The 461373-nt window shown below is 60.7% G+C and carries 430 protein-coding genes, 12 tRNA genes, 1 other RNA gene, 3 pseudogenes and 1 riboswitch (2 of these 447 only partly in view); of the genes and pseudogenes, 151 read left to right on the top strand and 295 right to left on the bottom strand.

Translation table 11 applies throughout. The features are described 5' to 3' along the window. Positions 1-1087 carry the 3' portion of an Rv3212 family protein gene (locus tag CGLUCO_RS03260; protein WP_005395094.1) on the top strand. The gene continues 122 nt to the left of window position 1, outside the view, so only the last 1087 of its 1209 coding nucleotides appear in the window; its start codon lies off the left edge, out of view; the stop codon is at positions 1085-1087. A 121-nt stretch (positions 1088-1208) separates the two neighbouring features. On the opposite strand, the gene CGLUCO_RS03255 is transcribed toward CGLUCO_RS03260, so the two are convergent. Then, positions 1209-1721, bottom strand: coding sequence for a hypothetical protein (locus CGLUCO_RS03255; protein WP_084036898.1), 513 nt, complete (start codon positions 1719-1721; stop codon positions 1209-1211). Position 1722: 1 nt separating this feature from the next. Then, positions 1723-1848 (bottom strand): hypothetical protein, encoded by a 126-nt coding sequence (locus CGLUCO_RS03250; protein WP_005390294.1) that lies wholly within the window; start codon positions 1846-1848, stop codon positions 1723-1725. Between the two features lie 171 nt (positions 1849-2019). Between CGLUCO_RS03250 and CGLUCO_RS03245 the strand changes: the two genes are divergently transcribed. The 3 genes from CGLUCO_RS03245 (at position 2020) to CGLUCO_RS13105 (ending at position 4413) form a co-directional block, all read left to right on the top strand. Then, on the top strand, positions 2020-3216 hold the full coding sequence (locus CGLUCO_RS03245; protein WP_084036896.1) for a diacylglycerol/lipid kinase family protein: 1197 nt from the start codon (positions 2020-2022) through the stop codon (positions 3214-3216). A gap of 709 nt (positions 3217-3925) precedes the next feature. After that, positions 3926-4183, top strand: a complete 258-nt coding sequence (locus tag CGLUCO_RS03240; RefSeq protein WP_034989373.1) for a WhiB family transcriptional regulator — start codon at positions 3926-3928, stop codon at positions 4181-4183. A 155-nt stretch (positions 4184-4338) separates the two neighbouring features. Continuing rightward, positions 4339-4413, top strand: a complete 75-nt coding sequence (locus tag CGLUCO_RS13105) for a 50S ribosomal protein bL37 (protein WP_145493031.1) — start codon at positions 4339-4341, stop codon at positions 4411-4413. A gap of 142 nt (positions 4414-4555) precedes the next feature. Here the strand turns inward: CGLUCO_RS13105 and CGLUCO_RS03235 are convergent, their stop codons facing one another. The 3 genes from CGLUCO_RS03235 to CGLUCO_RS03225 all read right to left on the bottom strand — a co-directional run bounded on the left by CGLUCO_RS03235 (position 4556) and on the right by CGLUCO_RS03225 (position 6507). Then, positions 4556-4849 (bottom strand): hypothetical protein, encoded by a 294-nt coding sequence (locus CGLUCO_RS03235; protein WP_084036894.1) that lies wholly within the window; start codon positions 4847-4849, stop codon positions 4556-4558. A 747-nt stretch (positions 4850-5596) separates the two neighbouring features. Then, positions 5597-5905 (bottom strand): mycothiol system anti-sigma-R factor, encoded by a 309-nt coding sequence (gene rsrA / locus CGLUCO_RS03230; protein WP_084036892.1) that lies wholly within the window; start codon positions 5903-5905, stop codon positions 5597-5599. Then, positions 5905-6507, bottom strand: coding sequence for a sigma-70 family RNA polymerase sigma factor (locus CGLUCO_RS03225; RefSeq protein WP_005390302.1), 603 nt, complete (start codon positions 6505-6507; stop codon positions 5905-5907). Before CGLUCO_RS03225 ends, rsrA begins: the two co-directional genes overlap by 1 nt. A gap of 84 nt (positions 6508-6591) precedes the next feature. On the opposite strand from CGLUCO_RS03225, the gene ybaK reads away from it, so the two are divergent. Then, positions 6592-7071 carry a Cys-tRNA(Pro) deacylase gene (gene ybaK, locus CGLUCO_RS03220; protein ID WP_005390304.1) on the top strand — a complete coding sequence of 160 codons (480 nt, stop codon included), beginning with the start codon at positions 6592-6594 and terminating at the stop codon, positions 7069-7071. Positions 7072-7329: 258 nt separating this feature from the next. On the opposite strand, the gene CGLUCO_RS03215 is transcribed toward ybaK, so the two are convergent. After that, on the bottom strand, positions 7330-8079 hold the full coding sequence (locus tag CGLUCO_RS03215; protein ID WP_084036890.1) for an SOS response-associated peptidase: 750 nt from the start codon (positions 8077-8079) through the stop codon (positions 7330-7332). A gap of 94 nt (positions 8080-8173) precedes the next feature. Between CGLUCO_RS03215 and aroA the strand changes: the two genes are divergently transcribed. The 6 genes from aroA to CGLUCO_RS03185 all read left to right on the top strand — a co-directional run bounded on the left by aroA (position 8174) and on the right by CGLUCO_RS03185 (position 14746). After that, positions 8174-9376 (top strand): 3-phosphoshikimate 1-carboxyvinyltransferase, encoded by a 1203-nt coding sequence (gene aroA, locus CGLUCO_RS03210; protein ID WP_232622040.1) that lies wholly within the window; start codon positions 8174-8176, stop codon positions 9374-9376. Continuing rightward, positions 9366-10367 carry a ribosome small subunit-dependent GTPase A gene (rsgA, locus tag CGLUCO_RS03205; RefSeq protein WP_005390307.1) on the top strand — a complete coding sequence of 334 codons (1002 nt, stop codon included), beginning with the start codon at positions 9366-9368 and terminating at the stop codon, positions 10365-10367. Before aroA ends, rsgA begins: the two co-directional genes overlap by 11 nt. A gap of 701 nt (positions 10368-11068) precedes the next feature. After that, positions 11069-12010, top strand: a complete 942-nt coding sequence (locus tag CGLUCO_RS03200; RefSeq protein ID WP_005390309.1) for a metal ABC transporter substrate-binding protein — start codon at positions 11069-11071, stop codon at positions 12008-12010. Between the two features lie 173 nt (positions 12011-12183). Then, positions 12184-13026: a metal ABC transporter ATP-binding protein gene (locus CGLUCO_RS03195; protein WP_232621889.1), complete on the top strand. Its 843-nt coding sequence runs from the start codon at positions 12184-12186 to the stop codon at positions 13024-13026. After that, complete coding sequence (locus CGLUCO_RS03190; RefSeq protein WP_005390311.1) at positions 13023-13901, top strand: metal ABC transporter permease; 879 nt, start codon at positions 13023-13025, stop codon at positions 13899-13901. The genes CGLUCO_RS03195 and CGLUCO_RS03190 overlap by 4 nt, the downstream gene beginning before the upstream one ends. Continuing rightward, a complete protein-coding gene (locus CGLUCO_RS03185) occupies positions 13898-14746 on the top strand; it encodes a metal ABC transporter permease (RefSeq protein ID WP_005390312.1) in 849 nt (282 codons plus the stop codon). The genes CGLUCO_RS03190 and CGLUCO_RS03185 overlap by 4 nt, the downstream gene beginning before the upstream one ends. Here CGLUCO_RS03185 and CGLUCO_RS03180 read toward each other — a convergent pair. The 10 genes from CGLUCO_RS03180 to CGLUCO_RS03135 all read right to left on the bottom strand — a co-directional run bounded on the left by CGLUCO_RS03180 (position 14721) and on the right by CGLUCO_RS03135 (position 27412). Beyond that, complete coding sequence (locus CGLUCO_RS03180; RefSeq protein WP_084036884.1) at positions 14721-15227, bottom strand: DUF6912 family protein; 507 nt, start codon at positions 15225-15227, stop codon at positions 14721-14723. The genes CGLUCO_RS03185 and CGLUCO_RS03180 overlap by 26 nt on opposite strands. Further along, the gene (locus CGLUCO_RS03175; RefSeq protein WP_034989323.1) at positions 15227-15637 is read right to left on the bottom strand and encodes an HAD family hydrolase; all 411 of its coding nucleotides are present in this window, start codon (positions 15635-15637) and stop codon (positions 15227-15229) included. The genes CGLUCO_RS03180 and CGLUCO_RS03175 overlap by 1 nt, the downstream gene beginning before the upstream one ends. A gap of 929 nt (positions 15638-16566) precedes the next feature. After that, positions 16567-19158 carry a preprotein translocase subunit SecA gene (gene secA, locus CGLUCO_RS03170; protein ID WP_005390316.1) on the bottom strand — a complete coding sequence of 864 codons (2592 nt, stop codon included), beginning with the start codon at positions 19156-19158 and terminating at the stop codon, positions 16567-16569. 236 nt (positions 19159-19394) lie between these two features. Next, a complete protein-coding gene (gene hpf, locus CGLUCO_RS03165; protein ID WP_005395052.1) occupies positions 19395-20072 on the bottom strand; it encodes a ribosome hibernation-promoting factor, HPF/YfiA family in 678 nt (225 codons plus the stop codon). A gap of 199 nt (positions 20073-20271) precedes the next feature. Further along, positions 20272-20877 (bottom strand): ComF family protein, encoded by a 606-nt coding sequence (locus tag CGLUCO_RS03160; protein ID WP_005390319.1) that lies wholly within the window; start codon positions 20875-20877, stop codon positions 20272-20274. A gap of 297 nt (positions 20878-21174) precedes the next feature. Further along, complete coding sequence (gene lpqB, locus CGLUCO_RS03155; protein ID WP_005390320.1) at positions 21175-22878, bottom strand: MtrAB system accessory lipoprotein LpqB; 1704 nt, start codon at positions 22876-22878, stop codon at positions 21175-21177. Next, complete coding sequence (gene mtrB, locus CGLUCO_RS03150; RefSeq protein WP_005390321.1) at positions 22871-24676, bottom strand: MtrAB system histidine kinase MtrB; 1806 nt, start codon at positions 24674-24676, stop codon at positions 22871-22873. The genes lpqB and mtrB overlap by 8 nt, the downstream gene beginning before the upstream one ends. A gap of 6 nt (positions 24677-24682) precedes the next feature. Then, a complete protein-coding gene (mtrA, locus tag CGLUCO_RS03145; RefSeq protein WP_005395045.1) occupies positions 24683-25363 on the bottom strand; it encodes an MtrAB system response regulator MtrA in 681 nt (226 codons plus the stop codon). 752 nt (positions 25364-26115) lie between these two features. Continuing rightward, on the bottom strand, positions 26116-26733 hold the full coding sequence (locus CGLUCO_RS03140; RefSeq protein WP_005390324.1) for a dTMP kinase: 618 nt from the start codon (positions 26731-26733) through the stop codon (positions 26116-26118). A gap of 313 nt (positions 26734-27046) precedes the next feature. Next, positions 27047-27412 (bottom strand): hypothetical protein, encoded by a 366-nt coding sequence (locus tag CGLUCO_RS03135; RefSeq protein WP_005390325.1) that lies wholly within the window; start codon positions 27410-27412, stop codon positions 27047-27049. 132 nt (positions 27413-27544) lie between these two features. Between CGLUCO_RS03135 and CGLUCO_RS03130 the strand changes: the two genes are divergently transcribed. Next, positions 27545-28402 carry a hypothetical protein gene (locus CGLUCO_RS03130; RefSeq protein ID WP_143336946.1) on the top strand — a complete coding sequence of 286 codons (858 nt, stop codon included), beginning with the start codon at positions 27545-27547 and terminating at the stop codon, positions 28400-28402. Between the two features lie 390 nt (positions 28403-28792). Here the strand turns inward: CGLUCO_RS03130 and manA are convergent, their stop codons facing one another. From manA to CGLUCO_RS03110, 4 genes are all read right to left on the bottom strand, one after another. Then, positions 28793-29935, bottom strand: coding sequence for a mannose-6-phosphate isomerase, class I (gene manA, locus CGLUCO_RS03125; RefSeq protein ID WP_084036880.1), 1143 nt, complete (start codon positions 29933-29935; stop codon positions 28793-28795). Positions 29936-29938: 3 nt separating this feature from the next. Continuing rightward, positions 29939-30787: a hypothetical protein gene (locus tag CGLUCO_RS03120; RefSeq protein WP_084036878.1), complete on the bottom strand. Its 849-nt coding sequence runs from the start codon at positions 30785-30787 to the stop codon at positions 29939-29941. Beyond that, positions 30768-32150 carry a phosphomannomutase/phosphoglucomutase gene (locus tag CGLUCO_RS03115; RefSeq protein WP_005390330.1) on the bottom strand — a complete coding sequence of 461 codons (1383 nt, stop codon included), beginning with the start codon at positions 32148-32150 and terminating at the stop codon, positions 30768-30770. Before CGLUCO_RS03115 ends, CGLUCO_RS03120 begins: the two co-directional genes overlap by 20 nt. Before the next feature lie 96 nt (positions 32151-32246). Further along, positions 32247-32741, bottom strand: coding sequence for a DUF3499 domain-containing protein (locus CGLUCO_RS03110; RefSeq protein WP_081446527.1), 495 nt, complete (start codon positions 32739-32741; stop codon positions 32247-32249). Between the two features lie 42 nt (positions 32742-32783). Between CGLUCO_RS03110 and CGLUCO_RS03105 the strand changes: the two genes are divergently transcribed. Next, complete coding sequence (locus CGLUCO_RS03105) at positions 32784-33233, top strand: metallopeptidase family protein (protein ID WP_196793948.1); 450 nt, start codon at positions 32784-32786, stop codon at positions 33231-33233. Positions 33234-33311: 78 nt separating this feature from the next. On the opposite strand, the gene CGLUCO_RS03100 is transcribed toward CGLUCO_RS03105, so the two are convergent. From CGLUCO_RS03100 to CGLUCO_RS03085, 4 genes are all read right to left on the bottom strand, one after another. Further along, a complete protein-coding gene (locus CGLUCO_RS03100; RefSeq protein WP_196793961.1) occupies positions 33312-33560 on the bottom strand; it encodes a WhiB family transcriptional regulator in 249 nt (82 codons plus the stop codon). A gap of 518 nt (positions 33561-34078) precedes the next feature. Further along, entirely contained in the window at positions 34079-35167 is a 1089-nt protein-coding gene (gene manB / locus CGLUCO_RS03095) for a mannose-1-phosphate guanylyltransferase (protein ID WP_005390335.1), read from the bottom strand. Between the two features lie 22 nt (positions 35168-35189). Further along, entirely contained in the window at positions 35190-36077 is an 888-nt protein-coding gene (locus CGLUCO_RS03090; RefSeq protein WP_005390336.1) for a glycosyltransferase family 2 protein, read from the bottom strand. Next, complete coding sequence (locus CGLUCO_RS03085) at positions 36074-36937, bottom strand: SDR family oxidoreductase (RefSeq protein ID WP_084036876.1); 864 nt, start codon at positions 36935-36937, stop codon at positions 36074-36076. Before CGLUCO_RS03085 ends, CGLUCO_RS03090 begins: the two co-directional genes overlap by 4 nt. A gap of 69 nt (positions 36938-37006) precedes the next feature. Here CGLUCO_RS03085 and CGLUCO_RS03080 point away from each other — a divergent pair, with 69 nt between their 5' ends. From CGLUCO_RS03080 to CGLUCO_RS03065, 4 genes are all read left to right on the top strand, one after another. Further along, a complete protein-coding gene (locus CGLUCO_RS03080; RefSeq protein ID WP_040428911.1) occupies positions 37007-38566 on the top strand; it encodes an LCP family protein in 1560 nt (519 codons plus the stop codon). A gap of 5 nt (positions 38567-38571) precedes the next feature. Next, complete coding sequence (locus tag CGLUCO_RS03075) at positions 38572-39171, top strand: TIGR03089 family protein (RefSeq protein WP_005390339.1); 600 nt, start codon at positions 38572-38574, stop codon at positions 39169-39171. 9 nt (positions 39172-39180) lie between these two features. After that, a complete protein-coding gene (locus CGLUCO_RS03070; protein ID WP_084036874.1) occupies positions 39181-40224 on the top strand; it encodes an ABC transporter ATP-binding protein in 1044 nt (347 codons plus the stop codon). A gap of 76 nt (positions 40225-40300) precedes the next feature. After that, a complete protein-coding gene (locus CGLUCO_RS03065) occupies positions 40301-41563 on the top strand; it encodes an ABC transporter substrate-binding protein (protein ID WP_005395029.1) in 1263 nt (420 codons plus the stop codon). Positions 41564-41606: 43 nt separating this feature from the next. Here CGLUCO_RS03065 and CGLUCO_RS03060 read toward each other — a convergent pair whose 3' ends face one another. Continuing rightward, on the bottom strand, positions 41607-42470 hold the full coding sequence (locus tag CGLUCO_RS03060; protein ID WP_005395028.1) for a patatin-like phospholipase family protein: 864 nt from the start codon (positions 42468-42470) through the stop codon (positions 41607-41609). Between the two features lie 59 nt (positions 42471-42529). Between CGLUCO_RS03060 and CGLUCO_RS03055 the strand changes: the two genes are divergently transcribed. Next, positions 42530-43558 (top strand): carbohydrate ABC transporter permease, encoded by a 1029-nt coding sequence (locus CGLUCO_RS03055; RefSeq protein ID WP_005390343.1) that lies wholly within the window; start codon positions 42530-42532, stop codon positions 43556-43558. Beyond that, positions 43555-44376 (top strand): carbohydrate ABC transporter permease, encoded by an 822-nt coding sequence (locus CGLUCO_RS03050; RefSeq protein ID WP_005390344.1) that lies wholly within the window; start codon positions 43555-43557, stop codon positions 44374-44376. The genes CGLUCO_RS03055 and CGLUCO_RS03050 overlap by 4 nt, the downstream gene beginning before the upstream one ends. A gap of 51 nt (positions 44377-44427) precedes the next feature. On the opposite strand, the gene CGLUCO_RS03045 is transcribed toward CGLUCO_RS03050, so the two are convergent. The 6 genes from CGLUCO_RS03045 to CGLUCO_RS03020 all read right to left on the bottom strand — a co-directional run bounded on the left by CGLUCO_RS03045 (position 44428) and on the right by CGLUCO_RS03020 (position 49017). Beyond that, positions 44428-45582 carry an HNH endonuclease signature motif containing protein gene (locus CGLUCO_RS03045; RefSeq protein WP_005390345.1) on the bottom strand — a complete coding sequence of 385 codons (1155 nt, stop codon included), beginning with the start codon at positions 45580-45582 and terminating at the stop codon, positions 44428-44430. 78 nt (positions 45583-45660) lie between these two features. Beyond that, the gene (locus CGLUCO_RS03040) at positions 45661-46113 is read right to left on the bottom strand and encodes a YdcF family protein (protein WP_084036872.1); all 453 of its coding nucleotides are present in this window, start codon (positions 46111-46113) and stop codon (positions 45661-45663) included. 1 nt (position 46114) lies between these two features. Further along, positions 46115-46612: a 5-(carboxyamino)imidazole ribonucleotide mutase gene (gene purE, locus CGLUCO_RS03035; RefSeq protein WP_084036870.1), complete on the bottom strand. Its 498-nt coding sequence runs from the start codon at positions 46610-46612 to the stop codon at positions 46115-46117. Further along, positions 46605-47753 (bottom strand): 5-(carboxyamino)imidazole ribonucleotide synthase, encoded by a 1149-nt coding sequence (locus CGLUCO_RS03030; protein ID WP_256381092.1) that lies wholly within the window; start codon positions 47751-47753, stop codon positions 46605-46607. The genes purE and CGLUCO_RS03030 overlap by 8 nt, the downstream gene beginning before the upstream one ends. A 10-nt stretch (positions 47754-47763) precedes the next feature. Then, positions 47764-48222, bottom strand: a complete 459-nt coding sequence (locus CGLUCO_RS03025) for a hypothetical protein (protein ID WP_005390352.1) — start codon at positions 48220-48222, stop codon at positions 47764-47766. Between the two features lie 3 nt (positions 48223-48225). Beyond that, complete coding sequence (locus CGLUCO_RS03020; protein WP_005395024.1) at positions 48226-49017, bottom strand: biotin--[acetyl-CoA-carboxylase] ligase; 792 nt, start codon at positions 49015-49017, stop codon at positions 48226-48228. A 234-nt stretch (positions 49018-49251) separates the two neighbouring features. On the opposite strand from CGLUCO_RS03020, the gene CGLUCO_RS03015 reads away from it, so the two are divergent. The 5 genes from CGLUCO_RS03015 (at position 49252) to CGLUCO_RS02995 (ending at position 54604) form a co-directional block, all read left to right on the top strand. Next, positions 49252-50880 carry an acyl-CoA carboxylase subunit beta gene (locus CGLUCO_RS03015; RefSeq protein ID WP_005390354.1) on the top strand — a complete coding sequence of 543 codons (1629 nt, stop codon included), beginning with the start codon at positions 49252-49254 and terminating at the stop codon, positions 50878-50880. 33 nt (positions 50881-50913) lie between these two features. After that, positions 50914-51195: an acyl-CoA carboxylase subunit epsilon gene (locus tag CGLUCO_RS03010; protein WP_005390355.1), complete on the top strand. Its 282-nt coding sequence runs from the start codon at positions 50914-50916 to the stop codon at positions 51193-51195. Between the two features lie 284 nt (positions 51196-51479). Beyond that, entirely contained in the window at positions 51480-53504 is a 2025-nt protein-coding gene (locus tag CGLUCO_RS03005) for an OPT family oligopeptide transporter (protein ID WP_084036868.1), read from the top strand. A 76-nt stretch (positions 53505-53580) separates the two neighbouring features. Continuing rightward, on the top strand, positions 53581-54195 hold the full coding sequence (locus tag CGLUCO_RS03000; RefSeq protein WP_034989308.1) for a Maf family protein: 615 nt from the start codon (positions 53581-53583) through the stop codon (positions 54193-54195). Positions 54196-54205: 10 nt separating this feature from the next. Continuing rightward, on the top strand, positions 54206-54604 hold the full coding sequence (locus tag CGLUCO_RS02995) for a DUF3151 domain-containing protein (RefSeq protein WP_005390358.1): 399 nt from the start codon (positions 54206-54208) through the stop codon (positions 54602-54604). A 71-nt stretch (positions 54605-54675) separates the two neighbouring features. On the opposite strand, the gene CGLUCO_RS02990 is transcribed toward CGLUCO_RS02995, so the two are convergent. Further along, positions 54676-56730 (bottom strand): bifunctional metallophosphatase/5'-nucleotidase, encoded by a 2055-nt coding sequence (locus CGLUCO_RS02990; protein ID WP_084036866.1) that lies wholly within the window; start codon positions 56728-56730, stop codon positions 54676-54678. A 247-nt stretch (positions 56731-56977) separates the two neighbouring features. Here CGLUCO_RS02990 and CGLUCO_RS02985 point away from each other — a divergent pair, with 247 nt between their 5' ends. Continuing rightward, on the top strand, positions 56978-57823 hold the full coding sequence (locus CGLUCO_RS02985) for a sulfurtransferase (protein WP_084036864.1): 846 nt from the start codon (positions 56978-56980) through the stop codon (positions 57821-57823). A 405-nt stretch (positions 57824-58228) separates the two neighbouring features. Beyond that, positions 58229-60010, top strand: coding sequence for an acetyl/propionyl/methylcrotonyl-CoA carboxylase subunit alpha (locus tag CGLUCO_RS02980; RefSeq protein ID WP_084036862.1), 1782 nt, complete (start codon positions 58229-58231; stop codon positions 60008-60010). Positions 60011-60294: 284 nt separating this feature from the next. On the opposite strand, the gene CGLUCO_RS02975 is transcribed toward CGLUCO_RS02980, so the two are convergent. The 3 genes from CGLUCO_RS02975 to CGLUCO_RS02965 all read right to left on the bottom strand — a co-directional run bounded on the left by CGLUCO_RS02975 (position 60295) and on the right by CGLUCO_RS02965 (position 66709). Continuing rightward, on the bottom strand, positions 60295-63711 hold the full coding sequence (locus CGLUCO_RS02975) for a pyruvate carboxylase (RefSeq protein ID WP_143336965.1): 3417 nt from the start codon (positions 63709-63711) through the stop codon (positions 60295-60297). Between the two features lie 249 nt (positions 63712-63960). After that, the gene (locus tag CGLUCO_RS02970; protein ID WP_005390363.1) at positions 63961-65370 is read right to left on the bottom strand and encodes an NAD(P)H-quinone dehydrogenase; all 1410 of its coding nucleotides are present in this window, start codon (positions 65368-65370) and stop codon (positions 63961-63963) included. 166 nt (positions 65371-65536) lie between these two features. Continuing rightward, positions 65537-66709, bottom strand: coding sequence for an amidohydrolase (locus CGLUCO_RS02965; protein ID WP_005390364.1), 1173 nt, complete (start codon positions 66707-66709; stop codon positions 65537-65539). A gap of 87 nt (positions 66710-66796) precedes the next feature. On the opposite strand from CGLUCO_RS02965, the gene CGLUCO_RS02960 reads away from it, so the two are divergent. Then, positions 66797-68377, top strand: a complete 1581-nt coding sequence (locus tag CGLUCO_RS02960) for a phospho-sugar mutase (protein WP_005390366.1) — start codon at positions 66797-66799, stop codon at positions 68375-68377. Here CGLUCO_RS02960 and CGLUCO_RS02955 read toward each other — a convergent pair. Both CGLUCO_RS02955 and upp read right to left on the bottom strand, forming a co-directional pair. Then, positions 68374-68910, bottom strand: a complete 537-nt coding sequence (locus CGLUCO_RS02955) for a helix-turn-helix domain-containing protein (protein WP_256381093.1) — start codon at positions 68908-68910, stop codon at positions 68374-68376. The genes CGLUCO_RS02960 and CGLUCO_RS02955 overlap by 4 nt on opposite strands. A gap of 178 nt (positions 68911-69088) precedes the next feature. Then, on the bottom strand, positions 69089-69724 hold the full coding sequence (upp, locus tag CGLUCO_RS02950) for a uracil phosphoribosyltransferase (RefSeq protein WP_034989304.1): 636 nt from the start codon (positions 69722-69724) through the stop codon (positions 69089-69091). Positions 69725-69792: 68 nt separating this feature from the next. On the opposite strand from upp, the gene CGLUCO_RS02945 reads away from it, so the two are divergent. The 3 genes from CGLUCO_RS02945 to CGLUCO_RS02935 are packed head-to-tail and all read left to right on the top strand — an operon-like array spanning position 69793 to position 72228. Then, positions 69793-70083, top strand: coding sequence for a hypothetical protein (locus tag CGLUCO_RS02945; protein ID WP_005390369.1), 291 nt, complete (start codon positions 69793-69795; stop codon positions 70081-70083). Further along, a complete protein-coding gene (locus CGLUCO_RS02940; protein WP_084036859.1) occupies positions 70080-70961 on the top strand; it encodes a C40 family peptidase in 882 nt (293 codons plus the stop codon). Before CGLUCO_RS02945 ends, CGLUCO_RS02940 begins: the two co-directional genes overlap by 4 nt. 25 nt (positions 70962-70986) lie before the next feature. Further along, positions 70987-72228: a SatS C-terminal domain-containing protein gene (locus tag CGLUCO_RS02935; protein WP_005395010.1), complete on the top strand. Its 1242-nt coding sequence runs from the start codon at positions 70987-70989 to the stop codon at positions 72226-72228. Here the strand turns inward: CGLUCO_RS02935 and CGLUCO_RS02930 are convergent, their stop codons facing one another. Next, entirely contained in the window at positions 72229-72426 is a 198-nt protein-coding gene (locus CGLUCO_RS02930; protein WP_231286089.1) for a hypothetical protein, read from the bottom strand. On the opposite strand from CGLUCO_RS02930, the gene CGLUCO_RS02925 reads away from it, so the two are divergent. Continuing rightward, complete coding sequence (locus CGLUCO_RS02925) at positions 72413-73444, top strand: D-alanyl-D-alanine carboxypeptidase family protein (protein WP_232621890.1); 1032 nt, start codon at positions 72413-72415, stop codon at positions 73442-73444. The genes CGLUCO_RS02930 and CGLUCO_RS02925 overlap by 14 nt on opposite strands. Positions 73445-73492: 48 nt before the next feature. On the opposite strand, the gene CGLUCO_RS02920 is transcribed toward CGLUCO_RS02925, so the two are convergent. From CGLUCO_RS02920 to CGLUCO_RS02895, 6 genes are all read right to left on the bottom strand, one after another. Beyond that, complete coding sequence (locus tag CGLUCO_RS02920) at positions 73493-74629, bottom strand: HNH endonuclease signature motif containing protein (RefSeq protein ID WP_198481438.1); 1137 nt, start codon at positions 74627-74629, stop codon at positions 73493-73495. Positions 74630-74773: 144 nt separating this feature from the next. Then, positions 74774-75616 (bottom strand): RDD family protein, encoded by an 843-nt coding sequence (locus CGLUCO_RS02915; protein ID WP_084036686.1) that lies wholly within the window; start codon positions 75614-75616, stop codon positions 74774-74776. A 36-nt stretch (positions 75617-75652) separates the two neighbouring features. Continuing rightward, positions 75653-76738 (bottom strand): YhjD/YihY/BrkB family envelope integrity protein, encoded by a 1086-nt coding sequence (locus tag CGLUCO_RS02910; RefSeq protein ID WP_005395002.1) that lies wholly within the window; start codon positions 76736-76738, stop codon positions 75653-75655. 48 nt (positions 76739-76786) lie between these two features. Beyond that, positions 76787-77800 (bottom strand): tryptophan--tRNA ligase, encoded by a 1014-nt coding sequence (gene trpS / locus CGLUCO_RS02905; RefSeq protein ID WP_084036684.1) that lies wholly within the window; start codon positions 77798-77800, stop codon positions 76787-76789. A gap of 11 nt (positions 77801-77811) precedes the next feature. Beyond that, a complete protein-coding gene (gene budA / locus CGLUCO_RS02900) occupies positions 77812-78525 on the bottom strand; it encodes an acetolactate decarboxylase (protein WP_084036682.1) in 714 nt (237 codons plus the stop codon). Next, a complete protein-coding gene (locus tag CGLUCO_RS02895) occupies positions 78518-79402 on the bottom strand; it encodes an exodeoxyribonuclease III (RefSeq protein WP_084036680.1) in 885 nt (294 codons plus the stop codon). The genes budA and CGLUCO_RS02895 overlap by 8 nt, the downstream gene beginning before the upstream one ends. A gap of 71 nt (positions 79403-79473) precedes the next feature. Between CGLUCO_RS02895 and CGLUCO_RS02890 the strand changes: the two genes are divergently transcribed. Beyond that, positions 79474-81597: an NADP-dependent isocitrate dehydrogenase gene (locus CGLUCO_RS02890; protein ID WP_084036678.1), complete on the top strand. Its 2124-nt coding sequence runs from the start codon at positions 79474-79476 to the stop codon at positions 81595-81597. Positions 81598-81649: 52 nt separating this feature from the next. On the opposite strand, the gene CGLUCO_RS02885 is transcribed toward CGLUCO_RS02890, so the two are convergent. Continuing rightward, positions 81650-82885 carry an MFS transporter gene (locus CGLUCO_RS02885; protein ID WP_084036676.1) on the bottom strand — a complete coding sequence of 412 codons (1236 nt, stop codon included), beginning with the start codon at positions 82883-82885 and terminating at the stop codon, positions 81650-81652. 205 nt (positions 82886-83090) lie between these two features. On the opposite strand from CGLUCO_RS02885, the gene CGLUCO_RS02880 reads away from it, so the two are divergent. The 5 genes from CGLUCO_RS02880 (at position 83091) to CGLUCO_RS02860 (ending at position 89100) form a co-directional block, all read left to right on the top strand. Next, positions 83091-84416, top strand: coding sequence for an O-acetylhomoserine/O-acetylserine sulfhydrylase (locus tag CGLUCO_RS02880; RefSeq protein ID WP_084036674.1), 1326 nt, complete (start codon positions 83091-83093; stop codon positions 84414-84416). 18 nt (positions 84417-84434) lie between these two features. After that, positions 84435-86669, top strand: coding sequence for a 5-methyltetrahydropteroyltriglutamate--homocysteine S-methyltransferase (gene metE, locus CGLUCO_RS02875; RefSeq protein WP_084036672.1), 2235 nt, complete (start codon positions 84435-84437; stop codon positions 86667-86669). 73 nt (positions 86670-86742) lie between these two features. Continuing rightward, complete coding sequence (gene metF / locus CGLUCO_RS02870) at positions 86743-87651, top strand: methylenetetrahydrofolate reductase [NAD(P)H] (RefSeq protein ID WP_040428917.1); 909 nt, start codon at positions 86743-86745, stop codon at positions 87649-87651. Between the two features lie 17 nt (positions 87652-87668). After that, a complete protein-coding gene (metX, locus tag CGLUCO_RS02865) occupies positions 87669-88727 on the top strand; it encodes a homoserine O-acetyltransferase MetX (RefSeq protein ID WP_084036670.1) in 1059 nt (352 codons plus the stop codon). A 97-nt stretch (positions 88728-88824) separates the two neighbouring features. Beyond that, complete coding sequence (locus CGLUCO_RS02860; RefSeq protein WP_232621891.1) at positions 88825-89100, top strand: hypothetical protein; 276 nt, start codon at positions 88825-88827, stop codon at positions 89098-89100. A 51-nt stretch (positions 89101-89151) separates the two neighbouring features. Here the strand turns inward: CGLUCO_RS02860 and CGLUCO_RS02855 are convergent, their stop codons facing one another. After that, a complete protein-coding gene (locus CGLUCO_RS02855) occupies positions 89152-89484 on the bottom strand; it encodes a DUF3017 domain-containing protein (protein ID WP_084036668.1) in 333 nt (110 codons plus the stop codon). Next, the gene (locus CGLUCO_RS02850; RefSeq protein ID WP_005390393.1) at positions 89477-90343 is read right to left on the bottom strand and encodes a bifunctional methylenetetrahydrofolate dehydrogenase/methenyltetrahydrofolate cyclohydrolase; all 867 of its coding nucleotides are present in this window, start codon (positions 90341-90343) and stop codon (positions 89477-89479) included. Before CGLUCO_RS02850 ends, CGLUCO_RS02855 begins: the two co-directional genes overlap by 8 nt. A gap of 9 nt (positions 90344-90352) precedes the next feature. On the opposite strand from CGLUCO_RS02850, the gene CGLUCO_RS02845 reads away from it, so the two are divergent. Then, positions 90353-90838 carry a tRNA (cytidine(34)-2'-O)-methyltransferase gene (locus tag CGLUCO_RS02845; protein ID WP_084036666.1) on the top strand — a complete coding sequence of 162 codons (486 nt, stop codon included), beginning with the start codon at positions 90353-90355 and terminating at the stop codon, positions 90836-90838. Here the strand turns inward: CGLUCO_RS02845 and CGLUCO_RS02840 are convergent. The 3 genes from CGLUCO_RS02840 to CGLUCO_RS02830 all read right to left on the bottom strand — a co-directional run bounded on the left by CGLUCO_RS02840 (position 90835) and on the right by CGLUCO_RS02830 (position 93909). Further along, complete coding sequence (locus tag CGLUCO_RS02840; RefSeq protein WP_143336932.1) at positions 90835-91962, bottom strand: hypothetical protein; 1128 nt, start codon at positions 91960-91962, stop codon at positions 90835-90837. The two genes, CGLUCO_RS02845 and CGLUCO_RS02840, sit on opposite strands and share 4 nt — an antisense overlap. A 169-nt stretch (positions 91963-92131) precedes the next feature. After that, the gene (locus CGLUCO_RS02835) at positions 92132-93451 is read right to left on the bottom strand and encodes a PH domain-containing protein (protein WP_084036662.1); all 1320 of its coding nucleotides are present in this window, start codon (positions 93449-93451) and stop codon (positions 92132-92134) included. Then, complete coding sequence (locus CGLUCO_RS02830; protein WP_070740474.1) at positions 93448-93909, bottom strand: PH domain-containing protein; 462 nt, start codon at positions 93907-93909, stop codon at positions 93448-93450. Before CGLUCO_RS02830 ends, CGLUCO_RS02835 begins: the two co-directional genes overlap by 4 nt. Positions 93910-94150: 241 nt before the next feature. Between CGLUCO_RS02830 and CGLUCO_RS02825 the strand changes: the two genes are divergently transcribed. Continuing rightward, complete coding sequence (locus CGLUCO_RS02825) at positions 94151-94726, top strand: hypothetical protein (RefSeq protein ID WP_084036660.1); 576 nt, start codon at positions 94151-94153, stop codon at positions 94724-94726. Positions 94727-94817: 91 nt separating this feature from the next. On the opposite strand, the gene CGLUCO_RS02820 is transcribed toward CGLUCO_RS02825, so the two are convergent. From CGLUCO_RS02820 to CGLUCO_RS02810, 3 genes are read right to left on the bottom strand one after another with little or no spacing between them, the layout of a single operon-like run. After that, positions 94818-95636, bottom strand: coding sequence for a PRD domain-containing protein (locus CGLUCO_RS02820; protein ID WP_084036658.1), 819 nt, complete (start codon positions 95634-95636; stop codon positions 94818-94820). Positions 95637-95663: 27 nt separating this feature from the next. Continuing rightward, positions 95664-97070, bottom strand: coding sequence for a family 1 glycosylhydrolase (locus tag CGLUCO_RS02815; protein WP_084036656.1), 1407 nt, complete (start codon positions 97068-97070; stop codon positions 95664-95666). 18 nt (positions 97071-97088) lie between these two features. After that, positions 97089-98948, bottom strand: coding sequence for a beta-glucoside-specific PTS transporter subunit IIABC (locus tag CGLUCO_RS02810; protein WP_084036654.1), 1860 nt, complete (start codon positions 98946-98948; stop codon positions 97089-97091). Between the two features lie 159 nt (positions 98949-99107). Here CGLUCO_RS02810 and CGLUCO_RS02805 point away from each other — a divergent pair, with 159 nt between their 5' ends. Beyond that, complete coding sequence (locus CGLUCO_RS02805; RefSeq protein ID WP_159447599.1) at positions 99108-99953, top strand: Cof-type HAD-IIB family hydrolase; 846 nt, start codon at positions 99108-99110, stop codon at positions 99951-99953. Here CGLUCO_RS02805 and CGLUCO_RS02800 read toward each other — a convergent pair. Next, positions 99946-103083: an error-prone DNA polymerase gene (locus CGLUCO_RS02800; RefSeq protein ID WP_084036650.1), complete on the bottom strand. Its 3138-nt coding sequence runs from the start codon at positions 103081-103083 to the stop codon at positions 99946-99948. The two genes, CGLUCO_RS02805 and CGLUCO_RS02800, sit on opposite strands and share 8 nt — an antisense overlap. 170 nt (positions 103084-103253) lie before the next feature. Between CGLUCO_RS02800 and CGLUCO_RS02795 the strand changes: the two genes are divergently transcribed. The 4 genes from CGLUCO_RS02795 to CGLUCO_RS02780 are packed head-to-tail and all read left to right on the top strand — an operon-like array spanning position 103254 to position 106493. Further along, positions 103254-104129 carry a MetQ/NlpA family ABC transporter substrate-binding protein gene (locus tag CGLUCO_RS02795; protein ID WP_260322374.1) on the top strand — a complete coding sequence of 292 codons (876 nt, stop codon included), beginning with the start codon at positions 103254-103256 and terminating at the stop codon, positions 104127-104129. A 56-nt stretch (positions 104130-104185) separates the two neighbouring features. Continuing rightward, positions 104186-105223, top strand: a complete 1038-nt coding sequence (locus CGLUCO_RS02790; RefSeq protein ID WP_084036646.1) for a methionine ABC transporter ATP-binding protein — start codon at positions 104186-104188, stop codon at positions 105221-105223. A 2-nt stretch (positions 105224-105225) separates the two neighbouring features. Then, positions 105226-105903 (top strand): methionine ABC transporter permease, encoded by a 678-nt coding sequence (locus tag CGLUCO_RS02785; protein ID WP_005390403.1) that lies wholly within the window; start codon positions 105226-105228, stop codon positions 105901-105903. Next, a complete protein-coding gene (locus CGLUCO_RS02780; protein WP_005390405.1) occupies positions 105900-106493 on the top strand; it encodes an HAD family hydrolase in 594 nt (197 codons plus the stop codon). The genes CGLUCO_RS02785 and CGLUCO_RS02780 overlap by 4 nt, the downstream gene beginning before the upstream one ends. On the opposite strand, the gene CGLUCO_RS02775 is transcribed toward CGLUCO_RS02780, so the two are convergent. Continuing rightward, on the bottom strand, positions 106419-107309 hold the full coding sequence (locus tag CGLUCO_RS02775) for a sucrase ferredoxin (RefSeq protein WP_231286091.1): 891 nt from the start codon (positions 107307-107309) through the stop codon (positions 106419-106421). The genes CGLUCO_RS02780 and CGLUCO_RS02775 overlap by 75 nt on opposite strands. 76 nt (positions 107310-107385) lie before the next feature. Between CGLUCO_RS02775 and CGLUCO_RS02770 the strand changes: the two genes are divergently transcribed. Next, a complete protein-coding gene (locus CGLUCO_RS02770) occupies positions 107386-107988 on the top strand; it encodes an AMIN-like domain-containing (lipo)protein (protein WP_005390407.1) in 603 nt (200 codons plus the stop codon). On the opposite strand, the gene CGLUCO_RS02765 is transcribed toward CGLUCO_RS02770, so the two are convergent. Together CGLUCO_RS02765 and imuA' are read right to left on the bottom strand one after the other, a co-directional pair. Further along, positions 107985-109517, bottom strand: coding sequence for a Y-family DNA polymerase (locus tag CGLUCO_RS02765; RefSeq protein ID WP_084036699.1), 1533 nt, complete (start codon positions 109515-109517; stop codon positions 107985-107987). The genes CGLUCO_RS02770 and CGLUCO_RS02765 overlap by 4 nt on opposite strands. Before the next feature lie 12 nt (positions 109518-109529). After that, positions 109530-110180 (bottom strand): DnaE2-dependent mutagenesis accessory factor ImuA', encoded by a 651-nt coding sequence (imuA', locus tag CGLUCO_RS02760; protein ID WP_005394947.1) that lies wholly within the window; start codon positions 110178-110180, stop codon positions 109530-109532. Positions 110181-110231: 51 nt separating this feature from the next. Between imuA' and CGLUCO_RS02755 the strand changes: the two genes are divergently transcribed. Together CGLUCO_RS02755 and CGLUCO_RS02750 are read left to right on the top strand one after the other, a co-directional pair. Beyond that, entirely contained in the window at positions 110232-110654 is a 423-nt protein-coding gene (locus CGLUCO_RS02755; RefSeq protein WP_231286092.1) for a hypothetical protein, read from the top strand. A gap of 5 nt (positions 110655-110659) precedes the next feature. Continuing rightward, positions 110660-112051, top strand: coding sequence for a pyridoxal phosphate-dependent decarboxylase family protein (locus CGLUCO_RS02750; protein ID WP_232621892.1), 1392 nt, complete (start codon positions 110660-110662; stop codon positions 112049-112051). On the opposite strand, the gene guaA is transcribed toward CGLUCO_RS02750, so the two are convergent. Next, complete coding sequence (gene guaA / locus CGLUCO_RS02745) at positions 112032-113582, bottom strand: glutamine-hydrolyzing GMP synthase (protein WP_034989287.1); 1551 nt, start codon at positions 113580-113582, stop codon at positions 112032-112034. The two genes, CGLUCO_RS02750 and guaA, sit on opposite strands and share 20 nt — an antisense overlap. A gap of 9 nt (positions 113583-113591) precedes the next feature. Here guaA and CGLUCO_RS02740 point away from each other — a divergent pair, with 9 nt between their 5' ends. Together CGLUCO_RS02740 and CGLUCO_RS02735 are read left to right on the top strand one after the other, a co-directional pair. Beyond that, on the top strand, positions 113592-113903 hold the full coding sequence (locus tag CGLUCO_RS02740) for a thiol-disulfide oxidoreductase DCC family protein (protein WP_040428925.1): 312 nt from the start codon (positions 113592-113594) through the stop codon (positions 113901-113903). Between the two features lie 65 nt (positions 113904-113968). Then, complete coding sequence (locus CGLUCO_RS02735; protein ID WP_005390414.1) at positions 113969-115054, top strand: HNH endonuclease signature motif containing protein; 1086 nt, start codon at positions 113969-113971, stop codon at positions 115052-115054. Here the strand turns inward: CGLUCO_RS02735 and CGLUCO_RS02730 are convergent. Both CGLUCO_RS02730 and guaB read right to left on the bottom strand, forming a co-directional pair. Continuing rightward, positions 115036-116160 (bottom strand): GuaB3 family IMP dehydrogenase-related protein, encoded by a 1125-nt coding sequence (locus tag CGLUCO_RS02730; RefSeq protein WP_005390415.1) that lies wholly within the window; start codon positions 116158-116160, stop codon positions 115036-115038. The two genes, CGLUCO_RS02735 and CGLUCO_RS02730, sit on opposite strands and share 19 nt — an antisense overlap. A 10-nt stretch (positions 116161-116170) precedes the next feature. Further along, positions 116171-117697, bottom strand: a complete 1527-nt coding sequence (guaB, locus tag CGLUCO_RS02725) for an IMP dehydrogenase (protein ID WP_034989284.1) — start codon at positions 117695-117697, stop codon at positions 116171-116173. A gap of 99 nt (positions 117698-117796) precedes the next feature. Between guaB and CGLUCO_RS02720 the strand changes: the two genes are divergently transcribed. Continuing rightward, on the top strand, positions 117797-118156 hold the full coding sequence (locus CGLUCO_RS02720) for a DUF5319 domain-containing protein (protein ID WP_005390417.1): 360 nt from the start codon (positions 117797-117799) through the stop codon (positions 118154-118156). On the opposite strand, the gene CGLUCO_RS02715 is transcribed toward CGLUCO_RS02720, so the two are convergent. Both CGLUCO_RS02715 and CGLUCO_RS02710 read right to left on the bottom strand, forming a co-directional pair. Next, positions 118153-118869, bottom strand: coding sequence for a hypothetical protein (locus tag CGLUCO_RS02715; RefSeq protein ID WP_005394938.1), 717 nt, complete (start codon positions 118867-118869; stop codon positions 118153-118155). The genes CGLUCO_RS02720 and CGLUCO_RS02715 overlap by 4 nt on opposite strands. Then, positions 118862-119437, bottom strand: a complete 576-nt coding sequence (locus tag CGLUCO_RS02710; protein WP_005390420.1) for a sigma-70 family RNA polymerase sigma factor — start codon at positions 119435-119437, stop codon at positions 118862-118864. The genes CGLUCO_RS02715 and CGLUCO_RS02710 overlap by 8 nt, the downstream gene beginning before the upstream one ends. A 245-nt stretch (positions 119438-119682) precedes the next feature. Between CGLUCO_RS02710 and CGLUCO_RS02705 the strand changes: the two genes are divergently transcribed. After that, positions 119683-119985, top strand: a complete 303-nt coding sequence (locus CGLUCO_RS02705) for a WhiB family transcriptional regulator (protein ID WP_005390421.1) — start codon at positions 119683-119685, stop codon at positions 119983-119985. A gap of 43 nt (positions 119986-120028) precedes the next feature. Here CGLUCO_RS02705 and groL read toward each other — a convergent pair whose 3' ends face one another. The 5 genes from groL to CGLUCO_RS02680 form a co-directional block, all read right to left on the bottom strand. Next, positions 120029-121612 carry a chaperonin GroEL gene (gene groL, locus CGLUCO_RS02700; protein WP_005394931.1) on the bottom strand — a complete coding sequence of 528 codons (1584 nt, stop codon included), beginning with the start codon at positions 121610-121612 and terminating at the stop codon, positions 120029-120031. Between the two features lie 5 nt (positions 121613-121617). Next, on the bottom strand, positions 121618-121914 hold the full coding sequence (groES, locus tag CGLUCO_RS02695) for a co-chaperone GroES (protein ID WP_196793962.1): 297 nt from the start codon (positions 121912-121914) through the stop codon (positions 121618-121620). Positions 121915-122032: 118 nt separating this feature from the next. After that, positions 122033-122266 (bottom strand): cyclin family protein, encoded by a 234-nt coding sequence (locus CGLUCO_RS02690; RefSeq protein WP_005394928.1) that lies wholly within the window; start codon positions 122264-122266, stop codon positions 122033-122035. Beyond that, on the bottom strand, positions 122266-124212 hold the full coding sequence (gene feoB / locus CGLUCO_RS02685) for a ferrous iron transport protein B (RefSeq protein WP_260322370.1): 1947 nt from the start codon (positions 124210-124212) through the stop codon (positions 122266-122268). The genes CGLUCO_RS02690 and feoB overlap by 1 nt, the downstream gene beginning before the upstream one ends. 75 nt (positions 124213-124287) lie before the next feature. Continuing rightward, positions 124288-124473 (bottom strand): FeoA domain-containing protein, encoded by a 186-nt coding sequence (locus CGLUCO_RS02680; RefSeq protein WP_005390427.1) that lies wholly within the window; start codon positions 124471-124473, stop codon positions 124288-124290. A 228-nt stretch (positions 124474-124701) separates the two neighbouring features. Between CGLUCO_RS02680 and CGLUCO_RS02675 the strand changes: the two genes are divergently transcribed. Both CGLUCO_RS02675 and CGLUCO_RS02670 read left to right on the top strand, forming a co-directional pair. Next, complete coding sequence (locus CGLUCO_RS02675; RefSeq protein ID WP_084036640.1) at positions 124702-125283, top strand: hypothetical protein; 582 nt, start codon at positions 124702-124704, stop codon at positions 125281-125283. Between the two features lie 15 nt (positions 125284-125298). Further along, complete coding sequence (locus tag CGLUCO_RS02670) at positions 125299-125820, top strand: hypothetical protein (protein WP_005390430.1); 522 nt, start codon at positions 125299-125301, stop codon at positions 125818-125820. Here the strand turns inward: CGLUCO_RS02670 and CGLUCO_RS02665 are convergent. Continuing rightward, a complete protein-coding gene (locus CGLUCO_RS02665) occupies positions 125771-126727 on the bottom strand; it encodes a TDT family transporter (RefSeq protein ID WP_081446530.1) in 957 nt (318 codons plus the stop codon). The genes CGLUCO_RS02670 and CGLUCO_RS02665 overlap by 50 nt on opposite strands. A gap of 61 nt (positions 126728-126788) precedes the next feature. After that, entirely contained in the window at positions 126789-127217 is a 429-nt protein-coding gene (locus tag CGLUCO_RS02660; protein WP_005390432.1) for a hypothetical protein, read from the bottom strand. Positions 127218-127378: 161 nt separating this feature from the next. Between CGLUCO_RS02660 and CGLUCO_RS02655 the strand changes: the two genes are divergently transcribed. Continuing rightward, positions 127379-128875 (top strand): gluconokinase, encoded by a 1497-nt coding sequence (locus CGLUCO_RS02655; protein WP_005390433.1) that lies wholly within the window; start codon positions 127379-127381, stop codon positions 128873-128875. A 94-nt stretch (positions 128876-128969) separates the two neighbouring features. Here the strand turns inward: CGLUCO_RS02655 and CGLUCO_RS02650 are convergent, their stop codons facing one another. The 7 genes from CGLUCO_RS02650 to CGLUCO_RS02620 form a co-directional block, all read right to left on the bottom strand. Continuing rightward, positions 128970-135422 (bottom strand): Rib/alpha-like domain-containing protein, encoded by a 6453-nt coding sequence (locus CGLUCO_RS02650; RefSeq protein WP_232621893.1) that lies wholly within the window; start codon positions 135420-135422, stop codon positions 128970-128972. Between the two features lie 334 nt (positions 135423-135756). Beyond that, positions 135757-136794, bottom strand: coding sequence for a tRNA (adenosine(37)-N6)-threonylcarbamoyltransferase complex transferase subunit TsaD (gene tsaD, locus CGLUCO_RS02645; RefSeq protein WP_005394918.1), 1038 nt, complete (start codon positions 136792-136794; stop codon positions 135757-135759). Further along, a complete protein-coding gene (gene rimI / locus CGLUCO_RS02640) occupies positions 136788-137309 on the bottom strand; it encodes a ribosomal protein S18-alanine N-acetyltransferase (RefSeq protein WP_005394916.1) in 522 nt (173 codons plus the stop codon). Before rimI ends, tsaD begins: the two co-directional genes overlap by 7 nt. After that, positions 137296-137982: a tRNA (adenosine(37)-N6)-threonylcarbamoyltransferase complex dimerization subunit type 1 TsaB gene (tsaB, locus tag CGLUCO_RS02635; RefSeq protein WP_084036638.1), complete on the bottom strand. Its 687-nt coding sequence runs from the start codon at positions 137980-137982 to the stop codon at positions 137296-137298. The genes rimI and tsaB overlap by 14 nt, the downstream gene beginning before the upstream one ends. Positions 137983-138032: 50 nt before the next feature. Beyond that, positions 138033-138608 carry a tRNA (adenosine(37)-N6)-threonylcarbamoyltransferase complex ATPase subunit type 1 TsaE gene (locus CGLUCO_RS02630; protein ID WP_070740501.1) on the bottom strand — a complete coding sequence of 192 codons (576 nt, stop codon included), beginning with the start codon at positions 138606-138608 and terminating at the stop codon, positions 138033-138035. 41 nt (positions 138609-138649) lie between these two features. After that, positions 138650-139756, bottom strand: coding sequence for an alanine racemase (gene alr / locus CGLUCO_RS02625; protein WP_070740422.1), 1107 nt, complete (start codon positions 139754-139756; stop codon positions 138650-138652). Positions 139757-139836: 80 nt separating this feature from the next. Then, complete coding sequence (locus CGLUCO_RS02620; protein ID WP_231286096.1) at positions 139837-140595, bottom strand: CAP domain-containing protein; 759 nt, start codon at positions 140593-140595, stop codon at positions 139837-139839. A gap of 340 nt (positions 140596-140935) precedes the next feature. On the opposite strand from CGLUCO_RS02620, the gene CGLUCO_RS02615 reads away from it, so the two are divergent. After that, positions 140936-141793 (top strand): poly(ethylene terephthalate) hydrolase family protein, encoded by an 858-nt coding sequence (locus tag CGLUCO_RS02615; protein WP_005390446.1) that lies wholly within the window; start codon positions 140936-140938, stop codon positions 141791-141793. 338 nt (positions 141794-142131) lie between these two features. On the opposite strand, the gene CGLUCO_RS02610 is transcribed toward CGLUCO_RS02615, so the two are convergent. The 10 genes from CGLUCO_RS02610 to CGLUCO_RS02565 form a co-directional block, all read right to left on the bottom strand. Continuing rightward, a complete protein-coding gene (locus tag CGLUCO_RS02610) occupies positions 142132-143778 on the bottom strand; it encodes a hypothetical protein (RefSeq protein ID WP_084036636.1) in 1647 nt (548 codons plus the stop codon). Further along, positions 143775-144083, bottom strand: a complete 309-nt coding sequence (locus tag CGLUCO_RS02605; protein ID WP_005390449.1) for a hypothetical protein — start codon at positions 144081-144083, stop codon at positions 143775-143777. Before CGLUCO_RS02605 ends, CGLUCO_RS02610 begins: the two co-directional genes overlap by 4 nt. Before the next feature lie 169 nt (positions 144084-144252). After that, positions 144253-145596 carry a phosphoglucosamine mutase gene (gene glmM, locus CGLUCO_RS02600; protein WP_084036635.1) on the bottom strand — a complete coding sequence of 448 codons (1344 nt, stop codon included), beginning with the start codon at positions 145594-145596 and terminating at the stop codon, positions 144253-144255. Between the two features lie 354 nt (positions 145597-145950). Then, a complete protein-coding gene (gene rpsI, locus CGLUCO_RS02595) occupies positions 145951-146526 on the bottom strand; it encodes a 30S ribosomal protein S9 (protein ID WP_005390451.1) in 576 nt (191 codons plus the stop codon). Beyond that, positions 146523-146966: a 50S ribosomal protein L13 gene (rplM, locus tag CGLUCO_RS02590; protein ID WP_005390452.1), complete on the bottom strand. Its 444-nt coding sequence runs from the start codon at positions 146964-146966 to the stop codon at positions 146523-146525. Before rplM ends, rpsI begins: the two co-directional genes overlap by 4 nt. A 523-nt stretch (positions 146967-147489) precedes the next feature. Continuing rightward, the gene (locus CGLUCO_RS02585) at positions 147490-147780 is read right to left on the bottom strand and encodes a WXG100 family type VII secretion target (RefSeq protein WP_005390453.1); all 291 of its coding nucleotides are present in this window, start codon (positions 147778-147780) and stop codon (positions 147490-147492) included. A 39-nt stretch (positions 147781-147819) separates the two neighbouring features. Continuing rightward, positions 147820-148137 carry a WXG100 family type VII secretion target gene (locus tag CGLUCO_RS02580; RefSeq protein ID WP_084036634.1) on the bottom strand — a complete coding sequence of 106 codons (318 nt, stop codon included), beginning with the start codon at positions 148135-148137 and terminating at the stop codon, positions 147820-147822. Positions 148138-148296: 159 nt separating this feature from the next. Next, positions 148297-149280 carry a type VII secretion-associated protein gene (locus tag CGLUCO_RS02575; RefSeq protein ID WP_005390455.1) on the bottom strand — a complete coding sequence of 328 codons (984 nt, stop codon included), beginning with the start codon at positions 149278-149280 and terminating at the stop codon, positions 148297-148299. Between the two features lie 15 nt (positions 149281-149295). Continuing rightward, complete coding sequence (gene eccCa / locus CGLUCO_RS02570; protein ID WP_084036633.1) at positions 149296-153327, bottom strand: type VII secretion protein EccCa; 4032 nt, start codon at positions 153325-153327, stop codon at positions 149296-149298. Between the two features lie 405 nt (positions 153328-153732). Further along, complete coding sequence (locus CGLUCO_RS02565; RefSeq protein WP_005394894.1) at positions 153733-153948, bottom strand: hypothetical protein; 216 nt, start codon at positions 153946-153948, stop codon at positions 153733-153735. On the opposite strand from CGLUCO_RS02565, the gene eccD reads away from it, so the two are divergent. Together eccD and CGLUCO_RS02555 are read left to right on the top strand one after the other, a co-directional pair. Beyond that, on the top strand, positions 153947-155389 hold the full coding sequence (gene eccD / locus CGLUCO_RS02560; RefSeq protein ID WP_232621894.1) for a type VII secretion integral membrane protein EccD: 1443 nt from the start codon (positions 153947-153949) through the stop codon (positions 155387-155389). The two genes, CGLUCO_RS02565 and eccD, sit on opposite strands and share 2 nt — an antisense overlap. Further along, the gene (locus tag CGLUCO_RS02555) at positions 155389-156717 is read left to right on the top strand and encodes a S8 family serine peptidase (RefSeq protein ID WP_084036632.1); all 1329 of its coding nucleotides are present in this window, start codon (positions 155389-155391) and stop codon (positions 156715-156717) included. Before eccD ends, CGLUCO_RS02555 begins: the two co-directional genes overlap by 1 nt. Here the strand turns inward: CGLUCO_RS02555 and eccB are convergent. The 4 genes from eccB to CGLUCO_RS02535 all read right to left on the bottom strand — a co-directional run bounded on the left by eccB (position 156683) and on the right by CGLUCO_RS02535 (position 162225). After that, positions 156683-158008, bottom strand: a complete 1326-nt coding sequence (eccB, locus tag CGLUCO_RS02550) for a type VII secretion protein EccB (RefSeq protein ID WP_084036631.1) — start codon at positions 158006-158008, stop codon at positions 156683-156685. The genes CGLUCO_RS02555 and eccB overlap by 35 nt on opposite strands. Before the next feature lie 353 nt (positions 158009-158361). Next, positions 158362-160743, bottom strand: coding sequence for a DUF6541 family protein (locus CGLUCO_RS02545; RefSeq protein WP_232622042.1), 2382 nt, complete (start codon positions 160741-160743; stop codon positions 158362-158364). Between the two features lie 372 nt (positions 160744-161115). Beyond that, a complete protein-coding gene (truA, locus tag CGLUCO_RS02540; RefSeq protein ID WP_084036693.1) occupies positions 161116-161970 on the bottom strand; it encodes a tRNA pseudouridine(38-40) synthase TruA in 855 nt (284 codons plus the stop codon). Positions 161971-162018: 48 nt separating this feature from the next. Further along, on the bottom strand, positions 162019-162225 hold the full coding sequence (locus CGLUCO_RS02535; RefSeq protein WP_084036629.1) for a YgaP family membrane protein: 207 nt from the start codon (positions 162223-162225) through the stop codon (positions 162019-162021). Positions 162226-162405: 180 nt separating this feature from the next. On the opposite strand from CGLUCO_RS02535, the gene CGLUCO_RS02530 reads away from it, so the two are divergent. Next, entirely contained in the window at positions 162406-163170 is a 765-nt protein-coding gene (locus CGLUCO_RS02530) for a hypothetical protein (protein ID WP_143336926.1), read from the top strand. 156 nt (positions 163171-163326) lie between these two features. On the opposite strand, the gene rplQ is transcribed toward CGLUCO_RS02530, so the two are convergent. From rplQ to infA, 6 genes are all read right to left on the bottom strand, one after another. Beyond that, positions 163327-163851, bottom strand: a complete 525-nt coding sequence (gene rplQ / locus CGLUCO_RS02525) for a 50S ribosomal protein L17 (RefSeq protein WP_084036627.1) — start codon at positions 163849-163851, stop codon at positions 163327-163329. Between the two features lie 76 nt (positions 163852-163927). Then, a complete protein-coding gene (locus CGLUCO_RS02520; RefSeq protein ID WP_005390473.1) occupies positions 163928-164944 on the bottom strand; it encodes a DNA-directed RNA polymerase subunit alpha in 1017 nt (338 codons plus the stop codon). Positions 164945-165032: 88 nt separating this feature from the next. Further along, positions 165033-165638 (bottom strand): 30S ribosomal protein S4, encoded by a 606-nt coding sequence (gene rpsD, locus CGLUCO_RS02515; RefSeq protein ID WP_005390474.1) that lies wholly within the window; start codon positions 165636-165638, stop codon positions 165033-165035. A gap of 21 nt (positions 165639-165659) precedes the next feature. After that, positions 165660-166061, bottom strand: coding sequence for a 30S ribosomal protein S11 (gene rpsK, locus CGLUCO_RS02510; RefSeq protein WP_005390475.1), 402 nt, complete (start codon positions 166059-166061; stop codon positions 165660-165662). 3 nt (positions 166062-166064) lie between these two features. Then, a complete protein-coding gene (gene rpsM, locus CGLUCO_RS02505; protein WP_005390476.1) occupies positions 166065-166433 on the bottom strand; it encodes a 30S ribosomal protein S13 in 369 nt (122 codons plus the stop codon). A 256-nt stretch (positions 166434-166689) separates the two neighbouring features. Further along, positions 166690-166908 (bottom strand): translation initiation factor IF-1, encoded by a 219-nt coding sequence (infA, locus tag CGLUCO_RS02500; RefSeq protein WP_003854422.1) that lies wholly within the window; start codon positions 166906-166908, stop codon positions 166690-166692. 638 nt (positions 166909-167546) lie between these two features. Between infA and CGLUCO_RS02495 the strand changes: the two genes are divergently transcribed. Beyond that, complete coding sequence (locus CGLUCO_RS02495; RefSeq protein ID WP_231286099.1) at positions 167547-167933, top strand: hypothetical protein; 387 nt, start codon at positions 167547-167549, stop codon at positions 167931-167933. A gap of 105 nt (positions 167934-168038) precedes the next feature. On the opposite strand, the gene CGLUCO_RS13040 is transcribed toward CGLUCO_RS02495, so the two are convergent. Then, positions 168039-168332 carry a hypothetical protein gene (locus tag CGLUCO_RS13040; protein ID WP_363325316.1) on the bottom strand — a complete coding sequence of 98 codons (294 nt, stop codon included), beginning with the start codon at positions 168330-168332 and terminating at the stop codon, positions 168039-168041. A gap of 3 nt (positions 168333-168335) precedes the next feature. Between CGLUCO_RS13040 and CGLUCO_RS13035 the strand changes: the two genes are divergently transcribed. Together CGLUCO_RS13035 and CGLUCO_RS02485 are read left to right on the top strand one after the other, a co-directional pair. Further along, complete coding sequence (locus CGLUCO_RS13035) at positions 168336-169085, top strand: TetR/AcrR family transcriptional regulator (RefSeq protein WP_363325315.1); 750 nt, start codon at positions 168336-168338, stop codon at positions 169083-169085. Between the two features lie 100 nt (positions 169086-169185). Then, entirely contained in the window at positions 169186-171270 is a 2085-nt protein-coding gene (locus CGLUCO_RS02485) for a RecQ family ATP-dependent DNA helicase (protein WP_084036626.1), read from the top strand. Positions 171271-171367: 97 nt separating this feature from the next. Here the strand turns inward: CGLUCO_RS02485 and CGLUCO_RS02480 are convergent, their stop codons facing one another. After that, entirely contained in the window at positions 171368-172186 is an 819-nt protein-coding gene (locus CGLUCO_RS02480; RefSeq protein ID WP_005390482.1) for a L,D-transpeptidase, read from the bottom strand. Positions 172187-172311: 125 nt separating this feature from the next. After that, a complete protein-coding gene (gene map, locus CGLUCO_RS02475) occupies positions 172312-173106 on the bottom strand; it encodes a type I methionyl aminopeptidase (protein ID WP_084036625.1) in 795 nt (264 codons plus the stop codon). A 57-nt stretch (positions 173107-173163) separates the two neighbouring features. Here map and CGLUCO_RS02470 point away from each other — a divergent pair, with 57 nt between their 5' ends. Beyond that, on the top strand, positions 173164-173886 hold the full coding sequence (locus CGLUCO_RS02470) for a YaaA family protein (protein ID WP_084036624.1): 723 nt from the start codon (positions 173164-173166) through the stop codon (positions 173884-173886). Between the two features lie 373 nt (positions 173887-174259). Here the strand turns inward: CGLUCO_RS02470 and CGLUCO_RS02465 are convergent, their stop codons facing one another. The 8 genes from CGLUCO_RS02465 to rpsH all read right to left on the bottom strand — a co-directional run bounded on the left by CGLUCO_RS02465 (position 174260) and on the right by rpsH (position 179116). Then, the gene (locus CGLUCO_RS02465) at positions 174260-174805 is read right to left on the bottom strand and encodes an adenylate kinase (protein ID WP_005390485.1); all 546 of its coding nucleotides are present in this window, start codon (positions 174803-174805) and stop codon (positions 174260-174262) included. Next, on the bottom strand, positions 174802-176124 hold the full coding sequence (gene secY, locus CGLUCO_RS02460; protein WP_084036623.1) for a preprotein translocase subunit SecY: 1323 nt from the start codon (positions 176122-176124) through the stop codon (positions 174802-174804). The genes CGLUCO_RS02465 and secY overlap by 4 nt, the downstream gene beginning before the upstream one ends. A gap of 287 nt (positions 176125-176411) precedes the next feature. Then, positions 176412-176909, bottom strand: coding sequence for a 50S ribosomal protein L15 (gene rplO, locus CGLUCO_RS02455; protein ID WP_084036622.1), 498 nt, complete (start codon positions 176907-176909; stop codon positions 176412-176414). Between the two features lie 7 nt (positions 176910-176916). Then, positions 176917-177102, bottom strand: coding sequence for a 50S ribosomal protein L30 (gene rpmD, locus CGLUCO_RS02450; RefSeq protein WP_005390489.1), 186 nt, complete (start codon positions 177100-177102; stop codon positions 176917-176919). A 3-nt stretch (positions 177103-177105) separates the two neighbouring features. Next, complete coding sequence (gene rpsE / locus CGLUCO_RS02445; protein ID WP_070740351.1) at positions 177106-177729, bottom strand: 30S ribosomal protein S5; 624 nt, start codon at positions 177727-177729, stop codon at positions 177106-177108. A 31-nt stretch (positions 177730-177760) separates the two neighbouring features. Continuing rightward, positions 177761-178162, bottom strand: a complete 402-nt coding sequence (rplR, locus tag CGLUCO_RS02440; protein WP_005390491.1) for a 50S ribosomal protein L18 — start codon at positions 178160-178162, stop codon at positions 177761-177763. Then, on the bottom strand, positions 178162-178698 hold the full coding sequence (rplF, locus tag CGLUCO_RS02435; RefSeq protein ID WP_005390492.1) for a 50S ribosomal protein L6: 537 nt from the start codon (positions 178696-178698) through the stop codon (positions 178162-178164). Before rplF ends, rplR begins: the two co-directional genes overlap by 1 nt. 19 nt (positions 178699-178717) lie before the next feature. Further along, positions 178718-179116 carry a 30S ribosomal protein S8 gene (gene rpsH, locus CGLUCO_RS02430; protein WP_005390493.1) on the bottom strand — a complete coding sequence of 133 codons (399 nt, stop codon included), beginning with the start codon at positions 179114-179116 and terminating at the stop codon, positions 178718-178720. 1057 nt (positions 179117-180173) lie between these two features. On the opposite strand from rpsH, the gene CGLUCO_RS02425 reads away from it, so the two are divergent. The 9 genes from CGLUCO_RS02425 (at position 180174) to CGLUCO_RS02385 (ending at position 193211) form a co-directional block, all read left to right on the top strand. Then, positions 180174-180458, top strand: coding sequence for a DUF6457 domain-containing protein (locus CGLUCO_RS02425; protein WP_005390495.1), 285 nt, complete (start codon positions 180174-180176; stop codon positions 180456-180458). 88 nt (positions 180459-180546) lie between these two features. Beyond that, on the top strand, positions 180547-182856 hold the full coding sequence (locus CGLUCO_RS02420) for an FdhF/YdeP family oxidoreductase (RefSeq protein ID WP_084036621.1): 2310 nt from the start codon (positions 180547-180549) through the stop codon (positions 182854-182856). A gap of 6 nt (positions 182857-182862) precedes the next feature. Beyond that, positions 182863-183768, top strand: coding sequence for a formate dehydrogenase accessory sulfurtransferase FdhD (gene fdhD, locus CGLUCO_RS02415; protein WP_005390500.1), 906 nt, complete (start codon positions 182863-182865; stop codon positions 183766-183768). A gap of 297 nt (positions 183769-184065) precedes the next feature. Continuing rightward, positions 184066-184617, top strand: coding sequence for a hypothetical protein (locus CGLUCO_RS02410; RefSeq protein ID WP_005390502.1), 552 nt, complete (start codon positions 184066-184068; stop codon positions 184615-184617). Positions 184618-185349: 732 nt separating this feature from the next. Beyond that, the gene (locus tag CGLUCO_RS02405) at positions 185350-186333 is read left to right on the top strand and encodes an ABC transporter permease (protein WP_005390504.1); all 984 of its coding nucleotides are present in this window, start codon (positions 185350-185352) and stop codon (positions 186331-186333) included. Further along, positions 186334-187407, top strand: a complete 1074-nt coding sequence (locus CGLUCO_RS02400) for an ABC transporter permease (protein ID WP_005390506.1) — start codon at positions 186334-186336, stop codon at positions 187405-187407. Then, entirely contained in the window at positions 187407-189458 is a 2052-nt protein-coding gene (locus CGLUCO_RS02395) for a dipeptide ABC transporter ATP-binding protein (RefSeq protein WP_070740344.1), read from the top strand. The genes CGLUCO_RS02400 and CGLUCO_RS02395 overlap by 1 nt, the downstream gene beginning before the upstream one ends. A gap of 55 nt (positions 189459-189513) precedes the next feature. Then, positions 189514-191220: an ABC transporter family substrate-binding protein gene (locus CGLUCO_RS02390; protein WP_070740341.1), complete on the top strand. Its 1707-nt coding sequence runs from the start codon at positions 189514-189516 to the stop codon at positions 191218-191220. A gap of 284 nt (positions 191221-191504) precedes the next feature. Next, positions 191505-193211 carry an ABC transporter family substrate-binding protein gene (locus CGLUCO_RS02385; RefSeq protein WP_084036620.1) on the top strand — a complete coding sequence of 569 codons (1707 nt, stop codon included), beginning with the start codon at positions 191505-191507 and terminating at the stop codon, positions 193209-193211. A gap of 154 nt (positions 193212-193365) precedes the next feature. On the opposite strand, the gene rplE is transcribed toward CGLUCO_RS02385, so the two are convergent. The 7 genes from rplE to CGLUCO_RS02350 all read right to left on the bottom strand — a co-directional run bounded on the left by rplE (position 193366) and on the right by CGLUCO_RS02350 (position 196779). Then, the gene (rplE, locus tag CGLUCO_RS02380) at positions 193366-193950 is read right to left on the bottom strand and encodes a 50S ribosomal protein L5 (RefSeq protein WP_005394838.1); all 585 of its coding nucleotides are present in this window, start codon (positions 193948-193950) and stop codon (positions 193366-193368) included. A 2-nt stretch (positions 193951-193952) separates the two neighbouring features. Next, entirely contained in the window at positions 193953-194267 is a 315-nt protein-coding gene (gene rplX, locus CGLUCO_RS02375) for a 50S ribosomal protein L24 (protein ID WP_005390515.1), read from the bottom strand. Between the two features lie 3 nt (positions 194268-194270). Then, positions 194271-194639, bottom strand: coding sequence for a 50S ribosomal protein L14 (gene rplN, locus CGLUCO_RS02370; RefSeq protein WP_005390516.1), 369 nt, complete (start codon positions 194637-194639; stop codon positions 194271-194273). A 181-nt stretch (positions 194640-194820) separates the two neighbouring features. Then, positions 194821-195357 (bottom strand): hypothetical protein, encoded by a 537-nt coding sequence (locus CGLUCO_RS02365; protein WP_070740336.1) that lies wholly within the window; start codon positions 195355-195357, stop codon positions 194821-194823. An 84-nt stretch (positions 195358-195441) separates the two neighbouring features. After that, on the bottom strand, positions 195442-195654 hold the full coding sequence (locus CGLUCO_RS02360) for a hypothetical protein (RefSeq protein WP_084036691.1): 213 nt from the start codon (positions 195652-195654) through the stop codon (positions 195442-195444). Then, entirely contained in the window at positions 195623-196273 is a 651-nt protein-coding gene (locus CGLUCO_RS02355; RefSeq protein ID WP_232621895.1) for a hypothetical protein, read from the bottom strand. The genes CGLUCO_RS02360 and CGLUCO_RS02355 overlap by 32 nt, the downstream gene beginning before the upstream one ends. After that, positions 196219-196779 carry a hypothetical protein gene (locus tag CGLUCO_RS02350; protein WP_084036618.1) on the bottom strand — a complete coding sequence of 187 codons (561 nt, stop codon included), beginning with the start codon at positions 196777-196779 and terminating at the stop codon, positions 196219-196221. The genes CGLUCO_RS02355 and CGLUCO_RS02350 overlap by 55 nt, the downstream gene beginning before the upstream one ends. Positions 196780-196875: 96 nt before the next feature. Here CGLUCO_RS02350 and CGLUCO_RS02345 point away from each other — a divergent pair, with 96 nt between their 5' ends. Together CGLUCO_RS02345 and CGLUCO_RS02340 are read left to right on the top strand one after the other, a co-directional pair. Further along, positions 196876-198570, top strand: a complete 1695-nt coding sequence (locus CGLUCO_RS02345) for a dynamin family protein (RefSeq protein ID WP_005390521.1) — start codon at positions 196876-196878, stop codon at positions 198568-198570. Continuing rightward, positions 198571-200154: a GTPase gene (locus tag CGLUCO_RS02340; protein ID WP_084036617.1), complete on the top strand. Its 1584-nt coding sequence runs from the start codon at positions 198571-198573 to the stop codon at positions 200152-200154. Between the two features lie 50 nt (positions 200155-200204). On the opposite strand, the gene CGLUCO_RS02335 is transcribed toward CGLUCO_RS02340, so the two are convergent. The 13 genes from CGLUCO_RS02335 to rpsJ form a co-directional block, all read right to left on the bottom strand. After that, on the bottom strand, positions 200205-200561 hold the full coding sequence (locus CGLUCO_RS02335) for a hypothetical protein (RefSeq protein WP_005390523.1): 357 nt from the start codon (positions 200559-200561) through the stop codon (positions 200205-200207). Between the two features lie 9 nt (positions 200562-200570). Then, a complete protein-coding gene (locus CGLUCO_RS02330; protein ID WP_005390524.1) occupies positions 200571-201917 on the bottom strand; it encodes a sodium/glutamate symporter in 1347 nt (448 codons plus the stop codon). A gap of 755 nt (positions 201918-202672) precedes the next feature. Further along, positions 202673-202945: a 30S ribosomal protein S17 gene (gene rpsQ / locus CGLUCO_RS02325; protein WP_005390525.1), complete on the bottom strand. Its 273-nt coding sequence runs from the start codon at positions 202943-202945 to the stop codon at positions 202673-202675. Positions 202946-202947: 2 nt separating this feature from the next. Beyond that, entirely contained in the window at positions 202948-203178 is a 231-nt protein-coding gene (gene rpmC / locus CGLUCO_RS02320; protein WP_005390527.1) for a 50S ribosomal protein L29, read from the bottom strand. Beyond that, the gene (rplP, locus tag CGLUCO_RS02315) at positions 203178-203594 is read right to left on the bottom strand and encodes a 50S ribosomal protein L16 (protein ID WP_005390533.1); all 417 of its coding nucleotides are present in this window, start codon (positions 203592-203594) and stop codon (positions 203178-203180) included. The genes rpmC and rplP overlap by 1 nt, the downstream gene beginning before the upstream one ends. A 6-nt stretch (positions 203595-203600) precedes the next feature. Beyond that, a complete protein-coding gene (gene rpsC / locus CGLUCO_RS02310) occupies positions 203601-204353 on the bottom strand; it encodes a 30S ribosomal protein S3 (RefSeq protein ID WP_005390534.1) in 753 nt (250 codons plus the stop codon). Then, on the bottom strand, positions 204353-204715 hold the full coding sequence (gene rplV, locus CGLUCO_RS02305) for a 50S ribosomal protein L22 (RefSeq protein ID WP_005390536.1): 363 nt from the start codon (positions 204713-204715) through the stop codon (positions 204353-204355). The genes rpsC and rplV overlap by 1 nt, the downstream gene beginning before the upstream one ends. A gap of 4 nt (positions 204716-204719) precedes the next feature. After that, positions 204720-204995: a 30S ribosomal protein S19 gene (gene rpsS, locus CGLUCO_RS02300; protein ID WP_005390537.1), complete on the bottom strand. Its 276-nt coding sequence runs from the start codon at positions 204993-204995 to the stop codon at positions 204720-204722. A 16-nt stretch (positions 204996-205011) separates the two neighbouring features. Beyond that, positions 205012-205854 carry a 50S ribosomal protein L2 gene (gene rplB, locus CGLUCO_RS02295; protein ID WP_005390539.1) on the bottom strand — a complete coding sequence of 281 codons (843 nt, stop codon included), beginning with the start codon at positions 205852-205854 and terminating at the stop codon, positions 205012-205014. 42 nt (positions 205855-205896) lie between these two features. Then, entirely contained in the window at positions 205897-206199 is a 303-nt protein-coding gene (rplW, locus tag CGLUCO_RS02290; RefSeq protein ID WP_005390540.1) for a 50S ribosomal protein L23, read from the bottom strand. Then, on the bottom strand, positions 206200-206880 hold the full coding sequence (gene rplD / locus CGLUCO_RS02285; RefSeq protein WP_084036616.1) for a 50S ribosomal protein L4: 681 nt from the start codon (positions 206878-206880) through the stop codon (positions 206200-206202). 2 nt (positions 206881-206882) lie between these two features. Then, positions 206883-207533, bottom strand: coding sequence for a 50S ribosomal protein L3 (rplC, locus tag CGLUCO_RS02280; protein ID WP_005390545.1), 651 nt, complete (start codon positions 207531-207533; stop codon positions 206883-206885). Positions 207534-207567: 34 nt separating this feature from the next. Beyond that, entirely contained in the window at positions 207568-207873 is a 306-nt protein-coding gene (gene rpsJ / locus CGLUCO_RS02275; RefSeq protein ID WP_016458981.1) for a 30S ribosomal protein S10, read from the bottom strand. A gap of 509 nt (positions 207874-208382) precedes the next feature. On the opposite strand from rpsJ, the gene CGLUCO_RS02270 reads away from it, so the two are divergent. Genes CGLUCO_RS02270 through amaP form a run of 6 tightly spaced genes read left to right on the top strand, consistent with a single transcriptional unit; the run spans position 208383 to position 211566 of the window. Next, positions 208383-208892: an Asp23/Gls24 family envelope stress response protein gene (locus tag CGLUCO_RS02270; protein ID WP_034989257.1), complete on the top strand. Its 510-nt coding sequence runs from the start codon at positions 208383-208385 to the stop codon at positions 208890-208892. A gap of 12 nt (positions 208893-208904) precedes the next feature. After that, complete coding sequence (locus CGLUCO_RS02265; protein ID WP_034989254.1) at positions 208905-209189, top strand: hypothetical protein; 285 nt, start codon at positions 208905-208907, stop codon at positions 209187-209189. 28 nt (positions 209190-209217) lie between these two features. Next, positions 209218-209409, top strand: coding sequence for a hypothetical protein (locus CGLUCO_RS02260; protein ID WP_005390553.1), 192 nt, complete (start codon positions 209218-209220; stop codon positions 209407-209409). A gap of 3 nt (positions 209410-209412) precedes the next feature. After that, entirely contained in the window at positions 209413-210459 is a 1047-nt protein-coding gene (locus CGLUCO_RS02255; RefSeq protein ID WP_084036615.1) for an Asp23/Gls24 family envelope stress response protein, read from the top strand. Continuing rightward, positions 210431-211003 (top strand): DUF6286 domain-containing protein, encoded by a 573-nt coding sequence (locus CGLUCO_RS02250; protein ID WP_005390557.1) that lies wholly within the window; start codon positions 210431-210433, stop codon positions 211001-211003. Before CGLUCO_RS02255 ends, CGLUCO_RS02250 begins: the two co-directional genes overlap by 29 nt. Continuing rightward, positions 211000-211566 carry an alkaline shock response membrane anchor protein AmaP gene (gene amaP / locus CGLUCO_RS02245; protein ID WP_005394811.1) on the top strand — a complete coding sequence of 189 codons (567 nt, stop codon included), beginning with the start codon at positions 211000-211002 and terminating at the stop codon, positions 211564-211566. The genes CGLUCO_RS02250 and amaP overlap by 4 nt, the downstream gene beginning before the upstream one ends. Positions 211567-212253: 687 nt before the next feature. Here amaP and CGLUCO_RS02240 read toward each other — a convergent pair. From CGLUCO_RS02240 to CGLUCO_RS02215, 6 genes are all read right to left on the bottom strand, one after another. Continuing rightward, the gene (locus tag CGLUCO_RS02240) at positions 212254-213102 is read right to left on the bottom strand and encodes a YwiC-like family protein (RefSeq protein ID WP_084036614.1); all 849 of its coding nucleotides are present in this window, start codon (positions 213100-213102) and stop codon (positions 212254-212256) included. An 84-nt stretch (positions 213103-213186) separates the two neighbouring features. Next, on the bottom strand, positions 213187-214377 hold the full coding sequence (gene tuf, locus CGLUCO_RS02235; RefSeq protein ID WP_005390564.1) for an elongation factor Tu: 1191 nt from the start codon (positions 214375-214377) through the stop codon (positions 213187-213189). Between the two features lie 305 nt (positions 214378-214682). Then, positions 214683-216806, bottom strand: coding sequence for an elongation factor G (gene fusA, locus CGLUCO_RS02230; RefSeq protein WP_070740307.1), 2124 nt, complete (start codon positions 216804-216806; stop codon positions 214683-214685). A gap of 157 nt (positions 216807-216963) precedes the next feature. Continuing rightward, positions 216964-217431 carry a 30S ribosomal protein S7 gene (rpsG, locus tag CGLUCO_RS02225; protein ID WP_005390567.1) on the bottom strand — a complete coding sequence of 156 codons (468 nt, stop codon included), beginning with the start codon at positions 217429-217431 and terminating at the stop codon, positions 216964-216966. Positions 217432-217437: 6 nt separating this feature from the next. Then, the gene (gene rpsL / locus CGLUCO_RS02220) at positions 217438-217809 is read right to left on the bottom strand and encodes a 30S ribosomal protein S12 (protein ID WP_005390569.1); all 372 of its coding nucleotides are present in this window, start codon (positions 217807-217809) and stop codon (positions 217438-217440) included. A 271-nt stretch (positions 217810-218080) separates the two neighbouring features. Beyond that, entirely contained in the window at positions 218081-219400 is a 1320-nt protein-coding gene (locus tag CGLUCO_RS02215) for a PAS domain-containing protein (RefSeq protein ID WP_232621896.1), read from the bottom strand. A 137-nt stretch (positions 219401-219537) separates the two neighbouring features. On the opposite strand from CGLUCO_RS02215, the gene CGLUCO_RS02210 reads away from it, so the two are divergent. Further along, on the top strand, positions 219538-220083 hold the full coding sequence (locus tag CGLUCO_RS02210; RefSeq protein WP_084036613.1) for a DUF1707 SHOCT-like domain-containing protein: 546 nt from the start codon (positions 219538-219540) through the stop codon (positions 220081-220083). Between the two features lie 45 nt (positions 220084-220128). On the opposite strand, the gene CGLUCO_RS02205 is transcribed toward CGLUCO_RS02210, so the two are convergent. The 20 genes from CGLUCO_RS02205 to CGLUCO_RS02110 all read right to left on the bottom strand — a co-directional run bounded on the left by CGLUCO_RS02205 (position 220129) and on the right by CGLUCO_RS02110 (position 241370). Further along, positions 220129-220581 (bottom strand): hypothetical protein, encoded by a 453-nt coding sequence (locus CGLUCO_RS02205; protein ID WP_232621897.1) that lies wholly within the window; start codon positions 220579-220581, stop codon positions 220129-220131. Between the two features lie 104 nt (positions 220582-220685). Then, positions 220686-224699: a DNA-directed RNA polymerase subunit beta' gene (locus CGLUCO_RS02200; RefSeq protein ID WP_084036611.1), complete on the bottom strand. Its 4014-nt coding sequence runs from the start codon at positions 224697-224699 to the stop codon at positions 220686-220688. A 97-nt stretch (positions 224700-224796) separates the two neighbouring features. After that, entirely contained in the window at positions 224797-228282 is a 3486-nt protein-coding gene (rpoB, locus tag CGLUCO_RS02195; RefSeq protein ID WP_198481501.1) for a DNA-directed RNA polymerase subunit beta, read from the bottom strand. 197 nt (positions 228283-228479) lie between these two features. Continuing rightward, positions 228480-229397, bottom strand: coding sequence for a cell envelope lipid trafficking protein PgfA (gene pgfA / locus CGLUCO_RS02190; RefSeq protein WP_159447598.1), 918 nt, complete (start codon positions 229395-229397; stop codon positions 228480-228482). A gap of 534 nt (positions 229398-229931) precedes the next feature. Then, positions 229932-230318 (bottom strand): 50S ribosomal protein L7/L12, encoded by a 387-nt coding sequence (gene rplL, locus CGLUCO_RS02185; protein WP_005390583.1) that lies wholly within the window; start codon positions 230316-230318, stop codon positions 229932-229934. A 90-nt stretch (positions 230319-230408) separates the two neighbouring features. Further along, entirely contained in the window at positions 230409-230918 is a 510-nt protein-coding gene (gene rplJ / locus CGLUCO_RS02180; RefSeq protein WP_084036688.1) for a 50S ribosomal protein L10, read from the bottom strand. 273 nt (positions 230919-231191) lie between these two features. Continuing rightward, complete coding sequence (locus CGLUCO_RS02175) at positions 231192-231731, bottom strand: twin-arginine translocation signal domain-containing protein (RefSeq protein ID WP_005390586.1); 540 nt, start codon at positions 231729-231731, stop codon at positions 231192-231194. A gap of 6 nt (positions 231732-231737) precedes the next feature. Then, the gene (locus CGLUCO_RS02170) at positions 231738-233108 is read right to left on the bottom strand and encodes an NHL repeat-containing protein (RefSeq protein ID WP_084036608.1); all 1371 of its coding nucleotides are present in this window, start codon (positions 233106-233108) and stop codon (positions 231738-231740) included. 173 nt (positions 233109-233281) lie between these two features. Beyond that, positions 233282-233989 (bottom strand): 50S ribosomal protein L1, encoded by a 708-nt coding sequence (gene rplA, locus CGLUCO_RS02165; RefSeq protein WP_005390588.1) that lies wholly within the window; start codon positions 233987-233989, stop codon positions 233282-233284. Positions 233990-234051: 62 nt separating this feature from the next. Continuing rightward, positions 234052-234486, bottom strand: a complete 435-nt coding sequence (gene rplK, locus CGLUCO_RS02160) for a 50S ribosomal protein L11 (RefSeq protein WP_005390589.1) — start codon at positions 234484-234486, stop codon at positions 234052-234054. A gap of 161 nt (positions 234487-234647) precedes the next feature. Beyond that, positions 234648-235415, bottom strand: coding sequence for a transcription termination/antitermination protein NusG (gene nusG / locus CGLUCO_RS02155; protein ID WP_084036607.1), 768 nt, complete (start codon positions 235413-235415; stop codon positions 234648-234650). 92 nt (positions 235416-235507) lie between these two features. Continuing rightward, complete coding sequence (gene secE / locus CGLUCO_RS02150) at positions 235508-235816, bottom strand: preprotein translocase subunit SecE (RefSeq protein WP_005390591.1); 309 nt, start codon at positions 235814-235816, stop codon at positions 235508-235510. A 31-nt stretch (positions 235817-235847) separates the two neighbouring features. Next, positions 235848-235920: transfer RNA gene (locus CGLUCO_RS02145), tRNA-Trp, on the bottom strand. 82 nt (positions 235921-236002) lie between these two features. Continuing rightward, positions 236003-236076: transfer RNA gene (locus CGLUCO_RS02140), tRNA-Met, on the bottom strand. Positions 236077-236097: 21 nt separating this feature from the next. Next, a tRNA-Thr gene (locus CGLUCO_RS02135) sits at positions 236098-236170 on the bottom strand. Between the two features lie 319 nt (positions 236171-236489). Then, positions 236490-236630: a DUF6198 family protein gene (locus CGLUCO_RS02130; protein WP_005394792.1), complete on the bottom strand. Its 141-nt coding sequence runs from the start codon at positions 236628-236630 to the stop codon at positions 236490-236492. Beyond that, complete coding sequence (locus tag CGLUCO_RS02125) at positions 236627-237013, bottom strand: DUF6198 family protein (protein WP_472843673.1); 387 nt, start codon at positions 237011-237013, stop codon at positions 236627-236629. Before CGLUCO_RS02125 ends, CGLUCO_RS02130 begins: the two co-directional genes overlap by 4 nt. A 20-nt stretch (positions 237014-237033) precedes the next feature. Beyond that, positions 237034-239676, bottom strand: a complete 2643-nt coding sequence (locus CGLUCO_RS02120; RefSeq protein WP_084036606.1) for an ExeM/NucH family extracellular endonuclease — start codon at positions 239674-239676, stop codon at positions 237034-237036. A 512-nt stretch (positions 239677-240188) separates the two neighbouring features. Then, a tRNA-Tyr gene (locus CGLUCO_RS02115) sits at positions 240189-240274 on the bottom strand. A 73-nt stretch (positions 240275-240347) separates the two neighbouring features. After that, entirely contained in the window at positions 240348-241370 is a 1023-nt protein-coding gene (locus tag CGLUCO_RS02110; protein ID WP_070740266.1) for a polyprenyl synthetase family protein, read from the bottom strand. Positions 241371-241464: 94 nt separating this feature from the next. Here CGLUCO_RS02110 and CGLUCO_RS02105 point away from each other — a divergent pair, with 94 nt between their 5' ends. After that, positions 241465-242622, top strand: a complete 1158-nt coding sequence (locus tag CGLUCO_RS02105) for a geranylgeranyl reductase family protein (protein WP_084036605.1) — start codon at positions 241465-241467, stop codon at positions 242620-242622. A 359-nt stretch (positions 242623-242981) separates the two neighbouring features. Here the strand turns inward: CGLUCO_RS02105 and CGLUCO_RS02100 are convergent, their stop codons facing one another. From CGLUCO_RS02100 to CGLUCO_RS02080, 5 genes are read right to left on the bottom strand one after another with little or no spacing between them, the layout of a single operon-like run. Next, the gene (locus CGLUCO_RS02100) at positions 242982-243668 is read right to left on the bottom strand and encodes a demethylmenaquinone methyltransferase (RefSeq protein ID WP_034989240.1); all 687 of its coding nucleotides are present in this window, start codon (positions 243666-243668) and stop codon (positions 242982-242984) included. Positions 243669-243683: 15 nt separating this feature from the next. Then, positions 243684-244880, bottom strand: a complete 1197-nt coding sequence (locus CGLUCO_RS02095; protein WP_198481440.1) for a glycosyltransferase family 4 protein — start codon at positions 244878-244880, stop codon at positions 243684-243686. A gap of 46 nt (positions 244881-244926) precedes the next feature. After that, a complete protein-coding gene (locus tag CGLUCO_RS02090) occupies positions 244927-245370 on the bottom strand; it encodes a DUF3592 domain-containing protein (protein WP_005390602.1) in 444 nt (147 codons plus the stop codon). After that, on the bottom strand, positions 245367-246905 hold the full coding sequence (gene menD, locus CGLUCO_RS02085) for a 2-succinyl-5-enolpyruvyl-6-hydroxy-3-cyclohexene-1-carboxylate synthase (protein WP_005394784.1): 1539 nt from the start codon (positions 246903-246905) through the stop codon (positions 245367-245369). The genes CGLUCO_RS02090 and menD overlap by 4 nt, the downstream gene beginning before the upstream one ends. Then, positions 246902-247828, bottom strand: coding sequence for an o-succinylbenzoate synthase (locus tag CGLUCO_RS02080; protein ID WP_084036603.1), 927 nt, complete (start codon positions 247826-247828; stop codon positions 246902-246904). Before CGLUCO_RS02080 ends, menD begins: the two co-directional genes overlap by 4 nt. Positions 247829-248399: 571 nt before the next feature. Here CGLUCO_RS02080 and CGLUCO_RS02075 point away from each other — a divergent pair. From CGLUCO_RS02075 to menE, 3 genes are read left to right on the top strand one after another with little or no spacing between them, the layout of a single operon-like run. Continuing rightward, the gene (locus CGLUCO_RS02075; RefSeq protein WP_239171009.1) at positions 248400-249131 is read left to right on the top strand and encodes a DUF559 domain-containing protein; all 732 of its coding nucleotides are present in this window, start codon (positions 248400-248402) and stop codon (positions 249129-249131) included. Positions 249132-249149: 18 nt separating this feature from the next. Beyond that, positions 249150-250064 carry a 1,4-dihydroxy-2-naphthoyl-CoA synthase gene (locus CGLUCO_RS02070; RefSeq protein WP_084036602.1) on the top strand — a complete coding sequence of 305 codons (915 nt, stop codon included), beginning with the start codon at positions 249150-249152 and terminating at the stop codon, positions 250062-250064. Next, a complete protein-coding gene (menE, locus tag CGLUCO_RS02065; protein WP_084036601.1) occupies positions 250064-251203 on the top strand; it encodes an o-succinylbenzoate--CoA ligase in 1140 nt (379 codons plus the stop codon). The genes CGLUCO_RS02070 and menE overlap by 1 nt, the downstream gene beginning before the upstream one ends. Here the strand turns inward: menE and CGLUCO_RS02060 are convergent. Further along, positions 251174-252037, bottom strand: a complete 864-nt coding sequence (locus tag CGLUCO_RS02060; RefSeq protein ID WP_084036600.1) for a glycosyltransferase — start codon at positions 252035-252037, stop codon at positions 251174-251176. The two genes, menE and CGLUCO_RS02060, sit on opposite strands and share 30 nt — an antisense overlap. A 62-nt stretch (positions 252038-252099) precedes the next feature. On the opposite strand from CGLUCO_RS02060, the gene CGLUCO_RS02055 reads away from it, so the two are divergent. Then, on the top strand, positions 252100-252975 hold the full coding sequence (locus tag CGLUCO_RS02055) for a 1,4-dihydroxy-2-naphthoate polyprenyltransferase (RefSeq protein WP_084036599.1): 876 nt from the start codon (positions 252100-252102) through the stop codon (positions 252973-252975). Here CGLUCO_RS02055 and CGLUCO_RS02050 read toward each other — a convergent pair. Next, positions 252961-253269: a DUF4229 domain-containing protein gene (locus tag CGLUCO_RS02050; protein ID WP_005394773.1), complete on the bottom strand. Its 309-nt coding sequence runs from the start codon at positions 253267-253269 to the stop codon at positions 252961-252963. The genes CGLUCO_RS02055 and CGLUCO_RS02050 overlap by 15 nt on opposite strands. A gap of 54 nt (positions 253270-253323) precedes the next feature. Here CGLUCO_RS02050 and CGLUCO_RS02045 point away from each other — a divergent pair, with 54 nt between their 5' ends. Both CGLUCO_RS02045 and CGLUCO_RS02040 read left to right on the top strand, forming a co-directional pair. Further along, positions 253324-253557: a hypothetical protein gene (locus CGLUCO_RS02045; RefSeq protein WP_084036598.1), complete on the top strand. Its 234-nt coding sequence runs from the start codon at positions 253324-253326 to the stop codon at positions 253555-253557. Positions 253558-253743: 186 nt separating this feature from the next. Further along, the gene (locus tag CGLUCO_RS02040) at positions 253744-254013 is read left to right on the top strand and encodes a hypothetical protein (protein ID WP_159447597.1); all 270 of its coding nucleotides are present in this window, start codon (positions 253744-253746) and stop codon (positions 254011-254013) included. 145 nt (positions 254014-254158) lie between these two features. Here the strand turns inward: CGLUCO_RS02040 and rfbA are convergent, their stop codons facing one another. The 4 genes from rfbA to CGLUCO_RS02020 are packed head-to-tail and all read right to left on the bottom strand — an operon-like array spanning position 254159 to position 257047. After that, on the bottom strand, positions 254159-255031 hold the full coding sequence (gene rfbA, locus CGLUCO_RS02035; RefSeq protein WP_005394771.1) for a glucose-1-phosphate thymidylyltransferase RfbA: 873 nt from the start codon (positions 255029-255031) through the stop codon (positions 254159-254161). Beyond that, positions 255032-255625, bottom strand: coding sequence for a dTDP-4-dehydrorhamnose 3,5-epimerase (gene rfbC / locus CGLUCO_RS02030; protein ID WP_005390625.1), 594 nt, complete (start codon positions 255623-255625; stop codon positions 255032-255034). Beyond that, complete coding sequence (locus tag CGLUCO_RS02025; protein WP_084036597.1) at positions 255588-256763, bottom strand: MFS transporter; 1176 nt, start codon at positions 256761-256763, stop codon at positions 255588-255590. The genes rfbC and CGLUCO_RS02025 overlap by 38 nt, the downstream gene beginning before the upstream one ends. Further along, positions 256760-257047, bottom strand: a complete 288-nt coding sequence (locus tag CGLUCO_RS02020) for an SdpI family protein (RefSeq protein ID WP_232621898.1) — start codon at positions 257045-257047, stop codon at positions 256760-256762. The genes CGLUCO_RS02025 and CGLUCO_RS02020 overlap by 4 nt, the downstream gene beginning before the upstream one ends. 145 nt (positions 257048-257192) lie before the next feature. On the opposite strand from CGLUCO_RS02020, the gene CGLUCO_RS02015 reads away from it, so the two are divergent. Next, the gene (locus tag CGLUCO_RS02015; RefSeq protein ID WP_084036596.1) at positions 257193-258392 is read left to right on the top strand and encodes an Nramp family divalent metal transporter; all 1200 of its coding nucleotides are present in this window, start codon (positions 257193-257195) and stop codon (positions 258390-258392) included. Here CGLUCO_RS02015 and rfbB read toward each other — a convergent pair. The 8 genes and pseudogenes from rfbB to hemL form a co-directional block, all read right to left on the bottom strand. Continuing rightward, positions 258370-259353, bottom strand: a complete 984-nt coding sequence (rfbB, locus tag CGLUCO_RS02010; RefSeq protein WP_084036595.1) for a dTDP-glucose 4,6-dehydratase — start codon at positions 259351-259353, stop codon at positions 258370-258372. The genes CGLUCO_RS02015 and rfbB overlap by 23 nt on opposite strands. Then, positions 259350-259651, bottom strand: a pseudogene (locus tag CGLUCO_RS02005) (DMT family transporter). Before CGLUCO_RS02005 ends, rfbB begins: the two are co-directional and overlap by 4 nt. Positions 259652-259708: 57 nt before the next feature. Further along, entirely contained in the window at positions 259709-260626 is a 918-nt protein-coding gene (gene ccsB, locus CGLUCO_RS02000; protein WP_005390636.1) for a c-type cytochrome biogenesis protein CcsB, read from the bottom strand. Between the two features lie 11 nt (positions 260627-260637). Continuing rightward, positions 260638-262179 (bottom strand): cytochrome c biogenesis protein ResB, encoded by a 1542-nt coding sequence (locus tag CGLUCO_RS01995; RefSeq protein WP_084036594.1) that lies wholly within the window; start codon positions 262177-262179, stop codon positions 260638-260640. Then, positions 262180-262950, bottom strand: coding sequence for a cytochrome c biogenesis CcdA family protein (locus CGLUCO_RS01990; RefSeq protein WP_084036593.1), 771 nt, complete (start codon positions 262948-262950; stop codon positions 262180-262182). A 1-nt stretch (position 262951) separates the two neighbouring features. Continuing rightward, positions 262952-263545 carry a TlpA family protein disulfide reductase gene (locus tag CGLUCO_RS01985; protein WP_005390639.1) on the bottom strand — a complete coding sequence of 198 codons (594 nt, stop codon included), beginning with the start codon at positions 263543-263545 and terminating at the stop codon, positions 262952-262954. Beyond that, positions 263542-264147 (bottom strand): histidine phosphatase family protein, encoded by a 606-nt coding sequence (locus tag CGLUCO_RS01980; protein ID WP_005390640.1) that lies wholly within the window; start codon positions 264145-264147, stop codon positions 263542-263544. The genes CGLUCO_RS01985 and CGLUCO_RS01980 overlap by 4 nt, the downstream gene beginning before the upstream one ends. A 50-nt stretch (positions 264148-264197) precedes the next feature. Next, the gene (hemL, locus tag CGLUCO_RS01975) at positions 264198-265529 is read right to left on the bottom strand and encodes a glutamate-1-semialdehyde 2,1-aminomutase (protein WP_005394758.1); all 1332 of its coding nucleotides are present in this window, start codon (positions 265527-265529) and stop codon (positions 264198-264200) included. A gap of 63 nt (positions 265530-265592) precedes the next feature. Here hemL and CGLUCO_RS01970 point away from each other — a divergent pair, with 63 nt between their 5' ends. After that, the gene (locus CGLUCO_RS01970; RefSeq protein ID WP_084036592.1) at positions 265593-267029 is read left to right on the top strand and encodes an Hsp70 family protein; all 1437 of its coding nucleotides are present in this window, start codon (positions 265593-265595) and stop codon (positions 267027-267029) included. Here CGLUCO_RS01970 and CGLUCO_RS01965 read toward each other — a convergent pair. From CGLUCO_RS01965 to CGLUCO_RS01910, 12 genes are all read right to left on the bottom strand, one after another. Then, positions 267014-268405, bottom strand: coding sequence for a protoporphyrinogen oxidase (locus CGLUCO_RS01965; RefSeq protein WP_084036591.1), 1392 nt, complete (start codon positions 268403-268405; stop codon positions 267014-267016). The genes CGLUCO_RS01970 and CGLUCO_RS01965 overlap by 16 nt on opposite strands. 561 nt (positions 268406-268966) lie before the next feature. After that, the gene (locus CGLUCO_RS01960; RefSeq protein WP_232621900.1) at positions 268967-273547 is read right to left on the bottom strand and encodes a hypothetical protein; all 4581 of its coding nucleotides are present in this window, start codon (positions 273545-273547) and stop codon (positions 268967-268969) included. A 1631-nt stretch (positions 273548-275178) separates the two neighbouring features. Beyond that, a complete protein-coding gene (gene hemE / locus CGLUCO_RS01955; protein ID WP_084036063.1) occupies positions 275179-276231 on the bottom strand; it encodes a uroporphyrinogen decarboxylase in 1053 nt (350 codons plus the stop codon). 16 nt (positions 276232-276247) lie between these two features. After that, entirely contained in the window at positions 276248-278839 is a 2592-nt protein-coding gene (locus CGLUCO_RS01950; RefSeq protein ID WP_005390652.1) for a heavy metal translocating P-type ATPase, read from the bottom strand. Then, positions 278832-279308, bottom strand: coding sequence for a hypothetical protein (locus CGLUCO_RS01945; RefSeq protein WP_005390654.1), 477 nt, complete (start codon positions 279306-279308; stop codon positions 278832-278834). Before CGLUCO_RS01945 ends, CGLUCO_RS01950 begins: the two co-directional genes overlap by 8 nt. Position 279309: 1 nt before the next feature. Then, positions 279310-279837, bottom strand: a complete 528-nt coding sequence (locus tag CGLUCO_RS01940; RefSeq protein ID WP_005390657.1) for a hypothetical protein — start codon at positions 279835-279837, stop codon at positions 279310-279312. Next, on the bottom strand, positions 279834-280805 hold the full coding sequence (gene hemB / locus CGLUCO_RS01935; protein WP_005390660.1) for a porphobilinogen synthase: 972 nt from the start codon (positions 280803-280805) through the stop codon (positions 279834-279836). Before hemB ends, CGLUCO_RS01940 begins: the two co-directional genes overlap by 4 nt. Before the next feature lie 13 nt (positions 280806-280818). Continuing rightward, positions 280819-282522: a uroporphyrinogen-III synthase gene (locus tag CGLUCO_RS01930; protein WP_084036062.1), complete on the bottom strand. Its 1704-nt coding sequence runs from the start codon at positions 282520-282522 to the stop codon at positions 280819-280821. 360 nt (positions 282523-282882) lie between these two features. Then, a complete protein-coding gene (locus CGLUCO_RS01925; protein ID WP_084036069.1) occupies positions 282883-283944 on the bottom strand; it encodes a hypothetical protein in 1062 nt (353 codons plus the stop codon). A gap of 749 nt (positions 283945-284693) precedes the next feature. Then, positions 284694-285566, bottom strand: coding sequence for a hydroxymethylbilane synthase (gene hemC, locus CGLUCO_RS01920; protein WP_084036061.1), 873 nt, complete (start codon positions 285564-285566; stop codon positions 284694-284696). Beyond that, complete coding sequence (locus CGLUCO_RS01915) at positions 285563-286876, bottom strand: glutamyl-tRNA reductase (protein ID WP_084036060.1); 1314 nt, start codon at positions 286874-286876, stop codon at positions 285563-285565. The genes hemC and CGLUCO_RS01915 overlap by 4 nt, the downstream gene beginning before the upstream one ends. A gap of 8 nt (positions 286877-286884) precedes the next feature. Then, positions 286885-287121, bottom strand: a complete 237-nt coding sequence (locus CGLUCO_RS01910; protein ID WP_005390673.1) for a glutaredoxin family protein — start codon at positions 287119-287121, stop codon at positions 286885-286887. A 120-nt stretch (positions 287122-287241) separates the two neighbouring features. Between CGLUCO_RS01910 and CGLUCO_RS01905 the strand changes: the two genes are divergently transcribed. Then, positions 287242-288276, top strand: a complete 1035-nt coding sequence (locus CGLUCO_RS01905; protein ID WP_084036059.1) for an HAD family hydrolase — start codon at positions 287242-287244, stop codon at positions 288274-288276. A gap of 46 nt (positions 288277-288322) precedes the next feature. Here CGLUCO_RS01905 and CGLUCO_RS01900 read toward each other — a convergent pair whose 3' ends face one another. The 5 genes from CGLUCO_RS01900 to CGLUCO_RS01880 form a co-directional block, all read right to left on the bottom strand. Further along, positions 288323-288424: a 30S ribosomal protein bS22 gene (locus CGLUCO_RS01900; RefSeq protein WP_003855542.1), complete on the bottom strand. Its 102-nt coding sequence runs from the start codon at positions 288422-288424 to the stop codon at positions 288323-288325. A 159-nt stretch (positions 288425-288583) separates the two neighbouring features. Beyond that, positions 288584-288775 carry a helix-turn-helix domain-containing protein gene (locus CGLUCO_RS01895; RefSeq protein ID WP_005390677.1) on the bottom strand — a complete coding sequence of 64 codons (192 nt, stop codon included), beginning with the start codon at positions 288773-288775 and terminating at the stop codon, positions 288584-288586. Positions 288776-288914: 139 nt separating this feature from the next. Next, positions 288915-289688 carry a pyrroline-5-carboxylate reductase gene (gene proC, locus CGLUCO_RS01890; protein ID WP_084036058.1) on the bottom strand — a complete coding sequence of 258 codons (774 nt, stop codon included), beginning with the start codon at positions 289686-289688 and terminating at the stop codon, positions 288915-288917. A gap of 2 nt (positions 289689-289690) precedes the next feature. Further along, complete coding sequence (locus CGLUCO_RS01885) at positions 289691-290581, bottom strand: Rv0497 family membrane protein (protein WP_084036057.1); 891 nt, start codon at positions 290579-290581, stop codon at positions 289691-289693. Next, positions 290578-291522: a Ppx/GppA family phosphatase gene (locus CGLUCO_RS01880; protein WP_081446531.1), complete on the bottom strand. Its 945-nt coding sequence runs from the start codon at positions 291520-291522 to the stop codon at positions 290578-290580. Before CGLUCO_RS01880 ends, CGLUCO_RS01885 begins: the two co-directional genes overlap by 4 nt. Positions 291523-291554: 32 nt before the next feature. Between CGLUCO_RS01880 and CGLUCO_RS01875 the strand changes: the two genes are divergently transcribed. Further along, a complete protein-coding gene (locus tag CGLUCO_RS01875; protein WP_005390684.1) occupies positions 291555-292388 on the top strand; it encodes a DUF3109 family protein in 834 nt (277 codons plus the stop codon). 450 nt (positions 292389-292838) lie between these two features. Here the strand turns inward: CGLUCO_RS01875 and CGLUCO_RS01870 are convergent, their stop codons facing one another. From CGLUCO_RS01870 to mshA, 4 genes are read right to left on the bottom strand one after another with little or no spacing between them, the layout of a single operon-like run. Continuing rightward, complete coding sequence (locus CGLUCO_RS01870) at positions 292839-293522, bottom strand: winged helix-turn-helix domain-containing protein (RefSeq protein WP_084036056.1); 684 nt, start codon at positions 293520-293522, stop codon at positions 292839-292841. A gap of 8 nt (positions 293523-293530) precedes the next feature. Next, complete coding sequence (locus tag CGLUCO_RS01865; protein WP_005394724.1) at positions 293531-294775, bottom strand: sensor histidine kinase; 1245 nt, start codon at positions 294773-294775, stop codon at positions 293531-293533. 3 nt (positions 294776-294778) lie between these two features. Beyond that, complete coding sequence (locus tag CGLUCO_RS01860; RefSeq protein ID WP_084036055.1) at positions 294779-295525, bottom strand: phosphoglyceromutase; 747 nt, start codon at positions 295523-295525, stop codon at positions 294779-294781. Positions 295526-295547: 22 nt separating this feature from the next. Further along, complete coding sequence (gene mshA, locus CGLUCO_RS01855; RefSeq protein WP_198481441.1) at positions 295548-296831, bottom strand: D-inositol-3-phosphate glycosyltransferase; 1284 nt, start codon at positions 296829-296831, stop codon at positions 295548-295550. A 106-nt stretch (positions 296832-296937) separates the two neighbouring features. Here mshA and CGLUCO_RS01850 point away from each other — a divergent pair, with 106 nt between their 5' ends. Beyond that, on the top strand, positions 296938-298644 hold the full coding sequence (locus CGLUCO_RS01850; RefSeq protein WP_084036053.1) for a long-chain-fatty-acid--CoA ligase: 1707 nt from the start codon (positions 296938-296940) through the stop codon (positions 298642-298644). A 384-nt stretch (positions 298645-299028) separates the two neighbouring features. Beyond that, positions 299029-299997 (top strand): lactate/malate family dehydrogenase, encoded by a 969-nt coding sequence (locus CGLUCO_RS01845; protein WP_084036052.1) that lies wholly within the window; start codon positions 299029-299031, stop codon positions 299995-299997. On the opposite strand, the gene CGLUCO_RS01840 is transcribed toward CGLUCO_RS01845, so the two are convergent. Then, positions 299987-301030, bottom strand: coding sequence for a UDP-N-acetylmuramate dehydrogenase (locus CGLUCO_RS01840; RefSeq protein WP_084036051.1), 1044 nt, complete (start codon positions 301028-301030; stop codon positions 299987-299989). The two genes, CGLUCO_RS01845 and CGLUCO_RS01840, sit on opposite strands and share 11 nt — an antisense overlap. 24 nt (positions 301031-301054) lie before the next feature. On the opposite strand from CGLUCO_RS01840, the gene CGLUCO_RS01835 reads away from it, so the two are divergent. Together CGLUCO_RS01835 and CGLUCO_RS01830 are read left to right on the top strand one after the other, a co-directional pair. Further along, positions 301055-301546 carry a DUF2505 domain-containing protein gene (locus tag CGLUCO_RS01835; protein ID WP_005390704.1) on the top strand — a complete coding sequence of 164 codons (492 nt, stop codon included), beginning with the start codon at positions 301055-301057 and terminating at the stop codon, positions 301544-301546. Beyond that, positions 301546-302313: an LmeA family phospholipid-binding protein gene (locus CGLUCO_RS01830; protein WP_005394719.1), complete on the top strand. Its 768-nt coding sequence runs from the start codon at positions 301546-301548 to the stop codon at positions 302311-302313. The genes CGLUCO_RS01835 and CGLUCO_RS01830 overlap by 1 nt, the downstream gene beginning before the upstream one ends. Here the strand turns inward: CGLUCO_RS01830 and CGLUCO_RS01825 are convergent. After that, positions 302300-302653, bottom strand: coding sequence for a hypothetical protein (locus CGLUCO_RS01825; protein WP_084036050.1), 354 nt, complete (start codon positions 302651-302653; stop codon positions 302300-302302). The genes CGLUCO_RS01830 and CGLUCO_RS01825 overlap by 14 nt on opposite strands. 14 nt (positions 302654-302667) lie before the next feature. Between CGLUCO_RS01825 and CGLUCO_RS01820 the strand changes: the two genes are divergently transcribed. Beyond that, a complete protein-coding gene (locus CGLUCO_RS01820) occupies positions 302668-303246 on the top strand; it encodes a TetR/AcrR family transcriptional regulator (protein WP_005390710.1) in 579 nt (192 codons plus the stop codon). Here CGLUCO_RS01820 and CGLUCO_RS01815 read toward each other — a convergent pair. The 11 genes from CGLUCO_RS01815 to CGLUCO_RS01765 form a co-directional block, all read right to left on the bottom strand. Continuing rightward, positions 303226-304143, bottom strand: coding sequence for a hypothetical protein (locus CGLUCO_RS01815; RefSeq protein WP_084036049.1), 918 nt, complete (start codon positions 304141-304143; stop codon positions 303226-303228). The genes CGLUCO_RS01820 and CGLUCO_RS01815 overlap by 21 nt on opposite strands. 137 nt (positions 304144-304280) lie before the next feature. Then, positions 304281-304562 (bottom strand): DUF2516 family protein, encoded by a 282-nt coding sequence (locus tag CGLUCO_RS01810; RefSeq protein ID WP_005390715.1) that lies wholly within the window; start codon positions 304560-304562, stop codon positions 304281-304283. Positions 304563-304567: 5 nt separating this feature from the next. Beyond that, positions 304568-304717 (bottom strand): hypothetical protein, encoded by a 150-nt coding sequence (locus CGLUCO_RS01805; protein WP_005390716.1) that lies wholly within the window; start codon positions 304715-304717, stop codon positions 304568-304570. Positions 304718-304720: 3 nt separating this feature from the next. Further along, a complete protein-coding gene (locus tag CGLUCO_RS01800) occupies positions 304721-306031 on the bottom strand; it encodes a DUF445 domain-containing protein (protein ID WP_034989227.1) in 1311 nt (436 codons plus the stop codon). Positions 306032-306108: 77 nt separating this feature from the next. Then, the gene (locus tag CGLUCO_RS01795) at positions 306109-306498 is read right to left on the bottom strand and encodes a hypothetical protein (RefSeq protein ID WP_005394715.1); all 390 of its coding nucleotides are present in this window, start codon (positions 306496-306498) and stop codon (positions 306109-306111) included. Between the two features lie 47 nt (positions 306499-306545). Beyond that, a complete protein-coding gene (locus tag CGLUCO_RS01790) occupies positions 306546-307298 on the bottom strand; it encodes a succinate dehydrogenase/fumarate reductase iron-sulfur subunit (protein ID WP_005390728.1) in 753 nt (250 codons plus the stop codon). Further along, positions 307298-309286: a fumarate reductase/succinate dehydrogenase flavoprotein subunit gene (locus tag CGLUCO_RS01785; protein ID WP_034989352.1), complete on the bottom strand. Its 1989-nt coding sequence runs from the start codon at positions 309284-309286 to the stop codon at positions 307298-307300. The genes CGLUCO_RS01790 and CGLUCO_RS01785 overlap by 1 nt, the downstream gene beginning before the upstream one ends. A gap of 81 nt (positions 309287-309367) precedes the next feature. Next, positions 309368-310123 carry a succinate dehydrogenase cytochrome b subunit gene (locus tag CGLUCO_RS01780; protein ID WP_005390732.1) on the bottom strand — a complete coding sequence of 252 codons (756 nt, stop codon included), beginning with the start codon at positions 310121-310123 and terminating at the stop codon, positions 309368-309370. 199 nt (positions 310124-310322) lie between these two features. Next, positions 310323-310514 carry a DUF6767 domain-containing protein gene (locus tag CGLUCO_RS01775; RefSeq protein WP_081446532.1) on the bottom strand — a complete coding sequence of 64 codons (192 nt, stop codon included), beginning with the start codon at positions 310512-310514 and terminating at the stop codon, positions 310323-310325. Between the two features lie 201 nt (positions 310515-310715). Further along, a complete protein-coding gene (lpdA, locus tag CGLUCO_RS01770) occupies positions 310716-312125 on the bottom strand; it encodes a dihydrolipoyl dehydrogenase (RefSeq protein WP_084036048.1) in 1410 nt (469 codons plus the stop codon). Positions 312126-312348: 223 nt separating this feature from the next. Then, positions 312349-312474, bottom strand: a complete 126-nt coding sequence (locus CGLUCO_RS01765; protein ID WP_005390738.1) for a hypothetical protein — start codon at positions 312472-312474, stop codon at positions 312349-312351. A 280-nt stretch (positions 312475-312754) separates the two neighbouring features. On the opposite strand from CGLUCO_RS01765, the gene CGLUCO_RS01760 reads away from it, so the two are divergent. From CGLUCO_RS01760 to CGLUCO_RS01735, 6 genes are all read left to right on the top strand, one after another. Beyond that, the gene (locus CGLUCO_RS01760; protein ID WP_040428959.1) at positions 312755-314071 is read left to right on the top strand and encodes an alpha/beta hydrolase; all 1317 of its coding nucleotides are present in this window, start codon (positions 312755-312757) and stop codon (positions 314069-314071) included. Between the two features lie 406 nt (positions 314072-314477). Next, positions 314478-315677 carry a polysaccharide biosynthesis protein gene (locus tag CGLUCO_RS01755; RefSeq protein WP_084036047.1) on the top strand — a complete coding sequence of 400 codons (1200 nt, stop codon included), beginning with the start codon at positions 314478-314480 and terminating at the stop codon, positions 315675-315677. A gap of 20 nt (positions 315678-315697) precedes the next feature. Next, entirely contained in the window at positions 315698-316492 is a 795-nt protein-coding gene (locus CGLUCO_RS01750; RefSeq protein ID WP_005390757.1) for a glycosyltransferase, read from the top strand. Positions 316493-316513: 21 nt separating this feature from the next. Then, positions 316514-317206, top strand: a complete 693-nt coding sequence (gene ppgS, locus CGLUCO_RS01745) for a polyprenyl-phospho-N-acetylgalactosaminyl synthase PpgS (protein WP_005390759.1) — start codon at positions 316514-316516, stop codon at positions 317204-317206. Then, positions 317203-317547: a DUF2304 domain-containing protein gene (locus CGLUCO_RS01740; protein WP_005390761.1), complete on the top strand. Its 345-nt coding sequence runs from the start codon at positions 317203-317205 to the stop codon at positions 317545-317547. Before ppgS ends, CGLUCO_RS01740 begins: the two co-directional genes overlap by 4 nt. 413 nt (positions 317548-317960) lie before the next feature. After that, complete coding sequence (locus tag CGLUCO_RS01735) at positions 317961-318755, top strand: DsbA family protein (RefSeq protein ID WP_084036046.1); 795 nt, start codon at positions 317961-317963, stop codon at positions 318753-318755. A 439-nt stretch (positions 318756-319194) separates the two neighbouring features. On the opposite strand, the gene CGLUCO_RS01730 is transcribed toward CGLUCO_RS01735, so the two are convergent. Beyond that, the gene (locus CGLUCO_RS01730; protein ID WP_005390767.1) at positions 319195-320118 is read right to left on the bottom strand and encodes an NAD-dependent epimerase/dehydratase family protein; all 924 of its coding nucleotides are present in this window, start codon (positions 320116-320118) and stop codon (positions 319195-319197) included. Positions 320119-320211: 93 nt separating this feature from the next. On the opposite strand from CGLUCO_RS01730, the gene CGLUCO_RS01725 reads away from it, so the two are divergent. Further along, positions 320212-321576, top strand: coding sequence for an MFS transporter (locus CGLUCO_RS01725; protein ID WP_234985023.1), 1365 nt, complete (start codon positions 320212-320214; stop codon positions 321574-321576). Positions 321577-321659: 83 nt separating this feature from the next. Here the strand turns inward: CGLUCO_RS01725 and CGLUCO_RS01720 are convergent, their stop codons facing one another. The 3 genes from CGLUCO_RS01720 to CGLUCO_RS01710 are packed head-to-tail and all read right to left on the bottom strand — an operon-like array spanning position 321660 to position 325363. Next, positions 321660-322286, bottom strand: coding sequence for an MBL fold metallo-hydrolase (locus CGLUCO_RS01720; RefSeq protein ID WP_005390771.1), 627 nt, complete (start codon positions 322284-322286; stop codon positions 321660-321662). After that, positions 322286-323362, bottom strand: coding sequence for an S-(hydroxymethyl)mycothiol dehydrogenase (locus CGLUCO_RS01715; protein ID WP_005394701.1), 1077 nt, complete (start codon positions 323360-323362; stop codon positions 322286-322288). Before CGLUCO_RS01715 ends, CGLUCO_RS01720 begins: the two co-directional genes overlap by 1 nt. Positions 323363-323407: 45 nt before the next feature. Then, the gene (locus CGLUCO_RS01710; protein ID WP_005394700.1) at positions 323408-325363 is read right to left on the bottom strand and encodes a glycoside hydrolase family 3 protein; all 1956 of its coding nucleotides are present in this window, start codon (positions 325361-325363) and stop codon (positions 323408-323410) included. A 77-nt stretch (positions 325364-325440) separates the two neighbouring features. On the opposite strand from CGLUCO_RS01710, the gene CGLUCO_RS01705 reads away from it, so the two are divergent. Together CGLUCO_RS01705 and CGLUCO_RS01700 are read left to right on the top strand one after the other, a co-directional pair. Next, complete coding sequence (locus CGLUCO_RS01705) at positions 325441-325788, top strand: DoxX family protein (RefSeq protein ID WP_005390776.1); 348 nt, start codon at positions 325441-325443, stop codon at positions 325786-325788. 9 nt (positions 325789-325797) lie between these two features. Next, positions 325798-326394, top strand: a complete 597-nt coding sequence (locus tag CGLUCO_RS01700; protein ID WP_005394699.1) for a DedA family protein — start codon at positions 325798-325800, stop codon at positions 326392-326394. A 115-nt stretch (positions 326395-326509) separates the two neighbouring features. On the opposite strand, the gene CGLUCO_RS01695 is transcribed toward CGLUCO_RS01700, so the two are convergent. After that, positions 326510-327109 (bottom strand): hypothetical protein, encoded by a 600-nt coding sequence (locus tag CGLUCO_RS01695; protein ID WP_005394698.1) that lies wholly within the window; start codon positions 327107-327109, stop codon positions 326510-326512. Between the two features lie 207 nt (positions 327110-327316). Between CGLUCO_RS01695 and CGLUCO_RS01690 the strand changes: the two genes are divergently transcribed. Then, positions 327317-327781: an AAA family ATPase gene (locus CGLUCO_RS01690; protein WP_005394697.1), complete on the top strand. Its 465-nt coding sequence runs from the start codon at positions 327317-327319 to the stop codon at positions 327779-327781. Positions 327782-327945: 164 nt separating this feature from the next. After that, entirely contained in the window at positions 327946-328650 is a 705-nt protein-coding gene (locus CGLUCO_RS01685) for a tyrosine-type recombinase/integrase (protein WP_232621901.1), read from the top strand. Between the two features lie 132 nt (positions 328651-328782). Here the strand turns inward: CGLUCO_RS01685 and CGLUCO_RS01680 are convergent, their stop codons facing one another. The 4 genes from CGLUCO_RS01680 to CGLUCO_RS01665 all read right to left on the bottom strand — a co-directional run bounded on the left by CGLUCO_RS01680 (position 328783) and on the right by CGLUCO_RS01665 (position 331342). Further along, entirely contained in the window at positions 328783-329157 is a 375-nt protein-coding gene (locus CGLUCO_RS01680) for a hypothetical protein (RefSeq protein WP_005390781.1), read from the bottom strand. Continuing rightward, positions 329147-329608, bottom strand: a complete 462-nt coding sequence (locus CGLUCO_RS01675; RefSeq protein WP_231286107.1) for a Panacea domain-containing protein — start codon at positions 329606-329608, stop codon at positions 329147-329149. The genes CGLUCO_RS01680 and CGLUCO_RS01675 overlap by 11 nt, the downstream gene beginning before the upstream one ends. A gap of 312 nt (positions 329609-329920) precedes the next feature. After that, positions 329921-329996, bottom strand: a tRNA-Thr gene (locus CGLUCO_RS01670). A gap of 68 nt (positions 329997-330064) precedes the next feature. Continuing rightward, entirely contained in the window at positions 330065-331342 is a 1278-nt protein-coding gene (locus tag CGLUCO_RS01665; RefSeq protein ID WP_232621903.1) for a DNA polymerase III subunit delta', read from the bottom strand. Positions 331343-331375: 33 nt separating this feature from the next. Between CGLUCO_RS01665 and CGLUCO_RS01660 the strand changes: the two genes are divergently transcribed. Further along, a complete protein-coding gene (locus CGLUCO_RS01660) occupies positions 331376-332794 on the top strand; it encodes an adenylate/guanylate cyclase domain-containing protein (protein WP_084036044.1) in 1419 nt (472 codons plus the stop codon). A 72-nt stretch (positions 332795-332866) separates the two neighbouring features. Here the strand turns inward: CGLUCO_RS01660 and topA are convergent, their stop codons facing one another. Beyond that, positions 332867-335740 (bottom strand): type I DNA topoisomerase, encoded by a 2874-nt coding sequence (topA, locus tag CGLUCO_RS01655; RefSeq protein ID WP_084036043.1) that lies wholly within the window; start codon positions 335738-335740, stop codon positions 332867-332869. A 150-nt stretch (positions 335741-335890) separates the two neighbouring features. Beyond that, on the bottom strand, positions 335891-336094 hold the full coding sequence (locus CGLUCO_RS01650) for a cold-shock protein (RefSeq protein WP_005390801.1): 204 nt from the start codon (positions 336092-336094) through the stop codon (positions 335891-335893). A gap of 32 nt (positions 336095-336126) precedes the next feature. Between CGLUCO_RS01650 and CGLUCO_RS01645 the strand changes: the two genes are divergently transcribed. After that, positions 336127-338355 (top strand): DEAD/DEAH box helicase, encoded by a 2229-nt coding sequence (locus tag CGLUCO_RS01645; protein ID WP_005394689.1) that lies wholly within the window; start codon positions 336127-336129, stop codon positions 338353-338355. Between the two features lie 96 nt (positions 338356-338451). Here CGLUCO_RS01645 and CGLUCO_RS01640 read toward each other — a convergent pair whose 3' ends face one another. The 8 genes from CGLUCO_RS01640 to ssd all read right to left on the bottom strand — a co-directional run bounded on the left by CGLUCO_RS01640 (position 338452) and on the right by ssd (position 343309). Then, entirely contained in the window at positions 338452-338961 is a 510-nt protein-coding gene (locus CGLUCO_RS01640; RefSeq protein WP_005394688.1) for an Hsp20/alpha crystallin family protein, read from the bottom strand. A 188-nt stretch (positions 338962-339149) separates the two neighbouring features. After that, positions 339150-339470, bottom strand: coding sequence for an Rv3654c family TadE-like protein (locus CGLUCO_RS01635; RefSeq protein ID WP_005390810.1), 321 nt, complete (start codon positions 339468-339470; stop codon positions 339150-339152). Next, a complete protein-coding gene (locus CGLUCO_RS01630; protein WP_005390812.1) occupies positions 339460-339765 on the bottom strand; it encodes a hypothetical protein in 306 nt (101 codons plus the stop codon). The genes CGLUCO_RS01635 and CGLUCO_RS01630 overlap by 11 nt, the downstream gene beginning before the upstream one ends. Beyond that, entirely contained in the window at positions 339765-339947 is a 183-nt protein-coding gene (locus tag CGLUCO_RS01625; RefSeq protein ID WP_005390819.1) for a DUF4244 domain-containing protein, read from the bottom strand. Before CGLUCO_RS01625 ends, CGLUCO_RS01630 begins: the two co-directional genes overlap by 1 nt. 36 nt (positions 339948-339983) lie before the next feature. After that, complete coding sequence (locus CGLUCO_RS01620; RefSeq protein ID WP_005390822.1) at positions 339984-340541, bottom strand: type II secretion system F family protein; 558 nt, start codon at positions 340539-340541, stop codon at positions 339984-339986. Beyond that, positions 340538-341179, bottom strand: coding sequence for a type II secretion system F family protein (locus tag CGLUCO_RS01615; protein WP_005394686.1), 642 nt, complete (start codon positions 341177-341179; stop codon positions 340538-340540). The genes CGLUCO_RS01620 and CGLUCO_RS01615 overlap by 4 nt, the downstream gene beginning before the upstream one ends. Continuing rightward, entirely contained in the window at positions 341167-342282 is a 1116-nt protein-coding gene (locus CGLUCO_RS01610) for a TadA family conjugal transfer-associated ATPase (RefSeq protein WP_084036042.1), read from the bottom strand. Before CGLUCO_RS01610 ends, CGLUCO_RS01615 begins: the two co-directional genes overlap by 13 nt. Continuing rightward, complete coding sequence (gene ssd / locus CGLUCO_RS01605) at positions 342275-343309, bottom strand: septum site-determining protein Ssd (protein WP_005394682.1); 1035 nt, start codon at positions 343307-343309, stop codon at positions 342275-342277. Before ssd ends, CGLUCO_RS01610 begins: the two co-directional genes overlap by 8 nt. 400 nt (positions 343310-343709) lie before the next feature. Here ssd and CGLUCO_RS01600 point away from each other — a divergent pair, with 400 nt between their 5' ends. Then, complete coding sequence (locus tag CGLUCO_RS01600) at positions 343710-344483, top strand: HAD family hydrolase (RefSeq protein ID WP_005394680.1); 774 nt, start codon at positions 343710-343712, stop codon at positions 344481-344483. Here the strand turns inward: CGLUCO_RS01600 and CGLUCO_RS01595 are convergent. Then, positions 344437-345006, bottom strand: a complete 570-nt coding sequence (locus CGLUCO_RS01595) for a hypothetical protein (RefSeq protein ID WP_005394678.1) — start codon at positions 345004-345006, stop codon at positions 344437-344439. The genes CGLUCO_RS01600 and CGLUCO_RS01595 overlap by 47 nt on opposite strands. Before the next feature lie 84 nt (positions 345007-345090). Here CGLUCO_RS01595 and CGLUCO_RS01590 point away from each other — a divergent pair, with 84 nt between their 5' ends. Both CGLUCO_RS01590 and CGLUCO_RS01585 read left to right on the top strand, forming a co-directional pair. Further along, positions 345091-345597 carry a phage holin family protein gene (locus CGLUCO_RS01590; protein WP_005390830.1) on the top strand — a complete coding sequence of 169 codons (507 nt, stop codon included), beginning with the start codon at positions 345091-345093 and terminating at the stop codon, positions 345595-345597. Between the two features lies 1 nt (position 345598). Beyond that, positions 345599-345979, top strand: coding sequence for an alpha/beta fold hydrolase (locus CGLUCO_RS01585; protein WP_005390834.1), 381 nt, complete (start codon positions 345599-345601; stop codon positions 345977-345979). Between the two features lie 938 nt (positions 345980-346917). On the opposite strand, the gene CGLUCO_RS01580 is transcribed toward CGLUCO_RS01585, so the two are convergent. Genes CGLUCO_RS01580 through nth form a run of 4 tightly spaced genes read right to left on the bottom strand, consistent with a single transcriptional unit; the run spans position 346918 to position 349892 of the window. Next, positions 346918-348129 carry a MarP family serine protease gene (locus CGLUCO_RS01580; RefSeq protein WP_005394676.1) on the bottom strand — a complete coding sequence of 404 codons (1212 nt, stop codon included), beginning with the start codon at positions 348127-348129 and terminating at the stop codon, positions 346918-346920. Beyond that, entirely contained in the window at positions 348110-348772 is a 663-nt protein-coding gene (locus CGLUCO_RS01575) for an NUDIX hydrolase (RefSeq protein WP_005390837.1), read from the bottom strand. Before CGLUCO_RS01575 ends, CGLUCO_RS01580 begins: the two co-directional genes overlap by 20 nt. Continuing rightward, entirely contained in the window at positions 348769-349278 is a 510-nt protein-coding gene (locus CGLUCO_RS01570) for a TlpA family protein disulfide reductase (protein WP_084036041.1), read from the bottom strand. Before CGLUCO_RS01570 ends, CGLUCO_RS01575 begins: the two co-directional genes overlap by 4 nt. Beyond that, positions 349275-349892, bottom strand: coding sequence for an endonuclease III (gene nth, locus CGLUCO_RS01565; protein WP_084036040.1), 618 nt, complete (start codon positions 349890-349892; stop codon positions 349275-349277). The genes CGLUCO_RS01570 and nth overlap by 4 nt, the downstream gene beginning before the upstream one ends. Before the next feature lie 217 nt (positions 349893-350109). Between nth and glxR the strand changes: the two genes are divergently transcribed. After that, the gene (gene glxR, locus CGLUCO_RS01560; protein WP_005390841.1) at positions 350110-350793 is read left to right on the top strand and encodes a CRP-like cAMP-activated global transcriptional regulator GlxR; all 684 of its coding nucleotides are present in this window, start codon (positions 350110-350112) and stop codon (positions 350791-350793) included. A 348-nt stretch (positions 350794-351141) separates the two neighbouring features. Further along, on the top strand, positions 351142-351885 hold the full coding sequence (locus CGLUCO_RS01555; protein WP_084036039.1) for a hypothetical protein: 744 nt from the start codon (positions 351142-351144) through the stop codon (positions 351883-351885). Between the two features lie 969 nt (positions 351886-352854). Here CGLUCO_RS01555 and CGLUCO_RS01550 read toward each other — a convergent pair. From CGLUCO_RS01550 to CGLUCO_RS01515, 8 genes and pseudogenes are all read right to left on the bottom strand, one after another. After that, positions 352855-353105: pseudogene (locus CGLUCO_RS01550) on the bottom strand (MBL fold metallo-hydrolase); the annotation flags it as partial. Positions 353106-353116: 11 nt separating this feature from the next. Further along, positions 353117-353326 carry a hypothetical protein gene (locus CGLUCO_RS01545; RefSeq protein WP_231286109.1) on the bottom strand — a complete coding sequence of 70 codons (210 nt, stop codon included), beginning with the start codon at positions 353324-353326 and terminating at the stop codon, positions 353117-353119. 75 nt (positions 353327-353401) lie between these two features. Then, positions 353402-353551 (bottom strand): annotated as a pseudogene (locus tag CGLUCO_RS01540) (pentapeptide repeat-containing protein); the annotation flags it as partial. 644 nt (positions 353552-354195) lie between these two features. Next, positions 354196-354948 (bottom strand): pentapeptide repeat-containing protein, encoded by a 753-nt coding sequence (locus CGLUCO_RS01535; protein WP_232621905.1) that lies wholly within the window; start codon positions 354946-354948, stop codon positions 354196-354198. Positions 354949-355045: 97 nt separating this feature from the next. Further along, positions 355046-355849 carry an MBL fold metallo-hydrolase gene (locus CGLUCO_RS01530; protein WP_084036037.1) on the bottom strand — a complete coding sequence of 268 codons (804 nt, stop codon included), beginning with the start codon at positions 355847-355849 and terminating at the stop codon, positions 355046-355048. An 11-nt stretch (positions 355850-355860) separates the two neighbouring features. Beyond that, on the bottom strand, positions 355861-356283 hold the full coding sequence (locus CGLUCO_RS01525) for a RidA family protein (RefSeq protein WP_005390852.1): 423 nt from the start codon (positions 356281-356283) through the stop codon (positions 355861-355863). Beyond that, a complete protein-coding gene (sp36, locus tag CGLUCO_RS01520) occupies positions 356284-356451 on the bottom strand; it encodes a Sp36 family protein (protein WP_143336837.1) in 168 nt (55 codons plus the stop codon). It lies immediately after the preceding gene. Positions 356452-356609: 158 nt separating this feature from the next. Beyond that, positions 356610-356954, bottom strand: a complete 345-nt coding sequence (locus tag CGLUCO_RS01515) for a WhiB family transcriptional regulator (RefSeq protein WP_005390856.1) — start codon at positions 356952-356954, stop codon at positions 356610-356612. 193 nt (positions 356955-357147) lie between these two features. Here CGLUCO_RS01515 and CGLUCO_RS01510 point away from each other — a divergent pair, with 193 nt between their 5' ends. Next, entirely contained in the window at positions 357148-359463 is a 2316-nt protein-coding gene (locus tag CGLUCO_RS01510; RefSeq protein WP_169305135.1) for a transglycosylase domain-containing protein, read from the top strand. Here CGLUCO_RS01510 and CGLUCO_RS01505 read toward each other — a convergent pair. Next, positions 359460-359903, bottom strand: a complete 444-nt coding sequence (locus CGLUCO_RS01505) for a GatB/YqeY domain-containing protein (RefSeq protein WP_084036036.1) — start codon at positions 359901-359903, stop codon at positions 359460-359462. The genes CGLUCO_RS01510 and CGLUCO_RS01505 overlap by 4 nt on opposite strands. Before the next feature lie 24 nt (positions 359904-359927). Here CGLUCO_RS01505 and CGLUCO_RS01500 point away from each other — a divergent pair, with 24 nt between their 5' ends. After that, positions 359928-360788 carry a metallophosphoesterase gene (locus tag CGLUCO_RS01500; RefSeq protein ID WP_005390862.1) on the top strand — a complete coding sequence of 287 codons (861 nt, stop codon included), beginning with the start codon at positions 359928-359930 and terminating at the stop codon, positions 360786-360788. Between the two features lie 64 nt (positions 360789-360852). Beyond that, positions 360853-360929, top strand: a tRNA-Pro gene (locus tag CGLUCO_RS01495). Between the two features lie 483 nt (positions 360930-361412). On the opposite strand, the gene CGLUCO_RS01490 is transcribed toward CGLUCO_RS01495, so the two are convergent. Continuing rightward, positions 361413-362777 (bottom strand): membrane protein, encoded by a 1365-nt coding sequence (locus CGLUCO_RS01490; RefSeq protein ID WP_005396245.1) that lies wholly within the window; start codon positions 362775-362777, stop codon positions 361413-361415. Positions 362778-362869: 92 nt separating this feature from the next. On the opposite strand from CGLUCO_RS01490, the gene CGLUCO_RS01485 reads away from it, so the two are divergent. The 8 genes from CGLUCO_RS01485 to CGLUCO_RS01450 are packed head-to-tail and all read left to right on the top strand — an operon-like array spanning position 362870 to position 369313. Continuing rightward, the gene (locus CGLUCO_RS01485) at positions 362870-365536 is read left to right on the top strand and encodes a DUF4040 family protein (RefSeq protein WP_084036035.1); all 2667 of its coding nucleotides are present in this window, start codon (positions 362870-362872) and stop codon (positions 365534-365536) included. Continuing rightward, complete coding sequence (locus CGLUCO_RS01480) at positions 365533-365970, top strand: sodium:proton antiporter (RefSeq protein WP_084036034.1); 438 nt, start codon at positions 365533-365535, stop codon at positions 365968-365970. Before CGLUCO_RS01485 ends, CGLUCO_RS01480 begins: the two co-directional genes overlap by 4 nt. Further along, complete coding sequence (locus CGLUCO_RS01475; protein ID WP_084036033.1) at positions 365971-367416, top strand: monovalent cation/H+ antiporter subunit D family protein; 1446 nt, start codon at positions 365971-365973, stop codon at positions 367414-367416. Then, positions 367413-367865 (top strand): monovalent cation/H+ antiporter subunit E, encoded by a 453-nt coding sequence (locus CGLUCO_RS01470; RefSeq protein ID WP_084036032.1) that lies wholly within the window; start codon positions 367413-367415, stop codon positions 367863-367865. Before CGLUCO_RS01475 ends, CGLUCO_RS01470 begins: the two co-directional genes overlap by 4 nt. Beyond that, positions 367858-368118 (top strand): monovalent cation/H+ antiporter complex subunit F, encoded by a 261-nt coding sequence (locus CGLUCO_RS01465; RefSeq protein ID WP_084036031.1) that lies wholly within the window; start codon positions 367858-367860, stop codon positions 368116-368118. Before CGLUCO_RS01470 ends, CGLUCO_RS01465 begins: the two co-directional genes overlap by 8 nt. Beyond that, the gene (locus tag CGLUCO_RS01460) at positions 368118-368459 is read left to right on the top strand and encodes a Na+/H+ antiporter subunit G (protein WP_084036030.1); all 342 of its coding nucleotides are present in this window, start codon (positions 368118-368120) and stop codon (positions 368457-368459) included. The genes CGLUCO_RS01465 and CGLUCO_RS01460 overlap by 1 nt, the downstream gene beginning before the upstream one ends. A gap of 3 nt (positions 368460-368462) precedes the next feature. Beyond that, complete coding sequence (locus tag CGLUCO_RS01455; protein WP_005390880.1) at positions 368463-368972, top strand: sigma-70 family RNA polymerase sigma factor; 510 nt, start codon at positions 368463-368465, stop codon at positions 368970-368972. 5 nt (positions 368973-368977) lie between these two features. Next, complete coding sequence (locus CGLUCO_RS01450; protein ID WP_084036029.1) at positions 368978-369313, top strand: hypothetical protein; 336 nt, start codon at positions 368978-368980, stop codon at positions 369311-369313. Positions 369314-369330: 17 nt separating this feature from the next. Here the strand turns inward: CGLUCO_RS01450 and CGLUCO_RS01445 are convergent, their stop codons facing one another. From CGLUCO_RS01445 to CGLUCO_RS01420, 6 genes are all read right to left on the bottom strand, one after another. Beyond that, complete coding sequence (locus CGLUCO_RS01445) at positions 369331-370362, bottom strand: aspartate-semialdehyde dehydrogenase (protein ID WP_005390882.1); 1032 nt, start codon at positions 370360-370362, stop codon at positions 369331-369333. An 85-nt stretch (positions 370363-370447) separates the two neighbouring features. Continuing rightward, a complete protein-coding gene (locus CGLUCO_RS01440; RefSeq protein WP_084036028.1) occupies positions 370448-376564 on the bottom strand; it encodes a DUF5979 domain-containing protein in 6117 nt (2038 codons plus the stop codon). Further along, positions 376561-377256 carry an LAVTG motif-containing sortase-dependent surface protein gene (locus CGLUCO_RS01435; protein WP_084036027.1) on the bottom strand — a complete coding sequence of 232 codons (696 nt, stop codon included), beginning with the start codon at positions 377254-377256 and terminating at the stop codon, positions 376561-376563. Before CGLUCO_RS01435 ends, CGLUCO_RS01440 begins: the two co-directional genes overlap by 4 nt. Continuing rightward, positions 377213-378115 carry a class C sortase gene (locus tag CGLUCO_RS01430; protein WP_084036026.1) on the bottom strand — a complete coding sequence of 301 codons (903 nt, stop codon included), beginning with the start codon at positions 378113-378115 and terminating at the stop codon, positions 377213-377215. Before CGLUCO_RS01430 ends, CGLUCO_RS01435 begins: the two co-directional genes overlap by 44 nt. Before the next feature lie 79 nt (positions 378116-378194). Further along, positions 378195-379775, bottom strand: a complete 1581-nt coding sequence (locus CGLUCO_RS01425) for a SpaH/EbpB family LPXTG-anchored major pilin (protein WP_084036025.1) — start codon at positions 379773-379775, stop codon at positions 378195-378197. A 361-nt stretch (positions 379776-380136) separates the two neighbouring features. Beyond that, positions 380137-381402, bottom strand: coding sequence for an aspartate kinase (locus tag CGLUCO_RS01420; protein WP_005390887.1), 1266 nt, complete (start codon positions 381400-381402; stop codon positions 380137-380139). A gap of 96 nt (positions 381403-381498) precedes the next feature. On the opposite strand from CGLUCO_RS01420, the gene CGLUCO_RS01415 reads away from it, so the two are divergent. Continuing rightward, on the top strand, positions 381499-382350 hold the full coding sequence (locus tag CGLUCO_RS01415) for a DMT family transporter (RefSeq protein WP_005396267.1): 852 nt from the start codon (positions 381499-381501) through the stop codon (positions 382348-382350). On the opposite strand, the gene CGLUCO_RS01410 is transcribed toward CGLUCO_RS01415, so the two are convergent. Next, the gene (locus CGLUCO_RS01410) at positions 382327-383244 is read right to left on the bottom strand and encodes a hypothetical protein (protein WP_231286111.1); all 918 of its coding nucleotides are present in this window, start codon (positions 383242-383244) and stop codon (positions 382327-382329) included. The genes CGLUCO_RS01415 and CGLUCO_RS01410 overlap by 24 nt on opposite strands. A gap of 217 nt (positions 383245-383461) precedes the next feature. Here CGLUCO_RS01410 and leuA point away from each other — a divergent pair, with 217 nt between their 5' ends. The 4 genes from leuA to CGLUCO_RS01390 all read left to right on the top strand — a co-directional run bounded on the left by leuA (position 383462) and on the right by CGLUCO_RS01390 (position 388169). Continuing rightward, complete coding sequence (leuA, locus tag CGLUCO_RS01405; RefSeq protein ID WP_198481442.1) at positions 383462-385180, top strand: 2-isopropylmalate synthase; 1719 nt, start codon at positions 383462-383464, stop codon at positions 385178-385180. A 63-nt stretch (positions 385181-385243) separates the two neighbouring features. Then, complete coding sequence (locus CGLUCO_RS01400) at positions 385244-386182, top strand: DNA polymerase III subunit epsilon (RefSeq protein WP_084036023.1); 939 nt, start codon at positions 385244-385246, stop codon at positions 386180-386182. Further along, on the top strand, positions 386179-387435 hold the full coding sequence (locus CGLUCO_RS01395; protein ID WP_084036022.1) for a MurT ligase domain-containing protein: 1257 nt from the start codon (positions 386179-386181) through the stop codon (positions 387433-387435). Before CGLUCO_RS01400 ends, CGLUCO_RS01395 begins: the two co-directional genes overlap by 4 nt. Continuing rightward, positions 387432-388169: a type 1 glutamine amidotransferase gene (locus CGLUCO_RS01390; RefSeq protein ID WP_005390899.1), complete on the top strand. Its 738-nt coding sequence runs from the start codon at positions 387432-387434 to the stop codon at positions 388167-388169. The genes CGLUCO_RS01395 and CGLUCO_RS01390 overlap by 4 nt, the downstream gene beginning before the upstream one ends. On the opposite strand, the gene CGLUCO_RS01385 is transcribed toward CGLUCO_RS01390, so the two are convergent. The 15 genes from CGLUCO_RS01385 to CGLUCO_RS01315 all read right to left on the bottom strand — a co-directional run bounded on the left by CGLUCO_RS01385 (position 388166) and on the right by CGLUCO_RS01315 (position 402878). Continuing rightward, the gene (locus CGLUCO_RS01385; RefSeq protein WP_084036021.1) at positions 388166-390556 is read right to left on the bottom strand and encodes an ABC transporter permease; all 2391 of its coding nucleotides are present in this window, start codon (positions 390554-390556) and stop codon (positions 388166-388168) included. The two genes, CGLUCO_RS01390 and CGLUCO_RS01385, sit on opposite strands and share 4 nt — an antisense overlap. Positions 390557-390558: 2 nt before the next feature. After that, positions 390559-391299, bottom strand: coding sequence for an ABC transporter ATP-binding protein (locus CGLUCO_RS01380; protein ID WP_005396274.1), 741 nt, complete (start codon positions 391297-391299; stop codon positions 390559-390561). Between the two features lie 66 nt (positions 391300-391365). Then, complete coding sequence (recR, locus tag CGLUCO_RS01375; protein WP_005390905.1) at positions 391366-391989, bottom strand: recombination mediator RecR; 624 nt, start codon at positions 391987-391989, stop codon at positions 391366-391368. Continuing rightward, positions 391989-392318 carry a YbaB/EbfC family nucleoid-associated protein gene (locus CGLUCO_RS01370; protein ID WP_005390907.1) on the bottom strand — a complete coding sequence of 110 codons (330 nt, stop codon included), beginning with the start codon at positions 392316-392318 and terminating at the stop codon, positions 391989-391991. The genes recR and CGLUCO_RS01370 overlap by 1 nt, the downstream gene beginning before the upstream one ends. A gap of 34 nt (positions 392319-392352) precedes the next feature. Then, the gene (locus tag CGLUCO_RS01365; RefSeq protein ID WP_084036020.1) at positions 392353-394689 is read right to left on the bottom strand and encodes a DNA polymerase III subunit gamma and tau; all 2337 of its coding nucleotides are present in this window, start codon (positions 394687-394689) and stop codon (positions 392353-392355) included. A gap of 11 nt (positions 394690-394700) precedes the next feature. Beyond that, entirely contained in the window at positions 394701-395150 is a 450-nt protein-coding gene (locus CGLUCO_RS01360) for a hypothetical protein (protein WP_005396281.1), read from the bottom strand. Between the two features lie 301 nt (positions 395151-395451). Next, positions 395452-395994: a hypothetical protein gene (locus tag CGLUCO_RS01355; RefSeq protein WP_231286112.1), complete on the bottom strand. Its 543-nt coding sequence runs from the start codon at positions 395992-395994 to the stop codon at positions 395452-395454. Positions 395995-396195: 201 nt separating this feature from the next. Further along, the gene (locus CGLUCO_RS01350; RefSeq protein WP_070741289.1) at positions 396196-397134 is read right to left on the bottom strand and encodes an amino acid ABC transporter permease; all 939 of its coding nucleotides are present in this window, start codon (positions 397132-397134) and stop codon (positions 396196-396198) included. 3 nt (positions 397135-397137) lie between these two features. Further along, complete coding sequence (locus CGLUCO_RS01345; RefSeq protein WP_005396283.1) at positions 397138-397818, bottom strand: amino acid ABC transporter permease; 681 nt, start codon at positions 397816-397818, stop codon at positions 397138-397140. Positions 397819-397825: 7 nt separating this feature from the next. Next, entirely contained in the window at positions 397826-398692 is an 867-nt protein-coding gene (locus CGLUCO_RS01340) for a glutamate ABC transporter substrate-binding protein (protein WP_005396284.1), read from the bottom strand. Further along, positions 398692-399420 carry an amino acid ABC transporter ATP-binding protein gene (locus CGLUCO_RS01335; RefSeq protein ID WP_198481503.1) on the bottom strand — a complete coding sequence of 243 codons (729 nt, stop codon included), beginning with the start codon at positions 399418-399420 and terminating at the stop codon, positions 398692-398694. Before CGLUCO_RS01335 ends, CGLUCO_RS01340 begins: the two co-directional genes overlap by 1 nt. Before the next feature lie 286 nt (positions 399421-399706). Continuing rightward, the gene (locus tag CGLUCO_RS01330; RefSeq protein WP_084036018.1) at positions 399707-400945 is read right to left on the bottom strand and encodes an aspartate aminotransferase type Ic; all 1239 of its coding nucleotides are present in this window, start codon (positions 400943-400945) and stop codon (positions 399707-399709) included. Between the two features lie 206 nt (positions 400946-401151). Then, positions 401152-401343 (bottom strand): hypothetical protein, encoded by a 192-nt coding sequence (locus tag CGLUCO_RS01325; RefSeq protein WP_005390918.1) that lies wholly within the window; start codon positions 401341-401343, stop codon positions 401152-401154. Between the two features lie 87 nt (positions 401344-401430). Beyond that, positions 401431-402108, bottom strand: a complete 678-nt coding sequence (locus CGLUCO_RS01320) for a response regulator transcription factor (protein WP_005390919.1) — start codon at positions 402106-402108, stop codon at positions 401431-401433. After that, positions 402105-402878 carry a sensor histidine kinase gene (locus CGLUCO_RS01315; RefSeq protein ID WP_005390920.1) on the bottom strand — a complete coding sequence of 258 codons (774 nt, stop codon included), beginning with the start codon at positions 402876-402878 and terminating at the stop codon, positions 402105-402107. Before CGLUCO_RS01315 ends, CGLUCO_RS01320 begins: the two co-directional genes overlap by 4 nt. Before the next feature lie 32 nt (positions 402879-402910). Here CGLUCO_RS01315 and CGLUCO_RS01310 point away from each other — a divergent pair, with 32 nt between their 5' ends. The 3 genes from CGLUCO_RS01310 to CGLUCO_RS01300 all read left to right on the top strand — a co-directional run bounded on the left by CGLUCO_RS01310 (position 402911) and on the right by CGLUCO_RS01300 (position 405676). Next, a complete protein-coding gene (locus tag CGLUCO_RS01310) occupies positions 402911-403609 on the top strand; it encodes an ABC transporter ATP-binding protein (protein WP_084036017.1) in 699 nt (232 codons plus the stop codon). Further along, the gene (locus CGLUCO_RS01305; RefSeq protein ID WP_084036016.1) at positions 403609-405033 is read left to right on the top strand and encodes an FtsX-like permease family protein; all 1425 of its coding nucleotides are present in this window, start codon (positions 403609-403611) and stop codon (positions 405031-405033) included. Before CGLUCO_RS01310 ends, CGLUCO_RS01305 begins: the two co-directional genes overlap by 1 nt. Before the next feature lie 505 nt (positions 405034-405538). Continuing rightward, complete coding sequence (locus CGLUCO_RS01300; RefSeq protein WP_198481443.1) at positions 405539-405676, top strand: hypothetical protein; 138 nt, start codon at positions 405539-405541, stop codon at positions 405674-405676. Between the two features lie 314 nt (positions 405677-405990). Here CGLUCO_RS01300 and CGLUCO_RS01295 read toward each other — a convergent pair. Continuing rightward, positions 405991-406075, bottom strand: a tRNA-Ser gene (locus CGLUCO_RS01295). Positions 406076-406201: 126 nt separating this feature from the next. Between CGLUCO_RS01295 and ffs the strand changes: the two genes are divergently transcribed. Both ffs and CGLUCO_RS01285 read left to right on the top strand, forming a co-directional pair. Continuing rightward, positions 406202-406300: signal recognition particle sRNA small type (gene ffs, locus CGLUCO_RS01290), an RNA gene on the top strand. Positions 406301-406407: 107 nt separating this feature from the next. Beyond that, complete coding sequence (locus tag CGLUCO_RS01285; RefSeq protein WP_168167248.1) at positions 406408-406863, top strand: hypothetical protein; 456 nt, start codon at positions 406408-406410, stop codon at positions 406861-406863. Between the two features lie 14 nt (positions 406864-406877). On the opposite strand, the gene CGLUCO_RS01280 is transcribed toward CGLUCO_RS01285, so the two are convergent. Beyond that, on the bottom strand, positions 406878-407813 hold the full coding sequence (locus tag CGLUCO_RS01280; RefSeq protein WP_070741263.1) for an aspartate carbamoyltransferase catalytic subunit: 936 nt from the start codon (positions 407811-407813) through the stop codon (positions 406878-406880). Next, positions 407813-408352, bottom strand: a complete 540-nt coding sequence (gene pyrR, locus CGLUCO_RS01275; protein ID WP_070741260.1) for a bifunctional pyr operon transcriptional regulator/uracil phosphoribosyltransferase PyrR — start codon at positions 408350-408352, stop codon at positions 407813-407815. Before pyrR ends, CGLUCO_RS01280 begins: the two co-directional genes overlap by 1 nt. Positions 408353-408509: 157 nt before the next feature. On the opposite strand from pyrR, the gene argF reads away from it, so the two are divergent. Continuing rightward, positions 408510-409505 (top strand): ornithine carbamoyltransferase, encoded by a 996-nt coding sequence (gene argF, locus CGLUCO_RS01270; RefSeq protein WP_198481444.1) that lies wholly within the window; start codon positions 408510-408512, stop codon positions 409503-409505. Between the two features lie 6 nt (positions 409506-409511). Then, positions 409512-410360, top strand: a complete 849-nt coding sequence (locus tag CGLUCO_RS01265) for a 2-dehydropantoate 2-reductase (protein ID WP_084036014.1) — start codon at positions 409512-409514, stop codon at positions 410358-410360. On the opposite strand, the gene gluQRS is transcribed toward CGLUCO_RS01265, so the two are convergent. The 8 genes from gluQRS to CGLUCO_RS01225 all read right to left on the bottom strand — a co-directional run bounded on the left by gluQRS (position 410344) and on the right by CGLUCO_RS01225 (position 424918). Then, on the bottom strand, positions 410344-411219 hold the full coding sequence (gene gluQRS / locus CGLUCO_RS01260; RefSeq protein WP_232621906.1) for a tRNA glutamyl-Q(34) synthetase GluQRS: 876 nt from the start codon (positions 411217-411219) through the stop codon (positions 410344-410346). The genes CGLUCO_RS01265 and gluQRS overlap by 17 nt on opposite strands. Before the next feature lie 143 nt (positions 411220-411362). Beyond that, positions 411363-414728, bottom strand: coding sequence for a YPDG domain-containing protein (locus tag CGLUCO_RS01255; RefSeq protein ID WP_143336834.1), 3366 nt, complete (start codon positions 414726-414728; stop codon positions 411363-411365). A gap of 627 nt (positions 414729-415355) precedes the next feature. Then, positions 415356-419927, bottom strand: a complete 4572-nt coding sequence (locus CGLUCO_RS01250) for a YPDG domain-containing protein (protein WP_232621907.1) — start codon at positions 419925-419927, stop codon at positions 415356-415358. Positions 419928-420301: 374 nt separating this feature from the next. Next, entirely contained in the window at positions 420302-421537 is a 1236-nt protein-coding gene (gene tgt, locus CGLUCO_RS01245) for a tRNA guanosine(34) transglycosylase Tgt (RefSeq protein WP_084036010.1), read from the bottom strand. Continuing rightward, entirely contained in the window at positions 421521-423869 is a 2349-nt protein-coding gene (locus tag CGLUCO_RS01240) for an MMPL family transporter (protein WP_198481445.1), read from the bottom strand. Before CGLUCO_RS01240 ends, tgt begins: the two co-directional genes overlap by 17 nt. Positions 423870-423942: 73 nt before the next feature. Beyond that, a tRNA-Ser gene (locus tag CGLUCO_RS01235) sits at positions 423943-424033 on the bottom strand. Between the two features lie 59 nt (positions 424034-424092). Further along, entirely contained in the window at positions 424093-424311 is a 219-nt protein-coding gene (locus tag CGLUCO_RS01230) for a CsbD family protein (RefSeq protein WP_005390972.1), read from the bottom strand. A gap of 121 nt (positions 424312-424432) precedes the next feature. Next, a complete protein-coding gene (locus CGLUCO_RS01225; protein WP_005390974.1) occupies positions 424433-424918 on the bottom strand; it encodes a nucleoside deaminase in 486 nt (161 codons plus the stop codon). 27 nt (positions 424919-424945) lie between these two features. Between CGLUCO_RS01225 and CGLUCO_RS01220 the strand changes: the two genes are divergently transcribed. Further along, positions 424946-425923: a prephenate dehydrogenase gene (locus CGLUCO_RS01220; RefSeq protein WP_005392737.1), complete on the top strand. Its 978-nt coding sequence runs from the start codon at positions 424946-424948 to the stop codon at positions 425921-425923. Here the strand turns inward: CGLUCO_RS01220 and CGLUCO_RS01215 are convergent. The 6 genes from CGLUCO_RS01215 to CGLUCO_RS01190 form a co-directional block, all read right to left on the bottom strand. Continuing rightward, positions 425920-426648 carry a hypothetical protein gene (locus tag CGLUCO_RS01215; RefSeq protein ID WP_005390977.1) on the bottom strand — a complete coding sequence of 243 codons (729 nt, stop codon included), beginning with the start codon at positions 426646-426648 and terminating at the stop codon, positions 425920-425922. The genes CGLUCO_RS01220 and CGLUCO_RS01215 overlap by 4 nt on opposite strands. Before the next feature lie 96 nt (positions 426649-426744). Then, positions 426745-426817 (bottom strand) — tRNA-Arg (locus CGLUCO_RS01210). Between the two features lie 75 nt (positions 426818-426892). Continuing rightward, on the bottom strand, positions 426893-428095 hold the full coding sequence (locus CGLUCO_RS01205) for an amidohydrolase (RefSeq protein WP_005392741.1): 1203 nt from the start codon (positions 428093-428095) through the stop codon (positions 426893-426895). Between the two features lie 178 nt (positions 428096-428273). Then, positions 428274-428612 carry a hypothetical protein gene (locus CGLUCO_RS01200; RefSeq protein ID WP_005392743.1) on the bottom strand — a complete coding sequence of 113 codons (339 nt, stop codon included), beginning with the start codon at positions 428610-428612 and terminating at the stop codon, positions 428274-428276. 167 nt (positions 428613-428779) lie between these two features. Further along, a tRNA-Arg gene (locus tag CGLUCO_RS01195) sits at positions 428780-428852 on the bottom strand. 32 nt (positions 428853-428884) lie between these two features. Next, positions 428885-428973, bottom strand: a tRNA-Ser gene (locus CGLUCO_RS01190). Between the two features lie 66 nt (positions 428974-429039). Between CGLUCO_RS01190 and CGLUCO_RS01185 the strand changes: the two genes are divergently transcribed. Then, positions 429040-430008, top strand: a complete 969-nt coding sequence (locus tag CGLUCO_RS01185) for a histidinol-phosphate transaminase (RefSeq protein WP_084036008.1) — start codon at positions 429040-429042, stop codon at positions 430006-430008. 247 nt (positions 430009-430255) lie between these two features. Here the strand turns inward: CGLUCO_RS01185 and CGLUCO_RS01180 are convergent. Then, positions 430256-430340: transfer RNA gene (locus tag CGLUCO_RS01180), tRNA-Ser, on the bottom strand. 29 nt (positions 430341-430369) lie between these two features. Here CGLUCO_RS01180 and CGLUCO_RS01175 point away from each other — a divergent pair. Next, on the top strand, positions 430370-431278 hold the full coding sequence (locus tag CGLUCO_RS01175) for an NAD(P)H-quinone oxidoreductase (protein WP_084036007.1): 909 nt from the start codon (positions 430370-430372) through the stop codon (positions 431276-431278). 387 nt (positions 431279-431665) lie between these two features. After that, positions 431666-433447, top strand: coding sequence for an ATP-binding cassette domain-containing protein (locus tag CGLUCO_RS01170; RefSeq protein WP_232621908.1), 1782 nt, complete (start codon positions 431666-431668; stop codon positions 433445-433447). Between the two features lie 185 nt (positions 433448-433632). On the opposite strand, the gene CGLUCO_RS01165 is transcribed toward CGLUCO_RS01170, so the two are convergent. The 3 genes from CGLUCO_RS01165 to thiM all read right to left on the bottom strand — a co-directional run bounded on the left by CGLUCO_RS01165 (position 433633) and on the right by thiM (position 436615). Then, positions 433633-435150, bottom strand: coding sequence for a bifunctional hydroxymethylpyrimidine kinase/phosphomethylpyrimidine kinase (locus CGLUCO_RS01165; RefSeq protein WP_084036005.1), 1518 nt, complete (start codon positions 435148-435150; stop codon positions 433633-433635). Further along, a complete protein-coding gene (gene thiE, locus CGLUCO_RS01160; RefSeq protein WP_084036004.1) occupies positions 435150-435803 on the bottom strand; it encodes a thiamine phosphate synthase in 654 nt (217 codons plus the stop codon). The genes CGLUCO_RS01165 and thiE overlap by 1 nt, the downstream gene beginning before the upstream one ends. Then, positions 435803-436615, bottom strand: a complete 813-nt coding sequence (thiM, locus tag CGLUCO_RS01155; RefSeq protein ID WP_084036003.1) for a hydroxyethylthiazole kinase — start codon at positions 436613-436615, stop codon at positions 435803-435805. Before thiM ends, thiE begins: the two co-directional genes overlap by 1 nt. Beyond that, positions 436604-436705: riboswitch (TPP riboswitch) on the bottom strand. (Overlaps the previous gene by 12 nt.) A 158-nt stretch (positions 436706-436863) precedes the next feature. Here thiM and CGLUCO_RS01150 point away from each other — a divergent pair. Beyond that, on the top strand, positions 436864-438111 hold the full coding sequence (locus CGLUCO_RS01150) for an ATP-binding protein (RefSeq protein WP_084036002.1): 1248 nt from the start codon (positions 436864-436866) through the stop codon (positions 438109-438111). A 189-nt stretch (positions 438112-438300) separates the two neighbouring features. Here the strand turns inward: CGLUCO_RS01150 and CGLUCO_RS01145 are convergent, their stop codons facing one another. Further along, positions 438301-438624, bottom strand: a complete 324-nt coding sequence (locus CGLUCO_RS01145) for a hypothetical protein (protein WP_084036001.1) — start codon at positions 438622-438624, stop codon at positions 438301-438303. Positions 438625-439189: 565 nt separating this feature from the next. After that, the gene (locus CGLUCO_RS01140) at positions 439190-440371 is read right to left on the bottom strand and encodes an aminotransferase class V-fold PLP-dependent enzyme (RefSeq protein ID WP_005392763.1); all 1182 of its coding nucleotides are present in this window, start codon (positions 440369-440371) and stop codon (positions 439190-439192) included. 67 nt (positions 440372-440438) lie between these two features. Between CGLUCO_RS01140 and wzm the strand changes: the two genes are divergently transcribed. The 3 genes from wzm (at position 440439) to glfT1 (ending at position 443303) form a co-directional block, all read left to right on the top strand. Continuing rightward, a complete protein-coding gene (wzm, locus tag CGLUCO_RS01135; RefSeq protein ID WP_005391009.1) occupies positions 440439-441323 on the top strand; it encodes a galactan export ABC transporter permease subunit Wzm/RfbD in 885 nt (294 codons plus the stop codon). A gap of 9 nt (positions 441324-441332) precedes the next feature. Continuing rightward, the gene (wzt, locus tag CGLUCO_RS01130; protein WP_005391011.1) at positions 441333-442118 is read left to right on the top strand and encodes a galactan export ABC transporter ATP-binding subunit Wzt/RfbE; all 786 of its coding nucleotides are present in this window, start codon (positions 441333-441335) and stop codon (positions 442116-442118) included. A 294-nt stretch (positions 442119-442412) separates the two neighbouring features. Further along, positions 442413-443303 carry a galactofuranosyltransferase GlfT1 gene (gene glfT1 / locus CGLUCO_RS01125; RefSeq protein WP_143336836.1) on the top strand — a complete coding sequence of 297 codons (891 nt, stop codon included), beginning with the start codon at positions 442413-442415 and terminating at the stop codon, positions 443301-443303. A 3-nt stretch (positions 443304-443306) separates the two neighbouring features. Here glfT1 and CGLUCO_RS01120 read toward each other — a convergent pair whose 3' ends face one another. From CGLUCO_RS01120 to CGLUCO_RS01110, 3 genes are read right to left on the bottom strand one after another with little or no spacing between them, the layout of a single operon-like run. Then, a complete protein-coding gene (locus tag CGLUCO_RS01120; RefSeq protein WP_005391016.1) occupies positions 443307-443720 on the bottom strand; it encodes a GtrA family protein in 414 nt (137 codons plus the stop codon). Positions 443721-443740: 20 nt separating this feature from the next. Continuing rightward, positions 443741-444103, bottom strand: a complete 363-nt coding sequence (locus CGLUCO_RS01115; RefSeq protein ID WP_005391018.1) for a hypothetical protein — start codon at positions 444101-444103, stop codon at positions 443741-443743. Then, a complete protein-coding gene (locus CGLUCO_RS01110; RefSeq protein ID WP_005391020.1) occupies positions 444100-444438 on the bottom strand; it encodes a hypothetical protein in 339 nt (112 codons plus the stop codon). The genes CGLUCO_RS01115 and CGLUCO_RS01110 overlap by 4 nt, the downstream gene beginning before the upstream one ends. Before the next feature lie 26 nt (positions 444439-444464). Here CGLUCO_RS01110 and CGLUCO_RS01105 point away from each other — a divergent pair, with 26 nt between their 5' ends. Genes CGLUCO_RS01105 through CGLUCO_RS01085 form a run of 5 tightly spaced genes read left to right on the top strand, consistent with a single transcriptional unit; the run spans position 444465 to position 452045 of the window. After that, the gene (locus CGLUCO_RS01105; protein ID WP_005391021.1) at positions 444465-444710 is read left to right on the top strand and encodes a hypothetical protein; all 246 of its coding nucleotides are present in this window, start codon (positions 444465-444467) and stop codon (positions 444708-444710) included. A 21-nt stretch (positions 444711-444731) separates the two neighbouring features. Continuing rightward, positions 444732-446165: a decaprenylphosphoryl-beta-D-ribose oxidase gene (dprE1, locus tag CGLUCO_RS01100; RefSeq protein ID WP_005391023.1), complete on the top strand. Its 1434-nt coding sequence runs from the start codon at positions 444732-444734 to the stop codon at positions 446163-446165. A 13-nt stretch (positions 446166-446178) separates the two neighbouring features. Continuing rightward, the gene (gene dprE2 / locus CGLUCO_RS01095) at positions 446179-446931 is read left to right on the top strand and encodes a decaprenylphospho-beta-D-erythro-pentofuranosid-2-ulose 2-reductase (RefSeq protein WP_005391025.1); all 753 of its coding nucleotides are present in this window, start codon (positions 446179-446181) and stop codon (positions 446929-446931) included. A 2-nt stretch (positions 446932-446933) separates the two neighbouring features. After that, on the top strand, positions 446934-448811 hold the full coding sequence (locus CGLUCO_RS01090; RefSeq protein WP_084035999.1) for a galactan 5-O-arabinofuranosyltransferase: 1878 nt from the start codon (positions 446934-446936) through the stop codon (positions 448809-448811). A gap of 6 nt (positions 448812-448817) precedes the next feature. Next, on the top strand, positions 448818-452045 hold the full coding sequence (locus CGLUCO_RS01085) for an arabinosyltransferase domain-containing protein (protein WP_070740656.1): 3228 nt from the start codon (positions 448818-448820) through the stop codon (positions 452043-452045). Here the strand turns inward: CGLUCO_RS01085 and CGLUCO_RS01080 are convergent. The 4 genes from CGLUCO_RS01080 to CGLUCO_RS01065 are packed head-to-tail and all read right to left on the bottom strand — an operon-like array spanning position 451996 to position 455496. Continuing rightward, entirely contained in the window at positions 451996-453153 is a 1158-nt protein-coding gene (locus tag CGLUCO_RS01080) for a hypothetical protein (protein ID WP_141759658.1), read from the bottom strand. The genes CGLUCO_RS01085 and CGLUCO_RS01080 overlap by 50 nt on opposite strands. A gap of 35 nt (positions 453154-453188) precedes the next feature. Next, positions 453189-454187, bottom strand: coding sequence for a glycoside hydrolase family 25 protein (locus tag CGLUCO_RS01075; protein WP_084035998.1), 999 nt, complete (start codon positions 454185-454187; stop codon positions 453189-453191). 31 nt (positions 454188-454218) lie between these two features. After that, positions 454219-455034 (bottom strand): PrsW family intramembrane metalloprotease, encoded by an 816-nt coding sequence (locus CGLUCO_RS01070; protein WP_005391049.1) that lies wholly within the window; start codon positions 455032-455034, stop codon positions 454219-454221. After that, a complete protein-coding gene (locus tag CGLUCO_RS01065; protein WP_070740646.1) occupies positions 455035-455496 on the bottom strand; it encodes a hypothetical protein in 462 nt (153 codons plus the stop codon). A 26-nt stretch (positions 455497-455522) separates the two neighbouring features. Between CGLUCO_RS01065 and CGLUCO_RS01060 the strand changes: the two genes are divergently transcribed. Next, entirely contained in the window at positions 455523-457310 is a 1788-nt protein-coding gene (locus tag CGLUCO_RS01060; protein ID WP_084035997.1) for a M13 family metallopeptidase, read from the top strand. A gap of 4 nt (positions 457311-457314) precedes the next feature. On the opposite strand, the gene CGLUCO_RS01055 is transcribed toward CGLUCO_RS01060, so the two are convergent. The 3 genes from CGLUCO_RS01055 to CGLUCO_RS01045 form a co-directional block, all read right to left on the bottom strand. After that, positions 457315-458730 (bottom strand): purple acid phosphatase family protein, encoded by a 1416-nt coding sequence (locus CGLUCO_RS01055; RefSeq protein WP_232621909.1) that lies wholly within the window; start codon positions 458728-458730, stop codon positions 457315-457317. Positions 458731-458804: 74 nt separating this feature from the next. Beyond that, positions 458805-460337 (bottom strand): metallophosphoesterase, encoded by a 1533-nt coding sequence (locus CGLUCO_RS01050; RefSeq protein WP_084035995.1) that lies wholly within the window; start codon positions 460335-460337, stop codon positions 458805-458807. A 6-nt stretch (positions 460338-460343) separates the two neighbouring features. Next, positions 460344-461373, bottom strand: the 3' portion of a protein-coding gene (locus tag CGLUCO_RS01045) for a purple acid phosphatase family protein (protein ID WP_232621910.1). Its footprint extends 539 nt past the window's final position; only the last 1030 of its 1569 coding nucleotides appear in the window; its start codon lies off the right edge, out of view; its stop codon occupies positions 460344-460346.

The raw sequence follows: 461373 nt of genomic DNA, 5'->3' as shown, positions 1-461373 counted from the left end.
CGAACCGGAGCAGCTCGGCACGGTACCACGAGCGGTAATGGAGTCCTACCGCGTTCCAGATACCGCCGAACCCGACCGTCACCAGCCGATTGAGGATCAAGGGGTGGTTGTTGGAACCGAAGGAGACACGGTCGCTGCCTATGATGCCGCGACGGGTTCTCCGCTGTGGACCTACTCACGCGATCTACCGCTGTGTATGGTGGCAAAGCTAGACGGTGCCGTCGTAGCCACGTATAAGAACAACGCAGGCTGTGGCGACGTCACGTCCATTACCTTTGCCGAGGGGAGATACAAGGACACGCGGTCCGCTCCCGCACCGGAGGCGGTGTCCCCGGTGGCCTCTAACTCCTACGTCGGAACGGTTTCCCCTGCCTCCGTTGAGCTGTGGCGAAACGATCTCGTCCGCACAGTCATATACGGCGATGTCCCCAATCCTCAGGAACCGAAGTTTCAGCCGCACGCCGACTGCACGATTACTTCGGCTCTCACCCGAACGAAGCTCTTGGCTCTGACAGAAACGTGCCCTGACGGGAAGACATGGCTGCGCTTGCAGAACTCCAAACCCGAGGACGCGAGGAAGCCGGAGCTTTCCGGGGATGTGGAACTCAACCCCGGCTCTTATCTGGTGGCGATTGGTGAGAATACGGCCTCTGTGTTGTCCCCGGCAGGTGAGGGCGACACGTCGAACTTCTTCCTCTCATACGACAAAGAAGGCAAATCTGCGGGATTCTCCCCCACGAACGCAACTGCACCTGCAGCGGAAGGTATTTTCACACCAGCTGTTGGAGATCTTCCTCACAACATGACGTGGTTTGACGGTTCCCGCCTCCATCTTTTCGAGCCCACTCGGCTCGTGGAAGAGTACACCATCGACGGTGCCCTGGGCACGGGCGATGCGATTGGCGAGCACATTCTTGTCCCCGTTAGTGGGGGCATTGCTGTGTACTCATTGCCCAGCACAACCCCAGACTTTGTCATCCCCGTCGACCGCGGTGATTACTCGGGACCGGTGCATCTGCGCATTGCGGGGAAGGCAATCGTCGAAAAGCGTGGAGACACCGTCGTCGGTCTCACGCCGAGCGCTTAGACAGACGGTGCCCCACTAGGGTGCTTCGCTCCCTAGTGACACAACCATTGAGCACCCGAGCAGGCACAGCCACCGCGGACCCGAGCAGGCACAGTCACCGCGCACCCTGATAGCGCGCTTCCTAGTAGTTGTCCTGTGCCCAGCGAAGCGTGCGGGGGTGGAAGCTAAGCACCAGCGAGGCGATCGAAGCGCCGGCCAGCAGCACAATCCAGATGATCTTGCCCGCCGTGAAAGCGTAGTAAGCGCAGCCGAGCAGCAGGATGTTGATGAAGACGATGAGCCCTCTGCCCCATTGGCCACCGCGCAGAAGGTTAACCGACGCGGTGATGAGGCCACCGAAAAAGATGAGGAACATGATTGCGGTGCCGATGCCGACCAGGCCAGCACTCGAGCTTTCAGACACGATCGAGGTCTCCTCAACCCCCATGAGCTCCCTGACGATGAGGAAGATGCCGTACCCCACCCCGACAAGGCCCTCAACCAGAGCGATGTAGCATGCCACGGCGAGGGTGGTGGGCAGACCAGCGCGACCGTTCAGACGACCGGCGGCGGTAGCACTTCCACTTCCCTTCGTGCGACTCGGCTCAGGAGTTGTGGGCATAGCGTTATCCTTCGGTGCATTCACACACCGCATATTACCGGCCTGCCCGCACAGCGGTGCGAATACAACAGCGGATGGCGTGGGGGCCGGCAACGGAGAAGCCCTCCACCGCACAGAAGAAAATGCGCCACACGTCGTAATCCTCCTCTTGGGCACCCATTTTTATCTCAAGCGCGACCGCATTCCGGAATCCGGTGCCCGATGTACGGAAACTTCACCTGGGAAAATTCCACGCTGAAGAGTGCAGGATAGGGGACGAATTCACGTACGGTGACCTGCGTAGGCAAGCCCACAACTCGCATAAACCGACAAATTAGATAGGCTGTGTGTCATGAGGGTCCTTTTAATCTCCAACCCGAACTCAACCTCACTTAACGGCGAGGTTCCCCGCGAGGTAGTCCCGGCACTCATGGAGGCGACGGAACTCATCTCCTGCTTCACGGAGTACGCCGGCCACGCTGAGGACATCGCTCGCGGACTCACACGCGAGGACGCAGACGTGGTCATCATTATGGGTGGCGACGGATCCGTCAACGAGGTCATTAACGGCCTGCTTGGACCGGATGTGGAAAACCGCCCAGCACCCGAGGAACTGCCCCGTCTCGCCGTAATCCCCTCCGGTTCTGCCAACGTCTTCGCCCGCGCGCTAGGCTTCCCCAACGACCCGGGCGCAGCCGCTCGAAAGCTCGCTGGCCTCCTATCTTCTGGTACTACACGGCGACTCCCCGTCGGGCGCGTCGCCGGGCGGTGGTTCATCGTCAACGTCGGATTCGGGTTGGACGCGGCTGTAATCAAGGGCATGGAGAAACTCCGCGGTCGCGGAATTTCAGCCACCGCAGGTGTCTATGGTGTGATCGCCACGAAAGCCTGGCGACAGCTGCGCCGATTCCCACCGAATATCTCCATCATGATCCCTGGGGAAGCGCTCCACGCAACTGCACCCAAGGATCCCCCAACTGAAGACGTAGCGACAGAAGACACAGCCGAAGGCGAAGCTCCTTCGACCAGCTCGCGATCAGGCGCACACCGTTTCCCTACCGCTGCGCACGAGGAAGAAGCGACACGCGGTTCCCACCTCTACCGTGGTGACGCCCCCCACGAGGGAGATGTCACACTGCCCGATATTCCGTTTACCGTTGTGACGAACACCAACCCGTGGACGTACGCCGGTGCGCTTCCGATTATCACCAACCCGGAGCAAAGCCTTGACAAAGCACTTTCCCTCTACGCGTTGCAGGATATTTCTGGGGTCGGTGGCTTGGGGGCGCTCCTGCACACCGTAGGTGTCGCACGGCGATACCTGCATGGGTTTGACTTTCACGATCGCGAATTCCGCCTCGACGATGTATCAACGATCCATCTCTCGAGCGTGGATCCCCTACCGGTGCAGATCGACGGCGAGTCAGCCCCTGAAACGACTCACCTCACTGTAACCTCGATCCCGGATTGCCTCGATGTCATTGCCGATCCGTCAGACCCCTTCGACGACGTCATCGGCGAGGCTCTGGAAAACAGCCTTCCCCTGTAACAACGTGGTTCAGTGAGCAACTCGGCGAGACGGATACAGGACGCACCCGACGGTACGCCAGACCCATGTTCACCACCCATCGCACTTTTACTTAGGAAAACTTAACCACGGCGTGACTTATCTGAGAATCGTCAAAGATTTTACTTTCCTTGGTAAAACTAGCCTTTTTGGGGCGTATTTCGCCCGATTTTGGGGGGTAAACGGCGTTCGAGTTAGGTCCACCTAAGAACTTTAGGGATAAAGATACGTGACCGCGCGACCAGGCACTTTCGAGATCGAAAAATACCTAAACCTCCGATTCGGTAGGTTAGATTGTTAAACAATCATGGCATGGAGCTAGGGGCATTAACCTGGCTGTTTAACGATTTGTTACTCAAAGTATGGACGCATTTTGTGTGATTTCTATCACTTTTTGCAAATAACTCTAGCTTTCTAGCGACAGACGTGACAAGATAGCCGAGTACCGCAAAGCGGTGGATGTCAATTCGCCGTTACAGTCTGGAAACCAGATTGAGCATCGGTGGTCATCGTTGTCGCCCCAAAGCGGCGATGGATACGCTAGTGCGAACCACCAGACGCTGAGAACACGTTGATGTTTTCCTCCCTTAGCAGGGAGCATTCAGTGTGCCCGGATAAAAGAGCCGGGCTTGAAAAAGTAAGACTGGCTGCATGAGAAAAACCTAAGTAAAACCACAAAGGAGAAATGATTATGGATTGGCGCCACCAGGCAGTGTGCCGCGACGAGGACCCGGAGCTCTTCTTCCCGGTAGGTAACTCCGGCCCGGCTCTCGCACAGATTGCAAAGGCAAAGGTTGTGTGCAACCGCTGCCCCGTTACCTCCCAGTGCCTCAAGTGGGCTCTGGAGACCGGCCAGGATGCCGGCGTGTGGGGTGGCATGAGCGAGGAGGAGCGTCGTGCCCTCCGTCGCCGCAAGAACCGCGGTCGCCGTCGCGCCGCCGCCATCTAAGACATCACGTACTCCACCGGTTTTGGCCCCCTATTTGGGCGTAACGCCTGCCTTCCACTAGAGTAGGCAGGAGTTTCACCCGCGAGATGTTTGCCTTCGGACGCATCGGCCGGGCCTAGCAATGTTTACTCACGTTTTTTAAAAAGGAGACCACTATGAGCAAGCGTGGACGCAAGCGTCGCGATCGCCGTAAGAAGGGCGCAAACCACGGAAAGCGGCCAAACGCTTAAACCGTACGTCAGCGGGCACTCAGCAGTTATCTGCTGAGTGCCCGCTTTTCATTGTGCCCGACCGACGTAGCCCGCTGAGCCCGCTAGCCTCAATGAGCCACCGAGGCCGACTATGCGCCAAGACGTGCTCACCGTACTTTCTCTAGTTCTTCTCCCTCTGCGTCTTCTGGCTCAGGTCTGTGCTTTTCGACGCTCTGTGGTGTCCCAGTGCGAAAGGTGCGGCGGTGGCAAAGAAATTTAGGAGGAAGCACCACGGCACGGCGGTATGCGACAGCGCCCCGTCGGTCGGTGGCACACGCTGGAGCCAGATCACGAGCCCTACTGCGCCCACAGTAAATAGGGCGAGACATATTTGGGAGCTCCTGCGTTTGCGTAGCACCCCGCGTTCAGACAGGAAGAAGACAACCGGGGCAAGGATCGCGAATGCAGTCCACATATTTCAGGACTCCTTTTCTAGGGAACAAAGGCACATCGTGACAGGTCAGTACGCTGTCGGTGAGGCAGTTGGTTAATTTCAGCACTGGCAAAGAAAGTCGGTGCGCCGAGACAGCAGAAGCCCGAAGATCCAATGGCGCTGACGGCGAAAACCTACCCTCGCCAGGAGCTGGTGCCGACACAACCTCACAAGCGATACATTTTCATCCTAGCAACACATTCGCCCTTAGAATTCGCGCATGTCCGCCAGCTCCAACACGTGCCTTTTTCAACAAACGTACTCTACCTAGCAGGCTTTTCTTCCAGCCCTGCCACCTCTAGCGGACGTTCCAGCGGACGCGCTAACGAGCGCGGTGAAAATGGTGCTGTCCTCTCCTCCCTTCGTCTGAACTGCTACGACCGCTTGCGCTGCACGGGATACACGGGAACATCGAACGTGGCCCTTCGCGGGTTGACGGACTGTGTGGCGGGATGTTCTTGCACCCCACGGCGGGGATAGAGGTGGTCAACACAAAATGCCTTCACACCGACTGCAGGTGGTTTACAACCAATGTGGTTCTCATCCACCTAAAGCGGTATGGAGGCATGAAAGTCCGGGGGTGCGGAGGCGTGGAGGTGTAGAGGTGCGGGTAGCCCAGCTACATTTGGCTTCTTCCTCGTGACCCCTTGGCCCGCTACTTCGTGTAACTTCTCGGGCGCGTGTAGCCTCTGTCGGCTTAAAGCAGCACGGGAAGCGACGCGACAGTTGTTATCCCTCGGTGATCGTCCAGCTGACGTGAATGGATGTAACGATGCGCTCGCGAAGCGTAGAGGGCGCGGACTCGTAGCAACAAGAACGCAACAGGCGCCGAACTTCCTTTTCGATTCCCAGGATTCTAAAACACTCTGGGCACGCCTCGAGCTGGTGCTCAAGGAGCAGCCTTTTCTCCTCCGTGCACTCGTTATCTAAAATCTCGGCCAAAAGTGCGTACGAGTCTTCGCATGCACACCCCTCCGGGTTCGAGTGATCAACACAGCCGCACGGGAGTTTATTGCCGTGGATGAAATCCTCCGCCATTACTTCTTCGCCTTCCCTGTTGAAATACCCTGTTCCTTCGCTACTTCCTTTAACGCCTTTCGTAGTTGTTTTCTTCCCCTGTGAAGACGGGACATCACCGTGCCGATGGGTGTTCCCATGATTTCGGCGATCTCCTTGTAGGCGAGTCCTTCCACGTCAGCGTAGTAAACCACCATGCGATTATCCTCACTTAAGCCGTTGAGTGCCTCGGTGATTTTGGTATTCGGCATCCGCTTCAGTGCTTCCACCTCGGCCGACTGCAAGCCGGTGGAATCATGCTGGGAAGTAGACAGCAACTGGTAATCGGTCACGTCGTCGGCGCTCGTCTCCAGCGGGCGCCGCTGCTGCTTCCGGTACGTGTTGATGTAACTGTTGGTCATGATTCGGTACAACCACGCCTTCAGGTTCGTACCCGGCTTAAAAGAGTGGAAGTTTTTGAAGGCCTTCATGTACGTCTCTTGCACCAGATCCTCGGCATCTGTGGGATTCCGGGTGAGTCGAAGCGCGCCACCGTAGAGTTGGTCAAGCAACGGGAGCGCCTCCTGCTCAAAGCGCTCTTCCAGCGCCTTTTTGTCCGTTGGGTCTGTTCTCGTCGTTGCCACGTTACGTGTTTCTGCCTTTCTTGCCTCTTCGTTGGCTGTGGGCTGTCTTTTATCAATTGTAGAGATGTGGAAAAATATGGGCTTATGTCAGGCCATAAAGCAGCGACAAAAGCACTGGAAGTTCTCCAAGACGCGAAGGTCGAGTTCACTCAGCACACCTTCCCTGCAGGCCAGGATCATTTTGGCGATAACGCCGCCGCGCAGCTTACCCACCTGGATGCCGACCAGATCATGAAGACGCTGGTTGTTGCCTCCGGTAAGGAGTTAGCCATCGCGGTTCTCCCGGTCTCCCACCACTTGAGTTTGAAGAAGGTGGCGAAAGCATGGGGCGTCAAGTCCGCGGAGATGGCGGATCCGCACAAGGCGCAGCTCGCAACCGGGTATATCCCCGGCGGGATCACCGCATTAGGGACGAAGAAGCCGATGACCGTTTTCCTCGATGAGACTGCCACCCTCTGGGACACCATTGCAGTCTCCGGTGGGCGCCGTGGCCTGGACGTTGAGCTTTCCCCCGCCGACTATATTTCCCTCACCAAGGCGACGGTAGCGGACGTTCTTCAGTAACCTCCCCTCATCCGCCTCCCCTTCAGTCGCCTCCCCGGTCAGCGATCTCTGCCATCATTGCGCGAGCCTTCTAGGTAGCTACCTCAGCTGGTCAGCCACTGTTTAGCAGGATCCTGCTTTAGCGGGATCCCGTTTTGACCGGATCCCGTTTTGACCGGATCCCGTTTTGACGGGATCCCGTTTTGACGGGATCCCGCACGCCTAGACCGAGGGGCAGGGAGCAGGTGAACAAACGGTGAGGACGGAGCGTCGACAAGCCTACAAAAGCCGACCCACGGGGGCGAGGAGCTCCGGAAAATCGTTTCTCACGTTGCCTACGCGGGTGTCCACCTCCGTAGTCACGAAGGTACGGCGAAGCTCCTCAGGGGTAGGCTCAAGGAGCTCCTGCGCCTCCTCCCCGTCGCCCTCCAGCCACATTTCTACCTCGTCTGCGGCGAGGAACCTCGGCATCCGGTGATGCAGCCAGTCGATCGGCTCGAGCGACGCGGTCGTGATGATCGTCGCGGAGACCTGACCCAACCCGTGGGAGTACAGCCCCGCAGCCCACATCAGTGGCCTGTCTTCCCGTCCGCCCGCTGTTTGCGCGCCCGTTCCCTGCGTGGCAGCGGGGAGATGGACGAAATAGGGAGTCTTCGTTTTCCCCTGCGTGTGCCACTCGTAGTAGCCGTCCATGGGGATGATGCAGCGCGTCTTCTTGAAGGCATCGCGAAAGCTCGGCTTCTCAGCCACGGTCTCAGCACGCGCGTTGAAAAGAGTCGGCCCCGAATCATCCTTCTTCCAATACGGGAAGAGGCCCCAGCGCGCAGGCTCAAGCACCGCGGCGCCCTTGGGATCTGTGGTTTCCTCGGCCGTCGACGGGCGCACGATAACGACCTTCTGCGTCGGCGCGATGTTGTAGCGCTCCGTCGGCGTGCCATGCGGGGCGAGGAGTTCACCATAGGGGGTGATGTCTGCCGCTGCCTCAAGGAGGGCATCAGAGGTAGTGAAAAGCACGAATCGACCACACATACGTTTAAGATTAGTGGTTGTGAGCACTTCTTGGTCTGCCCCGTATCATCCGTCCCCCGTCGACGGCACCGTTACCGTCCCTGGATCCAAGTCGATGACCAACCGCGCGTTGATCATCGCCGCCGGTGCGACCTCGCCGTCCGTCATCCGTGGCGCTCTCGCCTCCCGCGACAGCGACCTCATGGCCGACGCACTGCGCACCCTCGGCTGCGAGGTAGACGTCGACGGCTCGACGGTCACCGTCCGCCCCGGCCCCGTCACAGGAGGTGGACGGGTCGACTGCGGACTGGCAGGCACGGTCATGCGGTTCGTCCCGCCGGTTGCGGCTTTGTCCGCCACCCCCACGCTTATCGGCGGCGACCAGGCAGCACGTCGCCGCCCCATGTCCACGATGACCGATGCGCTGGTACAGCTCGGGGCACACGTCGAGGGCGAGACGCTGCCGATGACGGTCTCCGGCCCCATTACAGGCGGCACGGCCCGCATCGATGCCTCGGCCTCCTCGCAGTTCGTCTCCGGCTTGTTGCTTTCCGGCGCACGCTTTCCTGCCGGTGTCACCGTCATCCACACGGGTGACTCCGTGCCCTCGCTGCCCCACATTGAGATGACCCTCGACATGTTGCACACAGCCGGCGTGGTAGGCACGCAGCACCACGATGAGGAAACCGGCACGTATTCATGGACGGTACCTCACCAGGAGTACGCCGGCGGCGAAGTGACCATCGAGCCCGATCTCTCCAACGCGGCCGCCTTCCTGGCCGCAGCTGCCGTTACCGGCGGCCACGTGAGTGTGCCTGGCTGGCCTGCGACGACCACGCAGCCCGGCGACGATATCCGCCATATCTTCGACGCGATGGGGTGTACCCACGAACTTTCTAGCGACGGCACCCTCACTGTGTCCGGGCCCGCCGTTGGCGTCCTCCACGGGATCGATGCCGACCTATCGGCTGTGGGGGAACTGACCCCCACCGTCGCCGCTGTGTGCGCCTTCGCCGATTCCCCGTCGAGGCTGACCGGCATCGCCCACCTGCGCGGACATGAGACCGACCGACTGCAGGCCCTCACTGCAGAACTGACAAACCTCGGCTGTGGCTGCGAAGAACTAGCTGATGGCCTCGCAATCACGCCCGCCCCCATGACGGGTGGACTGTGGCGCTCCTACGAGGACCACCGCATGGCCACTGCCGGTGCCATCGTTGGACTGAAAGTGAAGGACACGTTCGTGGAGAATATCGAAACAACCTCCAAGACGATGCCCGACTTTGCCCGAATGTGGGAGGCGCTCCTTGCCGCGTAGAAGCTACTCCAGCTACGACGAGTCGGATGTCAAAATTCGCCCGGGCAAGGGTTCCCGTCCGCGGACGAAGAAGCGCCCCAGCCACAAGGACGCGAAATTCGGCACGGTCATCACCAAGGATCGTGGCCGGTGGGGAGTCATCCTCGATGGCCAGGAGGCACCCGTCACCGCTATGCGTGCGCGCGAACTAGGGCGCACGACTATCGTCGTAGGCGACCGCGTGGGGCTCGTAGGCGACACGAGTGGTAAGAAGGACACCCTGGCGCGCATCGTCAAACTGGAGGACCGTACGTCCGTGCTCCGGCGCACTGCCGATGACACCGACCCGTACGAGCGGATCGTCGTTGCCAATGCGGAGCAACTGCTCATCGTCACTGCCGTCGCTGATCCCCCGCCGCGCGCGGGGTTTGTGGCGCGGGCGCTCATCGCGGCCTTCGTGGGAAACATCACGCCGATCCTGTGCCTGACTAAATCCGACCTCACGGATCCCACCCCGTTTGCGGAGGAGTTCGCCGATCTCGACGTGAAAGTGATTCTTGCCGGGGTGGAGGATGACCTTGCCGACGTAGAACGCGTGGTCGCTGGCCACACTACGGCGCTGATCGGCCACAGCGGTGTGGGCAAGTCCACCCTCGTCAACCGCCTCGTCCCCGATGCTGACCGGGTCACCGGCGAGGTCAGTGCGGTGGGCAAGGGTCGCCACACCTCCACGCAATCCGTCGCGCTACCGTTGCCGCAGGGTGGCTGGATCATTGATACCCCCGGCATTCGCTCGTTCGGGCTGGCGCACGTTGACGCAGATACTGTCGTGCAGGTGTTCCCCGATCTCGCATCTGCTGCAGAAGACTGCCCCCGTGGCTGTACACACATGGGCCCGCCCGCCGACCCCGAGTGCGCCCTCGATGCCCTGGAAGGTGCCTCCGCTCGTCGTGTCGTAGCCGTCCGTTCCCTTCTCGAGGCCCTGCGCAGCAACGTCGATTGGGAGATGTAGGCAGCCCCTCGATTCAAGCGTTCGTGGCAGGCAGTTGCCGGAGCCAATGGCGACGGTGCTTTCCTTCTTCCCCTTCGCGCGTTGCTTGCCATGCCCACGCCCCACTCTCGGCGCCCGGTTCACTGGTCGCGGCCCGCAATAGCACTTCGGCCTCCCTAACACCGACCTTTGTTTTCTTTTCCCGCTCCTGGCTTCGATCTTTTCTCTCTACGGTGGTTACCCTCAGGCCTCTGTCCCATCTTTTGCGTGCCCCTTTCCTATTCTCTGCGTGCCCCTGGCCCTTCCCCTTGTGCGCCAATTTCATATCCCCCTGTGTGCCACTTTCTCATTCGCTGCGTGCCCCTTTCGCAGCACTTGTGAGTCCTTCTCTGTGAGCCACACCCGTTGGCGGGGAGAGTGTGTTGGTGGCTTCTCCGGCGTCCTGGTCGCCACACGTCTGCCTGCACGGTCGCCGGATTCAACCCTCATTTAACAGGATTTATTTTCATTAAGGATCCGAAAATGGCTTTTAGAAATTTTTAGATAACGTCCACCTACCCACGCAGAAGACGCAAGAGTACCCCCTTAGGGGCAGTCCTTAATGAAAATGTACTCGCATTAGGAAGTTAGCCCACCCTACCCTATTCGATGTATTGAACTTTCAGTTTCGCAACTTTTAACTCTGCTTTTCCCGGCAGAGCCTTCACCAGAGAGGTAGGGACATGTCACTCATTCACAAGCTGGTAGCCGCCGGTGTCGCCCTGGCAACCGTTGCCAACCTGACCGCGTGCAGCGTTGAAAGCACCGACACACAGGCACAGGCTTCCACCGATGCACTCACAGTCGTTGCATCCACTGGCTACCTCGCCGACGCAGTCCGCAACATCGCGCCCGAAGCACAGGTAACCACCCTCGTCAAACCTGGCGGCGATCCCCACACGCAAGCGCTGACAAGCACCGATGTTCAGAAAATCGAGAAGGCCGACCTCATGGTATGGACCAGCCACGATATGGAGCACAAGATGATGGACCAGTTCGACAAATTGGGGGCCCGATCCCTGCCTGCTGCGGAAGCAATTAGCGAGGAAAACCTCCTCCCCTGGGAGGAGGACGGAAAAATCGAAGGCCACGATCCGCACGTATGGAACTCCCCCGACAACTGGATCACCACGGTCAACGCAATCGCCGACAAGCTCGCAACCATCGATGCACCACACGCGGATGAATATGCCGCCAACGCCAAGACCTACACCGAGCAGATTGCCCAGCTTGAGCAGTACGGAAAGGAAAAGCTCAAGGACGTTCCCGCCGATAAGCGGTTCCTCATTACCGGGCACGATGCATTCAACTACCTCGGGGCCACCTTTAACCTAGAAGTTCTAGCCACAGATTTCGTCTCGTCTGAATCGGAAATGTCCGCGCAAGCGATGGACGAGCTCGCCCAAACGATCGTCGACCACAAGGTCAAAGTGGTCTTCCAGGACAACCTCAAGAACCCCGAGGTGATCCGCCACCTCCAGGATTCCGTCCGCGCAAAGGGTGGTGACGTCACAATCTCTGATGATGTTCTTTACGCGGACACCCTCGGCGAACAGGCACCGGTCGATACCTACATAGGAGCCTTCAGGCACAACATTGATGCCATAGCGTCCGCACTGTCCTAACAGCCCCACATTCTCCTCCCCCGTTCTACCCCTGCCCGGGTGCTATCTCCACCCGGGTGCTATCTCCACCCGGGTGCTATCTCCACCCGGGTGGCTACCTCCGCCTCCAGAGAGGTAGCGACGTACAGCTTTGTGAGGAGAGGGGTTCGGAGGTTACGAAAAAGGAAAAGCACGTGAAATGCTCTAGCCATCCTGCAGTTCAGGCAACCGCCGTCACCGCGACATACGGTCCCGTCCAGGCTCTCATCAACGCCGATATGAGCGTCCAATCGGGAGCCATCCATGCCATCATCGGACCGAACGGTTCCGGAAAATCAACACTTCTCAAGGCTCTCATGGGGCATGTTTCTGTGACGCAGGGCGAGATCCGATTCCTCGGCACGTCACTGTCAGCAGTCCGGGAATGCGTAGCATACATGCCCCAAGCGGCTGGAGTTGATTGGAATTTCCCAGCCCGCGTCAAAGATGTCGCCCTCATGGGCACCTACGGGCGCCTGGGATGGCTACGTCGCCCTGGCAAGAGGGAGAAGTCACGCGCCCAAGCGTGCCTTGCCACAGTTGGCCTATCCGACCTTTCTGACCGTCACATATCTGCACTATCCGGTGGCCAAAAGCAGCGCGTATTTGTCGCCCGGCTCCTCGCTGCGCAACCAACAGTTGCGCTCATGGATGAACCATTTGCCGGCGTAGATATCCACAGCGAGCAGATCATTCGGCAGGCGCTACAGAGCCTTGCTGCAGCCGGGACAACTGTCCTCGTCGTTCACCACGACCTCGCCTCCATTTCCTCGTTCTGCGACACAGCGACGCTGCTTTCTCAGGGGCATGTGATGTGTTCGGGCCCCATCGATGACGTTGTCACCGTCGACAATATTGCGCGCGCATACGCTCTGCGCGGCGATGCACTCGATGCGCCTTCGCTCCTGGCCGACACACACAGGCAGCCGGCCCAGTCGACCACTCCTCGAGCCTGCGAAATCCCCCTGGGAGTCGCCGATAAGGGGGTGCACCCGTGAGTATTCTTTCTCCCGGGGAATTCCTCGGCACGTACGGTTTTTTCACCACATTTACGGTTTGCGTACTCGTGGGTGGGCTGACAGGTGCATTCGGCTGCTTCCTCTACCTCCGCGGGCAGTCGCTTATCTCCGATGTGGTTGGGCATTCCTGCTTGCTTGGGATCGTGATTACCTTCGTCATAGTCGCAGTTTTCTCCGGCACGCCTGCTACCCCTCTCCTCATCGTAGGTGCCGCGATTTCCGGTGTCCTTGCTGTCGGTCTAACAGGCCTCATTACTCGCTCGACAAGGCTCGGCGGGGATGCAGCTATGGCGGTCACACTCTCCCTCTTCTACGGAGGAGCAATGGTGATCCTCAACCTCCTCAATTCCACTCCCCTGGCCGGCAGAGCATCTCTCGGGCAGTACATTCTGGGCAATGCAGCAACGGCGCGGATGTCAGATATCACCGTCATCGCGGTCATTGCGGGCATCCTTCTTGTCCTTGTGACGGCGCTGTGGAAGGAGTTTTCTCTCCTCATTTTCGACCCCGCAGCCGCCCGCGCAATGGGTTTCAGCCCTGCGCTCCTCGAGCCACTCTTGTTCGCCATCCCCGCAGTCGCCATTGTCAGTGGCATCAAGGCTGTAGGAATGATCCTGATGGTTGCTTTCACGATTCTTCCATCAGCAACGGTAGGGTGGTTCTCGCAGACGCTGTCCTCGATGGTCATCCGCTCTGCCCTCGTCGGAGCGGTCTCTGGCGCAGCCGGAGCCTACATTTCCATCTGTCTAGGCAAGGTGCCGACAGGACCCGTCGTCGTCCTCATCCTGTTCCTGTGCTTCCTCGCATCGCTGAGCGCCCGTGTGGCTCTCCGTCGGAGAGGGGCGCTGGCATGAGCTTCGCTGTTTCCCTTTTCCTGCTCAGTCTCGTCACTGCGGAGGCCTGCGCCATCCCCGGTGTCTTCATCGTGTTACGCGGCCAGTCCATGCTTATCGACGCTTTGTCACACGCCGTCCTCCCCGGAATCGTCATCGGTGTCGCGCTGACAGGCTCACTTCACAGCCCCGTCATGACACTCACGGCAACGGGACTCGGACTCATCGTTGTCTGGGTTTCTCACGAGCTCCGCTCTCGTGGATTTCTCCTCGGTGATGCCGATCAGGGCATCATCTTCCCCGCCATTTTTGCCATCGGTGTGCTCTTGTTATCCACTGTGTTTTCCGGAGTCGGGGTGTCTGGAGAAACGGTTCTCGCCGGCGATCTTAACTTGCTCGCCCTGAGCACCAACCATCTCATCATGCGGACAATCGACCTCGGGCCCTGTGACATGTGGATCCAGCTGGGGATGTTAGGAATTTTCTGTATTTTTCTCGCGGTTGCGGGCCGCATCCTCGCGGCGGCTACGTTTGACCGGGCTCACACCATGTCCATCGGTTTTCCCGTGCACCGGACGGAGATAGCGTTCATGGTGCTCATTGCAGCCACTGTCGTGACGGCGTTCTCAGTCGCAGGATCTATCCTCGTTGTCGCTTTTATGATCTGTCCGGCGGCCACGGCTATCCTTTTTGCGCCGACTCTTACCTCCACATTCACATGGACGGCTTTCATCGCAGCGCTGAACGCCACTATCGGATTTGCGCTGTCCTATCTCTGCGACCTTGCGACTGCACCCACGCTCGCCGTGGTGAGTGGTCTGGTGTTCGTCACCGTACTAGCTACAACAGCTGCGTTAAGGCGTTGAGTTCCGAGGGATCGTACCAAGCGAGGAAGTTATCTTCTGCGTCTCCCACAGCAAGCTCTGCGTCCTCGTCTCCTAGGTCGGCAGCGTCGATAAGCTCAACAGCCTTCGCGGTCGCCTCCTCGTTTGCCTCCGTATCCACATGTACAGCGGCAACCTGGTCGAGGCTCACCTGAGCGGGTGACAGTTTCACCACGGCCTCGCCATTGTCGGGTGTGGACGTCACCTGTTCATCCGGCAGGTCCACAGAGACGACAACACGCCGGTGCGGGAAACGCTCCTGATCACCGATGGCAAGAAGACGGATGGAGGCACGGGAAGCCTCAGTAAAGGCCACGTCCGCAATCTCTTCCTCGTCACCAGAGGTGAAAAATTCCGTCAAAGCCGGCGTGACAGCGAAGCCCCACCCCGCCCGCGCAGAGAGGACACCCGTCTCGGACAGGTTCTGCAGCATGGAGAAGGTTGCGGGGATATAGACGCGCATTAAAATTCACCGTCAATATCAAACAGCCCGGTGATCTCCACCACTGCGCGATCGAACTGCTGGTAGTACACACCAACCATGCCAGCTTCCACAGCACCGCGAACATTGATGATTGAATCATCGACAAGGACGCAATCATTGATCGGCAGATCAAGGGCATCTGCAGCAGCCTGGAATGCTTCCTGAGTCGGCTTCTCCGCGCCAACCTCGCCAGACAGGATAACGGCATCGACGATGCCCTTGTACTCCCACTCGCGGATAGCCTCCGCACCGGGGCCGCCCGGATCGTTCGACAGGATGCCGAGGGCTACGCCCTCCTTGCGCGCTGCCTCGAAGAGCTGGCGCCAGCGACGCTGGGTCTCAGCGTCCTCATCAAGAACGCCGACGTAGTCCACGATCATTCCACGCACGGTGCAATCATCTCTCTTTCACTGTGATTTATGTTGGTCCTATAAAAGTTACACGCCCGTAACGAGGCATCCGCCCCCATGGGGGTAGTTACCCAGCGAGGGCAGTTCCTTCGTGCGATAGTAGTTTACACATTCCTCGGGAGGGCAAACATGACACTAACACCAATGGCAGGGTACCGAATCCTACAAACCTACGCACGGGATCCTCAACCACGCCACCGTGAAGAAGCGAAAAAAACACAGGGTAACTGCGAAAAGGCAGCCCGTTTCTTTATCACACGGGGGATCCAAATCGCGCTAGAAAAATACGCATTGCCGCCTAGTAATGACAGCAAATTCTCAGCAGCAGCACGACGTTCGCTCGCCTCACTGCGCCAGTCGCTGCCACGGGCATACCACGTTTCAATAGATGCCCTTCACTTCACCGCAGGCCCACAGATCCCGTACACAGAAGAGGAATGGTGCGCTACCCGGATGGATGAACACGTTTTTGCCACCACACGAGCGACCCCGGAGGCAAAGGATGCCTCACCTACGGGGAGTGTGTGCCTGCAGGTTCAAACAGCGGGAAGCACCTCCGCGGCCACATTGACGCACGCGCAACGCACAGCGCTATGCAGCACGGGTTTCGCCCACGGCAGCATCCGCGCTTCCGGGGTGAACTACAGCTTCATCGCAGCGGTGCGAGAGCTCATCCCGAACGGACCCTGCGAACTGCACACGTTCCGGCTTTTCTAAGGACAAACACCGGTTCTGCAGCGTAAATCGCAATCTCCCCTTTATTGCTCGGCAATCTCCCCTTTATTGCTCGGCAATCTCCCCTTTATTGCTCGCTTTTCGCCCCCCACCCGCATCGAATCAGAGGCATGCAAGCCAAGTGAAAAAGTCCTCGTGGCATCAACCACGAGGACTTGTGTATTCAGCTAGAACTAGTCGGTGACCTGACCGTTAGCCTCTGACTGCTGTTGCTCTGCAGCGGCTGCGGCTTCCTGGGCTGCACGCACCTGCGGCATGATCTGCGCACGGAGCAGGAACAGCTGGCGGACGGTCTCCTCCTTGATGGCATCCTTCATGGCGCGGAACATGTCGCCACCTTCCTTCTGGTACTCCACCAGCGGGTCGCGCTGAGCCATAGCACGGAGTCCAATGCCTTCCTTGAGGTAGTCCATCTCATAGAGATGTTCACGCCACTTCTGGTCGATCACACCGAGGATAACCATGCGCTCAATGCTGCGCATCTGCTCTTCCCCACCGATGATGGAGACTGCTTCCTCAAGATTGTCGTACTGTGCGCTTGCGTCAGCGATAAGGGCTTTCTCCAAATCCTTCGCAGACAGCTCGCCTGGTGCACCGTACTGGGACCCCTCAACGAGATCCTTCCAGCTGAAAGTCGGCCCGTAGAGGCGAGAAAGGGCAGTCCACAGCTCGTCCAGGTCCCAGTCTTCCAGGTAGCCTTCGCGGGTAGCGCCGTGGACGTACGCGGAGATGGTTTCGTTCATGAACTCGCGAATCTGCTCTTCCAGATCGCGGCCCTCAAGAATATCGCGGCGCTCGCGGTAGATCACCTTGCGCTGCTCGTTCATCACCTCGTCGTACTTGAGCACGTTCTTACGCATTTCGAAGTTCTGGGACTCCACCTGCGTCTGAGCGTTCTTGATCGAGCGGGTGACCATCTTATCCTCGATCGGAACATCGTCCGGAACGTTAAGACGGTTGAGGAGGTTCTCCAGGGTCGGGCCGACGAACCGCGTCATGAGGTCATCGCGCAAGGACAGGTAGAAACGGGTCTTGCCCGGGTCTCCCTGGCGAGCGGAACGACCACGAAGCTGGTTATCAATACGGCGGGAATCGTGGCGCTCGGTGCCCAGCACGTACAAGCCACCTGCGGCGCGAACCTTCTCCGCGTACTTCTCGGTGCGCTTCTTCATGCGCTCGATCTCGGGCTCCCAAGCGGCTTGGTACTCATCCGGGTTAGCAACCGGGTCAAAGCCACGGTTACGCAGGTTGATATCCGCAAGAATATCGGGGTTACCACCCAGCACGATATCGGTACCACGGCCGGCCATGTTGGTAGCTACAGTGATGTTGCCGGGCAGGCCTGCCTGAGCGACGATTTCGGCTTCCTTCTCGTGGTACTTAGCGTTCAGCACGTTGTGGCGGATGCCACGGGACTGCAGCAAGCGAGACAGATACTCCGAGCGCTCCACGGAGGTGGTACCAACAAGTACCGGCTGGCCACGTTGAACGCACTCTGCAATGTCATCGGCGACCGCAGCGAACTTCGCCTCTTGGGTCTTGTAAACGAGGTCGACAAGATCCTCACGCTGGTTCGGGCGGTTAGTCGGGATCGGCACCACGTTCAGCTTGTAAATCTGGTGCAGCTCAGCGGCCTCCGTCTCGGCGGTACCGGTCATGCCGGCGAGCTTGTCGTAGAGGCGGAAGTAGTTCTGCAGCGTAATTGTGGCGAGGGTCTGGTTTTCCTTCTTGATCTCCACGCCCTCTTTGGCCTCGATAGCCTGGTGCATGCCCTCGTTGTAACGACGGCCGTCCAGAACACGGCCGGTGAACTCATCCACGATCATGACCTCGCCATCGCGAACGATGTAGTCCTTATCGCGGGTGAACAGCTCCTTCGCCTTAATGGCGTTGTTCAGGTAGCCAACGAGCTGGGAGTGCTCTGGTGCGTACAGGTTGTCGACGCCGAGCTCGTCCTCAACAGCGGCGATGCCCTCTTCCTTCACACCGATGGTGCGCTTGCGATCGTCCACTTCGTAGTGGATGTCGCGCTTCAGCTTGGGGACGATCCTCGCGAATGCCGTGTACCACTCACTCGTGGCATCGACGGGACCGGAAATAATCAGAGGTGTACGCGCCTCATCAATGAGGATGGAGTCGACCTCATCGACGATGGCGTAGTGGTGGCCGCGTTGAACGAGGTCATCGAGGCTGCGTGCCATATTGTCACGCAGGTAGTCAAATCCGAGTTCGTTATTCGTGCCGTAAGTAATATCCGCCTGATAGGCCTTCTTACGCTCCGGGGGACGCATGTTGGACAAAATCACGTCCGTGGTAAGGCCGAGGAAACGGTGAACACGACCCATCCACTCGGAGTCTCGCTTGGCGAGGTAATCGTTCACCGTCACCACGTGGACGCCCTTACCTTCGAGGGCGTTGAGGTATGCGGGAAGCACACAGGTCAGGGTTTTACCTTCACCAGTTTTCATCTCCGCTACGTTGCCGTAATGGAGCGCCAGGCCACCCATAATCTGCACGTGGTAGTGCTTCTGACCAAGGACACGCCATGCGGCCTCACGGGCGGTGGCGAAAGCATCCAGGAGGATATCGTCTACCGTCTCCCCGTTTGCAATTCGCTCCTTGAATTCTTCCGTCTTGGCCTTGAGCTCATCGTCGGTGAGCTTGGCATATTCCGGCTCGAGGGCAACTACCTGGTCTGCCAGCTTGGAGAGTCGCTTTACAACCCGGCCTTCGCCGGCACGCAAGATTTTGGACAGTCCGAACACGTGCTCTTTATATCCTTTTCGCTAAAAATGTCTAATGGTTCAAAGTTAGTACTCGTTGTGTATTGTACGCACACACCTACACGAACTTTTCACTACGACCGTTTTACGATCGTTTTCACGACCGCTTTGTACGGGGTACTGTACCGCCCTACACACAATACAGCCTTATAGATGGTGGGTAAACCAATACAAAGGCCCCGGAAAACCGGGGCCAAATGCATGAGAAAAGTATGTGACTACTTCTCTTCTTCGACAAGCGCAATGAGACCGTAATCAAAAGCGCGACGACGGTAGACAACAGAAGGACGACCAGTCTCTTCGTTGATGAACAGATAGAAGTCGTGCCCGACGAGCTCCATCTCGCTGAGAGCATCATCGACACTCATCGGCTTGGCCGGGTGCTCCTTGCGGCGCACGATCTGGCCCGGCAGGACATCGTCGACAAGCCCCTCGTAGGGATCCGTGTCGTACTGCTCCTGCTTGCTCCGCGCCTCCTCGGCCTCCTGAACGAGCTTGGCGGCCTGCTGACCGGCACCAAGCGGTGCGCGGTGCCCCTGGTGGCTGATGGACCGGCGAACCTTGACCTTGCGCAGGCTGCGCTCCATCTTTGCCAGGGCAACTTCCAGCGCAGCGTAGAAGGAATCCTCCTTCGCCTCGGCACGGGCGATGTGGCCCTTGCCTGTTGCCGTGATTTGGATCTTGTCAGCGCGATCGGCGCGCCGTGGGTTCGGCTCGTGCTTCAGCTCCACATGGAAGTAGTTGAGCGTCGGATCAAGAACCGAGATTTTGGCGAGCTTCGTGTTTACGCGCTCTTTGAAGTGTTCTGGAACCTCCACATTTCTACCAGTGATGACCACTTGGATGTCGGGGCGCAGTTCGTCGCGCTGGGTTTCGTTGTTTTCTGGCTTTGTCATGAGAAACCTCCCGGCCAAATTGGGGCACCGCCACCTCGTAGGTTAACGGTGACTAACAAAACGTACACCTTTAGTTTACATCCGGTCATAACCATTGGGTAGAGTTTTTCTTATTTTTCGAAACGCTGTGAGCGAACGCGCCTGAAGTCGGACGCAGGTTCAACCAACTTTTCCCAGGTCACCCCGACCGTCGACAAGCCTAGGCGGCAGCGAGGGTGAGTGCTCCCACAACCGTCCCCCCACGGGCGGTGAGAGCCAGGGCGGTGGCCTCGATTGTTGAACCGGTGGTGACGATGTCGTCGACAAGCAATATCGGGCCTGCCGGAACCGCCTCAACCACGACTTTTCCCACAAGATTGCGGTGGCGCTCATGTGGATCCAACCCCACCGAATCCCGCACACCGGACCCGTGGTGGACGCAGGAGAGCCAGGGCACCCCCGATGTCCGACAGATCGCGGTGACTGGGTCGCCCCCGCGACGCCTCGCCGAAGACGGGCGAGTGGGGGCAGGTACCAGCGTGAGCTCCTCGGGAAGCTCCCCCACCGCCTGTAGATACCGTGTCGCGGCTCCCACCACCGCACCGAGAAGGGGCAGCACATCCCTCCGGCCCCGTTCTTTCGCATGGATGAGCGTGCGCCTGCGACACCCCGAATAGGGGCCAAGTGCCCACACTGGGCGTTCTCCGAACTGCGGTGACACCTGGTAGGGAACGCGCTCCCATTCGCACCGGCATGCCTCGCACAGACTTTCCCCCGGCGCGTTGCACCCCGCGCAACGGCGCGGTAGGAGAAGCTCAAACAGCATGTACAGACAGTCCCACACTCCGCTCCATCTCGCCACTCGAACGGAGAGGTAGTGCGCCCAACCGGGAAAGACCTCGTGGCAGTCACCACCCACGAAGCCGACTAAAACGGAGCGTCAGCACACCACGAAGACTTCTGCTCACGACAGTGGGTCGCTCACCATAAGGGCACCCCACCAAGGAGGGCCATTCACATACGAAGAGGGCGATTCACAAAGGAGAGTCATGCACCAAGGCGAGTCTCTTATTCACTACTACGGTTCGCGAATCCTCGCAGTGCTCACCGCGTGGGGCCTCCCTTATTCGGGAATGATCGGGGCAGCGCGCCGAGATTGAAGTCCCGGCACTTCGCGCCAGAACGAACTACTACCGCTGTTGTTCGGCAGCTGACGCATGGAGCGAGCATCCGTAACAAACATGGTGGAGCTGGTGGAAGCCACGGCGACCACAGGGGCAGTGAGGTTAACCGACGGCTCGATCTTGACCGCAGCCCCATCTGGCTCAACGCGAACCACCGGACTGTCCGGCGAATTCGTGCCCACGAGCAGACTCCCATCGTGCTGCCAATCGAGGCTCAGCGCGGCACCACTAATTCCCGGGGCAATTTCCCGCATGTTGGCAATGCGCCGCTCTCCCGGCGTCGGGCGCGCAACTGTGCCCACATAGACGTGGTTGTCCACGATAGCAGCGACACGAACACCCGAGGTAGAGATGCGGAGAACGGAAATTGGTTTATCCAGCTCGTCGAACGGCGCGGCCTGAACGATCGCCTGAGAGAGTTCGCCCGAATCAGACGAACGGGTGACTCGAACGATCTGCTTTCCGTCAACGACGGTCCACATCGCGGAGCCACCGTACTCAAAGCTCGGGCGTGAGAGCGTCTTGGCCTCCAGCACCTTAGAGAAGGGGCCGTCAAGGGGTCCCATGCGCAGCACAGACTTGTCTTCCTGTTCCTTTGTCACAGCAGCAATGACACCGGAAGACGTGGCGATGGAGGCGGATTCAATACCCGTCAAACCGTTGTTCACGGGTGTCGCGGAATCAGCGGTGACGAGGTGCAACTTCCCATCAGTGAGTGCATAGAGGCTGTTGACGGATCCGAGCGATCCCTGTGGGTTGTACTCCATGAAATCTTCCGTCGTCAGACCTGAGCCGTCCCCTTCGAGTGTGACGCCATCGATTTCCAGTTTGTAGGGGCCTTGGACTTTGGCCGACTCCAGCGTCCACACGACCTGGGCCGCGATGCGGTTGAGCTGCTTATCATCAACGGCATCCACACCGGTGAACACGTGCACTCCATCGCGTGTGCCCGAATATACGGTCTCCGGCTTCAGATCTGTAATGACACCCGGCTTTAATGCCTCTCGTGGGCCGTCGTTAAGCATCCGGATGAGGGTAGTGTCGACAGCCGTCTGCTGGTTGTACACCCAACGTCTGTCGCCCACAAGCATCCGCCCTGTGGGCTCAAAGAAATACAGGTCATAGGGCTGGTAACTGTTGCGGAATGTCGCCCGCTCCAGAACAACGCCGGGGGGAAGCTGCTCGATCCGCCACTCGCCGTCCACCTTCGTCATCTTGTATTCCTCTTCGAAGTGGCCCTCTTCGAGCTCATACACCCCGCCACCGGTGAGTCTGCCAACCTTCTCGCCACGCACGGTGAAAATGATCCGGTTGGGGTCATTGGAGACAGTGGAGGAGAAATCTTCGATGGAGCGGAGAATCGTCGTTCCCTGCGAGTCATCCCATGTCGCTGCCGCCTCGGGGGCGAGGTACATGCGCGCGGCTTGGTGCGTCTGGGTGGGATTGGCGGATTGGGCAAAAAAACTCTTCAACAGGAGATCCGCCTCCTGACCTTTCTCAGGCCCAACGGGATTTTCTGCTACCCGCGATCGCTCGTATTGGCGCAACACCTGCGGCTCTGAATCCCCGGGAAGTGTCGCACATCCGGAGACGATGAGGGCGGTGACGCTGAGTACGCCGAGGACCCGCACGCGTTTATTCATCAAACTCTCCTTTGTCCTCGAGGTCTTTATCCACCAGCTCTTGTTTCGCCTGCTCCTTTTCCATCTGCTCCTGATCCCTGGCATGCAGCATCACGGAAGGAATCGGACCTCCCGCTGGTAGCTCCTCTGAGCTTTTCGACGGAAGTGGCGCGGTCTCATCTGACTCGTCCTCGTACGGTTCAGGCTCGTTCTCCACCACCGCAAAGTCATCATCCTGGGTTACTCCACGAAGAACCAGGTCACTGTCCTGTGATGTGTGCGGCGGGTGCTTGGGTATGGTGACAGTGAAGGTGGACCCCTCTCCGATTTCGCCTTCAGCGGTGATCGTGCCACCGTGGAGCAGCGCATCCTCGCGAGAGATAGCCAAGCCGAGTCCGGTACCGCCGGAGTGCCGTTTACGGGAGGGGTCGGCTCGCCAGAAGCGGTTGAACACGAGTTCTTCCTGTCCTGGCTTAAGACCTACGCCATGGTCGCGCACCGCGATAGTGAAGTGGTCATCGGATTCCGTCAGCGTCAAGGTGATGGGGTTAGACTCCGAATGGTCGATCGCGTTCGCAAGGAGGTTGCGCAAGATTCGCTCGATACGGCGGGCGTCAACGTGGGCAAACACCGGCTCGTCTGGCACCTCCAAGGTGACTGGCGCGCCGACTTCCTCCGATAGGTGCTCCACCTGACTCCATGCGGAGTTGATAATCGAGCGAACGTCGATGCGTTCCTCCGAAAGCTCAGCAACACCAGCATCATGCCGAGAGATTTCCAGCAGGTCATTGAGGAGTGCTTCAAAGCGGTCAAGCTCCCTCACCATGAGCTCTGCGGCTCGCTTGGTGTAGGCATCCAAAGAATCAGAATGGTCGTAGATCATGTCCGCAGCCATTCGCACCGTAGTGAGTGGTGTCCGCAGCTCATGCGACACATCGGAGGTAAACTGCCGCTGCAAACTTCCGTATTCCTGCAGCTGGTAGATCTGCTTCGAGAGAGATTCCGCCATCGAGTTGAAGCTATTGGCTAGCCGTGCCATCTCGTCCTCGCCTTCGACGACCATGCGTTCACGCAGGTGACCGGAGGCGAACCGCTCGGCGATCCGACTCGCGGATCGTACCGGCATGGTGACCTGCTGCGTCAGAAGCCACATGATACCGACGAGGAGGACAACGAGCACCACTCCGCCAAATGCGGCGATACCACGCATGAGGGCCAGAGTGGACTCCTCCGCTGTCAGTGGCATGACGAGGTACAGTTCCACCCCCTGCAGGTCGGTATCTGTGGGGGTACCAATGACGAGGGCTTTGTAGGAGCTGTCATCGCTACGCCGGAACGTGTCATACTCATAGGCGACGTTCCCCTGCCCATCACGCACCATGGCCTGCAAAGAATCGGAAATTTCCGGACCATTCACTTCGGGGGCCGATACCAACGACCCGTCGGGATTCGGCGCTAGCAACACCACATCATAGACACCCGACTTGTCCCCGCCGGAGCTCTCGCTGTTGTTCTGGCCAGACGAGCGCGCCGAATTCACCGAGGCACGCGCGGAGTTCAAGCGCGTCTGGATCGAGCTAGAGGCATCCGTAGCCGAAATCTGAGTTTCTACCGTCGCTGCAGCTTGGGTGATCTCGTTGGAAGCCGCCGCTACTTTGGCGGCTAGCAAACGATCGGCCACAACCGTTGTCATTCCGAAAGCGAGGAGAGCGACAACGAGAATGGACATCACGAGGATGGATCCCACCACTCGGACCTGCAGGGACGTGCGCCATTTCTTGGCTAGGGTATCCCGGATAGCGAGGAGCTTCGTACGCACAGGTGGCTACAGCTCCGTGGATACTTTGTAGCCCACTCCTCGTACGGTGAGGACGATTGTCGGATTTTCTGGATCCGTTTCGATTTTGGAGCGCAGCCGCTGCACGTGCACATTGACGAGACGCGTGTCCGAGGCGTGCTTGTAGCCCCACACTTTCTCCAGCAGCTCTTCGCGGGTGAATACCTGACCGGGCTTCCGCCCCAGCTCCACAAGCAGATCAAACTCGAGGGGGGTCAACTGCAGTTCTTCATTACCGCGGCGAACTGTGTGGCTGGGCACGTCGATGGTGAGATTCGAGATTTGCATGATCTCGTTGTCATCGGAGGAAGACCTGCGTAGGCGCGCTCGGACGCGTGCAACAAGTTCCTTCGGCTTAAAGGGCTTGGTGACATAATCATCAGCGCCCGACTCGAGGCCAAGGACGATATCGATTGTGTCCGTCTTGGCGGTTAGCATGACGATCGGAACTGGAGAACTCCGCCGTATCGTCTTGCAGATATCGATTCCGTTCATGCCGGGGAGCATGAGGTCAAGCAGGATGAGATCTGGTTGTTCACGCTCAAAAGTGGCAACGGCCTCTGCGCCGTCAGTCACAACCACTGTGTCAAACCCCTCGGCCTCCAAGACGATGGAAAGCATCTCAGAGATCGCGGGATCATCATCAACCACTAAAATTTTCGCCTTCATACCTCTCCATATTTCCACACTCCGCGCGAGCGCATTAAAACGCCCGCCGTACCCTCCCCCCAAAAACGCCCGCTCTGCGCACCCTGTCTTGCGCGAATCTGTTCCGCCCCGCCTACCACGCACGCTTTCCACCCCACGGCTGCCTGGTGCCAATTCCGATACTGTGCCCTCCGCACTACTAGTCACAGCCACCGCAGTAACAATGACACTCACCGCAGCAGCAGTGACAATCACCGCAGCTTTTCTCCAATCACGCACGTTAAAAGTTGGTGAAAGAAAGACCCCAGACATACCAAAACATCCCTGCGATCAAGTGATCAATGTGCCCCGTCCGTAGGACGTGGGGCTGGAATTACTGTGGGTCACTCCGCCGGGGATGTTTGGTTATAACCAGATGGTACATCATCACCTGTCACACACGCAACCCTTTTCACTATCTCCCCCCAAATGTGGAAAACACCTGTATATCCCCTGCTCAGACATCTCCACTGAGGGATATATACATCCGAGCCCTGTCGTCACTCGCCCGCAAAAGGCCACAGGAACTTTTCGCACCATGTATGTGAACAACTACGGGTGACTAGCGTTGAGCAGCCACGGTTTGCCAACGTCCCAAAGAAAACGTCTGGACGAAATGATCTTCGCGAAAATAGAGGTGCGAAAACAGAGGTGCAAAATCTTGCACCTGACCGGCAGCGATAAATGGATGAGCCTGGCTGCCGTGCACAAAGTCACGGCAGCGCCCCACCAGGCTAAAGCAACCGGTTAAGGATCTCCTCGGTAGCCTCCTGCGGAGTCGTCGTATGCGGGACGATGAGCCAGGGCGATGCCCACTGGCCACGGGCGAGCCTCCGATAGGCCACAGATGTCCGCACCTGCAGGCTACTATCCTGCTCATACGTATCTTTCGCCCGATCACGCTCCGCGCGGGCGCGCGATTCTGCCCGCTCCTGTGCCACCGAGGCGGGAGTTTCAAGAAGGATTTGCAGCGCTGGTTTAGGAAGCCCCAACTCCCCATATTCCAGGTCGTATACCCATTGCGCAGCATCCATGTCTTCCAAGCGTGCAGCCGTATATGCAGCATTTGACGCTACATACCTGTCAAGGATCAAGATGGAATCTTGCGAAGCTGCATATTTTTGTAGATATTCCCGTGCCCCCGCACGATCCAGAGCAAAAAGGGCAGCCATGGCATATGGAGACTCGGTCATGTCCCCCATTCGGCCATAGAGAGCCTTCCGCGCAAGTTTGGCGGCATCTGATGTGGAGTACCGAGGGAAGGAGAGGGTTTCTGCGTCGATATGCTTCAAAAGGTCTCTGACGAGAGTGTTTTTCCCTGCCCCGTCAATTCCCTCTACAGCCAGGATCATGTGTCACCGTTTCCATCTAGGTTGTCCTTGTGGCTCCGGGGCCAACCACTACGGCTTCATCCCGTTGCCGATGCACCGGGTGAAAGGCACATTTCTGTGCCACCAGCACACCGTTCCATGGTACAGCTCGCTAGCAGTTTTGGCCGTGCTTCATCTTCCCAGTGGCAGACTTCACAGGAGCTACCACTGGGCACTCCCCCAGCTTCCCACCCCAGGAAGCACTTTCTCCGCACGAGTACACATGCGCGCCCAGCGCCACAGGGATCCCGCCAGGGCACTGCACAAAGAGCCGGCTGCGCGTGCGACCGTGACGCTAGTTCAGCGCCTCGATGTAGACCTCAAGATCCTGCTCAGTATCGGCATTTTCCAGAATGTCGGCGGCTGGCTCAGCAATGGATTCGAACACGGCCTCCGTGACATCGGTATCAGGATCGACGATGAAGGGATAGGTGTCGATAGCGTCAGAGGCGGAGTAAGGCGCACCTGCCCAAATCGAGGCGATTGTTGCCGCGCAAATTCCGTTAGCCTCCTCCTCATCGGAGGTGGCATTACCCTTGGCCACCAGCATGATGGCGTCGACGACGCCCTCCACCAGATCCTCGCCTTCGAGAGAACTGAGTTCGTCGAGAAAATCCTCGTTGATATCAGCATTTAGAACTTCAGCATCCCATGCACCCATTGGTCTTTTCCTTCTCTTTCAAATGGGAAACAAACTTCAAGCACTTCCCGCACCCTACCTCTTGTGTTAAGGTAGGCGCGAGGTTATGAAATTGTTATAAACCAGGTTTAGCGAATTGGAGGTCAAAGGGCAATGAGAAACTCAACGCGCAGCCTTGGCCTCTTCGTGGCTACTGGCATGGTGGTCGCCTCTGGTCTCGGCTTCGGCGTATGGCGTTTGTCGATGCCATCGTCGACCACAACTACTGATACTGCCATTAGCAGTAGCCTAGTTTCCACTGAGGATCCTGTTCCATCGCAAACCACCACGTCGGAGCGTTTTTTTGAAGACGAATCCACTGCACCCCAACTCCCGGTAAAGACTCCCACAGTGGCCGTTTCGCCCAGGGATCCCTTCCTGGCGCCGAACTCCGGCCCTGGCATTGGAGGAACACGGCCCGGCTCGGAACGCGCTCAGGTGCCGAAATCCGGCACCCAGAGTGCACCGACCACTGCGCACGAGGGCGCAGAGGAGGGTGGCGTGCCCCAGCAGGAGCCCAATCAACCGCTCGAGGAGAAGGGCGATCCTGTTCCGCAGACCAAACCGTCGGATTCACGACATAGTGAGTCGAACTCGCGTCCGTCGCGAACCGAGGAGATGCCCGACGATACTTCTACTCAACCGGCGCCAAGCACGACCCCACAGGTCGAGCCTACGACACCACCAACTCCCGCCCCGGCGACCACAACAATCGAGGAACCATCGCTGCAGCCAGCGGATCCGCCACTCGTCGATCCCTCGGCAGAGGGTAAGCCCGTGCCCACAGACGGCAAGGAATCCGCATCACCGGAGCCCACGCCGAACACCATGGCTACCGAAAAGGGACCCACCGATCCTGCTCACCGCAGTTCGGGCAATTCTCCCGTCACACCGTTGTCACCAGGAGTGCAGGAGATCGCCCGGTCTCACTCCCCTGCAGAGGATTCCTCCGGGGTCCTCCAGGATTCGTAGCTGGCACCCCCCCTACAGTGCGACGCGCCCTCTGGACATCCCACGTGCGACGCTTCCTAAGGGCATCCCGCTTGCGACGTTGCCCATGCCCATCGTGATCTGAGTGCAGGCCACTATTCCCTGTGAGCACTGTCCCCCGCGAGCACTGTCCCCCGCGAGCACCGTCCCCCGTGGGCGCTGTCCCCCGCGAGCACCGTCCCCCATGAGCCCCCTTCCACGAGCGTCGTTGCCCTTGCGAAGCGCCACGCCCCCACAGCTGCGAACCACACTGAGCCCGGCCTTCCGCCCGCGCCGCCTGTGGCTCGCTCCTCACGCCTGGTAGGTAAAGGGCGTGCCGTCCCATGCCCCTGTCGGCACACCAGTGCCGGGAAGGAAGACCGGGCTCCGCCCTCAGGAGACGATCATCGCCTTCCCAGACACGGTGAGCTGTGTGTCGGGGTCGCCGGCAGCGATCCACCCAGCCTCACCGGGGGCAAGCGTCGTCCCATCGCTGGCATCCACCGTCCCACTGACGCACACGACGATACGAGGGGTGCCGTGGGCAAGGTTGAGATCCGTGTCAGCGACGTGGCGAACAGCGAATTCGTCCACGGGCACGCTGTAGCGCCCATCCGCGTCAGCGTGGACACGGGGATCATCAAGTGAGGCAAACGACAGTACGTGGACGAGCTCCGGAACGTCAACGTGCTTAGAGGTGAGGCCACCGCGGAGCACATTGTCCGAATTTGCTTGCACTTCCACCGCTAAGCCACCGAGGTAGGAGTGCAGCTGCCCGGCATCCAGGTAGAGGGCTTCGCCCGGGGCGAGCTCCACGAGATTGAGCAGGAGCGCGACGAGGACACCGACATCGAATGGGTAGCGCTCCTGGAGAGCTTTAATCTCCTCGCCCACGGCCACGATCCATTTTTTCGTGTCTGCACGTGCGATGTAACCGTCAATGGACTCAACAAGCTCGCCGATGAGTGTCTCCCGTGCCGTACGGGGAATAGATACCCACGTAGTCAGGAGAGCTCGCAGCCCCTCTCCCTCATCTTCGCAATCCACCATGAGGCGGTAGCGATCGAGGGTGGGGCAGGAAAAGGCGGCGAACAGCTCCGCGGTCAAAGCCAGCGGCCGAAACCCGGCGAGCGCCCGGAAGGGGCTGAGCGCGATGAGGAGTTCCGGCTTGTGATTATCGTCCCGGTAGTTGCGTTCCGGGGCGGAGATGTCAATGCCTTCCTCGTTTTCGCGGGCGAATCCCTTTACTGCCTGCTCCTTGGTCGGGTGTGCCTGGAGGCTCAGTGGCTCACCTGCGGCGAGGATCTTAACCAAAAACGGCAGGCTCGTGCTGTTGGAGCCGAGTTGTCCCTCCGGGTCCTCGGCGATAATCTCCGTCAGCGGGCGATCGCCGATCAGCGATGATCCACCCGGATGCGCCCCGAACCATAGCTCAGCTTCGGGAGCGGGCGAAGGTGACGTTGTTCCGCGCAAATCCGCCAGCAGAGTGTGCGAACCCCATGGGTATGTGCGCAGCGCACCGGTAAGTTTCTCCACGTTTTACAACACTTCCATTACAGTTGCCGCCGCGACGCGGGTCGCGCATCGCAGCGTTGTCACTATGTCCACAGCCGGGGAGCCTGCTGCCGGCAGATCCTCTACCTCCGGGTCGTTGCCCGCGTCTCCATCCGACCAATCAACGATGCTTAAGGCTACATCATTAGTTTGAAAGGCCGACGCTTGACGTGCGGTGGCCGACAGTGCCGGCACACCGCGGGCGATGCTGATTTCCGCCAGCAGCCGGGTCAGTCGTGCTGGACCGACGTGCACGGGAATGCCCTGGGTACAGGTGCGCGCCAACGTCCGCGCGGGGTTGGTCACTTCCTCGCGATCTGGGTGGCAGGCGACGACCTCTTCGTCGACAAGCGTGGATAAAACCGTAAGTTCCTCAGCCACCGTGGCCACCGGAGAGGTCACCGCGACGAGAGTCGCGAGCGTCCGAGCGACGGACATATCCTCCGCAAACGGGATGTGTGGCGGCACCATCGTGGTACGCGCATGCTCGCTCACCAGCGGCGAGTCCGGGGCAGCGATGACAGTGACGGCGCACCCGCGCTGCTGGGCAGCAAACATGATCTCCAGCGCGCGCGGATCGTCCCCAATGATCGTGACCTGGTCCAGCGCACCGGCACTGGTAGGCAGGTGATCCGTCACCACACATTCGCCGGCAACGGCTTCAGCAATCGCCCTACTGACCTCGTCCCACGTCACCACGATGTGAGCGCGGGGGCGGAAGCCGGAGAGCTGGCGTGTGCCTCCGTCGCGCACCCAACCGGCTACGGAACGAACCTCCGCCCCTTCGTTGGCGATGGGGAAAAAACGGGCGAGCTCACTGGTCGTTCCGGACAATGGAGAGAACCTCCTCGACGATGGCATCCACTTCCTCCGCAGTCGGGGCCTCGACATTGAGGCGCAGAAGCGGCTCAGTGTTGGATGCGCGGAGATTGAACCACGCGGGGGTGTCCTTCAGCTGGACGGTGACTCCGTCGAGGTCGTCCGTGGACTCCGTGCGAGAGGCGAAGGCATCGAGCACGGCCTGGGTCTTTTCGGCCTGCTCCTGCGTGCCGGAAAGCCGCGTGTTGATCTCACCCGAAGCGGCATAGCGGGAGTACTCCGCCATGAGCTCAGACAGTGGCTTATCGGCCTCTCCCAGCGCGGCCAGCACGTGCAGGGCAGTGAGGAGGCCCGAGTCTGCGTTGAAGAATTCCTGGAAGTAGTAGTGGGCCGAGTGCTCACCGCCGAAGACAGCCTTCTTCTCCGCCATGAGGGCTTTGATGAAGCTGTGGCCGACACGGCTGCGCACCGGGTGACCACCGTGCTCGGTGATCATTTCCGGCACGGTCTTCGACGTAATGAGGTTGTGAATGATCGTGGCGCCGGGGAACTGCTCCAGGTAGCGCGTGGCTACGAGCGCGCAGATCGCAGACGGGCTCACGGGATCGCCGTTCTCATCCACGACGAACAGGCGATCGGCATCTCCGTCGAAGGCGAGCCCTATATCCGCCTTCTTTTCCGGGGTGAACTTCTGCAGATCAACAAGGTTCTTCGGGTCAAGCGGGTTCGCCTCGTGGTTGGGGAAAGTGCCGTCGAGCTCAAAGTAGAGAGGCTCCAGCGTGATCGGTAGCCCTTCGAAGGCTGCGGGGACGGTGTGCCCGGCCATACCGTTGCCGGCGTCCACGGCAACGGTCAGCGGGCGCATACCGGAGAGATCCACGAGCCCGCGCAGGTGGGAAACGTAGCCACCGAGCACATCTCTTTCCTCGTAGCTACCCTGTGGGCCGTCATAGGCGGGAATCTGACCGCACACCATGTCCGCGATCTCCCCGAGCCCCGTGTCGCGGCTCACCGGCCGGGCACCGGGCCGACACAGCTTGATGCCGTTGTACTTGGCCGGGTTGTGGCTCGCTGTGAACATTGCGCCGGAGGTGTTCAGGGCTCCGGCAGCGTAGTACAGCTCATCGGTGGAGCTCAGGCCGATGTACGTGACATCGATACCCTGGGACCGCGCGCCGTCGCTAAAAGCACGGGCGAGCTCCGGCCCGCTATCACGCATGTCGTGGGCGATGGCGATCGTGTGCTCCCCGTCCCGGCGGATGAGGATAGCGAACGCCGCGCCAATATCGTGTGCGAGCTCCGCGTCGAGTGTTTCTCCTACCACGCCTCGGACGTCGTAGGCCTTGATCACACTGTCAATCAGTTCTCGGCTGCGCATGATTTACTCCTTTTGAAGTGTTCCTTGCCCTCTCAACGTTTCACGCGTGCAAAAAGTGCCCATAGGTATTCCTACAGGCTCGGGCGGTGGAGGACGTTAATCGGTAGCGTCCGGTACAACACGCAGGTGACCGCGCCGTGTCGGTCCCTTTTTCGCTTGTCGACGTTCCGGTGGACCGCTTGTCGGTTTCTCCCGCACCACAGTGGGCGGGGTGTTCTCGGGGGCTGCGAACGTGAGGTTGTGCTTCGAGGGATGCCGAAAATGATCGTCATCCTCTTGCTTACGGTGTTTTCCTACCGAGTGATCGACAAGCCCCGTGTTGGTCCGCCCCGCCTCTCGCACGGCTTCGGCCAGCGCGGTGAGATCATCATCCTCCTCGTAGTCGAATCCGAGGTCCTCATATTTGAGGAGTTCCCAGCCGACGGGCGGGCGAATAGATTCGGCGTGCTTCTCACAAAGATCCCACATGTGCGGGTTCGGCGTGGGCGCCAGGGGTCCCAGGTACGCGGTGGATTCCGAGTACGCGTAAGACAGCGTGGCGACAGCAGGCCTTCCGCATCCGGGGCGACAGCAGCGTCGAAAAGTATTCACGGTTTATCAGTGTAGACCACGGTGCAACTAGACTTGGGGACCATGGTGGCGAAATCACGACACGGACGACACGGACGCGGGCCACGCGGCCCCATCCTCCCCCACGACGTGCCCCGCGCACGCACACGGAGCCAGCTTTTCGATGCCAACGTTGTCGAAGCATATGCCCCATTCCTCCACGCCTACTACGACCAGCTATCCACTGTCGATGTCGCCGTGGACACCGTCCCCCGCATGCAGCTCAACCCCGACGCCGCAGCCCTCGACGGTGACATCGTCGCCGACGGCCCCGTGCCCCTCGGCCGCATCGTTCCTACTGGGCTCGACGCGGCGGGGCGCCCCACACGGCCCCGTATCGTCATCTTCCGTGGCCCCGTGCAGGAGCGTGCCACGGGGATGCTCGAGGAACAAGAACTCATTACCTCCATACTCACCGACCTTGTTGCAAGCTACTTGGGACTGGACCCGGAGGACATCAACCCCGGTTCATGACACCGGCCTGCAGGGTACACAGATACACATAGAGCCACGCGGAAACCGCGTGGCTCTATCACTAACGTTTTGAAAGGTCTAGCCCATCTTCTTCTTGAGGCGACGGCGTTCACGCTCGGAGAGGCCACCCCAAATGCCGAAGCGCTCGTCGTGCTCGAGCGCGTACTCAAGGCATTCATCGCGAACCGAGCAGGCCTTGCAAATGCGCTTCGCTTCTCGGGTAGATCCACCCTTTTCTGGGAAGAACGCGTCCGGATCTGTCTGGGCACACAGTGCCTGATCCTGCCATTCCTGTTCCACAGCGGTGAACAGGTTGTCAAAGCTCAGCCCTTCTACAAAGGCATCCCGCTGGCGATCGTCGTCACGCGACGTATCTACTCCGCGAGGTAAGGAGGAGTCTTCCACGGGTTCTACCTTTCTATTCTCGGTGGGCTACTGACATCGAACGGTAAGCACCACACCCTATTCCAGGGTGGCACTCGCGTGTGAACCGAGGTGATGAAACCTTACAGCTACCCTACTCGTTTCCGCGACATCACGTCGCGCGGTGACCGGATGTGGCCATCGGCCCGAACGGGGGGGACACCTGTATCCATGCATCTCTGTTACACGTCTGTAATTATTCCGCGAATCACAAAATGTAGTCAACCCGCCGCCCGGGATTTTTTCCTCCAAGAATCGAAACCCCTGGACTTTAACCCCACAAGTCACACCAGTCACAACTAGAGCACCTCAGGGGTAAATACCGGGGGTAGCACATATTGTGGTAGCCCTTCGCCAGCGACACACATCGGAACGCCAGGGCGTGTCGCTAAAACGAAAACCTCACCAAGCGTGTTATATCGCTACGCGTCAGAAGAAAAGCGCACGCCGTTATCCGGGATTTCCACCCCAGGCCACACGCGCATCCCCTGCCGCAGCTCACAGCGCGCACCGATGCGCACGCCATCGCCGATGATGCAGCCACTAATCCGTGCGTTCGCGCCGATATGAACGCCCTCACCGATGATTGAATCTTCGATTGTCGCTCCCGCCTCGATCTGCGCTCCGTCAAATACCGCAGTGGAGTCGAGACGACACCCTGCGGCAATTTCCACGCCGCGCCCGACAACCGTGCCTCCGAGGAGCAGCACGCCATCTTTGACGCCCGCCGTAGGATCGACGATCGCCTCGCCGTGTCGCCCGTCGAGAAGCGGAGAGGGGGCGATACCACGAACCAAGTCGGACGAACCGCGAACGAAGTCCTGGGGCGTCCCCATATCACGCCAGTAGGCGTGATCCACATGCCCGTAGACGCGTTTACCTGCAGACAGCAAGCCGGGGAACGTCTCACGCTCAACAGATACCGGGCGTCCAGCCGGAATCGCCTCGATAACCTCACGTTTGAACACGTAACAACCCGCGTTGATCTGGTTGGTCGGCGGATCCTCCGTCTTTTCCAAAAAGGCGATTACCCGGCCGTCAGCATCCGTCGGCACACACCCGAACGCGCTCGGATCCGCCACCCGAACGAGATGCAGAGTGACATCGGCATCGTGCATGCGGTGTGTGTTCACGATCCCAGTCAGATCCGAACCGCTGAGCACGTCCCCGTTGAAGACCATGACCGTGTCGTTTTTCAGCTTGGAGAATACGTTGCGGATTCCGCCACCAGTGCCCAGCGGCTCCTCCTCCACCACGTAGTCAATCTCCAACCCGAACCCCTCCCCCGAGCCGAAGTATTCCTCAAAGACCTCCGCTTTAAACGATGTCCCCAACACAACGTGGTCGATTCCCGCAGCTTTTACGCGTGCAAGCAGATGGCTCAGAAACGGCACACCCGCCGTGGGCAGCATCGGCTTCGGAGTGTTTACCGTCAGCGGGCGCAGGCGGGTGCCCTTGCCTCCGACGAGGATCACAGCATCGACGCCCTGCATCGGATTGTTGTCAGTCATGATCTTTTCCTTTACGTCCTTCTTATTTCCGCTTCAGGCGCGAACACGCCACAGCAACCGCCGAGCGAACCTTGAGTCCAAGCCACAGACCAACCCGCAGAGGCAGCGCAGCCACCCCGGGATGACGATCCGCTTGGAACCGGTACGCCGAGTCATGGTGAGCAGGCAGCATCTTCTCCGGATGTTTGCCTGCCGCGTGCCCAACCGCGTGGCTAATCTTTGCCTCGGGGCACAGTACGTTCTTATAACCCGCGCGAGTGAACCGGTCACCCAGATCCACATCCTCCATGTACATGAAGTAGCGCTCGTCAAACCCACCGATGGCCTCGAATGCATCCCAACGAACCAGCAGACATGACCCGGACAGCCAGCCAGCTGGACGTTCCGTCGACATATCGGAAGCATGGCGGTAGGCGGTCGTCCACGGGTTGGAAGGCCATATTGCACTGAAGAGTGCGTGCCCAATGCCATTGGTAATCGTCGGTACTGCGCGGGCCGACGGGTACGGGCTGCCGTCGGCCTCCAAGATGAGCGGGCCGACGCAGGCTGCATCGGGCCAGCGCGACGCGCACTCGATGAGCGTATCGATGGACCCCTCGCCAAACTCTACGTCCGGATTGGAGATGATGAAATATTCGTCGTCGACCTCGCCTTTTTCCCGCTTATCTACCAAGCAGGTGACGGCAATATTAATGGCGGTTCCATAACCCACATTTCCACCGGTAGGGAGGAATTCCACTGCCGGATGGGTTGCTGCGGTGTCCTCCGGGACCCCGTCTGTCGAGCCGTTATCCGCAAGCACGGTGTACGTCCCGCGTGTGGTTGCGCGCGCCAACGAATCAACAAACCTCCCCAGGTACTCGCCTGGGGAGTAGGTAACAGTAATGACGGCAATTGGCTTCACGGTCACAGAATCCTACCTGTTACCGCCCGCTCGACACCGCTTCGCCACTCCGGAAATGGCGTAAACCCAGCAAGTTCCCAGGATGAGGTATCCATGACGCTCCACGACGGCCGCCTGGCAACCTGCGGAAATTCCTCGCTCGTACAGGGCTGAACAAGGTCCGGATCCGCCCCGGCCGCTTGGTAGGTGGCGCAGGCTACCTCGTACCACGTCGCCTGCCCCCGCCCCACCGCGTGCACGATGCCCGTCGCCTCCAAATTCACGGCTTCCCACAGCCCTGTAGCCAGGTCAAAGGCAAAGGTGGGGCTCCCCGCCTGGTCGTCGACAACACGCGCGGGTTTCCCCGCCCGCGCAAGCCGCAGCATCGTAGAGACGAAGTCTTTTTTGCTTGGTAGGCGGTCGCCACTAAACAGCCACGCCGTCCGCGCAATCAGCGTATCTTTCCTGCCGATGAGCTCCTTTTCTCCTGCCAGTTTACTGGCACCATAGACGGTGTCTGGATCGGTGGCATCTGCGGGAGTCAGTGGCCGGCGGGGTGCTCCCGAACCGAAGACGTAGTCGGTGGAAACGTGAATGAAACGGGCGCGGGTGAGTTCTGCCAGCCGCGCCACCCCACGGTGGTTGACGGCATCTGCCCCCTCGGGATCGGTTTCTTGCTTGTCCACGTCCGTTCGTGCCGCACAGTTCACCACGCACCCAATCCCGCTCACGGCGTCTTTCGCGGCGCGGGTAGCTGCGCGGTCACCTGCGGCAAGCTGGACGAGGTCCACATCTCGCCTACCAAGCTTGCGGAGGGTGAAACCGGGGTTGGTGAGCTGCATCGCGGTGCCTAACTGGCCACCCTCACCCAGGACTGCAATTTCCATGAGACCTTTCCCGTTGTAAAATTTAGGTTCTATTATTACTGCCCACTTTATTGGAGGTTCGCGAAGGCCGTGTCTAATCGCTCCCGACTGGTCCGAAATATCCAGCCCGCGCCACGGTCGACCCCCCGCACGCAGCAGAAAGGTTCCCGTCTGGTGAAGGGCGTCGTCGCCGGCGTGAGCGCACTCGCCCTAACATTTTCCGGATTGGGATACGCCTCCGTGGGCAGGATCGGCGCAGAGGTTACAGGAACCGGCAACCTAGAGCTCGGCGGTGGCGGAGGAATTAAGCACGGCGATGCCAAGGACGGCGCGACGGATATCCTCCTGGTCGGATCCGACTCCCGCTCCGATGCGCAGGGCAACCGGCTGACACCGGAGGAGATCGACATGCTCCACGCCGGTGACGAAGAAAACGACAACACGGACACGATCATGCTCATCCGTGTCCCCAACGACGGATCCTCTGCCACGGCAATCTCCTTGCCTCGCGATACGTACATCCACGATCCCGAACACGGGAATATGAAGATCAATGGCGTGTACAAGGCGCACAAGGACGAGCGAGAGATGGAGCTGCGCGGGGAGGGTCGTACCGATGAAACATACATCGAATCGGAGGGCAAGGACGCTGGGCGTCGCGGGCTTATCCAGGCGGTTTCCAACCTTACGGGGATCACCGTCGATCACTATGCAGAGATCGGCCTGTTGGGCTTCGTCCTGTTCACCGATGCCGTCGGCGGCGTCGACGTGTGTCTCAACGAGGCCACCTACGACGAGTACTCCGGGGCTGATTTCACCGCCGGGTACCAAACTCTCGGTGGCCCACAGGCCCTCGCTTTCGTTCGCCAGCGCCACGGACTGCCCCGCGGTGACCTCGACCGAATTGTGCGCCAGCAGGCGTTCATGGCCTCTCTCGTGCAGAAGGTTCTCTCCTCCAACACGCTGACCAATCCGTCGAAGCTGACGGAGCTTGCGGAGGCCGCTCGTCGTTCGGTGATCATCGATAAGGACTGGGACATCATCAGCTTCGCCACCCAGTTGCAAAACCTCGCTGGCGGCAACGTTCGCTTCGATACGATTCCCGTCACCTCCGTCGACGGTGTCGGCGACTACGGCGAATCCATCATCACGGTGGATCCGGATGAGGTGAAGCGGTTCTTCGAATCCCTTCTCGGTACGAAGGACAACCCGAACCCGCACGCCGGGGAAAACGCCGCCCCCGTGACCTCCGATGTGAACGTAACTGTCCTCAATGCCTCCCAGGTCGCCGGGCTTGCCGGCGCCGTCGGCGGGTGGCTTCGCGACGAAAACTACCACGTCACTACAGTCACCAACGCGCAAGAAGGCTTGTACTTTACGTCGCAGGTTGTCGCTCCTACTGCCGACGATCCGGCAGCCAAGGAGATCGCCGAAAAGCTGGGCAACCTGCCGATTACGACCTCCCCCACCCTCGATGCAGGCTCCGTCGTCGTTGTCACCGCAGGTGATTACGTCGGCCCGCAGTCAACCAATGCTTTCGAGGAACAGGACACGGGTACCGATGTTGTGGGCCAACCTGGTGAAGCCGTCGAGGATTCCTTATCACCGACAATCACCGCGGAGGGCAACCGTCCGCAGTGCGTAAACTAGCGCCAATGGAGTTACTTTCTCACCTCACCCCGACCGAGCCCCGCGTCACCGTCTACAACGAGGCGCGTGGTAGTCGAGTGGAGTTTTCCGCCGTCACCCTCTCCAACTGGGCCGCGAAAGTGGCCGGGATGCTCCGCGACGAATGCGACCTTGCCCCCGGCGATGCCATCGCCCTCGATGTTCCCCACGACTGGCAGGAAATTGTCATCGCACTCGGCGCCATCGCCGCCGGCATCACCTACGGTGAGCCCCGCGGAGACGAGGAGGTCGCGCTCCTGGGCGTCGACAAGCAATCAGATGCCCCCACCCAGATCATCGTGGGAGACGACCCGCTGGGAGCCCCGCTCCCCGATTCTGCCCTGCCACCCGGCGCGCTCGACTTCGCCACCACCGTGCGCATGTACCCTGACGATTTCCCCGAGCCAACGCCTTCACTGACCCGCGAGGGCTCCCCTACCAAGCGCATCGTCCGGGCATCGGAGAACAGCTGCGCGCAGGCGCTCGAACAGCTGGCCACCGGCGGTTCCATCGTCATCGTCCGCGGCGAGGCAAGCGAGGAACGATTCGCCCACATTGCGGACGTGGAACGCGCCACCGCTTGGTAGGGTAAACGTGTGGCTGACGTAGTTTTCGATCATGTATGCATCCGCTATCCCGGCGCCGAGAAGCCGACGGTAGCCGACCTCAACCTCCACATTTCCGACGGCGAGTTCCTCGTCCTCGTCGGCCCGTCCGGCTGCGGTAAATCCACCACCCTGCGGGCGCTTGCCGGCCTGGAAAAGGTCGCCTCGGGCACCATCACCATCGGCGGCACCGATGTCACCGATGCCGAGCCCGCCGACCGCGATGTGGCAATGGTCTTCCAGAACTACGCCCTCTACCCGCACATGACCGTGGCCAAGAACATGGGGTTTGCCCTCTCACTCGCGAAACTTCCACAGAAGGACATCGACCGAAAAGTCGCCGAGGCCGCAGAGCTTCTGGACCTCACCGAGTTCCTCAACCGGAAGCCGAAGGACCTGTCCGGTGGCCAGCGACAGCGCGTGGCCATGGGCCGCGCGATCGTCCGCGAACCGCACGTCTTCCTCATGGACGAGCCACTCAGTAACCTCGACGCGAAACTGCGCGTCCAGACCCGCACCCAGCTGGCCAACCTCCAGCACCGCCTCGGCACCACCACCGTCTACGTCACCCACGACCAGGTCGAGGCCATGACGATGGGCGATCGGGTGGCGGTACTCAAGGACGGTGCGCTCCAACAGGTCGCTCCCCCGCGTGAGCTTTACGACGCCCCGGCCAATGCGTTCGTCGCCGGTTTCATCGGGTCTCCCGCCATGAATCTCATCCCCGCCGACATTGCCGAGATGGGTGCGGTCACCTTCGGGATCCGCCCGGAACACCTCCACTGCACCCCCGCCACCGCCGGCACCTCCTCCGGTTTCTCCATCCCCGCCACCGTGTCCTTGGTAGAGGAACTGGGTTCAACGTCCTACGTTTACGCGCACCGCGACGACGCCCCCTCGACCCCGCTCGTCGCCAGACTCGGCGGCGGGACCACCCCATTTAGAGGGGACCGCGTGCTTCTCATCCCCGAGATGGACCGGGCCCACTATTTTGACCGGGAGACGGGTAACCGCGTCACTCTCCCCCGGAATTAGGGCAACTTCCTGTATTTTCGGTTGCTTGGTAGTTAATCTGGTTCTAACCAGTTGTTAATCAAAAAGGAAGGTTCACGTGACTACCAAGCGTTTGACCGTCATCGGTGCTGTGTGCACCGCAGCAGCACTGGCACTAGCAGGCTGCTCTTCCGAAACATCGACACCCTCCAGTGCCGACAGTTCGTCGACGAGCGAAGCAACCGCAGGTGCCGCCGACCGCGGGCCGATCACCTTCGCGATGGGCAAGAACGACACCGACAAGCTCCAGCCTGTCATCGAAAAGTGGAACGCAGACCACCCCGATGAGCAGGTAACGCTCAAGGAACTCGCCGGCGAGGCCGACGCCCAGCGCGAAACCCTCGTCCAATCCCTCCAAGCAGGCTCCAGCGACTACGACGTCATGGCCCTCGACGTCATCTGGACGGCCGACTTCGCCGCCAACCAGTACCTCGCGCCCCTGGAAGGCGACCTCGCCGTCGACACCAGCGGCCTCCTGCCCGCCACCGTCGAATCCGCCACCTACCAAGGAACCCTCTACGCCCTGCCACAAAACACCAACGGCCAGCTCCTTTTCCGCAACACCGACCTCGTCACCGATGCACCGGCCAACTGGAAAGAACTCGCCGACAGTTGCCAGGGACTGTCCGAAGACTGCCTCACCCTCCAACTCAAGCAGTACGAGGGCCTCACCGTAAACACCACCAACTTCATTAACGGCTGGGGTGGCAGCGTCCTCGACGACTCCGAAGCACCCGCCGTCGAAACCGACCAAGCCAAGGAAGGCATCCAGGCACTCGTCGACGGCTACGCCGACGGCACCATCGCCAAGGGCTCCACCTCCGCCACCGAGGAAGAAACCAACCTCGCCTTCACCGAAGGCAAGACCGCCTACGCCGTCAACTGGCCCTACATGTACACCAACGCCAAGGAAGCCGGCATCAACTTCGAAGTCACCCCCTTGGTAGCCAAGGACGGCACCGGCGTATCCACCCTCGGCGGATACAACAACGGCATCAACGTCAACTCCAAGCACAAGGCAACCGCCCGCGACTTCATCGAATTCATCATCAACGAAGACAACCAGGCCTCCTTTGCCGACAACTCCTTCCCACCCGTCCTCGCATCCATCTACGAAGACGCCACACTCGTGGAGAAGTACCCCTACCTCCCCGCGCTGAAGGAATCCCTCGAAAACGCCAAGCCGCGACCCGTCAGCCCCTTCTACACCGCCATCTCCAAGGCCATCCAGGACAACACCTACGCAGCCATCACCGCAGGCAAGTCCGTCGATGACACCACCAAGGACATGGCAGCCGCAATTTCGCAGGCTGCGAAGTAAGGCGAACTAAAAAAAACCGCTGCCTACCAAGCAGCGGTATTTTTTAGCTATAAAAGAAATCGAGCCATTCCGGCCACTCCCGATCGACCTGCTCCCGACCCGCTTGGTAGGAGGCCATGATCTTCGCACCATCGCGCTCCTTATTACTCACCAACGGCCCCTCGGGATAAAAAACCTTCGCCTTCCCCTCTTGCTCAAGCTTGTCGACGAGCTCTAGCGACGCGTTGTACCGCTCATGCCGCGTCATCATCAAATCCACCACCGCCGGATACTTCCGCAACAACGCCCGCAACACCTCCGGGTGCTCGGGAGGCGTGCGACGGAAGCCACGGGGGCGGGTGAGGACGATGGCAAACCTTCCCCTACCAAGCGCCGGCTCAATAGGAATGCCACCGGTATCGCCGACAGCACCGTCGACATAGGGAATTCCATCGATGAACGGAATCTTCATCACACCAGGCATTGTCGCCGAAGCACGGGCTGCGAGCATGACCGAATGCTTGGTAGACAGATCGGCGCGATTCCACGTCACCGTCTCCCCGGTATCCGCGCGCACCGCCTGGATGCACACCTCGGCGGGATGGGCGAAAAAGGCCTCGAAGTCGAAGGGGAGGGCGCCGTCGGGCTGGGCGATGTCTTGGTAGATGTACTGGCCGTCGAAAAGCCCCCTACCACGCAGGAGGGGAGACAGACCACCGACGCGACGGGAGGAAAGGAGCGTCGAAAAGCTCACACGAGCGCGGAACTCGTCGCCCGAGAGATAGTTGAGAACCTGGGACGCACCAGCAGAAATGCCGCCAGCCCAGCCCACCTCAATGCCACTGGAAATGAGACGCTCGAAAAAGCGGGCCGTGTAACTCGCCCGCATGCCACCACCTTCAACAACAAGAGCTACAGACTTGCACATACCCACAACCGTAGTCCCCTAAACTAACAACCAAACCCCTACCAAGGAAAGGGAAACGCGTGCAACAAGCCAAACAAACCCGGACAGCGTGGGCGCTCATCGCTCCCACCCTCATCGTCCTCGGCATCGTCATCGGCTACCCCATCCTCCGGGCCATCTACCTGTCCTTCCAACAAGACAAGCACCTCGACCCCGAGACCGGACTCTTCGTCGAAGGCGGCTTCGCCGGCGCCGATCACTACCTTTACTGGCTCCAACAACGATGCATGTCGCCTTCCGGCGTCGTGACAACATGCCCACCAGGCACCATCGCCACCGACTTCTGGCCCGCCGTCCGCATCACCCTCTTCTTCGCCGTCGTCACCGTCGCCCTCGAAACCCTCCTCGGACTATGGATGGCGACCGTCATGAACAAAGAATTCCCCGGCCGCGGCCTCCTCCGTGCCGCCGTGCTCGTCCCCTGGGCCATCCCCACCGCCGTCACCGCCAAACTCTGGCAATTCCTCTTCTCCGACAACGGCCTCATCAACTCCCTGCTTGGTAGGGAAACATCATGGACCACCGACCCCTGGGCTGCCCGCACCGCCGTCATCATCGCCGACGTCTGGAAAACAACCCCTTTCATGGCACTCCTCATCCTCGCCGGCCTACAAATGATCGACAAAGAAATCTACGAAGCCGCACGCGTCGACGGAGCCGGACGCTTCCAAATCTTCACCAACATCACCCTCCCACTGGTCAAACCCGCGCTCATGGTCGCCATCCTCTTCCGCACCCTCGACGCACTACGCATGTACGACCTACCAGTCATCATGATCTCCTCCAGCTCCAACTCCCCCACCGCCACCATCTCACAACTCGTCGTCGAAGACCTCCGACAGGGCCACTTCAACTCAGCAAGCGCCCTATCCACACTCATCTTCCTGCTCATCTTCGCCGTCGCCTTTATCATGATTCGGTTCTTGGGGGCGGATGTGGCGCCGAAGAGGGAAAAGACAACCCCCCTACCAAGCAGTGATAAGCCCGTGCCTGGTAAACCGATTCATATCGATGCGAACATGATCACTACCAAGGAGACCCAACGATGAAAGCAGCACGCACTTATTTCGGATTTGCCGTCATCATATTGTGGACTCTGGCACCGTTTTATTGGATGGTTGTCACCGCGTTTCGCGACTCCAAGCACACATTCGACACAACGCCATTCTTCACTCACGTCACGCTAGAGAATTTTCAAGATGCTCTGGCAACGGACAAGGGGAATAACTTCCTTCGAGCCATCGGCAACTCGCTCTTGATTTCCCTCGCCACCACTGCGTTAGCAGTCTTGGTAGGGGTGTTGGCTGGCTACGCACTTGCCCGACTGAATTTTAGGGGCAAGGGAATCGTTACGGCCATCATTCTGGCGGCCTCGATGTTCCCTGGTATCGCTCTTGTGACACCGCTGTTTCAGCTGTTTTCAAACATTGGGTGGATTGGCACCTACCAGGCGCTCATTGTGCCGAATATTTCGTTTGCGCTGCCACTGACGGTGTATACGTTAATTAGCTTCTTTAAGCAGCTTCCGTGGGAGTTGGAGGAGGCAGCTCGTGTGGACGGTGCGAGCCGCTTTACGGCCTTCCGGAAAGTGCTGCTGCCTTTGGCGGCACCAGCGCTATTTACCACGGCTATCTTGGCGTTCATTGCGACGTGGAATGAGTTCATGTTGGCGAAGCAGTTATCGACAACAGCGACGGAACCTGTGACGGTGGCGATCGCCAGGTTCTCGGGTCCGAGCGCCTTTGAGTACCCCTACGCCGCCGTGATGGCTGCTGGCACGTTGGTGACGGTCCCCTTGGTAGTGATGGTGCTCGTCTTCCAGCGTCGCATCGTGGCGGGACTGACCGCAGGCGGTGTGAAGGGCTGACGGAGGCACGTCGAATAGCCCATCAGGAGTGCTCCTGGTGGGCTTTTCGGTTTAGTGCTCGCGGAAGATACCGCGTTGGCGGATGTTGATGCCGCGGCCACAGCGGTCGCGGAGTTCACTGCGGTTGAAGTGGAGTTCGTCGGATCCGGGTGGTTTGAATCCGGCCTCGCCGGTGACGGGGTCGCGCTCGTGGCGGCCGTTTTTGGGTTTTCCGGGGTCATCGTCGTTTCGCCCGTTGTGGTACTTGCACAGGGGCAGGAGGGTGATCGCGTCGGTGAGTCCGCCGAGGTAGTGGGCCTTGCTGTGGTGCATTTGGCTGTAGACTGCCGGCCGGTAGCAGCCGGGGTGTGCACAGAAGATCTGGTCGCAGGCGAGGGCGGAGCGGAGCTCTTTGCTGGCGAAGCGCTCGTTTTCTAGTTGGTAGTGGACACCGATGTTGCCGTTCTTGTCGTAGATCGAGACGAAGCCGAAGGGTGCGAGCCGGGAGTTAGCGAGGTCATCGCCATCGATGAGGTTACCGTCGGTGGTCGCGAACTTGCCGTCTCCTTGGTAGGTGGCGTCGTCGGCGTTGATGATGAAGCAGGGGGTAAGGGTGCGGTCCCAGATGCGGGTGAGGGTGACGTCGTCGTAGGTGCCTTCCTTCCACAACGCAACGAGCTTGCGGAGGCCCTGCGCCCACCGAGCAGACGTCGACATCGACGAATCGTCGGGCGCGAGGTAGTTGCAGACGCTGATGAATTCGTCCATTTGCTGGGCTTTGAGCGCAAGTCGGGCGTGCTTGAGCCCGGTTGCGTCCGCACGCGGGCCGACGGTCAGTGACGGCTGGGTGTTGCGTGGTAGGTGGGCGCGCCCCCGCTCCGCGCACGCGTTTTTCATCTCGAGCACGTTTGGTTGCTTGTCGACGGCGTAGCTGAGCATTTCCTTGCGGTAAGTTTCCCGCTCTTCCGGTTCCAGGTTGTTCATCCCCTTGGAGATGAGAATGAGGTACTCGGTGGGGAGCTCGTTGGGGCGTGGGTCGGCGACAAGGTCGTAGTCGACCCAGTTGGTGGCACCGTTACAGAGCCGGCGAGCGAAAGAAGGGGAAAGATGATAATCGTCGACAAGCTTCTCGACCCGTTGGGCGACCGACGAGCCGAGAGCCAGGGCCTCCATGAGTATGCCCGGGCCCGTCAGCGCGGAGGCGAGGGAGTCGAGTGCGTGTGTCATGCCTCGAACTCTAACTACCACGCGCACGCTCCGCGCATGGTAGGCGCACGATCTGTGGATAACTCAGCAGCAGGTTAGCTACGGCCTGTGGATTCTGCGCCACAGGATTCGGAGCGCCGAGTGCGGAATCGCAGCTAGCTCGCGTAGGTAGATAAACAAACGCCGATCGGCAGGGGTCGGCGCAGTGATGACACTCACATCGAACTGGTGGTGCCAGGCCCACATGCGGACGCGGGGTGCATGGAAGTCACTTGTCACCACGTCGAAACGCGTAGCCCTACCAAGCGCATGGTAGGCGTTCTCCAAATTCTCGTTGGTGGAACGGGCTTCAGGTTCCACGATGATGTGGGACGCGTCGACACCGTGGTCTACGAGCCAATCGCGCATGGCCTCGGCTTCGCCGTTGTGGCCGGTGACGACAACGGTGGTGGCGGGGGTGATGTGCTCACGGGCAGCTGCCAGGCGGCGGGTGAGGGTGGCGCCTGGTAGGCCGTCGATAAGCCTGGAGCCGAGGACGACGAGCGGGCGCACGCTAGGAGAGACGCTCCTGGAGCCGGCGGTCCTTCTCCTCCACCTCGGCAGCCATCTGCGCTTGGTAGGCGGACATCTTTTCGACGAGTTGTGGGTCACCGGTCCCCAGCATCCGCACGGCGAGCAGACCAGCATTCTTGGCCCCGCCGATGGAAACGGTGGCGGTGGGGACACCGGAGGGCATCTGGACGATCGAGAGGAGCGAATCCAGGCCGTCGAGATCCTTCAGCGCACGGGGAATGCCAATGACAGGGAGCGGCGTAGCGGCGGCCGTCATGCCCGGCAGGTGGGCGGCACCTCCAGCGCAGGCGATGATCACCTTGATGCCACGAGTGTGGGCCGTGCGGGCGTAGTCGAGCATCTTGTCGGGGGTGCGGTGGGCCGAGACGACGCCTACTTCGTACGCGACATTGAACTCGTCAAGGATGTCGGCGGCGGGTTTGACGGTATCCCAGTCGGAGTCGGACCCCATGATGATTCCTACCAAGCAGTTATTCATGGCTCCCCACTATAATCCGGGCGGCGGCGCGGGCGCGGTCACGTACGGTGTCGGCATCGGCGCCGGAGACGTTGACGTGGCCGAGTTTCCGGCCGGCGCGGTAGGACTTGCCGTACCAGTGGACCTTGGCCTCGGGGTAGTCTTTCCACACCTGCGCCATGGCGGCGGGAATGTCCTGCCCGGACTCGCCTCCGAGGGTGTTAACCATGCAGGTGGCGGGGGCGGTGAGGGCTGTGGAGCCGAGGGGGAGGTCGAGGACGGCGCGGAGGTGCTGCTCAAATTGGCTGGTGACCGAGCCGTCTTGCGTCCAGTGGCCGGTGTTGTGGGGGCGCATGGCGAGCTCGTTGATGAGGATCTCTCCGTCGGTGGTCTCGAACAATTCGACGGCGAGGACACCGGTGACACCGAGCTTTTCTGCGACGGTGCGTCCAATGTGGCGAATCGTCTCTGCCTGTTCTTCCGTGAGCCCCGGCGCGGGGGCGAGAGCCTCCACGCAGATGCCGTCGGTCTGGATGGTTTCGGTGATGTCCCACTGGGCGATGTCCCCGGAGGGGCGGCGGGCGGAGAGGATCGATAGTTCGCGCTTGAGCTCTACCTTGTCCTCTGCCATGAGGCTGACACCCTTGTCCATCAGCTCGGCGGCGAGGGTGGGGGCATCGTCGGTGAACCAGACACCGTGGCCGTCGTAGCCGCCGCGGATCGCCTTCAGGCAGATCGGTTTTCCGCTTGGTAGGCGGGAGGGGTCGGTGACATCCGTGAACCACGGCACCGGCAGCCCCAATTCCTGCATCTTCTTGCGCATTTCCAGTTTGTCCTGGGCGTAGAGGAGGGCGTCGGGCTGGGGTTGGACGTTGATGCCGGCGTCGATGAGCGTGTGGAGGATGTCGCCTGGGACGTGCTCGTGGTCGAAGGTGACGGCATCGGCACCTGTGGTTACGGCCTGGACGTCCTCAAGGACGGTATAGTCGCCGATGGTGACGTCGGGGGTGACCTGGGCCGCTGAGGAGTCGGTGGCACCTGCCAGCAGCCGTATTGTAAGGCCGAGTTCTGTTGCTTCTGTTTGCATCATGCGGGCGAGCTGACCGTCGCCGATTACGGTGACGATCGGCATGCCTGGTGCGTGGGGATCGTTAGTGCTCACCCATTTAAGCCTAGTAGGTGTCCTCGATGAGCTGGACAAGCTGCTTGGTTTTGGGCACGTTGTCGATGACGACGGGGCGTCGGGATGTGTAGGTGGAAATGACGAGGGAGGAGGAGCGGCGGTGGATAGCGTCGATTTCCTCGTAGAAAATCGACTGCGGGCGAACGAAGAGCCCCGGCTTGCGGGTGATGATCCGCTTGGTAGTGATTGTCGTGCGGGCGGTCCGCGACATAAGCACGGGCCACACAAATCCAATGAGCACCCACACCGCCCAGATGGCGAGGACGAGTGACCGCCACTCGGGTGGGAGGGCAACACCGGCGAGTTCTGCGCCTGCAGGACGGTCGAAAACTCCCACTCCGATGGAACACACGCCGGTGGCCAGCAGCAGCCGGATGGCTGGCATGGTGAGGTGTCGGAAGGTGGTGGTGACGTCGGCGAGGATCAGCTCGTTGGGCTCCAGCTGCACGAATTACTCCAGTGGGCGGACGTGGTGGACCTCGCCGGCAGACAGTTCGTGGCGCTCGCCGGAGCGATCGCGGACGACGAGGAAGCCTTCATCGGTGACGTCTTCTCCCCTACCAAGCAGATCGTCGGTGCCGGGGCGCATGACGCGGATGTCCTTGCCGATGGTGGAACAGACGGCGCGGTAGTCGTCCATGTGGACATCACCGGTGGCCCAGGCGCCGAGCCGGTTGCGCATGGCGGTGAGGACGGAGATGGTCAGTTCGGTGCGGTCGACATCGATGTCTTCCAGCGCGAGGGAGGTGGCGTTGTCGACGGGCAGTTCCTCGCGCGTCAGCGAATGGTTCAGCCCACAACCGAGGACAACCTCGGGGTGGTTGGTGGCAAGCGCTTGTGCTTCGCCGAGGATGCCACAGATCTTGTTGCCACTGACGAGGACGTCGTTCGGCCACTTGAGGGCGACACGAGAGCCGAGCAGTGGCGACAGAGCGTCGATAAGCGCAAGCCCAGCCATAAGAGACAGTGAGCCGAAGTGGTCGAGGGTGCGCGGACGAACGAGAACGGAGAAGGTGACCTGGGAATGGGCAGGTGTGACCCAGGCGCGGCCACGGCGACCGCGGCCGGCGTCCTGGAACTCGGCGATCTCTGCGGTGAAGGTGGGGGCACCGTCCGCAGCGGCTTGGAGGAGGTCGGCGTTGGTGGAGCCGGTGTGATCCAAGACGGTGAGCTGCTGGTACAAGTTCGTGTCTACCAAGCGCCGCTGGAGTTCGTCGCGGTTGAGGGGCTCGCGGTTAGTCATGGCAGAAATCTTAATCGCCCTCCCGCCGTCTACCCCCTATGGGTGTAGCAATCGGACGCAAATCGGACATCATACATCGAACCGGACATAGTGGCCATCACCCCTTGTCGCTGCGGTTTTTGCCTTAACCACAGGAAATGGTGACACCAAAGACAAGGGGCGCGGAGCAAACCCGCGAAAATTCGAAGTGGGAAACATCACTTTTGCGTTTCACGTACACGCTAGACTGGCGATATGACAGCTTCAATTAAAACCACCGACGAGAAGCCGGACCTCACAACGACGGCCGGCAAGCTTGCGGATCTGCGTAACAGGATCGCGGAAGCACGCTTCCCCATGGGCGAGGCCCGCGTAGAGAAAGTACACGCCAAGGGCAAGAAGACGGCGCGTGAACGCGTCGAGTATCTTCTCGACGAAGGGTCGTTCGTGGAGATCGATGCGCTCGCCCGTCACCGTTCCACCAACTTCGGTCTCGATGCCAAGCGTCCCGTCACCGACGGTGTTGTCACCGGTTACGGCACAGTCGACGGCCGGAAGGTGTGCGTATTCTCCCAGGACGCGACCGTCTTCGGTGGCGCGCTCGGCGAGGTGTACGGCGAGAAGATCGTCAAGATCATGGACATGGCCATCAAAACGGGGTGCCCCATCATTGGCATCAACGAGGGTGCCGGCGCCCGCATCCAGGAGGGCGTGGTCTCCCTGGGCCTGTACTCCCAGATCTTCCTCCGCAACACGCAGGCCAGTGGCGTTATCCCGCAGATTTCCCTCATTATGGGTGCCTGCGCCGGTGGCCACGTGTACTCCCCGGCTCTGACAGACTTCATCGTCATGGTGGATAAAACCTCCAAGATGTTCATCACCGGACCGGCCGTGATCAAGACGGTGACCGGCGAAGAAGTTACCCAGGAGGAACTCGGCGGTGCCGAGACCCACATGACCATGTCGGGCACCTCCCACTACACCGCCGCTGACGATGCCGATGCCCTTGACTTCGTCCGCGACCTCTTGAGCTACCTGCCATCCAACAACCGCGCAGAAACGCCACGTGTGCAGACGGCCATTATGGAGGGGTCGATCCAGGACAACCTCACCGAGGATGACCTGACCCTGGACACCATCATCCCGGATTCCACCAACTCCCCGTACGACATGAAGGAGGTCATCTCCGCCATCGTCGATGACGGCGAGTTCTTGGAGATTCAGGAGGCATACGCCGAAAACCTCATCGTGGGCTTCGCCCGCATCGAGGGTCGCGCCGTGGGCATTGTCGCAAACCAGCCGATGCAGTTCGCAGGCTGCCTCGACATCAAGTCCGCAGAGAAGGGTGCGCGCTTCGTCCGTACGTGCGACGCGTTCAACATTCCGATCGTGGAGTTCGTCGACGTGCCCGGCTTCCTCCCCGGCACCAACCAGGAATACGAGGGCATCATTCGCCGTGGCGCGAAGCTCCTCTACGCCTACTGTGAGGCGACCGTGGGCAAGATTACGGTCATCACTCGCAAGGCCTACGGTGGCGCATACTGCGTCATGGGCGGCAAGGAAATGGGCGCGGACCTCGTCTACGCATGGCCCACGGCAGAGATCGCCGTCATGGGTGCTTCCGGAGCTGTCGGCTTCATCTACCGCAAGGAGCTGAAGAAGGCAGCCGAGGACCCGAATCAGGACATGCAGAAGCTGATGAAGGAATACGAAGCCGAATACGAGCGCACTCTGGTGAACCCCTACATGGCAGCAGAGCGGGGCTTCGTGGACGCGGTCATCCCGCCGAGCGAGACTCGTGGCCACCTCATTGAGGGTCTGCGCCTCCTCGACCGTAAGGTGGTTAATGTTCCTGCTAAGAAGCACGGCAACATTCCGCTGTAACAAAACGAACTGCGTGATCCGATAGGGGTAAATATGAGTGAAAAACAAACGGAACTCACCGTCATTGACGGCGAGGGAACCGACGATTCCGGTCGCACCAAGGACAAGCCCCTCTTCCACGTAGTTGGTGGCAACCCGACGGAGGAGGAACTGGGTGCGCTTACGGCGGTGCTGTCTACGCTGGAAGCAGAGGCCCAGAAGGCCGCTACGGATGAGCGGTACAAGCCCGTCAACAATTGGGGTAACCTCGGCGATCGGCTCGACCGGCCGCAGACGTACAACCCGAACGCCTTTCGCAATAGCCGTTACTTCTAACACGGCACAACGATAAGCCTTGACTAGGCGCTATGCCCGGCTAGACGCGAGATGCCTTCCCCCTGCACCGACAACGGTGCGGGGGTTTTTGCGTGCCATGGGGGTCAACGTCCGATATCTGAATCCTGTCAGTATGTTGTGCAAACATACCGCATAGTGGAACAATAATATGCACAGGGCACGTGCGATAATCATCAGACCACTGGGGCCTTGTGCATCACGACGCGCGCATAATTGCGAGCGCTCACATAATCACATATTTTTGAAAAGAGTTCCAACCTCCCATGACTACCTCAACACCCGCCGCCGGCGAGCGGACGGAGTCGAGCCCCATCAAGGAGCTGACGATCCGCGCCGTCATCATCGGTGGACTCATTACTTTGGTATTCACGGCGGCGAACGTCTACCTCGGCCTCAAAGTGGGTTTGACCTTTGCCACCTCTATTCCTGCAGCTGTTATCTCGATGGCTATTTTGCGCCGTTTCGCTGACCACACAGTGCAGGAAAACAACATTGTTCAGACGATTGCATCGGCCGCAGGCACACTCTCGGCCATCATCTTCGTCCTCCCTGGCCTCGTCATGATCGGCTGGTGGACAGGCTTCTCCTACTGGGAGACGGCCTGCGTTGTCGCCGTCGGTGGCATCCTCGGCGTGACATATTCCATCCCGTTGCGACGCGCCCTGGTAACGGGGTCCGACCTCCCGTACCCTGAGGGCGTCGCTGCCGCAGAGGTGCTGAAAGTGGGCGACACCCACGGTTCAGCAGAAGAAAACAAGCGGGGTCTCAAGGTCATCATCGTCGGCGGCTTGGTATCCGCCGGTATGTCCCTGCTGACCGCAATGAAGGTGGCCGCAGGTTCTCTGAAGAGCTTCTTCCACATCGGCGGTGGCGGCTCCATGTTCGGCTTCTCCATCTCCATGGCCCTCGTCGGTGTCGGCCACCTCGTCGGTGTGGGCGTGTCCATCGCCATGCTCGTCGGCGTGGCAATCTCCCACGGCGTGTTGCTCCCCATCATTTCTTCCGGCCTGGAGCCAGAGGAAGGCGATACCTTCTCCGAGTTCGTGCAGTCCACCTTCAACGGAGACGTGCGTATGGCCGGTGCCGGCGCAATGACCGTCGCCGCCCTGTGGACGCTGCTGAAAATCATCGGCCCCATCGTCCGCGGCATCAAGGATTCGCTTGCATCGTCCCGCCACCGCAAGGCCGGCGACGTGCTGCCCATCACTGAGCGTGATATGCCCATGAGCGTGGTCGTCATTGTCACCTTGGTTTCCATGCTGCCCATCGGCCTACTGCTGTGGCTGTTTGTGAAGGACACGGACATTTCCCACCACGTGGGTTCCCTCATCACCGTGTCCATCATCTTCACGCTCCTCATCGGACTGGTTGTGGCCGGCATCTGTGGCTACATGGCAGGACTTATCGGTGCCAGCAACTCGCCGATTTCCGGTGTCGGCGTGATCATCGTCATCACCGCCGCGCTGCTCATCAAGGTGGTCGCGACCGGCGATGCCAGCCAGACGGACGACCTCGTTGCGTACACGCTGTTCACGGCATCGATCGTCTTCGGCATCGCTACGATTTCGAACGACAACCTGCAGGATTTGAAGACAGGCCAGCTCGTTGCCGCAACCCCGTGGCGCCAGCAGGTCGCGCTCATCATCGGCGTGATCTTCGGTGCTGCTGTCATCCCGCCGGTGCTGCAGCTCATGCTGACCGGCTTCGGTTTCGCCGGCATGGAGGGCGCAGGCCCCGATGCCCTCGCTGCTCCGCAGGCGGCCCTCATGACATCGTTGGCCACCGGTATCTTTGGTGGTTCCCTCGATTGGGGTCTCATCGGCACCGGCGCGCTGATCGGCTGCGCTATTGTCGCCATCGACGAGCTGCTTGGCCGCTCTACCAAGGGCAAGTTCCACCTTCCGCCGCTCGCTGTCGGCATGGGCATGTACCTGCCTATCACCGTGACCTGCACCGTCCCGATCGGTGCATTCATCGGCTACTTCTACGATAAGTGGGCAGATAAGCACGGCTCGATTGCGGGCCAGATGAAGCGCCTCGGCGTGCTCATGGCTACGGGCCTCATCGTCGGCGAGTCCCTGTTCGGTGTGCTGAACGCCGGCATCATCGCGGGGTCTGGCGTGTCCAGCCCGCTGCAAGTTGTGCCGGATTCCTTCGAGGGTGCGGCCAACTGGGTCGGACTCATCGTCTTCGTTGCCCTGCTGTACGGCTCCTACAAGTGGGTCTTCAACATGGGCAAGGCGGCGAAAGCCACTACTACCCCGGACACCAAAGAGGTAACGGAATAATTCCTCTCGCCCTACCGTCCCGCGCGTCCGTGAACCGGTCGCAACCGGGGCGGTTTTCTATGCGATAATGGCGGGCATGCGCTTGGTTTTGGCTTCCGGTTCTGCTTCCCGTCTCATGCTGCTCCACAACGCGGGGGTGGAACCTATTGTCCATCCCGCCGATGTGGATGAGGAGACGATCCTCGCCCGGTTGGAGACCGCTCCGCCACGCGAGCGGGTGGCGGCGTTGGCTCAGGCGAAGTGCGAGACAGTGGCTCCGGTTTACCCCGCAGACGTGACGGTCGGCTGCGATTCAATGCTGCTTATCGACGGCCAGTTGACCGGCAAGCCCCACACGCAAGCGGAGGCTATCCGCCGGTGGGAGAACCAGAGCGGCAAGGTAGGCACGCTTCTCACCGCCCACTACATCACGGGTCCCCAATGCGATGGTTCCCCCTCACGCAAGACTTTTGCCGACGTCTCCGAGACACGGGTCTACTTCGCCTCCCCCACCCGGCGCGACATCGAGGCATATGCGGCCAGTGGCGAACCGCTCCCCTGCGCCGGCGCGTTCACACTGGAGGCGCTGGGGAGTTGGTTCATCGACCGGATCGAGGGGGATCCCAGCGGAGTTATTGGCTTGTCTATTCCCACGCTGCGCCGGGCACTGTATTCACTGGGGATCGACGCATCGAGCCTGTGGAATCGCTAGTCTGGGTGCCATGGAGAAGAAAGATTTACTAGCACCACCGCCCATCATGCTCCCGGCAGAGCCCGACCTCACCGCCGCCACCCCGGAGGATGCCGCCGTCGCGCACCCAGCCTCTCCCACTGTATGGGCGGAACTTGCCGAGCTTGCTCTCGAGCGCCACGACGCCCCCACCATCGCCTATGCGTACGCGCGCACAGGCTACCACCGAGGTCTCGATCTGCTGCGCAAGAACGGCTGGAAGGGGTGGGGTCCCGTGCCGTTTTCACACGAGCCGAACCGTGGGGTTCTGCGCGCTATCGCCGCGCTAGCCAAGGCTGCCAAGCTCATCGGCGAGAATGACGAGTACGACCGCTTGCAGAAGATGCTTGAGGATGCCGATCCGACCGTTGTCCAGGACCTGCTTTCCTAAGTCGCGAGCATGACGTAGCACACATGCTTATGCCCTCCTCACCTGCGTGAGGAGGGCATTATCATCTGGCGTTATTGATTGAAGATAGTCTGCAGGCCGATAGCCGCAGCGATCGCTGCGATGAGGCCCATGATGGCACCGCTGAGGCCGATGAGAACATCGGCAAGATCGGAGCTGCCGGTTGCATCAGCGTGGCTATCATCACCGGAGCCAGCGTTGTTATCGTCACCGGCACTGATAGTCACGGGGATGGTCGCCTCCGTACCAGCATCGGTGGTGATGGTGATGCGCTGGTCGCCGCTGAGCCCCTCGGGAACGGTGAGGGTGAGCTTCGCGGTGCCGAAGGTGTCTTGGCCAGGTTCCGGCTTGGTGGTCTTGTCAATCTGTGCCTCGGCGCTGGCATCTCCCAGCGTTGCCTTCACGGTCGTCGCAGTGCCGCCCACCGTGTAGTCGAGGGAGCTGAGATCAAGGGTGATGGTTTCGCCCGGCTTGACCTTTCCGCTGATCGATGCCCCAACGCCAATCTGTGCGGGGTTAGCAGTGGTCTCCTTGTCCTTGAGGCCGTAGATGAAAGCATCGAGATCCATGAGTCCAAGAGTCTTGACCTCACCGGTGGTGAATCCCTTGAAGTTGTCGCCGCCTGCTAGAAGGAAGGTGTTACCGGCGATGGTGTAAGTCTTGTTGAGGTCAACGGGTGCACCGTTGATGCTCATCGAGGTGATCTTTTCACCGCGCGGCTTAGCGGGATCGTAGGTGTAGCTGAAATTCTTGGACCAACCGAGCATGAGCACGGCCCGGGAGGAACCGTCAGCCTGCCACTGCTGTTCCAGCACGTCCTTGAGAGCAGCGCCGGTGATTTCGACGTAACCGATCTCGTTGCCGAAGGGCTGAACGAGGAAGGCTTCAGAATAGGTAACATCGCCGCCCTCAATGTCTGCACGGATTCCGCCGGCGTTGATAACACCGAGATCTGGCTTAACGGGAGAGTTGGCTGCGAGGTAATTCTTGGAAGCCTCGCCGATGAAGTTGCCCAGGACTGATTCGCTGCCACGGGAGGATCCGGCGCCGGCAGCGGTGAGGTCATCAGAGGCGCGCCGCATCTCGGGCGCGTTTTGGGCGACGATTTCCTGACCGAGTACCTCGGACTTATTGTGGGCCTTCTTCACCAATGCGGTGAGTTCTGCATCTGGATTGATGACGCAGTCGGTGTCCTTGGCAATCTCATCGACGGTCTGGACGGATCCCGTGATGGATGTGAGGGCGCGCTTGGTAGTGTCGTACTCGATGTCGATGTCTCCGACAGCGGTGCCATAGTTTTCTGCCTGCACAATGACGAGTGGGAGTGCCCCCTCGCGCTCTACGGTCTTCTGTGCGAACTGGTGAGAGTGCCCGCCAACGACGGCTGCGACGTTATCGGAGAAGGAACCGAGAACGCTATCGGATTGCAGTGCAACATCCTCGTGCATGAGGGCAATGACGATATCCGCCTCGCCATCCTTGACCAGGCGATCGGCCTCTGCGTTGATGGCAGGGATGGGGGCGGTGGCGGTGATTCCCTCGATTCCGGAGGGGCTGACGAGCGAGGGAAGCTTATCTGTGATGGCACCGACGAAACCGACTTTTACGCCGTTGACCTCCTCGACATAGGAGGGGGCAAGCTCCGGAGTCTCACCCTCGACGTTGGCACCAAGGTGCGTGTACTTTGCGAGCTTGTCACCGTTGATTCCGATGCGCTCCGAGAGATCTTTCCAGCCTTGGTCGAATTCGTGGTTGCCGACGGCGGACGCGACGAAGCCCATGGCGTTGAGTGCCTCAATCGTCGGCACGTCCTTGTCTACAGAAGACACGAAGGTGGAACCGCCGATGTTGTCTCCTGCGGAGACGCGGATCTGTGCGGCGCCTTCGTCGGCAAGCTTCGGCATGTGACAGGCGAGGATGGCGGCACCGGGTTCCTTGAGTGATCCGTCCTTGTTGGTCACGGTCTCGATGTGGCCGTGAAAGTCGGTGATGGCGGCGATATTGATTTTGGAAATAGTGGCTTCCTGCGCGAATGCAGGGCTGGTGAGGATGGCAGCGCTGACGGTAGCTGCGGTGATACAGGCAATGGCACGTGTGATGTTTGACATGATCTTGCTCCTGAAATATGTGGATTAGTACACACCGTCATCTCGCGCTCAGGGGAGTGCGTCCAGGGTGTGTGTATTATTTGTAACCCGGATCAACAAGGTTCGCAGTGCAACTACCCCTGGGGCTGGATCGGCCAGCATAAATGCCGTCCGCAATGTGATTTAATGCATACCCTAACGCACAATATGACCGACACCTCTAGAATGGTCTGCAAGTGTTTGTTTGTAGTCCAGAAAGAGGAAGACCGTGGCTTTGGAGATCGACCCGGATACACACCAACAGGAGTACGCGCACCCCGAGCACGTTGTGAGCGCCTCATGGCTTGCCGCCCACGCAGGAATGCGTGGGCTCGTTATTGTGGAAAGCGATGCGGACGGGTATCAGTACGATCTTGGACACATTCCCACCGCGATCCGCATTCACCCGCAGGCAGAGTTATCTGACCCCCTCCGCCGGGATATTCTCAGCGCCGAGCCCTTCGCACAACTCATGGAGGACAAGGGGATTTCGCCCTCCGATACGGTGGTGATTTACGGCGATTCCGCCAACGTGTGGGCCTGCTACACAGCATGGATCATGCGCCAGTACGGGCACGAGGATGTCCGTATTCTTGACGGTGGCCGCGATGCGTGGGCAGGCGAGGAGCGCGAGCTCGTCTTTTCGTTCCCCATCCCCGCGCGGGTGTCCTACCCTACTCCCGAGGTCACGTCTCTATCCTCCCGGATGCTCGTCGGTGAACTTCACGATCGCCTTGGGTCCCTGCAGCTAGTCGACGTCCGGTCTCCCGGTCTTTTCGACGGCTCGGAGGCCTCTGGCGCAGCGCGCGACGGGCACATCCCCGGCGCCCAAAACATCCCCTGGAAGTCCACATTGCAGCCTTCGGGGCGCTTCTCCGACGCGGAAACCACCCGGCAGCCCTATGCCAACCTCGACCCGCACGCGCCGACTGTGGTGTATTGCAACGGCGGAGCGCAAGCATCCCACACCGCCTTCATTCTCGAAAGCCTCCTCGGCTTCACCGACGTAACCGTCTACGACGGGTCATGGACCGAATGGGGCAACATGATTGGCATGCCCATCGACCGTGCCTAAGGGACAAACCCCCTCCCTACGTAGGCAACTTCTGGCAACCAGGGTCTGTTCACTTTCGGTTAATAATCCACCGACAAAGACCACAGAACCGGACGTAATTGCTCCTTACACCCCCTAAATGGACCCTCTTCGCCTCGGAAGTTTGCTCTAAAAAGCTGGTCAATCCTATTGTTTTGCGCCAGAAACTGTATCCGGTTAGGGTAATTTTCACCCCCACACGAAGGTCTTATGACATCACATCTATGCCTTAAAAAGGGGGTACTAGACGACGCATTTACCCCATTGCTTAACCAATTTTCCACCGCGGAGGTTGAAAGCTGTGCCACAATTGAAACAAAATCACATCCTTTTGTGAAGGCGAGTACCTCCACAGTAGGAGAAGACATGATGCAAAGAAGGAGCGCCATGACAGTAGAGCAACGCGAGATTAAGAAGGTCCTCGTAGCAAACCGTGGAGAGATCGCGGTGCGCATTATTCGGGCCGCCAAGGATGCGGGTATCCCCAGCGTTGCGGTGTATGCGGAACCAGACGCAAACGCACCATTTGTCTCGTTGGCGGATGAAGCTTTCGCATTAGGAGGCCAGACCTCCGCAGACTCGTACCTTAACTTTGACAAGATTCTGGATGCCGCACAGAAGTCCGGCGCCAACGCCATTCACCCCGGCTACGGCTTCCTCTCAGAGAACGGCGATTTCGCCGAGGCAGTCATCAACGCCGGCCTTATCTGGATCGGACCGTCACCGCAGTCCATTCGCGACCTTGGTGACAAGGTGACCGCACGGCACATCGCCGAGCGCGCCAATGCCCCGATGGCTCCCGGCACCAAGGATCCCGTCAAGGATGCCGACGAGGTTGTGAAGTTCGCAGAAGAGCACGGCCTGCCCATCGCTATCAAGGCCGCCTTCGGCGGTGGCGGACGTGGCATGAAGGTCGCCTACACCATGGACGAGGTGAAGGATCAGTTCGAGTCCGCCACCCGCGAGGCCACCACCGCATTCGGTCGTGGCGAGTGCTTCGTAGAGCGCTACCTCGACCGCGCCCGCCACGTCGAGTGCCAGGTTCTCGGTGACCAGCACGGAAACGTCGTGGTCGTAGGTACCCGCGACTGCTCCCTGCAGCGTCGTTTCCAGAAGGTTGTTGAGGAGGCTCCTGCCCCCTATCTCACCGACGAGCAGCGCACCCGCCTACACGAATCCGCCAAGGCAATCTGCAAGGAAGCAGGCTACTACGGCGCAGGTACCGTCGAGTACCTCGTCGGCTCCGACGGTCTCATTTCCTTCCTCGAGGTCAACACTCGCCTCCAGGTGGAGCACCCCGTCACCGAGTTGACCACTGGCCTCGACCTCGTTCGCGAGCAGTTCCGCATCGCCGAGGGCAAGGAGCTCCACATCAAGGAGGACCCGACACCCCGCGGCCACGCGTTCGAATTCCGCATCAATGGCGAGGATCCGGGTTCCGGCTTCATCCCCTCCCCCGGCACCGTTACCACGTACAAGGAGCCCACGGGCCCCGGTGTTCGTGTTGACTCCGGCATCACCGAGGGATCCGTCATCGGTGGTCAGTTCGACTCCATGCTAGCCAAACTCATCGTCTACGGCGAGACCCGTCTCGAAGCGCTCGAGCGCTCCCGCCGTGCGCTGGCCGAGTACGTGATCGAGGGGCTGCCCACGGTCCTGCCGTTCCACCGTCACATCGTGGATAATCCCGCTTTCGTCGGCACCGAAGACGGCTTCGATGTGTACACGAAGTGGATCGAGGAAGAGTGGGAGAATCCGCTCGAGCCCTACACGGATGACACCGAGGTGGACGAGGATGAGCAGCCGTCCAAGAAGATCGTCGTGGAGGTCAACGGACGCCGCGTCGAGGTGGCGCTGCCTGCAAGCCTCGCCCTCACTGGCGGTGCCTCCGGCACCAAGAAGCACCCCAAGCGCCGTCGCGGCAGTGGTGGCAAGTCCAATGTCTCCGGCGATGCAGTTACCGCGCCGATGCAGGGAACCATCATCAAGGTGAACGTCGAGGAAGGCCAGGAGGTTGCTGAAGGCGAAACCGTCCTTGTCCTCGAGGCCATGAAGATGGAGAACCCGGTCAAGGCTCACAAGGCTGGTAAGGTCACAGGCCTGGCAGCTGAGGCAGGTTCCACCGTGAAGAAGGGCGACGTGCTCCTCGAAATCAAGGATGCCGAGTAAGGGTTGCACGATCTGAGAAGATCATGTTACGATAAAGGTCCCTTTCGATAAAGGGTTTAGGGAATACGCAGTGCCCCGGCTTCGGCCGGGGCACTCGCGTATCCGGACTTTTATCTGTCCTTCTAACAATTGGACAGCTTCGGAATCCGTGATATACTAAAGATCCCTTTCGATAAAGGGTTTAGGGAATACGCAATGCCCCGGCTTCGGCCGGGGTATTTGCGTTTCTAGGTAAAAAGGAGGGCCACCGGGTGCGTACACCCGATGGCCCACTTCTTTGTTGGCTACTTAATCACGACGAGGAGGTCGCCACCCTCCACCTTCGTCGGGCCCGGGACAACGACGCGGTCGATGACACCATCGATGGTGGCGGTGATGGAGGCTTCCATCTTCATCGCCTCGATAATGGCCACCGGGTCACCGGCCCTGACCTCGTCCCCCGCAGAGACGGACGCAGTCACGGCACCGGCAAATGGCGCGGCCACGTGACCCTCATTGTTCGGATCGGCCTTTTCAGCTGCCGGGGTGAGGTTCTCCGCCGATTCGTCGCGCACGGCTGTCGGGCGAATCTGGCCGTTCACGTTGAATACGACCTTTCGCATGCCCTTCTGATCTGGTTCGCCGATCGCGTCAAGCCGCACAAGCATCGGGGTGTTGGACTCTTCCAGCGGAATCGCCGTCTCCTCGCCCTCCCTCAGGCCGTAGAAGAACTGGCGGTCGGACAGGTTGGCCGTGTGCCCGTAGAGTCGACGAGACTCCTTGTAATCGGCTGTGGGGCCGGGGAACAGAAGGCGGTTCAGCGTGTCGCGACGCACCTCAGCGTCCTCGGAATTGAGGAGCTCTGCATCGGCGGGCTCCACCTCGACGAACGGCTTGTGCCCCTCGCCGCGCCCTTCGAGGATCTTCGTGCGCAGCGGCTCTGGCCAGCCACCGGGCGGGGTACCCAGCTCACCACGGAGGAAGGAGATGACGGAATCCGGGATGTCGTACTTCTGCGGGTCAGCGGCGAAGTCCGCCGGATCCACGCCAGCGCCCACCAGGTGCAACGCTAAATCGCCGACAACCTTGGACGAGGGAGTCACCTTCGTGGGGCGCCCGAGCATGTCAGACACAGCAGCATAGGTATCCTCGATGATCTCGAAGCGGTCTGCTAGTCCAAGCGCTGTCGCCTGGGCACGCAGGTTGGTGAGCTGGCCACCAGGAATCTCGTGGTGGTACACGCGCCCGGTCGGTGCATTGACTCCGGACTGGAACGGCGTGTACATACTGCGCACAGCCTCCCAGTAGGGCTCCATTTCCATGATCGCGTCCAGGTCAAGGCCTGTATCGCGGGAGGTATTAGCCACGGCTGCGACAAGTGCCGACAGCGACGGCTGGCTCGTCGTTCCGGATAGCGGTGCGGAAGCCACATCCACGCAGTCCGCACCGGCCTCTGCAGCCGCCAGGTAGGTGGCGAGGCCACCGCCCGCGGTGTCGTGGGTGTGGACGTGGATGGGGACGTCGAAACGTTCGCGGAGCGCAGACACGAGGGTGCGGGCAGCCGAGGGACGCAGGAGTCCTGCCATGTCCTTAATCGCCAGGACGTGGGCTCCGGTGTTCACGATCTCCTCGGCGAGGTGGAGGTAGTAGTCGAGGGTGTAAAGCTTCTCCCCTGGATCCGAAAGGTTACCGGAGTACGCCATGGCCACCTCAGCCACCGCAGTGCCGGTGTCCAAAACGGCATCGATGGCCGGACGCATCTGGGACACGTCGTTAAGCGCATCAAAGATACGGAAGACGGAGACACCCGAACGCTCGGCCTCCTTCACAAACGCCTGGCAGACGCTGTCCGGGTAGGGCGTGTAGCCCACCGTGTTGCGGCCGCGAAGCAGCATCTGGATATTGATATTCGGCATCGCCTCGCGCAGGCGATCGAGACGGCACCACGGATCCTCGTTGAGGAAGCGCAGCGCAACGTCGTAGGTGGCACCGCCCCATGCCTCCGCAGACCACAGAATCGGCGTGAGCACCGAGGTGACACGTGCCGCATCCTCCAGCGGGTTGGAACGGAATCGGGTGGCAAACAGGGACTGGTGCGCGTCACGGAAGGACGTATCCGTAACCGCAAGAGCCTCCGTTTCGCGCAGCTTGCGGGCAAATTTCTCCGGCCCCAGCTCGTGCAATTCATCGCGGGAACCGGGGAGTACCTCGCGCCCCTTCACACAGGGGAGCTTCGCCGAGGCATCGATCGCGCCCGCAGGCAGGGGCCCGTTCGGTTGGTTGACGGTGATCGTGCCGAGGTAGCTGAGCAGGCGGCCCGGTTCGTCGTCGGCAGGCGGTGCCTGCAGAAGATGCGGGTGATCCGGGATGAAGCTGGTAGAGATGCGCTTGTGGGTGAAGTCCGGCTCACGCAGGAGGGCACGCAGGAAGCCGATGTTCGTTGCCACACCGCTAACCTCGAACTCAGCCAGTGCGCGCTGAGCGCGAGCAACGGCACCGGAGAAGGAGTTACCCCGGCAGGTGAGCTTCACCAGCATGGAATCGAAGTGGGCCGTGATCTCGCCACCGAGGGCAGCGGACCCATCGAGGCGCACGCCACCACCACCAGGCGAGTGGTAGGCCGTGATGACACCGGTGTCCGGGCGGAACCCGTTGGACGGATCCTCGGTAGTGATGCGGGTCTGCAGCGCAAAGCCATGCAGCGCTACGGACTCTTGACTCAGCCCCAGGTCCTTCAGCGTGGCGCCGGCGGCAATGCGCATCTGAGCCTTGACAATGTCTACCTGGGTGACCTCCTCGGTGACTGTGTGCTCCACCTGGATGCGGGGGTTCATCTCAATGAACACATGGTTGCCGTGCTCATCAACGAGGAACTCGACGGTGCCAGCGCCCTGGTAACCGATGTGTTTACAGAACTTGACGGCGTCTGCACAGATCTGGTCGCGGAGTTCCGGATCAAGGTTGGGGCTGGGCGCGATCTCCACGACCTTCTGGTGGCGACGCTGCACGGAACAGTCACGCTCGAACAGGTGGATGACGTCGCCTGTCGCGTCAGCGAGGATCTGCACCTCGATGTGCTGCGGATTGATAACAGCCTGCTCGAGGTACACGCTCGGGTCACCGAAGGCGGAATTCGCCTCGCGGGATGCCTCGGCGGCCAGCTCCCGCAGGTGCTCGGCATCCGGGACGAAGCGCATGCCACGTCCGCCGCCGCCCGCAACAGCCTTAACAAACAGTGGGAATTCCCGGCCCTCGGCGTAGGACACGAGCGTATCGATATCGTCGGTGGCCTCGGAATCCTCGAGGATGGGCAGGCCCGCCTCTTTGGCGGCGTGTACAGCAGCAGCCTTGTCACCAGTCAGATCCAAAACTTCGGGGGTCGGGCCGATGAAGGTGAGCCCATTTTCCGCACATTCGCGGGCCAGCTGCGGGTTTTCAGAAAGGAAGCCGTAGCCGGGATATACGGCATCGGCACCGGATTCCTTGGCCACGCGCATAATCTCGTCGATGTCGAGATAGGCGCGGACGGGCGCGCCCTCCTCGCCAATGAGATATGCCTCCGAGGCTAGTGAACGGTGGAAAGAACTGCGGTCCTCGATGGGGAAGATCGCCACGGTTTCCGCACCCGTCTCATACGCGGCACGGAAGGCACGAACAGCGATTTCACCTCTGTTGGCCACGAGAATTTTGGAAAATGAGGGGAGCAGGTGCCCCGCTGCCATGGCACCCTCGAGCTCCTGCGGATTAAGTAGCATGAAGCGACCTTTCATAAAAGTATGTAGCACGTCACACGTAGCTATTACAGAATACTAGGTCACCACTTAAAATGGTCTGATTTCTCATGCTTTATTTTTCACCCCCATTATTTTCGCCCCAGAGCACGTAGAACGGCCCCCGCGTGAGCGAAATAGGAAAGCATTCTCACACGGGGACCACCCCCTTCTCACCTAGCGGTGGGAGCTAGTCAAGAGCTAGTCAAGATCATCGTGCTTCACCAGCTGGCGCGCGGCCTCCGCGATGGACCCGGACAGCGTCGGGTACACGGCAAAGGAGTCCGCAATATCGGCCACCGTCAAACGGTTAGACACGGCGACAGCGACGGTGGTGATGAGCTCCGACGCGTTCGGGGCAACGATGACACCGCCGATGATCTGGCCGGAGTTGCGACGGCAAAACAGCTTGACAAAGCCGTAGCGAATGGAGCGCATCTTCGCACGCGCGTTGGTGTTCAGCGGCAGCGTGACGATGCGGGCCGTCACCTTCTGCTCCTCGATTTCCTTCTCAGTCACGCCGACAGCGGCGATCTCTGGTCGAGTAAACACGGCCGTGGCCACTGTCTTCAGGCGGATCGGATCGACACCCTCCCCCAGCGCGTGGTACATGGCAATGCGCCCCTGCATAGCGGCGACGGATGCCAGCGGGAAGAGATCCGTGCAGTCGCCGGCCGCGTAGATGCCGGAGATGTTCGTACGGGACACGCGATCCACGTGCACATGGCCCGACTTCGTCATCTCCACACCGACCTTATCCAGGCCAAGGCCGTCGGTGTTGGGGACGGAGCCAACAGTGAGGAGTGCATGGGAACCGAAGATCTCGCGCCCGTCCTGCGTGGTCACCTTGACCCCACCGTCTTCGGTGCGGGAGACGGAGGAGACGCGGCAGTTCTTTTCCAGGTGGACGCCGCGCTCAGAGAGAACAGCCTCAAGGGTGTCGGCTGCGTCGGCATCGTCGTGCGGCAGGATGCGGTCGCGGGACGCGCACATCGTCACCTTCACTCCGAGCTCCGCGAAGGCGGAGACGAACTCTGCACCGGTGACACCGGAACCGACGACGATGAGGTGATCAGGGAGCTCGGTGAGGTCGTAAACCTGGCGCCAGGAAAGGATGCGCTCACCATCCGGCTCCGCACCAGGCAGAACTCGGGGATGCGCACCCGTGGCGATGAGGACGAGCTCGCACTCAATAACTTCCTCCGTACCGTCGGCGTGGTCCACGTGCACGGCGTGGACGTTCTTGCTTGTCGGTGATTCCTTGAAGTAGGCGCGACCGGCAATGAGGCGTGTACCATTGAACTCCAGCTGGGCACGCACGTCAGCCGACTGTGCGCGGGCCAGTTCCCGCACACGCGCGTTGACCGAACCGATCTCGAGGAATTTTCCGTTTTTCTGGTAGTCGAACCCCATGTCATCTGCGCGGCGCAGGTCGGTACGAATACCCGTCGCCGCAATCAGCGACTTAGAGGGGACACAATCGTAAAGTACGGCAGAGCCACCGGAACCCTGATCCTCTACGAGGGTGACCTCTGCGCCGTATTTCGTTCCGGCGAAAGCAGCCTCGTAGCCCGCAGGGCCACCGCCAATAATGACAACTCGCTTAGACATGTTTCGTCACAGTTCCTTGAGTATCGTTGGATTTCGCGTGTACACAACGTCACACAAACGTCACTGTGTAGTCTAATGTCCGGCCGGTCCGCACGGGCATGCCAGCACTCCCCCTTCTCACCCCCGGTTATTGCGACCGGGGAAACACATCGTTGTTTTTGCTGCCCTAATCGAGGGTGAACCGGGAAGCGATAGACGCGAAGAGACGTACACCAACAGCAATGGCGCGATCGTCGACAAGCATATCGTCGCAGTGGAGGTCCTTCTTATCACCCTCGCCGGACCAACAGCCGAGCCTGGCCATAGAACCGGGAACATGCTCGAGATACCACGAGAAATCTTCCCCGCCGGAGCTCTGCGGTGCCTGAACGGCCGACGTCCCAGCGGCGGCCGCCAGGATCGCAGTTGCAACCTCGTCGTTAACCACCGGCGGCACCCCACGAATGTAGTTAATCTCATACGTGCACCCCGTCGGCGCAAGCACCTGGCCGATGAGCTCCTCCATGAGCGGCTGAATCGTCCGCCACACGCGGATATCCGCCGTACGAATCGTCCCCATAAGTGTCCCCTCCTTAGGGATCGCGTTAGCAGCGTGACCTGCATGGATTGAGCCGAACACGAGGACCGTACCGGTGCGCGGATCAACGCGCCTACTCAAAAGCGCAGGCAGCTGCGTCACCAGCTGACTCATCGCGAACACAACGTCGGCAGTCTGCTGCGGGCGGGACGTGTGCCCACCCGGGCCCGTGACCGTGATCTCCACAACATCACCCGCAGAGGTAATTGCCCCCGTACGCACGCCGATGGAACCGACCTTGAGCTTCGGTTCTGCGTGGATGGCATAGATTGCCGCCACACTATCGAGAACACCCTGCTCAATGACCTCCGGCGCGCCACCGTCCATGACCTCCTCGGCCGGTTGAAAAATAAACCGCATACCTGGGTTGAGGTCCGAGGCACACCCCGCCAACGCGCAGGCAGTGGACAACGCAACCGTGACGTGCAGGTCGTGCCCACACGCGTGGGAAACGCCGGGAACGACAGACGAGTACGGCAGCCCCGTCGCCTCCGTAATCGGCAGCGCGTCCATGTCTGCCCGGATGGCCAGCCGGTTACCGTCGGTATCGGGCTCACCGATGTCCACGTAGAGGCCGGTAGGCTCGAGTCGCACCGGCTGCAGCCCCACCGCTTCTAGCTTTTCGACGATGAAGTCGGTGGTAGCGAACTCCTCATGACTAAGCTCAGGATGCTCGTGGAGGTGGCGTCGCCACCCGATCGCCTCGGACTCGTGTTGCCGCAGCCACTCCTCTGCGGTGGCGGAGATGAGCTCACTGGTCATCAGGTTGCTCCCCTTTCATACCCTGACACCGCCCGACGTGGCGCTGTCACTGCTGAAAGCCTACCGCTAATCCGCTGGGCACCTAACATGGGGCATATGACACTTACATTCGGCACTGCAGGCCTCCGCGCCCCTGTCGGGCCCGGCGATGGCCAAATGAACGTCAAGCAGGTCACCCGCGTCACTGCGGGCTTGGCCAGCTGGTTTGCCGAGCGCTCCGCAGAGCTCAACCGCCACCACGAGGCACCCAGCTCACTCGAATCCGGAATCGGGCGCGCACTGTACGGCGACGAAGGCCCCATGCAGTTCGTCGTCGGACACGATGCCCGCTACGGCTCATCTATCTTCGCCACCACGGCCGCCGAGGTCCTCGCCGGGGCCGGCTTTGACGTCATGCTCCTGCCGAGCCCCACCCCTACACCCGTGGTGAGCTGGCTGATCCGCGAGCGCAATCTGGATGGTGGCATCCAGATCACCGCCTCACAGAACCCGGCCAGCGACAACGGGTACAAGGTCTACCTCGAAGACGGTGCCCAACTCCCCGTCGAGCTGGAAGCCGAGATCCTTACCAAAATTGCGGCCGTCGGCTCGCCTTTCGACGTCCCCCGGGTCACCGTCCGCCCCACCTCCGACCAGTTACGTCGCTACGTTGACAAGGTCGTCGCCCTCGTCGACCCGGAGGAGGGCGACCGCCTGCGGGTGAACAACGACCGCGCCGCCATCCGTGTGTGTTACACCGCCATGCACGGGGTTGGCGGCCGCGCCCTCACACAGGCCTTGCAGGCTGCGGGTTTCGCCCAGACATGGCCGGTGCCGGAACAGCAGCACCCCGATCCGACATTCCCCACCGTTCGTTTCCCCAATCCCGAGGAGCCCGAGGCTGTCGAGCGCGTCATCGCGACAGCGCGCGAGGTGGACGCCGACATTGTCGTCGCCCTTGACCCCGATGCCGATCGCTGCGCTATCGGTGTGGCAACCGGCAACGGACACTACCGCATGTTGCGCGGGGATGAGCTTGGCCCCCTGCTGGCCACACGGCTCCTCTCCACCCCCGATGGCACGCCCACAGTGGCTACGTCCGTCGTCTCTTCCCGCCTGCTCAAACGGATCGCCGAGGACAGGGGCTGGGAGTACCGCGAAACACCGACCGGTTTCAAAAATCTCACTCGTGCTGCCGGTTCACCGGATCAGCTCAGCTTTGCTTACGAGGAGGCAATCGGCACGTGCCCGTACCCACAGCTTGCGGCAGACAAAGACGGCATCTCCACGGCACTTATCGCCTGCTGCTGGGGCGCCGAGCTCAAAAGCCGGGGTACGACGCTCATCGACGAGCTTCACGCGCTCCACAGAAAATACGGGTACTTTACGGGTACCCAGGTATCCCTGCGCTCGTCGGATCCGCAGGAAATTGTCAGCATGATCGCTACCCACGCCCCTAGCGAGGTCGCGGGAATTCCGTTCACCACGACCCCTTTGCCCGCCGCACGCGGCGTGCTCATGACCGGCCATTCACAGGTGGCCAGCATCAGGATCGTAGCGCGCTCCTCCGGCACGGAAAACAAGACCAAGGTCTACATCGAGGTGTCCGATACTGACACCCCCGAGCACGCCGACGAGATCTGCGCTGCCGTTGCGGAGGAGACGAGGGCTTGGATGCGGAAGCTTTAGTCGTCCAGACCCCGGAGAACGTCGAGAAGCTTCTTCTCCGCCGCACTCAACGTGTCGACGGCATCGGAAAGCGTGCGCCACTCCTCGTCGCTGAGCCCCTTCGGCCGGATGAGCTGAACATCATAGGAGGGGTCATCAGCTGTACCTGCTCCCGGCGCGCCACTTGTCAGGTGCGACACTGAGAAACGAGCAACATCCTGCGCGGTCTGAGGCCAGGTCAAATTGACGGAAAGGGACGGATAGTCGTCCTGCTCACAGCGCTGCTGCACCTGCTGATTCGCGCGCGGAAGAAGAACTGCCGGCGGGACGTGAAGCGCAAGCGCCAACGAATAGATCATCTTCATGCTCGGATTCGACGGGTGCTGCGCGCGGTTCTGGTTTCTTTCCAAGTTCGATACCTGGTTGCGGGTATAGCCGGAAAGTTCTCCAAGACGCTCTTGTGTCAACCCTCGCATATTTCGCAAAATACGAAGACGTTTACCTAACTCTAGGCCGTAGCTCGGCCAGTAAAAAAGATCTGAATTAACATCCACACATTCATGATGCACGCTATGTTGTGCACCGTCTGCCAAACTGGTTGTGTACGGATAAAAATTTCTTACTTATTTGTTACGAACTTAAAAACACAGGGAAATCAGTACAAATTCTGTATTTTTCCCATAAATCATAAAAATGAGTCCCCGCATAATTGCGGGGACTCGTGGGGATCGGCTACAAATCGATATTGCGCGGACCGTAAAGGCGGTCTCCGGCATCACCAAGACCGGGGACGATATACGCGTCTTCGTTGAGCGACGGGTCGATCGCGGCGGTCACCAACCGCACCGGGTAGCCGGACTCCTTCAGCGCATTCACGCCCTGCTCGGCGCTCACCATACACACCGCGGTGATGTCCCGTGCCCCGCGTTCAACGAGGAGTTTGATGGCGTGCAGAAGGGAACCGCCCGTGGCGAGCATCGGGTCCACGAGGAACACCGTCTCGTCACTCATGTCGTGAGGGAGCGCCTCCAAATACGGCACTGGCTGGTGCGTCTCCTCGTCGCGGGCGAGGCCGATGAATCCGACCTGCGCATCAGGAATCATGGAAAGAGCGGGGTCGATCATGCCCAATCCGGCACGAATAATGGGGACAATGATCGGAGGCTTCTTCAGCTGCTTGCCCGTCGTAGAGGAAACCGGCGTATCCATGAGGAACTCTTCGATTTCCAGATCGCGGGATGCCTCATAAATCAGCATGGCGCCGAGATCGGCAAGGGCCGCGCGGAACCCAGAGTTGTTGGTTCGTTTGTCGCGCATGATGGACAAGCGCGACTGCGCCAGGGGGTGGTCGATGATGGTGATCTGCATAACCTCATGGTAAAACAACCCGACAAATTGGCGGGAACCAAACCGGGTCGCAAACACGTCTAACGAATATGCAGCCATTACAGTTTGATCCGCTTGCCGCCCGTGACCTGGTAAATAAGCTCGTCGCTGGCGCGGAGGCATGTGTCCCACCCGCCGTCAACATCACATCCCAAATCGCAGCCACCCCCGGTGTCGGGGGGTTCGGAATGGCCCTGATATCCGCCGCAGAGAAGACAGGAAAGGAGATGGCCTCCGTGTGCAACATTGCGCTCGACATCGCCGCCTCCTCGCGGCGCAGCCTTGAGGATATAGAACACCACGATGAGGATCTCGCCCACGCACTAGAGGTGGCACTATGATTGCCGAAACCGCCGAGCGCATCTCCAGCCTCGCCCCACCACAGAACGTTCTTACCGGCGCGGGTACGCCCCCTGATTTCTCTGCTGCGCCGCAGCTGGCAAAGATCTTTGGCGCGGACGCTGGCCCCCTCCTCACCTTGGGGAAAGTTATCGCTAAGGATGTGGGCACGATAGCCAAAGCCGTGCAGATGGCTACACCGCTCCTCGCCTCCGCGTTGAAAGACCTCATTGCCCTTGTCCAGCGCTTCATCGCTGAGGCCGCGCGGCTCATCGCGCAAGCGCTCGTCCCCAACCCGGCGACAGCCGCGGCCGCCCTTGCACAGCTGGCGGCACTGCCGGGAAAGTACATCTCAGCTGCGCTCGCCCGGGCTGCACAGCTAGAAACCGAGCTCGCACCAGCCACTGCGCTCCTGCGTACCGTGGGCACGACTCCGCTGGAGTTCCATGGAACCCCAGTTCATGATGGTGACGCGACGACGGCTGAGAAACCGCGCACGGTCGCTATGGAACTCTCCTCCTCCACTGCCGCTGCACCGAAGGCCCTCCAAGCCGTCGAAAAGGCCAAATCACAGCTCGGTACCCCCTATGTGTGGGGCGGACAAGCGCCTGGCCGTGGCTTCGACTGCTCCGGCCTCGTCCAGTGGGCTTACAGGGAGTCTGGCGTGGAACTTCCACGCACAGCTGCCGCTATGGCTATGGGCTCGAGCGTGCCTCAAAGCGCGCTCCAACCAGGTGACCTCGCAGTGTGGTCCGGCCACGTGGCAATGTGCATCGGGGATGGCAAGATGATCGAAGCCGGCGACCCTGTTCAGATCAACCCAGTTCGCACGACAAACATGGGGATGCCGTTTAAGGGGTTCTTTAGGCCTACTGCCTAGGGCAGGTGCGTTATCATCTGTAGGCATGGCAGCTACAAAGAATTCCGCTATTGTCCCCATCAAGCTCCGGCTCACTGAGGGCGATGTCTACACCCTGTACGCGCCGGCGTGGAAACAGCACGGCGCGCAGTGGGAGGCGTTCGCCGGCGACGATGCCCACATCTTCGTCTTTAGGTCTCCCGCCGAAATCCTCGCCTGGCTGGAAGCGAACCCGGAAAATGAGCTCACTGAGCACCCCGCGTGGCCACGCTTCTCCGCGCGCGGAGACGATCGCGTAGTTCCCGACGAGCGGCACATCTACAGCCTCATCGAGGTGCCCGCATACCTGGCAGATCGCGCCTCCTATGAAAACGTCACCGCCACGCAGCGCTGCATGGAGGTAGCTAAGGCGCTCGGCAACGTCGGCTCGCTGGCACCTGTTAATACCTTCTTCGCTTCCCACTCTATTTTGGGCAACTTGCGGCGTGGCCACGAGCACTACGCCTCGGAGGAAACCGCTGGCGAGTGGACGGGCATCGGTGCGGTAGTCCTCGATAACTGGGAAAAAGTTCTGGACGCAATTGACGAGGCTGTCGTCATCCCGGACAGCGACGCTGACGCTGTAGCATCCGCGCAGTCACGGGTGGATGCCGCCGTGGCCGCAGCGACTGCAGCAGCTGCTGCAAAGGAAGAAGGGTCTGTCGCGACTGCGCAGGAAGCGGAAAACATTGATCCGTACGATGCCTCCGTGTGGGCGCACGCCGGCATCGATCCCATTCAGATCACTGTGGACGGCAAGACGGTGTACACACTCCGCAGCTTCGTCGAGAACCAACCGGTCTTCCTCGGCAGCTTTGGAAAGATCTTCACGTTCAACAACCGTAAGTCGCTCGCCCGCTGGCTTATGGACCACGACGATCACGATATTGCCAAGCTGTCGACGTGGCAGATCATCAAGGACGAGGCCTCCGTGGGCAACCTCGATGTCCTTGTCCACGACGACAACACCTACGTGCTCACCGGCATCAAGGAGGACATCGCCAAGGGGCCGGACTCCGTCGACGTCAAGCAAATGGGTCGCGCAGTCGAACTCTTCGCCGACACCGCGGACTGGGCGCGCGACGACTCAATGAACGCCACGCTCCTGGCCAACCCCACCTTCGACCGTTACATCAAATACATGCTCGGCAACGAGGGCGGCTACGTTCCCTCCGCCCCGTTCACTGACGAGGTCAACGGCTGGAAGCTGCTGGAAAACACTCTGACTGAGCGCTTCAGCAAATTCTAACTACTCAATGCCCTCCCGCTTACTTGCGTCAGCAGCGACGTGCGCGCTCCTCCTTGCGAGTGCGCCCGCCATCGCCCAGACAACGACCACGCCGCCACCACCGACGACGCCAAACACGGATAGCTGCCCGTACGCCGTCGCGCCACCGCCGCCGGTCGACCACTCGGAGGAGCCAAAGCCAGGAATGGCTACACCCACGCCCCTCCCCGCCCCCACTCCTGCCCCCGGTGGACCCGCCATGAGCCACTGTGGGGTGTCGGTTCCGGAGGGTTTTTCGCTTCCCGACGGTCTGTTGGCCCACTCTTTCCTCGTCTTCGACCTGGATACTGGCGACATATACGCTGCTAAGGATCCGCACGGCCGTTACCGTCCAGCATCCATCATCAAGGTACTGCTCGCCAGTGTGGCCATCGACCGGCTCTCTCTCACCGATTCAATGGAGGTCACCGCAGAGTCGTCCGACCAAGAAGGATCCTCCGCAGGCATCGGCCCCGGTGGCCGATACACCGTCGATGACCTTCTTCACGGTCTCCTCATGGCCAGTGGCAACGACACCGCTCACGCGATAGCTCAGCTGCTTGGTGGCGATGAGGAAGCCCTCCGCATGGTCAACGCCCGCGCTCTCGATCTGGGGTCCACTGACACCCGTGTGGCCACGTACTCCGGTCTGGACAGCGCCGGCATGCAGACCAGCGCCTACGACATGGCTCTTTTTTTCACCGATGCCTGGTCCAAACCCACGTTCCGAGAGATCCTCGGCACCGAGAAATACGACTTTCCGGGTTTCAAAGACAACCCTGGGTTCGAGATGTGGAACGACAACCGAATGTTATTTGTCAACGAGAACGCGCTCGGCGGCAAGACCGGTTTCACAGACGATGCCCGCCACACGTATGTCGGTGCGATGAACCATAAAGGCCACCGACTCGCAGCCGTCATCCTCGACGCTGAAGCCTCGAAAAAGCGCGCGTGGGAGATGGCGGAAGAACTTATTGAAGCCACCGATCCGGAAACGATGACTCCCGTCGGCACACTCACCCAAGAAAAACCGAGCGAGCAGCCGGCCACCACCGCGCAACCTGCACCACCTGCGGATCCCCCACGATCAAATGCTCATCTCGCGGCATGGGGCATCGTTATCCCCATCGCTGTCCTTCTCCTTGCCGTCATCGTGGCAAGCCTCATGTCGCTCATTGGGGGTGCGAAAAGGAAGTAGGCATGCCGGATAGCCCGACTTCGTCGGGCTATCGTGCAGGCTGACTTGTCAGCCCGGCGGGCTGGGGTCGATGGGCATGCCGAGTTGCATCCGGGCAAGGCGCACGGCCCCGCCTTGGGCACACGGGTGCATATTCAACTGGAGGGGTCCGCCGAACGCGGGCTTCCAATACTCCAACCCGTCTATACGCACCATCCGACCGTACATGGGTGTATCCGGATCATCATCATTGCGGCCGTTGAAGAACTTACACAACAACATCAAATTCGACGACACAGTCTTCCCGCCGAGTTTGACTGGCCAAATGTGGTGCACCTGGCACTCACTGGCAGGAGTCGAACACCCCGGATGCGGACACACCGGATTACGAATCGACTGGTTAATAAACTCCAACACATCCGCAAACCGGGACTCCTCCGTCATCTCAAACGAATACAAACCGAAGTTTTCAGGAGCAAGGGGACTGACAAGAGCAATAATCCCCTCTTTTTCAAGCTCAGCCTCCACAATCTCCTTACCCGTAATAGTCGCACCGTTGGTAGCCGAGAACACGAACTTGTTTCGTTCCTCCTCCGTGTACCCCATAAAGTCCATAGTGAACGGGAGCACAAACAAAGGCTTGCCAACAGTGGGAAGCGACCCATCGGATTCAGACAAAGCCAGCTTGACCAACCCATCAGCAGGACACGTCTTGTCCGTGGCTTTCGCACGATCATAAATCTGCTTCACCCGGGAGGATTCTGCTGTGAGCGTCAAGGTGGCGAACGTGGAGTTTTTGATCGCCCGATACGTGAGCTTCTTATCCGGGTTATCGGCCCGGTGGGTCGAAAGCTCCTGGATAAGACGCGCGCCCTCGGCGTTAATGGTGGTGATATCCCGCCCGTAGGGAACAAGAGCCTCCCTAATCGTCCAGGCGTGCTTCTTCGGAAGCTTCACCACAAACCGCTCAATAGCCTTCAATGAAGCAAAACTACACCCGGCCACGGTGGCCTTTTCACGGGCTAGCTCCTGCTTACGTGGGGCGCTGGCGCGCCCAAAGTAGATACCAGCAAGATTCTTAATATCGTGGGCAGTTGTGGGATCATACCCCAGGCGGACCAAAGCTTTTTTGGACATGCCAAACGCCTCCCCGGCGATCACCATCGCCTGCGACAGGAGGGAAGCACAATCCGTTAAAGCGGTCATGCCACACACAATAAAGCGGCGCAACGCCCTATTAAAGGGGAAGCAACAAAACTGTGGATAACCCGACCAGACCCACAAAAGTTATCCACAGGCCAAGAACACAAACCTGGCCTGTGGATTGAAAAGCGATATACGGCGAACGAGCTACTTCTTCTTAATCACAATGGCACCGACTTCTTTGTCGTGATTGCCCCTGCCTTCGGGATCCTTCTCAATGGACTTGGAAAGATCGAGACCCCAGATAAGGGTAACGAGGTAGCCAAAACCTGGCACGATGCTGCAGAGCGTCCAAAGATTGCGACGCGCGGACTCCGCGAGGGTGAGGTTTGCGCCTGTATCCGCTTTCTTTACCTCCATGTTATTGAGCATCTTGCCGGGAGTCGCACCGAACCACGCCTCGCAGCCAACGAAGTAAAGGAAGAGCACCAGTGCGGACAATGCGATACCGAATCCTGCCTCATCTCCTCCGCCGATCAAGGCCCCGCTGATCACGGCATAGATGATGAAATCGAGGATTTTAACGTGCTGGCGTTCCTTAGCCGTCGGGAGCTTTCGATTCACACCGAGGGTGGTGCTGTATTCACGCGCCTGCTGCACCGCCGATGACGAGGTCGGCGCTGAGAAGAACATCGGCTGTTGCTGCTTTGTGGCCGTGTAGCGCGGTGCGGACGATGGTGCCGCTTGCTCACGTTGCGGCTGGTCGCGCGGAATGTTTTCCTCGGGTCGGGGGAAGCGACCGAAATCGGAGAGGAACTCGAGTTCGTGCCAGGACTTTACCTCTCCACGGGCGAGGCTCTCGTCGTAAACTTTGCGGTTTTCTGCATCGGAAAGGATGCCGTAAGCAACCTCGCAGGCTTTACGCTGCGGATCGTTGTGAGCTTTCTTTTCAATCCGCATCTCACTGTCAATGCGGGAAAGCTTCCAGCCTAGGTCGCGTTCGTCAGCCTCGCGATCGAGTCCATAGAGCTGGTACAGATCCAAAACCATTGTCGTTACTCCCTCGTTAACGTGTACCTTTTTAGTCTACCGCCTGAACAGCCGTCCCACAGCCCACGAACCAACGGCGCCGAGGGCCGCGCCGATCCCCAAAACGGCACCGGTGTCGGGGCGTGAGGTGGCTGGGGTGACATCCTGGCGGACGCGGATGACAGCGGGAGTCGGAGCCTTGAGTTTCACCTGGGCAAGCGACTCTTCGGTGGTGGCAGCCCACGCCGAACAGTAAAGAAGGATGCGCCAGATGAAGTACAGGAGCACCATGATGCCGATGATCGGCCCGAAGGTGGCTCCTGCGGGGTTGCTCAGCGCGTTGGAGAAGAACATGGATCCGAGCTGCTTGAACACCTCAAAAATGAGTGCACCGATGAGCGCGCCCTGGGCTGCGGACTTCACGGGGGTCTTACCGCGTGGCATGTATTTGATGAGCCAGAAGAAGACGAGGAAGTTGGCGCCAATACCGAGAATGATCGCCACGATGGTGGTAATGGCACCGATACCGGGAACCTGCTCGAGCTGCAGGAGCTCGAGAATGCGGTGGGTGAGCCCGGAACTGCCAACGGCGGTCACGCCGAAGGCGAGGGAGAGTGTGAGCATGAGGCCGAGAAGGCCGAGGAGATCCCGCAGCTTGTTCATGACAAAGTTGCCGCCGGTGGGGTCGATCTTCCACTGCTGGCTGACACCGAAGCGGAGGTTATTCATCCATCCGAGGCCGGACCAGAGGGCGGTCAGTGCACCGATGGAGAACACAGCACCGGCCTGGTCGATAGCGGTGGAGACGACCTGGTTGACGGTTTCTCCCAACTCTCCGGACAGCGAGCTGGTGATTTGCTCCTCTATCTGTGCCAGTAGTTCGGGCCGGTTCTTCAAGAAGAAGCCGGCAAGGCCGAAGGCGAGCATGAGGAGCGGGAAGAGCGAGAGCACGGAGAAGTAGGTAATGCCGGCAGCGTACTGGTTGCCACCCATTTCTCCGTAGCGCTCGTTCATACGCATGATGTGGTCGAACCAGCCCCACTTATCGCGGAGCTTGTCCACCACGGACTGCTCGTCGTCTGTTGCTCGTTCGATACCGTACTGGTCGATATCTTTTTCTGTTGGCGCCGTGCGGGCAGTCATCGAGGCCTCCTAAAGATCTACTTCCTTAACAGACCTATTTAATCATGCCTAGTGCTTATTCGCCGTGAACCCCAGCTTCTCGTACACCTCGGCGACGACGGGAGCGGCCACCTCGGTGGCGTGCTCAGCGCCTGCATCGAGGATAGCTTCCAGCTGACCGCGATCGGACATGAGCTCGTCGTAGCGGGCACGCAACGGCGTGGTGAATGCTTCGAGAGCATCGGCGGTGTCCGTCTTCAGAGCACCGTAACCGGCACCCTCGTAACCCGCGACGATGTCCTCGATCGGCTTATCGGTTAGCGCGGACTGGATGACGAGGAGGTTGGACACGCCCGGCTTGGTCTCCGGGTCGTAGCGGATCTCGTTCTCGTTGTCGGTGACAGCGGACTTGATGCGCTTGGCGGAGACCTTGGGGTCATCGAGAAGGTTGATGATGCCCTTGGGGTTGGAGCCGGACTTGCTCATCTTGGAGGTCGGATCCTGCAGGTCGTAGATCTTGGCGGCACCCTTGGGGATGAAGCCTTCGGGAAGCGGGAACGTATCACCGAAGCGCTTGTTGAAGCGGTCTGCCAACGTGCGGGACAGCTCCAGGTGCTGGCGCTGGTCTTCGCCCACGGGGACGTACTTGGGCTTGTACAGCAAGATGTCCGCAGCCATGAGCATGGGGTAGGTAAATAGTCCGGCGCTGGTGCGGTCCGCGCCGCGCTTCTTGGACTTGTCCTTAAACTGCGTCATGCGGCTGGCCTCGCCGAAGCCGGTGAGGCAGGTCATGACCCACGCGAGCTCAGCGTGCTCGTGGACGTGGGACTGGACGAACAGCGTGGATTTCTCCGGGTCGATTCCCAGCGCGAGAAGCTGGGCGGCACCGGCGTAGGTGCGGTTGCGCAGCTCTTCTGGATCCTGATCCACGGTGATGGCGTGGAGGTTGGGGATGAAGTAGAACGCATCAAACTCGTCCTGCAGGGTAATCCACTGCTTGAGGGCTCCCAGGTAATTACCTAGGTGGTAGGAGTCTGCGGTGGGTTGAATTCCGGACAGTACACGAGTTTTCTTGTCAGTCATAGAAAATTACCTTACTCGGTCGTTTCGATTTGTTGCTGCAAGTCATCGGGCGCAAGCTCGGCGCGGGAAAACTCGTCGGTGAGGGGCAAGCGGAGCTGCAGATCCGTGCCCACGCACAGCTCGATGGTGCCCGAAAGCAAAGAAAAGTCGAGGACGTGGCCACCGTGGCTGTGCTCAGAATCAAGGAAGTGGACGTGGCAGCCGGGGACGGAGATGCCTTGCTCGTAGACGGGCGTGCGGAAGCCGGCGATGGTTCCGGAGACGTGATCCATGTGGACGACGGCATCGGATTGCGTGGCTTCCACCATCTTTGGGTACGGCTTTTCCTGCTTCACCACAGTGCGGGTGGTGACGTCGGCGAAGTCGCCGGTGATCCGCAGCGCGTACATGTAATTCTGGGAGTGGATGAGCGAGTCGATGAACGCCGACACGTCTTTACGCGCAAGGTTGTCGGGTGCTTTCGCCGTGATGTGGGGGACGAAGTTGGTGACCACGGCAAACGGGGTGCGCGCGTCGAGGTCTGCGCGGGTGGCGGTGCCGTCGGAACGCAGCTGCCAGCACACGCCGTCGAGGATGACCATTTCTCCGTCGAGGCCGTCGAAGGTGCCGAGGCCGAAGTTGCCACGGCCGAGGAGCTCGCCGATTGTCATCTCACCGTCGTAGATGCCGTCGAGAAGCGCGCTCATGAGTGAGTTTTGGAAGAACGGGTGGCGGACTCTAGTCACGGTAGGTCACCACCAGCGGCGCGTGGTCGGACCAGCGGGTTCCCCACTCGTCGGCGCGGTCGACGCGGGTGGACTCGGCGCGTTCCATCATCGCCTTCGTCGCAGCCTGGACATCGATGCGCCAGCCGGCGTTGGTGTCGAAGGCCTTCCCGCGGTAGGTCCACCACGTGTACGGTGCATCTTCTGGGTGCAGCCGTCGCGCAACGTCGAACCATTGGGGGCTTGTCGACGCCTCTCTCCTGCCCTCCCGGACGTAGTCGACGGCACCCTCGAAGATGCCGTGGGAGTCGACCTGGCTCTCTGCGAACGGGAAGGTGCCAAAAATCGCATCCATGAAGGCACGCTCGCCGGGCAGGCACCCCGCCTTCTTCTTATTGGAGTTGAAGTTCTTCAAATCGTTCGGCGCGTGGCAGATGTTCCAGTCGCCGGCGACGACGGCCTTTTCATGGTTGGCGGCGATTTCCGCGAGCTGGATCTCCAACGCGTCGAGGAACCGGTATTTCTCGTCCTGCTTTGCGGTACCAGCAGCCCCCGTGGGCAGATAGAGGGACGCGACGAAGAGGTCGTCGACAAGCGCAGAAACGAAGCGACCAGAATCCTCAAACCCGGGTACCCCCGTGCGCACATCGGTGACCGGGCGGGTGGTCAGAATCGCTACCCCCGCGCGCCCCTTCGCCGCAGAATCGTGGAGGGTCAGGTGCCAGCCCTCCGCTAGCGCCGGGGCCAAGGCCTTTTCCGCCTGCTCAGGGGTAGCACGGACCTCCTGCAGCAGCACAATATCCACATCGGCCGTGCGCAGCCAATCGTGGAAACCGGGGCTCTTGGAGGCGGCGGCGCGGATACCGTTGACGTTTACCGAAGCTATTTTGTGAGACATACCTTTAACTTTACGGGTACGGTAAGAGGCAGCTAACCAAACGCTCGTACTATTTAAGAAAAGGTGAAACCGTGAGCACAATTATCTACACCCGCACTGACGAGTCCCCACTGATGGCTACCTACTCCCTCAAACCCATCGTGGAGGCCTACGCCAAGGCTGGTGGCATCGACGTGGAAACCCGCGACATCTCGTTGGCACACCGCATCCTTGCCGAATTTGGGCTCGCATCCGACGACCTCGCCGAGCTCGGTGCACTGGCCAAGAAGCCCGAGGCGAACATCGTCAAACTGCCGAACATCTCCGCCTCTGTCCCGCAGCTGAAGAAGGCCATCGCCGAACTGCAGGCAGCCGGCTACGACATCCCGAACTTCGAGGACGCAGAAGACAAGTACTCCAACGTCAAGGGCTCTGCGGTTAACCCCGTCCTGCGCGAGGGCAACTCCGACCGCCGCGCCCCGCAGGCCGTGAAGAACTTCGCCCGCAAGCACCCGCACACCATGGGTGAATGGTCTGCGGATTCCAAGACGGCCGTCGCCACCATGGACGACCACGATTTCCGCCACAACGAGCAGTCCGTCATCATGCCCGCAGACGACACCCTCACCATCGTCCTGAAAACCGCAGACGGCGAGAAGGAATTCAAGAAGGTGCCGGTACTGGCCGGTGAGGTTGTCGACTCCACCTTCATGTCTGCCCGCGCCCTCGACGCGTTCCTCGCTGAGCAGCTCGCCCGCGCAGACAAGGAAGGCATCCTCTTCTCCGTCCATCTCAAGGCCACGATGATGAAGGTCTCCGACCCGATCATGTTCGGCCACGTCGTCCGCACCTACTTCGCAGACGTGTACGAGAAGTACGGCGAGGAGCTGCTCGCTGCGGGCCTCAACGGCGAAAACGGCCTCGGCTCCGTCATCGAGGGCCTGTCCGAACTTGAGCACGGCGAAGAAATCCGCGACGCGATTGCCACGCGCCTCGCCGACGGCCCCGCGCTCGCCATGGTCAACTCCGACAAGGGCATCACCAACCTGCACGTCCCCTCCGACGTCATTGTCGACGCCTCCATGCCGGCCATGATCCGCACCTCCGGCCACATGTGGAACGCCGATGGCCAGGAGCAGGACACGCTCGCTGTCCTCCCCGACTCCTGCTACGCAGGCGTCTACCAGGCCGTCATCGACGACTGTAAGGAAAACGGCGCCTTCGACCCGACCACCATGGGCACCGTGCCGAACGTCGGCCTCATGGCGCAGAAGGCCGAGGAGTACGGCTCCCACGACAAGACCTTCAAGGTTCCCGCCGACGGAACCGTCGAGGTGCGTAACTCCGCCGGCGAGGTTCTCATGAGCCACGAGGTAGAGGCCGGCGACATCTGGCGCGCCTGCCAGGCCAAGGACGCCCCCATCCGCGACTGGGTGCAGCTCGCCGTCCGCCGCTCCCGCGAATCCGGCATGCCCGCGATCTTCTGGCTCGATCCGGAGCGCGCCCACGACCGCAACATGAAGACCCTGGTGGAGAAGTACCTTGCCGACGAGGACACCGACGGCCTGGACATCTCCATCCTCTCCCCCGTCGAGGCCACCAAGAAGTCGGTCGAGCGCATCCGCCGCGGCGAGGACACCATCTCCGTCACCGGCAACGTCCTGCGCGACTACAACACGGACCTGTTCCCCATTCTTGAGGTGGGCACCTCCGCCAAGATGCTGTCCATCGTCCCGCTCATGGCCGGCGGTGGACTGTTTGAGACCGGTGCAGGTGGATCCGCACCGAAGCTCGTCCAGCAGCTGTTCGAGGAAAACCACCTCCGCTGGGATTCCCTCGGCGAGTTCATGGCCCTTGCCGAGTCCCTGCGCAAGGCCGGCTCTGAGACCCTCGCTACCGCCCTGGAGGCAGCCACTGAGAAGCTGCTGAGCGAAGGCAAGTCCCCGAAGCGCAACGCCGGCGAGAACGACAACCGTGGTTCCCACTTCTGGCTCGCCCGCTACTGGGCCGAGGCCCTTGCCGACGGCGAGTTGAAGGACACCTTCGCCCCCGTCGCCGAGAAGCTGGCAGCCAACTCCGACCAGATCGAAAAGGAGCTCCTCGAGGTCCAGGGCTCCCCCGTCGACCTCGGCGGCTACTACTTCCCCGACGAGGAAAAGACCACCGCCGTCATGCGCCCGTCGGCCACTTTCAACGAGATCATCGACGCGATCTAGTCATCGCTGTCCCCCAGCCCCGCGCACGAATGCGCGGGGCTTTTCTCAACGCCTAGCTCTGGCTCTTGATGACCACGCGACGCTTCCGTCCCGGCCTCGTGAGCATCATCGGCACCCACACCACCATACCCAGCGTGGCAAGGGTGACGCCCGCTAGCGCCGTGTAATGGTACGGGAAGCCCGCCGCGATAACGGCACCGCCAATCGTTGCGCCGCCCGCGTTGGCGAGGTTCAGCGCCGATTGATTCAACGCAGCGGCAAGCGTCTGCGCCTCACCGGCGACATCCATGAGACGAATCTGCAAAAGCGGGACGAGGGCCGTGCCGAAGGTGCCGATGATGAAGAACACCACCGTGCCAATCCACGGGTTCGCCGAGGCAAAGAAGAATCCAGCCAATGCCAGCGCAATGCAACCAAGCACGATGATGAGACCCCAGTCGATGTTGCGGTCCGAAATCCAACCGCCGAGCATATTGCCAGCGACCCCACCAAAGCCGTATGCCATGAGAACCAGTGGCAGGAATTCCGGCGGCATCGCTGCGCGCGCGGGATCCGTCATCGTCCAGCCGATGTACGTATAGACGCTGAACATGCCGCCGAAGCCAACCATGGCGATCAGCACGGTGAGGATCACCTGGACGTTTTTTAGCGCGCTCAGTTCCGTCAACGGACTGGTTGCGGGCATTTCCGTCATGTGGGGCATGAACACATAGAAGCCGGTAAACGCGACAAGCCCCACGGCAGCAACGACGGCGTAGGCCACCGACCAGTGGGTGACCTGGCCGAGCCATTGCACAACGGGCACGCCACCGAGTGTGGCGGCGGAGAAGCCGAGGCTCGTCAAGGCCACAACGCGACCGCGCTGGCCCTTGGGCGTGATGGACACTGCGCACAGCGTGGAAACGGAGAAGTACGCGCCATGCGGGAAGCCGGCGATAAACCGGGCGACGAGGAGCGAGGGCATATCCCACGCGACGAGTGTCAGCGCGTTGCCCACGGTAAACGCCGCCATGAGGAGGATGATGAGCCGGCGCCGTGGCAGCTTGCCGGTGAACACCGTGATGAGTGGCGCGCCGACGGTCACGCCCAAGGCGTACGTGGTGATGACATGGCCGGCAACGTCCTCGGTCACGCCAAAGTCCGCGGCGATGAGCGGCAAAAGCCCCATGGAGACAAACTCGGTAATGCCGATGCCGAAACCACCGAGCGCGACAAGGAGCAGGATGACGCGATGCCGCCGAGGCGTGATCTCCGTCTGCCGCGGCAGGGGTTTACGTGTTGCAAGCATGGCTTTTCCTCCTTCAAATAGGCAGCTTTCACAACGTACACCCGCTGCAGAACGAGGGCAAAATCCCACTATGTGAGACATTCCACCCCCGTAAATTACCCCCGCCCACACCTCAAAAATATGAACTGAGCTGTCTATATAATGAACCAAGTGGTCTAACCACGTCTATTGCCTACAGACAAAGCGGTCTGTACGGTAGCTCAACATGACGACGAAATACGACAACAGCAACGCAAACAACTGGGACTTCAACACCCGCGCAATCCACGCCGGCCAGCCGGTCGATTCGCAGACGGGTGCACGAAACCTCCCCATCTACCTGACCACTTCCTACGTCTTCAACAACGCGGAGCATGCCAAGCAGCGCTTCGCACTCGAGGACGAGGGCCCCATCTACTCCCGCCTCACCAACCCCACCGTGGCAGCAGTCGAGGATCGCCTCGCAAGCCTCGAAGGCGGCGTCTACGCCGTGCTCTTCGGTTCCGGCCTCGCCGCCGAGACCGCAGCCATCCTCACGGTTGCCCGCGAAGGCTCCCACATTGTCACCTCCCCGCGCCTCTACGGTGGCACGGAAACCCTCTTCCAGGTGCAGCTCGCCCGTCTCGGCATCGAGACCACCTTCGTAGAGAACCCGGACGACCCGGCCTCCTGGCAGGCAGCAGTGCAGGACAATACCGTCGCCTTCTACGCCGAGACCTTCGGCAACCCGCAGGCAGACGTTCTCGATATCCCCACCGTGGCGCAGATCGCCCACGACAACAAGGTGCCGCTCATCGTGGACAACACCATCGCCACTGCGGCGCTTGTCCGCCCGCTGGAGCTCGGCGCCGACGTGGTCGTCGCCTCCACCACCAAGTTCTACACCGGTAACGGTTCCGCCCTCGGTGGTGTGCTTGTCGACGGCGGAAAGTTCGACTGGACCGTCGAGCGCGACGGCAAGCCTGTCTTCCCCGACTTCGTCACCCCGGACCCGGCCTACCACGGCCTGAAGTACGCCGACCTCGGTGCACCGGCCTTCGGCCTGCGCGCTCGCGCCAGCTTCCTCCGCGACACCGGTGCAGCTCCGTCTCCGTTCAACGCCTGGGTCCTCGCACAGGGCCTGGACACCCTCACCCTCCGCGTCGAACGCCACAACGAGAACGCAAAGCAGGTCGCCGAGTACCTCGCAGGCCACGACCTGGTAACCAAGGTCAACTTCGCCGGCCTCGAGTCCTCCCCGTGGTACTCCGTCAAGGAGAAGCTCGGCCTGAAGTACACCGGCTCCGTCCTCTCCTTCGACATCAAGGGCGGCAAGGATGAGGCCTGGGCCTTCATCGATGCCCTCAAGCTGCACTCCAACGTGGCCAACATCGGCGACGTGCGCTCGCTCGTCGTCCACCCGGCGACGACGACCCACTCCCAGTCCGATGCCCACGGCCTCGAGCGCGCCGGCATCAGCGAGTCCACCATCCGCCTGTCCGTCGGAATCGAGGACGTCCGCGATATCATCGCCGACCTTGAACTCGGTTTCGAAGCACTGAAGAACCGCTAGAAAGATTCCTTTACTGCCATGACGACTACAATCATCGGCTTCCCCCGCGTGGGTGCCCACCGCGAACTGAAGTTCGCCACCGAGAAATTCTTCCGTGGAGAGATCACCGCCGACGAGCTGCGCGCCACCGGCGCCGAGCTGCGCGCCGACCAGTGGAAGCTCATCAAGGATGCGGGAATTGACCAGATCCCCTCCGGTGACTTCTCCTTCTACGATCAGACCCTCGATGCTGCTGCCCTCTTCGGGCTCGCCCCGAAGCGCTACCGTGACCTTGGCCTCGATTCTCTCGAGACCTACTTCGCGCAGGCCCGCGGCTACCAGGGCAACAAGGGCGATGTGAAGGCCCTGCCGATGAAGAAGTGGTTCAACACGAACTACCACTACATCGAGCCGGAGATCGAACCTTCCGAAACCATCGCGCTGACTGGAACCGGACCTCTCGACCAGTACCGCGAGGCCAAGGAACTCGGCATCGACACCCGGCCGGTCATCGTTGGCCCGTTCACTCTCTTCCAGCTGGCGAAGAAGGAAGACGGTGTCGACGAGGAGGCAGTCCTCGACCAGCTCGCCGCTGCGTACGGGGAGTTCCTCGAACGCGCCACCGAGGTGGGCGCCAGCTGGGTGCAGCTCGATGAGCCGTCCCTGGTCGTCGATCTCACCGACGATGACCTCGCCCGCTTCACCCGCCTCTATGAGGCTCTCCTCGCCCACAAGGGTGGGCTCAAAGTCCTCGTCCAGACGTACTTCGGAAACGTGCGCGACAGTTACACCGCTCTCACCTCGTTGCCTATCGACGGCATTGGGTTGGACTTTGTGGAAGGTCGCCGCTCTCTCGAGCTTCTCCACGAGTATGGGTTCCCGGAAGACAAGGTCCTCTACGCTGGCGTTGTTAACGGCAAGAATATCTGGCGTAACGACTTCGCCCGCACCCAGGAGCTTCTCTCCTCTATTCGTGGCGTAACAGAAAATGTTGTCCTCACCACCTCTTGCTCCCTACTCCACGTGCCGTACACCGTTGCAGCCGAAACCGATCTCGACCCGGCCTATGTCGCTCACCTCGCATTCGCCGTCGAAAAGCTCGGAGAACTCGTGGCCCTCAATGAGGGAGCGACCGACAACGGCCTCGGCCCACGCGAGGACGTGACCAACCGCAAGGTACAAGAACGCGTCGCCGCCATCGCCGACAACGACTACACGCGCAGCCCAGCCCGCGAGGAACGCGACGCGATCCAACGCCGCGAGTTCAACCTCCCGCCGCTCCCCACCACCACCATCGGCTCCTTCCCTCAGACCAAAGACGTCAAGGCGACGCGCAAGGCGTACAAACAGGGTGACATCACCGTCGAGGAATACACCGACTTCAACAAGAAGAAGATCGCCGAATGCGTCGCCTGGCAAGACGACACCGGACTCGACGTCATTGTCCACGGCGAGTACGAGCGCAACGACATGGTCGAATACTTCGGCCAGCACCTCGACGGCTTCCTCTTCACCCGCAACGGCTGGGTCCAGTCCTACGGCACCCGCTGCGTCAAACCGCCACTCGTGTGGGGCGATGTCTCGCGGCCCGACGCCATCACAGTGGACTGGTCAGCCTACGCGCAATCCCTCACCGACAAGCCTGTCAAGGGCATGCTCACCGGGCCTGTGACTATCCTCAACTGGTCCTTCCCCCGCGAGGACATCACGATCAAGGAATCCATCCTGCAGATTGCCCTCGCCATCCGCGACGAGGTCCTCGACCTGGAGAAGGCCGGCATCCGGATCATCCAGGTGGACGAGGCCGCGCTCCGCGAGAAGCTGCCCCTGCGCCGCTCCGACTGGTTCAGCGAATACCTCGACTTTGCCATCCCCGCCTTCCGCCTCGTGCACAGCGGCGTCGCAGCCGAGACGCAAATCCACACGCACATGTGCTACAGCCAGTTCACCGATATCCTCCCGGCCATCGACGCCCTGGACGCAGATGTCATCACCTTCGAAGCATCCCGGTCCGACCTGGAAATCCTCGACGCCCTCGTTGAATGCGACTTCCGCACCAACATCGGCCCCGGCGTATACGACATCCACTCCCCGCGCGTCCCCTCCACCGAAGAGATCGTCGCCCAGATCAAGCGCATCGCCGACAAAATCGACGTATCCAAACTGTGGGTCAACCCCGACTGCGGCCTGAAGACCCGCGGCGAGGAGGAAACCCGCGCCAGCCTGATCAACCTCGTCGCCGCCGCGCGACAGGCACGCGAGGAACTCGCGTAGAAAAACCACCGCCAGTGGGAGGCCACGTCTCCCACTGGCACACGTGCACCATAAAAAAGAGAAGCCCCACATCATGAAAACAACAGAACTTTTTGAAAAGAAGACGGTCTTCTCTCTCGAGATCTTTCCCCCGAAGAAGACATCGTCCATCAAAACCATCTACGACACCCTGGACGGCCTGGAAGGCACCCACCCCGACTTCATCTCCGTTACCTTTGGCGCTGTCGGCGCCGGCGACAACACGCACACGTTCCCTATCGCCTCCACGATCAAGAAGTATTACCAGATCGAAGGCGTCGCCCACCTCCCCGCCATCAGCCTGACGCGGGACCAGGTATTACAGCGTCTGCACGAAATGGAATCCTACGGCATTGAAAACGTGCTTGCCCTGCGCGGCGACCTCCCTGTCGGCGGCGAAGCCCCCTCCGGACACTTCCCCCACGCCAGCGACCTCATCGCCTTTGTGAAGGAGCACACGGACCTCAACATCATTGCCGCATGCTACCCGGAAAAACACCCCGAGTGCCCCAACCGCGTGGACGATATCCGGAATCTCAAGCGAAAGGTAGATGCAGGGGCCAACCACCTCATCTCGCAGCTGTTCTTCAACAATGCGCACTTCTACGACTTCCTTGAGCGCTGCGACCTCGCTGGCATCAACGTGCCCATCGAGGCCGGTATCATGCCCGTGGTGAACAAGGCGCAGATCGAGCGCATCACGTCCCTGTGCGGGGCGGATATCCCGCCGAAATTCCGTCGCATGATGGATCGCTTCGGCGACAACCCACGCGCCATGCGCGATGCAGGCATCGCCTACGCCGTGGACCAGATCATCGACCTCATCACACAGGGCGTTGACGGCATCCACCTGTACACCATGAACAACCCGTTCATCGCACGCCGGATCAATGATGCGGTGAGTAACCTCATCTCCGTCACACCAGCCCGGGCCGCGCACCGCAAGGTGCTCGCCTTTGCCTGACCAGTAGCCGAAAGGACATGCTCATGACCAACTATCACGTTTCCATCGGGGAATTCGTGACAGAGGCCGGCGCGCGTATTCCCAATGTGGAGGTGTCCTACCGCACATGGGGCACCTTCCGTGGCGATAACGCCGTCCTGGTCGAGCATGCCCTCACCGGCGACCAGCACGCCGACGAGTGGTGGCCGGGACTCATCGGACCAGGCTTGGCCATCGACACCCGCCAATACTTCGTCATCTGCACGAACGTCCTCGGCGGCTGCAAGGGCACAACCGGGCCATCGAGCCCCCACCCCGACGACGGCGCAGCCTACGGCTCCCGCTTCCCCGCCATTTCCATCCGCGACCAGGTAGAGGTGGAATACCAGTTCCTTAAAGCAATCGGCGTAGAGCACCTGTTTGCCGTCATGGGCGGCTCCATGGGCGGGGCTCGCGCGCTCGAGTGGGAGGTCTCCCACCCCGAGCTTCTTGACCGCGCCTTCCTCCTCGCCGTCTCCGCCCGCGCCAGCGCCTGGCAGATCGGTATCCAGACCGCGCAGATCCAGTTCATCGAACAGGATCCCCACTGGTACGGCGGCGACTTCTACTCCCACGGGGTTTCGCCGTCGAACGGCATGGCTGCTGCCCGGCGCGTCGCGCACCTCACCTACCGCGGTGAGCAGGAAATCGACGAACGCTTCGGCGTGGGCGCTCAGGATCGGGAGAATCCACTCGGCCCCTACCGCGACCCCAAGCAGCGCTTCCAGGTGCAAAGCTACCTTGACCACCAGGCGGAAAAACTCGTCCTGCGGTTTGACCCGGGCTCCTACGTGGCCCTTACGGAGGCCCTCAATCGGCACGATGTGGGCCGTGGCCGCGGTGGCCTCATCAAGGCGCTGGCCTCCACCGACGTGCCGACGATGGTCGCCGGTGTGGACACCGACATCCTCTACCCCTACCACCAGCAGGAGCACCTCGCCCGCAATCTAGGAAACGTGATCGGCATGCATAAGATCGTCTCCCCCATCGGCCACGACGCGTTCCTTGCCGAGACCCGCCAGCTCGACCGCATATTCCGAAACTTCTTCCACGTGTAAACAACTAACAGTTTGCTGGGAATGCCGGCATTTCGTTGCGCAGCCCACACTCCTTTTCGTAGGCTGGGGCACACATTGGACCAGGAGGTACATTGAAATGAATTCCACGATCCGATATGCAGGTCTTATAGTCTTCGGCGTTGCGTGGGTATATTGCCTCGTAAACAACCCCACGTGGGCCATATTTTTGCTGGCCATTCCCGTGTACTTCATTATCACAGGATTCCCCACAAACAAAGACCTCGCGTTCGCTCAGAAATACCGCAAGCTGAATGGTCCGAGCGCCGACACAGCCGAGGTAAAGAAGTACCGCGAGGAACACCCCGGCGTCGGTGTCGCCGAGGCAGCATACGAAGTAAAAAAGGCGCGCTAGAGCGCAACAAAAAAATGAGACGGGTCCGAAAACCCGTCTCATTTTTCGTGTCTAGCTGCCAAGCGCGTCGACCGAGGACGCGAGGATCATCATCACCGTTCCGACAGATGCCGTGAACAGGGCGTCGAAACGCTGAGACCGTACGGCAAGCACACCGAGTATGTGCGAATCGCAGGTCAGGCGCAAAACGGCGAGGAACATGAAGTCCGCACCGAGGACAAACGTCGCACGACGCCAGTGGTCAGTGAACAGGAACACCAGCACCAGCGCCAAGACGACGCAGAACAGCGCTACCCCCGCCTTCTGCCACGTCTGAGGCAGGCGGGAGGGCGGCAGGTCGACGTCATGCGGGTTGTCGAGGCCAACAGCTGGAGTATTACTCACTCGGGGTGATCCCCGCCTGGCGCTCAGCGGTCTCCACCACATTGCGCACGAGGAACGCGCGAGTCAGCGGGCCAACACCGCCCGGGTTCGGCGAGATAGCACCGGCCTTCTCCCAGCAGTCCGGGTGGACATCGCCGAGGAGCTTGCCATCCTTGCGGGAGACACCGACGTCGAGAAGCGCAGCACCTTCCTTAATCATGTCGGGGGTGAGCATGTGTGGCTGGCCGGAGGCAGCGATGATGATGTCCGCCTGTCGGGTCTCGGCGACGAGGTCCTTCGTGCCGGTGTGGCAGAGCGTCACTGTGCAGTTTTCGCTGCGACGGGTGAGCATGAGGCCGATCGGGCGACCGACAGTCACGCCACGGCCGATGACGGTGACCTTCGCGCCTTCCAGCGGAATATCGAAGCGACGCAGGAGGTGGATGCAGCCATTCGGGGTACACGGCAGCGGTGCCGGCTCGTTGAGGACGAGCTTGCCCAGGTTCACCGGGTGCAGGCCGTCGACATCCTTGGCCGGGTCAATGCGCTCAAGCACGGCGTTTTCGTCGAGGTGCTTGGGGATCGGCAACTGCACGATGTAGCCGGTGCAGGCGGGATCCTCGTTCAGCTCGTCAATGACGGCGAACAGCTCCTCCTGCGTGATGTCCTCAGGCAGGTCTTTGCGGATCGAGTTGATGCCGATTTTCTCGCAGTCCTTGTGCTTCATCTTGACGTAGGACTGGCTGGCGGGGTTCTCGCCGACGAGCACGGTGGCAAGCCCGGGGGTGATGCCCTTGTCCTTCAGCGCCTTGACGCGCTTTTCCAGGTCGACGAAGATTTCGTCGCGGTACATTTTTCCATCTAGCTTGAGAGCAGTCATAATCTAAGTATGCCAAAAATCCCGTCTCCTTTCGCCCATGTTGTTTTCGAGCACCCCGTTATCCCCCCGAATACGGGAAATGCCATCCGAATGTGTGCGGGAACGGGCGCGCACCTCCACCTCATCCGCCCCCTCGGGTTCGACTTGGAGGATCGGCACCTGCGTCGCGCTGGGCTGGACTACCACGATCTCGCGCGCGTCACCGTCCACGATTCACTGGAGGATTGCTTGTCGACGCTCCCCGGCGCGCGTGTCTTCGCTTTTACAGGTCACACTACCTCGATGTTGTACGACGTCTCCTTTCGCTTCGGTGACATCCTCCTGTTCGGCACCGAGCCCACGGGGCTTACCGACGAGGCGATGACCCACCCGCGCATCACCAGCAAGGTGCGCATCCCCATGCTGGAAGGCAGAAGGTCCATGAACCTCTCCAACGCCGCAGCTGTGGCCACCTACGAGGCGTGGCGGCAGCTTGGCTGTCCGGAGGGCATCTAACTGGCGCGACGGTCCTGCCTCATGGTCACCCACGATTCCGCCTCGGTGTCCACGTTCTTGGCCAGCGCGTATCGCATCACTTTCTGGCCCATCTCGGTGAGCTGAGCCTTGTCCCCCAATCGCTTAAAGTTGGCTTTCTGGATGCCGAAAATGCAGCGGACGATGTAGTTGTACTTGAGGGCCTCGCGGGCATCTTTGTCCCCCATCTCCGCGGCGAGGGTGCGCAGCCTGGAGTACAGCTCAATGGGTTTTACCTCGAGCTGCTCGGCGACGGCGGGGCCCCCGAGGTAGGAGACGAGGGCATCGAGTAGCGCAATGGGGCGATCGCTGTCGCTCACGAAGCTGGGGAGCGTTTGCCACATGAGGGTGGCGTACATCTGTGGCTCGACGAGAACCTCCCAGGCGTAACTGTTGCAGCAAATCCCGCCACAGCCGGGGTCAATATTGATGAGCCCCATGTTGTGGAAGACATCGAGGACGATGCTCATAACCTCCTCATCGTCGAAGCGGGCAACTCCCCGGACGTTGTCTTTCACCCACTGGCGTACCTGCTGTGGGAACGGGTGCTTCGAGTGGAGTTTCAAGTGTGGCGCTTCGAGCTGCACCATCCGTAGGAAAGGGTCGAAACGCTTGGCCAGGAATTCCCCGATTTCTTCTGCGTCGCCGTCGAAGAACGTGTGGTGCTCCTGCGTGAAATTGCACAGCCCGATAAGGGTGAAGAGCATCGGCCCGAAGCGGGTGGGCCAGGATTTTTCCCAGCCGAACTTCTCCGGCTCGTTGAGCACCTCCACGGCCGTGGTATACACGCCGGCACCGTCCGCATCGACACTCATCCGCTGCTGGTACTTGGGTTCCGGCTGGGAGTTCTTCAGCATCATCTCGCCCATGTTTCCCAGCACGATGGTGCGCAGCAGCATCTCTTCTTCTGGTTCCAGAATCTCGAGATCATCGGCGACTCCCCCCAGGAGATCTTCTACGCTGTCCCAGTCTGCGGTGGCCGAAAAGGCCGCATTGAATTCCTCCAGACGGGCATCCGGATCACACACCAGTGGCATCATTGCGAGACACAGATCCTCGAACGAGTGCAATTGGATGGTCGTCTCACCAAAACTTCCGAGATCCACAGGACCGTCCAGAATTTCCGTCTCCTTTACCAGTGAGACGAAAAAATCACCTTGTTTTGTGGTGGCCGATTGAGCCATAAATCCCCCCAAAATGTAGTTAGATTGTGCGCTTTCTTATGCGCCTTGTCGCCATCATAAAACGGCTCCCCCACCCCCGCAACAGATACGGCTATAACGCAGGCAGCTCCCGTTTTCTTAGCAGATCGGTGAGCTCGAAGGCATCCTCGGTAGAAAGATTGTGGCCCGCCATAGAAACCGGGCCAGGAACAAGATCGAAGCGGACGGTGGCGAGATCCCACGCCTGGTTCAACGGGCCACGCTTGACGGTGAGCTCCTGAATGTGCGCGAGCTCCACGATCTTCACCTCGCGGTGGAAGCGCCCCTCGTGGGTGATGGCGCGGCCACCGGTAAGGGTGACGGCCTGCTGGTCGCGGTCGAGCGGGCTCGCCCAGATGGCCCGCTTGGGGCTGACGTAGGTGGGGGCGGTGGCACCGCGCGGATCGGCGACGGAGAAATCTTCATCCGGGCCGAACTTGGCAAGGATGCGCGCCACGTGGCACGCCTGCTCGTACGAGCCGACCGGCAGGATCTGCGTGGGCTTTTCCTTGTCCCCCTGGCCGTAACCCGCGACGGAGCACTCCACCCGCCACCAGCCGGTCAGGCGCCACGCCCACGGCTGGATGACACGCACGCCGTGGACTCGGTGGACGGGAATCGTCTGGCGGCGCAGATCGGCCAGGCCATAGGAAATGGACAGGTTAGTGCCGTCGAACCACGCCGTGTAGTGGAAGGCGCGGTCGATCACGCCCCACAGCGCCACGACGATGCCGAGGAGAATGGGCAGCGCACCGGCGAGTCCCGTGGCCCACAGCGAGAGCCCCATAAAACCGGCGGCGAACAGGTTGCCCACGCGCAGTGCCGCCGCACCGAATGTGGTGGAGACCGGGATAGTGGGAATAATCACGTCGCCCCGATCGTCGACAAGCGAGGGAAGAGTAGAGGAATCCCGGAGCCGGAGGACCTCCGCACGCACCGCCTCCGCCTCCGACCTTGTCAGGAACTCGATCCGCAGGGACGAACCGACACCACCGGCGACCTCGACGTTCACCGCAGCAAGCCCAAAGAGACGGGCGATCACCGACTCCTTGATGTCCACGGCCTGGATGCGGTCATAGCGAGCGCTGCGCACCTGTGTGTGGATGAGGCCATGCTTGGTTTGCACCTCGTCGGCAGTGAAGCGGAAGCCGAGCGCCCGCCACCACACCATAGACAACGCCCACAACACCAGGCAAGACACCATAGTTACGCCCACACCGATGCCGATGTAGCGCAGGTAGGGGCCCGATTCATGGACAATATCGCCGGCAGCACCCACCAGCTCGTCACTCACATTGACGAGCATGACCGCGAGGAACGCAAAAATCGCCGTCCAAAAGTGCAAAAACGGGGTGAGGCGGTGGACGTGCCGCCACTCAATCGACTGGTTCACAGCCCACTCATCCTCTCCCGCGCCCGCTCAGCCAACCGGTCACGCAGCGCATCCGCCCCCACTGCGGGCAGACCGGGGATCGACGCATCCGTCGACGCACTCGCCGTCTTCACCGCCACCACCTTGAGGCCAAAGAGGCGCTGGAACGGCCCCTGCGTCACATCGACGTACTGGATGCGGCCGTAGGGCACCACCGTAAACGTGTGGAAGAACTTCCCGCGGGTGATCATGAGCTCATCCGGGGCCTCCCGCCACCCCAGGTAGCGCACCTGGGCCGGCAGCAACCAACACAGGTACGCAAACAACACGACGAACGCCACCGCCCCCACGTACAACCATGTCCACCACAGGTATCCCGCAACAGCGCAGGCGACGGCCGGCACGAGGCACCACACGGCGGCCGAAAGCACCCGCGACAGTGCCAGCTTGCTCGAAACAGCATTCATCGATTCGTTCATGCGCACCAGGGTACTAGCGGCGAATTCCCCTCCACAGCACCGACACCGGACTGTTGACATGTCCTTTTCTACACAAAAGGGGGTAACGCCTCTCGATAAAACTCATGGTCAGCGCACGTGCAGCAGTTTCTCAGCATTTACACATCTTCGGAGCTGATTTTCAGGCGGCATGGAGATTACTATCAAGGCAAAGCAGTTCGTTTTTCTGCTTCCGAATAATCCGCATAAGAAAGGGACTCCCATGAAGGGATTCAAGAAGGCATCTATCGCTTCCGTCACCGCCATCGCCGTTGCCGCTGGCATGTGCACCCCGGCATTCGCAGAGGAAACAGCTACCCCCGTCGGCGTTAAGGTTAAGGACAACGTCTGCACCATCGTTCTGAACAAGGATGATGCCACCCTCTTGGGACTCAAGGCACAGCAGGAAATCAAGAAGGATGATGCCAAGACCGCGAAGAAAGAACTCATCAAGGCGTTCACCAAGCGCGAGACCATCATCAAGGGCCTTGACCAGCAGCTCAAGGACAAGAAGGTCACCGAGCAGAAGGTGAAGGAAGAGCAGGACAAGTTCAAGAAGGAGTCGGTTGCCTACTCCTCCGTCGCTGCCGCCTACCAGGCCTGCGCCGACGGCAAGAACCTTTCCAAGACTGACTACGATCTCGCCGGCATCTTCTCCACGATGGAGGGCCAGCCGAACCAGGTCGGCATCGGCGTTATCGCCGGTGGCTCCGTGCTCGTCGGCCTCGCTCTCATCATCGCTCTGCTCCCGCAGATCAAGCCCCTGCTCCCCGCAGAGATCGCTGCAATGCTCCCCTAAGCGTTAAGCGCACGTAGTAATGCTCCCCTGCCAAGGCATGGGGAGCATTTCCGTATTGCGGCCCTATAGCGGCCGTGCAATTACCCAGCAATTAACTTTCTTTAACCAACCGGGCCACATGCAACGCCAGGTATGTGCGCTCATCGACCGTAATAATGTCTCCCAGACGCAATTCGAGTACGTCTGCCATATGCTCTGCACAATGAATTGCATCTGCCCTCTCCTCCATCAACGAATCACGTAAAGCCGAGATCTCTCCGTTGATCTGCTGACTTTTGGAAACACGGGTAAAGAAATACCGCATATGGGTGATGAAACGAGCAGCATTGATGCTATGTCGATTAATCGTGGCGTGAAAAGCAGCATCGATAATGTCGAAAATCTGGTCAAGAGCGCCCGTCAAGAGATACGTATCTCTCAGGTTACCTTCTGTAAACCCAGCGTTGACCAGGTGCAAGGCAACAGAAGTTGCCTCAGAATCTGGCAGTGGCTCCACACTTTTGTCTGCCAACCATGAATTTGCCGCAGCGACAATTTCTTTAGCTCTCGCATACTCCTCCGGATAAAGGTTCTCCACCTCAGCTGTCAGAGGATGGGATTTTTCTTTAACGGTGCGAACGCTCGCCATGTGGAGGTGATCGGCAAGCGCCACCACCGTTGCGGTTTCCTTATATTCCGGAGCAACTTCTTTCACAAGCTCCAGGAACTCCAGCGGTACAGCGGCCACCATCTCCGCTAGGTGATCGGTATCCCGATTCGTCTCTGGCACGAACACCTCATTTGCATCAGCGGCGGTGATCGAATCGCCAACACGCTTATTAAACCCGATGCCCAGGCCAGTGAGGATGACGGGCTCCCCAGCCTGCTGGGCGAGCACCACATTATTGTTCAAAATGCGCAGAATCTTCATGAGTTCCAAAGCCTAAGTGGGAAGAAATTAGCGGGAAAGCGAAGCACCGTTGGAAGCGATGACTTCCTTATACCAGTTGAAGGACTTCTTGCGGTAGCGGGCAAGATCGCCAGTACCGTCATCGTTACGGTCAACGTAAATGAAACCGTAACGCTTAGACATCTGCTTACTGGACATGCTCACCAGGTCAATGCCACCCCAAGACGTGTAACCGAGGACCGGAATCTCGTCGGCTACTGCTTCTTCTACAGCCAGCAGGTGATCGCGCATGTAGGCGATGCGGTAGTCGTCTATGACGGTCTTGCCATCCGGACCACCGTCGACAAGCTCATCCACTGCACCGAGACCGTTCTCGACAATAAACAGCGGTTTGTGCCAACGGTCGTAGAACGTATTCAACGCGATTCGAAGTCCCTCGGGATCGATCTGCCACCCCCACTCCGAGGCCTTCAACGTCGGGTTCGGCACCCCACCCATGATATTGCCTTCACCGGAAACATCCTTCTCAGGATCCGTGGTCTCACAAGCGGAGTTGTAGTAGGAGAACGACACGAAATCGACCGTGTTGGCGAGGACCTCCCGGTCAGCATCCGTGACATCGAGATGCACATCGTTATCGCGGAAGTACCGCTTCAGGGTGTGGGGATACTCACCGAACACGTGAATATCACCAAAAGCCAAGTCAATCTGTGTTTCATGCTGTGCCTTGCGGACATCCTTCGGATCAGGTGTCAGCGGGTACCGCGGGCACGCGATGATCATGCACCCAACCTGGTTTTCGGAATCCACCTCATGTGCAATCTTTGTCACGGCTGCAGAAGCAACGAGCTCATGGTGAATCGCTTGATAGAGGTCTTGCTCAGAGAGCTCTGCCCGTGGAACCTCGATACCACCTGCCATGAATGGGTTATGAAGAATGGCGTTTACCTCGTTGAAAGTCAGCCAATACCTCACGCGTCCCTGGTAACGCTCAAAGACAGTGCGCGCGAAACGCTCGAAAAATCCGATCAGCTTACGGTTGCGCCAACCGCCATATTCGCGAGCAAGAGCCAGTGGTGTCTCGTAATGAGAAAGGGTCACCATCGGTTGAATGCCATGCTTTTCCATCTCGTCAAAGACGCGATCATAAAAAGCCAACCCCTCTTCATTGGGCTGTTCCTCATCGCCACGCGGGAAAATACGCGACCACGCGATAGAAATGCGCAGCACCTTCATACCCATCTCCGCGAAGAGAGCAATATCCTCCGGATACCGGTTGTAAAAACCGATACCCTTGAGCGTGAGGTTATCCTCGGTCGGTCCCACTGTGGGAGGGGTCTTTAGACCGTGTGGCATGACATCTTGGATGGACAGGCCTTTTCCGCCCTCGTTGTATGCGCCCTCGATCTGGCATGCGGCGGTTGCGGTTCCCCACAAGAACTTTTCTGGAAACATCTTTTTACCTTTCCTTTTCTAAACTTGCACCGCGATGACGCGGTCTTGTGCTTTCACTTCAGAGATACCATCAATAGGCTCAACCGAGCTGAGCTTCTTAGCGTTTGTGATCAACACGAAGGTTGTTGCGGCGTAGTCGGCAGCTTTTATCGCATCCAGATCAGCGTGCCCGAGCACTTGTCCTTTCTTCACCGATTGTCCACGCTCCACCTTCGCAGCGAAGCCTTCGCCGTTCATTTTCACGGTGTCGATACCCACATGAACCAGAACCTCAACGCCATCATCGGTTTTCAGGCCGTAGGCGTGCTTGCTCTTTGCCACCGAGATAACGGTGCCGGTAACTGGTGCCAGAATTTCCCCGCTGACCGGGTCAATTCCCACGCCCTTGCCGAGCGCTCCCGATGAGATGATGGGATCCTCGACGGAGGAAAGCGAAACCAACTTCCCACCACAGGGAGAAACAATTTCCGTAGTCTTGGTAGATTCCGGTGTCTCTTCTTGACGCTCAAGGCGTGGTAGTAGCACAAATGTACCGATGAATGCCAACACCGCCGCGACCACGGAACCAATGACCAGCGCTAAGAAGCTACCGTGATTGAGTCCCGCTGGGAACGCCAGCAACGACGGGAAAACGAACGCATCAAAAGCGTTACGCCCGGCACCGATGATTGCACCGCCAACGGCACCCGCTCCAACACCGATGTAGAACGGTAGCCGCAGTGGCAGGTTGATTCCATAGACTGCAGGTTCTGTCACACCGGCGAGAAAAGCGGACAGAGCCGCTGGTCCAGCGACCTTCTTGCGCTGGGCATTACGCGTACGCAGGGCGACAGCCAGAACAGCACCAGACTGGCCAAACACAGCCGCCATCAGTGGTGCCGTGAAGAAGGTGAATCCTTGATTAGCAAGATCATTGAGCATGATCGGGACGAAACCCCAGTGCAGGCCGAAGATGACAAACACTTGCCACAAGGCACCGAGGATGGCCCCGGCTACCCACGGAACGTGGTCAAAAACAAAACCGACGCCAGCAGAAATCCAATTGGCAAGGGTCACCGTTGCAGGTCCCACGGTGAGTAGCGTGAGAGGCACCATGATCGTGACTGTCACCAATGGTGTCACGAAGCTACGAATGGACGAGGGCAAGACCTTAGTCAGCCAGCGCTCAAGGTAACTCTGAAGCCAGATAGTGAAGATAATCGGGATTACTGACGAGGCGTACGACATCATCGCCACGGGAATCCCAAAGAACGTAACCGAATCTACGTCAACCAACCCCACGATGGTGGGATGAACCAAGGCTGCAGCGCTAGCCATCGCGACGAACTCATTACACCTAAATTTCCTAGCGGCGGTGACGGCCAGGAATACCGGCAGAAAGTAAAAGAGCGAATCAAAGATGGCGGAAAAGATTTGATACGTGGTGTTTTCCGCGTTCCACCCGAGCGTCACTGCCAGGGCCAGTGCGGCCTTGCCCAGCGCAATGCCAGCCAAAGGCCAAATCAGAGGGGTAATGAGTGCCGAAACGAGATCGATGAAACGATCCAACAGGCTCTTCTTTTCTCCACCTTTTCTCGTATCAGTATCTTCGACGACACCGGCGCGTACGGATTTCCCTCCCATCCCATTCAGTTCAGCAACCGCTTCGTATGCCTGCGGTACATCATTCCCAATGACGATCTGGTGTTGGCCACCCGAGTTGATAGCGGTAATGACACCGGGGATTTTCTTGGCAAGATCTAGATCAGCACGGGTCTTATCGTTGACCACAAAGCGCAGTCGCGTGGCGCAGTGCGTAAAAGAGGCGATGTTTTCTGGGCCACCAAGGGCCGCGACCACGTCTTTGGCTAGTGGCCGGAAATCCACTTTTGTTGCCATGTGGATTCATCCTTTCCCTAAAAATGAAAAAAGACCTAAGCCCCATCACGCATCGTGATGTTGCTTAGGTCTTGCCTAATCTTCTTAGTTACAAGCCGATTTGCCATCAGTATAAATCCATTGCCGCAGATTTGCAAATTTCTCTCTATTCTTGGCTTTATGATTGTGTTTCTCGACATCGATGGCACCCTGGTCACGTATGCAAATGAAATTCCCAGTTCAGCAGTGGAAGCAATACATCTCGCACGCGAAAACGGGCACCAGGTCCTAGTCAATACTGGCCGCTCAAAGGCTGAAATTTCCGGGCGCATTTGGGATATCGGAATCGATGGAATGATCGGTGCCAACGGTGGCTACGTGGAGTACCAGGGCAAGGTTATCTACCACGAAAATATCCCCACCGATACCGTGGCGCTTCTTCGAGAGCACTTCATCGCGAATGAGGTTGCCTACTACTTAGAGTGCAATTCTGGATTATTTTCCTCGGACCGATTCGAGCACAAAGCTCGCGATGCTGTACTGGCCTACTTGCCACCAGCAGATCGCGCGAAAATCACAGAAGACTTCCAAGTGACGGACGTTTTCACGGGTCTCATCCTGGGCCAGGATGACACCCGCAACGGCGTAAACAAGATCTCCTACGTGCTTCCGCCGGATGGGGACGGATTCTTCGCTTCTTTGCAGGCTAACTTCCCAGACCTCTACCACGGCACGTGGGGCGGGCATGAGGGCAAGAAACTGTTTGGCGATGTGCGGCCCGCAGGAATCACCAAAGCCCACGCCATCCATACGCTACTTGGGTACCTCGCGGACACGAACGAGCCCGCCCCCACCACCGTTGCATTTGGAGATGCTGTGCCTGACCTACCCATGTTTGAAGCCTGCGATGTGTCCGTCGCCATGGGCAACGCAACTGATGAGGTAAAAACCCAAGCATCGTATTTCACCGACGATGTCACCGCTGACGGGCTCGCAGCCGGATTCTCCCAGGTAGGGCTCATCTAAAGTCCCGCGAGCCCCGGGACAGGAACTCGCCGATGGCCAGGGGCTCCAGCTTGTCGGCCTCGAGGGTGGCGGCACCGTTGGCGTTGCGGATGATGCCACGGATGAGCAGGGCCTTGGCGGTGAGCGCCACCTTCTTGTAGCGCTTCCACAGGCCGACGGATACCACCACGTTCATGAGCCCCGTCTCGTCCTCCACCCCAAGGAAGGTGACCCCACCGGCGGTGGCGGGGCGTTGGCGGTGGGTGACGATGCCGGCGACGGTGATGCGGGTGGCGTCGACAAGCGATAAAAGCTGGGACGCGGGGACGATGCCGTGGGCGGAAAGCTGGGCGCGCAGGAACGCCATCGGCTGTGCGTGGGGAGTTACCCCGGTGGCGGCGACATCTGCGGCAAGCAGCTCAAACGCGGACATGCCGGGCAGCGCCGGCGCCGACACCGCACTCAGCCCCGGGAGCATGCCGGGCTTCTCCGTCGCTGCAACCCCTGCCTGCCACAGGGCCTGCCTGCGGTCCACCCCGAACGAGTCGAGGGCCCCCGCGCGGGCAAGCGCCTCCACCTGCGACACCGTGAGATCGGCCCGGCGCGCGAGATCTGGAATGGAGGTGAACGGGCGGGCGGCCTCCACCCGCGTGGCGGCCTCCTCCCCCAGGCCACGGACGAGGTTGAGCCCCAGGCGGATCGCGCGCCCACCGTCGGCAGTGTCCGCCTCTTCACCGGAAACCTGCACGTCGATGGGCAGGATGGTGATGCCGTGGCGGCGCGCGTCGGCGATCAAAGACTGCGGGGAGTAGAAGCCCATCGGCTGGGCGCGCAACAGGCCAACGGTGAATTCCGCCGGGTAGTAGTACTTGAACCAAGCGGAAAAGTAGACGAGGCCGGCAAACGATTGCGAGTGCGACTCGGGGAAGCCGTAGGCCGCGAAGGCGACCATCTTCATCCATAGCTTCTGCGCAACGTCGCCGGTGATCCCGTGCGTGGCGGCCAGCCCGTCGAAGAACCGCTCCTTCAGCTTGGCCATTCGTTCCGGCGAGCGCTTGGAGCCCATCGCGCGGCGCAGCTCGTCGGCCTCAGCCCCTGTGAAACCTGCGGCATCCTTGGCCATCTGCATGAGTTGTTCCTGGAAGAGCGGAATGCCAAGCGTTTTTCCCAGGGCGTTTTCCAGGCACGGGTGGTCGTAGGTGACGGGCTCCTGGCCGTTGCGGCGGCGGATGTAGGGGTGGACGGAGCCACCCTGGATGGGGCCGGGGCGGACGAGGGCGACCTCCACCACGATGTCGAAAAAGCGGCGGGGTTTAAGGCGGGGCAGGGTCGACATTTGGGCGCGGGATTCTACTTGGAAGACACCGACGGTGTCGGCGCGCTGCAGCATCTCGTAGATGTGTGGGTCGTCGAGGGGGATTTCCCACAGGTGGACGTCGGTGCCACGGTGGGTTTTCACCTGGTCCACCATGTGGTGCAGTGCGCCGAGCATGCCGAGGCCGAGGAGGTCGAATTTGACCAGGCCACCGTAGGCGGCGGCGTCCTTGTCCCACTGGATGACGCTGCGGTTTTCCATGCGTGCCCACTCGGTGGGGACAACGTCAGCGATGGGGCGGTCGCAGATGACCATGCCACCGGAGTGGATGCCAAGGTGCCGGGGCTGGCCCTTGAACTGCGCGGCGAGCGCGACAACAGGTTCCGGTGGCTCCTCCACGCCACGTGACCAGGCATCGATGGTGCCCTGGGGGTAGCCGAGGGCGCGGCCGGCGTCGCGGACGGCACCTTTCGTGCGGTAGGTGATGACGTTGGCCACCTGGGCGGCGTTGTCGCGGCCGTATTTTTGGTAGACGTATTGGATGACTTCCTCGCGGCGGCCGGCCTCGATGTCGAGGTCAATGTCGGGTGGGCCGTCGCGGTCGGGCGATAGGAACCGTTCGAACAGGAGCTTCGCGTGGATGGGTTCAACGGCGGTGATGCCCAGCGCGAAGCACACGGCGGAGTTGGCCGCCGATCCGCGCCCCTGGCAGTAGATGTTTTCATGGTGGCAGAAGTCGACGATGTCATTGACGATGAGGAAGTATCCGGGAAAATCCAGCTCCTCGATGACGGCAAGCTCCCGCTCGATTTGCTCCCGCGCCTTCTTCTTGATGCTTTCCGGTCGGCTGTGGTACCGCACAGGTGTCCGCTTGTCGACGATCCCCCGTAGGTAGTCCATCTCGTTTCCGTAGGGCTCCGGCACGTCCCACAGGGGGAGGTTCGGGGAGACGAGGTCGAAGGCAAACGCGCAGCGGTGGGCGACGCGCACGGTCTCCTTCACAAGCCGCTCCCTGCCGGGGGCGGCGCGCAGCAGGCGATCGGCACCACGCAACCACATTGCGCCCAACGGATGGAGGTGGGGTTCCGCCTGACTGAGCGATTCTCGGCGTGCGAGGGCCGCTTTGGCGGCGGCGAGGTGGCCGGCGTCAATGGTGGCGGCGCGTGGCGCACCCGAGAGGATGCGGCTCAGCCGCGGGTCGGCGCGGTCTAGGTCGGCAAACTGGTCGGCATCCTCGGGAAGCCCGCGGACCTGGTACTCGAGACTCACGTTCTGAGCGCCGAAGCAGTCGACAATGCGGTCGAGTTCGGGCAGCCAGGCGTGATCGACGAGGACATGGAGGCCACCGGCGGCGGCGATCGTCTCAAGAGGCGGGTAGTACAGCACGTCTTTCTCCCCGCTGGCCATGTGGGCATCGGTGATGAGGTGGGACAGCGTGACGTAGCCCTCGTAGCCAATCGCCAAAACGGTCAGGGCGCGATCCGGTTCCAGCGACAGCTCCGCACCGAATACTGTTTCCAGGCCGGTGTCACGCGCTGCCTCGGCAAACGCCACCGCGCCGTAGAAACCGTCGCGGTCTGTCAGGGCGAGGCCCGTAAGCCCCAGCTGAACGGCGCGTTCGACGAGCTCCTCCGGGTCGCTCGCCCCACCGAGGAAAGAGTACGAGCTTGTACAATGAAGCTCCGCGAAGGCAGTGGCAGCAGGGTGGACGTGCGCGGAATGCCGGTGCGTATCCGGTGCGGGTACAAGGTCGGGCACATCGCGGCCACTCATGACGGCCTCAAGCATCTTCCAACTCAACACCGAAGCATTTATCCCACCGAACATGTGTACCATTTTCGCACACCTGTTCTTTCCCCGCAATTTGAACCAAGCTGTTTATTTCCCTACCTGGATAGATGCAGGGTTTTGCAGGTTTTATAAAATTTTTTCTAGACCGAGTTGTACATTTTTATTTGGACTGCTACCGTTACGTTCCAACAACACCAGTAAAGGAGAAATTAATCATGTTGAAGAAACTGACCGCCCTGGCTGCGGCTGCTGTTATCGCCACCACCGGCCTTACCGCCTGCAGCAACGAGGAGACCTCCGCAGATACCACGACGATCCGCATCGGCACCACCGATGCCTCCAAGAAGGCGTGGAAGGTATTCGAGGAGAAAGCCAAGGAAGAGGGCATCAAGCTCGACATCCAGAACTTTGGCGATTACTCCACCCCGAACACCGCCCTCAGCGAGGATCAGCTCGACGTTAACCTCTTCCAGCACCTCAAGTTCCTGGCCGAGTACAACGTGGGTGCCGGCGACAACCTCACCCCCGTGGGCGCTACCGAGATTGTTCCGCTAGCCATTTTCTGGAAGGACCACACCTCCCTCGATGGCATTGAGGGCCAGGGGATCGCCATCCCGAACGACCCCTCCAACCAGGGTCGCGCGATTAACGTCCTCGTCCAGGCCGGCCTGGTCAAGCTGAAGACCGAGGGACTCATTACCCCGACACCTGCGGATATCGACCAGGATGCCTCCAAGGTCAAGGTCCAGCCGGTTGACGCTGCACAGACCACCGCCGCTTACGGCGAGGGCAAGCCCGCTGTGATCAACAACTCCTTCCTCGACCGCGCGGGCATCGACCCGACCACCTCGGTCTTCCAGGATGACCCGAACTCCACCGAGGCCGAGCCGTACATCAACGCGTTCGTGACCAAGGCTGAGGACAAGGACGATCCGACCATCCAGAAGCTGGTCAAGATCTGGCACGACCCGGAGGTCACCGCAGCTGTTGCCGATGACTCCAACGGCACCTCCGTTCCGGTTGAGCGCTCCGCCGATGAGCTTCAGGCCATCCTTGACCGCCTCGAAGAGGCGCAAAAGGCCAGCAAGTAAGTAACTTTTGCACACACAAACCGCCCCTCGGGGCGGTTTTTACCTTGGGAGAACATGTGACCCACACAGAGGGAACTCGCGTTGAGTTCCGCAACGTCAGCAAGATCTTTTCCAACGGAGGAAAGGACACGAAGGCGCTCGATAACGTCAATCTCACCGTCGAACCCGGCGAGGTCTTGGGCGTTATCGGCTACTCAGGTGCCGGCAAGTCCACCCTCGTCCGCATGATCAACGGACTCGATACGCCGACCTCCGGTGAAGTACTTCTCGACGGCACGGACATCGTCCCCCTGCCCGAGCGCAAGCTGCGCACCCTACGCAGCTCCATCGGCATGATCTTCCAGCAGTTCAACCTGTTTAACTCCCGCTCGGCGGCCGCGAACATCGAGTATCCCCTCAAACTCGCGGGCGTGCCCAAGGAGGAACGGAAGCGCCGCGTGGCGGAACTGCTCGAGTTCGTTGGCCTCTCCGACAAGGGTGGCAACTACCCCGAGCAGCTGTCCGGCGGCCAGAAGCAGCGCGTTGGCATCGCCCGCGCCCTCGCCACCAACCCCTCCCTCCTGCTTGCCGACGAAGCGACCTCCGCTCTCGACCCCGAAACCACCCTCGACGTACTGAACCTGCTGCGCCGGGTGAACCGCGAGCTGGGCATCACCATCGTCGTCATCACCCACGAGATGGGGGTCGTCCGCGCCATCGCCGACAAGGTCGCCGTCATGGAGGCCGGGCGCGTGGTCGAATACAACGATGTCTACCACGTCTTTTCCGACCCCCAGACCGCCGTCGCCCGCCGCTTCGTGCAGACGACGCTGCGCAACGAGCCCGACCAGGTGGAATCCGAATCCCTCCTCGCCGACGACGGCCGCCTCTTCACCATCGAACTCACCGAACACTCGGGCTTCTTCGATGCCGTCGGCGATGCCCGCGCAGCAGGCGTGGGCATCAGCATCGTCCACGGCGGCGTGACCACGCTCAAAACCCACTCGTTTGGCAAGATCACCGTGCGCCTGACGGGCCCCGAAGACGCCATCGCGGCCTTCGCCCACCGCCTCGAGCGCACCACCCAGATTACTGAGATCCGAGGAGAACTCTAACCATGACCACTACGTATCTAGCAGCCGACTGGAACCGCCTCGGCGACACCTTCCTCGAATCCATCCAACAAACCCTGTTCATGGTGATCACCACGATCATCATCGGCGGCATTGCCGGCCTCGCCATCGGCACGCTGCTATACACCACCCGCAAGGGTGGCATCATGCAGTCTAAGCCGGCGTACTTCATCCTCAACTTCCTGGTGAACTTCATCCGCCCGATCCCCTTCATCATCCTCGTCAGTTTCCTGGCACCTGTGACGAAGGCGGTGGTCGGCTCCACCATCGGCACGACACCGGCAATCTTCGTCATGAGCGTGGCGGCCACCTTCGCCGTCGCCCGCATCGTCGAGCAAAACCTCGTCGCCATCGACCCCGGTGTCATCGAGGCCGCCCGCTCCATGGGGGCTGGCCCCTGGACGATCGTCCGCACCGTTATCCTCCCCGAGGCACTCGGACCACTCATCCTCGGCTTCACGTTCATCTTCATCGCGATTGTCGATATGTCCGCCATGGCGGGCTACATCGGCGGCGGCGGGCTCGGCGACTTCGCCATCGTCTACGGCTACCGGGCCTTCGACCTGGAAGTTACCTACGTGGCCACGTTCATCATCATTATCATCGTGCAAATCGCCCAGTTGTTTGGTAACTGGCTATCCAAGAAGGTGATGCGTCGATGACCGCACTGCTGTTTGACCTCTACGGTGTCGTCATTCAGCACCGCACCCCCGCCGATCGCGCCCGCGTGGCCGACCAGCTGGGGGTTACGGACGGTTTCTGGGAGACCTACGAGCGCACCCGCCCACCCTACGATGCCGGCGCAATTTCCGACGCCGATTGGTGGCGCGCCCTCGACCCCAGCATCGACCTCGACACCGCGCTGCGCATCGAGGCAGAAACACTGAGCCACGCCTACCCCGCCATGGTCGACTTCCTCTCCACCCTCAAGGAGGCAGGCTTCCGCATCGGCGTGCTCAGCAACCTCCCCTACGTCCTTGCGGATAATCTCCTCACCGTCCACCCGTGGTTTACCCACCTGGACTCCCTCACGTTTTCCTGCCGCATCGGCGTGAATAAGCCCGACCCGCGCGCCTACGCCCACGCACTGGCGGACCTCGGCGCAGACGCGGAGGACACGCTCTTCTTCGATGACACGCAGGCGAACGTCACCGCCGCCCGCGAAGTCGGCCTCATGTCAGCCCTCGTGGACCGCGCCGACCCCGTCGCCTCCGTCCGCGCTGCCATGAAGAAGTTCGACGCTATCCCGTAGCGCCACCCACTGCTCGGCGGCCTTCCCCGGCTTCCCGCACGAGGCGACGACCCCCTCCCGGTGAACCTTTTCCAGGTGAACGAGGTAGCTCCCGGAACGCCCACGGAACCACACATGGTCCCCACGGGCGTCGACAAGCTCCAACTCACCGGGAGCAACAGAAAACCGCGCGGCGACGGCAACCTCAGCCACCTGGGCCGCAGAACCGTAAATGGAACGACCACGAAGCTGCGGAACGAAAAGCGTCGGGCTAGACAACGCCGCAGCCGCCGCCGACGCATTCAGGCGACCATAGGAATACCCCCACGGCAACAGCTGAAACACGGGCGCAAAACGGTGCCCCTTGTTATGCGACGTCTCCCAGATGACCTCACCACCGAACCGATCATCCAGCGCCTTCGCCAGCGGCCGCCCCTTAATCGCACAACACATATCCCGCTTGCCATGGGTGCAAATAAGCCCCATCGGCCCCTCCACCGGCGTGCCCTGTGGCCGCGCCAGATCGATGTCCAGGATGTCCTCCGCACGGGTCACCGCCAGGCGCTCAATCCGCGGTGCCGGGTCGAACCGCACCACGTACACCGACGGCGCACCGTACAGGTACGCGTGGATCTCCGGCTTGCGGATGAACTGGAAGCCATAGCCCACCGCCTCCACATGCCGCTTCAACGCCCCCGCTGTCTTCTCCCCCAGCGCCGTTCCATCTAGGACATCGTGCCCCCAGCCGCTGAGCCGCTCGAACAGCACGAGCCCGCGGCCCGTCTTCGCGGTTCCCGGTAGGGACTCCACGGCCACATCTGAGCACCTTATTGTCATGACCTGCATTGTACTTTTACAACAATTTGGTCACATCCATGGCATGGCCTCACCCACGCCCGCTACGGTGGGACGTATGAGACATCGTGCCGTCGCCACCGCCTGTATCGCCTCCGCCCTCGTTCTTGCTGGCTGTTCCCAGGAACCCGCTGAAGAGGTCACGTCAACCACCACTGTCACTTCGGTGGAAACGAAGCAATCCACTGTGGACACCAAGAGTGCCATCACGGATGCCTCTCCCATCGGCGAGGCAGACATGGATGAAAAGTCGCAGCGCGCGGACGGCGAGTGGGATCTCGTGGCGACGGACATACGCGTCGGGCACCATCAGGGCTTCGACCGGGTTGTCGTCGACTTTTCCGGCACGGGAACCCCCGGCTACTTCGTCTCCTACACCGATGCGCCTACACAGCAGGCCAGCGGTTACCCGCTCGTCCCCGCAGGCGACTCCTACTTGGAGGTAGCCATCGACGGCACAACGTACCCATTCGAGGTGGGCGCTCAGCCCGAGTCGCTCGCCACAACCCCCGACCTGCCGGTGGTGAAGGATGTTGCCGACGGCGGCACATTTGAGGGGCGCAGCCAGTACATCATCGGCATCAACGGTCCGAAAAAACCGTTCGCTGTGAAGGTTCTGGACAACCCCACGCGCCTCGCCATCGACATCATCACCGACTAGCCGTACTCCGCCTCGACACTCCACCGCCCCTCGCGCCACAGCACGAGCCACGCATATTCATCGTCCGTGTGCACCTGCCGACCCACCACTTGCATCCGCGCATGCTGCCCCGGGCTTGTCGACGCCCACCAGCGTCCATCCACCGCCCACGGTCCCGCCCAGGCAGTCACAACGAACCGTCTCTTTCCCCAGGCCAGTGCGAACGGCTCGCCGGTCAGCTGCGCCTCGGCATCGAGGGCGACGAGGGCACCCTCACTGGTGACGATCTGTACCCGCGAGGCCGGGTGATGGCTGGCCGGGTAGGGCGCGGGGATCCGCCCCGCCCACGGCCCCTCCACCGGCCGCGGGGGCAAGGCATCCTCCCCAAACGGCACGAGGCGCACGCGCTCCGTGGGACCACGACCGCCGGATTCGACGGGGGTGAGAACGCGATCCGTGCCCAGCGTGGACTGTAGTCGCATCGCCACCTGGCGTGCCTTCTTCTGCTGGGCACTCCCCGTGGACCACAAGCCGGTGGATTCGGGGACATGACACTCGAGCGGGGTGAGCGCGAACTCGACGATCCCCTCGCCGTCGACGGCGTCTGCCGGCCCGCGGGAGGTGAGCCAGCCGTCGAGTTGCCAGCGCACACGGTCGGCGGTGGCCTCTTCCGTCAGGTCCTCGCGGGTGCGCCATGCACGCTGCACCTCCTTCCCGCCACCGAACACGGCGGTGACGAGGAGGCGGGCGCACGTGAGGCCGGCGGCAGAAAGGGCAGTGTGGAGGCGGGCGGCGAGGTGGCGGGCGGCGAAGGCTGCGGCGTCGACACGCGTGATGGGCTCGTCCGGGACCATCGTCACGCTGAGGTCGGGTGCGTCGATGGCGGAGGAGACCTTCTTGCCGGGGGCGGCGCGGGCGATGGCGTGACAGCGCTCCCCCGCGGTGCCGAACCGTGTGGTCACGGCCGTGGAGGGGAGGGCGGCGAGCTCGCCGAGGGTGTGCACGCCGAGATCGGCAAACTTCTGTACCACCTCCGCGTCGCAGTGCAGCGCCTCCTCCGCCACCAGCTGCCCCAGGGGCTGGGAGGAGAGGAACTGCGCTGAGCCTCCGGGGGGCACGATGGCACCCGCGCGGGCGGCGAGGAACGCGGTGGTGACTTCGTCGGCAATGCCGACCAGGCAGTCAACACCGCTGCGGGCCGCGGCATCTAGGATCTTTTCGGCGGCGGTGTCCTCCCCACCATAGAATTTCGCCGCCGCACGCATATCCACGACGAGGAGGCCAGGGCGGATGACCTCGATGGTGGAGACGACATCGTCAAGCCCGCAGGCGATGGACTCGAAGTAGCGGGCATCGCGATCCGGGTCGTGCGCCACACTGCGCAAACCAGGGTCCAGCGCCTGCGCATGCCGCAACCGCATGCCCCGCCGGATGCCACGGGCACGGGCCGCGCCGTTGGCCACCCACACCGCGCCGTTTTTTGTGATTACCGCCGGGTCCCCGTCCAGCTCCGCCGCATGAATCGGCCAATCCGGAAACCACAGCGCCATGACGCGCACGCGCTATACCGCCCGCAGCGTCGGCTGTTCACCGAGGTACAGCGTGGTTGCCCTATCCCGGCGCGTCTTCGTCTCCGCGCGCACATCCAGCACCACGCTCGTGATCCGCCCACTGCCCCGCCCGATACCACGGAAGCCAACGACCCGCCCAGCCAAAGTCAGCGCCGGCGACGGCAGCCGCGTGCCGACGGTGACAAGCGCCGCCGTTCCCTCGCGCACCTTCGCCATGAGGGGGCGGGCACGCGTGGGCGATACCGTCACCGCCGCCGTGTGGTACATGACAAGGTCCATGTGCTCGGCAAGGAGCCCCACCACATGCAGCGGATCGGGGCCCGGATCGGGAATAATGAGGACATTGTCAGCAGCGCCGCGCCCCTCCAGCGCCGAGGTGAGGACGAGCTCCGGCCACCCCACCACCGCCACGAACAAACCGGAACCGGACGCTTGTGCGATAAGCTCAACCGCAAGGGCGGGGCATTCGTTCATACTGGTGACGGCGCGACGAGGAAGCCCCGGAACGCCGGCAAGCAATTCAATAACCGCATGACCAGGGGCGGTGGCGCCCATCGCCTCCATCCGCGCGCGCAGCTCCGCGATCTGCGCCAGGCGCCCATTTTCGAACACCTCCTCATTTCGAACGCTCGTTCCAACCATGACCCCCAATCTAGTCCCGCCCAAACCACCCCGTCAAGTACCATGGTGAGCATGTATTACGGCACAATGCGCTCCTACCACACCCCGATCGACACCCCTGCCATCGTCCGCATCGGCGCCAGCGCCCTGGCCGGCATCGCCACCGCTGTCATGACGACGCGCCTGCCGTTTGCCATCTCCGCACCCGTTGCGCTCCTTGCCATCATCGCCGCTGTCATGCTCACTTTTACCCACCCCTACCGGCGGGAACTGCGCGCGTACTACGAGGCGCACGGCGGCTTCGCCGCCACCGGCCGCAGCAAGATCCAGTTCCTCCTCCCACTGTTCCCCCTGTGGTTTCTCATCATGCTCAGCCCCCTCATGGCCCCCGCGCACCCGGTCCTCACCGGGCTTATGTTTGTGGCCGGTATGGCGGGCGTATGGATCACTTTCCCGCACATCGATGGCACGCGGTTGGCGGCGTTCTTAGACTAGAACACATGACAAGTAATCCTGTAACTTTCAATCCCCGTGTGCCCGATCTGGCGACGGAATTCATCGGTTCGATCTTCAACGATTACGACCCTCGCGAGTACGCCCCCGGTGCCGACTTCCTCACCCGCCAGGAGGACCGCAAGAAGGTCTCCCCCGCTGCTATCCCCGCAGTTGGCCGCCCCCTCACCGAGGCCACCAAGGAGCTTGTCGACGTCCTGGAGCACGACTCCAACCTCCGTCACCCACGGTTCTTTGGCTTCATCCCCGGCCCCGCCCAGTCTGTCTCCTGGCTCGGCGATGTCATCGCCACGGCATACAACCCGCACGCCTCCAACTGGGCGCAGTCACCCGGCGCGAGCGCGCTGGAGAAGCAGGTTCTTGACTGGGCGTGCGAGGCGGTCGGCATCAGTAACCCGAATCGCGGCGGCATCCTTGTCTCCGGCGGATCGATGGCGAACCTCACGGGTCTCATGGCAGCCCGCGAGTCCCGCATCAGCCTGGACGACATCCCCCGCGCGCGCGTCTACACCACGGAGCAGACGCACTCGTCGGTGAACAAGGCGCTGCAGATCATCGGTGTTCGCCCGCGCATTTTGCCTGTCGACGAGCACTTCCGCATGCAGCCGGAATTGTTGCGCTCAGCGATTGAATCCGACATTGCTGACGGCCTCCTCCCACTGGCCGTGGTTGGCACCTGCGGTACGACGAACACCGGCGCCATCGACCCCCTCGACGCGATTGCGGATATCTGCGAAGAGTTCAACCTGTGGTTCCACGTCGACGGTGCCTACGGCGGCTCCGTGGTGCTCAGCTCCCACCGCGACAACGCGCACGGGGTCGAGCGCTGCGACTCCATGGCCTGGGACGGGCACAAGTGGCTGTACCAAACCTATGGACTTGCGATGCTGTTGGTGAAAGACCGCGCCGACCTCGTCCGGGCGTTTAGCGCCGGCGGCGAATACCTGCAGGATGTAGAGGGAGGTTCCCACAACCCCGACTGGTGGGACATGGGCCCCGAACTCACCCGCCCTGCCCGCGCGCCACGGCTGTGGCTCACGCTGCAGACGGTGGGCACCGAGCACCTGACGCAGATGATTGACAGCTCCATCGCTGTTGCTGAACTGTTTGAAAAGGAAATTGCTGCCGTCGACGGCATCAGCATCGTCACGCCGGCCTGCAACGCGATTGTCACGTTCACCACGGGTAGTGAAAAGCGCAACGTTCAGCTTGCCGAGTACCTGCGCCGCCACAACATCGCCGGCATCTGGACAACGACCCTCAACGACAAAAATGTCCTCCGCCTGTGCACCATCTCCCCCGACGAAACGCCGGAGGATATGGAGGCACTGGTGAAGGACATCCGAAAGGCTCTGGAGATTATTCCCACTCAATCGTAGCCGGGGGCTTCGAGGTGACGTCGAGAACAACGCGGTTGATCTCCGGCACCTCGTTGGTGATGCGCGTGGAGATCTTCTCCAGCACGTCGTAGGGGACGCGGGTCCAGTCTGCGGTCATCGCGTCCTCGGAGCTCACCGGACGCAGGACGATCGGGTGGCCGTACGTGCGGCCGTCGCCCTGCACACCGACGGAGTGAACATCAGCCAGGAGCACGACCGGGCACTGCCAGATCTCGCTGTCCAACCCGGCGTCGGAAAGCTCCGTGCGGACGATGAGGTCGGCGGCGCGCAAGATATCGAGGCGCTCGCGGGTAACCTCACCGATGATGCGGATGCCGAGACCCGGGCCGGGGAACGGCTGGCGGCCGACGATGACCTCCGGGAGACCAAGCTCGCGGCCCACCGCGCGGACCTCGTCCTTGAACAGGAGGCGCAGCGGCTCGACGAGCTCGAACTCGACATCGTCGGGAAGTCCACCGACGTTGTGGTGGCTCTTAATGTTCGCGGTGCCGGAGCCTCCGCCCGACTCCACAACATCCGGGTACAGCGTGCCCTGGACGAGGAAGCCGACATCCTGGCCATCGAGGACGCCGGCGACCGCGCGCTCGAAGGAACGGATGAACTCCGCACCGATCGCCTTGCGCTTCGCCTCCGGCTCCGTCACGCCCGCGAGCTTGCTGAGGAACGCCTCCGACTCGTCGACGGTCACGAGCTTCGCGCCCGTCGCCTTGACGAAGTCCTCCTCCACCTGCTGGCGCTCCCCTGCACGCAGCAGGCCGTGATCAACAAACACACACGTCAGGCGGTCGCCGATCGCGCGCTGCACGATCGCCGCCGCAACCGCCGAATCCACGCCACCGGACAGGCCACAAATCGCACGCCCATCGCCGATCTGCTGGCGAACCTTCTCAATCAGCTCATCAGCAATATTCGCAGGAGTCCAATCCTGGGCAAGCCCAGCAATGTCGGTAAGGAACCTGGTGAGAACCTCCTGGCCATGCTCAGAATGCATGACCTCCGGGTGGTACTGCACGCCCGCCATCTTCTTCGCCGGGCATTCAAACGCCGCCACCGGCGCGCCCGCCGACGTCGCCGTCACCGTGAAGCCCTCCGGAGCCTCACTAACCGAATCGCCGTGGCTCATCCACACGTTGTGCGTACTGAGTCCCTCGTGCAGGACACCGCCATCGACGGTGAGCTTCGTGCGGCCGTACTCGCGATCCCCCGTCGCAGCCACCGTGCCACCCAGCGCATTCGTCATCGCCTGGAAGCCGTAACAGATACCGAACACCGGAACTCCAAGCTCCAGGAGCCCCTCCTGCAACGCCGGTGCGCCATCCTCGTACACCGACGAGGGGCCACCCGACAAAATAAGCGCTGCGGGATTTTTCGCCTTCACCTCTTCCACCGGCATCGTGTGAGGAATAACCTCAGAGTACATGCGCGCCTCGCGCACGCGACGAGCAATCAGCTGCGCGTACTGAGCGCCGAAATCTACAACTAATACTGGGCCTTGAGTCACGTCTAACATTCTAACGTAATGAGTTCTACCTTTTACTTCGACGGCAACTGCCGATTCTGCGCGCGCAGCGCCCGCGTCCTTGTACGCCTCACGCAAGGCCTCACCGTCGAGCCTGCACCACTTGCTGACACCGCCGTCTACCGCTCCCCCGCCGGTGTGACATACGAGCTCAACGAGTCGATTGGCAGGGCGCTCGCGCACCACGGCCGCTGCGTCGCTATCCGGCTCGCAGGGCGCATGCTGTGCTGGCCGGTATTCGCGCCGGTTTATCGCTTCGTCGCTGCACATCGCAGCTGCGCAATCGGAACACTCGCCCGAAAAAATTCTTAACCGCGTGACCGGGCAGGATTCGCTTCCTGTTGCGGGGTAGTGCGGGCGGTTCTATCATCGGGCGCATGGGGGCATTTGAAACCTTGGGGGCCCTGCAATCTCGCGGAATGGAGATCGTGCAGGGTGGAGCCGGCATGACGTACGTCGAGATCATGCGGCATGGTTTTTCGCGCGCGCAGGCGAAGAATTTGGAGAGGCTCGCGGGGGTGTATTGCGAGAGGACGAGGTCGTCAAGGATGCAGGCAGCGGCGGTTGCGTGTGCGCGCGAGACGGGGAAGTCAGTGGGGCAGCTGCTGCTCATCGAGAAGCACGTGAAGAAGCTGAAGAACAAGCGGAATGCGTGGCCGATGCGGCAGGTGCTGTGTCGGGTGCGGGGCCACGACGGTGATATCTCGCGGGAGGCACGGCGGCTTCTCGACGAATGGAATCCCACCTCGCCGGAGGACACCGACACCACGGCCCTGGCGCGGTTCAGCGATGTGAAGGGGACGCTGCGCCGCAAACTCGTCCTCGAGGCCGATGAGCACACGCTGAAGCAGAAGGAACTGCAGGCGCGGGAGTATGCACGCAAGAATGGGGTGACGCTGGGACAAGCCGTCGAAAAGCTACTCCTAGAGGGAAGCGGGCCGGTCGCGCCTGCCCGGACCACCATCATCGTGGGGCTCGACGAGGCGACGAGGATCGAGCGGGGCGAGGGCGACGACATCATTGTCGGGCTTACCGACGGCTCCCGGGTACGCGGTGCGGAACTCGCACGGCAGGCGTTCCTCGACGCGGGGCACGTCGTGCTCGTCCATCCTGTGGAAGGTGCGGTGGATGCCTACCGCTTCGAGCGCCGCGCAACAAAAAAGCAGCGCATCATGTGCGCTGCTGAATCCCCAATGTGTGGCTGGCCGGGCTGCAACCAGCCCGCCGATGTCTGCGAAATCAACCACAACCAGCCGTGGAAAGCCGGCGGGCCGACCAACATTAAAAACCTCTCACCCCTGTGCCGCTTCCACAATGGGTGGGCGAACGACGCGCGGCACGGGACGATCGTGAAGATCCGGGGCATCACATACCGCAGGCCACCGCCCGGGGGCGGGCCACTGCAGCGCAACGAACATCCCGTCGCGCTGCTGGGGGCCATGCGTTATACGAGGTCTAGCTGAACCTTCTGGAAACTCTTCAGGTCCGTGTAGCCGCACTTACCCATGCTGCGGCGCAACGCCCCGTTGAAGTTGAACTCGCCAAGCGGGCTGGAGCTCGGGCCGTGCAGTACGTGCTCGAGGCTGACCAGTTCGTCGCGGTTGGCCACCTGCTCCACCATGGAGCGGGGGAACTTGGGGTGCGCAGCCGATGCCTGCCAGTAGAGGCCCTCGCCTGCGGCCTCCTTGGCCTTGGCCAGCGGAGCACCGAGGGTGACGGCATCGGCGCCACAGGCGATGGCCTTGACGGCATCGCCGGTGAGCTCGATCTCGCCGTCGGCAATGATGTGAACGTAGCGGCCGCCGGTCTCGTCCAGGTAATCCCGGCGCGCGGCGGCGGCATCCGCGATCGCGGTGGCCATCGGCGTATTGATGCCACTGGTCGCCCAGTTGGTGGTGTCGCCTGCGCCGATGATGACGCCGGCGGCGCCCGTGCGCATGAGATGCAGCGCCGTGTGGTAATCCGACACGGAACCGGCGATGACCGGGGTGTCGAGGGAGCCGATGAACTCCTTTAGGTTCAGTGGCTCGCCTTCCTTGGTCACGTGCTCCGCAGAGACGACCGTGCCCTGCACCACGAGGAGGTGCAGTCCAGCCTCCTGGAGGACGGGGGCGAGCTCGCGGGCGTGCTGCGGGGAGACGCGGACGGCGACGATGGCACCTGCGGACCGCACGGCGGCGATGCGCTCGCCGAGGAGATCGAGGTCGAGCTCCTTCTGGTGCATTTGCTGCAGGACGCGGGTGGCTGCCCACTCGTCGTCTTCGTCTTCAAGCGCCTCGCGGATCTGCTCAATGGCGGCACCGAGGTCGGTCTCGCGGCCCCACAGGCCCTCCGCGTTGATGACGCCGAGTCCGCCCTGCTTGTCCATCTCGATGATGAACTCGGGTGTGGCCAGGGCGTCGGTGGCGTGGGAGAGGAACGGGGTCTCGAACTCGTAGGCGTCGATCTTCCAGCGGGTGTCCACGTCTTTGGAGCTGCGGGTGCGGCGGGAAGGGACGACGGCGATGTCGTCTAGGTGGTAGGTCGTGCGGGCCTCGCGGCCGATGCCGATTTCCTTATGTTCGCGCAATGTTTTCTCCTTAGCGCAGCTCGTAGTTCGGTGCAGCGACGGTCATCTGAATGTCGTGCGGGTGGCTCTCGCGGAGGCCAGCGGCGGTGATCTGTACAAACTGGGCCTTCCACAGATCCTCGATCTCGTGGGAGCCCGTGTAGCCCATGGCTGCGCGGAGGCCGCCGACGATCTGGTGCAGGACAGCATCGATATCGCCCTTGAATGGGGTGCGCCCCTCAATGCCTTCGGGGACAAGCTTGTCCTCACTGGTGACGTTGGCCTGGAAGTAGCGGTCCTTGGAGTAGGAACGCTTCTCGCCGTGGAGGCCGCGGCCCTGCATGGCGCCCATGGAACCCATGCCACGGTAGCGCTTGTACTGCTTGCCACCAACGGTGATGACATCGCCGGGGGCTTCGGTGGTACCGGCGAGCATGGAGCCGAGCATGACGGTGGAGGCACCGGCTGCCAGCGCCTTAGCGACATCGCCGGAGTACTGCATGCCGCCGTCGGCAATCACGGGGACACCCGCCTTGTGGGCGGCTGCGGAGGCCTCGAGGATGGCGGTGATCTGCGGCGCGCCGACACCTGCAACAACACGCGTCGTGCAGATGGAACCCGGGCCAATGCCCACCTTGATGGCGTCGGCACCGGCATCGATCATGGCCTGCGCGGCGGAGCGCGTGGCGAGGTTGCCGCCGATGATCTGGGCGCGGTCGCCGAAGTCCTTCTTCAGGCGGGCGACCATTTCCAGGGCGAAGTTGTTGTGCGCGTGAGCGGTATCCACCACGAGAGCGTCGCAGCCAGCCTCGATGAGTTGGGCGCCGCGATCGTAGGCATCAGTGTTGGTGCCCACACCGGCAGCGACGCGGAGGCGACCGGCCTCGTCCTTCGTCGCCAACGGGTAGGCCTCAGACTTCACAAAGTCCTTCACTGTAATGAGGCCGACGAGCGTGTTGTCGTCCTTGACAATCGGCAACTTCTCCACACGGTGCTCGCTGAGCAGCTTGAGCGCCTCAGACTTGGTCACGCTCTCCTTGGCCACGATCAGCGGCATCGGTGTCATGACATCCTTGACCAGACGGTTCATGTCGGGCTCGAAGCGCATGTCGCGGTTGGTGCAGATGCCCAGCAGCTTGTCCTTCTCGTCTACCACCGGCAGGCCGGAAATGTGGTATTTGCCGCAGATCTCGTCCACCTGCGCAATGGTCATATCGGGGGTGGCGACGACGGGGTCGGTGATCATGCCGGATTCGCTGCGCTTGACGCGCTCCACCTCGTGCACCTGATCCTCAACGGAGAGGTTGCGGTGAAGGACGCCGATGCCACCGTGTCGCGCCATGGCGATAGCCATGCGAGCCTCGGTGACGGTATCCATAGCTGCGGACAGGATCGGAATGTTAAGCTCAATCCCTTTGGACAGGCGGGTCTTGGTGTGGACCCCGGAGGGGATGACATTAGATTCGGCGGGAAGCAGAAGAACATCGTCGAAGGTAAGCCCGGTGAATGCTACCTTGTTCGGATCGTCACCACCGGTGTGAACGGGCGTAGAGGTCACGAGAGAATCCTTAATCTTTTTAAGCTGATATCGCGTACTCCCACTATAGTCCCCGTATTGATACCTGGAACGCAACCACCTAGGCTAATCGTTGTGACTATGCCTCTTGATCCTTTTGCTGGCGATCCGAACGACCCCGCGTCCTTCATCGAGGATGATGACGCGGATAAGCAGCCGCCCCTGTCCATGGAGCAGAGAGCGAGCTTGATGGAGGATCTGCGCTGGCTTGATGAGTTCAAAAAGCACATCGCCCCACTGGGTTACAGGGGGATTTTCTTCTTCTGTGAGGATTGCCGCGAGAACCACTTTTACGATTGGGATATCCTCGTCGATCACTACCGGGCGATGCTGGACGGAGAACTCTCCCCCGTCCACGAGCCCGGGGTAAGCGTGCGCCCGGAGGACTACCTGCCGTGGGATTACTGCTTGGGCTACGTGGATGGGATTCACGCCCGCTAATCGAGAATCGGGGGTGCGCCTATTTCGGGGGTGTGCGACGGGGTGGTCGTCGGCGCGGGGGCGACGGTTCCCGTCTCCAGCGTCGGTGCCACGTTCATGGTCGGCGTCGGCGCGGGTCCAGCGGTCACCGTTACTGTTTCCGTCACGGTGACGGTGGGCTGTGGTTCCGTCGATGTCGGTGCGGGCTTCTCTGTGGGGGGCGTGGCAGGACTTTCCGTGACGGTCACGGTGTGCGTCGGTTGCTCTTCTGGCTTCTCGACGTCCGCTTGCTGCTGCGTATTCCCCAAAGCCGCGGCAAGCACGTGCGCCTGCTGGAGGAGGGCGAGCGCCCCGTCCGTGTCGCCGCGAGTACGGGCAGCGTCGGCCTCCTGGAGAGTGGAGGCAAGCTCAACCACAGTGGCGTGGTCGCCGAAGAGAGACTGGTTGGCCGACCACAGGGCGTCGCCAGGCTGAGAGTTGAAGATGGCGCCACCGACCCCGGCGATGACAAGGGCGGAGGCGGCGGCACCGACGAGACCGGAACCGATAAGCCCACGCCAGTTGGTGGCACGCTTCTGCTCGCCGGTGGCGAGGAACAGCGGGGCGGGCGGAATGTCGCGCCCCACTTCGTCGACAAGCCCAGCAAAGTCAGACGCAAAATCGTCATCGGCGGAAACCTCGCCCTTAGACAATGCCGTCAGGAAAGCATCGGTGGTGAAAAGATCATCACTCATTTGCAATCGCACCTTCATTCTCGTACATCCGCCGCATGGTAGCGAGCGCCCGATGCTGGGCGACGCGAACCGCGCCGGGTGTAGAACCTACAATCTCCGCCGTCTCATCGGCGGATAAGCCAACAAACACACGCAAAATAATGATTTCGCGAGCCCTGTCACTTAAACAATCGAGAATCTCCCGCACTCTGTTACTACCATCTGCTACCAGGGCGTATCCCTCGGGGGTAAGCCCCTCATCAGATGATTCGGGAATGGTGTCGGTGGGGGTTGTTTTGTCGCGCCCCATCGAGCGGTACGCATCGGCGACCTTGTTTGAGGCGATGCCATACACGAATGCCATGAACGGGCGCCCCTGATCTTGATAGCGACCAATAGACTGGGCCACGGCTAGGCAAATCTCCTGGGCCACATCCTCTGCATTGGGGATGCGACCACCGGAGATGCGAGCACGCGTATAGCGGACGATGGCGGGGTGGATGATACGAATGATCGAGCGCAGTGCTTTAGCGTCTCCCCGCGCGGCGCGAGGGACAAGCGGCGCTAGTTCTTGGTCAATATCGCTCATCGCTCCCCTTTCATGTACTGAAACCTTACCCTGCGATCTCATTGTTTTTGCATTAACGTATTCAGTAATGGTGCGTGCAAAAATTCACCAAGGGTTAACCTGTCGGATTTACACCAGTTCAAACGAGGTTTTTAACCCAGCGTTATTGTGGTAGCCACATTGCAGTAACCGTCGTGCTACTCAGCGTTCACCAAAACCTACAAGACTCCTGTGGTATCTGAAAGCCATACAAAAGGAGTTTGACAGTGCCACAGCCGAAGAAGTTGCCCGGACCACAGCTGGATGTATGGGATTGGCAGGTCCACGGTTCCTGCCGAGGAAAAGATTCCTCTTTCTTCTTCCACCCAGAGGGCGAGCGGGGACGCGCTCGCACTCGCCGGGAGCTTCGAGCTAAGGCAATCTGCAACGTCTGCCCGGTGCTCGAGCAGTGCAGGAATCACGCGCTGAAAGTGGCGGAGCCCTACGGCATCTGGGGCGGGCTGAGCGAAGCGGAGCGGGACTCGATCCTGCATCCGCGTAAGCGCAGGCACGCCATGGCGAAGGTATAAAAAATTGGGGAGCAGGTCGCTGCTCCCCAATTTTTATGGGTTTTTACTCGTCGGCAGGCTTCTCCACAACCGAGGCCTCGGTGGTCAGCACCATCCGGGCGACGGAGGTGGCGTTCACCACGGCAGAGTGGGTCACCTTGACTGGGTCAATGATGCCCTGCTCGATGAGGTCCCCATACTCCAGGGTGGCGGCGTTGAAGCCCTCACCATTGGCGCACTCGCGGATCTTGCTGACGACAACGGAGCCGTCGAGGCCCGCGTTCTCGGCAATCCAGAAAGCGGGCTTCTCCAGGGCGGAGGCCAGTGCGAGAACACCGGTCTTTTGATCGCCCTCGAAGCTTTCTGCAAGCGAAACGAGCTCTTGCGCAATCTGAACGAGCACGGAACCACCGCCGGCGATGATGCCCTCCTGCGCCGCCGCGCGAGCGGCGTTGATGGCATCCTCGACGCGGAGCTTACGCTCGGACTGCTCGGTCTCAGTAGCGGCACCGACGCGGATGACGGCGACACCGCCGGAGAGCTTCGCCAAACGCTCCTCGGCCTTTTCCTTGTCCCAGGAGGAGTCGGTGGTCTCGATGAGGTGGCGGATTTGGCCACGGCGCTTCTCCACAGCCTCGGCAGAACCTGCGCCATCGACGATAACCGTCTCATCCTTAGAAATGGACACGCGGCGAGCGGTGCCGAAGTGTTCCTCACCGGCGTCGCGAAGGTTAATGTTGACCTCCGGGTCGATGACGGTTGCGCCGGTGACCACAGCGAGGTCATCCATGAACGCCTTGCGCCGCTCACCGAAGAACGGAGACTTCACGGCTGCCACCTTCAAAGACTTGCGGATCGCGTTGACCACAAGCATCTGTAGCGGCTCGCCGTCGACATCCTCAGCGATGACGAGCAGCGGGCGGTTGGCGCCGGCGACCTTCTCCAGCACGGGGAGGAAGTCCGGCAGGGAGCTCACCTTGTTGCGGACGAGGAGGATGGCCGGGTTCTCCAGCACGGCCTCCTGAGAGTCCACATCGGTGATGAAGTACGGGGAGAGGAAGCCCTTGTCAAAGGACACACCCTCGGTGATGTCGAGCGTGGTGTCGATGGTCTGGGACTCCTCGACGGTCACGACACCGTCCTTACCCACCTTTTCCATCGCGCCGGCAACAAGCTCGCCGACCTCGGGGTCACGGGAGCTCACCGTCGCTACGTTAGCGATCTCCTTGGCGGAGCTCACGTCCGTGGCGCGGGCTTTCAGCAGCTCCACGGTCTTCTCCGTAGCTGCTTGGATGCCCTTGTTCAGCTCGATCGGGTTGGCACCAGCGGCAACGTTGCGCAGCCCCTGGCGGATGAGCGCCTGGGCGAGCAGCGTCGCGGTGGTCGTGCCGTCACCTGCGATGTCGTTCGTCTTCACAGCGACGGACTTCACCAGCTGGGCACCGAGGTTTTCAAACGGGGCGGAGAGGTCAATCTCGCGGGCGATGGTCACACCGTCGTTGGTGACGGTGGGCGCGCCGTAGGACTTGTCCAGTACGACGTTGCGGCCACGGGGACCGAGCGTCACCTTGACGGCATCGGCAAGCTCATCGACTCCCGCCAGGAGGCCTTCGCGGGCTTCCTGATCAAATGCAATGAGTTTCGACATAAAGATTAGCCCTCGATGACTGCCAGGATGTCACGAGCGGAGAGGATGAGGTACTCCTCACCATCGAACTTAATCTCCGTTCCGCCGTACTTGGAGAACACAACAACGTCACCCTCGGAGATGTCGAGCGGGACACGCTTGCCATCCTCGAAACGGCCAGGGCCAACAGCCTTGACGGTTGCCTGCTGCGGCTTTTCCTTAGCAGAATCCGGAATGACGAGACCGGATGCAGTGGTGGTCTCTGCTTCGTTGATCTGAACGAGAATACGATCCTCAAGCGGCTTAATCTGTGCCACGGTAATCCTCCATGCTTTGTGGTTGAATTTGTGTGGGTTCGTTTCCGGGTGGCCGCCGTCGCGGGTGGACAACCAGATCCAAAAACAACCTCTTTTGGCACTCTACCCCCGAGAGTGCTAGCACTCAAGTCAGGGTGAGTAACACCGGACCGCTGCCGCAGGTCCCGGCAACGGCACACGACGAGCAGCGCCCCACGCAGGACTTCATCTCCTCGCGGCTGAGTCGCCCTGAGTGCTCCAAAAACTCCAACACCGCATCGACGGTGACCGGCTGCAGGCCGCACTCGTGGGCGAGACCCGCCCGCGTCGTGACACCGCTCTTCAGGGCACTGATGACGGACTGAACAGGGGCAGCCATTACAGACCAAACACCTTCAACAGGTTGAACGCGCCCACAGCGAGAAGCCAGGCGAAAACCAGCTGCACGCCGAAGCCGAACATAGTCCACTTCCAGCCAATCTCTCTGCGTTGAGCGGCAAGTGTCGCGACACACGGGGTGTACGCGAGCATGAAGAGCATGAATGCCCAGACGGCTGCAAGCGCATGGCCGTTAGAGGATTCGTCAAAGTCCGCACGAACAGACTTTGCCAGCGAACTCTCCGCCTGCTCCTCGGGATCTTCGTCGGTAACATCCTCCACGGCGTACATCTGCGCCCACGTGGAGATGACAGCTTCCTTGGCCACGAAGCCTGTGATCAGCGGCCCAGATAGGGTCCAGGAACCAAACCCAGCGGGGGCGAAGACCGGAGCGACGGTGCGCGAGACAGCTCCATAGACGGACTCCTCCGGTGGCGGGTTAAGCTCCGTCGTTCCGTTCACTGGGATCGCCATGAGGAGCCACACGACGGTGACGGTGGCGACAATTACGGTAGCGGCATCGTGGAGGAAGCCCTTGAGACGGGTCCACGTCACGGTGCCGGCGAGGCGAGCCGTGGGCAGCTGGTATTCGGGGAGGTCAATAATCAGTGGCTCATCGGGCATCGTGCGCCACAGGGTATGCCGCAGGATGAGACCAGTCAGGGCGATGAGCAGGATCGAAATGACGTACATCGTGAATACCACGAGGCTCGCGTGGTCAGGGAAGAAGATGGTGGCCAACATGAGGAACACGACGAGCCGGGCCGAACACGAGGCAAACGGAATGAGCAGGGAGGTCAAGATCCGTTGGCGAGGGGAACCCAGCACGCGCGTCGCCGAAATTGCCGGCACGTTACAGCCGAAGCCGACAACAATGGGGATGAACGCCTTGCCGGGCAAGCCGATGGCGCGCATGGTGCGGTCCGTCACCACGGCGGCGCGAGCCATATAGCCGGAATCCTCAAGGATGGCGAGGCAGAGGAACATGAGGCCCATGAGCGGAAGGAAGCTGACAACCATGCCAACACCGCCGATGATGCCGTCGACAAGCAAGCCAGTGACGAGCGGATGATCCAAGCCGACCTGTTCCAGGAGCCAACGTGCGCCGTCGGCAACGGGGCCGGTGATAACGCCCTCGGCCCAATCCTGGAGGGGTGCGGCAAGAGTAATGGTGATGTGGAATACCGCGAACATCGCGGCGAGGAACACGATCGGACCACCAACCGGGTGCAGGGCGACGGCGTCGATCTTCTCCGTCAAACCTGGTTCGGTCTCATGCTCGCTAGCCGCCGCAGAGACGAGGCGATCAATGATCTCGAATCGTTCCTCGATGTCCTTTTGCGGCCAGCTCGTTGTCGGACCAATGAGTGCGGCGCGGACGGCGGCCTCGATCTCAGCGAGACCCGTGCGGTGGCGACCATCAACGGGAATAACGGGGAACCCGAGCTCCTTCTCCAGCTGCGCCGCATTGATCTCCGTGCCGTGCTTCTCCGCCAAATCGCACTTGGTCAGGGCGACAAGCAGGTGGAAACCGTGCTCGGCAAGCTGCGTAACCATGTAGAGACTGCGGCCGAGCGCCGTCGCGTCCACTGTGGCAACAACCACGTCGGGACGCTCCTCAAACGGAACATTAAGGAGGAGATCGCGAGTGAGCGCCTCATCTGGGCTCATCGGATCCAATGAGTAGGTGCCAGGAAAATCGATGAGGTCGTAAACGCCGTCGGACAAGGCCCAGGCGCCACGGGACACCTCAATAGAGGTCCCCGGCCAGTTACCTGTACGCACCTTGGACCCAGTCAACGCGTTAAAGAGTGTAGACTTGCCGGAGTTCTGGGCTCCAACAAGAGCCACCGACGGTGACCCCTTGGGAGCAGGAGATGTCTCTGCCGCACAGTGCGCACAGCTAGGTGCCTGCGCTACCGTGGACGCAGATTGGGTTTCAGACATGGTAAATAATCCCTTAGTGTAAAAACGGAAAGACGGCACCGGACCCCACCCCGCACGCCGCCACAGGAAAGAAAATTAGATGAGACCGAGCGAGCGAAGGGTCGCTTTATCCAGCGCGTAACGGCTCTTGCCGACGCTGACCACACGGCCACCGCCGGAGGTCTTGCCACCAAGCTGAACGTCAACGTTGCGACGCAGACCGAGTTCAGCAAGGCGCCGTGAAACCTCGGGGCGGGTAGGCATCGAAGTGATCGCTGTCATGGTCAACTTCCTTTCAAAAGCTGGCTCCAGTGATAGTTATCCTGGACTAGGTATTTGCTAGGCAAGTCTCACCTTACTAGGCGAGTTTAAAATATCCTAAGCCTGGGGCTGTGAGTTTTTTCACAAAAGCGACACGCCGGTACTTTGGGTCCACAAACTAGGGGGTGAACCTCGGATAGAGTTGTTGCTACACTACAGGTCAACTCAAATTTGATGGGAGAATCGCCCATGCACCAGAGATCCGCTTTACTCCTCGTATGCGTCTCCACTCTTGTGCCTTTAACTTTCACTCAGCCAGTCGCCCTCGCCGAGCCGGCCCCCGCAACCGCGAACCAGGTCCAGCCGCAGGGACTCCACCTCTTGTACTCCGATACCGATGTCCTCACCGGGCAGAAAGCCGGGTACTCACTGCAGTACGTCGGCGCCGATGGGGAGCGAGCAGACAGGATCCACGGCAACGTAACCGTCACCATTGACGGGGCGAAGACCGCCTACACCGCCCGTTTCAACCACGGATTTGCCATCTTCAAGAGCATCACGTGGGACACGCCATCTACCGAGGCGCACACACTCGAGTTCACGGCGACCGCCGACGATGGCACCGTCCTCGGCACAGCACAAGCCAGCACCCGCGTGCAGCAGGCACCGCCGCCGGAGCCGGAGCCGGATGCGTCGACAAGCTCACTGCTGTCGTCTGGAATCAGCCTGACACCCGGCAACCCCGACCCCTCGACTGTCTCTGAAAACACAAAGTACTACATGGAATATGCCAGGGAGCTGGAGAAGCAGCTCGAAAAACTTGGCAAGTAAAGAAAGGTTTCCACAATGAAGAAGATCACCCGCACCCTCGCCCCCGTTCTCGCTCTTGGTCTGGCGCTCCAGGCACTGCCCGCCTCCGCCGCCATTGCAGATATCCACGACAACCCGATCACGGGCGTACAGAAAGATGCTGTATCTAACAACAAGGTTGTCGGCGTAGAAAAGGACGCCGTCAAGGTCAATGGAATCGAGAACGCAACCGTCGCAGAAGGAGCCATTAAGGGCATCGAAAAAGACGGCATCAAGGCCAACGGCATCGAAAACGCCAACATTCACGAGGGTGCCTTCAAGGGCATCGAAAAGGATGGGGTCAACGCCCTCGTTGGTGCACCCGGCATGGTGAACGTTAACGACGGTGCACTGCGGGTCGTCGTCGCAGACGTCCTCGGTTCCTCAAAGCTCTCCGAGAACCCCGGCGTCACCGCTGGCTTCTCGATTGCCGCCGTCGGTGCGCTCCTCGGCGGCATCGCAGCACTCGTCAGCGCGATGGGTCTAACACCCGCGATTCAGGCCGCCCTCGGTCTGTAACCCAGCTAATAAACCGGCTGGCACATAATCCCCAGTGGGCGATGAGCACCACGGGGATGCTGAGCGCCACCACGTCGAGCCAATGCGAACCGCTGACGAGCGCGACCTGGTGGCCACCCATGCTGACGGTTCCCGGCGGGAACGTGCATGACCACCACGCAGGTGAGTAGGCAACCCACCGGGCAGCATTGGGGTAGAAGATTGTCATAGCGTAGATCGCCAGGGGGATGGCGATGACGAGGGCAACCCGCCCATACAGGATGGAAAAAGGACCGGGGTAAAGAATCTGCATGGCGGTGGTCGACTGGCCAACGACGCCAAGCGGCACCCACGCCGTCGCAGACTTGGCACCCGTGAAATCCACCTTGCCGTGCCATGCAGCCCAATACACACGGGCAAACGTGGGAACAGCAGTAAACAGGGACATACAGAACAACACCGTGCCCATGACGTGGTACGTGCTGCCGTAGTCGCGAGCGAGCCAACCGGCGACCGACGCGGAGATCATCGGCCCCACAAGCGGCAAGCCCCACGTGAACTTGGGATCGCCATGGAAACGCGTGAGCTGAATCCCCCACGTGATCACGGTTACGGGTCCACCGATCCAAAAGCCGATAAGCCGGAAGAGATTGTTGCCGGTGATCCCGGATAGCGCCGCGCCGAGGGCCAGGATGCCGATGAAGTACATCGACCACTCGGCCATAGTTGTGCGTCGAAAACTAGGCTCGCGGAAGCGGGCGAAGCCGACAGTAAGCTCCGCGAGAATGACGCAGGCTATGGCGACAAAGATGCCGGCGAGAAATAGCAGGTGCTCCTCGACGAGGAGGCGGGCCACAATGGATGTCCCCATGAGGCTTCCGCCCCAGGCTGGGCCGGGCGGAGGGAGTTGGCGGAATTTCTCAGTCACGAACGATCATAGTACCCGCAGTGTGGCCATAATCACTACATTCTTGCCCGGTTCCGGGCAGCTACTGGGTCTCAGGAAGGTTGAGGGCAGCCGCGCGCCACAGGGCGTAATCCTCCGGCTCGTCCTCCATGTAGTTCTTGACGGCGCGGATGCCGTCGTCGACAAGCGCAATCTGGGCGAAGGAAATGTCTTCCCCCTCCGGGCCAACGAAAATAACAGGGCCGATGACGGCGGTGGTCGGATCAGTAAAGAAAGCGGAGTTGCCCGTAGCGGCTTCGTTCTTCGCCATCGATGCCACGGCGTTCGGTTCCACACCGTCCCCTTGCTCGTGCGTCATGTGCAATGCAGCGAGTGTCGCATTCTCGCGCTGCTGGAAGGCTACAGCCACGCGATCCTCCGCAGTGCCACCGATGTATTCGGCGGCGTTGTCAATATCAAACTCGATGGCCTTTGCCGTCAGATCAGGTTGAACTAGGTATCCACGTGTCATGGTGTGCTCCCCATCTTTCTATCTAAACCGCTACTAAGGGTATTGGCTTTGCACCCCGAAAGCACCAGATGAAAGCTAACCGTCACCATTAATTCACCGTCGGTTAACCCCATGGGCTCATTTCTCCCCCCGAAAATACCCCTCCCAATACACTGGAGGGCATGGCAGCTACCCCGAAGATCCCGACTATGTCCATCAAGCTCAAGGACTCTACCGCGCCCTACGTGCTCGCCATGGACGTTGGATCCACGGCCTCCCGCGGAGGGCTCTACGACGCCACCGGGTGCCCCGTCAAAGGCTCCAAACAGCGCATCGCCCACGAGTTCACCACCGGGCACGACGGACGCAGCACCATCGATGCCGACCAGGTCGCCGATGAGTGCCGGGAGATCGTCACCGCCATCGTCGCCTTCGCAGAGGACAAAGGCCTGCAGATCTCCGGGGTGTGTTTCGATTCGTTTGCGTCGAGCCTCCTCCTCGTCGACAAGCAAAAACGAGCACTGACACCGTGCGCAACGTATGCGGACTCCCGGTGCGCAGCCTACGTCGCGGAGCTCAAACAGAAGACCGATGTGGGGGCATACCACCAGCGCACCGGCGTGCGCGTTCACACCAGCTACCACCCCGCGCGATTCCTATGGATACAAGACCAATTCCCCGACCTGTGGGAGAAGACCTGGCGCGTCATGACCATCGGCGAGTACGTCTACCTGAAACTCGCCGGAATCGAAGGCCTCGCCACCTCCACCGGCGCGTGGAGCGGCATCGTCAACGCCCACACCGGCGAGCTCGACACGGAGATCCTTTCAGCGTGCAACGTGCCGGCCTCCCTGATTTCGCCCCTCCACCTCCCCACCGAACCCGCGTTCCCCACCTCGCTCGACTGGCCCGCCCTCGACGCCATCCCCTGGTTCCATGGCATTCCCGACGGCTGGCCATCCAACGTCGGCCCGGGAGCCACCGATGCCTCCACCATCGCGGTGGCGGCGGCGACGTCGGGAGCCATGCGCGTCTTGCTGCCCCAGGCACCCGAGCACATCCCCGAGGGGCTGTGGTGTTATCGCGTCTCGAGCGACCAGGTCATCCTCGGCGGGGCGCTCAACGATGTGGGTCGCGCGATCAGCTGGCTGGAACGCACCGTTGTAGCGCTCCCCCACGAGGACATCGAGGAAACACTGGCGGGCGCACCGTCGGACCACGCGCCCGAGGTGCTGCCGTTCTTCTCCGGGGAACGGGCGACGGGGTGGGCCTCGGGAGCAAAGGCATCGCTGGTGGGAATCACCGACGACACCACACCGCTGGGGCTGTGGCGGGGAATCATCGAAGGCATCGCGGTATCCTACGGTCGCATCTACGACGAGCTGGACGAGGCCGGTGCCCAGCCCGAGAGGGTGATCGCCTCGGGGCGCGTGACTACCGACCACCCGGCGTGGCTCCACATTCTCGCGGACACGCTGCGCTGCGACGTGGTGCCCCTAGCCATGAAGCGGGCGACGCTGCGTGGCACCGCGCTTATCGCCTTGAATATCATCGCCCCGGGTGTCGATCGGGCCGTGCCACCGTTTGGGGAGCGCATCTGCCCCACTGAGGCGAACGCCGAGTACTACCGGGAGCTGCGGGCGAATTTTGAGGCCTTATACAAGGCTCTAGTGAAATAAAAAAGCGCCACCCGGAGGTGGCGCCATGCGGTGGTGGGACCAGTTACCACCGCGAGGTGAGGGAGGCACGCCGTGTGGCGCGCCTCCCTATTTATTACTCGGATTCAGTTGTGTCGGTTTCCTCGGTGTATTCGGATTCCTCCGCGTACTCCGTGTCCTCCTGAGCCTCAGTCTCGGCATCGCTGGCAGCGCGGTTAGCGGTGCCGCCGGTCTTCGGCTTGCCATTCTGGTCGAGCTCGGTGGTCTTCTCACCCGTCTGGGTCTTGTTGCCGTCGGAGGAGAAGATGTTGCCGGTCTCGTCGGTCTCGATGGCGCTGAAGTCCCAGCCCTTGCCGGAGGTGCACTTGGACAGGTAGTAAGCACCAACCAAGCCGGCCGCAGCGGTCAGGCCGAGGATGGTGAGGATACCGCCGGCGTTGACCTTGATGCCCGAGTTAGCGAACTGGGCGTTGAGGTCCTTGATGAACTGTGGCTGCTCACCGGGGTTGGCCGGGCGCAGCGCATCCAGCTGCTGCTTGACACTCTCCGGGAGGGGCAGCTCGATCTGGGTGAGCAGACCGATGATACCCAGCGGGATGAGGTAGAGCAGCGGGTTGGTGTACCAGTCATCGTTGTCCTCGAAGCATCGCTGTATAGAGAACGTAGTCTCCTTCGCGATGGAGGCAACCTTCGGCGTGACCGTGACCTTGGAGGCCTGCTTGGAGCCATCCTTGAAGGTGACGTTCACGGGGATGTCCTGGCCGACACCGGTGACGGCATTTTCAGGAACAGTGACTTCAACCTCACCAGTGGTCTGGTCGACGACCTTTACGGTCCAGCCGGCCGGAACCTTGGACTGATCAACCTGGAAGGTGGTGCCCTCCGGAATCTCGTTCATCTCGATACCGGGGGTCTCAACCAGGTCGATGTACGGCTTGCTCTTCACCGTGGTGCCACGGTCAGGAACCAGCGACGGGTAGGTGACCTTGCTGGAGTCAGCGGTGGTGTATTCCGTGACGTTGCCCTCGGCCGTGATGGTTTCACTCGTGCCATCGGGGTAGGTCACAACGACGTCGATCATCTTCTTGCCGGGTGTCTCATTGGCACCAGGCTCGTAGGTGATCTCACCGGTGTTCGGATTGACATACACTCCGTCGGGGTTACCTTCGCCCGGGGCGTAAGTAGTGCCGGACGGAATGGTCTTGCCGTTGGCATCCTTCGGAGCATCGAAAGTGACCTTGCCGCCCTGTTGAACGTCCTTATCCTTGTAGATCGGCTGGTACTCGTTACTCTGGGATTCCGTCACCGTCACCTTGGCAACCGCGGTGTCCTCAGAACCATCCTTGGTGTAGTGAATCTTCACCAGGATGTCCTGGGTGTACGGCTTCACGTTCGTGGCATCCACCGAAATGGAGCCGTCTTCGTTCAGCGATGCACCCTGCGGCAGGCTGCTGATGACCTCGAAAGTAGCGTCAACGTCCTTGAGGGCTGCCGGGCGCTCTATGGTGCCGGTCTTGCCCTGGCGGAGTGTCAGCGAATCGTACTGCGGGTCAAGCTTATCGGCGAGTTTGCCATCGACAGTGACCGTGGTCTTTGCGGTACCCGTCGTACCGTCGGGGTAGGTGACCTTGACGGTAATTTCGTGGGTTCCAGGAACGGCATCCTTGCCATCGATGTCGAGGGAGCCGTCAGGGTTAACAACAACCCAATCCGGGGTGGTGCCGTCCTTCTCGAACTTGCTGCCGTCGGGCAGCTCGTTGCCGTTCTTATCCTTCGGCGGGTTGACGTGGACATCTTCACCAGGCGTGACCGTGTCGATGTCATCGTACTTCGGGTCGCCGTGCTTGGAGTAGTCGCTTTCAACAACCTTGGCCTGAGCGGTGATCTCCAGCTCGGAATCATCGCGGAAGTGGACGATAACCGGAACGTCGTATGTCTTGACCTCCTGGTTGGCGCCAGGCGAGAAGGTGACAGCGCCGGTCACCGGATCAACCGTGATCCAGTCCGACTCCTCCCTCAGCGTGTAGTAGGTACCACTGGGCAGGTCACCCTGTACGGTCGGGTCGATCGTCTCAGACTTTGTCTGGGCAACCTCGGCAACCTTCTCGTAGTTGATCTTGCCGTCGAAGCGGTCAGCGTAGTTTCCAGTGACCTCGATCTCCTGGGTGACGACCTCGGAGGGACCACTGGGGTAAATGACCTCTACCCGCTGCTTGTACACCTTCGGCGCCACGTCCTTACCAGGGCTGACGAAGACCTGTCCAGACTTTTCACCGATCGTAACCCACGCGGGGGCGTCGACAAGCTTGAAGGTCGAGCCGGCGGGAACGTCCGTCGGCTCTTTGCCAAGCTTGCTGTCGCCGGCGGCAACCGTGATACGCTCGTAGGCGGGGTTGAACTCGTCCTTGTAAGACTTGGTCACCTTGACCGCGGCATCGAGATCATCAGTGGTGCCATCCGGGTAGTGTGCCTTCACCTGAATGGTGTAATCCTTCAGAGGCGCGTCGGCCGGAACGGTGCCGGTGATGGTGCCATCGGGGTTGACGGTAGCCCAACTGGGGCCGCCTTCCTTGGTGAAGGTGGTGCCCTCCGGCAGTACCTTGCCCTCGGTGTCCCTCGGGGTATCGATATTCAGAGTGTCACCCTGGCGAGCCGTGGTGTCCGCATACTTCGGATCGAAGCTGCCCTTGTCCGTGGCCTGGACGGTCACTACCGCGTTGACGATGCGGAAGGACTTGTCTACGTCGTAGGTAACGCGGATCGGGATCTGGTACTCCTTAGGCGTTACCTCAAAACCGGGAGCGTAGTAGAGGGTGCCCGATTCCTTGTCCAGCTTGACCCACTCGGGAAGCTCGGCAACACTTTCGTAGCTGGCCTCGTCGGACGACTTAGCCGTGGCGGATTCAGTCTCGCCCTGCTTCACTGTCTTGGGCTCGTACTCGGTAACACCGTTCTTCTCATCCTCGGCTGCGCGGGTATCGCCAACCTGGATGGTGGCAACGGCGTTGGCCTTGGTGCCATCCGGGTAGGTAACCGTCACCGGCACCTCGTAGGAGCCGTTGGAAACAGAACCACCAGGAGCAACCGTGATGGAGCCGTCCTCGTTGAGGGTGGCCCACTCAGGCGTGGTGCCGACGCGTTCGAAGGTCGTGCCCTCTGGCAGCGCCTCACCCTCTGTCGTCTTCGGGCGATCAACCTTCGCGGTCCCGCCGGGCTTGACGCTGACGGAATTGTACTGTGGCGTGCCGTAGGTGGTGACATCGGAAGCAACAACCTTCACCTTGGCCGAAAGAGCCTTGGTGGACTTATCCGGGAAGGTTACCGTGACGGGGATCTCGTAGCTGTCAGCGGCCGTGTTGTTGGTGGGCTTAGCGGTGATCTCGCCGGTCTTACCGTCGATGGTCAACCAGTCATACTGGTTGTCCAGGGTGAACAGCGTGTTGGCGGGAAGCTCACCCTTGGTCACCTGAGGAGCAGGAACCTTAGCTTCCTTCTCCTGGCGAACCGTAACCTCATCGCCATAAGCAAGCTCGACGGAGTCTGCGTTGTTGGCGGTGACGGTGATCTTCTGGGCGACCTCCTTGGTTTCCTTGGTGCCATCCGAGTAGGTGACCTGAATCTTCTGGGAGTATTCGCCAGGCTTGACGTCTACCGGCGGCTGGGCGGTGACCTGACCATTGTCAGGATCAACGCTTGTCCATCCAAGTGGATCAATGAGCTCGTAGGTGGCATCCGCAGGGGCGTTCTCTGGGAGCTCGCCGTAGACCTTCGCTCCACCGGCGACCGCTTCCATATCCTTGTAGTAGGGATCGAACTTTTTGTCGTAGGAATCGACCACCTTAACGGTGGTCTTCGCCTCACCCGTGGAGCCATCGGGGAAGGTGACCTTCACCGTGACGGGGTAATCACCAACCTTCTGGTGAACGGGAACGACAGCTTTGATCACACCGGTGGTGGGATCAACAGTGATCCATTCTTCACCGGAGACCTTTTCAAAGGAGCTCTTCTCAGGCAGCGCCTGCTTGGTGGCGGCGTCCACCGGGGCGGGGATGAAGCCCGTCTTGCCCTGGCGCAGTTCCAGACCCTCATACTCGGGGGTGTAGGTGTGCGTGTCGGACGGGGTGACCTCGACCGGCAGGCGGTAATCGCGGGTGGAACCATCCGGGAAGGAAGCGGTGACGTTGAAGAGCCGCTCGCCTACCTTCTCATCCGGGCCCGGCTTGTAGGTGACAATGCCGTTCTCGTCGACGGAGACCCAATCCGGGGTGCCCTCGGCGAGCTTGAATTTCGTGCGAGCCGGGAAGTCCTTATCCGCCTTAGCAGTCTTGGTGGTGCCCTGCTGGACAACAACCTTGGGGTACTCGGCGTTCGTCTCGGTAGCCTGGGAAGGATCGACGACGAACTTGACGCGGTCCAGGTGGGTGAACGTGCGCTCGCCGTCCTTGACGGTGTAACGAACAATCACGTTGTACTCGCCGGCGGCGGCCGGGAGACCGGTGAGCTCGCCCTTCTCGTTGACGGTCAGACCTTCGGCGCCGTTGACGATGTAGTTGGAGATCTCAGCTCCCTCGGGAAGGCCCTCGGTTGCGAGCTTGTGGGTGTATGGCACGCGCGACTTACCCTTGGGCAGGGGCGTATCGGTAATGGTGAAGGGGATCTCCTTGGGGAAGGTCTGCTCGACCTTGCCGCCCTTCATCTGCTTGGCCTTGATCGTGGCTACAGTGGTGCCAGCCTTGGTCGGGATACCGGTGATCTCGCCCGTCTTCCGGTCGATGCTCAGGCCCTCGGGGAGGCCCTCGGCCTCGTACTCCATCGTGCGACCATCGGCAGCTTCCTGCTTGTAGTGGCCGGTGTAGGGATCACCCACGGAGCCGTAAGGGTTGGCCTGATCGTTGCGGGTGGCGAGGAACGAGTCGGCCTGCACCAGCGTGCGACCGGCGTAGAGGCTCGCGGTGTAGGTCTCGGCGGTGCCGATGGTATCCGGAACCGTCAGCGGGCAAGTATTGGCCGGAATGTTGCCCAGGCTATCGGAGGAAACCTTGCACTCGCCTACCCTGTTCCCGGCGGAATCGGTCCACACAACGTTGTACTCGTAATCCGGGATGAGATCCGTTGCCCGCACCGTGGCAGTATCGCCCACCGTGGCGGGGTTGGTGGTCACGTTGTACGGAGTGACATCGAACGTGTTGGAACGCGCCTGCAAAATGAAGTGGGCGCCATCGGAACGGTTAACCACGTTGGTGCCACGGCCAGTGCCAACACCATCAAACAACGGAGTCTGCCACGAACCCATGTTCACGTTGGCAGACAACACGCCCGTCTCCAGGTCACCGATGACCGGGTAGACGTACATGTACTGCTGGTTGATGTGCTTGGAATTCACACCGCCAATAGCCCAAGAACCTGCGCCGTACTCGGCGAGCTGGTGGTGACGGTTACCGGTGACAATGCCGTTGTAGCTGGCGCGGTCGCCGTAAATGCCACGGAACTGTAGCTTGTAGTTGCCGTCCTTGTCTGTCTTGGTCACCACGGTCTCGGCGATCGCCGAACCTTCACCGTGAATTTTCTCGTAATCCTCAACAATCTGGCGCTGAGCGGCACGGAATTCCTCCACCGGCGCGTTCTTGTGTTCCTTCTTCCACGCATCAAAGAGGAGCGTGACCTCATCGTTGACGTAGGAGCCCACGACGGTGACGTTCTTAGCGCGCATATCTCCAATAGGCCCGTCAACCTCGCTCAACGAGTCGGTTCCACCGGCAGCGTCCCATGTGTTCCACCAGATGAGGCCCTCGACATAGCCACTGCCCTCACCCTTGGGGGCTTCCTGCCACTGATCCTTAGGCTTTTGCAGCCAGGAGAGATCATCCTGGTTGGGGTACTCGTGCAGAGCGATCATCCAGTTGATGACGTGCTTCCTGGCAGCGTTCCACGAGGCCAGGTTACGGAACGTAGACGTTCCTACGGGATAGGACTCCTGGTAGGCCACCGTGTAGTGCTTGCCATCAACATCCAGCTCATCGCGGGAGGTGAACACCACGAGCTTCTCACGAGCGTTGGCATCGAAGGTATGGGAAATGCCCTGCGCGTCCGTGTACGGCTTGAGGTAGATGGAGTAGCGACCATCCCGCGAATCGGAGTTGGTCAGCTTACGTGATACGTCGTAGTAGGTGGGCGAGACGGTGCCGTCCTCGTCGATCCAGTAGGCGTACACCTTAATGCCGTTGGGCTTTTCATCGTCATTGTTGTAACGGCGGACAGTCCCCTCGCGGTCGATGTAAATATCACCGTTGACGGTGTACTCATCACCCCAGGCGTGGCCCGGGGAGTGAATGGCGTTCTTAATGGGGGTATCGACCGGGACGTTGCCACGATCCTGTGCCTGTGCAACTGCTGCCACCGGCGCTGAAGCCTGAACCGCAACGACACCCGTTGCGGCCATAGCGGTGGAAACGACGATCGCTGTTGCGGAGCGGGAGAATCGACGTACGAAGTCGGTTGCTCCGATGCCGCTCATTGCTCGGGAGATGCGCCCTGGCATCCGACCCGAAGCTAAACGGGTGTTGTTCATTTTTCCTCCGGAAAATTTGGTCCTGAAAATTCCTGTTGAGACAACTCCTGAGGGAGCCTGATTCCCAATAGGTAATATTCTTACCCTTTTCCAAGGTTTTGTCTAGTGAGTGTTAAGCGGCCTTAAAATTCACTGAGGATCATACTTTGGTTATAAAAAGTGCCCATTGTTCAACAAATTAGCACACGAGATACCCGTTTCGCCTGGTCGTTTTTCAAAAAAGTGACACCAGAACCCGCTCACGTCGATTTCCGGTGCCGTAGAAAATTTTTCCATTTCACCCCCAACCGGGGGTTAAAAATCGCATTTACTACATGTGCGTAGGTTAAGAAAGCTATTCCATCACCTGAGGAATCTCAACATCGAGTGAGGAATCTGTGCCAATGCTTAACGGCGACGGTTCTGCACCCTCGTGGATGCGCTGTGCCGCCACGGCGGCGATCATCACGCCGTTGTCGGTGCACAGGGAGAAGCGGGGAACGCGCAGCTCAATGCCCGCGGCATCGCAACGCTCCTGGGCGAGTTCACGCAGCCGCGAGTTCGCCGCCACGCCCCCGCCGAGCAGGAGCACGTCGGCCCCCACGTCCTGGCAGGCGCGAACAGCTTTGAAGGTGAGGACGTCGGCAACTGCTTCTTGGAAGGAGGCGCAGACATCCTCCACGCTGATGACGCGATCCTCACGTTCGGCGGCCTCCACATAGCGGGCGACGGAGGTCTTTAGGCCGGAGAAGGAGAAATCGTGGCGCGGGTCTTTCGGCTTCATGAGGCCGCGTGGGAAGGCGATGGCGTGCGGGTCGCCCCGGTGGGCGAGCTTGTCGATGACGGGTCCTCCCGGGTAGCCCAGCCGGAGGAGCCGTGCGACCTTGTCGTAGGCTTCGCCGGCGGCGTCGTCAAGCGTGGAGCCCAACTCGCGCATGGGGAGGCCGACGCGCTCGACCTCGAGGAGCTGGGTGTGCCCGCCGGAAACGAGGAGCGCGACGGCGTGGCCAAGTGGCGCACCCTCGAGGTTGGCCACGGCGACGTGCCCACCGAGGTGGTTGACCCCGTAGAACGGGACGCCCCAGGCGGCGGCGTAGGCCTTGGCGGCAGAAGCGCCGATGAGGAGTGGCCCGGCAAGTCCCGGACCGACCGTCGCGGCGACGGCATCGGGGCGGCCGATCCCGGCCTCTTCGAGGGCCTGGTGCATGACGGGGCTCATGGATTCGAGGTGGGCGCGGGAGGCGATCTCCGGGACGACACCGCCGAAGCGGGCGTGCTCGTTCATGGAGCTCGCCACCGCGTCGGCGCGGATTGTCAGCTCTCCGTCGTCGGAGAGCTCAACGATGCCTACGCCTGTCTCGTCGCAGGAACTTTCAACACCGAGAACTAACACAGTGTACCTTTCTTTCCCCCGTTCTTTTCGCGGTCGAAGACCGCGTCGCGGCGCATCGTCAGCGCGTCTGCACCGGAGGGCTGGTAGTAATTCTTCCGCACGCCAAGCTGCACAAAGCCGTGCTTTTTGTAGAGGCCGATGGCGGGGTCGTTGTCCACCCGGACTTCGAGGAAGACGGTGGACTGGCGGCGGTCGGCCTCGGCCAGGATGTCGCTCAGTAGCAGCTCGCCGATCCCCCGCCCCTGGTAGGCGGGGTCGACGCCGATGGTGTGTACCTCGGCCTCGCCGAAGCCGTAGCCGAGCCCCGCGTACCCGATGAGCGCACCGTCTCGCTCCGCGCCAACGTAGTACGTCCATGGGCTGCGCAGCTCCTCGGCGAACGCTGCCGCCGACCAGGGCGAGTCACCGGGGAAGAGCTGGGCTTCCAGCTCCTCCAACCGCGTCACGTCGGCGGCTGTGAGCGGGCGTAGCGTCGCCGGAGACGGCGCAGCTGACGGAACGCTAGAGCTGGACATCAGGGATCGCCTTGCTCTTCGGTTTCTGCTTCGGTTCTGCTGCATCAGGCCGACGCAGGTAGTGCGGGCGCAGCGGGTGCGGCTTACTGTCCCAGTCCGCGACGGCAACAAGGCTTGCCGGGGTGACCTCGACCTGCACGCGTGTGCCGGTGGTGGCGACTTTTTCGGCGAGGGCCTCCGGCACGCAGACAATGTCGGCTGCGGAGTATTCGCCGGATAGTTCTTCTGGCTTGACGACGTCCGGCCCCGCCACACGGTCACCGTTGTCGTAGGCCGCGACGTAGACTTCGTGCCGACGAGCATCGGTGGCGACGACGAGGCGGCCGGAGGCTGCCTCCGGGTGCACGGTAGCGACCTCGGCTGCGAGGGCGTCGAGGCTCATGACTCCGTAGACGGGGATGGACAGGGCGTCGGCAAATGCTTGGGCGGAGGCCATGCCCACGCGCAGGCCGGTGAAGGGGCCGGGCCCCTCGCCTACGACCACCGCGTCGAGAAGCGAGAAGTCACCGCCGGCTGCTACCAGTGCCTGTTGGACGAGGGGGGTGAGCAGCTCGTTGTGGTGGCGGGAGTCTGTGACAGATACGTCGGCGAGCACCGTGACCGTGTCCGTTGTGCGTGCGCACACCCCCACCACCAGCTTGGTGGTGGACGTGTCAATTGCCAGTACGTTCATTTACCTCTCCTTACCCGCCGCCGTGACGCGACCGGAACAATACTAACGCCCTAGTTGCCGGTGCCTGTGCCAGAGGTGCGCTTTTCGACGCTGATGTAGCGCGCCTCGGAGTCCGGGTCTTCCCGGACGGCGCGTTCGCGGTCGATGTCGACGTAGTAGTAGACGGGGGCGAGCTGCTCCATCATGCCGTCGCCCCATTCCGCCACGACGACCGAATCGGCCAACTGCCAGTCCAAATCGAGGGATTCGAGCACGTCCATCGGGTCCTCCCCTGACTCCCGCAGCCGGTAGGCATCGACGTGGATGAGCGCCGCGCCAGCCGAAGCATGTACTCCCGCCTCAGCGGAACCATGTTCTCCCGCGTCAGCGGGAGTACATGGTTTATGGACGCGGGCGATGGTGAACGTGGGCGAGGTTACCCGCCCCCGTACATTCATTGCGCGCGCGAGCCCACCGGTCAGGGTGGTCTTGCCGGCACCCAGTGGGCCGTGCAGCAGCACGACATCACCGGCGACAAGCATCCTGCCGAGGAGTTCCCCTACGTGTTGGGTTTCCGCGACCGATTCGCAGCGCACGGTCGCTCCCACGAGATCCTCACCGGTTGCCACATCGTCTATGGTCACCATCGGCTGTGGCGTGTCACCCATCGGCTTACCTTTCCGTTTCGTTATTCTCCACGCCCACTATACGTACGCTGCACGCGCCCACGCGGGCTGCACAACACCTCATAGTTGATGGTCTCCAGGTGCTCGGCCCACTCATCCACCGTCATCTCACCGTGGTCACCGGGCCCAAACAGGAAGGCCTCGTCACCGGGGTGAACCTGTGGCTCTTCGGGGCCGAGATCAACGACAATCTGATCCATGCACACGCGCCCCACCTGCGGGTATCGCTTGCCACCGATAGCGACCTCCAGTTTGCCCTGCATCCGGCGGGGTAGGCCGTCGGCGTAGCCCACGGGGACGATGGCGGTGTAACGATCCGTCGGAGCGTGCCACGTCATGCCGTAGGACGCCCCCTCGCCGGCGTGGATCTTCTTCACGATGGTCACGTGGGCGCTCCACGTCATCGCGGGGCGGAGGGTGTACCCGGCGGTATCGCCCTCGGGAAGGGGGCTGTAGCCGTAGAGAATAAGGCCGGGACGAACCGTCGAAAAGCCAAGATCACCCTTGGTGAGAACCCCCGGAGAGTTCGCAACGTGGTTGCGCGTGGGGTTGAGACCGCAGGCACGGGCGACGGCGAGGGCGCGGGTGAGGGTGTCCACCTGCTCACCCGTCAGCGGATTGTCCTCCTCGTCGGCACAGGCCAGGTGGGTGAACAGACCCGTGACCGTAAGGTGCGGAACACCGGCGACGAACCGGCAGAGCTCCTCCCAGTTCTCCTCATCCACCCCGGAGCGGTTCAGCCCCGTATCAATGACGAGGGTGACGGTGCGTGGAGTGGGATCCGCCGCGAGCGCCCGCGCCTGTGCCATCGACGCAAGCCCCAGGTCAATGTGCTCCTCCTGCCTAGGCAAATCTTGCTCAGGGTGCCAAATCCAGGCGAGGACGGGAAGCTCAGTCACCTCGCGCACCTGGCGCGCCTCGGGGATCGTCGCCACGCCGAAACCCGCGATACCCGCCTTCTCCAAGACGGGAACGACGAGATCGACTCCGTGGTTGTAGGCGTTCGCTTTCACCACGGCCATCACGTCGGCGTTACCTGCAGCTTTTCGCACCTCGCGGGCGTTCGAGGCGATAGCATCCAGATCAATGGTGAGCGTAGTAAGTTCCATAGTTTCAAAATTTTGCCACGAAAACACCTGTGGGGTTAATTAGCTCTCACCCCAGGTCACTCATGAGCCGGTAACAGTGGCTACCGAATGGTGCGACCAGGCTTATCCGCCAAGCGCACAACAATGACAGTCTTTCCGCCACGCTGAACAATTCCCACACCCGCGAAACGGTGTGGCTCATACATCAGCGCCGCCTCATGGCCGGGGCTTTTCATCCACTCAGCAAATGCCCGATTCGCGTCCACCCACGATCCCTGACCGCCGAAGAGCAGCTCACCGGCGTGGTTGAAGTAGTACGAACCCGTCTCATGGACGAGCGCAGGGGCCTGCGCACCAGGCGTTGACGCGACCAGGTGATCTGCCCAAGCCACAGAGCTGGCTGCCACATCGTCGTCCCACTGGAGGGCAGGTAAACCCCGATGGAGCCGTTCGGCATTGATCTTGTTAAAAAGCACCCGCTCGTTCTGCAGCACGACGTCCGCCCGCGAGTCCAAGCCCCGCTGCCGATCCATGATATTGACGATCCCGTCGACAGCCTGCCAGCCTGTGGCCACGGCGACGAGATCCACGATCACCCGCCGAATCATGTCCTGCACCTGCTGTGGCGCCCCGACACGCGCCGCAAACCCGACCAGGAGTGTGGACAGCTGCGTGGCGGTTTGTTCCATCCAGGTAGTGAGCGGATCCTGCGACGACCCGGCAGCGGTAGACGGGGCTGCAGGGGCGGCCGTGGCTTCCGGCGGACACGGAGCGACAACCAGGGCGGTACTCAGCACCGCGCCCGCCGTCGCAGCGGACAGCAGACGGTACCCGCATGAGTGTCCGTGCTTTCCTACCACGTTTCTCGCCTTCCTCATATACATACTTCCCGCTGCTACCGGGCGCAGCCTCAGGGATGCTACCAACCACATCGCCGCCTGCGGGAACCCCATCAGGTGACGCAGATACTGGCCAATGTACCGGACACGACCGATTTTGACAACGCCAAAGGAGCGCTAACCTGCACCTACACGCTGCAACAACAGCGACACGCGCCGAACCGCCAGGTGAAAAGTGTGGCACCCGCGCAAATCGAGTGGGACGAGAGGCACCGGCGGTGAATCTGGGGCAGCCGAAACAGTTACGCCACCGGTGGGACGGGGATCCTCACCGCGTGCAATTATCCACTATCCTGGTTACGTGGCTGAAAATCTAAAGAAGCAATTGTCCGTGTTGTCCAAGCGTGGCCCCCACCGTGTTCTCGTGGGTGACCTCGACTTCGCCGGCCTACCCGGCAAGGTGTATACACCTGCTGAAGGCTCCGGTATCCCCGGCGTGGCGTTCGGACACGACTGGATGCTGGGTCTCAAGCGTTACCACGCAACCCTCCGCCACCTCGCGAGTTGGGGAATCGCCGTGGCGGCTCCGTCCACGGAAACGGGCTTCACCCCAAACCACCGTGGGTTCGCCGCCGACCTTCAAACCGCGTTACAGGTGCTCGCGGGTGTGAAGCTGGGAAGTGGCAACGTAACCGTGTCTCCAAAGAAGCTTGGCTTGGCAGGTCACGGAATGGGCGGTGGAGCTGCCATTCTCGCGGCGCTTGATAACCCGCAGGCCAAGGCCGTCGCCACGATTTTCCCCGCCGTGACTAGCCCGTCGAACTACGAGGCTGCCAAGCATATGACAGTGCCCGGTCTCGTCATCGATTCCGAAACCAACGGCCTCATGGATGCGGGCAATCCCGCCACGGTGGCGTTCAACTGGGGCGCGGATGTGGCCTACAGGCAGATCTCCAACGGCAACCAGCTCGGCTTCGCCGAGGGAGCTCTCCTTCACCTCTTCGTCGGCCTCGGCCTGCCACAGACTTCCGCCCAAGAGAACATCCGCGGTCTTGTCACGGGCTTCCTGCTGCACCAGCTTGGTGGCGAAAAGAAGTACTCCGCCTTCTCTGCCTTCGAGGCGGAGGCAAAAAATGTTGGCTACCTCACCCGCGAGGAGCTTGCCGACCGCGCGGACATCGAGAAGGTTGACACCTCCTCCATCTTCAAGCGCTCCTAGCCGTAGGATGCATGGGAAAAACCCTGAGCCTCCGTAACCGGAATCCCAGGGCGTGCCTGCTTTAGACCTTTCCGAGCCTGCCGTGGCCGGTGGATACGTCCACCGGCCACCTTTTTATGTCAACACTGAGCGCACTGGCCCGCGTCCACGGGCTGTTTTCGACGGCACTTGTGCCGTTAGCGGTTTCCGCTGCGCCCCGTGTTCTCCGTATCCTCCTCGCCGTGCCGCCTGCGACGCGACGAAATCCTGGGTGGTCTTGCTCACCGCTTTCTCAAAAGTACGGAGGTTGGAGATGACTTTTTGATGGTAGCTTTCTTTAATCTCGTCGTACGCGCTCATCACCATCCACCTGCCTTACGGGCGCCACCTGCGTGACGCAGTGGCGGCGGCGTGGAGGAGGCAACCCCTGGTGTGGTTGGTGCGCCGGTTGCCACCGCTGGCCCTGCTGGTGCAGGGGCGGGTGCTGGTGTCGGCGGGGGTGTCGTGCATACCGGGGTCGGCGTCGGTGCGGGTGCTGGGGCGGGCTGAGCCGGTGCAGGTTTTGGTTCTGGTGCGGGAGTTGTCGCTGCCGCTGGCTCCACCGGCGGTGCAGCTGGCGGTGCAGCTGGCGGTGCAGGTGGGGCATCTGGTGACTCCCCTGTCAGCCCAGCAAGCAAATCCCCGAGGTTATTGTGCAGGAATTCAGCGATGAGAATACCTGCTCCCAGACCCAACAGTCCAGCAAGGATGCCCCCTGTCACAGCGGCAGAATCCCCATCCGGCTGGGGTGCGTGCTCTTCCGGCTGCGGGTTCTCTGTATCTGGCCACTCGTCTTCTGGCTGCGGATCTTCCTCATTGGGCTCAGTGTTCACCGGTGTAGACGTGTGCGTTCGGGAGTGATGTTCATGCCGCTCACCCAAGTCTTCGTCGGTGTGGGCATCTTGAGTGTGGGATTGGTCTTCTGTGGCATCTGCCGGAACAACCCGTCGCGTCTGCTGGTGGTTTTTCGCCTCGTCACCGTCGCATTCGCAATTGACGTTTACGGTAACCGAGTTGGTGTTGGTCTTCGTCCCCTTGGGTGGGGGTGTCACCTCGGGCGTGGCGGGCGTTGCCGGGATTGTTTCTACAGGCGGCGGGGTGGTGGAAGCGGGTTGTGTCGGCGGTGCCGGTGTTGGTGCCGGAGGCTGCGGAGTTGTCCCCGCCGGAGTTGTCGGCGTCGCCGTCGGTGCCGGCGGCGCCGGCGGCGCCGGCGGCGCAGCTGGCGGAGTAGAACCTGCGGGAGACGGCGGGCATGTCGGTGCTGGTGTCGGATCACACGAGGCACTCTTTCCTGTTTCGTGTTCTACCACGTTCGGGGCCGCACACGTCGCGGTATCTCCACCGCTGACACCGGCCCTACCCTCATTTGATTTGATGAAGGTGTCGAGGCACTGCTCTACCGCTTCGTCGCGGGCGGTACAGAGTTTGATGACACAGTCGCCTGTGGCATCAACGATTGCGCCGCCGGCCTTCACGCACGCGTCGTAGCCATCAGGGTCTTCATCGCGGTCGGTGGTGGCAAGTTGCTCCGCGAGTTTTTTCACGATGTCGTTGGTTTCCTTCGTAACACGAAGTATTTCTTTGGCCGCATCGGTGTCGATGTCCTCTGCGGTATCTCCAACATCATTGGCCTCCTTGCCTGCGTCGCCTGCGTCCTGGTCGCTTTCTTTCGACCGATCAAAGAGGCTTCTCAGCTTTTCCATGACCCATCCACCGGCAACACCGGCGACGTTAAAGAACACTGCTTCAAACAGCATCTCGAAGACGTACGAGAGGATGCCTTCCTTATTCCTCCGGTTGCGCGGGATAAGACGAGAGGTGGATCGTCGGAACAACCCGTAGTTGGCGCCGCGGGTGCGGGAGGCTTTTTCTTTTACTTCCTCTGCGCTGTGCTTCGGAACCCACAGCCCACCCGCGACTTGGGTCATCGTGTCTACGGAGTCTTTGTATGCGCTCGTGTCCGTCATCGTGTCGCGCCCTCCGCGTCGATGGCTCCCAATGTATGGACGTTCACGGCTTCCTGGCGTACCAGCTCATGAATCTGCGCCTCTGCCTTCCTCGTGGCGTTGATAAGCGTAAGGGAGCGCCGCAGGTTTTCCTGGTGAATCGAATTGAGTTGCCTGGCGATGATCCGCGCTTGGTCTGCGAACCCCTCCCCTAGCATGTCGCTGGTGACAATCGGCTCGCTGCCGCGCAGGTCGGCCGCAAAGGTCTCCAGCTGATCGCGGAGCTGCTGCAGCGTCCGCAGGCTCTTCTCGGTATCTATGTGCATGTTTCCCCCTGGTGGTTCACATTTCTTGCAGGTCGGTCCCCGCGGACGCGGTGCCCACCGTGCCCACCGGGTTCAGGCAGGAAAAGCGAGAAAGCCGCCCTCCTACCGTCTACTACTTAGACGGCACGAGAGCGGCAAATGGTTCCCCCAAACCAGATACTTCTTTTTCCTACACGTCGGCGACGACGGCGGCGAGCCTGCCGGCGATCTTCCGGGCGGTCGCCTCGTCGGGCGCTTCCACCATGACGCGGAACAATTCTTCCGTGCCCGAGGGGCGAAGGAGGACGCGACCGGCCTCGCCGAGTTCTTCCTCGGCGACGGCGATGGCTTCCTTCACCTGGGTGGAATCCGCGATCACGGTCTTGTCGGAGACGGGAACGTTGACCAGCACCTGCGGCAGGACCGTCATGATGGAGGCGAGCTCGTCGAGGGGCTTGCCGGTCTCCGCCATGCGGGCCATGAGCGACAGACCCGTGAGCAGGCCGTCGCCGGTCGTCCCCCAGTCGGGGAAGACAATGTGGCCGGACTGCTCGCCACCGAGGCTGAGGTCGCTGGCGCGCAGTTCCTCGAGCACGTAGCGGTCGCCCACTTTGGTGGTCTTCAGGTCGATGCCGTGGTCGTTCATCGCCAGCTTGAGGCCGAGGTTGCTCATCACCGTGGCAACGAGGGTGTTGTCCTTCAGGTCTCCTCGATCCTTCATGGCTGTGGCGATGATTGCCATGATCTGGTCACCGTCCACGACGTTTCCATGCTTGTCGACGGCGAGGCAGCGGTCCGCGTCACCGTCGTGCGCGAGGCCGAGGTCTGCTCCATGCTTGACGACGGCTGCCTGGAGCTTGTCGATGTGGGTGGAACCACAATTCTCGTTGATGTTGTACGAGTCGGGCGTGTTGTACATGGGGATGACGGTGGCACCGGCATTCTTGTAGGCCTCGGGTGCTACCTTGCTCGCTGCGCCGTTGGCACAGTCAACGACGAGGGTGATGCCGGTGAGATCCGTGTCGACGCAGGCTGCGAGGTGGTCAAGGTAGCGCTCCTTCGCGTCGGGAGCTTCCTCGATCACCTTGCCGATGGAGTGACCCGTCGGCCCGTCGTCGGGAAGAGTCTGCATGACCTGCTCGATTTCGTCCTCAACGGCGTCGGGAAGCTTGTGCCCGCCGCGAGAGAAGAACTTGATACCGTTGTCCGGCATCGGGTTGTGGGACGCGGAGATAACAACACCCATGTCGGCATCGTAATCATCTGTGAGGAAGGCGACGGCAGGGGTGGGGATGATGCCCACGCGGAGGACATCGACGCCCTGGCTGGCCATGCCGGCAGAAAGCGCTGCGGCGAGCATCTCGCCGGAGACGCGCGGGTCACGCCCGACGACGGCGACGGGGCGTCGCTTTGTCGTATCTGCATCGCGCGTGAGCACGTGGGCTGCCGCGGCACCAAGGCGCAATGCCAGAGGCGCGGTCAAAGTTTTGTTCGCCAGTCCGCGAACTCCGTCAGTTCCAAAAAGTCGAGCCATAAGCTCTCATGTTACAACGTGGCTCATTCCCCAGCCCGTTGAGCAGCATCCAGCGCAGCCGTGCTCATGCTCCGAGAGCAACAGACGAACACAGCGTGGGCCAGCCAAGTAATAACTTATCCGGTTGTTGGTTAGTCATCAGTGGCATGATCTTCTCGGGAAAACAGGCTCTAGTGGTTTGGCGGATATCCGTAGCCAGGTAGTCGGCATTCTGGCAAACAACACGCCAATTGGATTAGGAGTAGGAGCCCCTAGTGAACCGACCACCGGCTGTGATTCACCTGGCATCGGGGAACAAAAAAGCCGCCTGCACATCGAAGGATGTGCAGGCGGCTTTTTGAAAAAGGCGTGTTTTTAACGCTTGGAGTACTGCGGGGCACGACGTGCCTTGTGCAGACCGGCCTTCTTGCGCTCCACCGCACGGGAATCGCGGGTGAGGAAGCCAGCCTTCTTCAGGGCCGGGCGATCGTTGATGTTGAACTCGTTAAGAGCACGGGCGATCGCGAGGCGGAAAGCACCGGCCTGGCCGGTGGGGCCGCCACCCTTGAGGTTGGCCTTGATGTCGAACTGACCGTCGCGCTCGAGAAGTACGAGCGGGGACAGGATATCCTGCTGGTGCAGCTTGTTGGGGAAGTACTCCTCCAGGCTACGGCCGTTGCAGGTGATCTTGCCAGAGCCAGCAACCATGGTCACACGGACGATGGCGCGCTTCCGGCGACCGACGGTCTGAATCGGGTGATCCAGCTCAGCCGGGGTGAGAACAGAAGCCTCAGCGGCGGTGTCCTCGGTAGCCTCGGGAGCGATGGAATCACCGATGGTGGAGGTGAACTCCTCGGTTGCAGCCTGGGCGGCAGCAATGTCCTCTGCGGAAGCAACGTTCGGCTCGTTGGCCTCTACGTTCTCTACCTTCTCTACGTTCTCTTCGCTCACTGTGCCACCTGCTTAATCTCGTAGGTCTCGGGATTCTTGTCGGCGTACGGGTGCTCGGCACCTGCGTACACGCGCAGCTTCTTGATGGAAGCGCGGGAGAGGCGGGTGTGCGGCATCATGCCCTCAATCGCCTCGAAGATGACGCGCTCGGGGTGAAGCTCCAAGGAGCGACCAAGGGTCAGCTTCTTCAGGCCACCCGGGTAACCGGAGTGACGGTAGCGGAACTCACGGTCGCGCTTGTTGGAGGAAATCGCAACCTTATCGGCGTTGATGATGATGACGTAGTCGCCACAATCGACGTTGGGTGCGTACTGAGGCTTGCCCTTGCCACGAAGCAGGTTTGCAGCGTGGGTAGACAGGCGGCCCAGAACCACGTCGGTAGCGTCGATGACGTACCACTTGCGGGTAATGTCACCGCTCTTCGGGTGGTATGTAGACACACTGACTCCTTGTCTATACTGTCTAAAACTTTGCCAGCCATGGTGTATGCGACGCACTCCCCGCACTCGCTTTCGCGACTACAGGAACGAAACACACGGCGGCCGGTGGAGACCCGAGGCTTCGGTGCGGCCTGCGTTTGCCCTCGTCATCACATTTCCGATAACTCGGACGCACGCTCGCGTACACAAGCGCATTACCATACCAAAAAATCCTCCTACGACAAAATAGCGTTTGCTGCTACAGCCAGCGCACGTCGCAACGTGTAGTGCTCGCCACTACAGCCAGTGCACGTTCTTAGAACGCACGTACTAGCCACCGTGACAGTTGTACCCAATTGCGCAGAAAAACCTTCTGCACCCTCAGCCCTCCACACGCCCTACCGCACACTATCGGGGGGATGATTGTGCGCGCGGCGATGGGGCTCACGGGGACCCGTATGAATAGGGAATCCGGGACGTGCGAAGGGGTGAAGGGTGCAGAAGGCCTGGTGGCAGGTCGCTGGGTGTTCGACGTGGTGGGTGTTTACGACCAGCTGGCGGCGGCGCGCGAGTTCATCTCGCTCATCCGCTGGTTGCCATCCTCGACGGTGCGGGCAATGGTTTCCAGAATCTGGTTAAGTTCACCGGCGGCGCGGTCCCACCGGTTCTGAGCATCCTGGTAGGCGACAGCGGAGTCGCCCTCCCATGTGCTTACCATCGGCGCGATCTGGGACTTGAGATCTCCCAGCAGTCCGTTGATGCGACCGGAGGTGGCTCGCATGTCAGCTGAGGCGGCCGAGATGGCGCCGAAGTCGTATCTAATCAGTGATTCCATGGTGTTGTTCCCCTTTAATAGTGCTTGGTGAGCGTGTATTTACAGCGCGAGGCCTTGGACCTCAATGGAGCGAAACGCCTGCGAGTTGTCGGCCTCGGATGAGTCGAACTGCGACGCGTTGGAGCGAATGTTGGTGGCGATATCTGTCAGCGCCGAGCGCAGGCGCATTGCTGAGTCGTCCCAACGAGCCATGAGGCCCGCGAAGGACGTGCTGGCCGAGCCCTTCCAGCTTCCGGCTACATCCTGGACAACGCTTTTCACACGGTTGAGCTCCGCCTGGACCTGGTCATTGGTGGCGTCAACGTTCTTGGCGGTGTTGACCATCACCTCTGATTCGGTTGCAAACATTCCTGACATGGTGTCCCCCTTTTATAAGGATCTGTATGTGTTGCTTCTATTGTTTCCCGCCCGTCCCCGAGCCTGGCGGCCGATTGCGGGGCGGTGAAGGCGTCCTTTTTGTTCCTTCATTTACTTAGACTGCATGAGCCACCCAATCGGTTCCCACTTTTTCAAAATTTATCTTTCTCCCTGGTAAGTGAGGGTATCTGCAGCCATCCGGCAGGCCGCTTTGTGGGCGTAGGTGGGTTCTCCACGCGAGTGGCAGCCCACGGAGAACTGCCTATCTTTTTCCACCCACGTGGTCCAGTTCACCTGCGATCCGTCGCCGGGAAGCTCGATATACTCCACCGGTTTGCCCTCGCCTGTGCCTTCAACAAGCGTCAGGGTGGGATCCTCCTCCACCATGCGCAGCACTTCCGCTTCGACGGCTTGGGGCTGCACACCGTAGACGGGATCCGCCGCCACGACGATGCGCAGATCCGGGTCCGGCCCTTCAGCGGTGTAGGCGCCGTCGGGGCGGGCTGTGAGCGTGAAGTTGGGTGGGGTCTTCATCTCCAGTCCCCCACCGCTGACAGTGACTGGCTCGTTATCCACTGTCTCTTCGGTTTCCGGGTCTGAGGTGGTGGCGACGGGTGAGGGCGCCACCGTGGTCTCGTCGGCGGCGCGTGTGTCCCGGGTTGCTCCCGGCAGGGCTGAGCTGATTGCCCACCAGCTCAGTGCAATAACGAGGAGGACGACCGCAGCGATTGCAGCGTTTGTGAGGGTGAGCAGTGTGCTGGCACCGGACCGGGCCTGCGGGCGGTAGACAGCCGCCCGTGATTCTCCTGGCTGTGGCTCCTCAAGCGGATAGGATTCCACGGGTTGTGGCGGGTCGTCTTTGTGTAGCACGCTGCTTGAGTAGGCGGCGATGCCTTTATTTAGCAGGGTGCGGGCAAGCATCTCTGTTGTGCGTTCATCGGCGGTAATGACGACCTCGATGTCGGGCCAGTATTCGGAGCAGAGGTCTTTGATTTGGTCGACGACGGCGGGCACGGCCCATCCTTCTATGATGCCGGTGGCCGGCAGGTCGTAACGGTAGACGGTGTCCGGACCGTCGATGACGGTGGCGATGTCATCGACGGTGACGGTCACGACGTGGTCTGTGTCGTAGTTAGCTGGCATGGGTTCCCCCGTTTCTTATTGTGTGGTTTCTGCGTGCGGAAGTGCGACTTGGATGGGGCCGACGCGCGCCGACTCGCGCACAAGTTGGGCTCGCCCCGGGGCTGCCACGGTGGTTTTCACTCCGGCGATGGGCCCGTCGGCGGGATCGGCTGAGTAGATGAGGATGTCTGGCTGGGCATCCATAATTCCACTGATAAGTGGCGTGTAGAGCGCCCGGGAGAAGGCACCGGCTTTGCGGCTCAACACGATGTGGAGGCCGACATCGCGGGCGTGTGGCAGGTAGGGGTGGAGGGGCTGGAAGATGTGGTCGGCGATGAGATGGCAATCGTCGACAAGCAGAAAAAGATCGGGACCCGACCACCAGGAGCGTTCGCGGAGCTCCTGTGGGCTGACCTCCGCCGAGGGCATACGGGTGGACAGTGTGACGGCGAGGTTTTCCACCAGCGTGGCCATAGTGTCGGCGGTGGCGGCGTAGCCCGCGAGCATGTCTTGTGGGAAGGTACCGAGGAGACTGCGGCGCGGATCGAGGACGATTAACCGCGCAACGTCGCGTCCGATACAGGATAGTGATTGGCCGACGAGCTCCATGAGGGAGGTTTTGCCACAGCCCCGCGCGCCGAGGGCGAGGAGGTGTTGGGAAACACCGGGCTGCCACATGGACGGGGCGAGTCGTGCGCCGCCGATCCCGAGTGGGATGGTGATGTGGCCACCCGGCGCGCCCTCGGGGCCGGGTAGTTCGCTGCTGGTGAGGGTGGTGGGCATGAGACGAAGCTGTGGCACTGGCGGCTGCCCGGCTGCAAGTTCGTGCACGTGGTGGATGTCTTCGCCGGAACTTAGGGCGATGAGCATGGATTCACCGTCGGGGGTCAGTCCTCTGCCGGGTAGGGCGGGGACGCGTTCTTGGGCTTTGCGGTCGATGAGTGAGTCAAGTGGGTCGGCGAGGTGGAGTTCGATGCGCCCGCCGATGAGGTCGCGGATTGCGGGGCGGAGTTCGCTCCAGCGGTGGGTGGTGATGATGAGGTGGACGCCGGCACCGAGTCCGTCGGAGGCGATCCGCGCGACGGTGTCCAGGTGCTCCTCGAAGTCGGCCCGGATGATGTGGAAGCCGTCGATGATGAGGAATGTTTCCCGCGTGGGTGTGGGGGAACCGCTGCCCCCGCTGGTAGTGGCATCGTCGATGAGTTGGGTGACCTCGGCAAATACTCTGTCTACTGTTTCTTTGTTTTGCTTGCCGACGACTCCGGCGACATGGGGCAGGCTGGACAGTTCTGCAAGGTCTGCTCCGCCGAGGTCGAGGATGTAGAAGGCGATGTCGGCGGTGGTGTGCGTCGTGGCGCAGGACAGCACGAGGCTGCGTACGGCCGTTGTTTTACCCGATTGCGGTCCGCCACAGATGGCGAGGTGTCCTGCCGCGCCGTTCAGGGGCAGGACGAAGGGGTCTTGTCGCTGTTGGTAGGGCCGGTCGATGATGCCGATCGTGGCTGCGATTCCGCCCCGCTTCTCTGCAGAGGCGGACAGGGAGCTGTGACCTGCCGACGAACCGGTGGCACCACTGGTGCCCCCGACAGCAGCGGTGCCACCGGCAGCAGCGGTGCCACCGGCAGCAGCGGTGCCGCCGCCCAGCACCGCGCCGAGTGGGACAACCGGTGGCAGCGGTGGGAGCCATACCTGGTGCGCCACCAACTCCTGTGCCTCTGCTTCTGCACTGCAGGCTGCGACAACACGGTCAACGAGGGTTTCCGGTGGTGCTGCAGCGGTGTCGCTTGCTTGGACAGCTTCATTGCCCGCAGTACCACCTGCAGCAGAGCCACCTCCGGCAGGTCCACCCGTGGCAGGACTGCCTGTGGCGGATCCACCATCAGCCTCGTCTGCGGAATTGCCGCAGGCACCCGCATCGGTCCCGGCCTGGTTTTGCTCAGCAGCCGTATCGGAGCCCACGGGATCTGCCTCCCGCCACCCGGTAAACAGCTGCACGCGGACTTCTTCATCGCTTGCTACTGTGGCCTCCTTGACGGGGCCAGACACGTAGGAAGCGGTAAACCGGATCAGTTCGTCAGCATCGGTTTTCATGTATCCGGAGCCCGGCTTCGCCGGCAGATGGTACGCATCGGCCGTACCAATCACCTGGCGAGATTCGGAGGCGGAAAAAGTCTTGAGGCCGATTCTGTAGCTCAGGTGCGAATCCAGGCCGCGCAGTCTCCCCTCCTCTAACCGCTGCGAGGCGAGCAGGAGGTGGACACCGAGGGATCGGCCAAGGCGACCAACAGCAACAAACAGTTCAGCAAAGTCAGGGTGTTGACCAAGTAGCTCAGAGAATTCGTCGATGATGATGACAAGGTGTGGCAACGGGGGAAGGCTCGGGTCGTGGGCGGCCTTGTGGGCGTACGCACCAATGTTGGGGATGTTGCCCGCCGCACGGAGAACTTCCTGCCTGCGGTTCATCTCCCCGCTGATCGCTTCCTGCATCCTCCCCACGAGTGTCTGTTCCTCTGCCAGGTTGGTGATCACTGCCGAGGTGTGCGGTAGCTTACCGAGTTCCAGGAAGGTGGCACCGCCCTTGAAGTCCACAAGGATGAGGTTGAGATCCGCCGGCGAATGCGTCAGTGCCAGGGAAACAACGAGGGTCTTCAGTAGTTCTGATTTTCCGGATCCTGTCGCCCCAATGCACAGGCCGTGGGGGCCAACGCCGCCAAGGGCGGATTCTTTCATGTCGAGCACCACTGGTCGGCCTTCTTCATCTGCGCCGATGGGGACGGCGAGAAGATAGTGCTCGTCCCGTTCCCACAGCTGCCCGAGTGGTAGTCGCGTGGGGGTGGACACCCCCAACATGGGCAGCAGTTCCCCGGAGGAGGCGATGGCTTCATAGCCGCTGCCCGGCCGGTCGTAGGCACCAATTGCCCGTACAAGCTGATCGAATTCGGCTTCTGTCACCCCGTCGGCTAGGCCAATGACCTGTTCGCCACCTTCTGTCGCCACCCCTAGCTGCGTGTTGCGGGTTCGGCTGCGTCCATGTGTCGCGCTCGGCTCACCGGCCCCTGCAGACCACACGCGTTCGCGCGACGTGCGCTGCCCCACACGGGGAGAAAAGCTGCGGTCACCACGGTTTCTGGGGGCATGGGCAGAAGCACCAGCGGAAGCACATTCTCCTTCCTGTGGATCCCCGTGCGAGTACAGGACGAGGCCATCCTGCCAGCACATCTGCCCCAGTTCTGTGGACGAGTTGGAACCCACGACGATACAGATGACGGTGCCCGCTGCGGCGGCGATTCGCGTCTCTAGCACGTTCGGGTCGGCACTGGCTGCCTGCTGTTCCCCTGGCACATCGTCAACAACGAGGATGGTCCACGGTGCCGAGTACGGGTCCCGGTTGTGTGGCAACCATTTCACACTCTCCCACTCCGTAGCGCATCTGCCACACACGTCGATGCCAAGAAGTTCAGGACCGTGGAAGAATGCTGCAGATGCGATAATCGCCCGCGCCAGATCCCGCACACTGTCTCCACCGGGGGCGCTGTCCTCGCCTTCGTCTCCCTCCACAATGCCGATAAATGGAAAGGCCGTCAGGTCGACGGTAAGTGGCACGCCGTGGACGGCGCGGCTGGCCTGCACGGTGTGCCGAAACGCGATGAGGCAAACGGGGTCAAGATCTTCCTGCGCACCCATTTCGGGGATGACAATCGGGGTGGCAAGGGGCGTAACTCCTGTGCCGACACGGACGGTGAGCACATCTGCGTCTCCACGCACGCGTTCCCACAGCCGTGGGGAATCCACGAGTGACCACAGCGAATGTGGCGCCGGGTGGCAAAACTCCTCGTACTCTTTCTGTGCGACGGCTACGGCCCGCGCCTGCTCACCTAATACTCCGAGGTGCCGGAGGTATACCCGCCTTATCTCGTCCGGATCCTCGCTGGAGGTGGGCGCAAACATCATCAGCATGCTCAGCACCATGAAGACCGGGAAGATGAGCATGGAAGGGTTCGGGTTTGTGCTGCCGAGGAGCATGAGGCCGACCATTCCGAGCATCACTGCCACCATCACCACAGGCATGATGATGCGGATGAGAGGTTGTGGTGTCGGTGCGTTGCTCGGTGGGACGGGATCGGGGCGGAGTTCACCTGTGGGGCGTGGCGGTGGCTCTACGCGTTCTCCGTCTTCTCCTCGTGCTGGTAGTGGCCGTATTGACGCGGCAATGGTCCCCACGATTCCCCTCCAAAATAATTCTCCCCTACATCTTGACCACTCCACCTATCCCCGCAGGTTGCTCGCATTTTCTGGAGCCTTACTCAGGTGGCTGGCTGGGACTCGATGCCCCGTTGCCCGTCAATGTAGTACTGCTTGCTTTCCTTGTCCTGGCGAAGCGGTCTTCTCTCCCCCGTGCCTGCTCATCCGCGCGCCTGCGCAAATGTGCTGCCGTGCACCGCAAACACGTCCGCTACCTGTATCGTTTAAGGGCTACCCGGCGGTCCGCACGGGGCACTGACGGCCTGCGTGGGCGATGCCGGCGGTATCTGTTTTACCCCCACTTCCGGAACGTGCTTTCCCACCGGTGGACAGCGCAATCGCTGTGGCGCACAGTGGAACTGTCGCTGAGGGGTGCTGGCGCGCGCCCGGTGACGAAATTTCAGCAGTACCTTTCCGGTACTCGGGGACACATTGGGGGTTATCCATGAACCGTCACGCTCTTACGCACTCGCTGCGCGTAACTTTTCGCTTTGCTGTTGGCCAGACACGGGATCATCCCGTCGATGTGGATGTTGCTGTGCCTGCTGGGGCACGGCTTGCCGATGTCCTCCCCGAGGTGTGTGATGTCGCTGGTGTGAGTCCTCCGGTGAGCCCGTGGGAAGCCCGCACACCGGCTGGCGGGATGGTGCCCACCTCGACACCCTTAGCCTGGTCTAACGTCCGACCGGGGAGCATTATCACTGTTCAGGATGCTTCCCACGATATGGAGCCACTAGTTGCAAGCGACACCGAGGCGCTCACGCAAGTGCGCCGTCCCAGTGGTGCCACTGGCTACTCTGTATGCGCGGTAGCAACGGGTTTTGTCATGCTCCTGCTGCTTCTGGGTGGGTACCCGCTGGCGCTGACTGCAGCTGCGCTTTGTTGCCTCGGCATCAGTGCCGGGCAGCGCGTGGCCTGGCAGGATGCGGTGCGCCCAGCAGTAACCGCCTGTATGACCGCAGGCACAGCGGTTCTTGCGCTTCTCGCCGGGCTTAACTGGGTCACGTGGACGGCGACGCCACCCGACGCATCCCTGGACGTCGCTTCTCCGCTCATCTCTCCCCTCGGCTTGGCGACGGCGGGGGCTGCCATGCTGTTTGCCACAGCACTTTCCCACCTCGTCAGTCGTCCTCCCCGTGCGGTCACCGTGTGCCTGATCACCACAGGACTCGGTGTTTGCGCGTGGGCTGGATTCAGCGGACTCGCGGCCACCGTCGGGCTTACTACCTCGCACTCCAGTGCGTTGGCAGCTCCGACAGTGGTCGCGGCCGCACCGCTTATGGCTGTCCTTGCCCTCGGTGCGGTCATCTATGGGCCGCTTGTCGCGCTGCGCAGCGCGGGGATCGCTATCCCTGCTGTTCCGTCAGCGGGTGCGGATCTCACTGCAACGGATCTCCCCGCCGAGGTGTACGCCGGTGCGGGCAGTCGTGCGCGCCGGGCGACGAGCCTTTTCGACGGCTTGGTGTGCGGTTCTTGTCTTCTCGGCGTGGCAGCGACCCTGCTCTCGGTGTTTTCCGAGCAGCCCGCGCCCTTCCGGCTCCTGTTCACCCTCGTCCTTGTCGCCTGTTTGGCCATGCAGTCGACCCGCTATGCTTCGGCCGTTGGGGCGTGGGCTGTGTGGCTATGGTCGATGGGGACCGCTGTCGCCACTGCCCTGACTGTTGTGATTCATCCCGGCGATGTGCAGCCCCATCCTGCCGTGGCGGGTCTGGCCTTCGTGCTGGCGGCGGTGTGTGTCGCTGCTGGTTTGTGGACTCCTCGTCTCGCTCATCTTCCACCGACGACCATTGCCGCGTTGGAGAAGGTGGAAAGCGCCTGCGTGATCGTCGCGCTTCCCCTCGCCCTGTATCTGGCTGGTGTATTCGCCGCAATTCGGGGGCTGGGCTGATGCGTGTCCGTCACCTCCCAGCTCGCCTCGGTGAGCGCTGCCTGGCTTTTGCCCTACTCACCACCCTCGGGCTCATGGCCGTGGAGGCATCCGCACAGGAGGAGCCCCGTCCCAGCCCAACGAGTCAGGTGGAATCCACGCCACCAGCGGATTTCACCTCCGCGCCGGAACCCACATCACCGAAGGGGTCGGCGTGCCCCGACGGCGATCCGGTCCCTGTTCCTGCGGGGCCATCCGACGTTGCCCGCGCCACAGCTCTGTCCGCTTCCCTCCACGCTGCCCACCGCTTCGCCACCGGCGCCGGGGTCACCGTCGCTGTCATCGACACGGGTATCACCCCGCACCCTCTCCTCCCCGAGCTTGTCGACGCCGGCACGTTCCTCGACCCTCCTTTCTCCCCCACCGGCGCACTCACAGACTGCGAAGGCCACGGCACAGCTGTCGCCAGCATCATTGGCCTGCGCACCCCGGCCTCCGCAAGCTCCGGCCGGGGTGGGGGTAGTGGTGAAGGTGGGGGTGAAAGAGCAGGAGGAGGGAAATCCAGTGGAGGGGATGATGTGAAGAAGCCTGTTGGTGTCGCCCCCGATGTCCGCCTTATTGCCATCAAACAATCCGCAACCAAAACCGGCGGCACCCTCGACAGCCTGGGCCACGCCATTAACCGGGCCCTGGATGATCATGCAGACGTTATTAACCTCTCCGTCTCGTCGTGTTTGCCCCGCACAACGACACTTGCCCCCGGCGTGTTACAGGAGGCTATTGACCGCGCCGAGCGGGAGGGGGCCGTCATCGTCGCGGCGGCGGGCAACATCGCCGGCGACTGCCCCGCAGATTCCATCAGCTACCCCGCGCATTTCCCCACGGTCATCGCCGTCAGCGCTCTGAACACGCCTTCTGTTATCGCCGAGTACTCCCTCGACCTGGGAGGAAAGCGACCCGTGGGGGCACCGGGGACAGCAAGCATTGCTGCGTCGACAAGTGGGCACGGCTACGCCACAGCGACGGACAAGACGGAATTCCAGGGAACGAGCTTCGCAGCGCCAGTGATCACGGGGTTTGTCGCACTGTTGAAGGAGCGCTACCCCCACGCCACGCCGGAGGAGCTGCGGGCACTGGTGTACTCGGCCGCACATCCGGTGACGGGTGCACTGGATGTGCAGGAGAGCGTCGACAAGCTTGAAGAAGAAAAGCAAACCGCACGCCAACCAGAACCGATCAGTGCAACGACGACGGAGGAAGCGGGCACATGGTGGCCGCTTGCCGTACTAATTGGCTTCGCCTTGGGTGGCCTCATCATAGCTGCGGCGAGGAAGCCTCCTCAGCGGTAAGAGCCGCACCACGGGGCAACAAACTCACCACCGACCACGGCGCCGGGGTAGCATCCTCCACGCCAAGCGCCGGGGCGGAGGCAACCGGAACGGGGAAATACGTGCCCGTCTCCCCCACAATGACCACCCCATCACCGACGGTAACCGCCATGCCGCCCGACCGCGTCGCAGAGAACCTCGTCGCCACGCTCGTCCCCGCAATTCCCACGCCCGGGGGCAGCGAACGTTCGGGAGGCAGGACACCGATGACGGGCGCATCCACCGCCACCCCAGCTGTACCCGCCGACGCGAAGAGGCCCCACCCCCGCGACTCCGCAAGCCTCGTCGCACGCTGACTCACACACACCGTATCCGCTGGATGAACCGGAACAAACGTCCCCCGTTCCGCAGGCAAGGCAACGGCAGTCTCAGACAACGGCCTACCCCGCAGCGTCTCCGGGGGCACCTCACGCTCGGCGACCCCCACCTCCCGCAAAACCTCCGCCTGGAAGGCCGTCACCGGCGCGAGCCCCTCACCATCGTCGAGCCACACCCTTTCCCCCGCACGCAGAAGTCTCGCCGAGGCTACGCGGGGAAGCGTCTCCATAGAGGGCAGCTCCGGCAGAATGTCGAGCACCGCCGCCGAGGGCTCCCATGCACCCGCCGACATTGGAATGCCCAGATGGCGACGCACCGTCGCGCCCTCTGCGGAATCGGCGGCTGGCAGCTTGCGCCGCCCCTCCGCCGTCACCAGATACTCGTCGCGACCCACACGCGCCAGGAAGAATTCCCCCGGCGCGGCCGCAGGCGGATTGTCAAGACCTTCCACCACCTGTGTTTCGCCCTGGCCACGCGTACACGCAGACCAGGTAGATTCATCCCCCGCATCCCCCGCCGCGAGGACACCCGGCGCGCCGGGGATGCCCACCGGCGGACCGAACTCCTTTGTCGCCAAGATTTCATCGGCGGCACGGGCAGGCTGCGCCGGTTCCCCAGCGATCAGGCGCGCTGAGGTGAGGTTCAACGCCGGGTGGTAGGCCTCCCCCACGCGCACGTACAAACCGCCGGACTCGGCCCGGACGATGGCGGCATCCCCCGGCTCTGCCTGCGGTTTGAACATCGCCATCGCGCCTGCTCCAAGTGCAAATAGCGCGCAGCCGATGAGGCCCAGTGCGAGGCTGCGGCGAAGCCTGGCTAACGGGTCGTGGATCATGCGTGCGTCGGCGTAGATGAGTGCGTGCTCTGCCCTCCTCACCAGGAACTTGTACCCTGAGACCTGCGGTTTAGTGGTCGGCGCGAGAAGTTGTGCCATGTTTTCCCCCTGTTTTCCCCTGATTTTGTCTTTCGATATTGTCTATCGGGCTTCAGATTAACCCCGTAGCAATCGGGCTGCAACGGGAACGGGAGCAGCGGGATGCACAGTGTGGAGCCCCCAGAACAAGCAAGGCTCAAAGCGCGCAATGACTATGTCCTTCGGACCTGCCCACAGGGCATGCGAATAGGCATGTCTAGGAGACATGACAATAGGTATGACAAAAGGCGTGCCAATCGGGCATCAGCCACATGCAAAAGAGCCCGCGAGCCCCTCATGAGGAGGAATTCGCGAGCTTCACGCCGTGCGTGACACTGGCCTGCGTGACACTGGCCACTGCATGCGTTATGTGATTAGGGCGCATCCGGTGGTGGCGGATCATGGTCCGGGATGCCATCCGGGGTGAAGTCCCCTGGAACAGGAACGGGCTTCGGACGCACCTCAGCCTCAGTCGAGGACTGTTGTGCTTTTCCCGGCATCGTTTTCTCCGGTCGGTGGTAGTACGGCTGGTTAATTTCCTGATCGGTCGTAGCTACCCCCATCTGTCCCTTGGTGGGGACGGGAAGCAGCGGATCCGGCGAATCACCGGACTCTCTCATCCGTGTGATCTCGGCATCGGTGAACCTCTCGTTGACGACGTAGATCGTCACGTTGTGATCACGGTACACATCGGTCACGCCTGGCGTCCGGTCGAGGCCGGGAATCCACTCCGCCTTGGTTTTCTGGAAGTCCCAGAAATTGAACGGGCTCGTAATGATGTAGTTGATGTCGAGGTTCTTGGCGGCCTCATCTACGGTGTTGCGCAGCATCGGGTCCCCGAAGTTGCCCACGCCCAGGAGGTTGGGATGGAAGTACAACATCGTCGTGTCCGAATCTGATAGCGCGTACGGCCAGTTGTAGTGGGTGTAGAAAGCGGGCAGGCCGTTGTACGCATACATCCATCCGGATCCGTCGGCAGGGTCGGAGAAAATCCGGTGCTCGTACGCACCAGGCTGATTCGCCAACCAGCGCCACGCTTTCAGGTCATACTTATTCACCATGCGCTGATCACGAGAATTCGCGATTGGCCAGTCGAGCTTCCCTTCCGTGCGGTTATCCACTGCGACCCAGAGCGCCGCGCCCACGATAAGTCCGACGATTGTTGACAGCACGACGGAAAGCATAGATAGGCGACGCACCGGCCCGAGGCACACGAGGCGAACCACGACGGCGATGGCTGCACTCGCGTACGCGACGAGTAGCAGCGCGACGGGCATGATGAGGCGGTGCGTGCCGTTGTAGTGCAGACCACCGATAAAGGTGAATGCATCGCCCCAGGCCCCGGTGAAGGGGTGCATGGAGTTGACGGTGACGACGAGACTGAACAGGTAGGCCAGCGGCCCCCACAGGTTGCCCCGCCAGACCAGCACGATGACCATGCCTGCCAACCCCACCCAGAGGAGTGGAAGTGAATCGAAACCAATCTCATCGGTGTGGCGGGTAGCAAGGTTGAACGCTGTCTCCCATGCCTTGGCCATGCTCAGACTTTCCGCGTCGTCGAAATTGACGACGTCCTCGGTCTGCGACGATCCCGCGATGATCTGCGGCAGCAAAATAAGCGCGCCGGCCACGCCTGTCAGGGCAAGAAGACCAAGATCGCGAAGGCGGAACCCTACACCCTGCTGCCAGGAGCGAGGCGTGTGCGAGGGTTTCCACACGAGCTTCGTCAGCCACCACAGAAGTAGGAAGATCACCACGTGTGTCGCCGGTGCTGGATGCGTCTGCACGAGGCCGGCGAATGCGAGTGCTGTGGCGAAGGCGCGTTTGGGCACCGCAGGAACGGACATAAACGCGCTCACAACGATGCCGATCATGGCCACGGCGGAGAGGTACGGCCAGGCCCCAACGTAGTAGCCGATCCAGAACAGAACGGGCACAACGCCAACAAGTACAGCAGCAAAACCGGCGGCCAATTGGCTTGTCACTCCGCGCGTGCCTACGACGCGCCATGCCAGTGCTGCAGCGGAGATAGGGAAGAGCGCTCCCGCGAGCACAACCGACGTGACGTTGAGGGCTGCAATGGGGGAAAGATCAGCAAACTGACCAATGAGATAGGCCGTCGAGTGCCAGGCTGTGGGGTAGTACAGAGGATGGCCGGTTTCTGCGTTTTGCAGGATCCCCATCTCTGTGGGTGAGGCGATGCCTGTCTCGCCGATGAAGCGGACGACGGAGGCGTGCCAGTGTGCGTCCCAACCCTGGTACACGTTCTCCAATCCACCCCACGACCGCTCGATCACAGCAAACGAACGAGACATGATGAAGTACGCGCCGGCGATCACGCCGGCGGCGGGCAACAGCCACCGCTGATCCGAAATGGATCCTGGCCGCCACGCCGGGTTGAGGCGCACGAAGTCGGAGGCACGACGTGCAGCACTGGCGGCTGGGATTGCTGGTGGTTGACCAACATGTTGACTATCGGGAACGAGAGAGAAGTTCTTCGCACGGTGGCGTCGCCCGAAATAGAAAGCACCTCTCCACAGTGCAGCCAGGGCAGCGACGAGAACGATAAACCAAATAACGGCTGTGGGAGTAAAGGAAATTCCCAACGGGTGGAACAGAGCTGACGCGATCCCGTACATTCCGACGGTCACCGGCACGGCGCACATTGCTGATGTCGGTGTCCGCATCCCGGAGATCCAACTAACGAGAAGGCCCGGTATGACACAGACAGCGATTGCTATAAGCGCTGTTTCCATCACGCAGCCCCACATCCTTTGTTTGTTCTCTGTACGTTAGTGATATCTATCTCTCAGACATCGTAGTCGGTCACTCCGCTGCGTTTTGGTAGGCGTGCCCGCTTTACCCTTCCACAGATCCGGAGCCTTTTGCTTATAACTCCCCTAACCTCCCCGTATGCCAAAGACTTTCTTTGTACGGCCTCCTCAGCCAACCCCCTGCCAGGGGCACCCACGGGGAACGCACGCGCTAGCGCCCCAGAGAGGATTCGACTCTCCGACACCGCCTCTTTCAAGGCCCCATGTCAAGTTACCTGCCTCCGGGAACCACCCCTATATCCGGCTCACCATGAGTAGGTGCCCGCTCATTGGTCTGAGCTACTCAGGTCTGAGCTACTCAATTTCATCGGCTGTTCGCTTGCGCCTTGTCTCTTCTGCTCGGCTCGGAAGCTCCGCATCACTGGGATAGTCCACTCCTGTGAGGGTCAGTCCGCATGCCGACGCGACGGGAACATCGGCGGCTCGTTCTTTCAGGGTGAGCAGGTGTGGTGCGAATGAGAGATCCCGGCGCCCCTCCCCCACGGCGAGACATGCTCCGACGAGGGAGCGCACCATGGACCAGCAGAACGCATCTGCGCTGACCTTTGCAAGGTAGGTCTGTGGCTCACGGGGAGTTGATATGTCTTCCCATGTGAACGTTTCGACGGTGCGGATCGTGGTGGCGTGAGGTTTGTGCTTGCACAGTGCGGCGAAGTCATGCAGCCCTACAAAGGCCGATGCACATGCTGATACAACATCGATATCTACAGGCTTTTTCCAGGTAGCGGTATCAAACCTCCGCAAAGGTAGGGGGCCGCCCGGACGTGTGGTGACACGATATTCGTAGTAGCGGCGAAGTGCCCCGAATCGTGCGTCGAAGGCTTCCGGTGCAGCACTGACGGCGAGCAGGGAGATATCGTCAGGCAGAAGTTTGTTGAGCCGACGGGTAAGCCGGGCTGGGTCGCCGTCAATGGAGCGCTGCTCCAGACAGGACTCGGGCACCACCATGTTGGCCACCTGCCCTGTGGCGTGCACCCCCGCGTCAGTTCGGCCTGCGACGGTGAGCTGGTAGGAGTCATCCAACCGCAGCACGAGTCGCAGTGCTTCCTCGATCGTTTGCTGTACGGTGCGGAGTCCACCTTTTTGCGTTGCCCACCCATGGAAGTTTGTCCCGTCATAGGCAATGTCGAAGCGGAGGTTCACTGTCATAACCACACAGTGTAGTGGGCGCCCGACCGCGCCCCGACCTTCGTGGTTCTACTTCGCCTTACAGGTCGATATCCCGAGTGCGCTGTAGATCGGGCACGCACCGATTGCCGCCGTCGCACCCATCACCGCCGCCACAGCAAGCAACCCAATTTGCGGCGCCGATTTCGGCTTGGCGACACCCAGCGCCAGCCCTGCAGCTCCTGCGGCAATTCCCCCGCGTACCACACGGTCGACCACCGACTCATTCGCCTTCATAGTTCCTCCTCAGTAGACGTAGTTTCTACCTTAAATATATTCTCATCCGAACCATATTTGTCCGAGTGCGAATGCACACAAAATATTTTCACCGAGCTTTTTAGCTGTACACCGTGTACTATCAATACGCGAAAACTTGATTCTTCCTGTCCACCAGGAAAGCACCTACGGAGATCCCCCATGAGAAAAACCGCTCTCGCTCTTGTCTCTGCTACCGCAGTGACCATTGGAGCCCTAACACCAGTTGCTAATTCTGCTTCTGTAAATGTAGAGGGAGGGACCTGCACTTTCAGATTTAATGACACGGAAAAGAAGTTCTCGTATCTGCCCTTCTTCGAGGATATGACTCCTGAAAAGGCTAAGGAATACGTAACGCTGTACTCGCATGAGCTGGAAAGAGACAAGAAGGGTCTCAAGACTCTGCGACAGGATTTCGACAATGGTGTCTACGCCTCCCCTATTTCGCCAGATACTGAGAGCCTTACCTACGACGACAAAAAGGCCTTGGCCAACGCTGAGAACGCCCGGTTTAAGGCTGACGTGAAAGTTGTTCAAGACGCTATGGCTATCCGAACAGGGCTTCTTCCCGCATTACGCGCCTGCGCTGAAAACAGGTCCTTCGATGAAACAAAGCCTAACAGCGACGACTTGGCGAAAATTGAAGCTGACCAAAAGCTTCTTCAGGAGGCAACTACTTCCGCAAAGCTGGATAATCTGAGGAAACCCGAAGATATCAAGATTCCGGAACGCACGAAGGTTCCAACGACAACGCTTACGCCTGATAAACCGTCAAAGCCAGACAACTCCAAAGAGCCCTCCGCCCTCAGCACGGAAGATGGTGAACTAAATGGCGCCGGAATTGGTGTTGTTGTGGCCGGCGTCATCGCCGTGCTCATCGCTGTAGCTGCAGCCGCTTTCCCGCAGCTGCAGGCTATGCTTGGCTAAACGCTCCTCACACTCTAACGCGCCTCTTTTGAGGCGCGTTTTTACTTCCACGAGCAAAGCGGAAGCCCCGCTTAAGCGGTGAGGGGAGGTGCGTGTGGGCGTCGACAAGCAAAAAATCCCCCGCACACGTGGTGCGGGGGATGAAGAGAAAGAGAATTACTTCTCGTCCTCGGTGGCCTCTTCCTTAGCCTCGGCCTCAGCCTCAGCGTCGGTGGCGGGCTCAGCATCGACCTCGGGGGCTTCCTCAGCCTTGGTCTCCTCGGCCTTCTCAGCCTTCTTGGAGGCTGCGGCGCGGGTAGCGCGCTCAGCTTCCTTGGAAACGGTGGGCTCGAGAACCAGGGAGATCTGGGAAATGGAAGCACCATCGCCCTTGCGCTGGCCGAGCTTCACGATGCGGGTGTAACCGCCCTCGCGGCCCTCGAACTGGGGGGCGAGCTCGTTGAACAGGTAAGCAACAACCTGCTTGTCAGCGATCTTCTTCAGAACGTTGCGACGATCAGCAACCGTGCCAGCCTTGGCCTTGGTGATGATCTTCTCTACGTACGGGCGCAGCAGCTTAGCCTTGGCGTCCGTCGTCTTGATTGCGCCGTGCTCGATCAGCTGCGCAGCCAGGTTAGCCAGAATGTGCTTCTGGTTCTGGGCAGAGCCACCGAGACGCGGTCCCTTCTTCGGGGTTGGCATAGGATTAACTCCTCGTGTTGGTTTAAGTTCAGATTGTCAAAGCGCGCGCCGACAAATTCGACCGCCCTTTTCCTTCTTATTCGTCTACGTCAGCGTCCGGATCGTGGTATCCACCGGACTCCGCGTCGTACCCCTCAACGGTGGTGACGTCGAAGTCCTCCGGAGCGTCCTTCAGGGTGAGGCCCAGCCCGGCGAGCTTGACCTTTACCTCGTTGATGGACTTCTGACCGAAGTTCCGGATATCCAGCAGGTCCGACTCGGTGCACTCAGCGAGCTCACCGACGGTGTGGATTTCCTGACGCTTCAGGCAGTTGTAGGAGCGAACGGAAAAGTCCAAATCCTCAATCGGCATGGAGTACGAGGCGGTGTGATCGCCCTCAAGCGGGGATGCACCGATTTCGATTCCCTCTGCCGCAGTGTTCAGCTCGCGAGCGAGGCCGAACAGTTCCACGAGAGTCTTACCGGCGGATGCCATGGCATCGCGGGCGGTAATGGAGTTCTTGGTCTCCACATCAATAACCAGCTTGTCAAAGTCGGTGCGCTGCTCAACACGCGTTGCCTCGACCTTGTAGCTGACCTTGAGAACCGGGGAGTAAATCTGGTCGACCGGAATGCGGCCGATCTCAGCAACATCGTTGTTCATAGCAGCAGGCACGTACCCGCGGCCACGTTCAACGACAAGCTCCATGTTCAGACGGCCATCGTCGTTCAACGTTGCCAGGTGGAGATCCGGGTTGTGGATTTCCACGCCGGCCGGGGGCTGAATGTCGCCGGCCTTAACCTCGCCTGCGCCCTCCTTATTGAGGTACATAACGACGGGCTCATCCGAATCCGAAGACAGGACGATGCCTTTGACGTTCAGGACGATGTCAGAAACATCTTCCTTCACGCCCGTGATCGTGGTGAACTCGTGGAGAACACCGTCGATCTTGATCGACGTCACGGCTGCGCCCGGAATGGACGACAGCAGCGTGCGACGAAGGGAGTTACCCAGGGTGTAGCCGAAGCCCGGCTCGAGCGGCTCAATGGTGAACCGGCTACGCGCGGAATCGATCGGCTCCTCAGTCAGTACTGGACGCTGTGAGATGAGCATGAAACTTGTTTTCTCCTTTGGTGGGCGCCCGCTATATTGCGCCCTCGTGGCATTAAAAGGATTATGGGGTTCTAGTTAGCTCCAAGGATTACTTGGAGTAGAACTCGACGATCAGCTGCTCCTGCAGCGGAATGTCGATCTGAGCACGCTCGGGCAGCTGGTGCACGAGGATACGCAGAGTGGACGGAACAACCTGCAGCCATGCAGGTACGACAGCGTCGACGAGGCCGTCCTGAGCCTCTTCGAACCACAGCATCTTCCGGGACTTCTCCTTGACATCGATGATGTCGTACTGGGAGACCTGGAAAGACGGAATGTTCGTCTTCACACCGTTAACCAGGAAGTGGCCGTGGGTGACCAGCTGGCGAGCCTGGCGACGGGTGCGAGCCAGACCTGCGCGGTAGATCACGTTGTCAAGACGCGACTCGAGGAGGATGACCAGGTTGTCACCGGTCTTACCCTTGCGACGGGCAGCCTCTTCGTAGTAGCGGTGGAACTGCTTTTCCATGATGCCGTAGGTGAAGCGAGCCTTCTGCTTCTCCTGCAGCTGAATCAGGTATTCAGATTCCTTGATGCGAGCGCGGCCAGCCTGTCCCGGGGGGTAGGGGCGACGCTCGAACGCCATATCTCCACCAACCAGGTCGGTGCGGAGACGGCGAGATTTACGTGTGGCGGGGCCAGTGTAACGTGCCATAACTTATCCTTTCTCCTTTACTTAAACCCGGCGACGCTTGGGGGGACGGCAGCCATTGTGCGGCTGCGGCGTAACGTCCGACATCGAGGTGACCTCGAGGCCAGCTGCCTGGAGGGAGCGGATAGCGGTCTCACGACCTGAGCCCGGGCCCTTGACAAACACGTCAACCTTCTTCATGCCGTGATCCATTGCCTTGCGGGCAGCGTTCTCGGCAGCCATCTGTGCGGCGAACGGAGTGGACTTACGGGAACCCTTGAAGCCAACGTGGCCGGAGGATGCCCAGGAAATCACAGCGCCCGACGGGTCCGTGATGGACACGATGGTGTTGTTAAACGTGGACTTGATGTATGCGTGGCCCTGAGCCACGTTCTTCTTCTGAATCCGGCGGCCAGTACGGCGGCCGGCACGAGACTTTGGAGGCATGTATTACTTCTTCTTTCCTGCGATCGTCTTCTTCGGGCCCTTGCGGGTACGAGCGTTGGTCTTGGTGCGCTGACCGTGAACAGGCAGGCCACGACGGTGGCGCATGCCCTGGTAGCAACCAATTTCGATCTTGCGGCGGATGTCGGCAGCAACCTGACGACGCAGGTCACCCTCGACCTTCCAGCTCGCCTCGATCACGTCACGGAGGGAAGCAATCTGCTCGTCCGTGAGGTTGTCGGTGCGCAGGTCGGGAGAAATGCCGGTCTCTTCCAGCAGTTTCTTGGCTCGGGCGGGCCCGATGCCATAAATGTAAGTCAGTGCAACTTCCATGCGCTTGTTGCGCGGAAGATCCACACCAGCTAGACGTGCCATAAGTGGAACGTACCTTTCCGGTTGTTGCGGTGGTTTTCTCCCTACTCATCCGTCCCTAACACAACGCTTTACCCGGGGCGGAACGCCGGGGAGTTGGGTTGTGGATTACGGACGGCTCCAGCCACCGTAGCCGGAGGTAAAGAAAGCCAGGGTTCGTGTTGCTTGTGCCACGACCCGCGCATCGTTTCAGTTGCGCGGGACACAGGTTTTTGGGTGCAACCGGTTTCCCCAGCCTGGAGTAAGGAGGCTTACGTTATTACTTGTAGCGGTACACGATGCGACCGCGGGTGAGATCGTAGGGCGACAGCTCTACGACGACACGGTCCTCGGGAAGGATGCGGATGTAGTGCTGGCGCATCTTGCCCGAGATGTGAGCAAGCACTTTGTGTCCGTTGTCCAGCTCGACACGGAACATTGCGTTGGGCAGAGGCTCGACAATGCGACCCTCAACTTCAATTGCGCCTTCCTTAGCCATATCCTCCACGTTTTCCGGCAACTAGACACCGCTGACCACATCAGCGTTGTTCAGCGTTCATCGGCATCCGCTGCCATTGTTTGCTATCAGGACCCTTGCGAGTCCTATCGAGTATCACTGCATAGGTATCCCGTATAAAGAGACACCAAGCTAGCACAATACACGCCGCCCCCGTGGTACGCAAGTACCCGCGTGTCCCCCTCTCGTTCTTCTGCCATCCTAGCGCAGAGCAGCTGGTGTGCGGCTTTGCGTGTGCTCGGGTTACTTCCTCTTGACTCGGCAGCAGCCACACTGTGTCCGCTTGCCTCCGCTTGGGAACAGGCTACACACCTTTTTGGGGCGTTTCGAAACGGTTGAGCGCGTAGCGGGTCTGGGCGGGTCTGGTTTCGTTCCTTTTAGGACAGGTTCGTTCGCGCTTTGTTTAGTTACAGTGGCAGGTGAGCGGGCAGTTGTACGATACTATTTCCGTACATATATGTAACTTCCGTACATATATGTATTTCCGTACATATATGTACATATCTGTCCATGTCTACTCTTTCGTGTCTATGCCTCTCCTGCTCCGCGCATTGTAAGTACGCCACAGATTCAAGAGTTATAGAGGTGCGAGCGTGATTATTTGTTTCAAAACGACTTTTTTGTCCAGCACTGACGATCTCGACGCGGCGAAGCGACGCTACGAGGCATGTCTAGATTCAGTAAGGCAAAAGGTCACAGTGCTACTAGCCAGTGAACAAGCAGTTTGCCAAACCCGCGACCCCGACAATTCCACGTTTCGCTTCCTCATCACTGAGATCAAGCCGTGGGAGGATTTTGCGACGCAGGAGCTCAATCAATACGGCGTATACGAATTGGTCACTATCCTCGCGCTGCCATCCACAGTAGACAGCGACGAGCTGTTTAGCCTCCAGGAACTTTTTGATATGGATTCGGACGCGGACTGGCCCGTCCGCTTCCCTTGTACGTTCCGTTGGTTCAGGATGAGTTCCTCCGGAAGAGAAGAAGAGCACCTGGAAACGGCCTAACGGTTTCGAAGGCTTGGTGTTGGGGCCGGGCTCAAAGCGGTCGGAGGCAGCAAGCGCCTTGCGGGCGAACTTTTCGTACTGCTGCATGCCCCACAGGGCAAAGTCCTAGAGGCGACGCTGGTTCGTCGTCATGGAGCCGACGATCGTCTCCTTGAAGTGCGAGTTTATGAGGCTCATGTGGAAGAACTGCGCCAGCGACGGCAGTTCCGCCTCGCAACCCTCAGCCTCAATGGTGGCCACCGCGTGGTTATTGGCATCCGGGTGGAACTGGACGAGGATCTCGCCCACCAGGCCGACGCGTGGCTTGCGCGGGATCTGCTGCAGCTCCACGGCATCGAAGTCCGCGACGATGGCGCGGATGAGGGCACCGAACCCGAGACGCTTCTTTAGCGCAGGCACGAAGTGCCTACCTGTGAACCAGTCGCGGCTGATGCGGTCCCATTTCTCGTACAGTTGATCGACATTGCCGTCAATCTGGTACGGGCGGGTGCGGAGCAGCGCCTTCTCCAGGACATTGCCGACGGTGACGGCCTGGAAGGCCTTGTGCAGCATCTTCGGCGTGATGGAGAAACCGGGGTTGGATTCAATGCCCTGAGCAGACAGTGCGATGACGGGAACCTGGGGGTACCCAGCGTCGACAAGCCCCTTGCGCAGGAGCCCAGCGTAGTTGCTCGCGCGACACTGACCACCCGTTTGGGTGATCCCCACGGCGGTGCGGTCCGGGTCGGCCTGCCCGCTCAGGAACTGGCTGATGAACTGGCCGATGACGACGATGGCCGGGTAGCAGGAATCGTTGTTGACGTACTTGAGGCCCACCTCGATGCCATCGTCGGAGGCCTTCTCCAACAGCCGCACGTTGTAGCCCGCCATGCACAGCACCGGCGCGAACAGACGCATGTGGATGGGCGCGAGCTGGGGCATGAGGATCTCGTAGCCCTCGCACTGCATGTCCCCTTGGCCCAGAAGCTGGGAGACCCCGATGCCAAGCTGCGCATCCAACTCGCTGCCGGCCAGATCGTCGGACTGTGTATCCTCCGCTTCATCTACCAGTTCGAACCCCTCGCTTCGATCCCTGCCCCGCCCCTCGCCCGGCAGCTGGGACCCGTGATCGATATCCAGCTCTTCGGCCCGATCCTTCCGCGAACCACGTAGACACCTCTTTATTGCTACCGCCCGCGTGAGCTTCTTCGCCTCTCCGGCGTCTCTACCAGGGCACATCCCGGTGTGGGTGGCATGCCGTAGCGTAGGGGGCATGAGTAACCCTGTATCTTCTCACAACGCCCAGGAGCTCCTGCGCCTCATCGCGGGCCCCTCGGCTATTCTCCGTGACGACCAGTGGCGAGCCATCGATGAGCTTGTCAACCACCACAAACGCCTCCTCGTCGTGCAGCGCACCGGCTGGGGCAAATCCGCCGTCTACTTCATCGCCGCAAAGCTCCTGCGTGACCAGGGCTACGGCCCCACCCTCATCATTTCCCCACTGCTCTCGCTCATGCGGAACCAGGTACAGGCCGCCGCGAACGCGGGGATTCGCGCCGCGACCATTAACTCCTCCAACATCTCCGAGTGGGAAGAAACCGAAGCAGCCATCCGCAGTGGCCAGGTCGATGTCCTCCTCATCTCCCCCGAGCGCCTGGTAAATCCGGATTTCAGGGAGGAAATCCTGCCCTACCTCATCGTTGGCCTGGGCATGGTTGTGGTGGATGAGGCTCACTGCATCTCCGATTGGGGGCACGACTTCCGCCCGGATTACCGGCGCATCCAAGAACTTCTCAATAGCGATCTCGACCCCAACACACCCGTCTTGGCTACTACTGCTACTGCCAACGACCGCGTCGTCGCCGATGTTGTCTCCCAACTCGGCCCCGATACGGGCGTCATCCGGGGCGGACTCGACCGCACGTCTTTGCACCTCAGCGTCGTTCACCTCGATGACCCAACCGCCCGCGCCGCCTGGATCGCTGGAATACTCCCCCACCTGCAGGGTTCCGGCATCATTTACTGCCTCACCGTATCCGCCGCCGAAGATCTTGCCACTGCCCTCCGAGCAACGGGACTCGAGGTGGAGGCATACACCGGCCGCACCGATGCCGACGACCGCCTCGAACGCGAGCAACAGCTCCTCAACAACGAGGTGAAAGCCCTCGTCGCCACCAGCGCCTTAGGCATGGGCTTTGACAAGCCGGACCTCGGTTTTATCATCCATCTCGGAGCTCCCAGCTCCCCCGTCAGCTATTACCAGCAGGTGGGACGCGCAGGGCGCGGAACCGACCGCGCCGATGTCATCCTTCTGCCCGGACCCGAAGACCGCGCCATCTGGGACTACTTCGCTAGCACGGCAATGCCGTCGCGGGAGGTGGTGGAATCACTACTCAGTGCATTGAGCGACACCCCGTTATCCACGGCAAAGTTGGAAACGGCCGTCGATCTTTCCCGCTCCCGCATCGAGCAGACGCTGAAGGTCCTCGCCGTCGACGGTGCGGTGGAGCGCGTTGCCGGCGGCTGGGTTTCCACCGGTGCCGACTGGGACTACGACGACAAACGCTACGCCGGTATCGCCGCCTCCCGCGAACGGGAGCAGCAGGCGATGCTCGATTACGAGAACACCACCGCATGTCGCATGGTGTTCCTGCGCCAACAGCTCGATGATCCGACCATCGCTCCGGGTGAGCGGTGTGGACGCTGCGACAACTGTACGGGCACCCACTACCCCACCGCGGTGGGTAAAACCGACGTATCCGCAACGGTGGAAGCCTCCCTCAACGCACCCGGCGTCGATATCCAGCAGCGCAAGCGGTGGCCCACCGGTTGCGTCCGCTCCGGAAAAATCACCGGCACAGCACCCGGTAAGGCTCTCGGCAGGATGAACGACATCACGCGGGGTCCCGCTCTGCGCGCCCTCTTTGCAGACCCAACGTGGGTGCCCAACCCCACCTGGCAGCAGGATACCTGGCTGAGCAGCTTCGTGCGGGTGCTCGCCGCCTGGGATTGGCAGCAGCGCCCGCGCACCATCGTCGTGCTCGAGCCGGAGGAGCCACGCCGGCGTGAGATGCTCCTCGCCTGCGGGCGCGCCCTCGCCACCATCGGCCAGATGGATGTCGGTGGCGTTGTAACGGCCCGCACCGCCCCGGTCACCGCCATGAACTCCACCCTCCGCGTCAACGCCCTGGACGCGCATTACGATTACTCGCACGCTCAGATCCCCGACCCGAGCTCCCCTGTTCTCCTCCTGACGGATGTGGTTGATACCGGCTGGTCTGTCACTGTTGCAGGCAGCGACATCGCCGAACGCTTCGGCACAACGGTCCTCCCCCTCGCTTTCGCCACAGCGTTCTAACACGCCACCCGCATCGCGCGCAGACACGACAGCAGACACAACAAAGGCGGGGCACCGGATCTACCGTGCACCCCGCCTTGCTGCAGAAGCGTGTAATTTAGATGGGACCGTTCGGGTAACCGTAGGTCTTGTCACCAAAGGCGTACACGCGATCGCCGATGTTCAGGTTCTCGAAGAACGCCTTCGCATCACCGTAATTGAGGTGGACGCAGCCGTGCGAAAGGATGTAGGGGGAGCCTGCGTGGAACGCAATGCCGTTGTACGTGAAGTAGACGGCGTAAGGCATCGAGGCGTTACCGAATTCGCGGGACACCTCGTCCTTGATCTTGCGGTTCACCGTCATCATGCCCTGCGGGGTGTCGTGGCCATCGGCACCCGCTGATGCCGGAACCGGGCCATATGTGATGCGACCGTTCTCCTGCAACCATGCACGGTTGCCCTCGATATCGATGCAGGCCTTGGCTGCAGGCGGGCATACGCCCTCGGGAATGTTGAGGAACTCGCGCCGGGCTGCCTCGGAACGCTCAGCTTCAATGCGAGCTTGCTCCGCTGCGACGCGCTCTGCCTCTGCACGTGCAGCTGCCTCTTCGGCAGCTCGCTTCTCAGCCAGCTTCTGCTCAACGAGCCCTGGGAACAGGAGGTTCACGCCACCATCAATCAGGGTCTTGACGTTCTGGTTGTGGGGTGCAGGCAAAACAGCATTTGCCTGGTTGACCAGGTTGTTGCGTGTCTGCCAGGCGTTATTGCGGATGTCCTTGTTCAGCTGGTCGATGCCTGCGGCGATGTTGGACGATCCAAGATCCTGCGCGGATGCAGCTGCCGGTTGCGTGAGCAGCGCGCTCGCTGTCGCTGCAGCTGCAAGTGCAGCCGTGGAGCGGCGCGGTGCTGCGCTCTTCAAACGATGCTTCCCAGTCATAGGTCGCATTATAGGTTGAGATGTCACTTTCCCTAAACCAGAACCAGCAATTCTGCAGTTATCAGGCAAACCCGAGGAGCAGAACCGCTGGTCATAGCTGAAATTTTTCGTTACTGAATTTTTGATTAATTTTTCCGAGGGGTGAGGATTCGAGGGCCATCGGCCGTAGCGGCAACGGTGTGCTCCCAGTGAGCCGCCCAGGAACCGTCGATGGAAGCCACCGTCCAGTCGTCGTCAAAGACAACAGAGTCGACCGACCCCAGCGTCAGCATCGGCTCGATGGCCAGCACAGAACCCTCCTGGATGAGCGGACCACGACCTGCGCGGCCCTCATTAGCCAGGTACGGATCCTCGTGCATTTCGTGCCCGATACCGTGACCACCATAGCCGTCGACAATGCCGAAGTTGTAGCCCCACTTCTTCTCCGCCGCACGGGTTGCCATCTCAAGCGCGTGGGATACGTCGGTAAGCCGATTCCCCGGAACCATGGCCTGCATGCCCTCCATGAGCACCCACTCAGTGGCCTCGTTGAGCGCCTTCGCGTCGGCAGCGACCGTACCCACCTCGACGGTGAGAGCGGAATCACCCACCCACCCCTTGTACGTGGCACCGCAATCGATGGAGATCAGGTCGCCATCTTTCAGCACCGTCTCCTCGTCCGGAATGCCGTGAACGATGATGTCATTCACCGACGCGCAGATGGAACCGGGGAAACCGGCGTAGCCCTTGAACGTCGGTGTCGCACCAGCTGCGCGGATCGTTTTCTCCGCGATGACATCAAGCTCGAGCGTGGACACACCCGGCTTTGCAGCCTCCTGGCACGCAATCAGTGCCTCGCCGACGATCTCGCCGGCAGCCTGCATCGCATCTAACTCCTGCGGCGTCCTCGCAACGATCTTCTTGTTCCGCCTAAAACCCACAGCGTCCTCCTTCTACCTTTACTGTCCACCAATCGTACTACCCGTTAGAATCGACCCATGCTCATCGTCCTTCCGCCTAGCGAAACAAAAGAACCCGGCGGGGAAAACGACCCCATGGATGTGTCCTTTCCTGCCCTCGACCCGATCCGGGGTCGCCTCATGGATGAGTTCGCCTCCATCCCCGCAGAGGAGCAGCTGGCGTTCCTGAAAATCAGCCCCCGACTCATTGCTCAGGCGGAGGCCAACCTCACACTCCGGGAGGCGCCCACCCTCGCCTCCATCTACCGCTACACGGGCGTGCTTTTCGACGCCCTGGATGCCGGCACCCTCCTCGACCCCGCCCTCGACCGCATCCTCATCGGCTCCGCCCTCTTCGGCGTCACCCGCGCCACAGATGCGATCCCTGCCTACCGACTGTCCGGCAACACGACACTGCCTGGGAAGAAAACCGTCAGATCTTTCTGGGGCACAGCCCTTACAGAGGTCCTCAACGAGCTCCCCCATTTCATCGTCGACATGCGCTCCGGTGCGTACCGCTCGCTCGGTCCGGTGAAGGATCCGGCGGTTGGCGTATGCACCGTCCGCGTGGAAACGGAGCAACCCGATGGGACGCGGAAGGTCGTCAGCCACTTCAACAAGCACTACAAAGGCGAACTCGCCCGTTGTCTCGCCACCTCCGCCGAAGACGCACATGACATCGACGGCGTTGCCGAGATCGCAGCCTCTGCCGGTTTCCGCGTGGAGACCTCCCCCACCCAGCTGACGCTCATCACGTCCTAGCCGGTCTTGAGGGCCCGGGTGTCCCCCTCCTCTCCCACCTTGTCCCTTCCAAATGTGGCTCAGCCGACGCCGATGACCGAAAGGCGGGCGGCAGATGGGCCACGTTAGGGCGCGCTGAGGATGCGCTTGCCTGCATATGCCAACAATTGCCTGCGCACCGATACCGAATGCGGCCCAGGCTAGGCAGAAACCCGACTACCAACCCACCCGCCGGGCCACCTTAGGACTCCCCGCCCCGAATGCGGCCTGGCCGATACCAATACGCGGGAGCCAAAAGGAACACGGGCCGCCTTGCGTACTCGTTCAGAACGAATGAAAGCGCCTCCCCAGTTTCAAACCGGGGAGGCGCTTCCTGACTATGTAATTGGAAGGGCTACTTGCCCAGTGCCTTCATGGCACGCTCGTTGATCTCCTCAACGCTGCCTTCGGCATCGACGGGGAGGAGCTTGTCGCCGTAGAAGTCTGCTACGGGCTGGGTCTCCTCGTGGTAGACCTTGAGACGGTTGCGGATGGTGGCCTCGTTGTCGTCGTCACGGCCACGTGCGAGCATGCGCTCAACCACGACATCGTCGGAAACCTCGAAGCTCAAAACAGCGTCGATCTCTTCACCATTCTCAGCGAGGTGATCGCGAAGAAGCTCAGCCTGCTCAACAGTGCGGGGGAAGCCGTCCAGGAGGTAGCCGTCCTTGGCGTCCTCGTGGGAGAGACGATCCCACAGCATGCGGGCGGTCACGTCCGTGGGAACGAGGTTGCCGGCATCCATGTAGCTCTTAGCTTCCTTGCCCAACTCGGTTCCCTCACCGATGTTGGCGCGGAACAGGTCGCCGGTGGAAATATGCGGGATTCCCAGCTTGTCCTTCAGCAGGGCTGCTTGCGTGCCTTTGCCGGCACCGGGAGGTCCAAGGAGAACTATTTTCATTTGAGAATTCCTTCGTAGTTGCTTTGCAGTAGCTGGGACTCAATCTGCTTCACGGTAGTCAGAGCCACGGAAACAAGAATGAGGAGTGCGGTGCCGCCGAACGGGGTGCTGCCCGCGTTCAGGTTGCCGACACCTAGATCAAGCATAATGTTCGGCAAAATGGCGATGATACCGAGGTACAGCGAACCGACGAAGAGCAGGCGGTTCATGACGAAACCAAGGTACTCGGCAGTAGGGCGGCCGGGGCGGATACCCGGGATGAAGCCACCGTACTTCTTCATGTTCTCAGCCTGATCATACGGATCGTACTGGACCGACACGTAGAAATAGCTGAAGAAGATGATGAGGACGAAGTACAACACGATGTACTGCCAAGAGCTCGGAGCGTGCAGGTAGGCAATCACGTTGCGCATCCACCAGTTGTCCGGCGGGGTCGGCGAACCGGAGTTCACAATCTGCGTAATCAGCACGGGAACGTAGATGAGTGAGGAAGCGAAGATGACCGGGATAACGCCACCTTGGTTTACCTTCAGAGGCAGGTAGGTGGAGGTACCACCGTACTGACGACGGCCGATCATGCGCTTTGCGTACTGCACCGGGATACGACGCTGGCCTTGCTCAATGAAGACCACACCAACCACCAGGATGATCACAGCGACCATGACGGTGGAGAAAACTACCGGGCCGGAGCTCTGGAAAATGTTGGCACCATCGCGCGGGAGACGCGTTGCAATACCCGCGAAAATAAGGAGAGACATGCCGTTTCCGATGCCCTTCTCGGTGATGAGCTCACCCATCCACATAACGAGAACGGCACCAGCAGTCATACAAACAACGAGAATGATGAGGTCCCAAATGTTGTGGCCTTCGCGGAGGACGCGCACCTGGGGTCCAAGCAGCTGGCCACGCGCGGCAAGAGCCACGATGCCCGACGACTGCAGGAGAGCGAGCGCCACGGTGAGGTAGCGGGTGTACTGCGTCATCTTTGTCTGACCCGACTGCCCCTCCTTCTTCAGCTCCTCGAACTTCGGAATAACGACAGTGAGCAACTGCACGATAATCGACGCCGTAATGTACGGCATAATGCCGATAGCGAAGACCGAAAGCTTCAGCAATGCACCGCCAGAGAACAAGTTGATCATCGAGTAAACATCGGACTGTCCCTCCGTAAGCTCATTCAACTTGCCCGCAATGGACACATAATCCACGCCTGGCGACGGGATCTGAGCGCCCACGCGGTAAAGAATAATCATCACCAGCGTGAAAAGGAGCTTCTTGCGAAGATCAGGGTCCTTAAATGCCTGAAGGATGGCAGACAAACTAATTTCCTCCTACCCTCCCCGACCACCACGAAGGCGGACAAAGGGGGATGTTTATTACATAGTCGACTTTGCAACGATACCAGTTCGCAGATTTGTTGTCGATGTCGACCCCCACAAAACGTATTTCCGCGGGCACGAGCACCAATATTAGTAGCTCGAAAGCACGTTTAGATATCTAAGGTGTAAAAAAGCCCCCGCACAATGGCGGGGGCACCGCTGTATAGCACAGCGCGCGTCTGCAATGGCAGACAACGTTCCGCGTCAGGCGGAACGAGAAGGGAGGATTAGTTCTCTTCCTTCAGGCTACGGCCAGTCTTGTCGGCCTTGGCAAAGTAGACCTCGGTGACGGAGCCACCGGCAGCCTCGATCTTTTCCTTAGCGGACTTGGAGAACTTGTTAGCCGTGATGTCGAACTTGACGCTGAGGTCACCGTCGCCAAGGACCTTGACGGGACGACGCTTCTTAACGATGCGACGATCCTGCAGATCCTTGATGGTAATGGTGCCACCCTGCGGGAAGTACTTCTCCAGGTCTGCGACGTTAACTACCTCGTAGACAACCTGGTTGTACTTCTTGAAGCCCTTGAGCTTAGGCAGGCGCATGTGAATCGGCATCTGGCCACCCTCGAAGCCGGCGCGCACGTTCTTACGTGCACCCGTGCCCTTGGTACCGCGGCCAGCGGTCTTACCCTTCGAACCTTCACCGCGACCAACGCGGGTCTTAGCCTTGTTGGAGCCCGGTGCAGGGCGAAGGTCGTGGAGCTTGATTACGTCTTCGCTCATTTTTTACCTACTCCCCTGCTACTTCCTCGACCTCAACCATGTGGTCCACAACGCGGATCATACCGCGAACAGAAGCGTCATCCGGGCGGACGACGGACTGGTGGATCTTACGCAGGCCGAGAGCTTGCAGCGTATCTTTTTGCTTCTGCTTGGCGCCGACGACGCCCTTCTTCATTGTGATCTTCAGAGCCATGGGTTACTTAACCTCCTGACCAGAGCGTGCACGAAGAATGTGCGGCGGGGCAACCTCGTCGAGGGACTTGCCACGGCGTGCGGCAACTTCCTCGGGGCGAGCCAGAGACTTCAGGCCCGCAACGGTTGCGTGGACAACGTTAATGGCGTTGTCGGAACCGAGAGACTTGGAGAGGATGTCCTGAACACCAGCGCACTCCAGCACCGGACGAGCAGCGCCACCGGCGATCACACCGGTACCTTCGGAAGCCGGGCGAAGCATAACCTTGCCTGCGGCTGCGCGGCCCTCAACACGGTGAGGAATGGTGCCACCGACCAGCGGGACGCGGAAGAAGTTCTTGCGAGCCTCTTCAGCACCCTTCTGGATTGCGGCGGGGACTTCCTTAGCCTTGCCGTAGCCAACGCCAACCATGCCCTTGCCATCGCCAACCACAACGAGTGCGGTGAAGCTGAAGCGGCGGCCACCCTTGACCACCTTGGACACGCGGTTGATGGTAACTACGCGCTCGATGTACTGATTACGCTCGTCCTGAGCGTTCTTGTCCTTGCGGTTGTCGCGGCGATTACCGCGACGCTGGTTGCGGTCGTTCTTGCGGTTGTCGTCATCGCGACGTTCACGTCCCGGCATTACGCTTCCTTTCCTTCGGTCTTAGTAAACATTAGAATTCCAGACCACCTTCACGCGCGGCATCTGCCAGCGCAGCGACGCGGCCGTGGTACTTGTAGCCACCGCGGTCGAAGACGACCTTGGTGATTCCAGCCTTCTTGGCGCGCTCTGCGATGAGCTGACCAACCTTAGCAGCACGTGCCTTCTTGTCACCCTCGGTTGCGCGTACATCCGCCTCGATGGAGGATGCAGCAGCGAGCGTGTGACCGGCCAGATCGTCGATGATCTGGACGTGCACGTGGCGGGAGGAACGGTGGACGACAAGCCGCGGGACCTCGGCGGTGCCACGGAGATTCTTGCGGATGCGGAAGTGCCTCTGAGCGCGAGCCGCCCGACGACGGGTGGACACGTCCTTGCCCACAGGCAGACGCTTCTGATTGTTCTCGTTGCTCATTACTTACCCGTCTTTCCGACCTTGCGGCGAATCTGCTCACCTGCGTAGCGGATGCCCTTACCCTTGTAAGGATCGTCCTTGCGCAGACGACGAATGTTAGCCGCGATCTGGCCTACCTTCTGCTTATCGATGCCTTCGATGGAGAACTTGGTCTGGCCATCGGTTGCGAACGTGATGCCTTCCGGAGCCTCGATGAGGACGGGGTGGGAGTAGCCCAGGGAGAACTCCAGGTTGGAGCCCTTCTGCAGGACACGGTAGCCCACGCCGTAGATCTCCATGTTGATCTTGTAGCCCTCGGTCACACCAACAACCATGTTGTTGATGAGGGAGCGGGACAGACCGTGGAGAGCGCGGTTCTTGCGGTTCTCGTCGGGGCGGGTGACGACGATCTTATCGTCCTCGACCTTGGCGGAAATCGGCTCGGGGATGTTGATCTCGAGCGTGCCCTTCGGGCCCTTTACAGAGATGTGCTGACCATCAATGGTGGTCTCGACGCCCTTCGGCAGGGCGACTGGGTTCTTACCTACACGTGACATTTAAGTCTTCAGCCTCCTTCTACCAGACGTAAGCGAGGACTTCCCCGCCTACGCCCTTCTCGTGAGCCTGACGGTCGGTGAGCAGACCCTGGGACGTGGAGATGATGGCCACGCCCAGGCCGCCGAGGACCTGCGGCAGGTTATCGGACTTTGCGTAAACGCGGAGACCAGGCTTGGAGACGCGCTTAACACCTTCGATGGAACGCTGACGGTTCTGGCCGTACTTGAGATCAAGCGTCAGAGTCTTGCCAACGCGAGCATCCTCGACCTTGAAGTCAGAGATGTAGCCTTCCTGCTTCAAGATGGTCGCAATGTTCACCTTGATCTTGGAAGACGGCATAGACACGGTCTCGTGGTAAGCGTGGTTAGCGTTACGCACGCGAGACAGCATGTCAGCAATAGGATCAGTCATAGTCATGAGTGATCGACATACCTTTCTCGTTGCGGTTCCCATTACACCCGGTTTCCCAGGCTTTTCGACGATTAAACGTCACCACCCAGCGTTATCACAGCGCCTCGACGGCCACTAGCCGCTTGACTAATTCAATAACCAGAAAGCTCGCTGCCGTATAAAAAACTGTGGACGCTTCTGCACACCGGTGAAGTGCACATAGGCGGAGGGCCTACAACAAAGTTGATTCTTCGTTTTACCAAAGCTCACTCGCTCCTCTGCATGCCGTAAAAACTGCGCACAAAATCAGCGGGCGAGCCCTGGGAGCCAAGGGTACACGCAGTACTACTAAAACCCAAATCTCGTCTTCCAGGCCCGTTAGCCAGCGAAAAGCCTCTAGCGCCACAGACCGATAACGGCCCGAATTTCTCACCCCACTCATACCTTCTGCTCCCTCGGGCCACGTTCGGATCGCCCCCGCACCCAACACGGCCCAGCGCCTCACCAGCACTCGCTTCTCTCCCACTCCTCGGGCCACGTTCGGATCGCTCCCGCACCCAACACGGCCCAGCGCCTCACCAGCACTCGCTTCTCTCCCCTTCCTTGGGCTACATTCGGATCGCTCCCGCACCCAACAGGGCCCAGCGCCTCACCAGCACCCACTTCTCTCCCACTCCTCGGGCCACGTTCGGATCGCCCCCGCACCCAACACGGCCCAGCGCCTCACCAGCACTCGCTTCTCTCCCACTCCTCGGGCCACGTTCGGATCGCCCCCGCACCCAACACGGCCCAACCGCTCCCAACACTCAAGATCAGTCATCCCAACGGGCCGCACTCCGCACCGCTATCCTCCCCGGCACGCCCCAAACGCGGCCCAAGAGGTGAAAAGGCCGGATCGCCCGCTACGGTCGGGCCGCAAAGGCGTGCGTCACTACGTCGGGGAGGTGAGGGCAGGATTCGGTTTACACTGTTATCTACGCGTATACCTACTTGCACGCGTGTATCTATTTACACGTGTATACCTACTTACACGTGTAGACGGGCGAGCAGGTGCGCGTCGACAAGCAAAAAGAAAGGACGAACCATGGGTGACTTTGAACAATGGCTGCGCGACGCGGCGAAGGAACTGGACGTTGACTACGAAATCCTCCAGCCGCGCATCAACGACCTCCTGGATCTTACCAAGCACGTGGCGCACGGACCGTCACGGCCAGCGGCCCCTCTGACGGCATTCCTCGTCGGCGTATCTGCGGGGCAGGTCGGGGCGGGTGCGGACGCGAAGGTCTCCGCCGACCGCGCACTCGAATCGATCAAGGCGCTGGTCAAGATCATCGAGGAAAAGTACCCCGCAGACGAAGGCGAAGCCTAAGACCCCCAGTGGGTGACCAAAACCGCTGGTCACCCACAGATGCATATTATAAGTCCGTCTTTTTTGCCTATACCTATACAATGGTGGCATGACTAAGACCGTGGACAATAAACGCGAGCAGCCTCGCAAGCAGAATCGCTTTGATAATCCGAAGATTGAGCGCCCACACCGTCTAGCCGCAGGCATCCCGGGCGTGATGACGGCAATGAAGTTCGCCATCCCCGAGAACGCCCTCTTGCCGCTACTCACAATGAACCAGCCCGGCGGCATTGACTGCCCCGGGTGCGCGTGGCCTGAGCCTCCGATGGGCGACCGCAACATCGTCGAGTTCTATGAGAACGGTGCCAAGGCCGTCGCGGAGGAGACCACACGTCGCCGCGTCGACCCCGAGTTTTTCGAACGTTACTCCGTTACTGATCTGAGGCAGAAGACCGACTACTGGCTCGGCCGACAGGGACGTATCACCACGCCGATGATGTACGACGGCACCGATGATTACTACCACCCGGTGAGCTGGGACACGGCCTTCAACACCATCGTCGATTACCTCAAGACGCTAGACGATCCGAACAAGGCCATTTTCTACACCTCCGGACGCACGGCCAACGAGCCGGCCTACATGTTCCAGCTTTTGGCACGCCGCTTCGGCACTAATAACCTGCCGGACTGCGCCAACATGTGCCACGATTCCACGGGTAAGGCCCTCGCCCCCACGGTTGGCCTGGGTAAAGGCAGTGTGACCTACGCCGACTTCAAGGTCACCGACATGCTTATTTCCGTCGGTCAGAACCCCGGCACGAACCATCCGCGTATGCTTACCGTCCTCAAGGAGATCAAGGACAACGGTGGCAAGATCGTCACGATCAACCCACTGAACGAGACGTACACCAACAGTTTCCAGGAGCCGCAGAACCCCGAGCACGTCCTCGGTGGTCGCACCGACATTTCTGATCGCTTCCTGCAGATCAAGTCCGCAGGTGACCATGCGTTCTTCCTCGCACTGAACCGCGAGCTTATCCGCCGCGATGCGATCGACCACGAGTTCCTCGACAAGTACTGCGTGGGCGCCGACGAGGCGATCGCCAGCATCATGAGCCTCGACGACAAGGATTACCTCGAAGCCACTGGCCTGACCATGCACGACGTGCAGGAGGTCGCCGATATGGTCGAGCAGGCAAAATCCGTCATCGTCAGCTGGACGCTGGGAGTCACCCAGCACAAGAATTCCATCGAAACAATCCAGGAAATCGCCAACTTCCTGCTGCTCACCGGCAACATTGGCAAGCCCGGCGCGGGCACCGCCCCGTTGCGTGGCCACTCCAACGTGCAGGGCGATCGCACGGTGGGCATTGCCGAGGAGATGCCCGAGTCCTTCTACGCCGCGTTGGAGAAGGAGTTCGGGTTCACGTGTCCGCGTGAGCCGGGCTGGTCGACGGTGGATGCCCTCCGTGGCATGCGCGACGGTAAAGCTTCGTTCTTCTGGCAGCTCGGTGGCAACTTTGTCCGCGTCACGAGCGACACCAACGCCTCTGAGCACGCCATGGACTCCATGGACATGACAGTGTCCGTTTCCACCAAGTTGAACAACACGCACGCGCACCCGGGCAAGGTATCCATCATCCTGCCGGCAAAGGCGCGCACCGATCTTGATGAGCAGCTCTCCGGCCGCCAGGTGGTGACTGTGGAGGATTCCCAGGGTGCGGTTCACGCTTCTGGTGGCAAGTCCCGCCACAACGAGGACCTCGACCTGCGCTCCGAGGTGGAGATGATCGGCGAGATCGGCGACCGTCTCTTCCCTGAGGACAAGTACTGGCGCCCGATGATCGACGATTACTCGGTGGTGCGCAACCATATCGAGGCGACGATCCCCGGCTTTGACGATTACAACGAGCGGATCAAGCACCCCGGCGGGTTCCTTCTACCCAACGGCCCCCGTGAGCGCAAGTTCACCACGGCGGACGGCAAGGCGCACCTTACGGTGAACAAGCTGGAGGTTCTGCATGTCCCGGAGGGCTACTTCACACTCAATACGATTCGCTCCCACGACCAGTACAACTCCACCATTTACGGTCTCAACGATCGCTACCGTGGCATTAAGAACGGCCGGCGCGTCGTGTTCGTCAACCCGCAGGACTGCTACAAGCAGGGTCTCAAGGGTGGCGACCTCGTCGATATCGTTTCCGTCGCGCCCGACGGTGAGCGCCGCGCCCCGAACTTCCGCGTGGTGGAGTACGACACGGCCATGGGCTGCGTGGCAGCGTACATGCCGGAGGCGAACGTTCTGATTCCGCTGGATAGCTTTGTGGAGAAGTCGCACACGCCGATTTCCAAGTCCACCCTCGTCCGGCTTGAGCCGCTCGGCGTGTCCGCTCACGATTTTGACCAGGACGCTGATTAAGCCTTCATGGGTCGAATCACCACCGGTTTTCCTGTCACCCAGGTAGAGATCCACGACGACGGAACCTACGGCACGGATACTCGTGCCGATACCGTCATCGTGGAGGAGCCCCTGGAGATCCGTGTCAACGGGACGTCGCTGACAACGACGATGCGCACGCCCGGCCACGATATCGAGTTGGCGCACGGGTTCTTGTTCTCCGAGGGCCTCATCGCGAGCAAGGAGGAAATTTCCACAGCCCGCTATTGCGCGGGCACTACCCCCGACGGCGTGAACACGTACAACGTGCTCGACGTGGACATGCCCAACGGTCTACTAGAGGTGGCAGCAGGCACTGCAGACGACGCTGCACGGCCGATCACCCTCGGCAAGGACATCCCCACCGTCGACGCGCTAAGAAGACGCACACTGACTACCTCCGCGTGTGGCGTGTGCGGCACGGCTTCAATTGAGCAGCTGACCAAGCGGTTACCGTTTGCTTTCACGCCGCAGGCATTTAACCCAGCGGTCCTTGTAAAGCTTCCCGCCGTGGCAAGGAAGCAGCAGGTGGCGTTCCGCAAGACGGGCGGCTCGCACGCCGCGTCGCTCTTCCTGCCAAACACAAACGGTGGCTTTGACCTCCACGTCTTGCGCGAGGATGTCGGACGACACAACGCCCTGGACAAGGTGATCGGCTCCTTACTTTTGGGGGACGCACTCCCGGCTCGCGACGCGCTCATCGTCATGTCTTCGCGCGCCTCGTTTGAGCTCGTCCAAAAGGCCCTCATGGCGGGCATCCCCGGTCTCGTCGCCGTCGGTGCCCCCACCTCCCTCGCCGTCGAGCTCGCCCGTTCGGAAGGCTTCTTCCTCGCCGGCTTTGCCAAGCCCGACCGCCTCAACGTGTACTCCGGGGAGCTCGCCACGGGCGCATAAACACCCAAATACACAACCTCCCGGCCAGGCCACAAGTCTCTGACCAGCACCCCGCCCCGAAACACACCCCGTGCTCAAAGATACGGCGCGCACGGGAAAGGGGCGGGGCTATTCGTCCTCCATCTCCCCACGTTGAACCCCACAATCAAGTCACACTGTCCCACCCACAACTTCCGCGCTCTTCTCCTCTTTCTTTACACGAACTTTCAGGCGTTTGACAGGCTTCCCCCCCCCTGCTACGTTTATAACAGGTTCTACACAGCTCATTAAGAGCATCCACCTAGAAAGGGACTTTCTATGTCGACCCTGAAGAAGAGTGCCATCGCCACCATCACCGCAACAGCACTTGCCACCGGCATCTGCACACCCGCCGCCAACGCCGCCGCAGTTAAGGTCAACGGGGATACGTGCGTGCTTACTTTCACCGACTACGAACAGCAGATTCAGAATAGTAAAACGCTGAACACGACTCGCCAAGAAGCACGAGACTCGGTCACAGATATAGAGCTCACCTTGGAGACTCAGCTCAAAGACTACGATCAGGCGTACGCGCGTCACGAGATCTCGGAAGCAGAGTACAAAAAGGCGACGAAGGAGATCAAGGAAATCCACAAAGCCTACAGGACCACGCTCCCCGCTCTGCGAGCCTGCGCTGCCGGCAAGGACATGCCCGCGAGCTCTGCTGAGTTCGAGGCGTTCATGAGTGCTCCTAACGGCAAGGAGCTTTCAGACGCAGGCATCGGCATCGTTGCCGCAAGCGCCGTGGTCGTGGTGCTCGCAGGTCTGGTTGCAGCACTGCCTCAGATCAAGCCCATGCTCCCCGCCAACATCCAGGCCATGCTCCCCTAGGTAAGGCCACGCGGGTGCCTATGCTCGCACAATGTGATCTCAAACGGCGATCCCAATGCACGCAACGGGTCGCCGTTTTTGCTACCACTAGGCTCCCGCTACCGCGTCCACGTCGGCCGACGCGAACCTGATACCACCGCATTTCACCGCACAGCTTCGCGCCACCTGGCCTTCACGCCTCCACCGCCCATCCCACCACTGCCTTTTACCCCACCAAAGCCTCACGCCGCCTTGAGGGTTCGCGCCTGCCCCTTTGTCCCGTCTGTTTTTCTTCACCTGAGTTAACGGGCGCTGACGCGAGCTTTATGGTGTCCACCCTATGCGCGCCTATGCGTGCATGCCCGGTGGTGTCGTCGTCGCTTTGTCGATTACGGGCTGACGATTCTTCGCGTTTTGGCGTATGGAGAGAGTCCCCCGAGCCGGACATCACCGCGTCTTGCATGAGAGACTAACTACCCCCACGGGTGGTTTTTTTTTGATGAGCGTGACAGGGGTGGCCGGGGCAGCGTTCAGGATATGACCAGCTAAAGGTTACTTAACCAAAGTCGTTTTTGTATAGTATGCCTTAATTCTCATTCTATTCACTTGTTCAACAATTCCCCTCAAAAGTCACTGTGACTTACGATTGTGACAACACCCACAACTGAATGGTTGGTATCTCAAACCAGACAGTGAAGACAGTGTGGTCGCCCGGATAACGGGTGGCGCAACCGAGACTAGCAAGGCAAAAACATGCTGAAATACATGCTGAAGAAGGCGGCCGGTTGGTTAGCCATGATCTTCGTAGCCGTGAACATTACGTATTTCTTGGCATCAAGCTTCCTTAACCCACGCTCAAACTACGCGGGTCGCCGCCCCCCGGTGCCGGAGGAGCGCATTGACGCCATCCTTGAGCCACTCAACTTGAACGATAAGGTCCCTATCACCGAGAGGTGGTGGAATTGGCTTTCGGGGATTCTCCTCCACTGGAACTGGGGCTCAAGCCCGCTGGGAGACTCCATCAACGAGCAGATCTCCTACCGCATCTGGGTCTCCGCCCGGCTACTCCTCTTGGCCACGTTCCTTTCTGTTGTCATCGGTATCGCGCTCGGCGTCTTCACCGCCTCCCGCAAGGATAAGCTTGCAGACCGTGGTTGGATGGTCGTCTCACTCATCACCCTCAACACCCACGTGGTTGTTGCCTCGGTGCTCGTTGTCTGGATCGCCATCTCCATCAACCGCGCTGCGGGACACCCTGTGTTCTACGTCACCGGCGCTTCATCCATCGGCGTCGAAGGCTTTTTCAATCAGCTTGTCGACGGCTTCCAGCACCTCATCCTGCCCACCATCTGTCTGCTCATCATTTCCTACGCCAGTTACCACCTCATGCAACGCAACATGCTGCTGGATAACATCGACGCAGACTACGTCCGCACCGCGCGTGCCAAGGGACTCACCAAGGCACAGGCCGTGAGGCGCCACGCACTGCGCACGTCCATCATCCCCGTGGCCACCTCAGTCGCGTTTTCCATCCCCGGCATCTTCACCGGTGCCATCATGACGGAGACGATCTTCGGCTGGAACGGCATGGGCAGCTACTTCCTGGAAACCATCCAAAAAAATGACATACACGGCGCCGTCGGCGTGGCCGCGTTCGGCGCGTTCATGACAGCTATCGGCGCAGTGTTGTCCGACCTGTTCGTTGTCTTCCTTGATCCGCGAGTGAGGGTGAGCTAAATGTCTGAAAGAAAGCCCGAATACATTAAAAAGGGCCCTCAGCCCCCGCTGCCACCGGCTTCGGCGCTCAACAACCCAACCGGTGATTTCAGCCCACACTCTGACCCCACCAACCAGGCCGGCGTCACGGCCATCGTGGAAGATGAGATGGACGATATCAGGCGCGTAGAGGCCCAGCAGAACCCCAACGCACCCGTCGCGGATCATTCCGTGGCGCGCCCGATGAAAAAATCCACGCTGTACTACAGGCGTTTCATGCGCAACAAACCAGCCGTGGTCGGCCTTATTGTTCTGCTCATTCTTCTTCTATTCGCGGTATTTGGCAGGTTCCTTACCCCGTGGTCCTACGATGACCCGGACTTCATGTCGCTGGCCGTACCGCCAGGTGGTGAGCATTACTTTGGCACCACCTCCGCCGGAAACGACCTTTTTGCCATGGCCGTTCACGGTCTAGGCAGGTCAATGATCATCGCCTCGAGCGTGTCCATCGCCACCATCGTCATCGCCGCCATCGTTGGCACCACCGCAGCCCTCCTCGGCGGCACGGCGGAGAAGATCATCCTCGCACTCATTCACTTCCTCTTGGTCATCCCCTCGTTCCTCCTCATCGGCCTCATGGTGAGCGGTTCCGGCGGTGACTGGAAGATCCTCACCATCGTCCTCATCGCCTTCGGCTGGATGTTCAGTGCGCGTGTTATTTGGTCCATGTCCATCTCGGTTCGTGAGCGCGAATTCATCGCCGCCTCCCGCTACATGGGCGTGCCCACGTGGAAGATCGTGCTTAGGCACATGATCCCCAATATCGCCTCGCTCCTGGCCATCTACCTAACCCTAGGCGTTGTTTCCGCCGTCATGAGTGAGACGGGCTTGTCCTTCCTGGGACTGGGTGTGAAAATCCCCGACGTTTCCCTCGGTACGCTCTTGGCCAACGGCGCCAAGAACGTGGAGGCCTCTCCGTGGGAATTCTTCTTCCCCGCAGCCATCCTCACCATGCTCACCGTCTCGGTGGCCTTCCTCGCCGACGGCCTCCGCGACGCCCTCGATCCCAACTCTGCTGCCGGAGGTAAGGCGTAATGAACTCACCCATCTTGCAAGTCCGAGATCTGCACGTTTCCTTCCCCTCCGAAGCAGGCCAGGTGGACGCAGTCCGTGGCGTGAATTTCGATCTCTACCCCGGGCGGACCCTGGGGATTGTGGGCGAATCAGGCTCCGGCAAATCCGTCACCTCGCTGGCCGTTATGGGTCTTCTCCCCGAGTACGCGGGTGTAACGGGCTCCGTTAAGCTCGGCGGCGAAGAGCTCCTGGGCAAAACGGACAAGGAGATGAGCACGTACCGCGGCAAGGAAATCGGCATGATCTTCCAAGACCCGCTGTCGGCCCTCACTCCTGTGTTCACCGTCGGCGATCAGATTGTTGAGGCACTCCAAACCCACCAGTCCATTTCCAGGGACAAGGCGTGGGCACAGGCCGTTGAGCTTCTCGACGAAGTGGGCATCCCCAACCCCAAGGTCCGTGCAAAAAGCTTCCCGCACGAGTTCTCCGGCGGCATGCGCCAGCGCGTGGTTATCGCCATCGCGATTGCCAATAACCCACGCGTGCTCATCGCCGACGAGCCCACCACGGCACTCGACGTCACCATCCAGGCTCAGATCCTCGAGCTCATCAAGAAGGCACAACGCGAAACCAACGCCGCCACCATCATGATTACCCACGATCTCGGCGTGGTCGCCGGGACCGCAGATGATGTGCTGGTGATGTACGGTGGCCGCCCCGTAGAAAAGTCGGACGTACACACCGTATTCAAGAACCCACATATGCCCTACACCGTGGGCCTCTTGGGTGCCATTCCAAGCGTGGCAAGGCGAGAAAAGAAGGCTTTGACCACCATCGACGGTGCACCGCCTATCGTGGTCAACCTGCCCGATGAATGTACCTTTGCCCCGCGCTGCCCCATCGCCACCGAGGCGTGCCTGAAGAAGGAGCCAGATATCCAGGATATCGAGCCTGGCCACGCTGTCGCGTGTGTGCGTGCTGACGAGATTTCGAATGGCCACCTCAACGGCAAGGAAATTTTCCCGGCCAAGGATGCCCCCGTCAGCGCGTTCGCAGATATCCCCCGCGAGGAGCGCACGACCGTACTCGATGTCACCGATCTGACCAAGACCTTCCCGCTCATCAAGGGCGCGATGTTCAAGCGCAGGGTGGGCAGCGTTTACGCGGTCAGTGGCCTGACCTTCAACATCAAGCAGGGAGAATGCTTCGCCATCGTGGGCGAATCCGGCTGTGGCAAGACAACCACGCTGCTGGAGATCATGGACATGAAGCCCGAGGATCCCACCCGCATCGTCATCGGCGGTAAGGACGTGGGAGACATTCCGCGGCGCGAGCGAAGGCTCCTGCGAAAAGAAATTCAGATCGTCTTCCAAGACCCAATGGGAGCCCTCGACCCACGCCTCACGGTATCGGAAATTATCAAGGAGCCCCTCGACGCCCTCGGCTGGGAAGGCGACCACGATGCCCGTGTAGCAGAGCTCATGGATCTGGTGGGGCTGAACCCGGCCCACATCGACCGCTTCCCCGGCCACTTCTCTGGTGGCCAGCGCCAGCGCATATCGCTTGCCCGCGCGCTAGCTGCAGAACCCAAGCTCATTGTTTTGGATGAGCCGGTCTCCGCCCTCGATGTTTCCATTCAGGCAGGCATGCTGAACCTCCTCGATGAGCTCAAGGCCCGCCTCGGCGTGAGTTACCTCTTTGTGGCGCACGATCTCTCCGTGATCCGGCACATCTCTGACCGTGTTGCCGTCATGTACTTGGGACGCTTTGTGGAGCAGGGCGAGACCAACTCGCTGTTTGATAACCCCCAGCACCCCTATACTCAGGCGCTTTTATCGGCTATCCCCATCCCTGACCCGGACCTGGAGCGCCAACGCCAGAGGATTCTTCTCCCAGATACCCTGCCTTCCCCCACCGAGAAGGCAGAGGGCTGCGCGTTTAGAACCCGCTGCCCCCTGTATCGCGAGCTTTCTGAAGACCAACAGTCTCTTTGCGATGGTACGACGCCCTCCATGGAACAGGACGCAGGTAAGGATCACTTCTACGCCTGCCACTGGCACCGTGCGGAATAACACCATTTAAAAGACCCACCCAATATTTCTCACACCCAGGAGGATGAGGAAAAATATGAAATTACGGAAAACAGCGCGCGCTGTAGTGGCCATCGTCGCATCAAGCGCACTGATTCTCACCGGCTGTGCCTCACAACAGGGCTCAGAGGGCAGTGACAGTTCTGCCTCCGGGAAGACCAATTCCAAGGAACAAAACAAAGAAGAAATTCCCGCCGGCGATTTCAACGAAACCGCCTACGAGAACGTCAAGGACGGCGGGCAGATCATCACCGCCATCGACGAGATTTCCACGCAGCAAAACGTGTGGCACGCCGATGCTCCCACCTACACCAGGTACCTATGGACCTGGTACAACCCCGTTGTCTCGCTGTTCACCGCAGACGGCGAGTTCTCGCCTAACGACGATTACGTGACCGATGTCAAAGAGGAGATGGTGGACGGCAACACCGTCCTCACCTACACAATCAATGACAAGGCGCACTTCAACGATGGCACCCCGATTGATTGGACCACATTTGAAACGGTGTGGAAGATCAACAACGGCGAAAACGAGGCCTACTCCCCCTCCGCCACCGACGGCTACGAGCAGATCAAATCCGTAACCAAGGGTGAGACCGACAAGCAGGCCGTGGTCACCTTCGATGGCCCGTACCCGTGGTGGATGTCTTTGTTCAACTACTTTGCACACCCAGCTCTCAAAGATCCGGCCAACTACAACGATTACGTGAAGAAGCTTCACCCCGAGTGGGGCGCAGGCCCGTACACCGTTGCCTCGGCCGACTTCAACAAGGGCGAAGTAATTTTCGAGCGCAATCCCGAGTGGTGGGGTAACCCCGGCAAACTGGATCAGCGCATCTTCCGCCAGATGAACCCGGATGCCTCCATCAACGCGTTCAAGAACGGCGAAATTGATTACACCGGTGCCGGCGCGCGTGACCGCTTTGCATCCGTCAAGGACCAGCCGGGCACCGAGATGAAATACGGTCACCGTCCTTTCATCTCACTTCTGACCCTCAACGCCAAGTCCCCGGGCCTGGACGAGCTCCCGGTGCGCGAGGCGTTTGCCACCGCGCTTGATAGGCAAACCCTAGCCAAGATCTGGTTCCAGGGTCTGCCCTTCAGTGACAACCCCCCAGGATCACTCATGTTCATGACGTTCCAGCCGGACTACAAGGACCTCTACTCCGAGGTAGTTCAGTTTGACCCAGAGAAGTCCAAGCAACTCCTGGAAGACGCAGGCTGGAAGGAAGGCGCCGATGGTGTCCGCGAGAAGGACGGCAAAAAGCTAGATTTCCGCTACGTCCTCGTTGGCGTGGATGAGATCACCCGCAACACCGCCGCCGCCACGCAGAAGATGCTGAGCGACGTGGGTATCAAGATCGAGATTGTGGAGCTCCCCTCCAACAAGTGGTCCGAGATTTCCACCAACCGCGATTTCGATATCCTCCCCATGGGTATCACGGCTGGCGATGCCTACGCCGTTGCCTACTTCGGCCAATACTACAACTCTGATTCCGAGCTGAACCTGTCCTCCACCGGTGACAAGGAAGGCGATGCCAAGATCAAGGAGCTGCAGTCCCTGCCCACCCGTGAAGAGCAGATTGCACGCTCCAACGAGCTGGAGAAGGAATTCCTGGCCAAGTTCGGCCTCATCCCCGAATTCGGCGGTCCGGCTATCCAAGCTCAGAAGGAGGGACTTGCTAACGTCGGTGCCTACGGTTACGCCGTGGTCAAGCCTCAAAACATTGGCTGGAAGAAGTAAGTTTCGTTCAACAATTTAATAATTTGCAGCCGACGGACGAGCATCCGTCGGCTGTTTTTTTACACCCTTTGGACGTTTTTCATGGCAAACCCCTGAAATTGCCCTAGAAACTAGATAACGTAGTCACTATTAGTTATGCACAGTGAGTTGTAATACACCTGACAGACGTGCCTGCCAGATGCTGTGCGCCAGCTAATTCACCGTTATCAAAAATTAGTGGAACATTTTAAGTGGCCTGCACCCTCACTGTCAGAGTCGCTGTTCCTGAAAGGAGAGTCATACGCATGAAAGTGCGCCCCTTGCCCACAAAACTCGCGGCGATTCTGGCTGCTTCGGCCCTCGTGTTCACCGGTTGCGCGAGCAACAACTCCGGTTCCTCGGAAGCCAACAGCTCCTCCAAGGCCTCAAATAGCTCAGACAACCAGGCGATAGAAGTCAAGGCAGCAGACTACAATGAAACGCCTTACGATCAGGTGAAAGACGGCGGCGAGCTAGTCACACCGATCACCGAGATCTCCCCACAGCAAAACCGCAACCACGCGGATGCTCCTTTGTACACCCTCAACCTGTGGCGCTGGTACAACCCGCAGTTTGTACTCTTTGATGGCGAAGGTAACTACTCCATCAACGATGACTACCTCACCGACGTGAAGGAAGAAATCAAGGACGGCAATACCGTAGTCACCTTCACCATCCGCGACGAGGCCAAGTACAACGATGGCACCGACATGGACTGGAGGACCTTCCACGCAACGTGGAAGATCAACAACGGCGAGAGCGATGAGTTTAAGCCCAACGCCACCGACGGCTATGATCGCATCACCTCCGTCGAGCAGGGTGAGACCCCCAAGCAGGCAGTTATCACCTTCAGGGGTACCTACCCCTGGTGGCAGTCTCTGTTCAATGAGCCAGCCCACCCGGCACTCGAGGATCCGGCCAACTACAACGACTATGTGAACAAGGTTCACCCCGAGTGGGGCGCAGGCCCGTACACGGTTGACTACGTTGACTTTAACAAGGGCGAGGCCGTGTTCAAGCGCAACGATAACTGGTGGGGAGACAAGGGCAAGCTAGACCGTCGTATCTTCCGCCAGATGGAAGCAGATGCCTCCATCAACGCTTTCAAGAACGGCGAGGTGGATGTCACCTCAGTGAGTGCCCGCGACCGCTGGGCTGCCGTCGAGGGAATGGACGGCATTGAGAAGAAGATCGGCCACAAGCCGAAGATTTCGCTTCTCACCCTCAACGCCAAGTCCCCGCAGCTTTCTGATATCAAGGTCCGCGAGGGCATCGTCACCGGTATCGACCGCGAGACGCTCTCCAAGATCTGGTTCCAAGGTCTGCCCTACCAGGAGACCCCGCCCGGATCCTTCATCATCCACTCCTTCCAGCCCACGTACCAGGATAACTTCTCCAAGGTAGTAAGCTACGATCCGGAGAAGGCCAACAAGATTTTGGATGAAGCCGGCTGGGTCAAGGGTTCCGATGGAATCCGCGAAAAGGACGGCCAGAAACTCTCCTTGCGCTACGTCCTCACCGGCGCCGAGGAGATTACCAAGAATACCGCCTCTGCCTTCCAGAAGATGATGAAGGAGATTGGCGTGGACATCAAGATTGAGGAGCGCCCGTCCAGCGAGTTCTCCAACATCTACACCGCCCGCGATTTCGATCTCTTCCCCATGGGCTTCACATCCTCCGACCCGTTCGGCGTGGCCTTCTTTGACCAGACCTATGGCTCGGATTCTGACCTCAACGTCTCCTCCACAGGCGACGCTGCAGGCGACGCCAAGATCAAGGAGCTCCAGGATCTGCCCACCCGCGATGAGCAGACCGCACGCTCCAATGAGATCGAACCGGAGTTCTTGCAGCGCTTCGGCATTGTCCCGATGTACGCAGGACCTGACATGTTTGCGCAGAAGGAGGGGCTGGCTAACGTCGGCGCCTACGGATTCGCCATCGTCAAGCCTCAAAACATCGGCTGGAAGAAGTAACACTCCCCGTCTTTCCTCCTGGTAAGCCCGCGCAGCTTTCACTAGCCCGCGCGGGCTTTTCCGCGCTTTCTTGGAACCCTTGAATCGCGCTCGCTAGTACGACCCTTGAGAAAAGCAAAAAAGCGCCCTTTAAGGGCGCTTTTCTGGTTTGGAACTAGTCGCTCGGCTGCTGCTTAACGCCGTCCTTATCCTTGAACGGGAAGCCCAGGCGAAGCAGAAGATCGCGGCCTTCCTCGTTGTTGGTGGCGGTGGTGACAACAGTGATGTCCATACCGCGCGGGCGGTCGATCTTGTCAACGTCGATCTCGTAGAACATGGTCTGCTCGGTGAGACCGAAGGTGTAGTTGCCATGGCCGTCGAACTGCTGGTCGGAAAGACCGCGGAAGTCACGAATACGGGGAAGAGCAACCGTCAGGAGGCGGTCGAGGAATTCCCACATACGGTCGCCACGAAGCGTAACGCGGGCACCAATCGGCATGCCCTCACGGAGCTTGAAGTTAGCGATGGACTTGCGTGCGCGACGGAGCTCCGGCTTCTGGCCGGTGATGAGGGTCAGATCCTCGAGAGCACCGTTGATAGCCTTAGAGTCGCGAGCAGCCTCGCCGACACCCATGTTCACAACGATCTTGGTCAGACCAGGAACCTGCATCACGTTGTCGTAGTTGAACTTCTTGTTCATCTGCTCACGGATCTGGTCCTTGTAAACAGCCTTGAGACGGGGAGTGTAATTGTCAGTCATTCTTACAGATCCTTCCCGCTCTTCTTGGAAACACGAACCTTCTTGCCGTCTTCGTTGATGCGGTAACCAACGCGGGTCGGGTTGCCATCTGCATCAATGATCATGACGTTAGAGACGTGGATCGGAGCTTCCTGCGTAACAATTCCGCCGGACTCTGCGCCACGCTCAGGAGCGGAGTTGACCACGTGCTTCTTCACACGGTTAACACCCTCGACGAGGACCTTGCTGGTCTTCGGGAAAGCCTGAATGACCTTGCCCTTGGCACCCTTGTCCTTGCCAGCGATAACGAGAACGGTATCTCCCTTATGAATCTTCATAGGTTAGATCACCTCCGGTGCGAGAGAAACGATCTTCATGAACTTCTTCTCACGAAGCTCGCGAGCGACGGGTCCGAAGATACGGGTACCGCGGGGCTCGCCATCGTTCTTGATGAGTACGGCGGCGTTCTCGTCGAACTTGATGTAGGAGCCGTCAGGGCGACGGGTTTCCTTCTTAGCGCGGACGATAACTGCCTTGACAACCTCGCCGGCCTTTACGTTGCCGCCGGGGGTGGCATCCTTAACGGAGGCGACGATCGTGTCGCCGATGCCGGCAAAGCGCCTAGTGGAACCACCGAGGACACGGATGCAGAGAATTTCACGAGCACCCGTGTTGTCGGCGACCTTGAGGCGCGATTCCTGCTGAATCACGTTTAAGTCTCCTTGACCTGGAAAATTTCGTACGCCCGATTACCGACCGGAACGTACCTGGCCTGTTACCCACTAAGGCACGCTAGCGCGCACCTGTTCAGGCAACGCGAGACAATTTACCACGTCCCCTATCAAAAACCAAACCCCGTCCACATGGGACGGGGTCAGTCAGGAGAACGCCTTAGTTAAAGAAGGGAAGCTTCTTCAGGTTGATGTTCTTGCACAGCTTGTGAGCACCCTTTTCTACGTCCTTGCGCACACTCTGGGCCTTTTCTTCTGCTGCCTCAATGGCCTTTTCCCTCTTGGACTTTTTGTCGTCTTTACCCTTGAGAGCAAGTCCGAGGCCGATAGCCAGGAGGAAGGAGTCCTTAGCCAGCGGAAGGCCTTCCTGCGACGGACGGATGCCGTCGTCTTCCGTGTTTTCCGGGTTGCCGAAGTACATGGAAAGAAGGCCAGCGGCGAACGGCGTGAGAACCATGCCGGCGAGGCGATCCGGAACGAACGGGGCCAACAGCGTGGCGCCGATGCCAATCTCGGAGTATGCGATGAAATCACCGAACTTTTCGGTGGGGATTTCCTTCATCATTGGGATGCCGGTGGCGGCCATGTTCTGCAGGCCGGCAGAGGAGCTCTCGTCCATGCCCAGCTTCTGGATGCCGGAGTTAAGAATGAAGGCGCCGGGAATGACGCGAAAAGCTGCGGAGGTAAGTAGCGACATGTATGCCACCCTTTCTTCATAAGGTCTCGCATTAACTACATCTACCTTTGCCAGTGTACCGGTTATCACTTCAGCGTGGGTATGTTATTCAGGTCCCACCTCGTCGACGATGCGTACCTCCCCTTTGAACAGCGGGCGACGGCTTGCATCGGCCCACAATTCCTCCTCATCGAAGTCCTCCTTTGTAAACTCTGATTCCTCATCCGCCTGCAGTTCCTCGACGGCTTCCTGCGTCAGTCCCTCACGCAGTTCCTTGCTGTCGATCTCAGAGCTGCGAAGCGCCGTGGTTAGTTGCATCCAGTCGCGGTTCCTCGAGAACGAGTTTGCGGAGGATGAGGGCACGAATCTTGTCGCGTCGGCGCCCCTCCGTGTAAATATCCTGTCGCCCATTGAGCAACCAGGAGGATGAAAACCATGACGATCCCCAACCATCCCATGACGGGGAAGATCTTATTGACCAGCTCAGTGAAGGAGAAGAAGCTGAGGAGAAACGCAATCCCCCCACGAGGACGGCGTAGTACATCCGGAACCACGCGGGATTGCCTACCGTTACTCTGCGTCCCATCGAGTACATGACGGACAGGCCCGTGGAAAATATCATGAGGTACGTGGCGATCGCTGCCACCGGCCCGAGTGCAGGGTGAACCTGCTCAACAAGCAGCAGCGTGGGCAGGTCGGCGTGTGCCACGTCCTCCACACGGAACAGCAGTGCGACGGCCATCACAAGGAGAACAACAGCAAAGATCGCACCGCCGAGAAAACTACCGCAGCTGGCCTCCTTCGACCGCCAATTGTTTCCGCCGATGATAAAGGCCATGGCGATACCCGAGGGCATGGCCACGCCGATGTAGTTGAGCGCGCTCAACGACCAATTGGGCAGTGGCTGGTCGACGGTCTGCTGCGCATATTCCGACACGTGGCCGAGATCCCCGGCCCGGAGACGATAGCGGCGATGGCGGCAATGAAGATGAGAAGCAGCATGAATGGTGTGATCGCACCGAAGAGGTTAGTGATCTTCTCCACATCGAGTATGCCCGCTTCCAGGACGAGGACGGCCATAATCACCGAGCCACCCCACAGCGGAAGGTCGAACTGCTGGTGAAGGTTGCTCCCCGCGCCGGCCATCATGACGAACCCGAGACAGAACTGGGAGGCCGTCAGGGCGTAGTCCAGGAACCGCGCGGTGAGGGCGGAGGTGACGTTGTCGAATACCTTGCCGTGGCTCGTCGCCCGGAAATAACGGCCGTATTGCAGGATGACCATTGCTGTAAACGGCATGAGGAAAAGGACGATGATGTCGGCCGCGATCCCCCACGTGCCGTAGGAGACGTAGTACTGCAGCATCTCCTGCCTTGACGCGAACCCCGCCCCCACAGTGAACCCGAAGTATGCGAGTCCAATAACCAATATGTTCTTCCACATGGTGGAACACATATTTCCAAAATTACGTATATAAAAAGTCTAAAACAGGTAAGTATAGATGTCTCGCTCGATAGGCGTTCGTGGAAGAATAGGGGTGTGAACGACAACGCACTGGACACTATCGTCCGCCTCCGCGACGGATTGAAGGGCGTGGGCTTTTCCACGGACCCCGAATCCAAGCGGGAGACCGAGGCGATCATCGACCAAATTAACGATTACATCCTGCCTCGATTAAAAAACGTCGATGCGCCTCTCCTCGCCGTGATCGGAGGGTCGACGGGTAGCGGTAAGTCCACGCTCGTCAATGCTCTCGTCGGTAGGCGTGTGTCACGCTCGGGGGTGATTAGGCCGACGACGAGGCAGCCCGTCCTTGTGTCTAACCCGGCGGATGCCGAGTGGTTCGACTCGCCGCATGTCCTGCCGGGTCTCGCCCGCGAGCACGGCGATCCGGATCAGAACCCTGAGGCCACGAGCCTTCGCACGGTCGTCGCCGATTCCTTGACTCCGGGTCTTGCGCTTCTCGACGCCCCGGACTTCGATTCCATTGACGATCGCAACCGGGCTCTCGCGACCCAACTCCTCGCCGCAGCGGATTTGTGGATCTTCGTCACCACCCCGGCGCGGTATGCCGATCAGCTCGTGTGGAACTTCCTCCACGATGCTGCGGGCCGCAACCTACAGGTGATTGTTGTCCTCAACAAGGTTGAGGAAGATTCCGGTGATTCCGTACCGAACGACTTGCGACGGATGATGGACGAGGCGCAACTTCACGACGCGGAGCTCATCGTCATCCCCGATGCGGGCCACGTGGAGGAGCTCCTCCCCCACGAGTATGTATCGGAGCTGTCGGACCGATTGGCAACCCTTGCGGCGGATGCCGCAGCCCGCCGTGAGATGGCGGGGAAGACCTTGCTCGGAGCCGTCGGCAAGCTCGAGGAACGAGTGGGGGCGATAGCGCACGTCAAGCAACAACAGGAAACTTTCGCTGAGCAGCTGAACGAGGGCATCGCCGACAACTACGAGGCGGCGACGAGACAGGTCCTCAACGCGACCAGTGACGGCCAGCTGCTGCGCAAGGAGGTGCTTAACCGCTGGCAGGACTTCGTCGGCACATCCGATGTTTTCAGGACGGTCGAGCGGCTGTACGCCCAAGCTCTGGATCGGATTGGGCGCTTCTTCTCTGGCAAGCCCGAACCAGTGCGCGAGGTGGAGACCGAGATCGAGGAGGGCCTCCACGCCGTCATCGTCGATGCCGCCGAGACCGGGGCCACACGCTCATGGGGTTATATCGGTTCCAACGCACCGATTCTGCGCGAAGGCACCGATCCGTCACTCGCCCACGCCAGCCGCGATATCGGCGACCGTGCATCCTCCCTCGTCCGCGAATGGCAGGGCGAGCTGATGCGCAATATTGAGGACAGTGCCGGCGACAAGCGGATGAAAGCGCGCATCATGAGCTTCGGTATCAACGCCGCCACCGTCGCTCTCATGCTCGTCGTCTTTGCTGGTACGGCGGGGCTCACCGGCGGCGAGGTCGCCATTGCGGGTGGTTCGGCTGTAGTCGGGCAGAAACTTCTGGAGACCATCTTCGGCGAGGACGCGGTCCGCAGGATGGCGAACAACGCCCGCCAATCACTGAACGAGCGGGTGAACAAGCTGTTTGCTGACGAAGCTGAGCGCTACTACCAGCTCACCGACCACCTCGGTGACGGCACTCCGGCAGCTACACTGACGGAACTTGCCTCCGATGCTGTCTCTCACGTGCACAACCAGGCGAAGGGTAACAAGTAGATGTTTGGAAAGAAGACCACCCTCACCGAGCGTCTCGACGCGCTAAATACCGCCGCTGATCTCGGGCGGGGCTACCTCTCACCACGCGAGCAGGAGGCCATTGCCGGTGTAACCGAGCAGGCCGCACAGCGCCGCGAGCTCTCCGGTTCGCACACCGTCGTCGGTTTCTTTGGTGCTACCGGCTCCGGCAAGACGAGCCTGTTCAACGCCGTGGTTGGCGAGGATCTGGGCAAAGCTGCGGCCCGCCGCCCCACCACCTCTTCGCCACTGGCCGCCGTGTGGGAGCCGGAGGGATCTGAGGAACTGCTGGACTGGCTGCAGATAGAGGATCGGAGGATGCGCACCGGAACCTTCCACGGAAGTCCCCTCATCCTTCTCGACCTACCGGATTTCGACTCCGTCGAGCCAAAGCACCGTGCGGTTGCCGAGCGCCTGGCAGGCCAGGTGGATGTGCTCGTCTGGGTTACCGACCCCGAGAAGTACGCCGACGGCATCATCCACGATCGGTTCATCCGTCCGCACGCCTCCCACAGCTCCGTCACCCTCGCTGTCCTCAACAAGGCGGACAAGCTGAGCAAGGACGATGCGCGCAATGTCGCCCGCTCCTTCCACCAGCTGCTTATCGACGATGGGTTGTCCCGCGTGCGCGTCATCCCCACCAGTGCCAAGACCGGTGCAGGCGTGGAGGAGCTGCGCAAGGAAATCGCTCGCGTCGCGCAAACACATGCGGCGCAGGAACAGCGCATCGCCGCCGACATCGACACGATCACCGCACCCTGGGCGGAAAACAAGGTTCCCGGTGACGTTCCTCGCGGCGCTAAGAAGGAACTGGATACGTACCTCGCCAAGGCAGCCGGGGCCGATTCCATCGCCGATGTCACCGCCGCCGCCTACCGCAAACGCCTGGGGCAGAAGACCGGTTGGCTCCTCACCAGCTGGATTCCTCGCTTCCGCGCCGACCCGCTCAAGCGCCTTGGCCTGCGCGAGGAAGCCGATGAGCTCGGTGTCCACCGCTCCTCCATGCCCGCGCTCGACGCGTCCTCACGCGCCGTCGCCAACAAGGGTGTGCGTAATTTCGCAGAGACCGCCGCCCAGGGCTTGCCGACGAGCTGGTCCTCGGCACTGTTCGACCACACCGAGGAGATCGTGGACAACCTGCCCGACCAACTCGACCGCGCCGTCGCTCGCACTGAACTACCCGCACAACCGGGCAAGGGGTGGGGAATCTTCACCTTCCTACAGTGGATCGGGTTGCTCGCCGCGTTGGTGGGCGTGCTGTGGTACCTCGTCATCGCCTTCCTACCCGGTGTCATCGCACCGATTATGGAACCGCGGATCCCCGAAGTGGAGGGGTGGCCCGTGCCAACTCTCCTCATCCTCGCCGGGCTTCTCGTGGGGCTCGTCCTCGGCCTGTTCACCGGTGCCTTCGGGTGGGCTATCGGCGCGGGAATCAAGAACCGCACCAAACGAGCCATTCGCAACGAGGTCGCCGAAATCTCCGACGATGCCGTTGTCGCTCCGCTGCTGGAGATCCGCAACCGCTACATCTCTTTCCTCGAGGCGATGAAGAAGGCCGCCGCCTAACAGTATCCGCACACAAAAGAGGAGGGGTACCGGTTTCGGTACCCCTCTTTTTAGCTGGCAGTCGTTGGATCCTGCTTATTAAGCCAGTCCATGTACCGGTCGTTTTCTAAAATTCCCAGATACACAACGATGACCATGAAAAAGGGAGCCAGCACCTGCCAGGCAGCATCGACGCTGAGGGCTAACACCACGTAGGCGATGGAAAAGCCCGTGTAGCTCCCCTTCCACAACGCCACGAGCGGCAGTCTGCGCGGAAGCCATCGCACCATGGTCACAGCCCAGATGACAAGCCCCGCAGCGAGGGTGAGGTAACGGATGCCGTGCACCGAGCCGTCGACAAGCAATTCGATAGCACCATCGACGGTGAGGAACGTCCAACACCCGAACCAAATCCATGCCCATTTCATAGGGGTAGCCTACTCCCTATTAATCACTGGGGGTACATACTCCCAATGCAGGATCTTGGGCAGGAATCCCACGACAATGCCGATGAGCACCGATGCCCAGCCGAGACCCGCCATCCACCCGAAGGCGAAGGACATCGGGGCCAGAAGAGTCATACCGATCTCGAACGGTGCGAAACCGACGTAGGCCACGCCGTACTCATTCAGCGTGCCGGACTTCAGCTTCGGATCGACGATCTTTAGCAGCGCGATGCCCGTGGCCACCGCAGCCGTCGCCCAACCCCACGTGAACAGGCCACGCTCCAGCCAGCGATCACCGAAGTACTGCGGCGCCTGGAAGCGGAAGACCAGGAAACAGTAAATAACACCGAGGACGAACATGATGAGCAGTGGCTGCCAGTACGCGGCCACAACCGACGGTGCGATCGACGCCACACCAAAAGCGATGAGATAATCCGTCGCCGCACCCGAGTTCGCCGCAATGAGATCCTTATCCAGGAAGTACGGGTGACGCACCGCCTTGAGGAAGAGCCTGCCCGCAAGACCCATGACAAACGACATGGCGAACAGCGGAATGCTGACCGTGGGGAAAATATCCTTCAAGAAATTGACAACCACATCCGCGGCGAGCACTGTCAGCGTCACTACCGAAATGTGCAGCGTGATCGGCTCGATTGCCGAAGGGTTCGTCGTCGCGTGACCAACCGCCGGGCGATCTTCCAAGTTCTCGATGTAGCCGGAGCGCAAATCCCACGGCAGACGCTGCGGAATCGCACTCGTCCGCCCCGTGCGAATACCCCACGCCGAGAAAATCATGCCACCGACGATCGCCGCAATGGTACCCACCGTTGCCGCAGTAAAGCCCAATGACGCCGCATCCGGCGCGCCCGCGTCCTGCAGCGCGGAACCCACCGCCGCCGCAGTGCCGAAACCGCCGACGAAACCGACCGGCAGCATCATGCCGAACCACTCGCCCGTGTGGAAGATCGGATCCAAGACATACCTGCCGAGGATGATGAACAAGCCCCACTGACCCAGGAACATCGATGTCGAATACGCCCACATGTTGCGCGCATTCTTCGCCACTCCCCCGCCGAGCTCCATCGAATAGGCCATCGACGCGAAGACGAAGGCAATGAGCAGCGTCGTGTACGTCCCCATCGAGTTAGAAAATGGGATCCACCCCAACACCTCGGGGCCGAGGATGAGAGCCAGGATGCCGCCCGTGATGGAGGCAGGCATGAGCAGCCGTTGAAAGATGCCGACCCGCCTGCGCAGCGTGTTCCCGATGACCATCAAAAGCGAAATCCATCCCACATCCCACAACAATGTAAATGGAGTGAATTCTTCTGCAGACATACCAGCCTCCTTTTTAACTTATGCCACCCAGACTCTCACAGAACTACGTGTACACATTCTCCTTGTCCCACAGTCCTAGCCGCGGAAACTTTTGTTTTTCGTTGAACACCTTGAGTTTACTCACCCTTTTTGGGCTCACCAAGAATAGGGCAATAGTCACCTACCCCGCTCCTTCATCCCACAGCCCATGTCTGACCTCTTTCGTAGGTACCCCCGGAATGAGTGAGAAAGCTGCTTTATTAGAGAAAGTTTCTGTATTTCAGCCCGGCGATGCCGTTTTCGTCGTGTCTGTCATGTAGATTTCACCCCGACCGCCCGCGCCGCACCACTCCGCACCTCGCCCGCTGCTGAGAAACAAAACGTACCTATGAGCGCATTGACAGGTGTTTCCACGCCAAACGGTGATGCTCGGTCTTTCCTTCCCTGTGAGAATTTCCATTCTCTGCTTCCCCACGCACGTGTATGCATCTGCCAAACACGGCCCAGCACCAGGCAAACGTCGAAAAGCAAGGAGCAGACGGGCCGCATTCGAGACCGCGCACTACGCAACACGGCCCGACCCAGGGCGAAGCACACAAAGCACGGGGAGAGACGGGCCGCATTCGGGACGGCACGCTACGCAACACGGCCCGACCCAGGGCGAAGCACACAAAGCACGGGGAGAGATGGGCCGCATTCGGGACGGATGGGAAGGCAGGCATGAAAAAACCCGGCCCCACGAGGGGGCCGGGCGGGAGTCGTCGAAAAGCTAGGGGTTACTTAGCCTTCTCGATGATCTCAACAAGACGGAAGTGCTTGTCCTTGGAAAGCGGACGAGTCTCCTCGATGCGGACGCGGTCGCCGATACCGGCGATCTCGTCCTCGTCGTGTGCCTTAACCTTGCTGTTAAAGCGCATCGTCTTGCCGTAGAGGGCGTGCTGCTTGCGGTCCTCGAGCTCGACAACGATGGTCTTCTGCATCTTGTCAGAGACAACGTAGCCTTCGCGGACGCGGCGAGCACCCTTCTTCTTCTCAGAATTTTCAGTCATGATTATGCCTCAGCTTCCGGAACGTTGGACAGGCCCAGCTCGCGCTCACGAATGACCGTGTAGATGCGGGCAATGTCCTTCTTCACAACACCCAGGCGGCGGTTGTTGGTCAGCTGACCGGTGGCGTGCTGGAAACGAAGGTTGAAGAGCTCTTCCTTCGACTCCTTGAGACGCTCAACCAGCTGGGAGTTGTCTAGTGTACGAAGCTCGGAGGCGGGGATACCAGCTGCCATTAGAACTGATCCTCCTTGCTGATGATACGGAACTTACACGGAAGCTTCTGGCCGGCGCGGCGCAGAGCCTCAATTGCAACGGCATCGTCCGGGTAGCTCATCTCGAAGAGAATGCGGCCGGGCTTGACGTTAGCAATCCACTTCTCCACGGGGCCTTTACCGGAACCCATACGAACGCCGAGCGGCTTCTGGGTCAGGGGGCGATCCGGGAAGATGTTGATCCATACCTTGCCGCCACGCTTGACGTGGCGGTTGATGGCAATACGTGCAGCTTCGATCTGACGGTTGGTGATGTAAGCCGGCTCCAGAGCCTGGATGGCGTAATCACCAAAGGTAATGCGAGTGCCACCCTTGGCAACGCCACGGCGACCGGGGCGGTGCTGACGGCGGTACTTAACGCGCTTTGGAATAAGCATTGGTGTTTAAGCCTCCTGCTTCTTCTGCTCTGCACGCTGGCGACGCTGGCCACCGCGACGCGGACGGCCACCGCGGTTACCGCGGCCGCGACGATTCTCAGGTGCATTCAATTCGCTCTCGCGACGGCCACCGACGACATCGCCCTTGTAGATCCACACCTTGACGCCAATACGGCCGAACGTGGTGTGAGCCTCAAAGGTTCCGTAGTCGATCTCGGCACGCAGGGTGTGCAGCGGAACGCGACCCTCGTGGTAGCGCTCGACGCGGGACATCTCGGCACCACCGAGACGACCAGCACACACAACCTTGATGCCCTTGACCTGCGGCTGACGCATAGCAGACTGGATAGCCTTGCGCATAGCACGACGGAAAGCGACACGGTTGGAAAGCTGCTCGGCGATGGACTGAGCCACCAGCTGAGCGTTGGCATCGATGTTCTTGACCTCGATGATGTTCAGGGCGACCTGCTTGCCGGTGAGCTTCTCGAGCTCGCCGCGGATGCGGTCAGCCTCAGAACCGCGACGTCCAATCACAATGCCCGGGCGGGCGGTGTGGATGTCGACGCGAACACGGTCGCGGGTGCGCTCGATGACGACGTCGGCGATGCCGGCGCGATCAAGGCCCTTGTCCAGGAATTCGCGAATCTTGATGTCCTCAGCAACGTACTCCGAGTACGTCTTCTTATCTGCGTACCAGTGGGTCTTCCAATCTGAGGTGATGCCCAGACGGAGGCCATGAGGATGGATTTTCTGGCCCATTACTTGGCCCCTTCCTTCTTCTCCTCGACAACCACGGTGATGTGGCTCGTGCGCTTGCGGATGTGGAATGCACGACCCTGTGCGCGCGGACGGAACCGGCGCATGGTCGGACCCTCGTTGGCGTATGCCTCGGAGATGACCAGCGAGCTACGATCCAGGCCGAAGTTGTTCTCGGCGTTAGCTGCTGCAGAGGCAACAACCTTGGCGAGTGGCTCAGCAGCACCCTGCGGAGCGTACTTCAGAATGGACAGCGCCTCGGAGACGGACTTGCCGCGAACCAGGTTGATAACGCGGCGAGCCTTCATCGGGGAGACGCGGACGAAGCGCGCGGTAGCACGAGCGGACGTAATCTGATCAGTCATTTACTTACCGCCCTTTCTTATCGTCTTTAACGTGACCCTTGAATGTCTTGGTCGGTGCGAATTCGCCGAGCTTGTGTCCAACCATGGACTCGTCGACGAACACCGGCACGTGCTTGCGACCGTCGTGGACGGCGAAAGTGTGACCAATGAAATCCGGAAGGATCGTGGAGCGACGGGACCAGGTCTTGATGACCTGCTTGGTCCCCTTCTCATTTTGAGCATCTACCTTGTTGAGGAGGTGCTCGTCTACAAACGGGCCTTTCTTTAGGCTGCGTGGCATTCTAAGTTACCTCCTCTTAGCGCTTCTTGCTCTTGTTGCTGCGGCGACGACGCATAATCATGCGATCGCTCGGGCGGTTCGGCTTGCGGGTACGAACTTCCTTCTGGCCCCATGGGGACACAGGGTGGCGACCACCGGAAGTCTTACCTTCACCACCACCGTGCGGGTGGTCAACCGGGTTCATCACAACACCACGGACAGTCGGGCGAACGCCCTTCCAGCGCATACGGCCGGCCTTGCCCCAGCGGATGTTGATCTGGTCCGCATTGCCAACCTCGCCAACGGTGGCGCGGCAGCGGATGTCTACGCGACGGATTTCGGAAGACGGCATACGCAGAATGGCGTACTTGCCTTCCTTACCGAGCAGCTGAATGGAGGTACCAGCAGAGCGGGCCATCTTGGCACCGCCACCGGGCTTGAGCTCCACGCAGTGGATCGTCGTACCAGCGGGGATGTTACGAAGCGGAAGGTTGTTACCCACCTTGATGTCAGCAGTTGCGCCGGACTCAACGATGGTGCCCTGCTTCAGGCCACGCGGTGCGATGATGTAGCGCTTCTCGCCGTCGACGTAGTGCAGCAGCGCAATGTTAGCGGTGCGGTTCGGGTCGTACTCAATGTGAGCGACCTTTGCCGGCACGCCGTCCTTGTCGTTGCGGCGGAAGTCGATGACGCGGTAGCGCCTCTTGTGTCCGCCACCCTTGTGGCGGGTGGTGATGTGGCCGTGAGAGTTACGGCCGCCCTTCTTGGGCAGGGGACGCAGCAGAGACTTCTCTGGAGTCGAGCGAGTGATCTCCTCGAACTCAGACACAGAAGACTGGCGGCGGCCCGGGGTTGTCGGCTTATATTTACGAATAGCCATAGTTAATACGTCCTTATCTTTTCCGGTCTAAACCGCAGGGGCCTAGACGGAACCGCCGAAGATGTCGATGGAATCGCCCTCGCGGAGGGTGACAATGGCGCGCTTGGTAGCCTTCCGACGCCCGAAACCGCCGGTGCGAGTGCGCTTGCGCTTGCCCTCACGGTTCTGGGTGTTAACGGAGGTAACCTTCACGTCAAAGATCTCCTCGATGGCGTGCCGGATTTGCGGCTTGGTGGAGTCCTTAGCCACGAAGAAGGTGTACTGACCCTGCTCCGTGAGACCGTAGGACTTCTCGGAAACCACAGGCGCGATGATGATGTCGCGGGGATCTGCAATGGTAGCCATTTACTTCTCCTCTTCCTTGGTCGTGGCAGCCTTCTTCACCAGGGAGCTCTTGGACTTAAGTTCGATGAACTTGTGCAGAGACTCGACGGAGAAGATCACGTCGTCAGCCTTGAGGACATCGAACGTGGTGATCTGCTCGGGGCCGCAGAAGCGAACGCCGGGGAGGTTGCGGACGGACAGACGGGAGGTCTGATCCTCGCGACCAACGACGACGAGCACGTTCTTGCGGTCGGTGATGGACTCCAGGAAGGTACGTGCAGCCTTGGTGGACGGCTTCTGACCGGCAACGACCTCGGTGATCGCGTGGATGCGACCGGTACGTGCGCGGTTAGAAAGTGCACCGAGGAGGGCAGCAGCCTTCATCTTCTTAGGAGTGCGCTGCGAGTAGTCGCGCGGCTTCGGGCCGTGCGCGATACCGCCGCCGGTGAAGTGAGGAGCGCGGATCGAGCCCTGGCGAGCGCGACCGGTTCCCTTCTGACGGAACGGCTTCTTGCCGCCGCCGGAAACTTCACCACGAGTCTTTGTGGAGTGGGTACCCTGACGTGCGCCAGCAAGCTGTGCGTTCACAACCTGGTGGAGCAGCGCAACAGACACCGTGCGGTCAAACAGCTCGGCGGGAAGCTCGACGGTTCCGTCGGTCTTACCGTCTGCGGTATGGACATCGAGTACTAGGTTGCTCATGTTTATGCACCGCCCTTCACTGCGGTCTTGACAGTGACGAGGCCACCACGGTTACCCGGGATTGCACCCTTGATCAGGATGAGGTTGGCCTCGGCGTCGATCCTCTGAACCTTCAGGTTCTGAGTGGTGACGCGATCTTGACCCATGCGACCAGCCATGCGGGTGCCCTTGAATACGCGACCGGGGGTTGCGCAAGCACCGATACCGCCGACGCGGCGGTGAGCAGCCTGGTTACCGTGGGCAGCACCCTGGCCTGCAAAGCCGTGGCGCTTCATTGCGCCGGCGTAACCCTTGCCCTTGGTCGTGCCGGTGACGTCGACGAGGTTAACGCCCTCGAAGATGTCGACGGTGACGTCCTGGCCGAGTTCGTAACCGGACACATCGTCCATACGAATCTCTGCCACGTGGCGACGCGGGGTAGCGCCAGCTTTCTTTGCGTGACCCACCTGCGGCTTCTTAGCCTTGCGGGGGTCGATTTCGCCATATGCGATTTGGATAGCGTTGTAGCCATCGGTTTCAACGGTGCGAATCTGGGTGACCACGCACGGCCCAGCCTCGACGACGGTGACCGGAACAACCCGGTTGTCCTCGTCAAAGACCTGGGTCATGCCGAGCTTGGTGCCCAGAATGCCCTTGATCTCTTTTTCACTCATTGTTCATTCTCCGTAAGGAATTACTCGCTCGCAGTTACTGAATGTTGACATCGACGCTGGCCGGAAGATCGATGCGCATAAGCGCGTCAACGGTCTTCGGGGTCGGGTCGAGGATCTCGATCATGCGCTTGTGCGTGCGCATTTCGAAGTGCTCGCGCGAGTCCTTGTACTTGTGGGGAGAACGAATAACACAGTAGACGTTCTTTTCTGTGGGCAACGGCACGGGGCCAACGATACGGGCACCGGTACGGGTGACCGTCTCCACGATCTTCTTCGCTGACGCGTCGATCGCTTCGTGGTCGTAGGCCTTGAGCCTAATGCGGATCTTTTGTCCCGCCACGCTTATCCTCTTCCTCGCTCGTCCCACATCAGTATTACCTGGTTGGTGGGAGCTGATGGTTGGTTTCTCTATAACGTTGTCCAGTCCGTGGTACTCACGCCGGTTGCAACAGAGGATAGACATGCGGTGGCGACTCTTCACATAGGAAGGCGCCTCTATAATCGCCTACGAACCACTGTTGAATTGCACGTGAGCCAGTTTCTGGCTTCCAGACCTTGCCGGAAAATCACTGTTCCCAATGTCCGCGCCCGAAGGCGCTCAATTGGCAACCTGGACATTAAAACATATGCCCTTAAAAATTGCAAACCTTTCTTTTTTTGCTTGCCGACGCTCCCCTGGTTTCGGCTCCCCTCTCCCCTCACCCGCCCACCATCCTCCACGGCAGGAAAAATATCGTTACCCACTTGTTACACATTTTTCATTAAGATTGAATGTTGTTGCTGATTTATTCACAGACCAGCAGCTACCGTAACCAAACCAACTTGAATCGATGCAAGGAGAATACTTCCATGGCACAGAACAACACCTCGAAGGCTGTTTCCCAGGACAACAAGAGCACGGACGCAACCAAGCCCGTCACTCAGAACGCCGATTTCGAGGCAGAGAACGCCAAGGCAACCTCCCACGGCTACACCGCCATTGAGGATTCCGTTATTTCTAAGATCGCCGGCATGGCAGCCCGCGAAGTCTCCGGCGTGTACGCACTCGGTGGCCAGGCAGCCCGCATGGTTGGCGCACTGCGCGACACCGTTGGTGCTTCCACCAACGTCCAGCAGGGTGTCTCCGTCAACACCGACGAGAACACCGCCGACGTTGAGGTCGCCATCGTCGCCGAGTACGGCGTTGCAATCCACGAGCTGGCTGAGGCCATCCGCCAGAACATCATCAACGCTGTTGAGCGCATGACCGGCCTGACTGTCAACTCCGTCAACGTCACCGTCCACGACGTCCACCTCGAGCTCGAGGAGGATGAGCCGGAAGAGACCACCGCCATCGAGGGCCACAAGAGCTACCGCTAAGGAGCACGACACGTGACCCAGTCTGTTCCGCTAGACGTCGCCGAAGCCATCGTGTCGGAGGTTACCTCTATACACGGTGTTGGCGACATGCACAGTGGGCAGTTCGGCGAAGTTGCGTTGCTCTACCCCGGCACGCGTGTGCAGGGACTCCGCGTAAATGATTCTCGCCTCGAGGTGCACCTCGTGTGCGACTACGCCGCTGGCGAGGATCTTCACCGAGTAGCAGAGAAGGTTCGCAGTGTCGCATCCCGGCACGTTGATCTCCCCGTAGACGTAATCTTTGGCGACGCCCAGTAATTCCAACTTTGTGAAGAATGATGCATTTATGATTAACAAAACATTCATTGGACTCCTCGTCGGCTTACTGCTCGCCATCGCTGCCACCACCGGCGGGATCGGAGGATTCTTCCTCGCCGCAGTTTTCGCCATTATTGGTGGCCTCGTCGGAGCCCAACTTGACGGTAATTTCGATATCCGGACCTTTGTGGATTCACTCGGCAACCGTGGCAGGGGGTAACCTGTGACAACCCCCGAGAAAACCGCTTCACAAGCGTCGACAAGCCTCCCAGAGGTAGCGGACGTAACGGCGGGCTTCGAGGACAAGCGCGGGTTCAACCACTTTACTGAGCGCGCGCTGTCCACCATCGTCCAGCAGGCGATTCTCTCCGTGCCGGGCGTTGTCCAGCGCTCCTCCGGCCTGGAGAAGATCACCGGGCGCTCCTACCCACGGTTCAACATCGATGCAGACGACACCAACGGTAGCGTCTCCATCGACTCCACTATCGCTGTGACCTGGCCTTCGCCCGTCACGGCCGTGGCGGAAACCGTGCGCGACACGGTACGCACCTGGATCAGTCGATTCACGGGCATTGAAAACGTGTCCGTGAACGTAGCTGTCGGGCCCGTCGTGAACGTGCCGACGCGCGTCTCGATGAACCACCTCCTCGACTTTGGCCTGGAGCCAGCGACGATTCCCGTTCGCTACACGGAGACCATCCCCGTCTCCCCCACGGTCAAGCCACAACAGGAGCTGCGCCCCATCGACCGAGGCACCATTCCTGAGCTGCGCCCCATAGACCGCGGACGGCAGCCGGAGCTGCGCGCCATCGACGCGGGCACGATCCCCGAGGCCTGGTCCCCGGAGACTCCCGAACCGCGCTTCGTCCGTCCGACATCTCTACCGAACGCCAAACCGGTCATGTCGGTGCACACGCCGCAGCCGGTCACACCCGCATCCCCGCGTGTTACCCGCAACGCGAGCGTCATCTCCCCGAAGACGCCCCGCCCTGTGCAGGCAATTTCGCCCCGGGTGAAGGAATCCCGGCCGCTCATCCACCCATCCACGGTGGAAACACACGTCCGCAGCGTCGCCGCGCTACCGCCCATCCAGCCCGTGCCCGTGCGCACGCCGGCTCCGATCCGCGTCGTTTCCCCCCGGATTGTCTCCCGTGGGATTCCGGCGCACCGCCCGGCAGCACGACAGCATGAGCTAAAGCCCATTTCCATTAACAAGAATCGCGTAAAGGAGGTGCTACGAAATGAACGAGGTCGACACAATTTCCACTAGCTCCTACCTCGGATCCGAACCAGTTCGCGACCCGGGTGCCAAGTGGGTATCCGTCATCCTCGGTATCCTCCTTGTAGCGTTTGCCATCATCATCGGCCGTGAGTTCTGGGTTCTCTACGGAGACACCACCGCCACCAGTTGGCTGGAACCGGTCTACTCGTGGATCGGCACCCTGACCTACCAATCCTGGATGTTCCCCGTGGGCATCCTGCTGTGCGTCATTGCCCTCGTGCTTCTCTGCGTCACCTTCTGGCCACGCAAGAGCACCCACCGACAGATCGAATCCGCCACCTCCCTGTGGATGCGCCCCATCGACATCGCCCGCCTGTGCACCGCTCAGGCGGAGAAGGTTCCCGGCGTTCTCCACGCACATTCGACGGTGACCCCCAAACACATCACGGTCAGTGTCAATGGCGACACGACCACCGCAGAAGACCTCACCCGCCGCGTGACGGAGCACCTCACTCCGCACCTCGCGCACGTCGCAGGCGCACCCACGCTCACGGTGCATGTCAAGGAACCGGAAGGAGTAACTGAGCAATGAACAAAGCCCTAGCGGCATTCAACCGCATCGTCTCCTTCCTCGGCTTCCTTCTTTTTGCCTTGGTTGGCGCCCTGCTCATCGCCCTGCACTTCAATAACCCGTACGCCCAGTACGCCACCGAATTTGCAGACCAAGACGCATGGCGCACGCTATCCGACGCCCCCGCCTACCCGTGGATCCTCGGTCTCATCGGCATCGTTGCCCTCATCCTCGGCCTCTGGCTGATCCTGAGCAACTTCACCCGCAAGACCATCAACCGCGTCCCCTCCTCCGCGTCTAACCAGGATGGCAACATCAGCCTCGCCCTCGGGCGCATCGCTGATGCTATCGCCGAGACGTTTGAGGACATTCCCTTCGTGGAAAACGCCGGTGCCTCAGTGAAGGAATTCCGCGACCGCCCGGTCATGGACTTCACCATCACTGCCGACCCGCGTGTGAACTCGGTTCAGATCCGCGACCGTATTGAGCAGGCTAACCTCGACCTCCGCGAAGCGATTCGCGACGTCGATGTCGACTCCCGCTTCCGCCTCCACATGGAGCCTGTGCAGCGCAAGGCCGACTAGCCTCCCTCACGGCAAAGAGCGCAGCCACTTCGGTTGCGCTCTTTTTGTGTGTTCGATGGCCAGTCTGGATGGTGTTGCGGGATTGGTGGCATTCCGAACCTTGCTGGCCCCAACGCGGCCCGAACGGAACCAGCTACTCGGCCGTCCGCGTTACCCGGGCTGCACTCGGTACCTTGGGGTCCCAACGCGGCCCGGCAGGTGGATTGCTCTCGGCAGCAACGCGGGGCTGGGCCGCATTCCGAACCTTGCTGGCCCCAACGCGGCCCAAACGGAACCAGCTACTAAGCCGTCCGCGCTACCCGGGCCACACTCGGTACCTTGGATTCCCAACGCGGCCCGGCAGGTGGACTGCTCTCGGCAGCAACGCGGGACTGGGCCACATTCCGAACCTTGCTGGCCCCAACGCGGCCCAAACGGAACCAGCTACTAAGCCATCCGCGCTACCCGGGCCACACTCGGTACCTTGGATTCCCAACGCGGCCCGGCAGGTGGACTGCTCTCGGCAGCAACGCGGGGCTGGGCCGCATTCCGAACCTTGCTGGCCCCAACGCGGCCCAAACGGAACCAGCTACTAAGCCATCCGCGCCACCCGGGCCACATTCGGTACACGTGGCAACAGAACACGGCCCGACAGGATTCGGCCACGCGCCAAAGGAAGCGCTCGGGCCACCTTTCGTGCTTAGCGGGTTAGAGAAGGATGTCGATGAGTCCCCAGAGTGCAAGGACGTAGGCTGCCACGGTAATGGGAACCTCCATCATGCCAACCTTCTTTGCGGTGAAGGCCACACCGCGATCCTGCAGCATGGGGACGCGAACGGCTCGGTACAGTGCTGCAGCCATGACCAGGGGGCACAGAATGACATAGATCTTGGGGCACATAATCGCTGCGGCGATGGCTGCAACAAGGCACAGGACGTGGTACGAAACCGAGGCAAGGCGGAACTTTCGATCGCCGCGTTTGCGGATGACGGACTTGACGTACATCGTCGTCGAGAAGTGATAGAGGCCGATGAAGATGGTGACGGCGAAAATGGGGCCGGTGGGGCGGGTGACCAGGTGCAAAACCGCAGGGATGATGAAGGCGGAGGCGAAGGTCGTCGAAAAGCCAGAGAGAAGTGAGCGGGGCCGTCCACGCCAGCTTTCGTAGGTGGCTACGGCTATGAGAATCCCGAAGGGAATGCCCCAAACGAGCAGGTGGGGGTACAAGACGACGGCGATGGTGCAGGCGACCGCACAAGTCGGACCGTAGACCTCAAGGGGCCGAGCGTAGAGGCGACGGCGGGAAGGGTTGCGAGCCTTCACCCACAGCCCGAACGCGAAGAACGTAAAGTAGCCCATCAGCCACGCGACGAGGATGGCCACGAGCGCAATGGCGACGAGCCCGGGCTCTGAAGAGGAGCCGCAAACCAGGGCCACAACGAGCGCGATGGTAGCGACGATGGCGGGGCCAAGGAGCATGGACCAGGCGCCGTGCTGGTTGGGTAACCAGGCGGAGACGTGCGGCTTGCGGGACTGTATAGAACTTTTTGTTGTCACCTAACTCATACTAATAGATGAGACTTTGAGCAAAAGAAAACCCCCGACACGAGTCGGGGGTTTCTCAAGAGCTAAGAGCTGGTGTTACTTGATGATCTTGGTAACACGGCCAGCGCCCACGGTGCGGGAGCCCTCGCGGATAGCGAAGCGCAGGCCCTCGTCCATGGCGACGGGCTGGATGAGCTCAACGGTCATGTCGACGTTATCGCCAGGCATAACCATCTCGGTGCCCTCGGGAAGCTTCACAACACCGGTCACGTCAGTGGTACGGAAGTAGAACTGCGGACGGTAGTTGTCGAAGAACGGCGTGTGGCGGCCGCCCTCGTCCTTGGACAGAACGTAGACAGAGCCCTCGAAGTTGGTGTGAGGGGTGTAAGCGCCGGGCTTGATAACAACCTGGCCACGCTCGACCTCTTCGCGCTTGGTACCACGGAGAAGCAGACCACAGTTGTCGCCAGCCTCGGTGTAGTCCATCTGCTTGCGGAACATCTCGATACCGGTAACGGTGGTGGAGATGGCCTTGTCCTTGATGCCAATGATCTCAACGTCCTCGTTGATGTTCAGCTTGCCACGCTCGACACGGCCCGTAACCACGGTGCCACGGCCGGTGATGGTGAAGATGTCCTCGATCGGCATGAGGAACGGGTGGTCGATGTCGCGAACCGGATCCGGGATGGAGTTGTCGCAGGCATCCATGAGCTCCATGATGGAGTCTTCCCACTTCTTGTCGCCCTCGAGAGCCTTGAGAGCGGAGATGCGGACGATCGGAGCCTCTTCGTCGTAGTCCTGCTCAGCCAGAAGCTCGCGGACCTCCATCTCGACGAGCTCGATGAGCTCCTCATCGTCAACCATGTCGCACTTGTTCAGAGCAACGAGGATGTAGGGGACGCCCACCTGGCGGGCGAGGAGCACGTGTTCGCGGGTCTGCGGCATCGGGCCGTCGGTAGCGGCAACCACGAGGATTGCGCCGTCCATCTGAGCGGCACCGGTGATCATGTTCTTGATGTAGTCGGCGTGACCCGGGGCGTCAACGTGTGCGTAGTGACGCTTCTCCGTCTGGTACTCCACGTGGGAGATGTTGATGGTAATGCCACGCTCCTTCTCCTCCGGAGCCTTATCGATGTTGTCGAACGGCGTCGACTCGTTAAGGTCGGGGAAGCGCTCTGCCAGCACCTTGGTGATGGCAGCCGTCGTGGTGGTCTTACCGTGGTCAACGTGACCAATGGTACCAATGTTAACGTGCGGCTTGGTACGCTCGAACTTCGCCTTTGCCACTTCTTTGTCCTCCTGGACTCGCGGTGGCCACGGATCTCGCAGCCACAAGTTGATTAATACTTACATTGTCTATGCCCGCCGCCGTCAATAGTTACTGGCAGGCAGAAGGCACAGAAAATTTTTGTGCCAGTTACATAATCCTAGGTAGTTCTATGGACATTTTCAAACTAGCACGTCACAGTCGGCCTTAGGGGTAACGGCCAGCTCACCTGCAAGCGGTGACTCTTGTAGGTCAGCTGACCATTACCCCGCGTCCAGTCCCGGGCAGGAGATCCCTACCCGGGCGGGACGGCCATGATGGAGTTTTAGTTGCCGGTACGCTCGGCGATGATCTCCTGAGCCACGTTCGAGGGAACCTCGCCGTAGGAGTCGAAGATCATGGTGTAGTTGGCGCGACCCTGCGTCTTGGAGCGCAGGTCACCAACGTAGCCGAACATCTGGGACAGCGGCACCTTGGCCTTGACCACCTTCGCGCCGGAGCGATCCTCCATTGCGCTGACCTGGCCACGGCGGGCGTTCACGTCACCGATAACTTCGCCCATGTACTCCTCAGGCGTGATGATCTCAACTGCCATGAGGGGCTCAAGAAGAACAGGCTTTGCCTTGGCAACAGCTTCCTTCAGAGCCTGGGAACCAGCAATCTTGAAGGCCATCTCAGAGGAGTCAACCTCGTGGTACTGTCCGTCGAGAACGGTTGCCTTGATGTTCACCAGCGGGAAGCCGGCGAGGTAACCGTACTGCATGGCGTCCTGGATACCAGCGTCGACAGACGGGATGTATTCCTTCGGAATGCGGCCACCGGTAACGGCATTCTCGAACTTGTACGTTGCGGACTCGCCCTCTTCCAGGGTCTCCGGATCCGGGTTGTACGGCTCGATGGAGATGATGACCTTAGCGAACTGGCCGGAACCACCGGTCTGCTTCTTGTGGGTGTATTCCAACTTCTCCACGGGCTTGCGGATCGTCTCGCGGTAAGCAACCTGCGGGGCACCAACGTTAGCCTCAACCTTGAACTCGCGCTTCATGCGGTCAACAAGGATGTCCAGGTGGAGCTCGCCCATGCCGCCGATAACGGTCTGGCCGGTCTCCTCATCGAGCTTCACGGTGAAGGTCGGATCCTCCTCGGCCAGCTTCTGAATAGCAGTGCCGAGCTTCTCCTGGTCAGCCTTGGACTTCGGCTCAATGGCGACCTCGATAACCGGATCCGGGAAGTCCATGGACTCGAGGATGATCGGATCGTGCTCGTCACACAACGTGTCACCAGTGGTGGTGTGCTTGAGACCGATGAAGGCGTAGATGTTACCGGCGTGAGCAACGTCTACCGGCTGCTCCTTATTGGAGTGCATCTGGAAGATCTTGCCGACGCGCTCCTTGGAATCCTTGGTGGAGTTCAAGGTGGTGTTGCCGGGCTCGATGGTGCCGGAGTACACACGCACGTAGGTCAGCTTGCCGAAGAACGGGTGAACCGCGATCTTGAAGGCCAGAGCGGAGAACGGTGCGGACTCGTCCGGCTTACGGGTCAGCTCGGTGGACTCGTCGCCCATCTTATGACCGTGAACCTCGCCGATGTCCAGCGGGTTCGGCAGGTAATCAACAACAGCGTCGAGCAGCGGTTGGACACCCTTGTTGTGGTAGGCGGTACCGCAGTAAACCGGGTAGATCTCGGAAGCAACCGTCATCTTACGGATAGCGCCCTTGATCTCGTCCATGGTGAGCTCTTCGCCGGAGAAGTACTTGTCCATGAGAGCCTCGTCGGACTCAGCAACGGTCTCAATGAGCTTCTCGTGATACTCCTGAGCCTTGTCCTTGAGATCGTCTGGGATCTCCTCAATGGTCGGCTCTGCGCCCACGTCCACCTTGCCACGCCACGTAATGGCCTTCATCTCGAGCAGGTCGACGACGCCGTCGAAGGCATCCTCCGCACCGATCGGGAGCTGCATAACCAGCGGCTTAGCGCCGAGGCGGTCGATGATGGTCTGAACGGTGTAGTAAAAGTCCGCACCGAGCTTGTCCATCTTGTTCACGAAGCAGATACGCGGAACGTCGTACTTAGCAGCCTGACGCCACACCTGCTCGGACTGGGGCTCAACGCCTTCCTTGCCGTCGAACACGGCGACTGCGCCGTCGAGGACGCGGAGCGAACGCTCCACCTCCACGGTGAAGTCCACGTGGCCAGGGGTATCGATAATGTTAATCTGGTGGTTATTCCAGAAACAGGTCACGGCGGCGGAGGTAATCGTAATGCCGCGTTCCTTCTCCTGCTCCATCCAGTCCGTCGTGGAGGCACCGTCGTGGGTCTCGCCAACCTTGCGGTTGATGCCGGTGTAGAACAGGATACGTTCGGTCGTGGTCGTCTTACCAGCATCGATGTGGGCCATGATGCCGATATTGCGGACCTTGTGAAGATCTTTAAGCACTTCTTGTGCCACAGTAGTTCCCCAAATCGTATTATTGCGGCAGTTCCCCACCGACAGTGCCGGAGCCCGGCCACAGCGGAGAAAATACCGTTTTGGATAATGTACGTTTGTTTATCTTGCCATCACAGGAGCTGCCGCGCATGGCGGAAGCTGATGACCGAAAAAATTTCTACCAGCGGTAGTGAGCGAAGGCGCGGTTGGCCTCTGCCATCTTGTGGGTGTCCTCGCGGCGCTTCACCGAAGCACCGAGGCCGTTAGCGGCATCGAGAATCTCGTTAGCCAGACGCTCTTCCATCGTGTTCTCCCGACGCTGACGAGTGAAGCTCACGAGCCAGCGAAGAGCGAGCGTGTTGGCGCGGCCGGCGCGAACCTCAACCGGGACCTGGTAGGTAGCGCCACCGACGCGGCGGGAGCGAACCTCGAGCTCGGGGCGAATGTTGCCGAGAGCCTTCTCCAGGGTGCCGACCGGATCGGTACCGGTCTTCTCACGGCAAGCCTCGAGGGCGCCGTACACGATACGCTCGGCGGTAGCCTTCTTGCCATCGACGAGAACCTTGTTCACCAGCTGAGTAACGAGAGCGGAGTTGTAAACCGGGTCCTTTACCAGCTGGCGCTGGGGTGCCTTACCTTTACGCATTGTTTCTTACTTCTCCTTCTTCGCGCCGTAGCGGGAACGTGCCTGCTTGCGATCCTTCACACCCTGGGTGTCGAGGGAGCCGCGGATGATCCTGTAACGAACACCCGGGAGGTCCTTCACACGACCGCCACGAACGAGCACCATGGAGTGCTCCTGGAGGTTGTGGCCCTCGCCGGGGATGTAGGCGGAAACCTCGATGCCGGAGGTCAGGCGAACACGCGCAACCTTACGGAGAGCGGAGTTCGGCTTCTTCGGGGTGGTGGTGTACACACGGGTGCACACGCCGCGACGCTGAGGGGATCCCTTCAGAGCAGCGGTCTTTACTTTCGACTTCTTGCTGTGGCGGCCCTTACGGACCAGCTGCTGAATTGTTGGCATTAACCGTCTTTCCTCAAAAATTGTCTTTTTTAGCCTGACGCTCGACGACCCGACTTTTCGTGAGCCCTCTTGCGAGAGGCCGCGGGCGACGGCCCCTGCAGACCGTCCGACATGAAACTTCAAGCTTTGTGCGAAAACCCAAGGTATTTTAACCGTGCGAAACCCAGTCAGCCGCTCTCGCTGGCCTACTGGGTGATTCTCGCTCCCGAAACTTAAACGGGACTGGAATAGCACACTACATTGTTAGAGGCGAAATTCCAAACCCCACGGGCTAGACCTGCAGCTTTCGCACTTCAGCGTCTACAACGTCGAGTTCGTGGAGCATCGCACGGGGACTTTTTTGCTCAATAGTGCTCAAGCGCTCCAGGAGTTCGTTGAGCTCTGTCACCATCGCGCCCGTGGACTCGATTTCGGCAGCCACGGCACTGATGAGATCCGGCATATCGATGGATGGCCCGAACTCCTTCACGTTCTTCCACCAGTCCATAATCATCTGCTGGGGAATCTCCACGAGGCTCAATACGCCGCGGAGACGACGTTCACACCGGCCAAGGTTCTGCCCATAGCTCGCCACATCCTTGCCCATTGCTTCCACTTCCGTGGTCAGGGCGCTGGTGAGTGTTCTCATCGACGCGATTCCTGCGAAGCCGTCTGCGGTTTCCCGCACAAAGCTGGCGAGGGAATGCGTCTGGACGCGGGCGAGAGCGATTGTGTAGCGGGCACTATCGATGCATGAGCGCAGTTCAGCGAGCTTATTAGCCAAATCGTCGACGTAGTCCGCAACGATGCTTCCCATAGAAACGGCCACGTTGAGCGGGATCGATTCCATCGGCGTGAGCTTGGAGCTCCACGCCTCTGCCTGTTCCTTGAGTTGCGCAGTATGCTCGAGCGATTGCTTCGTCCTGCCGGCTACTACTGTGAGCCTTTCGGCCAGCTCGGCCATGGCATCCTGGCGGCTGCTCCACGCCTCTTCCTCGGTCCGCAGCCGACTCACGGCTTGGGACAGAGGGGCAAGGGATCCGTCGGAAACATCCCACAGCGTCATCTCACCGCAGGCTGCCTCCCACGCGGCGATCTCGTGCGGCAGAAGGAATCGCTGCAACTCGTCGTAGGTGCCAAAGCCGTAGTCCCCAACTTTGTCGTTGATGAATGTGGCGCCCCTTTCGGCTGCGTCACGGCGGTTCTTCCCCTGCCCTAGGAGGACATCTTCTTCCGCCCTGGTTTCGCCGTAGAGCCACCAAATCTTCGATGCGAAGTCGGGGTCGCTCACCCGCGTGCGCACGGACAGGTAGCCACCCTCCGCCAATGGGGTCACAGTGGACAGCACCTCATATGGGAGGCCGTCTTTTGCTTGGTTGCGCACGTAGGCAACGAACGGTTTGCCCGCCTGGAGGGTGTCCCACATGAGACGGAAGGCTCCGCCAGGCATCTCGGGGTTTCGAATGATGTTGTGCGGTGAGCCAGTGAGCTCCTCGCGGGAGTAACGGGAGATGTCTACAAAGACAGAGTTAGCATCGGTAATTACGCCTTTGTCGTCAGTGACAGAGAAAAAGATCTGCTGCGGTCCAACGTCATGCTTCTGGTCAGTCATGATGAATTTTTTCCACAATCGCTTCGCTAGGAGTGGCCACCAACAGGTGACCGGTGAACTTTTTTACTTTATCACTGGTTCATGAGAATTTCTTAGCTTTGAGAACAAAACCTACCCCTGCTACGTACAATGGTGCTGTGACTCACCCAGACCGCCGCGCAGGCGATAAAGACCGCGAATCCACCCTCGCTATCCTCCGCACCGCCGTCGATTCAGGACAGCTCAGCGTGTCAGAATTCGATTCCCGCTGTTCTCTGGCTTGTTCCGCGACGACCATGGGGGAACTCGTTTCACTTGTCGACGATCTGCAGGAACTCGGGCCCTCGTCTGCTACCCCCGTACTCGATCCGGGACGCTCCACAGACCTCGCCCTTTTCGGGGGTACTGTTCGCTCGGGAGTCTGGGCGTGCGGGAAGAGATACACACCCGTCGCCATCTTCGGCGGAATTGACATCGACCTCCGGAATGTCCAATTGCAGACCAATCCGACGGTCATTTACTGCGTCGCAGCGTTCGGCGGAATCGATATCTACGCACCCCGGGGGATGATTGTCGACGTGCGCGGTCACGGTGTCTTTGGTGGTTTCGACACCGACGGCGAAGCGGCCCCCTCCCCCGACAGTCCTGTCGTGTACGTCGACGGCATCGCCCTCTTCGGAGGCGTCGAGGTGCACTTCACATAAAAGAACCCGTGTGCGTATGCACACGGGTGAGGTGTAGAGGCTCTACTACGGGGCGGGGGTCTCCACAGCGGTTTCCGTCACCATCGTCGTGGCGTCGACGGTGGTTGCCTCGGGAGACACGGTCTCGGTCACTTCCGTCGTGACATCGACAGTGGTGGTTGCAGGAGCGACCTCGCCATCGTCCTTCTGGCCACCAAGCAGCCACCACAGGAGCGCAGCGAGGAGCAGCAAGACGATCACGCCGATGACCCAGGGAAGGGCCGAGCCCTTCTTCTCGGCGTATTCGACAACGCGCTGCGGGCGCTCGCGATGGGTTTCCACCACGGGCTGCTCGGTGACGCGCTCAACGTGGGTCTCCTGTGCAGGGATGACCTTTTCTACACGCTCAGGGGTTTGTTCAGTGTGAAATTCGGGGTTTACGCGGGTCGTGTCATCGGCGGAGAAGGTGTGGGAACCACCGTCGATGTTGTCCGGATTAAGGTTATGCTTATCAGTCATGTCCACCAGAGTACAGCCATTCCGCTCAGCGTGCCAGGCAAAGAACGAAAAAGTGGGCCTCACAAACGCGAGGCCCACCTTATTTTTGCCGGTCAGGCACCTTTTTAGAAGGCCGTGTCATCCAGCGGCACAGATGCGCCGGTGTACTCGGCATATGCATCCTCGCCGCCGTAAATGGCATCGCTATACGTCGGGATGGAGTACGTCGCGTTGCGCGCAGCCTCCGTCGGTTTGACGGAAATGTTGCGGTAGCGCGAGATACCCGTACCAGCGGGGATGAGCTTACCGATGATCACGTTCTCCTTCAGGCCGATGAGCTTGTCGGAGCGCTTGTTGATCGCTGCATCCGTGAGAACACGGGTGGTCTCCTGGAAGGAGGCGGCCGACAGCCAGGACTCCGTGGCCAGGGAGGCCTTGGTGATACCCATGATCTCCACGCGGAGGTCGGCGGGCGTGCCGCCTTCCTTACGCACCTCGGTGTTGACGATCTTCGCCTCGGAGATGTCGACGAGCGTACCCGGCAGGTAGTCCGTGGTACCCGGGTCGATGACCGTGGCACGACGAAGCATCTGACGGATGATGATCTCGATGTGCTTGTCGTGGATGGCCACACCCTGGGTCCGGTACACGGCCTGAACCTCGTCGATAAGGTGCTTCTCCACACCGCGACGTCCGAGCACAGCGAGGACATCGTGCGGATCGGCGGGACCGCGCAGGAGACGGTCACCCATCTCTACGTGGTCGCCGTCGGCAATTGCACGATCCGTCGTAGCGCCGGGGATGCCGGGCAGCGGAACGGTGATCTGAGCAAGGCCCTGGCGCTTGGAGAGCTTCTCGTACACCTTCTCCTCGGAGCCGTCGTCAGGCTCGATGGTGAGGGTGTAGAAGTTCGAACCGTCGTCCTCGAGGTGAACCGTACCGGACACCTCGGCGATCGGGGCCTTGTTCTTGGGCACGCGGGCCTCGAACAGCTCCTGTACACGGGGCAGACCGCCGGTGATGTCGCCACCGACACCGCCCTGGTGGAACGTACGCATTGTCAGCTGCGTACCAGGCTCACCAATGGACTGTGCAGCAACGATACCCACAGCCTCGCCGATATCGACGAGGTGGCCAGAAGCCATGGACTTGCCGTAGCACTTAGCACAGACACCGGACGGTGTCTGGCAGGTGAGCACGGAGCGTACCTTGATCTCCTCAACGCCCTTGTCCACCAGGGTGTCGATGTTCATATCCGTCAGGTCTGCACCGGCCTCGAGCACAACGTTGCCGTCAGCATCGGTGGCATCCTGCGCGAGGACACGACCAGAAACGGACGTTTCGATGAGACCGTCGCGCTCGTAGCCCACAATGGTGCCCTCGGAGTCGCGCTGCGCGTGGCAGACAGCGACGCGAACACCCTGGTGGGTGCCACAGTCCTCCTCTCGGACGATGACATCCTGTGCCACGTCCACGAGACGACGGGTGAGGTAACCGGAGTCAGCGGTACGCAGAGCCGTATCGGCCAGGCCCTTACGGGAACCGTGGGAGTTGTTGAAGTACTCCAACACGTTCAGACCTTCACGGAACGATGTCTTAATCGGGCGGGTGATGTACTCGCCGCGGGAGTTCACAACCATGCCCTTCATGCCGGCCAGGGTCCACAGCTGGCGCATGTTACCGGCAGCACCCGACTTCACGATCATCGGAATCGGGTTGTCATCCGGGTACAGGTTCTCCACTGCCTTACCGACGACGTCGGTAGCGTCCTTCCACAGCTCCACCAGGCGGTCGTAGCGCTCGCGCTGGGTAAGGGCACCCTTGACCCAGTACTTGTTCTCGACCTCGGCAGCTGCCTTCTCGTAGCGCTCGAGGATCTCCTTCTTGTTCGGGAGAACAAGCACGTCACTCATGGTGATGGTAACGCCGGAACGGGTGGCCCAGTAGAAGCCACAGTCCTTCATCTTGTCCACCGTCTGCGCGATGGTGATCATCGGGTACTTGGCGGCCAGATCGTTAATCACGTCACCGAGGAGGATCTTGCCCTCTCCGCCGCCCTTACGGACCATGACGCCCTCGAGGTAGGGGTAGTTCCACGGCAGCAGCTCGTTGAAGTAGATGCGACCGAGCGTTGTCATCGCCGTCCACGTGTCACCACGCTGCCAGCCATCGGGGAACTGTTCTGCCTCGATGTCTGCCGGCGGGCGCAGGTGCGAGATGCGCACGCGGATCGGTGCCTGCAGGCCAATCTGCTCGCGGTCGTAGGCCATGATGGCCTCCGCCACGGAGGAGTACTCGCCCTCGGCCGGGTGATCCGTGGTCGCCGACTTATAACGGCCCTGGCCACCAATCTCATCCTCGCGCTTATCCATCGTGAGGAAGTAGAGGCCGGTCACCATGTCCAGACGTGGCATAGCCAGCGGCTTACCGGATGCCGGGGACAAAATGTTGTTGGAAGCCAGCATCAGGATGCGGGCCTCGGCCTGTGCCTCAGCGGACAGCGGCAGGTGAACAGCCATCTGGTCACCGTCGAAGTCGGCGTTGAAAGCCTCACAGGCCAGCGGGTGCAGCTGGATAGCCTTGCCCTCGACGAGCTTCGGCTCGAAGGCCTGAATGCCGAGGCGGTGCAGCGTCGGTGCACGGTTCAGCATCACCGGGTGCTCGGAAATGGCCTCTTCCAGCACGTCCCACACCTCGGGACGCTGGCGCTCCACCATGCGCTTCGCGCTCTTGATGTTCTGCGCGTACTCGTTTTCCACGAGGCGCTTCATCACGAACGGCTTAAACAGCTCAAGTGCCATGAGCTTAGGCAGACCGCATTCGTGCAGCTTCAGCTGCGGGCCAACGATAATCACGGAACGGCCGGAGTAGTCAACACGCTTACCCAGCAGGTTCTGACGGAAACGGCCCTGCTTGCCCTTGAGCAGGTCGCTCAGCGACTTGAGGGCACGGTTACCCGGACCAGTGACGGCACGGCCGTGACGGCCGTTGTCGAACAGCGCGTCGACGGATTCCTGCAGCATGCGCTTCTCGTTGTTGACGATGATCTCGGGCGCTCCGAGGTCAATCATGCGCTTGAGGCGGTTGTTGCGGTTGATCACACGCCGGTAGAGGTCGTTGAGGTCAGAGGTGGCGAAGCGGCCACCATCGAGCTGCACCATCGGGCGCAGCTCCGGCGGGATGACCGGGATGCAATCCAGAATCATCGAGGCCGGATCGTTGCCGGAGCGCTGGAACGCGGCGACAACCTTGAGGCGCTTGAGGGCACGCATCTTCTTTTGGCCCTTGCCCTCCTTGATGATGGTGCGGAGGTTCTCCGCCTCAGCATCGAGGTCAAAGTTACGCACGAGGGTCTGGATAGCCTCAGCGCCCATGCCGCCGGTGAAGTAATCCTCGTAGCGGTCTACGAGCTCTTCGTAGATGGTCTCATCGATGATCATCTGCTTCGGGGCAAGCTTGACAAAGGTGTTCCAGATCTCGTCGAGACGCTCAATCTCGCGCTCAGCGGCCTGGCGGATGTGGGTCATCTCACGGTTCGCGGCGGACTGAACCTTCTTGCGGGCATCCGCCTTAGCGCCGTTTGCCTCCAGCTCAGCGAGGTCCTCTTCGAGCTTCTGAGCGCGCTCCTGGATCTCCTCTTCTGCGTCAGCCTCAACATCCTTCTTCTCCAGAAGCATGTCTGCCTCAAGCGTGGTGAGGTCGTCGTGGCGAGCCTCCTCATCAACGGTGGTGATGATGTTGGCTGCGAAGTAAATCACGCGCTCCAAGTCCTTCGGAGCGAGATCCAGAAGGTAGCCCAGGCGGGAGGGAACACCCTTGAAGTACCAGATGTGCGTAACCGGGGCGGCGAGCTCAATGTGGCCCATGCGCTCACGGCGCACCTTGGACTTGGTCACCTCAACGCCACAGCGCTCACAGATAATGCCCTTGTAGCGGACGCGCTTGTACTTACCGCACTGGCACTCCCAGTCGCGGGTAGGTCCGAAGATACGCTCGCAGAACAGGCCGTCCTTCTCTGGCTTCAGGGTGCGGTAGTTAATGGTCTCCGGCTTCTTCACCTCGCCCTTGGACCAACGACGGATGTCGTCAGCGGAGGCAAGGCCGATGCGGAGTTCGTCAAAGTAGTTGACGTCGAGCACAGTTAAAACCTTTCACTCGTGTCTTTCACACGAGGCTTTTCGTCTTTTTAAGAGTAATTTTCGGTTCGAATGCAGGCGGGATGTACCCGCCTACCTGCTATGCGATATCGTCTGCGCGCTCGTCACGGGACAGGTTAATGCCCAGGGACGCACTAGCCGATTCGAACTCGTCGTCATCTGCACCGCTGAGCTCAACAGGCGTTCCGTCAGCGGACAGAACCTCCACGTTGAGGCACAGGGACTGCAGCTCCTTCAGCAGCACCTTGAAGGATTCCGGGATACCAGGATCGGGGATGTTGTCACCCTTCACGATCGCTTCGTACACCCGAACACGGCCATTCACATCGTCGGACTTGATGGTCAGAAGCTCCTGCAGGGTGTAGGCAGCGCCGTATGCCTGCATTGCCCACACCTCCATCTCGCCGAAGCGCTGGCCACCGAACTGTGCCTTACCACCCAGCGGCTGCTGGGTAATCATCGAGTATGGGCCGGTGGAGCGGGCGTGGATCTTCTCGTCCACGAGGTGGTGCAGCTTAAGCATGTACTTCTCGCCCACACAGACCGGGTACTTGAAGGGCTCGCCGGAACGACCGTCGAAAAGCTTCGCCTTACCGAACTTGTCAACCAACCGGTTGCCATCGCGGTCGGGCAACGTAGAGCCGAGCAGACCCTCGATCTCCTCGTTGGTTGCACCGTCGAAGACGGGGGTTGCCACGAGCGAGTCAGCCGGGACGTTGCGCAGCTCCTCGGGGATGCGCTTGGCCCAATCCGGATCGCCTTCGATGGCCCAGCCGGCCTTCGCCAGCCAGCCGAGGTGGACCTCGAGCACCTGACCGATGTTCATACGACGTGGCACACCGTGCGTGTTGAGGATGATGTCGATCGGGGTACCGTCCTCCATGAACGGCATGTCCTCCTGCGGGAGGATCTTGCCCACAACACCCTTGTTGCCGTGGCGGCCGGCGAGCTTATCGCCGTCCTGAATCTTGCGCTTCTGGGCAACGTGGATGCGGATCATCTCGTTTACTCCCGCAGGCAGCTCGTCGCCCTCGTCCCGGGAGAAGCGGGAAACACCGATGACCTTGCCGGTCTCGCCGTGCGGCACCTTCAGAGAGGTGTCACGAACTTCGCGGGCCTTCTCACCAAAGATGGCGCGGAGCAGGCGCTCCTCTGGAGTCAGCTCGGTCTCGCCCTTCGGGGTGACCTTACCGACGAGAATGTCGCCGTCGCGGACATCTGCACCGATGCGGACGATGCCACGCTCGTCGAGGTCCTTCAGCACATCCTCGGACACGTTCGGGATCTCACGGGTGATCTCCTCAGCACCAAGCTTGGTGTCGCGGGCATCGATCTCGTGCTCCTCGATGTGGATCGAGGTAAGGAGGTCCTCCTCCACCACGCGCTGGTTGAGGATGATGGCATCCTCGTAGTTGTGGCCCTGCCACGGCATGAACGCCACGAGGAGGTTCACACCGAGGGACATCTCGCCGTCGTGGGTACCCGGACCGTCGGCCATAACCTGGCCCTTTTCCACACGGTCTCCGATGTCCACCAGCGGCTTCTGGTTGTAGCACGTGTTCTGGTTGGTGCGCTCGAACTTGCGCAGGCGGTAGGTGTCACGCTTGCCCTCATCGCTCATCACAGTGATGAAGTCAGCGCAGACGTTCTCGACCACGCCAGCGTGTTTGTTGATGACCAGGTCGCCAGCATCGTATGCGGCAGGGGCCTCCATACCCGTGCCGACGTACGGCGACTGGGAACGGATCAACGGCACGGCCTGACGCTGCATGTTCGCACCCATGAGGGCACGGTTAGCGTCATCGTGCTCGAGGAACGGAATCATGGCAGTAGCGACAGACACGATCTGACGCGGGGACACGTCGATGTACTCGATCGCCTCCGGACCAACAACCTCAATGGCGCCGTCCTTCAGACGAACCTCATTGCGCTCCTGGGTAATAACACCGTTCTCGTCGTGCTCCGTATCTGCCTGACCGATAACGAAGCGATCCTCTTCATCGGCGGTGAGGTAGTCGACCTGATCAATGATCTTGCCGTCTTCAACCTTCTGGTACGGAGTCTCGATGAAACCGAAGGGGTTCACGCGGGCATAGGATGCCAGCGAACCGATAAGGCCAATGTTCGGGCCCTCAGGGGTCTCAATGGGACACATGCGACCGTAGTGGGACGGGTGCACGTCGCGAACCTCGATGCCGGCACGCTCACGGGACAGACCACCGGGGCCAAGAGCCGAGAGGCGACGCTTGTGCGTCAGGCCGGACAGGGAGTTGTTCTGATCCATGAACTGGGAGAGCTGGCTCGTTCCGAAGAATTCGCGGATAGCTGCACTCACGGGGCGCACGTTGATCAAGCTCGTCGGCGTGATCGACTCTGCATCCTGCGTGGTCATGCGCTCGCGCACCACACGCTCCATGCGCGCCAGACCAACGCGCACCTGGTTCTGAATCAGCTCGCCCACGGTACGCAGGCGACGGTTACCGAAGTGGTCAATATCGTCCGTCTCGAGCGGGATCTCCACACCATCCGGGGAGGTCATCGTCCGCTCACCGGCATGCAGGCGAACGAGGTACTCGATGGTGGTAGCGATATCTTCCTCGGTCAGCGTCTTCACGCCGTCGTGATCGCCACCAAGACCGAGCTTGCGGTTCACCTTGTAACGACCCACCTTAGCCAGGTCGTAGCGCTTCGGCTTGAAGAAGCTGTTCTCCAGCAATGCCTGTGCAAGATCGCGCGTGGGCTGCTCACCCGGGCGCTGCTTGCGGTAAATCTCGAGCAGAGCCTCGTCCTCGGAAGCCGCGCCGTCGTTTTCCAGCGTGGACATCATAATCTCGGAGAAGCCGAAACGCTCGCGGATCTTCTCCTCAGACCAACCCAGGGCCTTGAGGAGCAGAGTCACCGGCTGGCGACGCTTACGGTCGATGCGGACACCGACGGTGTCCTTCTTGTCGACGTCGATTTCCAACCACGCACCGCGGGAGGGGATAACCTTCACTGCGTGCAGCGGGCGCTCCGTGGACTTATCCAAAGTCTCATCGAAGTACACGCCCGGGGAACGAACGAGCTGAGACACAACGACACGCTCGGTGCCGTTGACAATAAAGGTGCCCTTCGGGGTCATCATCGGGAAATCGCCGATGAACACCGTCTGAGACTTAATCTCACCGGTGTCCTTATTCTCAAACTCGGCCGTCACATACAGTGGCGCAGAGTAGTTGATGTCCTTCTCTTTACACTCATCAACACTTGCCTTGACCTGCTCGAAGTACGGCTCCGAGAGGGACAGGCTCATGTTGCCAGAGAAGTCCTGAATAGGAGAAAGCTCCTCGAGGATATCTTCAAGGCCACTCGTTACCTTGTAATCCTCACCCTTCTCAGCCTTCTGTTGTTCACGCCACTCGGGCGTACCAACGAGCCAAGCAAAGGAGTTCAGTTGTAGGTCTAGTAATCCAGGTAGCCCAATGGGCTCCTTGATCTTCGCGAACGAGTATCGCTTAGGAGCTCCAGGGTTCTTAACGTTGATATTGGTCTGGCGGGAGACTGCCAAGATGCATCCTTCCAGCACCTCGCGCGGCCAGAAGCACCCCACTATTTGAGCACCTGACCGCTTGGTTTTGTAAAGCTTTCGGTCTGCTATAGGAAACGGTGCCCAGATAGCACTGAATGACCTTGTCAAATTCCGGCTTTTGCCTTCCTCTGATCAAGGCCTTCAAAACAACGGCCACCGAATCTAGCGCAACGAATAATCCTAGACCATCCGGACTAATTTGTAAAGTGCTCTCTTCTGCGTTTGTCAAATGCACCGAAAACGCCCAGCACACCGAGCAAAGCCAGAACCCCGCCGATGCCCGCCGCGACCCAGTTCGCGGTGCGCCATGCCGACGGATCCGCGACACCCGCTGCCAGTTCGCGCAGGTTTTCGGATTCTTCCGGTGCTAATGCCCCCTCAAAAAGGAGAACGTCTTGACGTTGCCCATCTGTGAGGTAGTAGTCCTCCAGCTTGGCTGTCACGTCGACGATGATTCCAGTAGCCTTGTCGACGATCAACTCGCGCCTGGCGCCATGGTACAACACACGGCCCGCCCTATCAGCGTCACCCACCGTTTCCGGCTCGAACTCCTGCACATAGGTGACAAGCTCGCGCCCGTCTACCACGCTCTCGGCTTGCTTGACAGCGGGGCGTGAGGCGCGGAGGGTGGCGTCGAAAAGAGGATAGGATTCCGCGCTCGCGTTGGGGGGAAAAGCGAACCACAGCCCATCGACGTCTACCGTCGCAACTGGGCTCGCCAACTGCTCAGAAACCGTCGCGGGTGTCACAGCCCTCCCCGACATCCGATCGAGCCTGTAGCTGTAGACCTCCGCCTTCAGCAGCCCGTCCAAATCTGTCGCCCGCTCGGTCCGCCGCTCAGACAGCCCGATCCGCACCGTCGCTTCCTCATTGGTAATGGGCGAGGTGTACACCACATGAAGTTGACGCTCCACCGGCTCTACCTTGGTCGCCATGTCTGCCGGCGCGAGACTCTTCGCGTTCTCGTCCCGCAGTGTGTACGTAAGCTCACCATGGGCGACAGGCACGTTCTCCCCCACCAGCGTAAACCGAGGCGTGACCAAACCCCACACCAGCAGAGCAAGACCCAGGCCGATGAGGAGAGCTGAAATTACGCGCGAACGTGGAAGCATGTCTTTCACTGTACATTGACATGCCCGGCCCGTTTCAACCCACGTCATCATCACTGGACCAAACAAGGCCTATCGGTCGCACCCCCTTGGTGATTGCTGCGCTGCGCACCCGCGCAGTGCCGAATGCGGCCCAGGAGGTGGAATCCGCAGCCGTCCCGGGTTGGGTCGGGCCGCGTTGCGCACCCGCCAATCCCTAATGCGGCCCAGCTGCTACCAACCACCGACACCCCGGAGCCGGTCGGGCCACACTGCGCACCTGTCAATCCCTAATGCGGCCCAACAGGTGCACGAAGCCGAGCGCCCGGAGCCGATCGGGCCGCACTGCGCACCCGCCAATCCCTAATGCGGCCCAACTCCCACCAACCGCCGAGAGCCCGAAGCCGGTCGGGCCACACTGCGCACCTAAAAATCCCGAACACGGCCCGACCCTTGCCAACAGCCGAGATGCCGAATCAAATCGGGCCGCTTTGCGCTGCGGATGGCTGCGGGTATAAAAAATCCCCCGGCACGAACCGGGGGAAAAGCAGTAAGAGACTACTTGAGGGTGACGGAAGCGCCAGCCTCTTCGAGCTTGGTCTTAGCAGCCTCAGCGTCTTCCTTGGAAGCGCCCTCGAGGATAGCCTTCGGAGCAGCCTCAACGAGCTCCTTAGCTTCCTTCAGGCCCAGGCCGGAGACGATCTCGCGGACAGCCTTGATCACGCCGATCTTCTTGGCGCCGGCATCCTCGAGCACGACGTCAAACTCGGTCTTCTCTTCCTCAGCGGGAGCGTCGCCACCGGCGGCACCTGCAGCTGCAACAGCAACCGGAGCTGCAGCGGTAACGTCGAAGGTCTCTTCGAACAGCTTGGTGAACTCAGAGAGCTCGATGAGGGTCATTTCCTTGAAAGCTTCGATGAGCTCTTCGTTGGTGTACTTAGCCATAACGGTCAAGTCCTTTCAGTTTGTTTTTCCGAGCACATGCTCGGGGAGGTAAATGGTGATGAAATTTTCGATCCCTGGGGAAAGGAAGATTTACTTCTTTTCCTGCAGTGCAGCGGAAAGACGTGCGACCTGAGATGCAGGAGCAGCGAACAGGCCTGCAGCCTGGTTCATCTTGCCCTTCAGGGCGCCAGCCAGCTTGGCCAGCGTGGTCTCGCGGTCGTCGAGGTCTGCAAGTGCCTTGACCTGGTCGGCATCCAGAGCGGCGCCGTCCATGTATCCGCCCTTGACAACGAACTTGTCGTTGGTAGAGCCGAACTTCTTCATGGCCTTGGCAGCATCCACTGCCTCGCCCTTAATAAAGGCGACAGCGGTAGGACCGGTGAGGAGATCATCAAGGCCCTCAATGCCAGCCTCAGCTGCGGCTCGCTTGATGAGGGTGTTCTTGGCGACGTGGTACTTCACGTCTTTACCGAGATCAGTGCGGAAATCAGTGATCTGCTGAACAGTCAGACCACGGTACTCGGTGAGCACCAGAGAATCAGCCTCGTCAAAGTATTCCTTGAGCTTGGCCAGCTCCGCAGTATTCTTCGGGTTTGCCATTTCCTCGCCTCCTTCCATTAAACGGTTTTTAAAACATTTGTCCGCCACAGGGCACAAATAATGCCCCGTGCAAGAGCACAGGGCACAAACCAATTCAAACATTGGAAGGTGTTGCAAGTGACTCCTGCGTGGGCCGTTTCCTGTTTTATGAGGAAACCTTCGAGCCTTTCGGCTGACCGACGGTCTACGGTGAAACTTGGGCAGGAAGCGCCGGAAGCGCTTCCTCACAAACTTCGTGGATTGACCATACAGCCCACGCCGGAGTTATGCAAACTAGCTGGACAACGGGGATGATGACTCAGCCGAGATGGGTGCAGCGGGGATCCCCTCATAGATGAATTCCTCCGACTGCACCTCGCGGTAGGTCTCGCCCGGGATAACGACAACTGCCAAAACCTGCGTGCGGGGCATGTAGGAGAAGTTGAACAGGCCGGTCTTCCACAGTAGCTCGAAGGTGACCGGCGTGTGAGCGGGAACGTCTTCGGGGAGCGCGAAACTGTACTCGCCTGCGCCTTCATCGGTGGGGGCAATCGTCGACAAGCGAGGAGCGATAGACGAGGGGCCGGTGACCAGACCGGAATCGTCCAACGCGCGGGCGAAGATCGTCAGCTCAGTGCCGGCCGGAAGATCCGTATCGACATTAACCGTCACGGCGATAGGAAGCATGAACGACTGCCCCTCGGCGACAACGGAGCCGACCTTGAACGTAATACCCGGAGCATCCTGAGCCACAGCGATGGCCGGGAGGGATGCAACGGCAGCTGCGGCCGCTGAGCCGGCGAGGAACGTACGACGGGTGAAAGTGAAAGTCATGACTACCTACTTCTTTGTGATCTTGAAGATGCCGCCGATGGTGCCCTGCCACCACGTGCCGTTGTTATCAATCGTGCCAACCATCTGCAGCGTATCGACGCCGAAGACGGTGACCAGCCCCGGGAAGTCCTGCGAGTAGACGGTTTCGCCGGTTTCCATATCGATGATCGAACCGGAAATAACCGAGCCGTTGACCAGGCCGAAGCGCTTGCGTTCACAGATGTAGATGTAGCCGTCGGCCGTCGACAAGCGTGGAACCACAGCCGAGTAGACATCCTTCCGTTTCCACACGTCCTTGAGCCCCGCTGGGGTCACATCATAGCGCTCGAGACCAGGCGCAAACAGCGCGGATGAGGGGACGGACGGGCCGGCACCCTCCGGGTAGCGCGGGTACGGATAGCCATACGTGGAGCCCACGACGATGGAGTTCTGCACACCGATGGCCGAGCACTCCGTGCCCGACGTTCCTGGCTGGAACACGTCCGTGGAACCAACAAGGCGACCGGTAGCGGTCTCATAAACGATGAGATTCTCCTGCTCGTCGGCATTATCCGTGAGCATGACGTAATCCGAACCGTTCGGCCCAAAGAACGTGGGCGATGCGCCGGAGCCCCAGGACAGCTGGCCGGGCTTGCGGGCTGTTCCCCGGTCGTAGAGGGCGTGCCAGAGAATCTCCGGGGTGCCGTCCTCGTCCGCATCCAGCATGTAGATCGCATGAGAGGTGACCACCGACACACCCTGCGGGCACGCGGAAATCGAGTTATCCACCGTCTCATAGTCCGACTGGGACTTTTTCAGAAAGATCGAGCGAACCTCGCGCTTATCGGCATCTACAACACCGATCGCGCCGTGGGCCGAAGCGACCCAGACACGGCCCTGCCAGTCCGGAACCACGCCGACGACCTGGTCGCCCTTGTACTGCGACAGGAAGCGGTTGAGGGACACACGCTCGTCCACGTACACGGTCCGACCGTCGGCTGAGTGGGCCACGCGCAGAAGCGTGTTGGAACCATCCACGAAAACCATGCGGTCCTTGTGGTCGATGTAGGCGTAGACACCGCCGAGAAGAGCGCCCTTCGGCACCTCCAAGCTACCGAGCGTCTCGCCGCTTTCTGGATCCAGGATGGCTACCTTCGGCTGCAGGAACGTGAGCTTCGAGCCGAAACGCTGCGTCACCAGAACCTGGATGTAGCCATCCGCCCCGACCATGATGGTCGGGCATGCGCCACCCATATCGATGTGTTTGACGTCCCATGGACCGGCACCCGGGCCGGGAACCGGCGAGCAGTCCGAAGACTGGGCCTCACCGTGCATACACGCCATACCTGGCGTACCGAGGTAGGCATTTTCCTCGGCGTTATATTCAAAATTTGACATTAACAATCCTCGTCGCTGGAGAATATTTTACCTTGTACCACCTGGTAGTTTACATTGGGAAAACAAAAAGCTCATCTCTGAGAAAGAGATGAGCTTTTATTATTTACTTTTCGACGCCCGACCGTACAGGTTTTCGGTTCTGTTACGGTTAGCGCGCCTTAAAGCCTGGTGGCTTAAGCCTCGGTGAAGTCCTTCTGGATGGAGGGATCGACCTGGATGCCGGGGCCATTGGTGGCAGCGACGGTGATCTTCTTCACGTAGATGCCCTTGGAGGAGCTCGGCTTCAGACGGTTAATCTCGTCGAGGAGAGCGCCGTAGTTCTCAGCCAGCTTCTCAGCATCGAAGGATGCCTTGCCGATGAGAGCGTGGAGGTTGGAAGCCTTGTCAACGCGGAAGGAAATCTTACCGCCCTTGATCTCCTTCACAGCCTTGGCGACATCCGGGGTCACTGTGCCAGTCTTGGGGTTCGGCATGAGACCACGCGGGCCGAGGACGCGAGCGACGCGACCAACCTTGGCCATCTGATCAGGGGTAGCGATAGCAGCATCAAAGTCGGTCCAGCCACCCTGGATCTTCTCGATGAGCTCAGCGGTGCCGACGAAATCAGCGCCTGCCTCCTCAGCGGCGGTAGCGTTGGTGCCCTCAGCGAAGACGACAACGCGAACTTCCTTGCCCGTGCCGTTAGGCAGGGACACGGTGCCACGCACAAGCTGATCAGCCTTGCGGGGATCAACGCCCAGACGCATCACAACGTCGATGGAAGCGTCGTAGTTCTTGGAGGAGGTCTCCTTAGCCAGCTTGACAGCCTCGAGCGGGGTGTACAGGTGGTTGGAGTCCACCTTCTCAGCGGCCTCGCGGTAAGCCTTAGAGCGCTTTGCCATAATTCATCAATCCTTTCGATGTGTGGTGAGCGGGCCTGGCCGGCCCTTCCACAAAATGTTTCTTACAGACCCTCGACAACGATGCCCATGGAGCGGGCGGTGCCGGCAATGATCTTGGCGGCAGCGTCGATGTCGCGCGCGTTGAGGTCCGGCTCCTTCTGCTTAGCGATCTCCTTGACCTGGTCAAGAGTCACCTTGCCCACCTTATCGGTGTGCGGAACGCCAGAACCCTTCTTCAGGCCAGCAGCCTTGAGCAGCAGCTGAGCTGCCGGCGGGGTCTTCAGCTTGAAGTCGAAGGAGCGGTCTTCGTAGACGGTGATCTCCACAGGGACAATGTTGCCGCGCTGGTTTTCCGTGGCAGCGTTGTACGCCTTGCAGAACTCCATCATGTTCACGCCGTGCGCACCAAGCGCAGGACCAACCGGCGGTGCAGGGTTAGCCTGACCAGCCTCGATCTGCAGCTTAATGAGGGCCGTGACTTTCTTCTTCGGGGGCATCTTCTACCTACTTTCCTTGTTACCAGCGCCCCGCCTCGAGATGCGTCAAATAAAAGGGCGAGGTGCCGTCCGGATGCCTTGTTACAGCCACCGGGAAAAACGTTTACATACATGCCTATAAGGCACGGGCGAAGATGTTACACCACGTGCCCCACAAAACGCTAATTGATCTTTTCCACCTGATCGAAGGTGAGCTCCACCGGCGTATCGCGGCCGAAAATGGACACGAGAGCGTGCAGCTTGCCGGAATCCCGGTCAATATCAGAAATCGTGGCGGACACCGTCGCAAGAGCACCGGACAGAATCGTCACCGACTCTCCCACCTCGAAGTCAACCTCAACCGGCTTCTTCTCCGCCGCAGGTGCAGCAACAACCGTGTCGCCCTCAGCGTCCGCTGCCTGCTCCTCCACCGTCTGCTGCGGCATGAGGAACTTCGCCACATCCTTCGGCTTCACCGGAGTTGCCTGGCCTTCGTTACCCACGAAGCTTGTCACACCCGGCGTCCCACGAACAACCGACCACACGGAGTCGTTCATCTCCATGCGCACCAAGACGTAGCCCGGAAGCAGCTTCTTCTTCACGATCTTCTTCTTGCCGTCACGCATCTCGGTAACTTCCTCGACCGGCACGACAATATCGTGAATGTACTCGTCCACCTCAAGGTTCTCCGCACGCTGCGTGAGGTTCGTCTTCACCTTGTTCTCGTAACCCGAGTACGTCTGAATGATGTACCAGGTACCAGGCAGCTTCTTCAGCTCGCGGATGAACTTGCGAAGGCGCTGCTTGTACTCCTGCAGTGCCTCCTCCTCAGCAGAAAGCTCCTCCGTCTCCGGGGTTTCCGGGGTCTCCGGAGCCTCTGGCTCGGTGGCCTCCGACTCCGGGGCTTCCACCTGGCTCTCAACCTGTTCGACGTTTTCTTGCTCTTCCATCTTCACTCTCTCCAGATCAAAAATTTATCCCGCCTCCCTGGAATGTCCAGGAGGCGGGATAATGAAGTATCACAAACGTTTATACCATCTAGCTACGGGGTGAGCAACCACTGCACGCCCTTGGCGGTGAGAATATCCGTTCCCCACACAACGATCGTCATCACGATGAGGAACAGGAACACGATCAGCGTGTAGTTAAGCATCTGCTTCCCCGTCGGCCAGATGACCTTCTTCATCTGCTCGATCACTTCGGGGATGTAAGACTTGATGCCGCCGCCCCACTTTTCGTCCTTGTTTTCCCTCACAAGGCGCTTTTCAGCGTAGGCATCAGCACTCGTAGTGCTCGCACCCGTAAGCTGCCGCTTACCTGTAGGACGAGCAGTGCGATTTTCATCAGCCACGTTAAATCCTCTTTGCACTAGGAGTACTTTGCAGGGGCGACAGGACTCGAACCTGCAACCTGCGGTTTTGGAGACCGCTGCTCTACCAATTGAGCCACGCCCCTATTCAGGACACATGCGTTTCACATGCACCTTGCACACTGTACCAGAAAACCCCCGCACCTTGGCGAGGGGGGCTCAGTGCAGTAGCGGTGGAGAGGTTCGAACTCTCGACCTCACGATTATGAGTCGTGCGCTCTCACCAACTGAGCTACACCGCCATCGTTCCAATAAAAGAACAGAGCCCCCTGTCAGAATCGAACTGACGACCTTTTCCTTACCATGGAAACGCTCTGCCGACTGAGCTAAGGGGGCCGTGCTTCATGTTGAAGCCTTGGATAGAGTAACTGACATTCATGCATTCACACAAATCGGCACGTCAGTTGCTATTTTCCACTCCTATTCCGGTTTTGCGGCCCAATGGGGTGATCGTGGCCTGCTTTTGACTGGGCTTGGGCCGTGTTGGGGACCCAGCAATACCCAATGCGGCCCAACCGGTGCAAGCATCCCGCGCTTTGACCTTGCCTGGGCCGTGTTGCGGACCCAGCAATACCCAATGCGGCCCAACCGGTGCAAGCATCCCGCGCTTTGACCTTGCCTGGTCCGTGTTGAGGACCGCTGCGAGGTACGCCCCCTAGCGGTATTTCTGCAGTGGCTCCAACCAGCGAACGAAGTATTTGGCGATGAAGCCGACGAGGAGGGCGGCTGCCAAGGTGCCCTCGCGGATGCCTTCGACACGGCCAAGAACGGCGAAGGAAAGGACAGTCGCAATCACGACAAGGCTCGTATCCACGGTGATCTTGCAGTTACCAAAGGCGTGCCATTTTTTGGCTCGAACTTCCGGTTGAGCGTGGTGGAGACGGCAATGGCCAGGCCATCGCCGTCCATGACGACGGCGGCGGGCAACTGGACGAGCTGCCGGGGATCGTAGCGTTTGCGCAGGAGGAGCATCTGCAAGATCATGAAACCTGCGTTCATGGCGATGGTCCCCGTACCAACCGTGAAAGAGCTAATGAGGCTCAAAACGTACGGAAAGCTGGAGATCGGTGATGTCCCCAGCTCCGCGATGATAGATAGCGCGATTCCGCACGCCATCAGTGATAATCCAATTATTCCCAAAATATATCGACGCACTAAATTTTCTTTCGTGCAAACCATAGTGCGACGAATGGGATTATCTAAATTCCAAACAAGCCCTTGACCTGGTTAACAAGGTCCGGTGCGAAATGCTGGGCCGCAGCACCGATCCCCAGCAGTCCAAGGATCGCGCCAACGAGACCGCCGATGACCTCAAGCGCCGCCACGGCCTCCGGAGGAAGGTCGGAGGAAGTGTTGGATCCGGTGGCAGCACCGGAGTCGCCCGAGTCGCCGGGCTTGCTGGGCTGGTCGGGCTTGGCGGTGCCCAGGTTGAAAGCGACCTTGATCGGGTCGTGGTCAGAGGAGCGGAAGACGGAGTCGTCGACAAGCGGGGCGATGTTGTAGTTTTCGCGGGAGTACTCGAAGGCGATGGACTCATCCGAGTTGATATCCCACACATCCGCGTCGACGACAAGCTTCATCGCCGCAGCGTTGCCAAAGGCATGATCAAGGGAACCGATGCGGCCCGCAAACTGGTACGAATGCCCGGAATCGTACGTTGCGGCGATATTGGTGTAACCGGCATCCTCGAGGACCTTCATCGTGTCTTCCTTGGTGTAGGAGTTGAGGTCGCCGACGACGAAGACCGGCATGTCGTTCCATTCCTCGTGAGCAGCGATCGCCTTTGTCAGCGCGCGAGCTTGCTCGGCGCGGAGGTTCGGGTTATTGCCCTGGCCGTCGTTTTGGTCCTTATCGCCTCGGGCAACCGAGCCCTTGGACTTGAAGTGGTTCACCACGGCGACGAACTCGGGATCCTTCTGCCCCACACGAGCGAAAGCCTGGCCCAGTGGCTGGCGGGCAACACCGGTGTAGGCTGGGTCGTCGATGATGACAGAGGGGCCGACAGGCGCCACCTTCGTCTTGTTGTAGATGAATGCCACGCGGATGACATCCTCCTGGCCGGGCACCTTTTCCGGCGATGCGACGAGCTCCCATGTCGGCTCTTTACCTCTCGCTGTGAGGTCGGCGTTGAGAGCTGCCACAAGTTTGCTCAGAGCTTCATCCCGGCGGCTGGCATCGCCGGTGACGCTGGCTGTGTTTTCGATTTCTTCCAGGCCCAGAACCGACACGTTGAGTGTGTTGATGGCATTGACGATCTTCGCCTGCTGTCGCGTGAAGGCCTGCGTGGACCAGGCACCGCGCACCGTGCACCAGTTAGCGGTGACGCTGTTGCCCTCGCGGTCGGTGTAGGCCTTGCAGCCCTCCTCCGTCTCGCCGAGAGTGGTGAAGTAGTTGAGGACGTTAAACGAGGCAAGCGACAGCTCCGAGTCTTTCACGTTCGGGCCCGCCTCTTCTGCGGCCCGAGAATCCTCCCATGTGATGGGGAGGCTCTCGGAGTTGCCGGTAATGGGCACCGTGGGCTGCAGGCCCCACTTGTCGTACCTGCCGCTCACAATCACAGGCTCAGTGAAGGTGACAGTGTCCCCGGCGCGCAAGGACTTCACCGTCTTTCCGCCGGTAACCAGGTAAGGAAGCGGGGTTTCTGTATCGGATTTGGCATAGTTGCGCGACCTTCCGTCGTCAAGCGAAACCTCCCGCAACCCCTGGCTAACGGCGAGCTTTTGCACCTCCGAGTTCGGGTCCGTCGAGGGCGGGAAAACATCCGTGGGCTGGTAGAACGGCTCCGTACCCGGGGCGAGTCCCACCGTACCGTACGTGTTGAGCTCATAGTTGTTACTCACCGTGTAGGGGCCCGTGACCTGCACAAGCATCCCCTCATAGGCCTCGCGCGCCGCGTCCCCCTCCGGCAACTCCGAAAATTCAGTTGGAACAACTGTCGGGCCGCAATCCGTGTCCGGGACCACCTCGGGGTCACTCAGCTGCGTCTCCCCCGTGTACTCTCCCGCCGTGCCCGTCACCGTGACGCAGGAACCGACCTCCGGCACCTGCCCATCCCGACCAAGGAACACGAAGATGCCGTTCGAAGCCTCCGACTTCTCACCGCCCTGCTGCATGTAGAAGCCGTCGAAACCACCCTCCGGATAGCTCGCCGTTACATACCCACTGGTCGTTACCCGCTGGCCATCCAGGGGTGTCACAGGGCCCGTGCCCTGGATCTCCGCAATGGTCACCGTTCCCGCATTCTCCGGCTTCAGATCACCCGGCGTCGGCGCTCCCGTCACGAAATCCGTGGCGTTGTTGTCCGTGTCCACCCCCGTCTGTGCTCGCTGGACCGAGACGCTATTCGACGTCCCCGGGGCCGCATTCCCCTCCGCAAAGGTCGCCTCTCCCCAACCAAGCAGGTCCACAACCTGCGCCGACGGGGTCCACGGATCCGCACTGTTGGTCAGCGCCACGATGCCGCCCTTACCGCTCATCGCGATATCGCCCTCGAGATCCGCTTCAATGCCCCGCGTTCCGCCACTGCCCTGCGCCAGCTGGATCAGCGTGTAGCCCTTCGCCGGAGTCTCCCCCGCAAGCTGCAGGATGTTCCCGCTATTCGGCTTCTTCCCCTTCACCGACGTGTACTGCAGGTACATGCCATCCAGGGAAATCGGCGCGTCTGTGGGGTTGTACAGCTCCACGAAATCATGCGTGTACGTCGCACCCGAGTTCCCGCCGCCGCCGTACACCTCGTTGATGACGATGTTCGTCCCATCCGGTGCCGCCGCCGCAGGTGACACCGCCGAAGCGACAATCGCCACCGAGCTGACTAGCGCCACGCCCAGCCTTGAAAACCTCATCTAAACCCTCACCTCTTAGTAGACAAAAACTATCTGTAGTTCTTTTCTTACCGGCTCCACGTGGACTTCGCAGCGCAAGTTTCCGGGCTTCTACCCCCCGCCTGTTTTGGGGCGCGTTTCGTGTGCAGCCGGGGTGCTGTCGGGGAGCAGTTGGGGTGCTTATGTGACCGGCTGCCTTTCGCGGCCCAAGCCGAGACGGGTTCTCGGGGGTTGGAGGCAAACGGGCCGCAATGCGACACGCACCCGCGCACAACGCGGCCCAAGGGCACCCGAACGTCGACAAGCAAGAACCGGATGGGCCGCAATGCGCAACACCGGTACCAAGCGCGGCCCAAGCCGAGGCGGGATCCCGGGCTTTGAAGGCAAACGGGCCGCAGTGCGGCACGCACCCGCACACAACACGGCCCAAGCGGAGGCAGGGACCCGGGATCCAAAGAAAGATGGGCCGTGTTGCGGCGCGGAGAACCTGCGCATGCGAAAACCCCGACCCTCGTGGCGAGGATCGGGGTTATTGGTGCCAGGTAGAAGATTCGAACTTCTGTAGGCGAAAGCCGACGGATTTACAGTCCGCTCCCTTTGGCCGCTCGGGCAACCTGGCCCGCACTTCGTGAGTGCGAGACATACTTTACTATGTCCCCACCCCCAAAAGGCAAACCGGCTGCACAGCGGGGCTATCGGACGCGGGAGATGGAGTACTCGGTGAGGGAACGGAGGGCGGAGCGCACGGGACCGTCGGGAAGCGTGGAGAGCTCGTCGAAGGCTTTATCGGTGAACTGCTGCACAACTTCGAGGGCCTGCTCGCGCCCGGAGGTCTGCTCGATGAGGGCGAGGGCACGCTCAACGTCGTCATCGCTGGTGAGTGGGCCGGTGAGGAGGCCACGGAGCTCCTCACCTGCGGGGGACTCGTCCTTCAGAGCGAAGAGGACGGGGAGGGTGAAGACGCCTTCGCGGAGGTCGGTGCCCCGGGTCTTGCCGGACTGAGCGGAGGCGGAGAAGATGTCGATGATGTCGTCGACGATTTGGAAGATCGTGCCGATGTAGACACCGAATTGCTGCAAAGCTCGCGTGATCTCCGGCGAGCATCCGCCGTGGAGCGCGCCGAGGTAGCCGGCCGACGAGATGAGCACACCGGTCTTTTCGTGCACAACGTTGAGGTAGTGCTCGATCTTATCGCCATCGCCGGGGCCCACAGTCTCGCGCATCTGGCCGGTGACGAGATCCCCGAAGGTCTGCGCGAAGTGGGCGACGGTATCGGTACCGAGAGTGGCCATAAGCCGCGAGGCGTGGGCGAGGAGAATGTCCCCGGCAAGGATCGCGACAGAGTTGCCCCAGCGGGCGTTTGCGCTTTCCACCCCGCGGCGGCGGTCAGCTTCGTCCATGACGTCATCGTGGTAGAGCGTGGCAAGGTGCGTCATCTCCACGACGGTCGCAGCTTTGATCACATCCTCGCAGGAAGCACGTGTGCCGAGCTGCGAGGCCAACACCGCGAACATGGGGCGGAAACGTTTTCCGCCGGCAGCAGCTAGATGAATGACCTTTTCATTGACAAAGTCTTCGCCGTGGTTGAGTTCTTTTTGCAGGAGCTCTTCCACGCGCTGAAGGTCGCGTGAAACCGTAGCCGCGAGCTCGGGCTCATCAAATGAAATCCCAGTTAGGGGCGTGTCCCTGTGCAGCCGGGGGCGGGTGTCATTCATAGTGTAAAAACTGCCCTCTGTCCGATACGTTGGTTAGATAACTTACCCCTTTACCGTAGTCTAAACATGCATTTCTACCTACCCCAGGGTACAAATGAGGGCCATGGAGTTTTTTCCGGAGGTAGCCATTATCGGCGCAGGCCCAGCTGGGTCAGCTGCAGCAATTCATCTACAGGACAAGGACGTGCTGCTCATCGACAGTGCGGAGTTCCCCCGCGACAAAACCTGCGGCGACGGTCTTACTCCACGCGCGATGCGTGAGCTTTCGGCGCTCGGCATCGATCTGCCGTTCCGCACTCGTGGTCTTAAGCTGCATGGCTTTGGCCGCACGGCGGAGATCCCGTGGGAGTGGGGTGTTGGTTCAGCGATGCGTCGGCAGAAGTTCGATGCGCTCCTCTACAACCGAGCCCCCGCGCAGAAACTCACGGGGGTAGCTACCTCCCCCGTTGTGGAGAATGGCCGCGTCGTGCGCTTCCAGGTAGGCGAGCATGTCGTGCATCCGCAGGTGGTTCTGGTCGCCGATGGTGTCCGCTCCACCTTCGGCACGCAACTCGGCCGCGTCTGGCACAAGCAGCAGGTCTACGGCATCGCCGCGCGCAGCTACTGCACCTCCACTCGCTCTTCCGAGCCCTGGATCCACTCCCACTTCGGTGACCTCCCCGGTTACGGTTGGTTTTTTCCGCTTGTCGACGCCGCCAACGTCGGCTGTGGGGCTCTTTCCACCGCGGCTCGCCCAGCCAAGGTGAACACCAAAAAGCTGCTGCGCTTCTACGCCTCATCCATTCAGGAAGAATTTGGGCTTGGTGAACCCACGTCCGTCACGTCTGCGGCCCTGCCCATGGGAGGCTCCGTCTCCGGGGTGTCGGGCCGCAACTGGGCACTGCTTGGCGATTCGGCCTGCTGCGTCAATCCCCTGAACGGCGAGGGCATCGACTACGCCCTCGAAACAGCCCGCCTTGCTGCCTCATTAATTGACGAGGACCTGCGCGTGTGGCCCTCCGTCCTGCGCGAACACTACGGCGAAACCTTCACCCTCGCCCGCAGCCTGGCCAAGCTTCTTACATACCCCCGCATGCTGCCCACCTTTGGTCCGCTTGCATTCCGCACTCCCCTGCGCACTCTGCTCATGCCCACCGTTGCCCGCGCGATGGGTAACCTCATCGACGATTCCGACCGCGACCTCGCCGCCCGCGTCTGGCACGCCGCAGGCAAGGCGACCCGCTCCCTCAACACCGCGCCACTCTGGGGCTAGGCTTCCACCTCCCCTTTCTCCCCCTGTTTCTCCCCTTTTGCGGCCCGATCCAGTTCGCGTACTCGCGCTTCGTCGATAGTCGGGCTTCAAAAAGGGATCGGCGAGGGGAAACGTAAGCACGGAGTTCCTCATGCGGCCCAGACGGGGTGAAGCTCTCGGGGGGTAGCGCGAGTCGGGCCGCGTTTGGTCACAGGACTCTCCAGCCGCCGCCAAAAGTGGCCCAAGCGGAGTGGATCACTCGGGCTTCAAGAGGGAATGGGCTGCAAAAGGGACTCCAGGGATCCGAATGCGGCCCAACTGCAACCACCCACACGGGTTTCAGGAAAAGATGGGCCGCAAAAAGGGACGGGTAGTTAGGGTTACTCCTTGATGGCGGAGTGCATCGCGGTGATGCCGAACGTGAGGTTCTGCCAGCCGCAGTCGGACCAGCCGTTGGCGTTCACGATGGTGGCGAGTTCCTCTTGGTCGGGCCACGCGCGGATGGATTCGGCAAGGTACTCGTAGGCCTCGCCGTTGGAGGAAACCTGCTTGGCTACCAGTGGCAGGATCCGCATGAGGTATTCCTTGTAGACGAAGGAGAACACCGGCAGAATCGGGGTGGAAAACTCGGCAATGGTCAGTCGACCGCCCGGCTTGGTAACGCGGGCCATCTCGCGGAGGGCCTGGCCCGTGTCCTGGATGTTGCGGAGGCCGAAGGAGATCGTGACGGCATCGAAGGTTTCGTCGGCAAACGGGAGGTTCATACCATCGCCGACAACCTTGGGCACGTCGCGATGTGCACCAGCCGCGAGCATGCCCTGGGAGAAGTCACAGGCCACACACCAGGCACCAGATTTGGCTAATTCCTCGGTAGAAACGGCGCTTCCGGCTGCCAGGTCGAGGACATTCTCCCCCGGCTTCAAAGCAAGGCGCTCGCGGACGCGACGACGCCACATACGATCCTGGCCAAAACTCAGGATCGTATTCGTGATGTCATAGTTCTTGCCCACGTCATCGAACATGCGGGCAACGTCGGACGGGTCTTTTTCTAGGGTTGCTTTAGCCACAAGTGACTAGTCTAGTCAGACGCGCGCACCGAGAGCCTTCGCGGCCCAGCGAGGCAACTCGGGGATGGGGCCGAAGATCGTGAGTGGCACACGCCGGGATTGCTCGATAACAGCGGCGTAGTGCTTGACCAGCTGAGTGCAGAGGTTTTCCCACGTCTTGGGCCGCACTCCGTCACGGGCTGCCTGGCGCATACGGGTATAGTGCCGGGGGTCAAGAATGGTGTCCAACGTGGAGGAGAGCTTCTCCTCGAAGGTGTCGACATCGAGCAGGTAGCCGTCGACACCTTCGGTGATGAGGTCGATGGGGCCACCAGCACGCGGGCCGATGACGGGGACACCCGAGGCAAGCGCTTCCTGAATGGTCTGACAGAAGGTTTCGAACTCGCCAGTGTGGACGAACACGTCGAAGCTGGCGTACGCCTGGGCGAGTTCCTCCCCAGAAAGCGCACCGGTGAAGACTGCGTTGGGGCACTCGTCGACAAGCGCATCCCGATCGGGGCCGGAACCGACGATGACAACCTGAACATCGGGGCGCGCGTCAAGAACCCGGAGGCGACGGACACCCTTTTCTGCGGCGAGGCGACCGACGAAGCCGACGATGACCTTCGTACCCTCCGGATCCCAGGTGAGACGCAGCGCGTCTGAGCGCTTGGAGGGATGGAAGCGAACCGTATCCACACCGCGGCCCCAGTGGTAGATGTTGTGAATGCCGTGAGCTTCGAGCTCCGCGATGGACATGGAGCTCGGGGCGAGCGTGCGCTGGCACATGTTATGAATGTAGCGTGCCCACTCCCAGACTGCGGTGGCAAGAAGCGTGAAGTGATACTTGGTGGCGAAACCTGCGACATCCGTCTGGTAGACAGCAATGGCTGGGATCCGCAGCTGACGGGCCGCAATCGCGCCAGCCGCACCGAGGACGAACGGGCTGGCGAGGTGCACGACATCCGGCTTGAACTTCGCTAACGCGCGGGCGACAGCGGTGGTGGGAACGCCGACGGGAAGAGAGTTAACACCGGGGAACATGATCGTAGGAACCCGAACAATGGGATATCCCTCGTACTCGGCGACTTCTTCTTCGTGACCACGGGCACCCGGCGCGATGACAAGCGCCTCGTGACCTTCTCGACGCAGATGCTCGAGGACGCGCAGCACGGAATTCGTCACTCCATTGATGTTTGGCAAGAATGCTTCTGCCACAATCGCAACTCGCATACCGGCCATTATGCACCCATTGCCTGACAATAACGTGGAAGAAAAGTTAAATGTTGGTGACGTTTTGGTTTCGTGACTGTGCGGCAGAACGACGCCGAGAAATTGCCGTAACCAGGCCAAAGAGCACACCGGCGACGGCAGAGGCCACCGCCAAAATGGATAGCGCTGGCCTAAATGCAAGCGTCCACTGGCGCCCATCCACCTTGACCACATCCGGTCGAGCCGCGTTGTAGGTCACCCACACCCGCTGCCCCTCGTTCAACCCCGTTGGGTACAAAAGGCCAAGCTCAGGGCTTTGAAGCGAACCGTGGACATCCTGAAAATCGATGGCGGTGCGGAGTGTACCCACCGACGTCACGCGTGCTAGGGAACGCACGGGGGCCTCGGCAATGAGGCGATCGTTCATGTACGCGCCGCCGACCATCGCCACGCACATGATGGCCGCAAGGATCCAACTGCCGATGATCGCCTGCTTAATTCGCCTGGTCACACGTGCATCCTCGCGCGCATCTTGGCGTGAATGTCACGCAGGTTGTCCCGGTCGGTGACGGCTTCAATGATGCGGATGCCGTCAGGCTCCGTCTCCAGCTCCTTTTGCAGGCTAGGCAGGTCGATGACCTTGGTGTATTCGATGTCGTAGGCCTCGGCGATGTGGGCAATATCCACGTCGGTGTGCGGTGTGCCGAAGAACGGCTCGAAGGCGTCCCGATATTCCTGTGCTCCCTGCTCGAGGGTCTCGAAGATCCCGCCGCCGTTGTCGTTGGCAACCACGATGGTGAGATTTTCGGGCCGCGGCGAGCCGTCAACAATAAGAAGGCCACCGATATCGTGGAGGAACGTGACATCGCCGAGGAGGGCGACAGTTCGAGGCGCGGTGGGCGCGGTCGGATCCGCTGCCTGATGTGCAAGCGCCACACCGATCGCCTGGCTCACGCTGCCATCGATGCCTGCAGCCCCACGCGGTGAGTACGTGTCCACGCCGTCGAAAGGCAGCCCGGCTAAATGCATGTCCCTGATGGGGTTGGAAGCACCGATGAAGAGGGCGTTTGACTGGTACAGAGAATCTGCTACCGCTGCGGCGACGGTCAGGCCAGTAAATTGTTCCAGTTGCTCACGAACCGCTTCGGCACCAAGCTCGCTCGCTGCGTCGAGCACCTTCAGCCACTCATCACGGGGCTGACCCGTCACTTTCAGGTCTGTGGCGATCTCCTGGGCAGTCCCCTCCGGATCGGTCACATAGTGCTCACCGGGCTGCTGAACAACAATCTTCGGCACCTCGTTGGTGAGCTTCATTACGTCTCGGTGCAGCGTCGGGTGCCCCACCACAACGATCTGCTCCGGCTTGTCTAGCTGGTCAAACATGGCCGCAGCGAGCGGATGCACCGGATGGTACGGCGCCGGTGCCGTGGGCTCAGCAAGGGTGGGCACGTCTTCCAACCCCGGGATTTCCTTCGCCCCGTCTCCCGCAATGACCAGGGTGTTCTTGGTGATATCGAGGCTTACTTCATGCTTGTCGACGTCCGGTCGCACCCACGTCCCCACCGTCGACTCCGGGCTCACGGCCGGGCCGACAAGGGGCACGTCAAACGAAACGTTGATATGGACCTGCGGGTGCTCCAGAGCCACCCCCACAGAGGTCACCGTCGGCGCGTACGGCTCAAACAAACCCTTCTGCACAATCGTCTGGCTCGCGCCCTTGCCCACATAGCGCTCCGGACGATCTGCAGAAAGCACCACAAACGGAGTGGCCGAATAATAGGCCTCCACCATTGCAGGAAGACAGTTTGCGACGGCGGTGCCCGAGGTTGTGACGACGGGAACCGGCCGCCCAGACACCCGGGCCATTCCCAAGGCGGTAAACGATGCAGACCTTTCGTCGATACGCGAATGAACCCTCAGCGAGGACTCCGCAAACGCCAAGGCCAACGGCGCGTTCCGGGAACCCGGACAATACACCACATCCGTCACCCCCGACTTTTGGAGGTCCGCCACAATCTGCTTCGCCAACTCCGGTGAACTAGTCATGACCTCGATTGTAAATAACCCAGGCACTCCTTTAAACGCCGATACCAAAAGTCCTCGTTCTTGCAGGCAGGGAAGTTCGTCGGTGTGACAGGCGTGACATCAATCGCACCGTCCACAATCTGTCGCCTCTCCGCCACGTCCTCATAGAAGAACCCACCCGTACCCAGGCCCGCTGCGGGCTGAACATCTTGGGCCGCAGCAGTTGCCAGGCACGCGTACATCCCCACCGCAGTTTCCAACGCGCTCGACACCGTCACACGCAGCCCCAACTCCTTTTCCACCTTGAGGACGTTCGTCGGGCCCCCCATTGGCTGGCACTTCAAAATCGCGTAGTCAACGCGACCTTTGACCTTCAGCGGGTCGCTTTCCTTGCGAATACTCTCATCGGCTGCCACCTTGACATACGGCCTGACCTGCTCCAACTCCTCGATCGTTGCGCACGGCTGCTCCATATACTCAAGCGGGCCCAGCCGCTTCGCCGCCTCTATCCCTTGGTCGACTGACCAGCCCCGATTCGCATCCACACGAATGGCCGCCTCAGGCATGAGGCGACGCACCGCCTGCACCCGCTCGATGTCATCCTGCAGACTCTGGCCCCGCTCCGCGACTTTCACCTTGACCGTCTTCACCCCAGGAAAACGGGCCAGAATATTCTCCACTTCCCCCGCCGCCACCGCCGGAACAGTACCATTGACCTGGACTTTCGTTCGCTTCGGCGTGGGCACACCGACGTACGCCACCTCCAGCGCACATTTCAACCACGTTGCCGCCTCCGGGGTCTCATACTCGAGAAATGGTGACCACTCCGCCCATCCCTTCGGCCCCTCGATCAGCATTGCCTCCCTGTGGGTGATCCCGCGGAACTTGATCATCGGCAAATCCACAACTCGCGCTCGCTGCGCAATCTCCTCAAAGGTAACCATGGCTTCCAGGGTATCCCTACCCGCCCCTTTTCACGGCCCAAGCGGTGCCATTCAGCGAGTAGGCCGCCCCGGCCGGGCCGCACTAGGAACCACAGGCGTACGGGCACGAAGCCCCCTCCCTCGAAAACGGCCCAAACCACATCGCGCACCCGAGACACACAACCGGTCGGGCCGCATCCGGCACCCAGCCCGTCACAACACGGCCCCAGCGGTGCTAAAGCGCGAGTAGGCCGCCCCGGCCGGGCCGCAATCCAGGTCGAGCAAGCAACCCCGAATGCGCATTCGAAAATCACGTCAATACCGGTCACGTAAAGTTCGTTATTTACAGTACGTGACCAGTATTTTTATTCAATTCGAACGTGCGTGTGTATGCCGTGCTCTATGGTGTATTCCAAACCACTGACCACCACATCACCAAAAGGAAACCACCATGGATTACGGATACATCCGAACAAGGGATCTGGGTCTGACACGGAGCCAAATCCGGCAAAAGATGAAGAACGGAGAGCTGTTCCGGGTTCGCCGGGGTTGGTACTGCACGCACGAACCCACGATTTTCGATCAGCTGCTTGTGCTGCAGGCCATGCATCCAAACCTAGTTTTCACAGGAAAGACTGCTTTAGCGCTCCACCTCAGGCAGCTACCTGAGGGAGAAATCGAAGCAGTAATTCCAAAACACCAGCGGATTCCCAAGATCGCCGGAGTGAAAATCAAGCGAAGCCGGAGTGTGAAGTCTGAAGTTGTCCGGATTTTCCGCTGCGTTTCGATGATCGAGGCAGCGCTGGAAACGCCGGAGGACGAACGACCACGGGACTTGGTGGAAAAACTCAACGAGCATTACGCCAAGCGCAAGGGGAAGAGACAATGGATATACGACATCAAAAACGTCCGGAGAAGGCACTTGGCGCGCGCGGTGAAAAAGGACTTCGCTTACGTTTTGCCGGGTGCATATTCCAAGCAGGAGCTGCGAGTGGGACAAGGTCTGGTGCAGCGGGGTTATGAGGTGGAAATGAGTTTTAAAGTCTGCGGGTACATGTTCGATATCAAGATCAGAAAAACCGATGTACTCGTGGAGCTAGATTCGTTCATGTTCCATGAGGGTGAGGGACGTAAGAGGACGTTTGTAACGGATCGGTGGAAACAAAACGCGGCAACGATGGCAGGACACCGGGTGCTGCGTTTCACCACCGATGACACTTTCCATTACCTGGACCTGGTCCTCGACGAAATCGAGCGAGCAATTCATTTCCAGGAGACGGCTGTTACTGAGGTGTGGAAGGGCCTCGATCCGGCAGTGGCCTGACCGTATAGAGTTACAACCATGACTGATAATCCGTTTGACTCGTCGCAATGGAAGCCTGTTCCAGGCTTTGAGGATCTGACCGACATCACCTATCACCGCCATGTCGGCACGGAGCGCAAGGATGGCATTGTTCGCATCGCATTTGACCGTCCGGAGGTACGCAACGCGTTCCGTCCACACACGGTGGATGAGCTCTATAGGGCTCTCGACCATGCCCGCCAGACCCCGGATGTCGGCGTGGTGCTGCTTACCGGAAACGGCCCGAGCCCGAAGGATGGCGGTTGGGGCTTTTGCTCCGGTGGCGACCAGCGTATTCGCGGTCGCTCCGGCTACCAGTACGCAAGTGGTGATACCGCGGAAACCGTGGATAAGGCACGGGCCGGCCGCTTGCACATCCTAGAGGTCCAGCGCCTCATCCGGACGATGCCCAAGGTTGTTATCGCACTGGTTAACGGCTGGGCCGCCGGCGGCGGGCACTCACTCCACGTGGTGTGCGATCTCACGCTCGCCAGTAAGGAAGAAGCTCGCTTCAAGCAGACGGATGCTGATGTGGGATCTTTCGACGCTGGTTATGGGTCCGCCTACCTGGCGAAAATGGTTGGACAGAAGAAAGCCCGGGAGATTTTCTTCCTCGGCCGCACCTACTCCGCGCAGGAGATGAAGGATATGGGCGCGGTTAACGAAGTTGTGCCACACAAGGATTTGGAGAAGGTGGCTATTCAGTGGGCCGAGGAGATTAACGGCAAGTCTCCCACCGCTCAGCGGATGCTGAAGTTTGCTCTAAACCTTGTCGACGATGGCCTCATGGGACAACAGGTATTCGCCGGTGAGGCAACACGCCTTGCGTACATGACCGATGAGGCTGTGGAGGGTCGCGACAGCTTCCTGGAGAAGCGTGATCCGGACTGGTCTGAGTTCCCCTTCTACTACTGATGAAAACACTGGAGGAACTTCCCATCCCCAGCCGGGGGATGGTGGACGAGCTGGAAAGAGCAATCGCCGGAGAAACGGCATACTGCCCTGTCCCTAGCGGAGCATCAGCAGGAGATCGGGCGCGCGCCACATCGCTGCGCGCAACGCAACGTATTGGGGAAGCCATCGACGATGATGTTGCCCTCGTAGTAGCGACGTCTGGATCGACCGGTGTTCCCAAGGGTGCGATGCTGACTGCCCACAACCTGGTGAGTGGCGCGGATGCGACGCACGCCAGGTTGGGAGGTCCGCGTCCGTGGTTGTGCGCACTGCCTGCACACAATATTGCGGGTCTGCAAATCCTCGTTCGTTCACTGGTAGCGGGCTATGACCCTCTGGTCATGGATGTCTCCCACGGTTTTAGCGTGGAGGAATTCGCGCAGAAGACAGCAGAGATCGGCGAGGGGTGCTACACCTCGCTTGTGCCGAATCAGCTGGCGAAGCTTCTGCAATCGTTGCAGGGAGTGGAAGCCCTGCAACAGTTCGAGGCAATTCTTGTCGGTGGCGCCCCTATCACTGGCGACATGGCGACGCGAGCTGCGCGACTCGGGATCAATATCGTCACGACGTATGGGTCCTCGGAAACCTCTGGTGGCTGTGTGTACGACGGTGTGCCGATCTCTGGTGCAAAGGTGCAGCTCCACGGGGAGCGGATTTGGCTCGGCGGGCCGATGGTGGCGAAGGGCTACCGAAATGTCGCCAGCGAGGAGGCTTTTCCCCAACCGGGATGGTTCCGCACCAGCGACTCCGGGCGCATCGAAGACGGGAAACTCCACGTCATCGGACGGCTGGACGCGATCATTGATTCCGGCGGTTTGAAGCTGCATCCCGAAGTGCTGGAAAAGGCGATCATGCAGATTCCAGGCGTGACGGAGGTGGTCGTGGTCGGTGTGCCCGACGAGCGACTCGGCACGGCGATCTCGGCTGTCTACGCAGGCTCCCCCACCCCAGCGCAGATTATCGAGGGCCTAAGCGATCTGCCGCGTTGGCAGCTCCCCAAGCACCTCAGCCACGTTGCGGCGGTGCCGAGGATGACCAGCGGTAAGGTCGATCGTCGACAAGCAGAAAAGTTAATCCTCAGCGGCGCTGGCCCGAAGTAGAACCTCGAGGTCAGCGGGCGTGTAGGTGGCGGCGATCTGCGCATCGTTGGCGCCGGCGAGGTTGTTCTGGACGAGCGAGGTGAGCTGGGTCGACGGGATGACCGCGAAGTTGCGCGGCTGTGCAAAGACCTGGCGCACCTTGTGCCCGGAACGTAGCTCCATGAGGTGCAGCCACACGTCGTCGGCGTTGGGTGCATGTTCGGCGAAATCACCGCCGTGAGCTGCGACGTAGTCGATGAAGCTGGCTGGGTAGAGAACACCGGAGACACCGGTGGCGAAGTGGAGGATGGATGCGGAGGAGCTGATCGCCTTGGACCATTTGGCGTACGGGCGAATGAGACCGTCGCGTAGCTCGATGCGGTGGGCGCGGTAGGCGACGACGGTGTCGAAGCGGTACTGCCCCACCACCAGCAGTTTTTCCACGAGCCACTCTGGGTAGATGATGTCATCGTCGACGGTGATGACACGAGTGCCGGTACCCGCAACCTCACTGAACTGGTTCCAATACTTCGTGTGCGGCCCGTAATGCCCATCGGAGCAGCGCACCTGAACCCCGCGGTCGATGAGTCGCTGCAGGGACGGCGGGTACGGTCCGCCGTAATCTTCCGGGTCGAGCCACAGGATGATCGGAACCTTGACGTATCCGCGGGCCAGCGACTCGAGAGTGAGGTAAACCTTTTTGAGGCGCGCGCCGTGGGTGGTCAGGGAGATCACAACGTCGCCGTCGCGCGGAATGCGGCCCTGGCCGAAGCGGTTGCGGAGGTTGAGTGGAACCATGCGGCCGAGCGTCAAAAAGATGCTCGCCACCTGGCCGAGCACGTAGCTCACCCACATCCTTGGTCCTCCTTTTGCTTGTCGACGTTTAGTTTTCCATCAAAGCGTGGATAATAGACCACATGCACGCAACCGCTCACGATTGGATCCAAGCCGCCCGACCTCACACATGGCCAAACGCCTTTGCGCCCGTGATCGTCGGCTCCGGCGCCGCCGCCTTCCACTTTGGCTTCGACCTCGGGCACATGTTACTCGCGCTTCTTGTGGCTTGGTCGCTCATTCTAGGCGTGAACTTTGCAAACGACTACTCCGACGGAATCCGTGGCACCGACGAAGATCGTTCCGGTCCGCTCCGCATCACGGCGTCGGGCAAGGTCAACCCCACCGTGGTGAAACTGGCCGCATTCGGATGCTTCGGAGTTGCTGCCATCTTTGGCCTCATTCTCACAGTCAGCTCCGGGCATGTATGGATGATTCTCATAGGAATTATCTGCATTCTCGGTGCCTGGTTCTACACCGGTGGCTCCCACCCCTACGGCTACATCGGACTAGGCGAAGTCGCCGTCTTCATCTTCTTCGGCCTCATCGCCGTACTCGGCACCGAATACACCCAAGCCGACCACATCTCCTGGGTAGGGATCTGCTCCGCCATCGGCATCGGCTGCATCTCCGCAGGTGTCAACCTTGCTAACAACATCCGCGACATCCCCACCGACGAAGCCTCCGGCAAGATGACACTGGCCGTCCGCATCGGCGATTCCCGTTCCAGGCTCCTCTTCCAAATCCTCGTCGCCATGCCGTTTATCATGTCTTTCTTTATCGCCGGCCAGACCGTGTTCGCCCTCATCGCCTTGGCGGCACTCCCCCTCGCTGTCATTGCCGTCATGCCCGTCAGAGAAGGAAAAACCGGCCGGGATCTCATCCCTGTACTGGGACTGACCGGCCGGTGCATGATTGTGTGGTCCGTTATCACCGCACTTGTACTAGCGCTTACGTAGCTCCTCATCCATCCACTTCTTGTGCTCCTTCCGCTGCCGATCCCACTCGGCGAGCTCCTGCGTCACCCGCAGCCTCAGCCCCCGGAACAGGAACATCGACAGCGGGAAGGCGACGATGAGCGCCAGCAGTGCGGAGATCATCAGCGGGAATGTCACCCCCACAAGAACGGAAAGGCCCTGAATAACGGCCGTCAGCACGACAAACAACAACAGACGTGCCAACCCGTACAAAACGACATCCAGCCACGCGCGGTGGCGCAGCTTCTTATCTGGTGTAGGTGCAGTATCGGTCACAAGGGGTAAGCATATTAAACTAAATCTGAAACCTACAATCCAAGGAGGAGTTTCGTGGGACGTGTCCTGATACTTGTCCTCATCGTTGTCGCCATCTACCTGGTCTGGAAGGCCTTCGGGCCACAAACCTGGGATCGCACCCCGCAGGCCCCCGAGATCAAGGGCCCCGATGACGACGAGGAATTCCTCTGGGAGCTGGAAAAGAAGCACTTCAAGGAGATGCGCGCCCGGCAAGAGGCCGAAGAGGCCGAAAGGGAGCGTCGCCGCCGCGAGGGGAAAGAGCGCTAGTTTCTCTGCTGTATTAGATCCGTTTGCAGCCCGTTCAGTGTGGTGCTTTCAGGGGTTGGTAGGAGTTGGGCCGCTTTGGCTCTGGGGCTGACCTGAAGATGGCCCACGTGCTCCCGGGGATTCGGCCATTCGGCGAAGCTGGGCTGCAAAAGGAATGCGCTTGCATGACTGGAGGAGGATATAAGAATGAGGATTCGGTGGCCATGGCAGCGGTGGCGAAAATATGACCTGACCGTCAACGAGTATAGCTTCCGTGTGTGGGTCAACCCTGTGCAACGGGATGTACACTGGCTCAATTGCCCGAGCCAGTACGTGCCTAGTGGCTACTCGTCAGCAGCGTATGTTGCAGATGGAGGATCATGGCTCGACCGATGGAAGCTCCCAATCCCCTCTGAAGAGGATATGCGAGAAGAAATCAGTTATTGGCTTGAGAACATCGATGACCCAGATGAGTGATCCCGAAGGTGGCCCGTCGTCATCCAACCACCCGAGCTTTAATGGAAGATGGGCCGCAAACGGAATAGCGGCCAATTCAATTGCGGCCCGAGGGGAATCGCGCGCCCAGGAATCGATGCCAGATGGGCCGCAATCGGGAACAAACCTAGTGGAACTCGCGGTCTACTACGGAGCGTAGGTACGTGCCGTAACCCGACTTCTCCAGTAAAGCGGCCTGCTCCAAGAGCTGTTCGGTAGAAATGTAGCCCATGCGCCAGGCGACTTCCTCGGGGGCGCCAATTTTCAAACCTTGGCGCTGTTCGATGGTGCGGACGAAGTCGCCGGCGGCCATGAGCAGATCGACGGTGCCGGTGTCGAGCCAGGCGGTGCCGCGCGGGAGAACCTCGACGTGGAGGGCACCTTCTTCTAGGTAGCGGTTGTTGATGTCGGTGATTTCGAGTTCGCCGCGGGCGGAGGGCGTGAGGGATTTGGCGATCTCGATGACGCGGTTGTCGTAGTAGTACAGGCCGGGAACGGCGTAGTTGGAGGCGGGGTGAGCAGGCTTTTCTTCAAGCGAGAGGGCGCGCCCGTCGGAATCGAAGGAGACAACGCCGTAGGCGGTGGGGTCGGCAACCCAGTAGGCGAAGATGGCGCCGCCGTCGATGTCGCGGAAGCGGCGGAGCTGGGTGCCAAGGCCTGGGCCGTAGAAGATGTTGTCGCCAAGGACGAGGGCGACGGAGTCGTCGCCGATGTGGTCCTCGCCGACGATGAAGGCCTCGGCAAGCCCGCGGGGTTCGTCCTGTTCAAGGTAGGTGAGCGTGGTGCCGAATTGTTCACCGGTGCTGAGCAGGCGGCGGAATTGGGGCGCGTCCTGCGGGGTGGTAATGATGGCGATGTCAGTGATGCCGCTGAGCATGAGGGTGGTCAGCGGGTAGTAGATCATCGGCTTGTCAAAGACGGGCACAAGCTGTTTGGAAATGCCCTTGGTGATGGGATACAGCCTAGATCCCGTCCCACCTGCGAGGATGATGCCCTTCATCTAGGCATCCGCCCACGTTGCGCGCACCACGTCCTCGAATGCTTTGCACTCGTTGTAGCGCGGCAGTTTCACCTCGCGAAGCCCCGGCGCGTTTTGATCTTTATCACTCAAAATAACGTCGCGAGACGGCCAGTCAATGCCGAGTTCCTCGTCGAAGGCATTGATGCCGTGCTCGTGGGAGGGGTTGTACCCCTCGCTGCACAGGTAGGCGACGGTGGAATCTTCCAGCGCGACAAAACCGTGTGCGAAGCCGACGGGAAGGTAGAGGCTGTGCCGGTTTTCTGCGGATAGTTCAACACCGATGTAGCGTCCGAAACTCGCGCTCCCCTTGCGGATGTCGACGGCAACGTCCCAGATCCGGCCGCTGATGCACGAGACGAACTTGGCTTGTCCCGGGGGGACGTCGGCGTAATGGAGACCTCTCAGGACTCCGCTTTTCGACGTCGATACGTTTGCTTGCTGGAGGTCGAACGGGAAACCTACGGCTTCCTCAAAGTCGGTGGCCTTAAACCATTCATGGAAGGTTCCCCGGTCATCTGGGTGAATCTCGGGGACGCTAAGTAAGACTCCTGGTAGGTTCGTTTCCTGCAGCATGCCCCCAGTTTAGCGCGTAGGACACACCGACGATGCTAAGAATGATTGCCAGCGCCACAGATACGGGCAGCAGGATAGCGGTGGCGATGCCGAAGATGACCATGCCGGTGGGGATTGCGGCGGTGTTCACCAACTGACCCTTGGTGGCGAACTGATGGACAAGACCTGCCGAGTCGAAAGATTGCCCTGCCACATCCCAGGCAATCCCGGCCATGGTGGTCAGCGCGGAGCTAAGGGCTGCCGCCGCGACGATGAGCGCGACGGATGGTGCCCACATGAGGAAGATGACGTAGACAGCAGAAAGCACAAGAGCGAGGGCCTGCTTGTACCTAAACGGGAATCTCATTACGATGGATCCTGCTGATCCTGCTAGGGAGCCGACGGCGGCACCAGCAGCCACCCAACCCCACATCCGCTCGTCGAAATGCTGCATGACAAGGGTCGGTGCAGCCGTGCCGAGGAAGCCGATGGAGGCGGATAGCACGAACCAGGTGGCGAGACCCGGGTTGACCCACGCGGGAAGCTTTTCTTTTGCGTAAGACTCCTCCTCTGGCGCGCGATGTGTTCCGCGTGTGAGCGGCCAGAAGCTGGCGAGGATGAGGATAGAGACGGCGAAGCTGGCAGCGTCGACAATTAATGCCGCCTCGAAGCTTGCGTGCACCGTGATGAACGTGCCAAGCAGCGGACCGCAGACAAAGAGCACGTCCCCTACTGCCGATAGCAGGCTGTTGAGCTTGACCTTCTCGTTTTCTGTCTCGCAGACGATGCTGATGAGCTCGAATCGGGCCGGGTTAAAGAAGGCTGTTGCTAGCCCGTAGGTAAGGCACGAAACGAAGAATGCCGCCGCGAAGTGGGAGCTTTGGGCCACTACCCACCACAGGAGGAGGAGCTGGGCGAGCATGCGAACGATATCGGAGAGGATCATCCAGCGTGCAGGGAATGTTGGTGCGGGCATGCGTTGCGCCGCGATGGATGATAGAAGGCGTCCGAGCCAGAGTGAGAGCAGGACGATGGTTAGGAGCCTGCCGGATTCGTCTAACCGGTAGGACTGGATGGCGAAGCTTGCGGGGATGATGCTGTCGCCGACCCCTGAGATGGTGTAGGCCAGCGCGGTGCGGGTTTTTCCGCGTCCGTTCAAACGGTGTCTCCTTTTTCTTTGGCGGCTGCATTCGCAATTGCTGCGCAGTTGATGAAACCACCGATTGTTGTGGCGTAAGCAATGAGAATGATCGCGAGGGCAATATCCACATAGCCATAGGCACGCAGACGGGGAGCCGCTGCTTCATGTCCACGCTCCCACGCAGCGTCGCTTCTCTTCGTCTGCCTCGTTCGAATGCCAAGGCTCCCATTGCGCGGGATGGTGGAAGCCACAGCGCCGAGGAACGCGATGGACACCGAAGAAACAACAAGGGAAATTCCCACGAGGTGACTACTTTCAGCTAGACAATGAGATCCGACGTAGGCACCAGGTTACAACTTTTCCCTCCACCCCCCACTAGGGGGTATTATTGCAATTAAATTTTTCATTCAACAAACAACCGGTTAGTTTTCGGGTCTTTGAACTTGTATGCTCATAATCATGAAATTGATGAGACGCGTCTCGCTTCTAGGTCCAGCGTTTGTCGCCGCCGTGGCCTACGTCGATCCAGGTAACGTAGCGGCAAACATCACCGCCGGCGCACGATACGGATTCCTTCTTATCTGGGTCCTCGTCCTCGCCAACGCGATGGCCGTCGTCGTCCAGTACCACTCCGCCAAGCTGGGGATCGTGACAGGGAGGTCACTCCCGGCGCTACTGGGCGATACGATGCCACGCACGCCGCGCCTCTTGTACTGGATCCAGGCAGAGATCGTCGCAGGCGCAACCGACATCGCCGAGGTGGTCGGTGGCGCCATCGCCCTCAATTTGTTGTTCGATCTTCCGCTTCTGTGGGGCGCAATCATTACTGGCTTGGTTAGCCTGCTACTCCTGGCTATTCAGGGCGGTGGCCGCCAACACATCTTCGAACGCGTCGTCATCGGGTTGCTGCTCATCATCGCCGTTGGGTTTTTGGCAGGACTTGTCATTGATCCCCCGAATCCGGCAGAGGTAGCCACGGGACTTATCCCCCGCTTCAAGGGGCCGGATACGGTCATGCTGGCGGCAAGTATGCTTGGCGCGACAGTCATGCCGCACGCCATCTACCTGCACTCCACGCTCGTCGTCGACAGGTTTGGGGACAAGGGCCACAGCACGAAGGAACTCATTCACTCCACCAAGGTCGATGTTGTCGGTGCGCTGATCCTTGCGGGCCTGGTGAACATCGGCCTCCTCGTTGTGGCTGCAAACTCCCTATTCGGAGTGGAGGGCACCGACTCGATTGAGGGAGCACACCGCGCAATTGTGGAAAACCTCGGCTCCGGAATCGGCTTTATTTTCGCCATCGGCCTGTTGGCTTCCGGGCTTGCCTCGACCTCCGTCGGCGCCTACGCGGGCTCGGAGATCATGCGCGGGTTGTTGCACATCAACGTGCCGATTCTTGCCCGCCGCCTGGTCACCCTCATCCCGGCGATCCTCATTATCGCCTGGGGAGCGGATCCGACAATGAGCCTCGTGTGGAGCCAAGTGCTCCTCTCCGTAGGTATCCCCTTTGCCGTCATTCCCCTGTTCTGGGCGACGGCAAGCAAGAAGGTCATGGGCGAGTACGCCACGGGGACGAAGACGAATGTGATGAACATTGTCATCGCCGCCATTGTTATTGCGCTTAATCTAGCGCTTGTTCTCTAGCCCGGTAGATCTTTTCGGAGCGATCCCGGGCTTCTTCCCACCAGCGTTTATTCGCACGGTACCAGTCAATAGTCTGGGCTAGCCCCTCGGTAAACGAGGTGTAGCGCGGCTTCCAGCCCAAGGCCTCCACGGAGGAGGGGTCTATCGCGTATCGACGATCGTGTCCAGGCCGATCCGTCACATGGATCACCTCGGCTCCCGGGTAGTGCTTCACCAGCTCGTCGACCACCTCACGGTTGGACAGCTCCCCGTTGGCACCGATCAGGTACGTCCTGCCGATCTCACCGCGCTCAAGGATCGCCCACACCGCGGAGTTGTGATCGTCCACGTGAATCCAGTCCCGAACATTGAGCCCGTCGCCGTAGAGGCGCACGGGCTCGCCGTTTTCCAGGGCGAGGATCTGCCGGGGAATGAACTTTTCCGGGTGCTGCCGCGGCCCATAGTTGTTCGAGCAGTTGGAGATCGTCGCCCGCAGACCGAAGGAACGCCCAAAGGCGCGGACGATGTGGTCGGCAGAGGCTTTCGACGCCGAGTACGGGGACGACGGCCGGTACGGGGTGTCGGGGGTGAAGCGTTCGCCACCGGTCAGCGGAAGATCGCCGTAGACCTCATCGGTGGAAATATGGTGCAGACGAACGTCGTGGCGCGCGCAGGCGGCGGCAATAACGGTCGTCCCCTCAACGTTGGTGCGGACGAAGGCGAGCGGATCGCGCAGGGAATTGTCATTGTGGGATTCGGCGGCGAAGTGGACGACCACGTCGGATTGCTTCACCAAAGCGTCGACAAGCTCCTCATCGAGGATGGAACCATGGACGAGACGGCAGCCCTCCGGAACCGAAGCGGGGTTGCCCGCGTAGGTGAGGGCATCGAGGACGGTGACCTCGTGATCGTAATGCGCACGGGTGTAGTGGCAGAAGTTGGAGCCGATGAAGCCCGCGCCACCAGTAACAAGAATGTTCATACCAGCTTCAATCCTACGATGCCACCGACAATCATGGCAGCAAAGATGACCTTGAGAAGCGACACGGGTTCCGCGCCGGTGAGAAAGGAGTACAAGAGGGCACCGACGCCGGCCCAGACCGCTTACGACGTGCCGACGGGGAGGGCCGCATGGCGAATGCGAGGCCACTCATGGAGATGGCGCACGCGATAAGGAAGACAAGCGACGGGACGAGCCGGGTGAAGCTGTGGGACAGGGACAGCGCCACAGCCCACACGGATTCGAACAAACCGGAAACAATGAGGATAAACCAAGCCATAACTGTAGCCGTCTTTGCTGTTGACCTGGGTACGGCTCCCTTGTCCGGTCGAGCGGTTTAAACCCCAGCGTATGAGTGCATGCCGGAGACCACCAGGTTGATGACGAACAGGTTGAACAGCATCGTGCCCAGCGCCACGATATTGATCCAGGCGGCGATCTTGCGCCACGCAGGGGTTGCGCGAACATGCAGGTAGGCGGCGTACATCACCCAGGTGATGAGGGAGAAGGTCTCCTTCGGATCCCAGCCCCAGGGGCGACCCCACGCAGACTCGGCCCACAGTGCACCCAGGATGATGCCCAGGCCGAAGACCGGCAGGCACCACACGGCGAGCTGGTAGGCGACGCGGTCGATCGTGTCGGCGGACGGCAGGATGGACAGCGGGAACACGTCCGGCTTCCAGCGCTTGAGCAGGTACAGGATGCTGGCTACACCCGAGAACATGCCGATCGAGGCGCCGATGGACACGCAGGACACGTGGAACGGCAGCCAGAAACTCTTCAGCGCCGGGTTCAGCGGGCCGGCACTGACATACAGCTGCGTTCCGCCGTAGAACATGAGCGCCACGATGGGAGCGAGAAGCCACGGCCACAGGGACACAATCTTCGTGCGGGTGATCACAAAGGCCGCAATGAGCATGGTGAACGCGGCAATCATGGAGATGTACTCGTACATGTTGCCAAACGGGAACCGGCCCGTACTCAGGCCACGCAGGATGATGGACACGAACTGGATGACAACGCCAAGCCAGACGAGTGCCGTCGTCATGCCTGCGAAACGGTCCGCCCTGGAACCGCTTTCGGCGGGCTCGTCGACAGGCGGCCCGCCAGCACCGACGAGCTCACGCTGCTTTTCCTTGGCAGCGTGCGACAGTCCGTAGAAGACAAGCGACGCGGCGAGCGCCACCACATAAATAACCAGCGCCGTCTTGAATGAAAGGTCAGACAGGCCTGCGAGTTCCGAGTTTGCCAGCATAGTGCATCAGTCTAGCGCGAAGAAGTAATATCCTCGAATAAATCGTCGTGCTCAGTCCCCCATCCGGCGTGGTCTGTTCGGGCTAACCCGCCCGTCTCCACCCGTGTGTGACCGTTTTCGGGGGTGAGGCGAACCCACATGCGTCGGCGCTTGGTCATGAGCGAACCGACGAGACCCGCAAGCATGATGAGGGTGGTCGCAAGCAGCCACCCCTGCGAGGGGTCGTAGGAAACCTGCAGGTTGGCGAAGGGAACTGCGCCGTCGAAGCGGACCGTCGTGCCGTCCTCCAGGGTGACCGTCTCCCCCTGCATGAGGTTGACGCGGGCAACCTTCTGCAGCTCCCCCATCGCGATCTGGCGCGAATCCAGCGAGAACAGCTGTTGACCAGTGCCGGAGTCCAGGCCGTTGTCACCGCGGTAGACATCGATGGCGACGGCCGGATCCGTCAGCTCCGGGAAGGAGGAGGCGAGAATGGTGCCATCCCAGGAGGCCGTCGGGGCGAAAAGGCCCTGCAGGGACACCTGGTTTTGGCGGCGGGTGAGGTCATCCTCGTACAGGCCCGCCGGCGGGTCAAAACGCATGGCACCGGTGGACAAGAGGTTAATCGGGTCGTCGGGGCGGAACTGCAGGGTTTGGGTGCGTTCCTCGCCGTTCGGCCAGGTGACGGTGAACGTCGGCGCGTAGCCGTGACCCTGCAGGTAGACGCGGTAGCCTTCGAGGCGCAGGGGCTCGTTCACCTTGAGGTGGTAATCCTGCCAGTCGGGATTGGCCACGTCCGTGGTGTAGCTGACGTTGGACTCGAACATCTCGGACTGGCCATTGGGGAGGTAATTGGCGTCGAAGTCGTGGATGGTGACGCAGAAGGGTGTCAGGGAGGTGCCGTCGACAAGCCTGCCGGCGCGGAAGGAATCGAAGTTGGACAGGGCGGTGTTGCAGAACTCATTGGACTGCCCATCGACCACAACGATGCGGTGGCCTTCGGTATAGACGAGGCGGCCCCAGGCAATAACCACGAGCATGGCGACGATGCCGAGGTGGAAGATGAGGTTAAAAATTTCCCGGGCGTAGCCCTTCTCGGCACTGAGGGTAAGTGCCCCGGCGCGGTCTTCCGCCGGGGCATACCAGCGGGCGTGCCACCCCTTGAAAACCTTGGTGACCTTTTGTTTTACGATATCGATGGGTTCTTCAACCTGGCCGGATGCGTGCTTGGGTAGGCGCGAGAGGTTGCGGGGCGGGCGCACGGGTTCGCCGCGCATCACCTTGATGTGGTCCCACGTGCGGGGGATGATGCAGCCGACGAGCGAGATCCCCAAGAGGAACCAGATGGCGGTGAACCACGAGGAGGAAAAGACGTCGAAAAGCTGGAGCTTATCCATGAGCTCAGCGGTACGTCCACCAGAAGCGATGTACTCGGTGACCTTCGACTCATTCAGGCTTCGCTGTGGCAGGAGGGCACCGGGGACGGCGGCCAGGGCCAACAGAAAAAGCAGGATGAGGGCGGTGCGCATGCTTGTCAGCCACCGCCAGGCCCGCAGGAAGAATACTTTCACCATTTAGATCAGTGTCGCTCCATACTCCAGGGTGAGAACTTGAATCCAGCCGATAAACCGCGCCCACAGGCCGGTGACCAGGGCGACACCGACGGCGACGAGCAGCACCCCACCCACGATCTGGATGGTGCGCGAATGCCGGCGCAGCACGTCAATGCCCCGCATGGCACCCGCCGAACCCAGCGCCACCAGCACAAACGGAACGCCGAGGCCGAGGCAGTAGAACACGATGAGGAGCACCCCGCGGAGGGCGGTTACCCCCTCCGTTCCGGCGGCGACGGAAATAATCGCCGCCAGCGTCGGCCCGAGGCACGGTGTCCAGCCGAGGGCGAAGACCGCGCCGAGCAGCGGCGCACCGATCCAGGTAGACAGCTTTTTGGGGGTGAGGCGCGTGTCGCGGTTGAGCGCCGGGATGAGCCCCATGAATGCGAGCCCCATGACGATGGTCACCACTCCGCCGACTCGCTGCAGCGTCGTGGCAGACAGGGTGAGGAAGCTGATGGCACCGAAAACGGTCGCTGTGGCCAGCACAAAGATGACGGTGAACCCGGCCACGAAGAGCAGCGCGGCGAGCGCCACCCGGCCCCGGGAGCCCTTCTTCACACCATCGCGGCCGACATCCCCACCGACGATTCCGGCGAGGTACGAAATGTAGCCCGGGACAAGTGGCACGACGCACGGGCTGGCAAAGCTCACGAGTCCCGCGCACGCTGCGGCTATAAGCGCGAGCAGCAGCGGGCCGGAGGCGGCGATCCCGGCGAAAGTGTCGCCCATGCTAGCTCACCAGCTCCTCGATGATCGGACGCAGATCGTCCACGGTCACCTCCGTGAGGAACACGGCGGCCGGACGGTGCTGCCGATCAAGCACAATCGTTGTGGGGATAACAGTGGCAGGGATGCCACCGAGTGCAGCGGCGGTGCGGAACGGCGGATCGTAGATGCTGGGGTAGGTCACCCCATTGTCTGTGACGAAGTCACGGGCGGCATCCTTCTGCGGATCCCGCACGTTAATGCCCAAAACGGTACCGTTATCGCCCAGCTCCTCGTGGATCGCCTCGAGGTCATCCACCTCGGAGCGGCACGGGCCGCACCACTGCCCCCAGGCGTTGAGCACGACAACCTTGTCCTTGTAATCGTCGAGGCTGATCGTCGCGCCGTCTTCCATGAGGGATTCGCCGGAGAAGGACTGCACCGGCTGGCGCTCCTCCTCCGGATACGTGATGACGGTCTGCCCGCCGGGGCTGACGAAGGAGAACGAGCCGCCCACGGCGACCGCATCCTTGCCCGCCGTCTGGTCTTCGGAGCAGCCGGTCAGTGCCGCCGCAGCGACAGCGGAGGAAAGGATAACGGTGGCGAGTTTATGCATCATATCTCTTGCGCAGGCTCCGAATAATAGATATCGAGTATTTCTCCGTCACAATAGTGCAGAGAGGTGACACTAGCCAAAGCGCACTTCCTCCTCGCGGGGTTGTGTGGCAGCGGCAGGCCCGCGACGCTGCGCTGCACCATGACGATGGGGAGCTCGTGGCTGACCAGGATTGCCTCGTGGCCCTCGGCGATCTCCGCCGCCTTCTTGGCGGCGCTGAGCATGCGCGTGGCGATCTGCTCGTAGGGCTCACCCCAGCTGGGGATGCTCGGATCCTTCAGCAGCGGCCAGCGCACGGGATTCCACAGCTGCGAATTCCAGGCGTTCACGCGCAGCCCCTCGAAGCGGTTGCCCGCCTCGATGATGTCCTCCCACGCCTCCGGGTCCTGTCCCGTCACCTGCGCGATGGGCTGGGCAGTTTCCTCTGCCCGCGTAAGGGGCGAGTGCGCGAGCAGGGTGACATCATGGCCGGCGAAACTGTCCGCCGTGGCGCTGGCCATGGCGCGCCCGCGATCGGAGAGGTGATACCCGGGCAGTCGGCCGTACAGGATGCGGCCGGGGTTGTACACCTTGCCGTGGCGCACGAGGTGAACGATGGAGCTCACAGTATTTTCTCCTTTTTTCAGGCTTCTTCCGAGGGGCTACCTGCGTGCGGTTACTTTGTTTCCGTGGCGGCAGCTGCAGCCTTGGCGGCGACAGCGGTGGCCTTCTCGATGCGGTCGAAGTCGTCGTCGGAAAGCGCGGTGGAGACGAACCACGTCTCGAACGGGCTCGGCGGCGCGTATACGCCGTGATCCAGAAGCGCGTGGAAGAACGCCGGGAAGCGGAAGGTCTCGGCCGCTTTCATATCGGCGAAGTTGTGGCCCTCGCCCTCGGCGAAACGGATGGACAGCATGGTCGCTGCGCGCTGGATGTGGTGGTCTACGCCCTCGCGGGTGAGCGCCTCGTCGAAAATGCCGGCGAGCCGGTCGGCGTTGGCGCGGATGATGTCGTACACGTCCTCCGTGGCGTTTTCCAGGTTGGCGATGCCGGAAGCCATGGCCACGGGGTTACCAGAGAGGGTACCCGCCTGGTACACGGGGCCGAGCGGGGCGAGTTTTTCCATGATCTCGCGGCGGCCACCGAACGCTGCTGCCGGCATGCCTCCGGAGATGACCTTGCCAAATGTGGTGAGGTCAGCGGCGACATTGTCGATGCCGTACCAGCCGTTGTAAGAGGTGCGGAAACCCGTCATGACCTCGTCGAGGATGAGCAGCGCACCGTACTTGTGGGCCACATCCTTGAGCTTCTGATTGAAGTTATCCTGCGGCGCGACGGTACCCATGTTGCCGGCAGCTGCCTCCGCGATAATGCAGGCAATGTCCTCAGGATTCTCCTCAAACGCCTTGGTCACGGCATCAATATCGTTGTAGGGCACGACGATGGTGTCGGCTGCGGACGCACCAGTCACGCCGGGAGAATCCGGCAGGCCGAAGGTAGCCACACCACTTCCGGCGCTGGCCAACAGGGCATCCACGTGGCCGTGGTAGCAGCCCTCAAACTTGATCACCTTGGAGCGACCCGTGTACCCGCGGGCCAGGCGTACGGCGCTCATCGTGGCTTCCGTGCCGGAGTTAACCATGCGCACCATGTCCACGCTCGTACGGTCGATGACCAGCTGCGCGAGCTTCCCCTCGGCCTCGCACGGGGTGCCGAAGCTGAGGCTATTCTCGGCGGCCTTCTTCACGGCTTCCACCACGGCGGGGTGAGCGTGGCCGAGCAGCATCGGCCCCCACGAGCCAACGAGGTCAACGTAATCGTTCCCGTCCACGTCGGTGAGGTGGGAGCCCTGTGCCTTGGCGATAAAACGCGTCTGGCCACCAACGGAACCAAACCCGCGCACCGGCGAGTTCACGCCGCCGGGGATGACGTTTTTGGCGGCCGCGAAAAGCTCGGCCGACCGAGAGACATTATCAGATGTGACGGTTATAGAAGTGGAAGAACTCATGGCCTTATTGTACGTTTACGGGTTTCACTGCTACATTAGCGCTCCGCTGCTACGCTAACCTACATGCACTTTGGGATCGATTTTGGTACTACACGCACAGTTATCGCAGCTAGCGACCGCGGAAATTACCCCGTTGTTCCCAGCGAGGATCGCCACGGTGACAGCCACGATTACATCCCCTCCGTCATTGCGATCTCCGGCGAGGAGCTGGTGTGCGGCTGGGACGCGATGGAGCTTCGTGGTACCCCCGGATTCACTCGCTCCTTCAAGCGCGCCCTCTCCGGCCAACAGGTCACCTCGGCCACCCCGGTTCGTCTGGGCACCACCACCCGTACCGTGGGCGAGATCCTTGAGGCCTTTGCACAGTACGTGGTGAGCCACCTGAGGCGGTTTCAAAAAGACCTCGCCGATACCTCCCCCATCGAGGTTGTGCTGGGGGTTCCCGCCCACTCGCACCACGCGCAGCGCCTTCTAACCATGGCCGCGTTTTCCCGCACCGGGATCACAGTGCAGGGGCTCATTAACGAGCCCTCCGCCGCCGCCTTTGAGTACACGCACCGGCACGCCCGCACTCTCAACAGCAAACGTAAGTCCATCCTGGTGTACGACCTCGGCGGCGGTACCTTCGATGCCTCTCTGGTGGCCATCGACGGCGTGGGCCACACCATCGTCAACACCGTGGGGCGCCCCCGGCTCGGTGGGGACGATCTTGACGTCATCCTCGCCGACCTCGCCCTGGCCTCCCTAGGCCACTCCTTCGACGCTTTTTCCGCCACCGCGCGCATGAGGCTTGTCGACGAAGCACGCTCGGCGAAAGAGGCGATAGTGCCGCAGTCACGGCGCATCGTCATCGCCGTGGGGGACGATGACGTCACTATCCCCGTTAAGGATTTCTACGCTGCGGCCACACCGCTCATTGATGAGACGCTCACCGCGATCGAGCCCCTCATCGGCTCCGATTCCCTCCGCGATACCAATATCGCCGGCATCTATCTCGTGGGCGGCACCACATCACTGCCTCTTATCTCCCAGACGCTGCGCAAGAAGTTCGGGCGCCGCGTCCACCGCTCTCCGCTCCCCTCGGCTTCCACCGCCGTGGGGCTCGCCATCGCCGCCGACCCCGATTCCGACTACGCTCTCCACGACACGCTCTCCCGCAGCATCGGCGTGTTCCGCGAGTGGGACGCAGGAAGTGAGGTAAGCCTCGACCCCCTCATTACTCCCTCCACGCCACGCACGGCAACTCGCATCTACCGCGCCGCCCACAACGTAGGATGGTTCCGCTACGGGGAGATCGGCGATGATTTCTCACTCATCGCCGAAATCGGTGTGCCCTTCACCGCAGAGCTTTCTCACCTTTCCGAGGATGATCTCCGGACCATCCCCGTCACCCGCGTCACCGAAGGCCCACTCGTCCACGAGGAGGTCACTGTGGATGACGATGGAATAGTCTCCATCGCCATCGACGTGGACGAGCTGGGGATTCACCTGAGGCGCTGAGCAGCCGCCCGCGCCCCGGCGATGATCGCGGGGACCCCCACACCATCGATCCAGGCCCCGCACACCTCAAGTCCATCAAGCGAGGCGATAGCGTCGCGGAACGCGGCAACATAGGTGAGGTGCTCGGCGTCATAGCGTGGCAGCGCACCCCACCACACCTGCACGTAAGCCTCCTCCAGCTCCCCGGAGTACCCCGTCACCTTGCGCAGATCCTCCTGGGCCCACTCGGTGAGCTTTTCCGGATCCTCCCGCAGCATCTCATCCTGGCCATACTTACCAAAGCTCACCCGCACCAGCGCGCCTCCGCGACGCTCGTAATGGTCCCACTTCTTGGAAGAAATAGTAAAGGCCTTGGCGTGCATATCGGGCTCGTCGGATGCCACCAGTACGCCCGAAATATTCGGCAGCCCCTCGTCGGAGGCGAACTTCAAGCTCACCACCGCGCACGAGGCGAGCTTCTGCTTCTGCGCCTCCGCTGCGGCCGCCGGGCAAAGCTTCTTCAGTTGCATCGCCACAGTCGGCCCCGGCGTGGCGATTATAACACCGTCATAGATGCCATCGCCCGCACCAAGGAGCTTGTACCCTGACTTTTCCTTCTCCACACCGGTGACGAAGGAATCCACGTAAATCTCCGCCCCCGATGCCTCGGCGAGCCTTTCGTACAAAACCTGGTAGCCCTCATCAAAGGTGGCGAAAACAGGCATCGGCTTGGCGGCCGGATCCTGCGTTTTCCCGGCACGCTTATCGGCGATCCGCTGTACAGCCCCGGAAAGCGTGACCTTTGCCCCCTCCTGCTTCATCGCGTCAAACTCCTGCGCAAGCTGCGGCACCGTCGCCCGCACGCCGAGCTCATCGGCATTGCAGGAATACACGCCCCCAAGCATGGAATCCACTAGGTGCTCCACCACATCATCCCCATAACGCTCCCTGACGAGCCTGCCCAGGCTGCGATCCTCCCCCACAGACCAATCGATCCCCTCACCCTGCGCCTCGGCATCAATCCTGGCGCACGACTCGGCTGAGATAATATTTTCCAACCCTGCGGATGAGGCCGGAATCCCCATCACACCACCCCGGGGCAGCTCCTGCAGCATCCCGCCGGAATACACCCGGGAGTGCCTGCCAGCCGGGTACACCAACCTATCCTTAATTCCCAGCTCATCAAAGAAGGCGTGGGCATCCCTGCGGAAATTGATGAAGGCCTCCGCACCCATATCCGTCGGGCCGTGTTCGGCGTCGATGGTAAGAAGCTTCCCGCCGATCCTATCGGTCGCCTCAAAAACCTGCACAGCCGCGTCCGGATGATTCTTCTTCAGCTCATAGGCAGCCGTAAGCCCTGCAAGCCCCGCCCCCACTACCGCATAACGCATGGTCATCCCACCATTTCCTTTCAACACATGAGTCCGCTCATATTCATTGTTACCCCTTAAGCGTACAAGCCCTCCCCCACCCCACCGCTGCCAGTCCGGCTGCCTGCCCAAATCATGACCCCGCCACCGCATCCGCAAAGCGTTGTGTGCTGCATTGTGTTCGGCGGGGGCGGGGGTTTAGCCGGACGCGCTGTGCGTACCGCGTGTGGGCACACAGCCCGTCATCATCCGCGCGTTTGCCCCCACCGTGCTCGGCGTATCTCATGTCACTGCGCTGCACGCACCAAACGCCACAGCATAAAACGCCACAGCATAAAACACCACAGCACAAAACATCACGCCCCTACGACTGACCCATGTGTTACCTCACACCCCGGCCACCAGACTCTTCCCCTCCTCCCCCGCTACCCGGGGTCCGCCTACCTACCAAGTAGAAACTCCCCGGTGTGCACCGCATAACACAGAACACACCGGGGAGAAACCCTTTATCGTGTTATCCCCACCCCACCAAGAGGACAACCACTGCAGGTCACCACACGAGGTGGGAAGGGGGAACCACTTTGTTATTTAGTTTTCCTCACCGGTGGGGTTCTCCTCTGCAGGAGTTTCCACCTTATCGGCGTCACTGTTTTCCACAGCGGCTTTATCACGCTGTTCATCCTCTGGGGTGTAGGAGGAACCCTCCACACCAACCATGTGATCATCAGAGGACAGGTTAGCGTTCTCATCCTCAGACACCGCCGAGAAATCCCAGCCAACACCCGTGGTGCACTTGGAAGCGTAGTACGCACCCGTCGCCGCGATGAACGCCGCCGCACCCAGCAGAGCCAGGATACCTGGCACGTTAATCTGCGCACCGATAGAAGCCAACCACGCGTTACCGTCACGCACCCACTGCGGCTGCTGGATACCATTTTCACCAAACGGATTCAGTTTCCGCAGCTCATCCTGGATAGAAGCAGGAAGAGCAGGAATCTCAATCTGACTCAACGCACCAACAGCAGCCAACGGGAAGCCCCACAACAGCGGGTTCGACCACGAGTTCGTAGCCAACTGGAAACACTTACCAGCACTTGACCCCTCAGCACTACCCGCATCAGTACCATCCGACGGGTCCTTACCATTGTTATCCCCACCAATTTGGCCAGGAACAATCGAGGCATCATTGGGATCAGTCTGCTTACCACCGTTAGCCGGATTCAACTCCGCACCATCGGTATACCCATCACCATCGGTGTCCTTTTTCAACGGGTTGGTGTTACCCGGCCTACCCGAAGGATCAAACTTGTTGTCCTTGAACGGGTTCTTAGTGCCGTTAACCTCATCACCATCATTGATACCATCACCATCAGAATCCGGATTACGAGGATCAGTTCCGATGGCCTTCTCCTCATCGTTGGTCAAACCATCCTTATCAGGATCAGCCTTCCCATCATCAGACGGAGTGGTCTTATCATCCTTAGGATCCTTCGGGTCAGTACCACGGTTGACCTCGTCACCATCGTTGACACCACCATCATCGGTGTCAGGATCCTTCGGATTGGTGCCGTGCTTGTTGACCTCGTCACCATCGTTCAGGCCATCATCATCGCTGTCAGGATTCTTCGGATCAGTACCGTGCTGCTTCTCCTCATCGTTGGTCAAACCATCCTTATCAGGATCAGCCTTCCCATCATCAGACGGAGTGGTCTTATCATCCTTAGGATCCTTCGGATCAGTACCACGGTTGACCTCATCACCATCATTGACACCACCATCATCGGTGTCAGGATCCTTCGGATCGGTGCCGTGCTTGTTGACCTCGTCACCATCGTTCAGGCCATCATCATCGCTGTCAGGATTCTTCGGATCAGTACCGTGCTCCTTCTCCTCATCATTGGTCAAACCATCCTTATCAGGATCAGCCTTCCCATCATCAGACGGAGTGGTCTTATCATCCTTAGGATCCTTCGGATCAGTACCCCGCTTCACCTCATCGCCATCCTTGACACCACCGTTATCGGTGTCAGGCTTGGTCGGATCGGTCTTATGATTATTGACCTCGTCACCGTCTTCCAGACGGTCCCCATCAGTATCCGGATTGTTCGGATCGGTGATCTTGTCAGACCCGATATTCGGATTGACCTCGTCACCATCATGAATACCATCATGATCGGTGTCCTTATTCAACGGGTTGGTGTTACCCGGCTTACCATCCTTATCCCACTTATTCTCAGGGAATTTCGGGTTCTTGGTGCCGTTAACCTCATCACCATCAGTGATGCCATCACGATCAGTATCCGGGTTATGCGGATCAGTGCCGATGGCCTCCTCCTCATCGTTGGTCAAACCATCCTTATCAGGATCAGCCTTCCCATCATCAGACGGAGTATCGGTATCACCCGGCTTATCATCCTTCGGATCCCTCGGGTTGGTCTTCTTATCAACCTCATCCCCATCCTTGACACCACCGTTATCGGTGTCAGGGTTGGTCGGATCGGTCTTATGATTATTGACCTCGTCACCGTCTGTCAGACGGTCCCCATCAGTATCCGGATTATTCGGATCCGTGATCTTGTCAGACCCAATAGCAGGGTCTACCTCGTCACCATCATCAATGCCATCATCATCGGTGTCATCATCCATCGGGTTGGTGTTACCCGGCTTACCATTCTTATCCCACTTATTGTCCTTAAATGGGTTCTTGGTGCCGTTAACCTCATCACCATCAGTGATGCCATCATTATCAGAATCAGGATCATACGGATCAGTACCGTGCTCCTTCTCCTCATCATTGGTCAACCCATCCTCATCAGGATCAGCCTTCCCATTATCAGACGGAGCAGTCTTATCGTCGGCAGGATTAAGCGGATCAGTACCCCGCTTCACCTCATCCCCATCATCGACACCGCCGTTATCGGTGTCAGTGTCAGTCGGATCGGTCTTATGATTGTTGACCTCGTCACCGTCTTCCAGACGGTCCCCATCAGTATCCGGATTGTTCGGATCCGTGATCTTGTCAGACCCAATATTCGGATTGACCTCGTCACCATCATGAATACCATCATGATCGGTGTCCTTATTCAACGGGTTGGTGTTACCCGGCTTACCATCCTTATCCCACTTATTCTCAGGGAATTTCGGGTTCTTGGTGCCGTTAACCTCATCACCATCATTGATACCATCACCATCAGTATCCGGATTATACGGATCAGTGCCGATAACCTTCTCCTCATCATTGGTCAACCCATCCTCATCAGGATCAAGCTTCCCATTATCATTCGGAGTCTCATTATCACCAGGATTGGTGGTACCACCAGGGTTATCATCACCCGGCTTATCATCCTTCGGATCCCTCGGGTTGGTCTTATTATCAACCTCATCCCCATCCTTGACACCACCATCATCGGTGTCAGGATCATTAGGATCAGTGACCTTGTCAGACCCAGTCTTCGGATCTAGCTCGTCACCATCCTCAAGACCATCACCATCGGTGTCAGGATTGTTTGGGTTAGTGTTACCCGGCTTACCCGACGGATCAAACCTGTTCTTCTCAAACGGGTTCTTCGTGCCATTAACCTCATCACCATCGGTGAGGTTATCATCATCGGAATCCTTATCATTGGGATCCGTACGGTACTTATCAACCTCAGGACCATCGTTAAGACCATCATCATCCGAATCCTTATCATTAGGATCCGTGTGATGCTTAATGATCTCATCTCCATCGTGCAGGCCGTCACCGTCAGTATCCTTACTCAACGGATCCGTGTTACCCGGCTTACCCGAAGGATCATATTTACCATCCTTCTTCGGGTTCTTAGAACCGTTAACCTCCTCACCATCAGTAAGACCATCACCATCGGTGTCAGGATCCTTCGGATTTGTGCCGTGCTTGTTGACCTCGTCACCATCGTTCAGGCCGTCATCATCGGTGTCAGGATCCTTCGGATCAGTGTGATGCTTTTTGACCTCATCCCCATCGTTCAGGCCATCACCATCGCTGTCAGGATTCTTCGGATCAGTACCGTGCTGCTTCTCCTCATCATTGGTCAAACCATCCTTATCAGGATCAGCCTTCCCATCATCAGACGGAGTGGTCTTATCATCCTTAGGATCCTTCGGATCAGTACCACGGTTGACCTCATCACCATCGTTGACACCACCATCATCGGTGTCAGGATCCTTCGGATCAGTGTGATGCTTTTTGACCTCGTCACCATCGTTCAGGCCGTCATCATCGGTGTCAGGATTCTTCGGGTCAGTACCGAGATTCTTCTCCTCATCATCATTCAAGCCATCTCTGTCGGTGTCCTTCAGCATAGCTGCCAAATCGACAACCAAGACGCGACCGGGAGCTGCCTCCCAAGTATTCATAGCCCTCTGATTGTTTTCAGAAATAGAACCTTTAGGATTGATGACCTTAAGCTCTGGAGCACCGGGGATTAGCGGAACTTCTTTGTCAAGTTTGTAACCAACCTGCCCTCCCTCGTTCACAAGCTCATAGCCGGTCCACTTGGTGAATTGTTTACGGGCTTCTGGGGTATTGAAGTACCGCTCCACGAAACCCTGTTTATTGATGTTGGAATGATGTTTCAGGTCATCAGTACCTGCCAGAATGTACAGCGCGGCATCTTTAACCTTGCCTTCATCCATGCGTCCATGGAGATAGTCATCCATGTACAACCACAGCAGGTTACGGATCGCAATCTTTCGTGCAGGTTCAATTTCACCCCACTGCACACCACCGTTTTGGTACGGCCCCCAGGTGTGAGTGAAGTCCTTCTCCTCCGGCTCCCATAGTTTCCAGTCCCTGGTATATTTACCTGGAAAACCGTTTGGTACCTCAGGTGCCTGCTGGTTCTGGTCAATCCAGATGCCAAAGCGACCATTGCGCACGGCACGGACGAGACCCCCCGCACCTTTACCACCGTTAGCAGTGGAATCAAGCCCGTTGGCATACACGTTCCAGACGCTCTGGTCAGTGTATCCTTCCTTCGTCTGCATATTGTTTATCAATCGCGGCGCTGCGTGCGCGATTGGAGCTACTGGTCCATGCGGTGCCACAGTGACACCTGCAACGACCGACAAGGATGTAGCCGTAGCTACAACGAGACGGAAGCCGGTGCGCTTCAGCACACCCATCCGTTTCCTTGAGGTTGTTGACATTTTAATTCTCCATTTTGATCGGGGATACGGTCCTGCGAGAAACTAACATCAAAATTAGTCTTTTCACATCTAGTTCTCAGCTTATCCCCTCTTGCCTTAAATATGCAAATGGGCTACACAGTCTCGTGTGTTTCCTGTCCATTTGTGGCTCTACCAGTTGTTTTGTACTGCATAGTTCCCGCAGGACCCTTCCGTTCGATGCTGAATATTCCTATATATTCAACGTCATTCATAACTTACTCTAGCCTTTATAATTCCCGCCTAAAGACCAACAATTACCCCTTTACCTGCATTTTCGCGTACTTAATACCGCCAATTAGCCCTTATAATTACGTTAAACAATGCACTTTCACAGCTTTATGTGAAGGTTTTTAAGATTTTGTAAACGTACACACCAATGATGAATTTTTCTTAGGAATAATCGGGGCCGAATAGTATTTTCAGCCTAGGCGCTGGCCGTTCGCCACATTTAGATGTCTTACTTTCACATAGTTTTCTTGGTTTTAAGATTAATAAACGGCCCCTTTCCCACTTTCTGGTCTCGCCACAACCCAAAATGTGGGGCGTTTCTATGCTATAACCCAAGAAACTCCCGATAAATAAAGCTCCGCCCAAGTCTTAGAGCACCCCTAGCACACGGCAACGATCTCAATTTTTCTACGAATCTCTCAGCGCTTGCCCTCGCGCCGGGATTATTTGGCCATACACTCTTTCCGCCACTTTTTATGGACAGCCCTCCCTCGATCTTTCTGCTGCAGGCGCCAGGCACAGGGCCCCAAACCTGCTTAGGAGCTGGCGGTAAGCGTCGGCTACGGCCACATTCACCTGCGCGGTAGGGTTGTCTCTCCCCGAATAGTTGGCGGGCGCCCGGCTGCGTTCATTGTGCGACCTGGAGGGACCGCCGGTGACGAGTAGGCCCCACATTCCCTTTATGCATGCGTGATTCATTGTGGTGCCTTGAAGCTCGGGGGCATCGGTACGTAACCGCTCTCCCCTACATCTACCTCAGTGACGGGTCGCGCTCATGTGTTGCACCAACGCGTCGTGCTGCGTACCAGGAACCGAACAGGCTATCCAGGTGTGTACCCCAAACGTGGTGAAATGGCTCAACCTCGATCTTTCTCTGGCCATACCTTTGTTCTTCACCCGGTGCGCTTAGGCGCCGTTTCCCAGCCACGCCGGCGGTTTGAGAGCTACGGTTTCTGCCGTGCCAAGAGTTTTCCCGTGCTGTCACATTGGAAACTCGCTGAGATGGTGCGCAGGCGATCTCACACGCACGGCATTTCATATTTTCCGATTTGCCTACGGCAGAGCTGGGGTGTTGCTCATACCTTGGGAGAATGTGCGGGCCATCCATGGGTTCTTTGCCGGCGTTCCAGGAGGTGGCTAGCTCCCACGGAGAGCTGCGCCTCTGGGCGACGGGTTGTTGAGTCAGGCGACTCCTATTGCTTGAGTTCTAGCGGTGTTTATCCACCTGCGCGTTGACATCCTTGTACCCGCAGCATCCGGGCTCGCGTGAGGTAGCTTTGTTCGGCTACTATCCTATTTTCTTGCCTGTTCCCAGTATATGCCGCGCGGGACACATGGCGCGAAGGCACGTGGAACCTAGGAATTTCCTACTTGTAGCAGCACTAGCGATGTATCAATTCCACAGCACGGGTGATGACATCTGGGTCTGTTTCCGGGAGAACACCGTGCCCCAGGTTAAAAATGTGCCCAACAGCATCACCGGAGCTGATAGCAGCATTGGCTTCTGACGTAATGCGCGCGATCTCATCGGCAATGGTCTTTTCGCCTGCGAAGAGGATTGCCGGATCGAGGTTGCCCTGCAGGCCCGTGGCTCGGCCGGACACGCGATGGATACGCTCGGCCGCCCGATCCAGGGGTACACGCCAATCCACGCCGACTACATCGGCGCCGGCGGCCGCCATGTCTGGGAGCAACTCGCCCGTGCCTACGCCGAAGTGAATGCGCGGGATACCCTGTGCCGCCTCCAGGATCTGGGCGGAGTATGGCTGCACGTAGCTGCGGTAATCGTGCTCGGACAGGAAGCCGGCCCAGGAGTCGAAAAGCTGCATGGCGTCGATACCTGCGTGCATCTGCGTCTGCAGGAAGGCCGTCACCGTGGCGGTGATCTTCTCCATGAGCAGTTTCCACGTCTCCGGCTCATTGTGCATGAGGGCCTTCGTGTGAATGTGGTTCTTGCTCGGGCCACCTTCTACGAGGTAGCTCGCCAGAGTGAACGGCGCACCGACGAAGCCGATGAGCGTCTGCGTATCCGTCAGCTCGTCGAGGATGATCTCGATGCCCTGCGCCACCTCGGTGATCTCGTGCTCGAGAACCGGCAGTGCCTCGATATCGGCGCGAGTGCGCAGCGGATGATCGAGGACGGGGCCACGGCCGGGGATGATATCCAGATTTACACCGGCGGCCTTCAGTGGGACGACGATGTCCGAGAATAGGATCGCGCCGTCGACGCCGTGTCGGCGCACGGGCTGCAGGGTGATCTCGGCGAGAAGCTCCGGGTTAAAACAGGAGTCGAGCATCCCTATATTTGCGCGGATCTCACGGTATTCGGGGAGGCTGCGCCCCGCCTGGCGCATGAACCACACAGGGGTGTGGTCGGGGGTTTCGCCGCGGGCGGCTTGAAGTAGCGGTGCATGGGTCAGCTGTCTGCGGTTCATAACCCCCCATTGTGCCCTAATAGTTTCGCACGCGGGACGAGACCCCCTCAATCACGAGGGAGGAACCCACCATGAGCAGCGTGGCAACCATCGGATGCAGCACACCGGCGATGGACGCAACCATCGCGGCAATGTTATAGGCCCAGGCAAAGACAATGTTCCTGTCCGCCACAGCCGATACCCGGCGCGCCAAGGCCATCATCTCCGGGATGGAGCGGGCATCGTCGCGGAATAGGACCACGTCCGCTTCCTTCGTGTTCAGGGACTCGCCGGTGCCGAACAGCACACCTACATCGGCGACGCGCAGGCAGGAGAGGACGGAGGAATCGCCAATCATCGCGACATTGGCGCCGGCTGTGTGGACGCTGCGGACGGCGAGATCCTTCTTGCCGGGAGCAATGCCGGCAAGGACCTTGGACACGCCGAGGGTGTCGGCGAACCGTCGCGCCACGGGGTAGATATCGCGGGAGATCATGATCGTCTCCAGACCCATTGTCTCCAGGTCTTCAATGGATTCCTCGGCATCCTCCTTGATCGTGTCGTGGAGGAGGATGACACCGCGGGTCTTGCCGTCCCAGTTAACAATCAGCGGGGCACCACCGGAGATGGCGACGGAGCCGAGGCGGCCATGCAGTTCAGAAAGCTCGCGCGGGCGCCACAACTCGGCGTCGACGGTGACGAGCTCGCCGTCCTTATTGGGGATGGTGACCATGCCGACAAACGATCCCGCATTCGTGACGGTGAGATCGTCCACGTCAATCCAGTGCGGGATGTCGTCGCCACCCGTGCCGGCATCGCGAGCCTCGCGGGCGGCGCGGACGATGGCGCGCGAGGCGGGGTGTTGGGACTCCATTGCTAGTGCCCCGGCAACGCGGAGGACAAGCTCCGAATCCTCGCCACGGGCGGCGGTGATCGACTCGACGGTCGGTTCGCCGGTGGCGAGCGTGCCTACCCTGTTGAAGATGACGGTATCGACATCGTCGAGCTTGCGCATCGTCTCCGTGTTGCGCACGAGGATGCCTTTACGCGCACAGTTTTCCAGTCCCAACCGCATCGCCAGCGATGTGGACAAGGCCATGGCGACCGGCCCCACGGATGCAAGCACGGCGAGTGCTGAGGCGAAGGAGGCGTTGAGGTTGTTGGAAATCAGCCACCACAGCCCGAAATCCAAGACGGCGATGGTGAGCGCCGCCGGGACCAGCATCGAGGCGGACTTGGTGGCGATATAGGTGGAACGATTGGAGTACTGCGTCGCCTGCGCCAGCCAGCGCCTGATACCGGCCAATCGGGTCTGCGATCCTGTCTTGGTGACTCGGATCTTCAGTGGCCCACCCTGGTTGAGGGAACCGGCAAAAACCTGGGAGTTGACTTTTACACGGTAGCGGGTGCCGTTGTGGATAAAGGTGTGCTCCACCTCGCCGGCACCACCGATGACGTAGCCGTCAGCAGGGATCATGGCACCAGTGGGCACGATGATGTCATCGCCGTTACGAACCTCGGAGATCGGCAGCGTCGTGCGGGTGGGCTTACCTGTCTTGTGGCTTCGGCGCACAACGGTTACGGGGACATCAGTGATAACCTCGCGCTGTGACCAATCCTCCAACAGATTCGAGCGGGTCCGCCTGGAAAGGATGCGGCCGAAGAGGAGCAGCACGGTCGTGCCGCAGGCCACGTCGAGAAACAGCTCGCCATCGGTGATGCGCCGGTAATCGTAGGCGAACATGCTTGGCGTGGACTCCCAGCCGATACTTCCCGCAGGGGTGCAGGCGAGGAGGAAAATACTCCAACAAAAGGCGGCGATAATCGCCAACGAGCTCGCCGCATCAAGCGCCGACATGCCACGGCGGAAACCGCCGAGGGCAGCGCGGTGGAACGGCCACGCACAGTACGTGACAACGGGGATTGCCAGCGCCAGGCAAGCGTACTGCCAGTAGTCGAACTGCAGCGATTCGCTGTAGCTCATGATGAGGATGGGCAGCGTAAAAATGACACTGATGATGAGCCGCCACTTGGTGATCAACTCGCGGGCGGTGAACAACACCTCGTAGCCTGTGGCCTCGTCGCGGTGGGCAATGGGATGCCTGGCGCGGAGAAAACCAGACGAACGCTCGGGAGCCGTTGCCGAGCGGAGGCGCTGGAGCCGTAACTCTTCGGAGCGAGGAAGACGACCATAGCGTCGAAAAGCCCCTACGGGCGCGTGCTCACGGATGAAGCGCGTGTGCTCCGACAGATCACGGTGGCGCGCGCGCCGCTGGAGGGAACCAGGGGTGAGCTGGGCTTCAAAACCGCTCTCCTTGAGGCGCTCAATGAGGAACGACGGCGAGACAATATCGGGAGCCGTCACCCACGCAACGGAGTTGAGGAAGTTGAGGCTCACCTGGACACCCGGCGACTCCTCGAGCAGGCGGATGACCTGGGAGACATCGGCGGAGTTGTTGAGGCCCTCGATCTCCAGACCGTAGCTTGTCAGGTTATTTCCCCGCCAGGGCTGATCTGGATCGGTGACGCGGATGCTGTGTCTGCGCGGGCGATCATAGTGAATGCCGATCTTGGCAGCGGCAGCCTTAGCCTCTGCGATACGCTCGCCGACAGAATTCAGGTCAGTCATTCAGACCTCGGATGCGATCAAAATACGCCGATGCCGTCGAGGTGTACATGAGCAGCGCAGCGAAAGCCAACAGAACGGGGATGACTCCCAAAACAAAACCGCCTGCTTTCACCACAAAGGCGATGAGATTGCCGATGACGGCTACCAGCGCGACAATCGCCAGCCAGCGTCGCGACATGGTGGAACCACGGCGCAGCTGCGAGGCCAGGATGGAGATAATGAGTGCCACCACAATGTTGAAGATGGCCACAATCTTCTGGTTGCGGACGACGACGACACGGAAACTAGGGTCCACATCTATCGGACCCGTGTACCCCGAGGTGGCAAGGACAAGGCCCGCCACCATCATGAGGATGGCCGTGATGATGAACAGGAAGAAGCTGGCCGTCAATGAGGCTGGATAGCCCGTCGGTGTCGGCCGGTTATTATTCATTTCCGGCCTGTACATGGAGGGGAACATCTCTGGCATGTTATCGCCTCCTCTGCTCTATTTCGCGGTGGGCTTCCACCCACGTCCGCGTGTCATGTCGAGTGCTGAAGTAGATGCCCATCACCGCAGAGACAAGGATGAGAATCTGCACCCAGCCGATAGCCAGCGTCAACCATGTGGGAACACCCAACGCCGTGGCGACGGTGATCCCCATCGCTGCGTCGATGATGAGGATGCCGCTGAACAGCTGGAGGGTGAAATTAGCAGAAAACGCCTGCTTCTTGCCCTGCCATACCCGGTAGGCGAAGAAGCCGATGAGCCCAGCGAAGAGCAAGCCAAAAGCGGAATTGAGAACCAGACCCGTGAATCCAGCCAACTTGGCATAAACCGCAGGATCGATGCCCTCGGGGATGTTCTCCCCTAGCGTCTCCCGTGCTGCGGATTGCGGGTACAGGCCGGCAACGCCCTGGAACACGAGTGCCAAGAACTTTGCGCCGGCTAACACCGCCCAGCACCGCAACGCGAGCGTTACGGTAGCGGGGATGGTCTGCTCGTCGGTGGTTGTCACAGTTTCTTTGCTACCTCTACTGCGTAGTATGTGAGAATCTGATCTGCGCCTGCGCGCTTGATGGAAGACAAGGATTCCATAATGATCCTATCGCGGTCGATCCAGCCATTGGCCGCCGCAGCCTCGATCATCGCGTATTCGCCGGAGACCTGGTAGCTCGCCACGGGAACGGTGGACATTTCAGCAACAGCTGCAAGAACGTCGAGGTACGGCAGGCCCGGCTTCACCATGACCATATCCGCGCCCTCGGCGATATCCAGTTCCACTTCCTTGATGGACTCGCGGAAGTTGCGCGGATCCTGCTGGTAGGTCTTGCGGTCGCCCTTGAGCGAAGAGTCCACGGCCTCACGGAACGGGCCGTAGAACGCAGAGGCGTACTTGGCCGAGTAGGCCATGATAGCGACGTCCTCGAAGCCGTTCTCATCGAGAGCATCGCGGATCGCGCTGATCTGGCCGTCCATCATGCCCGAGGGGCTGACGATGTGGGCGCCGGCGCGCGCCTGGGAGACCGCCATCTTCTGGTAGAGCTCCACCGTCGGATCGTTGTCGACGCGTCCATCCTCCGTCACCACGCCACAGTGGCCGTGGTCGGTGAACTCGTCGAGGCAGGTATCGGCCATGACGAGGACATCGTCGCCGAACTCCTGGCGCAGCCGGGCAACGCCCTTGTTGAGGATTCCGTCTTCCGCCCACGCCTGGGAGCCGGTGGCATCCTTGTGGGTGGGAATGCCGAACAGGTCGACGCAGAGCACGCCGGCGTTAGCCGCCTCTTCGACGGCTTTCACCAGGGAGTCAAGCGTGTGCTGGTACTGCCCGGGCATGGAGGAGATCTCCTGTGGGGAGTCGATTCCCTCGGCCACGAACATCGGGTAAATCAGGTCAGAACGGTGGAGATGCGTCTCCGCTGTCAGCTCCCGCATGGCGGGGTTTACGCGAAGGCGTCGGGGACGAAACGTCAGCTTAGTCATGCCCCCTACCCTACTATTGCGTGTTCTTCTTGCGAGTCCGACGCTTCTTCCTCGGCGCGGGGAGCGTACCCGCAGCACGAAGACCAGCCACGTGGTCAGCTAGCGCGTCGACAAGCGAGACGATGGACGCGGTCTCCGGAACAACATCGACGCGCAGCCCCATCTCCTTGGCGGTGGCGGCGGTGGCCGGGCCGATGCAGGCGATGATCGTGCGGGAATGCGGCTTGCCGGCGATGCCCACCAGGTTCTTCACCGTGGAAGAACTGGTGAAACAGACAGCGTCAAAGCCACCGGACTTGATCATGTCACGGATTTCCACGCTCGGCGGCGCGGCGCGAACCGTGCGGTAGGCGGTGATATCGTCCACTTCCCAGCCCAGACCGCGCAGGCCCTCGGCCACGACGTCCGTCGCAATATCGGCGCGCGGCATGAAGACGCGGCCGACGGGGTCGATGTCCTCGTCGTACTCCGGAAATACTTCGACCAAGCCGTGCGCGTTCTGCTTCCGCGCCGACGGCATGAGCTCCGGCGTGATGCCCAGGGAGGCAATCTTCTCGGCCGTCTTGGCACCCACAGCAGCGAACTTCACGCCCGCGAAGCTGCGCGCATCCAGACCGAACGCGGTCACCTTGCGCCACAGGGCCTTCACTGCGTTGACGCTGGTGAGAACAACCCACTCGTAGCGGCCCTCAACGATGCCCTTGATCGCTCGATCCATCTGCGCGGGGTTGCGCGGCGGCTCCACAGAAATCGTGGGCACCTCCTGCGGGATCGCGCCGTGGGACGCAAGGCGTGCCGACATCGGGCCGGCCTGCTCCTTCGAACGCGGCACGAGGACGCGCCAGCCGTACAGCGGGCGAGACTCCCACCAGGAGTATTTCGTGCGGTCATCGACGCCCTTGCCCAACGTGACGACGAGTTCGCCCGGCAGGTCACCGTCGAGCTTGCCGAGGTTCGCGAGCGTCGTGTCGTGCGTGCGCTGCAGGCGCGTGGTGCCGTGCACGGTCACCGTCGCCGGTGTCACGCTCGGCAGCCCCTCTGCCTGCAGCTTCTCAGAAATGGTGGGCAGGTGCTCGGCCTCCGCCTGCAGCACCAGTGGCTGCGGCGCGGATGCCAGACCCTTCCAATTCACCTGCTCATCGCGGGTGAGATCCACCTTTGTATAATTCGAGTCCAGCGTGATACCCGCGAACATCGGCACCGTCGCCGGGAGACTCATTCCCGGCACGATGTGGAAATCGAGGCCACGCTCCGTCACGGTGTTGATCTCCGCGAGAACCGCCGGGTTGGACAGCGGATTGCCATTGACAACCCGCACCACGTCGATCCCCTCATCCGACTTCTGCTTCAGCCAATCGGCGGACTTATCCGGGTCCGCTGCGGGCATCTGTGTAATCTCTGCTGCCGTTGGCGGTGCCGGCCGCGGCGGGCGACGGCGTGCGCCCCCTGCCTTCGCCTCCGCACACAGCTTTTCGTAGGCCTCCTCGGCCTCCTTTTTCTTCTGCGGCGGCACGGGCAACTCAGCCCCGATTACCGCGGTTACGCCGTCAGAAACCGACGGCTCAACGAGGGCATAGGCAGTGTTCGCCAGCACGTTGCGCGCAGTGACCGTGAGCAGGTCAGGGTTGCCTGGACCAGCACCGACGAAGGTAATCCGCCCCTTCTCCGGGGCAGACTCCGTCAATGCATCGACCTTGGAGCCTTCTTCGCCTGCCATAAAACGCTATCTTTGCTTTCTCTTCGTCCGTCTTTCTCAACCATTTCCCGGCCGACTCTCGCCTGTGCCTATAACACGTGTGCGCATTTCGCCCTAACCAGGGAAACGCCCTGCCTGCGCGCTGCAATGAACTGGCCCGGCTAACAAAAACCGAACCCTCTGCAAACCTCCCAGGAGGGCATGTGGTAATAAAGGATAATTCAAAACATACGAAAATAGAAAACAGCGCTTAGTCGCCGCTGGCTATCACGCCTGCTGCTCCGCCTTTCAGGACTGGCACCAGCACAGATACGTATGTCACGGCTTCTGCGATTGTTCTGCCGTTCAACTCAAAGACGTCAGCGGAGGCACGCACCGCCCCTATTCTGCCCCTAACATCGAGCGAGTTTTCTCGTCGGTGATGAAAAGCGTATAAACTGCACGAACACTTGGCTCACCTGAATCCACTACTTCCGGCGGAATCTCCCACGGCCCAACTCTCTTTGACGGGTCTTCAACGTTGAATGAACTCACATATTGCCCCGCCACAAGATTCTTGTCGCGATAGAAAATGAGGCTAACAATGTTGTTGTCGATCGTCGAGGAGATCATCGTCCCAGTCATGAGGTCACTCAAATCCTGGAAATCCATGTTCACACTGGTGGTGTTCCCATCAGGAAATGCGAAACGTATGATGCTGGGCTTATCCGTGAGCAGATACACACTGCCCCTGTAGTACATCTCCCTCTCAATATATCCAGTCTCACGTGGATCGATCTTCATCCCTTCCAGCTCCCGGTCAAACTCCCACGTGCCATCACGAAATTTGTAAAGGCTAAAACCAGAATCATCATCGGAATACCAATACACGAGTGTCCACGGTTCTCTATCTATCAGTCCAACGACTGCAAAGCTAAAATTGCGCCCTTCGGCCATGGAGAGACACTGCGATTCCATCTCTGTGTCTAATGAAAACCACCGTATGCAAAACTCGTTGGAACGGTCCGACGAGTCTAATGTCGTGGTTTGAGTGGCAGTAAAAACGGTCCCATCGTTGGATATATACATGCCCCCTACTTCAAGGGGATGAGGTTGGGCTTTAGCCTGCTGCCCATCACTTAATACGAGAGCAGCATCGGCATCATCAGAGTAGGTAAGCATGGCCACATAGCGACCGTCCTCGGATCGAGTTCCTCTGAGCATGCCCCACGAGTCCATCCCTGATGGCAGTGAAGCGACGGTCTCACCGTTTCTGTTCACCAAAAGGAGATTTCCCTCTTGCATAATGGCGAACGTGTCCTCCACGCCCCTGACAAAGGTCGGAGGATAAATCTGCTCCCTTTCTGTTACTTTGTATTCGCCTTTTTCATTTGAGAGAAACCACACATCTTTAGCCGAATAATCCATTGCGGGCGTAGCAGCACCGAATACTGCGACATCCATGGGGAGGAGGGGAATATTTTTTGATTCCGCGCTCCGCTCTACTCTCGGGTCTGTCGGCTCGTGAGCACTACAACCCCACAGAACGAGTAGCCCTAAAAGCACCACACATATCCCAAAAAAGCGGATCACTAGTCGTCGTCGTTCCACTATTTGAGCTTTCATAGCACCGTCGCTCTTTTCCGTCAGACATCACCCTGCTGCTTCCATGAATGTCTAAGGAAAATATTACAGATTCGACACAGCCCACAACATGTCTCTGAGGAATTTCACGCTGAAAGGGGACTCCCGTTAGCGTGTATTACCCCCTGAGTGAAAGCGGCCCATCCTTGTGCAAACACCCGGGTTTCAGACACGGATGGGCTGCAAAAGGAACGCCGCGACGCCCAAATGCGGCCCAACCGGTTCCCCACACACGCAGGATGGAAACGGATGGGCCGCAAAAGAGACACCGCCACGCCCAAATGCGGCCCAACCGGTTCCCCACACACGCAAGATGGAAACGGATGGGCCGCAAAAGAGACACCGCCACGCCCAAATGCGGCCCAACCGGTTCCCGACACACGCAAGATGGAAACAGACGGGCCGCAAAAGAGACACCGCCACGCCCAAATGCGGCCCAACCGGTTCCCCGCACACGCAGGATGGAAACAGACGGGCCGCAAAACAAACGCCGCCACGCCCGAAAGCGGCCCAACCGCCACCAAGCACACGCAGGATGGAAACGGATGGGCCGCAAAAGGGCAAAGGCGTTAGCGGATGATCTCCTCGGCACCGCGGGCGCGGAGTTTCTCGGCCACCGTCGTGCCCAACGCGACGGGGTCGGTGCCGGTGGCGGTTTCCACGATCTGCTTGGAGCCGTCGAGGGCGAAGGCGCCGGCGGTGAGGGTGATCTCGTCGCCGGAGACCGTCGAGTAGGCGGCCAGCGGCGCGGTGCATCCGGCCTGGAGGGTGGAGAGCACGGCGCGTTCGGCTTGAGCAGACAGGGTGGCGTGGTCGTCGATAAGCGTGGAGATGGCGTCAACGTGGGTGCGGGACTCGACGGCAAGGATGCCCTGCGCGGGGGCGGGCATGAGGTAGGTGGGGTCGAAGACCTGGGTTGCCTCGTCGCCGCGGCCGATGCGGGTGAGGCCGGCGTGGGCGAGGATGACGGCATCGAGTTCACCGGAGGTGACTTTGCCCATGCGGGTGTCCACGTTGCCGCGCAGAGGGCGGATGTCGAGGTCGGGGCGCAGCGCCTTGAGCTGGGAGATGCGGCGGGGCGCGCCGGTGCCAACCTTGGCGCCTTCAGGCAGCTGGTCGAGGGTGAGGCCGTCGCGGGCGATGAGCGCCTCGCACGGGGTCTCACGCACGGGGTAGATGGTGGTCAGGCCCTCGGGCTGGCCGGTGGGGAGGTCTTTGCAGGAGTGGACGGCGATGTCGATTTCGTCGCGTTCCATGGCCTCGCGCAGCGCCTGGGTGAATACGCCGACGCCGATTTTTTGCACGGGCGAGAGGTTCTTATCGCCAGGTGTGGTGATGATGGTCAGCTCAGCATCGTAGCCTGCACGGATGAGCGCGTCGCGGACGTGTCCCGCCTGGGTGGTGGCGAGTTTCGAGCCTCGTGTGCCGATGCGTAGAGTCACTTGTTCTCCTTTGTTGCCTTGTCCATGGTTGCGCTGGTGGGCAGCTTGGCCACGTCGGTGGACACGGGGGTTGCCGGGAGCCCGAAGAGCTGCTGCAGGGCGTTGTCGTAGGTGATCGTTCCGGAGTTGGCTGCCAGGGCTTTCACCTGGACGGTCGGCTGGTGTAGAAGCTTGTCGACGACCCGTTGGACGGTCTTCGCCACCTCACGGTGGGTCTCTGGATCGGTTTCCACGCGGTTGTCGAACCGCTCCATCTCCTTGGCCACGATCCCCGCTGCCATGCTGCGCAGTGCGGACAGGGCTGGTGCCACGTCGCGGACACGCTGGGCGGAGGTGAAGGCGTCGAGCTCCTCGCGGAGGATCCGTTTGGCGATCTCCTCCACCTCACGGGATTCCTCCCGCTCGGACTGGCGCAGGGATTCAATGTTGATGAGCGTGCCGGGGACATTCGGGTCGATGTCGCGCGGCATGGACAGATCCACGAAGACGGGGGTGTGGCCGGTGATGTCGGGGGCCTTGACGGTGTAGTCGTGGGCGCCGGTGGCCGAGACGATGATGTCCACGTCGTTGTAGGCCTTGATGCGCTCGGGGAATTCCACGGCGTGCGCGGGTACGCCTGCCTCGCGGGAGTGCTGGGCGAGCCGCTCTGCGCGATCGAAGGTGCGGTTGGCAATGACGAGCTCATCGATGCCCCGCTTACCCAGGTGTGTAGCAGCAAGCGAGCTCATTGCACCGGCGCCGAGGACGAGCGCGCGGTGCCCCTTAAACGAGTCGCTGTCAAGTGACTCCGCAACCTTGTCGAGGGCGAAGGTGACCATTGAGGCACCCGTTTCGTCGATGCCGGTCTCACTGTGGACACGTTTGCCGGTGTGGAGAGCGGCCTGGGCCAGCGCGTGCAGCGTCGGGCCGACGGTGCCGTTGTCGCTGGCGGCCTGGTAGGCGGTGCGCACCTGGCCGATAATCTGCTGCTCCCCGAGCACCATGGAATCGAGCCCGCTGGCCACGGCGAGCATGTGCTCGGCGGCGGCATCGGCGTAGCGGACGTAGAGGTGCTCGCGGAGCTCGTCGGCGTTGAGGCCGGAGGTTGCTGAGAGGACGTCGACAATCTCGTTGACACCGGAGTGAAAGCTGTTGGTGACGCTGTACACCTCCACTCGGTTACACGTGGATAGGAGCAGCACCTCGCTAAGGGACGGGCACTGCATCAGCCGTGCCGCCGTACGGTCCCTCTTATCTTCGCCCATGGAGACCTGTTCCAGGACATGAACGGGTGCCACCCGATGGGACATTCCCACCACTAGAACACTCACGTTTTAATTCACCTCACACCTTGCGGTCTACTAAGCGCCTCGACGAGATCCTCGTTGTCTACTTCCCAGCAGGCGAACTCATCACCATCGATAAGGATAACCGGTACCCGATCACCGTACTCCATAACCTTTTCCTGGTCCGAATCAACGTCGACGGTTGTCAGTGTGGCGCCGTATTTTTCGCAAATGGGACGGATCTGCCGCTCCACACGGGCGCACGAACCGCACGTAGATCGCACCATCATCGTCACGTCATGCGCCGTGTTCGTACTCACACCAACCCCACTAAATCATGCGCTATTAGTTAAATATGCCTACGATGTAACATACCTGTTACTTCGTAGAAAGGTCTAAACGTACCGCCCGTGGCATCGTCACACTCACCCAACGAGATTCTTACAGCGTGGACTATCTCCCACGGAAATCTCCGGCGTTTCTTCGAAGATACGGCGCTGCCACCGCTCGACGAGCAGGCACAGGAAGCCGCCGGCGAGGCCGCCGCTGAGGCCGCAGTGCAATCTGCCTTTGGGCTTGGACTCGACGCCTATTCGCAGGGTGTTGACGCTGTCAGCGGTGCCTACGAGGCCGCAGGCGCCCACCACGTGTCCGCCCCAGACCCCGATGTCCCCCAACAGGAGGGCGTGGCAGCATTCTTCGACGTGGATAACACCCTCATTCAGGGGGCATCGCTCATCATGTTCGCCATCGGGCTGGCGAAGCGCCACTATTTCTCCACCCGCGATCTCCTCCCCTTTGTATGGAAGCAGCTCAAGTTCCGCATCCGCGGCTCGGAGAGCAAGGCCGACATGGCTAAGGGGCGCGAGCAGGCGATGGAATTTATCAAAGGCCGGGATGTAGACGAGCTCGTCGCCCTATGCGAGGACATCGTGGACGAGAACATCCCCGCCAAGATCTGGCCCGAGACGTCGGAGCTCGCGGCCATGCACCTGGCGGCTGGCCACCAGGTGTGGCTTGTTACCGCAACTCCCGTGCAGCTCGCGCAGATTATTGCCAAGCGCTACGGCATGACCGGTGCCCTCGGGACGGTGGCAGAGGTGAAAGACGGCACATTCACCGGCAGGCTCGTCGGCGATATCCTCCACGGGCCCGGTAAGTCGCACGCCGTGGCAGCCTTGTCGACGATTGAGGGGCTCGACCTCAGTCGCTGCACCGCCTACTCCGATTCCATCAATGACATCCCCATGCTCTCCATGACGGGAACCGCCGTGGCCATCAACCCCGATGTGGCGCTGCGCCGCGAGGCCAAGCGGCGCGGCTGGGAGGTGCGGGATTACCGCTCCATTCGCAAGCTCGCGCTCCGCGTCGGCCTGCCCGCAGCCGTCGTCGCGCTCGTGGCCGGCGCGGGCTGGTCCGTGCAAGCAAAAAGCCACCGGAAATAATCCGGCGGCTCCATGCAAGTGAGCTGAAAGCCCACGTTCCAAGTTTTTACTTGCCGAGCTTCCTGCGCTGGACGCGGGTACGGCGGAGCATCTTGCGGTGCTTCTTCTTGGACATGCGCTTACGACGCTTCTTGATTACGGAACCCATAGGGCTTTCAACCTCACTTATTTTTACTTGGCTTGTTGTAGCTTTCTAGTGCCTCACGCAGTCGCATGCGCCTTCTCGGGCCGAACTGCGTCACAAAATGTGTAAGACACGAACGGCAACATCATAGCGCCTGCAACAGGAGTTCACCAAAATCGGGGACTATCCGACTTCGTATGTGGATGCCTCCAGGTAGTCAGAGACAGCCTTCTCGTTCACTCGGAACGAACGTCCCACGCGCACGGCCGGCAGCTCGCCTGCGTGGACGAGACGGTACACAGTCATCTTAGAAACGCGCATGATCTCCGCAACTTCCGCTACGGTGAGGAACGCTCCCTTATCTTCTTGTGCCATTTTTATTTAACCCTTCGTCGCATTTGCGCGCCGCAGGCTTCCCCTCCTGCAGATGATCGTCACGCAAGTGCTTAGTTAAGCTTACCGTGAATAATGTTACTCATGCGACTCAAATGGAGAAAAATTTTTGTTTCCCAGGTCAGTCGGGTTTTCCAAGCTCGCGATTTCGTTCCGCACAGGCGTCTACTGCAGAAAATACAGCACTCCTTAAGCCACCGTCTTCCAGCGCGCGCAGTGCCGCAGCAGTCGTCCCACCGGGTGAGGTGACATCGTAGCGCAGCTGCGTCGGAGTTTTGGTTCCCGCCAGCATCTCACCGGCGCCGCGGATGGATTGAATAGCCAGCTTCGAGGCGACGGTGCGGGACAGACCACGGGCGACCCCGGCGTCGACAAGCGCCTCAGCAAACAGATAGACGTAGGCGGGTGAGGAACCAGACAACGCCGTGACCGCGTCCATATCCTTTTCCTCAACGACAACCGTCTCCCCCACCGCCTGCAGCAGCTCCTCCACCGCAGCGGTATCCACCCCCGGGGCCGGCGCGATCGCACACATCCCCATGCGCGCAAGCATCGGCGTGTTCGGCATGACACGGATCACCTGCGCACCCGGCGCGGCCTCTGCCAGCTGCGCAAGCGTCACCCCAGCAGCCAAAGACACCACCGTGGCACCCTCTGCCAGGTGTGGTGCAAGCCCACGGAGGACCTCCGTCACCGCGTACGGTTTCACGGCAATGAACACGATATCCGCCGCCCCATCCGCAGGCTCCTCCGAGGAGCGCACGCCGTACGTCTCGCGGAAATACGCGGACCGCTCCGCGCGTCGGTTGATCACCGTCACATCCGTGTGGCCCGCAGCGACCAGCCCTGCGGTCAGCGCCTCACCGATCGTGCCACCGCCGTACACCGCAATCATCGTCACAGGCCCGTAATCACCGCCGGGCCGAACGTGAGAACCAAGCCCGTCACCGTGGCCAAAACGGTGGTCAGTGTGTCCTTGCCCGTCTTGAGCGAGTGCACGGCCACACCGATCGCCACCGTCACCACCAGGGCTGCGACGATGACGATGAGCGGCATGAGCGAGGAGGCCCACAGCGACATGAACGCGTAGAACACGAGCACACCTATAATGAACGCGACGATGGCCGTCACAACGATGCTGGCGATGGAAGGCTTCTCGTCCTCCTCAGCAACCTCGTCGTCATAGTACGCGTCGTCGGCATCATCGAAGCCCTCGATATCTTCGTCATCCTCCGGGAAAAAGTCATCTTCCTCCGCGATATCTGCGGGCTCGTCCTCGTCCTCCACCACGACTTTGGGCAGGACGGAGGTTGCGTCCGCTTCCTGGGTGGGGGTGTGCGACTCAGACTTTTGCGCTGCCTGCTGCGGGACTGCCGGGAACGAGCCGGTGGTCAGCGGCGCGGACTCACCATCGGTGAACACTCGGAGAACCATCGTGTCATCGTCGCGGGACTCCCGCTTAGGCTTCGTGGCCTCGGGTTGCTTAGCCTGGGGTTTTGCGTCTTCCGGCTGCGTAACCTCGGGCGTAGCGGGCTTTTTGGTCGCGGGCTTCGTGGCTTCCTGCTGGGGCTCCTGCTCGGCCTTGTCCGCGGTGGAATCGATCGGCGAGGTGGTATGGCGGGCATCTTCCGGCTTCTCCGTCACGCGCGGGATCGACCCGGTGAACTCAGCAACGGAAATGCCACCCTCTTCCAGGCTGCGACGGCGACGCCGGCGGGAGCCCGATCCTGAAGACGATTTCCCGGACCTGGCTAGCAGCTCAGCTACTGTCAGTTGTTCTTCGCTCATTTCTCTTCTTCCGCTTTCAGTCCGCTGTCGATTCTTCGGAGAATAACACCTTCTCGCAACGCCCAGGGACAAATTTCCATCTGCTCTAATCCTAAAGCACGCATTGAGGCTTCTGCCACGAGCGCACCGGCAACGATCTGATGCGACCGGTCAGAGGAGATCCCCTCCAGCTCCGCACGATCCGCCGCAGTCATCCGCGAAATGAACGCGATGACCTGGCGCAATCCGGCCGCGGTCAGCGTCCTTTTCACCCGCGGACCAGCCGACGATGGAGCCGCACCGGTAAGCCGAGCAAGACTGCGGAAGGTCTTCGATGTCGCCACCGCAAGATCAACCTCGCCGCACGCCCGCAGCTTCCGCGCCGGCTCAGCCAGTTCGGCATCGATGTAATCGCGGAGGATCCCGATCTTTTTTTGGGACGGCGGATCCGTCTCAAACCACGTGTGCGTCAGACGGCCCGCGCCAAGATCCAGGGAGAACGCCAGGTCAGGCTCCTCGTCGGTGCCGGTAGTCAGCTCGAGGGAGCCACCACCGATGTCAAGGTTTGTAATGCGACCCGCGGACCAGCCGTACCAGCGCCGAACCGCCAGAAACGTCAGTCGAGCCTCGTCCACGCCGGAGAGGATCTGCAGCCGGATACCTGTCTCCTTTTCCACCTCGTCAAGAATCTTCTCGGAGTTGGTGGCGCTGCGAATCGCCGACGTAGCAATAGGCAGAAGCTCGTCGCAGCCCAACTGCTCCGCCAGCTCCTTCGCCTCGTTCACGCCCCTGAGCAGCTTGTTTACACCCTTGGCGTTGATGGCACCGTCCTTATCCAGGTACTCCACCAACTTCATCGTGGCTTTCCAGTCGCTCATGGGCGTCGGATGCCCGCCCACCCTGGCATCAATAGCCACAAGGTGGACTGTGTTACTTCCGACATCTAAAACACCTAATCGCACACCACTAAGGGTAGACGGTCTATGGTGGCAGCGTGAACAACACCACGGTTTTTTTGGGTTATCCGGACGGAACGAACGCCGCTACGTCAATCGAAAACGGCACCGAGTTGAACCCCGACTTCCCACGCGAATGGTTCGAGGTCTACAACCCCGACGACCCTTTTCACCTGTTCACCTTCGACGTCACCTGGCTCGCCTCCTACTACCAATGTGGCTACGGCACCACCTGCCAAGGCATCGATGACACTCCGTCCCACGGTTGCTGCCCCCACGGAGCCTTTCTTGTCGACGCCGCCGAGCGCCGCAACCTAACCGCCCTTGTCCCACAGCTCACCCGCTCCGAGTGGGAGAAATACACCGATGAGCCTGAGGGCTGGATGGAATGGGACGAAATCGACGACGAGCCCAACCCCAAAACCGCCGTCGTCGACGGCATGTGCATCTTCGCCAACTCCGCCTCCTTCCCCGGCGGCGCCGGCTGCGCCCTCCACCTCCACGCCCTCAACAACGGCCTCGACCCTGTCCAGGTCAAACCCGAAGTCTGCTGGCAGCTCCCCCTGCGCCGACTCGAGGACTACGAGGACCGCGCCGACGGCTCTGAGATCCTCCACACCACCATCACCGAGTACATCCGCCGCGGCTGGGGCGACGGCGGCGAGGACTTCACCTGGTACTGCACCACGAACCCTGCCTGCCACAACGCCGCCGAGCCCCTGTGGAAGACCGCCAAGAGCGAGCTCATCACCATGTGTGGTGAAAAGGTCTACGCCCTCCTCGCCGACTTCATGAAATCCCGCGGCACCCCCACCGCCTTCCACCCCGCAAGCGCCAACCGGGTTCCGGGGCGTGAATCCGGGGAACGCTAACTGCACAATTACCCCGAAATCAGCACCAATTACGCAGTTACGGGGTCCGGCCCGACATACACCCGGCACCACACCAACCCCCGGGAACGCTAACCCAACAAATACCCCCAAAACAGCACCAATTACGCAGTTACGGGACCCGGCCCGACATACACCCGGCACCACACCAAACCCCGAGGAACGCTAACCCAACAAATACCCCCAAAACAGAACCAATTATGCAGTTACGGGTTCCGGCCCGACATACACCCGGCACCACACCAAACCCCAGGAACGCTAACCCAACAAATACCCCCAAAACAGCACCAATTATGCAGTTACGGGGTCCGGCCCGACATACACCCGGCACCACACCAAACCCCGGGAACGCTAACCCAACAAATACCCCCAAAACAGCACCAATTACGCAGTTAAGGGACCCGGCCCGGGCCTCACAGCCGGAGAGGCCTCCTAGGCCTCGAACTTGTAGCCCAGGCCGCGGACGGTTACCAGCTGGGTGGGGTGGCTGGGCTCGGCCTCGATCTTGGAGCGGAGGCGCTTGACGTGGACATCGAGGGTCTTGGTGTCGCCAACATAGTCGGCACCCCAGACGCGGTCGATGAGTTGGCCACGGGTGAGGACGCGGCCCGCGTTGCGGAGGAGGTACTCGAGAAGGTCGAATTCCTTGAGTGGCATGGCGACCTGCTGGCCGTCGACGGTGACGATGTGGCGCTCGACGTCGAGGGAGACGCGGCCACCTTCGAGGATTTGGTCGGCGGCGGCGCCGTCGGAATCACCGCCGCGGCGGAGGACGGCGCGGATGCGGGCGATGAGTTCGCGGGAGGAGTAGGGTTTGGTCACGTAGTCGTCTGCACCGAGCTCGAGCCCCAGAACCTTGTCTAGTTCGGTGTCGCGGGCGGTCACCATGATGACGGGGACGGTAGAGACCTGGCGGAGTCGGCGGCAGACATCGGTGCCGCTCATGCCGGGGAGCATGAGATCGAGGAGAACGAGGTCGATGTCGTTCTTGTTGAATTCAACGAGTGCGGTCCGCCCATCGGTGGCGATGATCGCGTCGAAACCCTCTTTTTTGAGGAGGAAGGCGAGAGGCTCAGCGAGCGATAATTCGTCCTCTACGATGAGCACTGTTGCCATAATCTTTCCTACTGCTTCCTTACTTTGTCGTCGCTTCCACGTAGCCCGCGGGAATCGATAGTCCTGTTCACATCCTGTTTCCTGGCGGGATGTGGAAGCTCTTCCTTCTCCTCGCCGGGACGGTAGATGGGCAGTTCAATGGTAAAGGTCGACCCCGTGGAGGGCCTAGACCATAGTTTAACCGTTCCCCCATGATTTGCTGCAACATGCTTAACAATCGCTAAGCCTAAACCTGTGCCGCCGGTGGAGCGGGAGCGGGCTTTGTCCACGCGGAAGAAGCGCTCAAACACGCGCTGCTGGTCCTCCGTGGAGATGCCGATGCCGCGGTCGGTGACGCGGATGTGGATGATGTCAGCGGAGACCACCTTCTGCGTGACGGTAACCGGCGTTTCTGCAGGTGAATAGTTAATTGCGTTGGCGATGAGGTTGGTCACGGCGGTGACGAGAAGGTTGAAATCGCCAAGCACGTAGACGCCGGTGCGCACGCCGCGGTTGAGGCGGATGCTGGCGTTTTCGGCCTGGACGGTGGTGCGGTTGATGGCTTCGTCGACAACGTCGTCGACGAGAACGGGGGTAAGGTCGGGCAGTGCCTCTGCCCCCTGCAGCTTAGAAAGTGAAATAAGTTCGGTGATCATATCGCCGAGGCGGCGTGATTCGCCGTAGAGTTTTTCGCCAAAGTAATCGACGGATTCGGGGTCGTCGATGGATTCCAGGAGCGCTTCTGCCAGCAAGGCGATGCCGCCGACGGGGGTCTTCAGCTCATGCGAAACGTTGGCCACGAAATCGCGCCGGGCGTGCTCCATGCGCACGGCCTCGGACTGATCGGTGGCGTAGACGATGACGAAGCGGTCGTCGGTGAGCGTCAGTGGCGCGACAACGACGCGAATATCGGTGACACGGCTCTTCCCTGCTCTGCGCGGCGCGCGCAGATCAAGACTGTGCTCTTCTTTGTCCGCGAGGACATCTTGGGCAAGGTCCCAAATTTCCTGGGCCACGCGGCGTTCGTGGATGAGTCCCATGGTGTGGGCGGAGGCGTTGGAGAGGACAACCTCGCGGTTGGCGTCCACAATGGCCACGCCCACGGGCGCACCCTGGATCGCGAGGTGCAGCACCTGGCTCACGGTGGTGACTCGCGGTTCACTGAGCGTCCGGGCGATTCGTGTCCGGCGCGCAATGGCCTCACCTGCCCGGTAAACCGCCAGCCCGATGAGGGTGACGATAATACCGGCGATGAAGGTGAAGATGTAGGACAAGATTTACTTGTTGCCCTGGTTGGCGACTGCCTTTGCGCCAGCTTCGGCAGCCTCGGGGTCGAGGTAGGTGCCGCCGGGGTTGGCCACGGAGCCGTCCTCGTTGAGCTCGTAGACCAGCGGGATACCAGTCGGGATGTTGAGTCCAGCGATGTCCTCGTCGGAGATGTTATCGAGGTACTTCACCAGCGCACGCAGGGAGTTACCGTGGGCGGCGATGAGTACGTTCTTGCCGGTGAGAGCCTGCGGGAGGATTTCCTCCTTGAAGTACGGTATGAAGCGGGCAACAACGTCCTTCAGGCACTCGGTACGCGGAACCTGGTCGAGGTTGGCGTAGCGCGGGTCGTGTGCCTGCGAGTACTCGTTGTTATCGTCGAGCTCCGGCGGCGGGGTGCCGTAGGAGCGGCGCCACGTCATGAACTTCTCGTCGCCGTACTTCTCCTTGGTGTCGGCCTTGTTCAGGCCCTGCAGGGCACCGTAGTGGCGCTCGTTGAGGCGCCAGTCGCGGGTAACGGGGATCCACAGGCGGTCGGCCTCGTCGAGGGCGATGTTCGCCGTCTGGATGGCGCGACGCAGGAGGGAGGTATAGAGGACGTCGGGAAGGATGTCCTTTTCCTTGAGGAGCTCGCCGCCGCGCTTAGCCTCGGCGCGACCCTTTTCGGTCAGGGCCACGTCGACCCAGCCGGTGAACTGGTTGGATGCGTTCCATTCGCTCTGCCCGTGGCGGAGCAAGATCAATTTTCCTTGAGTCATACTCCTCAGTTTGCCATGACTTTTATTGCTTGTCGACGCTCGGTTCCCCGGTCGCGTCTCGGCCTACGCACCGCTCAACCTCCCGACCAACGTATTCCTTGTAGAGGTCGTAGAGTCGCTCAGCGGTCTTTGACCAGGAGTATTGAGATGCATGGGCCACAGCATTTTGACCCATGTTAATCCGGGCCTCATCGTCGACAAGCAACGAATCGATGGCCGAGGCCCACTCAGCGGGGTCGTGCGAGCCGACCAGAACCCCCGACGTGCCGTCGGCGACAGCGATGGGCAAACCGCCCACGTGAGCTGCGACGACGGGGGTGCCGGAGGCCTGCGCCTCGAGAGCAACGAGGCCGAAAGACTCGTTGTAACTGGGAACCGCAACGATATCGGCGGCCTGATAGATGCGGACGAGATCCTCTGGCGGGCGCGGGGGCGTGAACCGAACATAGCGGGAAATCCCGAGGTCAGCCACGAGAGACTCGTACTCCCGCGGGTTTGCGTTCTGGCCGGACGGGCCACCGCACAAAACGGCGCGGAGCGTGTAATCAGGATCACGCTTAATGATCTCCGCCAATGCCCGAATCAGGACATCCGGACCCTTAAATTTCTGCAACCGGCCAACAAACGCGACTACCTTCGCCTGCAGCGGCAGGCCCAGCTCGCGGCGCGCCTTTTCGGTCGCCCGACCAGTCCCCGGCGTAAACAGTTCTGTATCCGCGCCCGGATTGACTACCACAACCTTATCCATGTCCGCGTCGTAGTGGGCGACGAGATCAGCCCGCTCCTCCACCGTATTCGCGGTAATGACCTCGGCATTATCGATGATCTGCTGTTCACAGATGCGACGCGCCTCCGACTCCTTCGTATCGTCGAGCGTGCGGTGCGCGTTCTTCACCGCGGCGAGCGTGTGCGCGGTAAAGACGAGCGGCACGCGCCACAGATCCCGCAGCAACCACCCCACCTGGCCGGACAGCCAATAGTGCGCGTGAATGATGTCGTAGCTGATGTTGTTGCAGCGCGTGAAGCTCAAGATCCCCCCGGCGAAGGCCGCCAACTGCGTCGGCAGATCCTCCTTCTCCAGCCCTTCATAGGGACCCGCCACCACGTTAATCACCCGCAGATTCTCCTGCACACACACAATTTCACCCTGACTGGGGATCGTCGCGCGGGTGAAAATATCCACCGTCACGCCATGGGCAGCCAGCTTCTTCGCCGTGGACATAACGTAGACGTTCAACCCGCCTGCGTCACCCGTTCCCGGCTGCATCAGGGGGGACGTGTGCATGGAAATCATGGCAATACGCATACCCCCCATTGTACGGACGCTAAGGTTTTGCCTTAAAAAGTTCTTATCGTAGGGTGTACTCTACTAAGCCGTAACATATCTTTAAGCCAGCGGAAGGAAGCATCCCGTGTCTCAGGCATACGAAACGAAGGCGTGGCTCAAGCATTACGCCCCCTGGACTCCACATGAGCTCGACTACGGTGATACCACCATCGCGTCGCTCTACCAGGACAACCTCAAGCGCAACGCCGACAAGCCGGCCACCTATTTCTTCGGCCGCACCATGACCTTCGCCGAACTGGACAAGCAGGTCCGCCGCGCAGCCGCCGGCCTCCGCGCCTTCGGCGTCCGCCCGGGCGACCGCGTTGCCCTGTGCATGCCGAACTGCCCCCAGCACATCATCGCCTTCCACGCTGTGCTGCAGCTCGGCGCCACCGTCGTTGAACACAACCCGCTCTACACTGCCCACGAGCTCGAGGAGCCCTTCAAAGACCACGGCGCGCGCATCGCCATCAGCTTTGACAAGACCAGCTCAACATTGGAGAAGCTGCGTGAGACCACCCCCTTGGAGACGATCATCTCCGTCAACATGATCAACGCCATGCCTCGCTACATGCAGCTCGCGCTGCGCATCCCGCTGCCCCCGCTGAGCAAGACCCGTGAGCGCATGACCGGCTCCGCCCCCAACACGGTTCCTTGGGAGGCCCTGTGCTCCTCCGCTATCGGCGGCGACGGCGCCGACCTCGAATTCCCCGAGGTGAAGAAAGACGATGCCGCCCTCATCCTCTACACCTCCGGCACCACTGGCGTGCCCAAGGGCGCACAGCTCACCCACGGAAACCTGTACTCGAACGTGCTCATGGGTGCCGCCTGGGTTCCCGGGTTCCCCCACGAGGACGAGCGCATCCTCGCCGCTCTGCCGCTCTTCCACGCCTACGGCATGACCTTCGCAGCCACCCTCCCCTTCTATGGTGGCTCTGAAATGGTGCTCCTGCCCACCCCGGATCTCAAGCTCATCATGCAGGTGATGAAGAAGCACAAGCCGACCTTCGTCCCCGGCGTCCCCACCCTCTACGAGAAAATCCTGCAGGCCGCTGAGCAGACCGGCACGGACATTTCCGGTGTCGCCAACGCCTTCTCCGGCGCTTCCACCCTGCCCGTCTCCCTCGTTGAACGGTGGGAAAAGGCCACCGGCGGCCGCCTCGTCGAAGGCTACGGCCTCACCGAGTGCTCCCCCATCCTCACCGGCAACACCATGGACGGCAACCGTCGCCCCGGTTGGATCGGCATCCCCTTCCCCGACACACTCATCCGCATCTGCGACACCGAGGATCCATCCCGCGTTCTCCCTGACGGCGAGGAAGGCGAAATCCAGGCCAAGGGCCCCCAGGTGTTCAAGGACTACCTCAACAAGCCAGACGCCACCGAGGCCAGCTTTGTCGACGGCTGGTACCGCACCGGCGACATCGGCGTCATGGACGACGAGGGCTACATCAAGATCGTCTCTCGCCTCAAGGAGGTCATCATCACCGGTGGCTTCAACGTCTACCCGGTTGAGGTCGAAGAAGTCCTCCGCAACCACCCCGATATCGACGATGTCGCCGTCGTGGGCCTGCCCCGCAGCGATGGTTCGGAGATCGTCACCGCCGCCATCACCCTCAACGAGGGTGCCGCCCTCGACCCCGAAGGCCTCAAGGAATACTGCCGCACCCAGCTCACCCGCTACAAGGTGCCGCGCAAGTTCTTCCACTTCGAGGACATGCCCCGTGACATGATGGGCAAGATCCGCCGCCGCGACGTCCGCGACCAGATCATCGAGCGCCACAACCTGTAGTTCTCGCGCTTGGCTTCGCGGCCCCCCTATATGCGGCTCCCTATATGCGGCCCACCTGTTTGGTGGGCCGCATTTTGTTTGCTCGCCGGGCGTGCTGGTCCCTTCTGCGGCCCGTTGCCTTCCGAGCTCTCGAGCATCGGGGACGACCGGGCCACACAAAGGAACCCGTAGATACCAAACACGGCCCAACACCAACCACCCACCCGAGCATCGGGAACAGTCGGGCCGCGGAAGGGACACGTAAGTAACAAACACGGCCCAACCCCAACCGCCCACCCGAACATCGGGAACAGTCGGGCCGCGGAAGGGACAACGGTGCTCACCCTGCGGGATTTGTGGGGGTAAAACGCGGCGGGAAGGACACCCGAGGCGTAAAGATAAGGTATGGCAAATACGAAACATGGACCACGGTTGGTAATTATCGGACTCGGGCACGTCGGCTCGCAGGTGTTGACGGAGGCGGTGCGCGCGGGGATTTTCGCGGAGATCGTCACCATCGACAAGAAGAAGGGGGTGGCGTTCGGCGAGGCGCTGGATCACCACCAGGCCTCGGCGCTGCCAGGTAACCCCGGTGTGAAGCTGCGCAGCGGGGATTACGAGGACTGCAAGGACGCGGATGTCATCATCTGTGCTGCGGGACCGTCAATGGTTCCCGACGGGACGGGTTCGCAGCCGGACCGCACGGAGCTGACTAGCGTGAACGCGAAGGAAATCCGCCAGGTGATGACGGATCTGACGGCCGTTACCCGCGATCCGGCCCTCATTTTCATCACGAATCCGCTGGACACGATGGTTTTCTTGGCGGAAAACGAGTTTGACTACCCGCGTTGCTTCGGCACGGGCACGATGCTCGATTCGTCGCGTCTGCGGCGCATCGTCGCTGATAGGTTGGGGATTTCACCGGAGACCGTGTCGGGCTACATGATGGGCGAGCACGGCATGTCCGCGTTCCCCGTGCTGTCGCGGCTGACCGCATGTGGGATTCGCGCCGACGAGTTCAAGGAGCACTTCGGCGTGAAGCTTGATCCAGAGGAGATCGGGCAGTCCGTGGTGTCGGCTGCTTACGACGTGTTTAACGCTAAGGGATGGACCAATGCGGCGATCGCCCGGTCTGCTGTACTCCTGGCGCGTGCCGTGCTTTTCGACGAGAAGGCGCTGTGGCCCGTGTGCTCCACGCTCCGCGGTGAGTATGGGTTCAACGGCGATGTGGCGCTGTCTATCCCGTCGGTGATTGGTGCGGAGGGCGTCGAGAAGCGGTTTGCGGTGTCTCTCAACGAGTGGGAGCAGGAGGCGCTGGCCAAGACGGCCGCCAGCATCCAGCAGACCATCAAGGATGCGCAGGTTACATACTAAGGCCGACCCAGACGGGCTCGGGGTGAAGCTCGATGCCCGTCTTGGAGAACACGCCGTCGCGGATGGTGCGCGCAAGGTCGACGATGTCTGCGGCGGTGGCGTTCCCGCGGTTGGTGAGCGCCAGCGTGTGCTTGGTGGATAGCCGGGCAACGGCGTCTTCCCCGGGGAACCCCTTGTTAAAGCCCGCGACCTTGTCGATGAGCCAGGCTGCCGAGAGCTTCACCTGGCCGTCGTCAGCGGGGTAGCGGGGGGCATCGTCGGGAAGCCGGTCGGCGACGGCGCTGGTGACGATGGGGTTGGTGAAGAAGCTGCCGGCGCTCCACGTGTCGTGGTCGGCGGGGTCGTAGACCATGCCCTTGCTGCGGCGCAGCTCGAGGACGGCCTCGCGCACCTCGGCGGCGGGGCGGCGCTCGCCGCCGAGGGAGGCGCCGAGCTTCTTAGCCAGCTGGCCAAAGCGCAGGGGGTGGGACAGGCCGTCGGCAAACAGTTCCAGTTCGATTTCCAGGACGACGGCGCGGCCGGTGAATTTCAGGTTGGAGTAGCGGTAGGCGAGGTCGAGGGATTCCGCGTCCACCCAGGAGACCTCACCGGAGCGGCGGTCAAAAAGTTTCACCCGGCGCAGGACATCGGCGATTTCCGCCCCGTAGGCGCCGACGTTTTGCACGGGGGTGGCCCCGGCGGAACCGGGGATCCCGCTCAGGCACTCGATTCCACCGAGCCCTGCTGCGACGGTGGTGGCCACCACGTCGTCCCAGCGGGCACCCGCCTCCGCGCGGACGGTGGATCCGTCGATGGTGACGCGGTCCATCCCCATGATGACGGCGGTGAGGTCGAGGGGGCCGTCGGCGACGAGGAGGTTGCTGCCACCACCGACGATGAGGGCATCGGGGTGGGCCTCCACCGCTTCCACCACGGCATTTTGGGTGGTGCACCGGAAGGCTGCACGCGGGGAACCACCAACGTGGAGGGTGGTTAGGTCCGCGAAGGTGACGTCGATTTGCTCGGTGCCGGCAGTCTGCGTGGAATCAAACACACCTTTAACGGTAGTCTTAGGCTTATGACTGCACGAAATGAAGTAACCGTAACTATCCCCCACTCCAAGGAAAAGGTGCTCCAGGCATGGCGCACCCAAGAGTTCTGGGATTTTGACACCAAGAACCTGTCCACCGAGCCCGGTGAGGTACACGAGTTCAACGAGGCGGACGGCAAGGTCGATGTGGCCCTCTACGAGGTCATGCCAATGACGCTGCTGCCGGAGGCTGTTCAGGGCATGATCAGCCAGGATCTGAAGATCAAGCGCACCTTCCACCTGGAGGACGAGAACACCGCCAGCTACCACAGCGATGTCAAGGGCACCCCGGTTGATTTCGGTGCGGATATCGCCGTTTCCGGCGAGGGTGACACGACGACGCTGACCTACTCCAACACCGTCGACGTGAAGATCCCGTTCATGGGTGCTGCTATCGAGCCGAAGGTGGCCGAGGCGCTGGAGCAGACCACGCAGGCTGAGGCCGATCTGCTCGGACAGTGGATTTCTGACAACCTGTAATGAAGTCACTGGGTAAGGCTCTGGTGGGTCTCCTCGTCATGGTTGTCATTCTGGCGGCTGCGGCGGAGTTTGGCCTGCGTTGGTACATCGGCAATCAACTGGAGACGTCCGTGAAGGCGCAGAGTCCAGTAGCGGTGCAGGAGAAGCCATCGATCGAGTTCGGTGCCACTCCCCTACTGTTCAGTCTGGTGACCAAGACGGTTCCCAATGTCGATGTGTCGGTGCCATCGACGCTGCAGATCAGCTCCGGGGCGGATGCGCCGGTGATTAGTGGCGCACCGGCTGCCGATGTGTCGCTGACGGATCTGGATATCTCCGATCCGCAGGTGCTGCGTGCAGCGCACATGGTGGCCCACGTGGAGCTTCCCGACGAGTTCCTGCTGGCCACAATTCAGCGCCAGATGGCGGACAACCCGCCGTCAACAGGCAGCACCATCGGCGATGCTCTCGCCCAGCGGTTCCTGCACATCAGTGGGGTGACGAGCCGGGCTGCAACACAGGCGGTGGACATTGAGTTCGCCGACGGCATCGCCACCCTCACCCTCGAGCCGCGGGCCGCCGACGGCAATCTCTCGTTTACGGCCACGAACGCCGAGTTGCTCGGCTTCGAGGTGCCGCAGGAGATCGTTGACGCGATCTCGGAGTCGCTGGCCTCGGCGGCACAGGATGCGGCTGGTCAGATGAGCGTCGACAAGCTAGAAGTGAAAGATGGCCTGATAGACCTAACGGTGAGCAGCGACAACCCGAGTGTCGCTACGCAACAGTGACCCACGCGGCGGGCAACGTGCGTGCCGCCGCCTCATCCCCCTGCGCGATTCGAACGCCCAGGGGGATTTCCTCGCTTACCGCCTCCTTGATCGCGATGAACTCGCTGAGGAGTGCGGACTCGTCGGTAAGGTAGTCGCGGCGGGGGACGTACTCGATCTCCGTCGCCCCCATCACCACCGCCAACCGCGCCTCAGCGGCCTTGACAAGCGTCTGGGAGGCCCCCAGGGGGTAGCCCACGACGCAGCGCACCGTCGGCGCCTCCAGTGGCAGGTGGGTGGGCAAAACGGCGACGGGTTCGTCGGTGGCAGGCTGGGCAAGCGGGTCTAAAAATTCACGCATGGCACAATAGTAGAATGAGCACCCGATCGGAGACCATTAAGCGACTGCACGAAGCCACCCGCCGCATGATCATCCGCCAGGGAATCGGCGGCTGCCGGATCGACCGCATCACCACGGAGGCGGGGCTGTCCCGGGGGGCGTTTTACTCCAATTTCACAAGCCTCGACGAGCTCCTGTCCGCCACCCTCACCGAGCACCTCACCGGGCTCACCGACCGTGCACTCGCCCTCGACGACCGCTGGATCGAATCAATCTCCCGGTTTACTCCCAGTTTCTCTCTGCTTTCCGACGCCGACAAGCTTGCCACCCTGTTGCGCAACGCTGCGGCGGCCACCGGGCTGGATGGTGACGCACAGATCATCAACCTGGAGATGATCGCTGCCGTCGCCCGTGGTCAGTTCACTGACCTGCCACTGGACGCGATGGAAGAGGCCCTCTACCACGTAGCCACCGTCGTGCTGCGCGCTATCGGCCGTGTTCCCGTCTCAACCGATTCCCCGCTTGGTCTCGCCTTTTTCAAACTCGCCCCACGCGACGAGGTCACCGCATGCTTCGCCACCATCGTCCTCATGTCACTGTCGCGTAGCGCCTAGTTTTTCTTTAGTCGCCTGGTCGGTAAAAAAGAGCGAATCGACCGTTTGGTACGAGGAGAAACCTGTCCCCTGCATAAGCTCTGGCGGAATCGTCCACGGGCCTACTCGTTTTGTTGGATCGGCGAGGTTACCAGCGGCCACGTACTGCCCGGCGCCGACATCTTCTCCACCATAGAAGACAGAGGAAAGGATCCCCCCGACCATCGTCATCGAAACTTGGGGGCCGGAAACAAGGTCAGTTAGTGTGGTGTACTGAAGCTTAGGATCTGTGGTCTTTTCAGTGGGAAAGTCGAATGCTAGATAGCCTGGCTCCGTAGAGATCATGTAGATGCGGCTATTCCGAGAAAACCAGCGGGCTATGTATCCGTGCTTTTGGTGATCATAGTCCCAGCCCTCTTGCTCATTAACCTGCTTCCATCCGTCGCCTCCATGGCGATACACATTCCAGCCGGCGTTATCTTCTGTAAACCACAGCAAAAAGAGCTCCGGCTCGCCTGCATGAGTGGAAAATACGGGGATGCTTGTCTTTTTCCCTTCAGTTAGCTGGATACAATCGTGATTTAGATCTGAGGAGAGAGAAAACGAATAAATACACAGCGTATCCTCGTTATCTTCGCTAACTCTAAAAGCTCCTAGAGCTGTTCCGTCAACGGTGACCGCCGATGCTTGTCTCAGCCCCGGGAGAAGTTCCGTTCTCACATGAGTGCCAACCGTAAGTGTGAAGCTGTCCCCTGCAGCACGCGGATACCCGATCAGCAGCGACCACGCACCATCATCCGATGTCAATCCACGCTGCATGCCACTTGTAACCATACCGGCATCACGTTTACTCACTGCTCCTGAGTCAGAGTCAACGATAACTAGCTTGTCGCCACTCAACAAACCAAATTGGCTCATTCCGATCCTGGTAAAAACAGGATTGTAGATGCGCTCCTCAAATCACAGTTTGACCAGTTCAGCCCGGCACGTCCCGCATGGACGGGAAGTACCGGTAAGTACCTGGAATGTCCCTCGCAATACGGCCGCTACTTGCCTTAGTAACTAAGAACGTCCTTGATGCTCGGGCGGACATCGAACCAGTAGATGCCGATAGCAACCATGCCGATCCAGCCGATGAAGGGGATCTGGTACAGAAACTGGGCGAGGGTAGAACCGGCAAGGATCGCTACCCACGTCATCTTCGGCTTCCTGTCTGCTGCAGGGAACGCGTCCTCGCGGGTGGTAAAGCACTGCAGGACGCCAAGGGCCCCGGCCAGCGCTACCGCGTAAAAGAGCCCCCTGATGACGTAGTGGAAGATAGTGAAAGCGGTTGCCATAGAGTCTAGTTATCCTTCTTCTTTAGGTTCGACCAGTCGGTATCCTGGGAAGCCTGCTTGATGTCCTCAATGAGCTGCGTGCGGGAGTCGCGAGTGCGCACGTTCAGGTTGCTGACGAACTGCTTGAGTGTCTCAATAATCGAATTCACATTCATGGTCTAGCCTCCAAATAGGACGTAGGAAACAGTGTAGATGGCAAGTCCTGCCAGGGCGCCAACAATGGTGCCGTTAAGACGAATATACTGCAAATCCTTGCCCACCATGAGCTCAATCTTGTCACTGGCTTCCTCCGCGTCCCAGCGCTGAACCGTCTCGGAGATGATGGCGGTGATTTCGGGCGCGTAGTTATCAGCAAGGAAGCGGGCCGCCTTCTGGATCTTCTCGTCCAGCTGAGCGCGGCGCTCGGCATCGTCGAGAAGGTTCTCGCCCTGGCGCTGCACGAACTCAGCGAAGCGGACACGGAGGATGGACTTCTCGTCAGTAAGGGCGCTCGTGAGAGCCTCCACGGCGTGCTCCCACAGGGCGACAGGAATCTCCTTGACCGCTGTGGAACCGAGGATTCCCTCCTTCAGATCCTCGATACGCGCCATTGTCTTCTCGTCACTTTGTAGGTCCACGGCAAATTGGGTGATGACGCGACGCACCGCGTCGCGGGCGGGGTGGAACCGATCGCGCGCCACATCGGCCGTCCATTTGACCGCCTCGCGGTAGACCTTGTCGCCAACCAGACGGTTAGCGAAGTCGGGTGCCCAGGCAGGAGCCCGATCGTCGATAAGCGTTGTGATGAGTGACTCGGACTCCAACGTCTTGCGATGCAACCACTGAGCCACCTCCTCGATGATCGGCTCCGTTTTGCCGTCGTCGATGAGCTGCTGCAGGACGCGGCCCATGGGCGGCGCCCACTGCGGTTCGGCGGCACGATCAATGACGAGCGTGCGGATGAGCTCCTGCGCGTCCTCCCTAGGCACCTCGCGCAGCACCTTCGCGCCGAGCGTTCCGGCCTCGCGGGAAACGGCGCGGGCATGGGCCGGATCCGCCAGCCACTGGCCAATCCGGTTGGGGATGCCCGCCTCGCGGACCTTCGCCACGATGAGCTCAGCGTTGAGGAAGTTCTCCCCCACGAACTGGCTAAGCGCCCCACCCAGCTGATCCTTCTTGTTCTTCACAATCGCCGTGTGCGGAATCTTCAGCCCCAGCGGGTGACGGAAGAGGGCCGTGACGGCGAACCAGTCAGCGAGCCCACCGATCATGCCCGCCTCCGCCGCAGCCCGGACGAAGCCGATCCACTCGGGCGCGTCCGCAGCGGTGCGGACCTGGACGTACCGGCACACGAGGTAGATCACGGTGGCGACGAGCAGCAAACCGGTGGCAAGAGCCTTGTGACCGCGCAGCGCGCGGCGACGTTCGGCCTCCACCTCCGGCGAGGGGCCAGGGACAGGAAGTTTCGACATATAGGCCATTGTAGACATGAAAAAACCAGCCTCCCGCAACCGCCGGAGGTGCCGAAGCGGTTGTGGGGGCTGGCTTGGCTAGTGAGCCCAGGAGACTAGTGCTTGTAGCCCGTAGCCTTAGAGAACTTCTTCCAATCGCGACGACCATAGAATACGAGGCCGAAACCGCTGACCAGCAGCACAACGGTGATGATGATACCTGCGGTAAAAATCGTGGAGTTCATCGTCGGTGCGCCACCTGCGGCGGCGAATACGAGGGTACCGATGCCGGCCAGGGTAGCCAGGATGAGACCCATGCCAATCCACGTGGAGGTCTTCAGCAGCGAGGAGTGCGGTGCAACGAAAGACACCGGCTGGTAGCCGTCAACGTAGCGATCTACGTCGAGGGAGCCAATCTCCCGCTTCTCAGTTGCTACCTCGCCGTGGGCACCGGACACGGCGGTTGCCGTGCTGGCATCGCCTCGCAGAGCGTGGTTCTCGGTCATCGCATTCTGCCTTTCTTATCAGAAAATTCTCAAGTTACGTTTCAACTTTAGTCGTCTTTACCACGAAGAGCAGCTCGCGCGCGTTCTTTCGTCACAATGGATACCGCCGTTAGGGGGATACCCGCGGGGCAGACATCAGCGCACTCGCCGTACAGCGAGCACGGCCCAAAGTTGGTTTCCAGCTCATCAATCATCCTGCGAGCGCGACGACCGCGCTCGTGCTCACCCATGGGGGTCAGACGCAGGTGCTGGAGCTTTGCGCCCGTGAACAGGTGGGCCGCGCCGTTCGGGCACGCCGCGACGCACGCGCCACAGCCAATGCAGGCTGCGAAGTCGAGAGCCTTCTCGGCGTTCTCGTGGCTGGTAGCCAGCGTGTCCGCGTCCGGTGCGGTACCGGCGTTCACGGAGACGTAGCCACCCTGTTCCATGACACGATCCAGAGCGGAGCGGTCAACCACCAGGTCACGGATGACCGGGTAGGCGGCGGAGCGGAACGGTTCAATCTTCAGGGTGTCGCCGTCGTTGTGGATGCCGGCCAGGCGCTGCTGGCAGGCAGGCTTGTTTTTGTCCAGGCCGTGCGGGCGACCATTGACCTGCAGGCCACAGGTGCCACAAATACCTTCGCGGCAATCGGAGGCGAAGGCGAACGGCTCCTTGCCCTCCTCGATGAGCTTCAGGTTGACGTGGTCCAGAAGCTCGAGGATGGACATCTGCGGTACGGCGTCCTCAACAGCGATGGCCTCGAAGTGTCCCTCGGAGTTCGAGTCGGCCTGACGCCAGATTTCAAGATTCAGTTTCATTACTTGTAATTCCTTGTCATCAGCGGGATCTCTTCGAAGTACAGGGGCTCTGCGTGGCGGATGAAGTGGTTACCTTCGCCGCGCTCCCACGCAGACACGAAGCACCAGTTCTCATCGTCGCGCTCGGCTTCGCCGTCTTCACTGAGGTGATCCGAACGGTAGTGTGCGCCACAGGACTCATCGCGATCGAGGGCATCGATGCACATGAGCTCACCCAGCTCGAAGTAGTCAGCAACGCGGTTAGCAAGCTCGAGGGTCTGGTTCATCTCGTTGGCAGCACCGGGGATGAACAGATCGGACCAGAACTCGTCGCGCAGCTTGCGGAGCTCCGGCAGAGCCTGGGAGAGAGCCTCGGTGTTACGATCCACGCCACACTTGTCGTAGAGGATCTTGCCCAGCTTCTCGTGGAAGTAGTCCGGACCGTGGTTGCCCTTGATGTTCATGAGGCGCTCAATGCGATCGTGCGCACGCTTGAGGGCTGCCTGAGCTGCCGGGCAGTCTGCCGGTGGGAGCTCCTCGCCCAGGTGCTGGCCGAGGTAGTTCGGTACGGAGAACGGGAGGGTAAACCAGCCGTCCACAGATGCGGACAGCAGCGAGTTCGCGCCGAGGCGGTTAGCTCCGTGGTAGGTCCAGGAGCACTCACCGGCGGCGAACAGGCCGTCGATAGCTGTCATCTCATCAAAGTCCGTCCACAGACCACCCATGGTGAAGTGGCAGGTCGGGGCGATACGCATCGGCGTGGTGTAAGGATCCTCACCGATCGTCTCCTCGTACATGTCGAACAGGTTGCCGTAGCGCTCAGCCACGGTGTCCTTGCCGAGACGCTCGATGGCATCGCGGAAGTCGAGGTACGCGGAGTTGTGGTTCGGGCCGACACCGTAGCCCTCAACGAGCTGCTTGGTGATGGCACGGGAAGCGACGTCGCGGGGCACAAGGTTACCGAATGCCGGGTAACGGCGCTCGAGGAAGTAGTCGCGCTCCTCATCCGGAATCGTGTTCGGGTCGCGGTCGTCGCCCTTCTGCTTCGGGCACCAAATGCGGCCATCGTTACGCAGAGACTCAGACATGAGGATGGTCTTGGACTGCCAGTCGGCGTTCTTCGGCAGACCCGTCGGGTGGAACTGAATGAACGACGGGCTGGCCATGAAGGCACCTTGATCGTAGGCGCGCATCATGGCAGATGCGTTCGAGTTCTTAGCCAGCGTGGTCTTGTGGAAGACGTTGCCGTAGCCACCGGTAGCAAGGATCACAGCGTGACCCATGTGGGCGGTGAGCTCACCGGTGATGAGGTTACGCATAACCACACCGGAGCAGTGCTTCTTGCCGTCCTTTTCGTCCACAATGATGTCGAAGAGATCATTGTGAGTGAACATCTCGACGGTGCCCTCGTTGATCTGGCGCTGCAGCGCGGAAGCGGATGCAAGCTGCAGCTGCTGACCCGTCTGACCGCGGGTGTAGTACGTACGGGACACCTGCACACCACCGAAGGAGCGGGTGGCCAGCGTGCCGCCGTACTCACGAGCGAACGGTGCACCGATGGCATTCATGTGGTCAATAACGCGGACCGACTCAGCGGCGAGACGCCAGCAGTCAGCCTCACGGCAGCGGTAGTCGCCGCCCTTCACCGTGTCTTTCACGTGGCGGTAGGTGGAGTCGTTGTCCACCTTCTTGCCACGAGCGGAGTTCACGCCACCCTGTGCAGCAATGGAGTGTGCACGACGCGGGGCATCGTGGTAGGTGAACACCTTCAGGTTGTAGCCCAGCTCGCCGAGAGCAGCAGCTGCGGCAGCACCGGCCAGGCCGGTGCCGACAACGATGATGGTGAACTTGCGACGGTTCAGCGGGGAGACCAGCGTCATGTGCGCCTTGTGATACTCCCAGGCCTCCTTCAGCGGAACACCCTCAGGCAGACCTGCCTCGAGGATGTTGCCCAGCTCAACTTCGCTCACGGACGAGGCCGGGGCGGTAAATTCCTGCCCATTGGGCATGGTGTAGGTTTCCGTGCTCTTCGCGGGCGCGGCGAAACCTTCGATCTTGGATGAAGTACTCATAGTTATCTCTGCCCCTTTCTAAACAAGCCAACCGGCGAGAACGGCGATCGGGATGAGTGCGTTACCCACCAGCACAGCGGCGGGGATGAGGTAAGACACGAACAGCAGGACTGCGCGCCAGCGCTTACCCGTGATGCCCAGGTCGCTCACTGCTGTCCAGAGCCCGTGGCTCAGGTGGAAGAACAGGATGACCATCGCGAGGATGTAGAAGATGGCAACGATCGGGCGGCTGAAGCTGGCGAGCACGTTTGCGTATGCTTCACCGTGCTCGAATGCTGCCGTTGCAGCCGGCTGTGCGCCGATCGTCAGATCCAGCAGGTGGAAGATGATGAACAGAAGCAGCACGATACCCGTGACGAGCATGGTTCGTGCGGAGAAACTGTTCAGACCCCCCATAAGGCCAGAGCGGCGGAACTTGCCGCGGGACTTCTGGCCACGCCCGTGGAGCGCGAAGGCAGAGTAAATGTGTGCGATCAGGCACACGAGGAGAACAATTCGGAATGCCCACAGGAAGGAACCGTAGGGCAACATTGGTTCACCGAACTCACGCAGGAACGCCGCGTACTCATTCAGATGGTTAACCCCGTCGGTATCCGGAAGGAAGATCTTCAGGTTTCCGATCATGTGGACAAAGACGAACAGGCCGAAAATAATGCCCGTAATCGCCATAATGAGCTTCAACGCCCATGAGGGCGCGCTCGGCCGCTCACGCAGCGGCTTTGTAGTGATTTTACCGTGAGCAATGGCCTCACGGTCATCATATTTAACAGTCATGGCACCTCCAGTGTCCCTTTTACCTTACGGCCTAGCAGAAAAAATCTCCCACTTTCCGTATCTTGACGTGCTTAACGTCACACATCGAGCGCAGGGCCTTACTAGCCCGTGAGTAACAGTGCTCAGCAATAACTTAGTTTTCACGGTCACGAAATATTCGCGATAGCACGTATTACGCCCTCGAACGTGGTAATTCTTTTTAATTATTACTGGCACCGCGTGACCGATTTTCGCCCTTTTTGCGGGCAATCATCTCACGACGCAGCTCCATCAACTCCGGATCATCGCGAACCAGAGCAACCAGCTGACAGTCCTGCGGCCCGGTCGCTCCCGGCACACAAAGCGAGCACGGATCTCCATAGCGAATCGGGCACTTCGGCTCTACTGGCATAACCTAAAGGTAACATGTAACGAGCATTTTTCTGGCATTTTCCCCCGCTCAACCCCCTATTTTGCACCTTTATATATATGCGCAATTTGTTGCGTAATTCGGGCGCATCGCCGTTGACCTGGCCCACAATAAAAATGCGTCACGCACAGCTCGTGTACGTGACGCACAATGTTTTCCACCCTAAAAGGTGGGGTTAGACACTTACAGGTTGATCATATGGCCAGCAATGCCGTGCGCAGCTTCCTTCATCGCCTCCGACATCGTCGGGTGGATGTGGACGTTGCGGGCAATTTCTTCTGCGGTGAGGTCGAAGCGCTGGGCCAGCGTCAGCTCCGGAATCATCTCGGAGACGTTGGAGCCCACCATGTGTGCACCGAGCAGCTCGCCATGGCGACCATCGGCAATGATCTTGACAAAGCCCTGAGACTCGCCCAGGCCCTGTGCCTTGCCGTTTGCGGAGAACGGGAAGGAGGCGACCTTGATCTCTGCGTCCGGGAACTTTTCCTTGGCCTTCTCTTCTGTGTAACCGAAGGATGCGACCTGCGGGTTGCAGAACGTGGCGCGCGGCATCATCATGTAATCGCCGAGCTCCAGGGTCTCTGCCCCAGCGATCGTCTCGGCTGCGACGATACCCTGCGCCTCAGCGACGTGGGCGAGCTGCAGCTTGGCCGTCACGTCGCCGATAGCGTAGATGTGCTCGACGCTCGTGCGCATGCGCTCATCGATGTCGATGGCGCCACGCTCGGTGAGCTTCACGCCGGTGTTCTCCAGGCCGTAGCCCTCGGTGCGCGGCGCAAAGCCGACAGATACGAGGACGCGATCAACGGTGAGCGTCTCGCTCTTCGACCCGTCCTTAGACTCGATGTCCACCTCGACGGAGTCACCGTTGTCACGCACAGCCTTGGTGGCGTGAGCGGTGAGAAGCTTAACGCCTAGCTTCTTGTATTCGCGGGCAATCGCCTTAGACACCTCGGGATCCTCGTTCGGCAGAACGCGATCCATGAACTCGACGATGGTAATCTTCACACCGAAGTTAGCCAGTACGTACGCGAACTCCATGCCGATAGCACCCGCGCCCACGATAACCATGGACTCCGGAAGCTTCTCGTTGAGGATCTGCTCCTCGTAGGAGACGACGTTCTCCGAAAGTTCGACACCGGGGAGGCTCTTCACAACGGAACCCGTGGCGATGATGCAATCGTCGAAGGTGATTTCCTTGCCCTTGTCATCGCCGTCGGTGATCTCCAGGGTCTTCGCATCCTTGAAAGAGCCGAGGCCGTTAATCTCGGTGATCTCGTTCTTCTTCATGAGGAAGTGGACGCCCTTGACAATGTTGCCCGAGACCTTGCGGGAGCGCTTGTGCGCCGCCTCGAAGCTCATGGTGACGTCGCCCTCAATACCGAAGGTCTTCTTTTCCTTGGTCAGGACGTGAGCAAGCTCCGCGTTCTTGATGAGCGCCTTCGACGGGATACACCCGACGTTGAGGCACACGCCGCCCCAGTACTGCTTTTCCACGACCGCCACTTTTTTACCCAGTTGGGCTGCGCGAATGGCAGCAACATAGCCGCCAGGGCCCGCACCGAGTACAACTACATCAAAATGTTCACTCATACTGTCTAAGTGTACGGATACACAGGGTTCCCCGCTTGCGGTTTGAAAACATTTTCCATGCATGAATAGCAAAAAGGCGAGGTTGGAACTAAATTCCACCCTCACCTAGGCGCATAAAATCCCCCACCGACCAGCCCCCAAATTTAGGTAGTACTAAAAGAGCAGGCCCCCGCCAGGTGCCCGCTTCGCGGTACATCCGCCACGTTCTACCCGCTGATGCGGATTAGATCATCCCCATCTCTGCGCTGGTGATCGCCAGCGAGGAGGATCCGTTGTGCAGCAGCATGCCGAGGAACTCGTTAATGGCAATAAGGATCTGCTCGAGGGGCTCGAGGGGGAAGAACTGCATGTTCAGCCTTTCTTTGCAGGTGTTTGACAAACTTTCGCCGACAACCTGTGACACGCATTCACGCGAAGTGGAGATTCAACACGTCTGGCGCCAGGTTCGCTAGCGATTCTATAAGCTCTATTCATATTGTGTGCCCATTACGTTACACCAGAGGTACCGCAGGGTTACGCGTGTTAACGTAACAGGATAGTATTTCGATATAGCATGTGATCCCCCTGTGGGGGATGGATAAGAACTAAAGAAATACTAGCCATTACTTCTTAACTGTGAGGATGTTTCGATGAGCCATCTACGTTCCGCCTCGTCGCGCGCACGTCGTTTCGCTGCAAGCACCATTGCCGTCGCCACGATGGTCGCCGGCCTGCCCGCCATTGCCACTGCCCAGGAAGCCGCCGTCGCAACGGCTAACACGACGGATCCGGCCGACGTTGCTGCCACCCCGGCGGCAGAGACCACGGAAAACAGCGACGGCCTAGCCACCCTCACCAAGGAGAATAACGACGGCGAAGCCCTGCAAAAGTGGCGTTCGCGAATCGGTGGCGAGAAGCGCGGCATACTCAAGGACGAGAAGGGCGAGCCAATCAAGGATGCGAATGGCAACCCCAAGATGGGCTACGTTTATCGGGAAAACAGCGCCGGCGAGAAGTTCTACGTGTACAACACCGGCTCCAACGATCCGCAGGTCAGCGTCTACCAGGCCACGTCCCCGTCGATGAACGGCCGATCCATTCCGCTCGTCGTCATCCACGCGAAGGACCCGGGTCGCCCGACGCTGTACGTACTCAACGGCGGTGACGGTGGCGAGGGTTCCGCCAACTGGATCATGCAGACGAAGATGATCGATTTCTACAAGGATAAGAACATCAACGTCGTCGTCCCCATGGAGGGCAAGTTCTCCTACTACTCCGACTGGGTCAACGAAAAGAAGAACCTTGGTGGCAAGCAGATGTGGGAAACTTTCCTCACTAAGGAACTCCCGCCCGTGATTGAGAAGGAACTGCAGGCCAACGACAAGCGCGCCATCACCGGCATGTCCATGTCCGCCACCACGGTGCTCCTGTACGCACAGCACCACCCGGGCTTCTACGATGCGATCGGCAGCTTCTCCGGTTGCGCCCAGACCAACGACTCCATGGGCCGCATCGCGATCGATCTCACGCTTGAGCGCGCAAGCTCCAACGTGAACGAAATGTGGGGCAATGGCGAGGCATTCCAGCCGGGATTCCTGGACAAGCCAGTGGACAACTACCTGCAGTACAACGACGCACTCGTGAATGCAGAGAAGCTCCGTGGCCAGACGATGTACATCTCTAACGCCTCCGGTCTCTCCGGCCGCTGGGATTACTGGTCCAGCCCGCGTACCAAGGGCAACTCCGCCGCGATGGCCGAGGTTGAGGTCGTCGGTGGCGTGATTGAGGGCGCTACCAACTTCTGCACCCACCAGCTCAAGGCGAAGCTGGACAAGGCGGGCATCCCCGCCGAGTGGAACTTCCGCCCGACGGGCACCCACCAGTGGGGCTACTGGGAGGATGACATGCACCTCTCCTGGCCGACGCTGGCCAAGGGCCTGGGCATCGAAAACGAGCTCAACAGCTAACCCACACTCTTTCCCCTCACCTCACGGTGGGGGGATTTTTTTTGCTTTTCGACGCTCCACTCCCGCCGCTTGCCCCAACGCGGCCCAGCCTCGCCAGAACACTCGCACTTCAGCACTACCTGGGCCGCACTCGGTTCAGCGCGCTCAGGGCCAGATCCCTTAACTGCCTAATTAGTCCGTATTTCGAGGGAATTGTTGAGTTTGCGTTCCGCACCCCTGTCCCCAACGCGGCCCAACCTCGCCACTGCACTCACACATCCTCCCCGCCTGGGCCACACTCGGTACAGTCTGTCCCCAACGCAGCCCAGCCCCAGCCAGCCACTCGCACATCTGCCTCACTTGGGCCGCAGTCGGTACGGCAGGTGACCAACCGGGTGCGGCGAGGCCGCTGTGTAGGATTCTCCCTATGAAGGCGATGAGCATAGCGACGATATTTTCCGCACTATCGGGGTTTATCGTCATCTTCGTAGCCACCCTCGCCCTCGACGGCCAGGTATTTGAGCAGTTCAACGCCTACTGGGGTCTGTTCTTCGCCGTCGCCGGCCTCATCGACGGTCTCATGCAAGAAACCACCCGCGCCGTCTCCTCCCCGCACCCGCGTGGCACTGCCCGCCCGCACGCCACGGCGCTCATCCTCGGTGGGATCATCGGCACGTTTGCCATTCTCTTCGGGCCGCTGTTCCTCCCACGGCTTGTCGACGACCACCCGGTCACCGCTTCTACCCTTCTCACCGTGGGCATCGTCTGCTACGCCTACCAGGCTGCATTGTCAGGCATCCTCTCCGGCCTGAAGCTCTGGAACCACTACGCGGTACTCCTCATCCTCGACTCAGGGATTCGCCTCGCCCTCGTGCTCATCGCACTTGCTGCGGGGTGGGGTCTCACCTCCTTCCTCATCGTCACCGTCATCGGGGCACTGAGTTGGGCGGTCATCATCGCCTGCTCACCCCGCGCCCGGCACAGCCTGCTTACCTCGCATGCCGACGTTTCTAATGCCCAATTCATGCGCCGCGTCGCCGCCGCCATGCTCGCCTCCGGGGCCTCCGCAGCACTGATCACTGGCTTCCCGGCGATGATGAAGTTCACCGGGGATTCCGGGACGCTTGCCGGGCTGATGCTCGCTATCACGCTGACCCGCGCGCCGATCCTCGTCCCCCTGCAGCGCTTCCAGTCCGCCCTTATCGTGTACTTCGTGGAAAAGAACGGGTCCCCGGTGAAGCCTATCCTGTCCGTCATCGGCGTGGGGGCGATCGGGGCGCTGGCCGCCTACCTCATTGGGCCGTGGATCCTACGCACCTTCTTCTCCCCCGATTACTTCGTCAGCGGCTGGATCCTCGCCATCCTGACCTTCGCTGCCGCATGGATGGGCGCCCTCATCATCACCGGCACGCGCACGCTGGCGGCGGAACAGCACCGTCTTTACGTCCTCGGTTGGATCGCCGCCTCGGTATCCGCTTTCGGCATCCTGCTGCTACCTCTTCCCGCCACCGCTGCCGTGCTTCTGGCTCTGACAGCGGGTCCCGCCATCGGCATCGTGGTACATCTGGTCGGGTTTTCTTCCCAGCGTGACCGGAGTGTGACACATCGCGGTGGCGCGACTGCCTAGACGCGGTAGTGTTATTTTCTATGCAGACTCTTGCCGTGTTGATGTCGGTGTATCACAAGGTGGACCCAGCCGAATTCGCTGAGGCCCTCGAATCGATTTTCTCGCAGACCCGACCGGCCGATGAGGTGATCCTGGTGAAGGACGGGCCCCTTACGGACGAGCTGGATGCCATCATCGACGGCTACGGTGACACGCTGACTGTGGTTCCCCTGGAACGAAACTGTGGCCTGGGTGCCGCCCTCGCGCGTGGCCTGGAGCATGTGACTGCGGAGTTCACCGCCCGCATGGATACCGACGATGTGAGCCTGCCCCACCGGTTTGAGACTCAACTCGCCTGGTTTGCCGAGCACCCCGAAACCGATGCTCTCGGCTCGGCGATGGTGGAATTCTCCGATGCGGGCGACCATGGCGTGCGCGCCATGCCCGAGCACGCCATAGAGATCCATTCCTATGCCACAATAAACAGCCCCATGAACCACCCGACGGTTATGTTCCGCACCCAGTCCGTCCGGGACGCGGGTGGCTACCAACCGATCAAAAACCTGGAGGACTACGACCTGTGGGCGCGGATGCTCGCCTCGGGAATGCGTCTGCACAACCTCCCCGAGCCCCTCGTCCGCTTCCGGCTCGACGATGCTGTTTTCTCCCGCCGCGCCGAGGGCATGTGGGAATCGGAAGTCCAGCTGCAACGCAACCTCGCAGCGTACGGACTCATTTCCAAGAAGCGCGGGCTGGTCAATCTCCTCGTGCGGTCGGCCTACCGGGCAATCCCGCAAGGGCTCGTTCGGCGGGTGTACGAGACTCTGTTCAACTGACACGCTATTGTTTACGGTGTTATGCAGAATCAAGACACGTGGCTTATCATTCCGTGCTTCAATGAGGGCACGGTTATTGGTGATGTGATCCGCCACGCGCGCGAAACATTCCCTAATATCGTGGCCGTCAATGACGGCTCCTCGGATAACTCTGCGGAAGAGATCCACAAGGCCGGTGCCCATCTCGTCAACCACCCGGTGAATCTGGGGCAGGGTGCCGCTATCCAGACGGGCGTGGAGTACGCGCGTTCTCAACCTGGCGCGCAGTATTTTGTCACCTTCGATGCGGATGGGCAGCACCAGGTGAAAGACGTCGTGTCGATGCTCGACCGGCTGCGCAACGAGGATGTGGATATTATCGTCGGCACGCGGTTTGGGCGCCCGCGCAAGGAAGACGACCAGGTGCCGTGGATCAAGCGCCTGGTGCTGAAAACCGTCGTTTTGCTGTCTTCCCGAACCCGCAAGCTGGGGCTCACGGACGCACACAACGGCCTGCGTGTGTTTAATAAGAAGGTCGCCGATGAGCTGAACATCCGCATGAACGGCATGAGTCATGCCTCGGAGTTTGTGGCACAGATGGATGAGCGTGGTTGGCGCGTCTCTGAGCAGCCGGTGGATATTTTGTACACCGAGTACTCGATGAGTAAGGGTCAATCGCTGATCAACGGTGTCAATATTCTTGCCGACGGCTTCATCGCAAGGAGGCTCAAATGATTCAGGTCCTACTCCTCGCCGCCACGGCGGTCCTCGCCATCTTCTTCCTCTCCAACCGCCGCAAATCACGCGCGAAGGCCGGGGTGAAGATCGGCTTCGTACTGTTCGTCATCGCCAGCGTGTGGGCCATTTTACGGCCCGACGATCTGACGGTTGTGGCCAACTGGGTTGGTGTGGACCGAGGCACAGACCTCATGCTGTATGCGTTGGTCATTGCCTTCTTGTTTGTGACTATGTCGGCCTATATCCGCTTCCGTGAGCAGGAATTGAGGTATGCACGCCTCGCCCGCGCCGTAGCGCTCCAAAACGCTGTGACCCCGGACGACGACACGCAGCCGTAATCAGCTTCCTTATTACGACCTGTCGTCACGGTAATCGGCCACATCCATACGGAAGATGAAGGAGTGCAAGGACGATCGCAACAACGCCCTCAAGCATCTATCCAAAGCGGATGGGGGCGGGTCCCCTCCTCCTTCCTCTGCGCTCAACCACGGTGGTGGGGCTCTGCCATCAAACGAAGGGTCACCGATCACGGCGAAACGACCTACGTTGCGGATTTCGATGCCTCCACACCATGTCCACAGGAGGCAGCTCGACGAAGGTTAATGGACTGTATTGCAGATTGGAACACATCCGCATCACCGGTGGGCAGGTGAGGTGGTTCAAGCCGGCCGCTAGGAAGAGAATATGAGCTTTCCTCCACGTCCAGCACCGGTAGGCTTGTAGGCTGGTACGAAAGCTAGGAAGGAATCGAATGAAGAAGTCACTCTACTGGGTCCTCGGCGCTATTGCGCTGGTGGCCGCCGTCCTTATTGGCTACGCCCTCGGTGGCAGTGGCAAGGACAAGGATGCGCCACCGGCTCCCGACCCCACCACCGTCTCCTCCGTCGCCCCGTCGACGCAGGCGCAGGCAGCAGTGAAGATTGAGCCCTCGGGTGAGACCGGCGCTTTCCTGTGGGGCCCCGGTAAGACCATCGCCACCAGTGAAGACATCACGCATGTCCACCGCCGCATGGCAAACGACCCGTTCGCCACCGGCAAGGTCGATGCCCCTGTGGTTATCAGTGAGTTTTCCGATTTCGAGTGCCCCTTCTGCGCCAAGTACGCCAATGAGACGTACCCCCAGGTGCTGAAAGATTACGTGGATAAGGGCCTTGTCCGCGTGGAATGGAACGACATGGCCGTCAACGGCCCAGATGCTGTCAAGGCCGCCGAGGCCGGGCGCGCCGCCGCCGCTCAGGGCAAGTTCCATGAGTTCCACAACGCGCTGTACACCGCCAGCAAGGACGTCCAGGGCCACCCGGAAAACGACATCGAGGACTTCGTCCGCTTCGCCACCGAGGCAGGCGTTCCCGATCTTGATCGCTTCCGCTCTGAGGTGGAAAGTGGCACGTACACTCAGGCCGTCACCAGCGCCACCAAGTACGGCGCATCCATCGGCATCTCCGGTACGCCGTCCTTCATCATCGGTGACCAGTTCGTCTCCGGCGCACAGCCCTACGAGGTTTTCCAGAAGGCGATCGAGGAGCAGCTGCAGAAGAACAAGTAGCGCACACATCCCAAGCCGGCGATTTCGGTCGTCGGCTTTTTGCATGTCTGGCTTCTCCGGTCTTGCTTGCTACCGAATGTGGCCCAGCTGAAACGCAGCACCCGACATTCGGCAGCACCTGGGCCGCGCTCCGCATCACGTCACTCTCGAATACCGAACACGTCCCAGCTGGAACGCAGCACCCGAGGTTCAGCATCCCTCTGGCCGCGCTCCGCATCGCCTTGTCCCGAACGCGTCCCAACCGGGGAACGGCACCCGACATTCGGCAGCACCCGGGCCGCGCTCCGCACCATGTCACGCTGGAATACCGAATGCGGCCCAATCGATCCCAACGAGCGACACTCCTACGCAGGATGGGCCGCATTTCGGTTTTTTGGGTGCGAAGACAACAAATCCCGGCAGCATGCTGGATACTACCGGGCTAAAGAAATCAGAAGCATTACTTCACACTGCGGAAGTACTCCACCGTCTTGGCGATGCCCTCCTTCAACGTCACCTGCGGCTCCCAGCCGAGGACCTCGCGCGCACGCGTGGAATCAAGCGAGCTGCGCTCAAGATCACCAAGGCGAGCAGGAGCAAACTCCGGGTCATCGGTCGCACCAGCAGCTGCAGCAACAAGAGAATGCAGGTCACGGTCACTGGTCTCCACACCAGTACCAATATTGAACCGCATGCCACCACCCTTGTTGCCACTGGCCAAGTAGAACGCGCGAGCAACGTCGCCAACATAGACATAGTCACGGGTGTTGGAACCGGAGCCGAACACCTTCGTCGGCAAGCCGTTGAGCAGGTGCTGGCTGAAGATCGCCACCACACCGGCCTCACCATACGGATCCTGACGCGGCCCATACACGTTCGCCGGGGCGATGTGGGAGCACTCCAGGCCGTACAGGTGACGGTACGTGTTCAGGTAAATCTCACCGGAGACCTTCGATGCAGCGTACTGCGAATGCGGGTCAACCGGAGTCTCTTCTGAGACCGGGAACTGGGTGGGGGCACCGTAAATTGCGCCACCGGAGGACGTGAACACGATCTTGCGTACGTCGTGACTACGGGCAGCCTCCGCCAGGCGGATCGTGGTCAGAATGTTGGTCTGGGCATCGAAGATTGGGGATGCCACGGATTTGCGCACATCGATCTGTGCGGCGAGGTGGAAGACAACCTCGGGGGCGTACTCGTCGAAAAGTTCGTCCACGTCGATCTTTAACAGGTCCGCCTCGACGAGGGGAACACCGGCAGGCACGTTTTCCCGCTTGCCGTGGGACAGGTTATCCACCACAACCGGCTCATGTCCCTCAGAAACCAACAATTCCACAAGATGGGAGCCAATAAACCCGGCTCCACCAGTTACAAGTGCGCGCATGTATCAAATTGTAGTTTATGGACATATGAGTATCATGTGCTGGTTGCAATTTTGTAGGAGGTTTGAATGGGTGAGAGAAAAAAGATTCTTGTAGTGGTACTAATCCCACTGGCTATGGCGCTTGTTGCGGTCAGTTCTATTAACGTCGCGCTGCCGTCGATTGAGCACGCGCTCGGCGCATCTGCATCGCAGCTGCAATGGATGCTGGCAGGCTACGCGCTTACTTTCGGTGTGTTCCTCGTCCCCTTCGGGCGACTCGGTGATCTCCTGGGTCGGTCGATGTTTTTCACCATCGGTCTCGCCCTATTTTGCTTGTCGACGGCCCTGTGTGGCTTCGCCAGCGACCCCGTCATTTTGAACATTTTCCGTTTCATCCAAGGGTTCGCCGCCGCCGTCTACAGTCCGCAGACCGCAGGCATCATTCAGACCTACTTCCATGGCAAGGAACGCGCCCGAGCTTTCGCTAAGTTCGGGCTGACCGTCGCCGTGGCGGTCGCAATTGGCCCGGTCATCGCAGGTACGATCATTTCCGCACTGGATCCCGCATGGGGCTGGCGTTGGTCCTTCTGGTTCATGGTTCCGGTCGGCATCATCGGCATCTTCCTTGCTCTCCGGTGGCTGCCATTTGCCGACGAGAAAGCACACCGGAAGAAGGGCAAACTCGACCTGGACCCGATCGGCATGCTGCTGCTCGCCTCCACCGTCGTCTGCATCATGTACCCCTTCATGTACCACGGCGACAACAAGCTCATGTGGTTGCTTCTCCCCCTCGCCGCCATCCTTGGATTCGCCTGGGTACAGTGGGAACGCCACTACGAAAACTGCGGAAACGCGCCGATGGTGAACCTCGGCCTGCTCAAGCTGCGCTCCTTCGGCTGGGGAACCGCCATCAGTGGCATCATGTTCGTCGGCTCCACCTCGATCTTCTCCACACTGGCCATTTACCTCCAGAATGGTCAGCACTTCACGGCCCTCAACGCTGGCCTCGTTGGCCTCGGCGGCGCGATCACTTCAGCGATCACTGCTTACCTCTCCGGTAACCATTCACTGGAGTACGGCCGCCAGATCTGCATCGCTTCTCTTACTTCCATGGTCGTGGGCATGACAGCCGCGATTGCGATCATTTACTTCAACGGAATGCATGGCCTGAACGTGTGGTGGCTGTTCGCAGCATTCGCAATTGTCGGCCTGGGACAGGGTGCCTTCGGCTCTGCTAACCAGACCATTGCGATGCTCGATGTCCCCGGCTACGAGGGTGGCACCGCCGGCGCATTCAAGCAGACCGCAGAGCGCGTCGCTACTGCAATCGGTAACGCGATCATGACGGGCATTCTGTTCTCCGTCCTCGCCACCACCAACTGGAACCACGCGATCACCGCAGCTTTCATGGCCATCCTAGGAATTCTTCTGGTGGCCCTCGTGCTGCAGATCGTAGACCTACGCAAGGCGAAGGCGTAGCCCTCGCTACATGGGGAGAGGAAAACTGAAAGTCTCCAGCCGGAATCCGGGTGGAGACTTTTTATTTTTGGGGATTTTGCCAGCTAGTAGCCGCGCTTAATCCACTCTTCCAGGTGCGGGGCCTCGCCACCGATGGTGGTGTGCTCGCCGTGTCCCGTGTACACGAGGGTCTCGGCGGGGAGGGTGAGCAGGTGCTCGCGGATGGAGTCGATGATCACCTCGAAGGAGGAGAAGCTCCTGCCTGTGGCACCCGGGCCGCCCTGGAACAGGGTGTCGCCGGAAAACAGCACGCCTGCTTCCGGCATATACAGGCAACCACTGCCCGGGGAGTGGCCCGGGGTGGAAATGAACTCCAGGTCCGTTCCCGCGATGCCGAAGCGCTGACGGTCCTCAATCTCTTGGAAGGCGACATCGGGGTGGGTCTCGTTCCACAACATCCGGTCGCCGGGGTGCAGGAAGATGGGAGCATCGTACTTCTGGGAAAGCTGCGGGGCGACGGTGATGTGGTCGTTGTGGCCGTGGGTGCAGATAATGCCCTTCACGGCGCGGTCGCCAACAACCTCGGCAATGGGGTCGACGGAGTGGGCGGCGTCGATGATGTAGACCTCTGTATCGTCGCCAACAACCCAAATGTTGTTGTCTACTTCCCACTCGCCGCCGTCGAGCTTAAACAGGCCGGAGGTCTCCGCATGCTCAATAGTGAAGGCCATTAGAGCACCACCACGCTGCGCAGGACCTTGCCGGACTTCATGGTTTCAAAAGCCTCATTGACCTTGTCCAGGCCAATGCGCTCGGTGACGAACTTGTCCAGCGGGAAGCGACCCTGCAGGTAGAGGTCGGTGTACATGGGGAAATCGCGCTCCGGGAGGCAGTCGCCGTACCACGCGGACTTGAGTGCGCCGCCGTGGCTGAAGATGTCTGCGGCCTCGATCTCGACCGTCTGGCCCGGCGCGGGCACGCCGACGAGGACGACGGTGCCGCCGAGGTCGCGGGCGTAGAAGGCCTGCTTCCAGGTGGCGGGGATGCCGACGGCATCGATGGCGACGTCGACACCGAACTCGGTGATCTCTTGGATGTCTTCAACGACAGATTCGGAGCTCACGAGGGTGTGGGTGGCGCCGAATTCCTTGGCGAGCTCCAGCTTGGACTCGTCGGTGTCGACGGCAATGATGGTGGTTGCACCCGCAAGGTGGGCTCCGGCGATGGCTGCCATGCCCACGCCACCGCAGCCGATGACGGCGACGGATTGACCGCGGGTAACCTTGCCCGTGTTAACGGCGGCGCCGAGGCCGGCCATGACGCCACAGCCGAGGAGGCCAGCAGCGGCCGGGTCGGCATCCGGGTTCACCTTGGTGCACTGCCCCTCGTGGATGAGGGTCTTCTCGGCGAAGGCACCGATGCCGAGGGCGGGGGTGAGCTCCGTGCCATCCTCGAGGGTCATCTTCTTGGAGGCGTTGAAAGTGGCGAAACAGTACTGCGGTTCGCCACGCTTGCAGGCGCGACATTCGCCGCACACGGCGCGCCAGTTCAAAACGACGAAATCGCCGGGAGCGACGTGGGTGACGCGGTCACCGACGGTTTCTACCACTCCGGCGGCCTCGTGGCCGAGGAGGAAGGGGAACGCGTCTTCCACGTCACCCTGCTGGTAGGCGAGGTCGGTGTGACATACGCCGCACGCCTGGATCTTCACGACAACGTCGTTCGGACCAGGCTCGGGGATGCAAATGGTGGTGAGCTCTACCGGCTCACCCTTGGCGGGAGAAATGACTGCTTGTACCTTATCCATGCCCGCCACTGTAACGGGAAACCGCTTGTTAGAAACGGTTTCCAGCTACAGGCCGAAGCCGTAGGCGTAGCGGTTGCCCCGGGAATCGACGTAGGCGTAGTCATCGCCTAGGTACTTGCCCGGCACGTCGCGCGGGGAGGCCTTCACGGTTTCCATGGATGCCGGCACGGCGAACGGGAGGTGGCCCTTCGCCTCACCCCCTACGAGCGAGTCGAGGAGATTGTCGGGGGTAATTTCGAAGCTGCCGACGAGGCTGTCGGCGCCCGGCTCGAGGTGTTCAAGGATCCACGGGTTGGTGAAGTTCACCACGACAATCGTCGGCACCTGCTCCTGAATCCGCTTGACTTGCTCAAGGTCAACGCCACAATCCTCCGGGTTGATGGAGAGGGTCACGCCCTCCTGGTCATCCTCGAAAAGTTCGATCTCAGGGCGGGCCCACACGATGGCGATGTCTGCATCGTCCAGGTCAGCTCGCGTAAATCGCTTGTCGACGGCTTTGTCCAGCTTTTCCTGCACCTCACCGATGGACGTACGACCGGTGGCAAAGGTGTAGACCTTCTTGGACGTATCCAGCGGCAGGGCCTCGCCCTTCTTGAGGATGACGACGGACTCGCGCTGCTTTTGCTCACCCAGCGCCTGCGTCTCGGTGTTGCCGATGACCTTTTCAGCCTCGGCGGGGTCGACGTAGGGGTTCTCGAAGAGACCGAGGGCGAAGATCTCCGTGAGGAGACGGGTGGCCGGCCCCGTGAGATCGTCACTTGTGAGCAGACCGTCAGCCACGGCGTCGACAAGCTTCTGGGGGTTGGACATATCAGAGAAGATGTCCGTGCCAGCCTTGACTGCCTTGGCAAAGCGCTCCTTCTCGGTGAGCTCCTCGACACCCCAGACCATGGCATCGATGACACCGGAGTCGGAGTTAATGTAGCCAGTGAAGCCCATCTTGTCGCGCAGCAGGTCGCCGATGATCGTCTTGTTGTACGCGAAGGCAACCTCGTCGAACTGCGTGCTCGGGCTCTGCCACAGCTCCTCGTCGAGCTGCTTTGCCGAGGTGTTCACAGGCTTGGCGTAGTACGGCATGATCGACGTGCAGCCCGCATCGACGGCGGCCTGGAACGGCGGGAGGTGGTACTTCGCCAGCGCACCCTCGGTGGGGTACTCGTTGGTCTGACCCCACGGGAAGTGCGGGTCGTGACCGTCGATGCGCACGCCACCGCCCGGGAAGTGCTTAATGGTGGTGGCCACGCCACCCTCCTCCATCCCGGTGACAACCTCGCGGATGTAATCGGCGACAAGCTGCGTATCCTCGCCAAATGTGCCGTTGAACCGGGACCAGCGGGGCTCGGAGGCAACATCGGCCATGTAGCCGTACAGCTTGTGGATGCCACCGGCGCGCCACTCGCGGGCGATGAGCTTGCCAAACTCGCGCATGAGCTCCGCATCATCGAGGGCGGCAAGGCCCAGCTCGCTCGGCCACTCACTGAACACACCTGCGGACTCGTTGACACCGAAGCGAGCAACGAGGGAGACATGGTTGCGGGGGTTCGACGCGAACACGGCCGGAATGGCAAAGCGCGTCTCCTCGGCCAACTCCTGGATGGCGTTCGTCCACTCCGCCAGGCGGCGCGGCTTCAGGTTATCGCGCACAATAAAGTAGCGCTGGTGCCGCTCCTTCACCGCCTTCTCGCTGGCGGCGGCGGTGAGCACCGGCTCGGGAAAGGGAATCCCGGTGATCGGGTGCTTATCCTTCCACACATCCTCATCGTTGAGGAGCTTGCCCTCAACGGGGTTGGGGAGGAACGAGGAATCGCCCGGGTAGTGGGAGCCGATGATCATCAGCCCCGCCTTTTCTTCTACGCTCAGGCGACGGGCAAGGTCTGCCGCGCGCTCCGCTGGGGTCAGCCGCCAATCCTCAAAGGGGCTGAGCACCCCGTCGCGGTCGAGGTCGCGGAATGTCTCTCCGTCGACTGTGATCGTGGGAACTACGTGGGAAACAATCTTCATACCTGTGAATTTAATGAAATTGTGGGGCTTACGCCCGTCGTTGCCAGAATTTGCCTCGCGGTCGTATTCTGGGGGCTATGAGAAAGATCCTCGCAGCAGCATTCGGTGCCATGGGCGTCCTCCACTTTGCCAAGCCGGAGCCCTTCAACAACCTCATCCCGGAGGCACTCCCCGGCACCCCCACCCAGTGGACCTACTTCTCTGGCGTGTGGGAACTCGGCACCGCCGCCCTGCTCCTGGCCAAACCCGCCTGGGGTGGGCTCGCTACCGTGGGCACCTCCTTGGCCGTGTGGCCCGGCAACTTCAAGATGGCGTGGGACTGGCGCCATGAGCCAGCAAAGAAACAAATTATCTCCGTCGGCCGTTTACCCTTACAGATACCGCTCATTATGGCGGGTTGGAAGATCTACACCGACAACAAGTAGAGGCAGTTCATGGGCGGATTCCTAGAGGCTCTCATCGAGTTGTTCCTGCACTCGTCGCTGTTCTATCCCATCCTCGGGATGTTCGTCATCGGCGACTGCATCTTCCCCCTCTTGCCCAGCGAAACCATTGTCAACATTGCCGCCGCCTGGTCCGGCTCCACGGGTCGGCCCTGGGTCTGGGGTATTTTCCTGGCCTCCTGGGCCTACTCCATTATCGGCGACAACACCACGTACCTTGTCGGTCGCTTCTACGCCGGCAAGTATCACCTCAAACCCAATTCCAAGCGTGCCCGCGCCGCAGATTGGGTGCGCAACTCGGTTGAGCGCAACGAGGCCGTCACCATCATTACCGCCCGCTTCATCCCCTGGGCGCGCTGGTTCCTCACCATTTTCTTGGGCTCTGTGAAATACCCCTGGTGGCGTTTCTTCGTTGTGGACACCGTCGGTTCCTTTATCTGGGCGACGCAGGCCACCCTCATCGGCTACCTCGGTGGCTGGATTTTCCAGGAGTACCCGCTCATCGGCGTTATCATCGGCGTGACCGCGGGCCTCATGTCCGGCGTCATCATCCAGCACATCCAGAAGTCCCGCGTGGCGCAGGCCTAGGGGGCGACTTCGTCGACGCTGTGAGAGCGTCATTTACTTTTTGCAGCAGATTCCCTCCGAAGGGCTCCGTTTGCCGGGATTCGGCTGGATCTGCTGCAAAAACTAAAACCGTAGTCTAGTCGAATCCGCCCGGCACACGCTCCAAACCATCTGCGGTCAGCCGGTGTCGCTGCCCCGACCCCATGTCCTTCCTGGACCAGGACCGCACCTGGAACGCGTCGACCTCATCGGCATCTTTGTCGGTTCCGACCCTGTCGGAACCCCAACGCGTGATCTCGAAGCCACCACGCATCCCCGGCACCGGCAACCAAATCGCCTCCGGTGCCTGCGGATCCGTGAGAATCCCCAGGTCCACCGCCTCCCACGCGGGAAGCGTCAACCCGAACTCCTCCGCCCGCTTTTCGACGAGCCGCGTCAGATGTTCCGAATGCGGCCCGAACGTTTCGGCGCGAAGCGTGGTAAACGCTCCTTGGGCCACAAAAGAGTCCACGGGCCCACCGAGTTCCTCCACAATTTGCACCGGGTACGCCATCGACGGGTCCGCCGGATTCCAATCATTGATCCCCGGATCCCACGGCATCGCCTGCGCAAAAACCTCCAGTGCCGCAGCGAACTCCCCCGCCCGCAGCTGTCCATGCACATCCGCCGCCTGCTTCTTGAAAGCGTCCGTCTGCTCGAATGCCCGCCACTCGTACACATTGTCCATAGGGTCCATAGCGCCATATTAGCTGGCTGCCGAGACACAAACTCCATCTAGCACAGATACCGAAACATGGCAGCAAATCAGGAAGAGTTATTTTCACACAACAGATTGAAAACGGTTGCAGAATCACAACGAAAGCCTTGCAGAATCACGATGAGTATATTGCAGAATCACGGTGAACATATTCCAGAATCACAACGTCGCAGGTAGGATGATTTTATGTCGTATGATCTTTTACACCGAAATACGAAATCGATTGCCGAGGAAATCTTGTCCGACACCCCGGTTCTTTCGGTGTCAGGAGCGAGGCAAGTTGGCAAAAGCACGCTTGCAAGCCAACTCTTATTGGATCGTCCATCACGGTTTGTTAATTTGGACGAAACCTCACATCTCACTTCCGCACGCGAAGATCCTGACGGATTTGTCCGCATGTTTCCGGAGGGCACTCTAGCCATCGACGAGATTCAACGCGCACCGGAACTGTTTAGGGCTATCAAAGGTGCGCTTGAAGAAGATCGTCGCCCCGGGCGTTTCATTATCACGGGTTCATCAAACCTCCTTATGGGACGAAAACGGCAAAGAACGCACCAAAACGTTCCGAACAGAAGACGCAGCCCGCGACTGGTGCTCCCAAGCCGAAGCCGGCCAAGCCGAGGGAACATGGATCACCAAAGACAAGCGTGACATTACCGTCGAAGACCTGTGGGGCCCCTGGATAGCTACCAAAGAGGCCAAGTGCGCACCAAAAACCATCGCCGGGTACAAATCCGCCTGGCAGCACCTCGCGCCAGTATGGGGAGCCACACCCGTGTGTGAAGTCGACGGTGGCGCATTCACACTGTGGGTCGATGGGCTCAAAACCCGTAGGCCCCACGCCAAACACGATCCCCCAACCACTGGGCAGTGGCCAAAAACGGAAGATCGGCATCATCATGGGAGCACTCATGAAACAGGCCGTCAAACAGAAAATCATTCCTGCCAGCCCCCTAGAATCAGGCGACATCGTTAAGCAGACCAAAGGCAGCCACCACTATTTGAGGGTCTCCGAACTCGACGCGCTCATCAACGCCGCACCCACCGACGAAGCCCAACTTCTTATCAGAGTCCTGGCAATGACAGCAATCAGGCCAGGAGAAGCAAAAGGACTCAAAGTAGGTGACCTCGACTACTACCGTGGGCGTCTCACCATCCGGCGCAGTGTTGACGCGCTTGGCCACGAGGGCCCCACCAAGAACAGACTCACCCGAGACGTTCCCGTCGGCGGTGATCTGCTCATCGACCTCGACCTCGCGGCAGACGGCAAAGCAGACGATGATTGGCTGCTCCCCGACGAGGTTGGCCACGTGTGGACCGATGCCCGCTGGCGGCGCGTATGGCGCACCACATGCACCGCTGCAGGGCTTACAGGCGTGGACACCTACACGCTCAAGCACACCGCCGTATCCATGGCCATCGCCTCCGGTGCTGACGTGTACGTCATCCAGGAAAGTGTGGCCACGCCTCAGCCGCCACCACACTCGACATTTACGGCCACCTATGGGACGAGGGCCTAGACCAATTTCCCGGCGCGCTGGAGGAGCATATGCGGCGTGAGAGGGAAAGGGAGCGGTTGCGTAGGGAACGCCGTGCGGAGCGGGCGACAGGCGGGCGTGGTCGACTGCGGAGCATCTAGCCCCACAGGGTTGTTATTCTCCGTCGCTCATTTTTGTTCGCCCGAAGACGAATCCCAGGGCTGTTGTTGTTATCAGCTTCAGAACGTCAATGGTGGATTGCAGAATGGAGCCATTTGCGCAGTTGAATGCGGAAATTAGTGTTAGAGCAACGATGAGGAAAATACACCAGCCGATTAGCTGTTGACCGAAACGCAGCTTGGATAATCCAACGAACTCGGGGAGGTTCTTCGGCTCATAATTCGGCGCATGCTTGAGCGAGGAGCTAGTAGCGGATTGTGTGGCGCTGGGTGTCCCTGTTTCCTCGGGGGAAAGAGCGTAGTCTTCTTCTCCTTCGATTTCCGGCGCCGGTTTCCTCTTGACTGGTTCACTGCCCGCGTCAGTGGGCATTTGCCAATCCTAGTTCGTCTACATAGGTTCGGTCTTGTTTCACGTCTTCCCAGCTCAAAGTGTCTTCCCCTCTTTGATACGCTTTATCCCAGGCAGAGGACTCTTTGTGGGTGATTTTGGATAGGTCGACTGCGCCCCGGTACTTGGTTGCTTCCCAAACTTCAGACAGGGATTCCGCCAGCGCTCGATCTTCGTTCTCATCGACAATGTAGGATTGCCCCGCAGCATCGCGGGCGTATCGTTTGATGCCGTTCTTGGAGAACGGACGAAACTCGTCATACACGGTATACACCACCGGACCGTAGGCCCACGTTAGGAACGGGGATTCGAGTAGAGGGTGGCCGGTCTTCTTGATGTACTGGCTGGAGACGAAGTAGAGGATCTTTTGGAGCTTCATCGGGGTGGGATATAGCTTCTCTTTGAACGCGCGGGCCAGTATGTTATTCGCCACAACGGTAGGACTATAGGGCATGATTGTCACCTCCGCGCATGTCTCCTTGTGATTGCCCTTTCTAGTTTCCATCCTATCCAAGGGGTGAATTCGGTACCGAACGGTCTATTTCCCGGTGTGGTGTGGGTAGCCTGGCTTGTCTTTCTTTTGTGGTGTGGCCTGTCTAGTTTTTGGGCTGGACCGTCCATGGTCGGTCTATGGTCGGTCAACGGTCGGGAATAATTAAGACTTCTTGGGCTTTCTTGAGCTTCTTGTGTATTCTTAGAAATAGGTGAAACCCCAGCCAGAACCAGTGTCTAGCTGGGGATTTGGTGGAGCCGCCTGTGAGAATCGAACTCACGACCTTCTCATTACGAGTGAGACGCTCTACCGACTGAGCTAAGGCGGCACGATCAGCCCAGCGTATCGCTGAATGACCAAATGGTAGTGTACATGACTCCCCCACCAGGGAAGAAACTACCTGCTTATGAGCCGTATTTCCCCGATCATCGCGAAGAGGGCGGTGCGGGGGGTGACGTTGCGGGTGATGCGCTCGCGGGCGCGGCCGATGGTGTCGATGGTGGCGATGAGCTGGGCGTCGGAAAGCCGGGCAGCGAGGTCCTGGGAGTCGCCGGCGAAGTCGGTGTGGAGGAGCGGGGCCCCGGCACGCTGGGCGATGGCATCGCGGAAGAGGGCGATGAAGTCCATGAGGAGCTGATCGATGGTATCGCGAAGTTCGCGGGTCTGCTGCTTCTTGTATTTTTGCTCGACCTTCTTCAGGATGTCGGCGGTTCCACGCATGACGCCACCGGTGCCTTTGCCGGAGCCGCCGGCGCCGAGGGTGAGGCGGGTGCGCTCCAGGTCAGCGTCGAGAAGCTCTTTGATGCGGGCCTTGACGTCGGACTCGACGTCGGAAAGCAAAGAGGTAACCTCGAGGTAGGCATCCGAACCGGAAAAGAGAAGCTCAGCCAGGTGCAACATGCGTGCGCGGCGGCGCTGGGTGGTGGGATCCTGGGCGAGATGGCGGGCGCGACCGATGTGCCCGGCGGTGGCGTGGGCAGCTAAGAGTGCCTGGTCGTGCGGGACGCCGGAGGCCTCAACCGTGGCGGCGACTTCCTCGAAACTGGGGGTGGGGATGTAGACGTGGCGGCAGCGGGAGACGAGGGTCTGGAGCATGTCCTCCGGGTCCGTCGATGGCGCGCAGAGGATGATGACCGTGCGCTCCGGGGGCTCCTCCACCGTCTTGAGCAGCGAGTTGCCGGCCGCGGGGGTGAGACGGTCCGCATCCTCGATGATGACCACCCGAAACGCGCCGACAGTGGGCGTGCGGGACGCCCCGCGGATGACTGCGCGCATGTCTTCGACACTGATGGACAACTCCGTCGGGTGCACGACCGTCAGATCCAGGTGACTCCCGTTCAGCGCCTGTCGGCAGCCCTCGCACTGACCGCAGGGGGTTCCGTCGCAAGCTCCGGAACCGTCGGCATCGTCGCGGACTCCGGAACCGTCGGCATCGTCGCGGACTCCGGAACCGCCGACATCGTCACGGGCTCCGGAACCGCCGGCATCGTCGCAAGCTCCGGAACCGCCGACTACGTCTGCGGTGCATAAAAGCGCAGCGGCGAAGTGGCGAGCCATCGTCGAGCGACCAGAGCCGGGCGGGCCGGTAATGAGCCAGGCGTGCGTCATGGCGGAGCCAGACTCACCGGTGCGGGCGGCGTGGGCTGCGTGTAGGAGGTCGGGGGATAACTGCACGCATACAAGCGTAGTTGATTTAGAGTAGAACTCATGTGGCTGTTGAAAACTTCCTGGCCCCGCTACGCCCTCGCGATCGCCGCGGTGAACACAGCGGGCGCGGCCGCGATCGCACTTATCATTTCGCTGGTCGCGCCCGTTCCCGCCACACTCGCCATCGCCGGCCTTGCCGTCGGTGTGGTCGCCGTCTCACTCGGCGTAGCCTCCACGTTCTTCCTCTTCCGGCCGGTGCTGGCCTGGCGGAAGGACCCGGACAGCTTCGACAGGGCCATGGTCCGCAACACTGTCGTGCGGATCCCGCGGCTGCAGACGATCGTCGGCATCGTCGTGTGGGCCGTGGCTACCGCCGTGTTTTATGTTATTTCGCAGTCGCTGGCGATCCTCATCTGCATGGCCGTGGGACTCGTGCTCGTCGCCGTGCTCACCTTCTTATCCGCCAAGATCCTCATCCGCCCGGCCGCCAACCGCGTGTTCTCCGGGCAGATTGAAAGCCACCGCCGGGAGACCGGCCCTGCTACCCGCATCGTCCTCACGTGGGTGGCCACGACGTGCGTCCCCATGGTGGCGCTCATGGCGTTCATGCAGCCGAATATGGCTGTCATCGTCGGCGTGGTCACCGTCCTGGTCTTCGGTGCGGTCGCAACCGTCCTGGTCACCTCCATCGTCTCCGACCCGATCCGCGATGTCTGCAACGCGGTGGACTCGACACGTCGCGGTGAGCTCGGGGTTCGGGTTCCGCTTTACGACGGTGGGGACATCGGAACTATGCAGGCCGGATTCAACGAGATGATTCGTGGCCTACGCGACGGCAAGCGCACGAAGCGGATGCTGGAGACCTATGTGGGCAAATCCGTTGCCAACCGCGCGCTGCGGGAAACCCCGCAGCTCGGCGGCGAATCCCGCAAGGTGGCTGTGCTGTTTGTCGACGTTGTCGGCTCCACGACGTACGCCACCCAGCACACGCCGCAGGAAGTGGTCATCGCCCTCAACGAGTTCTTTGAGCGCGTTGTCGCCGTCGTCCACGAGTACCACGGCTCCATCAACAAGTTCCAGGGCGATGCGGCGCTTGCCATCTTCGGCGCGCCCAATCCCCTCCCCGACTCCACCGGCAACGCCCTGGCTGCTGCACGGGAGCTGCGCGCTCGCCTGCAAAACGTGGAGCTGGGCGCGGGCATCGGCGTGGCCACCGGCACCGTCGTCGCCGGCCATATCGGCGCCCGGGAGCGCTACGAGTACACCGTCATTGGCGACGCGGTGAACTCCGCCTCGCGCCTGACCGACCTGGCTAAAACCACCCCCGGTGGAGTTCTCACCACCGCCGCTACCCTGCGGGATGCCGGGGAGGCTGAGCAGGCCCGCTGGACGCTCATGAAGTCCGTGGAGCTCCGTGGCCGCTCCACGCTAACTCGTCTCGCTCGCCCGATCCGGCCGACGTTGGCGGACCGGTCGTAGCGTCCCCTTACGGAGCCGCGCAGAAAACGGCGACAGCGCATCATGCGCGCTGCCGCCGTTAATCTTTATGTGCTACGACCGGCGAGCTTTCACCACGCGCTTGGTTGTCTGCTTCGGCTTCGTTGCCTTCTTGCGGGTCGACTTCTTCCGCGTCGTCCTCTTCTTGCCCACCTCGCCGGCAGCCTCACGGGCGCGACGCTCGGAAAGGAGCTCGCAGGCGCGGGCATCGGTGAGGGTCTCCGGCGTATCACCACGCTTGAGGGAGGCGTTGGTGTCACCGTCTGTGACGTACGGGCCGAAGCGGCCGTCCTTGACCACCATCGGCTTGCCGGACACGTCGTTGTTGCCCAGCGTCTTCAGCGGCGGCTTGGCAGCCTGGCGGCCACGACGCTTCGGCTCCCGGTAGATGGCCTTGGCCTGGTCGAGGGTGATATCGAAAATGAGGTCCTCGGAGGCGAGCGACCGGGAGTCGCTGCCCTTCTTCAGGTACGGGCCGTAGCGGCCGTTCTGCGCGGTGATGACCTCGCCATCGTCGTCGGTGCCCACCTCACGTGGCAGCGACAGGAGCTTCAGCGCCTCCTCGAGGGTGACCGTCGCCGGGTCCATGGAGGAAAACAGGCTGGCAGTGCCGGGCTTCAGCTTCTCCTGGATGAACTCGTCTATCCGCTTCTGCTTCTGCTTTTCTGCGGTCTTGGTTTCCCAGTTCTTCTTCCGCTTGCCTTCGGCCTTGCGCTGCGCGTCTTCTTCCTCGCGCTCCTTCTGCACGGCCTCGAGAGCAAGCTTTTCGACGCCTTCTCGCTCGTCATCGCGCACAAGCTCGGTGACGTACGGGCCGTAGCGGCCCTCCTTGGCTACGACGGTGCGCTGCGTCTCCGGGTTGGTGCCCAGCTCACGGCCGGACTGCGGGGTGGCGAACAGCTTCTCGGCGAACTCGAGGGTGAGCTCGTCCGGGGTCGTTGCCTCCGGCAAATTAGCGCGCTGGTAGTCAGGCTCGCCGTCGTCGGTCACACCAACGACGCGCTCCAGGTACGGGCCGTAACGGCCGACGCGCACGACGATGTCGCGGCCTTCCTTGTCCGCGAAAAGACGCAGGGAATTCACCTCGCGGGCATCGATGTTTTCCAGGTTCTGGCCGACGATGGCCTTCAAACCACCCTGGTGCTGGACGGATTCCTCCGAGGCCTCGGCATCACCGAAGTAGAAGCCGGTCAGCCAGTTGGTGCGATCCGTGTTGCCGGTGGCAATGGAGTCCAGCTGGTCTTCCAGCTCGGAGGTGAAATCGTAGTCCACGAGCGACCCGAAGTTCTGCTCCATGAGCCCGACAACGGCAAACGCCACCCAGCTCGGAACGAGCGCGTTGCCGCGGGAGAAGACGTAGCCGCGATCCTGAATCGTCTTGATGATGGATGCGTACGTGGACGGACGACCGATGCCCAGGTCCTCCATCTTCTTCACCAGCGACGCCTCGGTGTAGCGGGCCGGCGGGTTCGTGGAGTGCCCCTCGGGGGTGGCGTCCTCGGCGTGAACCGTCTGCCCCTCCGTGAGAACCGGGAGGTGAGACTCAGCGTTGTCCGCCACCTTCCTGCCGTCGGAAAGCTCACTCGTCTCCACATAAGCCTTGAGGAAGCCAGGGAACGTGATGGAACGACCCGTGGCGGACAACGTGAGGTTATCGGCGGAGAGGGTGACCTTCATCGACGTGCCGCGGGCGTTGGCCATCTGGGAGGCGACGGTGCGCTGCCAGATGAGCTCGTAGAGGCGGAACTCCTCAGCATCGAGACGCCCGTGCAGCTCACCGGGGGTGGCGAACCGATCGCCGGCGGGACGAATAGCCTCGTGGGCCTCCTGGGAGTTCTTCACCTTGCGCGTGTACTGGCGCGGAGAATCGGCGACATACTTCTCGCCGTACAGCTCAATCGCCTGGTTGCGGGCGGCCTGCAGGCCAGACTGGGACAGCGTGGTCGAATCGGTACGCATATAGGTAATGTGACCGTTTTCGTACAGACGCTGGGCGATACGCATCGTGCGATCGGAGGTGTAGTGCAGCTTGCGGCCGGCCTCCTGCTGCAGCGTGGAGGTCATAAACGGCGGGTACGGCTTGCGTGTGTAGGGCTTCTCCTCCACCGTATCGACGCGTACCTCGGCTCCCTTCAACGACGTGGCGTACGCAGTCGCCTGATCCTTGTCCAGGACAACGAGCGTATCGTCCTTCAGCTCACCGCGATCGGAGAAATCCCGCCCCTGCGCCACGCGCTTGCCATCGACGGCGGTGAGGCGGGCGCTAAACGCGTTATTTAGTTCGTTCTTTTTGGTATCCAGCTCAGCGGTGAGATCCCAGTAATCGGCGGAGATGAACGCCATGCGCTCGCGCTCGCGCTCGACGATGACGCGCGTGGCCACGGACTGCACGCGACCGGCGGACAGGCGCGGCATGACCTTCTTCCACAGCACGGGGCTCACCTCGTAGCCATAGAGGCGGTCGACGATGCGGCGGGCTTCCTGCGCGGAAACGAGATCCTCGTCCAGCTCACGGGTGTTGTGGGCGGCGGCGATAATCGCCGGCTTGGTGATCTCGTTGAACACCATGCGGCGCACGGGCACCTTCGGCTTAAGCACCTCCAACAGGTGCCAGGCGATGGCTTCTCCCTCGCGGTCGGGGTCTGTGGCGAGGTAGAGCTCGTCTACCTCTTTCAGCTTCTTCTTGAGGTCCGCGACCTTCTTCTTCTTTTCGCTACTGACCAGGTACAGCGGCTGGAAGCCATGCTCCGTATCCACGCCGAGGCGCGCCCACGGCTCCTTCTTGTATTTCGCCGGGATCTCAGCGGCCGAACGGGGGAGGTCGCGGATGTGCCCCACCGATGCCTCAACTATGTAGTCCGGACCGAGGTAGGGAGCGATTTTATTGGCTTTTGTTTGTGACTCGACAATCACCAGGCGCTTTACCACAGGAAACCTCTTACTTTCCTTCTTCTTACAAAACGAAGAACATCAAAACTACACAGTAATATATATCCCTACCACGCAACCCGTGCAGCCCGAACATTCCGGGGGTAACAACACTGGGGTACGCCCACCGCGCGCCGGTGGAAGCAGAGACTATACCGTCCGCACACGGGAGGCGTGTGCCCCCTTCGGCCCTTCCATCACGAAATAGTCCACGCGCTGATTTTCCTGCAACGTGCGAAAGCCCGCCCCCTCAATATCGGAATAACGGACGAAAAGATCCTGACCAGACTCGTCATCAATGATGAAGCCGTAGCCACTTTCTGGGTTGAACCACCGAACTGTGCCTTGTGCCATGTGTGTAGATTGTAAGTCATGGAGGACATGCAGTGAGGTTTGGCGAAGAAATCGCAGCACAATTGACCAACGCTCTCGGCAAGGAGCACGTCGAGCACCTCCGCATCACACCGGCCCGCGCCGCCACCTTCGCCCCCTACCCCGCCTGGGTCGACCCAGGACTGCGAGAGTTCCTCACCGAGCGCGGCATCACCCGCCTCTTCTCCCACCAGGCGGATGCCGCCACGGCTGCGCACGACGGGGAAAATGTGGTCATCTCCACCGGCACCAGCTCCGGCAAATCGCTCGCCTACCTGCTGCCCATCCTGACACGGATGGCCAAGCAGGAGGGTGCGACGGCGCTCTACCTCACACCGACGAAGGCACTGGCCACCGACCAGATCCGCAACGTCAACGCGATCATCCGCGGGGCGGGCATCAGCGGTGTGAACCCCAACGCCTACGACGGCGACACGCCACAGGAGGTGCGTCGGGCCGTGCGGGAGATGAGCCGCTTCATCTTCACCAACCCGGACATGCTGCACCAGGCGATCCTCCCCGACCACGCACGCTGGTCCCGGTTCCTGCGCCGCCTCGCCTTCGTCGTCATCGACGAGTGCCACTCCTACCGGGGCGTGTTCGGCGCACACATGTCGCAGGTGATGTGGCGGTTCCAGCGGCTCCTCGCCCACTACGGGGCAACACCGGTGTTCATCGCCGCCTCCGCCACCGCCGCCGACCCCGGCGCGCACGCCGCCCGCCTCCTCGGTGTCCCGGTTCGTGCGATCACCCGCGATGGCGCGCCCCGCGGGGAGCGCACCACGATTCTGTGGACCCCGGGGGAGGAAACATCCGCCACAACGGAGGCCGCGCACATCATGTCCGTTCTGCTCTCCGAGGGTCTGAGGACGCTGACCTTTGTGCGCTCCCGGCGCGCCGCCGAAACCGTCGCCATGCAGTGCGGGGAGGAGCTCCTTCGGAGCGGTAGAACGGAAGAAGCCAAGCGGGTGGCGGCGTACCGGGCGGGGTATCTGGCCGAGGATCGACGCCGTCTGGAGCGCCAGCTCGACACCGGGGAGATCATCGGCCTGGCCACCACGAATGCCCTGGAATTGGGGATCGACGTGGGCGGGTTGGATGCGGTTATTACGACGGGTTTCCCGGGGACGATCGCCTCCTTCACGCAGCAGGCGGGTCGCGCGGGGCGGCGTGGGCAGGGTGCGCTGTCCGTGTTTGTTGCCCGCGATGAGCCCATGGATCAGTACCTTGTGCACCACCCGGAGGCGCTGCTGGATAAGCCGATTGAGCGGTTCGCTTTCAACCCGGCGAACCCGTACGTGGTGGAACCCCACCTCGCGTGCGCTGCCGCAGAGAAACCGCTCACCGCCGAGGAGATCGGCGATTTCTCCCCGGCAGGATTGGTGCGCCGCGGTAACGGGCTCTACTACCCGGAGCCGGGTCTCCACCCGCATCAGGATGTGCATCTGCGCGGCGGTGGCAACCAGGTGACCATCGTCGATGCTCAGGACGGCCGCCTGCTGGGGACGATCGACGAGTCGCGCGCGAAAAGTGAGCTCCACCCCGGTGCCATCTACCTGCATCAGGGACGCCCATATGTGAGCGAGGAGCTTGTCGACGACATCGCACTCGTCTCCCCCACCCACGCCGATTTTTCCACCATGACGCTTTCGGAGACGGATATTGAGATCCTGCGCACGGTGGAGGAGCGCCGCCGGCCGGGCATCTCGGTTCAGCTCAACGAGGTGGAGGTCACCGAGCAGGTTACCGGGTTTATCCGCCGCCACCGCAGCGGGGAAATCCTCGGCCAGGAGTCGCTGCACCTGCCGCCGGATGTGCTCACCACGCGGGCCGTGACGTACACCATCGATCCGGTCCTCCTTGAGGCGGTGGGGTTGACTCCCGCCGATTGGCCGGGCGCGCTGCACGCTGCGGAGCACGCCGCCATCGGGATTCTCCCCCTCATCGCCACGTGCGACCGCTGGGATCTGGGCGGGTTGTCCACCGCCGATCACCCGGACACGATGCTGCCCACCGTTTTTGTTTACGACGGTTATCCCGGCGGTGCTGGCTTTGCGGACTGTGGTTTTGAGCTTTTCGACGACTGGATCACCGCCACCTACGACACCATTGATTCCTGTGACTGCGAGTCCGGCTGCCCCTCGTGCATCATCTCACCCAAGTGTGGCAACGCCAACGAGCCCCTGTCCAAGGAGGGCGCCCTGCGGCTGCTGAGCATCCTGCGCACGCAGGACGAAGGCTAGCCGCGAAAAAAGGGGCACCGCCCCGGTACAACCGGTGTGCGATGCCCCACGTGAGCGCCTGCGGATCAATCCAGGCGAGCGCCCGCCGTTGTCTTATTACTTCTCGTCTTCCTCACCGTCCGCGGCACTTTCGCCACCGTCGATCATTGTCGGGGTGCTGGAGCCGCCGGTGATTTCGATCTTGCGCTTGGATGCGCTGACCTGCGGGGTAGGAACGGTGACGGTAAGGACGCCGTCGTTCAGCTCGGCGGTAATCGCGTCCGTATCGACGCCCTCGGGGAGGGTGACGCGGCGCTGGAAGCTCGACGAGGATTCGCGGATGACGTACTTGCGGTCCTTGTCCTCCTCACGGGAGTGGCGCGATGCGCTAATCGTCAGCACGCGACCGTCGATGTCGAGGTCGATATCGTCCTTAGAGAAGTTCGGGAGGTGCGCCTCCACGACGACGTTGTCTCCAGAGGTGTAAACGTCCGTCGTCGGGCTATCAATGCCGCGGCGGGAACCGGGGAAATCGTCCCGGCCGAAGCCTGGCCAGTCCTCACCGAAGAATGCGCGCTGCAGCGGTGCAAGTTCTGCGAATGGGTTCCAGCGGGAAATGTCTGCCATGATGTGTCTCCTTTTGTCTATGCAGTTGGTGTTAAGCGGGGGTAGAAAACCTGCGGAACCATCCTTTCGAATGTCCGGTTATCACCTTTTCGCTACCCCCAACTTTAATCCCGATTTGACTTTTGTCAACGTTTTTTAACCGTGTTTACTACTAGCGAACGAGGGAATTATTTACCCACCACACAACGTTATAAGAGCACGGTTGGACCCGCCGTCGAGACGGCTGTACGAGAGCCCACGCGGACAATAATGGTCAGATCATCACCCCTGACTATGCATTCAGTCACAGCACCCCCGTTGCGGGCCACGATGTCGGCTGCCACATCGCATCCTTCCCGCCCAAGATAGACCTCCCGGGCACCCGCCACCGCTGCGAGATCGGCAGCCCGCTGCGCCACGTGAGCATCGTGAATGAGGCTCACACAGTACAGCAAGGTGCCGAGCAGAGCGACGAGTGCAAGGAGGATCCCTGCGGCGAGAACGGTGGCATAACCACGGTCATCGCGCACGGTTTCTCCCCTCAACAAGGCAGACGGCGGTGGACGTCATCTCCCCCAGCGGGGAGGGAATCCGTGCCGTCGCTGTGACAAGCCCGGCGCTTTCTGTCACCTCAACAGTTCCACGCGGCGGCGCGTAGTCCACGCCGACGGCATAGGCGCGGGCAGCGGCACCGGCGGTGTCCACGGCGAGGAGACTGGCGACAAGGGATGCCATCCCCGCCACGATGCCTGCGGTGACCACGATGATGCTGGTCAACGCCAGCGCCGCCTCGACGGTGACGGCTCCCTCATCACCCTCGAGCATTAGGGACGGTTGTGAAGTGCGTCCGTGAACATGCCCTCGAGCGCGCTTGTCACACTGTCGCCAGTGACGATGGTATACAGCACGCCGGCAAGGGCTGCGGCGGCCATTGTGCCCAGCGCGTATTCCACGCTGGACATGCCCAGATCGTCGACGAACAGGTGGCGGATTCGGTTAACAAACATGGTGTTCTCCTTTTCAGATGGATGTGATGTGGTGTGTTAGAAGTAGTCCGCTCCCAGCGAGACCAGCACGGGCACGAGCCCGAGGAGGAAAAACGCTGGAAGGAAACACATGGTGAGAGGTAATGCAATGAGGACACCGGCGCGTTCTGTTGCGGCGGTAGCCTCGTCGGCTGCCCGGGTGGCGAGTTTGTCCGCCACCCGCATGCAGCCGGCCACAATGGATGCCCCCGTGCGCGTCGCAGCGCTTGCCAGCGAGGCGATGTCGGCGCAGCCAGGAAGGGCGCGGACGGGTGCCCACGCGGTATCCGGGTCGAGCCCTACGGCCAGCAGCGATGCTGTCGTCAGCCAGGCGCTGTCTCCCCCGCACATGCCGACGGCGTGCGCCGCCTGTGCGTGCGAAAGCCCGGCTTCCAAGCAGGCACTGAATAGTTCAACGTCGCTGACTGTGTCTTTGACTGTGGGACCGTCACGCGGGGCGCCGCCACAGCGCAACCGGGAAAGGATCGTCGGGCCCGTGGCCGGTTCCAGCCGCGCCCCCGGCGGTCGGGACACGATGAGGAGGGCGAGGGCGAGCAGGACCGCAGGGCCGATCATGACATCGCCCCCGTGATGATCCGCGCGGACCAGAGGACGCCGGCCGCGATGCAGCCGGTGCCAGCGACAAGGACGATCCCGCCTGTCCCCCCACCGAGCAGGTAGGTAACGGAATCCGCGCCGATGGCGGCCCCCATGATGATGCCGATAACCGGTAACGCCGTCAGGATACCCGCCGTCGTGATTGGCCCCTGGAGCTGCGCCACCGTCTGCTTGTCGTGCTGCAGCTGGCGGTCCATTGTAGCCTGCACGCTTTCTAGCAGGCCAGCGAGAGGGACACCGTAGGTTTCAGCAACGGAGCCGAGTGCGCGCACCTGCGGGGAATCGGGGGCCTTCTCCGGCTGGTAGAGGGCACCCGTGCGCAATGTGGCTGCAAGCTGCCCCACGTCGCGGGCGAGGGCCTCGGCCGCAGCGGTTTTCCGCCTGTAACCACGCAGGGTAGCCCCCACACGCACGGCCGTCGCAGCGAGGATGACGAGCGCAACGACAACCGTCACCTGACCGATGACCGCGCACCCAAGCACGAACGCGATGGCGCATACCAGCGGCAGATGGGTGAATTCACCCCGTTCCTCTTCGCCGAGTCGCCTTCGCGGCGGCACGCCGACGATGACTAACGCCAAGGCTAGAGCGAGCATACAAGCTCCTCCCACCCGGGTTGTGGCGTGCCGTTTTCCCACAGCACCCGCGTCCGGACCGGCTGTCCGCGCCGGGCGATAAGCACTCCAATCTGGTGGATAACACGTCCGCCAGGAGTGCGCACCATGTGGATGATGATGTCGATGGCGGCGGCAAGCTGCGCGTGCAACGCCTCCCGCCCGAGCCCACCGAGGGCCGCCAGCGCCTCCATCCGGGCGGGCACCTCGTCGAGGCTGTTGGCGTGGACGGTGCCGGCACCGCCGTCGTGGCCGGTGTTGAGGGCGGCGAGGAGGTCGACAACCTCCTTACCCCGGATCTCCCCCACGACGATTCTGTCCGGCCGCATGCGCAGCGCCTGGGTGAGCAGGTCGCTCATAGTGATCGCGCCGCGACCTTCGGCGTTGGCGCCCCGGGTGGTAAGGCTCACCACGTGCGGGTGCGGCGGGTGCAGCTCGGCGGTGTCCTCGATGCAGATGATGCGCTCGTGTGCGGGGACCTCGGCAAGAAGGGCGGACAGCATCGTTGTCTTGCCGGTGCCGGTGCCCCCGACAACGAGGATGGAGCGCCGCGCCCGCACGAGACCGCGCAGCACCCGCACGAGCCCCGGCGGGATCCCCAGCCGGTCAAGGGTGGCGGTCGCGCCCCGCAGCATGCGCAGGCTGAGGAGGGTGCCCGGTGCCGCCGGTGGGGATAAGACTGCGTGGAGGCGGATGGTCTGCCCGTCCGGCCGCTGGATGTGGCCACCGGCGAACGGGACAGCGTCGTCGAGGCGCTGGCCCGCCGCGTGCATGAGCCGGGTAGCGAGCTGACGCACCTCGGCATCGGACTCGAAGCGGACGGAGTCGACCTTTTCCATGCCGTTCCCCCGGTCGACCCAGATGCTCTCCGGGCCGTTGACAACAATGTCTGTGACCCCCGGCGCGATGAGCCCCTCCAATAACCCGATGCCGTGGACGCGGTTGTTCACCTTCTGCAGAAGCGTCAGCATCTGTTGGTCGGAGACGATGCCCACCTCCCCGCGCGCGATCCGCGCAAGCTCCGCTGGGGTCAGCCCCGGGTTGCTCGCCAGCGCTTCCTGCAGCTTGTCGACGACGCTACCCACGCTCCACCCCCAGGAGGTACTCCGCGGCTCGCCGTAACTGTTGGGGAAGATGCGTCAGGCCGCGCGTTTCTACTTGTTTGGCAAGCCCCCGCACATGCGGGATCTCGGCTTCGACAGGCAGGGAGATAAAGCGACCCACCTCGCGGGAGCTGAGCCCCGACCATTCCCGGTAGCGCACGGCGATCGCCAGCTCCGTGCGAATCGTCCTGGTGATACCCGCCGCCGCTGCAACGGCACGCACCTCGGCGGGGACGACGAGGATGAGCCTGTCCAGGGCGCTAAGGATCCCCGCCACGGGCTCCGACCAGGCGGGCAGGTCGACGATGGTGCGGGCGCCGGCGGGGTCACCCCGGTGGCACTCAATGACGGCGATAACCTCCTCGGTGGTGGGCGGCGCGCTCACCGCTCCCCGGTCGCAGGTAAGAAGCGCCGTGTCCCCCACCTGAGGCAGTGCCCCACGAAGTTCGGCGGCGGGGACGTGGCCGTCGAGGTGGACATCTGGCCAGCGCTTGCCCTCCATCTCCTCCGCGCCGAGGACGAGGTCGAGGCCACCGGAGTACGGGCAGGCGTCGACAAGCAAGGACGGACGGGAGGAGCTCAGCGCAAGGGCGCAGGCAAGGGTGGAGGAACCCGCGCCGCCGCAGACCCCCATCACACCGATGACCTCGCCACCACCGGCGATGCGTGCAGGCTCACGACTCAGCGCCTCGACGATGTCATAGGACATGCTGGGTACGGTGCAGGCAAGCTCGGCGTGGATCGCCATAGCGCACTCGTAGTCGGGCGGACCGGGATCGGGGGTGACGAGGAATACGCGGGACCGGCGGGGTAGGTCGCGGGTGGCGGCCGCACACGTGGCATCGATGAGCACAGCGAAGGCCCGCCGGAACAGTCGCCGGATTTCGACGGGGTCGGTGGCCTCGACCACTTCTCTGCCCGTGGCGGCGGCGATATGGAGGATGTCTGCGCGGACGGGGTCGTCCGCGGCGATGAGAATGTAGGACTCGTGCATGCGTGTTTCGTTCATGGCCCCATCTTCACGCCACAACCGCGTGCCCACAACGGTTGCACCCAATTCTGTGGATAACCTCCGGATCGTGCGGAAAGTTCCACACAATGCGCTGGTCAGAAGAGTGTTGCACCCAACGAGCTGTGGAGGTCCACCACGCCACGCAAGCGACACATGGTGGCGCTTACCCACGACACTTGCCGGGATGCGTCTGGCTGAAGATATAGGACGGCCCGCATCTCGGGGGGGATGGATGCGGGCCGTCAGAGTAACCCGGTCTCGGGGGGCGAACCGGGGCCGGCCGCACTGTATATCGGGGCCGTGCAATACGAAGTATGACACACTTTTTTTCTCACGGCAACACCTAACCCAAAAAAATTTCTACCCCCATTTCCACGGGTATATACACTTAGTCATTATGAGCACACCTGCGGCCTTTTTTGACCTGGACAAAACGGTAATCGCCACGTCATCGGCGCTTGCCTACGGTCGCCAGTTCTTCAAGAACGGGCTCATCACTGCCTCCCAGGCACTTGCGCTGAGCTACGCCCAAACAGCCTTCCTCTTACAGGGCTGGTCAGGTGGCCAGATGGATTCCACACGGGACAAGCTCCTGGAAATGGTCGCAGGCTGGGACGTGGCGAAAGTGGCAGAAATCGCGCAGACCACGCTGCACGAGGTGGTTACCCCCGCCATCTACGAGGAGGCGCGCGAACTCATCGCCTGGCACAAACGACAAGGCCACGACGTGGTGATTGTGTCAGCTTCCGTGCGTGACCTCGTCGCCCCCATTGCCACCGAACTCGGAGTCGACCGGATTCTTACCTCTGAGCTGGAAGTTCGTGACGGGAAGTACACCGGAAAGCTGCTCACCTACAACAAGGGTGTGACAAAAATCACTCGCGTCACGGAGATGGGCTACGCCCTGGGGCAAAGCTACGCCTACTCCGACTCGGAGACGGACATTCCCCTACTCGCAGCGGTGGGACACCCCGTCGCAGTCAACCCCGATAAGAACCTGGCGCAGTGGGCCGCGGACAACGGGGTCCCCATTCGGCGGTTCTCCAACCCCGTGCCCCTGTTCCCTCACCCCAATCCGTGGGTGACAGCCGGCGCAGCAATTGTTCTGATTGGCGCCCTCATCGCTATTTTCTGGCGATCCCCGCTGCTTCCCGGGCACCGGCGTACATAGCTTCTTCGTAGAGACCATACAGCTCCTGCGCATCACCTGCGTACGACGAGAGTGCCTGGAAAAACCGTGCACGGTGGCGGTTGTAGAAAACCTCCGGCACACACAGCCCCTTCGGGTCGAGGCCGCTGGCCATCGCAGCCAGCCGGGACACAATGAGCCCGACGGCGAGCCCGTTGTCGAGCGCCCCGTGCGTGAGCCCCAGCACGTCGGCCCCGATCCCCGTCGGAGGAGTGTGTGTGAGCATCCCCGCGAGCGTGACAAGCTGGTCAGGTTCACGGGGCACTCCCGACCCGCCAAGCACCACGTCCAGCTTTGCGACGACCTGGAGAGGCTGGCGGGTGAGGGTAGATAGCGGCGGATCCAGCAGCAGCGACGCCGCCGATGCCACCACCTCCCTGCCGAGACCCGCGATGTCCGCTATGAGCACCGCACCGCGCGCCACCGACTCCGCGTTGGTGAGGCGTGGGGCGATCCGGTGGACGCGGGCAACCTCCGCGACGAGCTGGGCATCAGCGAGTAACATGTGTGCCAGATTAGTCGGTGACGGCTACACTGTAGGATTGATATACCGAAGAACGAATTTAGACGTACACGAGAAGGAACCCACGTGAGCAACAACGACGGACTGTACACCGACCCAAACGAGCCTGTAGCGACACGCGTTAACTCGATTCCGCTCCACGACGTGGACACCCGCCCCGCCGGGACCGGATCCATTGGCGATCTCGTGTCTGACGCCACGAGCCAGATCTCCACGCTCGTCCGCTCGGAAATCGAACTAGCCAAGGCTGAGATCGCTGGCGAAGCAAAGAAGGCCGGCCTCGGTGGCGGCCTCCTCGGCGCTGCTGGCGTCATCGCCCTGTTCTCGCTTTTCTTCTTCTTCGTGTTTGCGGCTGAGCTCCTCACCCTGTGGGTTGCCCGCTGGGCAGCATGGCTCATCATCTTCATCCTCATGCTTGTCATCGCCGCTGTTCTTGCACTTGTCGGCCTGAAGAAGGTCAAGACCATCAAGGCACCGAAGAAGACGGTCGCCTCCGTGCAGGAGATGAAGAAGCTCGTCCCCGGCAAGGCCACCAAGCAGCTGGAGGACCAGAACAGGGGCATGTACTCCTAAGGTGTACCTATACCAACGAGGCATCCGCTTACACTACGAAAGCGGGTGCCTTTCGCACGTCTATCTCTCCCTTGAGGAGCCCCACCCGACCGCGACGACGCTGACCTTGCGTGGCTTTGGCAAATCCGATCAACCCCCGCGTGGCTACAGCATCAACACGTTCGCCGCCGACGTCGCCCACGCTATCCCGCAGATCGCCGAGCCGCCGGTCACGCTCCTCGTCCCCAACCGCAATGTGGAGAACATCGCCCGGATGGTGCAGTCCAAGCACCCCAACCTCGTCCAGGATGTGGTCAACGAACACCCCGGTGCTGTCTTCCTCGATGTCCGCTCCCCCGCCGCCCGGGTGCTCACCGCGGCCCTGGCGAAGAAGGCGCGGTAGGAAGCGTTAGTGGCGGGGGCTGCTGGGGCTGCAGGGTCTGCTCGCTGGCGCGCCAGTTCACAATGCGGCCCAGCCGCCCCCAAGGTCTCGAGCTTTGACCGGAGATGGGCCACCTTCGGGACGCTGCCGTACACAACACGGCCCTGCCAGAGCCAAAGCACGAGAGCTCAAACGGGGTCGGGCCACATTCGGTCACGCGGGTACCTTCTGCAGCCCAGCCACCCCAAGGCCTCGAGCTTTGACCAGAGATGGGCCGCCTCCGGGACGCTGCCGTACACAACACAGCCCGGCCGGAACCGAAGCCCGAGAACTCGAACGGGGTCGGGCCACATTCGGGATGCTGCCGTACACAACACGGCCCAGCCGGAACCGAAGCCCGAGAACTCAAACGGGGTCGGGCCACATTCGGTCACGCGGGTACCTTCTGCAGCCCAGCCGCCCCCAAGGCCTCGAGCTTTGACCGGAGAAGGGCCGCCTCCGGGATGCTGCCGTACACAACACGGCCCAGCCGGAACCGAAGCCCGAGAACTCAAACGGGGTGGGGCCACATTCGGTCGCGCGGGTACCTTCTGCAGCCCAGCCGGACCCAAGGTCTCGGGCTTCAAACAAGGAAGGGCTGCCTTCAGAACGCTGCCGTACACAACACAGCCCAGCTGGAACCAAAACACGAGAACTCAGACGGCGATGGGCTGCTCTCGGAACACCGCCGTACACAACACAGCCCAGCCGGAGCCAAAGCACGAGAGCTCAAACGGGGTCGGGCCACATTCGGTCACGCGGGACCTTCTGCAGCCCAGCCGGACCCAAGGTCTCGGGCTTCAAACAAGGAAGGGCCACCTTCGGGATTCTGCCATACACAACACAGCCCAGCCGGAACCAAAGCCCGAGAGCTCAAACGGGGTCGGGCCGCATTCGGGCGCGCGGGCCCGGGGCAGCTGCTACGCCACGCAGGCCCCGGTGTCTACCTCGCGGGTGGAGAACTCACCGATGGTGGAAATGACCTCGTCGGCGGTGAGGGCGTAGCCGGTCTCAGACTCGTCGATGGCGGTGCCAAAGATCACGCCGAGGACCTCGCCATCAGGGTTCACAAGCGGGCCGCCGGAGTTGCCGTGGCGGATCGTGCCGCGCAGGGAGTAGGTTTCCCTGTCCAGGCGGGTGGAGGCGTAGATATTGGGGCCGTTGACCATGATCTTGTCGCGGATGCGGACGGGGCGGGCCTCAAAGGGGCCGCCTTCGGGGAAGCCCATGACGACGGCGTCGTCGCCGGTGGTGGCGGCATCTGTTGCCCACGGCAGCGTCGGCAAGCCGAGATCGGGGACGTGGAGGACAGCGAGGTCGGTGTTTGGGTCGTAGAAGACGACGGTGGCGTCCTTCTTGCCGGAGGTGGTCTCCACATGGACGGTGTCGGCGCCAGCGACGACGTGGGCGTTGGTGATGATGGTGTCCGGGGAGGTGACAAAGCCGGAGCCCATGAGGCGACGGGAGCACTGGGCAGCGTCGGCAAGCACATAGACCACGGAGGGTCGGACGCGATCGACCATGGCCGTGTCCTCGATGAGGATGTTCGGTGGGTCAACCTCACGCGAGCCCGTAAACGGCGAGACAAGGGGTGGCAGGCCGGACTCGGAGAGGGTGGCGACAAGCTGGGCTGGAAGGTTATCCACGACGGGCGGAGTGAGCGTGTCGATGGCCGACAGCACCCGCGAGCCCTTGATCCCCTCCCCAATCGGGCCGGTCAACCGGGTGGCAAGTGGCATCGCCACGAACCACACGACGAGGAGGAAGGCGATGGACTGGAAGATGGCCCCGAGGACGGAGTCGATGGTCATCGCGGTGCGGGTGCGGATCGACTGCCGCAGCTTGACGCCGGCGAAGCCGCCGAGGAGGTTCCCCAAGCCGGCGATGAGCACCATGACACCGAGCCCGAGTAGCAGGGTGAGGGTGTCGTTGGTGGTGTAATCGGCGACAATCGGGATGAGGGCGACAGACAAGACGATGCCGCTGAGCACCCCGACCGTGGACAACACGGAGGCGAAGGCGCCCTGGCGCCACCCCATGATGAATGTGATGAGGGCGGCGCCAGCGATGATCAGGTCGACGAGGAGGGAGGGGGTCATAACAGTGTGCATATTAGCGAAGTCGTTCGCCATTGCGTGAATGGCTCAAGACAGTGGAGAGATCGTGGACCGACTCATCCCACGGCTTCTCCCAGCCGGCACCACGGAAAACCGCGTGCAACAGGCCAGCAGTGAAGCCCCAGACGATGTAGCCGTTGATGGAAAAGGCCGGGCCCTTCCAGGCGCCGTGGCCGACCATGAGGCGGTTGGCGGGGTCGAGCAGGTGGTAGAGCGGCGCCTCGAAAACGTCGTCGGTTTCGTCGAGGCTGGCCGGGTAGACCTCCTCCGGCTCCAGCCAATAGGCGATGATGGGGTGGATGGGGTAGCCGGAGCGACGGATGTGCACCTCGTCGAGCTGCGCCACGGGCTGGACGGTGTTGGGGTCGAGCCCCGTCTCCTCCCATGCCTCCCGCAGCGCGGTGTGGACGGGTCCGTCGTCGGTCGGGTCGGTGCGGCCGCCGGGGAAGGCAATCTGCCCCGAGTGGGTGCGCATGGTGGGGTTGCGGTGTGTGAGGAGGACGCCCGCGTCGCGGGGCACGGTGTCGGCTGCGGGGTCGCCGGAGAACAGCATGAGGACGGCGGCCTCCTGGTCGCGGTTTTCCGCCGGCGTGTGTGCCAGCTGGCGGTTGATCTCGGGGGTGGCCTGCACGAGGCGTGCTATCCAGGTGGGGATCATGGCAGTTCCTTGAGGGGTCCGGCGTGGATGTCGTCGCCGATGAGGGTGATGGGCACGACGCTGGGTAGGGACAGCGCCCCGGCGAACGTGCCGTCGGTATCGGAATAGCTGGGCAGGGTGATCCCCATGTCGGTGAGCATCGCGGCCCCCTTGGCGGGGTCCGCGTCCGCGTGCACGAGGACGACGGTCCAGTCGGGGTGCGTATCGGCAAACTCTTGGATCATGGGAAGTTCCTCCCGGCACGGCTCACACCACCAGGCCCACACGTTGATGAGGGTCTTTTGCTTGTCGACGTCCTCCGCATCGCCTTTCTCGCCACCGAGGCACTCGAGTTCCACTCCCCTAACGGTGCGCAGGGGACAGTCCGGGCGCGGCGCGATCACCTGCGTTGTGGGGGCGTGCGTGTCACCCGCCGGGTGGCCGCTGAGCAGGTGCGGCACGCCGAGGATGAGTCCGGCGATGACGATGATCGCGCCGACGATGGACCAGCCGATTGTCTTGTTCATACTCCTACCTTGGGGCAAATATCGGCGAGGACGCACTCCTCGCAGTGCGGGGACCGGGCGGTGCACACTCTCCTGCCATGAAAGATAAGGCGATGGGAGAACATCGTCCACTCGGCGGGGTCGAGCAGGGGCATGACCTGCTTTTCCACGGTCACCGCGTGGGTGGAGGTGGTGATTCCCAACCGGCGCATGAGGCGCAGAAAATGCGTGTCCACCGTCAACCCCGGCACACCGAAGGCATTACCCAGGATGACGTTGGCGGTCTTCCTCCCCACTCCGGGCAGCGCCACGAGTTCATCGAGCGTGCGTGGCATTTCTCCCCCGTACTCCTCCATCACGGTATTCGCCATAGCGACGATGTTCTTTGCTTTGTTGCGGAAGAACCCCGTCGACCGGATGAGGTCCTCCACGTGGTGGATGTCCGCGCCGGCCATGGCTGCGGCGTCCGGGTAGGCGGCAAAGAGCCCGGGAGTTACCTTGTTCACGCGAACGTCCGTGCACTGCGCGGAAAGGATCGTCGCCACGGCGAGCTGGAACGGGGTGTCGTAGTTCAGCTCACAATGCGCGTCGGGGTGTTCCGCGGCGAGTCGTGCGTTGATAACAGGGACGGTCATAATTCACACCTTAGCGGGGGATAAGTAAGCTGGGGCGCATGATCTTTGTTTTTTCCTTGCTCGTACCCGTCCTGGTCGCCCTGTTTGCCATTGGCATGGAGCAATACGAGAAGATCTGCACCCGGTAGTGACGGAAATTTCTCGGTTCCCCCATTAGTGACCTATCACATAGTGTACAGTGTGAAATGTAACTTTTATCGGCGTTGAAGGAGCGAATGTGGAATCCGTACAGGAAGTTCTCTCACGGGCTGGGATTTTCCAGGGTGTTGACCCCGTAGCGGTCAACAATCTCATCAAGGAACTGGAAACCATCCGCTTCGGCAGGGGAACCACCATCTTCGAAGAGGGCGACCCCGGCAGCCGCCTCTACATCATCACCTCCGGCAAGGTGAAGCTCGCCCGCCACGCCAACGACGGCCGCGAGAACCTCCTCCAGGTCATGGGCCCCTCCGACATGTTTGGTGAGTTGTCCATCTTCGACCCGGGCCCCCGTACCTCCTCTGCCGTCTGCGTCACCGATGTCCACGCAGCCACCATGAATTCCGATCAGCTGCGCATGTGGCTGTCCGCCCACCCGGAGATCGCCGAGCAGCTCCTCCGCGTGCTGGCCCGCCGTCTCCGCCGCACGAACAACAACCTTGCCGACCTCATCTTCACCGATGTCCCCGGCCGTGTGGCCAAGACCATCTTGCAGCTGGCTAACCGCTTCGGTGTCCACGAAAACGGCGTCCTGCGCGTCAACCACGACCTCACCCAGGAGGAGATCGCTCAGCTCGTCGGTGCCTCCCGCGAGACGGTAAACAAAGCGCTGGCTACCTTCGCCCACCGTGGCTGGATTCAGCTCGAGGGCAAGTCCATCGTGATCCTGCAAACGGAAGCCCTCGCCCGCCGCGCCCACTAGTTTCTTAAGAACCGGAACCCCCTCAGTACCTCCGCGATACTGAGGGGATTTATTTAGCCCCGTGCGACACTTTTGCCGCACGCTGAAGGCCCGAATCTCCTCGACAGTTTCCGTCTTACCAATCCCGTGCCGTTTTCTTGGTTAACTCAAACAAGAGCTGAAGCAAATATGTGGTTATCCCGGCTTTTCACTACCCCCACATAATCTTCACAGAACGAGTGAAAATCAACTGGAAATGCTATACAGGCAAATCTCAGCCTTTAGTATCATTCGATTCTTTTTACCTTATAACTGTTGCTCCTAACGGTTACCCTCCGTACACTCGGCACCACGCTCCCTCTCGCGTTGATGCAGTTGACACAAAACCGCAGCGAAACGGAGTATAGCGACCAAAAGTTCATCCGACTACGTAAGAAAAGGAGTTTCAAGGATGCACTACTTGAACAGGAAGATTGTTTCGCCGATTGTCGCAGGCGCGATGGCTACAACCCTTCTTGCCCTGCAATAGCCGAAAACAACGTTCCAGAGACATCACAGACCACGGTTAGCGAAGATCTCGCCGTAAAAGCAGACAAATTTGTCACCGCTGAAGATGGGCAATTTGTTCTTGACCGCCGCGCAGCAAAAGATCAGTTGACACCGGAGGAACTCCGCGAAGTCTCTGAAGCAATCGCCACCACGAACAAACAAATCCGCCACGGTATCGAGACCACTGAGACTGAAAGCGTTACCTGGCAAAACACGATCACCGTTTACAACTCACAAGAAGATCAGATTCACGCCGAGGAAAGAGGCATTTCCGGTGGAGCCACCAAAGTCGATTTTTCTTGGAACAAGGCAACAATCTACCTTTCTAAAGAGACCTTGGCTACGGCTGCAGGCGGTGTGAGTGTCGCCGGTATCTTTATCCCAGAGCGGATTGTAAGCAAGGTATTTTCAGCCGTTGGCGGCATCGGTGCCGTCGCTATCGGCAACAACATCGAACGTGGAGTGATCTTTGATGTAAATTACGCCGAGCTTGGAATTTCTGTACTTGTTCCCCCCTTTGGAATTCCGACCTGGGCCCCGATTCATAACGCAAGGATGCAATAGAAAAATGAAGCAAGATCAAGGCTACAACCTCCCTAAGAGGTTGGTATTGCTAGCTGTTACCATTGTGTTTCTCCTTCTAATCTTTTTCAATGTATTGCCAGACTGGGGAAATATTGTTGCAGGTGCAGCGCTGGTTTCCCTCGTCATTTTCTGGCTTTAGTTTTCCAACTACAAACCACTAAAATAGGGAAACTAACGCACATCCGTAGCCACCTGAAATCCTGGGAAACATCGCCGGTGTCACCTCTTGTCCAACAAGAGTTAGTCGACTTTTTCAGCTATTCAAATGTGCTGCGGATGTTGTGAAGAGTAGGCAAGGCCAATTAGGAAAGGCCAAAATAGGTGAAAGTTGGCGCCTACTCAACGGGCTTACTTGACCGCATGAGTTGCGACGCTAGTAACTATTTGCCCCACAGGCCGAGAGCATCGCTTTTCACCGGTGGGGCTTCTGCTTGCCTGAGGTGTACGCTGCTACTCAAGGACGAAAACAGGCTCGAACCATTGGCCCCTGGTTGTCATAAGAACTTCTAAGTTGATTCGCACCCACGCTGCTGTCTATTGCTCGTTAGACGAATTTTCTTCAAAGCGAGGTGGATCGTATGCATTCCAGCCGTGCCACGAGGTTCGAGCGCAGATTTCCTGTCCGGATTATCCCAACGATTGACACAGCGTGTTGGGCAACATATGACCTTGTCTAATGTGCCTTCGTGCGGGGTTTTCTACGAACACAATCCCAGGCTATCGCCGTACCACATCGTCGAGCCCATGTGTTCAAATACTCCGACCAGCGGGAAAACCGATAGGTTAATTCAACTGCGGGCCTCACAGGAATTACTCCGCACGCTTCCCGGACGAGAAATGCGGCGCATTCCCTGTCTAACTTTGATAACTCCATGAGCTCGTAAGCTGCGCACATCTGGATTAGTCGGTCCTGGCTATCCAGCTGTGCTTTAAGGAAAAAGTCTCTCCCTAATCGTGCTCGTGAATGTAGCGCAACGTCACGCGTGTGGACTGCTCCGCCGAATCGCGCAGAACCGGATCCACGTTGTCGTAGACCTTGTCCACGATGTCGCGAACCTTGGCATCGGGGCGAGCTCTGCAAGCGCCTCACGCACCTGCTTGAGGCGGTACTCGCGCCGCTCAATGTAGCGCGCGGCCAGGTCGGCGGTATCCGGGTGATCCGGGCCGTGGCCAGGAAGGAGCGGGATGCCCTTGCCGCGCCCACTAGGCGTTATCCGGGAGGAGAGAACGGATTCCCGTCCATATACGCGTTGACCGTCCAGACATTCCTGCAGTGAGCCCCCCGCGCATCGAGTGTGTTGCGGTAGTGCGGTGGCAGACTAACTGACTCCTCTTCGAGGTAGTAGGACGGATCGTCGACAACGTCAATTCCCGGCCAGCGCTTTTCCACAACTGCGCGACCATCACGAGCAATAGACATCCCATCAGGGAATTGCGTCTTGTCATCTACAACAGCTCCGTCGAATGCTGTCGCGAGAGCCCGGCAACCACGTAAATCAGCACCAATAAGCACTGCCTCAGGGAAGACCGAACACAGAAGGTCGGATCCGGCAAAGGAGCTCCCTGCCAAATTCGCTCTATCAAAGTGGACGTTGGCAAAGTTTCCCGAGAAGTGACCTGATCGCACGTACGCTGCTATCCACATCGAGTACTGAAAATCTCCCGTGATGACCGCTCTCGTCCAGTAGCTGGATGTGAAGTCCGTTTTCCGCCCACGGACCCGGACTAATTTCGCGTCTTCGAGAACCGATTGAAAGAAGGAGACTGAGTCGATCACCGAACTGTCAAGCACCAAGCCCGGCAAGCGAGAAAAGGCCAAGGAGACATGACAAGGCACTGCCTTTGTCGAATCATGTCCCCCCTGTGGCATGAGATACACGTTTGGACACCTGGCCATATCATGAAGGTATGCATCAAACATCTCAGGCTGAGAGAAATACGCAGGCTCCACAATCCGCTCTATTAACCCTTGCACTGCCCGGTACGTAGGTTGCCAACGGCAGGTGTGGCGAGAGTGTCCATCCTTCCATCGCGTAAAGTTCCACTTCTGCCGTCTAAATAGTACCCCCTTATCTGCAGGCCGGTTTTTCGGATCAAATCCTGCGCAGCCAAAAGAGGAATTAGCGAAGGCAACGAGCACACTCACACAGTTACTGATCTGCTCTGCATCGCCGCCCAACAATATGGTGTCGAGATACTCCAGGGCTTGCTCCACTCCGGTTCTCCGCACACGGCATGAAGAGGACAAAAGGTTTGTTAGTATTGTCTGCCATAGCACCCCAGTAACCATCACCACCGCCTCATTTTTGACATATTCGGGGCCTCAGCATCGCTCGCTTGTACGCAGGAGACGTATTCTTGCCTTTCAAAGGAGCATTCTGCGTCGAAAAATGCACGTGAGAAATCACTCGATTCTAGGCCACAGGATTGGAACAAAGTCCCCGAAAACATCGTTTTGTCGAAGGTCGAGTGCAAAAAACTGCAATTATAGAAAATACAACCGCTAAACGATGAAGGATTAAAAGTGCAATTTGTGAAGACAGAATTAAATGCTTGAACGCTTTTAAAGGCAGCCTGTGAGAAAACAACGCTGTCAAAACTAGAATTTGAAAAATATAAAGACTCTGCCGATATTCCGATGAAGCTGCTACCGAAAAACCTCTTTCCACCAAATCCTGTTTTAAACCAGCGATTCGGGATCTCATCCGGGGCTATTAATCTGTCGAATTGCGTTTCCTCTCCTTTTACGGTCCAGTAGAGGTTACCATCACGGAACTGAATTCGATTGAGCACGGGATTTAACAATTCTTTGCGATTCATCCACGGCCATGGGTTCCTCGACTCATCAGAGCCACTTGCGCACTCGAGGAGGAAAGCCAAAACAGAATGGGAAAGGTCAGAATTCCTCGATTTATCGCTCAGACACAGGTTGTCAAGTACATTTATGAGATCAAGACCAGCGGCTAGCTTTGTGAAATCATCGCTACTATTCCATAGTTTTTGTATCCGCGCCAGTCGCTCCTCCATCATGCCTGTTACCACAGCACCAGTCTATCGGATAGATGGTGGTCAGGGGCCACATATTCGCTCATAAAAACGCGCGATTGGGAACACCCAATCGCGCGTTTTTGCGTCTCCGCTACTCGTGTTCCTTGATATAGCGCAACGTCACGCGTGTGGACTGCTCCGCCGAATCGCGCAGAACCGGGTCCACGTTGTCGTAGACCTTGTCCACGATGTCGCGAACCTTGGCATCGGGGCCGAGCTCCTCGAGCGCTTCGCGAACCTGCTTGAGGCGGTACTCGCGCCGCTCAATGTAGCGCGCGGCTAGGTCGGCGGTGTCCGGGTGATCCGGGCCGTGGCCGGGCAGGAGCGGAATGTCCTTGCCACGCTCAACGAGGAGCTTCAGCGAGTCGAGGTACTGGCCCAGGTCACCGTCGGTTTCGGAGATCATCGACGTGTGGCGGCCGACGATCGTGTCACCGGTGATAATGCCTTCTACCTTGTCATCTTTGCCGTGAACGAAGAAGCACGTGGAATGGGCCGTGTGACCAGGGGTTGCTACAACCTCGACAGTAGGAGTCACACCGTCGATGGAGACCACCTCACCGTCGACAAGCGGAGAACCGTCGACGCAGTAACGGGGATCCAACGAGCGAACCGGGGCCCCAGTCATCTGGGCGAAGCGCTCGGCGCCGCCCGCGTGATCCTGATGGCGGTGCGTGAGGAGGATGAGCCCCACGTGATCCGCCTTGGCCTGCAACACATTGAGGTGCCCCTCATCGTGCGGACCCGGGTCGATGACGATGGAGTTCGGGTCGCCCTGCGCCCGAACCACCCACGAGTTTGTTCCCTCCAGGGAGGAATAGCCCGCATTGGGACACAGAACCACACCGATGGACTCAGTCACCGGACGAAGAAGGCTGTACGCAGGATGTTGCATGAAAGTCGACCTTAAAACTCTACGATCAATTCAATCTCAACCGGGGCATCCATCGGCAACTCCGCAACGCCCACGGCTGAACGGGCGTGCACGCCCTTTTCACCAAAGACTTCCTCCATCAGCTCCGACGCGCCGTTCACCACGGCAGGCTGGGCGTTGAAGCCCGGCGCGGAGTTCACGAAGCCGACGATCTTCACCACGCGGGTGATCTTCTCCAGATCAACCTCGTTATTGATCGCCGCCAGCGCGTTGAGGGCGGCGGTACGAGCCAGGTCGTAGGCCTCCTCCTGGGTGACCTCGGCACCCACCTTGCCCGTCTTCGGCAGCGCGCCGTCGACGAAGGGGAGCTGGCCGGACGTGTACACATAATGACCCGTCACGACTGCAGGGGTGTAGGCGGCAACCGGCTTGGCTACCTCTGGCAACTCAATCATTTAATCCTCACTGTCACTTACTGGCCGCTTCATGTAGGCCACAACGTTTTCAGGGTTAGGTCCCGGCATGACCGTCACCAGTTCCCATCCGTCTTCGCCCCACGTGTCCAAGATCTGCTTGGTCGCGTGCGTAAGCAGTGGAACCGTTGCATACTCCCATTTAGTCATGTCAGTCATAGCCCCTATCTTAGGTGAAACCCGCCCATCTCACCGGCCCAGCGCAACTCAGACCACCCGCACGTACACAAAATGCCCGGTGGCCTGCACCACCGGGCTGTTCGCAGGACGCTGCGAGGGGTTCCGCGAGTGCGGAACACGAAAACACGTTAGATATCTTCGAGCGTGCCGCCCATCTCAAAGAAACGGGCCCAGCTCTTCACATGCGGGTACATCCGCAGGGCTGCGCGACGCTGACGCTCAGTGAGACCTCCCCAGACGCCGAACTCCACGCGGTTATCCAGTGCGTCGGCACGACAATCAAGCAGAACCGGGCAATCTTCGCAGATTTGCGCGGCTTCCCTCTGGGCGGCACCCTTCACAAAGAGGGCGTCGGGGTCGCCCTCACGGCAGCGAGCCTGTGTAATCCACTTCCCACGTTCCGGATCGAACTTACGGGCCGATCCTACGAGGTAGGGGCTTCGGCGCCGACGACGGATAAGTGAGGTGGTCATACGCTATCCTCCTGTCAATTATGCTTCCCTATACGGTTAGCCTATTCACAAGGAAGGCACCTTGTCTAATACGTCACAACATTGTTCAACAGTTGCTACCCCCATTTGTCACACCTCCCATTAGAGTATAGGCGTGCGTGCAATAACCTCACTAGCCCAAATTGTCACCGCCATCATCGTGGCCGGTGCGCTCATGGCGCTTGCCCTCGCCCCCGTGGCTGGCCTTTCAGGGATCGCTGCGGCCCGAACGCAGGAGGCCATGGAAACAGGACTCGCCGATCTCACAGACGGCACTGCCCCCGGTGTGACCACGATTTACGACAACGCGAACACCCCCATCGCCTGGATCTACAAACAGCGGCGCTTCGATGTCCCCGCAGACAAGATCGCCCAGCCGATGAAGGACGCGATCGTATCCATCGAGGATCGACGCTTCTACGACCACGACGGCGTGGACTGGACCGGGACGCTTCGCGCGATGGCCACCAACGTGCTTTCCGGCGGCGTCCGCCAGGGCGCATCCACGCTCGACCAGCAGTACGTGAAGAACTACATGTACCTGGTCAACGCGGACACCGAGGAGGAAGCTGCCGCCGCCGTGGAGACAAGCTACGCACGCAAACTCCGCGAGATGAAGATGGCCAGCGAGCTGGACAACAACCTCCCCAAAGACGAGATCCTCGCCCGCTACCTCAACATCGTGCCCTACGGCAACGGCGCCTTCGGCATCGAAGCCGCAGCGCGCACCTATTTTGGCACCTCGGCGGCACAACTCACCGTCCCGCAAGCGGCCCTCTTGGCAGGCGTTGTGCAGTCCACCTCCGGCCTCAACCCGTACGCCAACCCGGAGGGCGCACTCGAGCGCCGCAACACGGTGCTGCAGACGATGGCGGATTCGGGCAAGATTCCCGCCGAGGCACTCGCCGGCTACCAGGCCGAGCCACTCGGTGTCCTGCCTGAGCCCGTTGGTCTCCCCCAGGGCTGCATCACCGCCGGTGACCTCGGTTTCTTCTGCGACTACGTATTGGAATACCTGGACAGCAAGGGCTTAAGTACCGACGAGCTGACGAAGAGCTCCTACGAAATCCACACCACCATCGATCCGGCCATGCAGGCACGCGTCAAGCAGAGCGTGAACCAGTTCGCCAACCCGCAGACCCCCGGCGTGGCGGAGACGATGAACGTGATCAACCCCGGCGACAAGCGCGAGGTTCTCGCCATGGCGAACTCCCGTTCGTACGGGCTCGATGCCGATAACTTCGAAACAGTCCTGCCGCTGACGGCCTCGACGCTCGGCAGCGGCGCGGGTTCCGTGTTCAAGATTTTCACCGCCGCCACGGCACTCACCGAGGGCATCGGCATCGACACGGTGCTGCCCGTCCCCGTGCGCGTGGAAAAGTCCGGCATGGGCTTCGGTGGCGCGAAGAACTGCCCGCCCGGGATGTACTGCGTGGAAAACGCCGGCACCTACAAGCCGCAGATGACGCTGCGGGAGGCGCTTGCGCAATCGCCGAACACGACGTTTGTGAACCTCATCGAGACCGTCGGCGTGGAGGACACGGTGAACATGGCCGTCAAGCTCGGCCTGCGCAACTACAAGGACGAGGGCATCGCACAGGATGTCATCGACCACAACTCCGGCTCCTTCACCCTCGGCCCGACGCCGGTCAACCCGCTGGAGCTCACCAACGTCGCGGCGACGCTTGCCTCCGGCGGCCGCTGGTGTGAGCCGAACCCGATTGCCTCCATCACCGAGAACGGCACCCCTGTTGACCTGCATGTCCCCGCCTGCGAGGATGTCCTCGAGCCGGGTGCCGCCGGCGCTTTGGCCACGGCGCTTTCCGACGACCTCACCAAGGGCACGGCCTCCGATACCGCCAAGGCGATGAACTGGCAGGGCACGGCCTCCTCGAAGACCGGCACGACGGAAACGCACCAGTCCAGCGCCTTCCTCGGCTTCAACACGGGCTTCGCCGCCTCCACCTACATCTTCAACGACGGCCAGGTCAACACCCCGCTGTGTACCGCACCACTGCGCCAGTGCCAGGACGGCACCCTCTACGGTGGCATGGAGGCCACGGCGACATGGGTGAACGTGGCCAACCAGACGCCCACCGCCACGAGCGGAACGCTGCCGAAGGCGGATGCCCGCTACAATTCCGGCACCGCCACCCTGCCGGAGGTCGGCGGCCTAAGCAAGGAAGCGGCCACCAAGCGGCTGAAGGACGCGGGCTACGCTATCTCGAACGTCACCTACGCGCCCGGTAACGGTACCCCCAAGGAGCGCGCCCTCTACGCGCGTTTCGACGGCCTGGCCCACGCAGGTGCCGCCGTCACCCTCGTGCTTTCCGACGGCACGCGCGCCGCCCCGACCCCGACATCTGCCCCGAATCCCACGGGTGCTCCGGTGCCCCCCGCTGCGCCCCCGCAGGCGCCCACTGGCCCCTCCGATAAGGACCTGGAGGAACTCGCAAACGCCGTGGACGATCTTCTGAAAAACTTCGGCTAGCTCAGCTTGCCGAGCTCGGCACGGACGGCCTCGCTGAGGCGCTTGCCGTCGACGCGGCCACCGGCCTTGACCTTGGCAGCCTTCATAGCGGGACCCATCTGCGGGTTCTCGGCGACGACCTCGGACACCAGGGACGCAAGCTCGTCGTCGGAAAGCTGCTCGGGCTGGAACTCGGCAAGGATCTTCGCCTCGGCCAGCTCGTTCTCGGCGAGCTCCGGGCGACCGTTCTGCTCGTAAATCTCGGCAGATTCCTTGCGCTTCTTAATCTCGCGGGCAACGACGGTGAGCACCTGATCGTCGGTAAGCTCATGCTTCGAACCCTGCGTCTCCTCCGTGCCGATGGCCGACACGAGCATCCGCAACGTGTTCGTGCGCTCCTTGTTGCGGGCCTTCATGGAGGCGGTCATTTCTTTACGGATACGATCCTTCAATTCACTCATAGTCGCTAGCGTAGTCTTATACCTATGAAGAAGTTGCTGCCTGCTGCCCTCGCAACCGCAGGAGCCGCCAGTGTCGCCGGCGGGGCACTCCTCGCCTGGGGATACTCGGAGCTCACGAACTTTCAGCTCCGCGAGGTATCCGTCCCCGGACCCAAGTGCACCATCCTGCACATCTCGGATCTGCACATGCTTCCCGGGCAAAGGAAGAAGATCGACTTCGTCAACTCCCTCGCCGAGCTGAACCCCGACCTCGTCATCAACACCGGCGACAACCTCTCCGACCCGAAGGGGCTTCCCGACGCCATCCAGGCACTTACCCCACTCCTGCAGTTCCCCGGCGCATTCTGCTTTGGCACCAACGACTACTTCGGCCCCCGCCTGGTCAACCCCTTCGGCTACCTGCTGGGCAGGAAACGAAAAGTAAGCGAAAAGGAAAACGACTGGCGCTCGCTGCGCTCCGTCCTCGTGGAGCACGGCTGGCACGACGTGAATAACGCCCGCGCGGCTTTCAAACTCGGCGGCATCAACGTCTCCATTGGCGGCGTCGACGATCCCCACCACGACCTGGACGAGTACCCCGGTCCCCCGCACGAGGGCTCTGAACTCAAGCTCGCGCTCCTCCACGCCCCGGAACCCCGCGTGCTGGAGCAGTTTGCTGCCGACGGCTACCAGCTGGCACTCTCCGGCCATACCCACGGCGGCCAGATCTGCCTGCCGGGCGGGAAGACGATTGTGACCAACTGCGGCATCGACAGGGAACGCGCCAAGGGGCTGCACCGCTTCGGCGACATGTACATGCATGTTTCGGAAGGCCTCGGCACCGCCAAGTTCGCCCCCGTGCGCCTGTGGTGCCCGCCGGCGGCAACGCTGATCCACATGGGATAACTCCCGGGTTAACCTGGCGTTTTGGTCAATTCACCCGGTGTGCTCTACTATATTCTCTTGTCTACGGGATATGGCGCAGCTTGGTAGCGCGCCTCGTTCGGGACGAGGAGGTCGCAAGTTCAAATCTTGTTATCCCGACCAAGACAACCCCTCCGGGCTTTCAGCTCGGAGGGGTTTTACTTTTCTTACACTTCGTAGCCCGACCCATTTTCAAGTGGCCCCGAATGATTATGCCCCGATTACTGGCTGAACATCCCCGTAGGTGATGGGAGTTTCAGGATCGACTAATTCCCCGTCCACTGCATCGTCGGCTTGGATGCGTTCATAGCTATCCTCAGTCTTTTTCCTGTCCTGTTCCATGCACGGTGAACCCCCTGTCCCCTATCCGGAATTTGGTAAATGTAGATTTTCTCGCCCGCTCCGGTTCGAGCTATGACTTTCTTTTTGAAAGATTCTGTTTCCACTGATCTCTCCCCCCTTTACGGCCCATGAATTTCCACTTGTTTGGTGATCGGATATGCCCGGGCCGCATTCGGGTCGGGGCACGCACCATTTGTGGCCCAACGGGTTCCGATGCCCGAATGGTTGGCGGGGCTTGGGCCGCATTGGGGCACACAGAGCGGGTTACGCTAGCTGCTCCTCGCGCGTGGTGACGATGAGGCCACCGGAGATGGCGGCAAGTGCTGCGAGGACGGCGATGCCGGTCCAGAGGATGACCTGGTTGCCACCGTTGCCAAGCGCGGTGATGGCGGCGGTGGGATAGTTCAGTGGCATGATGCCGGCCAGGGCCTGCGCCCAGCGGGCGGCGCCGCCGGAGGTCAGCGACTCCCATACCCAACCGGTGATCCCGGCCTGCACCAGCGCGCCGGCCAGCACGATGCCGTAGCCAATCTGGCCAAAGTAGCGGGTCAGCAGTGTAGCGGACAGGGTTCCGACGGCGGCGGTCAGGGCCAGCACGAGGGCGATGCCGACAAGTGCCAGCGGGGAGACGGCGGTGCTCAGCAGCCAGAGAAGGATGATGCCGAGGGCGACGATCGCCACGTTGGAGCCCACCTTCCACCACAGTGGCAGGCGGGTGAGCCCCACGAAAGCGGCGGCGAGGAGAACAACGAGGGAGACGAGGAAGGCGTACAGCGGCGGGAGGAAGGTGTCCGGCTTCTCGTTTTCCTCTTCGTTCACCACGGGGAGCACGGGGATGGCCCTGGCTGTGCCCTTGATATTGTCGGTGGATTTTTGGGCCATGCCATCGACACGCTCAGCACCGGCCTTGAGGTCATCGGCGCCCTTTTTCGCCTCGTTGACACCGCTTTCAAGCTGGCCCAGCCCCTGGGCGAGCTGCTGCGCGCCCTGCGTGGCGGTGTAGATGCCGTCGTGGTACTGGGAGCCGTTCTTGCCCAGCTGGTTTGCCACCTCGCGGGAGCCGGAGCGCAGCGCTGCGAGCTGGTCGACGATAGTGGCATCGAACTGGAAGTTCTCCACTTGGGGGCGTACCTCGGCGAGGCGTGCGCGAGCTTGCTTGGCGTCGGGAAGCGGGTTCTTGGCCAGGTCTGCGTCGGTCTGGTCGATCATGGTGAGGAGCTGCTGCTGGATGATCCCGATCTGGTTGACGTAGCCCACGGCCTCCTCGACGCCGTCGGCGACGCGGGTGGCACCATCGGCAAGCTGGGTGGTGCCGGCCTGCAGCTGCGTCATTCCCTGGGAGAGCTGGGTGGCGGCGCTAGAGGCGGTGGAGGCACCGGACGACAGTTCCCCCATGCCGTCGGAAAGCTTGGTGGAGCCATCGAGGAGTTCCTGGGTGCCGCGCTTGACGAAGTCGGCCTGCGTGGAGGCCTCGCCGGCGGCGCGGCGGGCGGGGACGAGATCCGCGCCGGAGACCATGGGGACGGGCGCGCCCTCTTCCTCTTTACTCCACGTGGATGCCAGGTCAGTGGCGAAAAAAGTGCCAACCGCAAGCGGGATGAGGAGGAGTAGTGCCAGGAGCCTTTTCATAAAAGATAAAGGTAGTAAAGGCAATTCCGGTTCGGGTAACGCCACACCGACTGGTAAGGTAGCAACCTACAAAACAGTAAGGATTTTTCATTGTGACTCAAGCTCTGTGCTTGGCGGCCGCCGCGTTTGTCCTCTCGCCGGTGGCCGTCAAACTTCTGCAACGACGAGCCGGCTGGCTTCTCGGCACACTGCTTCTGGTAGGCGCGTTTTTTGTCGCGCCCGATGTGTTCTCCGGCACCCGCCGGGACATCGGCTGGACGTGGATGCGGGACCTTGCCGGCCCCGGCCAAGATGTAACCTTTGGATTTAGTGGCGACGCCCTGAGCCTCACCTTCGCGCTACTCGCGTTGGGGATCGGTGGCGTCGTTTTGCTTTATTCAGCGGCCTATTTACATGAGGACGACAAGCCGCGCTCCTTCTATATCTTCATGACGGGCTTCGCGCTCAGCGTGCTCATCCTCGTTCTCGCCGCCGATGTGGTGGTGCTGTTCGTCGGCTGGGAGCTCGTCTCCATCGCCAGCTTCCTGCTCATCGCCCAATCGGGCTCCGCCGGGGAAAAGGGCGCATCGCGCACGTTGATACTCACCTTCTTCGGTGGGCTGACGCTCTTGGCGGCCCTCGGCATCGCCGTGGCGGTGACGGGGACGACGAATATTGAGGCGATTGTAGCCTCGCCCGCCTGGGAATCTTCCGGCCTGACAACGGCGTTCGCGCTGCTCATCGCGTGCTCGGGGTTCACCAAGGCCGCGCAGTTCCCATTCCACCTGTGGCTCCCGGAGGCGATGGCCGCCGCCACGCCTGTCTCGGCGTTCCTGCACGCCGCCGCGGTGGTGAAGGCCGGCATCTACCTGCTCATCCGGTTCAGCCCCGTGTTCGCGGGTAACCAGGTGTGGGCGGTGACGCTCATGGTGGTGGGCATGGGCACCGCCATCATGTCGGCATTCTTCGCCATCCAGAAGACGGACCTGAAGAAGCTCACCGCCTACTCCACGGTGAGCCACCTCGGCTGGATCGTCGCCACGATCGGCACCGGGGCGATCGCAGCGGCCGTGGTCCACACGATCGCGCACGCGCTGTTCAAGTCCTCGCTGTTCATGCTCGTCGGTGTCGTCGACCACCAGGCCGGCTCGCGCGACGTGCGCAGGCTGGGCAGCCTGTGGCGGCGGATGCCGTTCACCTTCGGTGGCGCAGTCCTCGCCACCGCCAGCATGGCCGCCGTCCCGCCGCTCATGGGCTTTGTGTCCAAGGAGGCGATGCTCACCGCGTTCGAGCCGTTCCCGCTGCTGCTGGCGGCCGGCGCGGTCGGCGCGCTGCTGACATTCGTGTACTCCACCCGCTACGTCTTCGGTGCGTTCGTCGACGGCCCGCGCGACATGTCGGAGGCCCGCGAAGCCCCGGTCTCCCTGTGGCTTCCCGCCGCCTTCCCCGGCGCGCTGTCGATCGTCTTGCCGTTCACGCTCGGGCTTTTCGACGCGCCACTGACGGCAATCACCGGCGAGGAACAGCACCTCGCGCTCTGGCACGGGGTGACGGTGCCGTTCCTCATCTCGATGGTGGTTCTGGTCCTGGGGGTTGTCGCCCTGGTTTACCGCCGCCGGATCTGGGCGCTTGTCGACGATCGCTCGCTCTTCCCCGGTTCCGGTAACCAGGCGCTCCAGGCTGTTGTCCAGTGGCTGACCCAGTGGGGCCGGGTGGCCGCAGAGATGGCCAACTCGCTGTCGCCCACCCGCCACCTGGCATGGGTGTTTGTCATGCTCGTCGCACTGGCGGGCGGGTCGGTCGCCTTCGGGCCTCCGCTGGGTGAGCGGATTGTTACCGACCGGTGGACGGACATTATTCCGTTGGTGATTGTGCTCGTCAGCGTCATCGGCCTGACGATGGTGGCAAAGACCCGCCTGGCCGGTGCCCTCCTGCTCGGCACCGCCGGGGTGGGGGCGACGTTCCAGATCCTCACACTCGGTGCCCCGGATGTGGCGCTCACCCAGTTCCTTGTGGAGATCCTCACCGTCCTCATCATCATGCTGGCCATCCGCCACCAGCCGCCACGCTTCCAACCCACCTCCCTGCGGAGGAAGCGGGGCGCCGCCATCCTTGCTGTTCTCATGGGTGGCTCGGCCACACTTGCCGTGTGGGCACTGTACGGGCGCACCGGCCGTTCGGAACTGTCCCAGTGGTATCTGCACAATGCCCCGGACATCACCAGTGGCGACAACATCGTGAACACCATCCTCGTGGAGTTCCGCGCCCTGGATACCCTCGGGGAGCTGTCCGTTTTGGGCATGGCCGGCGTCGTCATCGCCGCCGTCGTGTCCTCCATCCCCCGCCAGCCGGAGGTGGTCACCCGCCCGTTCGGGTTTGAGGACGCCAACGCCGTGCCGCTCATGCAGCTGCGCCGCTACCTCGTTCCCATCCTCTGCGTGCTGAGCCTGTTTATCTTCATGCGCGGCCACAACGACCCGGGTGGCGGCTTCATCGCCGCCCTCGTGGGAAGCGCCGCCATCGCCATCATGTACCTGAGCGGTGGCACGGAAAAGCCCGTCACCGGCCCGTACACACCGGCGATCCTCACCGGTGTGGGCATGCTCGTCGCACTCGCCTCGGGTTACATCGGGATGACGCACGGCTCGTTCCTCTACGCCATCCACGGTCACATCCTCGGTGAGCACGTGACCACATCCATGATCTTCGACGCGGGCGTCTACCTCGCCGTGTTGGGAATGATCACCGCAGCCATCAACAACCTGGGGGTGAAGAAATGATCATCGCACTGACCATCGGCATCCTCATCGCGGGAGGCGTGTACCTCGTCCTCCAACGCGGCATGGTGCGCATCGTGTTCGGCATGACGCTCATCAGCCACGCGGTGAACCTCATCATCCTGTCCGCCGGCGTCCCCGCCTGGCGCGGCCAACCGTTTGGCTCCACGCCGATTGAGGATGCCGCCGACCCGCTGCCACAGGCCTTCGTGCTGACCGCCATCGTCATCACCATGGCCGTCACCGCGTTCATGCTCACGCTGGCAGCGCTCGGCACCAACGATGACACCAAGCGCGACAAGAAGCGCGACGGTGCAGTCGAAGATGGTGCCGTTCCAAACAACATTGTCGCTGTCGCAAGCGACAATGTCGACACCGCAAGCGGGGGCGTCGCCACTGCAAGCGATGGCGACGTTAAGAGAGGAGATGAAGCCTAAATGCTGATTCTGCTTTTCCTCGCCGTCCCGCTGACGGCCTCCGCTCTCGCGGTGATCTTCCCCGCACTCGGCTGCTACCTGCAGCTCATCGTCCCCGCAGGACTTATCCCTGCGGCGATCTACCTGTACGGCTACGGCACCGTGGCGCACTCCACCGGTTTGTACGTCGGCGGCGTGGCCATCCCCTTTGTTGCCGACCGATTCTCCGCCATCATGATTGCCACCACTGCGATCGTGGCGCTCGGCGCGAACTGGTTTGCCTTCCAGACCACCAAGCAGCGGTTCTACCCGGCGCTGACGCTCATGCTTATTGCGGGTGTCAACGGCGCGCTGCTCACCGCTGATCTCTTCAACTTCTTCGTGTTCATTGAGGTCATGCTCCTGCCGTCCTACGGCCTCTTGGCCATGCAGGGCGGACGGGACAGGCTGCGCGCCGGGCGCGTGTTTGTGCTGGTGAACCTGTCCGCGTCGACGCTGTTGCTCGCGGGCGTCGCGTTCCTCTACGGCCAAGTGGGCACCGCCAACCTGGCGGCACTTGCCGGTGCTGGTGAGGTCGCCCCGATCCCCCTGGCCATCATCGTCATTGCGCTGTGCGCCAAGGCCGGCACGTTCCCCGTGCACACGTGGCTGCCGCGCACGTACCCGGTCACCTCTGCCAGCGTCATGGGGCTCTTCTCCGGCTTGCACACGAAGGTGGCGGTGTACATGCTGTTCCGCATCTGGGTGGTCGTGTTCGACATGGATGCCCGCTGGAACTGGCTCATTATCACCGTGTGCGTGGCGAGCATGCTTATCGGCGGCTTCGGTGGCCTGGGTGAGCACACGCTGCGCCGCATCATCGGCTACCAGATGGTCAACGGCATGCCGTTCATCCTCATCGTGTTCGCGTTTTGCACCCACGATCCGCAGCGTGCACTCGCCGCCGGCATCATGTACGCGCTGCACCACATGGTGACCATCGGCTCGCTCGTCCTCACCTCTGGTGCGGTGGAGGAAGCCTACGGCACCGACCGGTTGAAGAAACTGTCGGGCTTGCAGGAACGCGAGCCGCTTACGGCGTTCGTGTTCGCCGCCGGCGCGTTCTCCATCGTCGGTTTCCCACCGCTGTCCGGCATTGTGGGCAAGGTCCTCGTCGTGTTCGAGGCGGCCCGCGCCGAGCAGTACTTCGTCATCGCGATCATCATCATCGCCTCCTTCGGCGCGCTGCTTTCTATGCTGCGCGCCTACCGCGAGGCGTTCTGGGGTGCGCCGATGAAGAACGCGCCCCGTGAGGCGCGCGTAGGAGCCTTGATCGCCCCGGGCGCTGCGCTCATCGCCGTGAGCTTCGCCATGTTCTTCGGCGCAGGCTTCGTCTTCGACTGGGTGCAGGGTGCCGCCGCCTCGCTTCTCGACGTCGCAACCTACTCTGAGGCCGTCCTCGGCCCCGACCCGATTGGAGTGGTATGAGTATCAAATACTTCTTCTGGCTCATTGGCCAGGTCATCGTCGGTGGCGTGACCATCGCCGTCGACATGCTGCGGCCGAGCCCCAACGTCAAGCCCGTGGTGGTGCACTACCCGCTGCGCATCACGAGTGAGCGCGAACTGGCGGCGTTTTCCACCTCCGTCACCATGACACCGGGCACGCTGTCCCTTGGCTTCCACGACGGGTTCCTCGACGTCCACGCCGTGTACGGCCAGGACCCCGACGAGGTGCTCGCGGGGCTGGCGGAGATGGAGGAACGCCTCAACCCCGCAGTGAAGGACCTGGACCGGGGTGCCCCCGGCCAAGGGCCTGGCAACCCCCTGCGCTCGACGCTTATCGCTGGGCGTTCCGACGACAACTACGGCCCGACGGAGACCTTCGATGGACCGTCGAAAGCCTACGGTGAGCGGGAAAGGAAGACAGATGTTTAACGTTGTCATGTACATCGGCATGGGCATGTTTGCCGTGGCGCTTCTTGCCACGCTGGCGCTCATGCTGAAGAAGGGTGACCGGTCGCGAGCCGTGGTCAGCGACCTCGTGTTCTACTGCATGGTGGGAATGTACGTCATCTGGACGTTCATCTCCGACACCTCCATCATCTACGAGGTAGCGCTGCTGGCGGCCCTGCTCGGGCTCATCACCACTGTCAGTAATGCGCGGATCCTGTCCCAGGGGAGGCGCTAATGATTACCGAAATCATTGTCGGCATCGCCGTCATCTTCGCGGGGCTCATGGCGCTCGCCTCGGCGCGGGCGATCTGGGTCGCACCGGATGCGCTCACCCGCGCGAACGTCCTCGGCCCCACCACGTGTATCGCGATTCCCGTGTTGCTCATGGCGAAGCTGCTGCACGATTGGGTCACCGACGGCTTCGACCCCAATGACACCGTGCGTGCCGTGCTCAGTATCACCGGCATGCTTGTTGTGGCTTCCGTCTCCAGCTTCTACATGGGCAGGGCTCTGTTCTCGACGCGTAACGAGGACCCCACTCAGCATGAGCTGGAGGACGACCCCCGTATGATTTAGGGCATGGACAAAGATGATCTCGTGACGCGCCTCGCCCTCGCGGCGGGCAAGGGCGACAGGGAGGCGCTCACCGAGTTCATCAAGCTCACCCAGAAAGATGTGTGGCGGCTCCTCGCCCACCTCTCCTCCCCCGCGGAAGCCGACGACCTGACGCAGGAAACCTACTTGCGCGTCATCTCTGCCCTCCCCCGTTTCCAGGGGCGCTCCACGGCGAAGACGTGGCTCATCACGCTCGCCCGCCGCGTGTGGATCGATCAGATTCGCCACGAGCAGTCACGGCCCAAGAAGTCCTCCACCGAGTACGAGGACGTCCAGCACGCCACCCCGCCCGAGTGGTCTGAGCTTGTCGACGTCCGCCTGCTCCTCAACAGCCTCCCCCCGGAACGCCGCGAGGCCCTCGTTCTGACCCAGGTCCTCGGCTACTCCTACGAGGAGGCCGCCAAAATCGCCGGTGTCCGTGTGGGCACCATCCGCTCCCGCGTCGCCCGCGCCCGCAAGGATCTCATAGGATAGAAGCCGTGAAGAACCTGCATTCCCTCACCGTTCTCATCATTGTGCTTGGTGTCTTTACTCTCGGAATAGACATTGCACAACACGGTCTTGACCTGTTAACTCTCGGCGCTTTCGGATTGGTTTTTATTGGCGCTGGATTCGCCTGGAGGAACAAGCAGTCACGCTGCATACCGCAGCTGCAGACACTCTGCGTCGCGATCGTCTTCTTTGCCATCACCGCAATCGGAATCACCGATCTTCGGCCGGCGGGTGTCGGCCTCATGCTTGGCACAGGGTTCATCCTCCTCCTTCGCTCCATAGAGCCGATACCCCCTGCTGGTGGGGACCAGCAGGGGGCGTAACAGAGGTTGTTGGCTAGCTAGACAAGCAGCTCAGCGATCTGCACCGTGTTGAGGGCTGCGCCCTTGCGCAGGTTGTCGCCGACGAGGACGAGAACGAGACCACGGTTGTCGTCGACGGTCTGGTCCTGACGGATGCGTCCCACGAGGGTGTCGTCGATGCCTGCCGCATCGAGGGGGGTGGGGACGTCGACAAGCTTGACACCGGGAGTATCGGCGAGGATTTCCTTTGCGCGCTCCGGGGTGATGGAGCGGGAGAACTCGGCGTGGACCGTGAGCAGGTGGCCGGTGAAGACCGGGATGCGGACACACGTGCCGGAGACCTTGAGGTCCGGGATGTGGAGGATGCGACGCGACTCGTTGCGGAGCTTCTGCTCCTCGTCAGTTTCAAGAGAGCCGTCGTCGACAAGGTTGCCGGCGAACGGGAGGGCGTTGTACGCAATCGGCTTGACGTAGGGGCCAAGATCGTCGGGCTGCAGCACAGAGCCGTCGTGGGCGAGCTCAACATTGTGGTTGCCGAGGTCCGCGACCTGCTTGGCAAGCGTTTCCACGCCGGCGAGACCGGAGCCAGAAACCGCTTGGTAGGAGGAGACGTGGAGGACACGAAGGTCCGCTTCGTCGTGAAGCGCCTTGAGAGCCGGCATTGCAGCCATCGTCGTGCAGTTCGGGTTGGCGATGATCCCCTTCGGCGTGTTGTGCGCATCGTCCGGGTTGACCTCGCTCACGATGAGCGGGCAGTCCATATCCTTGCGCCATGCGGAGGAGTTGTCCACCACCGTCGCGCCGGCCTCGGCGAACACCGGAGCCCACTCACGGGACACCGCGCCACCGGCGGAGAACACGGCGATGTCGATGCCGCGGAGCGTTTCGACGGTCTGCTGGGCGATGTCCTCAACCTCAATGTCCTCCCCCTTCCACTCGAGGGTCTGCCCCGCAGAGCGGGAGGAGGCGAAGAAACGCACCTTATCAGCCGGGAACTTGCGTTCCTCCAGAATAGAGCGCATCACGCGCCCAACCTGCCCGGTAGCACCAACAACAGCAACAGTGGTCATAGCGTTCCTTCCTGTGGGATTAATTTCCCATTATTCTAGCCCATCGCTCCACTGTGTCTAGTGGTTTCTAGTGGTTTCTCCAGGTTTAGTGCTTTTCGTTTGACCGGCGCCTCCACACAAGACCTGCGCCGATAAGCACCAGACCGCCGAGGATCCACCAGAACACGCCGTAGCTGCCCGTCAACGGAAGCTTGCCCTGCAGAATATTCGCTACCTGGATCATCGCTGGTTTACCAGCTTCGGGCTTCGCCTCCGTGATCGTCACCAGGCCAGAGTTCTCTGTCCTGGCCGCCAGCTCGATCTGCAGATCCGCGAACTCCCGCTTCGGATCGTTGACCGCATTGACGGTGAACTTCCACGCGCCGGGTAGCAGTGCCGCGCCCGCAGGAGCATGGGTTTCTACGAGGTAATACGTCCCCGGCTTGAGACGCGCGGTGAACCGGCCCGCAGGGCCAGGTTTTCCGGCCTCGCCGGCGACGGAGGCCATCGTAGCCACCGGCGTTGCCGCCATGCCGTCCTGCGTCGCCTCGTAGATGGCAAACTGGGAGCCTTCAAGGGCCGTCGTGAGATCAGCCTGCACCTTTTGCACCTGCACCTCCGCGTCAGCGCGGTAGATGGCGTTGACCATGGTCACCGAGGGGCGCTCCGCGTTGAGAGCCACCTGGCCGCCGGGCACGTTTGTCTCCCCCACCACGGTGTACGGGGACATCTTCCGCCCCCCGGCAGCGAGCCTTGCGGCAAGCTCCGCCGGTGGTGCCGATTCCGTCACGGTGCACGTGCTGCCGGTGGGGACCGTCTGATCCCAGCTCCCTCCGCGCGTGAGGCCAAACTCTCCGGTGGCCGGGAAGGGCTCAGGCTGGCTTCCCACCAGGTTGTGGAAATCACAGGTGTAGGTGAACGGCAGTTTGTGGTCCGCGCCGATTATTTCCTTGGCATCGTCGCCGACGACCTCCTTGTGAAGCGAGAGGTTGATCTGCGGCACGACATAGGAGGCCTCCACATCGACGCGATTTGCGCCCGCGACAAGGGAAAGCAGGCTATCGCCGTCCACTCGCCCGCGCTCGACGAGGGGATCGCCACCGTACTGCTTCTTAGTCTCGGTCACCGTCACTGCGGGGCCGGCGGGAACCTTGGCCTGAGCGTCTATAGAAAGCGTGCAGGCAGAACCCACCACCAGCGTCGGGTTAAGCTCAGCGGGGGCGCCGGGCGTGAGCTTCGTGGTGCCGCTTGTTTTCACCTCCGGCATGTCCGGGTCGGTGCATTCCCACGTGGCGTTGACACCACCGTCCGGGTCAGTGATCCACGGGGAGACGTCTCCATCCATGCCCGTGAGGTACCCAAACTGCGCCGACAACGGGGCTCGAGGGCGCTCGTAGTTGTTGGTGAGCGAAATCTTCTGCGTGCCCGTACTTATCCACTCGTGGGTGCCGTCCGGCTGCACCTTCTTCTCGCTCGACTTCGCCAGCTCCTTGGAGATCATGAACTGCGCCTGATCGTTGACCATGCCCGGGGCGCCGCTGGAGGCAAGCTGCACATCGCTAGCCCCCTCGTAGCCCACGGTGACCGTTCCACCAAAGGAATCCACCTGGCGTTCCTTCACGGAGCACACGAAGTTGCCGGGAATCGGCTTATCCACCGTGACGGTGCCGCCGCCGGCTGGGAACCTGGCGGTTCCGCTGATCGTGGGGTCCGGGATGAACGATTTTTCAGCAAGCCCCGAGGTGGCCCACGAGGGGTGGGTGCAGGAGTAATCCACCACGAAATCCCCTAGCTTGCCGTGCTGGTTGAGCAGCACTCCGTCGCCACCGAGCTTCTTCTCCAGTTCAAGCGGTACCTTGGTGTAATCGTAGGTGTTCCACAGCACCACCGTGCCGTTGAAGCCAGGCTTAGCTATGGCAAAGTGCGCCTGGGCCTCGTGTGTTGAGGCCACGGAACAGTTGCTCAAGCTGGAGCACAGCTGCTCGGTGGCAAAACCTAGGGTATCCTGGGTAACGTTCCACCGGGTCTCCCAGTGCGAGTAGTAGGCATCTTTTTCCTTTTTCGGGTCGCCCGTGTTGTTCGGCCCCGAGGTGTCCTCGGGGTTCCGGGAAGTCGCGGGATCCTCGGTAAAGGTACAGTCGGCCCCCTGCGGGACGCCCGTGACGGCGAAGTCAGGGGCGCTATCGAAGCGGGTGGTTTCAAACTTCCCGGTCTTTTCCCACTCGCCCAGTGTGCATCGGTAGTCAACCTTGAACTTGCGTCCGCCGTTGACGGTCTGCACGCCCGTGCCGTCCACCTTCTTTTTCAGGTTCACGCTGCCGGTTTTCACCGTGTAGGCGTTCTTGACCGTGGTGGTCTTATCCTGGTCCCGTGTCACAGTCCACGGCGTAGCACTCGGCGCGCCATCGTAGGTGACCTCGGGGGCACCGGTTGCCGGGTAGGCGGTGGGGGTCTCGGCAACAGTGCACTCGGCGCCCACGGGGACATCGACGGTGGCGGGCGCGCCCTGCGCAAGTGTCACGCCCAGGCTGCTGACGTTCTCCCCGTTGCGCGTACACGTGACGGTTGCTGGGAAGGACGGGGCGGCACCGAAGATCGCCGTGGCCAGGCGGCCATCTACTGTAGCCCCCGTGTCATCGACGGCGCTGAACTCCTTATTCACCGTGAGTTTCTGCGTCGCGGGAGTGTAGGTGTGGGTCACCTGGAGGGTCGCCGCACCGTTACCCACGTAGATTTCACCGCTGAAGGAGACGGAGTTGTCGGTTCCGGTGACGCTCACCCCGTCTGCGGGGTTGTCATCCGGGCTCGCGGGAATGGACATCCGAATGTTTGCCGGTGGACCCGTGGTAAACGTGGTGGTCCGGTTAAACACTTCTTTCCACTTCGCATCCTGCGGGTCGGTGACGGTGATGGTGCAGGTCCGGCCCTCGTTGATGCCGTCGACACGCACCGTCGGATTCTCCGGGGTGACCGTGTACCACGTGTGCTGCTTGCTGGCCCCGTTGAGGGAACAGACCACATCGAGGTCATAGGTCGGCGGCATGTAGTAGTCCGCGTCATCCACCTGTGGCTGGGAATCGTTGACGGTGATGTATAGCGAGGTGGTCTTGCGCTCGAAAACGACGGTGGCATCGTTTGTCTCGTCACCGTTGATGGTGATTTCCTTGCCCAAATTGTTTGTCTTAGCCGGGGGCCTGATCTGGGCTTCCACGCCCGTCATGTCCGGGGCGGTGCCGGTGGTGCGACACTTTGTGCCATAGGGCAGCCCCTGGCCGGTGATCCAGCGCGATCCCGCCTCACTTTGCGGCACGTCCACGCTGAAGGTGTCATTGGGCATAACCGCCTTGTTCTCCACCGTAAAGGAGGTGTTATCCGGCAGCAGGCAGGTGGTGCTGAAGTCCATGGGCAGGGCGTTGATCTTGTCCAGAGTCTCTGCGGGCAGAGGATCATCCAGCGGGTCGGTGGTGGGTTTGTACGTCCACTGGAAGGTGGCGTAGCGGTCTTCCACCGTGTTGGTAATGTCCACGGCGATGGGGTCGGAGGATTCAATCCCCACCGGCACCTTCTGGCTGGGCGGCGGGGTGATCGTCAGCCTGTCTGCTCCCGCGGGGCTCTCGGGCTTCTCGGCCACCGTGCAGTTTGAGCGGACGGGAACCTCCAGGTTCTGCGTGGCGTTGGGCGTGAGCGTCAGGGTGTGGTTTGCGGTGACGGTCTCCGGGTATTTTTGGTCCACGCAGGTAAGCGTCGCGTCGAAGGTCTTGTTCAAGACATCATTGGCGGCCCTCCCCGCAAGCTTCTTGGTCACGCCTACGGCCCGGGTGTTTCGGGTGAAGGTGAGGTCCGCGTGCACTGCGTGCACGTCCATCGGGGTGCCGTCGACCATCTCGGTGGCAATGGGCGCGCCACCGTCACCGGTGGAGTAGGCGTAGATGTAGTTGGCTTTACATTCGCGCGCGGCGGGCGTGTAGCCAGGATCGCTTGGCTGCTGCTTCATGCACGAGCGGGAGGACCATGCGGTGTTGAGAGAGTACCCGGGGATGAGCGGGTCTTCCTTCCTGCCGCTCGCGGCAATGGTGTTGATTTCGCACTGGGTGCCCACGGGGAACTCGCCCAGCGTGGCTTCCACGTGCCCGTCGGCGCTGACGGGCACAGGCTTCTTGCCGCTGCCCACCACCACGGGATACTGCTCGGGGTTGGCGGCGATTTCGGGCCGCTTGTCCGCGCTGGGGATGTACCGGCAGGAGTAGGTAATGTCCACGCTCGACGGCAGGTCCTTCCCCAGTTTGTCTGGCTCTTTCACGCTTGCCGACGCTTTAAACAAGGTTTTCGGGGACTTATAGGTGTTCACCGCACGGACGTGCGCGTCTTTATTCACGGTGAAGGTGACCGTGGGGTTGTGCGTGGAAGCGGTGGTATCCCTATCCACCCATGTGCGTTCGCACGAGGTCAGGCCGCACTCTCCCACGGGCTCCCTTTCCCGCACGGTGGCCACTGGGAACGAGCTTGTTTGAGACGTTTCCACCGAGCTTCCACCCGTCACGTCCCACGTGGTACCCACGCTGAAGTACCCCTCGCTGATGCGTGGCTCAAGCTCGGTAATGGTACACGTGGCGCCAATAGGAACCTGTTGAGGAAGCGCCGCCGGGAGTTGCACATCGCCTTCCAGGGGCGGAATGAGGTTGTGGTCTTGATCGTAGCGATTTCTCCGCACCGGCGAGAACAGGCCTTCGATTGTGAAACCCGATTTCTCGTCAACACACTTGTAGGCAAGGTGGTACTGCCCATAGCGGTCACTATCCAGCTCGTTTTGGATGTTTGGATCGGCTGTCACCACCTTTTCCAGCTGTACCGAGGTAACTTTCCGCACCGTAAATTGGCAGTTGATTTTCTTCGCTTTGGGCACGGTCAACGCCAGCGATATTCCACGCGAGTCCCCCACATCGAGTGGGGTCCACGTTGTTCCGTCATCGCTTGCGTAACACACCGGTGGTGTGTCGGTGGCAAGGTCATCGGCAACGCTACGCAGGGTGGCTGAGAAATCTTGCACACGATACGCTAATGGAAGCGAGGCGAACCCGCCTTCGGAGGTAATTGTGTAGGGCGCTGCCGGATCCGCATCAAATGATGTTTTCACAGGTGAGGTGATGTCAAATTCGCGCTTACTGGTGTCCAGCGTTACCCCACCCGAGCCATCATCAATCCCCACGGAAAGTGTGAGGCAGGTGCGCGCCACTTTGTCTAAACCCGGGAGCCCGCCACCCCTCAGGTGCGGATTTCCACCCCACGAGGGCTCCCCAGGAAGAAGTACCGGTGCGTTGAGTCCTCCCATGAATTTCCCGTAGATACCGGAGCCGGTGTAAGTGCCGGAGGAAGAAGCCTTATGAAGTAAATCGTGAGCTTTTACTGGCAGCCGGGGATCCTTCACCTCTGTTTTCGTGTCCTCTGACCACCACTGATAATTTTGGTTATCATAAATAGACGGGGTGATACCCACAGTTTGTATCACGGCCCCGCCTTGTTCAGCTTTCTTTTTGCTCTCCATGTAAGCGAAGTAATCCACAGCTCTTGTCTTTGGCGGGCCAAGCCAAAATGCCGTGGGGTTATCAGCGGAATTCTCGCTCTCAGTGGGCCCCATGCCGACGATATTGATCACATCGGTGTACATCCACCCGGCCTGCTGGTCTGCCACCACGCGGTTCATCGCTGCTTCCCAGTTGTGATGGTGGAGCTGTCGTTCTTGCCTAATTGGCGGAGTTCTCCCCTTGAGAGGGAGCACCGAATAGAAATTGTCATTACTGGGATTCCAATTGATCGTTGCCGCCGTAGAGGAGTCGAGATCCTTGCGGATATTGGAGAATTGAGCCTCCCACTTGCTCACAAAATCGGTTGTGAATTGAGGAGGCGATTGCGTGGCAAACGTGTACACGGTGACAAAGTCACCACCACGCTGGCTATAGTCCCAGATCAGGGTGCGCAGCTGATCCCGCAGCTCATCCAGGTAATCATCGTTGATATTGTACCGGTACGTGCCGGTACTCGCCATGTCAATGAGCACCGCCAACCCCTTAAGCGGTTGGGGGCCCACCGGGTTTGCCGCACACACCTGGGTAGCGCCAAACCGCGGGCTTGCGGGCTGCTGGGCCTGGGCAGTAAACGGCACGCCGATCACCGAAAGGACAAGCATGATCACAGCGGCGATGCTGGCGCATGTGCGACGAGTCATTGTGCGTTCCTTTCTTTCTTACGGCGGGCAATGAGGAGGATCAAACCGGCGAGGATGATGGCCAGGCCGAGGGCCATGACCCACCAGACGTTCGCGCCGGTGGAGGCCAAACCTCTACGGATGGTGTCCTGTAACCCCGGCGCCGGAGCTTGCGTTTGCGGCGGAGCGGGGGTGGCGGTAGCCGGGGGCTCCGCAGCAGGTTCAGGGGCCTGCGTCTTATCCGAGGAGAGCAGGCTAAGCCCCGGGACGAGGCCCAGGGCGGCGAGCCACAGATACACCATGCCTCCGACGAGGGGGATGCCGACGATGGTGGCGATTTTGTCAATGATGCTTGGATTGATGGTGCCGGGCGTGAACTTGGGGTTCACGATGAGCTCATCGGCGGGCTTGTTTCGCACCGGGTCGATGTAGGGAAGGTCGAAGCGACCTTTCGCAAAGACTTCCGTTTCGGGGAAGGTGAGCTGGTACGAGCCGTCGGGAAGCTCAGAAAACGTTGTTTTGCCAGAGACCGTGCGCTGCGAGCGCGTCACCGGCCCCGTGAGTGTCACGAGCACATTCTCCGTCGGGGGCTGCGCCGTCTGGCTGTAGGGGTTGCCGGGGTCGATCTCCACCGTGACATCGGTGGCGACGGCGACAATCGGGGTAGCACTAAGGACGGCGGCCAGCGCGATGGGCGCCAGTTTTTTTATCATTTTTCCGCCTCCTTAATGCAAGTAGTAGTAATGCGATGAGAATGATGGCGATGACCAGCGTCATCCACCACTGCCAGTTGGACTGGGACTGGAAAGCCTCGTCGGCCTCCTGTGGATCCAGCGGAATCCGGTGGGCGCGCACCAACAGGCGGTGCGAGTTGATGCCGTACGGCGTGCACGTGATGAGCGTGAGGAGATCCTTGCCATCCTCCGGCTGGAGGGAGCTGATCTCCGTCGGCAGCACCACATCAATAGCATCCACCTCGTAGGCAAGCTGCTCACCGAACACCGTCAGGAACACCCTGTCCCCCACCTTCACCTTGTCCAGGTGGTCGAACAGCGTCGCGTTGGTCAAACCCGAGTGGCCGGTGAGCACCGTATGCGTGCCGTCACCGCCCACGGGCAGCGCCGACCCGTACAGGTGGCCGACACCGTGTTCCAACGTGGAGGGATCCGTCCCGTGGTAGACGGGAAGAACCGACTCGATGGAGGGGATCGCCAACGCCGCCATCGGCTCGGCGGGGTTCCCAGTAGGATTCAGTTTTTCCAAATAGTCCTGATACGGACGGTTGTCTTTACTCACGCGGGCAAGCCACGGGTCAAGGATCGGGGCGCCCGTATTCTCCTGGTTATAGCGTCGCGCCTCATCCAGCAGCGGCGTGTAATCCTCCGGGTTGGAGGTCACAGACTGCCGGTACGCGTCCGCCACGTGCGACTGCTGCACATTCTTGTAATACGTGCCGATAACGGGGTAGCACATGACAAGGATGCCGAGCAGCACCAGGAGGAGGGGAATGAGGTCACGCCGCGACGGCTGAGTCTTAGCGGACTCGTCGCGCGTTTTAATTGCGTGTGCCACGGCGTGACCCTTTCCATTTCCTTTCCCAAAACTCACGCTCTGATCAGGTCACAGCGCAAGCAGGCTTTTCGTGCGACTGTTAGACGCGCTTGCGGGAGTAGGCAAGGCCGACGATGATCATCGCGAGACCAGCGGCCAGGATGAGCCAGATACCCATACCACCGGTCAGCGGCAGGCGGGTGAGGATGCCCGCATCGGCCGCGTTCTCGATGGTGGGGGTGACCAGCACATTATCGTCCTGGGACGTGGTTTTCAGCGCCTCGTCGTTGATCGTGTCAAGAACGACCGGCTTGGACAGCAGTGCGTAGCCGTCTGGTGCCTTAAACTCCACCAGGCAGAAGGAATCGCCCTGGTTATCCCACGGGTTCGTGATCGTGCCTTGGGTATTGGCGGTAGTCAGGCTCAGCCCGCTAATTTTCACCGTGCCGTCTGCGCCGGTCTCCCACGTGTTCGCCTTATTCACATTGATCGGGTTACCAATCTTGGCACCGCCCTCACAGCGGTAGAGCTGGAACTTGGCTCCGGCGAGCTTATCCTCGGCACCCGCCTTCTTCTTGGTGATCGTGATATCAGCAAAGGTGGCCTTTGCTTCCTTATCGCCCGTGCTCGTACCGGGTTGCGGCCCCTTGTCACCGGGTTTTGCCGGATCCCACGTCGGGTCTGCGGAAGACAAGTCCTCCGGCACTGCCCACGCGGTGTTGTTGAGGGCCTTGTCCAGTTTCTCTACCGGAGCCTCAAGGTAGACCGTCAGCTTGACGCCGTCTGTCTTATCGGTCAGCGTGCTCGGCTTCACCACGATACGGACGGTGTGCTGGTCACCCACCTGGCCGGGGATGACAGTGAACTGGTCAGCAGTCAGGGACGTACCGTCCAGGTTCACCTTAATGTTCGTGGCAGCGCCCAGACCTGCGGGCAGCTTATCCGTGACGGTGAAGGAGGCAGGCAGCACCTTGTCGCCGTCGGCATTGTTCGCCGTCGGGATCGGTGCCTCAATGGTGTAGGCGATGTTCTCACCGATATTGACACCCGGCTGGGTCCCTTCAACCTCCGTGATTTGCTTCGTCGGCTGTTGGACAACCTGGTTCTTGGGGTAGACATGGACAGTATCCAGCCAGCCCGTGCCATTCGGATCCGTCATCGGGACGGTGACGAGGAACGGGGCGGAGCCGACAACGGCCTGACCCTCCGAGGTGACCTGGTTTGCAGGCTCCTCGACGAGGTAGATGCCTGCAGGGAGGCTCTCGAAGCTGGCGACACCGTTCTCGGTTGCCTTGGACTTGACGGTGGAGGTCTTAACCAGGCCTTCCGGCAGCGCCGTGCCCTTCATCTGCTTACCAGAGATGGCGGCCCAACCGTCCTGCGTGGTGAGGTCGATCGGGGTGTTGGCGTCCGTGCCCAGGCGGGTCACGGTGAATGTGATGCCGTTACCCAGCTCGCCTTTAACGTCCTTTTGCGTACCATCGCTGCGCACATTCTTGTTTGCCTCCCCGATCACCTTGTGAATGGTGAGTGTGCCAGTGGCGGGGATTGCGGCGGGGGCCACGGCGGTCTCGTTCGTGGCGGTTCCCTGCGCCAAAGCCACGGGGGTTGCAAACCCGGTGCCCGTGGCGATGAGGGCGGACGCTGCTACGGCCGCTGCCATTTTCTTTAACTTGTACATGTCATCTCCATCGGTATAACTGCATAGCGAGTTCGCCCACGATCAGCCGAGGAGACTGCACCCAAGAGAAAAGGAATACAGGGTTCTCGAGAAGACCGTCACGGCATTCAAACGTTCTACTGGCCCGCTATTACGTTTTCCAGCTGTTGACTGTCTTGTCACCTGTGATTATATGTAGCAATCGTTTCGTACTCAAATGGTTTTCCCATGAAATTTTCAGCAAATTTTTTTCATACAGTATGCAACCGGCCCTTATGCAGATTCCCTTAATATAGGGGTGAGCAAAATCACACAAAAAAACCACATGGTTGCAGGTTATTGCCCTGTAGCCATGTGGTTATATGCCCGATATGGTGGAATTTTAGCGGCCGGTGCCCGCGTACACCACGGCCTCCTCGTCGCCACCGAGTTCAAACTTCTCGTGGATGGCGCGAGCCGCAGCCTCGACGTCGTCCTCGCGGATAATCACAGTGATTCTAATTTCCGAGGTGGAGATGAGCTCAATGTTGATGCCCCCATCGCGAAGAGCTTCACAGAATTCAGCCGTCACGCCCGGGTGGGACTTCATGCCGGCACCGACGAGCGATACCTTGCCAATCTGATCGTCGTAAAGCACGTTCTCCCAGCCCTGCTCAAGGCGGATCTTCTTGAGAACCTCAAGAGCCCGGGGGCCATCGGCGCGGGGGCACGTAAACGTGATATCTGTGCGACCGTCCTCAAGAGAACTGATGTTCTGCAGAATCGTGTCAATATTGATTTCCGCGTCGGCAATGGCACGGAAAATAGCGGAGGCATTTCCGGGCGTATCCGGGATGCCGAGAACGCTGATCTTTGCTTCTGAGGTGTCGGTAGCCACACCTGTGAGTACTGCTTCTTCCACTGGGATTTCCTCCATTGTTCCTGTTACAAGTGTGCCGGGGTCATTACTGTAGCTGGAGCGCACGCGCATGGGCACGCCCGTGGCCCGCGCATACTCCACGCTGCGCAAAACGAGAATCTTCGAACCGCTGGCGGCGAGCTCCAGCATCTCCTCAAAGCACAGCTTGTCCAGCTTCTTGGCGTTGTGCACGATGCGCGGATCCGCCGTGTACACGCCGTCGACGTCGGAATAAATCTCGCACACGTCGGCCCCGAGCGCCGCCGCCAGCGCGACGGCGGTCGTATCCGAGCCACCGCGACCGAGGGTGGTGACGTCCTTGGATTCCTTATTCACGCCCTGGAAGCCCGCGACGATGCAGATATTGCCCTTGTCCAGGGCCTCGCGGATGCGGAACGGGGTGACATCCACGATCTTCGCGTTGCCGTGCTTCTCGGTGGTGAGCACGCCGGCCTGCGACCCGGTGAAGCTCTGCGCGTGTGCGCCGAAGCTCTCAATAGCCATGGCTACGAGCGCGTTGGAGATGCGCTCACCGGCGGTGAGCAGCATGTCGAGCTCACGGGCGGGCGGGACGGGGTTAACTTCGTGGGCGAGGTCTAGCAGATCATCGGTGGTGTCCCCCATGGCTGAGCACACCACAACAACCTCGTTACCGGCCTTCTTGGTGGCAACAATTCGTTCCGCTACTTTCCGGATTCGTTCGGCTGACTCCAGCGAGGAGCCGCCGTATTTTTGCACTACTAGCGCCATGAACCATTGCTCCTTTACACAGTAAAACTGTCAGTGTGCATAAATTGTACCTAGACAGACCGGTTCATGTGAAGCAACGCGGTTATCCTGGTTTAGGTGTCTAACGTTCTCGCCGTTCTATTTGCCCTCGCATCCGCGCTGACCATTGCGTGGGGCACAGTGGTCAGGCATCGCATCGCCGAGGAAGCCCCCGACGCTTCGGGGGAGCTCCGGGACTCCCCCATCCTGCGCGTCATTCGGCGTCCCCTGTGGTGGGCTGGCTTGTCGACGGCCTTTTTGGGTTACGGTTTTCAGGTGGTTGCGCTGGGTTTTGGCCCCCTGCTTATCGTGCAGCCCATCCTCTGCCTTTCCCTCATGTTCACCCTGCCCCTGTCCTCGATCTACCAAAAGCAGAGGATCAGTAAAGCGGAGCTCTTCTGGGCGTTCGTCCTCTCGGCGGCCGTCGCCATCATTGTCATTGTCGGTAACCCCGCGCACGGCGACGTGCAGCCGACGCTGCGCCGTTGGATCCCGGCGCTGATCATTGGTGGCGCGGTTCTCATCGCGCTGGACCGCTTCGCCTACACGCGGATCCGCCACGAGAAGGCGTTCTTCCTCGGTGTCGTCACCGGCGCAATCTTCGGCTACGTGGCAGTGCTCTCGAAGGCCACGGTGAACCTCTTCATGACGGGTGGCATCGACGCGCTCATCTTCAACTGGGAGGGCTACGCCCTCATCGGCATGGCGACGCTGGGCACCATCGTCCAGCAGTCCAGCTTCAACGCCGCCGCCCTCAAGCATTCCCTCCCCGCGATGACCGTAGCCGAACCCTTCGTGGCCTTTGCCCTGGGCTACGCGGTCCTGAACGAGCGGTTCCAGGTTGCCGGCTTCGAATGGCTGCTCATGGTGCTCGCGGCTGCGGCGATGGTGGTGTCCACGTTCGCGCTATCCCGCCAGTCCCTGAACTAGACCATGGGCCGACACCCACGCGCCGAAGAACACCCACACCAGGCAGACGAGAAGGAAAGGCAGCGGGCGCATGTTGCGTTTGGTGGCCAACGCTAGCGGCAACCATACAAACAAGGAGCTCAGCGCCACCGTGTAGCCACCCCACATCTTCCACAGCACGAGCGCAAAGAGGACGAACCCCGGGGGCCACATCCCCTTTCTGCTGCACAGCCAGACGATCGTGGTGATGATGAGGAAGAGCCCCAGCGGGGAAATATTGCCGAACAACCCCTCAGAAATGAGACGGTGTGTCTCAGCGTGCGGGAGGGCGGGGGTGAACAAAGTGATGATCCCCAACCAGGCCCAGCTCTTGAACTTCTTCTGCAGGATGAACATCGCGTACATAATCCACAGCGCCCACGCAAAGGGCGTGAAGAACGTCGCCACGACGCCAAACAACGCGCTGATGAGATGCTTATCCAACACGCCCGCACAGAAGGCACCGAACATGCACACAGTGCCCACCAGTTCACTGGGATCCGCATATGCCGCTGTCACCCCGGGGTAGCCCATTGCCACCACCATCGGCGCTATGAAACTGTCTTTGAAAGCAATCCGCCCGTAGATGAAGACAACGTAGATGAGCAGGGCGTGCGCCACCACGGCGAGCGCCAACTTACCCCAGGACACGCCGAGGAAGTCGACAGCAATAAAACCGTACTGCTCACCAAAGAGGGCGAGGACCGTGATGTTGACAACAAAGGCAGCGGCGGCCAAGGCCACCGAAAGTACGGCAACACCAGGGAAGATGACATGGGAGAAGCGTTTACCCGTGCCCGCAGCGGCCGCAGTTGCAACCCTCAAACTTTCGGATGCTTCTTCCGGCGTTGTGGGTGGGGCTACTGTTTCTGCCACAAAGTCTCCTCTCCTGGTTTAGTATGAACCCATGGCTTCGGCAATGAACATTATTCTTCTTATTTGCCGCGGCGGGTTATCGTAGGATCTCATTTCGGTCGGCGGCCCGTCGCGGAGTTTGTCATTGCCGACCGGGTCTCATCTTAACCTCATTTTCACTTCGGGCCGGTCCTTTAAGCCGCATCTCGCTTTTTCATAAACGTTAGGACTTATCTCTATGTACTCCGCACCAGCAGCCATTACTACCCCCTCGGCACCAGCACCGGCAGACCAGCCGGCCTGGAACAAGCAGAAGGGCTCATCCATGCCCTTTGACAAGTACCTCCCCTACCACCAAGAGGTGGAGGACTTCCAGCTGGAGGACCGCACGTGGCCGAACAAGCGCTTCACTCACGCCCCCCTGTGGTGCGCCGTGGACCTGCGCGACGGCAACCAGGCACTCATCGACCCGATGAGCCCCGAGCGCAAGCGCCGCATGTTTAGCCTCCTCGTGCAGATGGGCTACAAGGAGATCGAGGTTGGCTTCCCCTCCGCCAGCCAGACGGACTTCGACTTCATCCGTGACATCATCGAAAACGACAAGATCCCCGACGATGTCACCATCCAGGTCCTCGTCCAGGCCCGCGAACACCTCATCCGCCGCACCTTCGAGGCCTGCGAGGGTGCCAAGAACGTCATCGTCCACTTCTACAATTCCACCTCCATCCTGCAGCGCGAGGTCGTGTTCAAGAAGGACAAGGAGGGCGTGAAGAAGCTCGCCACCGATGCCGCGCACCTGATCAAGGAGATCGCCGCCGACTACCCGGACACCAACTGGCGCTGGGAATACTCGCCGGAGAGCTACACCGGCACCGAGGTCGCCTACGCCAAGGAAGTCTGCGACGCCGTGGTGGACATCATGGATCCCACCGAGGACAACCCGATGATCATCAACCTGCCCTCCACCGTCGAGATGACCACGCCGAACGTGTACGCCGACTCCATCGAGTGGATGCACCGCAACCTCAAGCGCCGCAACCACATCGTGCTGAGTCTCCACCCGCACAACGACCGTGGCACCGGCATTGCCACCGCTGAGCTCGGCTTCCTCGCCGGCGCAGACCGCATCGAGGGCTGCCTGTTTGGCAACGGTGAGCGCACCGGCAACGTCGACCTCGTCACCCTCGGCTTGAACCTGCTGACGCAGGGCATCGACCCACAGATCGACTTCTCCAACATCAACCAGATTCGCTCCACCGTGGAGTACTGCAACCAGATCGGCGTGCACGAGCGTCACCCGTACGGCGGCGACCTCGTCTTCACCGCCTTCTCCGGCTCCCACCAGGATGCTATTAATAAAGGCCTGCGCCACATTGAGGAGAAAGACCACTGGGAGGTGCCGTACCTGCCCATCGATCCGAAGGATCTCGGCCGCACCTACGAGGCTGTCATCCGCGTCAACTCCCAGTCCGGCAAGGGCGGCGTAGCCTACCTCATGAAGACCGATCACGGCATGGATCTGCCACGCCCGGTGCAGGTGGACTTCTCCCAGATCGTCCAGCAGAAGACCGATGCCGAGGGCGGCGAGGTCGATTCCGCCACCATGTGGGAGCTGTTCGAGGGCGAATTCCTCCGCGCAGACGGCCCGCTGGCAACGCCCAGCGTCAACGGCAATGATGTCCGCGTCACGGTGAACGGGAAGGAGGAGCAGCTGACGGGGACCGGTAATGGTCCTCTGGCGATCTACACCAATGCCCTAGAGAAGGTGGGCATTGATGTGGAGATCCAGGAGTACACCCAGCACGCCCGCACCGCCGGCGATGATGCCGAGGCAGCCGCCTACATCCACGCCGACGTTAACGGCCGTAGGTTCTGGGGTGTCGGTGTCGACTCCTCCATCACCGTCGCCTCCGTCAAAGCAGTGACGAGCGCCATCAACCGCGCCTACAGGGCCTAGGCCCGATTCCCCCGTCTGCCGAAGCGAGCCGACGGGAGACGGGGGAATGTAAGGTTTGTTGGTATGCAGGATCCTTTCATTGCCCTGACGATCCAAACGACAGGCCTCCACCCCTCCACCGCCCGCATCGTCACCATCGATGCGGTGACGTTCGACGCGGAGGGCACTCCCGTGGACACGTTCTTCACCATGGTCAACCCTGTGACGGACCCGGGGCCCCGCCACCTGCACGGGGTCCCGCGCGCGGAGGTCGAGGCTGCTCGTCCGTTCGGGCACTTCCTCAAAAAGCTCTGCACGCTTCTCGACGGTCGGACGCTCATCACCCACAACGCCCCGCAAACCTGGGGGTTCATCGTCAGTGAGTCGAAACGCACCCTCAAGGCGCGCCGTCGCAAGCGCGGTGGGCGCAGGCGGCGCGGGGTGGGGCACGTGCCACGGTCGGTCGCCGTCGTCGACACGCTAGGAGCCGCCCGTCGTGAGGGCATCTTCGTCACCGATACGCGGCTGCGAAGCCTCGCGCACCAATTGGGGTACAACGTCAGCGAAAAAGCGTCGATAAGCAGAGCACAGCAACCAGCAGCAGAACTGACTAGAGAGGACACCCTCCTCCTGGCGCGCCTCTTTTTCGAACGCTTCCGCGACACGCACGCAGTCAGCGACCCCAAGGAACTCAAAGCCGACCGCTTCGGTCTACAACGCTCCCTCATCCGCGTCGATGCCGCCGCGGCCGCCAAGAAGCCCAACCCCGGACAATTCGCCGGCGAACTCAAACCCGGGATGGAGGTCGTCGTCGCGCCTGAGATCGCCCGCGACCCCGACGACATCATCCACGCCGTCGTCGACGGGGAACTCGCATACTCCGAAAAAGTCACCCGCACCACGTCTTTAGTGGTGTGCAACGAGAAACGCCCGAGGCGTGGGAAAGGAATGCACGCACACCGGAAAGGCATCCCCCTGATTACAGACGAGGAATTTCTCCGCCTTGCTAGTATGAACCCATGAAGCTGCCTAAGGCCGTCCGCACGTACCGTCGCCGTCTAGCCCGCACTGCCGCGAACGTCGCAACCACCGCGTCGCGCGCGACAGGACGAGGCGCAGGGGGGATGATCGGCGGGCTCGTCGCAAACGCCATCGACCCCTCAATCATGAACGACCTCGGCGGCGGCCGACCCGTGGCGCTCGTCACCGGCACCAACGGCAAATCAACGACAACCCGGATGCTCACCGCGGCACTGCGCACCCGCTACACGGTGGTGTCGAACGAGGGCGGCGACAACATGGACGCCGGCATCATCTCCGCTTTGCTGGCGGGCGAAGACGCAACGCACGTGGTTTTGGAATGCGACGAGCTGCACGTTCCCCACGTGGCCGAACGGTTGGATGCAGGGTGTTTGGTGCTGCTCAACCTGTCGCGCGACCAGCTCGACCGCGTCGGCGAGATCAACAAAATCGAACGCGCCCTGCGCGCCTGCGTGAACGCCCGGCCGGACATGACCGTCATCGCCAACTGCGACGATGTGCTCATGACCTCCGTCGCGTGGGACTCCCCCAACGTCATCTGGGTCTCCGCCGGCGTCGGCTGGCTCGGCGACTCCGTCAGCTGCCCGCGCACCGGCGGCGCCGTCATCCGCGACGGCTGGGACTGGTACGCCGTGAAGAAACTCCCCAACGGCCAAGAATTCCGCAGGCCGGAGCCTTCGTGGCTCATCACGCCCGAGGGTGTCACACACGCCGGAAACGTGACACCTCTGGAGCTGCAGCTGCCCGGCAACGCCAACCGCGGCAACGCCACCCAGGCGATCGCCGCGGCGGTCTCCTGCTACGACATCCCCGTAGAGGACGCCGCCCGCGCCACCGGCACCGTGGACAATGTCGCCGGACGCTACTCCACCATCACGCACGGTGAGCACCAGGTGCACATGCTGCTGGCGAAGAACCCCGCCGGCTGGCAGGAAGCCCTGTCCATGGTCGACCGCTCCGCCGATGGCCTCGTCATTGCGGTGAACGGGCAGGTCGCCGATGGCGAGGACCTCTCCTGGTTGTGGGACGTGCGGTTCGAATCCTTCGAGGGCATTGCCGTCAAGGCCGCCGGCGAGCGCTCCGCCGATCTGGGCGTGCGCCTGCTGTACGGCGGCATCGAGCACGAAACGATCCCCGACCCCATCGCCGCCATCGAAGCGTGCCCGCCCGGCAAGGTAGAGGTACTCGCCAACTACACCGCATTCCGCGACCTCAAGAAAGCGCTGAACAAATGAGTGAACTCACCATCGGTCTTCTGCTCCCCGACGTCCTCGGCACATACGGCGACAATGGCAACGCGCTCGTGCTGCGCAGCCGCGCCGAAATGCGTGGCCTGACGGCCACGATTAAGGAAGTCAAACTCGGCGACCCCGTGCCGCTCGGCCTCGACGTGTACCTCATGGGTGGCGGCGAGGACACCGCGCAGACGCTCGCTGTCGAACACCTGGCGGACTTAACGCGCGTGAGCGCCCCGATCCTGGCCATCTGCGCCGGGCTGCAGGTGCTCGGCGAAAGCTTCCGCGCTAACGGTCGGGTCATCGACGGTGTCGGGCTTATCGACGCAACCACGACGACGCTCAAGAAACGCGCCATCGGGGAGATCCGCACCCGGCCGACGGGCCTGCCAGGGCTGACGGAGACGCTCACCGGGTTCGAAAACCACATGGGTGCCACGCTTTTGGGTGCCGATGCCGCACCACTGGGAACGGTGCTCGTGGGCGTGGGCAACTCCGACTCGTCCGGCACCTACGACATGGCCGACCCCTCGGCGCAACTATCGGCAGAAGGTGTCGTGCAGGGCAACGTCATCGCCACGTACCTGCATGGGCCGGTGCTCGCACGCAACCCACAGTTGGCGGATGTCCTGCTTGAGCGGGCAACCGGCATGGAGCTGGAGCCGCTCAACCTGCCGGAGGTCGAGCAGCTGCGGAAAGAGCGGCTGGCAGCCAAGCGAATGGAGCGCTTCTAGGTCAGGGGGTCGGTGCGCGCGGCGCGTGCAGCGGGCACCAGCGAGGCGAACAGTCCCACACCAACACCGGCGAGGGCGAGGAGGGCGAGGGTGCCCCAGGGGATGACGAGGACATCGATGCCACGTGTGGCCATGAAGCGCACGAACCACCAGCCGATGACACCACCGACGACGACGCCGATTGTCGAACCGGCTAGGGCGATGAGGATCGACTCGGTGGTCACCATGCGCCACATCTGCGTGCGCTGCAGCCCGACGCTACGGAGCATGGCGAACTCGTGGCCGCGCTCGATGATGGACAGCGCCAGGGTGTTGACGATACCGAGGATGGCGATGATGACGGCGAGGGCGAGGAGGGCGTAGACGACGTAGAGGAACTGGGAGATCTGCTCGGTTTTGGCGTCGGCGTACTCGTCGAGCGTTAGCTGTTCGACGACTTTGTAGTCGTCCATGATGTCCTGAATGTCGGCGCGGGTGGCCTCCGATGCGTCGTCAAGCTTGACGTATGTGGCGGAGCTGAACCAATCCTTGCGGTCAGAAACGAGCCGTTCCGCCACGGGCAAGGTGACCGCCTGTTTGGGGAGGACGGAGCCCGGCTCCCAGATGGCGAGGACGGGGACGTCGAGCACCTCCGAGGAGTGGTCGGAATCGACGCGCACGGTGTCGCCGACGGTAACTCCCAGGTCGTGTGCGGCGATGGTGTTGAGACCGACACCCAGTTCTGAGGACACCTCGTCGAAGGAGCCGTCGACAAGCGAAATCTCCATGAGCTGGGAGGGGTCGCTGGTGAGCACCGAGTTGAGCGGGTGCTCGCCGTTGGAGCCGGTGCCGGTGCCCGCGATGCGGACGGGGACGGAGGCATCCGCGTAGATCGCCTCGACCCCGATGACATCGCGGAGGTCCCTGTTGACGGCCTCCGGCACGCCCGACGAGGAGATGAGGCTCGCCGGCGTGACGACGACGTCGGCGGCCAGCTGCGTGGTCACCGTGCCGGTGGTGCTCGCCGCCATCGACTGGCCGAACACGCTCGCCGCCGCGACGAGGCCGACGCCTAGGGTGAGGGCGAAGGCCGTCGTCGCCGTGCGGGTGGGGTTGCGGCTCAGGTTGGTGCGGGCGAGGAGGCCGATGATGCCACCGCCCCGGACGTCGAAAAGCCTCTTGAAGAGGGCGGGAGTGACAAGCAGAACAGCAACCAGAGCCAGGGGCGGGAACGCGACGCTGGCGAGCAGCAGGACGATGCCGACGGCTGTGCGGACCCGGAGCGGGCGCGGCGCGGTGGTGTTCATCGCCTGGATCGGGTGGAGACGGCCGGCGCGCATCGCCGGGGCGAGGGCGGAGACGCAGGTCACGAGGATGCCGACGAGGAACGGGACGGCGACGCTGGCGGTGTCGAGACCGACCCCGGCGTCGGGCAGGCCGAAGCCCGCGCTGTTCATGAGCGAGTAGATGACGCGGACGATGACCATCCCGAAACCGATGCCCGTAGCTGAGCCGATGATGCCGATGAGCGCCGACTCGAACAGGACGCTAGTTGTAACCTGGCCACGGGACGCGCCGATCGCGCGGAGGAGCGCGAACTCGCGCGTGCGTTCCGCCACGAGCATGGAGAACGTGTTCGCGATGAGGAACGTGGCCACAAACATGGCGACAAGGCCGAAGGCGAGAACAATGTAGGTGATAAACGAGAGCTGCTCGCGCAAGGATTGGGACTCGTCGTTGGCCGCCTCTACCCCGGTTTTCACCTTCGCCTCCGGGAATTTATGTTTGACCATGTCGCGCAGCTCCCAGGCGGGGATGTTTTCGGCGACGATCTCAATGGTGGACGTATGGATCCCGTCGGTGTAGATCTTTTCCATGTCCGCGCGGGGCACATTGATGCCCACCCAGCCGCCGGTGGCGAACTCCTCCTCAACCGTCGATTCCAACGTGATCTCCTGGCGCCCGCCCGGGTACATGACGGTGACGGTGTCGCCCGGGCTGATGCCGGTGCGTGCGGCGGCGTCGGTGTTGATGGCGTACTCGTCGGGGTGCTTGTGGTCGGCGATGATCCACGTGCCCGCGCCACCGGAACCGACGGCCTCGCCGTCCTTATCCAGCAGGATGATGGGGACGGTGTCCACCGGGTGGGCCTCCTTCACGCCGTCGATGTTCTCCAGATCCGTGAGCATGGACAGCGTGAGCTGGTAGTCCTTTGTGCCGGTGACGACGACATCCACGCCCTCATACTCGGCGTAAATGATGTCGTCGAAGGCTTTGGTCATGGTAGCGGTGAGCATGAACGCGCCGGAGACGAAGCTCGTGCCCAACACCACCGCGAGGATGCACATGAGCATGCGCACGGGGTGGCTGCGTGCTGACCGCCAACTGATGAGGGCGAAGGTGCGCATGGCTACAGTTCCGCAAGTGTGGCCATGGTGGACATGATCTCCTCGTTGGAGGGTTTTTTCAGGTCGGCGGTGATTTTGCCGTCGGCAAGGAAAATGACGCGGTCGGCGAAGCTTGCCGCGTGCGCATCGTGGGTGACGATGACGACGGTCTGGCCGAAATGATCCACCGAGGCGCGCAGGATAGTGAGCACCTCCTGGGAGGAGGTGGAATCAAGGTTGCCGGTGGGCTCATCGCCGAAGATCAACTCGGGGCGGGTGACGAGGGCGCGGGCGCAGGCGACGCGCTGCTGCTGGCCGCCGGAAAGCTCGCTCGGGCGGTGGTCGAGGCGCTTGTCCAGCCCCAGGCGGGAGACGATAAGCCGGAACCACTTGGGGTTCGGTTTCCGGCCGGCGATGGCCAGGGGCAGCAGGATGTTCTCCTTGGCCGTGAGCATGGGGACGAGGTTGTAGTCCTGAAAGATGAAGCCTAGGCGGTCGCGGCGATAGGCGGTGATTTTCTTATCGGACAGTGTGGAAATGTCAGTGTCGCCGATGAACACCTGACCCGATGTGGGCTTGTCCAGGCCCGCCATGCAGTGCATGAGGGTGGACTTGCCGGAGCCGCTCGGGCCCATGATGGCGGTAAACGTGTGCTGCTCGATGGCAACAGTCACGCCGTCGAGGGCGCGGACTGTGGTCTCACCCTGCCCGTAAATTTTGCGCAGGTTGATTGCGCGCGCGGCGGCCTGCCGTGTGGTGCCCATCGCTGCCTCCAAGAGGAAAAACTTATCCTCTTGAATTATTTCACACCGACAGTGCCGGCGCAGCCGTTAGATTTTCAGGCGACCGGAGAGAGCGCGGGAGAGCGTAAGCTCGTCGACAAACTCCAAATCCCCACCGAGGGGCATGCCGGAGGCAAGCCGGGAAACGGTGAGCCCAGAGAAGTCTTTGAGCAGACGGGCGAGGTAACTGGCGGTGGCCTCCCCCTCGGTGTTGGGGTCGGTGGCGAGGATTACCTCGGCGATGTCGGGGACGCCCGACGAGACGTCGGGAAGCGTTCCTCCAACCCGTCTAACCAGTTGGGTGATGTTGAGTTCTTTGGGGCCGATGCCGCCGAGGGGGTCGAGTGCCCCGCCGAGGACGTGGTAGCGGCCGGTGTATTCGCCGGTGCGCTCGATGACTTGGATGTCTTTGGGCTCTTCGACGACGCAGATGGTGGTGGCGTCGCGTTCGGGGTTGGCGCAGATGGTGCAGACCTCGTCGGAGGAGATGTTGCAGCAGATTCTGCAGAAGCTGACGCCGCCGACCACCCCGGTGAGCGCAGAAATAAGCCGCTCAACGCTGTCGTCTTCCGCGTTGATGAGGTGGAAGGCGATGCGTTGAGCGGATTTCGGTCCGATGCCGGGGAGGCGGGAGAATTCGTCGATAAGCTCCTGAAACGGACCTTCGAACATTAACCGAGCATGCCCCCGAGGTCGCCACCGTTGAGACCCTGGGTGAGCGGGCCCATCTTCTCCTGGGCCATGGCCTGCACCTTGCGGTGGGCATCGGCGAAGGCGCCGATGATGAGGTCCTTGAGGCCGTCGATGTCCTCCGGGTCGACGACGCGCTCGTCCATGGTGAGGTCAGAGATCTGGCCGGAGCCACGCATGGTGACGGTGACGAGTCCGCCGCCGGCCTCGCCGACAACGCTGGACTTCACGATCTCTTCCTGCGCCTGCTGCAGCTTCGCCTGCATCTGCTGGGCCTGCTGGATGATCTGGTTCATATCGGGCTGAGTCATTGTTTCTCCTTGTAGTTTCTAAGCTTGTTACATTCTACATTGGCCTGGCGCCAAGCTCTGTTTGGAGCAAGTCCATCGCCATGTCCTTCGGTGTCCGGTGGTCGAAGTTGCCCGGGTCCTCCGTTGCGGCGCGGGCCATCTCCTCCTCCATCTCCTCGTCAGTGGGTTCAGGAGGAAGCGGAATGTCCGGTTCTGGTGGAACGGGCGGTGGCGGCGGATAGTTCCCGGGCTCCGGTTCCCTGTTCTTGGCAACGATGGCGTTCATCCGCTGCTTCCAGTGCGGGATGGAGGCCTCCGGTTGGTGGCTCTCCTCGTCTGCGCTTTCCGACGCCTGTGCCTCCGGTTCCCTGTTCCTTTCCGCAGGCCCCGCCGTGGGCACCGGCGGAGTCACCGTGGGCATCGGCTGAGCAGGCGCTGCAGGCGCGATCGGAGCCGACGGGCGCTCAGGTTCCGGTGCCGGTGCGGGCGCTGGCGCTGGCGCTGGCGCCATCGCGCCCGTGGGGGCGGAAGCAGGCACGTCCGCTGACGCGGGCGCATCCGTAGAAGCGGAACCGGGCGCGGACGCTGGTGCAGGCGCGGCCGTCGATTTCGTGGATGCCGGGATCTTGTTACCCAGCACGCATTCGACGGCGAGCGACGCGTTGGTCTCTGCCATCACGGCATCGACGATGTCGGCGTTGTGCTTCGCATCGTTGAGCCGGTTGGCAATCGCCCCGGTGAGGATGCCGAGGTAGAGGGTGCCATCGCGGACGTCGAGGAGCGTCGCACCGCGGAGCAGGATCCGTGCGGTCGTGTTCTTCTTTTCCCGCGAAATGTAGTTGAGGATATCGACCCACTTCGCCCGCACGGTTTCCACGTCCACGGTGCTTGTTTCGGGCTCCTGGGGAGCAGACTCCACCTGCTGTGGCTGCTCGTCGTGCCCGGCCTCCCACTGCTGCCGCGGTTCCGGAACTTCGTGTTCTTCCTGTTCAGGCTGCGACGGCTGGCCATATTCCTGGTACTGGCGAGGCTGCTTTTCCTCCACCGGTGCAGACGGTGCAGATTGCTGCTGCGACTGGGCAGGCTGCTGAGCCTGCGGTTGGGCAGGTCGCTGTACAGGCTGCTGGGACTGTGGTTGCGCTGGCTGCTGTGGCTGGACAGGCTGCTGAGCCTGCGGCTGGGCGGCCGGTCGCTGGGAGCGCCGGAGGTATTTCTTGCCTGCCTCGCTGACCTGCTCCGGGGCCGGGGGCGCGAGGGCTGCAGGGCTGGAAGCTGGATCGATGACGGGGGCACCCGTGCCGACGGAGAGGAGGCGGGCCATGAGGACCTCAAGAAGGATGCGGGGGGCGAGGGTGCCACGCATGTCCTCCAGGCCGGTGTTGACAAGTGCGGTGATCTGAGGCAGCCCCTGCCCCGAGAAGAGCTGGACTTCCTCGGTGAGCTCGGAGTGAAGGAGCGAAGGAGCGTCGACAAGCCCAGATGAGAGGGCATCCGGGACGGCCTGGAGGACCATGAGGTCGCGGAAGCGGTCGAGAAGATCACTGGTGAAGCGCTTCGGGTCGATGCCACGGTCGATAACCTGACCGACGAGCGAGAATGCGCCCGGCGCGTCGTGGGTGGCGATGACGCGGACGGCGGAATCGAGGAGCGTGGAATCCGTGACTCCCAAAAGGGGTGCCGCGAGCTCGTAGCTGAGCTTCTCACCAGCAGGGACGCCGGCGAGGAGCTGATCGAGGATGGAGAGCGTGTCGCGTGGCGAGCCACCGCCGGCGCGGATGACCGGCGTGAAGACCGCATCTTCGACCTCGACGCCCTCGCCCGCGCACACATCTTGCAGAAGACCGCGCATAACAGGCGGGGTGAGCAGGCGGAATGGGTAATGCTGGACGCGGGAACGGATCGTACCGATGATTTTTTCCGGCTCCGTGGTGGCGAAGATGAAGACGAGGTGCTCCGGCGGCTCCTCGACGATCTTGAGCAGCGCGTTTGCACCCTGCGGGGTGATCATGTGCGCCTCGTCGATGATGAAGATGCGGTAGCGGGACTCGCTTGGCGCGAAAACGGCCGATTCGCGCAGCTCACGCATATCGTCGACGGAACCGTGGGAGGCGGCGTCGAGCTCCGTCACATCCAGGTTGCCGTTGCCACCCGGCGCGAGCGCGCGACAGGACTCGCACTCACCACACGGGGTGGAGGTGGGGCCGTGTTCACAGTTGAGCGACCGGGCGAGGATGCGGGCAGAACTCGTCTTGCCGCAGCCACGCGGGCCGGAGAAGAGGTAGGCATGGCCGATGTTGCCGCTGTCGAGCGCGACGGACAGCGGCCGCGTTACATGCTCCTGACCTCGGACTTCTGCGAACGTTGCCGGACGATACTTGTGATATAAAGCCACGGTTAGAGAGTCTACCTTCCCCTACCCACACTCAAGAGAGTTGTGATTCGGTCGTCCTCGGTCAGCTGGGGAAGGCCCGCTTCCCACAGGGTCGGCGCGGTGAAGACGTAGCCATGCAGGCGGGCGCCCGGCTGGAGGCCCGTGAGGTCGAGGGTGAACAGCTCGGCGAGCTCGTCTGCGGAGAGCTCGAGGCTGAAGAGCTCCACGCGGACCTCCTTCTGCGTCATCCCCCACACCTGCGCGCCGGTGACAAGCCCCAGGTCCTTTTCCGCCAGGCCAGCCGTGACTACGACCCCGTCCGCGTTCGTGCCGATGGTGGCGTCTTCGTCGGTTCCTCCTTCGTCGGAGGTTCCTCCTTCGTCGGAGGTTCCTCCTTCGTCGGAACCGTTAGAAAGAGGTTGGAAGTTAAACGGCGAGGTGAAAAGCGTGTTTAGCCAGTACTGCGTGGCTTGGATATCCATTGGCAAACCCCCTGGGTGGAAAACATGTGCCGGTACGAAACAGTGTAGCCAGTTGGAGGAATTGTGGGGGCTAAGTGCGAACCAAGAACAGAACGCTACCAAAGAACTAAATACATCAGCGCCGAATGCCCCATACACCTAAGCAGAATTAACGAGCCAGACGTAGCCTCATGAAGATTTCTCAAGCCCTACCGGTTTTCTGGAAACCATGGTACAGTGACTTTGAACCGCCTGTTACGACAGGAAAGGAAGAGAGCCCTAGAACTCCAGCCGGACGACTGGACCTAGGGCTTTCGTGCGTCTAGATCGCATGGCAGACGACCTTCCTCTCAAATTCCCTCCAGTATTGCTGTTCACCTCGAAAAGTTGCGTTGTACATTCCAAGGACCACATCCGGAATCCAAAGAAGTGGCTCATCGCTGCCATTGATATGTTTAAGCCGAATATCCCTGTAAAGCCCAGAGCCCTGCAACGCAACAATATGCTCAATATCTTTTTGGTTCTGGGTTTTCTGCCTACTCTCGAGGGTAACGCGAGAAATCTTCATTTCCGATACCTCGTAGTAGAGTCGCTCCAAGCATTTGCGCCGATACCGTTCCGTTTTGCGACTTTCTTGGCTGAGCGTAGAAACAATTACATGGTGACAACCAAGAGCAGAAATTGACTTAGCTATTTCACGACGTCTTTTACTTTGCTCATCAGTCCAGTGCAACTTTGTTTGCCCGGGTAACAGTAAAGGAACCAGAACGTCGCGTATTCTCTCACACTGGTCAAGCTCCAAAACAGTTGCGCAGATCATATACTCCTGGCAATTTTCACCTCGAAGCATCAATGATTCGTCCACGTAGACAATTGGAGTTGATTCCACCGTTTCAGCATATCCTTGGTCTCCAACTCAGGGGATTTTCTCTGCATAAGCAGCCAGTTCTGCGAAAGACCAGGGCTTTAAGCGAAACTAAAGTCCAAGAATGGAAAATCCCCATTAGCCAGAAGCTGATTTCCCAATCTAACTAACGGGGAGCATTGCATTTGGAAAATTTTCTCCCTACTCGGACTTGAGTCGCAGATCCTGGTGGTAGGGATCTCGCCAGTCGAGACGATCGGTGTCCTTGGTTTCGATGCCCTGGTCCTCGACCTCGGGGACGTGGGCAAGGATGTTCTTGCGGGCACGGCCGGCGCGGAGCTGACGCTCGATGCGCTCGGCAAGGCGGCTGAGGCCGAAGTTGATGGCGATCATGATGATCGCAACGACAACGAGGGCAGGCAGGTAGTTGCGGTAGTAGGACGCGCTCATCAGGCCGGAGCGGACGACCTCGACGTAGAGGATCATGTAGCCAAGTGCCGTGTCTTTCAGGGCGATGACCAGCTGGGAGATCAGCGCCGGGAGCATCGTGGCCACAGCCTGCGGGAGAAGGATGTTCCAGATGGTCTGGCGGTGGGACAGGCCCAGTGCTTCGGCAGCTTCACGCTGGCCGGTGGGCAGCGAGAGGATGCCTGCGCGCAGGGTTTCTGCGATGACGGAGCCGTTGTACATCGTCAGGCCGAAGACCACGCCCGCAAACCCCAACTGGGCGGACGGGACGATGGCGTACGTGGCGAACACGGAGTAGGCGAAGATCATGAGGATCAGCACCGGGATGGCGCGGAAGAACTCCACGATGATGCCACAGAACCAGCGGATGGCCTTGTTCTTGGACAGGCGCCCCACACCGAGCAGCGCACCGATGATGATGGCGAGGATGATGGAGACAAGTGCCGCCTTCAGCGTTCCCCACAAGCCGGGGAGGATGTAGGTGGTCCAGGTGGTGGACTTCAAGAACGGGGTCCACTTCTCGGCGGCGAGCTGGCCGTTATCGCCAAGAACCTTGAGCACCCAGGCGATCACCGCGATAGCGATGACGAAGGTGGCGATGGTGACGATGCGGTTGAATTGGCGGGCTTTGGGGCCCGGGGCATCGTAAAGGACTGTTGCACGTACTGTCATTTTTTATGCCACCGCCTTCCTGCGGGTGTAGCGGGTGAACAGCAGGCCCATCGGCAGTGTGATGATGATGAAGCCGAGGGCGAAAATCATGAACACCAGGATCGTGTGGTTAGCGTGGTTTTCGATGGTGGACTTCATCAGCAGCGATGCCTCGGCAACGCCGATGACGGAGGCGATCGTCGTGTTCTTTGTCAGTGCGATAAGTGTGTTCCCCAGCGGCACCACAGCCGACTTGAAGGCCTGCGGGAACACGACGAAGCGGAACGTCTGTGTGAAGCTCAAGCCCAGCGAACGCGCGGCCTCGGCCTGCCCGAAGTGGACGGTGTTGATACCGGAGCGCAGGGACTCTGCCACGAACGTCGAGGTGTAGAGCACGAACGCGAGGACGGCGAGCCAGAAGTTGTTGTTCTTGATGAAGTTGTCGTTTTCCGGCGCAAGCGTCAGCCCCAGGTTCTGGTACAGGCCAATCGAGCAGAACAGGATGATGAGCGTCAGCGGGGTGTTTCGCACCGTCTCGATGTAGAAACGCGCAATACCGCGAAGGATCGCCACCGGGGAGACGCGCATCGCTGTCAGGATGACCCCGAGGATGAACGCGCCGATGGCGGAGAAGAATGTCAGTTTGATGGTGACCCAGAAGGCTCCGAGGAGTCCCGGCCACAGGTCTGCCCACAGTTCAGTCATTGGCTGTCTACTCCTTTACAAAGTCCAGGTTGCCGGCTTCATCGGCCTCCACCACGGAGGCGTTTTCGCCGAGATTCTTATCCACCATGGCCTGGAACGAACCGTCGTCCTGCATGGCGCGGACGGCATCGTTGATCGCCTCAGTGGATTCGGCATCGTCCTTGGCCAGGCCGAGTCCGTAGTGCTCGTTGGTAAACGGCTTGCCGTCTTCCTTCGTCATCTCGATGACCTCGAACTCGCCCGGATATTGGAGAGCAAAGCCGTAGAGAATGGTGGCGTCGGTGGTCATGGCATCCACCTTCTTCTGGTGGAGCGCCTCCACACATGAGGAGTAGGAGTCATACTCCTGCAGCTGCACACCGGGCAGGGATTTCTTCACTTTCTGCGCGGGGGTGGAGCCGGTGACGGAGCACAGCTTCCTGCCCTTGTCCAGGTCCTGCAGTGACTGCAAGGTGTGGTCATCGCTGCGGACGAGAAGCGCCTGGTGAGTGAGCAAGTAGGGGCCACCGAAGTTGACGGATTTCGCGCGGGAGGCGTTGATGGAATACGTACCGGCGATCATGTCTACTTCACCGTTCTTGATGACGGTTTCGCGGGTGGCGGATGGCGTTTCACGCCAGGTGATCTCGGGGTGAGCGACACCGCGCTGGTCGGCGATGTGGTTGACCACGTAGGTGGCGACTTCCACGTCAAGACCGGTCATGGTCTTGTCGGGGTTGCGCATGCCGAGACCCGGCTGATCGTATTTGGTTCCCAGGATCACGTGGCCACTGTCGACGGAGCGCACGAGGCTGCGGGGCTCTGTGGATCCGCAGGCCGTGGCTGTGACGGCGACCGCCAGGGCGGAAATGATGGCGAAAATTCTTCTCATCATTAGCGCCCCAGGATCTTGGACAGGAAGTCCTTGGCGCGGTTCGACTGCGGGTTGGTGAAGAACGACTGGGGGTCGGTGTCTTCGACGATCGTGCCGTCGGCCATGAACAGGATGCGGTCGGCGACCTCGCGGGCGAAGCCCATCTCGTGGGTGACCACAAGCATGGTCATGCCGTCGGCGGCGAGGGAACTCATCACCTGCAAGACCTCCCCCACCATTTCCGGGTCAAGAGCCGACGTCGGCTCGTCGAAAAGCATAACCTTGGGCTTCATGGCGAGCGCACGGGCGATGGCGACGCGCTGCTGCTGGCCGCCGGAGAGCTGTGCCGGGTACTTGTCGGCCTGTTCGGCGATGCCGACGCGAGCGAGGAGCTTGTCTGCCAGGGCGTTCGCCTCGCCGGCATCGACCCCTTTCACCTTCACCGGTGCGAGTGTCACGTTCTTGCGGATGGTGAGGTGCGGGAAGAGGTTGAAGCTCTGGAAGCACATGCCGACCTCGGCGCGCAGGGCGGTGAGTTCCTTGCCTTCCTCTGGCAGTGGGGTGCCTGCGATGGCGATCGTGCCGGAGTCGATCGTTTCTAGGCGGTTAATGGTGCGGCACAGCGTGGATTTTCCGGAGCCACTTGGGCCCAACACAACGACGACCTGCCCTTTTGGTACCTCAAGGTGGATGTCCTTGAGGGCGTGGTAATCGCCGAAGTACTTGTTCACGCCGTCCATGCTGATCATGGGGGTCTGCGAGTCATCGGTGTAATTCATGCCACAAAAACTAGTGACTTCGCCCACCATAAAACAACATGTTGAGCAATCTTAACGCCCGAGTACTTACACCCGAAATGTCAGATGTTTTTTATTTACCCACCTTACCACGTTTTTAGCCAACCCTTAGCCTCCCCCTGACCTACCCCCATTTACTTGTTCGGTAGTTCGAAGCCGAAAGTTCCCAACATAAAAACGCCCCCGCGTGTTAAGCGGGGGCACGGTAACGCTGAAAGGGCGTTAACGCTGAAGCGCGTTAGGCCTGCTTCTCAGCGGCGGCGAGGAGAACGCAGGTGGCCACACCCTCCATGGCCTCCTCCAGCTCGTCGATAGGCGGAAGAGACGGGGACAGGCGGATGTTCCGATCATTCGGATCCTTGTGCAGCGGGAAGGAACTGCCGGCGCCGGTGAGGGCGATGCCAGCCTCCTTGGCGAGCTCAACGACGCGGGAGGCGGTGCCGTCGACAACATCGAGGGAGATGAAGTAGCCACCGTCCGGATTCGTCCAGCTAGCGACACCGTACTCGCCGAGGCGGTTGTCCAGGATGGAGACAACCTTCTCAAACTTGGGGGCCAGCGACTCGGTGTGCTTGCGCATGTGGTTCTTCACGCCCTCGGCATCGGTGAAGAACTCCGCGTGGGCAAGCTGGTTGACCTTGTTCGGGCCGATGCCGCGTACGCCAGCAACAGATACCCAGAAATCAAGGTTCTCCTTGGAGGAGGCGTAGAAGGAAACACCGGAACCGGCCAAGGTGATCTTCGAGGTGGAGGCGAAGATGTTAAAGCGGTTCGGGTGACCCGCCTCGGCGGCGTAGTCCAGAACCGGGTACACCTCCGGGAAGTCCCCGCGCAGGATGTGGATGGCGTAAGCGTTGTCCCAGAAGATGCGGAAATCGGGGGCGGCGGTCTCCATTTCGGCGAGCTCGCGGCAGACCTTCTCCGAGTAGGTCTGTCCACCCGGGTTGGAGAACATCGGTACGCACCACATGCCCTTCACGGCCGGGTCCTTGACCAGTTCGCGGACGGTATCCATGTCTGGGCCGTCCTCGTTCATCGGCACCGGAATCATCTCGAAGCCGAACTTCTGCGTGATGGTGAAGTGGCGGTCATAGCCGGGCACCGGGCACAGCCACTTCAGGTCTTCTTCCTGCGACCAGGGCTTGGGGGAATCCTGGTTGCCGAAGATGTAGGTCCAGCTAATGATGTCGAACTGAATGTTCAGCGAGGAGGAATCCTGTGCAATGATGTTGTCTACATCGACACCGAGGAGCTCCGCCCAGATCTCGCGGATATCGAGGATGCCGCGGAGGTTGCCGTAGTTGCGAACGTCTGTGCCCGTCTTATCCTTCACGGAGTTGGGCAGGCTCAGCAGTGCGTTGGAGAAGTCGAGCTGCTCCGTCGACGGCTTGCCGCGGGTGAGGTTCAAGTCCAGGTTCTTGGCCTTGAGCTCGTCGTACTGTTTTTTGAGTGCAGCTAAATCTAGAGTGTGGGTCATGCTGTCCTCCCAGCAAAATGAATCCGGTTATGTCCACCGACAACCTTACCCCCTCGCTCCCCTGCCCGGCACCGCATGATCGAGGATGCTTGTCGACGCCCACGGGGTGACGTCCCCACGAAACCACCGGTTCGTTCGAACCACCTACTAAGTGCGCCCACCGCGAAGAAAAACTCTAGTAGACACATATCTACTTTTCGCTACGCTCAGCTGAGAATTTGATGCTGCCAAATAAGTACTGATGGCACCAGCAAAGGCGGCAGCTCCGGCACCCCGTTCGGGCCACCGCTGTAGATCAGGAACGTGGCGACCGAGAGGTCGCGGACAAGCTCGAAGCCAGCGTCAACGAACTCTTCCACGGTTTCTGACAAAGGCTGAGGATAAAAGGCATCGTTCATGCCCCACCCCACCGGCCGATACGTGGCGCAGGTATCAGTCAGCACCGTTGTCTGCAGGGACTCGGTCGAGGATCCAACAAAACGCTCCTACAACGGGCGCTGATACGTATACGCCAGATACTGCAAAATCGCCTTCACCCGGCGGTTAGGCTCAGCAGCATCGAAGCCGAGTTTTTGGAATACGGAGGCTATATGCTTCGATACGCCTGCTTCAGAAAGGTAGAGGTGAGCAGCGATATCGGAGTTGGACAAACCTTGCGCCATCGCTTCAAGGACCTCGCGTTCGCGCACCGTCAGGCTTTCGATGGCGGCGCCTTGGTGGTCATGGCGGGCGAGGTTTTCGGCAATCTCGCTGCCCAGGACCACCCTGCCCTGGCCTACCGCACGCAGCGTGTCCAGGAATTCTGCTACATCCGCGATAGAGTCTTTGAGGATGTAGCCCACACCGCCAGCATTGGCCTGGCCATACGTCAGCTCGAGGACGGCGCGCGCATACGCCGGCGTGGCGTATTGGGAGCACACCAGCAGCCCAATGTGCGGGTATTCCTTGCGAATTGTGGCTGCGGCTTGGAGGCCATCGTCCCGCATCTGCGGGGGCATACGGATATCTGTTACTACAACATCTACATCCGGGTGCCCTGCAACTGCGGACAGAAGCTGAGTGGCGCTATCGCATTGGGAAATTACTTCAATCCCCTGGCGCCTGAGCATTCCAGAAAGCGAATCACGGAGTAAACCGGAATCTTCCGCCAGCATTATTTTCATAGCACCACTCCTGGCTCATCACGGTGTAAAAGAAGCGGAATTGTCGCCGCTACGCGGGTCGGGCCGCCTTGCGGTGAATAGACTTCCAACGTTCCCCCGACTGCATGGATGCGTTCACGCATTCCTGCTAATCCTCCTTCGGGCACCACTCGTGCACCGCCCTGGCCGTGGTCAACGACTGAAATGTTCAAGCCCTCTCCAACGGTAATTAAGACTTCTACCAAACTGTCTGAAGCGTATTTGCGTGCATTTGTTACTGCCTCGAGGGTGAAGAAATACGCGGCAGCTAGCACGCCCTCCGGCACTTGAGGAATCGGGATGGGACAACGAATGCGAACGTATTTACTATCGCAAGCATCCTCGAGCGCTGCGACAAGTCCACGTTCATGCAAAATTTGCGGGTGAATTCCGCGGACCGTAGCACGCAGGGAGTCTAAGCTCTGCTGCAGCGCAGCGCGAGCTTCTGCGAGCAGCTCTGCCTGCTGCCCAGTAGCGGTGAGTTGAGCCTCCCCGATTTTTAATGCTGCGCTGACCAAATACTGCTGTGCTCCGTCGTGCAAGTCACGCTCAATGCGACGCCGCTCTATTTCGTATGCATGGACAAGAGCACGTTGCGAGGTTACTAGCTGTTCGAGGAGCTGCTGATGTTCCATCTTGTTGCGGGTGTGGCTGTTTTTCCGGAACCAACGCATGCCGTTAACTTTAACTGATGCCACCGTGCGTGGGGGTAGAGCTGGGTCTACCGTGACTCTATAACCAACACCATTCATCTTCGCTGGCGAACCAACTTAAATAAACATCTATGACAACACCCATACTTGCAGCAGAACAGATAACAAAAGCATTCAATAGCGCCACAGTTCTGCGTGGCATCGACCTGCATGTTGCCCCCGGAGAAAAAGTAGCCATCATGGGGCCTTCGGGTTCTGGCAAATCTACCTTCCTCAATTGTTTGGCTGGAATCTTGACGCCGACCTCGGGCACGGTGACATTTCAAGGCAAGGTCATCTCCTCAGCTTCCGATGCCCAACGTTCTGCACTCAGGCTGCGAGACTTCGGGTTCATCTTCCAAGACAGCATGCTTATCCCCGAGCTTCCGGCTCGCGAAAATGTGGCTCTGCCCTTGCGCCTGACTGGAGTGAAAACTTCTGACGCACTCGATCGCGCGGATGCCCTCCTCCACCATGTAGGGCTGGGTGAGCACTCCCATAAATTACCTGCGGAGCTCTCCGGTGGGCAGGCACAGCGAGTCGCGATAGCTCGTGGCTTGGTCCACCAGCCGAGCGTGGTCTTCGCCGACGAACCTACCGGTGCACTGGATCAGGCCTCCGGGCACCAGGCAATGCAACTGATTACCTTGACATTGTCGCACTACGGTGGCGCTTTGGTTTTGGTCACTCATGACACCAAGGTGGCGCGCTGGTGTGACCGACTTGTTGAAATTCGAGATGGATTCATTCACTCTGATCAGACGCTTCGCCGCCACGAGGAGGAAAACTGATGGCTACCCCTTCTTTGGCGCGTCTGACCACCGAGTTGGCCATCCAACGTTCCCACACTAAGAACCGTGACAGTCTGCTCATTTTCTTAAGCGTTCTTGCCTTTGCAATAGTAAGTTCCATTGCGACGATCACCGCCAGCGGAACGTACATGTTCTACCAACGCTATCACCACCCGTACGGCAATCTAGCCGACGCTTTGGAGCTCGATCCTTCATTCGCGATCATTCCCCAGACCTACCTCAGTCTCGCATTTTTTGCTTGTATTCTCATTGTGATTCCCGCCTGCAATTTGGCCTCACAAGCTGCCCTGGTGACAGCGCAATCGCAGCACTACCGGCTTGCGGTACTGCGCCTTATCGGCTTGAATCGCCGCCAGGTCAACGTCATGGGTGCCTGCGAAGTGCTCGTGCAAGCCGTAACGGGGATCGTGTTGGGGCAAGTTCTTGCGCTTCTTTGTGCCCCTTTGTTTACTGGTCTGAGCTTTCAATCGATGCCTGTAAGCATCGACGAAGTATATATGCCCTGGTATTTTTATCCACTTATCGATGCCATCTTGGTCGCGTTCACGCTCGTAGCAACATTCGTGGGATTGATCCAGGTGAGCATTTCGCCACTGGGAGTAGTACGCCGTAGTGCAGCGAAACGCCTGCGAGCCTGGCGTTTGCTCGTTTTGATTGCTGTTCTGGCGGTTGCCTATGTTTTCCCTCGTTTTACAGACGAGAAGAGTACTCTTAATCAGCTGTTCTTCAGCTTCGCGGTCGTGGCACTGCTGATGTTGACAAACGACATCGCGGGCCCCTTTATCCTGCAGCTTTTGGCTCGCCCATTGGTACGCATACCAAGCGTCACGGTGTCGTGGGCTTTCCGGAATGTCCTGCACAATCCCCGGACGGTGTGGCGCCGGATCTCCGGAATTTCATTCTTGATTTTCCTGGCAGCATTCGTTGGTTTTATGCGCTTTGCTCCCGGTGATGATCTCTCCCAGGCGGCTCAATCGGTCACCGAAGCCCTCAAGCCTGACCTGAATCTGGGACTGCTTCTGGTTATCGTCATCACCTGCATCATCAACTCGGTGTCTGTCATGATCTCACAAATCGCAGCAGAGTTTAGCCGTGAGCAAAACATCCGAGCTCTTCACCGTATGGGAGTTAGTCCCCAACCGATCATCTCAGTGAATTGGATCGAAAACATCGTGCCCTTTGTCCTTGCGACGTTGAGCGCATGGGCTTTGGGAACGGTGGCTGGCAGTGCCTTCAGCGCTGGTACCGATTATGTGATCGAAGACCCAGAATCTGTCGGGGGTCCTTTGGTAGTCCTTGGCGCTATCACTATCGGAACCATCCTGCTTTTCCTCGCACAACTGCTCAGCCTTCCTACTTTTAAGAAAATCTACAACAGCTCGCCGCAGGTGCGTACGCGCTAGGCGACTCCACTGCGCCAGATTGCAGGAAAGCTCTGGCCTCAAGGCCATTCGTCAAAAAGGTTCAACGTGGATTCGCCTCACTGTGCAACGATTGTGAAACGCAGAGAAACTACAGCGAAAAACGAGATTGCCTTCGCACTGATGTGGATTGCAATCTACGGTGTCGCAGTTTCTCTTGGCGACGAGCTCTCGCGGTCCCTCAGTGTCGAGAAAGGCATCACGCTGCCAGTCCTGGCCACCCTCTCCTGCATGCTCCTTATCTTCGTGCGAGAAATAATGGGCGCAAGCACTACGGCTTGCGCCCTCCCCGCGTGTTTGCCACGCAGTTCCTCCACTACGTCCCCTTCATTATCCTGTTCACGGTCCACTGTAGTTCGGGGCTCAGCTCAACCGCCCAGGCAGTGAAATAGCCTGCTCTATAGGTGCAATGCTGTGCGTGGCGGTTTTCTTGAGGAACTGATCTTCCACGGTCTCCTCTTCCAGGCGATGCGCACCTACAATTGAGATGCTCGTTTCCTCGCTCACGTTCAGCCTGGGGCGCATGGTGAACCTGATCCACGGCGGCGACATGACACGTACGGAGAATCCGTGCCAGGTGCTCTACCCCACCGCCAGCGGTTTCCTCCTTGTCACGATCTTCTAGAAAAGGGGCAGGGTGTGGGCGCACATCGCAGTCCACGGCATCGTCCACGCCGTTGCCAACGAGGACCGAGAGAACGACCTAGCGAACGAGTACGTGGTACCGGTATTGATCGACATCACGGTCTTCGTAGGTGCGTACGCGTTGTGGCTGCAGAGGCGAGTTCCGGACGGGTTTAAAAACACACTCTGTGTCCGATAACTTCACAATCGTGGCTTAGCCCCAACATTGGGGTTAACCCCAACATTGCGAGTTGCAGAAAACCCCATTCGACATGCAAAAATCCCCGGTTCCGAAGAACCGGGGATTTTTCACCGCGGAGGATAGGGGATTTGAACCCCTGAGGGATTGCTCCCAACACGCGTTCCAGGCGTGCGACATAGGCCGCTAGTCGAATCCTCCGAGAAAGAAGAGTAGACGATGTTAGGGGTAAAACACAAAACGCCTGGTCAACGCCCCGCAGACGACAGGCCGGAGAAACAAGGATGGCCTGTTTTCATTTCTTCGCCTAATCCGTTACACTTACGAACCAGGATCCCGCACGGCGGTTATCTTGTGAACTCCCCCAGGGCAGGAATGCAGCAAGGGTCAACGAGCTCTACCGGGTGTGTGGGGTCCCCTTTTTCTATTCGGGGCGCAGCGGACTTATGGCGTGTGCGTGTATCCTTGGGCGCACACGCCACCGCCTCACGCTCGTAGGACGGATCGAGGCGGGCACGACATTTCTACACCCCATGGAGCAACCAATGTTTCGATTCGCCGTTCCACTCATCTCTTCACTGCTGCTCACCGCGATGTTTGGCGGACTATGGGCGTCGGTGGTGGCGACGGCCTTTTCCGATGATTCTGTCGTGCCGCTATTCGCTGCCCCCTGGTTCTACCCCGTTTTTCTGGTGCTCGGCGCGGTCCTCGCGTCGTGGGGAACGTTCACCGCCCTGCAACTACCCGGCCGCAGCCCCCTCACGTATTCGTATGTGCTGAGCATCGCTTTGCTCGTGGCGGGTGTCGCCTCTTTCTTCGTCCTCAACGGGGAGACCGCGATCAACATTTTCGGCTTTCTCGCCATCGCCATCGGGCTTGCCTGCGCCGATGTAGCGGCGCTGTTGTTGCTCGGCGGCGCGGTAGTTCGGAAGGGCAGAGAAAAGAAAACTCGGACCGATCCTGGATCGCATCCGAGTTCTTACCGCTAGATTCCAGCGCGGCTTTAGACCTCGTTCGTTCCTGAAAGAAGCGCGAAGAGGACCGCCATGCGGAGGTAGACGCCGTTGGCGACCTGCTCGAGGACGACGGTCTGCTCGGCATCGGCAACCGCGTAGTCGATCTCGTGGCCGCGGATCATCGGGCCGGGGTGCATGATGAGGGCGTTTTTGTTCAGCTTGTTTAGGCGCTCGGCGGTCATGCCGTAGAGGGCGCGGTATTCGCGGTCGGAGGGGAAGAAGCCACCGTGCATGCGCTCCTCCTGGACGCGCAGCAGCATCGCCACGTCGAGATCCTTCAGGATCGGGTCGAGTTCATAGGAGGTCTCGGCAGGCCACGTCTCCACGCCGGCGGGCATGAGGGTGGGCGGGGCGACGAGGATCACCCGGGCACCCAGCATGGACAGGACATCCACGTTGGAGCGCACGACGCGGGAGTGGAGGAGGTCGCCGATGATGGCGACGGTCTTGCCCTTCACGTCGCCGAGGTGCTGGCGCATGGTGACGGCGTCGAGAAGCGCCTGGGTGGGGTGCTGGTGAGAGCCGTCACCGGCGTTGATAACGGAGGGGCCGACACCGTCGGGGGCAACCCACCCGGCCAGCAGCTGCGGCGCACCCGAGGAGGGGTGGCGGAGGATGAAGGCTTCCACGCCGATGGCGGTGAGCGTCAGGCCCGTATCGCGCAGGGACTCGCCCTTTTTCACCGAGGAGCTGGCGGCGGAGATGCTGAGCACGTCGGCGCTCAGCGACTTGGCGGCTGTCTCAAAGGAGTTCTTCGTGCGCGTGGAGTTCTCGTAGAACAGGGAGGCCACCCGGCGCCCACGGAGGGTGGGAAGCTTGCGGATCTCGCGGTCGGACAGCGTGTTGCGGAACTCGTCCGCCTGATCCAGAAGGTAGGTGATTTCCTCAGCAGAAAGATCTTCGGTGCTGATTAGGTGCTTCATTATTTGTGTTCCTCGGAGTAGGTGATTCGGTCGGCGGAGTCGAGTGGCTGGAGCTCACAAACGACGTTTGCGTCCTCCGGCAGGTGAGCGACGGCGGTGCCCACATAGTCGGGGCGGATGGGGAATTCGGGCTGCTCACGATCGACGAGAACGGCGAGTTCGACGCGGCGGGGGCGACCGACGTCGGCAAGTGCATCAAGAGCCGCACGAATCGTGCGACCGGTGGAGAAAACATCGTCGACAAGCACAACAACCTTGTCCTCCACCCCACCGTGAGGGTAGACAGTTTCCTGAAGCGCCCGGTGCGGGCGACGACGGAGATCGTCACGGTAGGGGGTGACATCGAGGGACCCAAGCGGAACCGACACCCCCGTCTCGGCCGCGATGGCCTCCCCCAGGCGCTGCGCGAGTGGCACGCCCCCAGAGGGAATGCCCAACAAGGTTACTTCGCCACCGTCGCAACGACGTTTTTCAATAATCTGGTGCGCGATGTGGGTGATCATCCGTGAAATTTCTTCACTACCGACAACCGATACCATCGAGCGCCTCCTTCCCCGCCTCTCTGTGCGGTCCGTTAAAGGATAGTGCCGAGGATTAAGTATAGACCCGCAGGGCGCGCAACAGAAGCTCTACCGGGAGCACGATCTTCGCCGTACAATGATGCTTTACCCACGAAACAGAAAGGACTCCCACCCCATGCCCATGAACCTGAGCGGCCGGTCGTACCTCAAACTGCTGGACTTCACCCCCGCAGAAATCCGCTACCTCATTCGCCTCTCGCGACGGTTCAAGGAACTCAAGCTCACCGGCACCCCGCACCGCTACCTCGAGGGCAAGAACATCGTCCTGCTGTTTGAAAAAACCTCCACGCGCACCCGCTGCTCCTTCGAGGTTGCCGGCCGCGACCTGGGGATGGGCGTCACCTACCTCGATCCCGGCTCCTCCCAGATGGGTAAGAAGGAATCCCTGCCGGATACCGCCCGCGTGCTCGGGCGCTTCTTCGACGGCATCGAGTACCGCGGCTACGGGCAGGAGATTGTCGAGGAGCTCGCCAAATACGCAGGCGTTCCCGTGTGGAACGGCCTCACCACCGAGTTCCACCCCACGCAGATGATCGCCGACATGCTCACCCTGGAGGAAAACTTCCCCGACGGCATCGCCGGCAAGAAACTCGTGTTCATGGGCGATGCCCACAATAACGTGGCCAACTCGCTCATGGTCGTGTGCGCCAAGCTAGGCCTGCATTTTGTCGCCTGTGGGCCGACGGAGAACATGCCCGACGACGAGCTCGTGCACACATGCACGGAGATCGCCTCCACAACCGGCGGTAGTGTGACGCTGACCAGCGATGTCGACGAAGCCGTCGCCGGTGCCCACGCCATCTACACCGACATTTGGGTCTCCATGGGCGAGCCCGAGGAGCTGTGGGCATCCCGCATCACGGCGATGTCGCCGTACCAAGTCACCAGCGAGATGATGGAGAAGGCCGCCGACAACGCCATCTTCATGCACTGCCTGCCCGCCTTCCACGACACGAAGACGACCATCGGTGCCGAGATCGCCGAAAAGTTTGGGCTCACCGAGATGGAAGTCACCGACGAGGTGTTTGAGGGGCCCCGCTCCCGGGTCTTCGACGAGGCGGAAAACCGCATGCACTCCATCAAGGCGATCATGTACGCCACGCTGAAGTAGGCAGCTATGACGATTGCGATTATTGGTGCCGGGGCCGTCGGGTGTTGGATGGCGAGCGAACTCTCCGCGGCTGGTGCGGATGTGACTGTCGTTGCCCGTGGCGAGGCGCTCCGCGCGGTGCGGGAGCGCGGGGTCCGTGCCGACGGCGTGGATGTTCCGGTTGCCGTGGCGACACATGCCTCTGAGGTGGAGGCCTCGGCCATCGTGCTGGCCACGAAGGCGACGGGCGCGCCGCTTACCGAAATCCTCGACGGAACGAATGCACCGATTGTGATGACGCAGAACTCCGTCGAGGCTCCACGGCTCATCGCCGCCGTCGTCGGCCAAGAACGGACCGTGCCCGGCGTGGTGCGCGGCTATTTCCACCATGTCGGCCCCGCCGAGGTCACCACGCACGGTGGTCCCGGCTCCTTCACCATGGGCCCCGGCGCCCCGACGCTTGCCCGGGCGCTGGAGTCCACGGGTATCACCGTCACTGTCCGGGACGATGAGCTTGTCGACGTCTGGGAGAAGGCCATGTTCGTCGAACCCTGCGGCGCGCTTGGCCTCATCGCCGATGCCGACCTCGGCGTCCTGCGCACCACGTACCGGGAGTCGCTGACGGATTTCATCACCGAGGTACACAACGCCGGTATCGGTGCGGGAGTACCGATACCGGAGGATGCGGTCGCCCGCACCCTCGCCTTCGCCGATGCCATGCCCGCCAGCTCCACCACCTCAATGCAGCGCGACCGGATGGCCGGCCTTACCGGGGAATTCGATGCCCAGGTGGGAGCCGTCATCCGCGAGGCGGAGCGACACGGTGTAGCGGTGCCGCTGCACAGGTTGGCCTACGCCCTTATTGCGGGGCGCTAAACTCCCACGGCTCAGCGGGAATAGCCTGCGGGCTGTACCGCGCCACCATCTCCCGGGCCGTGTTCGCTCCCTCGATGCCGAGCGACCTGCCGAGCATCGCCACGATCTCGCGGATGGACCAGTGGCGGGTCAGCTCTGGCAGCGTCGTCGCACCGTTTCTCTTGGCCAGGCGCTCGCCGTCCTCCCCCACGACGAGGGGCACGTGGAGGTATGTCGGCGGCGTCGCGCCGAGGGCGGTAATGATCGCCACCTGCGTCGGCGCTGAGGCGAGTAGATCATCACCGCGGACGACGCGGTCCACGCCCTGCTCGATATCGTCGACAACGCAGGCCAGATTGTATGCCCACCCCGGCTCCCGCCCGCCACGCCGAAGCACGCAGTGGTCCACCGGACCGGTGACGGTGCCGTGACGATCGTCGACAAGCGTCATCTCCCCGCCGCCGTGGAAGCGGATCGCGGGTGCCCGATCCCCCATCTCCGGGATGTCGGTGCGACCGATGCATGTGCCGGGGTAGAAACTCGGCGGGGTGTGTGGCGCGCGGGCGGCCTCCCGGATGTCCCGGCGCGTGCAATAACACGGGAACGTGTCCAGCTGCGTGAGCGCCTGCTCGTAGAGGCCGTAACGCTCCTGCTGGTAGACGGGCTCGCCGTCCCAGTCGATGCCGAGGGCTGCCAGGTGCTCCAGCTGCCTGGCCGCCACCTCCCGCGAGCTGCGCTGCTCGTCGACGTCCTCGATGCGGACGAGGAAGCGTCTGCCCGATGCCCGCGCATCCAACCATGCGGCCAGTGCCGTGCGGAGGTTTCCGATGTGCAGGTCACCCGAGGGGCTCGGTGCGTAGCGTCCGGCTGGTTGTGTCATAGCCCTAACAGTAGCCGGTGCAGACAAAAACTCCCGGGCCACCCTCATGGGTGGCCCGGGAGCCCTCCGCAGGACCAGATGCGGAGCTGTTTATGTTTTACCACATGAACAATGATGACCGACTATTACCAGGCCATCACAGCCTATTTTTCGGCGGTTTCAGATTCGCTCGGCTTCGGCTGCGTCGTTGTCGTAGATGTAGTGGTTGTTGTATCGCTTTCCTTCTCAGACTCGCTGGAACCCGACGCACCGTCAGCGGCGGTCTGATCCGCGTCCGCAGCAGAGCTCAGGTTAGTGAAGTCCCAAGCCTTGCCGTTGATGCACTTGGTGGCGTAGTACATGCCCACAAGCGACGCAGCTGCAACGAGACCCAGAATGGACATAATACCCGCGACGTTCACGTTGGAGCCCATGGCAGCCAACTTCGCGTTCGCGTCCTTCAACCACTGCGGCTGGTTATCCGGGTTGTTGATCTTCAGGCTATCCAGCTGCACCCGGAGCGACTCCGGAAGTGGCAGGTTCACCTGCGTAGCCAAAGCAATCAGGCCCAGCGGAACCAGGTACAGCAGCGGGTTCGCGTACCATTCCTTCGGATCGATGCACTTTTCAATGATCGTCTTAGTATCCGCAATCGGCTTAGCCTTCGGGGTGACGGAAATCTTCAGTTCTGTCTGTGACGCCTCATTGGACGTGTCCTTGGGGAACGTAACCTTCACCGTGATGAGCTTTTCCAAGCCGGTTACGGCATCCTTGGGAACCGTGATTGTCGCCTTGCCCGTGTTCCGGTCAACATCCACGGTCCAGCCTTCCGGCACCGTCGTGGTGTCCAGCGCGAAGCGGGTTCCTTCAGGTGCACCCTTACGTTCGCTGACAGGAGTGGACGTATCGTCGAACTCTGGCGTGACGGTCACCGTCGTTCCGGATTCTGGGGTAAGCCTCTCGTAGGATCCGACCCACGGGGCGTAGGTGCGCTCAATCAGATCCGGGATCTGGTTATCGTTGCGATCGGTAGGCGGCACCTTCGCCGTGCCGTCATCATTAACACCCTCGGGTTGAACGTTGGTGTCAGACTCCTTAGCGTTCGGGATCTTATCCCCATCATGGTCGCCTTCGCCATCCTTGATCGGGTTGCCATCCGCATCGAAGTACTTGTCGCGATTTGGGTTGTCCTTCGGGAGCTTCGAACCAGAGTACGGATCCAGCGGGTCAAGGCCTGCGGCGATCTCGTCGTTGTTGTTCACGCCGTCGTTATCGGCATCCGGATCAATGTTGTCCGGAATCGTGTCACCGTCGGTATCAAGTGCCTCAATGAGATCGGCGATGCCGTTCGGAACCTGCTTACCGTTATCCAGCTTGCCGGTCTTATCCGTGATCGGCACCTTCGCCGTACCATCATCGTTGACACCATCGGGTTGAACCTCGACGTCAGACTCCTTAGCGTTCGGGATCTTATCCCCATCATGGTCGGCCTCCCCATCCTTAATCGGGTTGCCATCCGCATCAAAGTACTTGTCGCGATTCGGGTTGTCCTTCGGGAGCTTCGAACCGGAGTACGGATCCAGCGGGTCAAGGCCTGCGGCGATCTCGTCGTTGTTGTTCACGCCGTCATTATCGGCATCCGGATCAAGGTAATCCGGAATCGTATCGCCATCGGTATCAAGTGCCTCAATGAGATCGGCGATGCCGTTTGGAACCTGCTTACCGTTATCCAGCTTGCCGGTCTTATCCGTGATCGGCACCTTCGCCGTACCATCATCGTTGACACCATCGGGTTGAACCTCGACGTCAGACTCCTTAGCGTTCGGGATCTTATCCCCATCATGGTCGGCCTCCCCATCCTTAATCGGGTTGCCATCCGCATCAAAGTACTTGTCGCGATTCGGGTTGTCCTTCGGGAGCTTCGAACCGGAGTACGGATCCAGCGGGTCTAGGCCTGCGGCGATCTCGTCGTTGTTGTTGATCCCGTCATTATCGGCATCCGGATCAAGGTAATCCGGAATCGTATCGCCATCGGTGTCCTTCAGCTTGTCTGTCACAAGGGCAGAATCTGCGGCAACGATGGTCCGGGCAGAAACGAGTGTTGCGGTGACGATGGTGGAACCCTTGAACTTCTTGTCAATGGTGAGAGAGCACCCCGCAGCATCCGAAAGCTGCGTAATATCGCAGCTCTTCAGCTCCTTGCCGTCGCTATCATGCCACACGATCTTATTTGCAAACGGAGGAAGCGTTCCTCCCAACACGACATCGAGCGTGGCACCAGGGCCAGCCGGCTTGTCGGTCACGTTGTACTTGAGGATATCGAGGGAAACCTCTTTAAACGGAACGACCGCAAAGTTCACATTGTGCCAAGCGTTACCCGCGAATCCCGGGGGCAACGCAGGCGATACGGACAGCAGATCATTCGGGCTGAGGAACTGCGACGTGGTGTAGGCGCTGTAGGACTGCACCACGTTTCCTTCCTTATCCCGAACCAAGGCGTACAGGGACGCCGGATCGGTGTAGCAGGGAACCCACATGCCATAGGTACCGTCTGCTCCGACCTTGCCCACGGCCGTTCCCGTGATGAACTCGGGGTGCCGCTCCAGGATCTTCTTCGTCGTGTTCACCCACGTGCTGCGGGGCTCACCGTAGGTCGCGTTGTTGATCGCGCGACGCCCCTCGGTGGTCAGTCCCGTGATTTCTACCGTGTATCCCTCGGCAGCGATATCGGAAGCGTACGTGTCGAAGCTCGGTCCGGTGCCCAGAGTCGCCTCTCCGGCCTCCAGCCATACCGTTCCGTCCACCCACGTATTCGTGTTGTGGTACTCGCCCTTACGGTCATTGAACATGTAGGAACCGGGGTTCTCGTACATGAAGACCGCAGCGTTTTGCACGTTGTTCTTGTTGATGTTCATTGTCGAACCGGCCGGCAATTTATTGGAGGCCGAGAAACCCGGTGTCATACCCGGTGCCTGGCGGAACATCTCCACGCGATTGCCACGATCATTGGTAAACGGCTTGATCCACACACGGAACTGGTCGCCAGCCTTAGGGTCAAATTCGTGCTCCTGCTTGAGCGCGTCTTTTACCTTGGGAAGGCTGAACGCCCACAGACCCTGGCCGCCCTGGTTTGAAACGCCCCAATCTACGTTGTGCGTCTTGGCGGTGTAGATCGGTGAAACGAAACCGTCTTTGCCCATCCATTGCAGGTACACCGTCGTCCCATCAGGAAGCGCCGTGTTCGTGCTTCGGCCGGGGATGCCACTGAAAGCCGCCGTTGTCGCGTCCATGTAGTAGGCATGGCCGCTGACAACGTACGTAGCAAGGCGGAGATCGTTGACGTTCTTAACCGTTCCGCTGGTGATAGCGTCGGCGTCGAGGGCAGTATCCGTGGAATAGCCAGGATCACCGGCACCATCTTCCGCCGCCTGTGCGACGGGAAGGTACGGCGAATCCACCGAGTACACACCACTGAAGATAAGCGCTGTAGCCACGCCGAGGGAAGTGACCCTCTTCAGAGATATATTCATAATTCTCCTTGTGATTAGGACTTGCAAGCCCCGGAAAACTCTGTTCGCAGCGCGCCGTACGTGCGCACGTAAAAAGCAAGCGCCGCAGACGCGAGGCCCGGATGGAAGGAAATTTTATGAGCCGGGCTCTCGCATCTACTTAGATAATACTCAGTTTTTATTAAGGTTCTATCGACATAGAGAGGTAGACGAGTCCCTACCCTTAATCCCATCCTGTACCTTCTGTCCCATTTTTCACATTTATATATTTGAGACACTTTGCTAAAGCCGTAGTTTACGCGATACCTAAGAGGAGCAACGTCACAACGTGCGTTTTTATAAAGTGTTCAACAGAATTTTTACCCTCATAACGAATATATAAATTTTTCTCAGCTACCCCTAATTTTGGGTGACTAATTACTCAGGATCCAGCATCGCCCAACCGAAGGTCTTGCATCCTGCACCCCTGGACCGGCAGACTCCGGACGCGCATAAAAAACTCCCGGGTCACCATGTGGTGACCCGGGAGCCTCCGCAGGACCAGATGCGGAGCTTAAAAATTTCGATGATCAAAAGGGCGGTCCTGCTTGCCCTCCGTACAAATCCAGTGGCTGGTAGCCACTGGATTCATACTAGTTCATCTGTTGTTTACTCAGTTGCAGTGGGTTCCTCACTCGTGGAGGTCTCCCCTGCAGCGGAGTCCTCAGCCGGAGCCTCCGTCTCGGAGGTTGCGGTGGTAGTGGACTCGGTCTTATTGTCCTTGCTCGGCTTGCTGTCGTCAGTCTTGGCGCTAGAACCGTTGGTGGTAGCCTCGGTTCCCTCACCGGTGGTCACGCCAGCGCCGGAGCTCAGGTTGGTGAAGTCCCAAGCCTTGCCGTTGATGCACTTGGTGGCGTAGTACATGCCCACAAGCGACGCAGCTGCAACGAGACCCAGAATGGACATAATACCCGCGACGTTCACGTTGGAGCCCATGGCTGCCAGCTGTGCGTTCGCATCCTTCAGCCACTGCGGCTGGTTACCCGGGTTGTTGATCTTCAGGCTATCGAGCTGTGCCTTGATGGAATCCGGAACCGGCAGGTTCACCTGCGTTGCCAGGGCAATGATTCCCAGCGGCACGAGGTAGAGCAACGGGTTCGCGTACCACTCGTTCGGATCGATGCACTGCTCGATGATCGTGTTCGTGTCAGCGATCTGCTTGGCAGCCGGCGTGACGACGAGCTCGAGTTCCTTCTGCGTTGCGTTGTTCGTCTCGGACTCGGGGTAGTTCACCTTCACCGTGATGGTGTTGGCGGTACCCGTGGTGGCATCTTCCGGAACCGTCACGGTTGCGCGACCGGTGGTCGGGTCAACAGTGACATCCCAGCCTGCAGGAACCGTGGTCTCGTCCAGTTCGAACGTCGTGCCCGCAGGAGCGGCACCGTGTTCGTTCACAGCGGTCAGCGCGTTGTCGAACTCAGGCGTGACCGTTACAGTCTTGCCAACTTCTGGCGTCTGCTTGTCGTACTTGCCGACCCACTTGGCGCCGTTGGCATCGACAAGGTCAGCGATGCCGTTGTTGTTCTTATCGGTGATACCGGTGTCACCGATGCCGTCGCCGTTCTCGTCCTTGACGCGCCCCTCGGGGACCTCGGACTCGTCGGCGTTCTTGATGCCGTCATTATCGGAGTCTTCGTCGCCATCTTTGATGCCGTTACCGTCGGAATCAGGGTTCAGCGGTTCGAGACCAGCGCGGATTTCGTCGTCGTTGGAGACGCCGTCGCCGTCAGCGTCGGGATCCTCAGAGTTCGGGATGCCGTCGCCATCGTTGTCGCCCTCGGCAAGGTCAGCAACATCGTTGTTGTTCTTGTCGGTGATGCCCGGATCGGCGATACCGTCGCCGTCATTGTCCTTGACGCGGCCGGAAGGAACCTCGGACTCTTCGGCGTTGGTCTTGCCGTCCTTGTCGAAGTCCTCGTCGCCGTCCTTGATGCCGTCACCGTTGGAGTCGGGGTTCAGCGGGTCGGTGCCGATAGCCTTCTCGTCGTCGTTGTTGACGCCATCATTGTCAGCATCCGGATCCTCATTATCGGGGATTCCGTCACCGTCGGTGTCAGCCTTCTCGATGATGTCAGCGACACCGTTCGGGCCGTTGTTCTTCTTGTCACCGGTCTTGTCGGTCCTGTCCGGATCGGCGATACCGTCGCCGTCCTTGTCCTTGACGCGACCTTCAGGAACCTCGGACTCATCAGCATTCTTGATGCCGTCCTTGTCGAAGTCACCTTCGCCGTCCTTGATCGGGTTGCCGTCCTTATCCTTGTAACCACCGGAGTAGGGATCCAGCGGATCAAGACCCGCTTCCTTCTCGTCGGTGTTGTTGATGCCATCGCCATCAGCGTCGGGATCCTCAGCATCCGGGATGCCGTCACCGTCGGAGTCCTTCTTCTCAATCAGGTCGGCAATGTTGTTCTCGTTCTTATCGGTGATAGCAACCTTCGCGGTGCCGTCCGGGTTCACACCATTCGGCTCGACCTCGGTGTTCGACTCCTCGGCATTCTTGATGCCGTCGCCGTCGGTATCCTCTTCACCGTCCGGGACACCGTCACCATCGGAATCAGGGTTCAGCGGATCAAGGCCAGCGGCGATCTCGTCGTTGTTGTTCACACCGTCGCCATCAGCATCCGGATCCTCGGAGTTCGGGATCTTGTCATCGTCGAGGTCACCATCGATAAGATCAGCGACCTCGTTGTTGTTCTTATCGGTGATCGGAACCTTGGCAGTGCCATCGGGGTTCACGCCATCGGGCTGAACATCGGTGTCAGACTCGTCAGAGTTCTTCTTCTTGTCCTTATCAAGGTCAAGATCACCATCATTGACCGGGTTACCGTTCTCATCGGCGGTGGAGGTCGGGTTCAGCGGGTTCAGACCAGCGGCGATCTCGTCGTTATTGTTCACACCGTCGTTATCGGCATCCGGATCGAGGTAATCCGGAACCTTGTCGCCGTCGGTGTCCAAAGCCTCAATGAGGTCAGCAACACCGTTCGGGCCCTGCTTGCCGTCAACCAGCTTGCCGGTCTTATCGGTGATACCCGGGTTAGCCAGGCCGTCGCCATCCGTATCCGGAACAGCGCCGTTCGGGACATCAGACTCCTCGGCGTTGGTTAGGCCATCCTTGTCGATGTCGCCTTCGCCGTCCTTGATCGGTTTGCCCTCCTTGTCCTTGTATCCACCGGAGTAGGGATCCAGCGGGTCAAGGCCAGCGGCGATCTCGTCGTCGTTGTTGATGCCGTCGTTATCAGCGTCCGGATCAATGGAATCCGGAATCTTGTCTTTGTCGGAATCCTTACCCTCAATGAGGTCGGCGATTCCGTTCTGCGGGTTCTTATCGGTGATACCGGGGTTGCCGAGGCCGTCGCCGTCGGTGTCCTTGACGGGCTTGTCCTTGCCGTTTTCCTGCGGAACGTCGGACTCTTCCTTGTTGGTGGCCTTGTCCCCGTCGGAGTCGAAGTCACCGTCGGAAACCGGCTTGCCGTCCTTGTCCTTCGTGCCGTTGGAGAACGGATCCAGCGGATCAAGACCAGCGGCGATCTCGTCGTCGTTGTTCACGCCGTCGCCATCAGCATCCGGATCGAAACGGTTCGGGATACCGTCTTTGTCCTTGTCCGGAAGCTCGGAGGTCACGAGCGCGGAGTCAGCAGCAATGGTGTTCGGGCCGGAGATCAGGGTTGCGGTGTAAAGTTCCTTGCCCTTGAAATCCTTCGGAATCTCCAGAGAGCAGCTGTCTGCGTCCTTCAGTTCCTTGATCTCGCAGGTCTTCAGCTCTTTACCATTACTGTCGGTCCACACAATCTTGTTGGGGAAAATCGGCAGCGTGCCATCCAGCTTCACCTCAAGGGTGTCGCCACCGGTGGCCGGGTTATCCGTCACGTTGTAGTAGGGAATATCAAGCGTGATGGCCTTGTAATCCGAAATAGCAAAGTGCACGTTGAACCAACCGGGGACCACCGGAGAAGCGGTAGCCGCCGGCGTTACGGAGCCGAGGCGGTTCGGGCGGTCGAACACCGGGGTGGTGTAGGAGCTGTATGTCTGGACGATCTCACCAGCGGGGTTCTTCACCGCGCCGTAGATAGCGTACTTGTCGGTACCAGCCGGAAGACGCAGCTCATACCAGCCGTCGGCACCCGTCTTGGCCGTAGAAGTGCCGGTGACGTACTCCGGGTGCTCCTTGATGATCTTTTCCGTGATGGTCACGTACTCATCGCGGGACACGTCCTTGGTGGCAGCATCAATGGCCTTAGAACCGGCCTCGGTCAGGCCAGTGAACAGGACCTCATAGCCATCGGCAGCAATGTCGCCACCGGTCGTAGAATCCATTCCCGGGCCAGTGGAGAGGTTCGCATCGCCGGCCTCATGCCACACGCGACCCTTGATGCGGGGGCCGGAGGTATCGACGTTGACCTTGTCGGAGAACATGTGCTCGCCGGGGAACTCGTACATGAAGATGCCGACGTTCTGGAGATTGTTCTTGTTCATGTTGAACGTAGAGCCAGCCACGCGCTTATTGGCCGGGCTGAAGCTCGGGTACCAGCCCGGAGCGGTGCGCATCATTTCCAGCTTGTTGCCACGCTCGTTGGTGAACGGTTCGATCCAGAACTTGATCTGATCGCCCTTGCCGGGATTGAACTCGTGGTGTTCCCCGAGGGCATCCTCGTACGGCGGAAGGGAGACGGCGAAGGTACCCTTGCCACCCTGGGTGCCATTGCCCCAGCTGAGGTCATGAGTTTCCGTGTAGTAAATAGGCGATACGGCGCCACCCTCGCCGTCGATCCACTGTGCGTAGACCTTCGTGCCCTCAGGCACGCGGGTGTTCGCTGTGGCATCGTTCACGCCACCAAAGGAGGCCGTTGTGGAATCGAGCGTATAAGCGTGACCGGAAGCAACAAACGTTCCCAATTGCATGTCGTAGACACTGTTGACCTGGCCGTTAGCAATGGCATCAGAGTAGATAGCTGTCTCAACGGAGGTACCGGGAGCCGACTTCTTTGCCTTAGCAGGCTTGGCCGGTGCAGCAACAGCTTCCTGAGCCTGTGCTGCCGGAGCGTTCTCAACGGCATAGACACCAGAAACGGTGAGCGCGGTAGCCACACCGAGTGCGGTGATGGTCCGGAACATGCTCGATGCTCCTAGACCGGACATAGCAGAGCCGGACACGCTCCACCGAGAATTCTTGCGTATTTTCATCGCCTGGTCCTTCTTTATCGAATTTCTTGATGTTTGCGTCAGGGCCCGACCGTCATGAGGTGAACGAAACCCTTTGCTCAGACTTTACTCAGTTTCTTTTAAGGAGCAACGGAAACAACCCCCACCTTTGCCCGCTTTCAGAGTTTTGACCTGCGACTTTCAGGCATTTTGGCACGCACCTCCCCGCAATCTTCCCCCTATAAAAAGGTTGGCTTTCACCGATTTCCTGCAGCTCATTCCCTACTTTTAAGCTGTTAACTGTGTGAAACTCAAAGGCTTCTTTCTTAAATTATATTTTTTTCTCAGGCTAGCCCTTTTGGGGGGTAAACCAAAAGGCTAGATGTCTTATTTGCAAGACATCTAGCCTGGTTCCCTTACTTCTTGTATCTTCCCGTGGCGTAGTAGCGCGACATGAACTCGTCGCGATACTCCTCGAACGTGCCGTTTTCGAGGTGATACCGGATGTTATCCACGAGTTTCACCACGAATAGCAGGTTGTGCATGGTGCACAGGGTGCCCGCTAAGAATTCTTTAGCTTTCAGGAGATGGTGAATATAGGCGCGCGTGTAGTTCTCGCTCACGTACCCGCCGAGCTCCGCATCGATGGGAGTGAAATCCCTCTTGAAACGGGCAGCCTTGAGGTTGAGACGCCCGTCCAGCGTGTACACGCCACCGCGCCTGCCCAGGCGGGTCGGTGCCACGCAGTCAAAGGTGTCCGCACCTGCTGCAACAGCGGCGAAGATGTCGTCGGGCTCGCTGATGCCGAGGAGGTGGCGCGGTTTATCGTCCGGCAGCTCCTCGGTCACCCAGCCGACGATGGTGCCGAGCTGGTTCTTTTCCAGGGCACCGCCGATACCGAAGCCGTCGAAGCCACGACGCCCCGCGTCGCGGGCGTCGCGGTCCAAATCCATGAGCCCGCGGGTGGCCTGCCTGCGCAGGTCCTCGTACTGGGCGCCCTGCACCACGCCCCACAGCTGCTGCTCGGGGCGGTGAGAGCGCTCGTTGGACAGTCGCTCGTGGGCCTCCAGGCAGCGCCTGGCCCAGCGGTGCGTGCGGGCGACGGAGTCTTCCTGGTACTGGCGGGTATCCACAAGCGTGGTCAGCTCGTCGAAGGCGAAGATGATATCCGCACCCAGCTGATGTTGGATCTCCATCGACTTTTCGGGGGTAAAGCGGTGCTTGGAGCCGTCGATAACGGAGCGGAAGTCCACGCCGTCCTCATCCACACGCGCCATGCGGTCTTTCTTTGCCGCGCGAATATCCTGCTCCGTCAGGTTTGCAGTATCCATGGCGAGAACCTTCTTGAAGCCCACGCCGAGACTCATCACCTGGAAGCCGCCGGAGTCGGTGTAGGTGGGGCCGTGCCAATTCTCGAACGCGGCCACGCCACCGGCCTCGTCCACGATGTCCGGGCCGGGCTGCAGGTAGAGGTGGTAGGCGTTGGACAGGATCGCCTGTGCGCCTGTCGAGCGGATCTGCTCCGGCGTCAGCGTCTTTACCGTTGCCTTCGTGGCCACGGGAATGAACGCCGGGGTCTGGATGTCGCCGTGTGGCGTGGAGATCACGCCCGTGCGGGCGGCACCGTCACTGTGGTTAATGTGAAAGCTCATATTCCTTTTCCAGCTCCTCACCTTCGATATCGATGGTGGGAAGAATATTATCTAGCCACGCGGGCATGTACCATGTTGCCCTACCCAAGAGGAACATAGCGGCAGGGACGAGAGCCATGCGCACGAAGAAGGCGTCGAAAAGCACGCCGAAGGCCAGTGCGAACCCGAACACCTGAACAAACGGGAGGGGCTGGTCGATGGCGGCGATGAAGACGGCGATCATGATGAGCGCCGCGGCGGTAACCACGCGCGCGCCGAGTGTGAAGCCCTCGACCACGGAGGCCTCCGTCGGCGTGTAGGCGCCGTGACTTTCGTCGCGGTGCTTGACAAAGTGCTCACGCATGCGGGTGACGAGGAACACCTGGTAGTCCATTGCCAGACCGAAGCAGATGCCGATGAGGAAGATCGGCATGAAGCTGATGAGCGGGCCGGGTGTGCCCACCAGACCCCACAGGCCCTCCTGCCAGACGAGGATGGTGACGCCGAACGCCGCACCAACCGAGAGCAGGAAGCCGAGGCCGGCGATGACCGGCACCACGATGGAGCGGAAGACGATGAGCAACAAGGCGATCGCCAGCCCCACGACGACCAGCAGATAGATCGGCATTGCCTTCTCCAGCTGGGTGGTGATGTCCTGCATGATCGGGGTGAGTCCCGTGACACCCATCTTCAGGCCGGTGGTCTCCTCGATCCCCTGCTGCTGGCTGCGGACCGACTCCAACAACCGCGTCGTCGCCTCGTCTGCGGGGCCGGTGCGCGGGCTGAGGAGGAGCTGGGCACCCGTGCCGTCCTCGTTCATGCCGGCGATCTGCACGTGCTTGACCTCCGGGTGCGTCTTCAGCTGCTGCACGACGTACATGTATGCGGCCTCGCGCGGAACCTCACCGTCGACGGTGAACGGCTGCAGGGCGGGGGCGGAGGTGTCCACGTCGTGCGCGTCGACGACGACGAGGAACGGCGCATCGATGCCCGGGCCGAAGGCCTCTTGCATGAGGTCGGAGGCCTGGCGCTGCGTGGTCTCCTGGTTCGCCACAGCGTCGACAGGCAAAGAGAGCTGGAGGTTGAGCACCGGCGTGGTGAGAAGCCCCAGGATGACGACGACCCCGGCGAGGATGAGACCCGGCGCGCGGTGCACCGTCTCCACCCAGCGGCGGCCGACGGTGCGTGCCTCCGGATCCTGCAGGTGCTCCTGGCGGCGACGGAGGAACGCCGATTGCCAGCCGAACACCTTGGAGCCGAACAGCCCCATGATGGCGGGCAGCAGCGTGAGCGCCACGAGGACGGCGACGAGCACCGTGAACGCGGCGGAGATACCCATCCAGCTGAGGAACGGGATGCCGACGAGCGTCAGGGCGATCAGCGCGACGAACACGGTCGTGCCGGCGAAAACGATGGAACTGCCGGCGGTGCCCACGGCCATGCCGGCGGCCTCATCCCACGGCATTCGTCGCTTCTCGGCGCGGAAGCGGGCGAGGATGAACAGCGCGTAATCGATGCCGACGGCGAGCCCGATCATCATGGCCAGCACGGGGGTGGTGTTGTTGAGGCTGACGAAGCGGGTGGCCAGGAGGATGGCGCCCATGCCCAGACCGACACCCGGCAGCGCCGTGAGGATCGGGATGCCGGCGGCGATGAAGGAGCCGAAGGTGACGATGAGGACGAGGAGGGCGACGACGACGCCGATGGCCTCAGAGGTAGTCTTAATCTTGATCGGGTCGGCGAAACCGGGGCCGTTGGCCTCCACCCTAATGCCCGCGTCCTCGCCGAGGCGGATCGCCTCGTTGATCACCGCGCGGTGTTCGTTGGTGACATCACCGGTGGAGGGCACGTCAATGTTAAAGCTGGTGTAGGCGATGGTCTTGTCTGCAGAGACGCGCCCGAGGTTCGCCGCATCCTCCTGGGCGGTCTCTTCGGGCAGGCCGGCGGCGACCATGCCGTCGACAACGCGCTGCTTCATCAGCGGGTCGAAGGTGATCGGGTTGGCGAACATCTCTGTGCCCGAGATGGGGGTGAGGTTGTCCTTGACGTAGTTAATGGTTTTATCCATCGCCGCCATGTTTTGTGGCTCGTCCAGGGTTTCCCCCTCGGGAGCCTGGAAGACGAGGTTTACCGAGGATGCCGCCACCGGGTTCGGTTGCCCCGGCCACAGGTCCTCGAGCATCATCGCCGCGTTGTACGACGGTGTGCCGGGGATGCTGAACTCGTTGGAGAAGCCCTTTTGGAACACGCCTGCGCTACCCAGCACGGCGGCGAGGATCAGTGTCCAGGCGGCGATCACCCACCACTTCTTGCGGTAGGACCAGCGCCCCACCTTAAACAGGAACTTAGCCAAACCCTTCAGTCTCCCATCGAACAATCGGCGAAAAATAAAAAAGGCCTCGATGCGCGCATCGAGGCCTTTTCACTGGCGGTGGCGAGGGGATTTGAACCCCTGGTTGGGGATTACCCAACACTCGCTTTCGAGGCGAGCACCTTCGGCCGCTCGGACACGCCACCGTTTACTGAGGGTAATTGACGGGTGCCCGATCGACCAAATCGCACGCTAAAAAGGCGAGTTACTTCTTCTCGTCCTGGAAAGCGCCGAGGATCTTGTCGCCGGCTTCCTTAACCTTGTCGCCGAGCTCCTCAATGCCCTGCTTAATGTCGGCCTTGGTCTGATCGGCCTTGCCCTCAGCCTCGAGCTTCTCGTTATCGGTTACGTTGCCGAGGCCTTCCTTAGCCTTGCCGCCGAACTCTTCTGCTTTGTTCTTGATGTCGTCCTGGATGTCACCCATGACAGGTACCTTTCCTTTCTGTTTTAATTCTCGTCTTAATATGTAAAACGAGTCTACGCGAATTCGCCCCCACACGCCGTGGCCGATCCTATGACGTGTCTACGACGTTTCTATGACGTGTCTACGACATGTCTATGACGTGCCGTTTATCGCGGAAGAACGCGCGCAGCGGTGCCGCGCAGTCGTCCGCCAGCACGCCGCCGACAACCTCCACTCGGTTCGGCAGCGCCGGTTCCCGCACGACGTCGATGACGGAACCCACCGCGCCGGTCTTCTCCTCGAAGGCACCGAAGACGAGCGACGGGATGCGCGCGGCTAGGAACGCGCCCGCACACATCGTGCACGGCTCGAGGGTGACCACCAGCTCCGTGTTTTCCAGGATGTAGTCCCTGCGGGCGCGGGCAGCCATGCGGATCGCCTGCACCTCGGCGTGCGCCGTCGGGTCGGAGGTGGCTTTGCGCTCGTTAGTCCCCCAGCCGATCATCGTCCCCTCCGCGTCGAACACGGCGGCGGCAACGGGGACATCCGTAAACGGCGGGGTGAGCAGGTCAAGCACCGCGCGCATCCGTTGCTCGCGGCGCTCGCGGGGGAGATTGACAAGCACCATAACCCCTAACTGTGCCACACTTACCCCATGAACGTTCACACAGTCTCTCGTCCCATTTGCATCATCGGCCTCGGGCTCATCGGCGGATCACTCCTTAGGGATCTGCACGCCGCCGGGCACCCCGTTTTTGGCTATAACCGCACCACGTCCCGCGCCGAGGAGGCCCGCGAGGAGGGCTTCGATGTCTCCAGCTCGCTCACCGAGACGCTGGCGCGCGCCGAAAAGGAGGGCGCGCTCATCGTCATCGCCGTTCCCGTCCCCGGCTTCCCCACCATCCTCGATCGCATCGCAAACGAGGCTCCCAGCTGTGGCTTCACCGATGTCGCCTCCGTTAAGAGCGCGATCCTCACAGCCGTGAAGGAGCGTGGCCTGGCGGGGCGCTACGTGGGCAGCCACCCGATGGCGGGTACCGCCGATTCCGGCTGGAAGGCCTCAAAGTCCGGCCTGTTTAACGGCGGTGCCTGGGTTATCTGCTACGACCAGCTGGAGGCCGGCGAGGTAGATGACTCGTGGGCCGCGCTGTGGGCCGACGTTGCCCACATGGCCGGGCTCGTCGGCGCGGAGGTCATCCCCACCCTCGCCGATTCCCACGACGCTGCGGTGGCCCGCATTTCGCATCTGCCCCACGTGCTCGCGGAGGCGCTCAGCGTTGTCGGCGACAACGGTGGTGCGCTCGCCCTGTCGCTTGCCGCCGGCAGCTACACGGATGCCACGCGCGTCGCGGGTTCCAAGGCGTCCCTCGTGCGCGCCATGTGCGAGACCAACGCCCCCAAGCTCGTCGAGGCCCTCGACGAGGCCCTCGAGCTCCTCACGCAGGCCCGCAACGATCTTTCCGGTGACCAGCCCTCCATCGAGGAGCTTGTCGACGCCGGGTATCGGTCCCGCATCCGTTTCGACGCACGTTCCGGTCTCCGCCCGGTCCTCCGCCTCCACCCCGGTGCCGACGGTTGGCTCTCCATCTTGCACCAGGCCGAGGCTATCGGCAGCCGCGTCGAGGTGTTCTAGCTCCAGATGGCGTTTGGATTGGGGATCGCCTTGCCCTTCACCTTTTTCACCGGCGGCTCCATGACGATGTAGTAGCACAGCAGCGCCGTCGCCGCCGGTGTGATGACGCTGTGCAGCATCGAGGCAATGTCCGAATTGATGAGGTTCAGCGCGCCGGTGAGGAACATGATGATCTGCGCGGTGATGAGCACGGGGAACTTCCGCGCCACGATGAACACAGTGGCGAGGAACACCGAGGACAGCACCGCGTGGATGATCGGGATCCATTCCATCAGGTCGAAGTGAATCCTGCCCAGCCAGGCGTTCTCCCCCATCGCCGTGGTGAGGGTGCCGAGGATAACCACGATCTTGTACTGCAGGACAACGCTCAGCATCCCGCTTGTGGGTGCGGGCCGCCGCCGCGGTGTGAGGAAAGCACCGGCGAGGCCGACAATAAAGAGCGTGGCCAGGTCGTGAACCACGAGGCAGAGGAGAGACCCCGGGGCATCCATGACCACGAGTGTCAGCATGATGGCCTTCAACAGAGAGAAGACGATCATATGGCGGGCGAGGTTGCGCTCGATCCCCACACTGTGTGCGGCCATGATGCCACTGAGGACGACGCACGCTACGCAGACGACAAGTGTGACCCACAACATGGTGGAGATACCCATGGTTCTCCACATGCAGTTGGCCAATGCGCTCAACGAAATTAGAGCGATCACCGCGAAGGCGAGCTTCCTCATAGCTATTACTTTAACCGCATGAAGCTAGAATCCGCAGATACTTAAGAAACAAAAAATACCCCCTTGCATATATAAGCAAGGAGGCATTTTCTATCGTGCGCCCGAAGGGATTCGAACCCCCAACCTTCTGATCCGTAGTCAGATGCTCTATCCGTTGAGCCACGGGCGCAACGAAGAAAGAGTTTACTCAAAGTTCAGAATTTGGCAAATCCCCTGCTCCCACCTGCAAAATGCGGGAGCCTGCCTACTGGTTCGCAAGCCACGCGCCGGCTGCGGCGATCGCCGCCTCGGCACCCCGGTCGAGCGTTGGCTGCAGATCCGGGGCGAAGGCCGGGTTGTGGTTGCCCGGCGCGTTTTCCTGATCCGCAAAGCCACCAAAAGCCCAGTACACATAGGGGGTATCTACCGCATCGGGGACGTAGGAGAAGTCCTCGGAGGCCGACTGCGGGGTGATGTCGATGGACTCGTCGCCGAAGACCTCATCGAAAGCGGCGCGCACTTTGGCGGTGAGCTCCTCGTCGTTGATGGTGAGCGGGTAGACGTCGTAGTACTCGATCTCCGGCCCCTTCGGGCTGCCCGCCGCTTCGCACTCCGCCTTGACGATGCGCTCGATGGCGGCGTGAACCTTCTTTTCCACGTCCTTGTCGTAGGCGCGCGTGTTAATGAGGAGGGTGGCCTTATCAGGGATGATGTTGGACTTCGAGCCCGCCTGCAGGGAACCGACGGTGACCACGGCCGTATCACTCGGCCCGATCTCGCGGGACACGATCGTCTGCAGGCGCATGACGATGCTGGAGGCCAAGACCACCGGGTCCACACCCAGCTGTGGCATCGAGCCGTGGGACCCCTTGCCAAACACTGTGATCCGGATGGATGCTGCCGATGTGAGAAACACGCCCGGTTTGGTGCCCACGTGGGCCCCCGGGAGGGAGCTCAACACGTGCTGGCCGAGGAACACGTCCAGCTTAGGAAGTTTTTCTGCAATGCCGTTTTCCACCATATCTTTGGCGCCCTGGGCTGTCTCTTCGCCAGGCTGGAACACGCCGACGTAGGTGCCGGACCAGGCATCCTTGTGGGCATTGAATGCCTGCAATGCCGTCAAAAGGCTCATGATGTGGAAATCGTGCCCGCACGCGTGGCTTTTGCCTTCCTCTTCGGAGGCGTAGTCCTTGCCCGATTCCTCCGGCACGGGCAGCGCGTCGATATCCGCACGCATGGCCACAGCCGGCCCCTCGCCGTTTTCAATCGTCGCTACGATTCCCGTGTCCCCCACGTACTCGTAGGAAATTCCCGCCTTGTCTAACTCCCCCGCGATTCGCTTGGCTGTCTCCGTCTCTTCCATGGACAGCTCCGGGTGTTTGTGGAACTCCTTGTACAGTTCCTCCCGTTCGCCCCTGTTTTCTTGCAGATCCTTGGCTACCGCGCTAACGAAGCCCTTTACTGACATTGCGATCCTTTCTCCAACACGAGATGTGTTACTCACGCAATGGTAATATCGTCACACTCACTACGTTTGGTAGCACGATTGTCACCGCACAGTTGGAAGCTGAGGCTTGAACAGTCCGATTGTCCGGGGACCACATAGGCCATTGCAGGAAAAACGGACTGGTCACGCGTATCGGGATCTAGTTCTCGAACTCGATATCAGTTTCCATCGGCTCCGTTTCCCTCAGCGGAGCCCTCACGTACCTCTCCACTATTATGTCCAGCGCCTGCTGCCCCGCCTGCTGCCCCGCCGCCATTACCTGCTGCGTGTTCATCGGGTGTCCGTTCGCTGCCTGAAAGCTCCGTTGGCGGCTGTTGAGGATCTTCCACCGCAGTTCCCCGAACTCCTCCAGCATTTCCTGTCCCCTCGCTCGGATTGTTTCCTTGTCCGTTGGCAGGCCGAGCGCCTTGTTCACCTCCATGAGGGTGTTGGCCGTTGGTAGAAGTGTCGTTATTGGTTGTTGGATTGCCCTGTTCATTACTGTTCTCCTTTAGCTGTTCTTCATCGCCATTCAAACTGCCGATTAGTGGTAGTGATAATTGTCCCATAGCCTGTTTGAATTTTCGCTACTTAAACCCGAAATTCTTGTAGGTGCGCGGCGACAAGAAAAAACCCCAGCTAGTGTTCCTAGCTGGGGTTTAATTGTGCGCCCGAAGGGATTCGAACCCCCAACCTTCTGATCCGTAGTCAGATGCTCTATCCGTTGAGCCACGGGCGCGGCGCTGCCCCAAAACCACTAAAGGGCAGCTGCGGAGACGAGAGGATTTGAACCTCCGGCCCTCGATAAAGAGGGCAACTCATTAGCAGTGAGCCCCATTCGGCCGCTCTGGCACGTCTCCTTGGTCACCTATCGTACCGGTAACCGCGCTTCCCACCAAAATAGCAGGTGAGAGTAAACTGTCCACATGCTACGAGAAGATCTTACCAATATCCCCAGCTACGTTCCCGGAAAGAAGATCGAGGGGGCGATCAAGCTTTCCTCCAACGAGTTGGCGCACGACGCCCTCCCCAGCGTGAAACAGGCCCTGGACAAGGTCGAGGTGAACCGCTACCCCGATATGTTCGCCGTAGAGCTCCGCGAGACGCTTGCTTCCACCTTCGACCTCAGCTTTGAGCAGGTCGCCGTCGGCTGTGGCTCCTCCGCCCTGTGCCAGCAGCTCGTGCAGATTACGTGCCTCAACCGCGAGGATGAGGTCATCTACCCCTGGCGCTCGTTTGAGGCGTACCCCATCTTCGTCGACGTGTGCGGCGCGACGAAGGTGCCGATCCCGCTGGACAAGAAAGAGGCCGTTGACCTCGACGGCATCGCCGAGGCCGTGACGGAAAACACGAAGCTTCTTTTCCTCTGCAACCCGAACAACCCCTCCGGCACCGCCTTCACCGGCGCAGAGTTCGACGCGTTCATGAAGCGCGTGCCCACGGACGTAGTCGTCGCCCTCGACGAGGCCTACATCGAGTTCGCCGACGTGGAGTCCGGTGTGGGCAAGCTCGCCGACCACCCGAACCTCGTCGTTTTGCGCACGTTCTCGAAGGCCTACGGTCTCGCCGCCCTCCGCATCGGCTATGCCCTCGGTTCTTCCGAGCTTATCGACGCCCTCATCAAGGTCGCCATTCCCTTCGCCGTCTCCGCTCCCGCCCAGGCTGCTGCGCTCGCCAGCCTGGCGGCTGGCGATGAGCTCGCCGCACGAGTCGCCGAGGTGAAAAAGCAGCGCGTCCGCGCCCAGGAAGCCCTCGGCGCCGTCCCTAGCCAGGCAAACTTCATTTGGCTGCCCGGCCAGAAGTTTGAGAAGGAGGGCGTCATCGTCCGCCACTTCCCCGAAGGCACGCGCATCACCGTCACCACGGAGGAAGAAACGGACGCGCTGCTGGGGTAGGCGCCTTAAGTTTTTGCAGCAGATCCCGAACACCGGCTTCCCTCGCATTTCCGCAGGTCGCCCGAATCCAGGCTCGATATCTGCTGCGATAACCGAACTGCCTTTCCGGCCACCCCACCCTTTTTACTTTTCGCAGCAGATTCCGAAAAGCCCCGTGCTTTTACGCAGGTCGGCAGAATCCGCCCCCCCAAATCTGCGACAAAAAGTAAAAACCCCTGGTCACACGCACCAGGGGTTTTCTTACCTGCGGAGACAGAGGGATTTGAACCCCCGGTCCGGTTAGGGACGCTCGCTTTCAAGGCGAGTGCATTCGGCCGCTCTGCCATGTCTCCAATGGGAAAAATACTATAGCCTGGTGTGCATGAAAGCAATTTCCCAGGAGCTAGAAGTAATTGATGCACCAACCCCCGAACTAGGCGAGGGCGAGAAGCTCATGAAGGTGGCCGCGGCCGGTGTTAACCGTGGCGATATCCTGCAGAACCAGGGCCACTACCCACCGCCGAAGGGTATCACCAGCATCCTCGGACTAGAAGCTGCAGGATACGTTGATGACAAGCCCGCCATTGCACTTTTGGCCGGTGGTGGCTACGCCGAGTACGTGGCCGTTCCCGAAGGCCAACTCATGCCCGTGCCGAAGGGGCTGACCATGCCCGAGGCCGCCACCATCGCTGAGGTGACCTGCACCGTCTGGTCCAACGTGTTCATGCTTGCTGGCCTGCAGAAGGGCCAGCGCATCCTCATCCACGGCGGTGCCGGTGGCATCGGTACCTGCGCCATCCAGCTGGCCAAGCACTTTGGTGCGGAGGTCGCTGTGACCGCCGGTTCGCAGCACAAGCTCGACCATTGCAAGGAGCTCGGCGCGGATATCCTCATCAACTACAAGGAGCAGGACTTCGCCGAGGAGCTGAAGAACTCCTGCGATGTCATCCTCGACATCATCGGCGCCAAGTACCTGGATCAGAACGTCCGGGCGCTGGCTTACGACGGGCACCAGGTGACCATCGGCATGCAGGGTGGTGTCAAGGGGGAGCTGAATATCGGCAGGCTGCTGTCCAAGCGCGGCTCCATTTCCGCCACGGCGCTGCGCGCCCGCGACACCGAGGACAAGGCGCGGATCGTCGCCTCCACGGTGGAGCACGTCTGGCCGATGATTGAGGCCGGCGAGTTCACCACCCAGGTCTCCACGGTGCTCCCCCTGGAGGAAGCTGCCGAGGCCCACCGCCTGATCAAGGATGGCGAAATTACCGGCAAGATCGCGCTCGAGGTCTAACAAACCCGCATTCTGGGTGAAGAGCCAGGGCTCGGCGCGCTCCCGCGCCGAGCCCTTTTTCATCGCACGTTTTACAGCCCATCTACACGCCCGCCGGCAGTGCAGCCCCGACCGCTACCCCGAATCCACTATTTTCCACGCGGCACAAGATATTCTGCTTTGCAATTCACTCGCATCAAATACACCAGGCTGACTGCGTCGACACCTTCCCCACTCATATATACGTGTGCTCTATCGCACACAGAGTTTCATAGTGGAGTGCATCAACTGCAGATAAAATGAGTGTGAAAAGCACGCGGCACGCAAAACCGGATGCTCAAGTTGTTTTCCATCCGGTAACTTCCACATTGAATTTTGAAAATGACAGGTTAAGAAATGGATGTGGGCATGAGTAATAACCCGTCCTTTTACGGAAAGGGGACGTATAGAGCGTGTAGATTTGCTTTGCGGTTTGCGCGCCGCACGGCGTCTAAAACGCTCATCCTGCTCCTCGTCATCCAAATTATCCTCGCAGCGTTTCCTGCTGTGCAGGCGTGGCTCATCTCCCTTCTGGGCACATCGCTGCAGGAAGAACCTGCAAACAAGACTGTTTTTCTGATTCTTCTGGTCGCTTTACTACTCGCAGGCTTCGTTTCTTTACAAGATGTGTGTGGACGGTTGGGGGATATTCTTCGTCTCACAATTGCGTGGCAAGGCCGACTCGCAGTAGACCAAAAAGTTTCACGGATTGACCCTAAACAGCTTCGGCAGCCGGAGGTAAACAAAAGGACACGGCAAGCCTTAGAGGTGGTCTCCAACGGGAATCTTTCAGTACAAGCCACTGCAGTGACAAGCGTTATATTCGCCGTATTTGTATGTATTTTTCTTTTCCTCTCCCTTTTCAGGTTCAGCACTTTAGGTGCCGTGCTTCTTTTGCTTTCGCTCATACCGAGCCTCCTCACTAATTTTTACTGTTCAAAGAAGCTGGCCGAACAATGGGAACGGAATAACGACTACCACCGCCATGCCAACTACTTCTTCGAGCAGATGATGTACCAGTCACCGGGAACAGAGCTGGCACTGTTGGACGGCAGGGAATGGTTTCGCAGTCAAGCCGGACGCTATCGCAATAAGGCTGCAGCACTAGATCGAAGCGTTCACGCGATGTACATCAAGGCGGAAAATATCAATGGCCTTGTTACGGTGGTAATTTTTGCCTTCTGCCTACTTGCGTTCCTATTGCACGGCAATGCCAGTCCTGTCGAAGCCACCGCAGCTCTCGTTGGTATTTCGAGTGGGTTGTTTGCTATTCACAATGTCGGTTGGTCCGTCGGAATGCTCATGCAGGAAACGAAACCATTGCTCATGCTTGAAGAATTTCTTGCCTTGCCTGAGATGACACCACCGCTGCCCGTCGTTCATCAGGTTGCTGCTTTGAACGCGAAGGACATTGATGTGACGATTGGGGACCGAACAATTGTGTCCCATGCTTGTCTTCATGCGCACTGCGGCGAGGTCGTTGCGTTGGTCGGGGCAAACGGTGCCGGAAAAACATCACTGCTTTCCGCTCTCGTTGGGCTATATGACGTGTCCGACGGATCAATTCTCGTATCCACGGATTCGGGAGACCACCGTGAGCTTAGTAAGCAAGACTTCGCGGAACGCCATCGCTATTTCGGGATGTTGGCGCAGGATTACTCGCGTTTCGAGCTGACCGTTCGCGAAAACCTCTGCTTGGGACTTGACCCGTCCTGCTGGCCTTCGGATGAGAAGCTATGGGAGGCACTGCGAATGGTAGGCGCGCAAACGTTTGTCACGAGTCTGGATATGCAACTGGGGGAGCAATGGAAAGGCACAGGGCTTTCAGGCGGACAATGGCAACGCCTAGCTCTGGCACGGTTGTATATCCGGGATGCTGGAATTTGGATCCTTGATGAGCCAACAAGTTCGATCGATGCACGTGGGGAGGCTGAGATCTTTTCTTGCTTGAGGGCTTTGAGCAGTAGGAAAGTAGTCATTGTCGTTACTCACCGCGCGTCTACGCTGCAGAATTTGGATCGGATCTACTACATGGAGGGCGGCCGCGTAGAGGAGTCAGGAACCTTCACCGAACTTGTGTCTAGGGATTCAGGTTTTCGACGTTTGTTCGCTTCCCAACTTCAAGACACAAATATTGACGAGGCCATCTAGGCTTCACACGTTTGGCGAAGTTTTCTGCGTATCAGCCTCCCAGGCAATTTCGTCACTTCCCCTCATCCCACATAGTTCCAGGTAGCGCATATTCAGAAGCCGATTATTCGGACCCGAACCACGCTCCTGGAACTTCAGCTGGTGGGATGCGTTCTTCCCTTTCTTCTGAGTTTTTTTTGCTTCAACTAATCCCACCACGGGGTGCGTAGCCCCTGCCCGAAGAACTCGCGCTCCCAGTAGGAGGCGTAGAGGAAGAACTTTGTCGCCTCCTCACGATCGGCGGGGCCTGCATCCTCGAGGGCGCGCTCCACGCGCTCGATGGCGGCGCGGGTGCAGTCGACAAACTCGCCGTCGGCGTAGGCGGACAGCCACGGGTGGAAGGGGTGGTCGGGGGTGTCCTGCTCGCCGAGGCGGAGGGCGATGTCGGCGTAGAGCCAGTAGCACGGGAGGACGGCGGTGGCGGCCACGGCGTAGCCCTTCGTCGTCGCTGCGGTGAGCAGGCTCGTGTAGCCGAGAGTGACATATGAGGGGTCGCACTGGGTGGCATCCTCGGCTCCGCCGAGGATGGCGTCATGGAGTTTCGTCTTTTCCGCCATCGTACCTTGCGCATCGCGCGCCCAGGCGATCATGTCGTCAGGGGTGGGGGCAAGCGCTGCCACACCGGCGAGAGCCTTGCCGTATTCACCGAGGTAGTAGGCATCCTGGAGGAGGTAGGTTGCGAACGCTCGGTGCGGGAGGGAGCCGTCGGCAAGCATGGTGAGGAAACCATCGCTTAAGGTGGCGGTGACCAGCGGAGACACCAGATCCCAGAGGGCGTGCGTGTGGGGGCCGGCGGGTGCGACGAGCGGATCGACCGCGGGACCTATGGGAGCCTCCCACGGTGTCGTGTCCGCGGCCTGGCGATACATGCGGTTCCAGGCTGCGTGGTCGACCGGGCCGTGGCCGTGGCCGACGTTCAGGTCGTCGGCGGCGCGGATGGCGGCGGTGAGCCACAGGGTTGCCCACTGCGCGGCATCGTCGATGCTCTGACCTGTGGCGAGGCGGGTGGCGAGGCTCGAGGAGAGCGAACAGCCCGTGCCGTGCGTGTTCTTCGTATCGATGCGGGCGTTGGGGATGGCGAACGTGTCGCCGGAGGGGTGGACGACGACGTTGTCGGCGCGCCCACCCGTGAGGTGACCGCCCTTGACCAGCACCGCAGTGCCAAGATCGTGCGCGAGAGCCTGCCCCTGGGCGATGGCTTCCGCGTGCGTCGTCGCAGGCTGCGTGGCGGCGAGAACAGCGAGCTCATCAACGTTGGGGGTGATGATGGTGGCGCGGGTGCACAGCTCCCGCAGAGCGCTTTCGGCAGCCGTGTCAAGGAGGCGATCACCGCTGGTAGCAACCATGACCGGATCGACGACGAGGTGCCTGACCGGGTGCGCGTCGAGGTACTCGGTGATGGCGTGGGTGATCTCCGCCGAGCCGAGCATGCCGATCTTGACGGCATCGACCTGGACGTCGTCGAAAACGGCATCGAGCTGCGCGCGGAGGAACTCGACCGGCGGGGTGTGAACCTCGCGGACACCGCACGTGTTCTGCGCCACCAGCGCCGTCGTCACCGACAGCGGGAAACCGCCGGCCTCGTTAATGGACTTGATATCGGCCTGCAGGCCCGCGCCACCGGTCGGATCGGTGCCGGCGATGGTAAGGACTCGGGGCAGCACTACTTCCTCCCATTCTCAAAGGCCGCTCGCAGCTCGCGGGCTGCTTCCTCCGGGTCCGCTGCTTTCATGATGGCGGAGACCACGCAGATCCCCGCGCCGTCCGTTCCACCGAGCTCACTCGCGTTGGTGAGATTCACCCCGCCGATGGCCACGGCCGGTACGCCGAGGCCTTTGGCGCGCGTGGCGATCTCAGCAAACGCCTGCACACCGATCCCCGCCGGCGCATCCTTCTTGGTGGTGGTGTCCGCGACAGGCCCCACGCCGATGACGTCGGGGCGAAGCGCCGGATCCATCCTCTCCACCTCGTCCAGCTCCCGGTGGTTGCCCACCGAGAGGCCAAGCATGAGGTTCCCCGGCAGTTTTTTGCGGGCCTCGAGGTAGTCCACGTCATTCTGCCCGATGTGCAGGTTAAGGCCCAGCTCACAGGCAACATCAAGGCGATCATCCACAAACAGCGGCACACCCGTGGGCTCCATGAGCTCCTTCAGCTTGATGGCTCGCGCGAGGAACTCCGCCTCGGTTGCGTCCTTGTCGCGCAGCTGCACAACGCTCACCCCTCCCTTTATTGCCTTGTCGACGATCGGTGCTACGTTTTCCGGTCCCCCTCCCTGTTGCGGGTCGGTGACGAGGTAAAGACTCCAGTTGGTAGCCATTACAGGGATTCCTCCTCAAAGGTTGTGTATTGTTCCAGCTCATCTGCGGTGAGGGTGTAGAGCGCGTCGAGCCACGCCACCTTGAAGCTGCCCGGCGCGCTCGCGGTCTTGGCCGCTTTGGCTCCTGCTGCCGAGTGGTGGGCGTGGGCTGCGACCACTGCATCGTGCGGGTCCGCACCTACCGAGAGGTAGGCCGCCACCACCGCGCCGAGGGAGCACCCGGTGCCGATCACCTTCTGCATGAGCGGATCCCCGCCGGTGATGCGCGTGATGCGGCCCTCCGAGACGACGATATCGGTGGCGCCGGAAATCCCCACCACCCCACTGGTGCGCGCAGCCAATACGCGGGCTGCGGGGATCGCCGCATCCGCGGCATCGGCCGAATCAACGCCGCGGCCTCCGGCGGCGTTCTCATCAAGATTGGCAAGCGCAATGATTTCCGAGGCGTTGCCGCGGATGGCGTGTGGCTTGTCTGCGATGAGAGATCTCTGGAAACGGGTGCGCTCCTTCAGCCCGCCGCAGGCCACCGGGTCGAGCACCCAGGGGGTTCCCGCCTCGTTTGCCCCGGCGACGGCTGCCCGCATGCCCGCGTACTGCTCGTTCGTCGGGGTTCCCGCGTTGATGAGGACGCCGGAGGCGATCTGTGCGAAGTCCCCTGCTTCCGTTGGCGTATCGCACATGGCAGGTGATGCCCCAATGGCGAGGATGACGTTGGCGGTGATGTCCATGACAACACCGTTAGTAAGACATTGGATGAGCGGTTCTTGATCCCGTACCGCGTGCATGATTTCTGGGTAGGCTAACTGAGCCATTGCAATTCCCTTCGCTAGAACGACCTAGATCAGGTTCGACGGGTGTTTTCTCAGCGCCCCTTGTGGCGGGACGCACCCCGTTGCCTGGTTATGCCCACATTAGCAGCCCCACCCAACCGCTGTGCCCGGGGGTAACCTCCCCTCCGCCCAGCTCGGGGATGACCGGCAGTGCAGGAAAAATGCATTTGGTGCCCTAGGATTCGTGCGTTTGGGTACCTAGGATTGATGCGTTTGGTGCCCTAGGAACCATGACATTCCTGCCCCGCGCTCTCGACCTGCAGCTTAACGAGCTACTCCCCTATGTCGGCGCGATTGCTATCGATGGACCCAAGGGCTTCGGAAAGACGAGTACGGCGGAAAAGCGTGCGACAACAGCGCTGCACTTAGACCGTGAGCAGGATCGCATCATTCTTCGTGCCAATCCCGCTTTCGACCACTTTCCTGATGGCTCAATCCTCATCGACGAGTTGCAACGGGCACCGGAGGTGTGGGACATCGTGCGGCGAGCGGTGGACGACGGGTGCGATCCGGGGCGATTCCTGCTTACTGGCTCAGCTATCCCCATTGCAGGCACCACGACACACAGTGGCGCTGGACGAGTTTTGTCTTTGCGCATGCGCCCGATGGCCGTCTTTGAGCGTGACTCGCGGGAAGATCTCATCTCCCTCAAAGAAATTCTTGCCGGTTCCGCCACCATCACCGGGCAGACCGATCAAACTTCCGCCGACTACGCGCATAGCATTGCGACGACAGGACTGCCCGGGCTGCAGAATCTTCCCCCGCTCGTACAAAAGCAGCACATCGCTTCGTACATCGACCGGATCCTTGACCGCGATTTACCCGACCAGGGTTATACGACGCGCAATAAGGCAGCACTCCTCACCTGGATGCGCGCCTATGCCGCAGCAACAGCAACACAGGCAAGCTATTCAGAAATCCTAGATTCTGCGACACCTGGCGAGTCCAACAAGCCATCAAAAAAGTCATCTGCGACATACCGGGACAAACTCAACGAGATTTGGATTCTCGACCCTTTACCTGCCTGGAATTTTGCCTCCGCCCCATTCCCACGTGTTTCCCAACAGGCGACACATTTCCTTGCCGATCCTGGCCTTGCGCTGCACCTTCTTGGATTGACCGAAAGGTCCCTTCAAGCTCCTCGGAACGCCCATATCTTTGGCTGCCTGTTTGAGGCTCTTGCGGTGCTGAGCATCCGCGTTGCCGCCGAGGCGAACTTCGCCACCGTCGGCCATTTCCGCACACGCAATGGGGACCATGAAATCGATGCTGTTATTGAAAGCGCAGATGGGGGCATCATCCCCGTCGAGGTAAAACTCACGCACACTCCCTCACCCGAAGACGGGAAACATCTCCTATGGCTACGGGATAGCCTTCCCGACGAGGTCATCGACATGATCATCATCACAACCGGGGATCGGGCTTATCGCCGAGAAGATAGCATCGCGTGTATCCCGCTTGCTTTGTTCGGCGTTTAGAAACCTGGAAAATTTTACCGAAGGTTCCCCATTTTCGAGGCCCTCTCCGTCCAGGTTTTCGCGGCGTTACAACCCAGGGGTTTTCAGGCGTCCACGTGAAAGCTCCGGAAAAATTCACGTTCTACCCGTACCAACTGGGCGTACTGAAAGCCTGATTCGGGTCGAGCTATTGAAAGCGTGGGGAACAGGTTACGTTTCCGAATGGCGTGACTGAATTTTCCGGGCTTGAGTTGAGAACTTGATTGCTTCCGCTCTAACGAACTGTTGAAGGCCACTTTGCGTAAACTCCACGTTCCAACGATGACGCTTACTGTCATAGCTCATGGTGACGATACCGCGCTTCTGCAGGTTTTCGGAGGCCCCGATCACATCGTCAGGATCGGCGTTAATCCTCTTCGCGAGCGTCTTTACCTTCATTCGCGAGCTACCGAAGATCGTCTGGTTTCTGAGCGCGTACAGGATCTCATACTCTATTTCGGAGGTATAGGGAAGCTCTAGTGGCTGTTCGTTCATAACTCTTCTGACCCTTTTCTTGGTGGAGAGGGATTTTCTGCCAGCATCGGAGATCAAGCCAAGAGAAAGAGTCCCGGCTAAGGTCATTTTAGTGCGTACGTGGTGGGTGGAGGGTGTAGTCGGGTCTCGCTCGCCCGATCCTCGCCTTATTGCAATAGGACCGGATTTTCCGGGCACGCTATCCTCTTAAGGTTTTGCGAACTGGGAAAAAGGCAGGGGGACTTCTGTAGAAGGCCCGATTTTTCCCGGATCCTTACATAGACCTCGACCGGCGGGCTTGCCTTAGGCTTCCTGAGTTGGCTCACTATAGTGCGATGGTGCGCACTAGCTGTCGAACGATCGATCAGCGCGGACGAAAACAGTTGAGATAGCAATGGGGATTTCTTTGATCTGCCCCAAGGGTGATCCTCATCACCCACACGCAACCTACGTCAGGCAATGACATTTCCCCCAGGACCCAAGAGCACTTTTGCGGGGCTGTGCGGTCCTCAGATCGGAGATGCGAACGACCCCAAAAACCGGCATCGGCAACGTAGTTTCGCAGCCGTTCCCTGTCACCGGCCCCCTACCCCAGCGATGCGAGCACGCGGGTGAGGTGGTCGATGTCGGCGTAGGTGTTGAACGGGGCGAGGCCGATGGAGAGCGCACCACCAGCCTCAAAAACACCCATGTTTGCCAACAGGGGGTCCTGGGGGGCCAGGGAGGTGACCAGGGAGTTCGAGAAGAGGCGCTGCTGCACCGTCGCGGCGTCGATGCCACGGACCACGAAGGTAAGCCGCGGGATGCGGTCGATGGCGGCCATGCCGTAGCCGGCAGCCTCGCCGGTGATGCCCACGAGGTGGACACCGCTCAAGCCCCGCAGCGACTCGATGGCGTGGCGGAGCAAGCCCGAGAGGTAGACGTCGAGGCTGGCCATGGATTCGCGGAGGCGACGGGAGCGCTGGCCCTCAACATCTTCGACGAGGCCAGCGTAGTGGTCGATAAGCGGGGCGACACCGCCGAGGAGGCCACTGGAAAGCTGGCCGACCACGAGGGGGTGATCGAAGCGGGGAAACATCGAGGTGTCGCGGAATACGAGCGCCGACAGTTGGGGGCCACCGAGGGCAGCGAGGTCGACGAGGACGATGTCCACACCGTAGGAGTCGATGTCGATGAGGCGGTAAGGGGCGAGCGCCGTAGCGTCGAGAAGCACCCACGCGCGGGAGGAGGAGTGGGTGATGTCGGCAATTTCCTCCACCGGGGTGGCGGTGCCGACGTAGGGTTGGGCGCCGGGGACGATGACGAGGCGCGTGGAACCGTCGATAAGACTGCGGTACTGCCAGGAGGGGATCTCCCCCGTGCCGAGGTCGGGCTCCGCAATGGTCAGGTTGTAGCGAGAAAAGGCCGAGTTGAGGGCGTGATCGCGGGCCCCGACGACACCCGAGCGGGCCAGCCGGCCGGACATGGAGTGGGCCAGCGCGCGGGCGAGGACGAAGCTGGAGGGGCCGAGGACGACGTGGTCGCTGCGGACGGAGAAGAGGTCGGCGACGGCGCGGGTGGCCGAGGCCATGTGGGTGGACCCGAAATGGGTGTTGGAGGAGTGCCGGGAACCCGGCTCGGGGGCAACGACCAGGGGTGCCGTGCGGAATGACGTGGCGACGCCGGAGGCGACCTTCTCCGGGATCTGGGGGCATTCCCCCGCATTGAGGTAGATCCAGCCTTCGCCGAGAGAGGTGTAGAGACCTCTCACCCGTGCGGCATCGTACATGCTGCGTATCCCCTTTCTTTGAACCTGCTCTCCATCATCCTACTTCACACCGTTTAAGCTAGACTGCGTGCACACTGACAACTCTGGTAAGGACCTCGCGCGGATTACCGCCACCGAGGTGCGAGACATTCCGCCGAGCAAGTCGCGGACGTTGAGCGCCGCGTGGGCGGACCTCGTCCGCGGACTGAAACAGTACGAGCTGTGGCTGCAGCTGGGCTGGCAGGACATCAAGCAGCGGTACCGCCGCAGTGTCCTCGGCCCCCTGTGGATCACCATCGCCACCGGCGTCATGGCCCTGGCGCTGGGACTGTTGTACTCACTGCTGTTCAAGATTCCCCTGGAGACGTTCCTGCCGCACGTGACGGTGGGCCTCATCATGTGGAACTTCATCTCCGGCTGCATCAAGGAGGGCTCGGATATCTTCATCGATAACGAGGGCCTCATCAAGCAGCTGCCGAGCGCACTGAGTGTCCACGTGTACCGGCTGGTGTGGAAGCAGCTCCTGTTCCTGGGGCACAACCTCGTCATCTGGGCGATCCTCATGCTTATCTTCCCACGGCCGCTGGGGTGGGACATCCTCCTCATCTTCCCGGCGCTGGCGCTGCTCATTGTCAACGGCGCGTGGGTGGCCATGTTCTTCGGCATCGTCGCCACGCGCTACCGCGATTTCTCCCCACTGCTGGAGGCGCTGACGCAGCTGCTGTTCTATGTCACCCCCATCGTGTGGATGACTGATACCCTCACCGAGCAGGGCCCGGAGGTCGCAGGGCGCGCGAAGCTGGCGCTTCTGAACCCGCTGTACCACTACATGGAGGTCGTCCGCGCACCGCTCATCGGTGCCCCGATCCACGCGTACAACTGGTGGGTGGTCCTGGCTTGCACCGTCATCGGTGTTGGCCTGGCCCTCATGGCGATGAAAAAATGGCGCTTCCGCGTCAGCTACTGGGTGTAAGGAGTTTCCATGGTTTCTATCGATACGTATAACGCGTGCGTCGACTTCCCCATTTTTGACGCCAAGTCCCGCTCCATGAAGAAGGCGTTCCTCGGCGCCGCCGGTGGTGTCATCGGCAAGACCGCCGACAATGTCATCGTCGTCGAGGCGCTGAAAGACATCAACCTACACCTGCGGGAGGGCGACCGCGTGGGACTCGTCGGCCACAACGGCGCCGGCAAGTCCACCCTGTTGCGCCTGCTCAGCGGCATCTATGAGCCCACCCGTGGCGCGGCGGACGTGCGCGGCCGGGTGGCCCCCGTGTTCGACCTCGGCGTGGGCATGGATCCGGAGATCTCCGGCTACGAGAACATCATCATCCGTGGCCTCTTCCTCGGGCAGTCGCGCCGTCAAATGAAGAAGAAGATGGATGAGATCGCCGAGTTCACCGAGCTGGGCGACTACCTCAACATGCCGCTGCGCACCTACTCCTCCGGTATGCGCATCCGACTCGCCCTCGGTGTGGTCACCTCCATCGAGCCGGAGATTTTGCTTCTCGACGAGGGCATCGGTGCCGTCGACGCGGCGTTTATGGCCAAGGCCCGCGCCCGCCTCTCGGAGCTGGTTAAACGCTCCGGCATCCTCGTCTTTGCCTCGCACTCCAACGACTTCTTGGCACAGCTGTGCACCACCGCACTGTGGGTGGATCACGGCCAGATCCGGAAAGCTGGGACGGTCCCGGACATCGTCGAATCCTACGAGGGCAAGGAGGCCGCCGACCACGTGCGTCGTCTCCTGAAGAACATGGACGAGTAACCCATGTTTCATGTTCTCGCCCACCTCGACGAGGAGGTCGCCGCTTCTCCCGGCGACACCGTTCTTGTGCTTTTCGACGCTTCGTCCTCGCGGCAGGAGGGCGACGAACTGTTTGCTCGCTTCTCCCGCCGCATGTGGGCCCTCGGGGTCACCGACTACTGCCAGGCCGGTTTTCCCAACCGCAATGACCCTTCGCTTTACCCCGCGATCCGCAGGACCGTCGAAGAAAAGCAGCCACCAGGCGCGACACGGAAACTGTCGCCTCACCCCTGGGTGCAGGCGGCGCTGAATAAGATGGTGTCCATGGATATCGCTGCCGTCATCGTCACGCACAACCGCGTCGAACTGCTCCGCAACTCGCTCGAGGTGGTCTGCAACCAGAGTTACCCCGTGCGGTGGGTGATCGTTGTGGACAACGGCGACCAGGAGGACGTCGAAAAGCTCGTAAAAGAAGTAGCTGGGGCGCGGGCCGTGTACTGCCCGAGTAAGACGAACCTCGGCGGGGGCGGCGGGTTCGCGTACGGGTTCCTGACGGCGCTGGCGATGGGTGCCGATGCCGTGTGGTGCGCCGACGACGATGGGCGGCCGGAGGACTCTTCCGTTTTGGAAACGCTCGTGACATGCATGGACGAGCGGGGGCTGGACGAGGTCTCCCCCGTCGTGCTGAACCTCAACGAGCCCGAGAAGCTCGCGTTCCCCCTGCGACGCGGGCTCACCTGGCGGCGCAAGCGCTCCGAACTGGGGCGAGGTTTCCTGCCCGGCATCGCCAGCCTCTTCAACGGTGCCCTCATCACCGCGCACGCGATGGAAGCCATCGGCGTGCCCGACTACCGCCTGTTCATCCGCGGCGACGAGGTGGAATACCACCGGCGACTCGTGCGCAGTGGGATGAAATTTGGCACCTGCCTCGACACCGCCTACCTGCACCCCGACGGCAGCGACGAGTTCAAACCGATCCTCGGCGGGCGGATGCACACGCAATACCCCGACAGCGACTTCAAGCGCTTCTTCACCTACCGCAACAGGGGTTACCTCATGAATCAGCCGGGGATGCGCAAGCTGTTGCCGCAGGAATACGCCCGCTTCGCCTGGTTCTTCCTCGTGCAAGAAAAAGACCCGGCCGGTTTCCGCGAATGGTTGCGGCTCCACCGGCTCGGGCGCCAGGAAAAGTTCGAACGACCCTAGGGCTTAGGAATTGCCGTTGCGGTTCTTGTTAAAAATGAACCAGCGCTGCACAAAGAAGTTGATGACCGTGGCGACCCCCTGCGCGACGACGAACGCCGCCGTGGCCGCCACGTACTGGTTGACGAAGTTATCCAGGAAGTGGAACCCGTAATCGTAGATCAGGGTGTTGAGGAAGTAGCTCATCCCATACAGCAGCCACACCTGCATGAACCGCTTGGTGGACGCGCCCATCCCGAACGTCCAGCGGCGGTTGATCATGTACGCCACCAGCGTGCCGACAATGAAACCGATGGTGCGCGCGTAGAACGGCGCCCACCCGAAACCGAATTGGAACAGGTAGGTCAGGCCGATATCGAATACTGCAGAAATGCACCCGGAGACGATAAACCGGTAGCCCTGCTTGCCTAGAGAATCCACGCAGGGCAGTATAGCGACATTTATTTATACAGTGGGAGAGGTCTCGGTTTATCGCCGTGTTCCTCGCGGCCCTTCTTCGTGCGGATCCGGCGGGCCTCCTTCTCCTCCCAGAAAGCCGCGATATCCTGCACCACCTTGGCGTGGCACCAGCAGTTTTTCCCCACCGGATCGCCGGTGTAGACCGCAGCAAACTCCTGCGGATCCTTCGCCTTCGTGCCGACGTTTTTTGCCAGCTCATCGGCGCGCCAATCCCGCGTATCCATGAGGAAGGAGCCCGTTTTCACATGGCTTGGAGCATCCACCCACGCCGAGACGAGCTGCGCCCCGTCTAGCTGCCAGACCACTTCGTGATCCGCCGACTTGTCGACGATGCAGATCGTCATGCGACAAGCCCCACGATAAGCCCCGCTGCGGCCCCGATGACCGTATGCGGGCATTTCACCGGCAGCTTGTCCGCCAACCAGTGCCGGGTGACATGATCCAACCAAGCGGTGGCCGCCAGCGCCGCCACCGCTGCCGGCAGTGCGTAGCTGGGAAGATCCCGCACTGGCTCGTCTTTTGGCACCGGGTGCGGCTCATCGTGGGCAATGTAGACGGCGCACGCCGTGGCGAGCGCCGCGTCGACGGCCAGCCGGGCCGGGAGGTTTTCCACGTAATCGGGAAGCGCGTAGACAGCGAACACGGTGGCGCCAAGTGCGACCTTTTCGTCTGTTTTCATGGGTTCAGTATAGGCTTAGGGTCACTATGACGTGGTTGAGTAGATTGTTGAAGCGGGGTTCTGACGAACCCACAACGAAGGAACACATCGCAGCCTCCCGCACCAACGTGCCGCTCGATGATCACATGACGCTGCTGTTCGCCCAGGAACTTCCGTTCCACCCGGCGGAGGAGCGGGCCATAATAGAAAAGATTCTGAAAGAATACGAGGGTCCCACGATCACGAGCCAGGATATGCTGCCTCAGCAAATTCGGGACCTCATGGATTTGTGAAGCGAGTAATCTATTAACGAAATGACTACTGAGACTGGCGCAACTTCTTCCGCAGCTTCGGGCGGAAAAGGAGCCTACACCACAGAAGCACGTACCCTCACCGGCTGGGGCCGCACCGCCCCTACCACGGCAAACGTCCTGTACGCACACGGCGTTGACGAGATCGTCGCCGCCGTGAAGGACGCCGCCGACCACTCCGCCGCCGGCGACCACCGTGGCATCATCGCCCGCGGCATGGGCCGCTCCTACGGCGACCCCGCACAAAACGCCGGTGGCATCGTCGTCGACATGACGGGACTGAACACCATCCACTCCATCGACACCGCCACCGGCATCGTCGACGTGGATGCGGGTGTCACCCTTGACCAGCTAATGAAGGCCGCACTGCCCTATGGCCTGTGGGTTCCGGTTCTCCCGGGCACCCGCCAGGTGACCATCGGCGGTGCCATCGGACCCGATATTCACGGCAAGAACCACCACTCGGCTGGTTCCTTCGGCAACCACGTCGTAAGCATGGAATTGCTCACAGCAGACGGTGAGATCCGTCACCTCGAGCCGGACTCTGACATCTTCTGGGCCACCGTCGGCGGCATGGGGCTCACCGGCATCATCCTCCGCGCCCGCATCCAGATGACGCGCACGGAAACCGCCTACTTCCTGTCCGACACGGTCCGCACCAACAACCTCGACGAGACTATCGCCGAGCACTCCAACGGCGCCGAGGCGAACTACACGTACTCCTCCGCCTGGTTCGACTGCATCAACCCCGAGCCGAAACTCGGCCGCGCCACCATTTCCCGTGGCAGCCTGGCCACCCTCGCCCAGCTGGAGGAATTCGCCCCCAAGCTGGCCAAGGACCCGCTGAAGTTCAACGCCCCGCAGCTGATGACGGTGCCGGACATCTTCCCCTCGTGGACGATGAACAAGCTCACCCTCAACACCATCGGCGAGCTGTACTACGCCATGGGCAAGGACTCCACAAACGACATCAAGAACCTGACGCAGTTCTACCAGCCGCTGGACCTCATCGGTGAGTGGAACCGTGGCTACGGCAAGGCCGGTTTCCTCCAGTACCAGTTCGTCGTGCCCACCGAGGCCGTCGAGCCGTTCAAGGAGATCATCAAGGACATCCAGGCCTCCGGCCACTACTCGGCACTCAACGTGTTCAAGCTGTTCGGCGAAGGCAACAAGGCACCGCTGTCCTACCCGATGAAGGGCTGGAACGTGTGCGTCGACTTCCCCATCCGCAAGGGCCTCGGCACCTTCCTCGACAACCTCGACGAGCGCGTCATGGAGTTCGGCGGCCGCCTCTACCTGGCCAAGGAATCCCGCACCAGCGCCGAGAACTTCCACAAGATGTACCCGGGCCTGGAAGGCTGGCTGAAGCTCCGCAACGAGCTCGACCCGCACGGCGTCTTCGCCTCCGACATGTCCCGCCGCCTCGAACTGAAGTAAGGAGAAATCACCCATGCTCAACGCAGTAGGAGAAGCACAAAACATCCTCCTCTTAGGAGGCACCAGCGAGATCGGGCTGGCAATTGTCAAGGAATTCCTGCCCGCCCACGTCACCCTCGCCATCCGCCCCGGCTCCAGCCACGCCGAGCAGGCTAAGGCAGAGATCGAATCCGCCGGTGCGCGCAGCGTCCGGGTCATCGACTTCGATGCGCTCGACTTCGCCTCCCACCCGGCTGTTATTGACGAGGCATTTGAGGGCCATGATTTCGATGTGGCAATCGTTGCCTTCGGGATCCTCGGCGACAACGAAGAACAGTGGCAGAACCAGGCCAAGGCCGTCGAGGCCGTGCAGACCAACTACACCGCCGCCGTCTCCGTCGGCGTCCTGTTGGGCCAGAAGTTCAAGGCCCAGGGCCACGGCACCATCGTGGCGATGAGCTCCGTCGCAGGCATGAAGGTGCGCCGCTCCAACTTCGTCTACGGCTCTGCCAAGGCGGGTCTCGACGGCTTCTACGAACAGCTCGGTGAGGCACTGCGCGAGGATGGCGTCCACGTCCTCCTCGTCCGCCCCGGCCAGGTTCGCACGCGGATGTCCGCCGGTGTCAAGGAAGCGCCCCTCACCGTCAACCGTGAGGATGTAGCAAAAGCGGTCCACGAGGCCGTCGTCAAGCGTGACGATACCGTGTGGGTACACCCAGCGTTCAAGTACGTCTCCCTCGTGCTGAACCACATCCCGAAGCCCATCTTCCGGAAGCTCCCCTTCTAACGATGGGCAACGAGTACGCACCTGACCGCCTCCCACTCGCCACAACGCTCGCAGCCATCGCTGCAGCGGGCGTGGGAGGCGGCCTCGCGACGTTCTTAGTCTGGTTCGCCCTCCGCCACACAAACCTCCCGGCCTTCACAAGCTCGAACCTCACCACCGCCGTCGCCACCGCCGGCACGGTCATCGTCTGCCTTGCCGCAGCCGCCGCCGTGTGGTGCTGGTTCCACGGCCCAACGAAACTTCGGCCACTTGTGTACCTTGTGTGCTATCTAGCACCAGCCGGGATTGTGTGTACCACCACCGCCGTGCCCCTCTCGACCAGCAAACTCTGGCTCGACGGCATCACCGGTGACCAGGAATTCCGCACGCAATTCCTCACCCGCCTCACCGACAGCTGGCACATCTCGGACATGAACTACATCGACATGCCGAGCTACTACCCCGGCAGCTGGTTCTGGCTCGGCGGGCGCTTTGCCAACATCCTCGGACTACCCGGCTGGGAAGTGTTCCAACCCTGGGCACTCGTCTCCATCGCCGGTGCCGTGAGCGTCCTCACCCCCGTCTGGCAACGCCTCATCGGCTCCCTGCCCGTCGCCACGGCGATCACGCTCGTCACCACCTGTGTCGTACTCGTTATCTCCGCCGCCGAACCCTACGCGGCGATCATCGCCGCCGGCAGCTCCGCCGCCATGGTGCTCGCCGGCCGGGCGCTGCGCGGCCACCTCTGGTCACTCATCGGCATCATCGTCTTCCTCGGCATCTCCGCGACGATGTACACCCTGTACACCTCCGTCCTCGCCGGCACCCTCATCCTCGGCTCCGCCATCGTCGCCGCACTCGTCGAACAATCCATCAAGCCCCTCCTGCGGATGATCCTCATCGGCATCTGCTCCGGCCTCATCGCCCTCACAGTCTGGGGCCCCTACCTGTGGGCCGTCCTCTCCGGACGCCCCCGCTCCGGCGCCACCAGCCAGCACTACCTGCCCTACTCCGGTGCCCAAGTTCCCCTGCCCATGTTCAGCTTCACCGTCATCGGGCTCCTGTGCCTGGTCGGACTCATCTACATGATGCTGAACATCCTCGAACCCGACATCATGTCGCTCGGCATCACCGTCATCGTCACCTACGGCTGGATCATCGCCTCCATGGTCGCCTCCCTCGGCGGCACGACGCTCCTCGGCTTCCGCCTCGATGCCGTCCTCACCGTGTGCCTGGCCACCCTCGGTGTCCTCGGGCTTGCGCAGGCGCACCTGTCATACTTGCCGACGAAGCCCCGCATCACCGCGGCTGTTGCTATTGTGATTGCGCTCGCCGGAATCTACTACGCCCAGGAAATCCCCGCCCGCAACACCAACGCCATCGACCGCGCGCACACCGACACCGACGGCGAAGGCAGGCGCGCCGATAGGTTCGCGCCCGGGTCTGCGACGTTCTACGAGGCTATCGACGCGGAGTTGCGGACGCACACCACCTCCCCGGCTGATACTGTTGTGCTTACTGATGAACGAACCTTCCTCGCCTACTACCCCTACCGCGGGTTCCAAGCCATGACGAGCCACTACGCCAACCCCCTCGGCCAGTTCGACCTCCGCAACACGCTCATTGAGCACTGGGCCAACGCCTCCTGGAATGAACTCAAAGACCCCGATGCGTTCAAGGATGCCCTCGACGCGTCCCCCTGGGCTCCTCCGCAGGCCTTCATCTTCCGCGGCAACGCAGACGACATGGACACCGGCTGGACGTATGACCTCGCTGAGGACATCTACCCCAACAACCCCAACGTCCGCTTCCGTGGGATCTTTTTCAACCCCGCAGTATTTTCCGCCCCATACTGGGATGTGGCCCAAGTTGGCCCCTTCGTAGTAGTGACCTTAAACTGATGTGCCGTGCTGACCCTCGACAAGATTAAAAAGCTGGCGATCGCCTCTGGCATCGTCGGCTTCCTCCTGTTCATCCTGACGCCATTCCTCCCCGTCAACCAGACGCAGTCGACTGTGCACTGGCCCCAGGGAGACCTCCAGTCCATCACCGCGCCGCTCATGAGCTACGCGCCGGAGAAGCTCGAAGCAACCATCCCCGTTGATGCGTTTGATGAGCTTCACGACGGTCAAAACCTGCTCCTCGGAACCCTCCCCCAGGACTCCAAGGACGCCACGCAGCGCGGCCTCTTCATCCGCCTAGGCGAAAACGGCCTCGACGCCGTGGTGAAGGACAAGGTGATCTTCGCACTGAGCCGGGAGGACGTCGACAAGCTACAGCCCACAGACGAGCTGAAGCTAGTCAGCGACGCCGAGGGGACGACCATCACCCTCGGCAGCCACGAGGGCTCGACTGACGAAGACACCAGACCGCAAGTCACAGGACTATACACAGAACTCAACCGGGAGGCGAACGTACCTGGCCTTAGCGCCGACATCACCATCAACTCCCGCTTCACCTCCTCGCCAAGCCTGATCAAATACCTCGCCATGTGGGGCGGCATCGCCTGCCTCCTCCTGTCACTGTTCAGCCTCTGGAAATTCGACCAACTCGCGGGCAACCACCAGCCCGAATACACCCCCCGGTGGAAAACCATCACCCCCCTCGACGGCATCGTCGGCGCCATCCTCCTGTTCTGGTACTTCATCGGCGCCAACACTTCCGACGACGGATTCATCCTCACCATGGCCCGGCAATCGCACGCCGCCGACTACATGGCCAATTACTACCGCTGGTTCGGCGTCCCCGAATCACCCTTCGGCGCGCCCTACTACGACCTGCTGGGCTTGATGACGTATGTGTCCACGTCGTCGATCTGGGTCCGCCTCCCCCAGCTGATGGCAGCGGTGCTGACGTGGCTGCTGTTGTCGCGTGAGGTCCTCCCCCGGTTGGGGCAGAAGATAGCAGATAGAAGAGTTGCGCACTGGACCGCCGCCTTCGTCTTCCTCTCCTTCTGGCTGCCGTACAACAACGGCATCCGCCCCGAGCCGATCATCGCCGCACTCTCGCTGCTTACGTGGGTGCTCGTGGAGAAATGCTTTGCGACGAACAGGCTCCTCTACGGCGCCTCGGCTGTTATTGTTGCGACAATTGCGCTCGGCGCCGGCCCGACCGGGCTCATGGCCGTCGGCGCGCTGCTCGCCGGGATTCCGGCATTCATCCGCATGCTGCACCGTCGCAGGGACCTCGGAGTCATCGCACAACTCGTGCCGTTCCTGCCCGCCGGCTTCGCCATCCTCATGGCGGTGTTCGGCGACCAGACGCTGCGCACCGTCACCGAGGCCGTGCACGTCCGCTCCGCGAAGGGGCCGTCGCTGCCGTGGTACCTCGAGTGGGTGCGCTATGAGACGCTCATGGGCAACAACGTGGACGGGTCGTTTACCCGTAGGTTCGCGGTACTACTCATGTTCGCGGCTGTTGCTCTTGTGATTGCCTCCACCCTGCGCCACGGCGGGGTCGTCGGCGCGGCCAAGGCACCGACCTTCCGGCTCGTCATGATGTTCGCGCTCACCTTATTCGCGTTCTGCTTCACGCCCACCAAGTGGTCCCACCACTTCGGTGTGTTCGCCGGGCTTGGTGCCGCCCTTGCTGCCCTGGCGGCGATCGTCTGCTCGCAAATCGCGCTGCGCTCCGTGCGGAACCGGCTGCTTGTCATCGGCGGGTTCCTGTTCCTGCTCGCCTTCTGCCTCGCTGGGCAGAACGCGTGGTGGTACATCTCGTCGTTTGGCGTGCCGTGGTTCGACAAGTCGATTCAGTTCAAGGGGATCGAGTCCTCCACCGTCATGCTCGTCATCGCGCTGCTTGTTTTGTTGGCGGGAGTCATCAGCGGGTTCCTCGACGAAGTGCGGGAGGTGCGAGGAGACGGTGCCAGAAAGGATCGTCGACTAGCAAAATTCGACGGACTCTTCGCCGCGCCGATAGCCGTGCTCAGCGCCCTCGTCGTCGTGTTCAGCTGCCTCAGCCTGGGCAAAGGGTTCGTGTCGCAATACCCGGCGTACTCCGTCGGGCTCGGCAACCTGCGCGCACTGACCGGAAACAGCTGCAACCTCGCACAGGACGCGCTGCTCGAAACCGACACCAACGACGCGTTCCTCACCCCCATCGAAGGAACCCTCGCCGAATCGCTTGACGACGGCGACGGTGTCGGCTTCGGCCCCAACAACATCCCCGAAACCATCGTCGGTGGCGGTGTCGACACCTCAGCACGATCAGCCGGAACCGTGGCTGGTGCCAGTGATGCAGAAGCAGACACCGCCAGCGGCGACTCCGCCGGATCCAGCACCAGCACGCAGGGCGCCCGAGAAGAACAAGGCGCCAACGGATCCAATATCCGGCTGCCGTTCGGCATCGACTACACCAAGGTCCCCGTCGTCGGCTCGCACCGGTATGGGGCCCAGTTCGGGTCGAGGGTGCAGACGCAGTGGTACGAGCTGCCGGAGACGGAGAACCCGCTGCTCGTCATCTCCGCGGCTGGTAAAATTGCGCACCATGATATCAATGGGGTGAAACAGCCGGGGCAGAAACTCCTGGTGGAATACGGAAAGCGCAACGGGGGGAGCGTCGAAAAGCTAGGAAGCGTGGAACCGATGGATATCGGACCCGCCCCCCAGTGGAGGAACCTGAGGGTGCCGCTCGACAGCCTGCCTGCCGAGGCCGACGCCGTGCGAATCACAGCAGTGGACACAAACCTCAGCGGGGAGGAGTGGGTGGCTTTCACCCCACCGCGCGTCCCCACCCTCGCGCCCCTCAACGACGTCATCGGCTCCGAGAAGCCGGGGCTTTTGGACTGGGCCGTCGCACTCCAGTTCCCGTGCCAGCGGTCCTTCGACCACTACGCGGGTGTGGCGGAAGTGCCGGAATACCGCATTTCGCCGGACCACCCGGGCAAGGTGACGCTGTCGCCGTTCCAGGATTACAACGGCGGTGGCGTGATGGGGATTGCGGAGGCCGCCAACAAGGGTCGCGAAATCCCCGGGTACCTGAAGGACGATTGGCAGCGGGACTGGGGCTCCATCGAAGAGTACTCGTTGCGCACCAATTCGCGCGGTGAGGAGCCGAAGCCCGCCGCGGTTGATACGGAAGTGATTACCCGGTCGGGTCTGTGGTATCCGGGTCCGATGGCGACCGACGAGTAGCCCTCATTTGTAGGACCTTTCGTACAAGGTTGTAGCCGCACCATTTATTTTCCGGCTGGTTGTTGTAGACAAGCGGGCCACCTCCGGGTGGCCGCCAGCCAACTCGCCCCTCAGCGTCGCGCTCTAAGTGCCCGTTGAGGGGCCTATCTCTTCGGTCATCGTTTTGCGCGTTGTGGGAGTGGCAACAGCCGGTGAGCGTGTCGGAGTCGGTTTTTCCGCCGAGGCAAAAGGGCCACGTGTGGTGGGCTGCGCCGTCTCTGACGAGTTCGTGGCAGCCGGGCCAGGGGCAGATGATCTGCATGATTTCGTTGGCGGCGCGCTGGTTTTTGTTGGCGAAGCGGCGGCGCTCGATTTCGTAGTTGCCGATGACGTGGGCTTCCTTGTCGACGATGGTGAGCCAGCCGGTGTCGGCAAGCGCTAGTTCGGCGAGCTCGTCCAGGTCATACGTTTCGCCGGTCGTGGTCTGAACCTTGGCCTCCTCGCCGGCGTAGAACATGTCGTCGAGAACAAGGATGAGCGCCGGCTTGTACTCGGTCGGCTTGAGCTCGCCGCCTTCGGAGAAAGCGAGATCGGCGAAGGCTTTGCCCTTGCCGCGGCACAGGTCCATGGTTTTGGGGGCGAGCTCGGCCAGGCGTGCGTTGATGCGGTTGATGACATCCTCGCTGTCGCGGAGGATGAGTTGCTTGTTGCCCTGGGCGTCGGCTTTCTTGGACACAAACACCCCCCGGTTGGTGCTGAAGGTGTCTTTGTTGAGTTCCTTGACTATGGTCGTCGCAAAGCTCTGGAGTTCGTCGCAGGTCATGCTTGTCGACGCTTCGATCAACTGCCCGCGTACGGTATCCATCTCCTCCCGGTTGGTGGCATTGAGGGAATTGCAGGCGCGCGAAATGATACTCAAACGCGTCAACGAAAAATCCGCCGCCTTCTTACGCTGCTCGGCCGGGGCTTTAGCCCAGGCGTTGGCGCAGGTAACAAGGGGGCGGATGTCTTTGGGGAGGCAGTCTGCGGCGAGCGCGAGTTCCTCAATTTCGTGCTTACGCAGCCCACTAAACCCCTCGAGGATAGCTATCCCCGAGGAGCGCGTGGCAAGGAACTCGTGTGGTGTCATACCCATTAGACGTGACACACACGCCACTTGGTTCCCTACCGGGAAGAATTATCCAAAAGGATGAGGAGATCGCCGAGGGAGTACTTGCCGCTGGCGGCCATCGTCTTCAAGTCCTCGACGGGGAGCTTGTTCTGTGCACCCAGCTCGACCAGGACACGAGCCAAGCTGAAGGCCTTAGGAAGGTCGATACCAGCCTTCGTGGCGGCGTCGACAAGCTCAGCAGAAGCAAGGACATTGCCCTCCGCAATGCCGAGGATGGCGTGCGCGAGGGGCTGGGAGGTGCCGCCGAAGTCCGGACCACCGAAGTTGTCCGTGGGCTGGAGGAGATTCCCGATGCCGAGCGCGTGGCCGGCGGCGAAGGCCCCCAACTGGTCGCGAGTGCCGTTGAAAAGGTTGAGATCAACCTCGCTGAGGATGCCAGAGACCCGACCGTGAGCCGAGCGCTGCCAGAACGTCATGTAACTCCAGCCACCAGGAACCTCAGCCGGGGGAGTGTTTTGCCACGCAGCCAACCACAGCGGATACTGCGAGAACTCCTTCGTATTGCCCATCTGCTCTGCCCAGAAATAGCGGTAGGTGTAAATCATCGGTGTCTTGCCCGTCAGGCGCTGCGTTTCAGAAAGGAAGTCGCGCGTCCAATTCTGCAGGGCCGTTACACCGAGGCCGTCGGTCTCCTCGAGGTCGAGAACCGGGGGGAGGGTGGCGTCGGCCTGCTTGATCGTCTCGGCGAAGTAGGCGGCCTGGGCCTTGGCGTCGGCGCCGGGGCGGGCGTAGTGGTAGGCGCCGACGTGCAATCCTGCCCCACGGGCATCTTTAACATCAGCCGGGAAGTGGGTATTGGTGAAGCCCACGCCCTCCGTCGCCTTAATAAACGCAAAATCCTGGGAGGAGTTGGCTACCTGGTGCCAGTCGATGGCGGAGCCGCCCGGGTGTTGGTGGCCGGCGATGTCGATGCCGGAGGAGAGGAGAGGAACCGCCCCCGCCGTTGGTACAGCAGTTGCTAAAACGGTGACCAGTGCAATAACTCGCTTCATGGGGCGAATGTTACCACATTAGTCACATGAGTCACACGTGTAACAGGAGGGTGGGCGTGTCGAAGAGGGAGGTGTCGGCACGCGCGGCGCGCACCGCATGGACTACTACCGCGATGAAGACGGCGTACATGACAACTGCGCAGGCGATGATAGAGGCGATTTGGACGGGCTCGGAGGAGGGTTGAAGGTTCCACCAGAAGTGGAAGAGCGTCGACAAGCCCCAGGAAGCGACGGCGACGCGCCAGGTGTGGGAGGAGAAGAGCCACAGGCCGAGGCCATAGGCGAGGATCCCGGTGAAGACCATGTGGAGGCCGGGGCCGGCGACCGTGCGCATGCCCCACATTTCGAGCATGCCGAGCATGTCCGAGGACGGGTGGTAGAGGGCACCGACGGTGCCGTAGCCGAAGTTTTCCACCGACTCGAAGCCGAGACCGACGAGGAGTCCGATAGCGAGGGCATGGTAGGGGCGGGTGACGCGCGGGCAGAGATAGATGATGAAGAACGCGCCGAGGCCCTTGGCCACCTCCTCGGGAAGCGCGCCGGCGAAGGAGGCCATGGTCAGCTCACTGCCGGCCAGGCGCGTGGCCTCCATGTAGCCGCCACTGCCGGCCATCACCAGCAACAGGGATGTACCCCCGCCCCAGGCGAGGGCTGCGGCAACCCATTTTTTCTCCAGCCCCACCGGCCACAGCCGGGAGGTGGCGATCAACCACGTGAACAACGCCATCCACCCGCAGCAAAACACGAGCGAAATGAGGCCGGCGCCCGGCGCGACGATGAGGTTGGCGAGGTTGATGAGGATGCCACCAACCGAGAGCACGAGACCGATTCTGAAGAGGAGTTTCATTTATACGTTCACCGCCTGGAGGGCGTTGAGGGTGGGGTCGATAAGAATGCCGGAGGCGATGGCGACGGTGTAGACGCCGTCTTTGTCGCCGGTGGGGGCGAGGAGGACGGCGGTGTCGCCGTCGCGAAGCATGGTTACGTTACCTTCCGTGACGGGTTCCGCCTCGGTGGGGAGCAACATTTCTGCTTCCCACATGCGGCGGGCGGCGAGTTTCGGGTCTTTAACCTCTCCGATTTCCTCGGAGCGGACGAAGTCGGGGCCGCACTTGTACCCGGTGAGCAGGCCCGTGCCGAAGTCGAGTTCGCACGAGGGGCTGTCGGGCAGGGCGATATCATCGCCGATGGTGACGGGTTCGCGGTACGGTTCGTCGAAAAGTTTCGGGAGTAACGCGGGGGCGAAGAGGTACACCAATGCCGCCACGATGCCGAAGACACCTACGGTAGGTTGTAACTTGTATTGCACGCCACCCGATTGTAGGAGAAAATCACGTGAAGGACTTATTCGAGATTGTCAACGGGGATTGGTACCGCGAGACGGACATCCCCGCCGAGTACGCGTCGTGGGGCACGTTCCAGGAGCTGCGGCTCGACTCCCTGAAGCAGTGTAAGGAGCTCGCGGAGGGCGACGACGGGCTGGTGGGCACCGCCTACCGCTCGTTTATGAACCACCGCGGATCGGTTGATGACCTGCCGTTCGACCTCTTGGACAAGCCGCTGCCGGAGGCTCTCGGCGAGCTGGACACAATCGGGATCACGGCACCCGCGTCGTTTTTCGTGGAGAAGTCGGCCGACAGTGACATGTCCATCGCCTACATCGTCCAGGCGGGACTCGGGCTTCCCGACGAGGCGTACTACCACGCGCCGGAACACGCTGCGACGCTGTCCGCGTACGAGAAGCACGTGGAGCGGATGCTGGGGTTGGCGGGGCGCAGCGAGTCGGCCACCGATGTGCTTGAGGTTGAGCACTACCTCGCGCGCGGGCACTGGGACAATGTCGCCTGCCGCGATGCGGTGAAGACGTTCAACCCGGTGGAGCTGTCGTCGTTGGGCACCAACGTGCAGCAGATGCTGCGCACCATGGGGCTTGAGAACCAGACGGTCATCGCCTGCCAGCCGAGCTACCTCACCCACCTCGAAGAGGCTTTTTCGGAGCTTCCGGAGGCGAAGTGGCACGCGTGGGCCGTCTGGCACATCATCTCCTCGTGCGCTGGAATGCTTTCCGACGAGCTGTCGGCTGCAAACTTCGACTTCTACGGTCGCGTCCTCGCCGGCTCGGAGAAGCAGCGCGACAGGTGGCAGCGCGCCCTCGGGTTCGTCGAATCGGGGCTCGGCTTCGAACTGGGCAAACTGTACGCCGCCCGGTACTTCCCGGAGTCCAGCAAGAAGGACATGCTCGAACTCGTCGACTACCTGCTCGCCGCCTACCGGGAGCGCATCTCGGGCCTGCCATGGATGACGTCGGCTACGCGGGAGAAAGCTTTGACCAAGCTGGAGCAGTTTACGGCGAAGATCGGCTACCCCGACACGTGGCGTGAATACGATGTTTCTTTGCAGGAAGACGACGTGCTGGGCAACGCCCGCGCGCTCGCCCTCAACTCCCACAACTACCACCTGTCCAAGCTGGGCAAGCCGTACGATCGCGGCGAGTGGGTCATGACACCGCAGACCGTCAACGCCTGCTACAACCCGACCGTCAACGACATCACGTTCCCCGGCGCGATCCTGCAGGCGCCGTTCTACTCGCCCACCCACTCCCCCGCTGAGAATTTTGGGGGAATTGGTGCGGTCATCGGTCACGAGATCGGTCATGGCTTCGACGACCAGGGCTCGCGTTACGACGGCCACGGCAACCTCAACGTGTGGTGGACCGACGAGGACCGCGCCGCGTTTGAGGAGCTGACGGCCAAGCTCGTCGGCCAGTTCCAGGGGCTCGTGCCGATCGCTTTGGAGGGCACGGAGACCCCGGGTGTCAACGGTGAGCTCACCCTCGGCGAGAACATCGGCGACCTCGGTGGCCTCGGCATTGCGCTCGTGGCGTACAAGAAGTGGGCCGCCGACAACAATGAGGACATCGACCTCAAGAGCTTCTTCCGCTCATGGGCGATGTCCTGGCGCCAGAAGACGCGCCCGCAGATGGCGGCGCAGCTCCTGGCCATTGACCCGCACTCCCCCTCCGAGTTCCGCTGCAGCGTCATCCCCAAGAACATCGACGAGTTCTACGAGGCGTTCGACGTGGAAGACGGGTTCGCCCCGGAGGAGCGAGTGACGATCTGGTAGCGACCTAGACTGGGAGACCCCAGGCGCGCAGTTGCGCACGGATCGGCTCGATGAACTGAGCGATGAGCGCACCCAATCCAGCGAGAACGGCGAGGAGCGGGACGACGATGGCCGCGGCGAGCTCGGCGTCGGAAAGCCCCGTGGAGGCCTTGTTGAGCGTGACCTCATCGACAACCGAATTGTCATCGACGTTGCGGGTGATGACCTTGAGGGAGGTGGGGGTCACCTGCACGTCGGTGTAGTCCGGCGTGTAATCCTGGTTCCAGTAGGCGGTGCCGTGGCCGAGCATGTTCTTGGCCACGGAATCCTCGAACGTGAGATTCGGGTGCTGCTCATCGATCGCGGTGGAGAAATCGTAGAACTTGGAACCGGTGGCGGAGTTGGCGGTGATGTAGAGGACCTCACCGTCGGCGGGGGTGAGCGTGTCGCCGGGAGCCGCCTGCTTATCCTGCTTGACCGGGGTGTTTCCCTTCATCAGGTGGGAGCGGCCGTAGATGTGCTCGTGGCCAGACAGCACGAGATCAACACCGCTTTCGGAGAGGACGGGGGTGAGCTCGTCGCGCAGCCACGTGGTCTTGTCCTCGTAGGCGTGGTAGCTCTGGGCGTACGGGGGCTGGTGGAAGGTGGCGATGACCCAGTCCGTGTTGGGGTGAGCGGCGATGGCCTTCTTGATGAACTCGGTGTGCAGCGCCGTGTCCTCAATGTTCGTATCGAGGGAGATAATGAGGGCGTTGTTGTAGGTGAAGTAGTAGTTCTGATCCTCCGCGTTGGGGAGGTTGTAGTGGGTGTGGAAGGCGTCGAGGGAGCGCTTGTCGTGGTTGCCGTCCTGCACCGCGGTGCGCAGCTGGCGCATCGCAGCGGGGGCAAAGAAGGCGTCGTACTCCGCCTCCTTCTGCTCCTCGGTGGCGGAACGGTCGGCGTTGACCTGGTCGCCGGCGGTGAGGAGGAAATCGGTGCCGGGGTTATTCTTCACCGTCGTGTCCACCGTGTGCTTCCACAGGGCCGGATCGTCCTTCTTCCCCTTGGAGGCGCCGATCTGCGGATCGCCGTAGAAGAGGAAGTTCCAGTTGGTGCTCTCCGCCTCGGGGGTGAACGTGTACCAGTCGGACCAGCCGGCGGTGTCGGAGCCGACCCGGTAGGAGTAGGCCTTGCCCGGGGTGAGGCCGGTCAGCTCGGCATCGACACCGTACATGCCGTTAAAGGCGGTGGTATCGGTCTTCGCGGCGACGGTCTCGCCGTCCTTCACCTCAACGACCTGGTCGGTCGCGGGTGTGGTGGAGGTCCAGGAAATGTTAGCGGAAGTGTTCGTGGTGCCGATGCCGAGGAACACGTCGTCGATGCCCTTATCGGCGGCGTAAGCCGGGGCGGTGACGAGTGCCGCGGTCGTTGCAACGGTGGTGGCTAGTGCGAGAAAACGCATGGTGTACATCCTTTTTGGGGTAGAAAATGGGGACGAACCAAGCGTAGAATTCCACGCTTACTAGCAGGTGAATTTTACAGACCTAACAGGTGAATAATCTGGTCGCGTTGCGTCCACGCCACCGACCCGAGGATGGCGAGGATCGAGATGATCGGGGTGATGATCGCCGCCAGCTGCAGAGGTGTCTGCTCGGCGTCGGGGGTGATGGTCTCCGTCTTGATGACCGTTTCGTTCTCCGTCTCGACCTTGGTTTCCGTCTTCACGACGGTTTCCGTTTCCACCTTGGTCTCGTGGTCCGCCGGAGGCGTGGGGGCCGGGTCCTCGGGAAGCTCGGTCATCGAACCCGGGTTTTCCGGCAGTGGCGGAAGCACGGTCTTGTTCAGGGTGACCGTGTCGACGACGGAGCCGTCGTCAACGTTGTAGGTGGTCAGGGTGAGCTTCGTGGGCGTGACCTCGACGTTGGTGTAATCCGGCGTGCCGTCCTGGTTCCAGTAGGCAACCTCGGGGCGGACGAGGCCCTCGGCAACGGACTGCTCGAAGGTCATGCCCGGATGGCGGGCGGCGCCGGAGGAGGCGAAGTCGTAGAACTTGGAGCCGGAGGAGCTGTTGGCCGTGTAGTACAGGACCTCGTTGCCACGCGGGGTGAGATTGGTGGAATCGGTGGGGCGCGCCGTCGTACCGCTCATCAGGTGGGAGCGGGTGTGCATGTGCTCGTGACCGTTGAGGACGAGGTCCACGCCGAGGTCGCTGAGGACGGGGCCGAGGTTTTGGGCGAGTTCCTTCGGCTTCGCCTCGAAGGCGTGCCAGCTGTGGGCGTAGGGCGGGTGGTGGAAGGTGACGATGATCCAGTCCTTGCCACCGCCGGCCTTGGCCACGGCTGTGCGCAGGAAGTTCGCCAACCCATTGTAATCGATGCTGTTGGAATCCAGCGCGACGATCAGCGCATTGTTGTATTCGTAGTAGTAGTTGTAGCCGCTGGCGTTGGGCAGGTTGAAGTGGCGGGCAAAGGCGACTATGTCGTTGTCGTGGTTGCCGCTTTGTACCGCCAGGCGGTAGGTGCGCAGCTGGTCGGGGGCGAAGAAGGCCTCGTATTGGTCCTGGGCGAGGGCGTAGTTGACCTGGTCACCCGCGGTGACGAGGAAGGCCGTGTCGGGGTGCGCGGCGGTGGAGGTGGCGAGCGTTTTCTTCCAGCCCTCGGCGTCCGTGGCGAGGTTGCCCGCGCCGATCTGGGGGTCGCCGTAGAAGAGGAAGTTCCAGCTGTCGGTTTGGGGGCGCACGGTGAGGTCGTACCACGTTGTCCACCCGTCCTCGTCGGAACCCACGCGGTAGGAGTAACCGGGCGCGAGCCCCGTGAGCGTCGCCTTAGCGGCGTATTCGGCGTTCGTACTCGTCAGGGTAACTTCGCTGGGGTCGACGGTGGTCACCTTTCCCGCAGCGTCTTTGACCTGCACCTTTTGCTGCTGCTTGGAAGGCATGTACCAGTTCAGGTTGGCGCTGGTTTCGTCGGATCCAACGCCGAGGAAGAGGTCTGTCGTCTCAGCGTACGCCGGGGTGGTGACAAGGAGACTGAGGGTCAGGCCCGCGGCCGCAATCGTGCGCAATGACATACTGTTTTACCTTCCTAGATACTGGTTGATGGCAGCGCCGAGCAGGGCACCGATGATGCCGAGGGCGCTGATGACGATGGAGGCGATCGCGGCACCCTCGGAGGATCCCACGGCCTGCGGTTCTTCGGTGCGGGTTGTCGTGCTTGTCGACGTGTTGGTGGTCGTCGATGTCTTCGTGTTCGTGCTGGTCTTGGTGTTGGTGCTCGTCGTGGCCGGGGTGGAGGTGGTCTTGTCCGGCTTGGGGGCATCGTTGTTGACGATGGTCACCTTGTCGATGACGTAGGGCTGATCCGCATCGTACGTGGTGAACGTCAGCTCCTGCGGGGTGACCTGCACCTTCAGGTAATCCGGGTCGTAGTCCTGACGCCAGTAGGCGGTCCAGTCGTAGGCCGGGTGGTTGAAAACGTCGACGTGCTCCATGCGGGCGTTCGGAACGGAGGCACCGTTTTTGTCATGGTAATCGTAGTACTTGCCCGCACCTGTCGAGGTGGAGGTGATGTAGAGGACCTGGTTATCGGTGGGCTCAAGGCGGTCACCGCGGCGCGGAGGGGTAGCAGAAAGCACCGGCTTATCGCCCTCCATGAGGTGGGAGCGCGTGTAGATGTGATCGTGGCCGGAGAGGACGGCATCGACGCCAAGCTCGGAGAACACGGGGGCCAGGACCGTGCGGACACCCGTGACATCGTTGTCGCTCACGTGCGAACCCTGAGAGAACGGCGCGTGGTGCAGCATGACGACGATCCAGTCGTTGGCATCGCCGTGCGCACCGATCGTCTCGCGGAGGAAGTCCTCGTGGCGCGGCCAGTTCGTGTTGTTCGTATCGAGGCCGATAAACAGGACGTTGTTCTTCTCGTAGTAGTAGTCCTGGATGTCCTCTTCCTGGTTCGGGTGGCTGAAGAAGGACTTGTAAAACTCCATCGCGCCGGAGTACGTCTCGTGGTTACCGGGGATGGTGGACAGGGGCAGCCCGGTCACCTGCGGCGCCTCGAGAAGCAGGCGGTGCTGGTCCAGCGGAGATCCCCACCCCTCGACCTGG

Origin of the sequence: Corynebacterium glucuronolyticum DSM 44120 (assembly GCF_030440595.1) — a bacterium.
In the GTDB taxonomy this organism is placed as follows: domain Bacteria; phylum Actinomycetota; class Actinomycetes; order Mycobacteriales; family Mycobacteriaceae; genus Corynebacterium; species Corynebacterium glucuronolyticum.
Note: the sequence above shows the minus strand (reverse complement) of the source record. Positions and strands in the feature narration are given on the sequence as shown.

Coding starts and splice junctions, on each gene's coding strand:
- CGLUCO_RS02765 (WP_084036699.1), bottom strand. CDS start 109,517: ATGGCGCTGTGGTTTCCGGATTGGCCGATTCATGCGGCGGAGCTGGAC.
- CGLUCO_RS01685 (WP_232621901.1), top strand. CDS start 327,946: ATGGGCTCAAAACCCGTAGGCCCCACGCCAAACACGATCCCCCAACCA.
- CGLUCO_RS02750 (WP_232621892.1), top strand. CDS start 110,660: ATGACAAGTAATCCTGTAACTTTCAATCCCCGTGTGCCCGATCTGGCG.
- CGLUCO_RS01720 (WP_005390771.1), bottom strand. CDS start 322,286: ATGGCCTTCACTATTGAGCATGCGGAGACCTCCGGCCTGTTTAAGCTC.
- CGLUCO_RS03240 (WP_034989373.1), top strand. CDS start 3,926: ATGGATTGGCGCCACCAGGCAGTGTGCCGCGACGAGGACCCGGAGCTC.
- mtrA (WP_005395045.1), bottom strand. CDS start 25,363: ATGAAGGCGAAAATTTTAGTGGTTGATGATGATCCCGCGATCTCTGAG.
- rpmD (WP_005390489.1), bottom strand. CDS start 177,102: ATGGCTCTGAAGATCACAATGAAGAAGGGCGTCGTCGGCGCCAAGCAG.
- CGLUCO_RS01080 (WP_141759658.1), bottom strand. CDS start 453,153: ATGACACCACACGAGTTCCTTGCCACGCGCTCCTCGGGGATAGCTATC.
- CGLUCO_RS01500 (WP_005390862.1), top strand. CDS start 359,928: ATGAAGAAGTTGCTGCCTGCTGCCCTCGCAACCGCAGGAGCCGCCAGT.
- CGLUCO_RS01140 (WP_005392763.1), bottom strand. CDS start 440,371: ATGTACGATGCCGCACGGGTGAGAGGTCTCTACACCTCTCTCGGCGAA.
- hemB (WP_005390660.1), bottom strand. CDS start 280,805: ATGACTAAGCTGACGTTTCGTCCCCGACGCCTTCGCGTAAACCCCGCC.
- argF (WP_198481444.1), top strand. CDS start 408,510: ATGCCCATGAACCTGAGCGGCCGGTCGTACCTCAAACTGCTGGACTTC.
- rplX (WP_005390515.1), bottom strand. CDS start 194,267: ATGAAGATTCATAAGGGAGATACCGTTCTCGTTATCGCTGGCAAGGAC.
- metX (WP_084036670.1), top strand. CDS start 87,669: ATGCTCATGACCAACTATCACGTTTCCATCGGGGAATTCGTGACAGAG.
- CGLUCO_RS03020 (WP_005395024.1), bottom strand. CDS start 49,017: ATGACTAACCGCGAGCCCCTCAACCGCGACGAACTCCAGCGGCGCTTG.
- CGLUCO_RS01490 (WP_005396245.1), bottom strand. CDS start 362,777: ATGAAAAGGCTCCTGGCACTACTCCTCCTCATCCCGCTTGCGGTTGGC.
- CGLUCO_RS01105 (WP_005391021.1), top strand. CDS start 444,465: ATGACGTGGTTGAGTAGATTGTTGAAGCGGGGTTCTGACGAACCCACA.
- CGLUCO_RS01055 (WP_232621909.1), bottom strand. CDS start 458,730: ATGCGTTTTCTCGCACTAGCCACCACCGTTGCAACGACCGCGGCACTC.
- CGLUCO_RS02390 (WP_070740341.1), top strand. CDS start 189,514: ATGAAATTACGGAAAACAGCGCGCGCTGTAGTGGCCATCGTCGCATCA.
- CGLUCO_RS03115 (WP_005390330.1), bottom strand. CDS start 32,150: ATGCGCAGCCGAGAACTGATTGACAGTGTGATCAAGGCCTACGACGTC.
- CGLUCO_RS01930 (WP_084036062.1), bottom strand. CDS start 282,522: ATGGCAGGCGAAGAAGGCTCCAAGGTCGATGCATTGACGGAGTCTGCC.
- rplO (WP_084036622.1), bottom strand. CDS start 176,909: ATGAGCGAAGACGTAATCAAGCTCCACGACCTTCGCCCTGCACCGGGC.
- rplJ (WP_084036688.1), bottom strand. CDS start 230,918: ATGGCAAACCCGAAGAATACTGCGGAGCTGGCCAAGCTCAAGGAATAC.
- CGLUCO_RS01680 (WP_005390781.1), bottom strand. CDS start 329,157: ATGCCCACTGACGCGGGCAGTGAACCAGTCAAGAGGAAACCGGCGCCG.
- CGLUCO_RS01220 (WP_005392737.1), top strand. CDS start 424,946: ATGAACGTTCACACAGTCTCTCGTCCCATTTGCATCATCGGCCTCGGG.
- rplK (WP_005390589.1), bottom strand. CDS start 234,486: ATGCCCCCGAAGAAGAAAGTCACGGCCCTCATTAAGCTGCAGATCGAG.
- CGLUCO_RS01170 (WP_232621908.1), top strand. CDS start 431,666: ATGAGTAATAACCCGTCCTTTTACGGAAAGGGGACGTATAGAGCGTGT.
- CGLUCO_RS01075 (WP_084035998.1), bottom strand. CDS start 454,187: ATGAAGCGAGTTATTGCACTGGTCACCGTTTTAGCAACTGCTGTACCA.
- CGLUCO_RS01505 (WP_084036036.1), bottom strand. CDS start 359,903: ATGAGTGAATTGAAGGATCGTATCCGTAAAGAAATGACCGCCTCCATG.
- CGLUCO_RS02405 (WP_005390504.1), top strand. CDS start 185,350: ATGCTGAAATACATGCTGAAGAAGGCGGCCGGTTGGTTAGCCATGATC.
- CGLUCO_RS01650 (WP_005390801.1), bottom strand. CDS start 336,094: ATGGCACAAGGCACAGTTCGGTGGTTCAACCCAGAAAGTGGCTACGGC.
- rfbC (WP_005390625.1), bottom strand. CDS start 255,625: ATGCTGCAGGAAACGAACCTACCAGGAGTCTTACTTAGCGTCCCCGAG.
- menE (WP_084036601.1), top strand. CDS start 250,064: ATGAAAACACTGGAGGAACTTCCCATCCCCAGCCGGGGGATGGTGGAC.
- CGLUCO_RS02555 (WP_084036632.1), top strand. CDS start 155,389: ATGCGTGTCCGTCACCTCCCAGCTCGCCTCGGTGAGCGCTGCCTGGCT.
- CGLUCO_RS02880 (WP_084036674.1), top strand. CDS start 83,091: ATGACGACGAAATACGACAACAGCAACGCAAACAACTGGGACTTCAAC.
- CGLUCO_RS01795 (WP_005394715.1), bottom strand. CDS start 306,498: ATGACCGAGAACCACGCTCTGCGAGGCGATGCCAGCACGGCAACCGCC.
- CGLUCO_RS02605 (WP_005390449.1), bottom strand. CDS start 144,083: ATGCACATAGATACCGAGAAGAGCCTGCGGACGCTGCAGCAGCTCCGC.
- rplP (WP_005390533.1), bottom strand. CDS start 203,594: ATGCTTATTCCAAAGCGCGTTAAGTACCGCCGTCAGCACCGCCCCGGT.
- ybaK (WP_005390304.1), top strand. CDS start 6,592: ATGTCAGGCCATAAAGCAGCGACAAAAGCACTGGAAGTTCTCCAAGAC.
- CGLUCO_RS02480 (WP_005390482.1), bottom strand. CDS start 172,186: ATGACTGGGAAGCATCGTTTGAAGAGCGCAGCACCGCGCCGCTCCACG.
- groL (WP_005394931.1), bottom strand. CDS start 121,612: ATGTCGAAACTCATTGCATTTGATCAGGAAGCCCGCGAAGGCCTCCTG.
- CGLUCO_RS01990 (WP_084036593.1), bottom strand. CDS start 262,950: ATGGGCGACACTTTCGCCGGGATCGCCGCCTCCGGCCCGCTGCTGCTC.
- rplC (WP_005390545.1), bottom strand. CDS start 207,533: ATGAGTGAAAAAGAGATCAAGGGCATTCTGGGCACCAAGCTCGGCATG.
- CGLUCO_RS02710 (WP_005390420.1), bottom strand. CDS start 119,437: ATGAGCGATATTGACCAAGAACTAGCGCCGCTTGTCCCTCGCGCCGCG.
- glmM (WP_084036635.1), bottom strand. CDS start 145,596: ATGGCTCGACTTTTTGGAACTGACGGAGTTCGCGGACTGGCGAACAAA.
- CGLUCO_RS01380 (WP_005396274.1), bottom strand. CDS start 391,299: ATGGGCACCACACGGCAGGCCGCCGCGCGCGCAATCAACCTGCGCAAA.
- CGLUCO_RS02825 (WP_084036660.1), top strand. CDS start 94,151: ATGAAGGGATTCAAGAAGGCATCTATCGCTTCCGTCACCGCCATCGCC.
- CGLUCO_RS03105 (WP_196793948.1), top strand. CDS start 32,784: ATGGTGGCGAAATCACGACACGGACGACACGGACGCGGGCCACGCGGC.
- thiM (WP_084036003.1), bottom strand. CDS start 436,615: ATGGCTCAGTTAGCCTACCCAGAAATCATGCACGCGGTACGGGATCAA.
- CGLUCO_RS01265 (WP_084036014.1), top strand. CDS start 409,512: ATGACGATTGCGATTATTGGTGCCGGGGCCGTCGGGTGTTGGATGGCG.
- rplB (WP_005390539.1), bottom strand. CDS start 205,854: ATGGCTATTCGTAAATATAAGCCGACAACCCCGGGCCGCCGCCAGTCT.
- CGLUCO_RS02660 (WP_005390432.1), bottom strand. CDS start 127,217: ATGACACGTGGATACCTAGTTCAACCTGATCTGACGGCAAAGGCCATC.
- CGLUCO_RS01315 (WP_005390920.1), bottom strand. CDS start 402,878: ATGAATGGTGTTGGTTATAGAGTCACGGTAGACCCAGCTCTACCCCCA.
- CGLUCO_RS01530 (WP_084036037.1), bottom strand. CDS start 355,849: ATGCAACATCCTGCGTACAGCCTTCTTCGTCCGGTGACTGAGTCCATC.
- CGLUCO_RS01640 (WP_005394688.1), bottom strand. CDS start 338,961: ATGGCAGACATTTCCCGCTGGAACCCATTCGCAGAACTTGCACCGCTG.
- CGLUCO_RS01780 (WP_005390732.1), bottom strand. CDS start 310,123: ATGACTGTTAAATATGATGACCGTGAGGCCATTGCTCACGGTAAAATC.
- CGLUCO_RS01965 (WP_084036591.1), bottom strand. CDS start 268,405: ATGACCATGCGTTATGCGGTAGTGGGGGCGGGGCTTGCAGGGCTTACG.
- lpdA (WP_084036048.1), bottom strand. CDS start 312,125: ATGAGTGAACATTTTGATGTAGTTGTACTCGGTGCGGGCCCTGGCGGC.
- CGLUCO_RS01455 (WP_005390880.1), top strand. CDS start 368,463: ATGGACAAAGATGATCTCGTGACGCGCCTCGCCCTCGCGGCGGGCAAG.
- CGLUCO_RS02070 (WP_084036602.1), top strand. CDS start 249,150: ATGACTGATAATCCGTTTGACTCGTCGCAATGGAAGCCTGTTCCAGGC.
- CGLUCO_RS02170 (WP_084036608.1), bottom strand. CDS start 233,108: ATGTCAAATTTTGAATATAACGCCGAGGAAAATGCCTACCTCGGTACG.
- CGLUCO_RS01825 (WP_084036050.1), bottom strand. CDS start 302,653: ATGCGTGAATTTTTAGACCCGCTTGCCCAGCCTGCCACCGACGAACCC.
- CGLUCO_RS01790 (WP_005390728.1), bottom strand. CDS start 307,298: ATGAAACTGAATCTTGAAATCTGGCGTCAGGCCGACTCGAACTCCGAG.
- CGLUCO_RS01250 (WP_232621907.1), bottom strand. CDS start 419,927: ATGAAAATACGCAAGAATTCTCGGTGGAGCGTGTCCGGCTCTGCTATG.
- CGLUCO_RS01595 (WP_005394678.1), bottom strand. CDS start 345,006: ATGTTACTCGCTGATGCCCAGCTCGTCGCGGAGGTTGCCCGCGTCCAC.
- CGLUCO_RS01985 (WP_005390639.1), bottom strand. CDS start 263,545: ATGATGCATAAACTCGCCACCGTTATCCTTTCCTCCGCTGTCGCTGCG.
- CGLUCO_RS01070 (WP_005391049.1), bottom strand. CDS start 455,034: ATGAAACTCCTCTTCAGAATCGGTCTCGTGCTCTCGGTTGGTGGCATC.
- CGLUCO_RS02925 (WP_232621890.1), top strand. CDS start 72,413: ATGGCTACACCCACGCCCCTCCCCGCCCCCACTCCTGCCCCCGGTGGA.
- tsaB (WP_084036638.1), bottom strand. CDS start 137,982: ATGAACGTACTGGCAATTGACACGTCCACCACCAAGCTGGTGGTGGGG.
- CGLUCO_RS01570 (WP_084036041.1), bottom strand. CDS start 349,278: ATGAACAAGACAATCGGCTGGTCCATCGTCGGCGCGATCATCGTCATC.
- dprE2 (WP_005391025.1), top strand. CDS start 446,179: ATGCTCAACGCAGTAGGAGAAGCACAAAACATCCTCCTCTTAGGAGGC.
- dprE1 (WP_005391023.1), top strand. CDS start 444,732: ATGACTACTGAGACTGGCGCAACTTCTTCCGCAGCTTCGGGCGGAAAA.
- CGLUCO_RS02175 (WP_005390586.1), bottom strand. CDS start 231,731: ATGACTTTCACTTTCACCCGTCGTACGTTCCTCGCCGGCTCAGCGGCC.
- CGLUCO_RS01705 (WP_005390776.1), top strand. CDS start 325,441: ATGAGAAAGATCCTCGCAGCAGCATTCGGTGCCATGGGCGTCCTCCAC.
- mshA (WP_198481441.1), bottom strand. CDS start 296,831: ATGCGTATTGCCATGATTTCCATGCACACGTCCCCCCTGATGCAGCCG.
- rpsK (WP_005390475.1), bottom strand. CDS start 166,061: ATGCCTCCAAAGTCTCGTGCCGGCCGCCGTACTGGCCGCCGGATTCAG.
- CGLUCO_RS01385 (WP_084036021.1), bottom strand. CDS start 390,556: ATGCGCACCTTCGCCCTCATCAGTTGGCGGTCAGCACGCAGCCACCCC.
- CGLUCO_RS03005 (WP_084036868.1), top strand. CDS start 51,480: ATGACTACCTCAACACCCGCCGCCGGCGAGCGGACGGAGTCGAGCCCC.
- rpsS (WP_005390537.1), bottom strand. CDS start 204,995: ATGCCACGCAGCCTAAAGAAAGGCCCGTTTGTAGACGAGCACCTCCTC.
- CGLUCO_RS01425 (WP_084036025.1), bottom strand. CDS start 379,775: ATGTACAAGTTAAAGAAAATGGCAGCGGCCGTAGCAGCGTCCGCCCTC.
- CGLUCO_RS03050 (WP_005390344.1), top strand. CDS start 43,555: ATGAAAGCAGCACGCACTTATTTCGGATTTGCCGTCATCATATTGTGG.
- truA (WP_084036693.1), bottom strand. CDS start 161,970: ATGACAGTGAACCTCCGCTTCGACATTGCCTATGACGGGACAAACTTC.
- CGLUCO_RS01200 (WP_005392743.1), bottom strand. CDS start 428,612: ATGAACAGGGCAATCCAACAACCAATAACGACACTTCTACCAACGGCC.
- CGLUCO_RS01945 (WP_005390654.1), bottom strand. CDS start 279,308: ATGCCAGAGATGTTCCCCTCCATGTACAGGCCGGAAATGAATAATAAC.
- rplR (WP_005390491.1), bottom strand. CDS start 178,162: ATGAGCAACGAGAACAATCAGAAGCGTCTGCCTGTGGGCAAGGACGTG.
- CGLUCO_RS01225 (WP_005390974.1), bottom strand. CDS start 424,918: ATGGTGCTTGTCAATCTCCCCCGCGAGCGCCGCGAGCAACGGATGCGC.
- CGLUCO_RS01205 (WP_005392741.1), bottom strand. CDS start 428,095: ATGTCAGTAAAGGGCTTCGTTAGCGCGGTAGCCAAGGATCTGCAAGAA.
- CGLUCO_RS02740 (WP_040428925.1), top strand. CDS start 113,592: ATGAGTTCTACCTTTTACTTCGACGGCAACTGCCGATTCTGCGCGCGC.
- CGLUCO_RS02805 (WP_159447599.1), top strand. CDS start 99,108: ATGATTGTGTTTCTCGACATCGATGGCACCCTGGTCACGTATGCAAAT.
- CGLUCO_RS01090 (WP_084035999.1), top strand. CDS start 446,934: ATGGGCAACGAGTACGCACCTGACCGCCTCCCACTCGCCACAACGCTC.
- CGLUCO_RS01445 (WP_005390882.1), bottom strand. CDS start 370,362: ATGACCACTGTTGCTGTTGTTGGTGCTACCGGGCAGGTTGGGCGCGTG.
- rplQ (WP_084036627.1), bottom strand. CDS start 163,851: ATGCCAACCCCGAAGAAGGGACCGCGTCTCGGTGGCTCTGCCCAGAAC.
- CGLUCO_RS02260 (WP_005390553.1), top strand. CDS start 209,218: ATGATTAACAAAACATTCATTGGACTCCTCGTCGGCTTACTGCTCGCC.
- CGLUCO_RS01420 (WP_005390887.1), bottom strand. CDS start 381,402: ATGGCGCTAGTAGTGCAAAAATACGGCGGCTCCTCGCTGGAGTCAGCC.
- CGLUCO_RS01885 (WP_084036057.1), bottom strand. CDS start 290,581: ATGAGCGAAGAACAACTGACAGTAGCTGAGCTGCTAGCCAGGTCCGGG.
- CGLUCO_RS02360 (WP_084036691.1), bottom strand. CDS start 195,654: ATGCAACTAACCACGGCGCTTCGCAGCTCTGAGATCGACAGCAAGGAA.
- menD (WP_005394784.1), bottom strand. CDS start 246,905: ATGACTAGTTCACCGGAGTTGGCGAAGCAGATTGTGGCGGACCTCCAA.
- nusG (WP_084036607.1), bottom strand. CDS start 235,415: ATGGAAGAGCAAGAAAACGTCGAACAGGTTGAGAGCCAGGTGGAAGCC.
- CGLUCO_RS02775 (WP_231286091.1), bottom strand. CDS start 107,309: ATGACAATAAGGTGCTCAGATGTGGCCGTGGAGTCCCTACCGGGAACC.
- CGLUCO_RS01050 (WP_084035995.1), bottom strand. CDS start 460,337: ATGTCATTGCGCACGATTGCGGCCGCGGGCCTGACCCTCAGTCTCCTT.
- CGLUCO_RS01820 (WP_005390710.1), top strand. CDS start 302,668: ATGAGCACCCGATCGGAGACCATTAAGCGACTGCACGAAGCCACCCGC.
- CGLUCO_RS02470 (WP_084036624.1), top strand. CDS start 173,164: ATGCTCATCGTCCTTCCGCCTAGCGAAACAAAAGAACCCGGCGGGGAA.
- eccB (WP_084036631.1), bottom strand. CDS start 158,008: ATGGCACAACTTCTCGCGCCGACCACTAAACCGCAGGTCTCAGGGTAC.
- CGLUCO_RS01785 (WP_034989352.1), bottom strand. CDS start 309,286: ATGCCCAATGGGCAGGAATTTACCGCCCCGGCCTCGTCCGTGAGCGAA.
- CGLUCO_RS02520 (WP_005390473.1), bottom strand. CDS start 164,944: ATGCTCATCTCACAGCGTCCAGTACTGACTGAGGAGCCGATCGATTCC.
- rimI (WP_005394916.1), bottom strand. CDS start 137,309: ATGTCCAGCTCTAGCGTTCCGTCAGCTGCGCCGTCTCCGGCGACGCTA.
- CGLUCO_RS02110 (WP_070740266.1), bottom strand. CDS start 241,370: ATGAATGACACCCGCCCCCGGCTGCACAGGGACACGCCCCTAACTGGG.
- CGLUCO_RS02125 (WP_472843673.1), bottom strand. CDS start 237,013: ATGGTTTGCACGAAAGAAAATTTAGTGCGTCGATATATTTTGGGAATA.
- ppgS (WP_005390759.1), top strand. CDS start 316,514: ATGCAGAATCAAGACACGTGGCTTATCATTCCGTGCTTCAATGAGGGC.
- CGLUCO_RS03180 (WP_084036884.1), bottom strand. CDS start 15,227: ATGCGCGTCTATATCCCCGCAACCTTCTCCATGCTGCAGAACCTGTCC.
- sp36 (WP_143336837.1), bottom strand. CDS start 356,451: ATGACTAAATGGGAGTATGCAACGGTTCCACTGCTTACGCACGCGACC.
- CGLUCO_RS01995 (WP_084036594.1), bottom strand. CDS start 262,179: ATGGTGAAAGTATTCTTCCTGCGGGCCTGGCGGTGGCTGACAAGCATG.
- CGLUCO_RS01395 (WP_084036022.1), top strand. CDS start 386,179: ATGAAGCTGCCTAAGGCCGTCCGCACGTACCGTCGCCGTCTAGCCCGC.
- CGLUCO_RS01775 (WP_081446532.1), bottom strand. CDS start 310,514: ATGCCAGTAGAGCCGAAGTGCCCGATTCGCTATGGAGATCCGTGCTCG.
- CGLUCO_RS01255 (WP_143336834.1), bottom strand. CDS start 414,728: ATGAATATATCTCTGAAGAGGGTCACTTCCCTCGGCGTGGCTACAGCG.
- rpsG (WP_005390567.1), bottom strand. CDS start 217,431: ATGCGTAAAGGTAAGGCACCCCAGCGCCAGCTGGTAAAGGACCCGGTT.
- CGLUCO_RS02545 (WP_232622042.1), bottom strand. CDS start 160,743: ATGGAAACAGCGCTTATAGCAATCGCTGTCTGTGTCATACCGGGCCTT.
- CGLUCO_RS02250 (WP_005390557.1), top strand. CDS start 210,431: ATGAACGAGGTCGACACAATTTCCACTAGCTCCTACCTCGGATCCGAA.
- CGLUCO_RS02565 (WP_005394894.1), bottom strand. CDS start 153,948: ATGGATAACCCCCAATGTGTCCCCGAGTACCGGAAAGGTACTGCTGAA.
- CGLUCO_RS01115 (WP_005391018.1), bottom strand. CDS start 444,103: ATGACGATCTGCATCGTCGACAAGTCGGCGGATCACGAAGTGGTCTGG.
- CGLUCO_RS02335 (WP_005390523.1), bottom strand. CDS start 200,561: ATGAAATGGGCATGGATTTGGTTCGGGTGTTGGACGTTCCTCACCGTC.
- CGLUCO_RS02215 (WP_232621896.1), bottom strand. CDS start 219,400: ATGACTGACCAGAAGCATGACGTTGGACCGCAGCAGATCTTTTTCTCT.
- CGLUCO_RS03140 (WP_005390324.1), bottom strand. CDS start 26,733: ATGATCCTGGCTGTAGAGGGAATTGACGGGGCAGGGAAAAACACTCTC.
- trpS (WP_084036684.1), bottom strand. CDS start 77,800: ATGACTGACAAGAAAACTCGTGTACTGTCCGGAATTCAACCCACCGCA.
- rpsQ (WP_005390525.1), bottom strand. CDS start 202,945: ATGACTGAAAATTCTGAGAAGAAGAAGGGTGCTCGCCGCGTCCGCGAA.
- CGLUCO_RS01335 (WP_198481503.1), bottom strand. CDS start 399,420: ATGATCAGCATGGACGGCGTGAACAAGTACTTCGGCGATTACCACGCC.
- CGLUCO_RS02755 (WP_231286092.1), top strand. CDS start 110,232: ATGTATTACGGCACAATGCGCTCCTACCACACCCCGATCGACACCCCT.
- CGLUCO_RS01845 (WP_084036052.1), top strand. CDS start 299,029: ATGGCAAATACGAAACATGGACCACGGTTGGTAATTATCGGACTCGGG.
- CGLUCO_RS01150 (WP_084036002.1), top strand. CDS start 436,864: ATGACATTCCTGCCCCGCGCTCTCGACCTGCAGCTTAACGAGCTACTC.
- CGLUCO_RS01760 (WP_040428959.1), top strand. CDS start 312,755: ATGAGCCATCTACGTTCCGCCTCGTCGCGCGCACGTCGTTTCGCTGCA.
- CGLUCO_RS02095 (WP_198481440.1), bottom strand. CDS start 244,880: ATGCGAGTTGCGATTGTGGCAGAAGCATTCTTGCCAAACATCAATGGA.
- rplD (WP_084036616.1), bottom strand. CDS start 206,880: ATGAGCAACCTAGTACTCGATGTCCATACCGCAGACGGTAAGACCGAC.
- CGLUCO_RS02780 (WP_005390405.1), top strand. CDS start 105,900: ATGACCGCACTGCTGTTTGACCTCTACGGTGTCGTCATTCAGCACCGC.
- pgfA (WP_159447598.1), bottom strand. CDS start 229,397: ATGCTTCCACGTTCGCGCGTAATTTCAGCTCTCCTCATCGGCCTGGGT.
- gluQRS (WP_232621906.1), bottom strand. CDS start 411,219: ATGACACAACCAGCCGGACGCTACGCACCGAGCCCCTCGGGTGACCTG.
- CGLUCO_RS02040 (WP_159447597.1), top strand. CDS start 253,744: ATGAGGATTCGGTGGCCATGGCAGCGGTGGCGAAAATATGACCTGACC.
- glfT1 (WP_143336836.1), top strand. CDS start 442,413: ATGGTGTCCATGGATATCGCTGCCGTCATCGTCACGCACAACCGCGTC.
- rplE (WP_005394838.1), bottom strand. CDS start 193,950: ATGACTGACAATTACACTCCCCGTCTCAAGGCTGTTTACAAGGACCAG.
- CGLUCO_RS01970 (WP_084036592.1), top strand. CDS start 265,593: ATGCACTTTGGGATCGATTTTGGTACTACACGCACAGTTATCGCAGCT.
- CGLUCO_RS01280 (WP_070741263.1), bottom strand. CDS start 407,813: ATGAAGCACCTAATCAGCACCGAAGATCTTTCTGCTGAGGAAATCACC.
- CGLUCO_RS02340 (WP_084036617.1), top strand. CDS start 198,571: ATGTTTGGAAAGAAGACCACCCTCACCGAGCGTCTCGACGCGCTAAAT.
- CGLUCO_RS01910 (WP_005390673.1), bottom strand. CDS start 287,121: ATGATGGTGCGATCTACGTGCGGTTCGTGCGCCCGTGTGGAGCGGCAG.
- CGLUCO_RS02690 (WP_005394928.1), bottom strand. CDS start 122,266: ATGGCTGCCCCTGTTCAGTCCGTCATCAGTGCCCTGAAGAGCGGTGTC.
- CGLUCO_RS01345 (WP_005396283.1), bottom strand. CDS start 397,818: ATGACTGAACTGTGGGCAGACCTGTGGCCGGGACTCCTCGGAGCCTTC.
- alr (WP_070740422.1), bottom strand. CDS start 139,756: ATGGAACTTACTACGCTCACCATTGATCTGGATGCTATCGCCTCGAAC.
- aroA (WP_232622040.1), top strand. CDS start 8,174: ATGACCAACCGCGCGTTGATCATCGCCGCCGGTGCGACCTCGCCGTCC.
- CGLUCO_RS01330 (WP_084036018.1), bottom strand. CDS start 400,945: ATGACCCACACTCTAGATTTAGCTGCACTCAAAAAACAGTACGACGAG.
- CGLUCO_RS02885 (WP_084036676.1), bottom strand. CDS start 82,885: ATGCTTGCAACACGTAAACCCCTGCCGCGGCAGACGGAGATCACGCCT.
- CGLUCO_RS03255 (WP_084036898.1), bottom strand. CDS start 1,721: ATGCGGTGTGTGAATGCACCGAAGGATAACGCTATGCCCACAACTCCT.
- CGLUCO_RS02420 (WP_084036621.1), top strand. CDS start 180,547: ATGACTAAGACCGTGGACAATAAACGCGAGCAGCCTCGCAAGCAGAAT.
- CGLUCO_RS02580 (WP_084036634.1), bottom strand. CDS start 148,137: ATGTCAGGAATGTTTGCAACCGAATCAGAGGTGATGGTCAACACCGCC.
- CGLUCO_RS02975 (WP_143336965.1), bottom strand. CDS start 63,711: ATGGCAGCGGGGCACCTGCTCCCCTCATTTTCCAAAATTCTCGTGGCC.
- pyrR (WP_070741260.1), bottom strand. CDS start 408,352: ATGGTATCGGTTGTCGGTAGTGAAGAAATTTCACGGATGATCACCCAC.
- CGLUCO_RS01440 (WP_084036028.1), bottom strand. CDS start 376,564: ATGACTCGTCGCACATGCGCCAGCATCGCCGCTGTGATCATGCTTGTC.
- CGLUCO_RS01110 (WP_005391020.1), bottom strand. CDS start 444,438: ATGAAAACAGACGAAAAGGTCGCACTTGGCGCCACCGTGTTCGCTGTC.
- CGLUCO_RS02610 (WP_084036636.1), bottom strand. CDS start 143,778: ATGACGGACACGAGCGCATACAAAGACTCCGTAGACACGATGACCCAA.
- CGLUCO_RS02910 (WP_005395002.1), bottom strand. CDS start 76,738: ATGACTGCCCGCACGGCGCCAACAGAAAAAGATATCGACCAGTACGGT.
- CGLUCO_RS03010 (WP_005390355.1), top strand. CDS start 50,914: ATGAGTGAAAAACAAACGGAACTCACCGTCATTGACGGCGAGGGAACC.
- CGLUCO_RS02465 (WP_005390485.1), bottom strand. CDS start 174,805: ATGAAAATAGTTCTCCTTGGACCTCCCGGTGCCGGCAAAGGCACGCAA.
- CGLUCO_RS03135 (WP_005390325.1), bottom strand. CDS start 27,412: ATGGGTGCATGGGATGCTGAAGTTCTAAATGCTGATATCAACGAGGAT.
- CGLUCO_RS02395 (WP_070740344.1), top strand. CDS start 187,407: ATGAACTCACCCATCTTGCAAGTCCGAGATCTGCACGTTTCCTTCCCC.
- CGLUCO_RS03075 (WP_005390339.1), top strand. CDS start 38,572: ATGGAGTTACTTTCTCACCTCACCCCGACCGAGCCCCGCGTCACCGTC.
- CGLUCO_RS03000 (WP_034989308.1), top strand. CDS start 53,581: ATGCGCTTGGTTTTGGCTTCCGGTTCTGCTTCCCGTCTCATGCTGCTC.
- CGLUCO_RS02585 (WP_005390453.1), bottom strand. CDS start 147,780: ATGGAATCACTGATTAGATACGACTTCGGCGCCATCTCGGCCGCCTCA.
- metE (WP_084036672.1), top strand. CDS start 84,435: ATGACGACTACAATCATCGGCTTCCCCCGCGTGGGTGCCCACCGCGAA.
- recR (WP_005390905.1), bottom strand. CDS start 391,989: ATGTTCGAAGGTCCGTTTCAGGAGCTTATCGACGAATTCTCCCGCCTC.
- CGLUCO_RS01620 (WP_005390822.1), bottom strand. CDS start 340,541: ATGATCGGCCCTGCGGTCCTGCTCGCCCTCGCCCTCCTCATCGTGTCC.
- CGLUCO_RS02350 (WP_084036618.1), bottom strand. CDS start 196,779: ATGTGGAAGAACATATTGGTTATTGGACTCGCATACTTCGGGTTCACT.
- CGLUCO_RS01215 (WP_005390977.1), bottom strand. CDS start 426,648: ATGAGGAAGCTCGCCTTCGCGGTGATCGCTCTAATTTCGTTGAGCGCA.
- CGLUCO_RS01300 (WP_198481443.1), top strand. CDS start 405,539: ATGCTCGTTTCCTCGCTCACGTTCAGCCTGGGGCGCATGGTGAACCTG.
- CGLUCO_RS02800 (WP_084036650.1), bottom strand. CDS start 103,083: ATGGTACACATGTTCGGTGGGATAAATGCTTCGGTGTTGAGTTGGAAG.
- CGLUCO_RS01185 (WP_084036008.1), top strand. CDS start 429,040: ATGCTACGAGAAGATCTTACCAATATCCCCAGCTACGTTCCCGGAAAG.
- CGLUCO_RS01545 (WP_231286109.1), bottom strand. CDS start 353,326: ATGTCTATTGCTCGTGATGGTCGCGCAGTTGTGGAAAAGCGCTGGCCG.
- CGLUCO_RS01830 (WP_005394719.1), top strand. CDS start 301,546: ATGAAGTCACTGGGTAAGGCTCTGGTGGGTCTCCTCGTCATGGTTGTC.
- CGLUCO_RS02850 (WP_005390393.1), bottom strand. CDS start 90,343: ATGACTGCTCTCAAGCTAGATGGAAAAATGTACCGCGACGAAATCTTC.
- manB (WP_005390335.1), bottom strand. CDS start 35,167: ATGACTGACAACAATCCGATGCAGGGCGTCGATGCTGTGATCCTCGTC.
- CGLUCO_RS02105 (WP_084036605.1), top strand. CDS start 241,465: ATGAGGGCCATGGAGTTTTTTCCGGAGGTAGCCATTATCGGCGCAGGC.
- CGLUCO_RS01580 (WP_005394676.1), bottom strand. CDS start 348,129: ATGGCGAACGACTTCGCTAATATGCACACTGTTATGACCCCCTCCCTC.
- CGLUCO_RS02365 (WP_070740336.1), bottom strand. CDS start 195,357: ATGTCGCTACTTACCTCCGCAGCTTTTCGCGTCATTCCCGGCGCCTTC.
- CGLUCO_RS01325 (WP_005390918.1), bottom strand. CDS start 401,343: ATGAACGATGCCTTTTATCCTCAGCCTTTGTCAGAAACCGTGGAAGAG.
- metF (WP_040428917.1), top strand. CDS start 86,743: ATGAAAACAACAGAACTTTTTGAAAAGAAGACGGTCTTCTCTCTCGAG.
- CGLUCO_RS02270 (WP_034989257.1), top strand. CDS start 208,383: ATGGCACAGAACAACACCTCGAAGGCTGTTTCCCAGGACAACAAGAGC.
- rfbA (WP_005394771.1), bottom strand. CDS start 255,031: ATGAAGGGCATCATCCTCGCAGGTGGGACGGGATCTAGGCTGTATCCC.
- CGLUCO_RS01735 (WP_084036046.1), top strand. CDS start 317,961: ATGAAGAAGTCACTCTACTGGGTCCTCGGCGCTATTGCGCTGGTGGCC.
- CGLUCO_RS03060 (WP_005395028.1), bottom strand. CDS start 42,470: ATGTGCAAGTCTGTAGCTCTTGTTGTTGAAGGTGGTGGCATGCGGGCG.
- hpf (WP_005395052.1), bottom strand. CDS start 20,072: ATGACAAAGCCAGAAAACAACGAAACCCAGCGCGACGAACTGCGCCCC.
- CGLUCO_RS01370 (WP_005390907.1), bottom strand. CDS start 392,318: ATGACTCAGCCCGATATGAACCAGATCATCCAGCAGGCCCAGCAGATG.
- CGLUCO_RS02575 (WP_005390455.1), bottom strand. CDS start 149,280: ATGCCAGCTAACTACGACACAGACCACGTCGTGACCGTCACCGTCGAT.
- CGLUCO_RS03245 (WP_084036896.1), top strand. CDS start 2,020: ATGAGGGTCCTTTTAATCTCCAACCCGAACTCAACCTCACTTAACGGC.
- ssd (WP_005394682.1), bottom strand. CDS start 343,309: ATGAACGAAACACGCATGCACGAGTCCTACATTCTCATCGCCGCGGAC.
- CGLUCO_RS03185 (WP_005390312.1), top strand. CDS start 13,898: ATGAGCTTCGCTGTTTCCCTTTTCCTGCTCAGTCTCGTCACTGCGGAG.
- CGLUCO_RS02735 (WP_005390414.1), top strand. CDS start 113,969: ATGGGGGCATTTGAAACCTTGGGGGCCCTGCAATCTCGCGGAATGGAG.
- CGLUCO_RS01175 (WP_084036007.1), top strand. CDS start 430,370: ATGAAAGCAATTTCCCAGGAGCTAGAAGTAATTGATGCACCAACCCCC.
- CGLUCO_RS01765 (WP_005390738.1), bottom strand. CDS start 312,474: ATGCAGTTCTTCCCCCTCGAGCCCCTCGAGCAGATCCTTATTGCCATT.
- CGLUCO_RS02940 (WP_084036859.1), top strand. CDS start 70,080: ATGATTGCCGAAACCGCCGAGCGCATCTCCAGCCTCGCCCCACCACAG.
- CGLUCO_RS02055 (WP_084036599.1), top strand. CDS start 252,100: ATGCACGCAACCGCTCACGATTGGATCCAAGCCGCCCGACCTCACACA.
- leuA (WP_198481442.1), top strand. CDS start 383,462: ATGTACTCCGCACCAGCAGCCATTACTACCCCCTCGGCACCAGCACCG.
- CGLUCO_RS01600 (WP_005394680.1), top strand. CDS start 343,710: ATGAGCACACCTGCGGCCTTTTTTGACCTGGACAAAACGGTAATCGCC.
- CGLUCO_RS03130 (WP_143336946.1), top strand. CDS start 27,545: ATGAGAAACTCAACGCGCAGCCTTGGCCTCTTCGTGGCTACTGGCATG.
- CGLUCO_RS01230 (WP_005390972.1), bottom strand. CDS start 424,311: ATGGGTGACATCCAGGACGACATCAAGAACAAAGCAGAAGAGTTCGGC.
- CGLUCO_RS02785 (WP_005390403.1), top strand. CDS start 105,226: ATGACCACTACGTATCTAGCAGCCGACTGGAACCGCCTCGGCGACACC.
- CGLUCO_RS01470 (WP_084036032.1), top strand. CDS start 367,413: ATGAGTATCAAATACTTCTTCTGGCTCATTGGCCAGGTCATCGTCGGT.
- CGLUCO_RS01860 (WP_084036055.1), bottom strand. CDS start 295,525: ATGACTCAAGGAAAATTGATCTTGCTCCGCCACGGGCAGAGCGAATGG.
- rpsM (WP_005390476.1), bottom strand. CDS start 166,433: ATGGCACGTCTAGCTGGTGTGGATCTTCCGCGCAACAAGCGCATGGAA.
- CGLUCO_RS02845 (WP_084036666.1), top strand. CDS start 90,353: ATGCCAAAAATCCCGTCTCCTTTCGCCCATGTTGTTTTCGAGCACCCC.
- CGLUCO_RS01475 (WP_084036033.1), top strand. CDS start 365,971: ATGCTGATTCTGCTTTTCCTCGCCGTCCCGCTGACGGCCTCCGCTCTC.
- rplF (WP_005390492.1), bottom strand. CDS start 178,698: ATGTCACGTGTAGGTAAGAACCCAGTCGCCCTGCCGAAGGGCGTCGAG.
- CGLUCO_RS02945 (WP_005390369.1), top strand. CDS start 69,793: ATGCAGCCATTACAGTTTGATCCGCTTGCCGCCCGTGACCTGGTAAAT.
- CGLUCO_RS02410 (WP_005390502.1), top strand. CDS start 184,066: ATGTCGACCCTGAAGAAGAGTGCCATCGCCACCATCACCGCAACAGCA.
- CGLUCO_RS02675 (WP_084036640.1), top strand. CDS start 124,702: ATGCACCAGAGATCCGCTTTACTCCTCGTATGCGTCTCCACTCTTGTG.
- CGLUCO_RS02920 (WP_198481438.1), bottom strand. CDS start 74,629: ATGACCGCTTTAACGGATTGTGCTTCCCTCCTGTCGCAGGCGATGGTG.
- CGLUCO_RS01755 (WP_084036047.1), top strand. CDS start 314,478: ATGAAGGCGATGAGCATAGCGACGATATTTTCCGCACTATCGGGGTTT.
- CGLUCO_RS01480 (WP_084036034.1), top strand. CDS start 365,533: ATGATCATCGCACTGACCATCGGCATCCTCATCGCGGGAGGCGTGTAC.
- CGLUCO_RS02960 (WP_005390366.1), top strand. CDS start 66,797: ATGGGGCATATGACACTTACATTCGGCACTGCAGGCCTCCGCGCCCCT.
- rpsE (WP_070740351.1), bottom strand. CDS start 177,729: ATGCCGGGACGTGAACGTCGCGATGACGACAACCGCAAGAACGACCGC.
- CGLUCO_RS02935 (WP_005395010.1), top strand. CDS start 70,987: ATGGCAGCTACAAAGAATTCCGCTATTGTCCCCATCAAGCTCCGGCTC.
- fdhD (WP_005390500.1), top strand. CDS start 182,863: ATGGGTCGAATCACCACCGGTTTTCCTGTCACCCAGGTAGAGATCCAC.
- CGLUCO_RS01710 (WP_005394700.1), bottom strand. CDS start 325,363: ATGAAGATTGTTTCCCACGTAGTTCCCACGATCACAGTCGACGGAGAG.
- CGLUCO_RS01730 (WP_005390767.1), bottom strand. CDS start 320,118: ATGCGCGCACTTGTAACTGGTGGAGCCGGGTTTATTGGCTCCCATCTT.
- CGLUCO_RS01510 (WP_169305135.1), top strand. CDS start 357,148: ATGGCGCTTGCCCTCGCCCCCGTGGCTGGCCTTTCAGGGATCGCTGCG.
- CGLUCO_RS02720 (WP_005390417.1), top strand. CDS start 117,797: ATGCCTCTTGATCCTTTTGCTGGCGATCCGAACGACCCCGCGTCCTTC.
- CGLUCO_RS01925 (WP_084036069.1), bottom strand. CDS start 283,944: ATGGATGTCGCAGTATTCGGTGCTGCTACGCCCGCAATGGATTATTCG.
- CGLUCO_RS01575 (WP_005390837.1), bottom strand. CDS start 348,772: ATGATCCCCACCTGGATAGCACGCCTCGTGCAGGCCACCCCCGAGATC.
- CGLUCO_RS01690 (WP_005394697.1), top strand. CDS start 327,317: ATGTCGTATGATCTTTTACACCGAAATACGAAATCGATTGCCGAGGAA.
- CGLUCO_RS02485 (WP_084036626.1), top strand. CDS start 169,186: ATGAGTAACCCTGTATCTTCTCACAACGCCCAGGAGCTCCTGCGCCTC.
- CGLUCO_RS01900 (WP_003855542.1), bottom strand. CDS start 288,424: ATGGGTTCCGTAATCAAGAAGCGTCGTAAGCGCATGTCCAAGAAGAAG.
- CGLUCO_RS01805 (WP_005390716.1), bottom strand. CDS start 304,717: ATGAATGTGAATTCGATTATTGAGACACTCAAGCAGTTCGTCAGCAAC.
- rplW (WP_005390540.1), bottom strand. CDS start 206,199: ATGGCTACCATTGCAGATCCCCGCGACATCATCATCGCGCCTGTGGTT.
- rfbB (WP_084036595.1), bottom strand. CDS start 259,353: ATGAACATTCTTGTTACTGGTGGCGCGGGCTTCATCGGCTCCAACTTC.
- CGLUCO_RS02860 (WP_232621891.1), top strand. CDS start 88,825: ATGAATTCCACGATCCGATATGCAGGTCTTATAGTCTTCGGCGTTGCG.
- CGLUCO_RS01630 (WP_005390812.1), bottom strand. CDS start 339,765: ATGCTCGAGGGTGATGAGGGAGCCGTCACCGTCGAGGCGGCGCTGGCG.
- upp (WP_034989304.1), bottom strand. CDS start 69,724: ATGCAGATCACCATCATCGACCACCCCCTGGCGCAGTCGCGCTTGTCC.
- CGLUCO_RS01700 (WP_005394699.1), top strand. CDS start 325,798: ATGGGCGGATTCCTAGAGGCTCTCATCGAGTTGTTCCTGCACTCGTCG.
- CGLUCO_RS02120 (WP_084036606.1), bottom strand. CDS start 239,676: ATGAGGTTTTCAAGGCTGGGCGTGGCGCTAGTCAGCTCGGTGGCGATT.
- CGLUCO_RS01350 (WP_070741289.1), bottom strand. CDS start 397,134: ATGACAGTACGTGCAACAGTCCTTTACGATGCCCCGGGCCCCAAAGCC.
- CGLUCO_RS03215 (WP_084036890.1), bottom strand. CDS start 8,079: ATGTGTGGTCGATTCGTGCTTTTCACTACCTCTGATGCCCTCCTTGAG.
- CGLUCO_RS02815 (WP_084036656.1), bottom strand. CDS start 97,070: ATGTTTCCAGAAAAGTTCTTGTGGGGAACCGCAACCGCCGCATGCCAG.
- CGLUCO_RS01810 (WP_005390715.1), bottom strand. CDS start 304,562: ATGGCAACCGCTTTCACTATCTTCCACTACGTCATCAGGGGGCTCTTT.
- CGLUCO_RS02830 (WP_070740474.1), bottom strand. CDS start 93,909: ATGAACGAATCGATGAATGCTGTTTCGAGCAAGCTGGCACTGTCGCGG.
- ccsB (WP_005390636.1), bottom strand. CDS start 260,626: ATGCTGGCAAACTCGGAACTCGCAGGCCTGTCTGACCTTTCATTCAAG.
- CGLUCO_RS03015 (WP_005390354.1), top strand. CDS start 49,252: ATGACAGCTTCAATTAAAACCACCGACGAGAAGCCGGACCTCACAACG.
- rpmC (WP_005390527.1), bottom strand. CDS start 203,178: ATGGCAGCTGGTATCCCCGCCTCCGAGCTTCGTACACTAGACAACTCC.
- rplL (WP_005390583.1), bottom strand. CDS start 230,318: ATGGCTAAGTACACCAACGAAGAGCTCATCGAAGCTTTCAAGGAAATG.
- CGLUCO_RS01360 (WP_005396281.1), bottom strand. CDS start 395,150: ATGGATATCCAAGCCACGCAGTACTGGCTAAACACGCTTTTCACCTCG.
- rsrA (WP_084036892.1), bottom strand. CDS start 5,905: ATGGCGGAGGATTTCATCCACGGCAATAAACTCCCGTGCGGCTGTGTT.
- CGLUCO_RS02530 (WP_143336926.1), top strand. CDS start 162,406: ATGAGAAAAACCGCTCTCGCTCTTGTCTCTGCTACCGCAGTGACCATT.
- CGLUCO_RS01660 (WP_084036044.1), top strand. CDS start 331,376: ATGTGGCTGTTGAAAACTTCCTGGCCCCGCTACGCCCTCGCGATCGCC.
- proC (WP_084036058.1), bottom strand. CDS start 289,688: ATGATTGCGGTGTACGGCGGTGGCACGATCGGTGAGGCGCTGACCGCA.
- CGLUCO_RS02400 (WP_005390506.1), top strand. CDS start 186,334: ATGTCTGAAAGAAAGCCCGAATACATTAAAAAGGGCCCTCAGCCCCCG.
- rplA (WP_005390588.1), bottom strand. CDS start 233,989: ATGGCAAAGCGCTCTAAGGCTTACCGCGAGGCCGCTGAGAAGGTGGAC.
- CGLUCO_RS01800 (WP_034989227.1), bottom strand. CDS start 306,031: ATGTCTACAATGGCCTATATGTCGAAACTTCCTGTCCCTGGCCCCTCG.
- infA (WP_003854422.1), bottom strand. CDS start 166,908: ATGGCTAAGGAAGGCGCAATTGAAGTTGAGGGTCGCATTGTCGAGCCT.
- CGLUCO_RS02655 (WP_005390433.1), top strand. CDS start 127,379: ATGGCAGCTACCCCGAAGATCCCGACTATGTCCATCAAGCTCAAGGAC.
- CGLUCO_RS01960 (WP_232621900.1), bottom strand. CDS start 273,547: ATGTCAACAACCTCAAGGAAACGGATGGGTGTGCTGAAGCGCACCGGC.
- CGLUCO_RS01750 (WP_005390757.1), top strand. CDS start 315,698: ATGCAGACTCTTGCCGTGTTGATGTCGGTGTATCACAAGGTGGACCCA.
- CGLUCO_RS01815 (WP_084036049.1), bottom strand. CDS start 304,143: ATGAGCCAATTTGGTTTGTTGAGTGGCGACAAGCTAGTTATCGTTGAC.
- CGLUCO_RS02820 (WP_084036658.1), bottom strand. CDS start 95,636: ATGAAGATTCTGCGCATTTTGAACAATAATGTGGTGCTCGCCCAGCAG.
- CGLUCO_RS01525 (WP_005390852.1), bottom strand. CDS start 356,283: ATGATTGAGTTGCCAGAGGTAGCCAAGCCGGTTGCCGCCTACACCCCT.
- purE (WP_084036870.1), bottom strand. CDS start 46,612: ATGAATAACTGCTTGGTAGGAATCATCATGGGGTCCGACTCCGACTGG.
- guaA (WP_034989287.1), bottom strand. CDS start 113,582: ATGTTAGACGTGACTCAAGGCCCAGTATTAGTTGTAGATTTCGGCGCT.
- hemL (WP_005394758.1), bottom strand. CDS start 265,529: ATGAGTTCTTCCACTTCTATAACCGTCACATCTGATAATGTCTCTCGG.
- CGLUCO_RS02060 (WP_084036600.1), bottom strand. CDS start 252,037: ATGTGGGTGAGCTACGTGCTCGGCCAGGTGGCGAGCATCTTTTTGACG.
- CGLUCO_RS02770 (WP_005390407.1), top strand. CDS start 107,386: ATGAGACATCGTGCCGTCGCCACCGCCTGTATCGCCTCCGCCCTCGTT.
- nth (WP_084036040.1), bottom strand. CDS start 349,892: ATGACCGTCCCTGTTATCAACGCACGACTCGCCGCGGAACACCCCGAC.
- CGLUCO_RS02995 (WP_005390358.1), top strand. CDS start 54,206: ATGGAGAAGAAAGATTTACTAGCACCACCGCCCATCATGCTCCCGGCA.
- CGLUCO_RS01145 (WP_084036001.1), bottom strand. CDS start 438,624: ATGAACGAACAGCCACTAGAGCTTCCCTATACCTCCGAAATAGAGTAT.
- wzt (WP_005391011.1), top strand. CDS start 441,333: ATGGTTTCTATCGATACGTATAACGCGTGCGTCGACTTCCCCATTTTT.
- CGLUCO_RS02205 (WP_232621897.1), bottom strand. CDS start 220,581: ATGACTGATAAGCATAACCTTAATCCGGACAACATCGACGGTGGTTCC.
- CGLUCO_RS01870 (WP_084036056.1), bottom strand. CDS start 293,522: ATGGCAACAGTGCTCATCGTAGAGGACGAATTATCGCTCGCTGAGCCT.
- CGLUCO_RS03250 (WP_005390294.1), bottom strand. CDS start 1,848: ATGGGTGCCCAAGAGGAGGATTACGACGTGTGGCGCATTTTCTTCTGT.
- CGLUCO_RS01695 (WP_005394698.1), bottom strand. CDS start 327,109: ATGGACCCTATGGACAATGTGTACGAGTGGCGGGCATTCGAGCAGACG.
- CGLUCO_RS02535 (WP_084036629.1), bottom strand. CDS start 162,225: ATGAAGGCGAATGAGTCGGTGGTCGACCGTGTGGTACGCGGGGGAATT.
- CGLUCO_RS03085 (WP_084036876.1), bottom strand. CDS start 36,937: ATGGAAATTGCAGTCCTGGGTGAGGGTGGCCAGTTAGGCACCGCGATG.
- CGLUCO_RS01555 (WP_084036039.1), top strand. CDS start 351,142: ATGCAGTTGACACAAAACCGCAGCGAAACGGAGTATAGCGACCAAAAG.
- CGLUCO_RS03235 (WP_084036894.1), bottom strand. CDS start 4,849: ATGTGGACTGCATTCGCGATCCTTGCCCCGGTTGTCTTCTTCCTGTCT.
- thiE (WP_084036004.1), bottom strand. CDS start 435,803: ATGGCTACCAACTGGAGTCTTTACCTCGTCACCGACCCGCAACAGGGA.
- CGLUCO_RS02895 (WP_084036680.1), bottom strand. CDS start 79,402: ATGTCTCACAAAATAGCTTCGGTAAACGTCAACGGTATCCGCGCCGCC.
- CGLUCO_RS02795 (WP_260322374.1), top strand. CDS start 103,254: ATGTTGAAGAAACTGACCGCCCTGGCTGCGGCTGCTGTTATCGCCACC.
- rpsH (WP_005390493.1), bottom strand. CDS start 179,116: ATGACTATGACTGATCCTATTGCTGACATGCTGTCTCGCGTGCGTAAC.
- lpqB (WP_005390320.1), bottom strand. CDS start 22,878: ATGAATAAACGCGTGCGGGTCCTCGGCGTACTCAGCGTCACCGCCCTC.
- CGLUCO_RS02715 (WP_005394938.1), bottom strand. CDS start 118,869: ATGAGTGATGATCTTTTCACCACCGATGCTTTCCTGACGGCATTGTCT.
- CGLUCO_RS02015 (WP_084036596.1), top strand. CDS start 257,193: ATGCTCATAATCATGAAATTGATGAGACGCGTCTCGCTTCTAGGTCCA.
- CGLUCO_RS02970 (WP_005390363.1), bottom strand. CDS start 65,370: ATGTCTAAGCGAGTTGTCATTATTGGCGGTGGCCCTGCGGGCTACGAG.
- CGLUCO_RS01320 (WP_005390919.1), bottom strand. CDS start 402,108: ATGAAAATAATGCTGGCGGAAGATTCCGGTTTACTCCGTGATTCGCTT.
- CGLUCO_RS02680 (WP_005390427.1), bottom strand. CDS start 124,473: ATGACAGCGATCACTTCGATGCCTACCCGCCCCGAGGTTTCACGGCGC.
- tgt (WP_084036010.1), bottom strand. CDS start 421,537: ATGAGCTTTCACATTAACCACAGTGACGGTGCCGCCCGCACGGGCGTG.
- CGLUCO_RS01285 (WP_168167248.1), top strand. CDS start 406,408: ATGGAGCAACCAATGTTTCGATTCGCCGTTCCACTCATCTCTTCACTG.
- CGLUCO_RS01305 (WP_084036016.1), top strand. CDS start 403,609: ATGGCTACCCCTTCTTTGGCGCGTCTGACCACCGAGTTGGCCATCCAA.
- CGLUCO_RS03045 (WP_005390345.1), bottom strand. CDS start 45,582: ATGACACACGCACTCGACTCCCTCGCCTCCGCGCTGACGGGCCCGGGC.
- CGLUCO_RS02630 (WP_070740501.1), bottom strand. CDS start 138,608: ATGGTGACCATAGACGATGTGGCAACCGGTGAGGATCTCGTGGGAGCG.
- CGLUCO_RS01340 (WP_005396284.1), bottom strand. CDS start 398,692: ATGATGAGAAGAATTTTCGCCATCATTTCCGCCCTGGCGGTCGCCGTC.
- CGLUCO_RS01310 (WP_084036017.1), top strand. CDS start 402,911: ATGACAACACCCATACTTGCAGCAGAACAGATAACAAAAGCATTCAAT.
- feoB (WP_260322370.1), bottom strand. CDS start 124,212: ATGTCTGAAACCCAATCTGCGTCCACGGTAGCGCAGGCACCTAGCTGT.
- rpsD (WP_005390474.1), bottom strand. CDS start 165,638: ATGGCACGTTACACTGGCCCCGCCACACGTAAATCTCGCCGTCTCCGC.
- CGLUCO_RS01400 (WP_084036023.1), top strand. CDS start 385,244: ATGCAGGATCCTTTCATTGCCCTGACGATCCAAACGACAGGCCTCCAC.
- CGLUCO_RS02385 (WP_084036620.1), top strand. CDS start 191,505: ATGAAAGTGCGCCCCTTGCCCACAAAACTCGCGGCGATTCTGGCTGCT.
- hemE (WP_084036063.1), bottom strand. CDS start 276,231: ATGAACCGCAGACAGCTGACCCATGCACCGCTACTTCAAGCCGCCCGC.
- CGLUCO_RS02980 (WP_084036862.1), top strand. CDS start 58,229: ATGACAGTAGAGCAACGCGAGATTAAGAAGGTCCTCGTAGCAAACCGT.
- CGLUCO_RS02990 (WP_084036866.1), bottom strand. CDS start 56,730: ATGTCAAACATCACACGTGCCATTGCCTGTATCACCGCAGCTACCGTC.
- CGLUCO_RS01615 (WP_005394686.1), bottom strand. CDS start 341,179: ATGCTCGCTCTAGCCTTGGCGTTAGTCATCGTCGGCGTGCCGCCGCGA.
- rplV (WP_005390536.1), bottom strand. CDS start 204,715: ATGACTGATCAGATTACGTCCGCTCGTGCTACCGCGCGCTTCGTCCGC.
- CGLUCO_RS03160 (WP_005390319.1), bottom strand. CDS start 20,877: ATGCTGTTTGAGCTTCTCCTACCGCGCCGTTGCGCGGGGTGCAACGCG.
- CGLUCO_RS02670 (WP_005390430.1), top strand. CDS start 125,299: ATGAAGAAGATCACCCGCACCCTCGCCCCCGTTCTCGCTCTTGGTCTG.
- CGLUCO_RS01390 (WP_005390899.1), top strand. CDS start 387,432: ATGAGTGAACTCACCATCGGTCTTCTGCTCCCCGACGTCCTCGGCACA.
- rpsL (WP_005390569.1), bottom strand. CDS start 217,809: ATGCCAACAATTCAGCAGCTGGTCCGTAAGGGCCGCCACAGCAAGAAG.
- CGLUCO_RS02080 (WP_084036603.1), bottom strand. CDS start 247,828: ATGGTTACCTTTGAGGAGATTGCGCAGCGAGCGCGAGTTGTGGATTTG.
- CGLUCO_RS02330 (WP_005390524.1), bottom strand. CDS start 201,917: ATGTCTGCAGAAGAATTCACTCCATTTACATTGTTGTGGGATGTGGGA.
- amaP (WP_005394811.1), top strand. CDS start 211,000: ATGAACAAAGCCCTAGCGGCATTCAACCGCATCGTCTCCTTCCTCGGC.
- CGLUCO_RS01740 (WP_005390761.1), top strand. CDS start 317,203: ATGATTCAGGTCCTACTCCTCGCCGCCACGGCGGTCCTCGCCATCTTC.
- CGLUCO_RS01435 (WP_084036027.1), bottom strand. CDS start 377,256: ATGATAAAAAAACTGGCGCCCATCGCGCTGGCCGCCGTCCTTAGTGCT.
- CGLUCO_RS01715 (WP_005394701.1), bottom strand. CDS start 323,362: ATGGATAAGGTACAAGCAGTCATTTCTCCCGCCAAGGGTGAGCCGGTA.
- CGLUCO_RS02915 (WP_084036686.1), bottom strand. CDS start 75,616: ATGGTTTTGGATCTGTACCAGCTCTATGGACTCGATCGCGAGGCTGAC.
- CGLUCO_RS03200 (WP_005390309.1), top strand. CDS start 11,069: ATGTCACTCATTCACAAGCTGGTAGCCGCCGGTGTCGCCCTGGCAACC.
- CGLUCO_RS01895 (WP_005390677.1), bottom strand. CDS start 288,775: ATGGCACAAGAAGATAAGGGAGCGTTCCTCACCGTAGCGGAAGTTGCG.
- rpsC (WP_005390534.1), bottom strand. CDS start 204,353: ATGGGCCAGAAAATCCATCCTCATGGCCTCCGTCTGGGCATCACCTCA.
- CGLUCO_RS02965 (WP_005390364.1), bottom strand. CDS start 66,709: ATGACCAGTGAGCTCATCTCCGCCACCGCAGAGGAGTGGCTGCGGCAA.
- imuA' (WP_005394947.1), bottom strand. CDS start 110,180: ATGGTTGGAACGAGCGTTCGAAATGAGGAGGTGTTCGAAAATGGGCGC.
- eccCa (WP_084036633.1), bottom strand. CDS start 153,327: ATGCCTGTGGTGATGGTGGCAGTGATGCTCGGAATGGTCGGCCTCATG.
- CGLUCO_RS02810 (WP_084036654.1), bottom strand. CDS start 98,948: ATGGCAACAAAAGTGGATTTCCGGCCACTAGCCAAAGACGTGGTCGCG.
- CGLUCO_RS01515 (WP_005390856.1), bottom strand. CDS start 356,954: ATGACCACCTCACTTATCCGTCGTCGGCGCCGAAGCCCCTACCTCGTA.
- CGLUCO_RS01465 (WP_084036031.1), top strand. CDS start 367,858: ATGTTTAACGTTGTCATGTACATCGGCATGGGCATGTTTGCCGTGGCG.
- CGLUCO_RS02425 (WP_005390495.1), top strand. CDS start 180,174: ATGGGTGACTTTGAACAATGGCTGCGCGACGCGGCGAAGGAACTGGAC.
- CGLUCO_RS01460 (WP_084036030.1), top strand. CDS start 368,118: ATGATTACCGAAATCATTGTCGGCATCGCCGTCATCTTCGCGGGGCTC.
- CGLUCO_RS01625 (WP_005390819.1), bottom strand. CDS start 339,947: ATGTTTGTTAACCGAATCCGCCACCTGTTCGTCGACGATCTGGGCATG.
- CGLUCO_RS01835 (WP_005390704.1), top strand. CDS start 301,055: ATGACTGCACGAAATGAAGTAACCGTAACTATCCCCCACTCCAAGGAA.
- CGLUCO_RS01950 (WP_005390652.1), bottom strand. CDS start 278,839: ATGACTGACCTGAATTCTGTCGGCGAGCGTATCGCAGAGGCTAAGGCT.
- CGLUCO_RS02650 (WP_232621893.1), bottom strand. CDS start 135,422: ATGAACAACACCCGTTTAGCTTCGGGTCGGATGCCAGGGCGCATCTCC.
- eccD (WP_232621894.1), top strand. CDS start 153,947: ATGAACCGTCACGCTCTTACGCACTCGCTGCGCGTAACTTTTCGCTTT.